At 44.9% G+C, this 461,373-nt stretch carries 398 protein-coding genes, 26 tRNA genes, 3 rRNA genes, 1 other RNA gene and 2 other annotated features (2 of these 430 running past the window's edge); of the genes, 250 read left to right on the top strand and 178 right to left on the bottom strand.

All coding sequences use genetic code 11. The features are described 5' to 3' along the window. From ftsW to lpxC, 7 genes are all read left to right on the top strand, one after another. Window positions 1-1,153, top strand: the 3' portion of a protein-coding gene (gene ftsW, locus FR741_RS13065; protein WP_167426898.1) for a cell division protein FtsW. 44 nt of this gene lie to the left of the window's left edge; only the last 1,153 of its 1,197 coding nucleotides appear in the window; its start codon lies beyond the left edge, outside the window; it ends in the stop codon at window positions 1,151-1,153. Then, window positions 1,140-2,207, top strand: a complete 1,068-nt coding sequence (gene murG, locus FR741_RS13060) for an undecaprenyldiphospho-muramoylpentapeptide beta-N-acetylglucosaminyltransferase (RefSeq protein ID WP_104971264.1) — start codon at window positions 1,140-1,142, stop codon at window positions 2,205-2,207. Before ftsW ends, murG begins: the two co-directional genes overlap by 14 nt. Before the next feature lie 22 nt (window positions 2,208-2,229). Further along, a complete protein-coding gene (murC, locus tag FR741_RS13055) occupies window positions 2,230-3,687 on the top strand; it encodes a UDP-N-acetylmuramate--L-alanine ligase (protein ID WP_167426897.1) in 1,458 nt (485 codons plus the stop codon). A gap of 192 nt (window positions 3,688-3,879) precedes the next feature. Continuing rightward, window positions 3,880-4,662 (top strand): cell division protein FtsQ/DivIB, encoded by a 783-nt coding sequence (locus FR741_RS13050; RefSeq protein WP_012842151.1) that lies wholly within the window; start codon window positions 3,880-3,882, stop codon window positions 4,660-4,662. Continuing rightward, window positions 4,655-5,917: a cell division protein FtsA gene (gene ftsA / locus FR741_RS13045; RefSeq protein WP_012842150.1), complete on the top strand. Its 1,263-nt coding sequence runs from the start codon at window positions 4,655-4,657 to the stop codon at window positions 5,915-5,917. The genes FR741_RS13050 and ftsA overlap by 8 nt, the downstream gene beginning before the upstream one ends. 30 nt (window positions 5,918-5,947) lie before the next feature. Next, window positions 5,948-7,186 carry a cell division protein FtsZ gene (gene ftsZ, locus FR741_RS13040; RefSeq protein WP_012842149.1) on the top strand — a complete coding sequence of 413 codons (1,239 nt, stop codon included), beginning with the start codon at window positions 5,948-5,950 and terminating at the stop codon, window positions 7,184-7,186. A 101-nt stretch (window positions 7,187-7,287) separates the two neighbouring features. Beyond that, window positions 7,288-8,205, top strand: coding sequence for a UDP-3-O-acyl-N-acetylglucosamine deacetylase (gene lpxC, locus FR741_RS13035; protein WP_025768410.1), 918 nt, complete (start codon window positions 7,288-7,290; stop codon window positions 8,203-8,205). Between the two features lie 113 nt (window positions 8,206-8,318). Here the strand turns inward: lpxC and FR741_RS13030 are convergent, their stop codons facing one another. Continuing rightward, window positions 8,319-8,777 (bottom strand): DUF721 domain-containing protein, encoded by a 459-nt coding sequence (locus FR741_RS13030; RefSeq protein ID WP_167426896.1) that lies wholly within the window; start codon window positions 8,775-8,777, stop codon window positions 8,319-8,321. Window positions 8,778-9,185: 408 nt separating this feature from the next. On the opposite strand from FR741_RS13030, the gene secA reads away from it, so the two are divergent. From secA to dapB, 3 genes are all read left to right on the top strand, one after another. Beyond that, window positions 9,186-11,915, top strand: coding sequence for a preprotein translocase subunit SecA (gene secA / locus FR741_RS13025; protein ID WP_005396435.1), 2,730 nt, complete (start codon window positions 9,186-9,188; stop codon window positions 11,913-11,915). Window positions 11,916-12,080: 165 nt separating this feature from the next. Beyond that, window positions 12,081-12,479, top strand: a complete 399-nt coding sequence (gene mutT, locus FR741_RS13020) for an 8-oxo-dGTP diphosphatase MutT (RefSeq protein WP_005396433.1) — start codon at window positions 12,081-12,083, stop codon at window positions 12,477-12,479. Between the two features lie 110 nt (window positions 12,480-12,589). Beyond that, window positions 12,590-13,399, top strand: a complete 810-nt coding sequence (gene dapB, locus FR741_RS13015) for a 4-hydroxy-tetrahydrodipicolinate reductase (RefSeq protein ID WP_006742699.1) — start codon at window positions 12,590-12,592, stop codon at window positions 13,397-13,399. 8 nt (window positions 13,400-13,407) lie between these two features. On the opposite strand, the gene FR741_RS13010 is transcribed toward dapB, so the two are convergent. Further along, window positions 13,408-13,635, bottom strand: a complete 228-nt coding sequence (locus FR741_RS13010; protein WP_167426895.1) for a hypothetical protein — start codon at window positions 13,633-13,635, stop codon at window positions 13,408-13,410. Between the two features lie 245 nt (window positions 13,636-13,880). Here FR741_RS13010 and carA point away from each other — a divergent pair, with 245 nt between their 5' ends. Continuing rightward, entirely contained in the window at window positions 13,881-15,020 is a 1,140-nt protein-coding gene (gene carA, locus FR741_RS13005; protein WP_167426894.1) for a glutamine-hydrolyzing carbamoyl-phosphate synthase small subunit, read from the top strand. Window positions 15,021-15,036: 16 nt separating this feature from the next. Beyond that, the gene (carB, locus tag FR741_RS13000; RefSeq protein ID WP_167426893.1) at window positions 15,037-18,270 is read left to right on the top strand and encodes a carbamoyl-phosphate synthase large subunit; all 3,234 of its coding nucleotides are present in this window, start codon (window positions 15,037-15,039) and stop codon (window positions 18,268-18,270) included. A 323-nt stretch (window positions 18,271-18,593) separates the two neighbouring features. On the opposite strand, the gene FR741_RS12995 is transcribed toward carB, so the two are convergent. Both FR741_RS12995 and FR741_RS12990 read right to left on the bottom strand, forming a co-directional pair. Then, entirely contained in the window at window positions 18,594-19,019 is a 426-nt protein-coding gene (locus tag FR741_RS12995) for a hypothetical protein (RefSeq protein ID WP_145473186.1), read from the bottom strand. After that, entirely contained in the window at window positions 19,016-19,885 is an 870-nt protein-coding gene (locus FR741_RS12990) for a hypothetical protein (RefSeq protein ID WP_104974495.1), read from the bottom strand. The genes FR741_RS12995 and FR741_RS12990 overlap by 4 nt, the downstream gene beginning before the upstream one ends. A gap of 307 nt (window positions 19,886-20,192) precedes the next feature. Between FR741_RS12990 and FR741_RS12985 the strand changes: the two genes are divergently transcribed. Continuing rightward, entirely contained in the window at window positions 20,193-20,972 is a 780-nt protein-coding gene (locus FR741_RS12985; RefSeq protein WP_005396424.1) for a TSUP family transporter, read from the top strand. Here FR741_RS12985 and FR741_RS12980 read toward each other — a convergent pair. The 10 genes from FR741_RS12980 to gltB (FR741_RS12935) form a co-directional block, all read right to left on the bottom strand. Beyond that, window positions 20,914-21,768 (bottom strand): LysR family transcriptional regulator, encoded by an 855-nt coding sequence (locus tag FR741_RS12980; protein WP_104971268.1) that lies wholly within the window; start codon window positions 21,766-21,768, stop codon window positions 20,914-20,916. The genes FR741_RS12985 and FR741_RS12980 overlap by 59 nt on opposite strands. Before the next feature lie 128 nt (window positions 21,769-21,896). Next, window positions 21,897-22,517, bottom strand: coding sequence for a TRIC cation channel family protein (locus FR741_RS12975; RefSeq protein WP_167426892.1), 621 nt, complete (start codon window positions 22,515-22,517; stop codon window positions 21,897-21,899). A gap of 69 nt (window positions 22,518-22,586) precedes the next feature. Beyond that, complete coding sequence (gene btuF / locus FR741_RS12970) at window positions 22,587-23,411, bottom strand: vitamin B12 ABC transporter substrate-binding protein BtuF (protein WP_012842144.1); 825 nt, start codon at window positions 23,409-23,411, stop codon at window positions 22,587-22,589. Further along, window positions 23,411-24,364, bottom strand: a complete 954-nt coding sequence (locus tag FR741_RS12965) for a cobalamin biosynthesis family protein (RefSeq protein WP_167426891.1) — start codon at window positions 24,362-24,364, stop codon at window positions 23,411-23,413. The genes btuF and FR741_RS12965 overlap by 1 nt, the downstream gene beginning before the upstream one ends. An 11-nt stretch (window positions 24,365-24,375) precedes the next feature. Next, window positions 24,376-25,071 carry a 5'-methylthioadenosine/S-adenosylhomocysteine nucleosidase gene (mtnN, locus tag FR741_RS12960; protein ID WP_167426890.1) on the bottom strand — a complete coding sequence of 232 codons (696 nt, stop codon included), beginning with the start codon at window positions 25,069-25,071 and terminating at the stop codon, window positions 24,376-24,378. A gap of 63 nt (window positions 25,072-25,134) precedes the next feature. After that, complete coding sequence (locus FR741_RS12955; RefSeq protein ID WP_041852996.1) at window positions 25,135-25,563, bottom strand: DUF1499 domain-containing protein; 429 nt, start codon at window positions 25,561-25,563, stop codon at window positions 25,135-25,137. A 91-nt stretch (window positions 25,564-25,654) separates the two neighbouring features. Beyond that, window positions 25,655-27,067 (bottom strand): FAD-dependent oxidoreductase, encoded by a 1,413-nt coding sequence (locus FR741_RS12950; protein ID WP_167426889.1) that lies wholly within the window; start codon window positions 27,065-27,067, stop codon window positions 25,655-25,657. A gap of 20 nt (window positions 27,068-27,087) precedes the next feature. Then, the gene (gltB, locus tag FR741_RS12945; RefSeq protein WP_167426888.1) at window positions 27,088-31,551 is read right to left on the bottom strand and encodes a glutamate synthase large subunit; all 4,464 of its coding nucleotides are present in this window, start codon (window positions 31,549-31,551) and stop codon (window positions 27,088-27,090) included. Window positions 31,552-32,001: 450 nt separating this feature from the next. After that, window positions 32,002-33,471 (bottom strand): glutamate synthase subunit beta, encoded by a 1,470-nt coding sequence (locus FR741_RS12940; protein WP_085343971.1) that lies wholly within the window; start codon window positions 33,469-33,471, stop codon window positions 32,002-32,004. After that, window positions 33,471-38,021 (bottom strand): glutamate synthase large subunit, encoded by a 4,551-nt coding sequence (gene gltB / locus FR741_RS12935; RefSeq protein WP_167426887.1) that lies wholly within the window; start codon window positions 38,019-38,021, stop codon window positions 33,471-33,473. The genes FR741_RS12940 and gltB (FR741_RS12935) overlap by 1 nt, the downstream gene beginning before the upstream one ends. Before the next feature lie 552 nt (window positions 38,022-38,573). Here gltB (FR741_RS12935) and FR741_RS12930 point away from each other — a divergent pair. The 4 genes from FR741_RS12930 to FR741_RS12915 all read left to right on the top strand — a co-directional run bounded on the left by FR741_RS12930 (window position 38,574) and on the right by FR741_RS12915 (window position 44,364). Next, the gene (locus FR741_RS12930) at window positions 38,574-39,533 is read left to right on the top strand and encodes a TIGR01212 family radical SAM protein (protein ID WP_047009093.1); all 960 of its coding nucleotides are present in this window, start codon (window positions 38,574-38,576) and stop codon (window positions 39,531-39,533) included. Between the two features lie 35 nt (window positions 39,534-39,568). After that, on the top strand, window positions 39,569-41,317 hold the full coding sequence (locus FR741_RS12925) for a sensor domain-containing diguanylate cyclase (protein WP_167426886.1): 1,749 nt from the start codon (window positions 39,569-39,571) through the stop codon (window positions 41,315-41,317). Window positions 41,318-41,558: 241 nt separating this feature from the next. Further along, entirely contained in the window at window positions 41,559-43,913 is a 2,355-nt protein-coding gene (gene arcB, locus FR741_RS12920) for an aerobic respiration two-component sensor histidine kinase ArcB (protein ID WP_047009095.1), read from the top strand. Between the two features lies 1 nt (window position 43,914). Beyond that, window positions 43,915-44,364 carry a putative periplasmic lipoprotein gene (locus tag FR741_RS12915; RefSeq protein WP_006742686.1) on the top strand — a complete coding sequence of 150 codons (450 nt, stop codon included), beginning with the start codon at window positions 43,915-43,917 and terminating at the stop codon, window positions 44,362-44,364. 83 nt (window positions 44,365-44,447) lie between these two features. Here the strand turns inward: FR741_RS12915 and arcA are convergent, their stop codons facing one another. Then, window positions 44,448-45,164, bottom strand: a complete 717-nt coding sequence (arcA, locus tag FR741_RS12910) for a two-component system response regulator ArcA (RefSeq protein ID WP_005381824.1) — start codon at window positions 45,162-45,164, stop codon at window positions 44,448-44,450. Window positions 45,165-45,525: 361 nt separating this feature from the next. Between arcA and FR741_RS12905 the strand changes: the two genes are divergently transcribed. Both FR741_RS12905 and FR741_RS12900 read left to right on the top strand, forming a co-directional pair. Further along, complete coding sequence (locus tag FR741_RS12905) at window positions 45,526-45,933, top strand: DUF3293 domain-containing protein (RefSeq protein ID WP_031780532.1); 408 nt, start codon at window positions 45,526-45,528, stop codon at window positions 45,931-45,933. 55 nt (window positions 45,934-45,988) lie between these two features. Next, window positions 45,989-46,471, top strand: a complete 483-nt coding sequence (locus FR741_RS12900) for a putative 4-hydroxy-4-methyl-2-oxoglutarate aldolase (protein ID WP_005396309.1) — start codon at window positions 45,989-45,991, stop codon at window positions 46,469-46,471. Here the strand turns inward: FR741_RS12900 and FR741_RS12895 are convergent. Then, window positions 46,468-46,938: a ribonuclease regulator gene (locus tag FR741_RS12895; RefSeq protein WP_152814495.1), complete on the bottom strand. Its 471-nt coding sequence runs from the start codon at window positions 46,936-46,938 to the stop codon at window positions 46,468-46,470. The two genes, FR741_RS12900 and FR741_RS12895, sit on opposite strands and share 4 nt — an antisense overlap. Window positions 46,939-47,365: 427 nt before the next feature. Here FR741_RS12895 and thrL point away from each other — a divergent pair, with 427 nt between their 5' ends. The 5 genes from thrL to FR741_RS12870 all read left to right on the top strand — a co-directional run bounded on the left by thrL (window position 47,366) and on the right by FR741_RS12870 (window position 53,040). Then, window positions 47,366-47,443 carry a thr operon leader peptide gene (gene thrL / locus FR741_RS12890; protein ID WP_074192076.1) on the top strand — a complete coding sequence of 26 codons (78 nt, stop codon included), beginning with the start codon at window positions 47,366-47,368 and terminating at the stop codon, window positions 47,441-47,443. Then, window positions 47,379-47,498: a sequence feature (Thr leader region), on the top strand. (Overlaps the previous gene by 65 nt.) Before the next feature lie 53 nt (window positions 47,499-47,551). Then, window positions 47,552-50,011 (top strand): bifunctional aspartate kinase/homoserine dehydrogenase I, encoded by a 2,460-nt coding sequence (thrA, locus tag FR741_RS12885; RefSeq protein ID WP_167426885.1) that lies wholly within the window; start codon window positions 47,552-47,554, stop codon window positions 50,009-50,011. A 20-nt stretch (window positions 50,012-50,031) separates the two neighbouring features. Then, a complete protein-coding gene (gene thrB, locus FR741_RS12880) occupies window positions 50,032-50,988 on the top strand; it encodes a homoserine kinase (RefSeq protein WP_041852994.1) in 957 nt (318 codons plus the stop codon). Further along, window positions 50,985-52,265, top strand: a complete 1,281-nt coding sequence (gene thrC, locus FR741_RS12875; RefSeq protein ID WP_167426884.1) for a threonine synthase — start codon at window positions 50,985-50,987, stop codon at window positions 52,263-52,265. Before thrB ends, thrC begins: the two co-directional genes overlap by 4 nt. 115 nt (window positions 52,266-52,380) lie before the next feature. Next, on the top strand, window positions 52,381-53,040 hold the full coding sequence (locus FR741_RS12870; RefSeq protein ID WP_167426883.1) for an NADPH-dependent FMN reductase: 660 nt from the start codon (window positions 52,381-52,383) through the stop codon (window positions 53,038-53,040). 92 nt (window positions 53,041-53,132) lie between these two features. Here FR741_RS12870 and grcA read toward each other — a convergent pair whose 3' ends face one another. After that, entirely contained in the window at window positions 53,133-53,510 is a 378-nt protein-coding gene (grcA, locus tag FR741_RS12865) for an autonomous glycyl radical cofactor GrcA (RefSeq protein WP_005381814.1), read from the bottom strand. Between the two features lie 326 nt (window positions 53,511-53,836). On the opposite strand from grcA, the gene nfo reads away from it, so the two are divergent. The 3 genes from nfo to FR741_RS12850 all read left to right on the top strand — a co-directional run bounded on the left by nfo (window position 53,837) and on the right by FR741_RS12850 (window position 56,352). Beyond that, window positions 53,837-54,724, top strand: coding sequence for a deoxyribonuclease IV (nfo, locus tag FR741_RS12860; RefSeq protein WP_046873969.1), 888 nt, complete (start codon window positions 53,837-53,839; stop codon window positions 54,722-54,724). Between the two features lie 283 nt (window positions 54,725-55,007). Further along, window positions 55,008-55,688: a uracil-DNA glycosylase gene (gene ung / locus FR741_RS12855; RefSeq protein WP_005396298.1), complete on the top strand. Its 681-nt coding sequence runs from the start codon at window positions 55,008-55,010 to the stop codon at window positions 55,686-55,688. A gap of 112 nt (window positions 55,689-55,800) precedes the next feature. Continuing rightward, window positions 55,801-56,352, top strand: a complete 552-nt coding sequence (locus FR741_RS12850; RefSeq protein WP_005396296.1) for a hemerythrin domain-containing protein — start codon at window positions 55,801-55,803, stop codon at window positions 56,350-56,352. A gap of 234 nt (window positions 56,353-56,586) precedes the next feature. On the opposite strand, the gene FR741_RS12845 is transcribed toward FR741_RS12850, so the two are convergent. After that, window positions 56,587-56,772, bottom strand: coding sequence for a DUF3545 family protein (locus FR741_RS12845; protein WP_005396294.1), 186 nt, complete (start codon window positions 56,770-56,772; stop codon window positions 56,587-56,589). Between the two features lie 721 nt (window positions 56,773-57,493). On the opposite strand from FR741_RS12845, the gene FR741_RS12840 reads away from it, so the two are divergent. Both FR741_RS12840 and yaaA read left to right on the top strand, forming a co-directional pair. Continuing rightward, window positions 57,494-58,927: an alanine/glycine:cation symporter family protein gene (locus FR741_RS12840; RefSeq protein ID WP_005396293.1), complete on the top strand. Its 1,434-nt coding sequence runs from the start codon at window positions 57,494-57,496 to the stop codon at window positions 58,925-58,927. A gap of 111 nt (window positions 58,928-59,038) precedes the next feature. Further along, on the top strand, window positions 59,039-59,815 hold the full coding sequence (gene yaaA / locus FR741_RS12835) for a peroxide stress protein YaaA (RefSeq protein ID WP_167426882.1): 777 nt from the start codon (window positions 59,039-59,041) through the stop codon (window positions 59,813-59,815). A gap of 109 nt (window positions 59,816-59,924) precedes the next feature. Here the strand turns inward: yaaA and srmB are convergent, their stop codons facing one another. Then, the gene (srmB, locus tag FR741_RS12830) at window positions 59,925-61,148 is read right to left on the bottom strand and encodes an ATP-dependent RNA helicase SrmB (protein WP_139059940.1); all 1,224 of its coding nucleotides are present in this window, start codon (window positions 61,146-61,148) and stop codon (window positions 59,925-59,927) included. Window positions 61,149-61,255: 107 nt separating this feature from the next. After that, window positions 61,256-61,975: a tRNA1(Val) (adenine(37)-N6)-methyltransferase gene (locus tag FR741_RS12825; RefSeq protein ID WP_167426881.1), complete on the bottom strand. Its 720-nt coding sequence runs from the start codon at window positions 61,973-61,975 to the stop codon at window positions 61,256-61,258. 330 nt (window positions 61,976-62,305) lie between these two features. Here FR741_RS12825 and brnQ point away from each other — a divergent pair, with 330 nt between their 5' ends. Then, window positions 62,306-63,616, top strand: coding sequence for a branched-chain amino acid transport system II carrier protein (brnQ, locus tag FR741_RS12820; RefSeq protein WP_167426880.1), 1,311 nt, complete (start codon window positions 62,306-62,308; stop codon window positions 63,614-63,616). Between the two features lie 85 nt (window positions 63,617-63,701). Here brnQ and fldB read toward each other — a convergent pair whose 3' ends face one another. After that, a complete protein-coding gene (fldB, locus tag FR741_RS12815) occupies window positions 63,702-64,220 on the bottom strand; it encodes a flavodoxin FldB (RefSeq protein ID WP_005397338.1) in 519 nt (172 codons plus the stop codon). Window positions 64,221-64,378: 158 nt separating this feature from the next. Here fldB and xerD point away from each other — a divergent pair, with 158 nt between their 5' ends. The 7 genes from xerD to FR741_RS12780 all read left to right on the top strand — a co-directional run bounded on the left by xerD (window position 64,379) and on the right by FR741_RS12780 (window position 73,111). Beyond that, window positions 64,379-65,296: a site-specific tyrosine recombinase XerD gene (gene xerD, locus FR741_RS12810; protein WP_005397336.1), complete on the top strand. Its 918-nt coding sequence runs from the start codon at window positions 64,379-64,381 to the stop codon at window positions 65,294-65,296. Between the two features lie 59 nt (window positions 65,297-65,355). Beyond that, window positions 65,356-66,144, top strand: a complete 789-nt coding sequence (gene dsbC / locus FR741_RS12805) for a bifunctional protein-disulfide isomerase/oxidoreductase DsbC (RefSeq protein WP_012842135.1) — start codon at window positions 65,356-65,358, stop codon at window positions 66,142-66,144. 44 nt (window positions 66,145-66,188) lie between these two features. After that, on the top strand, window positions 66,189-67,928 hold the full coding sequence (gene recJ, locus FR741_RS12800) for a single-stranded-DNA-specific exonuclease RecJ (protein WP_167426879.1): 1,740 nt from the start codon (window positions 66,189-66,191) through the stop codon (window positions 67,926-67,928). A gap of 173 nt (window positions 67,929-68,101) precedes the next feature. Next, window positions 68,102-69,200 (top strand): peptide chain release factor 2 gene (gene prfB, locus FR741_RS12795; protein ID WP_100068604.1). Its coding sequence is split into 2 segments (ribosomal slippage): window positions 68,102-68,176 and window positions 68,178-69,200, totalling 1,098 coding nucleotides; the frame shifts between segments, so codons are not numbered across the junction. 34 nt (window positions 69,201-69,234) lie between these two features. Continuing rightward, window positions 69,235-70,752, top strand: coding sequence for a lysine--tRNA ligase (gene lysS, locus FR741_RS12790; protein ID WP_005397328.1), 1,518 nt, complete (start codon window positions 69,235-69,237; stop codon window positions 70,750-70,752). 244 nt (window positions 70,753-70,996) lie between these two features. Beyond that, window positions 70,997-72,331 carry a cyclic-di-GMP-binding transcriptional regulator VpsR gene (vpsR, locus tag FR741_RS12785; RefSeq protein ID WP_046873964.1) on the top strand — a complete coding sequence of 445 codons (1,335 nt, stop codon included), beginning with the start codon at window positions 70,997-70,999 and terminating at the stop codon, window positions 72,329-72,331. 528 nt (window positions 72,332-72,859) lie between these two features. Next, the gene (locus FR741_RS12780) at window positions 72,860-73,111 is read left to right on the top strand and encodes a hypothetical protein (RefSeq protein WP_005397324.1); all 252 of its coding nucleotides are present in this window, start codon (window positions 72,860-72,862) and stop codon (window positions 73,109-73,111) included. A gap of 134 nt (window positions 73,112-73,245) precedes the next feature. Here FR741_RS12780 and FR741_RS12775 read toward each other — a convergent pair whose 3' ends face one another. Further along, a complete protein-coding gene (locus FR741_RS12775) occupies window positions 73,246-74,280 on the bottom strand; it encodes an NADP(H)-dependent aldo-keto reductase (protein ID WP_109168799.1) in 1,035 nt (344 codons plus the stop codon). 154 nt (window positions 74,281-74,434) lie between these two features. Between FR741_RS12775 and FR741_RS12770 the strand changes: the two genes are divergently transcribed. Then, window positions 74,435-74,746 (top strand): DUF6482 family protein, encoded by a 312-nt coding sequence (locus FR741_RS12770; RefSeq protein ID WP_150916300.1) that lies wholly within the window; start codon window positions 74,435-74,437, stop codon window positions 74,744-74,746. A gap of 15 nt (window positions 74,747-74,761) precedes the next feature. Here the strand turns inward: FR741_RS12770 and mutH are convergent, their stop codons facing one another. Continuing rightward, on the bottom strand, window positions 74,762-75,442 hold the full coding sequence (gene mutH, locus FR741_RS12765; protein ID WP_005397318.1) for a DNA mismatch repair endonuclease MutH: 681 nt from the start codon (window positions 75,440-75,442) through the stop codon (window positions 74,762-74,764). Between the two features lie 619 nt (window positions 75,443-76,061). Here mutH and rppH point away from each other — a divergent pair. The 5 genes from rppH (at window position 76,062) to FR741_RS12740 (ending at window position 81,400) form a co-directional block, all read left to right on the top strand. Then, window positions 76,062-76,583: an RNA pyrophosphohydrolase gene (gene rppH, locus FR741_RS12760; RefSeq protein WP_005381953.1), complete on the top strand. Its 522-nt coding sequence runs from the start codon at window positions 76,062-76,064 to the stop codon at window positions 76,581-76,583. 2 nt (window positions 76,584-76,585) lie between these two features. Continuing rightward, a complete protein-coding gene (gene ptsP / locus FR741_RS12755) occupies window positions 76,586-78,832 on the top strand; it encodes a phosphoenolpyruvate--protein phosphotransferase (RefSeq protein ID WP_047009107.1) in 2,247 nt (748 codons plus the stop codon). A gap of 6 nt (window positions 78,833-78,838) precedes the next feature. Further along, window positions 78,839-79,630, top strand: coding sequence for a sulfite exporter TauE/SafE family protein (locus FR741_RS12750; RefSeq protein ID WP_006743341.1), 792 nt, complete (start codon window positions 78,839-78,841; stop codon window positions 79,628-79,630). Window positions 79,631-79,717: 87 nt separating this feature from the next. Continuing rightward, window positions 79,718-80,539 carry a prolipoprotein diacylglyceryl transferase gene (gene lgt, locus FR741_RS12745; protein WP_167426878.1) on the top strand — a complete coding sequence of 274 codons (822 nt, stop codon included), beginning with the start codon at window positions 79,718-79,720 and terminating at the stop codon, window positions 80,537-80,539. Between the two features lie 9 nt (window positions 80,540-80,548). Then, entirely contained in the window at window positions 80,549-81,400 is an 852-nt protein-coding gene (locus FR741_RS12740) for a thymidylate synthase (RefSeq protein WP_167426877.1), read from the top strand. A gap of 71 nt (window positions 81,401-81,471) precedes the next feature. Here the strand turns inward: FR741_RS12740 and FR741_RS12735 are convergent, their stop codons facing one another. Together FR741_RS12735 and FR741_RS12730 are read right to left on the bottom strand one after the other, a co-directional pair. Further along, entirely contained in the window at window positions 81,472-82,614 is a 1,143-nt protein-coding gene (locus FR741_RS12735) for a flavohemoglobin expression-modulating QEGLA motif protein (RefSeq protein ID WP_167426876.1), read from the bottom strand. A gap of 148 nt (window positions 82,615-82,762) precedes the next feature. Beyond that, entirely contained in the window at window positions 82,763-83,908 is a 1,146-nt protein-coding gene (locus FR741_RS12730) for a Na/Pi symporter (RefSeq protein WP_031780616.1), read from the bottom strand. A gap of 386 nt (window positions 83,909-84,294) precedes the next feature. Between FR741_RS12730 and nhaR the strand changes: the two genes are divergently transcribed. Together nhaR and FR741_RS12720 are read left to right on the top strand one after the other, a co-directional pair. Beyond that, window positions 84,295-85,185, top strand: a complete 891-nt coding sequence (gene nhaR, locus FR741_RS12725) for a transcriptional activator NhaR (protein ID WP_005381942.1) — start codon at window positions 84,295-84,297, stop codon at window positions 85,183-85,185. A 289-nt stretch (window positions 85,186-85,474) separates the two neighbouring features. Beyond that, on the top strand, window positions 85,475-85,777 hold the full coding sequence (locus FR741_RS12720) for an ArsR/SmtB family transcription factor (RefSeq protein WP_005397309.1): 303 nt from the start codon (window positions 85,475-85,477) through the stop codon (window positions 85,775-85,777). A gap of 306 nt (window positions 85,778-86,083) precedes the next feature. Here the strand turns inward: FR741_RS12720 and rpsT are convergent, their stop codons facing one another. Next, window positions 86,084-86,344 carry a 30S ribosomal protein S20 gene (gene rpsT / locus FR741_RS12715; protein ID WP_005381938.1) on the bottom strand — a complete coding sequence of 87 codons (261 nt, stop codon included), beginning with the start codon at window positions 86,342-86,344 and terminating at the stop codon, window positions 86,084-86,086. A gap of 305 nt (window positions 86,345-86,649) precedes the next feature. Here rpsT and murJ point away from each other — a divergent pair, with 305 nt between their 5' ends. From murJ to ispH, 6 genes are all read left to right on the top strand, one after another. Next, a complete protein-coding gene (gene murJ / locus FR741_RS12710; RefSeq protein ID WP_046873949.1) occupies window positions 86,650-88,212 on the top strand; it encodes a murein biosynthesis integral membrane protein MurJ in 1,563 nt (520 codons plus the stop codon). A 70-nt stretch (window positions 88,213-88,282) separates the two neighbouring features. Further along, window positions 88,283-89,218, top strand: coding sequence for a bifunctional riboflavin kinase/FAD synthetase (ribF, locus tag FR741_RS12705; protein ID WP_046873948.1), 936 nt, complete (start codon window positions 88,283-88,285; stop codon window positions 89,216-89,218). 64 nt (window positions 89,219-89,282) lie between these two features. Further along, complete coding sequence (ileS, locus tag FR741_RS12700; protein WP_167426875.1) at window positions 89,283-92,111, top strand: isoleucine--tRNA ligase; 2,829 nt, start codon at window positions 89,283-89,285, stop codon at window positions 92,109-92,111. Window positions 92,112-92,184: 73 nt separating this feature from the next. After that, the gene (lspA, locus tag FR741_RS12695; RefSeq protein WP_005397302.1) at window positions 92,185-92,694 is read left to right on the top strand and encodes a signal peptidase II; all 510 of its coding nucleotides are present in this window, start codon (window positions 92,185-92,187) and stop codon (window positions 92,692-92,694) included. Between the two features lie 156 nt (window positions 92,695-92,850). After that, window positions 92,851-93,282, top strand: coding sequence for an FKBP-type peptidyl-prolyl cis-trans isomerase (fkpB, locus tag FR741_RS12690; protein ID WP_012842130.1), 432 nt, complete (start codon window positions 92,851-92,853; stop codon window positions 93,280-93,282). A gap of 23 nt (window positions 93,283-93,305) precedes the next feature. Continuing rightward, the gene (gene ispH / locus FR741_RS12685) at window positions 93,306-94,271 is read left to right on the top strand and encodes a 4-hydroxy-3-methylbut-2-enyl diphosphate reductase (RefSeq protein WP_047009110.1); all 966 of its coding nucleotides are present in this window, start codon (window positions 93,306-93,308) and stop codon (window positions 94,269-94,271) included. A gap of 46 nt (window positions 94,272-94,317) precedes the next feature. On the opposite strand, the gene FR741_RS12680 is transcribed toward ispH, so the two are convergent. The 4 genes from FR741_RS12680 to FR741_RS12665 form a co-directional block, all read right to left on the bottom strand. After that, window positions 94,318-94,791: an arsenate-mycothiol transferase ArsC gene (locus tag FR741_RS12680; RefSeq protein WP_167426874.1), complete on the bottom strand. Its 474-nt coding sequence runs from the start codon at window positions 94,789-94,791 to the stop codon at window positions 94,318-94,320. A gap of 71 nt (window positions 94,792-94,862) precedes the next feature. Beyond that, window positions 94,863-95,591, bottom strand: coding sequence for a two-component system response regulator BtsR (gene btsR, locus FR741_RS12675; protein WP_006743107.1), 729 nt, complete (start codon window positions 95,589-95,591; stop codon window positions 94,863-94,865). Window positions 95,592-95,622: 31 nt separating this feature from the next. After that, the gene (locus FR741_RS12670; RefSeq protein WP_005397519.1) at window positions 95,623-97,293 is read right to left on the bottom strand and encodes a sensor histidine kinase; all 1,671 of its coding nucleotides are present in this window, start codon (window positions 97,291-97,293) and stop codon (window positions 95,623-95,625) included. 193 nt (window positions 97,294-97,486) lie between these two features. Further along, window positions 97,487-98,971 carry a carbon starvation CstA family protein gene (locus FR741_RS12665; RefSeq protein WP_005381914.1) on the bottom strand — a complete coding sequence of 495 codons (1,485 nt, stop codon included), beginning with the start codon at window positions 98,969-98,971 and terminating at the stop codon, window positions 97,487-97,489. A 280-nt stretch (window positions 98,972-99,251) separates the two neighbouring features. Between FR741_RS12665 and FR741_RS12660 the strand changes: the two genes are divergently transcribed. Together FR741_RS12660 and FR741_RS12655 are read left to right on the top strand one after the other, a co-directional pair. Next, on the top strand, window positions 99,252-99,593 hold the full coding sequence (locus FR741_RS12660; protein WP_012842128.1) for a DUF2799 domain-containing protein: 342 nt from the start codon (window positions 99,252-99,254) through the stop codon (window positions 99,591-99,593). 113 nt (window positions 99,594-99,706) lie between these two features. After that, window positions 99,707-99,979 (top strand): hypothetical protein, encoded by a 273-nt coding sequence (locus FR741_RS12655; protein ID WP_012842127.1) that lies wholly within the window; start codon window positions 99,707-99,709, stop codon window positions 99,977-99,979. Between the two features lie 51 nt (window positions 99,980-100,030). On the opposite strand, the gene murQ is transcribed toward FR741_RS12655, so the two are convergent. Continuing rightward, window positions 100,031-100,960 (bottom strand): N-acetylmuramic acid 6-phosphate etherase, encoded by a 930-nt coding sequence (murQ, locus tag FR741_RS12650; protein WP_167426873.1) that lies wholly within the window; start codon window positions 100,958-100,960, stop codon window positions 100,031-100,033. Window positions 100,961-100,996: 36 nt separating this feature from the next. After that, the gene (locus FR741_RS12645; protein ID WP_167426872.1) at window positions 100,997-102,109 is read right to left on the bottom strand and encodes an anhydro-N-acetylmuramic acid kinase; all 1,113 of its coding nucleotides are present in this window, start codon (window positions 102,107-102,109) and stop codon (window positions 100,997-100,999) included. Between the two features lie 99 nt (window positions 102,110-102,208). Here FR741_RS12645 and nagZ point away from each other — a divergent pair, with 99 nt between their 5' ends. From nagZ to tyrA, 3 genes are all read left to right on the top strand, one after another. After that, window positions 102,209-103,192 (top strand): beta-N-acetylhexosaminidase, encoded by a 984-nt coding sequence (gene nagZ / locus FR741_RS12640; RefSeq protein WP_167426871.1) that lies wholly within the window; start codon window positions 102,209-102,211, stop codon window positions 103,190-103,192. Between the two features lie 206 nt (window positions 103,193-103,398). Beyond that, the gene (locus FR741_RS12635; protein WP_005397501.1) at window positions 103,399-104,475 is read left to right on the top strand and encodes a 3-deoxy-7-phosphoheptulonate synthase; all 1,077 of its coding nucleotides are present in this window, start codon (window positions 103,399-103,401) and stop codon (window positions 104,473-104,475) included. Between the two features lie 21 nt (window positions 104,476-104,496). Next, on the top strand, window positions 104,497-105,624 hold the full coding sequence (gene tyrA / locus FR741_RS12630) for a bifunctional chorismate mutase/prephenate dehydrogenase (RefSeq protein WP_006743113.1): 1,128 nt from the start codon (window positions 104,497-104,499) through the stop codon (window positions 105,622-105,624). Between the two features lie 77 nt (window positions 105,625-105,701). Here tyrA and FR741_RS12625 read toward each other — a convergent pair whose 3' ends face one another. From FR741_RS12625 to ettA, 3 genes are all read right to left on the bottom strand, one after another. Continuing rightward, window positions 105,702-106,703: a peptidoglycan DD-metalloendopeptidase family protein gene (locus tag FR741_RS12625; protein ID WP_006743114.1), complete on the bottom strand. Its 1,002-nt coding sequence runs from the start codon at window positions 106,701-106,703 to the stop codon at window positions 105,702-105,704. A 28-nt stretch (window positions 106,704-106,731) separates the two neighbouring features. Further along, window positions 106,732-107,100, bottom strand: coding sequence for a PilZ domain-containing protein (locus FR741_RS12620; protein ID WP_012842125.1), 369 nt, complete (start codon window positions 107,098-107,100; stop codon window positions 106,732-106,734). A gap of 231 nt (window positions 107,101-107,331) precedes the next feature. Continuing rightward, complete coding sequence (ettA, locus tag FR741_RS12615) at window positions 107,332-108,999, bottom strand: energy-dependent translational throttle protein EttA (RefSeq protein ID WP_005381894.1); 1,668 nt, start codon at window positions 108,997-108,999, stop codon at window positions 107,332-107,334. Between the two features lie 373 nt (window positions 109,000-109,372). Between ettA and sltY the strand changes: the two genes are divergently transcribed. Further along, entirely contained in the window at window positions 109,373-111,310 is a 1,938-nt protein-coding gene (gene sltY / locus FR741_RS12610) for a murein transglycosylase (RefSeq protein WP_174856098.1), read from the top strand. A gap of 13 nt (window positions 111,311-111,323) precedes the next feature. After that, window positions 111,324-111,632: a trp operon repressor gene (trpR, locus tag FR741_RS12605; RefSeq protein ID WP_012842123.1), complete on the top strand. Its 309-nt coding sequence runs from the start codon at window positions 111,324-111,326 to the stop codon at window positions 111,630-111,632. A 110-nt stretch (window positions 111,633-111,742) separates the two neighbouring features. Here trpR and yjjX read toward each other — a convergent pair whose 3' ends face one another. From yjjX to bamD, 5 genes are all read right to left on the bottom strand, one after another. Then, complete coding sequence (gene yjjX / locus FR741_RS12600; protein ID WP_012842122.1) at window positions 111,743-112,276, bottom strand: inosine/xanthosine triphosphatase; 534 nt, start codon at window positions 112,274-112,276, stop codon at window positions 111,743-111,745. Window positions 112,277-112,300: 24 nt separating this feature from the next. Next, window positions 112,301-113,479 carry a prephenate dehydratase gene (gene pheA, locus FR741_RS12595; RefSeq protein ID WP_005397485.1) on the bottom strand — a complete coding sequence of 393 codons (1,179 nt, stop codon included), beginning with the start codon at window positions 113,477-113,479 and terminating at the stop codon, window positions 112,301-112,303. A 12-nt stretch (window positions 113,480-113,491) separates the two neighbouring features. Continuing rightward, window positions 113,492-113,613, bottom strand: a sequence feature (Phe leader region). A gap of 108 nt (window positions 113,614-113,721) precedes the next feature. Then, window positions 113,722-114,048 (bottom strand): ribosome hibernation-promoting factor, HPF/YfiA family, encoded by a 327-nt coding sequence (gene hpf, locus FR741_RS12590; protein WP_005397484.1) that lies wholly within the window; start codon window positions 114,046-114,048, stop codon window positions 113,722-113,724. A 325-nt stretch (window positions 114,049-114,373) separates the two neighbouring features. After that, window positions 114,374-115,828 carry an MltF family protein gene (locus FR741_RS12585; RefSeq protein ID WP_167427112.1) on the bottom strand — a complete coding sequence of 485 codons (1,455 nt, stop codon included), beginning with the start codon at window positions 115,826-115,828 and terminating at the stop codon, window positions 114,374-114,376. A gap of 170 nt (window positions 115,829-115,998) precedes the next feature. Beyond that, complete coding sequence (bamD, locus tag FR741_RS12580; RefSeq protein WP_006743118.1) at window positions 115,999-116,727, bottom strand: outer membrane protein assembly factor BamD; 729 nt, start codon at window positions 116,725-116,727, stop codon at window positions 115,999-116,001. A 136-nt stretch (window positions 116,728-116,863) separates the two neighbouring features. On the opposite strand from bamD, the gene rluD reads away from it, so the two are divergent. The 13 genes from rluD to FR741_RS12515 all read left to right on the top strand — a co-directional run bounded on the left by rluD (window position 116,864) and on the right by FR741_RS12515 (window position 129,351). Continuing rightward, on the top strand, window positions 116,864-117,841 hold the full coding sequence (rluD, locus tag FR741_RS12575) for a 23S rRNA pseudouridine(1911/1915/1917) synthase RluD (protein ID WP_005385913.1): 978 nt from the start codon (window positions 116,864-116,866) through the stop codon (window positions 117,839-117,841). A gap of 1 nt (window position 117,842) precedes the next feature. Beyond that, window positions 117,843-118,571 (top strand): peptidoglycan editing factor PgeF, encoded by a 729-nt coding sequence (pgeF, locus tag FR741_RS12570; protein WP_167426869.1) that lies wholly within the window; start codon window positions 117,843-117,845, stop codon window positions 118,569-118,571. 144 nt (window positions 118,572-118,715) lie between these two features. Further along, window positions 118,716-121,289 carry an ATP-dependent chaperone ClpB gene (clpB, locus tag FR741_RS12565; protein WP_167426868.1) on the top strand — a complete coding sequence of 858 codons (2,574 nt, stop codon included), beginning with the start codon at window positions 118,716-118,718 and terminating at the stop codon, window positions 121,287-121,289. A 507-nt stretch (window positions 121,290-121,796) separates the two neighbouring features. Beyond that, window positions 121,797-123,349, top strand: a 16S ribosomal RNA gene (locus tag FR741_RS12560). Window positions 123,350-123,415: 66 nt separating this feature from the next. After that, window positions 123,416-123,492 (top strand) — tRNA-Ile (locus tag FR741_RS12555). A 45-nt stretch (window positions 123,493-123,537) separates the two neighbouring features. Then, window positions 123,538-123,613: transfer RNA gene (locus FR741_RS12550), tRNA-Ala, on the top strand. A gap of 262 nt (window positions 123,614-123,875) precedes the next feature. Beyond that, window positions 123,876-126,765, top strand: a 23S ribosomal RNA gene (locus FR741_RS12545). Window positions 126,766-126,850: 85 nt separating this feature from the next. Then, window positions 126,851-126,967: ribosomal RNA gene (gene rrf, locus FR741_RS12540) — 5S ribosomal RNA — on the top strand. Together the 16S, 23S and 5S rRNA genes with 4 tRNA genes alongside form the textbook arrangement of a ribosomal RNA operon. A gap of 46 nt (window positions 126,968-127,013) precedes the next feature. Further along, window positions 127,014-127,090 (top strand) — tRNA-Asp (locus tag FR741_RS12535). Window positions 127,091-127,125: 35 nt separating this feature from the next. After that, a tRNA-Trp gene (locus FR741_RS12530) sits at window positions 127,126-127,202 on the top strand. 336 nt (window positions 127,203-127,538) lie between these two features. Then, window positions 127,539-127,871 carry a DUF1904 domain-containing protein gene (locus FR741_RS12525; protein ID WP_005391613.1) on the top strand — a complete coding sequence of 111 codons (333 nt, stop codon included), beginning with the start codon at window positions 127,539-127,541 and terminating at the stop codon, window positions 127,869-127,871. Between the two features lie 12 nt (window positions 127,872-127,883). Continuing rightward, window positions 127,884-128,720 carry a penicillin-insensitive murein endopeptidase gene (mepA, locus tag FR741_RS12520; protein ID WP_006741905.1) on the top strand — a complete coding sequence of 279 codons (837 nt, stop codon included), beginning with the start codon at window positions 127,884-127,886 and terminating at the stop codon, window positions 128,718-128,720. Between the two features lie 322 nt (window positions 128,721-129,042). Continuing rightward, window positions 129,043-129,351 carry a hypothetical protein gene (locus FR741_RS12515; protein WP_005391608.1) on the top strand — a complete coding sequence of 103 codons (309 nt, stop codon included), beginning with the start codon at window positions 129,043-129,045 and terminating at the stop codon, window positions 129,349-129,351. A gap of 42 nt (window positions 129,352-129,393) precedes the next feature. Here FR741_RS12515 and FR741_RS12510 read toward each other — a convergent pair whose 3' ends face one another. The 3 genes from FR741_RS12510 to rdgC form a co-directional block, all read right to left on the bottom strand. Next, window positions 129,394-129,648, bottom strand: coding sequence for a YfhL family 4Fe-4S dicluster ferredoxin (locus FR741_RS12510; protein WP_031780214.1), 255 nt, complete (start codon window positions 129,646-129,648; stop codon window positions 129,394-129,396). Between the two features lie 2 nt (window positions 129,649-129,650). Further along, window positions 129,651-131,051: a prephenate-dependent tRNA uridine(34) hydroxylase TrhP gene (trhP, locus tag FR741_RS12505; protein ID WP_006741904.1), complete on the bottom strand. Its 1,401-nt coding sequence runs from the start codon at window positions 131,049-131,051 to the stop codon at window positions 129,651-129,653. A gap of 165 nt (window positions 131,052-131,216) precedes the next feature. Further along, on the bottom strand, window positions 131,217-132,131 hold the full coding sequence (gene rdgC, locus FR741_RS12500; protein ID WP_005391604.1) for a recombination-associated protein RdgC: 915 nt from the start codon (window positions 132,129-132,131) through the stop codon (window positions 131,217-131,219). Window positions 132,132-132,355: 224 nt separating this feature from the next. Between rdgC and phoB the strand changes: the two genes are divergently transcribed. From phoB to FR741_RS12485, 3 genes are read left to right on the top strand one after another with little or no spacing between them, the layout of a single operon-like run. After that, window positions 132,356-133,045 carry a phosphate regulon transcriptional regulator PhoB gene (gene phoB, locus FR741_RS12495; RefSeq protein ID WP_005381752.1) on the top strand — a complete coding sequence of 230 codons (690 nt, stop codon included), beginning with the start codon at window positions 132,356-132,358 and terminating at the stop codon, window positions 133,043-133,045. 40 nt (window positions 133,046-133,085) lie between these two features. Beyond that, window positions 133,086-134,384: a phosphate regulon sensor histidine kinase PhoR gene (gene phoR / locus FR741_RS12490; RefSeq protein WP_005383667.1), complete on the top strand. Its 1,299-nt coding sequence runs from the start codon at window positions 133,086-133,088 to the stop codon at window positions 134,382-134,384. Beyond that, window positions 134,384-135,343, top strand: coding sequence for a PstS family phosphate ABC transporter substrate-binding protein (locus FR741_RS12485; protein WP_047010201.1), 960 nt, complete (start codon window positions 134,384-134,386; stop codon window positions 135,341-135,343). Before phoR ends, FR741_RS12485 begins: the two co-directional genes overlap by 1 nt. 34 nt (window positions 135,344-135,377) lie before the next feature. Here FR741_RS12485 and ppx read toward each other — a convergent pair whose 3' ends face one another. Both ppx and ppk1 read right to left on the bottom strand, forming a co-directional pair. After that, a complete protein-coding gene (gene ppx, locus FR741_RS12480) occupies window positions 135,378-136,883 on the bottom strand; it encodes an exopolyphosphatase (RefSeq protein WP_167426867.1) in 1,506 nt (501 codons plus the stop codon). Next, entirely contained in the window at window positions 136,867-138,957 is a 2,091-nt protein-coding gene (gene ppk1 / locus FR741_RS12475) for a polyphosphate kinase 1 (protein WP_005391598.1), read from the bottom strand. The genes ppx and ppk1 overlap by 17 nt, the downstream gene beginning before the upstream one ends. 207 nt (window positions 138,958-139,164) lie before the next feature. Here ppk1 and FR741_RS12470 point away from each other — a divergent pair, with 207 nt between their 5' ends. Genes FR741_RS12470 through phoU form a run of 4 tightly spaced genes read left to right on the top strand, consistent with a single transcriptional unit; the run spans window position 139,165 to window position 144,623 of the window. Then, a complete protein-coding gene (locus FR741_RS12470) occupies window positions 139,165-141,369 on the top strand; it encodes an ABC transporter permease subunit (RefSeq protein ID WP_167426866.1) in 2,205 nt (734 codons plus the stop codon). 30 nt (window positions 141,370-141,399) lie between these two features. Next, on the top strand, window positions 141,400-143,073 hold the full coding sequence (pstA, locus tag FR741_RS12465; RefSeq protein WP_046874345.1) for a phosphate ABC transporter permease PstA: 1,674 nt from the start codon (window positions 141,400-141,402) through the stop codon (window positions 143,071-143,073). A 2-nt stretch (window positions 143,074-143,075) separates the two neighbouring features. Next, complete coding sequence (gene pstB, locus FR741_RS12460) at window positions 143,076-143,894, top strand: phosphate ABC transporter ATP-binding protein PstB (protein ID WP_005381745.1); 819 nt, start codon at window positions 143,076-143,078, stop codon at window positions 143,892-143,894. Between the two features lie 30 nt (window positions 143,895-143,924). Continuing rightward, entirely contained in the window at window positions 143,925-144,623 is a 699-nt protein-coding gene (phoU, locus tag FR741_RS12455; RefSeq protein ID WP_005381744.1) for a phosphate signaling complex protein PhoU, read from the top strand. A 62-nt stretch (window positions 144,624-144,685) separates the two neighbouring features. Here phoU and ppk2 read toward each other — a convergent pair whose 3' ends face one another. The 3 genes from ppk2 to FR741_RS12440 all read right to left on the bottom strand — a co-directional run bounded on the left by ppk2 (window position 144,686) and on the right by FR741_RS12440 (window position 147,171). Beyond that, window positions 144,686-145,462 (bottom strand): polyphosphate kinase 2, encoded by a 777-nt coding sequence (gene ppk2 / locus FR741_RS12450; protein WP_167426865.1) that lies wholly within the window; start codon window positions 145,460-145,462, stop codon window positions 144,686-144,688. Window positions 145,463-145,532: 70 nt separating this feature from the next. Continuing rightward, window positions 145,533-146,276 carry a copper homeostasis protein CutC gene (locus tag FR741_RS12445; RefSeq protein WP_408646619.1) on the bottom strand — a complete coding sequence of 248 codons (744 nt, stop codon included), beginning with the start codon at window positions 146,274-146,276 and terminating at the stop codon, window positions 145,533-145,535. Window positions 146,277-146,559: 283 nt separating this feature from the next. Beyond that, the gene (locus tag FR741_RS12440) at window positions 146,560-147,171 is read right to left on the bottom strand and encodes a peroxiredoxin C (RefSeq protein ID WP_005381738.1); all 612 of its coding nucleotides are present in this window, start codon (window positions 147,169-147,171) and stop codon (window positions 146,560-146,562) included. A gap of 199 nt (window positions 147,172-147,370) precedes the next feature. Here FR741_RS12440 and FR741_RS12435 point away from each other — a divergent pair, with 199 nt between their 5' ends. From FR741_RS12435 to aceA, 3 genes are all read left to right on the top strand, one after another. Continuing rightward, on the top strand, window positions 147,371-148,276 hold the full coding sequence (locus FR741_RS12435; RefSeq protein WP_005383681.1) for a hydrogen peroxide-inducible genes activator: 906 nt from the start codon (window positions 147,371-147,373) through the stop codon (window positions 148,274-148,276). Between the two features lie 606 nt (window positions 148,277-148,882). After that, window positions 148,883-150,511 carry a malate synthase A gene (gene aceB, locus FR741_RS12430; protein ID WP_167426863.1) on the top strand — a complete coding sequence of 543 codons (1,629 nt, stop codon included), beginning with the start codon at window positions 148,883-148,885 and terminating at the stop codon, window positions 150,509-150,511. Window positions 150,512-150,631: 120 nt separating this feature from the next. Beyond that, the gene (gene aceA / locus FR741_RS12425) at window positions 150,632-151,945 is read left to right on the top strand and encodes an isocitrate lyase (protein WP_167426862.1); all 1,314 of its coding nucleotides are present in this window, start codon (window positions 150,632-150,634) and stop codon (window positions 151,943-151,945) included. A 124-nt stretch (window positions 151,946-152,069) separates the two neighbouring features. Here the strand turns inward: aceA and FR741_RS12420 are convergent, their stop codons facing one another. Continuing rightward, window positions 152,070-152,519, bottom strand: a complete 450-nt coding sequence (locus FR741_RS12420) for a CBS domain-containing protein (RefSeq protein WP_005391583.1) — start codon at window positions 152,517-152,519, stop codon at window positions 152,070-152,072. 323 nt (window positions 152,520-152,842) lie between these two features. On the opposite strand from FR741_RS12420, the gene FR741_RS12415 reads away from it, so the two are divergent. The 6 genes from FR741_RS12415 to secF all read left to right on the top strand — a co-directional run bounded on the left by FR741_RS12415 (window position 152,843) and on the right by secF (window position 159,967). Continuing rightward, the gene (locus FR741_RS12415; protein ID WP_167426861.1) at window positions 152,843-154,009 is read left to right on the top strand and encodes a S1 family peptidase; all 1,167 of its coding nucleotides are present in this window, start codon (window positions 152,843-152,845) and stop codon (window positions 154,007-154,009) included. A gap of 270 nt (window positions 154,010-154,279) precedes the next feature. After that, entirely contained in the window at window positions 154,280-155,332 is a 1,053-nt protein-coding gene (gene queA, locus FR741_RS12410) for a tRNA preQ1(34) S-adenosylmethionine ribosyltransferase-isomerase QueA (RefSeq protein ID WP_074190944.1), read from the top strand. A gap of 150 nt (window positions 155,333-155,482) precedes the next feature. Further along, window positions 155,483-156,631 (top strand): tRNA guanosine(34) transglycosylase Tgt, encoded by a 1,149-nt coding sequence (gene tgt / locus FR741_RS12405; RefSeq protein ID WP_005391577.1) that lies wholly within the window; start codon window positions 155,483-155,485, stop codon window positions 156,629-156,631. Between the two features lie 166 nt (window positions 156,632-156,797). Beyond that, a complete protein-coding gene (yajC, locus tag FR741_RS12400) occupies window positions 156,798-157,127 on the top strand; it encodes a preprotein translocase subunit YajC (protein WP_005381725.1) in 330 nt (109 codons plus the stop codon). Window positions 157,128-157,148: 21 nt separating this feature from the next. Beyond that, complete coding sequence (secD, locus tag FR741_RS12395) at window positions 157,149-159,005, top strand: protein translocase subunit SecD (protein WP_006741889.1); 1,857 nt, start codon at window positions 157,149-157,151, stop codon at window positions 159,003-159,005. Window positions 159,006-159,019: 14 nt separating this feature from the next. Next, a complete protein-coding gene (gene secF, locus FR741_RS12390) occupies window positions 159,020-159,967 on the top strand; it encodes a protein translocase subunit SecF (RefSeq protein ID WP_005391572.1) in 948 nt (315 codons plus the stop codon). A gap of 196 nt (window positions 159,968-160,163) precedes the next feature. Here the strand turns inward: secF and suhB are convergent, their stop codons facing one another. Beyond that, a complete protein-coding gene (gene suhB, locus FR741_RS12385) occupies window positions 160,164-160,967 on the bottom strand; it encodes an inositol-1-monophosphatase (protein WP_047010191.1) in 804 nt (267 codons plus the stop codon). Between the two features lie 231 nt (window positions 160,968-161,198). Between suhB and trmJ the strand changes: the two genes are divergently transcribed. The 20 genes from trmJ to FR741_RS12285 all read left to right on the top strand — a co-directional run bounded on the left by trmJ (window position 161,199) and on the right by FR741_RS12285 (window position 179,983). Continuing rightward, window positions 161,199-161,918, top strand: a complete 720-nt coding sequence (trmJ, locus tag FR741_RS12380; protein ID WP_006741887.1) for a tRNA (cytosine(32)/uridine(32)-2'-O)-methyltransferase TrmJ — start codon at window positions 161,199-161,201, stop codon at window positions 161,916-161,918. 125 nt (window positions 161,919-162,043) lie between these two features. After that, entirely contained in the window at window positions 162,044-162,550 is a 507-nt protein-coding gene (gene iscR / locus FR741_RS12375) for a Fe-S cluster assembly transcriptional regulator IscR (RefSeq protein ID WP_005381720.1), read from the top strand. A gap of 28 nt (window positions 162,551-162,578) precedes the next feature. Beyond that, complete coding sequence (locus FR741_RS12370; RefSeq protein ID WP_005391556.1) at window positions 162,579-163,793, top strand: IscS subfamily cysteine desulfurase; 1,215 nt, start codon at window positions 162,579-162,581, stop codon at window positions 163,791-163,793. Window positions 163,794-163,831: 38 nt separating this feature from the next. Then, complete coding sequence (gene iscU / locus FR741_RS12365; protein ID WP_005381718.1) at window positions 163,832-164,215, top strand: Fe-S cluster assembly scaffold IscU; 384 nt, start codon at window positions 163,832-163,834, stop codon at window positions 164,213-164,215. A 70-nt stretch (window positions 164,216-164,285) separates the two neighbouring features. Further along, a complete protein-coding gene (gene iscA / locus FR741_RS12360) occupies window positions 164,286-164,609 on the top strand; it encodes an iron-sulfur cluster assembly protein IscA (RefSeq protein ID WP_005391554.1) in 324 nt (107 codons plus the stop codon). A 55-nt stretch (window positions 164,610-164,664) separates the two neighbouring features. Continuing rightward, window positions 164,665-165,180: a co-chaperone HscB gene (gene hscB / locus FR741_RS12355; RefSeq protein WP_012842113.1), complete on the top strand. Its 516-nt coding sequence runs from the start codon at window positions 164,665-164,667 to the stop codon at window positions 165,178-165,180. 21 nt (window positions 165,181-165,201) lie between these two features. Then, complete coding sequence (gene hscA, locus FR741_RS12350) at window positions 165,202-167,055, top strand: Fe-S protein assembly chaperone HscA (RefSeq protein WP_104974453.1); 1,854 nt, start codon at window positions 165,202-165,204, stop codon at window positions 167,053-167,055. 13 nt (window positions 167,056-167,068) lie between these two features. Beyond that, a complete protein-coding gene (gene fdx, locus FR741_RS12345) occupies window positions 167,069-167,407 on the top strand; it encodes an ISC system 2Fe-2S type ferredoxin (protein WP_005391548.1) in 339 nt (112 codons plus the stop codon). A 44-nt stretch (window positions 167,408-167,451) separates the two neighbouring features. Continuing rightward, on the top strand, window positions 167,452-167,646 hold the full coding sequence (gene iscX, locus FR741_RS12340) for a Fe-S cluster assembly protein IscX (protein ID WP_005391546.1): 195 nt from the start codon (window positions 167,452-167,454) through the stop codon (window positions 167,644-167,646). 161 nt (window positions 167,647-167,807) lie between these two features. Next, window positions 167,808-169,106 carry an aminopeptidase PepB gene (gene pepB, locus FR741_RS12335; RefSeq protein WP_167426860.1) on the top strand — a complete coding sequence of 433 codons (1,299 nt, stop codon included), beginning with the start codon at window positions 167,808-167,810 and terminating at the stop codon, window positions 169,104-169,106. A gap of 95 nt (window positions 169,107-169,201) precedes the next feature. Next, window positions 169,202-169,627 (top strand): nucleoside-diphosphate kinase, encoded by a 426-nt coding sequence (gene ndk / locus FR741_RS12330; RefSeq protein WP_005391542.1) that lies wholly within the window; start codon window positions 169,202-169,204, stop codon window positions 169,625-169,627. A gap of 377 nt (window positions 169,628-170,004) precedes the next feature. Beyond that, window positions 170,005-171,132, top strand: coding sequence for a bifunctional tRNA (adenosine(37)-C2)-methyltransferase TrmG/ribosomal RNA large subunit methyltransferase RlmN (locus FR741_RS12325; protein WP_005391540.1), 1,128 nt, complete (start codon window positions 170,005-170,007; stop codon window positions 171,130-171,132). Between the two features lie 435 nt (window positions 171,133-171,567). Beyond that, entirely contained in the window at window positions 171,568-172,518 is a 951-nt protein-coding gene (rodZ, locus tag FR741_RS12320) for a cytoskeleton protein RodZ (RefSeq protein ID WP_167426859.1), read from the top strand. Window positions 172,519-172,524: 6 nt separating this feature from the next. Next, window positions 172,525-173,643, top strand: coding sequence for a flavodoxin-dependent (E)-4-hydroxy-3-methylbut-2-enyl-diphosphate synthase (gene ispG, locus FR741_RS12315; RefSeq protein WP_005391537.1), 1,119 nt, complete (start codon window positions 172,525-172,527; stop codon window positions 173,641-173,643). A gap of 26 nt (window positions 173,644-173,669) precedes the next feature. Further along, the gene (gene hisS / locus FR741_RS12310) at window positions 173,670-174,938 is read left to right on the top strand and encodes a histidine--tRNA ligase (RefSeq protein WP_005391530.1); all 1,269 of its coding nucleotides are present in this window, start codon (window positions 173,670-173,672) and stop codon (window positions 174,936-174,938) included. A gap of 126 nt (window positions 174,939-175,064) precedes the next feature. After that, complete coding sequence (locus FR741_RS12305) at window positions 175,065-175,679, top strand: YfgM family protein (RefSeq protein WP_005391529.1); 615 nt, start codon at window positions 175,065-175,067, stop codon at window positions 175,677-175,679. Window positions 175,680-175,691: 12 nt separating this feature from the next. After that, the gene (gene bamB, locus FR741_RS12300) at window positions 175,692-176,852 is read left to right on the top strand and encodes an outer membrane protein assembly factor BamB (RefSeq protein WP_006741881.1); all 1,161 of its coding nucleotides are present in this window, start codon (window positions 175,692-175,694) and stop codon (window positions 176,850-176,852) included. A 167-nt stretch (window positions 176,853-177,019) separates the two neighbouring features. After that, window positions 177,020-178,516: a ribosome biogenesis GTPase Der gene (gene der / locus FR741_RS12295; protein WP_005391527.1), complete on the top strand. Its 1,497-nt coding sequence runs from the start codon at window positions 177,020-177,022 to the stop codon at window positions 178,514-178,516. 59 nt (window positions 178,517-178,575) lie between these two features. Continuing rightward, the gene (locus FR741_RS12290; RefSeq protein WP_041853054.1) at window positions 178,576-179,451 is read left to right on the top strand and encodes an alanyl-tRNA editing protein; all 876 of its coding nucleotides are present in this window, start codon (window positions 178,576-178,578) and stop codon (window positions 179,449-179,451) included. Window positions 179,452-179,758: 307 nt separating this feature from the next. Then, on the top strand, window positions 179,759-179,983 hold the full coding sequence (locus FR741_RS12285) for a zinc ribbon domain-containing protein (RefSeq protein ID WP_012842112.1): 225 nt from the start codon (window positions 179,759-179,761) through the stop codon (window positions 179,981-179,983). A gap of 13 nt (window positions 179,984-179,996) precedes the next feature. On the opposite strand, the gene xseA is transcribed toward FR741_RS12285, so the two are convergent. Then, a complete protein-coding gene (gene xseA, locus FR741_RS12280; protein ID WP_012842111.1) occupies window positions 179,997-181,328 on the bottom strand; it encodes an exodeoxyribonuclease VII large subunit in 1,332 nt (443 codons plus the stop codon). Window positions 181,329-181,559: 231 nt separating this feature from the next. Here xseA and guaB point away from each other — a divergent pair, with 231 nt between their 5' ends. The 13 genes from guaB (at window position 181,560) to FR741_RS12215 (ending at window position 196,731) form a co-directional block, all read left to right on the top strand. Next, on the top strand, window positions 181,560-183,026 hold the full coding sequence (guaB, locus tag FR741_RS12275; protein WP_005391524.1) for an IMP dehydrogenase: 1,467 nt from the start codon (window positions 181,560-181,562) through the stop codon (window positions 183,024-183,026). A 99-nt stretch (window positions 183,027-183,125) separates the two neighbouring features. Next, entirely contained in the window at window positions 183,126-184,679 is a 1,554-nt protein-coding gene (gene guaA / locus FR741_RS12270) for a glutamine-hydrolyzing GMP synthase (RefSeq protein WP_005391523.1), read from the top strand. 307 nt (window positions 184,680-184,986) lie between these two features. Continuing rightward, the gene (locus FR741_RS12265; protein ID WP_167426858.1) at window positions 184,987-186,183 is read left to right on the top strand and encodes a tyrosine-type recombinase/integrase; all 1,197 of its coding nucleotides are present in this window, start codon (window positions 184,987-184,989) and stop codon (window positions 186,181-186,183) included. Between the two features lie 945 nt (window positions 186,184-187,128). Further along, window positions 187,129-187,359 carry a helix-turn-helix transcriptional regulator gene (locus FR741_RS12260; protein WP_025594422.1) on the top strand — a complete coding sequence of 77 codons (231 nt, stop codon included), beginning with the start codon at window positions 187,129-187,131 and terminating at the stop codon, window positions 187,357-187,359. Between the two features lie 4 nt (window positions 187,360-187,363). Then, entirely contained in the window at window positions 187,364-188,215 is an 852-nt protein-coding gene (locus FR741_RS12255; RefSeq protein ID WP_145532425.1) for a helicase RepA family protein, read from the top strand. Further along, a complete protein-coding gene (locus FR741_RS12250) occupies window positions 188,202-188,966 on the top strand; it encodes an ABC transporter ATPase (protein ID WP_145532424.1) in 765 nt (254 codons plus the stop codon). The genes FR741_RS12255 and FR741_RS12250 overlap by 14 nt, the downstream gene beginning before the upstream one ends. A gap of 1,015 nt (window positions 188,967-189,981) precedes the next feature. Continuing rightward, window positions 189,982-190,758, top strand: coding sequence for a P-type conjugative transfer protein TrbJ (trbJ, locus tag FR741_RS12245; RefSeq protein ID WP_167426857.1), 777 nt, complete (start codon window positions 189,982-189,984; stop codon window positions 190,756-190,758). A gap of 2 nt (window positions 190,759-190,760) precedes the next feature. Next, on the top strand, window positions 190,761-190,958 hold the full coding sequence (locus FR741_RS12240) for a hypothetical protein (protein WP_025594152.1): 198 nt from the start codon (window positions 190,761-190,763) through the stop codon (window positions 190,956-190,958). A 2-nt stretch (window positions 190,959-190,960) separates the two neighbouring features. Then, on the top strand, window positions 190,961-192,250 hold the full coding sequence (gene trbL / locus FR741_RS12235) for a P-type conjugative transfer protein TrbL (protein ID WP_167426856.1): 1,290 nt from the start codon (window positions 190,961-190,963) through the stop codon (window positions 192,248-192,250). Window positions 192,251-192,302: 52 nt separating this feature from the next. Then, on the top strand, window positions 192,303-192,503 hold the full coding sequence (locus tag FR741_RS23650) for a conjugal transfer protein TrbL (protein ID WP_233059808.1): 201 nt from the start codon (window positions 192,303-192,305) through the stop codon (window positions 192,501-192,503). A gap of 16 nt (window positions 192,504-192,519) precedes the next feature. Beyond that, on the top strand, window positions 192,520-192,774 hold the full coding sequence (locus FR741_RS12225; RefSeq protein WP_167426854.1) for a hypothetical protein: 255 nt from the start codon (window positions 192,520-192,522) through the stop codon (window positions 192,772-192,774). A gap of 565 nt (window positions 192,775-193,339) precedes the next feature. Next, complete coding sequence (locus FR741_RS12220) at window positions 193,340-194,236, top strand: HamA C-terminal domain-containing protein (RefSeq protein ID WP_145532419.1); 897 nt, start codon at window positions 193,340-193,342, stop codon at window positions 194,234-194,236. After that, window positions 194,233-196,731, top strand: a complete 2,499-nt coding sequence (locus FR741_RS12215; protein WP_167426853.1) for a DEAD/DEAH box helicase — start codon at window positions 194,233-194,235, stop codon at window positions 196,729-196,731. Before FR741_RS12220 ends, FR741_RS12215 begins: the two co-directional genes overlap by 4 nt. Here FR741_RS12215 and FR741_RS12210 read toward each other — a convergent pair. Then, on the bottom strand, window positions 196,728-197,585 hold the full coding sequence (locus tag FR741_RS12210; protein WP_145532417.1) for a hypothetical protein: 858 nt from the start codon (window positions 197,583-197,585) through the stop codon (window positions 196,728-196,730). The genes FR741_RS12215 and FR741_RS12210 overlap by 4 nt on opposite strands. Before the next feature lie 1,327 nt (window positions 197,586-198,912). Between FR741_RS12210 and FR741_RS12205 the strand changes: the two genes are divergently transcribed. The 3 genes from FR741_RS12205 to FR741_RS12195 all read left to right on the top strand — a co-directional run bounded on the left by FR741_RS12205 (window position 198,913) and on the right by FR741_RS12195 (window position 203,125). Then, window positions 198,913-200,436, top strand: coding sequence for a Na+/H+ antiporter NhaC family protein (locus FR741_RS12205; protein ID WP_006741871.1), 1,524 nt, complete (start codon window positions 198,913-198,915; stop codon window positions 200,434-200,436). A gap of 212 nt (window positions 200,437-200,648) precedes the next feature. Beyond that, window positions 200,649-202,352 (top strand): chitinase, encoded by a 1,704-nt coding sequence (locus FR741_RS12200; protein WP_167426852.1) that lies wholly within the window; start codon window positions 200,649-200,651, stop codon window positions 202,350-202,352. 182 nt (window positions 202,353-202,534) lie between these two features. Then, window positions 202,535-203,125 carry an acetate uptake transporter gene (locus FR741_RS12195; protein WP_005391518.1) on the top strand — a complete coding sequence of 197 codons (591 nt, stop codon included), beginning with the start codon at window positions 202,535-202,537 and terminating at the stop codon, window positions 203,123-203,125. A 100-nt stretch (window positions 203,126-203,225) separates the two neighbouring features. Here the strand turns inward: FR741_RS12195 and FR741_RS12190 are convergent, their stop codons facing one another. Next, a complete protein-coding gene (locus FR741_RS12190; RefSeq protein WP_012842106.1) occupies window positions 203,226-204,773 on the bottom strand; it encodes an alanine/glycine:cation symporter family protein in 1,548 nt (515 codons plus the stop codon). Between the two features lie 307 nt (window positions 204,774-205,080). Then, the gene (locus FR741_RS12185) at window positions 205,081-206,337 is read right to left on the bottom strand and encodes a D-amino acid dehydrogenase (protein ID WP_104971314.1); all 1,257 of its coding nucleotides are present in this window, start codon (window positions 206,335-206,337) and stop codon (window positions 205,081-205,083) included. A 106-nt stretch (window positions 206,338-206,443) separates the two neighbouring features. Here FR741_RS12185 and FR741_RS12180 point away from each other — a divergent pair, with 106 nt between their 5' ends. Further along, the gene (locus tag FR741_RS12180; protein ID WP_167426851.1) at window positions 206,444-207,361 is read left to right on the top strand and encodes a LysR substrate-binding domain-containing protein; all 918 of its coding nucleotides are present in this window, start codon (window positions 206,444-206,446) and stop codon (window positions 207,359-207,361) included. A 63-nt stretch (window positions 207,362-207,424) separates the two neighbouring features. On the opposite strand, the gene FR741_RS12175 is transcribed toward FR741_RS12180, so the two are convergent. After that, window positions 207,425-209,170, bottom strand: coding sequence for an amidohydrolase (locus FR741_RS12175; protein WP_167426850.1), 1,746 nt, complete (start codon window positions 209,168-209,170; stop codon window positions 207,425-207,427). A gap of 289 nt (window positions 209,171-209,459) precedes the next feature. Here FR741_RS12175 and FR741_RS12170 point away from each other — a divergent pair, with 289 nt between their 5' ends. From FR741_RS12170 to FR741_RS12160, 3 genes are all read left to right on the top strand, one after another. Then, on the top strand, window positions 209,460-210,728 hold the full coding sequence (locus tag FR741_RS12170) for an O-acetylhomoserine aminocarboxypropyltransferase/cysteine synthase family protein (protein WP_167426849.1): 1,269 nt from the start codon (window positions 209,460-209,462) through the stop codon (window positions 210,726-210,728). 208 nt (window positions 210,729-210,936) lie between these two features. After that, window positions 210,937-212,268 carry an aspartate aminotransferase family protein gene (locus tag FR741_RS12165; protein WP_167426848.1) on the top strand — a complete coding sequence of 444 codons (1,332 nt, stop codon included), beginning with the start codon at window positions 210,937-210,939 and terminating at the stop codon, window positions 212,266-212,268. After that, window positions 212,259-213,098 (top strand): BKACE family enzyme, encoded by an 840-nt coding sequence (locus tag FR741_RS12160; protein ID WP_167426847.1) that lies wholly within the window; start codon window positions 212,259-212,261, stop codon window positions 213,096-213,098. The genes FR741_RS12165 and FR741_RS12160 overlap by 10 nt, the downstream gene beginning before the upstream one ends. A 75-nt stretch (window positions 213,099-213,173) precedes the next feature. Here the strand turns inward: FR741_RS12160 and FR741_RS12155 are convergent, their stop codons facing one another. From FR741_RS12155 to FR741_RS12140, 4 genes are all read right to left on the bottom strand, one after another. Next, window positions 213,174-214,541: a Na+/H+ antiporter NhaC family protein gene (locus FR741_RS12155; protein ID WP_167426846.1), complete on the bottom strand. Its 1,368-nt coding sequence runs from the start codon at window positions 214,539-214,541 to the stop codon at window positions 213,174-213,176. A 180-nt stretch (window positions 214,542-214,721) separates the two neighbouring features. Continuing rightward, complete coding sequence (locus tag FR741_RS12150) at window positions 214,722-215,309, bottom strand: DedA family protein (RefSeq protein ID WP_005391489.1); 588 nt, start codon at window positions 215,307-215,309, stop codon at window positions 214,722-214,724. Between the two features lie 204 nt (window positions 215,310-215,513). Further along, window positions 215,514-217,049, bottom strand: coding sequence for a bifunctional GNAT family N-acetyltransferase/carbon-nitrogen hydrolase family protein (locus FR741_RS12145; RefSeq protein ID WP_005391488.1), 1,536 nt, complete (start codon window positions 217,047-217,049; stop codon window positions 215,514-215,516). A 120-nt stretch (window positions 217,050-217,169) separates the two neighbouring features. Beyond that, a complete protein-coding gene (locus FR741_RS12140; RefSeq protein ID WP_167426845.1) occupies window positions 217,170-218,051 on the bottom strand; it encodes a LysR family transcriptional regulator in 882 nt (293 codons plus the stop codon). 404 nt (window positions 218,052-218,455) lie between these two features. On the opposite strand from FR741_RS12140, the gene FR741_RS12135 reads away from it, so the two are divergent. After that, window positions 218,456-219,019 carry a porin family protein gene (locus tag FR741_RS12135; protein ID WP_005391484.1) on the top strand — a complete coding sequence of 188 codons (564 nt, stop codon included), beginning with the start codon at window positions 218,456-218,458 and terminating at the stop codon, window positions 219,017-219,019. Window positions 219,020-219,509: 490 nt separating this feature from the next. On the opposite strand, the gene FR741_RS12130 is transcribed toward FR741_RS12135, so the two are convergent. Beyond that, a complete protein-coding gene (locus FR741_RS12130; protein WP_152919171.1) occupies window positions 219,510-220,079 on the bottom strand; it encodes a hypothetical protein in 570 nt (189 codons plus the stop codon). A gap of 241 nt (window positions 220,080-220,320) precedes the next feature. On the opposite strand from FR741_RS12130, the gene FR741_RS12125 reads away from it, so the two are divergent. Next, entirely contained in the window at window positions 220,321-220,542 is a 222-nt protein-coding gene (locus FR741_RS12125) for a helix-turn-helix transcriptional regulator (protein ID WP_005492292.1), read from the top strand. Further along, window positions 220,539-221,384 (top strand): hypothetical protein, encoded by an 846-nt coding sequence (locus FR741_RS12120; protein ID WP_005455952.1) that lies wholly within the window; start codon window positions 220,539-220,541, stop codon window positions 221,382-221,384. The genes FR741_RS12125 and FR741_RS12120 overlap by 4 nt, the downstream gene beginning before the upstream one ends. A 136-nt stretch (window positions 221,385-221,520) precedes the next feature. Here FR741_RS12120 and FR741_RS12115 read toward each other — a convergent pair whose 3' ends face one another. From FR741_RS12115 to smpB, 5 genes are all read right to left on the bottom strand, one after another. Further along, window positions 221,521-222,264, bottom strand: coding sequence for a helix-turn-helix transcriptional regulator (locus FR741_RS12115; protein WP_005483066.1), 744 nt, complete (start codon window positions 222,262-222,264; stop codon window positions 221,521-221,523). Further along, window positions 222,257-223,000 carry an EAL domain-containing protein gene (locus tag FR741_RS12110; RefSeq protein ID WP_053305003.1) on the bottom strand — a complete coding sequence of 248 codons (744 nt, stop codon included), beginning with the start codon at window positions 222,998-223,000 and terminating at the stop codon, window positions 222,257-222,259. The genes FR741_RS12115 and FR741_RS12110 overlap by 8 nt, the downstream gene beginning before the upstream one ends. 595 nt (window positions 223,001-223,595) lie before the next feature. Then, window positions 223,596-224,801 (bottom strand): integrase domain-containing protein, encoded by a 1,206-nt coding sequence (locus tag FR741_RS12105; RefSeq protein WP_005483014.1) that lies wholly within the window; start codon window positions 224,799-224,801, stop codon window positions 223,596-223,598. Between the two features lie 186 nt (window positions 224,802-224,987). Continuing rightward, window positions 224,988-225,355, bottom strand: a transfer-messenger RNA (tmRNA) gene (ssrA, locus tag FR741_RS12100). A gap of 66 nt (window positions 225,356-225,421) precedes the next feature. After that, window positions 225,422-225,907, bottom strand: a complete 486-nt coding sequence (gene smpB / locus FR741_RS12095; RefSeq protein ID WP_005391476.1) for an SsrA-binding protein SmpB — start codon at window positions 225,905-225,907, stop codon at window positions 225,422-225,424. A gap of 118 nt (window positions 225,908-226,025) precedes the next feature. Here smpB and FR741_RS12090 point away from each other — a divergent pair, with 118 nt between their 5' ends. Then, window positions 226,026-226,469 carry an SRPBCC family protein gene (locus FR741_RS12090; RefSeq protein ID WP_104974428.1) on the top strand — a complete coding sequence of 148 codons (444 nt, stop codon included), beginning with the start codon at window positions 226,026-226,028 and terminating at the stop codon, window positions 226,467-226,469. Next, window positions 226,459-226,812 (top strand): RnfH family protein, encoded by a 354-nt coding sequence (locus tag FR741_RS12085; protein ID WP_005391471.1) that lies wholly within the window; start codon window positions 226,459-226,461, stop codon window positions 226,810-226,812. Before FR741_RS12090 ends, FR741_RS12085 begins: the two co-directional genes overlap by 11 nt. Before the next feature lie 105 nt (window positions 226,813-226,917). On the opposite strand, the gene bamE is transcribed toward FR741_RS12085, so the two are convergent. From bamE to nadK, 4 genes are all read right to left on the bottom strand, one after another. Continuing rightward, window positions 226,918-227,277: an outer membrane protein assembly factor BamE gene (gene bamE / locus FR741_RS12080; RefSeq protein WP_005391468.1), complete on the bottom strand. Its 360-nt coding sequence runs from the start codon at window positions 227,275-227,277 to the stop codon at window positions 226,918-226,920. A gap of 330 nt (window positions 227,278-227,607) precedes the next feature. Beyond that, a complete protein-coding gene (recN, locus tag FR741_RS12075; RefSeq protein WP_167426844.1) occupies window positions 227,608-229,272 on the bottom strand; it encodes a DNA repair protein RecN in 1,665 nt (554 codons plus the stop codon). A gap of 168 nt (window positions 229,273-229,440) precedes the next feature. Further along, window positions 229,441-230,631, bottom strand: a complete 1,191-nt coding sequence (locus FR741_RS12070; RefSeq protein ID WP_084742357.1) for a DUF3103 domain-containing protein — start codon at window positions 230,629-230,631, stop codon at window positions 229,441-229,443. 265 nt (window positions 230,632-230,896) lie between these two features. Next, a complete protein-coding gene (gene nadK / locus FR741_RS12065) occupies window positions 230,897-231,781 on the bottom strand; it encodes an NAD(+) kinase (protein WP_167426843.1) in 885 nt (294 codons plus the stop codon). Window positions 231,782-231,927: 146 nt separating this feature from the next. On the opposite strand from nadK, the gene grpE reads away from it, so the two are divergent. The 4 genes from grpE to dnaJ all read left to right on the top strand — a co-directional run bounded on the left by grpE (window position 231,928) and on the right by dnaJ (window position 237,831). After that, window positions 231,928-232,524 carry a nucleotide exchange factor GrpE gene (grpE, locus tag FR741_RS12060; RefSeq protein WP_012842091.1) on the top strand — a complete coding sequence of 199 codons (597 nt, stop codon included), beginning with the start codon at window positions 231,928-231,930 and terminating at the stop codon, window positions 232,522-232,524. A 417-nt stretch (window positions 232,525-232,941) separates the two neighbouring features. After that, entirely contained in the window at window positions 232,942-234,216 is a 1,275-nt protein-coding gene (locus tag FR741_RS12055; protein WP_012842090.1) for a dicarboxylate/amino acid:cation symporter, read from the top strand. Window positions 234,217-234,564: 348 nt separating this feature from the next. After that, a complete protein-coding gene (dnaK, locus tag FR741_RS12050) occupies window positions 234,565-236,478 on the top strand; it encodes a molecular chaperone DnaK (RefSeq protein WP_005391455.1) in 1,914 nt (637 codons plus the stop codon). Window positions 236,479-236,682: 204 nt separating this feature from the next. Further along, entirely contained in the window at window positions 236,683-237,831 is a 1,149-nt protein-coding gene (gene dnaJ, locus FR741_RS12045; protein ID WP_005391453.1) for a molecular chaperone DnaJ, read from the top strand. A 68-nt stretch (window positions 237,832-237,899) separates the two neighbouring features. Here the strand turns inward: dnaJ and FR741_RS12040 are convergent, their stop codons facing one another. Further along, window positions 237,900-238,331 carry a type IV pilin protein gene (locus FR741_RS12040; protein ID WP_047010170.1) on the bottom strand — a complete coding sequence of 144 codons (432 nt, stop codon included), beginning with the start codon at window positions 238,329-238,331 and terminating at the stop codon, window positions 237,900-237,902. Window positions 238,332-238,434: 103 nt separating this feature from the next. Here FR741_RS12040 and FR741_RS12035 point away from each other — a divergent pair, with 103 nt between their 5' ends. The 6 genes from FR741_RS12035 to tadA all read left to right on the top strand — a co-directional run bounded on the left by FR741_RS12035 (window position 238,435) and on the right by tadA (window position 243,905). Beyond that, a complete protein-coding gene (locus FR741_RS12035) occupies window positions 238,435-238,950 on the top strand; it encodes a GspH/FimT family pseudopilin (protein WP_167394139.1) in 516 nt (171 codons plus the stop codon). 10 nt (window positions 238,951-238,960) lie between these two features. Then, on the top strand, window positions 238,961-239,587 hold the full coding sequence (locus FR741_RS12030) for a PilW family protein (protein ID WP_104971338.1): 627 nt from the start codon (window positions 238,961-238,963) through the stop codon (window positions 239,585-239,587). Beyond that, the gene (locus FR741_RS12025) at window positions 239,587-240,894 is read left to right on the top strand and encodes a hypothetical protein (protein WP_167426842.1); all 1,308 of its coding nucleotides are present in this window, start codon (window positions 239,587-239,589) and stop codon (window positions 240,892-240,894) included. Before FR741_RS12030 ends, FR741_RS12025 begins: the two co-directional genes overlap by 1 nt. After that, window positions 240,884-241,294: a type IV pilus modification PilV family protein gene (locus FR741_RS12020; RefSeq protein WP_167426841.1), complete on the top strand. Its 411-nt coding sequence runs from the start codon at window positions 240,884-240,886 to the stop codon at window positions 241,292-241,294. Before FR741_RS12025 ends, FR741_RS12020 begins: the two co-directional genes overlap by 11 nt. A 288-nt stretch (window positions 241,295-241,582) precedes the next feature. After that, window positions 241,583-243,142 (top strand): AbgT family transporter, encoded by a 1,560-nt coding sequence (locus FR741_RS12015; RefSeq protein WP_167426840.1) that lies wholly within the window; start codon window positions 241,583-241,585, stop codon window positions 243,140-243,142. A 253-nt stretch (window positions 243,143-243,395) separates the two neighbouring features. Continuing rightward, window positions 243,396-243,905 (top strand): tRNA adenosine(34) deaminase TadA, encoded by a 510-nt coding sequence (tadA, locus tag FR741_RS12010; RefSeq protein WP_373273872.1) that lies wholly within the window; start codon window positions 243,396-243,398, stop codon window positions 243,903-243,905. A gap of 586 nt (window positions 243,906-244,491) precedes the next feature. On the opposite strand, the gene mltF is transcribed toward tadA, so the two are convergent. Then, window positions 244,492-246,069, bottom strand: a complete 1,578-nt coding sequence (gene mltF, locus FR741_RS12005) for a membrane-bound lytic murein transglycosylase MltF (RefSeq protein WP_167427111.1) — start codon at window positions 246,067-246,069, stop codon at window positions 244,492-244,494. Window positions 246,070-246,368: 299 nt separating this feature from the next. Between mltF and purL the strand changes: the two genes are divergently transcribed. Then, window positions 246,369-250,262 (top strand): phosphoribosylformylglycinamidine synthase, encoded by a 3,894-nt coding sequence (purL, locus tag FR741_RS12000; protein WP_167427110.1) that lies wholly within the window; start codon window positions 246,369-246,371, stop codon window positions 250,260-250,262. A 294-nt stretch (window positions 250,263-250,556) separates the two neighbouring features. After that, window positions 250,557-250,865 (top strand): DUF3622 domain-containing protein, encoded by a 309-nt coding sequence (locus FR741_RS11995; RefSeq protein ID WP_167426839.1) that lies wholly within the window; start codon window positions 250,557-250,559, stop codon window positions 250,863-250,865. Window positions 250,866-250,955: 90 nt separating this feature from the next. Here the strand turns inward: FR741_RS11995 and FR741_RS11990 are convergent, their stop codons facing one another. The 3 genes from FR741_RS11990 to FR741_RS11980 form a co-directional block, all read right to left on the bottom strand. Then, complete coding sequence (locus FR741_RS11990; RefSeq protein ID WP_047010164.1) at window positions 250,956-251,399, bottom strand: hypothetical protein; 444 nt, start codon at window positions 251,397-251,399, stop codon at window positions 250,956-250,958. A gap of 118 nt (window positions 251,400-251,517) precedes the next feature. Continuing rightward, window positions 251,518-253,704, bottom strand: coding sequence for a TonB-dependent receptor domain-containing protein (locus tag FR741_RS11985; protein WP_167426838.1), 2,187 nt, complete (start codon window positions 253,702-253,704; stop codon window positions 251,518-251,520). Window positions 253,705-253,958: 254 nt separating this feature from the next. Continuing rightward, window positions 253,959-255,026 carry a succinylglutamate desuccinylase/aspartoacylase family protein gene (locus FR741_RS11980; protein ID WP_005391426.1) on the bottom strand — a complete coding sequence of 356 codons (1,068 nt, stop codon included), beginning with the start codon at window positions 255,024-255,026 and terminating at the stop codon, window positions 253,959-253,961. A gap of 329 nt (window positions 255,027-255,355) precedes the next feature. Here FR741_RS11980 and FR741_RS11975 point away from each other — a divergent pair, with 329 nt between their 5' ends. After that, the gene (locus FR741_RS11975; RefSeq protein ID WP_104969122.1) at window positions 255,356-255,895 is read left to right on the top strand and encodes a DUF3332 domain-containing protein; all 540 of its coding nucleotides are present in this window, start codon (window positions 255,356-255,358) and stop codon (window positions 255,893-255,895) included. Between the two features lie 62 nt (window positions 255,896-255,957). Here FR741_RS11975 and FR741_RS11970 read toward each other — a convergent pair whose 3' ends face one another. Further along, complete coding sequence (locus tag FR741_RS11970; RefSeq protein ID WP_167426837.1) at window positions 255,958-257,430, bottom strand: aminoacyl-histidine dipeptidase; 1,473 nt, start codon at window positions 257,428-257,430, stop codon at window positions 255,958-255,960. Between the two features lie 1,025 nt (window positions 257,431-258,455). Here FR741_RS11970 and FR741_RS11965 point away from each other — a divergent pair. The 14 genes from FR741_RS11965 to pgpA all read left to right on the top strand — a co-directional run bounded on the left by FR741_RS11965 (window position 258,456) and on the right by pgpA (window position 271,332). Continuing rightward, entirely contained in the window at window positions 258,456-259,745 is a 1,290-nt protein-coding gene (locus FR741_RS11965; protein WP_150916378.1) for an NCS2 family permease, read from the top strand. 264 nt (window positions 259,746-260,009) lie between these two features. Then, on the top strand, window positions 260,010-260,474 hold the full coding sequence (gene gpt / locus FR741_RS11960) for a xanthine phosphoribosyltransferase (protein WP_005391418.1): 465 nt from the start codon (window positions 260,010-260,012) through the stop codon (window positions 260,472-260,474). 91 nt (window positions 260,475-260,565) lie between these two features. Further along, window positions 260,566-261,813, top strand: coding sequence for an esterase FrsA (frsA, locus tag FR741_RS11955; RefSeq protein WP_005391416.1), 1,248 nt, complete (start codon window positions 260,566-260,568; stop codon window positions 261,811-261,813). Window positions 261,814-261,928: 115 nt separating this feature from the next. After that, entirely contained in the window at window positions 261,929-262,318 is a 390-nt protein-coding gene (gene crl, locus FR741_RS11950; RefSeq protein ID WP_005391414.1) for a sigma factor-binding protein Crl, read from the top strand. Window positions 262,319-262,439: 121 nt separating this feature from the next. Next, complete coding sequence (gene proB / locus FR741_RS11945; RefSeq protein ID WP_167426836.1) at window positions 262,440-263,579, top strand: glutamate 5-kinase; 1,140 nt, start codon at window positions 262,440-262,442, stop codon at window positions 263,577-263,579. Window positions 263,580-263,596: 17 nt separating this feature from the next. Next, entirely contained in the window at window positions 263,597-264,847 is a 1,251-nt protein-coding gene (locus FR741_RS11940; RefSeq protein WP_167426835.1) for a glutamate-5-semialdehyde dehydrogenase, read from the top strand. Between the two features lie 206 nt (window positions 264,848-265,053). Next, a complete protein-coding gene (gene nrdR, locus FR741_RS11935) occupies window positions 265,054-265,503 on the top strand; it encodes a transcriptional regulator NrdR (protein ID WP_005381578.1) in 450 nt (149 codons plus the stop codon). A gap of 7 nt (window positions 265,504-265,510) precedes the next feature. Continuing rightward, on the top strand, window positions 265,511-266,638 hold the full coding sequence (ribD, locus tag FR741_RS11930; protein WP_167426834.1) for a bifunctional diaminohydroxyphosphoribosylaminopyrimidine deaminase/5-amino-6-(5-phosphoribosylamino)uracil reductase RibD: 1,128 nt from the start codon (window positions 265,511-265,513) through the stop codon (window positions 266,636-266,638). An 8-nt stretch (window positions 266,639-266,646) separates the two neighbouring features. Further along, a complete protein-coding gene (locus tag FR741_RS11925) occupies window positions 266,647-267,300 on the top strand; it encodes a riboflavin synthase (protein WP_053811835.1) in 654 nt (217 codons plus the stop codon). 173 nt (window positions 267,301-267,473) lie between these two features. Then, complete coding sequence (gene ribBA / locus FR741_RS11920; protein WP_164666669.1) at window positions 267,474-268,583, top strand: bifunctional 3,4-dihydroxy-2-butanone-4-phosphate synthase/GTP cyclohydrolase II; 1,110 nt, start codon at window positions 267,474-267,476, stop codon at window positions 268,581-268,583. A 169-nt stretch (window positions 268,584-268,752) separates the two neighbouring features. Then, window positions 268,753-269,223: a 6,7-dimethyl-8-ribityllumazine synthase gene (gene ribH, locus FR741_RS11915; protein ID WP_005381572.1), complete on the top strand. Its 471-nt coding sequence runs from the start codon at window positions 268,753-268,755 to the stop codon at window positions 269,221-269,223. Next, window positions 269,223-269,690, top strand: a complete 468-nt coding sequence (nusB, locus tag FR741_RS11910) for a transcription antitermination factor NusB (protein ID WP_005381571.1) — start codon at window positions 269,223-269,225, stop codon at window positions 269,688-269,690. The genes ribH and nusB overlap by 1 nt, the downstream gene beginning before the upstream one ends. Before the next feature lie 78 nt (window positions 269,691-269,768). Further along, window positions 269,769-270,734 (top strand): thiamine-phosphate kinase, encoded by a 966-nt coding sequence (gene thiL, locus FR741_RS11905; RefSeq protein ID WP_109169997.1) that lies wholly within the window; start codon window positions 269,769-269,771, stop codon window positions 270,732-270,734. Window positions 270,735-270,825: 91 nt separating this feature from the next. Beyond that, window positions 270,826-271,332: a phosphatidylglycerophosphatase A gene (pgpA, locus tag FR741_RS11900; protein WP_046874310.1), complete on the top strand. Its 507-nt coding sequence runs from the start codon at window positions 270,826-270,828 to the stop codon at window positions 271,330-271,332. 46 nt (window positions 271,333-271,378) lie between these two features. Here pgpA and dxs read toward each other — a convergent pair whose 3' ends face one another. Genes dxs through xseB form a run of 3 tightly spaced genes read right to left on the bottom strand, consistent with a single transcriptional unit; the run spans window position 271,379 to window position 274,413 of the window. After that, window positions 271,379-273,244, bottom strand: a complete 1,866-nt coding sequence (gene dxs / locus FR741_RS11895) for a 1-deoxy-D-xylulose-5-phosphate synthase (RefSeq protein ID WP_047010153.1) — start codon at window positions 273,242-273,244, stop codon at window positions 271,379-271,381. A 20-nt stretch (window positions 273,245-273,264) separates the two neighbouring features. Next, entirely contained in the window at window positions 273,265-274,149 is an 885-nt protein-coding gene (ispA, locus tag FR741_RS11890; RefSeq protein WP_167426833.1) for a (2E,6E)-farnesyl diphosphate synthase, read from the bottom strand. Between the two features lie 21 nt (window positions 274,150-274,170). Further along, complete coding sequence (gene xseB, locus FR741_RS11885; protein ID WP_005381566.1) at window positions 274,171-274,413, bottom strand: exodeoxyribonuclease VII small subunit; 243 nt, start codon at window positions 274,411-274,413, stop codon at window positions 274,171-274,173. 263 nt (window positions 274,414-274,676) lie between these two features. Here xseB and pomA point away from each other — a divergent pair, with 263 nt between their 5' ends. From pomA to rlmM, 7 genes are all read left to right on the top strand, one after another. After that, entirely contained in the window at window positions 274,677-275,438 is a 762-nt protein-coding gene (gene pomA, locus FR741_RS11880) for a flagellar motor protein PomA (protein WP_005381564.1), read from the top strand. Window positions 275,439-275,452: 14 nt separating this feature from the next. Continuing rightward, window positions 275,453-276,400, top strand: coding sequence for a flagellar motor protein MotB (locus tag FR741_RS11875; protein WP_006741833.1), 948 nt, complete (start codon window positions 275,453-275,455; stop codon window positions 276,398-276,400). Window positions 276,401-276,611: 211 nt separating this feature from the next. After that, window positions 276,612-278,060 carry a tRNA uracil 4-sulfurtransferase ThiI gene (gene thiI / locus FR741_RS11870; RefSeq protein WP_031780206.1) on the top strand — a complete coding sequence of 483 codons (1,449 nt, stop codon included), beginning with the start codon at window positions 276,612-276,614 and terminating at the stop codon, window positions 278,058-278,060. A 511-nt stretch (window positions 278,061-278,571) separates the two neighbouring features. After that, window positions 278,572-279,492 (top strand): transcriptional regulator GcvA, encoded by a 921-nt coding sequence (locus tag FR741_RS11865; protein ID WP_005391378.1) that lies wholly within the window; start codon window positions 278,572-278,574, stop codon window positions 279,490-279,492. After that, the gene (locus FR741_RS11860) at window positions 279,473-280,096 is read left to right on the top strand and encodes an alpha/beta fold hydrolase (RefSeq protein ID WP_114323817.1); all 624 of its coding nucleotides are present in this window, start codon (window positions 279,473-279,475) and stop codon (window positions 280,094-280,096) included. The genes FR741_RS11865 and FR741_RS11860 overlap by 20 nt, the downstream gene beginning before the upstream one ends. Next, window positions 280,086-280,484, top strand: a complete 399-nt coding sequence (locus tag FR741_RS11855; RefSeq protein WP_005391376.1) for a DUF423 domain-containing protein — start codon at window positions 280,086-280,088, stop codon at window positions 280,482-280,484. Before FR741_RS11860 ends, FR741_RS11855 begins: the two co-directional genes overlap by 11 nt. Beyond that, window positions 280,481-281,572: a 23S rRNA (cytidine(2498)-2'-O)-methyltransferase RlmM gene (gene rlmM, locus FR741_RS11850; protein ID WP_167426832.1), complete on the top strand. Its 1,092-nt coding sequence runs from the start codon at window positions 280,481-280,483 to the stop codon at window positions 281,570-281,572. Before FR741_RS11855 ends, rlmM begins: the two co-directional genes overlap by 4 nt. 107 nt (window positions 281,573-281,679) lie before the next feature. Here rlmM and xni read toward each other — a convergent pair whose 3' ends face one another. The 5 genes from xni to queF all read right to left on the bottom strand — a co-directional run bounded on the left by xni (window position 281,680) and on the right by queF (window position 289,145). After that, window positions 281,680-282,462, bottom strand: coding sequence for a flap endonuclease Xni (gene xni / locus FR741_RS11845; protein WP_005391374.1), 783 nt, complete (start codon window positions 282,460-282,462; stop codon window positions 281,680-281,682). A gap of 58 nt (window positions 282,463-282,520) precedes the next feature. Further along, window positions 282,521-283,897: a nucleotide 5'-monophosphate nucleosidase PpnN gene (gene ppnN / locus FR741_RS11840; protein ID WP_005391372.1), complete on the bottom strand. Its 1,377-nt coding sequence runs from the start codon at window positions 283,895-283,897 to the stop codon at window positions 282,521-282,523. Between the two features lie 290 nt (window positions 283,898-284,187). Then, window positions 284,188-285,753, bottom strand: coding sequence for a GGDEF domain-containing protein (locus FR741_RS11835; RefSeq protein WP_167426831.1), 1,566 nt, complete (start codon window positions 285,751-285,753; stop codon window positions 284,188-284,190). Between the two features lie 98 nt (window positions 285,754-285,851). After that, on the bottom strand, window positions 285,852-288,134 hold the full coding sequence (locus FR741_RS11830) for a tetratricopeptide repeat protein (RefSeq protein ID WP_005391368.1): 2,283 nt from the start codon (window positions 288,132-288,134) through the stop codon (window positions 285,852-285,854). A gap of 165 nt (window positions 288,135-288,299) precedes the next feature. Next, window positions 288,300-289,145 carry an NADPH-dependent 7-cyano-7-deazaguanine reductase QueF gene (gene queF / locus FR741_RS11825; protein ID WP_167426830.1) on the bottom strand — a complete coding sequence of 282 codons (846 nt, stop codon included), beginning with the start codon at window positions 289,143-289,145 and terminating at the stop codon, window positions 288,300-288,302. Window positions 289,146-289,253: 108 nt separating this feature from the next. Between queF and syd the strand changes: the two genes are divergently transcribed. Both syd and FR741_RS11815 read left to right on the top strand, forming a co-directional pair. Continuing rightward, the gene (gene syd, locus FR741_RS11820) at window positions 289,254-289,799 is read left to right on the top strand and encodes a SecY-interacting protein (protein ID WP_053808745.1); all 546 of its coding nucleotides are present in this window, start codon (window positions 289,254-289,256) and stop codon (window positions 289,797-289,799) included. Window positions 289,800-289,801: 2 nt separating this feature from the next. Then, window positions 289,802-290,578, top strand: a complete 777-nt coding sequence (locus FR741_RS11815) for a Zn-ribbon-containing protein (protein ID WP_048626099.1) — start codon at window positions 289,802-289,804, stop codon at window positions 290,576-290,578. 111 nt (window positions 290,579-290,689) lie between these two features. Here FR741_RS11815 and FR741_RS11810 read toward each other — a convergent pair whose 3' ends face one another. Genes FR741_RS11810 through metN form a run of 3 tightly spaced genes read right to left on the bottom strand, consistent with a single transcriptional unit; the run spans window position 290,690 to window position 293,233 of the window. Next, window positions 290,690-291,499 carry a MetQ/NlpA family lipoprotein gene (locus FR741_RS11810; RefSeq protein WP_005391357.1) on the bottom strand — a complete coding sequence of 270 codons (810 nt, stop codon included), beginning with the start codon at window positions 291,497-291,499 and terminating at the stop codon, window positions 290,690-290,692. A 32-nt stretch (window positions 291,500-291,531) separates the two neighbouring features. Continuing rightward, window positions 291,532-292,209: a methionine ABC transporter permease gene (locus tag FR741_RS11805; RefSeq protein WP_005391355.1), complete on the bottom strand. Its 678-nt coding sequence runs from the start codon at window positions 292,207-292,209 to the stop codon at window positions 291,532-291,534. After that, window positions 292,199-293,233 (bottom strand): methionine ABC transporter ATP-binding protein MetN, encoded by a 1,035-nt coding sequence (gene metN, locus FR741_RS11800; protein ID WP_005391353.1) that lies wholly within the window; start codon window positions 293,231-293,233, stop codon window positions 292,199-292,201. Before metN ends, FR741_RS11805 begins: the two co-directional genes overlap by 11 nt. Before the next feature lie 341 nt (window positions 293,234-293,574). On the opposite strand from metN, the gene gmhB reads away from it, so the two are divergent. From gmhB to treC, 4 genes are all read left to right on the top strand, one after another. Then, window positions 293,575-294,126, top strand: coding sequence for a D-glycero-beta-D-manno-heptose 1,7-bisphosphate 7-phosphatase (gene gmhB / locus FR741_RS11795; RefSeq protein ID WP_048626100.1), 552 nt, complete (start codon window positions 293,575-293,577; stop codon window positions 294,124-294,126). A 103-nt stretch (window positions 294,127-294,229) separates the two neighbouring features. Further along, a complete protein-coding gene (gene treR, locus FR741_RS11790; RefSeq protein ID WP_006743211.1) occupies window positions 294,230-295,177 on the top strand; it encodes a trehalose operon repressor TreR in 948 nt (315 codons plus the stop codon). A gap of 178 nt (window positions 295,178-295,355) precedes the next feature. Next, complete coding sequence (treB, locus tag FR741_RS11785) at window positions 295,356-296,780, top strand: PTS trehalose transporter subunit IIBC (RefSeq protein ID WP_005391342.1); 1,425 nt, start codon at window positions 295,356-295,358, stop codon at window positions 296,778-296,780. Between the two features lie 87 nt (window positions 296,781-296,867). Beyond that, a complete protein-coding gene (treC, locus tag FR741_RS11780; RefSeq protein ID WP_167426829.1) occupies window positions 296,868-298,553 on the top strand; it encodes an alpha,alpha-phosphotrehalase in 1,686 nt (561 codons plus the stop codon). A gap of 101 nt (window positions 298,554-298,654) precedes the next feature. Here treC and FR741_RS11775 read toward each other — a convergent pair whose 3' ends face one another. From FR741_RS11775 to FR741_RS11765, 3 genes are all read right to left on the bottom strand, one after another. After that, complete coding sequence (locus tag FR741_RS11775) at window positions 298,655-299,554, bottom strand: hypothetical protein (protein WP_167426828.1); 900 nt, start codon at window positions 299,552-299,554, stop codon at window positions 298,655-298,657. 131 nt (window positions 299,555-299,685) lie between these two features. After that, the gene (locus tag FR741_RS11770) at window positions 299,686-301,206 is read right to left on the bottom strand and encodes a winged helix-turn-helix domain-containing protein (RefSeq protein WP_150916406.1); all 1,521 of its coding nucleotides are present in this window, start codon (window positions 301,204-301,206) and stop codon (window positions 299,686-299,688) included. Between the two features lie 90 nt (window positions 301,207-301,296). Next, the gene (locus tag FR741_RS11765; RefSeq protein ID WP_031780204.1) at window positions 301,297-301,899 is read right to left on the bottom strand and encodes a YitT family protein; all 603 of its coding nucleotides are present in this window, start codon (window positions 301,897-301,899) and stop codon (window positions 301,297-301,299) included. Between the two features lie 347 nt (window positions 301,900-302,246). On the opposite strand from FR741_RS11765, the gene glyA reads away from it, so the two are divergent. After that, window positions 302,247-303,497 carry a serine hydroxymethyltransferase gene (gene glyA / locus FR741_RS11760; RefSeq protein ID WP_005391333.1) on the top strand — a complete coding sequence of 417 codons (1,251 nt, stop codon included), beginning with the start codon at window positions 302,247-302,249 and terminating at the stop codon, window positions 303,495-303,497. A gap of 448 nt (window positions 303,498-303,945) precedes the next feature. Here glyA and lipA read toward each other — a convergent pair whose 3' ends face one another. The 12 genes from lipA to leuS form a co-directional block, all read right to left on the bottom strand. Then, window positions 303,946-304,911 carry a lipoyl synthase gene (gene lipA / locus FR741_RS11755; protein ID WP_005391329.1) on the bottom strand — a complete coding sequence of 322 codons (966 nt, stop codon included), beginning with the start codon at window positions 304,909-304,911 and terminating at the stop codon, window positions 303,946-303,948. Next, complete coding sequence (gene lipB, locus FR741_RS11750) at window positions 304,908-305,570, bottom strand: lipoyl(octanoyl) transferase LipB (RefSeq protein WP_005391320.1); 663 nt, start codon at window positions 305,568-305,570, stop codon at window positions 304,908-304,910. Before lipB ends, lipA begins: the two co-directional genes overlap by 4 nt. A gap of 176 nt (window positions 305,571-305,746) precedes the next feature. Then, a complete protein-coding gene (gene ybeD / locus FR741_RS11745) occupies window positions 305,747-306,025 on the bottom strand; it encodes a DUF493 family protein YbeD (protein ID WP_005384135.1) in 279 nt (92 codons plus the stop codon). Window positions 306,026-306,164: 139 nt separating this feature from the next. Then, window positions 306,165-307,343: a serine hydrolase gene (locus tag FR741_RS11740; RefSeq protein WP_012842069.1), complete on the bottom strand. Its 1,179-nt coding sequence runs from the start codon at window positions 307,341-307,343 to the stop codon at window positions 306,165-306,167. 90 nt (window positions 307,344-307,433) lie between these two features. After that, on the bottom strand, window positions 307,434-308,237 hold the full coding sequence (locus FR741_RS11735) for a septal ring lytic transglycosylase RlpA family protein (RefSeq protein ID WP_046874297.1): 804 nt from the start codon (window positions 308,235-308,237) through the stop codon (window positions 307,434-307,436). Window positions 308,238-308,239: 2 nt separating this feature from the next. After that, on the bottom strand, window positions 308,240-309,361 hold the full coding sequence (gene rodA / locus FR741_RS11730) for a rod shape-determining protein RodA (RefSeq protein ID WP_005391317.1): 1,122 nt from the start codon (window positions 309,359-309,361) through the stop codon (window positions 308,240-308,242). Then, a complete protein-coding gene (mrdA, locus tag FR741_RS11725) occupies window positions 309,361-311,277 on the bottom strand; it encodes a penicillin-binding protein 2 (RefSeq protein WP_005391316.1) in 1,917 nt (638 codons plus the stop codon). The genes rodA and mrdA overlap by 1 nt, the downstream gene beginning before the upstream one ends. 29 nt (window positions 311,278-311,306) lie before the next feature. After that, the gene (gene rlmH, locus FR741_RS11720; RefSeq protein WP_017821762.1) at window positions 311,307-311,777 is read right to left on the bottom strand and encodes a 23S rRNA (pseudouridine(1915)-N(3))-methyltransferase RlmH; all 471 of its coding nucleotides are present in this window, start codon (window positions 311,775-311,777) and stop codon (window positions 311,307-311,309) included. A 4-nt stretch (window positions 311,778-311,781) separates the two neighbouring features. Next, the gene (rsfS, locus tag FR741_RS11715; protein WP_005373015.1) at window positions 311,782-312,099 is read right to left on the bottom strand and encodes a ribosome silencing factor; all 318 of its coding nucleotides are present in this window, start codon (window positions 312,097-312,099) and stop codon (window positions 311,782-311,784) included. Window positions 312,100-312,187: 88 nt separating this feature from the next. Continuing rightward, on the bottom strand, window positions 312,188-313,207 hold the full coding sequence (gene holA, locus FR741_RS11710; RefSeq protein WP_167426827.1) for a DNA polymerase III subunit delta: 1,020 nt from the start codon (window positions 313,205-313,207) through the stop codon (window positions 312,188-312,190). 5 nt (window positions 313,208-313,212) lie between these two features. Further along, window positions 313,213-313,752 carry an LPS-assembly lipoprotein LptE gene (locus tag FR741_RS11705; protein WP_005373019.1) on the bottom strand — a complete coding sequence of 180 codons (540 nt, stop codon included), beginning with the start codon at window positions 313,750-313,752 and terminating at the stop codon, window positions 313,213-313,215. A 152-nt stretch (window positions 313,753-313,904) separates the two neighbouring features. Then, on the bottom strand, window positions 313,905-316,478 hold the full coding sequence (gene leuS, locus FR741_RS11700; RefSeq protein ID WP_005391313.1) for a leucine--tRNA ligase: 2,574 nt from the start codon (window positions 316,476-316,478) through the stop codon (window positions 313,905-313,907). Between the two features lie 153 nt (window positions 316,479-316,631). On the opposite strand from leuS, the gene FR741_RS11695 reads away from it, so the two are divergent. Beyond that, window positions 316,632-317,102, top strand: coding sequence for a zinc ribbon-containing protein (locus tag FR741_RS11695; protein ID WP_005373024.1), 471 nt, complete (start codon window positions 316,632-316,634; stop codon window positions 317,100-317,102). Window positions 317,103-317,186: 84 nt separating this feature from the next. Here FR741_RS11695 and lnt read toward each other — a convergent pair whose 3' ends face one another. The 5 genes from lnt to miaB form a co-directional block, all read right to left on the bottom strand. Continuing rightward, window positions 317,187-318,704 carry an apolipoprotein N-acyltransferase gene (gene lnt, locus FR741_RS11690; protein ID WP_109169985.1) on the bottom strand — a complete coding sequence of 506 codons (1,518 nt, stop codon included), beginning with the start codon at window positions 318,702-318,704 and terminating at the stop codon, window positions 317,187-317,189. 33 nt (window positions 318,705-318,737) lie between these two features. After that, complete coding sequence (gene corC, locus FR741_RS11685) at window positions 318,738-319,637, bottom strand: CNNM family magnesium/cobalt transport protein CorC (protein WP_005384118.1); 900 nt, start codon at window positions 319,635-319,637, stop codon at window positions 318,738-318,740. A 105-nt stretch (window positions 319,638-319,742) separates the two neighbouring features. Next, window positions 319,743-320,207 (bottom strand): rRNA maturation RNase YbeY, encoded by a 465-nt coding sequence (ybeY, locus tag FR741_RS11680; RefSeq protein WP_005391311.1) that lies wholly within the window; start codon window positions 320,205-320,207, stop codon window positions 319,743-319,745. A 2-nt stretch (window positions 320,208-320,209) separates the two neighbouring features. Continuing rightward, window positions 320,210-321,307 (bottom strand): PhoH family protein, encoded by a 1,098-nt coding sequence (locus tag FR741_RS11675; protein WP_005373033.1) that lies wholly within the window; start codon window positions 321,305-321,307, stop codon window positions 320,210-320,212. Between the two features lie 73 nt (window positions 321,308-321,380). After that, window positions 321,381-322,805 carry a tRNA (N6-isopentenyl adenosine(37)-C2)-methylthiotransferase MiaB gene (gene miaB / locus FR741_RS11670; protein ID WP_005391310.1) on the bottom strand — a complete coding sequence of 475 codons (1,425 nt, stop codon included), beginning with the start codon at window positions 322,803-322,805 and terminating at the stop codon, window positions 321,381-321,383. A 257-nt stretch (window positions 322,806-323,062) separates the two neighbouring features. Here miaB and FR741_RS11665 point away from each other — a divergent pair, with 257 nt between their 5' ends. Then, window positions 323,063-324,241, top strand: a complete 1,179-nt coding sequence (locus tag FR741_RS11665; RefSeq protein ID WP_167426826.1) for a 2-octaprenyl-3-methyl-6-methoxy-1,4-benzoquinol hydroxylase — start codon at window positions 323,063-323,065, stop codon at window positions 324,239-324,241. 135 nt (window positions 324,242-324,376) lie between these two features. On the opposite strand, the gene FR741_RS11660 is transcribed toward FR741_RS11665, so the two are convergent. The 25 genes from FR741_RS11660 to lolB form a co-directional block, all read right to left on the bottom strand. Next, a tRNA-Leu gene (locus FR741_RS11660) sits at window positions 324,377-324,461 on the bottom strand. Between the two features lie 53 nt (window positions 324,462-324,514). Continuing rightward, a tRNA-Gln gene (locus FR741_RS11655) sits at window positions 324,515-324,589 on the bottom strand. A 50-nt stretch (window positions 324,590-324,639) separates the two neighbouring features. Next, window positions 324,640-324,724: transfer RNA gene (locus FR741_RS11650), tRNA-Leu, on the bottom strand. Between the two features lie 29 nt (window positions 324,725-324,753). Further along, a tRNA-Leu gene (locus tag FR741_RS11645) sits at window positions 324,754-324,838 on the bottom strand. Window positions 324,839-324,884: 46 nt separating this feature from the next. Then, a tRNA-Met gene (locus tag FR741_RS11640) sits at window positions 324,885-324,961 on the bottom strand. A gap of 22 nt (window positions 324,962-324,983) precedes the next feature. Next, window positions 324,984-325,068: transfer RNA gene (locus FR741_RS11635), tRNA-Leu, on the bottom strand. A gap of 53 nt (window positions 325,069-325,121) precedes the next feature. Continuing rightward, window positions 325,122-325,196 (bottom strand) — tRNA-Gln (locus tag FR741_RS11630). A 30-nt stretch (window positions 325,197-325,226) separates the two neighbouring features. Beyond that, window positions 325,227-325,311: transfer RNA gene (locus FR741_RS11625), tRNA-Leu, on the bottom strand. A gap of 54 nt (window positions 325,312-325,365) precedes the next feature. Next, a tRNA-Met gene (locus FR741_RS11620) sits at window positions 325,366-325,442 on the bottom strand. A gap of 22 nt (window positions 325,443-325,464) precedes the next feature. Next, window positions 325,465-325,549, bottom strand: a tRNA-Leu gene (locus FR741_RS11615). A gap of 53 nt (window positions 325,550-325,602) precedes the next feature. Next, window positions 325,603-325,677: transfer RNA gene (locus FR741_RS11610), tRNA-Gln, on the bottom strand. Between the two features lie 30 nt (window positions 325,678-325,707). Then, window positions 325,708-325,792 (bottom strand) — tRNA-Leu (locus FR741_RS11605). Window positions 325,793-325,861: 69 nt separating this feature from the next. Then, window positions 325,862-325,936, bottom strand: a tRNA-Gln gene (locus tag FR741_RS11600). 30 nt (window positions 325,937-325,966) lie between these two features. Beyond that, window positions 325,967-326,051: transfer RNA gene (locus FR741_RS11595), tRNA-Leu, on the bottom strand. A gap of 53 nt (window positions 326,052-326,104) precedes the next feature. After that, window positions 326,105-326,179, bottom strand: a tRNA-Gln gene (locus tag FR741_RS11590). Window positions 326,180-326,209: 30 nt separating this feature from the next. After that, window positions 326,210-326,294, bottom strand: a tRNA-Leu gene (locus FR741_RS11585). Window positions 326,295-326,348: 54 nt separating this feature from the next. Continuing rightward, window positions 326,349-326,425: transfer RNA gene (locus FR741_RS11580), tRNA-Met, on the bottom strand. A gap of 77 nt (window positions 326,426-326,502) precedes the next feature. After that, window positions 326,503-326,577 (bottom strand) — tRNA-Gln (locus tag FR741_RS11575). Between the two features lie 32 nt (window positions 326,578-326,609). Beyond that, a tRNA-Leu gene (locus FR741_RS11570) sits at window positions 326,610-326,694 on the bottom strand. 40 nt (window positions 326,695-326,734) lie between these two features. Next, window positions 326,735-326,811, bottom strand: a tRNA-Met gene (locus FR741_RS11565). Between the two features lie 284 nt (window positions 326,812-327,095). Next, window positions 327,096-328,187 (bottom strand): redox-regulated ATPase YchF, encoded by a 1,092-nt coding sequence (gene ychF, locus FR741_RS11560; RefSeq protein ID WP_005393178.1) that lies wholly within the window; start codon window positions 328,185-328,187, stop codon window positions 327,096-327,098. Between the two features lie 10 nt (window positions 328,188-328,197). Then, window positions 328,198-328,788, bottom strand: coding sequence for an aminoacyl-tRNA hydrolase (pth, locus tag FR741_RS11555; RefSeq protein WP_005384112.1), 591 nt, complete (start codon window positions 328,786-328,788; stop codon window positions 328,198-328,200). Window positions 328,789-328,939: 151 nt separating this feature from the next. Beyond that, window positions 328,940-329,884 carry a ribose-phosphate pyrophosphokinase gene (locus FR741_RS11550; protein WP_005393176.1) on the bottom strand — a complete coding sequence of 315 codons (945 nt, stop codon included), beginning with the start codon at window positions 329,882-329,884 and terminating at the stop codon, window positions 328,940-328,942. 27 nt (window positions 329,885-329,911) lie between these two features. Continuing rightward, window positions 329,912-330,784, bottom strand: a complete 873-nt coding sequence (gene ispE / locus FR741_RS11545) for a 4-(cytidine 5'-diphospho)-2-C-methyl-D-erythritol kinase (RefSeq protein ID WP_005393173.1) — start codon at window positions 330,782-330,784, stop codon at window positions 329,912-329,914. After that, window positions 330,781-331,392 carry a lipoprotein insertase outer membrane protein LolB gene (lolB, locus tag FR741_RS11540; RefSeq protein WP_047009559.1) on the bottom strand — a complete coding sequence of 204 codons (612 nt, stop codon included), beginning with the start codon at window positions 331,390-331,392 and terminating at the stop codon, window positions 330,781-330,783. The genes ispE and lolB overlap by 4 nt, the downstream gene beginning before the upstream one ends. A 161-nt stretch (window positions 331,393-331,553) precedes the next feature. Between lolB and hemA the strand changes: the two genes are divergently transcribed. From hemA to ybaK, 8 genes are all read left to right on the top strand, one after another. After that, a complete protein-coding gene (hemA, locus tag FR741_RS11535; protein WP_005384104.1) occupies window positions 331,554-332,810 on the top strand; it encodes a glutamyl-tRNA reductase in 1,257 nt (418 codons plus the stop codon). A 29-nt stretch (window positions 332,811-332,839) separates the two neighbouring features. Beyond that, window positions 332,840-333,928: a peptide chain release factor 1 gene (gene prfA / locus FR741_RS11530; RefSeq protein ID WP_005382222.1), complete on the top strand. Its 1,089-nt coding sequence runs from the start codon at window positions 332,840-332,842 to the stop codon at window positions 333,926-333,928. A 3-nt stretch (window positions 333,929-333,931) separates the two neighbouring features. Next, window positions 333,932-334,786, top strand: a complete 855-nt coding sequence (prmC, locus tag FR741_RS11525; protein ID WP_167426825.1) for a peptide chain release factor N(5)-glutamine methyltransferase — start codon at window positions 333,932-333,934, stop codon at window positions 334,784-334,786. Window positions 334,787-334,826: 40 nt separating this feature from the next. After that, window positions 334,827-335,210 carry a SirB2 family protein gene (locus tag FR741_RS11520; protein ID WP_005382225.1) on the top strand — a complete coding sequence of 128 codons (384 nt, stop codon included), beginning with the start codon at window positions 334,827-334,829 and terminating at the stop codon, window positions 335,208-335,210. A 6-nt stretch (window positions 335,211-335,216) separates the two neighbouring features. Then, a complete protein-coding gene (locus FR741_RS11515; RefSeq protein ID WP_005384098.1) occupies window positions 335,217-336,026 on the top strand; it encodes a SirB1 family protein in 810 nt (269 codons plus the stop codon). Window positions 336,027-336,079: 53 nt separating this feature from the next. Beyond that, window positions 336,080-336,931, top strand: a complete 852-nt coding sequence (gene kdsA, locus FR741_RS11510) for a 3-deoxy-8-phosphooctulonate synthase (protein WP_005384095.1) — start codon at window positions 336,080-336,082, stop codon at window positions 336,929-336,931. A 151-nt stretch (window positions 336,932-337,082) separates the two neighbouring features. Further along, a complete protein-coding gene (ushA, locus tag FR741_RS11505) occupies window positions 337,083-338,765 on the top strand; it encodes a bifunctional UDP-sugar hydrolase/5'-nucleotidase UshA (protein WP_167426824.1) in 1,683 nt (560 codons plus the stop codon). 102 nt (window positions 338,766-338,867) lie between these two features. Beyond that, on the top strand, window positions 338,868-339,341 hold the full coding sequence (gene ybaK, locus FR741_RS11500; RefSeq protein ID WP_005382231.1) for a Cys-tRNA(Pro) deacylase: 474 nt from the start codon (window positions 338,868-338,870) through the stop codon (window positions 339,339-339,341). Between the two features lie 64 nt (window positions 339,342-339,405). Here ybaK and rluF read toward each other — a convergent pair whose 3' ends face one another. The 3 genes from rluF to FR741_RS11485 all read right to left on the bottom strand — a co-directional run bounded on the left by rluF (window position 339,406) and on the right by FR741_RS11485 (window position 341,513). Then, on the bottom strand, window positions 339,406-340,563 hold the full coding sequence (rluF, locus tag FR741_RS11495; RefSeq protein ID WP_167426823.1) for a 23S rRNA pseudouridine(2604) synthase RluF: 1,158 nt from the start codon (window positions 340,561-340,563) through the stop codon (window positions 339,406-339,408). 95 nt (window positions 340,564-340,658) lie between these two features. Further along, on the bottom strand, window positions 340,659-341,240 hold the full coding sequence (smrA, locus tag FR741_RS11490) for a DNA endonuclease SmrA (RefSeq protein WP_005393162.1): 582 nt from the start codon (window positions 341,238-341,240) through the stop codon (window positions 340,659-340,661). Between the two features lie 132 nt (window positions 341,241-341,372). Next, the gene (locus tag FR741_RS11485) at window positions 341,373-341,513 is read right to left on the bottom strand and encodes a DUF3149 domain-containing protein (protein ID WP_005382236.1); all 141 of its coding nucleotides are present in this window, start codon (window positions 341,511-341,513) and stop codon (window positions 341,373-341,375) included. A 260-nt stretch (window positions 341,514-341,773) separates the two neighbouring features. On the opposite strand from FR741_RS11485, the gene FR741_RS11480 reads away from it, so the two are divergent. Continuing rightward, window positions 341,774-341,850, top strand: a tRNA-Pro gene (locus FR741_RS11480). A gap of 184 nt (window positions 341,851-342,034) precedes the next feature. Here the strand turns inward: FR741_RS11480 and FR741_RS11475 are convergent. Together FR741_RS11475 and FR741_RS11470 are read right to left on the bottom strand one after the other, a co-directional pair. Further along, window positions 342,035-342,457 (bottom strand): hypothetical protein, encoded by a 423-nt coding sequence (locus FR741_RS11475; RefSeq protein ID WP_167426822.1) that lies wholly within the window; start codon window positions 342,455-342,457, stop codon window positions 342,035-342,037. A gap of 127 nt (window positions 342,458-342,584) precedes the next feature. Next, entirely contained in the window at window positions 342,585-343,457 is an 873-nt protein-coding gene (locus FR741_RS11470) for a TraB/GumN family protein (RefSeq protein WP_150916428.1), read from the bottom strand. Window positions 343,458-343,952: 495 nt separating this feature from the next. On the opposite strand from FR741_RS11470, the gene FR741_RS11465 reads away from it, so the two are divergent. Beyond that, window positions 343,953-346,604, top strand: coding sequence for a beta-N-acetylhexosaminidase (locus FR741_RS11465; protein WP_167426821.1), 2,652 nt, complete (start codon window positions 343,953-343,955; stop codon window positions 346,602-346,604). Window positions 346,605-347,042: 438 nt separating this feature from the next. Then, window positions 347,043-347,735, top strand: coding sequence for an oligogalacturonate-specific porin KdgM family protein (locus tag FR741_RS11460; protein WP_005382004.1), 693 nt, complete (start codon window positions 347,043-347,045; stop codon window positions 347,733-347,735). Between the two features lie 55 nt (window positions 347,736-347,790). Here the strand turns inward: FR741_RS11460 and FR741_RS11455 are convergent, their stop codons facing one another. Further along, on the bottom strand, window positions 347,791-348,240 hold the full coding sequence (locus FR741_RS11455) for a DUF411 domain-containing protein (protein WP_167426820.1): 450 nt from the start codon (window positions 348,238-348,240) through the stop codon (window positions 347,791-347,793). Window positions 348,241-348,261: 21 nt separating this feature from the next. Further along, window positions 348,262-350,991 carry a heavy metal translocating P-type ATPase gene (locus FR741_RS11450; RefSeq protein ID WP_167426819.1) on the bottom strand — a complete coding sequence of 910 codons (2,730 nt, stop codon included), beginning with the start codon at window positions 350,989-350,991 and terminating at the stop codon, window positions 348,262-348,264. A 479-nt stretch (window positions 350,992-351,470) separates the two neighbouring features. Here FR741_RS11450 and chiP point away from each other — a divergent pair, with 479 nt between their 5' ends. The 4 genes from chiP (at window position 351,471) to FR741_RS11430 (ending at window position 356,520) form a co-directional block, all read left to right on the top strand. Continuing rightward, the gene (chiP, locus tag FR741_RS11445; protein ID WP_006743034.1) at window positions 351,471-352,592 is read left to right on the top strand and encodes a chitoporin; all 1,122 of its coding nucleotides are present in this window, start codon (window positions 351,471-351,473) and stop codon (window positions 352,590-352,592) included. Window positions 352,593-352,717: 125 nt separating this feature from the next. Then, the gene (locus FR741_RS11440) at window positions 352,718-353,311 is read left to right on the top strand and encodes a YccT family protein (protein ID WP_167426818.1); all 594 of its coding nucleotides are present in this window, start codon (window positions 352,718-352,720) and stop codon (window positions 353,309-353,311) included. A 178-nt stretch (window positions 353,312-353,489) separates the two neighbouring features. Beyond that, window positions 353,490-354,917 carry a glutamate--tRNA ligase gene (gene gltX, locus FR741_RS11435; RefSeq protein WP_167426817.1) on the top strand — a complete coding sequence of 476 codons (1,428 nt, stop codon included), beginning with the start codon at window positions 353,490-353,492 and terminating at the stop codon, window positions 354,915-354,917. A 640-nt stretch (window positions 354,918-355,557) separates the two neighbouring features. After that, on the top strand, window positions 355,558-356,520 hold the full coding sequence (locus tag FR741_RS11430) for an OmpA family protein (RefSeq protein ID WP_167426816.1): 963 nt from the start codon (window positions 355,558-355,560) through the stop codon (window positions 356,518-356,520). 113 nt (window positions 356,521-356,633) lie between these two features. On the opposite strand, the gene FR741_RS11425 is transcribed toward FR741_RS11430, so the two are convergent. The 3 genes from FR741_RS11425 to FR741_RS11415 form a co-directional block, all read right to left on the bottom strand. Further along, window positions 356,634-357,140: a hypothetical protein gene (locus tag FR741_RS11425; protein ID WP_031780328.1), complete on the bottom strand. Its 507-nt coding sequence runs from the start codon at window positions 357,138-357,140 to the stop codon at window positions 356,634-356,636. Window positions 357,141-357,417: 277 nt separating this feature from the next. Continuing rightward, window positions 357,418-357,494: transfer RNA gene (locus FR741_RS11420), tRNA-Arg, on the bottom strand. 177 nt (window positions 357,495-357,671) lie between these two features. Next, window positions 357,672-358,805, bottom strand: coding sequence for a flagellar assembly protein FlgT (locus FR741_RS11415; protein ID WP_167426815.1), 1,134 nt, complete (start codon window positions 358,803-358,805; stop codon window positions 357,672-357,674). Between the two features lie 169 nt (window positions 358,806-358,974). Here FR741_RS11415 and FR741_RS11410 point away from each other — a divergent pair, with 169 nt between their 5' ends. Both FR741_RS11410 and flgP read left to right on the top strand, forming a co-directional pair. Then, entirely contained in the window at window positions 358,975-359,613 is a 639-nt protein-coding gene (locus tag FR741_RS11410) for a FlgO family outer membrane protein (RefSeq protein ID WP_005382013.1), read from the top strand. A gap of 9 nt (window positions 359,614-359,622) precedes the next feature. After that, window positions 359,623-360,054, top strand: coding sequence for a flagellar assembly lipoprotein FlgP (gene flgP, locus FR741_RS11405; RefSeq protein WP_047009552.1), 432 nt, complete (start codon window positions 359,623-359,625; stop codon window positions 360,052-360,054). A 112-nt stretch (window positions 360,055-360,166) separates the two neighbouring features. On the opposite strand, the gene FR741_RS11400 is transcribed toward flgP, so the two are convergent. From FR741_RS11400 to flgA, 3 genes are all read right to left on the bottom strand, one after another. Then, complete coding sequence (locus tag FR741_RS11400) at window positions 360,167-360,592, bottom strand: flagella synthesis protein FlgN (protein WP_046874280.1); 426 nt, start codon at window positions 360,590-360,592, stop codon at window positions 360,167-360,169. Window positions 360,593-360,619: 27 nt separating this feature from the next. Continuing rightward, window positions 360,620-360,934: a flagellar biosynthesis anti-sigma factor FlgM gene (gene flgM / locus FR741_RS11395; RefSeq protein ID WP_005382018.1), complete on the bottom strand. Its 315-nt coding sequence runs from the start codon at window positions 360,932-360,934 to the stop codon at window positions 360,620-360,622. 116 nt (window positions 360,935-361,050) lie between these two features. Beyond that, window positions 361,051-361,797, bottom strand: a complete 747-nt coding sequence (gene flgA, locus FR741_RS11390) for a flagellar basal body P-ring formation chaperone FlgA (protein WP_005393139.1) — start codon at window positions 361,795-361,797, stop codon at window positions 361,051-361,053. Between the two features lie 76 nt (window positions 361,798-361,873). Between flgA and FR741_RS11385 the strand changes: the two genes are divergently transcribed. The 16 genes from FR741_RS11385 to FR741_RS11310 all read left to right on the top strand — a co-directional run bounded on the left by FR741_RS11385 (window position 361,874) and on the right by FR741_RS11310 (window position 379,333). Further along, window positions 361,874-362,800, top strand: a complete 927-nt coding sequence (locus tag FR741_RS11385) for a chemotaxis protein CheV (protein WP_005382022.1) — start codon at window positions 361,874-361,876, stop codon at window positions 362,798-362,800. A gap of 11 nt (window positions 362,801-362,811) precedes the next feature. Next, window positions 362,812-363,639 (top strand): protein-glutamate O-methyltransferase, encoded by an 828-nt coding sequence (locus tag FR741_RS11380; RefSeq protein WP_005393137.1) that lies wholly within the window; start codon window positions 362,812-362,814, stop codon window positions 363,637-363,639. A 307-nt stretch (window positions 363,640-363,946) separates the two neighbouring features. Next, window positions 363,947-364,342: a flagellar basal body rod protein FlgB gene (gene flgB, locus FR741_RS11375; RefSeq protein WP_005382026.1), complete on the top strand. Its 396-nt coding sequence runs from the start codon at window positions 363,947-363,949 to the stop codon at window positions 364,340-364,342. Between the two features lie 5 nt (window positions 364,343-364,347). Continuing rightward, complete coding sequence (gene flgC / locus FR741_RS11370; protein WP_005393132.1) at window positions 364,348-364,761, top strand: flagellar basal body rod protein FlgC; 414 nt, start codon at window positions 364,348-364,350, stop codon at window positions 364,759-364,761. A gap of 17 nt (window positions 364,762-364,778) precedes the next feature. Then, complete coding sequence (gene flgD / locus FR741_RS11365) at window positions 364,779-365,489, top strand: flagellar hook assembly protein FlgD (RefSeq protein WP_005393125.1); 711 nt, start codon at window positions 364,779-364,781, stop codon at window positions 365,487-365,489. Window positions 365,490-365,519: 30 nt separating this feature from the next. Then, window positions 365,520-366,833, top strand: a complete 1,314-nt coding sequence (flgE, locus tag FR741_RS11360) for a flagellar hook protein FlgE (RefSeq protein ID WP_005393123.1) — start codon at window positions 365,520-365,522, stop codon at window positions 366,831-366,833. 289 nt (window positions 366,834-367,122) lie between these two features. Beyond that, window positions 367,123-367,872 carry a flagellar basal-body rod protein FlgF gene (gene flgF, locus FR741_RS11355; protein ID WP_005382031.1) on the top strand — a complete coding sequence of 250 codons (750 nt, stop codon included), beginning with the start codon at window positions 367,123-367,125 and terminating at the stop codon, window positions 367,870-367,872. An 18-nt stretch (window positions 367,873-367,890) separates the two neighbouring features. After that, on the top strand, window positions 367,891-368,679 hold the full coding sequence (gene flgG, locus FR741_RS11350; RefSeq protein WP_005382032.1) for a flagellar basal-body rod protein FlgG: 789 nt from the start codon (window positions 367,891-367,893) through the stop codon (window positions 368,677-368,679). A 30-nt stretch (window positions 368,680-368,709) separates the two neighbouring features. Next, on the top strand, window positions 368,710-369,489 hold the full coding sequence (gene flgH, locus FR741_RS11345) for a flagellar basal body L-ring protein FlgH (RefSeq protein ID WP_006743029.1): 780 nt from the start codon (window positions 368,710-368,712) through the stop codon (window positions 369,487-369,489). A gap of 43 nt (window positions 369,490-369,532) precedes the next feature. Beyond that, complete coding sequence (locus tag FR741_RS11340; protein WP_006743028.1) at window positions 369,533-370,624, top strand: flagellar basal body P-ring protein FlgI; 1,092 nt, start codon at window positions 369,533-369,535, stop codon at window positions 370,622-370,624. Between the two features lie 16 nt (window positions 370,625-370,640). Continuing rightward, on the top strand, window positions 370,641-371,567 hold the full coding sequence (gene flgJ / locus FR741_RS11335; protein ID WP_046874278.1) for a flagellar assembly peptidoglycan hydrolase FlgJ: 927 nt from the start codon (window positions 370,641-370,643) through the stop codon (window positions 371,565-371,567). A 159-nt stretch (window positions 371,568-371,726) separates the two neighbouring features. Beyond that, window positions 371,727-373,667, top strand: a complete 1,941-nt coding sequence (flgK, locus tag FR741_RS11330; RefSeq protein ID WP_012842055.1) for a flagellar hook-associated protein FlgK — start codon at window positions 371,727-371,729, stop codon at window positions 373,665-373,667. Between the two features lie 13 nt (window positions 373,668-373,680). Next, window positions 373,681-374,874: a flagellar hook-associated protein FlgL gene (gene flgL, locus FR741_RS11325; protein ID WP_005393113.1), complete on the top strand. Its 1,194-nt coding sequence runs from the start codon at window positions 373,681-373,683 to the stop codon at window positions 374,872-374,874. A 423-nt stretch (window positions 374,875-375,297) separates the two neighbouring features. Beyond that, entirely contained in the window at window positions 375,298-376,452 is a 1,155-nt protein-coding gene (locus tag FR741_RS11320) for a flagellin (RefSeq protein ID WP_006743025.1), read from the top strand. Between the two features lie 506 nt (window positions 376,453-376,958). After that, window positions 376,959-378,092: a flagellin gene (locus FR741_RS11315; protein ID WP_005393103.1), complete on the top strand. Its 1,134-nt coding sequence runs from the start codon at window positions 376,959-376,961 to the stop codon at window positions 378,090-378,092. A 116-nt stretch (window positions 378,093-378,208) separates the two neighbouring features. Beyond that, window positions 378,209-379,333, top strand: a complete 1,125-nt coding sequence (locus FR741_RS11310) for a flagellin (RefSeq protein WP_167426814.1) — start codon at window positions 378,209-378,211, stop codon at window positions 379,331-379,333. A gap of 80 nt (window positions 379,334-379,413) precedes the next feature. Here the strand turns inward: FR741_RS11310 and crr are convergent, their stop codons facing one another. From crr to cysZ, 5 genes are all read right to left on the bottom strand, one after another. Further along, window positions 379,414-379,923: a PTS glucose transporter subunit IIA gene (gene crr, locus FR741_RS11305; protein ID WP_005382041.1), complete on the bottom strand. Its 510-nt coding sequence runs from the start codon at window positions 379,921-379,923 to the stop codon at window positions 379,414-379,416. Between the two features lie 121 nt (window positions 379,924-380,044). Further along, window positions 380,045-381,769, bottom strand: coding sequence for a phosphoenolpyruvate-protein phosphotransferase PtsI (ptsI, locus tag FR741_RS11300; RefSeq protein ID WP_005393100.1), 1,725 nt, complete (start codon window positions 381,767-381,769; stop codon window positions 380,045-380,047). A 140-nt stretch (window positions 381,770-381,909) separates the two neighbouring features. After that, entirely contained in the window at window positions 381,910-382,167 is a 258-nt protein-coding gene (locus FR741_RS11295) for an HPr family phosphocarrier protein (RefSeq protein WP_005382043.1), read from the bottom strand. Between the two features lie 300 nt (window positions 382,168-382,467). Beyond that, window positions 382,468-383,436: a cysteine synthase A gene (gene cysK / locus FR741_RS11290; protein WP_005382045.1), complete on the bottom strand. Its 969-nt coding sequence runs from the start codon at window positions 383,434-383,436 to the stop codon at window positions 382,468-382,470. A 164-nt stretch (window positions 383,437-383,600) separates the two neighbouring features. After that, the gene (cysZ, locus tag FR741_RS11285; RefSeq protein WP_031780324.1) at window positions 383,601-384,344 is read right to left on the bottom strand and encodes a sulfate transporter CysZ; all 744 of its coding nucleotides are present in this window, start codon (window positions 384,342-384,344) and stop codon (window positions 383,601-383,603) included. A gap of 251 nt (window positions 384,345-384,595) precedes the next feature. Here cysZ and zipA point away from each other — a divergent pair, with 251 nt between their 5' ends. From zipA to FR741_RS11270, 3 genes are all read left to right on the top strand, one after another. After that, window positions 384,596-385,552 (top strand): cell division protein ZipA, encoded by a 957-nt coding sequence (gene zipA, locus FR741_RS11280; RefSeq protein WP_167426813.1) that lies wholly within the window; start codon window positions 384,596-384,598, stop codon window positions 385,550-385,552. 90 nt (window positions 385,553-385,642) lie between these two features. Beyond that, the gene (ligA, locus tag FR741_RS11275) at window positions 385,643-387,655 is read left to right on the top strand and encodes an NAD-dependent DNA ligase LigA (RefSeq protein ID WP_041852978.1); all 2,013 of its coding nucleotides are present in this window, start codon (window positions 385,643-385,645) and stop codon (window positions 387,653-387,655) included. Between the two features lie 509 nt (window positions 387,656-388,164). Next, window positions 388,165-389,574, top strand: a complete 1,410-nt coding sequence (locus FR741_RS11270; protein WP_006742721.1) for an OprD family porin — start codon at window positions 388,165-388,167, stop codon at window positions 389,572-389,574. A gap of 339 nt (window positions 389,575-389,913) precedes the next feature. Here the strand turns inward: FR741_RS11270 and FR741_RS11265 are convergent, their stop codons facing one another. The 6 genes from FR741_RS11265 to FR741_RS11240 all read right to left on the bottom strand — a co-directional run bounded on the left by FR741_RS11265 (window position 389,914) and on the right by FR741_RS11240 (window position 395,073). Next, window positions 389,914-390,093 carry a hypothetical protein gene (locus FR741_RS11265; RefSeq protein ID WP_074191004.1) on the bottom strand — a complete coding sequence of 60 codons (180 nt, stop codon included), beginning with the start codon at window positions 390,091-390,093 and terminating at the stop codon, window positions 389,914-389,916. Window positions 390,094-390,418: 325 nt separating this feature from the next. Beyond that, window positions 390,419-390,880, bottom strand: coding sequence for an NfeD family protein (locus FR741_RS11260; protein WP_053807089.1), 462 nt, complete (start codon window positions 390,878-390,880; stop codon window positions 390,419-390,421). 3 nt (window positions 390,881-390,883) lie between these two features. Continuing rightward, window positions 390,884-391,801, bottom strand: a complete 918-nt coding sequence (locus FR741_RS11255) for an SPFH domain-containing protein (protein ID WP_167426812.1) — start codon at window positions 391,799-391,801, stop codon at window positions 390,884-390,886. Between the two features lie 155 nt (window positions 391,802-391,956). Beyond that, window positions 391,957-392,811: a co-chaperone YbbN gene (locus FR741_RS11250; protein WP_048626123.1), complete on the bottom strand. Its 855-nt coding sequence runs from the start codon at window positions 392,809-392,811 to the stop codon at window positions 391,957-391,959. A gap of 479 nt (window positions 392,812-393,290) precedes the next feature. Then, window positions 393,291-394,118 (bottom strand): SDR family oxidoreductase, encoded by an 828-nt coding sequence (locus FR741_RS11245; protein WP_167426811.1) that lies wholly within the window; start codon window positions 394,116-394,118, stop codon window positions 393,291-393,293. A 40-nt stretch (window positions 394,119-394,158) separates the two neighbouring features. After that, on the bottom strand, window positions 394,159-395,073 hold the full coding sequence (locus FR741_RS11240; protein ID WP_065645456.1) for a TIGR01777 family oxidoreductase: 915 nt from the start codon (window positions 395,071-395,073) through the stop codon (window positions 394,159-394,161). Window positions 395,074-395,325: 252 nt separating this feature from the next. On the opposite strand from FR741_RS11240, the gene FR741_RS11235 reads away from it, so the two are divergent. The 6 genes from FR741_RS11235 to yfcE all read left to right on the top strand — a co-directional run bounded on the left by FR741_RS11235 (window position 395,326) and on the right by yfcE (window position 398,561). Beyond that, window positions 395,326-396,060, top strand: coding sequence for a DUF1538 domain-containing protein (locus tag FR741_RS11235; protein WP_046874270.1), 735 nt, complete (start codon window positions 395,326-395,328; stop codon window positions 396,058-396,060). Next, on the top strand, window positions 396,057-396,848 hold the full coding sequence (locus tag FR741_RS11230) for a DUF1538 domain-containing protein (protein WP_046874269.1): 792 nt from the start codon (window positions 396,057-396,059) through the stop codon (window positions 396,846-396,848). Before FR741_RS11235 ends, FR741_RS11230 begins: the two co-directional genes overlap by 4 nt. Continuing rightward, window positions 396,838-397,188: a P-II family nitrogen regulator gene (locus tag FR741_RS11225; protein ID WP_167426810.1), complete on the top strand. Its 351-nt coding sequence runs from the start codon at window positions 396,838-396,840 to the stop codon at window positions 397,186-397,188. The genes FR741_RS11230 and FR741_RS11225 overlap by 11 nt, the downstream gene beginning before the upstream one ends. After that, on the top strand, window positions 397,185-397,592 hold the full coding sequence (locus tag FR741_RS11220; protein ID WP_005393075.1) for a CBS domain-containing protein: 408 nt from the start codon (window positions 397,185-397,187) through the stop codon (window positions 397,590-397,592). Before FR741_RS11225 ends, FR741_RS11220 begins: the two co-directional genes overlap by 4 nt. Window positions 397,593-397,741: 149 nt before the next feature. Next, the gene (locus FR741_RS11215; RefSeq protein WP_005393073.1) at window positions 397,742-397,951 is read left to right on the top strand and encodes a hypothetical protein; all 210 of its coding nucleotides are present in this window, start codon (window positions 397,742-397,744) and stop codon (window positions 397,949-397,951) included. Window positions 397,952-398,015: 64 nt separating this feature from the next. Continuing rightward, window positions 398,016-398,561: a phosphodiesterase gene (gene yfcE / locus FR741_RS11210; protein WP_046874268.1), complete on the top strand. Its 546-nt coding sequence runs from the start codon at window positions 398,016-398,018 to the stop codon at window positions 398,559-398,561. A 39-nt stretch (window positions 398,562-398,600) separates the two neighbouring features. Here the strand turns inward: yfcE and FR741_RS11205 are convergent, their stop codons facing one another. From FR741_RS11205 to FR741_RS11190, 4 genes are read right to left on the bottom strand one after another with little or no spacing between them, the layout of a single operon-like run. Next, window positions 398,601-398,879, bottom strand: coding sequence for a SelT/SelW/SelH family protein (locus tag FR741_RS11205; protein ID WP_005382088.1), 279 nt, complete (start codon window positions 398,877-398,879; stop codon window positions 398,601-398,603). Window positions 398,880-398,900: 21 nt separating this feature from the next. Then, on the bottom strand, window positions 398,901-399,656 hold the full coding sequence (locus FR741_RS11200; protein ID WP_167426809.1) for a sulfite exporter TauE/SafE family protein: 756 nt from the start codon (window positions 399,654-399,656) through the stop codon (window positions 398,901-398,903). 46 nt (window positions 399,657-399,702) lie between these two features. Beyond that, on the bottom strand, window positions 399,703-400,218 hold the full coding sequence (toxS, locus tag FR741_RS11195) for a transmembrane regulator ToxS (RefSeq protein WP_005393067.1): 516 nt from the start codon (window positions 400,216-400,218) through the stop codon (window positions 399,703-399,705). A 10-nt stretch (window positions 400,219-400,228) separates the two neighbouring features. Continuing rightward, window positions 400,229-401,107, bottom strand: coding sequence for a transcriptional regulator (locus FR741_RS11190; RefSeq protein WP_005393065.1), 879 nt, complete (start codon window positions 401,105-401,107; stop codon window positions 400,229-400,231). A gap of 271 nt (window positions 401,108-401,378) precedes the next feature. Between FR741_RS11190 and htpG the strand changes: the two genes are divergently transcribed. The 3 genes from htpG (at window position 401,379) to hemH (ending at window position 405,373) form a co-directional block, all read left to right on the top strand. Further along, window positions 401,379-403,283: a molecular chaperone HtpG gene (gene htpG / locus FR741_RS11185; RefSeq protein ID WP_005393063.1), complete on the top strand. Its 1,905-nt coding sequence runs from the start codon at window positions 401,379-401,381 to the stop codon at window positions 403,281-403,283. Window positions 403,284-403,604: 321 nt separating this feature from the next. Further along, entirely contained in the window at window positions 403,605-404,249 is a 645-nt protein-coding gene (adk, locus tag FR741_RS11180; protein WP_005393061.1) for an adenylate kinase, read from the top strand. Window positions 404,250-404,410: 161 nt separating this feature from the next. Next, window positions 404,411-405,373, top strand: coding sequence for a ferrochelatase (gene hemH, locus FR741_RS11175; protein WP_074191010.1), 963 nt, complete (start codon window positions 404,411-404,413; stop codon window positions 405,371-405,373). A 42-nt stretch (window positions 405,374-405,415) separates the two neighbouring features. Here hemH and FR741_RS11170 read toward each other — a convergent pair whose 3' ends face one another. Beyond that, complete coding sequence (locus tag FR741_RS11170; RefSeq protein ID WP_005393058.1) at window positions 405,416-406,804, bottom strand: peptide MFS transporter; 1,389 nt, start codon at window positions 406,802-406,804, stop codon at window positions 405,416-405,418. 334 nt (window positions 406,805-407,138) lie between these two features. On the opposite strand from FR741_RS11170, the gene rfaH reads away from it, so the two are divergent. Beyond that, on the top strand, window positions 407,139-407,639 hold the full coding sequence (gene rfaH / locus FR741_RS11165; protein WP_005393056.1) for a transcription/translation regulatory transformer protein RfaH: 501 nt from the start codon (window positions 407,139-407,141) through the stop codon (window positions 407,637-407,639). 148 nt (window positions 407,640-407,787) lie between these two features. On the opposite strand, the gene asnB is transcribed toward rfaH, so the two are convergent. The 4 genes from asnB to nagA form a co-directional block, all read right to left on the bottom strand. Beyond that, window positions 407,788-409,452, bottom strand: a complete 1,665-nt coding sequence (gene asnB / locus FR741_RS11160) for an asparagine synthase B (RefSeq protein ID WP_005393054.1) — start codon at window positions 409,450-409,452, stop codon at window positions 407,788-407,790. A gap of 230 nt (window positions 409,453-409,682) precedes the next feature. Then, entirely contained in the window at window positions 409,683-411,272 is a 1,590-nt protein-coding gene (locus FR741_RS11155; protein ID WP_167426808.1) for a cation:proton antiporter family protein, read from the bottom strand. A gap of 81 nt (window positions 411,273-411,353) precedes the next feature. After that, the gene (gene nagC / locus FR741_RS11150; protein ID WP_005393050.1) at window positions 411,354-412,568 is read right to left on the bottom strand and encodes a DNA-binding transcriptional regulator NagC; all 1,215 of its coding nucleotides are present in this window, start codon (window positions 412,566-412,568) and stop codon (window positions 411,354-411,356) included. A 2-nt stretch (window positions 412,569-412,570) separates the two neighbouring features. Further along, window positions 412,571-413,707, bottom strand: a complete 1,137-nt coding sequence (gene nagA / locus FR741_RS11145; RefSeq protein ID WP_047009534.1) for an N-acetylglucosamine-6-phosphate deacetylase — start codon at window positions 413,705-413,707, stop codon at window positions 412,571-412,573. 489 nt (window positions 413,708-414,196) lie between these two features. Here nagA and nagE point away from each other — a divergent pair, with 489 nt between their 5' ends. Together nagE and glnS are read left to right on the top strand one after the other, a co-directional pair. Then, window positions 414,197-415,690 (top strand): N-acetylglucosamine-specific PTS transporter subunit IIBC, encoded by a 1,494-nt coding sequence (nagE, locus tag FR741_RS11140; protein ID WP_167426807.1) that lies wholly within the window; start codon window positions 414,197-414,199, stop codon window positions 415,688-415,690. A 276-nt stretch (window positions 415,691-415,966) separates the two neighbouring features. After that, a complete protein-coding gene (gene glnS / locus FR741_RS11135) occupies window positions 415,967-417,637 on the top strand; it encodes a glutamine--tRNA ligase (RefSeq protein WP_047009533.1) in 1,671 nt (556 codons plus the stop codon). 289 nt (window positions 417,638-417,926) lie between these two features. Here glnS and fcrX read toward each other — a convergent pair whose 3' ends face one another. Further along, complete coding sequence (gene fcrX / locus FR741_RS11130; RefSeq protein ID WP_005382141.1) at window positions 417,927-418,376, bottom strand: ferric iron uptake transcriptional regulator FcrX; 450 nt, start codon at window positions 418,374-418,376, stop codon at window positions 417,927-417,929. A gap of 200 nt (window positions 418,377-418,576) precedes the next feature. Between fcrX and FR741_RS11125 the strand changes: the two genes are divergently transcribed. After that, window positions 418,577-419,080, top strand: a complete 504-nt coding sequence (locus FR741_RS11125; RefSeq protein ID WP_047009532.1) for a DUF4442 domain-containing protein — start codon at window positions 418,577-418,579, stop codon at window positions 419,078-419,080. 50 nt (window positions 419,081-419,130) lie between these two features. Here FR741_RS11125 and fldA read toward each other — a convergent pair whose 3' ends face one another. The 3 genes from fldA to FR741_RS11110 all read right to left on the bottom strand — a co-directional run bounded on the left by fldA (window position 419,131) and on the right by FR741_RS11110 (window position 420,814). Beyond that, complete coding sequence (gene fldA / locus FR741_RS11120) at window positions 419,131-419,664, bottom strand: flavodoxin FldA (protein WP_005393040.1); 534 nt, start codon at window positions 419,662-419,664, stop codon at window positions 419,131-419,133. Between the two features lie 48 nt (window positions 419,665-419,712). After that, a complete protein-coding gene (locus tag FR741_RS11115) occupies window positions 419,713-419,934 on the bottom strand; it encodes a DUF2788 domain-containing protein (protein WP_005393038.1) in 222 nt (73 codons plus the stop codon). Window positions 419,935-420,046: 112 nt separating this feature from the next. After that, window positions 420,047-420,814 (bottom strand): alpha/beta fold hydrolase, encoded by a 768-nt coding sequence (locus FR741_RS11110; RefSeq protein WP_012842048.1) that lies wholly within the window; start codon window positions 420,812-420,814, stop codon window positions 420,047-420,049. Between the two features lie 92 nt (window positions 420,815-420,906). Between FR741_RS11110 and seqA the strand changes: the two genes are divergently transcribed. Next, window positions 420,907-421,449 carry a replication initiation negative regulator SeqA gene (seqA, locus tag FR741_RS11105; RefSeq protein ID WP_005393026.1) on the top strand — a complete coding sequence of 181 codons (543 nt, stop codon included), beginning with the start codon at window positions 420,907-420,909 and terminating at the stop codon, window positions 421,447-421,449. 92 nt (window positions 421,450-421,541) lie between these two features. Beyond that, window positions 421,542-423,188 carry a phosphoglucomutase (alpha-D-glucose-1,6-bisphosphate-dependent) gene (gene pgm / locus FR741_RS11100; protein WP_167426806.1) on the top strand — a complete coding sequence of 549 codons (1,647 nt, stop codon included), beginning with the start codon at window positions 421,542-421,544 and terminating at the stop codon, window positions 423,186-423,188. A 62-nt stretch (window positions 423,189-423,250) separates the two neighbouring features. Here pgm and FR741_RS11095 read toward each other — a convergent pair whose 3' ends face one another. Then, the gene (locus FR741_RS11095; RefSeq protein ID WP_167426805.1) at window positions 423,251-424,024 is read right to left on the bottom strand and encodes a DUF1853 family protein; all 774 of its coding nucleotides are present in this window, start codon (window positions 424,022-424,024) and stop codon (window positions 423,251-423,253) included. 231 nt (window positions 424,025-424,255) lie between these two features. Here FR741_RS11095 and FR741_RS11090 point away from each other — a divergent pair, with 231 nt between their 5' ends. Further along, complete coding sequence (locus FR741_RS11090) at window positions 424,256-425,014, top strand: Nif3-like dinuclear metal center hexameric protein (protein ID WP_104971392.1); 759 nt, start codon at window positions 424,256-424,258, stop codon at window positions 425,012-425,014. An 84-nt stretch (window positions 425,015-425,098) separates the two neighbouring features. Here FR741_RS11090 and FR741_RS11085 read toward each other — a convergent pair whose 3' ends face one another. After that, window positions 425,099-426,388 (bottom strand): citrate synthase, encoded by a 1,290-nt coding sequence (locus FR741_RS11085; protein WP_005382163.1) that lies wholly within the window; start codon window positions 426,386-426,388, stop codon window positions 425,099-425,101. Window positions 426,389-426,784: 396 nt separating this feature from the next. On the opposite strand from FR741_RS11085, the gene sdhC reads away from it, so the two are divergent. From sdhC to sucD, 8 genes are all read left to right on the top strand, one after another. Beyond that, a complete protein-coding gene (gene sdhC / locus FR741_RS11080; protein WP_017634811.1) occupies window positions 426,785-427,177 on the top strand; it encodes a succinate dehydrogenase cytochrome b556 subunit in 393 nt (130 codons plus the stop codon). Beyond that, window positions 427,171-427,515, top strand: a complete 345-nt coding sequence (sdhD, locus tag FR741_RS11075; protein WP_005382169.1) for a succinate dehydrogenase, hydrophobic membrane anchor protein — start codon at window positions 427,171-427,173, stop codon at window positions 427,513-427,515. The genes sdhC and sdhD overlap by 7 nt, the downstream gene beginning before the upstream one ends. Continuing rightward, a complete protein-coding gene (gene sdhA / locus FR741_RS11070; protein ID WP_005393016.1) occupies window positions 427,516-429,282 on the top strand; it encodes a succinate dehydrogenase flavoprotein subunit in 1,767 nt (588 codons plus the stop codon). Window positions 429,283-429,297: 15 nt separating this feature from the next. Continuing rightward, a complete protein-coding gene (locus FR741_RS11065) occupies window positions 429,298-430,008 on the top strand; it encodes a succinate dehydrogenase iron-sulfur subunit (RefSeq protein ID WP_005382174.1) in 711 nt (236 codons plus the stop codon). A gap of 170 nt (window positions 430,009-430,178) precedes the next feature. Continuing rightward, complete coding sequence (gene sucA / locus FR741_RS11060; RefSeq protein ID WP_167426804.1) at window positions 430,179-433,004, top strand: 2-oxoglutarate dehydrogenase E1 component; 2,826 nt, start codon at window positions 430,179-430,181, stop codon at window positions 433,002-433,004. A gap of 28 nt (window positions 433,005-433,032) precedes the next feature. Next, entirely contained in the window at window positions 433,033-434,241 is a 1,209-nt protein-coding gene (odhB, locus tag FR741_RS11055; protein WP_005393012.1) for a 2-oxoglutarate dehydrogenase complex dihydrolipoyllysine-residue succinyltransferase, read from the top strand. A 213-nt stretch (window positions 434,242-434,454) separates the two neighbouring features. Continuing rightward, complete coding sequence (gene sucC / locus FR741_RS11050; RefSeq protein WP_005393009.1) at window positions 434,455-435,621, top strand: ADP-forming succinate--CoA ligase subunit beta; 1,167 nt, start codon at window positions 434,455-434,457, stop codon at window positions 435,619-435,621. Continuing rightward, window positions 435,621-436,493, top strand: coding sequence for a succinate--CoA ligase subunit alpha (gene sucD / locus FR741_RS11045; protein WP_005382181.1), 873 nt, complete (start codon window positions 435,621-435,623; stop codon window positions 436,491-436,493). The genes sucC and sucD overlap by 1 nt, the downstream gene beginning before the upstream one ends. A 71-nt stretch (window positions 436,494-436,564) precedes the next feature. Here sucD and znuB read toward each other — a convergent pair whose 3' ends face one another. Then, window positions 436,565-437,350: a zinc ABC transporter permease subunit ZnuB gene (gene znuB, locus FR741_RS11040; protein ID WP_167427109.1), complete on the bottom strand. Its 786-nt coding sequence runs from the start codon at window positions 437,348-437,350 to the stop codon at window positions 436,565-436,567. After that, entirely contained in the window at window positions 437,343-438,131 is a 789-nt protein-coding gene (gene znuC, locus FR741_RS11035; RefSeq protein ID WP_006742704.1) for a zinc ABC transporter ATP-binding protein ZnuC, read from the bottom strand. Before znuC ends, znuB begins: the two co-directional genes overlap by 8 nt. A 78-nt stretch (window positions 438,132-438,209) precedes the next feature. Between znuC and znuA the strand changes: the two genes are divergently transcribed. The 5 genes from znuA (at window position 438,210) to FR741_RS11010 (ending at window position 446,233) form a co-directional block, all read left to right on the top strand. Then, the gene (znuA, locus tag FR741_RS11030; RefSeq protein ID WP_006742703.1) at window positions 438,210-439,097 is read left to right on the top strand and encodes a zinc ABC transporter substrate-binding protein ZnuA; all 888 of its coding nucleotides are present in this window, start codon (window positions 438,210-438,212) and stop codon (window positions 439,095-439,097) included. A 201-nt stretch (window positions 439,098-439,298) separates the two neighbouring features. Then, window positions 439,299-442,676 carry an AraC family transcriptional regulator gene (locus FR741_RS11025; RefSeq protein WP_164666919.1) on the top strand — a complete coding sequence of 1,126 codons (3,378 nt, stop codon included), beginning with the start codon at window positions 439,299-439,301 and terminating at the stop codon, window positions 442,674-442,676. A gap of 826 nt (window positions 442,677-443,502) precedes the next feature. Further along, window positions 443,503-443,730 carry a FeoA family protein gene (locus FR741_RS11020; protein WP_005382190.1) on the top strand — a complete coding sequence of 76 codons (228 nt, stop codon included), beginning with the start codon at window positions 443,503-443,505 and terminating at the stop codon, window positions 443,728-443,730. Beyond that, window positions 443,730-446,006: a Fe(2+) transporter permease subunit FeoB gene (gene feoB / locus FR741_RS11015; RefSeq protein WP_109168613.1), complete on the top strand. Its 2,277-nt coding sequence runs from the start codon at window positions 443,730-443,732 to the stop codon at window positions 446,004-446,006. The genes FR741_RS11020 and feoB overlap by 1 nt, the downstream gene beginning before the upstream one ends. After that, on the top strand, window positions 446,003-446,233 hold the full coding sequence (locus tag FR741_RS11010; protein ID WP_005396058.1) for a FeoC-like transcriptional regulator: 231 nt from the start codon (window positions 446,003-446,005) through the stop codon (window positions 446,231-446,233). Before feoB ends, FR741_RS11010 begins: the two co-directional genes overlap by 4 nt. A gap of 93 nt (window positions 446,234-446,326) precedes the next feature. On the opposite strand, the gene FR741_RS11005 is transcribed toward FR741_RS11010, so the two are convergent. Further along, window positions 446,327-446,755 (bottom strand): HIT family protein, encoded by a 429-nt coding sequence (locus FR741_RS11005; protein WP_167426803.1) that lies wholly within the window; start codon window positions 446,753-446,755, stop codon window positions 446,327-446,329. A 126-nt stretch (window positions 446,756-446,881) separates the two neighbouring features. Next, entirely contained in the window at window positions 446,882-448,615 is a 1,734-nt protein-coding gene (argS, locus tag FR741_RS11000) for an arginine--tRNA ligase (protein WP_046874243.1), read from the bottom strand. 220 nt (window positions 448,616-448,835) lie between these two features. On the opposite strand from argS, the gene FR741_RS10995 reads away from it, so the two are divergent. Then, a complete protein-coding gene (locus FR741_RS10995) occupies window positions 448,836-449,435 on the top strand; it encodes a VOC family protein (protein ID WP_167426802.1) in 600 nt (199 codons plus the stop codon). A gap of 74 nt (window positions 449,436-449,509) precedes the next feature. On the opposite strand, the gene purU is transcribed toward FR741_RS10995, so the two are convergent. After that, window positions 449,510-450,343, bottom strand: coding sequence for a formyltetrahydrofolate deformylase (purU, locus tag FR741_RS10990; protein ID WP_005382206.1), 834 nt, complete (start codon window positions 450,341-450,343; stop codon window positions 449,510-449,512). A 218-nt stretch (window positions 450,344-450,561) separates the two neighbouring features. On the opposite strand from purU, the gene FR741_RS10985 reads away from it, so the two are divergent. The 7 genes from FR741_RS10985 to rnd all read left to right on the top strand — a co-directional run bounded on the left by FR741_RS10985 (window position 450,562) and on the right by rnd (window position 458,055). After that, on the top strand, window positions 450,562-452,502 hold the full coding sequence (locus FR741_RS10985) for an ATP-dependent DNA helicase (protein ID WP_167426801.1): 1,941 nt from the start codon (window positions 450,562-450,564) through the stop codon (window positions 452,500-452,502). Between the two features lie 29 nt (window positions 452,503-452,531). Beyond that, window positions 452,532-453,233: a tRNA (adenosine(37)-N6)-threonylcarbamoyltransferase complex dimerization subunit type 1 TsaB gene (gene tsaB, locus FR741_RS10980; RefSeq protein ID WP_167426800.1), complete on the top strand. Its 702-nt coding sequence runs from the start codon at window positions 452,532-452,534 to the stop codon at window positions 453,231-453,233. Between the two features lie 60 nt (window positions 453,234-453,293). Then, a complete protein-coding gene (locus FR741_RS10975; protein ID WP_167426799.1) occupies window positions 453,294-453,599 on the top strand; it encodes a chromosome partitioning protein ParA in 306 nt (101 codons plus the stop codon). A gap of 41 nt (window positions 453,600-453,640) precedes the next feature. Next, window positions 453,641-454,198, top strand: a complete 558-nt coding sequence (locus FR741_RS10970) for a Slp family lipoprotein (protein ID WP_167426798.1) — start codon at window positions 453,641-453,643, stop codon at window positions 454,196-454,198. Window positions 454,199-454,204: 6 nt separating this feature from the next. Then, window positions 454,205-455,059, top strand: coding sequence for an alpha/beta fold hydrolase (locus FR741_RS10965; protein ID WP_167426797.1), 855 nt, complete (start codon window positions 454,205-454,207; stop codon window positions 455,057-455,059). A 106-nt stretch (window positions 455,060-455,165) separates the two neighbouring features. Further along, the gene (gene fadD / locus FR741_RS10960; RefSeq protein WP_167426796.1) at window positions 455,166-456,857 is read left to right on the top strand and encodes a long-chain-fatty-acid--CoA ligase FadD; all 1,692 of its coding nucleotides are present in this window, start codon (window positions 455,166-455,168) and stop codon (window positions 456,855-456,857) included. A gap of 79 nt (window positions 456,858-456,936) precedes the next feature. Further along, complete coding sequence (gene rnd, locus FR741_RS10955; RefSeq protein WP_082244853.1) at window positions 456,937-458,055, top strand: ribonuclease D; 1,119 nt, start codon at window positions 456,937-456,939, stop codon at window positions 458,053-458,055. A 78-nt stretch (window positions 458,056-458,133) separates the two neighbouring features. On the opposite strand, the gene minE is transcribed toward rnd, so the two are convergent. The 3 genes from minE to minC are packed head-to-tail and all read right to left on the bottom strand — an operon-like array spanning window position 458,134 to window position 459,892. Further along, complete coding sequence (gene minE / locus FR741_RS10950; RefSeq protein WP_005396037.1) at window positions 458,134-458,397, bottom strand: cell division topological specificity factor MinE; 264 nt, start codon at window positions 458,395-458,397, stop codon at window positions 458,134-458,136. A 2-nt stretch (window positions 458,398-458,399) separates the two neighbouring features. Continuing rightward, the gene (minD, locus tag FR741_RS10945) at window positions 458,400-459,212 is read right to left on the bottom strand and encodes a septum site-determining protein MinD (protein ID WP_005388331.1); all 813 of its coding nucleotides are present in this window, start codon (window positions 459,210-459,212) and stop codon (window positions 458,400-458,402) included. Window positions 459,213-459,229: 17 nt separating this feature from the next. Next, on the bottom strand, window positions 459,230-459,892 hold the full coding sequence (gene minC / locus FR741_RS10940) for a septum site-determining protein MinC (protein ID WP_005382304.1): 663 nt from the start codon (window positions 459,890-459,892) through the stop codon (window positions 459,230-459,232). Between the two features lie 197 nt (window positions 459,893-460,089). Between minC and FR741_RS10935 the strand changes: the two genes are divergently transcribed. Continuing rightward, the gene (locus tag FR741_RS10935; protein ID WP_005382303.1) at window positions 460,090-460,371 is read left to right on the top strand and encodes a YcgL domain-containing protein; all 282 of its coding nucleotides are present in this window, start codon (window positions 460,090-460,092) and stop codon (window positions 460,369-460,371) included. Window positions 460,372-460,419: 48 nt separating this feature from the next. Then, window positions 460,420-461,373: the 5' portion of a lytic murein transglycosylase gene (locus tag FR741_RS10930; protein ID WP_167426795.1), read on the top strand. Its footprint extends 18 nt past the window's final position; the window shows 954 of its 972 coding nt (coding positions 1-954); it begins with the start codon at window positions 460,420-460,422; its stop codon lies beyond the right edge, outside the window.

The following is a 461,373-nucleotide window of genomic DNA, read 5'->3' as shown; positions in this document are numbered from 1 at the left end:
GCATCCAGCCCCAGAGGCGATGTTTGATCGTCAGTTAGTGTGGATTGCACTGGGTTTGATGTTGACTGGTTTGGTCATGGTAACCTCTGCATCATTTCCAATCAGCTCTCGATTAACGGAACAGCCGTTCCACTTTATGTTTCGTCATGCGACGTTTCTCGTGCTGGCGTTAGGAACCTCCGCTGTTATTTTGCAAGTGCCTTTGCAAGAGTGGTTTAAGAAGAGCCATTACTTACTTTGGGCTTCTTTCGCACTGCTGATCATCGTGCTCTTGGCGGGTAAGTCGGTCAATGGTGCGTCTCGTTGGATACCTCTTGGGCTGTTTAACCTTCAGCCAGCAGAGGTCGCGAAGCTATCGCTGTTTATCTTCATGTCTGGTTACTTAGTTCGAAAACAAGACGAAGTACGACAAACCTTCTTTGGTGGCTTTATGAAGCCAATCATGGTGTTTGCTTTCTTCGCAGTATTACTGCTTGGTCAGCCAGACTTGGGTACGGTCGTCGTGATGCTAGTAACACTGTTTGGCATGCTGTTTATCGCAGGCGCAAAACTGACTCAGTTTCTCGCGTTGATGGTGGCAGGTATCGGCGCTGTGGTAGGTTTGATTTTAGTCGAACCATACCGTATGCGACGAGTAACCTCCTTCCTTGACCCGTGGGAAGACCCATTTGGCAGTGGCTATCAGTTGACTCAGTCTTTGATGGCGTTTGGTCGTGGTGAATGGTTCGGTCAAGGTCTCGGTAATTCAATTCAAAAACTGGAATATCTACCGGAAGCGCATACCGACTTTGTGTTTGCCGTACTTGCTGAAGAGCTCGGTTTTGTTGGCGTTGTGTTGGTCTTAATGTTGATTTTTAGCTTAGTGTTAAAAGCGGTTTACATAGGCAAGCGTGCGTTTGAAGAAGGCGAAATGTTCGGCGGTTATCTGGCTTTCGGTATCGGTATTTGGTTTGCGTTCCAGACCTTGGTTAACGTTGGTGCTGCAGCCGGTATCGTACCAACCAAAGGTTTAACACTCCCGCTAATCAGTTATGGTGGTTCCAGTCTGATTATTATGTCCGTCGCAGTGTCCATATTGCTGCGTATCGATTACGAATGCCGCTTGAAACGCGAGCAACAACAATCAGAACAACAAACTAATGAAACAAAATAAACGTTTGATGGTGATGGCTGGTGGTACTGGCGGTCACGTATTCCCAGGGTTAGCTGTAGCAAAACAGCTGCAAGAGCAAGGCTGGGAGATCCGTTGGTTAGGCACGGCGGATCGAATGGAAGCGGATTTGGTGCCAAAACATGGCATTGAAATCGATTTTATCAAAGTGAAAGGGTTACGAGGTCAAGGCGTAAAGCGTCTGCTTGCAGCTCCATTTCAAATTATTAATGCCATCATGCAAGCTCGGGCGCACATGAAGCATTGGAAGCCCGATGCCGTGTTAGGTATGGGTGGTTATGTGAGTGGTCCCGGTGGTATTGCGGCTTGGTTGAGCGGTATTCCTGTTGTTCTGCACGAACAAAACGCGGTTGCGGGTTTGACGAACCAATGGCTATCAAAAATTGCTAAGAAAGTCTTTCAGGCCTTTCCAGGCGCATTCCCTGCTGCTGAGGTAGTCGGTAACCCTGTGCGTGAAGACCTAACAAGATTAGAAGCACCTGCAGAGCGAATGCAAGATCGCCAAGGCCCAATTCGTATTCTGGTGATGGGCGGTAGCCAAGGTGCACGCATTCTTAACCAAACTGTGCCAGAAGTGATGGCAAAGTTGGGCGGTGATTACTGTATTCGTCATCAAGCGGGCAAAGGTTCCGCCGAAGAAGTGAACGCAGCATACCAAGCTAATGGTGTGGTAAATGCAGAAGTCACAGAGTTCATTGACGACGTAGCAGAGGCTTATGCATGGGCTGACCTTTTAGTTTGTCGTTCAGGGGCGTTAACCGTTTCTGAAGTTTCTGCTGCTGGCGTTGGTGCGATCTTTATTCCTTTTATGCATAAAGATCGCCAACAAGCACTGAATGCCGATCATCTAGTAGAATGCGGCGCAGCGAAAATGATTGAACAACCAGATTTAACCGTTGAGTCTTTGACTCAGCAGATCCAACAATTGGATCGCCAAGCTTTACTTACGATGGCTGAGCAAGCGCGTGGCGCTGCTAAATTGAATGCCGACCGAGTTGTCGCACAAGCCATTGTCGCTTTGACCGAAAAGCGTTAACGAATTATTGAGAATAGAATTGATGACAATCCAACATACACAAGACTTAGCTCAGATTCGCGCCATTGTGCCAGAGATGCGCCGCGTGAAATCCATCCACTTCATCGGTATTGGTGGTGCGGGCATGAGCGGCATTGCAGAAGTGCTGTTGAATGAAGGCTATCAAATCACGGGTTCTGACCTATCAGAAAACCCTGTGACAGAGCGTTTAGTATCAAAAGGTGCGACGGTATTTATCGGGCACCAAGCTAGCAATGTTGAAAAAGCCAGTGTGGTTGTGGTTTCAACCGCTATCAACGAAGAAAACCCAGAAGTGATGGCTGCGCGGGAGTTACGTATCCCTATTGTACGTCGTGCTGAGATGCTCGCTGAGTTGATGCGCTTCCGTCATGGTATTGCCGTTGCGGGCACGCACGGTAAAACGACGACGACGGCACTCGTGACACAAATCTATTCTGAAGCAGGCCTTGATCCAACGTTTGTAAACGGCGGCTTGGTGAAAAGCGCTGGTACAAATGCTCGTTTAGGCTCGAGTCGTATTCTAATTGCCGAGGCGGATGAGAGCGACGCGTCATTCCTGCACCTGCAACCAATGGTAAGTATTGTCACCAATATCGAAGCCGATCATATGGATACTTATGGTGGTGACTTTGAAACGTTAAAGCAAACCTTCATTGATTTTCTACACAATCTACCGTTCTACGGCCAAGCTATTGTTTGTATTGATGATCCTGTGGTTCGAGAGTTAATCCCACGTATTAGTCGTCAAGTGATTACTTACGGTTTCTCCGAAGATGCTGACGTACGCATTGAAAACTATCGTCAAGAAGGTCAGCAAGGCAAATTTACGGTAGTACGTAAAGGGCGTGCCAACCTAGATATTACTCTGAACATTCCAGGTCGTCACAATGCACTTAATGCGTCGGCTGCGATTGCAGTGGCTACCGAAGATGACATTGAAGACGATGCAATTCTAAAAGCAATGGCCGGTACGCAAGGCACGGGACGACGTTTTGATCACCTTGGCGAGTTTGATACCGGTAATGGTCATGCCATGTTAGTGGATGATTACGGACACCACCCAACAGAAGTTGATGTGACCATTAATGCTGCGCGAAGCGGTTGGCAAGATAAACGTCTCGTTATGATTTTCCAACCACACCGTTATAGCCGTACTCGTGATCTATACGATGACTTTGCGAATGTTCTAGAGCAAGTTGATGTATTAATCATGTTGGATGTTTATGCCGCAGGTGAAAAGCCAATTGCAGGAGCTGATGGACGTTCATTGTGTCGCACAATTCGCAGCCGAGGTAAGGTAGATCCGATTTTTGTTCCAGAAATCGAGCAATTACCTTCAGTTTTAGCTAACGTTATACAAGACGGCGACCTAATCTTAACGCAAGGTGCGGGTGATGTTGGTAAAGTGGCGAAACAACTGGCAGGTCTTGAATTAAATATAAACAAGATGCTTGGTTAACATAGATTGTTGGCGCGAAGGACAGATAAAGACTCAGATCTCGATTTTGCGTCAATATCATTGTGATTTATTGCTATCAGTGTTTGATAGTTTACAAGAGCTCAGTATAATCCCAAGGTTAAAGTCAAGACTTTTACCTCTGCGTAATTATGTGGGTAAAAAGTACACGACAAAAGTCAGGAAACGAAGACGTTGTTGAATATTGCACTGAATGACGAGCGACCAAACACGGATAATAACCGTGGTCGCCAAGAGAAAATCTTGGGTGCGTTATTTTTCGTTGTGGTTGTGACCTTAATTAGTTCTGTTTTGTACTCGGCGATCAGTTGGATGTGGGATGACCAAAGGTTACCTCTCTCCAAAATAGTACTTCAGGGAAAACTGGAGTATGTCCAAGCTGACGATGTGCAGGCTGCATTTAGTCGAATAGATCACATCGGTACATTTATGTCTCAGGATATTGATGTATTACAGCAAAGTGTCGAAGCTCTGCCGTGGGTGGCGCATGCCGCAATCCGAAAGCAGTGGCCGGATACAGTAAAAGTTTTTTTGACAGAGCATCAACCTGAAGCCATTTGGAATGGCAACGAACTGTTAGATAAAAACGGGTTTGTTTTTGATGGCGATGTGGCTCTGTTACAAGAAGAAAAAGTGAAACTGTACGGACCCAAAGACAGCGGGCCAGAAGTCTTACAGACTTACCGTGATTTGAGTCCTAAGTTTCAGCAATTGGGTTTAGCGATATCGTCTCTGGTATTAAACGAGCGACGAGCTTGGCAAATCATCCTTGATAACGGTATTCGATTAGAGCTCGGTAAAGAGTCTCTTCTTGAGCGTATAGAGCGATTTTTTAAGCTCTATAACAAGCTTGGCAGTGACACGCAAAGAATCAGTTATATCGATCTTAGGTACGATACAGGAGCCGCAGTTGGTTGGTTTCCTGAACAAGAGTTAGAAGAGAGTACAGATGACTAAGGCCGCTGATGACAACATTATTGTTGGTCTTGATATAGGCACTGCAACCGTATCGGCTCTAGTGGGTGAGGTTCTACCAGACGGTCAAATTAATATTATTGGCGCAGGTAGTAGCCCTTCACGTGGCATGGATAAAGGTGGCGTGAATGACTTGGAGTCGGTTGTAAAATCAGTACAACGTGCAATTGATCAAGCTGAATTGATGGCCGAGTGCCAGATCAGCCGAGTCTTCATTTCGTTGTCTGGTAAGCATATCGCAAGCCGAATTGAAAAAGGTATGGGCACGATTTCAGATGAAGAAGTGTCTCAAGAAGACATGGATCGCGCTATCCATACCGCAAAATCGATTAAAATCGGTGATGAACAGCGAATCCTTCATGTGATTCCGCAAGAGTTCACCATTGATTACCAAGAGGGAATCAAAAATCCGCTTGGTTTATCTGGGGTAAGAATGGAAGTAAGTGTCCACCTTATCTCATGCCATAATGACATGGCACGCAATATTATTAAGGCGGTAGAACGATGCGGCCTTAAAGTAGAGCAACTCGTATTTTCTGGGCTTGCTGCAAGTAATGCAGTAATCACCGAGGATGAAAGAGAGCTTGGAGTTTGTGTGGTGGATATTGGCGCCGGCACGATGGATGTGGCCATCTGGACTGGCGGTGCGTTACGTCACACAGAAGTATTTTCGTACGCAGGAAATGCTGTAACCAGCGATATTGCTTTTGCTTTTGGTACGCCAGTGAGCGATGCTGAAGAAATAAAAGTCAAATATGGCTGTGCTTTGAGTGAACTGGTCAGTAAGGATGACACGGTTAATGTACCAAGCGTAGGTGGGCGACCATCACGTAGTCTGCAACGTCAAACGTTGTCAGAAGTGATTGAGCCACGCTACTCTGAGCTTATGGGACTGGTTAACCAAACTATTGACTCTGTACAAGCGAAATTGCGCGAAGAGGGTATAAAGCACCATCTAGCTGCGGGAGTTGTACTCACCGGCGGTGCTGCGCAAATGGACGGAGTGATAGAATGTGCGGAACGCGTATTCCGCAATCAAGTAAGGGTCGGCAAACCGCTCGAAGTCAGCGGATTAACTGACTATGTAAAAGAGCCGTACCATTCTACGGCAGTTGGATTACTTCATTACGCAAGAGACATGCAGTCTAGCGACGATAGCGATTATAATGAACCTAAACGCTCATCTGTTACTGGCTTTTTCGATAAATTGCGTAACTGGATACAAAAAGAGTTTTAACCTGAGTTGCAGGATAAACGGAGACAACACATGTTTGAACCGATGATGGAAATGTCTGACGATGCAGTAATCAAGGTCGTTGGGGTTGGTGGCGGCGGTGGTAACGCCGTTGAACACATGGTGCGTGAATCCATCGAAGGTGTGGAATTCATCAGCGTCAACACTGATGCGCAAGCACTTCGTAAGACAAGCGTTGGCAATGTTATTCAGATCGGTGGCGATATCACCAAAGGTCTGGGTGCAGGTGCTAATCCACAGGTTGGCCGTGACGCAGCTCTCGAAGACAGAGATAGAATTAAAGATTCCCTAACTGGCGCCGATATGGTGTTTATCGCAGCTGGTATGGGTGGCGGTACAGGTACTGGTGCAGCACCTGTTATTGCTGAAGTAGCTAAAGAGCTTGGCATTCTAACTGTCGCGGTAGTGACAAAACCGTTCAGCTTTGAAGGCAAAAAGCGTTTGGCGTTCGCTGAGCAAGGTATCGATGAGCTGTCTAAGCACGTTGACTCTTTGATTACGATTCCAAACGAAAAGCTGCTTAAAGTACTTGGCCGTGGTGTCACGCTACTAGAAGCTTTTGCAAGTGCGAACGACGTTCTTAAGAACGCAGTTCAAGGCATTGCAGAGCTAATTACTCGCCCTGGCATGATCAACGTCGACTTTGCGGACGTAAGGACAGTAATGTCTGAAATGGGTCACGCGATGATGGGCAGCGGTATTGCTAAAGGCGAAGATCGTGCTGAAGAAGCGGCTGAAATGGCAATTTCTAGCCCACTTCTGGAAGACATCGATCTAGCGGGCGCTCGTGGTGTTCTTGTCAATATTACTGCAGGTCTGGATATGCGTCTTGACGAGTTTGAGACGGTTGGTAATACAGTGAAAGCATTTGCTTCTGACAATGCAACTGTTGTTATCGGTACTTCTCTAGATCCAGATATGACTGATGAAATCCGCGTAACAGTTGTAGCGACAGGTATTGGCAATGAGAAAAAACCAGATATCACGCTAGTTGCGGGTGGTAAAGCGAAAGTGGCTCCGACGCCGCAGGCTCAACCACAACAGCAAGCGGCGGCAACGCAAGCTGAAGAGAAACCGGCACAAACCTTGCAAAATAATCAAGTGCAAGAGAAGCCACAGGTAACTCCTCAGCCGACAAATACAGTTTCTTCTTCTCCAGCATCGTCGAGCCAAAGCTCTGCGGCTCCGAAGCAAGAGAAGGAAAGTGGTTATTTAGATATCCCGGCATTTTTGCGTCGTCAGGCTGATTAATCTTTAATCCATAAATTTGACATGGCTCAAAATTATGGTAGCATTCACGGTCGACGTTACAGACGGCCGTGTTTTGTAGCAAATTTTTGAGAGGCAAGCAGATGATCAGACAACGTACTCTGAAAGAAATAGTGAAAACAACTGGTGTGGGCCTCCACTCTGGTCGTAAAGTCACGCTTACTCTGCGCCCGGCTGCTGCAAATACAGGTATCATTTACCGTCGTACAGATGTAAACCCACCTGTAGATTTTCCAGCTGATCCAGCTTCTGTTCGTGACACCATGCTATGTACTGCATTGGTAAACGACGAAGGTGTGCGTATTTCAACTGTAGAACACTTGAATGCGGCACTTGCTGGTATGGGCATCGACAACATTATTGTCGAAGTAGATGCACCTGAAATTCCAATTATGGATGGTAGTGCTAGCCCATTTGTATACTTGCTACAACAAGCAGGTATCGAAACGCAAAATGCGCCAAAACGTTTCATCCGTATTAAAAAGCCAGTTCGTTTTGAAGATGGCGATAAATGGGCAGAGTTTGTACCATTTAACGGCTTCCGCATGGACTTCGAAATTGAATTTAATCACCCTGCTATTGAGTCAGACGAACAGCGCTTGCTGTTTGATTTCTCTTCAAAAGGCTTCGTTCGTGAAATTTCTCGTGCACGTACGTTTGGCTTTATGCGTGATATCGAATATCTACAATCTCAAAACCTAGTATTGGGTGGTAGTTTCGACAATGCTATCGTATTGGATGATTACCGTATTCTTAACGAAGAAGGTCTACGCTTTGAAAATGAGTTTGTGACTCACAAAGTGTTGGATGCGATTGGTGATCTTTACATGTGTGGTCACCCAATCATCGGTGAATTTCGCGCCTTTAAATCGGGTCACGGTTTGAACAACCAACTTCTGCGAGCAGTTCTTGCTGATCAGGAAGCGTGGGAGTGGACTACATTCGAAGAAGAAGTCGGCTCACCAGTAGCATTCGCTGAACCAAATATGGTGCTTGCGTAAATACTCGGCATTAAAATTAATAAAAAACCAGGCTTATGCCTGGTTTTTTGCTATTTGGCTTTAATCTTGGGCTTATTAATAGCATTCGAGCTTTCAGCATATTGAAATAACGGTTACTTACGGTCTTTCTTTTCTGCCATATCGGCCAATCGCTTTAAACGCTCTTGAATTTTAGGCGGTGCCATGTCGGCAATCGTCATCAATGACTTTGCTGCAGATTCTGTTAATGGTGGACGTTTAGGTCTGTCGTCTTGTTCGAAACGATTTCTGTATAATGATGGATTGATCCTCACTTCAACGCTCATCAGTTTGGCAAAGCCTTGAGTACGAAGTTTATTTAGGATCATGAGGCGATCGTAATCGATCTTCATTTTGATCGCGGCACTAGAAGCATCGATCAATAGGTGGCCGTTACGAACATTCGCCACCCGGCAATGATCGGCCGTCCCAGTGGGTAAGATCTCTTGCAAAGCTTGGTTAAGCTGTAAGATTTCTCCAGCATGTTCTTGAATCTGCTTGAACTGTGATTCAGCAATAACATCTTCAGTCGAGGTTGGACGGTGATCACGCATAGGTAAAATCTAATTTTGTTGAGATATCAGCTATTCTAGAGCAGCTTTCTATCAAGGTATAGTTTACATTAACGTCTTTCGCTTCAGTTTTACAATGTAGCAAGGTAAAAAGCAAAGTCTGCTCTGAATAAATTACACATATTGTGGTATGCAATATCGTCTAATCAGTCACCACTTTAAGTAAAAACTTCAGAGTGCTTCAAACAAATACGTCTATTTATGGTTGTATCGATGAAAAATCCTTACACTAAGCCACATTGTTTCGAAACTTAGCCTTGAAATATGGATGTTTGAACTCAATATCTTTGATAAATGATTTATCTCAGTATTCTTAGTTCCAAACTGGCAGAGACTGAAGGCATTATGAGTAGATCGGGAACGGTCTGATTAAAGAGAGATTCACGAAAAATGATAACTAAGCTACTGACAAAAGTGATTGGCAGTCGCAACGACCGAACACTGCGCCGCCTTAGAAAAATTGTAAAAGAAATTAATAACTACGAGCCAACATTCGAAGCTCTAAGTGATGAAGAGTTAAAAGCAAAGACGGTTGAGTTCCGTGAGCGCCTAGAGAAAGGTGAAACTCTTGATAAACTACTTCCTGAAGCTTTTGCTACGGTTCGTGAGGCATCTAAGCGTGTCTACGGCATGCGTCACTTCGACGTTCAGCTTATCGGTGGTATGGTTCTAAATGCGGGTCAAATTGCGGAAATGCGTACAGGTGAAGGTAAAACGCTGACTGCAACGCTTCCAGCTTACTTAAATGCTCTTGCTGGTAAAGGCGTTCACATCGTAACAGTGAACGATTATCTAGCTAAACGTGATGCTGAGACGAACCGCCCTCTATTTGAATTTTTAGGTATGACCGTTGGCGTAAACGTGCCAAACATGCCTCCTCAAGAGAAAAAAGAAGCGTACCAAGCTGACATTCTATACGGAACCAACAATGAATTTGGTTTTGACTACCTTCGTGACAATATGGCTTTCCGTAGCGAAGACCGTGTACAGCGTGATCGCTTCTTTGCTGTTGTCGATGAGGTGGACTCAATCCTAATTGATGAAGCTCGTACTCCTTTGATCATTTCTGGTCCTGCTGAAGATAGCTCTGAGCTATACACTCGAATCAACCTTTTGATCCCGCATCTGAAAAAGCAAGATAAAGAAGACTCTGAAGAATACCGTGGTGATGGTCACTACACTGTTGATGAAAAATCAAAGCAAGTATACCTAACAGAAACAGGTCAAGAATACGTTGAAGAACTGTTGGTGAAAAACGGTCTGATGGAGGAAGGGGATACACTTTACTCTCCGGCTAACATCAGCATGTTGCATCACGTGAATGCTGCTTTGCGTGCTCATGTGTTATTCGAGCGTAACGTTGATTACATCGTTACTGATGAAGGCGAAGTGGTCATCGTTGATGAACACACTGGTCGTACAATGCCAGGTCGTCGTTGGTCTGAAGGTCTTCACCAAGCAGTAGAAGCGAAAGAAGGCGTTAAGATCCAAAACGAAAACCAAACTTTGGCTTCTATTACCTTCCAGAACTACTTCCGTTTATACGAAAAACTGTCAGGTATGACAGGTACAGCGGATACTGAAGCGTTCGAATTCCAGTCTATCTATGGTTTGGAAACGGTGGTTATCCCAACCAACAAGCCGATGATTCGTAACGATATGCCAGATGTGGTTTACCGTACTGAAGCAGAGAAGTTTGCGGCAATCATTGAAGATATTAAAGAGCGTGTTGCCAAAGGGCAGCCAACGCTTGTTGGTACTGTGTCGATTGAAAAGTCAGAACTTCTTTCTAACGCATTGAAGAAGGCTAAGATCAAACACAACGTATTGAACGCGAAATTCCATGAGAAAGAAGCGGAAATTGTTGCTGAAGCGGGCATGCCTGGTGCGGTAACTATCGCGACCAACATGGCCGGTCGTGGTACGGACATTGTGCTTGGCGGTAGCTGGCAATCAAAAGTTGAAGCTTTAGAGAACCCAACTCAAGAGCAAATCGATGCGATTAAAGCAGAGTGGAAAGTGGTGCATGACCAAGTGCTAGAAGCTGGTGGTCTACATATCATCGGTACTGAGCGCCACGAATCTCGCCGTATTGATAACCAGCTACGTGGTCGTTCCGGTCGTCAAGGTGATGCGGGTTCATCGCGCTTCTACCTATCTATGGAAGACTCTTTGCTACGTATTTTCACTTCTGATCGTATGGCGAGCCTTATTCAAAGTGGTATGGAAGAAGGTGAAGCTATTGAATCGAAAATGCTTTCTCGCTCAATTGAAAAAGCACAGCGCAAAGTGGAAGGTCGGAACTTTGATATCCGTAAGCAGCTGCTTGAATACGATGATGTAGCGAACGATCAACGTAAGGTTGTCTACGAACTGCGTGACGAGTTAATGAACGTTGAAGACATCAGCGGCATGATCGAGCAAAACCGTGAAGATGTGCTAACAGCGGTTATTGATGAGTACATTCCACCACAGTCACTAGAAGATATGTGGGATGTTGAAGGTCTACAAGAGCGCTTGAAAGCGGACTTCGATCTTGATGCGCCAGTGAAGCAATGGCTTGAAGAAGACGACAAGCTTTACGAAGAAGCACTACGTGAAAAGATCATCAACCTAGCCGTTGAAGTGTACAAAGAGAAAGAGGAAGTGGTGGGTGCACAAGTGCTTCGCAACTTCGAAAAATCGGTCATGCTTCAGACTCTGGATACGCTTTGGAAAGAGCATTTGGCTGCGATGGATCACTTGCGTCAAGGTATCCATTTACGTGGTTACGCACAGAAGAACCCAAAACAAGAATACAAACGTGAGTCGTTTGAACTGTTTGAGGGTCTACTAGAAGCGCTGAAAACAGATGTTATTACTGTTCTATCTCGTGTTCGCGTTCAGCAACAAGAAGAAGTTGAACGCATGGAAGAACAGCGTCGTGCGCAAGCTGAAGAAGCAGCTCGTCGTGCGCAAGCGCAACACGCTGCAGCACAAAACCCGCTTTCTGAAGGTGAAGAATCTGAAGAAGGTTCAAATCAACCAATGGTACGTGATGAACGTAAAGTAGGTCGTAATGAACCTTGCCCTTGTGGCAGTGGCAAGAAGTACAAACAGTGCCACGGCAAAATCGACTAATCTGTTAGTCGGATTATTTATCAAAGAGTCGCTTAGGCGACTCTTTTTTTAAATAAATTCTTTGGCTATCAAATTCCTAAGTTTGATAGGTCAGCAAGTTTTTGAGATGTAGAAGCTCGTTGTCACAATAGAAAAGTACAACGGTCTTGAGAGTTAGGAATCCCCATGAAAAGAATTCACATAGTCGCGGCAATTATTTTTAACCAAGACAAATCAAAGATCTTTATTACAAAGCGTCCTGATGATAAGCACAAAGGCGGGTTTTGGGAGTTTCCGGGTGGCAAAGTCGAGCCGGGAGAAAGCATTGAGCTTGCTATTACAAGAGAACTCGAAGAAGAAGTGGGAATTGAAGTTATTGAGCAAGCCCCTTTTGAACACTTGGAATACGACTATCCAGATAAATCACTCAAGTTTGATTTTATTACAGTATCTCAATTCAGTAATGAGCCTTACGGTCGAGAAGGTCAAGAAGGATGCTGGGTTGAAATCAGCGAATTGGGCGACTACACCTTTCCTGAAGCGAACGTACCTATCTTGGAGCGTGTTGTAAAAGAGTTTGCTTAAGCTCGATGAACTTGCTTGTGGTAACCACGGTATGTTGTTAGTTTAAACAGATTAAGCGAAACGAGAGAACGAGAGCAAACCTCGTTATCCAGAGAAGGAGAGAAAGCGCAATGGTTCGTATTGCAATCGCAGGAGCAGCTGGCCGAATGGGCCGCAATTTGGTTAAAGCTTCACACCTTAATCCTGAAGCGACAGTGAGCGCGGGATCAGAACGACCTGAGTCTTCACTCGTCGGCGTCGATATCGGTGAACTTTGTGGTGAAGGTAAATTCGATGTGCTCTTAACAGATGATCTTGCTAAAGACGTCGATAATTTTGATGTAATCATCGATTTCACCGCTCCAGTAAGCACATTAGCGAATCTCGAGTTGTGTAAGAAATACGGTAAGAGCATTGTGATTGGGACGACTGGCTTCAGCGATGCAGAGCGTGATCTTATCGATGAAGCAGCCAAGCAAGTGCCTGTTGTGATGGCGCCAAATTATTCTGTAGGCGTAAACCTTGTCTTTAAGCTTCTTGAGAAAGCGGCCAAAGTGATGGGGGATTACTGTGATATCGAGATTGTTGAAGCACACCATCGCCATAAAGTTGATGCCCCCTCTGGTACCGCTATCGGAATGGGAGAAGCTATTGCTGGTGCGATGGGTAATAAGCTGAATGATGTAGCTGTCTATGCCCGAGAAGGCATTACTGGTGAACGAACAAAAGATGAGATCGGCTTTGCTACGATTCGCGCTGGCGATATCGTCGGTGAGCATACAGCTATGTTTGCTGATATCGGGGAACGAGTTGAAATAACGCACAAAGCGACTGATCGCATGACGTTTGCTAATGGAGCCGTAAAGGCTGCCGTTTGGTTGAGTGCTAAACCTGCGGGCTTTTATACCATGACGGATGTTTTGGGATTGAATGAACTCTAAATACATAATTATTCGCCGGCGCTAGCCGGCTTTTTTATATCTATAGAATTGTTTGTAAATAAAATGATTCTGATAGAGAAGATTTTAGCACTTACTTTTGTTATGTTTTTGTCTGTTTTGGCTTTATTTTTGGGTGTAACCGTTAAAAGTGTTCCTGTTTTTGTCGTAGTGAACGTTTGCGTTAAAAACTCATAATTTTTTGTGATCCCTAAAAAGTTCAAATTTGTAAAATTCATTAAACCTCTATCCCTCCCTATGTAATAGCATTCAAAAGTTGTCTTTTTGAGCCTTACTGATTCGAAATGACCTTACTCGCTAGAAATTGATAATTTATTTTTGATTGTAGGTTGACAGGTTTCCAGTCCAACTTTAGAATACCGCCAATTTGTCTGAAATACCTATTTATGTAGATTTTATAGGTAAAGGAAGGCATGTTTGCAGTTTGATTTATTTTTTTTGCATTTTTATTCTGGAGGTTGTCTTGGGTAAATTAGCACTGTTAGTCCTAGAAGATGGGACAGTGTTCCACGGAGTGTCCATAGGGGCAGATGGTATTTCCGTTGGTGAAGTCGTTTTTAATACCTCGATGACGGGGTATCAAGAAATCCTCACTGATCCTTCCTATTCTCAGCAAATCGTCACCCTTACTTATCCTCACATTGGCAATACCGGAACCACTTCCGAAGATGAAGAATCCTCTTCCATTCATGCACAAGGCCTTGTGATTCGCGATCTTCCTCTTATCGCTTCTAACTTCCGTAATGAACAATCCCTCTCTGATTACCTTAAGTCTCAAAATATCGTTGGCATCGCTGATATTGATACGCGAAAGCTCACTCGTATCTTGCGTGAAAAAGGTGCTCAAAACGGCTGTATTGTTGCGGGCAACAACCTAGACGAAGCTTTGGCACTAGCGAAAGCAAAAGAATTCCCAGGCTTAAAAGGAATGGACCTTGCGAAAGAAGTTACAACAAAAGAAGCGTATCAATGGAAGCAAGGTTCGTGGACGCTTGAAGGTGGACTTCCAGAGGCGAAAGATGACAGCGAGCTGCCATACCATGTTGTCGCTTACGACTTCGGCGCAAAACGCAACATCTTACGAATGTTGGTTGACCGCGGCTGCCGCTTAACGGTTGTACCTGCAGAAACGTCAGCGGAAGAAGTTCTGGCACTAAATCCAGATGGCGTATTCTTATCGAACGGCCCTGGTGACCCAGAACCATGTACTTACGCGATTGAAGCAACCAAAGTGTTCCTAGAAAAAGGCCTGCCAATTTTTGGTATTTGTCTAGGTCACCAAATTCTGGCGCTAGCATCAGGTGCGCAAACGGTGAAAATGAAGTTTGGTCACCACGGTGCAAACCACCCAGTAAAAGATTTAGAGCGTAACGTTGTGATGATCACTTCGCAAAACCACGGCTTTGCGGCAGATGAAGCAACATTACCGGAAAACTTACGTGCTACTCACGTATCGCTATTTGATGGCTCTTTGCAAGGTATCCACCGCACAGACAAGCCAGCATTTAGCTTCCAAGGTCACCCAGAAGCGAGCCCTGGTCCACATGACGCGGCACCGCTATTTGACCACTTTATCGAACTAATCAAAAAACACAGCGCTTAATTCGGAGTAGTAGATAATGCCAAAACGTACTGACATTCAAAGTATTCTAATTCTTGGTGCTGGTCCGATTGTTATCGGTCAGGCATGTGAGTTTGACTACTCTGGCGCACAAGCGTGTAAAGCTCTTCGCGAAGAAGGTTACCGAGTTGTCCTGGTTAACTCTAACCCAGCAACCATCATGACTGATCCTGAAATGGCAGATGCAACTTACATCGAGCCAATTCAATGGGAAGTAGTACGTAAGATCATCGAGAAAGAACGTCCAGATGCAGTTTTGCCAACCATGGGTGGCCAGACTGCACTTAACTGTGCGTTAGACTTAGAGAAACACGGCGTACTAGAAGAATTCGGCGTAGAGATGATCGGCGCAACTGCAGATGCAATCGACAAAGCGGAAGACCGTTCTCGTTTTGATAAAGCGATGAAGTCTATCGGCCTTGAGTGTCCTCGCGCAGATACAGCGAAGAGCATGGAAGAAGCTTACAAAGTTTTAGATATGGTTGGCTTCCCTTGTATCATCCGTCCATCGTTCACCATGGGTGGCACTGGTGGTGGTATCGCGTACAACAAAGAAGAGTTCGAAGAAATCTGTCGTCGCGGTCTGGACTTATCTCCGACCAACGAACTTCTTATCGATGAGTCACTAATCGGTTGGAAAGAGTACGAAATGGAAGTCGTTCGTGACAAAGCGGACAACTGTATCATCGTATGTTCAATCGAAAACTTTGATCCAATGGGTATCCACACGGGTGACTCAATCACAGTAGCACCAGCACAGACACTGACTGACAAAGAATACCAGCTAATGCGTAATGCATCGCTAGCCGTTCTACGTGAAATTGGTGTTGAAACAGGTGGTTCAAACGTACAGTTTGGTATCAACCCGAAAGATGGCCGTATGGTTATCATCGAGATGAACCCACGTGTATCTCGCTCTTCTGCGTTAGCGTCAAAAGCAACAGGTTTCCCAATCGCTAAGATTGCCGCGAAGCTTGCTGTTGGCTTTACTCTGGACGAACTACAAAACGACATCACGGGCGGTGCAACACCAGCATCATTCGAGCCAACTATCGACTACGTCGTAACTAAGATTCCTCGCTTTAACTTCGAGAAATTTGCTGGCGCAAACGACCGTCTGACTACTCAGATGAAATCGGTTGGTGAGGTAATGGCAATTGGTCGTAACCAACAAGAATCTCTTCACAAAGCACTTCGTGGCCTAGAAGTTGGCGCAACTGGTTTTGACGAGATGGTCGATTTAGAAGCACCAGATGCACTGACTAAGATTCGTCACGAACTTAAAGAAGCAGGCGCTGAGCGTATCTGGTACATCGCCGATGCATTCCGAGCTGGCATGTCAGTTGACGGCGTGTTCAACTTGACTCAAATTGACCGTTGGTTCCTGGTTCAAATCGAAGAAATCGTAAAACTCGAAGAGCAAGTCAAGGCGGGCGGCTACGCAGGTTTGACCAAAGAAGTGCTTCGCCAGATGAAACGTAAAGGCTTCTCTGATGCGCGCTTGTCTAAACTGCTTGGTGTCGCTGAAAGTGAAATTCGCCGTGCTCGTGAGCAGTTTGATATTCACCCGGTTTACAAACGTGTAGATACGTGTGCCGCTGAGTTTTCTTCTGATACGGCTTACATGTACTCATCTTACGATGAAGAGTGTGAAGCAAACCCAACAGACAAAGACAAGATCATGGTTCTTGGTGGCGGTCCAAACCGTATCGGCCAAGGTATTGAATTCGATTACTGTTGTGTACACGCATCACTTGCGCTGCGTGAAGACGGTTACGAAACCATCATGGTTAACTGTAACCCAGAAACGGTATCTACTGACTACGATACGTCTGATCGTCTGTACTTCGAACCAGTAACTCTGGAAGATGTACTGTCTATCGCTCGCGTCGAAAAACCAAAAGGTGTGATTGTTCAGTACGGTGGTCAAACGCCACTTAAACTGGCTCGAGCTCTAGAAGCGGCTGGTGTTCCAATCATTGGTACTAGCCCAGATGCTATCGACCGTGCGGAAGACCGTGAACGCTTCCAGGCAGCTGTTGACCGTCTAGGTCTACTTCAGCCAGAAAACGCGACAGTAACAACGATGGAACAGGCGGTTGAAAAATCGAAAGAAATTGGCTTCCCATTAGTTGTTCGCCCGTCTTATGTACTCGGTGGTCGTGCGATGGAAATTGTTTACGATGAGCAAGACCTGCGTCGCTACTTCAACGAAGCAGTAAGCGTATCGAACGAGTCTCCAGTTCTACTAGACCGTTTCTTGGATGATGCAACCGAAGTTGATATTGATGCTATCTGTGACGGTGAACGCGTCGTTATCGGCGGTATCATGGAACACATCGAACAAGCCGGTGTTCACTCTGGTGACTCTGCATGTTCACTGCCTGCATACACGCTAAGTCAGGAAATTCAAGACAAGATGCGTGAGCAAGTTGAGAAGCTGGCGTTCGAACTCGGTGTACGCGGTTTGATGAACACGCAGTTTGCTGTGAAAGACAACGACGTTTACCTAATCGAAGTGAACCCTCGTGCTGCTCGTACGGTACCATTCGTATCGAAAGCGACAGGTGCACCTCTAGCGAAAATCGCTGCACGTGTAATGGCGGGTCAATCTCTAGAGTCACAAGGCTTTACTAAAGAGATTATCCCTCCTTACTACTCAGTGAAAGAAGTGGTTCTGCCGTTCAACAAATTCCCTGGCGTTGACCCGCTATTGGGCCCAGAAATGCGCTCAACAGGTGAAGTAATGGGCGTTGGCGCAACATTCGCAGAAGCTTACGCGAAAGCAGAGCTAGGTTGTGGTGCAGTTTACCCTGAAGGTGGTCGTGCGCTACTGTCTGTACGTGAAGGCGATAAAGAGCGTGTTGTTGACCTGGCTTCTAAGCTAGTGAAACTGGGTTACCAGTTGGATGCGACACACGGTACTGCTGTAATTCTGGGCGAAGCGGGTATTAACCCACGTTTGGTAAACAAAGTACACGAAGGTCGTCCACACATTCTTGACCGTATCAAGAACAACGAATACACCTACATCGTAAACACGGCTGCTGGTCGTCAAGCGATTGAAGATTCGAAAGTTCTACGTCGCGGCGCACTGGCAGAGAAAGTGAACTACACAACGACACTGAACGCAGCGTTCGCTACATGTATGTCTCATACTGCAGACGCAAAAGCGTCAGTAACTTCGGTTCAAGAGCTACACGCAAAAGTGAAAGCTAGTCTAGACGCGTAACAGATAAAAATCAGTAAGCTCGTTAATCAGGGCTTACATGACAACCTCATTGCCCGCTCATTTGAGCGGGCTTTTTTATATTGAGGTTTTTCTAAAATGAAGAGCATTAAAGTGTGCTAGGAACGATTGGTATGCTTTGCTTTTGAAGATCATCAAGCTAATTATGGCAAGCAATATTCCCAAAGATGAAGAAATAGTACTACCACTTGCTACAACAAAGTTGACCCTGTAGGCCTGAGGGATTAAGCCGATCATAATTCTTTAAACAGATAGGTAATTAGCAAAAGTTAAAATAAGCAGTGTTGAGCTTAAAAACATACTAACTATGGAGCTATTCGGTATATTCTTTTTTCTAAGACTAAGTTATAAGTTGATTCTTCAGTATCAAGAGAGTATCCGTTACTTTTTGCAAAAATATCTGCCGCTATTAGTGAAGGATAAAGAAGAAAAAAACTAGTTACCGATATGATTAGAAATACCTTACTAGAATTTTTAAACTCACTTTTAGTTAGGAATTTATTTGATTTTAATGTTTTTACAGACATTCTAGAGCATTCAAATAAGATCAAACTAGAGCCTATGATCAAAATATCAGCCTGATCAAAAGATGAATAACTTTCATTATTATAGATTTTAATATAAAAATCTGACAATCCATCAAAACCACATATTAACAGTGATATTGCGGATACTAATAAAACTATTAAATAAAAAAATACTTGCGTTCGGTCGTAACTCTCTTTTTTCACCGTAACAAACCTCGCTGTATTTCTTGAGAGAAGATCATACTTTGAGTCTTACGTTGAATCTCATTATATTCTTCTTTTGCTCTTTTCTTTGCTTCTATATCTCTTTGCTTTAAGTAAATATCTATAGAGGTTATTAACTTCTGTGTTAAACCTCGTTTATCATTTTCTCTATTCAATAAAAGACCTACAGCCGAGCTTATCAAAATAGCCCCTAATAATGGGCCAGCGCTTAAAGTTACAACACTGCCACCCACTGCTGCGGCAAAGTTTACAAATATAGCTGCTGCAGCTGACGATAACCCGATAGTGATTATATCACTAGCTAAAGTACCAAATAGTTTGGCTAAGGTTTGACGGTCATTGAGGAAAAAGTCAATCACTCTGTATGTGGATATTAAGATAATTGTTATTATGCCCCCACTTCTAATGGATTGTAATGCCCCTTCTGGTCCAACAGCGAACTTTGCCACAGTTGGTGTGGGAAGAAACTTTCCTAATCCAGAAAGCTTTGAGTGCATAGCAGGGGAGCCTGTGAGTATGATATGTGGAGCTCCAGAATAATTTTTGACGATAACAGAGCTATTATTTCCGTACAAATAGTTTGATAAGTTGGTTATAAAAACTAAGTCCTGTCCTGTAGCATAATAGTTTGCTGAATTTTCAAACATTCCCTTTATGTTTTTCCAACGTTCTATTTTCGCTTTGTCTTTTACTTTGTTCTTGACAACGATATCAAAACTCTCGATAGATAAGATAATGGTTTCTTTATCTCGATGTTGATTATTTGATTTATAAAGTGGGTAGGTGCTTATACTACCAGTACTTTTTGAGGATTGATGTCGTGATAAAGGGTAGTTGCTAGTCATGTATTTTCCTCAGATATCGGACTTCGAACACTGACAATGTAAACTCTACATGCTGAACAGATTTTTTATATTCGTCTAGTTTTATATTTAAAGGTAAGCGTTTGATCTCATTATTAGGAATCGATTTGTGACAGTGATTCAATTCTTCCTAACAACTAAATTTTATATAAAAGTTTGGAATCAAGTTTATGCATTAATTCTATGAAAATTAGGAATAGATTGGTGTCTTGACTTTCCATTGGTGGTTTTGTGAATAAGTGCTACCGTTTTTCCTCTTTGATGCCTCTTTAAATAAAAAGGATGTGTAGTGGAAATCACGGTTGAGATTTTGTTGGCCCTATTTTTTGTTGCGACTGCCGCAGGCTTTATTGATGCGATGGCTGGTGGGGGAGGGCTCATTACGCTCCCTGCGCTTTTGGCTGCGGGGTTGAGTCCGACTCAAGCTCTAGCAACCAACAAGTTACAAAGTTCGTTTGGCAGTTTCTCTGCTAGCTGGTATTTCGTGCGTAACGGTATTGTCAGCCTAAAGGAAATGCGTTTCGCGATACTCTGCACTTTTATAGGCGCAGCAATCGGTGCCGAGGCTGTGCAGTTTATTGATGCTAGCGTACTCACCAGTTTGATCCCTGTTCTTTTGATAGCCATTTCCCTCTATTTTTTACTCGCGCCAAGTACGCGAAAAATCGATGGAGAACCAAAGTTATCTGAAGCGATGTTTGCGCTATGCATTGGTGGCGGGATCGGTTTCTATGATGGCTTTTTTGGCCCTGGGACTGGATCTATTTTTACTGTTTGTTTTGTTGCACTGGGTCACTTTTCTTTGGTCGAAGCCACTGCTAGAACAAAAATCCTCAATTTCACGTCAAACATAGCGGCACTACTCTTTTTTATCTTAGCCGGGTTGCCAGTGTGGAAGCTCGGTTTAACCATGGCTGTTGGCGGTTTTCTTGGTGCTCAGTTAGGGGCGAAGGTCGTGGTAAGTAAAGGGCAAAAATGGATTCGTCCTCTAGTTATTGTGATGTCGATGCTCATGGCAACGAAACTTCTTTGGCAACAACATCAGCAATGGATTTTGTCAGTGCTTTAACTCGTTCGCTGCGATATGTGCTGTGGCGCAAGCAGATATGTATTGGTCGAATTAACTGTCCTAGTTCTTCAAAGTCATAGCAGAATTTGGGTGTGATATTAAGTGTCTTCAGGATAGATTTAGGAATTAAAGCAGGAGCCATTCCGCCCAAAGCCAGTTGTGCTGCCGCAGTGTATGAATCCATTTCCATCAAAGGCTCAATTCCGTATTTTGACAAAATAGCCTGTTGGTAAGTGTTGGCAGGATTGGTTAAGTCATTGGTCAAAATGGCTTTGGGTAGTTGCGAAAGTGGGTATCTACTGACGATTGAAAAAGGTTCATCAGCGAGGTGAAGGCTCATTAATCCATGATGAGGCGGTAAATAACCAGCACAGAATCCCAGTGTCGCTTTACCTGATTTGACGTTCTCAATAATGCGTGGTGTATGATTGGTCGATATTCGTATGTATTGGTCATGGGCAAAGCGTTCTGCCATGATCACACTAAGGTATCCAGCGACTAAGGTTTCAGAGCAGTCTATCTTGATCAAAGAAGTATCTTCTATTTCTTGCTGATCATAGATCTGACCTCTTAACTCATTGAACGTTGGCTCGATCGTGTTGATGAGCGCAAGGCCATCGGAGGTCAGCTTTATGTGCCGACCACTTGGCTCAATCAATTTTTTTCCTAACTTCTTCTCTAGATTCGAAATGCGCTTACTCACCGCAGATTGACTAATATAGAGTTGGCTGCCCGTGCGGCTCATGGTTTTTTCTTTACTGAGGACAAGTAACGTCTCAATACCTTCAAGCAACATAATAATTAATGAAAGTTAGGAATGGTTGAGATAATTTAGCGAATTGTCCAAGAATTGGCTAATCAAATGAGCATAAATGAGAGGAGCCGACACTTGGTCGACTCGATGATGAGTGATGCTGTTTGTGTTTAACGGTTAATTGCGAAAGTTGGCAGGGATAGATGCCAACGAATAGCACCGAGACGTATAATGAGCGTTGAGATTACACCAGCGAGTAAAGCCGTTGAGTGGTCATAACCCATGTTTACCGCCATCGTATGGAAGATGCCGCCAATAATACATGCCGTAGCGTAGACTTCACTTCTTAATACCATAGGAACTTCGCGAGCCAGCACGTCTCGTATAATGCCACCTCCACAGCCAGTAATAACCCCCATTATCACAGCGACCATTCCAGATGCATTGTAGGCGAGTGCCTTCTCTACTCCAATTCCCACAAATACAGCGAGACCGATGGCATCACAAACGGGTAATACCCACCATGAGAGTCGCTTGGGTCTTCGAATAACAAACATGGTTAGTAGACACGTAACAAATATCACCCATAAGTACGTAGTATCTGTTATCCAAAATACAGGAGTGGCACCTAGCGCCATGTCTCGGATTGTTCCGCCACCAATAGCAGTCACACTGCCGAGAACGATAACGCCGAATGGATCCATTTTTAAACGGCCCGCCAGTAACACGCCAGAGATAGCGAAAACAGCGGTACCGAACAAATCGATCATATAAAGCAGCATGGAGTCCATGTTACTTAGTACCTTTATATAGTGTGAGAAAAAATGGGCGGAAATTGTACGGTATTTGCCACGAAATCGTTAGCGTTTTTGACGAACGCTTTTAAAGTGCTCACACACTTCTGTGATCGCATTTAGTGTGCGTGGGGTTGGGCGGTTAATCCAATCTGAGTTTAGAGACCAGATGTGTTTATTTCTAAGCGCGGGAAGCTCATTGCTCCACTCTGCCCACATACCATCATTACTCATTGCGTGACGAGAAGTAAAAATAACCTCTGGTTGGCGAGTGATGACCTGCTCGATGCTGACCTGAGGATAAGGCGCGCTGGATGCTGCGAAAATGTTTTCACCACCGCAAAAAGTAAAGACTTCACTTGGCCAGTTCTTCCCGGCGACAGTGATGATAGGCTTTTCACTCAACTGATAAAAGTAACGAACTTTCTCATGCGTGTTGTACTTCTCTTTTAGTGTATTCAGTTGCGTTCTAAAATCTTCAGCGGCCTTTTGTCCTATTTGCGGGGTTTCGCTGTATTGGCTTAGCTGCTCGATATTATTGGCGATATCTTCCAGTGAGCCTGTAGTGGAATAATAGATAGGAATGCCGAACTGTTTAATTTTCTCCAGCTCTTTTGCCGGGTTTCCTGCCGGCCAAGCAATGACTAAATCCGGTTGAAGAGCAATAATGCGCTCTAATTTAATTCCTTGGTAATTAGAGACTCTTTCCAGCTGCTTTGCCTGCTCTGGATAATCACTCATTTCGCTGACAGCAACAAGCTTGTCTCCTAGCCCTGCCGCAAAGGCAATTTCAGTGGCATGCGGAGCTAAACTTACAATGCGTTGCGCTGGTGTTTGAGCGAAGGTCGCTGTCGAAACAAACAGCGTTAATGCGAAGCATAGTTTATTCATCATAATCCTTGATAAATCATTCCTAAAAGCAGACTTTGGATAGCTATCCAAACGAAGACTCGCCAAACGAGCAGCGTATGTATTTGTGAAAGGTGAATAGCTGATGGGGCGATTCGTCCACCGATTTTTGCGCGTTCCGCACGTATACCTTGATAGATAGCAGGGCCGCATAAAGAGAGTTGTAGTTTGTGTCCGATGGTACACAACACCCAGGCAGGCCCGGGTAGTGGCCAAGACTTCGCTTGTTGCTGTACACCAGAAAGCACATTGCTTACGTTCTTTCCTACAGCTAAAAGTATGGCAAAGAGACGAAGTGGAATAATATCCAGAGCGGCAACCAGCTGAACGGCAGGTTTACCAAAGGGCAAATATTGGCGTCGGCTAGGAGACCAAACTCGAGCTAACTCTGTAGTTAGTCGATACATTAACGCACCAATACCACCTGCGAGTGCGTACCAAAATAACACACCGATTACGTTGCGGCAGTATCCCATAATCACAGTTTCTGAGCTTGCTTTACCTATGCCGATGATCGAGAGGCTGTCAGTATCGCGATTAAGATATGGTCTCAGTAATTGTCGGCACTGGGCTTTGTCTTCTCTCGACATACTTGTGACGAGTTGTTTTGTTAAGGCTTCGCTGTTGCGCCAGTCCAAAGCAATGATCAATAGCACTAATTCGTATAAAGGCACTTGCCAAACGAATGGCTCCACTGCAATCAGCAAGAGCAAGCAAGGCAATAGCATCAAGCCCAATGCAAGACTGCCGGAGGTCAGGCTCTGTGAGTAACTGTGATTATTGTTCACTTTGTTGGCGAGCTGCTCAGCTAACTTTCGCCATAAAGTGATGGGATGCGATGAACGGGGGATTGGTAAAAGAAGGTGAAAGAGCAGTGCGCCCCACATAATAAGGAGCGCACCGTTGGCATAAAATGACTGAAAAACTTCTTCCATGAATGAGTCGTTTACTTAATGAGTTCCAGCATTTTGAATACCATTTCAGAAGAGCTTTTTGCTGCTAGCGGTAGGAACTCATCAAAGCTCATTGGTGACTCTTTATCAGCGACATCAGAGATTGCGCGCACAACAACAAACGGCGTGTTGAATTGGTGACAAGTTTGAGCGATAGCAGATGCTTCCATTTCTACCGCGATAACGGATGGGAAGTGCTTACGAATAAACTCTTGGCGTTCAGCGGTGCAAACAAATGCATCACCAGTACAGATCAGGCCGCGAACTGCATGAGTGTTTTCCATTTGCGCTAGTGCCTTTTCTGCTAAATCCATTAGCTCTTCATCCGCTTTGAATGCAGCAGGCTGGCCAGCCATTTGGCCAATTTCATAACCAAAAGCGGTCACGTCTGCATCGTGATGACGAACTTCTGTTGAGATAACAACATCACCTAGATTTAGGCTTGAATCGAAGCCACCAGCAGAGCCTGTGTTAATCACAACATCTGGCTGGTATTCATCAAGAAGAATGGTAGTGCCTACTGCAGCTGCAACTTTACCGATACCTGATTGTAGTACGACTACTTCTACATCATTAATTTGACCAGAGAAAAACGTACAACCTGCTTTATTTACGGTTTTGCAGTTTGTGATTGCTTCTTTCAGGATGGTCACTTCTTGTTCCATCGCACCGATGATACCAACTTTCATAACACTCTCTTTCGGTAAATATTTTAGTTGGCCGAGAGTATAGCACTCCCCGTGAGCAGTTTTCTATTTGATGAGCTTAGCTTGAGTGAGCTTTTCTCGTAATTGTTCGGCGCGCTTTCTGTTTACGCCAAAGTCAGAATAGCCCACACGTGACTCTGAGCGAACAATCAGTTTGTCTCCTGCTACTTTTAATTCGAGGTCATCCACGAAGCGCATGATTTTAGATGTGCATTCTATCCGAAGGTAATCACCCTCTTTTACCGCGGTTTTGGCGCCAGGAAGTTGAAGCGCGGCTTGCTCAATGGCATCTAACGTTGCGGACTCAGTGAGCAAAAAAGGTGCTAATTGAAACTTGTCTCTTGAGTCTTGAGTTGAAACGCAATTTGGTTTGTCACCACAAGGTGATTGAGAACGATCTGGCATACTGGTGACTCCTTGGCTGCAGGCTGTAAGGCTGAGTAAAGTGATGGAAAGGAGAGCGGCTTTTTTCATTGTATTTACTCTTATAGTTTTGCTTCTAATTATATGGATACAAAAGAAAAAGGATCCAATAATAGGATCCTTTTTGTGAGGTTAGCTGTGATTAGACTTCTAGGTAATCAAGAATGCCTTCTGCCGCTTTTCGCCCTTCATCAATGGCGGTTACGACGAGGTCTGAGCCACGGACCGCATCACCGCCAGCGAAGATTTTCGCATTGCTGGTTTGGTACATGAACGCTTGCTCAACAGGTGCCTTGATACGTCCCCATTGGTCTAAATCGACACCATACGGTTCTAACCAGTCCATTTTGTGTGGCTGGAAACCAAATGCCATGATCACGGCATCCGCAGGCAATACATGTTCACTGCCTTCCACTGGTTCTGGTCTGCGACGACCTGCATCATCGGGCTCACCTAAAGCGGTTTTTACCACTTTAACGCCCGATACGTTACCTGAGGCGTCGACCTCCACACCGAGTGGTTGCAGGTTAAACATAAACTTCACGCCTTCCTCTTTAGCGTTTTTTACTTCTCGACGTGAACCTGGCATGTTGGCTTCGTCACGACGATAAGCACAAATCACATTGGAGGCTCCTTGGCGAATAGAGGTTCGTACACAGTCCATTGCAGTATCGCCACCACCAAGCACGACCACTTTCTTTCCTGCCATGTCGATAAAAGGTTGGTTGTTCTCAAGCTCCATGACTTTGTAGGTATTCGAAATTAAAAATGGCAGCGCGTCATACACACCCGGCGCATCTTCATTATCTAGACCTGCACGCATGTATTTATAAGTGCCAACGCCCAAGAAAACAGCATCGTATTCATCAAGCAGCTCTTGCATTTGCACATCTTTACCGACTTCCATGTTCATGCGGAACTCGACGCCCATTTCAGTGAACACACGGCGGCGGTTTTCCATCACGCCTTTTTCAAGCTTGAATGAAGGAATGCCGAAGGTCAGAAGGCCTCCAATTTCAGGGTAGCGGTCAAACACGACTGGCTTAACGCCATTGCGCACTAGGATATCCGCGGCAGCCAAGCCAGCTGGGCCTGCTCCAATGATTGCGACCTTTTTATCGGTCCACTCCACCTTGGACATATCTGGCTTCCAGCCCATTTCAAACGCTTTGTCGGTAATGTACTTTTCTATGTTACCGATGGTGACGGCACCAAAGTCATCATTAAGCGTGCATGAACCTTCACATAGGCGGTCTTGAGGACAAACGCGCCCACATACTTCCGGTAGGCTATTGGTTTGATGCGATAGTTCAACCGCTTCAAGAATACGACCTTCATTGGCAAGTTTTAACCATTGAGGGATGTAGTTGTGGACTGGGCATTTCCATTCACAATATGGGTTGCCACAATCTAAGCAGCGATCCGCTTGTGCAGTGGCTTGTTGCTTAGTAAACGGCTCGTAGATTTCAACGAACTCGATCTTACGAACTTTGATCGGCTTTTTAGCCGGATCGACACGTTGAACATCGATAAATTGATAAACGTTCTGGCTCATGATTCAAACATCCTCCATGATTACTGTGCTTGAACGCGCAGCTCTGCGGCACTGCGGCTCTGGTGACCAAGTAGCGTGCGAAGATCTGCCGCTTGTGGTTTCACCAAATAGAACTTTGGAATCCATTCATCAAAGTTCGCCAAAATATTTTCAGCATGACTCGACCCTGTTTCTTCAAGGTGTTCCGCAATTAGGCCACGCAAATGTTCTTGGTGGATGTAAAGATCGGACAATGAGATGGCTTCTACTGACTCAGTATTGACTCGACCTTCAAAGCTTTGGTTTTCATCCAGAACATAGGCAAAGCCCCCGGTCATACCTGCGCCAAAGTTCACACCTGTCGCACCAAGAATAGCAACAATACCGCCGGTCATGTACTCACAAGCGTTATCGCCAGCACCTTCAATGACGGCTATCGTACCTGAGTTTCGTACGCCGAAACGTTCACCTGCTTTACCCGCCGCAAACAGCTTGCCGCCAGTCGCGCCGTACAGGCAGGTGTTACCAATGATAGTTGCTTCATTGCATTTAAATGCGGTACCAAGGTGAGGTTTGATAACCACTTTACCACCCGCCATGCCTTTGCCCACGTAGTCGTTCGCATCGCCCGTGAGGTAAAGCTCTACGCCACCCGCATTCCAAACGCCAAACGACTGGCCGGCAGTGCCGTCAAGATAGATTTTGATAGGGGAAGCCGCCAATCCTTGGTTGCCATAGCGCTTCGCTATTTCGCCAGATAAGCGAGCACCCACAGAACGATCAGTGTTGATGACATTGTAGAAGAAACTTGCTGATTGGCTGTTTTCTACCGCATGCATGGCATCATCAATGATCTTTTGATTGAGCTCAGCTTTATCAAACGGTTTGTTTGGCTCTGTCCAAAACAGCGGATGACCTTCAGGCGAGACGGGAGCTTCTAGAATGTTGGATAGATCCAATTTGGTTTGCTTCGCGGTAAAGCCTTCTACTGCTTCAAGTAAATCGGTACGACCAATCAAGTCCGTCAGTTTTTCAACGCCTAGCTCAGAAAGCAGCTCGCGCACTTCTTCTGCCAGTCCGGTGAAGTAATTCATCACCATTTCTGGTAGACCTTTGAAGTATTCTTTACGCAGTGTCTCGTCTTGAGTCGCAACCCCTGTTGCACAGTTGTTGAGGTGACAAATTCGTAGGAACTTACAACCCATAGCGACCATTGGTGCAGTACCAAAACCGAAGCTTTCTGCACCTAAAATTGCGGCTTTAACTACGTCTAAACCAGTCTTTAGACCACCATCTACCTGTAGGCGGATCTTATGACGCAGACCATTAGCAACCAGTGCTTGTTGTGTCTCTGCTAGACCTAATTCCCATGGACTACCTGCGTATTTTACCGAAGTCAGTGGGCTTGCTGCCGTACCGCCGTCGTAACCCGAGATGGTAATGAGATCAGCGTAAGCCTTGGCTACGCCCGTTGCGATGGTGCCGACACCTGGCTCGGAGACGAGTTTCACCGAAACCAGCGCATTCGGGTTGACTTGTTTAAGGTCGAAGATCAGCTGGGCCAAATCTTCAATTGAATAAATATCGTGATGTGGAGGAGGGGAGATTAACGTCACCCCTTGCACGGAGTAACGTAGCTTGGCGATTTCTGCGGTGACTTTGTGTCCCGGTAGCTGACCACCTTCACCTGGTTTAGCTCCTTGCGCTACCTTGATTTGTAGTACATCCGCATTAGTAAGGTAATGAGGCGTGACACCAAATCGGCCAGAAGCAATTTGCTTGATGCGCGAGTTACGTTCAGTGCCGAAACGGCGAGGATCTTCACCACCTTCACCGGAGTTTGAATAGCCACCAAGACGGTTCATCGCAGTCGCGAGTGCTTCATGCGCTTCAGGGCTAAGTGCGCCAATGGACATGGCCGCAGAGTCGAAGCGTTTGAACAGTTCGGTTTTCGGTTCTATTTGCTCAAGTGGCAGCGGTGAGTCTGATTTTTTCAGCGACATTAAGTCACGCAACATAGCAACAGGGCGTTGGTTTACCTGCTTAGCAAAGCTCTGATAGTCGTTACTTTCGCCAGATTTAACGGCCTGTTGCAGCGTGCCGACAACATCCGGGTTGTAAGCATGATACTCACCTCCATGGACATACTTTAACAAGCCTCCATGATCAATCGATTTACGTTTCGCCCATGCTTTGCGAGATAAGTTTGTAAGATCTTGCTGGAAGTCGTCAAAATTTGCGCCTTCAATACGAGTTGTGACGCCTTTAAAACACAGATCGACCACATCTTGGTTCAAGCCAACTGCTTCAAACAGTTGTGAGCAGCGGTAAGAGGCGATGGTTGAGATCCCCATCTTTGACATGATTTTATACAGGCCCTTGTTGATGCCGTATTGGTAGTTCTGCATCACATCGCGATAGTCTTTCTCTAGTGCCTTATCATCAATCAGTTTACCTAACGCTTCATAAGCAAGGTATGGGTAAACTGCAGTCGCACCAAAGCCAAGCAAGACAGCAAATTGGTGTGGGTCACGTGCAGTTGCGGTTTCGACTACAATGTTGGCATCGCAACGTAAGTTCGCATCAATCAAACGAGTTTGAACGGCGCCGACTGCCATTGCCGCTGGAATTGGTAACTTGCCTTTGACCAAAGCGCGATCTGAAAGTACCACTAAAACCGTGCCTTCACGTACGACTTGCTCTGCTTGCTCACAGAGATCATTAATGGCTTGTTTAAGATCTTTCTCTTGTGGGTCGTAGTTGATATCTAGAATGGTATTACGGTAGTGATCGTCACCAAGCTCGAGCAGTTGCTGCATGTCTGAATAAAGCAGTACAGGCGAATCAAATGTTACGCGATGCGCGTGGCCATCGGTTTCACAGAAGACATTCATTTCCTTACCGATACTGGTCGCCAGTGACATCACGTGTTTTTCACGCAGTGGATCGATCGGTGGATTGGTGACCTGAGCGAACTTCTGGCGGAAGTAGTCAGTTACCAAGCGCTCTTTTGAGGAGAGCACTGCCATTGGAGTATCGTCACCCATAGAACCAACGGCTTCTTGGCCCATTTCTCCGAGTACACGCAGAACTTGGTCGACTTCTTCGTTCGTCATCGCGAATTGCTTTTGATAAGTCTTAAGTAAGTCTTCATCAAAGCTGCGCTCGCCTACTTGATCCTCAGGTAGCTGAGAAAATGGTGTGAGTTTGCGAACGTTGTTTTCCATCCATTCGCGATAAGGGTGACGAGATTTCAGATCATTATCGATCTCGCTAGACTGCCAAAGCTTACCTTTACGAGTGTCGATGACGAGCAATTCACCCGGACCTACACGCCCTTTTTCGGCAACTTCATCTGGGGCGTAATTCCAAATCCCTACCTCAGATGCCAGAGTGATCAACTTGTCTTTGGTAATTACATAACGTGCAGGACGCAGACCATTTCGGTCTAGATTACAAGCAGCATAACGACCATCGGACAGTACGATACCTGCTGGGCCATCCCATGGTTCCATGTGCTTGGAGTTGAAATCGTAAAACGCCCGCAGATCCGGATCCATATCTGGATGGTTTTGCCATGCAGGCGGCACAAGCATACGCATGGCGCGGAAGATATCCATGCCACCAGCTAAGAAGAGATCCAGCATATTATCCAAGCTAGAGGAGTCTGAACCTGTCTCGTTTACAAATGGTGCTGCAGTTTGAAGATCGGGCAGCAGTGGTGACGAGAACTTGTAAGCGCGCGCGCGCGCCCATTGGCGGTTACCTTCAATGGTGTTGATCTCACCGTTATGAGCAAGATAGCGGAACGGCTGAGCCAATGGCCAACGCGGTTGAGTATTGGTAGAAAAACGCTGGTGGAACAGACAGATAGCGGATTCCATGCGTAGATCAGCAAGATCAAGGTAGAAGCGAGGCAAGTCCGCAGGCATGCACAGGCCTTTGTACACCAAAACTTGAGTCGACAAGCTACAGATGTAGAAATCAGGATCTTCGGTGATTTGTTTCTCGATGCGACGGCGTGCGATGTAGAGACGGCGTTCAATGTCACGCTCTCGCCAACCAGCCGGTGCAGAGATAAAGACTTGCTGAATGTTTGGAAGCGAGTTAGCCGCAATTGGACCGAGCACTTCTGAATTGGTTGGAACTTCACGCCAACCGGCCACTGTTAGCGTCTCTTGCGCAAGTTCTCTGTTGACGATGTCTTTAGCGAGTTGAGCTTTGACCGGATCTTGGTTGAAGAAAATCATCCCTACGGCGTATTGCTTGCCAAGGTTGAAACCATTTTCTTCGGCAATAAGACGTAAATAGGAATCGGGCTTTTGTAATAGAAGACCACAACCATCACCGGTTTTACCATCGGCGGCAATACCACCACGGTGGGTCATTCGGTCAAGTGCAGAAATTGCTGTACGAACCAGCTTGTGGCTTTGTTCGCCTTCCATATGCGCGATCAAGCCAAATCCACAGTTGTCTTTCTCAAGACTTGGATCATAAAGAGCCATTGCAATTCTCCCTTTGCTTATCCGTCATCCCGACAGATATATCAACACTGCTTACGTTGATAGTGATGACTGAATATGCGTCATCTTTATGGTTTTATGTATATTTATTCAATAAAAGCTGTGAAATATTTAACATTTTTTGAGTGTTTTATTTTCATCAACTTCACAAGCTATAGCTTATTGTAAAAAAGGTCAAGCTATTAGTGGATAATCACGTGAATATGCGATTTACCATTTAATAAGCTAAAATAGTTTAATGATTTCAAATAGATAGAAAATTGATTGTTACAAGAAAGTAACATTTGATTCTGTGGGAAATAAAAAAGACCAGCATAAAATGCTGGTCAAAATAGAAAGATTGGAAGGAATTGTTTTCTTTCTTTGCTAATAGCCATCGATATCGCTGATGGCTATTTATGGCATTGAAAGAGGGAAGCGTGAATACTTCCGTTAAGCAGAAAGCATCAGTGAATCTGCTTTTGCTTCTAGGTTTGTGCCATCCATTAGGTAGTCATCTATAGCACGAGCACATTCGCGACCTTCGTTGATACAACGAACCACCAAAGATTGGCCTGTTCGCATATCACCAGCAGCAAATACGCCTTCTTGGTTAGTAGCAAAACCTTGAGTTGCTACGTTACCGCGATCATCTAGCGCGATATCCAGTTGAGCAAGCACGCCTGTAGGTTCTGGGTGTAAGAAGCCCATTGCTAGGAATGCCATATCACATGGGATCACTCGCTCGCTGCCTTCTACTTCTTTGAAACTTGGGCGCTCGCCTGGTTTTGCATCTTGCCAAACGATATCAGCAAGACGAAGGCCTGTGACTTCACCTTTGTCATTTCCGATGAACTCTTTGGTCAGGATGTTCCAGTGACGATCGACACCTTCTTCATGAGAGGTCGAAGTACGTAGGATCATTGGGTATTGAGGCCAAGGCATATTGGCTGGGCGCTTCTCTGGTGGAATCGGCATGATTTCCACTTGAGTTACGCTTGCTGCGCCGTGACGGTTTGACGTACCTACACAGTCTGAACCAGTATCACCACCACCAATGACAACCACATGTTTACCTTTTGCGTGAATCTCTTCCGTTTTCAGGTCCATGTTATTTGCACGTCGGTTGTTTTGACCTAGGAATTCCATTGCGAAGTGAACGCCTTTGAGCTCACGACCCGGAACTGGCAAATCACGTGGAACCGTTGAGCCACCCGTCAGTAGAACCACATCGAACTCTTGACGCAGTTGCTGAGCATTTACATCAACACCGACGTGTTGGTTTACTTTAAACTCAACGCCAGCTTCTGCCATTAGATTGATCTTACGATCAATGACTTCCATGCTCAGTTTAAAATCTGGAATACCGAAACGCAGCAGACCACCAACCTTCTCGTCTCGCTCGAATACTGTCACGGTATGGCCTGCGCTGTTTAGCTGCTCAGCAGCCGCAAGACCAGCAGGTCCAGATCCAATGATCGCCACCGTTTTACCAGTGCGAGAACGTGGCGTTTTTGGCTTGGCGTACCCTTCACGATACGCCGTTTCTACGATGGTTTTCTCGATATTACAGATAGTGATTGGGTCTTGGTTGATGCCAAGTACACAAGCACTTTCACATGGAGCAGGGCAAACACGACCAGTGAACTCTGGGAAGTTATTGGTTGAGCTTAGAATGTTCCATGCTTCTTCCCAGCTATCACGATAAACCGCATCGTTAAACTCTGGGATGATGTTACCGATAGGGCAGCCGTTATGACAAAACGGCACACCACAATCCATACAACGAGACGCTTGAGTATTGATCTTGTCACCAAACTCCTCGTTCAGAACGAACTCTTTGTTGTTCTTGATGCGTTCAGCGGGGTCGATCTTCTGTGGTAGTTCACGACCGTGCTCTAAAAATCCAGTAGGCTTACCCATTATACTGCCTCCGCTTGAGTTTCGTTTCCTTGAGACTGCGCTTCAGCTTTACGCTTTTGAAGCACCGCTTTGTAGTCACGCGGCATCACCTTAACCATAGAGGCTAGGCTTGCTTCAAAGTTGTCTAGGAAAGACTGAGCGACTTCACTTCCTGTGAATTGAACATGCTTAGTTAGCATGTCGAGTAATAGATCTCTGTCTTCTTTCTCGATTGGATCTAGGTCTACTAGCTCTGGGTTCAGTTTTGACTCAAAGTCACCTGATTTATCCCATACGTAAGCCACGCCGCCACTCATACCTGCGGCAAAGTTACGACCTGTTGAACCAAGGATAATTGCTGCACCGCCCGTCATGTATTCACAACCGTGGTCACCGACGCCTTCTACTACGACTTTCGCACCTGAGTTACGAACACAGAAACGTTCACCAGCCATACCGCGAATGAAAGACTCACCCGAAGTAGCACCGTAGAAACACACGTTACCAACCACGATGTTGTCTTCCGCGACAATGCTTGATTTTGCGTCTGGGTAAAGTACTAACGTACCGCCAGATAAGCCTTTACCCCAGTAGTCGTTCGCGTCGCCTTCTACTTCGAACTTCACGCCCTTAGCTAGGAATGCGCCGAATGACTGACCCGCTGAACCTTTGAACTTCACGTTCATTGGTCGAGGTAGGCCGGCATCTTTGTACACTTTCGAGATTTCGTTCGACAGCATGGTGCCCGCAGAACGGTCAGTGTTGACGATAGGGAATTCGGCATTCACCGCCTCGCCTTTCTCGAGAGCAGGAATCGCCGCTTGAATCAGCTTACGGTCTAGTACCGATTCCAGATTGTGGTTCTGTTGCGTTTGGTTATGGATACCGTCTGACTCACGTGGTTGTTCAACGTGTAGAATAGGAGACAGATCTAGGTTCTTGTATTTCCAGTGAGAAACGTCTTGGCGAATCTTCAGCTTCTGACCTTGGCCGACCATCTCATCGATAGTGCGGAAGCCAAGTTCAGCCATGATTTCACGTAGACCTTGTGCCATGTATTGGAAGAAGGTTACGACGTCTTCTACGCGGCCATCAAAGCGCTCGCGAAGCGTCTTGTTCTGAGTCGCGATACCAACAGGACAGGTGTTCTTATGGCACTTACGCATCATGATACAACCTTCAACCACCAATGCTGCGGTTGCCACGCCCCATTCTTCTGCACCAAGTAGTGTTGCCACTGCAAGGTCGCGAGGTGTTTTCATCTGACCATCCGCTTGAACCACGATACGGTTACGTAGACCGTTCTTTAGTAGCGTTTGGTGTGTTTCTGCCAAACCAAGTTCCCAAGGAAGACCAGTATGACGGATTGAAGACATTGGGGATGCACCAGTACCACCGTCGAAACCTGCGATTAGTACAACGTCTGCTTTCGCTTTCGCTACACCGGAAGCGATCGTACCTACGCCAGCTTCCGATACCAGCTTCACGTTTACACGGCCCGCGCGGTTCGCGTTCTTCAAATCGTAGATAAGCTGAGCCAAATCTTCGATTGAGTAGATATCGTGGTGTGGTGGCGGCGAGATAAGACCGACGCCCGGAGTTGAGTGACGTGTAGCACCGATCCAGTCATCTACTTTATCGCCTGGTAGCTGACCACCTTCACCTGGTTTCGCACCTTGAGCCATCTTGATTTGTAGCTCATCAGCGTTGGTTAGGTAGTAAGAGGTTACGCCGAAACGACCCGAAGCTACCTGCTTGATTGCAGAGCGTTCCCAATCGCCGTTCTCTTTGCGCTCGAAACGCATTGGGTCTTCACCACCTTCACCAGAGTTCGATTTTGCGCCAAGGCGGTTCATCGCAACAGCCAATGTGGAGTGTGCTTCGTAAGAAATAGAACCGAATGACATAGCACCCGTCGCGAAGCGTTTCACGATGCTTTCAATTGGTTCGACTTCGTCGATAGAGATAGAACCAGCTGGGTTCTTAATGAATTCTAGCTGGCTACGTAGCGTTACCGCGTTGTCACCTTGTTTATCGACTGCTGTCGCGTACTGCTTGAACTGATCGTAGTTCTTGTTGCGCGTAGACTCTTGCAGTAGAGAAATGGTTTCTGGGTTGAATAGGTGCTTCTCGCCACGCTGTTTCCATTGGTACACACCACCCACATCCAGCATTTGAATTGGGATTTCGCGTTGTGGGTAACCGATGCGGTGACGAACGAGCACTTCTTTAGCAATATCGTCAAGGGTGAGACCTTGGATACGAGAAACTGTACCTGTGAAGTACTTGTCTACCACTGACTTATGAATACCTAAGGCTTCGAAGATTTGCGCACCGTGGTACGACTGCAGGGTTGAGATACCCATCTTCGAGAAGATCTTCAGAAGACCGCCATTGATCGCTTTACGGTAGTTGTTGAACAGATCACGAGGGTTCGCTTCTGGATCCAGCTTCTTCGTGCGTTGTAGTTCAATGATAGTTTCGATAACTAGGTAAGGGTTAACCGCATTTGCACCATAGCCAATAAGGGTTGCAAAGTGGTGCGTTTCACGCGCGTCACCGGTTTCAACCACAATGTCACACTTAGCACGTAGACCTTTGCGGATCAAGTGGTGATGCACTGCACCAACTGCCAGCATTGCTGGGATCGCCGCGTGGTTTGAGTTCACTGCGCGGTCAGTTAGCAGGATGATTGAGTAACCATCAATAACCGCGTCTTCTGCGTATTGGCAGATACGTTTTAGTGCGCGCTCAAGCTTGCCTTGGTCTTCACTGGCTTGGAATACGATATCCAGTGTCTTCGCCTGAAGATGCTCGTTGTCAATAGCACGCAGTTTCTCAAGCTCAGAGTTCGCAAGAACAGGCGATTCCAATTCGACTTTCTGACAGTGAAGTGGTGTTTCAGTCAGAAGGTTTTGGTCTTTACCCAAGTAAGTGTTCAGCGACATCACCATACGCTCACGGATCGGATCGATCGGTGGGTTAGTTACCTGTGCAAACAGCTGCTTGAAGTAGTTTGAAAGATGTTGCGACTGATGAGATAGCACTGCAAGAGGCCAGTCGGCACCCATGGCTGATAATGGCTCTTTACCTTCATTTGCCATTGGAACGATGATTTCGTTCACTTCTTCAGTACTTACGCCAAACGCTTGTTGGCGGTGTAGAAGATGTTCTGGCTTAGGTTGGCTGAATTGGTTGCTCGCATCTGGCAGCTTCTTCAAGCTTAGTAGGTTTTCTTCTACCCACTTTTCGTAAGGCTGTGCCGTTGCGATGGTGTCTTTCACTTCTTCATCAGAGATGATGCGACCTTGCTCTAAGTCTGCAACGAAGATGCGACCTGGTTGTAGACGACCGCGGAACTCAACGTTCTCTGGCTCAATATCCACAACACCAGATTCTGATGCCATTACTAGGAAGTTATCTTTGGTCACTGTGTAGCGAGAAGGGCGCAGACCGTTACGGTCGAGTGTCGCACCAACTTGAACACCATCAGTAAAACATACTGAAGCCGGACCATCCCATGGTTCCATGATGTTCGCGTGGTACTGATAGAACGCGCGACGCTTAGGATCCATGTTTTTGTTTTCTTGCCATGCTTCCGGGATCATCATCATCAATGCGTGCGGCAGGCTACGACCAGAAAGAACTAGGAGCTCAAGTGCCATGTCAAAGTTAGATGAATCCGAACTGCCTTCCTGACAAATAGGAAGCAACATGTCGATTTCAGCTTGGGTAAATAGATCGGATTCAATGATCGCCTCACGGGCTTTCATCCAGTTCAAGTTACCGCGAACGGTGTTGATTTCGCCGTTGTGGGCAATGTAACGGAAAGGCTGTGCAAGACGCCATTTCGGGAAGGTGTTGGTAGAGAAGCGAGAGTGTACCAGTGCCAGTGCAGTCACCATGGTCGGGTTTTGCAGATCAAGGAAGTACTGAGGGACTTGCTCGGTCGTTAACTGACCTTTGTACACCAATGTCTTGTAAGACATTGAGTTAATGTAGAAGTCATCACCAATGTTCGAAACGCTTTCTAGGCAAACACGTACAGTGTAGTTACGAAGTACGTACAGTTTACGCTCTAGCTCTTCAGGTGTGATACCTGGACCACCAGAGATAAACACATGCTCAAACTGAGGTTCTGTGCTTAGCGGGTCGGCACCGATCATTGAGTTATCGGTTGGCAATACGCGGTAGCCAATAACTTCAAGGTCTAGACGCTGAGCGTTGCGTTCTAGAATGTCACGGCATTGCTCGCGTTTGTATTCGTCTTTCGGGAAAAGTACGACACCCACACCATACTTTTCAAATGAAGGCAGTTTAATGCCGAGCTTAACGGCCTCTTCTAATAGGAATTCATGAGGTTTTTGTAGCAAGATACCCGCACCATCACCGCTGCATGGGTCACAACCTTGACCACCACGGTGCTCCATGCGAGCTAGCATATCCAATGCTTGAGTCACTACTTCATGAGATTTACGGTTTTTAAGGTGAGCAACAAAACCGATACCACACGCGTCATGCTCCAATTCAGGAGTATATAGACCCTGTGGATTTTGCTCTCTATCTACCATAGATACATCCTTCCAGTTCAATGTCGACGCAAAAGCACCAGGCAGGCAAATGCCACCTAGACCATTGATTACGTCTTGTCCTTTATATTTATTATCGCCACCGATCTAGGTTGACCGATCTTGATTCCTTTCCGTATCTCGCAGGAAAAGTTTTGCGAGAAAAACAATCCTTGGTGGTATCCCTTTATTTATTGCCACTATTTAGTGATTTATATAGGTAGGAGTGGGATAACACCGACAAATCCCGCAGTGTACTTTGTAATAAAAGTCACAAAAATAACGGGGTTGTGTAAGTATCCTACAATTTTGTCACTTCAGAATGCAATGAAAAAGTCGACGTTGTGACCCAATTTTTTCGTTTAATTATGCATTTTTGGTTTAACATTTACGCAACATGAACGTTTTTTATCTGTATTTATGCAGGTTTATTGATTTTGAGCCGTATGAGGTTTGTTTGAATTGACTAGTATTGTGTGTTTTTTCTTGCAGGGATGTAATTTATTTACACAGATCGTAGTGAGATTGATTACGGTTCATTGTTGGTGAGAATTTATGCAGTTACATGAGTTGGTCAATACAATCGGCCAAGATCTTCAGCGTCGATACGGTGAAAAAGTCCATAAACTAACGTTGCACGGTGGATTTAGTTGCCCTAACCGAGATGGCACGATTGGTCGGGGAGGATGTACTTTTTGTAATGTGGCTTCGTTTGCGGATGAAGAAGTACAGATAAAAAGTATTCACGATCAGTTGAAAGATCGTGCGGGCGAAATTCATCGAGCGAAGAAGTATCTCGCTTATTTTCAGGCTTACACCAGTACTTATGCGGAAGTGCAAGTGCTGAAAAATATGTATGAAGAAGCACTAAAAGCGGCTGATATTGTGGGATTGTGTGTCGGGACTCGTCCAGATTGCGTGCCTGATGCCGTATTAGATTTGCTGTCTGACTATGTACAGCAAGGTTATGAAATTTGGCTAGAGTTAGGGCTTCAAACCGCTAATAACGACACCCTTAAGCGCATCAATCGCGGTCATGATTTCGAATGTTATGCCGAGATCACCAAGCGTGCGCGTGCGCTAGGTATTAAAGTCTGTACTCATTTAATTGTTGGATTACCGAAAGAAAGCCGCGACGATAACATTGAGACGCTGCAAAAAGTGTTAGCCGTGGGCACGGATGGCATTAAGTTACATGGCTTGCATATTGTGGAAGGCAGCACCATGGCGAAAGCGTGGCGTGCAGGACGATTAGAGGCGCCAGAGCTAGAAGAGTATGTCGCTATTGCCAGTGAGATGATTCGTATGACACCACCAGATGTGATTTACCATCGCGTTTCATCAGCAGCTCGTAGACCTACCTTATTATCGCCACTGTGGTGTGAAAATCGCTGGCTGGCGATGACTGAAATTGGTCGAGCTCTCAGTGAACATGGTGCTCAAGGAAGCCTAACGGGAAACGCTTTTATCTATACTAAACCGGAATTAATAGCAGATCGCTCAATAAATAACTGATATATTTTAACCAGTTTTCTTTAAAGGTTTAAACGATGGATCAGTTACTCAATTGGCTTTGGGATGGTCAAGGCGGTTATGGCTATGTCGTCTTGTTATTAATCGCTAGCGTGTGCGCGTTAGCACTGATCTATTTGCACTTTCAAACATCACTTAAGCAACTCGTAACGGATTCACCCTATCCAGTCATAGTGCTGGATACTGGCCATGCTCAGATCTTGTTATCTAACCAAGCTGCAATGCAGTTATTAGGTATTCGCTCTTTAGGAACGGGATATTTGTATCCCGCTTTATTCGATATTCGTGCGCTTGAGTCGTTTCTCGACAGTGTCTCTAGTCGTCATTTTAGCCAGCAGGTATTTGACTGGCGTTTATCTGAAAGCGAATCTATCAAGGTGGAGTTGTCAGGAAGAAAGAGTTTGCTGCGCAATCACCGTGTTTGGATCATCTACGCGCAGCCATATCAAGCCACTCATCAAGAGCAGCAACAAGAGCTTGCGCAATTAACGATTGCTCGTTCGGCACTAGACTCACTCTCTGAGTTAATCTGTACCCAAGATCGCCAAGGGAATTTATTAACGACGAACCGAGCATTTGATCAATTTTGGGAAGGGCGAAGGGAAGAAGCCTGCGCATCAAAGGCTTCCATGGGTGAGGCTACCAGAAAGAGTGAGCGCAAGTGGACGACGGATCCACAAGGTCGCAGTTGCTTATTGGAAGTGAATCAAAATTCCCTTGTGTCACCGAGTGGTGAGCTGATCGGTACATTATCCATTAGTCATGATGTGACCGAGTGGCACAAAATGCAGCAGAACCTGAGAGATGAAATGGAGCGCCGTAAAGATACAGAAGTTGCGTTGGCGCAAAGGGATACCATCTTACAAACTATTCTTGACGCTAGCCCTGACTCTATCGGTATCTTCAATGAGAATATGGTCTATCAAGCGTGTAATAAACCGTTCGTTAATGCATTAGGAATTTCAGACGTGTCTGATTTGATCGGTAAGCGCCTTCAAGATGTCATTCCTGAAGAGATGTACGCTCGCTTAGCTGCTAGTGATTTAGATGCATTGCGTCAGTCAGAGCCTGTCCGATACATAGATAAAGTCGTTAGCAGTGATGGCAAAAGTACGTGGTTTGATGTGGTGAAATCGCCCTTTAAAGATAAAGCTTCAGGAACGAATGGTGTGTTGATCATGGCGCGTGATATTTCTGAACGTTACCTTGCCGAACAAAAGTTGGAGAGAGCCAATTTAGAGTTAGAAAAGTTGAGCTTTATGGACAGCTTAACTCAGGTATCGAACCGACGCCGCTTCGATGAACAACTGCAGGTACTATGGTACCACCATGCCCGCGAAAAGCTGCCGCTCACTATCATGTTGTGTGATATCGACTTTTTCAAAGATTACAACGACTGTTACGGCCATCAGCAAGGTGATGAAGCATTGGTCAGTGTTGCTACCGTATTCACAAAAGTCATCAATCGCTCCTCGGATTGTGTTGCGCGTTATGGTGGTGAGGAGTTTGGATTTATCCTGCCGAATACCACAACGGAAGGCGCGAGCAATGTAGCGCAGCGTATTCATGAACAAATTCGACAACTCGATATGGAGCACGACAGCTCAGAAGCATCGGAATGTCTCACGGTCAGTATCGGTCTTGTCTCTTATATTCCTCAACATGGTGATGAACCGGAAATGGGTATTGCCATGGCTGACAGTGCGCTATACCAAGCCAAAGCGGATGGACGTAATCGCACCTGTATTCACCCAAGTTCTTGCTAACGCTTTGTGACCGCTTGCTCTAAGTTGATAGCTGATTGTTTAAATCGCCGTATTAAACACGTTAAACTTACCGAAACCTGTGCGTTCGTTGGTTAACTTATCTTTTTATCTTGTTTAGCAAGCGCAGTTCGCACTACGTATTTTTCACTAATCACACAGACCTAAATTGCGTTAGGCCGAATATGTCTGCTCGTTTTTTATCATTGAAGGGCAACATCTAGCCAGCACCATGGAGTAGTTAATGAAACCCATGAAAAATCTCGCCCAGTATTATGTCGACTTGCTAGTCAAACTGGGGATTGTTCGTTTCTCGATTTTGCTGGCCCTTGCGCTGGTGGCATTAGCCGTTGTGGTGCAGGTGGGGATTACTTTAGCTCTCAAGGGGCGAGTCGACGATATCGACATTGTCCGTTCGGTGTTTTTTGGTCTCTTGATTACACCTTGGGCGGTTTATTTTCTTTCTGTTGTTGTTGATCAGCTAGAAGAGTCTCGCCAGCGTTTAACCAAGTTGGTGTCCAAACTGAAAGACATGCGCTCGCGAGACCAAGAACTGAATTATCAACTGCAACAAAACATCGAAAAGCTCAACCAAGAAATTGAAGAGCGCATTAAAGCAGAAGAAGCTCGTGAAGAAGCGATGCAAGATCTCGAAAACGAGGTGTTCCAACGAGAGCGTACTCAGTTAGAGCTTGCGGAACGCACTGCACTACTGCGTTCATTTATTGATGCCTCGCCAGACTTAATTTACTACCGCAATGCCGATGGTGTGTTCTCCGGTTGTAACCGGGCAATGGAAGAGCTAACGGGCAAGAAAGAGCACCAGTTAGTCGGATTAAGCCCTTGGGATGTGTATAGCAAAGAAATCGCTGAGCACATCGTTGATACTGACCAAAAGGTCTTCGCCGATAATCAAGCCATCACTTACGAGCAGTGGCTAGAGTATCCTGATGGACGCAAACATTACTTTGAACTGCGTAAAGTGCCGTTTTACAGCAAAGATGGTCGTCACCTTGGCTTGGTAGGTTTTGGCCGTGATATCACTGAACGTAAACGTCATGAAGAGTCGTTAGAGAAAGCAAGCCGTGATAAAACTACTTTCATCTCAACCATCAGTCATGAACTGCGAACGCCACTAAATGGCATTGTGGGCTTAAGTCGCATGCTTCTCGATAGTCCGTTGACAGAAGAGCAGCGCAAACACATGCAGACCATCAATGTGAGTGCGATTACGCTAGGTAACATCTTCAACGATATTATCGATATGGATAAGTTTGATCGCCGCAAGCTAGAACTATTACCTGCGCCACTTAACTTCGAAGACTTCGTCGCTGAGATTGAAAGCATCTCTGCTTTGATGGCGGAGCAAAAAGGGCTGCGTTTTGACTTAGAACGTTTGAGTGATTTACCAAAAGCAATTGAAGTGGATGCGACCCGTTTGCGTCAGGTAATTTGGAACTTGGTCAGCAACGCAATGAAGTTTACCAAAGAAGGTGGCGTTGTGATGACAGTGAGCGCGGATGTCGAAGACGATTTTGCGACCATTATTATGGAAGTGGAAGACACAGGTATTGGTATACCTGAAGATGAGCTCGATAAAATCTTCGCCATGTATTACCAAGTGAAGTCGGGCAAAGACAACCTACATGCGGTCGGTACAGGCATTGGTTTGGCGGTATCTAAGCAACTGATCAATATGATGGATGGTGACATTACTGTCGCTAGTGAAGAGGGTTTTGGTAGTACTTTTACCGTATCGATTCACGTTCCTATTGTGGAACTCGAAGAACCTGTCATTGATGCAAAACGCGACAATATGCATCTCAACATCTTTATGGTCGAAGACATTGAGCTTAACGTCACTGTTGCCAAATCGTTGCTTGAGAGCTTAGGGCACTCCGTTACCGTGGCGATGACGGGACAAGAAGCGCTCGTGAACTTTGTGCCAGAAAAATATGACTTGGCGTTGTTGGATATTCAGCTGCCTGATATGACGGGGTTTGATGTCGCAAATTATTATCGCGAGCATTATAACAATCTGCCTCCATTGGTCGCCCTAACAGCTAATGTGATGAAAGATCGTCGTGAATACTTAGATAACGGCATGGATGATGCCATCAGTAAACCGCTTGCTGTGAACGCCATTCAGTCTGTAATTGATAAATTCTTCGCGCATCAGGTAGAGCAGCAAGAGCAACCTGAGAGCGTTCCAGAAACAGTGGAAGAGCCGACTCCTTCTCCTGTGATTGAGACACACTTGCTCGATATGGATATGTTAGAGTCTTACGTCGACATTGTTGGTGCCAAGCCGGTCTACGACAGCATAAAAATGTTTGAAGACATGATGCCAGACTATATTGATGTCTTAGACTCAAACATGACGGCAAAAGATCAAGATGGGATTGTTTCTGAAGCGCATAAAATTAAAGGCGCTGCAGGTTCGATTGGCCTCAAACGTATCCAAAGTGTGGCGCAGAAAGCGCAATCTCCCGATATGCCAGCATGGTGGGAAAACATTTCAGACTGGGTTGAAGAGATCAAAAATGAATACCAAAACGATATTCAAGTCCTCAAAAGTTGGTTGGAACAAAGGAAATAACATGAAAAAAATCGCACCGTTGGCGTTGGTTATAGCATTGATGGCAGGCTGCAGTTCCGTTCCAAGTGTGAACTGGCAACAAAACAGTCAGATTACGATTAACCAGGTGAATGTCGAGCTCAAAAGTAACTTATGGGTGAACCTGATGCCGACCGTTGGGGAAGTGCAAGAGCAAAGCATTCAAGGTTCACTTTACCTTGAAGGAGACCAATTACTCCCAGCCAACCTGACTGCCGAAGCGCTTATCATCAAGCAAGGAGAAAAAGAGTGGTGGGTGGATGAAGACTCTTTAGAAACTCGAACTCATAGTGAGAGCCAATGGGAAGTAGCCTTCACGTCTCAGGTAGACGCGGACACAGAAAAATCGGTTGATATCGCGGTACTTTTAGACGACGCAGGTAAACAGCGCTGGTTAGTGGAAAAGTACGTGAAGATTAACAAGGTTTATTAGATTCAGTGATTGTCCGCTAATTGCTAAACCCAAAATAAAAGGGCTTGCTCAATGAGCAAGCCCTTTGCGTATTAGCGATTCAATTAGTCTTCTAGATCGCCACAGAAGCGGTAACCTTCGCCGTGGATAGTCGCGATGATTTCAGGAGTACCTGAAACAGACTCAAAGTGTTTACGAATACGACGAATCGTTACGTCTACAGTACGGTCATGCGGCTTAAGTTCACGGCCAGTCATCTTCTTAAGAAGATCGGCGCGAGTTTGAATCTTACCTGGGTTTTCACAGAAGTGCAGTAGAGCTCGGAACTCAGAGCGAGGGAGCTTGTAGCTATCACCAGCAGGGCTTACTAGAGAGCGGCTGTTGATGTCCAGTACCCAACCATTGAATTCATACTTTTCTACTGAGCGTTTCTCTTCTTGCACCGCGTTAGAGCTCATTGAGCGGCTAAGTAGGTTGCGAGCACGAATAGTCAGTTCACGTGGGTTGAATGGTTTAGTGATGTAGTCATCTGCACCAATCTCAAGACCTAGGATCTTGTCCACTTCATTGTCACGGCCTGTCAGGAACATTAAAGCAATGTTCGCTTGTTCGCGTAGTTCACGCGCTAACAGAAGGCCATTCTTGCCTGGAAGATTAATGTCCATAATAACCAAGTTGACTGAGTTGTCAGACAACACTTGGTGCATCTCTTCACCGTCACTGGCTTCAAAAACAGCGTATCCCTCTGCTTCAAAAATACTCTTAAGAGTGTTACGAGTTACTTGCTCATCTTCAACGATAAGAATCTGCGGGGTTTGCATTGGCGGTACCTAAATTTGTGACAAAATTGTGCTAATAGAATAAATTCTAGGCAAAAATATAACATACAGGTAATGTGATTTTGATAATAAATCAAGTTGATCAAAAAAACACTTCTTTCAGTTATCCGCCCTCCATGGAATTTTGCCAACTCACCAGTATCCAATGGCGACGTTTATTCTAAAGGGCTTGTTTACCTTTCATTTCCTGCTTTCTGTGGGGCCTGAAACGTAAACACCCTAAGATATGGAGCGGATTTTATATTGTTAACAGCATGCTAACAATGCTCAAATGTTAATTCCATTCAGTTTGTTGATTTATATCAATTGATGAAATGTAACTGTTATTAATCGTTTAAGACTTATGATAGAAAAAAGTAATACGAACATAGACGCATCGTTATGGAATGCTTATTCAGAATCTTTTTTCAGATTCGAGGCCGAGTGGTGCGTTTCAAACTACGCTGTGATAACCGCTTGGAACCCATACAGTAATTTGCGGTCCAAAGAAGAGAACTGCATAAGCAATCAAGCATTAGAAACACTGCTACAGCACGTTAATTACGCGCCTATCACAGTAGGTGACAGCTCTTTTACATGGTATGAGGAAAGCTTTGCCGTCGAGTTATCACCAGAGGCGGCGGTCGCATTGGCGAATGACTTTCAACAAAACGCGATTTACTACGTCATTGATGATCAACTTTACCTTATTGCGTGCTCACAGCCGAAAGTGTTGCATAAGTTAGGCTCCCTTAAGCCTCGACTCGTATAGGAAAGGATACTACTCACCGAAGCACTGCTTGGGTGAGAAAATTCACGGAGGAAATATGAGAGACATTACACCCGATATTTGTGACCAATTTGAAGACCAAGTTACCCTGCTTACTTTGCCACTGCAGAACTTTGGTCAACGCACCGCTTTTTACGGAGAAATTGTCACAGTGCGTTGCTATCACGACAACTCAAAAGTACGTGAAGTACTGGGCGAAGATGGAACGGGGAAAGTATTGATTGTTGACGGACATGGTTCGTGTCAGAAAGCATTGCTTGGCGATCAATTAGCAATACTCGGAATAGAAAATGGGTGGGAAGGCATTATTGTCTATGGTGCAATACGCGACGTAGCACAAATATCTCAGATGGACATTGGCGTGCAAGCACTTGGTACCAATCCGTTTAAGACAGAGAAGCGAGGTATGGGAGAGGTCAATGTGACCTTAACGATGCAAAACCAAATCGTGCAGCCGAAGCATTATGTGTACGCTGATTGGAATGGTGTGTTGATTTCAAAGCAAAAATTAGATTTCTAAAAACGAAAGCCTAAACCTACCTCAATACCTTGTTGCCAATCTTGGTAATCAAGAGTCGCGTGAAGATCCAGTTTATCGGTGATTTTTACGCGACTTGAGACTTCAGCTGCGAGGCTGCTGTCTTCTTGGCGAATACCTTCCGCAGTCTCATTCTTGTAAGAGCGAACCGAACTTTTTAGTGTGACACGATCATTGAAGTGATAGCTGATCCCACTCAAAAAACCGCTTTGGTTTTGGGTTGGAGAGTTGTTGACTCGTGCACCGACGTAAACGTCTACTGAGTCAAAGAGTTCGTACGCATAACCCGTGTCGATATTCCAAACATCGAAACTGTCAGATTGATAGCTGTCGCTGGAAATAAATAGTTTATGAGGAGAAGGGGATGTTTTGCCTGGAAGAGGCGGAAGCTCGTTTGCTAGACAAACGCCAGGCACAAAAAACAGCAACAGAAAAAGCCCTCTTTTCATGCTCACCACTCCTTGTGTCAACTTTTTTATTAGTATGTGCCCAAAGCTTCTCACTATTAAAGCATAGAATATGAAAGCTAGCTCACCTATTTTCTAAATAATTCGATCCTGTGAACATAGGTCACAGTTAAGTTGTTGTTAAGTGTCAACAACTCCCTTTCATAATTTGATCTTACGCTTTATGACGAAGATCAGACTAGTTATGGAGTAAAAAGTGAGACTGATGACAATGGGATGAGCCCCCTACAAAAAAATAAGCGACAGATTTCCTAACGAGCAATAACATCCAATTAGCTTTAAATATCAATAAGATTGCTTAGCAGAAATCGCTGTAAGACTGAAAAACAAACAATTTTTTGTTGACTATGAATCGGAAACTCGGTAAACGTAGAGTTAAGCAAACACAATTAACGTTGAATATTTATTTATGCCATCTAACAGCCTAGTAGTAATGACCACGACCATTATTATTACCGACACCACACATGTTGGGGCAGGCTGCTGAGCGAAAGAAATTCACAGAAAAGGCCTGTATCCAACAAGATACAGGCCTTTTTTTATGCTTTTTTATCCAGAATTTAGACAAGTTTGAGAAGATATACCGGAGGAAGGGATGCGAGTATTGAAGTTTGGCGGTTCATCACTAGCTGATGCAGATCGCTTTTTAAGAGCGGCAGACATCATTGCCAATAACGCTCAACAAGAAGAAGTGGCGGTTGTTCTTTCAGCCCCAGGTAAAACAACAAATAAGTTGGTTGCGGTCATTGAAGGCGCGTTGCGCAATGGTGAAGCAGAGCTGCAAATTAAAGAGTTGGATGAGTCGTTTAAAACGCTATTCACTCAAATCCAAGCAGTACTACCCAATATTGATGGTTCAGTTTTCGATAACCAAGTGAAAACCTCGCTATCTCAATTACGTCAATTTGTTCACGGCATCAATCTATTAGGTATGTGCCCAAACAACGTAAATGCACGCATTATCAGTAAAGGTGAGCGTGTTTCCATTCAGTTGATGAAAGCTGTCTTGGAGGCGAAGGGACAACAAGCGAGCTTGATCGATCCTGTCGAGTATCTGTATGCCCAAGGTGATCATCTTGAAGCTATGGTTGATGTGGATATTTCAACGCAAAACTTCCGTCAAAACCCCCTTCCTCAGGGCCACGTGAACATTATGCCGGGCTTTACAGCTGGCAACGAAAAAGGAGAGCTTGTCACGCTGGGTCGTAATGGCTCTGACTACTCGGCAGCGGTTCTTGCTGCCTGCTTACGCGCAGACTGCTGTGAAATCTGGACCGACGTTGATGGTGTATACAACTGTGACCCACGTTTAGTCGAAGATGCTCGCCTACTTAAATCACTAAGCTACCAAGAAGCGATGGAGCTTTCTTATTTTGGTGCTTCCGTTCTGCACCCGAAAACCATCGCCCCTATTGCTCAATTCCACATTCCATGTCTGATCAAAAACAGCTTTAACCCTCAAGGTGCAGGTACTCTTATCGGCCAAGATACTGGTGAAGATAATCTTGCGATCAAAGGTATTACAACACTTAACGACCTAACCATGGTTAACGTATCAGGCCCTGGTATGAAAGGCATGGTAGGCATGGCGAGCCGTGTATTCGGTGCGATGTCGTCTGCTGGTGTATCTATTGTTCTGATCACTCAGTCTTCTTCTGAATACAGCATCAGCTTCTGTATTGAGGCTGAAGATAAAGCGAAAGCGCAGCAAGTGCTGGCAGATGCGTTCGAGCTAGAACTCAAAGATGGCTTACTAGAACCGGTTGAGTTTATTGATAATGTTTCAATCATTACGCTTGTTGGTGATGGTATGCGCACATCGCGCGGTGTGGCTTCTCGCTTCTTCTCTTCTCTAGCTGAAGTGAGCGTGAATATCGTAGCGATAGCACAAGGCTCATCAGAGCGTGCGATTTCTGCCGTTATTCCAGAAGACAAAATTTCTGAAGCGATCAAAGCGTGTCACGAAAACCTATTCAACTCGAAACACTTCCTCGATGTGTTCGTTGTTGGTGTTGGTGGTGTGGGTGGCGAGCTTGTGGATCAGATCGAGCGCCAACAAGTCAAACTGGCTGAGAAAGGCATTGTGATTCGAGTTTGTGGCTTAGCAAACAGCAAAGGTCTTTTGCTTGATAGCGAAGGCTTACCGCTTGAGCACTGGCGTGATCGTATGTCAGCAGCCACAGAAGAGTTCAGCCTAGCGCGTCTGATTTCTTTGGTACAACGCAATCATATTATCAACCCAGTATTGGTTGATTGTACGTCCAGTGAAGGCATTGCTAAACAATACGCCGACTTTCTAGCGGCAGGTTTTCATGTTGTAACACCAAACAAAAAAGCAAACACAGCAAGCATGGCGTACTACCATCAGCTTCGCGATGTGGCTCGTAGCTCCCGTCGTAAATTGATGTATGAAACAACCGTAGGTGCAGGCCTACCGGTTATTGAAAACTTGCAAAACCTAATTTCTGCAGGCGATGAACTGGAGCGCTTCAGCGGTATTCTTTCCGGTTCTCTTTCTTATATTTTCGGTAAGTTAGATGAAGGAATGAGCTTAAGTGAAGCGACGAATATCGCAAAAGAAAATGGCTTTACTGAACCAGATCCTCGTGATGATCTGTCTGGTATGGATGTCGCGCGTAAGTTGTTGATCCTAGCTCGTGAAGCGGGCATGTCACTAGAGCTTGAAGATGTTGTTGTTGACCAAGCGCTACCGCCAGGTTTTGATGATTCAGGCAGTGTTGATGAGTTTATGGCGCGTCTCCCAGAAGCGGACGCCTACTTCAAAGAGTTATCAGCTAAAGCAGCAAAAGAAGGCAAAGTACTGCGCTACGTTGGTGAGATTAATGAGGGCAAGTGCACAGTAAGCATCGCAGCGGTGGATGAAAACGATCCAATGTATAAAATCAAGGACGGTGAAAACGCACTGGCATTTTACAGCCGTTACTATCAGCCAATCCCACTAGTGTTACGTGGCTATGGTGCAGGCACCGAAGTAACGGCTGCGGGTGTATTCTCTGACGTGATGCGTACTTTAGGTTGGAAACTAGGGGTATAACAAGAATGAGTTCAAGTGATATGGATGTAGTGGTTTATGCCCCAGCATCAATTGGTAATGTAAGTGTTGGTTTTGATGTGTTGGGGGCGGCGGTGTCCCCAGTGGATGGGACCTTGCTAGGTGACAGAGTGCAAGTTAAGGCAGGGACTGAGCCGTTCAGTCTGAAAACTGCGGGTAATTTTGTCTCTAAGTTGCCTACAGAGCCAAAAGAAAACATCGTTTACGATTGTTGGCTGGTGTTTTCTCGCGAGCTAGATAAAAAAGGTGTTGAGCTAAAACCACTTGAAATGACGCTAGAAAAGAACATGCCAATAGGCTCAGGTTTAGGCTCAAGTGCATGTTCTATCGTGGCGGCGCTGGATGCCTTAAACCGATTCCATGGTCAACCGCTGAATGAGACTGAGCTGCTAGCACTGATGGGGGAAATGGAAGGCAAAATCTCTGGTGGTATTCACTACGATAACGTCGCGCCGTGTTACCTTGGTGGTGTCCAGTTGATGCTTGAAGAGCTTGGTATCATCAGTCAAGAAGTGCCTTGTTTTGATGATTGGTACTGGGTCATGGCGTATCCGGGAATCAAAGTATCAACAGCAGAAGCGCGTGAGATCCTACCATCTCAATACCGCCGACAAGATATCATCGCTCATGGTCGTCACCTTGCGGGCTTTATTCATGCGTGTCATTCTGGTCAGCCAGAGCTAGCTGCAAAAATGATCAAAGACGTGATCGCAGAACCGTATCGTGAGAAACTGCTTCCGGGCTTTGCGAATGCACGTCAATACGCAGCCTCTGCGGGTGCATTGGCTACCGGTATTTCTGGCAGTGGGCCGACACTGTTCAGTATTTGCAAAGAGAAAGATGTCGCTGAGCGAGTTGCTCGCTGGTTAGAACAGAACTACGTACAAAACGAAGAAGGATTCGTCCATGTTTGTCGTCTAGATAAGCAGGGTTCGAAAGTAACAGGAAGTGAGCTATGAAGCTTTACAATATAAAAGAAAATGATGAACAAGTTTCCTTTGGCCAAGCCGTTCGCCAAGGGTTAGGCCGTAACCAAGGTCTATTTTTCCCATCGGAATTACCAAAGTTTGAAGACGTTGATGCGCTACTGGCAGAAGACTTTGTTTCTCGTAGCACTAAGATTTTATCAGCGTTTATCGGTGATGAGCTGGCGGAAGAGCAAGTCAACGCGCTTGTGGACGCAGCGTTCCAATTCCCGGCGCCAATCAATCAAGTCAAAGATGGTGTTTACGCGTTAGAGCTTTTCCATGGTCCAACGCTGGCATTTAAAGATTTTGGCGGTCGCTTTATGGCGCAATCTCTTGCGGCGGTATCGGACGGTGGCAAGATCACCATTCTGACTGCGACTTCTGGCGATACTGGCGCAGCCGTTGCGCACGCTTTCTATGGTATGGAAGACATCAACGTTGTGATTCTTTACCCGAAAGGCAAGATTAGCCCACTGCAAGAGAAGCTATTCTGTACGCTAGGCAAGAACATTCACACTGTCGCGATCGATGGCGACTTCGATTCGTGCCAGGCTCTGGTTAAGCAAGCTTTCGATGATTCCGCACTGCGTGAAGAGATCGGTCTGAATTCTGCAAACTCAATCAACATCAGCCGTTTGATGGCGCAAATATGTTACTACTTTGAAGCAGCTGCGCAAATGAGCAAACAAGAGCGTGAAAACCTAGTTGTGTCTGTACCAAGTGGTAACTTTGGTAACCTAACTGCTGGTCTACTGGCAAAAGCGCTGGGTCTGCCGATCAAACGTTTTATCGCTGCAACTAACGCTAATGACACGGTTCCGCGCTACCTAGAAACAGGTAAGTGGGAGCCAAAACCAACGGTTGCAACGACATCGAACGCGATGGACGTGAGCCAACCAAACAACTGGCCTCGTATTGAAGAGCTTTGCCGAGTGAAAGAGTGGGGCCTAGAGACACTAGGTAAAGGCGCGGTTTCAGATGAGCAAAGCGCACAATCTGTGAAAGACCTGTATTCATTGGGCTACCTATGTGAACCGCACGGTGCGATTGCTTACCGCGTTCTTGAAGAGCAACTGCAAGACGGTGAAACCGGTCTGTTCCTATGTACTGCGCACCCAGCGAAGTTCAAAGAAGTGGTGGATGATATTCTAGAATCAGACATCGATCTTCCTGCACCGCTCGCGAAGCACGCTGCGATGGAGCTGCTATCGGAAGAGCTAGACGCAGACTTTGATGCATTGAAACAAGTACTGCGCCGTGTACAGTAATTATTAAAATGATGAACGACGAAAGGTGAATGAGCAATCATTCGCCTTTTTTATTGTCAGTAAGTCTCGACTCTCTTTATGATTGAGAAACGAACTTAAAGATGGAAATAGAAGCATGCATTTTTTGATTTTTCTTGGCTCGGTAAGAGACAGCACACCGCCACGACCAGCCCGCTTGGGCATGCGAGTGAGTAGAGCATGTGAAACGTTGTTTAAGAATCAGTATTCCCAACATACCGTCGAAATCATTGACCCATTGAACTACGACTTTGACGACGTGTTTAAGCCTGAGTTTGCTTACCATCGCGCTAAAGTGCCAGCCCACTTGAGAGAACTGGCAGACAAAATTAAAAGCGCCGATGGGTACGTGATGCTCAGTCCGGAATACAACCATTCGATGAGCCCTGCTTTGGCAAACATGCTTAACCATTTTGGTAGTTCGCTGTTTTCTTATAAGCCAAGTGCTATCGTGACCTATTCTGCTGGACAATGGGGTGGTGTTCGAGCTGCTGTGTCGATGCGTACCTTCTTATCTGAACTTGGATGTTTACCTGTCTCGGCGATGATTCACATTCCGAAAGCGCAAGAAGTGTTTGACGAACAGGGTGTCGTTGCGGATGAATTGCAGCAGACGCAGTGGGACAGCTATATGAATCGCACAATACATCAACTCATTTGGTGGTCTGAAGGCGCTTCACAACAAAGAGAAAGGCTTGACCCAACCTCATTGGCTGAAGTGTTTAAGAAGGATCCGTCACAGAGAAATGCTCCGTAAAGGAACAGAACGGTTAGATGCATGGAAAAACAAAAAAAGCTTGGCCATTGAGACCAAGCTTTTTAAATGTGAGTAAGTCGATTTTATTGAGATTATAGCGTCTCAGTAAAAGTACGAGCGATGACATCACGTTGTTGCTCTGGAGTTAGCGAGTTGAAACGTACTGCGTAACCAGAAACACGGATAGTTAGTTGTGGGTATTTCTCTGGGTGTGCAACTGCATCTTCTAGTGTTTCGCGTTTAAGCACGTTCACGTTTAGGTGTTGACCGCCTTCGATGCGAGGAGCTGTTTCGATTGCTACTTCACGGCTTTCGTATTCACCTAGATCGCTGATTGCGATAACTTGGTCTGCTTCGTAGCCAGCAGTTGCAGCAACACAACGAGCTTCATTTTTTTCGCTATCTAATAGCCAGATAGAGTTTAGTAGGTCGTCGTTTGCCGCTTTTGTAATTTGGATACCTTGGATCATCACTATCTCCTAGACCACTTACGTGGTGATTATTGGTGTTAATTTTCGAATTTTCGTTGAGCTGAGTATTATATAGCTAATATCCACTATTTTAATATTGATTTAAGTCAAAAAACAACCAAAAACATTATTTTTATTAAGGTAATTTTATTGAGTTAAATCAATAAAACCTTTGAAAACAAACTAATTACAATTTATTTGATAATATAAAAAATATTTAATAACTAATTTTGTTGTAAATTTACTACAAGTTAAGCTTAAAGTTTAAACTGATTAACGCAACTATCTGTATTTAGGTAGCAATACTGAAAGTCTAAAGTGATTAAATGACAAACATGAAAAACAAGCTTGGGAATAAACTCATTGGTGCACATGTCTCTGCTGCTGGTGGGGTCGATCAAGCGCCGTTGAGAGCTCGCGAAATTGGCGCGAATGCGTTCGCACTATTTACAAAAAACCAACGCCAGTGGGTGGCGAAGCCTTTAGAAGCAAAAACCATCAGTGCGTTTAAAGCGAACTGTAAAATGCTGGGTTTCGGCGCAGAACATATTCTTCCCCATGACTCTTATCTAATTAACTTAGGTGCACCAGAAGCGGATAAGTTGGATAAGTCACGCGCTGCATTCATCGATGAGATGGAGCGTTGTAATCAATTGGGTTTAACGTTGCTGAACTTTCACCCTGGGAGCCACTTAAAGAAAGTCTCGGAACAGGAGTGCTTAGCGACGATCGCAGAGTCGATCAATCTTGCGCACAAAGCGGTGCCGAATGTGATCGCGGTAATCGAGAATACGGCTGGTCAGGGTACAAACCTAGGTTGGAAGTTTGAGCATCTTGCTGAAATCATCGATCAAGTGGAAGACAAAGAACGTGTTGGTGTATGTCTCGATACTTGCCACACGTTTACCGCCGGTTACGATCTGCGTACTAAAGAGGATTGTGAGCATACCTTTGCTGAATTCGACCGTATTGTTGGGATGCACTATTTAAGAGCAATGCATCTAAATGATTCAAAAGTTGAGTTTGCCAGCAAAGTGGATCGCCACCACTCATTAGGCAAAGGAGAGATCGGGTGGGATTGTTTTGAGTACATCGCTAAAGACCCTCGATTTGATGGTATCCCTCTGATTTTAGAAACAATTGATCCGGACATCTGGCAGCAAGAAATCAACGCACTGCGTCAGTTTCATCTAGCGGCGATAGATAACCAATGATGTGATCACAGAGTTGGCACCTTTCTTTCTTAGTCACTTAAGTCAATTTGAATTAAGAAAGAAGGATGCCACTATGTCTCGACCACACTCTTTTGCTTCTTACGCATATAGCCGCCGCGTGCTTCGTTTGCCGATGCCTAATCGTCACATTACTGGACAGGGGCATTTTCGAACGCCACAGAAGCATTAGTCTTTTATTACTGTTCTCAAGTTCGTGGTAAGTTTTTGTTTGTTTGGGTTTCGCTCGTTAGAATAGAAGCAAAATTTAGGACAGGAACTTTCCATGAATCAGTCACCCACTTGGCACGATGTGATCGGCGAAGAGAAAAAACAGAGCTACTTTGTAGACACTTTGAATTTTGTAGAAGCAGAACGCGCTGCAGGCAAAGCGATTTTTCCGCCAGCGAAAGATGTCTTTAATGCGTTTCGTTTTACCGAGTTTAACGATGTTAAAGTAGTGATTCTGGGGCAGGACCCATACCATGGTCCAAATCAGGCGCATGGCTTGTGCTTTTCCGTTCTTCCTGGAATCAAAACGCCACCATCACTCGTTAATATGTATAAAGAGCTGGCTCAAGATATTGAAGGGTTCCAAATCCCTCAGCATGGATTCTTACAAAGCTGGGCAGAGCAAGGTGTATTGCTGCTCAATACGGTATTGACGGTTGAGCAAGGTAAAGCGCATTCACATTCAAAAACGGGGTGGGAAACGTTCACTGACCGAGTGATTGAAGCGATAAACCAGCATCAGGAAGGCGTGGTGTTTTTATTGTGGGGCTCTCACGCTCAGAAGAAAGGGCGCTTTATTGATCGCAATAAACATCATGTGTTAGCCGCACCACATCCATCACCACTCTCAGCACACCGAGGTTTTTTTGGTTGTAAGCATTTCTCTCAAGCAAACCAGTTACTTGCCTCGCAAGGGAAAGCACCAATCAACTGGCATTTGCCATTAACTGTATAAAAGAAGAGACAGCGATAATGCTGCCATTATCGCTGTTTTTTTGAGCACGCTCGAGGCTGATGGCAAATTTCTCATGTACACTTATTAAAAGTAGGTGTTAAGGAGAGACGCTATGATGATCGAAAGAATTCGACGCGAACACGGTTATATGGTTCGTCTGTTGGCGATACTGCGCCATAAACTTAATGAGATAAAAGAAGAACGTGCGATCAACTACGCATTAGTAAGCGAGATAGTTGATTACCTCTCTAATCATTCAGAAAAAGTTCACCATCCGAAAGAAGATATTCTCTATCACCACTTTCTTGAGCACTATGGTAAGCAACAGACCATGGAAAACTTAGAGAAAGAACACCAAGAGTTAGCAAGTAAAACCAAAGAGTTTGCTTCCTTGATAGAGATGATCCTGCAGGATGCTGTTGTGCCTCAAGACATGTTTGTGGCCCACCTAGAGGACTTCATTGAATCACAAAGACGCCACTTGGAGTTAGAGGAACGAAAAATCCTGCCTCTCATTGAGGAGCTGTTCACTACCGAGGATTGGCAGCATGTTGAAAGCTTATGGAGCGTCAGTGAAGATGACCCAGTTTTTGGTGACACCATTGCCGATCGTTATAAACAGTTAGCTGAACGTGTGCGTCAAAGTGATGCTGAGTATGTTTAAGTGTGTGCGATGAAACCTGAGCGAGCGAAAGTATCACTCGGATTTGTTAGCTGCATTTCTTATTTATTGAGAATTGGACGCAAATTTATCTTTTGCGCTTCTCAACTAAAAGACAGGAAAATTCTTATTGAGTAATAACGGTACTCATACTCAAATCCTGACGCTTAAACTCAAGCCGTTTACGGTTACTGTAAACAAAAACAAAAGGCACCCTTAAGGTGCCTTTTGTTTGAATTAGAGTTTAATGTCTTCCAAGTTGTAGTCGGTACAGGCATCAAGTTCGCGTAGCTCTTTAAGCAAATTGCGCCTGTCGTTCATCTCTTCTATTTCACGCCACTTTCGCTTTACTGGTTTGGCACGAGATTTGGTTGTTGAGGTAGTATCCAGATTAAAAATGTCATCTAGTTGAAAGCCTTCCATAAGCCACCTTTACCTTTCTTAAGCTAAACTGTTGTAACCAGTCCTTGTGGAGTTTTTTAAGTACCACAATAGCCGTGAGAATAACCATGATATATTTCGCATTTGTGTCGGTAGCATGACATTTTCGTGCAAAAATATTCTCAAAATCACACTTTTCATGGCAATGTGGTGGCTAAAAAATGCACAAACGATCTCAAGAAAACGATTAAATAGAGAGATTTTCAATGTTAATTCGATTTGGCGAGTGGGGAGACAGTGCAAAGGTCAAAGTTGCATAAAACCAGTTTGATGAAATAGTGTTCAATTAGATGGTAAGGCACTAGAGCAAATTTATGTAACACCTTGTGAATACTAGCTTGGTCTTAATTATATGGGGCTCCGTTCTGTTTGGTGGGCGATAATTATTTATGTTGGCATTTGGTAATTGAAATGTTGCGGTTTATGGGTGTTAAGTCTTCCATTTATGTTATTTTTTGGTGACTTTATAGTGAAAAATAACAATGTTATTATCATGGTTGCATATTGATTTTTGCGCTCCTAGGTTGCATTATCCGCCCGTCAAAAAATACGCTGGTACGTAAAATGGATGCATGAAGCGACGTTTACGATTCTAGATTGCCCATAAACATTACTTAAAAAGCTAAGCACACTTTGACACTTAGCAGGCAATTTGGTGGATGGCTTGGACGCATAGACCGGCGCAACTCACTTTGAGGTACACATGACAGACTTAATCAATTTGATGAACGATCTCCTTTGGGGTTCGATTCTGGTTTATCTTCTTGTTGGTGTTGGTATTTACTTCACCGTTCGATTAGGGTTCATTCAGTTCCGCCATTTCGGCCACATGTTCTCTGTTCTTAAGAACAGTCGTAAAGCAGACAAAGCTGGTATTTCTTCTTTCCAAGCGCTTTGTACTAGTCTTGCTGCACGTGTTGGTACAGGTAACATGGCGGGCGTTGCAGTTGCATTGACTGCAGGTGGTCCTGGCGCGATCTTCTGGATGTGGCTGATCGCAATGCTTGGTATGGCAACGTCGTTTGCAGAGAGTACTCTGGCGCAGCTATACAAAACCAAAGATGATGATGGCAACTACCGTGGTGGTCCTGCCTACTACATGGAAAAAGGCCTGGGCATGCGTTGGATGGGCGTATTGTTCTCAGTTTTCCTAATCATCGCTTTTGGTTTGGTATTCAACGCCGTACAAGCTAACTCAATTGCAAATGCAATGAGCACCGCATTTGGTTGGAGTGACCTGTACGTTGGTATCGCGGTTGTAGTACTGTCTGCGATTGTAATTTTCGGTGGTATCAAGCGTATCGCAAAAGTCGCAGAGATGATCGTTCCGATCATGGCGCTGCTTTACTTGGCTCTAGCACTGTTCATCATGTTCTCTAATCTAGAGAAGCTACCTGATGTATTAATGCTTATCTTTAAGAGTGCATTTGGTCTGCAAGAAGCGGCGGCTGGGGGTCTTGGCTACGCGATTGCACAGGCAATGATTAACGGTATTAAACGCGGTCTATTCTCGAACGAAGCGGGTATGGGTTCTGCGCCAAACGCGGCGGCTTCAGCAACGCCTTACCCACCACACCCTGCATCTCAAGGTTATGTTCAGATGCTAGGTGTATTTATGGATACGATCGTTATCTGTTCAGCGACAGTGGCTATCATCCTGATGTCAGGTGAGTATGTCGGTCAAGCAACAGAAGTGACGGGTATCGAGCTAACTCAGCGTGCATTGAGCTCGCAAGTTGGTGATTGGGGTGGCATCTTTGTTGCCGTGGCAATCTTCTTCTTTGCATTTACATCAATCATCGCGAACTACTCGTACGCTGAAACGAACCTAATCTTCCTAGAGCACAACCATAAGGCGGGCCTAAGCATTTTCCGCGTTGTTGTTCTTGGTATGGTGATGTTTGGTGCACTTGCTTCGCTCCCAGTCGTATGGTCACTTGCTGATGTTTCGATGGGGCTGATGGCGATAGTCAACTTGGTGGCAATCATCTTGCTATCTGGCATCGTGATTAAGCTAGCAAAAGATTACAACCGCCAACTTGGTGAAGGTAAAGTGCCAACGTTTGATGCGAATGACTTCCCTGAGCTGAAATCTCAGCTTGAAGAAGGCATTTGGTACAACGATAAAAAAGACTAAGTGAGCTATCACTCATAGTTGAAAGCTATTAGTACGATGTAAAAAGCCATGCAGACAATGCATGGCTTTTTTTGTACCCTATTAAAAAACAGAATTAGAGAAGGGAAAGTCATGCTTATCGTAGTTTCTCCAGCGAAGACTCTTGATTACGAGTCTCCGTTAGCGACAGAAAAATTTACTCAACCTGAGTTGGTCGAATACTCAAAAGAGCTTATCGATGTTTGCCGCAAACTGACTCCTGCTGATGTTGCCTCTTTAATGAAAGTGAGCGACAAGATTGCCGATTTGAATGTCGGGCGATTTCAAGAGTGGAGTGAAACGTTTACCACAGAAAACTCACGACAAGCGATCCTAGCGTTTAAAGGTGATGTTTACACAGGACTAGACGCCGAAACCTTATCTGAGGCGGACTTCGAGTATGCCCAAGATCATTTGCGTATGCTATCGGGTCTTTATGGTTTACTAAAACCACTTGATTTGATGCAGCCATACCGTCTTGAAATGGGTACCAAGCTTGCAAACGACAAAGGTACGAACTTGTACCAGTTTTGGGGCAATGTTATTACGGACAAGCTTAACGAAGCGATTTCTGCTCAAGGTGATAACGTCCTTATCAACCTTGCATCAAATGAATACTTTAAAGCGGTAAAGCCAAAGAACTTAGATGCGCAAGTGATCACGCCAGTATTCAAAGATTGTAAGAATGGCCAATACAAGGTCATCAGCTTCTACGCGAAGAAAGCGCGCGGCATGATGGCGCGTTACATCATCGAAAACCGTATTGAGAGCGTGGCAGACCTGACTAAGTTTGATATGGCGGGTTACTACTTTGTTGAAGATGAATCGACACCAACAGAGTTAGTATTTAAACGCGAAGAGCAAAACTAAAACTGATTGAGACTTAGTCTACGTTAACCTCTATCAGTACAAACGAAAAAGGGTTGGCAGTGCCAACCCTTTGTTATGTTTTAGCTTGGGCTATTTCGCCCTAACAAAATTATTTCTTCCTAGCGGTTTTCTTTTTCGCTGGTTTCTTCTTGTCTTCTTTTTTCTTTTTCTTCTTAAACACAGGTTTTTTGTGTTTCGGACGCATCTCTTTCACGAAACGCTCTTTGATGTCTTCTTTCACGTAACGTGCAACGCGATCCATCATTGGTTGGTCGTGTGCTTCTACGATAGAGATAGCATTACCTTTCTTACCCGCACGAGCCGTACGGCCAATACGGTGAAGGTAAACATCAGCCGTGCGTGGCATGTCGTAGTTAATAACGTGTGACACATCCGGAAGGTCGATACCACGCGCAGCAACGTCCGTCGCGAGCAGCACGTTTACAGTACCATCGCGGAAGCGAGAAATCGCATTGTTACGACGATCTTGAGGCATTTCACCTTGAATCCAAGAACATGGAATCTGTGCACTTTCAAGCTGCGCTCGTAGCTCTGCCAAACGCTCACGTGTCTTCAAGAAGACAATGGTGCGTTCTGCTTGCTGAGTAATAATGTGTTTTAGTAATTCAAGCTTGTGTTCTGCATCATCAGCACGGTGGTACCACTGAGCAATCTTCTTACGTTCACGCAGTGGCGATTTTGCATCAATCTCTGCTGGGTCATTCAACAGATCAGCGGTAAAGCCTTCTACGCCTTTACCCTCTAAAGTTGCTGAGAACAGAAGGGTTTGTTTACGCCAGCGGCACTCGTTAGATAGACGATCAACAGTAGGAGCAAAACCCATGTCTAGCATACGGTCTGCTTCATCCAGAATTAACCATTCAATCGCACGGCAATCAAAACGCTCTGCATCAATGTATTCTTTTAAGCGGCCAGGCGTTGCAACCACAATGTCTTGTGTTGTCGCAAGGATATCGGCGTGCTCTTGGTATTGAACACCACCTGTGATGGTGAAAATGTTCAGTTTAGTGTTTTTTGCCAAAGCTCGTGCTTGATCAGCGATTTGCATCGCCAATTCGCGCGTCGGCGTTAGGATCAAAATACGCGCAGGTCCAGGCTTGCGACGAGGGAAGTCTTGCAAGTATTGCAATGCTGGCAGAACGAAGGCTGCCGTTTTACCAGTACCTGTTGGCGCTGACGCTAGAATGTCACGACCATCCAACGCTTGTGGAATCGCTTCTGCCTGAATTTTTGTTGGGCGTTCGTAACCCATCTCTTCAATGGCTTCAAGTAGGTTTTGGTCTAGATCAAGTTCAGCAAAGGTTCTGATCACAATGAGTTCTCCACAAGCAAAGCTTGGTTAATGGTTCGCCACAACAGCATAGAATACAAAAAGGTCGCACATTATAAAGTGATTGGTGATAAGGATCACATGTTATTTCACATCTTAAGATAAAACTCGCGGGTTAATTGGACGAAATCGTCACTGTAACCGTCATGCGAATGAATTATTAAATGTGATTCTTGAGTATCGCAAGGCTGCTTCGCCAGTTCAAATAACAGTCGATGTACCAGTTTCTTTTCTGATGGCTGTACACGACAGACTCGCGATAGATGCCAACCTTGGTGTAATGCTAGTTCAATAAACCGTTCGCCTTCGGTGATTGGTAACACAAAATTAGCTTTCCCTTGTTCATCAAGCAACTGATAGCAACGTTGTAGCAATGCGTTGTGGCGTAGCGTATCAGTGTGCCTCGCGGTTGCACGTTGACTGTGTTTCGATTGCTCGCCGCTATTGAAGTAGGGCGGATTACAAATGATACGTTGGAATGGATGCGTCGGCGTAAAGTCTAGTACGTCAGAATGATGCACACTCACACGAGCTGACCAAGGCGACTGAACCACATTTTTTTGCGCAGCTTCAATGGCTGTTAATTCAATATCGACCGCGGTTACTTGAGCTTCTGTAAAGCGTTGGGCACACATCAGGGCAAGCAACCCGGTGCCAGTGCCAATATCGAGAATTTGAGCGTTGTTCGGGCTTTGAATCCAAGCACCAAGCATGACCCCATCAGTGCTGACGGGCATACCACTCTCGCCGCCCTCAATACAAAATTGCTTAAAATTGAAGCCTTTAGTTTTCAGTTTTTTGCTCTTCATGATTGTTTTATGTTTGCTCAATAATTAAGTGAATTTCTCTATTGTTTCTTAATTGTATAGATTGTTGTTTTGTTGGTTATTAAATTGTATTGTTAATTGATCGAGATAAAGAACTGGTCTGTTATTTAGATCTGGTTATATCCACTGCTTTTAAGTTTGAAAACTAAATTAATATGGTGTTTTTTTCTTAAAGGTTGCCAAATGATGAGTCTTTCGTCATTATGCGGCGAAAATTTTATAGATTGAACCACGTATACTTATTGACTTTAGGTATACAAAAAGTGGTCTAAGCATACACAACATTCATTAATTAAAAGACAAGGGTTATCTGTGAAGCAGACGTTAAAACTAACAGATATTATCGCAGTAGGCTTTATGCTATTTGCGTTCTTTTTAGGTGCGGGCAATATCATCTTTCCACCTCTAGCGGGTCAGCTAGCCGGTGAAAACTTAATGCCAGCGATGTTTGGTTTCTTGCTAACAGCGGTAGGTCTACCTCTTATTACTATCGTTGCTATTGCTGTTGCTGGTGGTTCTTGGGAACACTTAACGCAAGACCTTCCGAAAAAAGCAGCGGTTATTATGGCTGCGTTGATCTTCATCATCATCGGTCCTGCGTTTGCTGCGCCTCGTACTGGCCTAGTGGCTTACGAGATGGCGGTGAAACCTTTCTTCCTTGAAGCGTCACAAACGCATCTCACTGCATTTTCAGTGATCTTCTTTATTGCGGCGATGATGTTCTCATGGTTCCAAGGCCGTTTGATTGATCTTATCGGTAAAGTACTGACGCCGGCATTGTTCGTGGGTTTGATCATTCTTGCTGTCGCGGTATTTATTGATCCTCAAGGTGACATGCTGGGCGCGCACGGTGAGTACTTAACGCAACCACTGACCAAAGGCTTCCTAGAAGGCTACAACACAATGGATACGTTCGCGTCATTGATGTTTGGCATGCTGATGGTTGATGCACTGCGAGGTAAAGGCATTACTGAGCGTTCTGCAACCACTAAGTATCTGATCTATGCAGGTTGTATTGCAGCTGCCGGTCTTGCGTTTGTTTACATCTCACTATTCTACTTGGGCGCGACGAGTGCAACTGTTGCTGCTGGTGCAGATAACGGTGGTCTGGTACTTAGCCAATACGTTCAAGCGCTGTTTGGTCCATACGGTCAAATCGTTCTGTCTGTCATTGTATTACTAGCGTGTTTGACAACGGCTATTGGCTTGATTTCTGCGTGTTCAGACTTCTTCAGCTCGAAAACGCCACTGTCATACAAGCAATGGGTATTGATTAACGGTTCTGTTTGTGCGTTGGTTGCGAATGTCGGCCTTGCACAACTGATTTCTCTGTCAGTGCCGGTATTGTTTGCGCTGTACCCTGTGGCGATCGCGTTGGTTGCACTAACATTTGTACGCAGCAAACTGCCAAATCCACGTTTTGCTTACCGCGCGGTACTGCTTGTATCTCTGCTGTTTGCGTTGGTTGATGCGGCAAAAGTATCGGGTGTTGATGTTTCTGCGTTTAACATGTTGCCACTATTCGAAGTGGGCATGGGTTGGGTGCTTCCAACATTTGCGGCTATCGTGTGCATGTTCTTCATCGCGAAACCTCGTCCAGAGCTAGCACAAGAAACAGCGTAATAACTTCGCACTATCAAGATATTAAAAAGCCCGATGAATTACTTCATCGGGCTTTTTATTTTTTATCTTTGAAGCGTTCACACTATTAAAGTGTGTCGTGGAACTCCACAAGAACTTGTTCACACCATTTTTCGATGCGCTCATCACTCAGTTCGTACTGCGAGTCTTCATCTAACGCTAGTCCAACAAACTTGCTGCCATCTTCAATCAGTGCTTTCGATGCTTCAAATTCGTAGCCTTCATTTGGCCAGTAACCGATAAAGGTTGCGCCGGTCGCTTGTAATTCATCGTGAAGTAAGCCCATCGCGTCCAAATACCACTCACCGTAGCCTTCTTGGTCACCCAGACCAAACAGCGCGACAACTTTACCTTTTAATGGTGTTGTTGCGATGTCTTGCCAAATCGCATTCCAATCTTCTTGAATTTCACCAAAGTCCCAAGTTGAGATGCCAAGGAGTAATAAGTCGTAGTCCGCCATTAGTGATAACGGTGTCTCTTTCACATTGTGAATGTCGACAAGGTCTTCACCAATAATGGTACGAATTTTCTCTGCTGCCATTTCGGTGTAGCAGGTCGTTGAGCCGTAAAAGAGTCCGATTTTCATTATATTCATCGTTATTTGTGTTGCTGTTGTGGAAGATTCTAACCATAAATTGAGGAAGATTGCAGCGAATATCCTAAGCGGGATGATTTTTTTATGGTATTGGATCGGCAGGTGCCTTAATCTAAATACTGTAAATATAAACAGATAAGGAAGCGTTCATGACGGCACAACAGCCTGTCAATCAACAAGATTTTTCGCTTGTTGAGCAATTCTTAGATGCGATGTGGATGGAGCGTGGGCTATCAGAGAACACGCTGGCTTCCTATCGAAATGATTTGATGAAGCTGCTCACGTGGATGGAGAAACATCGCTACCGTCTTGATTTCATTAGTTTGTCTGGCTTGCAAGAATACCAAAGCTACCTTGTAGACTTGGATTACAAGCAGACGTCCCGTGCGCGTATGTTGTCGGCAATTCGCCGTTTATTCCAATATCTGCATCGTGAGAAAGTACGTGCTGATGATCCGAGTGCGCTCTTGGTCAGTCCTAAACTGCCACAACGCTTGCCCAAAGATATTAGTGAAGAGCAAGTGGACGCCTTGCTCGAAGCGCCAGACCCGAATGATCCTGTGGAATTGCGGGATAAAGCGATGCTGGAACTACTGTATGCGACTGGTTTGCGTGTGACGGAATTGGTCAGTTTAACTATGGAAAACATTAGTTTGCGTCAAGGAGTTGTACGTGTCACAGGTAAAGGCGGTAAAGAGCGCTTAGTGCCAATGGGGGAGAACGCGGTAGATTGGATCGAGACGTTTATTCAACAAGGGCGTCCTGCGTTACTTGGTGATACATCATCTGATATTGTTTTTCCTAGCAAACGCGCAAGGCAAATGACTCGTCAGACGTTTTGGCACCGTATTAAGTACTATGCTTTGATAGCAGGGATTGACACTGAACAGCTGTCGCCGCACGTACTGCGTCATGCCTTTGCCACGCATTTATTGAACTATGGCGCAGATCTCAGGGTCGTACAGATGCTATTAGGACATAGTGACTTATCGACCACGCAAATTTATACTCACGTGGCGACTGAACGATTGAAGCAGATCCACAGTCAACACCACCCAAGAGCATAACAATGGTTAGATTCATCCATGTCTTCTTGGAAAAACGATTTTATATTAAGGTGAATTTCATGAGCGTATTACGCCGACTAACTCTGCTGACTTTACCATTTTTTGTTACCGCGTGTGGTGCAGAAGAAAGTCAGGCTAAAACGGACACTCCTGCACAGCAAGTGGCACCAGCTGCGCAAAGCAGTTTTGATGAAGCAGCATTAAAAACTAAGTTCTCAAAGCTTGGTTTATCTATCGTTGATATTCAGCCATCAGAAGTTGCTGGTTTATTGGAAATCCAAACTAATGGCGGGATCTTGTTTGCTTCAAATGATGGTAGCCATTTTATCGCCGGTACGCTTTATGCTATCAATGACGATGGTAGTTACAAAGATGTCATTGCAGAGCGCCAAGCGCCGCTTAATGCGGAGAAAATCGCGCAGTTCTCCGATAGCATGATTGAATACAAAGCCGACGATGAAAAATATGCTGTGACGGTATTTACTGATATCACTTGTGGTTACTGTGTGCGTCTGCACAGCCAAATGCAAGGCTATAACGATCTAGGCATTACAGTGCGTTACATGGCTTACCCTCGCCAAGGTGCTACTGGCCCAGTGGCAGAGCAAATGGCGACGATTTGGTGTGCTGAAGATCCAAAGTCGGCAATGCACAACGCGAAAGTGAATCGTACGTTTGATAACCCTGCGAAAGACTTAAAACAGTGTAAAGAAACCATCCAATCACATTACAATCTAGGTCGCCAATTGGGAATTTCTGGTACGCCAGCGATCTTCTTACCGAATGGCGAAATGGTTGGCGGTTACCTACCACCTGCAGAGCTATTGAAACGTTTAAAGCAACAATAATCCTTTAGGAGCAGAGCCGGCAAAGTCGCCGGCTCTTTTCAAGCATGATAGAAATTCAACGACGTCCTGAACCTGATCTTTCCCTTCTTCCTGATTCCATTCCTCCGATTCTCAAACGTATCTACATCAACCGTGGGATTACGGATCCTGCGCAACTAGAAACGTCAGCTCGTGGTTTGCATTCTTACCAAAAACTCGGGGGGATTGAGCAAGCTGTCGAGCTTTTGTTTCAGGCAATAAAAGAACAAAAACGCATCATCGTTGTTGGTGATTTTGATGCTGATGGCGCGACGAGCTCTGCATTGTCGGTGCTCGCGCTGCGTATGCTTGGTAGTCACAATGTGGACTACCTAGTACCGAATCGTTTTGAAGACGGTTATGGGTTAAGCCCAGAAGTCGTTGACCAGGCATTAGAGCTTGGCGCTGAGATGATCATGACGGTAGATAACGGTGTGTCATCAATCGAAGGCGTGCGTTACGCAAAAGAAAACGGCATTACCGTGCTCGTTACCGACCACCATTTACCGGGACAAGTGTTGCCTGATGTGGATGCAATGGTGAACCCAAACCTTGAGAGCTGTCATTTTCCGTCTAAAGCGCTCGCTGGTGTCGGGGTCGCGTTTTATCTCATGATGGCACTATGCGTTCATATGCGAAAACACAATTGGTTTGCTGAGCAGGGCATGCAAGAGCCTAAGTTGATGGAACTGATTGACCTTGTTGCACTCGGCACTGTAGCTGACGTTGTCCCACTGGATGAAAACAACCGCATTCTTGTGCACCAAGGCCTGCAGCGTATTCGTGCGGGCAAAGCGCGCCCTGGCATTCAAGCATTGATTGAGGTCGCGAAGCGTGATGCGCGTCGTTTGGTGGCGTCCGATTTTGGTTTTGCTTTAGGTCCTCGTATCAATGCTGCTGGTCGCCTTGATGACATGTCATTTGGTGTTGAACTGTTGATGTGTAACAACATTCACGCCGCTCGTCGTATGGCAAGTGAACTGGATGGTTTGAACCAAACTCGTAAAGAGATTGAAGAAGGCATGAAGCAAGAAGCGATGGCTTTCTGCGAGCGTCTTCAGTTTGGTGAAGGCAGTGAGCTTCCTTACGGATTAGCCTTGTTCCAACGTGATTGGCACCAAGGTGTGATTGGTATTTTGGCCTCGCGCATCAAAGAGAAGTTTCACCGTCCAGTCATCGCATTTGCTGATGGCGGAGAAGGGACAATTAAGGGCTCGTGTCGTTCTATTCCGGGGTTACACATGCGTGATGCGTTGGATTTCATCGACACGCAAAACCCAGGTTTGATCATCAAATTTGGTGGTCACGCGATGGCGGCAGGCTTAACAATTAAAGAGCAGGATTTCGAACGTTTCAGCCGTTTATTTGATGAAGTGGTAAAAAAGGAACTCGATGAAGCGGCGCTAAAAGGCGTGATCATGTCTGATGGTGAACTTAAGCCTGAAGAATTCTCTATGCATATCGCTGAACAGCTGCGGTCTGGTGGCCCTTTTGGACAAGCCTTTCCTGAACCAATCTTTGATGGTGAGTTTAAAGTGTTGCATCAAAAGCTGGTGGGTGAGAAGCATCTTAAATTGATGTTAGAGCCGCTTTACAAAGGTCACCCTACCAATGTGATGATCGACGGCATTGCATTTAATGTCGATTTGCGTCGCTGGCCGGATGCATCAGTTAAAACGGTACGTTTAGCTTACAAATTGGATGTGAATGAATTTCGTGGTAATCAATCACTGCAATTGATGATCGATCATATCGAAGCTAAGTAATATTTAGATTAACCTTTCTTATAGAGTACGGTTGCCCCTAAGAGGGTGTAAAATTTTATGACCGTGCTCTCTCTAACCGCAATCTGATTTCTCATCCGAAATTTTCCTGTATCTCGGTCACATTTTTCAGTAGAATTTCTCGGTTAAATTCTATTCTAAAATGTTGAGTAAACATGTTTGAAATCAATCCAATTAAAAACCGTCTGCAGGACGTGTCTCAGCGCACAAATGTCCTGAGGGGGTATCTTTGACTATGACGCGAAGAAAGAGCGTCTAGAAGAAGTCAACGCAGAGCTTGAACAACCTGATGTATGGAACGAACCTGAACGTGCACAAGCACTGGGTAAAGAGCGTGCATCGCTAGAAGCGGTTGTTGAAACTATTGATCAACTAGAGCAAGGTGTAGAAGACGTAGAAGGTCTTCTTGAGCTGGCTGTAGAAGAAGAAGATCAAGAAACATTTGACGAAATCGAACCAGAACTTGCTGAGTTGGAAGAGAAGCTAGAAAAGCTTGAATTCCGTCGTATGTTCTCGGGCGACCATGATAGTTCAGATTGCTACATCGATTTGCAAGCTGGCTCTGGTGGTACGGAAGCACAAGACTGGACCAACATGCTGCTGCGTATGTACCTACGCTGGGCAGAGGCGAAGGGCTTCAAAGCTGAAGTGATTGAAGTCTCTGAAGGTGAAGTCGCGGGTCTTAAGTCGGCAACAGTTCGCATCTCTGGTGAGTATGCCTACGGTTGGTTGCGCACTGAAACGGGCGTTCATCGTCTTGTTCGTAAATCTCCGTTCGATTCAGGCGGCCGTCGCCATACGTCATTTGCGTCTGCGTTCATCTATCCAGAGATTGATGAAAACATCGACATCGACATTAATCCTTCTGACCTACGCATCGACGTTTACCGTGCGTCAGGCGCAGGTGGTCAGCACGTCAACACCACAGAATCTGCGGTACGTATTACGCACGTACCAACGAACACTGTGGTTCAGTGTCAGAATGACCGTTCTCAACATAAGAACAAAGATCAGGCAATGAAACAGCTTCGAGCGAAGCTATTTGAGCTTGAATTGCAAAAGCAAAACGCGGAAAAACAAGCTAATGAAGACGCTAAGTCTGACATTGGCTGGGGTAGCCAGATCCGTTCTTACGTATTGGATGACTCACGTATTAAGGACCTCCGTACGGGCATTGAAAACCGTAATACTCAAGCGGTTCTTGATGGCGATCTGGACAAATTTATTGAAGCTAGCCTGAAATCAGGCCTATAAAGCTTTTCACCGACAAAAACAGGATACATCGAAAATGACTGATGCTGTTCAAAACGAAACTGTACTAGAAGAAAATAAGCTGATTGCTGAACGCCGCGCTAAACTGGATGAAATCCGAAAGAGCTGCAAAGCAAACGGCCACCCAAACGACTTCCGTCGTGACGCACTAGCGGGCGACCTTCAAAAAGAGTTCGGTGAAAAGACGAAGGAAGAGCTAGAAGAGCTTAACCACGTGGTTGCAATTGCTGGCCGTATTATGGCTAAGCGTGGTCCATTCCTAGTAATTCAAGAAACATCTGGCCGTATCCAAGCTTACGCTGCTAAAGACGTACAAAAAGAGCTAAAAGAGAAATACCAAGGTCTTGATATCGGTGACATCATCGGTGTTAAAGGTGCGCTGCACAAATCTGGTAAGGGTGACCTATACGTGAACATGGAAGAATACGAGTTGCTAACTAAAGCACTTCGTCCACTTCCTGAGAAGTTCCACGGTCTTACTGACCAAGAAATGCGTTACCGTCAGCGTTACGTTGATCTGATTGTGAACGAAGATTCACGTAAAGCATTTATTGTACGTTCTAAAGTAATGTCTGCAATTCGTAACTTCATGATCTCAAAACAGTTCATGGAAGTAGAAACGCCGATGATGCACGTGATCCCTGGTGGTGCAAGTGCACGCCCATTCATCACGCATCATAACGCGCTAGACATGCCAATGTACCTACGTATTGCACCTGAGCTATACCTGAAGCGTCTAGTGGTTGGTGGCTTCGATCGCGTATTCGAAATTAACCGTAACTTCCGTAACGAAGGTCTTTCTCCACGTCATAACCCAGAATTCACTATGATGGAATTCTACATGGCGTACGCGGATTACAAAGATCTGATGGACTTTACTGAAGAACTACTAAGCTCGGTAGCGCAAGAAGTTCTAGGTTCAACATCAATGCCTTACGGTGATGAAACGGTTGAGTTTGGTGGTACTTACACTCGTATGAGCATGTTTGAAGCAATCAAGCAGTACAACCCAGATCACGCTCAAATCCAAGCGCTAACCGAAGAAGATCTACAAAACCGTGAGCTGATGGTTTCTATCGCGAAATCAGTACATGTTGAAGTAGAAGACTTCTGGACATGTGGTCAGCTTCTAGAAGAAATCTTCGGTGAAACAGCAGAACCTAAGCTAATGCAGCCAACGTTCATCACTGGCTACCCAGCGGACATCTCTCCATTAGCTCGCCGTAGCGATGACAACCCGTTCTTTACAGACCGCTTTGAATTCTTCATCGGCGGTCGTGAAGTGGCGAATGGCTTCTCAGAGCTTAACGATGCAGAAGATCAAGACGCGCGCTTTAAAGCACAGGTTGAAGCTAAAGAGTCTGGTGACGACGAAGCCATGTTCTACGATGCAGATTACATCACTGCACTAGAGCACGGCCTACCACCAACGGCAGGCCAAGGTATCGGTATCGACCGTCTGGTTATGCTACTGACTAACACGCACACTATCCGTGACGTGATCCTATTCCCAGCAATGCGCCCACAAGCGTAATTTGGCAGGATGATCAAAAAAACCACCTTCGGGTGGTTTTTTTATGCCTTTTAGTTAAATAAGTTCAAGTTGTTGCATTTGCTTTTTAATAGGATATGCAAATAAACATTCGCCAAATCTCAATCTATTGCATAGTCTTAATACTGAGACAGACGTGGGGGCGCGGAGTCTCGATAATGTTACCCGCTCGCAAAGATAGGTTTGTGGCGCAAAATTTCTATTAACAATGAAAAAGGGTTAGAGAATGGCTGGGCAGTTTAAGATGGATTCCATCCCGGGATCGCTTGTGGTAGTTGGCGGTACTTATGAGCCTTGGTTATCAGTACTTGAGCAAGTGGGCTGGAAGTGTCACCAAGTGGGTGACTTACGCAAAGCTAATACGTTGTTAGAGGATATTGGTCCATGTATCGGTATTGTCGATCTCAGCCATGACGAATTCAGCTTGAACGGTTTGGCGAACTTAGTCAGTTCTCACAAACACGTGCGTTGGTTAGCGTTTATTCGTGAATCTCAGCTTGGCACTGATACCATATGCCAGTTCATTGTTAACTTTTGTATCGACTTTTTCACTGCGCCAATCCCGGATGCCCAGCTTTTAAGCACGATTGGTCACCAGCTTGGTATGCTCAAGTTGGAGAAAAAAGTTTGGCCTAGTTTTGGTAGCAGCTTAGACATGGGGCTGATCGGTGAATCTATCCCGATGAAGCGTTTACGCGATCAAGTAAAGAGAATCGGTCCGACGGACGTCAGTATTCTGATTTCTGGGGAAAGTGGTACAGGTAAAGAAGCGGTTGCTCGCGCTATCCACAAAGTCTCTTCACGTTCTCATAAACCGTTTATGGCAATTAACTGTCGCGCACTCAATGAGCAACGTTTCCAGGCGGAAGTGTTTGGTATCAATGCCGATGAAGATATGGAAGCATGCATGCTCGAACAAGCGGATGGCGGTACGGTGCTGTTTAATGACATTCTTACTATCTCAAAAGAGCAGCAAATGAATCTGCTGAGATTCTTGCAAGAAGGCACCATTGATACCAAAGATGGTGTAAAAGCGGTCAATGTGCGCATCCTTGCTGCTAACTCGTCAGATGTAGAAAAAGCCTTGATTGACGGAGATTTTAATGAAGAGCTTTATCACTACATTAACGTATTACGCATTAATGTCCCGAGCTTAAAAGAGCGCGCGAGCGATATTTCTTTGTTAGCGCGCTATTACTTACAAGAGTTTTCTAAAGAGTATAACTCGCAAGCAAAAAGCTTTTCTGAGGATGCACTCAAGGCACTGACACGTTATTTCTGGCCAGGTAACGTACGTGAATTGATGAACCAAGTGAAACGAGCGGTTCTGATGTCTGACAGCGTAATGATTGAAGAGCATCACCTAGATTTGCCTCAGCGTAATGACTCAAAGCGTAGTTTGAAATCGATTCGTGAGAAGAGTGAGCGTGACGCGTTACTGGTTGTTTTGGAATCTCATTCTGGTCAAGTTTCGAATGCGGCGAAGGAGCTTGGTGTTTCACGCGCGACGATGTATCGACTACTGAACAAACATAATTTGATTTCTGATCAAGCCATGTAATTTGTTCTTTCTGAAGTTAAATTGGTGAATGAATATCAGTGAAGGAGCGGCTACAAAGCCGCTCTTTTTGTTTTGTATTCAGTTTGATTTATAAAATCCGCAATTTCATATATTCCCTAGGTGAATATGTTATATAGAAAAGTATATGAAACTGAATTGCGGTGTATTGGTTTGTTTTTAATCAAAAAGACAAAAAATGTTTGATATATATTCATCAAAGCTTACAATTTAACCGTAACTCAATGAGTTATACCTTTCATAAACGGATTAATTTTTAGCTAGGAGGCGCAAGATGAAACATTACGTTGTTAACACCACTGCTTGCGCTGATCGTATGCCTATCGCTCCGATGACTCTTAAGTCGGATGATACCAATACCACTGGCTCACAAGATAAAAATTAATCCGTAACCTATCTTATTTATTACTAGGCTGCGGAAAAGTAGCGGCTTAGTATCAACAGAACACCTCTGTTCATTTTACGCACTATTTTTCCCAGTCGAATACATCGATAATCGGAGAAAATATTATGCGTCACTCTATTTACCTACAACTGGCAACTTTGCTATTGAAAGCAGACCTTAAACGCGAAGAAAAGCAATGGCAGCGAACCATACGCCGCACTGCTCATGATGTTCCATGGACGAATGTTCATCTATTGAGGGATATTGGTTTAGATAGCGATGGTCGTTCCACACGCGCCAATGTTCCGGATGCAGTAAAAGTTGAACGTCGAGTTCGTCACCTTCGTCGAGTTTTAACGTCGCGAATAATGACGTAATCGTTAGCGTGTTGGACTGACTAAGTTGCTATCGAGTCATTCAACACGCTTAACGTGCGATATGAAGTCATACTTCATTTGATAAACAGCTGACCTTGAAGGTCAGCTGTTTTCGTTTGAGGGGAGCTTTACTGTTAAGGGCATGGATTCGAGTAGGTTGTACCAATTGCTTGAATCTCAGTCAGGAGCTCATCGCTTAGTTTTAGATCGATACTGTCGATGTTGGCTTTTAATTGGTCGAGGTTGGTCGCGCCGATAATATTAGATGCTACAAATGGGCGCTGATTGACAAATGCAAGTGCCATTTGTGCAGGATCCAAACCATGCTCTTGTGCTAAATTGACGTAAGCTTCGGTCGCTTTAACACCTTGTGGAGTGAAGTAGCGCGCAAAACGCTCCCACTTAGTGCATCGAGCGCCTTCAGGTTTTGCCCCGTTTAGGTATTTACCACTCAGGCAGCCAAATGCCAAAGGAGAGTAAGCAAGTAACTGAACGCCTTCGTAATGGCTGATTTCAGACAAGCCAACTTCGAAGCTGCGGTTCAATAAGTTATATGGGTTTTGAATGGAGACAATTCTTGGCAAATCGTGTTTCTCTGCCAAACGCAGTAGCGACATCACACCCCACGGCGTCTCGTTTGATACGCCGATATAGCGTACTTTGCCTGCATTCACTAATTCTGTAAGCGCTTCCAATGTTTCAATTAACGTGACTTCTTCTTGTTTGTCAGGGTATGGGTAGTTGAGTTGACCAAAGCAGTTAGTTTGACGTTGAGGCCAATGTAATTGGTATAAATCGACATAATCCGTTTGCAGGCGGTTAAGGCTGTCATCAATTGCTGTATGGATGTGGCGACGATTAAGGCTCATGTTGTCTCGGATGTGAGGGACACCACGAGGGCCAGCCACTTTTGTTGCCAGCACAACTTTTTCACGTTTGCCGCTCTTTGCTAACCAATTACCGATGTATTGCTCGGTGAGTCCTTGCGTTTCCGCTTTGGGAGGTACAGGGTACATCTCTGCGGTATCAATGAAATTCACCCCATGATCAAGGGCAAAGTCGAGCTGTTCAAAGGCGTCCTTTTCTGTATTTTGCTCGCCAAACGTCATGGTTCCGAGGCAGATTTTACTGATCTCAAGTGATGAGTGCGGTAGTTTTGTGTATTGCATATCACGTCCTTGAAGAGTTACCGACTAAATAAGTGATTCCAATATAGGGGATTTTTAACCGCTATCGCAAATGATTTACGTATAAAGGAAGACCAAACTCGAAAGCTATACATAGCCTAACTACACTTAAATGATCGTGTGAAGGAGGTACGTTATGCAGAAGCATCAATTGGACATGTGGTTACACGGTCCCCATAAAGATACTTATAAAACTCCCAAAGTATTTGTGATTGGGTGTTCTGATGTCTCTGACTATTTGCTAGCAGTGGAGTACAAGCATCAACTTGAGCCGATTAAAGACGGTGAAGAGCCGATACATTTCGGTTCGCTAGATTTGGTGAAAGAAGAGCTGCTGAGGTTAGGGGTAGATAAAGCGTACTTAAGGCTGCACAATGCGTATGACGAATGTGGCACTGAAGAGGCAGCCTCGTACTGTGATATCGAGTTATCGCTCGTGACGCACTAAATGGCGGAAACAACATTACTCAGATGGCGTGCTGATGTAGTGCTTGAGTAAGATCTGCTCAGTAAACTGTGTTCTGAGGTAAAAACCTCGGGGCAGAGTTTTTATCGGCTTGCCATTTGAGCTGTATGCTTCGGTGAGTGCTTTTGCATTCGCGGCTTTAGGGCGAAGATGCAGCGCTTCTCCGTGTCTGGCGGAAATTTGATCAAATTTCCCCAAGACGATCATCTCCATTAGCTCTTCCCAGTCGTTTCGTAAAATACGCTCTTCGTCGTCGTCTGGTGACCAAATCAGTGGGCTACCAACACGTCTTTCTGCAAGTGGAATTTCTCGTTCCCCTTCCACTGGTACCCAAAGCACACGAGACAGCTTGTTGCGTACGTGGCTTGTTTCCCATGTAAGACCATGAACACCTGTGAGAGGAGCCACCGAAACAAAGGTTGTTTCCAACGGTTTGCCAGAGTGACTGATCGGAATACTTTTCAGCTCGATCCCTAGCTTAGCGAAATCTTGTTGAGGTTTACTGCCAGCTGGGGCGCCCAAGTGCCATTCGAGTAATTGACCCACCCAACCTTTATCTCGTTTTAAGTTTTCAGGAACAATCATATTCGCCTCGGCGGCCAACTCAGCAAAACTGAGTCCTGCCATATCATGCGCTCGTTCCAATAGCTCTGCTTCTGTTTGTGGTTCTGGTTTCATAGTCACAAGGTGGTATTACAAAAAATATAGTTTATCAAACTCCGGCCAAATCTACTGTTTAAGATTTCACCGAGGCGGTGTAAGAACGATCAATTCATAACTTATCCACAGGTGGAGGAGGTATTGATAAGATCCTGACGGGGTCTGTATGAATAAACAGGGGTTAAAATGCATTTTTGGGGTTGATTTTGTTGTAATCATCTAAACGAATAGCAGGTGAGTGTGGATAAATAGCCTATTGGTGGATCTTTGACCGATCTGAGTTTGGTGAAAAGATCATCAAGAAACTGAAGATCGATTTATCGCTATTTTTTAAAATAAAGACTTTTTTATCAATGCTTTATGTTTGTTTTTTTGTTTCTTTATTTGTTTTGCTTGTGATGGGGTTGAACAGAATTACTCATTTGAATTGAATTCTTCACAAAGTTATTCACAGAAAAGGTGAATAAATGTGGGCAATGTCTCACTCTTGTGTTGATAAGGTATGGCTTGATTAAAAGATATCCAAATATGGTGAAAAGGTAATAAATCTTGCTCATATCACATCAGTAAGTTTGCTAGTAATGGGGATATGTGGAAAAATCACGGTAATAAAAAATTTATTCATAGAGGTTAGCCAGTGATAGATGGCGATGGTTACCGACTTAATGTTGGTATTGTGATATGTAATAACCATGGTCAGGTCTTCTGGGCTAAACGATACGGGCAACACTCATGGCAATTTCCACAAGGTGGAATTGACGAAGGTGAAACTCCTGAACAAGCCATGTTCAGGGAGTTATATGAAGAAGTCGGTTTAACGAAAAAAGACGTTAAGATCATTGCAACAAGTCGTCATTGGTTAAGATATAAGCTACCAAAACGATTGGTGCGTTGGGACTCCAAGCCTGTTTGTATCGGCCAAAAACAGAAATGGTTTCTGCTGAGATTAGAATGCGATGAATCTCGTATTAATATGCAACGCGGAAAATCCCCTGAATTTGATGGTTGGCGCTGGGTGAGTTACTGGTATCCAGTTAGGCAAGTTGTTTCTTTCAAGCGAGATGTTTATCGACGAGCGATGAAAGAGTTTGCATCCTTAGCCATGCCTTTTCGAGAGAGAAAAGCGAAAGGGAAAAGAAAAAAGCAACGTAGAGGATAATCATGCTCAGTCAGCTAAGGGAAATAGTTGAGAAAGTCTCCAGGGTCGATGATGTGCATCTGGCACTCGATATATTGGTGAAAGAGACTTGTGCTGCCCTTCGCACTGAGTGCTGTACTATCTATCTTGCTAATGAAGAAATGCAGCGCCTTGAGTTAATGGCAACTCAAGGCCTTATTTTTGAAGGTGATAGTATTCATATCAACTTCAATGAAGGCTTGGTTGGGTTGGTTAAACGAAGCGCAGAGCCACTCAACCTTGCCGAAGCCTCAAAACATCCCGAGTTTAAATTCTTCCCTCAACTCGGTGAACAGATTTACCACTCCTTTTTAGCCACTCCAATCATTCATCGCAAACAAGTTTTAGGTGTGTTGGTGATCCAGCAAAAAACACCTCGCTTGTTCAGTGAAATGGAAGAGTCTTTTCTTGTCACGTTGTCCGCTCAGCTAGCAGTGCTTATTGCGCATGCGCAGAATCTTGGGCATTGGCAGTTGGCATCTAAACCCACGGTATTAAAAGGTTTGCCTGCATCTACTGGTGTCGCGATTGGAGAGTTTTGGTTCGACAATACCCAGCCGAGTTTATCGGATGTTTTCCCTTCGTCCACGTTAGATAAAGAACGTGAGCACGAGACATTGCTGGTGGCGATAGAGCGAGCGTTAAATGACTTTCGCCGTATGCGGAAAAAACTGGACAGTGAAATCAACAAAGATGCGCTGGCGATCTTCGATCTGTTTACTCACTTACTGAATGATCCGATGCTTCGCGGTGATTTGAAGAAGCAGATTGAAAAAGGAGATAGGGCAGACTGGGCGTTACGCCAAGTTGTAGAATCATACTCGAATCGATTTGCCAGAATGTCGGATGTATACATGCGTGAAAGAGCGCAAGATATCCGAGAGTTAGGGCAAAGGCTGCTCTATTTTCTGCACAACAGTGAGCAAGAAAATTCTGCAATTGATCGTCCCATTATTTTGGTGGCGAACGAACTCACTGCCACCTTGCTCGCTTCTGTACCTAAAGAGTTTTTGTTAGCTGTCGTATCATTAGAGGGAGGCGCAAACTCTCACGCTGCCATTTTATCTCGAGCTCTTGGGGTCCCTGCAGTCATGGGCGCCAACATTAATCCGGATGTGGTGAATGGCAAACTCGGGATAGTCGACGGCTATACGGGTGAGATCTTCTTAGAGCCAAACCGCCAGTTGTTGCGAGAGTATCGCAGCTTAGTAAGCGAAGAGTCTGAATTGTTTGCCATGGTAAACAAAGACCTCGCACTCCCTGCGGTTACGCAAGATAATCACCATATCGAAATTATGCTGAACGCGGGACTCAGTGCAGACAGTAATATTGCCATCAATACAGGTGTTGATGGTGTTGGGTTGTACCGAACTGAGATTGCATTTTTACTTCAGCATCACTTTCCGTCGGAAGATGAGCAGTATCATCAATATCAAGCGATACTCAACAGTTATCCGAATCAACGAGTGGTGATGCGCACTTTGGATATTGGTGGTGACAAACCTTTGCCATATTTGCCGATCGAAGAAGATAATCCGTTTCTAGGCTGGCGTGGCATTCGTTTTACATTGGATCATCCAGACATTTTCTTGATCCAGCTGCGTGCAATGTTAAGGGCGAGTGCAGAAAGCGGTAACTTAAGTATTTTGTTGCCAATGGTGTCTGGGGTAAAAGAGCTAGACGATGCCATTAGCTTGATTAATCAAGCCCACAGCGAAGCCGTGTTGCTTGATGATAGAATTCAGTTCCCACAAGTTGGGGTCATGATCGAAGTGCCATCAATGGTGTATTTATTGCCAACGATTGCTCACCGTGTTGATTTTGTTTCTGTCGGGACAAACGATTTAACCCAGTATTTATTAGCGGTTGATAGGAACAATTCCCGCGTCGCGGATGTCTATGAATCTATGCATCCTGCGGTACTGCTAGCGCTTAAGCAAATCCATGACGTGTGCGATAAGTATCAGGTGCCAGTGTGTATTTGTGGTGAGTTAGCTGGCGACCCATTTGGCGCTCTTCTCTTACTTGGGTTAGGGTATACCAGTTTGAGTATGAACACCTCCAACGTGGCTAAGGTGAAATATTTGATTCGTCATAGCCAACAAGAAGAATTAGAAAAATTAGCGGAGCAAGCAATGACAAAGTCCTACGGGGAGGACATTCATCAAATGATGCATGACTTCTTCATCCAACAGGGTTTTGCGGGCTTTATCCGTGCAGGTAAAAAGTAGGAAATCGTGACCGTCTCTTTATTTTTGTTATTGTTGGCGCTAGGCGCTTTTGTGGGTGTGATGGCGGGGTTACTCGGTATCGGTGGTGGTTTGATAGTTGTTCCTGCCTTGTTGTATTTGCTTCCTCTTGCTGGAATCTCTCCAGAAATGAGTATGCACATGGCCCTAGCCACTTCGTTAGCGAGTATTATTGTTACGTCAGGCTCATCGGCGATGAATCACCTTAAGCTCGGCAATGTCGATATGTTCGTCGTAAAATGGTTGATGCCAGGTGTGGTTATAGGTGGTTTTGTCGGTGCCAATATTGCTGAGTGGATCCCTACGCACTACTTGCCGAAAGTATTTGGTGTCATTGTTCTTTGCCTGTCAGTACAAATGTTCCGTTCCATTAAAGTTACGAGCAGTAAACCTATGCCGAGCAGCCCGGTGACCGTTGCGTATGGCACGGGGATTGGCGTTGTATCAAGCCTTGCTGGTATTGGTGGTGGTTCACTATCGGTCCCATTTTTAAATAAACACGGGATAGAAATGCGTAAAGCGGTGGGCTCATCCTCCGTTTGTGGTTGCGTGATTGCTATTTCTGGTATGATCGGCTTCATCTTACATGGCTATAAAGTGGAAGGCTTACCTTCATACAGTATTGGCTATGTTTATCTTCCCGCTTTATTAGCGATTGCCATGGCCTCGATGCTCACAACAAAAGTGGGTGCGAAGCTGGCAACTAACCTTCCAACTGCGGTATTAAAAAAGATATTCGCGGTGTTCTTAATGTTTGTAGCAGCGACCATGCTGCTTTAAGTTTGTACCCAAGTCATTCTCGCTGAACCAAGCATCTAGAGGTTACTTGGGTATATTTATTTTGTTGTGATAAGAAGAGAATGATTTATGTCTCAGGGATATATTGAATTTCCCAATATTGATCCGGTTTTAATCTCTATTGGTCCTGTTTCGGTTCGTTGGTACGGTTTGATGTACCTTGTGGGCTTTATGTTCGCCCTATGGTTGGCGAACCGACGTGCGGATAAGCCGGGAAGTGGTTGGACACGAGAACAGGTTTCTGATTTGTTGTTCGCAGGCTTCCTTGGCGTTGTGATTGGTGGCCGTGTTGGCTACGTGCTTTTCTACAATTTTGAGCTTTTCCTGGCTGACCCTTTGTATTTGTTTAAAGTGTGGACCGGTGGTATGTCTTTCCACGGGGGCTTACTGGGTGTGATTACCGCGATGTTCTGGTATGCACACAAAAACGGGCGAACGTTCTTCGGCGTTGCCGACTTTATCGCGCCGCTTGTGCCATTTGGTCTGGGTATGGGGCGTTTAGGTAACTTCATGAACAGCGAATTGTGGGGCCGAGTAACGGATATGCCTTGGGCGATCGTTTTCCCAAATGGTGGTCCACTGCCACGTCATCCATCGCAGCTTTATGAAATGGCGCTTGAAGGTATCGTACTTTTCTTCATCTTGAATTGGTTCATCAAGAAACCTCGTCCTCTAGGTTCTGTTTCAGGACTCTTTCTTGCGGGTTACGGAACCTTCCGTTTCCTAGTAGAATACGTGCGCGAACCAGACGCTCATTTGGGGTTATTCGGTGGCTTTATTTCCATGGGACAGATTCTATCCCTGCCAATGGTGGTTATCGGTGTCCTAATGATGGTTTGGGCATACAAACGTGGTCATTACAAAGACGAGTTACCACAAAAGACGAAGTAAGGTATTGGTGTGAAACAGTATTTAGATTTGTGTCAACGCATCGTTGACCAAGGTGTTTGGGTTGAAAATGAGCGTACAGGCAAGCGCTGCCTGACCGTAATCAACGCGGATTTAACCTACGATGTTGCGAACAATCAATTTCCGTTGGTAACCACACGTAAAAGTTTTTGGAATGCGGCCGTTGCAGAGCTACTAGGGTATATTCGTGGTTACGATAATGCGGAAGATTTTCGTAAGCTGGGCACGAAAACCTGGGATGCCAATGCCAACCTAAATGATGCTTGGTTAAATAATCCATATCGTAAGGGCGAAGACGACATGGGCCGTGTCTACGGTGTCCAAGGGCGCGCATGGGCGAAGCCTGATGGCGGGCATGTTGACCAATTACGCAAGATAGTGGATGACTTAACGCGTGGTGTTGATGATCGCGGTGAAATCTTGAACTTCTACAACCCGGGTGAATTCCACATGGGGTGCTTGCGTCCTTGCATGTATAGCCACCATTTTTCATTGCTGGATGATACGCTTTACCTGAACAGTACTCAGCGTTCGTGTGATGTACCGCTTGGCTTAAACTTCAATATGGTTCAAGTTTACGTGTTCTTGGCGATCATGGCGCAAATCACGGGCAAGAAACCTGGTCAGGCATTTCATAAGATTGTGAATGCGCACATTTATGAAGATCAGCTTGAACTGATGCGTGATGTTCAGTTGAAACGTGAACCATTAAAAGCGCCGACGTTCCACATCAATCCAGAGATTAAATCTCTAGAAGATCTGGAAACATGGGTCACACTGGATGATTTTTGGGTTGAAGGATACGAGCATCACGACCCTATTCGTTACCCATTCTCAGTGTAACCAGTGTTGTTCTTCAAGATATGAAAAAAGCTCCGAATGGAGCTTTTTTGCTTTTTCGTACTTTGAAGATATTACTTGAGTGCACTGACAATATAGCGGTGAATAGGGTTGGTCTGCTTCGGTGCAGACAGTGCCGGGCTAATAAACTTGGGTTGGGTGAATATTTGTTTGCTCACTAATGAGCGGATAAGCTCAAAATATTTCAGTTCTGTTTTCCCACATAGCAACAATGAAAAGTCATTGCCCAGTTTATCGTAGGCATTTAGAACCTCTCGGAACCCTCTGAGGTACAAGTAATCCTTCGTCAAACCGCCTCCTCGATACACACGAGCAGTCGTTGTGAATGCTTGAAGGTCAGACGTTTTATACTGTTCTTTTAATAGCATGAACGTATGGCGGAAATCGCGATCCTTGATCATCGACTCTACCGCCAGGACTCGTAAGGCTAAGGTTCTTAGGCGTTTGATACTGAAATGTCCTGACAGATATTCACACAATATAGCCAGCCCTTCTTGGGTGTTTGTATTAGCTGGGCACCCTAAGCTCAGAACCTTTAGCGGTTGTTGACGACCGTTAAGCGTAGTAAGAAGGTGTACACCCATTTCATGATGTGCGAGAGCCTCTAACTCATCGGTCGCGATGTATGCTGCGTGGTTAATTTTGACTCGAGATCCCGAAACGAGTGCGTTTGCTAACATCCCATCCAACACCTGTATTTCACACTCATATCCATTACGTTGAGCAAAGTTTTGCATGAAGTGTGCTATCGCGCGGCTATCATGCTGCGGTTTGCTCTCTTCTTCCGTGGGAAGGTGTAAAATGAAATGGGCGTTGGCAATATCTTTGGCGCTCGGCTCTCCGTAATAGCGCAGGGAGTTATAAAGAAACTCTTGTGTACCGATAGTATTCACTTGATCCAATTTATCTGCGTAAGACTGAATCACATCCGCGTACAGCTTTTGTAATTGGGTGTCTTGAATATTTTCTAAAGGCAGTTCATACAGACGTCGTTTTGCGCTGTGAGTATCTAGATTGGTGGTTGAGTATTGGAAGTTAGGCTCTTGAGAGTATTTGTTCTTAATAAAGCGCTCTCTTTCCTGAGCATAATTGAGAGGATTCACGCTACTGAGGATATCAATATCAGCAACCAGTTGAGTTAGGTTTTCGTCTATTGCGAGTAGCTGATCAGAAATAGTGCCATTAAGCTGCGTCATGTTGTCGACTCCAAATGAGGTAGCCCAGCATAAGTATGCTGGTATGGCTCAAATTATCACCAGACAACGAATTTGAACAGCGTCATTAACGCAAAAAAGGCCCCACAATGTGGAGCCTAAACAATAAGCGATGGTATGTAAGTTATTGTTATGTCGTTAGGGCTAAGATCGCGCCTGGTAAAATAACGAATACAGACATTAGGTAGCCACCGACAACAGCTTTGTTCTTGATAGCCATTTCAGAAATCATCTCAGCGCCTTTCACTGGAATTTCACGTAGGAACGGAATACCAAAGATAAACAGCGTTGCCATGATATTAAATACTAGGTGTACCAGAGCGATTTGAAGCGCGAATACCGCAAACTCACCCGATACGGCTGTTGCTGCTAGTAGCGCCGTAATACAAGTACCAATGTTTGCACCTAGCGTGAATGGGTAAATATCACGAACTTTAAGAACGCCTGTACCCACAAGTGGAACCATCAAGCTAGTTGTTGTTGATGAAGATTGTACCAACACAGTCACGATTGAACCCGATACAATACCGTGAATAGGGCCACGACCAATCGCGTTTTTCAAAATTTCACGTGCGCGGCCAACCATTAGGCTCTTCATTAGCTTACCCATTACCGTAATTGCAACGAAGATTGTCGCAATACCCAAAACGATAAGCATAATGCCACCAACAGTATCACCGAATGTTGAAAGTGGCTCTTTAATTGCACCCACAACTGGTTTTGTTATTGGCTTAATGAAGTTGAAGCCTTTAATGCTCATATCGCCAGTAGCAAGTAGTGGAGAAACAAGCCAATGAGAAACTTTCTCTAAAATGCCGAACATCATTTCCAACGGAAGGAAAATAGCAACAGCAAGTAAGTTGAAGAAGTCGTGAATAGTTGCGCTTGCAAATGCACGTTTGAACTCTTCTTTACAACGTACGTGACCAAGAGAAACAAGCGTATTGGTCACTGTGGTACCAATATTGGCACCCATCACCATTGGAATCGCGGTTTCTACTGGTAAGCCACCTGCAACTAAACCTACAATAATAGACGTTACAGTACTTGAGGACTGAATTAAGGCTGTTGCCACCAAGCCGATCATTAGACCTGCAACAGGGTGAGCGGCAAACTCAAATAGCACCTTAGCTTGATCGCCAGTTGCCCATTTGAAGCCACTACCAACCATAGATACTGCTAGAAGAAGCAGATACAACATGAATGCCAAGTTAGCCCAGCGTAACCAACGAGCAGTGCTCGAAATTGGCGCCACTGTTGAAGTAGCTTGGTTCATCATAATTTTCTCCGTTGACCTTTCAGTTCATTTTTCGGTCTGTAGTTGAAACTGCGGGCGATGTTAGAGAACAAATATTTCAGTAATATTACAGATTTCTTGCTGTGAGTAATTTTTATTGTTCTTTTTGATAGTGGTGTGAGTAGGGAAAAATGAAGGTTTTTAACTGTTTGAATTTAATGAATAAATTTTGCTTTCGTTTTGTGTGGTTATTGCGTTTTCTTTAGAAAGAAAATGCGCCTCAGTTCAACTTTTATGACAGTGTTAATTTTATATGTTCGGTAAAACTTATGTTTTTGTAATGTATTGTATGGTTTTGTCGAGTTTATTGTTTGTCTCTGTCACATTTGGTATAAAAAGCATCACTTTCTTTTCGGGACTTGATCATGTCACATCTAAACTACAACCATCTATATTATTTCTGGATGGTGTGCAAACAGGGCTCTGTAACTAAAGCGGCCGATGCGCTTTTCCTGACACCGCAAACCGTGACAGGGCAGATTAAAGCGCTTGAAGAACGCATGAAAGGAAAGTTAACCAAACGAAATGGTCGTACAGTTGAGCCAACTGAGTTAGGGCAACTTGTTTTTAAGTACGCCGACCGAATGTTTGGTTTGAGTTATGAGATGTTAGATATCGTCAATTACAGTCAGCACTCGAACATTCTGTTTGAAGTTGGCGTAGCCGATGCGTTATCTAAACGCTTGGTCAGTAAAGTACTAATGACGACTGTCCCGGAAGATAACAGTATTCATTTACGCTGTTATGAGTCAACCCACGAATTGCTACTTGAACGACTGTCTCAGCACAAGCTGGATATGATCCTCTCGGATTGTCCCGTTGACTCAACTCAAAGCCCTGGCCTTTATAGCAAAAAGCTAGGTGAGAGCAGCATGAGCTTTTTCGCCTCTTCTGAAATTGAAAATGTGCGTTTCCCTGAGATTCTGGAACAGAAAAAGCTTTTGATTCCTGCAAGCCGAACAGCAATGGGGCGTAAGGTTATTCAGTGGTTTGATCGTCAAGGTCTTCAGCCTAATGTGTTGGGAGAATTTGATGATGTTGCGTTGATGAAGGCTTTCGCACGGTATCACGATGATGTAATTTTCTTAGCGCCGACCGTATACATGTCGGAGATTGAGGACGACCGAAATCTACAGCTAATTGGTCATGTCGATGGGTTAAAAGAAGAGTACTACGTGATTTTTGCGGAACGAATGATCCAACACCCAGCGGTAAAAAATGTTTGTGATGCTGATTTCAGTCAAATGTTTGAGTAAACCCGTATCGTTGCGCAAATAAATAGATTACTATCAATAAAAATATAATTCTAAATAATACCTAAGTAACTCAAGATACTTGTTTTAGTGAGCAAAACTATTAATTATTGATGGCGCATCAATTCTTCACTTTGGTGGATAATATTGGTGTATCACTAACAACTAAATTAGAGGTTCTAATAATGAAGACTCTGGAAGTGTATCTTGATTTTCTTAGATATATAAATCAGTGCAACACAACAAGCTGGCCAGGGTTGGAATAAGTAAGTTGTAGCTAGAGGTCCAACACATGAATCTACAAGAAATGGAGCAGAACTCCGCAAAAGCCGTCGTGTTGCTCAAAGCGATGGCAAACGAGAGACGCCTACAAATCCTTTGTATGCTGCATAACCAAGAGCTGTCCGTGGGAGAGCTGTGTGCAAAGTTAGAGCTAAGCCAGTCGGCATTATCTCAGCATCTTGCTTGGCTTCGCCGTGATGAGCTAGTCACGACAAGGAAAGAAGCACAAACCGTGTACTACACATTGAAGAGTGATGAAGTGAAAGCGTTAATAAAAACACTGCATAGTCTTTATTGCGCTGAAAGCGCTTAGCGTTAATTACATATACCTAATATATCGTTCATTTTAGGCTGTGAATCTAACTCGTTGGAATATTTGAGAGTGGCGTTAAACTTTTGATGGTAGAGTTGCTGCGCATCGACCAATTTGCTTTGTTCTCAAGTGTTTTATTGGTGCTTTCCAGTTTGAGCTTTATAAGGTAAATAAGCTGATGCCTTTGAATAGGCGTGCAGAAAAAAGAAAAGCTGGCATTGCCAGCTTTTTTATTAAGAAAATTTTGTAGATATAAAAAAACCGACACAAGGTCGGTTTTTTCTTCACTGTAAAATCAGGACTCTATTAAAGAGCTTTGATTTGTGCAGCGAAACGAGACTTATGGCGAGCTGCTTTATTCTTGTGAATAAGGCCTTTAGTTGCCATGCGGTCTAGGATAGGTGTAACTACAGCGAATGCAGCAGTTGCAGCTTCTTTGTCGCCTGCTTCGATAGCAGCAACAGTTTTCTTCATGTAAGTACGCATCATTGAGCGACGGCTAGCATTGTGCTGACGACGTTTCTCAGCTTGGATAGCGCGCTTCTTAGCAGATTTACTATTTGCCAAGGGTCTAACTCCCAAAAACTTAGTTCTGTGACAATTTAAGGGCGAGGAATATCCCTCATTTGCGCTTAAATGTCAAATGATTTGTGCAAAAACCGATCTAAGCCAAAACAAATTTTGGTAAGAGAGGTTATCGCGGTTAAGATGGCGGGGATTCTAACAGCATTTTTATACCAATGCTAATAATTATCCGCGAAAGGCACACTTATTCCTTACAACCCGCGGATAGATTTTTGACGTCTATTTACAGCACCTGTCAGAGAAACAGTATAGGGTTAGCTGTCTTATGGTGATATTCCGAGGTTACAGTGAGTAAACGACTACTCAAGTCTGGCATGATCGTCAGTGCTATGACATTTATTTCCCGCGTTCTTGGCCTAGTTCGTGATGTTGTAGTGGCAAATTTAATGGGGGCAGGAGCAAGCGCAGACGTCTTTTTCTTCGCCAATAAAATTCCTAATTTTTTACGACGTTTGTTTGCTGAAGGGGCTTTTTCCCAAGCGTTTGTACCTGTTTTAACGGAAAGCCATGCTCAAGGCGACATGGATAAAACTCGGGAACTGATTGCTAGAGCGGCGGGTACGTTAGGGGTGATAGTCTCTATTGTTACCATTTTAGGTGTCCTAGGCTCCGGCGTGGTCACTGCAGTGTTTGGTTTTGGTTGGTTCCTTGACTGGATGCATGGTGGCCCGGCTGCAGCAAAGTTTGAGCTTGCTAGCGTGATGCTCAAAATCACTTTTCCCTATTTATGGTTCATTACCTTCGTCGCTCTATCGGGCGCTATCCTCAATACATTAGGTAAATTTGCTGTCTCCTCCTTTACCCCTGTTTTCCTCAATGTGATGATTATTTTGGCGGCGTGGTTTATCTCGCCGCAAATGGAAATGCCAGAAATAGGGCTTTCCATTGGTGTTTTCTTAGGTGGTTTGGTCCAGTTCTTATTCCAAATTCCCTTCCTTATTAAAGCTGGCGTCATGGTTAAGCCAAAATGGGGCTGGCGCGATCCGGGTGTGGTAAAAATCCGTACTTTGATGATCCCCGCTTTATTTGGTGTATCGGTCAGTCAGATTAACCTGTTGTTTGATACGTTCATCGCCAGTTTTTTGCAAACCGGTTCGATCAGCTGGCTGTATTACTCAGACCGCTTATTGGAATTTCCTTTAGGCCTGTTTGGTATTGCGATTGCGACTGTGATTTTACCCGCGCTTTCACGTAAACACGTTGACGCACAAAGTGAAGGCTTCGCGCAAACCATGGATTGGGGGGTGCGCATGGTGATCTTGCTTGGCCTTCCTGCAATGCTTGGTCTGATGGTACTGGCAAAACCTATGCTGATGGTTCTGTTTATGCGAGGTGAATTTTCTCCTCAAGACGTACATCAAGCATCATTGTCGCTTTTTGCCTACGCTTCAGGTTTGTTGAACTTCATGCTGATTAAGGTGCTCGCGCCAGGTTATTACTCGCGTCAAGATACTAAAACGCCAGTAAAGTACGGCATCATTGCGATGGTGACTAACATGGTGTTTAACGCAATTTTTGCGTACTTTTATGGTTACGTTGGTTTGGCTATTGCGACGGCACTTTCGGCGTTTGTGAATATGGCATTGCTGTATCGTGGTCTACATATCGCAGGGGTATACCAAATCACCAAACGAACCGTCTTCTTTATTATACGTTTGGTTATTGCAGGTGCGGCGATGGTGGCTGCGATCTTATGGCAATTGGAAGACATGTCAGTGTGGCTAGATTGGAGCTTTGCTCACCGCAGCGGTGTACTAGGAATGTTGATCGGTCTAGGAGCCGTGGTTTACCTAGTGGTTCTATTTTTAACGGGTGCACGCTTAAAAGACCTAAAAGCTGGGACAGACTAAGGGTGATTAGTATATAATCCGTCAGTTTCACACAGTGTAAAGTAAAAACAGAGGCAGAAAGCAGTATCCAATGGAACTGATTAGAGGCATTCACAATATCACCCCGCGACATCATGGTTGCGTGCTGACTATTGGCAATTTCGATGGTGTCCATAAAGGCCATCAACAAGTATTGCAGCAAGTGTCTGAGCAAGCGGACAGGCTATCATTGCCTTCTGTTGTGATGACCTTTGAACCTCAGCCGATGGAGCTGTTTGCCAAAGATAAGGCACCTGCACGGTTGACGCGATTACGCGATAAGTTCGTGCAATTGAGTAAGCTCGATATTGATCGCTTGCTCTGCGTCAATTTCAATCGTCATTTTGCAAGTTTAACCGCGGAAGAATTTATCCGTGACTTGTTGGTCGAGCGTTTGGGTGTTAAGTTTCTTGTCGTTGGTGATGATTTCTGCTTTGGCAAAGGCCGTACAGGTAACTTTGCAATGCTGCAGGAAGCAGGGGAAAAGTACGGTTTTGATGTCGTGAGTACCCAGAGCTTTTGTTTACAACAATTACGTGTCAGCAGTACGGCTATCCGTCAAGCGCTGGCGCGTGACGATTTGCATTCCGCGCAACAGATGCTGGGAAGAAACTACAGCATCAGCGGTCGTGTTTCTCACGGAAGAAAGCTGGGAAGAACGATAGGTTTTCCTACTGCGAATATTCCTTTGAAACGCTGTGTTTCTCCGGTCTCCGGAGTCTATGTTGTTCAAGCGCTTGGCTTAGGAAATAAGCCAATTGGTGGTGTCGCTAATATTGGTCAAAGACCGACTGTCAATGGCGTTCGCCAGCAGTTAGAAGTACACTTATTCGACTTTCATGCCAATTTATATGGCAAGCAACTAGAAGTGGAACTTTTGCATAAACTTCGAGATGAGCAAAAGTTTGAGTCGTTTGAAGCACTTAAACAACAAATCGAATTGGATGCTGAAGCAGCAAGGGTGTGGCTGCGTCAGCTTAAGCGTTGAGCGGTTTATTCCACCGTTCAACATAATGTCTAATTTTCGCCCAATATAACGGAATTAAGAATCGATGAGTGAGTATAAAGATACCCTGAACTTACCTGAAACAGGGTTTCCAATGCGCGGCAATCTGGCCAATCGTGAGCCAGAAATGCTTAAGCGTTGGTACAAAGAAGATCTTTACGGTGAAATCCGTAAAGCTAAGAAAGGCAAAAAGTCATTCGTATTGCACGATGGCCCTCCTTACGCAAATGGTGACATTCATATTGGTCACGCACTAAACAAGATTCTTAAAGACATTATTATTAAATCCAAAACACTTTCAGGTTTTGACGCACCTTACATTCCTGGCTGGGATTGCCACGGTCTACCTATTGAATTAATGGTAGAGAAAAAAGTAGGCAAGCCAGGCCAAAAAGTGACGGCAGCAGAATTCCGCGAGAAATGTCGTGAATACGCAGCAGGTCAGGTTGAAGGTCAGAAAGAGAGCTTCAAACGCCTTGGTATCATGGGTGAGTGGGACAAGCCATACCGCACTATGGATTTCGCAACTGAAGCAAACATTATTCGTGCTCTTGGTAAGATCGCAAGCAATGGTCACCTGCTAAAAGGTTTCAAACCTGTTCACTGGTGTACAGACTGTGGTTCTGCTCTTGCTGAAGCGGAAGTAGAATACAAAGATAAAGTATCGCCATCTATCGACGTTCGTTTTAAAGCGGCTGACGAAGCTGCGCTTCTGTCTAAGTTTGAGCTGACTGAAGGCCATGAAGGTAAAGGCGATATCTCTATTGTCATCTGGACGACAACACCTTGGACGCTTCCTGCGAACCGTGCTGTGTGTCTACGTGATGACCTTGAGTATGTACTTATCCAAGTTGAAGGTGAGCAACCTGAACGTATCATCGTTGCTGCTGAGTTAGCGAAAGACGTAATGGACCGTGCGGGTATCGAGCACTTCCACAATCTTGGCTTTGCTAAAGGTGCGGATCTAGAGCTTTCTCAATTCCAACACCCATTCTACGATTTCACTGTACCGGCGATCCTAGGTGATCACGTTACGACTGATTCAGGTACTGGTGTTGTTCACACTGCTCCTGGTCACGGTCAAGAAGACTTCGCGGTTGGTAACAAGTACAACCTAGAAGTAGCAAACCCAGTTGGCTCAAACGGTGTTTACCTACCAGATACAGAGCTATTTGCTGGTCAGCACGTATTTAAAGCGAACGATGCGGTAGTAGAAGTACTGAAAGAAAAAGGTGCACTACTACACCACCACGCTTACGAGCACAGCTACCCACACTGTTGGCGTCATAAGACTCCAATCATCTTCCGTGCTACACCTCAATGGTTCGTTTCTATGGACCAAGCTGGCCTACGTGCTAAAGCACTAGAGTCAATCAAGAACGTAGAGTGGATGCCTGAGTGGGGTCAAAGCCGCATCGAAGGTATGATCGAAGGTCGCCCTGAGTGGTGTATCTCTCGTCAACGTACTTGGGGTGTGCCAATTGCTCTGTTTGTTCATAAAGAAACAGCAGAACTTCATCCAAACACGCTAGAGCTGATCGAGAAAGTCGCTAAGCTGGTTGAAGAGAAAGGCATCCAAGCATGGTGGGATGTAGATGCCGCTGAACTACTCGGTGCTGACGCTGACCAATACGAAAAAGTACTCGATACGCTAGACGTATGGTTCGATTCAGGTGTCACTCACTTCTCCGTTGTTGATGCTCGTGAAGAGTACAACGGCAACAGTGCAGACCTATACTTAGAAGGTTCTGACCAACACCGTGGTTGGTTCCAGTCTTCTCTAATTTCATCTATCGCGATGAAAGACGAAGCGCCTTACAAACAAGTACTGACACACGGTTTCGTGGTTGATGGTCAGGGTCGTAAGATGTCTAAATCTATCGGTAACGTGGTTGCGCCAAAAGACGTAACTAACAAGCTAGGTGCTGACATTCTTCGTCTATGGGTTGCTTCAACAGACTACACTGGTGAAGTTGCGGTTTCTGATGAAATCCTAAAACGTAGCGCAGATGCTTACCGTCGTATCCGTAACACAGCGCGTTTCTTCCTTGCTAACCTAAGCGGCTTCAACCCTGAAACAGACATCGTTCCTGTTGAAGAGATGGTTGCGCTAGATCGCTGGGCAGTTGGTCGTGCGCTAGCAGCACAAGAAGAGATTGTTAAAGCATACGAAGAGTACAACACACACGGTGTGACTCAGCGTCTAATGCAATTCTGTTCGATCGAAATGGGCTCTTTCTACCTAGACGTAATTAAAGACCGTCAGTACACAGCAAAACGTGGCGGCAACGCTCAACGTAGCTGCCAGACTGCACTTTACTACATCGTAGAAGCGCTAGTTCGTTGGATGGCGCCAATCATGTCGTTCACTGCAGATGAAATCTGGAACGAAATGCCAGGCGAGCGCGACAAGTTCGTATTCACTGGTGAGTGGTTCGACGGTCTATTCGGCCTTGCTGAAGGTGAAGAGCTGAACAATGAATTCTGGGCTGAGATCCAAGCGGTTCGTGGTGCAGTAAACAAACTTCTAGAAGATGCGCGTAAAGAGAAAACCATCGGTGGTGCACTACAAGCTGAAGTGACTCTATTTGCTGATGACGCTTTAGCGGCGAAGATCAACAAACTTGAAGATGAACTGCGCTTTGTTCTACTAACCTCTGCGGCGAAAGTTAAGCCTCTAGGTGAGAAGACTGATGCAGCACAAGCCACGGATATCGAAGGCTTGTTTGTTGAAGTAGCAGCAGCTGAAGGCGAGAAGTGTGATCGTTGTTGGCACCACACGCCAGACGTAGGCACAATTGAAGGTCACGAGAAAATCTGTGGTCGTTGTGTGTCTAACGTAGAAGGCGAAGGTGAAGTACGTAAATTCGCGTAATTGCCTAGAACGACTGAACTTTTTTTAAAATTAACAGCCCCAGTATTTACTGGGGCTGTTTGTAGGTAAAGTAATGAGTGAAAAAGCACTGTCTTTAAAGCAATCTGGTATTCGCTGGTTATGGTTAGCGGTGGTTATCTTTTTAGCTGATATTGGCATTAAGTATGTTGTAATGAACAACATGGGATATGGCTGGGCAAACCGCATAGAAATTTTGCCATTCTTTAATCTTTTGTACGTGCATAACTATGGCGCTGCTTTTAGCTTTTTGAGTGATCAAGCGGGCTGGCAACGTTGGTTATTTACAGGTATTGCTTTTATCGTTACGGGTCTTTTGACTTACTGGATGAGCAAACTACCAGCGAAAGAGAAATGGAATAATATTGCTTATGCCATGATTATTGGTGGCGCAGTAGGCAACGTATTCGACCGAGTAATACATGGGTTTGTCGTGGATTATTTGGACTTTTTCTGGGGTAATTATCACTGGCCAGCGTTCAACCTTGCAGACATGGCGATCTGTATTGGTGCCGCGATGATTATTCTTGACGGCTTTCGAAAGAAAGACGAGGCGAAAGCCTAAGTAGTGGCAGTGTATATTGCGAAAAGTTGAATAACCCTAAGCGTCGCCCGTTGATTCGAGCGACGCTTTTTATTATGTTGGAGCGCCAATCAGCATATCAATGTATAAAAAGACCAAGCTGACAGCGTAATAACCCAAGAACAAGGAAGCAGTAACGTGACAACAATAACCAATGAATCTGTAGTAACCCTTCACTTTACGATTAAAATGAAAGACGGATCGGTTGCGGATAGTACTCATAACATGGGTAAACCAGCGAAATTTGTTATGGGTGATGGCAGCTTGAGTGAAAACTTTGAGCAGTGCTTGATAGGCCTCGAAACAGGCGCACAAAAAGCGATTGAGCTAAAAGCAGAAGACGCGTTTGGCATGCCAAATCCAGACCATGTACACCATATGGATCGCACTAAGTTTGTAGGTGATGCAGAAGTAGAAGTGGGTACAATCATGGCGTTCAGTGGTCCTGATGGTATGGAAATCCCGGGCATTATTACAGAGATTGCTGGCGATTCAGTCACTGTGGACTTCAACCATCCTCTAGCGGGACAAGACGTGACTTTCGAAGTTGAAATTTTGTCAGTAGAATAGCGAACCCAATAAAGATAATTTCCATGAGCAATGAAATGAAAATCCTATTAGCTAACCCACGCGGCTTTTGTGCTGGTGTAGACCGTGCGATTAGCATCGTAGAGCGTGCGCTAGAGATGTATCAGCCACCGATTTATGTTCGTCATGAGGTGGTGCATAACCGTTTTGTGGTTGAAGGGCTAAAGCAACGTGGCGCTGTCTTCGTTGAAGAGCTGCATGAAGTGCCAGACAACAACATTGTAATTTTTTCTGCTCATGGTGTATCGCAGGCGGTTCGTCAGGAAGCCAAGCAGCGAGATTTGACGGTATTTGACGCGACTTGCCCGTTGGTAACCAAAGTGCATATGGAAGTGGCGCGAGCAAGCCGCCGCAATATGGAAGTGGTTCTGATTGGTCACGCAGGTCACCCTGAAGTGGAAGGCACAATGGGGCAGTACGCGAGTGAAACCGGTGGTATGTACTTGGTTGAAACCCCGGCCGATGTTGAGAAACTGAAGTCGATTGTGAAAGATCCATCTGATCTTCATTACGTAAGCCAAACGACACTTTCTGTAGATGAAACTGCCGATGTTATCGAAGAGCTACGCCGCGTCTTCCCAGATATCCAAGGACCACGTAAAGACGATATCTGTTACGCGACACAAAACCGCCAAGATGCCGTACGTGAATTAGCGGGTGACGTAGATGTGATGGTTGTTGTGGGTTCAAAAAACTCATCAAACTCTACACGCCTTAAAGAGCTAGCTGAAAAGCTAGGGACACCAGGCTACTTAACCGACTGTCCGGAAGATATCAAACCTGAATGGTTCGAAGGCAAAACGAAAGTAGGTGTGACTGCGGGGGCATCTGCTCCGGAAGAGCTCGTTAATCAGATTCTAGAGCGAATCAAAGAACTAGTCGGTGCCGAAGCGGTCGATGAAGTACTTGGTCGTGAAGAGAATATGTTCTTTGAAGTACCCAAAGAACTGCAAATCAAGCAAGTGGATTAATCTCCATTTATCGAATATTAAAAAGGCGACCAGTGGGTCGCCTTTTTTACATCTCACTCAGTTCATTTAGGTAATCACGAATTTGGTCTTTCCCTAAACCATCGATAATCATATCGGACATCTTCGTGATTCTTCGCTCAAGCAACTGAGCAACCCTTTCGCAATGTGCGTACATGTCTTCATCAGAACCTTCAGTCGGAAAGGCATCGACTTGCCAGTTTACTCGAACGCCACCCGCAAGCCACTGAGGAGCTGCCTCTTGATGTAAAGAGTCACAGAGAATAATAACGATGTCAGGAAGAAACTGAGTTCGCTCTTCCCATGAGTGGGTGTGGATATGTGGAATGGGAAGTTGGTGGTCATCTAAATATTTTTGCACCACCGGGTGAACTGTGCCTGTGGGATGAGACCCACCGCTGGCGACACTAAAATCTGCTGGCAGGATATGGGTTGCGATCGACTCAGCGAGCACACTTCGTCCAGCATTGTGCTTACATATGAACAAAACTTTATACATCATCGCCTCGTCTTTTCGGAGCGTCTTATTTATACGCTAGCGGAAACTCAGCGGTGATGTGTGAACTTTTTGTGTTAGTGGCTAATGCCCAGCATCTCTTTGAGCACTTTAAGGTAGCGGCGGCTTACTGGTATCTCAAAGCCAGTTTTGGTGATGATTTCTGCTAATCCGTTTTCGAGTAATTTGATTTCGCTGATGGCCTTAATGCTGACTAAGTATTGGCGATGACAGCGTACCAGTGGGGTTTTCTCTTCTAGCGTTTTTAATGTCAGTTGAGTGCTCGCGGCTTGGCTGGTGGAGCGTACATGCACGCCGCTGATGTCACTGTATGCACATTCTACCGTGTCGGTGGCCATGATAACGATACGGTTGTGCCCGATGCACGGAATCTGATCTAAAGTATCGGGCGTAATAGCAGACAGCTGTTGAGTTAGGGCGGATTGACTAATGACTTTATTTAGCCGTTTGACCGTTTTGGTTAAACGGCATGGGTCGACAGGTTTGAGCAAGTAATCAAAGGCATTGTCTTCAAATGCTTGAATTGCATACTGGTCGTAAGCCGTGACAAAAACCACATAAGGCATGGTTTCTGGATCAAGCATTCCAAGTAGTTCAATCCCAGTAACTTGAGGCATTTGGATATCGAGAAACACCACATCAGGTTTGAGCTCATTGATTTTTTTTAGACCAAGGATCGCGTTTGAGGCATTGCCCACCACTTCAACTTGGCCTGTTTCATCCAATAACTCTGTCAGCTCTTCACGAGCAAACTGTTCATCATCAATGACGAGTGCGGTTAACATCCAACATTACCTTTATTGCTTCAGAGTGCTTTTATGATTTTGGGGGAATGATAAAGCTCATTTTAGTAAATTGATGTGGCTCGCACGTAATTTTTAGCGATGCATCACGCCCAAATTGATTAGTGAGACGTTTGTCGACAATTTCTAAACCTAGCCCGGAGTGGTTTTCTTTTGGCGGTTCAAAACTGCCTGCATTGTCTTCGACGGTAATCAAATGACCTTGTGGGTGTGCTTCGCTGTATATATGAACTTTACCACCTTCAAGCATGTTTGAAATGCCGTGTTTAATGGCATTCTCAACCAAAGGCTGGAGTGTAAAGCTTGGCAATTTGATGTCCAGCAATTCAGGTTGAATATCGATTTCAACCTCTAAGCGGTCCGTAAAACGAGCTTTTTCGATGCTCAAGTACGAGTTCACATGTGCAAGTTCTTCCTTTAGCGTCACGGTATTAATGTTCTGCTTTAAATTGCTGCGGAAGAAGTGCGATAAATTTTGGATTAGCTCGCGCGCTTTGTCAGGATCACGACGAGTAATCGCACTAATAGTATTGAGTGCATTAAACAAAAAGTGTGGATTCACCTGAGCGTGAAGCAGTTTGATTTCTGCTTGAGCGAGTAAGGCTTGTTGTTGTTGGTAATCGCCATACAGGATTTGGCTAGAGAGAAGCTGAGCTATCCCTTCCGCCATTGACATGTTGGCCGTGGAGAACAATTTACGCTTCGGTTCATACAGCTTTATGGTACCAATGACCTCTTTTCCCGCACGTAGTGGGATGATCAGCGCGGAGCCAAGTTTGCAGTCTTTTGCGATGGAACATTGGTATGGACGTTCTGCGCCATCAAGATAAATGATGTCGTTTTTCTCCATGGAATCCAATGTGCTTTGCGATGAAATCGGCGTGTTCGGTTTATGGTGATCATCGCCAATGCCCACAAACGCTAAGATTTTTTCTTGGTCGGTAATCGCGACAGCGCCCACTTTGGTTTCTTCGTAAATAATACGTGCGATTTTCTCTGCGTTTTCGGTGTTGAAGCCGTTGCTTAGAATTCCCACTGAGCGATCAGCAATGGTGAGTGCTCGACGCGAAAACGTCGCAGAAAACTTTTCAAAGATCGCTTTTCTGTCTTGCAGGATACTCATGAACAACGCCGCACCAAATGAGTTTGCGATGATCATAGGTGCTGCAATGGCGGACACCAGTTCATAGGCTTGATCAAAAGGTTTCGCGACGGCGAGCAGCAAAATCATTTGCACCACTTCTGCAACAAACGTGACGCTGAATACAACGCTTGGATTAAACAGCAATGCGCCTTTATTTCGCTTGATAAGATAAACGTGGAGCAAGCCACCAATTACGCCCTCGGCGGTGGTTGAAATTGCGCAGGCGAGGTCAGTAAAGCCACCAAGAGAGTATCGATGGATGCCACCAGTAAATCCGACGGCGAAACCTACCACTGGGCCACCAAACAGCCCGCCCATAACCGCGCCGATCGCACGAGTATTGGCAATAGCGTCGTTGATATGCAGACCGAAATAGGTGCCGAGAATACAAAAGCCAGAGAAAAGTACGTAACAAATTAGGCGGTGGCTTAAGCGCGAAGAAATACTCAGCAAAGGTAAGATGATTGGCGTTTTACTTAGCATGTAAGCCAAAACTAAGTAAACACACATCTGTTGTAAAAGGGAAACGACCAGTTCCATAGTGAACCTAACCTAGAATCAATGTTGTTATTGTATACCTAAGTTACCTCAAGATGCTTGGCTCAGATAAATAAGAACAGCTAAGTAAATGACGCTGCGCTCCGAGTTCTGAATCTTAAAGTGACTTGGGTATAAAACAAAAAGAGCCTGCAATTGGCAGGCTCTTATCTTAGTCACTCGGATGTGACGAGTATTACGCTGTTTCTGACACGGCTTGTGGTTTCTCTTCGTCAGCCAGTTCAGTTTCACCTTTACCCTTAGAGGTTTTGATAACGTAACCAGTCACTGCTAGGGCAAACACAATACCGACGATAGTTGATAGTTGCATTGGCAGGCCAAAACCTAGCGAGCTGTTGTTTAAGATGAACGTGACACATACCGTGGTCATGAAGATAGCAGGGATAGTGGTAATCCAGTGCAGCTTGTTGTGACGTAGTAGGTAAGCGGACGCAGTCCAAAGCATCATTACTGCTGTTGTTTGGTTAGCAAAACCGAAGTAGCGCCAGATAATACCGAAGTCTACTTGAGTTAAGATACCGCCGATAACGAACAGTGGAAGTGCCATCAGTAGACGGTTACGTAGCGTCTTTTGTTCCATGTTGAAGTATTCAGCAAGGATCAGACGGCTTGAACGGAATGCTGTATCGCCAGACGTAATTGGTAGGATAACCACACCTAGGAACGCAAGGATACCACCGAACACACCAAGCAGACCAAATGATGCGCTGTATACCACGTTACCAGGACCACCGTTTTTCACAGCTTCTGATAGTGCGTCTAGAGAGCCGAAGAAAGACAGAGCGATAGCACACCAGATTAGCGCGATAACACCTTCACCAATCATTGCTCCGTAGAAGACGAAACGACCGTTTTTCTCGTTTTCCATACAACGTGCCATCAGTGGAGACTGAGTCGCGTGGAAGCCAGAGATCGCGCCACATGCGATAGTGATGAACAGTGCTGGCCATAGTGGCATATCATTTGGGTTAAGGTTCGAGAACATGTCTGAAACTTGGAAGTCACCCATTACTGTGTGTTCGCTAGAAAACGCAACGGCTGTCATTAGACCAACAGACATAAAGATAAGTAGAGCGCCAAACAGTGGGTAGAAGCGGCCAATGATTTTATCGACAGGAACAATCGTCGCAATGATGTAGTAAGCGAAGATAGCGATAACCATTGTAGTCATGCTTACGCTCAAGCTTGTTTGATCATTGATGAGGTTAGTAATCATGCCTGCAGGAGCAGAAACGAACACTACGCCAACAAGAAGCAGTAGGACAATGGCAAAAATATTCATAAAGTGTTTTGCGCCATTACCTAGGTAGCGACCCGTGATAGTAGGTACAGATGCGCCGCCGTTACGTACTGAAAGCATGCCAGAGAAGTAATCGTGTACTGCGCCAGCAAAAATACAACCGACAACAATCCAAAGCATTGCCGCTGGACCGTATAGTGCACCCATGATTGGGCCGAAAATTGGACCAACACCAGCGATGTTAAGTAGCTGAACTAGATAAACTTTCTTTGTTGACATTGGAACGAAGTCAACACCGTCCGATTTGGTGTGAGCAGGAGTTTGGCGTTTTTCATTGATGCCGAAAATCTTCTCGACGAAAGCGCCGTAGATGAAGTATCCGCCGATTAGGGCTGCGACACAGGTTAGAAACCACATCATAGCAATTGTCCTTGGTCTTAGTTGGGTAGGGTAATTTTTTAATCTCAGGATGCATGTTATGCGTCACTAGTGTTAAATGCATTCGGTTAGTAGATGAGTGGTCGAATAGAGCACTGAGTGGTCGATATACTGCTTGAGCGGTTTTTAAAAATGGCGAACGGTTGATTGCAGTAGTGAGCGGCTGATTTGAGGCGTCAGTGGTTTAATCTGCAAGCTAAGCGGCAAACGCCAATAATTAGTGGTAAGCTTATTTTTGAAAACAATTACTTAAGGAAGAACCATGAAAAAGGCAACGTTAGGTTTGGCGCTGGCTTTACTTGCAGGATGCGCTGCAACAACGGAAGATCTTGCCAAGTCAGGAGATTGGCATCAGATCGGATATCAAGATGGTGTAGCCGGACATACATCACGCACGATGAGCGAGCTGCGTGAGTTGGGTAGCGTTAAGCAAAGTGACTACGACCAAGGTTATTTAGAGGGCCTACGTGAATACTGTAACCCTGCTTTTGCGTATCAAATGGGGCTATCTGGTCAGTATTATGAAGGGGTTTGTGAGGGTACTGAGCAAGCACAAAAATTCCGTATGGAATGGCAGCGTGGCTGGAATGAGTACTCAAATTAATAGTCAATAAAGCCGCTGTGATACCGTCCGCATAACATAATTGTGGCAAAATTCGACTTATTAAACTATGTTCATATTGCTTGATAGTGAGCACAGAAAAAAGGAATCACATTATGTCAACGCAAATGGCTGGTGGCTGGAGTCCATTTAATGAACTCAAAGCAGAGGATAAAGAAGTATTTGCTAAAGGTATCGAGGGGTTTGTCGGCGTCAAATACTCCCCTTTGGTTGTGGCTACTCAAGTCGTAGCCGGACAAAACTATGCGTTTTTCTGCAATGCAGAAGTTGTCTACCCTGGAGCACAACCATACCCAGCAATGGTTCATATGTTCAGCGACCTTGAAGGTAAAGTCGGTATTACTCACATTGAACGATTGAACTACTAAATTAAGCCATAAAAGGCGCCTGACTTTTAAATAAGTGAGGCGCTTTATTGATTAAGATTGATTCGCTTGATCGATCACGACTTTTCTTAAATATCCTTGTTTGGCTTTCAGTTGCTCAGTCGCGCTTTCTTTATCCAGCCCGGTTAAAATCATCAAAATCGCTAACTTGGCGTCGTAGTCCGTTTCTTTGAGCGCAGTTTTAGCCTCTTGGTTAGTACAATCTGTTGCTTGCATAACAATACGAGCCGCTCTTGCAACTAGCTTTGCATTCGTCGCTTTCACATCTACCATTAAGTTCTGATAACTTTTGCCTAGGCGAATCATGCTTGCGGTAGTGAGCATGTTCAGTACGAGCTTTTGCGCCGTCCCTGATTTTAAGCGAGTGGAGCCCGTTAACGCTTCAGGTCCAACAACGGGGCTGATCGCAATATCGGCAATATCGGAAATCGGAGAGTCAGGGTTACAAGATAGTGCTACAGTGGTGGCACCAAGTTCGTTCGCATACTCTAAGCCACCAATCACGTACGGTGTTCGTCCACTTGCCGCAATACCAACGACGACATCGCGTTGTGTTAGCGCATTCTCTTTAAGATCTTGCTCGCCTAGTGCAGGATCGTCCTCTGCCCCTTCTTTTGCACGGAACATTGCCTCTTTTCCACCCGCAATAATACCAACGACCATCTCAGGATCCGTGCCAAAAGTCGGCGGGCATTCTGAAGCGTCCAAAACGCCAAGTCGACCACTGGTACCCGCACCGATGTAAAACAACCGACCTCCGACCTTAAATGCTTCCGTGATCTTATCAACGGCTTCAGCGATCTCAGGCAACACTTTTTCAACGGCAAGAGGAACGAGTTTGTCCTGTTGGTTGATGCGTTGAACAATATCGAGAGAAGGCAGCAAGTCGATGTCCATGGTGTCTGGATTTCGCCCTTCAGATACCAGATGGGATAAAGCTGCGATAAGTGCATCGTTCGTCATAATGAATTAAGCCTTTTTGTTTAGGATCTATTGCCCTTAATTTTTTGAATAGAGTACACCCAGTGAAGCGAGACGACTTGCCCCCGTAACTTCCGGTAAGTTGCTAGGGAGGCCGTGAATATAGCGCTGCGCAAGCCAAGCAAATGCCATGGCTTCCATGTAGTCACCATCAACGCCTTTTTCTGCCGTTGTCGCAACGTGCCATTGTGGCAATAACTTAGTCAATCGCTGCATTAAAAGTGGGTTTCTTGCTCCACCGCCACAGACCAATAGTTGAGGCGTGATGCCATGAGAAAACTTGTCGACTTCGTTGGCAATGGTAATCGCAGAGTATTCGCAGAGTGTACGCTGTACGTCTTCGGTTGGTAAATTGTTATGAGCCAGTTGCTGATGCAGCCAGTCAATATTGAACAGTTCTCGCCCGGTACTTTTAGGTGCTGGCATGGCGAGGTAAGCTTCTTTAAGTAATTGAGTCAACAAAGTAGCGTTTACCGTTCCTTTCAGTGCAAATTGTGCATCTTTGTCGAAGCTTTGCCCAGTGTGCAGCGCACACCACGCGTCCATCAACATGTTGCCCGGGCCTGTGTCATAGCCAATGATTGGTTGCTCGGGATGCAGTACAGAGATGTTGGCAATGCCTCCAATGTTAAGCACCACAGTTGTGGAGTCCTGCATCGCAAAAATGCTTTTATGGAAAGCAGGGACGAGTGGGGCACCTTGACCACCTAGCGCCATATCTTTACGTCGAAAATCTGCAACCGTATCAATCCCTGTTTTCACTGCGATGATGTTGGCATCACCCAACTGAGTGGTAAAGGGTAACTCTCCAGTAGGTTGGTGGAATACCGTTTGACCGTGATTACCAATCGCACGAATTTGTTCCGCGACGTAGCCAGACTTATTGAGCAGCTGTAAAACGGCGTCAGCGAAGAGGTGGCCAAGTTGGTGATCCAATTCACCTATGGCTTTTAAATTTGTGGCTTGACCGGTACAAACAGATAACAGCATTTCTTTCAGTGCCGTGGGCATTGGGTAATCGTCGTGCGCAACCAGACGAACGTGCTCATCACTTATTTCAACCAGAGCGGTATCAACGCCGTCCATACTCGTTCCAGACATCACACCAATGTACAGTTCGTTAAATTTCATAGCCGATCTCGTCAATTCTTCATTCACTTATTGTAAAGCAAATCTGAAGCGAATAACCTCATCGAATACGAGATATTCAGCCGATTTTGAGGAGAAAACATGGGACCGTTATGGGTTGACGTCGCGGGTTATGAACTGACCGCTGAAGACAAAGAAATTCTGGAACATCCTACGGTTGGTGGCTTAATTCTATTTGCTCGCAACTATCATGATAGTGAACAGCTTCAAGCACTTACTCAATCAATCCGCAAGGCAGCCAAGCGCCCGATTTTGATCGGTGTGGATCAAGAAGGGGGGCGAGTACAACGCTTCCGTGAAGGTTTCTCGTTGATCCCTGCAGCCGAAGAATACGCCAAACATCAAAATGGTGAAGAGTTAGCACGTATGGGTGGTTGGCTAATGGCAGCGGAGTTGATAGCACACGACATTGATTTAAGCTTTGCACCAGTGCTCGATAAAGGTCATCAATGTAAAGCGATCGGTAACCGAGCATTTGGCGAAGATGCCGATACCATTCTTCTATTTAGCACCGCTTACATGCAGGGTATGAAGAGCGTTGGAATGGCAACAACAGGCAAACACTTCCCGGGTCACGGTGGTGTGATTGCAGACTCACATCTAGAAACACCATACGACGAGCGCAGTGATATTTTTGAACAAGATATGGCGATCTTCAAAGCGCAAATTGATGCCGGTATTTTAGATGCCATGATGCCTGCTCACGTGATTTTTCCGAACTACGACTCTCAGCCAGCGAGTGGTTCAGAATACTGGTTGAAACAAGTTTTGCGACAGCAACTCGGTTTTAAAGGCTTGGTTTTCTCCGATGATCTGACGATGGAAGGCGCTGCAATCATGGGTAGTCCTGCCGAGCGTGGGGCTCAAGCCTTGAAAGCCGGTTGCGATATGCTATTGATGTGTAATAAGCGTGAAGCACACATTGAGGTGTTGGATAACTTGCCAGTATCAACAGTGCCACTGGCGGATGCGTTACTGAAAAAACAGTCGTTTTCTCTAAGCGATCTCAAGTTATCTCAAGAGTGGAAAGCGGCGAGTGAAGCGATGAAACGCTTGACCAGCTAAACCTCTTGTAAAAGATTCAAAACACCGATTAGAAGCCAAAGTTAATTATACTTTGGCTTTTCATTTGGTGTAAATAATAATTTACACCAAATGTTTTTTATTATGTACGCTTGTTTTTCTTTTTTAGCCTGTTATCTTGTCGTTAAAGCTTAGTTGTCTCACCAAGGATTTGGTTGGGTGTAAAAATAAATATACAGGTTAGAGTTATGCAGAAAAGTGAGTTGAGCAATATTAATATTAGCGAAGAGCAGGTTCTTATTACCCCAGAGGAGCTAAAAACCAAGCTTCCTTTGAGTGAAAAAGCGCGCCGCTTTATTCAAGAGTCTCGCCAAACTATCGCTAATATTATTCATAAAAAGGATCATCGCCTGCTGGTTGTATGTGGTCCATGTTCTATCCACGACGTGGAAGCGGCGAAGGATTACGCAAAACGTCTTAAAGCGCTCTCTGAACAACTAAGTGACCAACTGTATATTGTTATGCGTGTTTACTTTGAAAAACCACGCACCACGGTCGGCTGGAAAGGGCTGATTAACGATCCGCACCTCGATGGCAGCTTCGATATTGAACATGGTCTGCATGTTGGACGCGAACTGCTAGTGGAATTGGCAGAGATGGAAATCCCGCTCGCGACTGAAGCTCTGGACCCAATTAGCCCACAATACTTGGCGGATACTTTTAGTTGGGCTGCGATCGGCGCACGTACTACGGAGTCACAAACTCACCGTGAAATGGCAAGTGGCCTGTCTATGCCAATCGGTTTTAAAAATGGCACGGATGGCAGTTTGGCAACCGCAATCAATGCGATGCAAGCTGCGTCTTCTAGCCACCGTTTTATGGGAATTAACCGTGAGGGACAAGTAGCGCTATTGACCACTCAGGGTAATGCTAATGGGCATGTGATCTTACGTGGCGGCAAGCAAACTAACTACGACTCAGTGTCAGTTACTGAGTGTGAGCAAGAAATGGCGAAATCTGGCCTTGATGCATCATTAATGGTGGATTGTAGTCACGCCAACTCACGTAAAGATTACCGTCGCCAGCCATTAGTCGCAGAAGATGTTATTCACCAAATCCGTGAAGGTAATAAGTCCATTATCGGCCTTATGATTGAAAGCCATATCAATGAAGGAAATCAATCTTCTGACTTAGCTCTCGAAGAAATGAAATACGGTGTATCTATCACTGACGCATGTATCAATTGGGATTCAACTGAGGCACTATTACGTCATGCACATGAAGAGCTAGTGCCTTTCTTAGAAAATCGTCTAAAGGCTAATTAATACAGGATTTAAGGAACATCAATGGCAGTTGAACTTAACGCATTGCGCGATCAGATTGATGCAGTCGACAAGCAAATGTTGGAGCTATTAGCTCAGCGTTTGGCGCTCGTAGAGAAAGTTGGGGAAGTAAAAAGCGAACATGGTTTGCCTATTTATGCCCCTGATCGTGAAGCGGCGATGCTGGCTTCTCGCCGAGCAGAAGCTGAGAAAATGGGAATTCCTCCACAGCTTATTGAAGATATTCTGCGTCGTACCATGCGTGAGTCTTATGCCAGTGAAAAAGACTCCGGTTTTAAGTGTTTGAACCCTGAATTACGCTCAGTGGTCATTATTGGTGGTAATGGCCAGTTAGGCGGCCTGTTTGGGCGTATGTTTAAGTTATCTGGTTATCAAGTCAAAGTGCTTGGTAGCAAAGACTGGGATCGTGCGGATGACATCCTAAAAGATGCGGGCTTGGTGGTGGTTACTGTGCCAATTCACCTAACAGAAGGTGTGATTGAAAAGCTAGGTAATCTGCCACAAGACTGTATTCTGTGTGACCTGACTTCTATAAAATCTAAGCCACTGCAAGCAATGTTGAATGTGCACCAAGGACCGGTGGTTGGTTTACACCCAATGTTTGGCCCAGATGTGCCGAGCCTTGCCAAGCAGGTGATTGTGTACTGTGATGGGCGTGGAAATGATCAATACCAATGGTTGCTGCAACAGTTTGGTATTTGGGGCGCGAGCTTGTGCCAGATTGATGCGCAAGAGCACGATCATGGCATGACGTTAATCCAAGCGCTGCGTCACTTCACCTCATTTGCTTACGGCATGCATCTAAGCAAAGAGAACCCGAACATTGAGCAACTGTTAAAGTTGAGCTCACCGATCTACCGCCTGGAGTTGGCGATGGTAGGGCGTCTGTTTGGTCAGGATCCAAACCTCTACGGTGACATTATTCTCTCATCGCAAGAAAACATCGACATGATTAAGCGATTCCACCAACGCTTCGGCGAAGCACTTGCGATTTTGGATAGCAAAGATAAAGCCAAATTTGTCGAAAGCTTTGAGCAGGTGAGTGAGTGGTTTGGTGATTATTCACAACAATTTATGAATGAGAGCCAAAACTTACTCAAACAGGCGAATGATAATATTCATCGCGGTTAATCGCTGGTTATCTATCCGTGTGGAGCCCGAAACGAAAAGAGCAGCTTACGCTGCTCTTTTTTGTGTCGAGAGATAAATCAGTTAGTCGCGGTATTGCTGGTATCTTCACTTGATACTGTATTGATACTGGTGTCGCGATAGGGGGAGTTGGTTAAATTGACTTGCAGACGCACGACATTATCAATCAATTGAACTAAAGGGCCCCATTTCACTTTTTTCTCTTTTTCAAATACATAATTGAAGTTTTCAGGTGTCCACTCCATCAAGTATTGAGGGTTGAGTGCTCGCCCGAGAAAGCGCACCTCGTAATGCAGGTGCGGGCCAGTGGAATTACCTGAACTACCACATTGAGCAATCACATCGCCTTTACTGACAAATTGGCCGCTTTTCACTTTAAAGCGTTGTAAGTGAGCAAAGGAGCTCATAAAGCCAAATGAGTGACGAATAGTGACATAGTTGCCATAGCCACGATTACTCGGGCGAACGGTTTCCACCACTCCGTCTGCAGGTGCGAGGATTTCTTCTCCTCGTTTACAGGTAAGATCGATACCAGTATGAACGTGTCGTTTACCTGAAATAGGATTAATGCGACTGCCGTAGGAAGAAGAAATACGTTGGTATGTCACTGGGCTATCATTTGGAATCAAACGAAACATGGTTGCTCGAACTGCGGAATCGATAGCTGCTGCATCAATTCGCTCTTCTAACGCCATGTTGTTTTCATCGATCATCAGCTCTTCGTCAGCGAGACCTAGAACCGATTCGACGTCGAATACCCGTTTTCCTAATAGCTGAATTTGATTGTTTTTATCGGTCAATGACTGAGAAAGCGAGTGGTTGGTATCAAGCTGTTCTTCATAAAGAGCAGTGATTTCGGCCTTTTCACTTTCTAGTTTGGCGATGGTTTGTGTTAGTTCGTCTTTATTTTGTATCTGCTGTTGATTGAGATACCACGCGCCACCAACGACGGCGGGTAATGCCAATACCGAAGCAAATACTGCTAGGACCGAACTGCGGCCCAAATAGAACTGCTGATCGCCGTCTTTCGTCGGGATCTGCATGATGATTTTTTTAGACATAGTTATTGTTACTTAAATAGGCGTTCATTTATTTTTCTCCTAAATCAGAGAGATGTTCTAACTCTCGGTTCAGAAGGTCGTTATTGCCTACATTCAATTCTATAAATCGTTTTAGTTGGCTAATGCTCTCGATGTCTATCTTGATGATCTTTAACCTAATCTCACACTTAGAAACATCCACAATTTGCGCTTTTAACGTAATCACTTGTTCGGATTGATCAAATGAAAAAGTAACATGGGCTGGAAGGGCTGGATCCAAAGCCTCAGTCTCTTCCACTTTCATGAGTAAACCATGTAAGGAAAGATCTTGAATCCTAGCTTCAATTGCCAAGTCACGTTGTTCTACCTTCGCTGGCGCTTGATGGAGAATGCGTGAAAAGCGTCGTCTCTCTGCCATGTGCATTTTCTCGTTATGTTTTCAAACAGAATTGAATAGTATATCAATGCGAACAAAAAATGTTCGATTGCTGTTTGAAAAGTGTCGAGGTCGCTACAGAGTGACGTAAGTGCAATGTCATGTTCTTAACGAACGAGACGGGCTAATGAGCTCTTTTTTATAACAAAGAAAACAAAGGCCGCTATGATAGCGGCCTTTGTACAAATTACAATCAAACTTTGCGGGTTGCGATTACTTCGCAATACGCTTGTATTTGATGCGGTGTGGTTCTGCGGCTTCAGGGCCCAACGTTTTCTTCAACCAGTCCATGTACTCGGTGTAGTTACCTTCGTAGAAGTTAACTTGGCCTTCGTCACGGTAGTCAATGATGTGGGTCGCGATACGGTCAAGGAACCAACGGTCGTGCGAGATAACCATTGCACAACCAGGGAACTCTAGTAGTGCTTCTTCTAGAGCACGCAGTGTTTCAACGTCAAGGTCGTTGGTCGGTTCGTCGAGTAGTAACACGTTACCGCCCGCTTTAAGCAGTTTCGCAAGGTGGACACGGTTACGCTCACCACCTGATAGCTCACCAATGATTTTTTGTTGGTCGCTGCCTTTAAAGTTAAAGCGTGAACAGTATGCGCGAGCTGGGATTTCGAAGTTGTTGATCTTAATGATATCAGCGCCTTCAGAAATCTCTTGGAATACGGTTTTAGAATCGTCCATGCTGTCACGGAACTGATCGACCGATGCTAGTTTTACTGTATCACCCATTTCAATTGTGCCTGAATCTGGTTGTTCAGTACCACTTAACATCTTGAATAGGGTCGATTTACCTGCGCCGTTCGCACCGATGATACCAACAATCGCACCTTTAGGGATGCTGAATGATAGGTCATCAATGAGAACACGGCCGTCAAATGACTTCGTTAGGTTCTTCACTTCAATAACTTTATCACCTAGGCGCTCACCTGGCGGGATAAACAGTTCATTGGTTTCGTTACGTTTTTGGTGATCAGAGCTTTGCAGTTCTTCAAAGCGTGCCATACGTGCTTTTGATTTCGCTTGACGACCTTTAGGGTTTTTACGTACCCACTCAAGTTCTTTCTCGATGGTTTTTTGACGAGCGCTTTCTTGAGACGCTTCTTGTTGTAGACGAGCGTCTTTTTGCTCCAACCATGAAGTGTAGTTACCTTCCCATGGGATACCTTCACCACGGTCAAGCTCTAAGATCCAACCCGCGGCGTTATCTAGGAAGTAACGGTCGTGGGTGATAGCGACTACAGTACCTGTGTAATCCACTAAGAAGCGCTCTAGCCAAGCGACAGATTCTGCATCTAGGTGGTTGGTAGGCTCATCAAGCAGCAGCATGTCTGGCTTAGAAAGTAGCAGGCGACAAATAGCGACACGGCGGCGTTCACCACCTGATAGGTGCGCAATTTTTTGGTCCCATTCAGGTAAACGAAGTGCGTTTGCAGCTCGCTCAAGTGCGTTTTCTAGGTTGTGACCATCTTTCGCTTGAATCAGAGCTTCAAGTTCGCCTTGCTCTTTTGCAAGTGCGTCGAAGTCTGCATCTGGTTCTGCGTAAGCCGCATAGACCGCATCCAAACGTTTCAGTGCGTCAGCAACGTCAGCAACCGCTTCTTCAACAACTTCACGAACGGTTTTTGATTCGTCTAATACTGGCTCCTGGGGTAGGTAGCCTACGTTTAGACCAGGTTGTGGACGCGCTTCACCGTCGATATCCGTGTCGATACCTGCCATGATACGTAGCAGTGTGGATTTACCTGCACCGTTCAGACCTAAAACACCGATTTTCGCACCAGGGAAGAAGCTCAGAGAGATGTCTTTAAGAATTTGACGCTTAGGTGGCACAATCTTGCTCACCCGCGACATGGTATATACGTATTCAGCCATTGCCGATCGTTCCTAAATTAACTGTCATTCAAACCCATCATTTTATACCAAGTGCTTTGTTTTTGTTACCGCATTGCAAGAATTTCCCTTTCGAATGGATTTCTTATTTTGAGCTGACCGGAAACTTACACGGTTAGGGTATACACTTTTGTTATTCGTTATAAATGACGAAGTGCTTTCTGCACAAGTTAGGAACTCCTTGTCTCCATCGTCTTAAAAGTTTCACGAGTACAATTTTTAATACACTAAGTTGCTTTACATGGACATCTGCATTCTGTGTAAATAGATGCATGTGTGAAAATTGCCTTAACATCACATGAACGCTAACAAAACGAGGCTTTGGGGCAGTATATGTCTGGGGAAAATGACACAAATGAGATTCAACGTATCTGAATTGGCTAAAAACGTATGCTGCGCCGCCGCGCTGTGTGCGATGAGTTTGAGTGCTAATGCTGCGCTGAGCTTGGAAAAGCAGCGTGAAGTTTATGAGCAAGCTCAAGATTTATTAGATAAAAATGACATCGACGGATACCTTTCGATCCGTCCTAAAATTTCTGACTATCCACTGACGCCTTATGTGGACTACCGAACGTTTATTAGACAGTTACCGGAAAAATCGCCACAGCAGGTGAACGAATTTATTTCGGAGCACGAGTCGTTTCCTTTTTCTCGTCGTGTGCGCGCTCCATACCTCAACCATCTTTATAAGCAAAAAGATTGGAAAACCATTACTGAGTTTCAAAAAGTCATTCCAAGTGGCGAGCGTTACCAATGTATTTTCTACGTGGCTCAGTTAGAGCAAGGTAAGAAAGTTGCCGCGTTTAAAGGGGCTGAGCATATGTGGTTGCGTGGCAGAAGTATTGCCGATGAGTGCGATCCATTATTCGCAGCATGGGACAAGGCAGGTGAACGTACTGATGAATTGGTCCTCCAGCGTATGCTACTGGCGTTTGATGCTCGTAATGGCAGTTTGATGAGTTACTTACTTAAACTGCCTAAATCCTCGCAGGCAAGGCAACAAGCGAAAGAAATGAAGGCGTTGTTTGATAACCCTTCAAGCGTTGCGGAGTTCGCGAAGAAAAAAACGGCTAATGATTTTAATCGAGCGCAAAGCGAATATGCGTTGGAAAAGCTAGCTCGCATGAATACCAGTCAAGCGCAGAGTGTATATGATGCCGTTATTAAAGGGCAGAAGTTTTCTCCAGAAAAGGCGCAAGCCCTGGCTGACTATATCGCATTTCGATTGACCCGTACGGAGTCTGAGTCACTAGCGAAGTGGCGTGATGATAAAACGAAAACCAGCCAGTACTTACCGCTCATTGAAACTCGCATTCGCTTAGCGATTCAGAACGCGGATTGGAAGGGCGTACAAGAGTGGATTGCCGTTCTCAATAAAGAAGAGCAAGCGTCGCTTCGCTGGCAATACTGGCTTGGACGAAGTGAAATTGCGTTAGGTGATGACATCGCAGGGAAACAGCGTTTAGCGACTTTGGTCGGGCAGCGAAACTTTTATAGTGTGGCAGCCGCTAATGCGATTGGACAATCAATCAAATACCCTACGCATACGGTTAAGTTTGATAAGCGAGTGGTTCAACCCTATCAAGACTCGTTAGTTCGTATTGAAGAGTTGATCGCGACGGATAAAATTGCAGCAGCGAAAAGTGAATGGGCACATTTATTGCGCCGCGTAGGGAAAGATGAAAAGGCGATGCTGGCGGCTTATGCGTCTTCTAAGCGTTGGCATAACCTAACGGTGACCGCGAGTATTCAAGCGCAGATGTGGGATAATATCGAACTGAGGTTCCCGATTGCGCATCGCTGGTGGTTTAACTTTTATGCAAAAAAACACAACATAGATCCCGTGACGATGATGTCCCTAGCTCGACAGGAAAGTGCGTTGGATGTCGAAGCCCGTTCTCCAGTTGGTGCTCGTGGTCTTATGCAGATCATGCCCGCTACAGCAAAGTACACAGCACGTAAATATAAGTTGAGTTATCAAGGTACGCAGGACCTCTACAATGTGGGCAAAAATATCGAAATTGGTAGCCATTATTTGCAAGGCTTATTAGAGGATTACGATAATAATCGTATTTTTGCTCTTGCTGCTTATAATGCAGGTCCTAACAGAGTAAAAACGTGGCGAGAGCGTACCCAAGGAAAAGTGGATGCTTATGCCTTTATTGAGGCAATTCCATTTAGAGAGACACGCGGTTATGTACAAAACATCCTGATGTTTGAAACATATTACCGTGATCTTTTGGGTATCGATGGCGCGTTCTTGAATCAACATGAGATCAATACCAAGTATTGAGTGAGGTAACTTGATGTCGCACGAACCCGAGTACAAAGACTGGCAACAGATTATTGAGCTAATTCGAACTAGCATGGACAGTGAGCAAGATGACATGCTGTTAACCATGCTGATGTCACGTGATGAGAGAGAATCATTAATATCACGCGTTAATATTATTAACGAGCTTCTTAAAGGCGAGTTATCTCAACGTCAGATCAGCCAGATGCTTGGCGTGGGTATTGCCACTATTACTCGTGGCTCTAACGAGTTAAAGTCTAAATCTGATGAAGAGAAAGACAAACTCAAGGTTTTGTTAGAGCAAGTTGCGGTATCTAAGTAGCCAGTGATTCCAATTCGCCTTTAGGTATTGGTATCACAAGTGGTTAAGATAACGTGTTAAAAAGGGCGGAAATATCCGCCCTTTTTCGTACCTAGCGAATAGGATGAGCGTTATAAATTTGAAGGGAAGTGCTCAGAGTTTGTGAATGGAATTAGAGCCAGAATCAAGGCTTGATGGTAAACCGAACTTCGAGTCAGCTGGTTTTGGGTGAGCAGGCTGATGGCACCACCTTTCTGTTTGATGTTCTCGGTACCAAACACCTCATCCATGACATCTCCCAGCTCATTCGCATGCTCGAGTTTGTCCAATACTTTAGGCGGCAGCATTAAGCTCGCAGAGCGAGATTCACCACGGTGAGTATTCGATTCAATCACCATCCACGCAAACGTCACGTTTGTTTCAATTCCCGCTTCAAGTCCGACATAGTAATCCGCGTTTGGCATCTCTACTTTTGCGTTTTTAACGCGGTTTAGTGCACCGCGATGAGTTTCTTCATCAGTCATAGGTTGATCTGCGACCTCACTCGGTACACTGACGCCAACGAAGTTGAACTCTTGGTGCGGAAATGCACTGTTAAATGCACTTTGAACGGCATTAATTTTAGCTGGGTTTAGCGATGCGATTACGACTTTTTGGGTTGCCATGATCTTTTTACTCACTGGTGTCTATTAACTCAATTTTACTTGGGTAGGCTTTACGTTCTCACTAGGGTAACAGCCTAATACTTTCAAGTGTTTAGTTATTTTTGTTAGCTCTTCTAGTGCCTGTTGCATTTCTGTCGAAGCAAGATGAGATTCCAAGTCTACGTAGAACATTTCTTCCCATGGGTTCCCCATAATTGGACGTGATTCTAGCTTGGTCATATTGATGCCGTAACGTTGCAGCACTAATAGTGTTTCAACCAATGAGCCAGCCTCTTGGGAGGTCGACATGATCAAGGTGGTTTTTGCTGGAATCTGAGTTGAAACCTCAACTGGTTTGCGAGCAACCACGATAAAACGAGTATGGTTCTCAGTTTGGTTTGCGATGTTGCCTTGAATTGCTTGCAAGCCGTATAGCTTACCGCTTGATGCATTACCAATTGCAGCAACATCATCACGATCCATCTCTTGAACTTTCTGCATTGCATCTGCCGTGCTGGCGCAAGACTCCAGTTTTACACCTTTCATACGGCTTAAAAACTCACTGCACTGTTGGTGTGGCTGAGGATGTGAATACAGCGTTTTAATGTTTTCCAGACGAATGTCTTTTTTCGCAACCAAGCAGTGCTCGATTGGTTGAGTTAGCTCTCCAACGATGTACAGCGTCGTGTGTTGTAGTAGGTCGTACACTTCATTAATAGAGCCTGAACTGGTGTTTTCGATAGGCAGAACACCATAATCAGCATGGCCCGATTCTACTGTTTGAGTCACTTCTTTGAAGTGTTCGCAGTTGAGCTCGATAAGTTCTGTATTTTTACGGCTGAAGTATTCGCGGCTTGCCAAGTGCGAGTAAGAGCCTTTGGCTCCTAAGAAAGCGACGCGAGCAAGTGGCTTACGACTTTGTTGCGGGTTAACGAGGTTTTGCAGGTAACTTTGCTGAAGAAGCACTGAGTCTTCAATGATGGTATGGAATAGTTTAGTGATGTACTGCGCGTCGAGTTCGTATTTATCTCGGCCATTAGAAATCAGCTTAACTAATAGTTGTTGTTCTCGAACGGCATCACGAACGGGTTTTGAGGTTTGTACTTTGCTTTTGGCTACTTCAATGCTGAGTTTACGGCGCTCAGACAATAAGCTGAGAAGTTGGTCATCCAGCTCATTCAAGCGCAAACGAATTTCTTCGAGGGAAATAGGTTGGTCAGTCATCAATTCTTTCCTTATAAAAAAGCCTCCCGATTTGGGAGGCTTTCTGTTTGTTTTTGACTTTTCTTTCACAAACGAGTTCGCCCCTCCGACTATGGGAGGAAAAAGAAGTCAAAAATAAACAGTGAGGTTAAATGCATAAATAGTGCTTAATTTATGAGTGTTTAAACACAATAAGCAAGGCAGGGGAGAGCGTCAAGCAAAAAAATAGCGCCTTTCGGCGCTATTTCCTCAATCTGGTCAGTTTACTCTTCTTCTTCCACTAGCTCAGGCTTATTTGCACGTCGAGCTTCAGGTTTGTGGGTCAGCTTGTTCAATTGTCGTTCTAGTTTTTGCTCCACTTCGTTGATAGCTGCGTAAAGATCTTCGTGAGTTGCTGAGGCAATGAGCTGGCCTTTAGGAACTTTAATAACCGCTTCGAATTTCTTCTGTTTGTTTGGTTCCTCACTGAAAGTTGCTTGGCAACCAATTAGGTCTACTTGCCATTTCTCCAGTTTTTTAAACTTGCTCTCAATATGAGCTCGGATTGCAGAGGTGATTTCGATGTTTTTGCCAGTGATATTCATTGTCATAAGTGTTTTTCCTCTGTTGCATCCCTCATGGGTTGAGTTCAGATTACCGCTTTAAGTATAAAAAAATGTGACTCAGATCATTATTTTGTTCGGGTTTTTTATGATGAAAAATGAATGTGATCTCACTCAAGATCTGCTGAGATTTATCGTGAAATTGCTTGTTATCGGTTAGTAAATCCGTAGATTGGATAGAGTACTCAGCTGAAAACGTCTTCGTTTTTAGGGAAGTTTTACGGCCTAATATTAGAGGTGGTTAAAATTTAACTATACGTAAAGTGTGATGATAGTCACTGAGTCTCTCAGACGAATTTATTTACAAAGCCGCTTATTGTACAAGCGGCTTTTTTGTGTCTGGCGTTTGACTGACTTTTCGTAGCGGTATCATGAAGAAGGGATCCTTTGGTGCCAGTGATACCCGCTCTAGACTTTTGACCTGGTCCAAACTTTCTAGCTGTTTGTATATAACGTAATAGCGATTAATGCTTGTGACGTACCCAACCGTTGAGCTTAAACTTTTCCGCATAACGACTTCCACGTTATTGAACCAAATATTAGGATCGTAGCCTTGCTGGGCTGCACGTTTACGAATTCGTTCTACATTCCCGGGGCCAGCATTGTAAGCCGCTAAGGTAAAGTAGAGTTTATTTTCCGCCGTAATAGCAGGATCACTGAAGTACTGTTTACGCAAAAATGCTAAATACTTCACGCCAGCATGAATATTGTTTTCTAGCTGCCGAACGTTTTTGATATTGATATTAGGGTCTCGAGCCGTGCTGGGTAGAACTTGCATTATGCCGACTGCACCTCTACTTCCAACGAGGTCGTTATTAAAGCCGGACTCTTTATAAGCGACGGCTGCGATCAGTAGATAGTCGATATCGTACTTCTCGCCATAGCGTGAAAACAACGTAGCAAGCTTTTCTAGTTGAGCAATTTTCTTGGGGTTAAGGGCTTTGTTTAGCCAATCTGTGTTATCGATGTATTTTCCGTAAATGACGTTACCGAGCAGTGTCCCAGAACGAGATTTCTGAATAAACTTGTTCACGACGGCTTTCAAACTTGGGCTGTTTTCCCGCATTGCCCAAGCGATTTTACCATTTTCACGAATAGGGATTTCTGGGTGAGCTCGAATATCATCCATCACTTTAAGCCAAAGTTTGGCTTTATGACTATCGAGAACAATGGCTTTGACGTAGCCGTTATTGAGCATCCCAACCAGTTCGTAGTCTTGCAGTGTTTCTTCAATAAAATGTACGACAACGGGTGACAAGCCTTTTTTATTTAGCTTCTTATTTAGTGCTTGAATACTCTCAAAGTAGCTAGAACTGGCACGTACCCAAACCTCTTTGCCGCTCAGTTGCTCAATGTTAGTCATGGCTGGTGTGCTTTTGTTCGTGACTATCCACTCGTCAATACCAGTAAGAATGGGTGAACTAAAATCGACTTTCTGTTTACGTGTGTTGGTAATGGTCAGATTGGCGACGACTAGATCACCGGAGCCATTTTCTAAGGCTGGCAGAAGTTGGTCACGGGCTAGAGGAATAATTTGTACGTTAAGTTTCGGTTTGAGCTTACGAAGGTCTTTTTCGAAATGCGCCAGGAGTTCTGCACCTATTCCTTTTGGTGTACCGCCTTCAATGTAATAGAAGCCTAGATCGGCAGAAACGAGGACACGTAAAACATTCTTCTCTTTAATAACATCGAGATCCCCAGTGTAAGGAGGTTGCTTGAGTGGTGATATTTGCAGTGCGCAAACGGAAGCAGACAATAAGAGCAGCATAACTGCGCATAGCTTAGGTATCGTCACGTTCACATCCTTTTATAAAGGGGAGGGGAACTTTAAGCATATGTAGAGCCCCGTAGATCATCAAGCAAGGGCAGAAGACGCTATTGTGGGTAATAAAAACCGCCACGGTAAAAACGGTGGCGGTTTAGTTTGAAGCAGTTCAGTTACTTCACAGGGTTTAGCTCGATAAGCTTTTCAGTTCTTGCTACGGCGTCTTCCAAACCGAGTTGCTTGTAGGCCTCTAGCTGGATAGTCAGTGACTTACGTGCCGCTTCGGTGTCTGGGAAAGCTTTTTGTAGCTCTTGACTGCGATTAATTGCAGCTACCCAGGCTTCACGGCGGAGATAGAAGTCAGCCGTCGCTAAATCATAGTTCGCTAGGCGGTTTTTCAGCGCTACCATTCGTTTTTGTGAATCTTCTGCGTATGGACTGTTCGGGTAGCGTTGAAGAAGTTTTTTGAAGTCATCAAACGCTTTTTTTACTGGCTCAGGATCGCGATCGCTTCGATCTACGCTGAACAGATCATGCATAAAGTTACGATCTTGCGCCATATGGCTTAGGCCGCGCATGTACAGTACCCAGTCCATTTTTTCATGGGTTGGGTTTAAACGCATAAAGCGAGAAATGGTTGCCAAGCCCAAAGCAAGGTCGTCGTTTTTGTAGTACGCATAGATTAGGTCAAGCTGCACCTGTTCTGAGTAGGCACCGAATGGGTAACGTGAGTCTAATGCTTCCAGTTTCTCAATTGCAGAAAGCCAATTACCACTTTGAAGAGAAATCTGTGCGTCTGCATACAGTTCCGAAGGCGGCACATCAGGAACGATTTCTTCTTTGCTTGCACATCCAAACAGAAGGGATACCGCTAAAAGGCCTGTTAAAGTCTGACGTTTCATATCAGGAGTCTGTTCCTTGAATCTAAATATTTCTTAAGCTGCCGTTACTTTCTTTCCAGTAACAGATACAATGGCGTAATAGTCTATTTTTTCACAGTCGTGAGCATTAGTCTCACAGTTTTTAAAAAAGTTCGATATGGCTCAGCAGATTGTATTAACAAATACCGTAAAAGATAGCCAGTTAGGTCAACGTTTAGACCAAGCTATCGCCGAATTATTCGCGGACTTCTCTCGCTCGCGCCTGAAAGAGTGGCTGCTTGATGGGAAAGTTCAAGTTAATGGTGAAGTTGTCACCAAACCTCGCACCAAAGTAATGGGTGGCGAGGAAATTACATTGCAAGCCGAGTTAGAAGATGAAGAACGCTGGGAAGCGCAAGATATCCCGTTAGATATCGTTTTTGAAGATGACGATATTATCGTTATCAATAAGCCTCGTGACTTTGTGGTTCACCCAGGTGCCGGTACGCCAGATGGTACGGTGCTTAATGCGTTGTTGCATCATTACCCTGATATCGCAGAAGTACCTCGTGCAGGTATTGTGCACCGTCTGGATAAAGACACAACGGGTCTGATGGTGGTGGCGAAAACCGTTCCTGCACAAACTCGTCTGGTTCGCGCACTGCAAAAACGTAATATTACTCGAGAGTACGAAGCGATCGCTATTGGTCGTATGACAGCGGGCGGTAAAGTGGACCAACCTATTGGTCGTCATTCTACCAAGCGCACGCTTATGGCGGTAGCACCAATGGGTAAACCAGCGGTAACGCACTACCGTGTCGCTGAACGTTTCCGCGAACACACACGTATCCGTCTGCGTCTTGAAACGGGTCGTACGCACCAGATCCGTGTGCACATGTCTTACCTTCAGCATCCGCTGCTCGGTGATATTGCATATGGTGGACGTGCTCGCATCCCGACAGGTGCTTCTGAAGAGCTAACTGCAATGATCCGTGGCTTCGATCGCCAAGCATTGCACGCCGTAATGCTACGCTTTGAACATCCAATTACGGGAGAAGTACTTGAGTTCCATGCCCCTGTGCCTGATGACATGGTGGCGATGACTGAAGCGCTTCGTCAAGATACGGAAGAGCACGGTTTACCGGAAGAGTTCTAAGATGAAGACAATCATTCCGAATTGGCGTGCGCCTAAAAATGTCAAAGCTTTTGCCTCAACACGCATAGGCGGTTTTTCGACAGGCCCTTATCAAGGGCTAAATTTAGGTACTCACGTTGGGGATGATTTGTCTTTAGTAGAGAAGAACCGAGCTTGGTTGGCGCAGCAGGCGAACATGCCCAATGCGCCAATCTGGTTAAACCAAACGCATTCGACCGTTGTGGCTCAAGCAAATGAACCAACAACACAAGTGCTTGATGCGGACGGTGTATTTACTTCTTCAAGCCATGTTGTTTGTTCAGCGATGACCGCCGATTGTCTACCTGTATTATTGACTAATACACAAGGCACGCAGGTCGCTGCCGTTCATGCAGGGTGGCGCGGCTTAGCAAATGGTATTGTCGAAAATGCATTAGCGTTGTTTTCAGGTGAAGTGATAGCGTGGCTTGGGCCTGCTATTGGGCCTGAAGCTTTTGAAGTCGGTGAAGATGTTCTGCAAGCTTTTGTTGATGTCGATTCTCTGGCACATCAAGCTTTTATGCCACGAGGGGCTAAAGGTAAATGGTTGGCTGATATGTCAAAGCTGGCAACGCAACGTCTAAATCGAGCTGGTGTGACACAAGTGTTTGACTCTGGACTTTGTACTTACCAAGATAAAGCCTCTTTTTATTCGTATCGCCGTGATGGTAAAACTGGTCGGCAAGCCACCTTTATTTGGATTGAAGATTAGTTATAAGCACTAAAGTGCCAAGATGCATAGTGCTATTTTTGCAAAGCTATCTTTATTCATTCACTCCCTTGAAATTCCTCCTCTGAGTATCCATCTTTCTAACTGTCAAAAGAATTTCCTTTAGTTGAGGTTAGGAAGGTAGATATGCGTCTTGATCGATTCACAAGTAAGTTTCAAATCGCTATCTCTGATGCTCAATCACTAGCGTTAGGGCGCGATCATCAATATATCGAGCCAGTTCACCTAATGGTGGCTTTGCTTGACCAAAATGGCAGTCCAATTCGTCCATTGCTTACTATGCTGGATGTGGACGTAACGCATTTACGCTCTAAATTGAGTGAAATGCTAGATCGATTACCAAAAGTCAGTGGCATCGGTGGAGATGTACAGCTCTCTAGTTCGATGGGCACGTTGTTTAACCTGTGTGACAAAGTGGCGCAAAAGCGTCAAGACTCCTATATCTCGTCTGAAATCTTCCTGCTTGCTGCTTTAGAAGATCGCGGACCATTGGGGCAATTACTCAAAGAGATCGGTTTAACAGAGCAAAAAGTTAGCCAAGCAATCGAAAAGATCAGAGGTGGTCAAAAAGTTAATGACCCGAATGCAGAAGAGCTTCGCCAGGCATTGGAAAAGTTCACCATTGACCTTACCGAGCGAGCAGAGCAGGGCAAACTGGATCCGGTTATCGGCCGTGATGATGAAATTCGCCGTACCATCCAAGTATTGCAGCGCCGTACTAAAAACAACCCTGTGATCATCGGTGAACCTGGCGTAGGTAAGACCGCAATTGTTGAAGGCTTAGCTCTGCGCATTGTCAACAATGAAGTGCCAGAAGGTTTACGTGGTCGCCGCGTGCTGTCATTAGATATGGGCGCACTGGTTGCTGGTGCTAAGTACCGTGGTGAATTTGAAGAGCGCTTGAAGTCGGTATTGAATGAACTCGCTAAAGAAGAAGGTAATGTCATTCTATTTATCGACGAGCTCCATACTATGGTTGGTGCGGGTAAAGGTGAAGGCTCAATGGATGCGGGGAACATGCTCAAACCTGCATTAGCCCGTGGTGAACTGCACTGTGTTGGCGCAACAACACTGGATGAATATCGTCAGTACATCGAAAAAGATGCGGCGTTAGAACGTCGTTTCCAAAAAGTGCTGGTGGATGAGCCGACCGTTGAGGATACCGTGGCGATTTTACGTGGCTTGAAGGAGCGTTATGAGCTTCATCATCACGTTGAAATTACTGACCCAGCGATTGTTGCAGCGGCGAGTTTGTCACATCGTTATGTTTCTGACCGTCAACTGCCAGATAAAGCGATCGACTTAATCGACGAAGCGGCTTCAAGCATTCGTTTACAAATTGACTCTAAGCCAGAGTCATTAGATAAGCTTGAACGTAAAATCATCCAACTTAAGATTGAGCAACAGGCGCTTAGTAACGAGCACGACGAAGCGAGTGAAAAGCGTTTGAAAGCGCTTAATGAAGAACTCAATGAAAAAGAACGTGAGTACGCTGAACTAGAAGAGGTTTGGAATACAGAAAAAGCCGCACTTTCTGGCACTCAACATATTAAGTCTGAGCTTGAACAAGCTCGTATGGACATGGAGTTTGCTCGCCGAGCTGGTGATTTAAACCGCATGTCGGAACTTCAATATGGTCGTATTCCTGAACTTGAGAAGCAGTTAGATCTTGCAACCCAAGCGGAAATGCAGGAAATGACACTATTGCGTAATAAAGTAACCGACAACGAGATTGCAGAAGTACTTTCTAAGCAAACTGGCATCCCAGTATCCAAGATGCTAGAAGCGGAAAAAGAGAAACTACTTCGTATGGAAGACGTACTGCATAATCGTGTGGTAGGGCAAAGCGAAGCGGTCTCTGTTGTATCGAATGCCATTCGTCGTAGTCGAGCTGGGCTTTCTGATCCAAACCGACCAATTGGCTCCTTCTTATTCTTAGGTCCAACTGGTGTAGGTAAAACAGAGCTTTGTAAGACACTTGCGAGCTTTATGTTCGACAGCGAAGATGCGATGGTCCGTATCGACATGTCTGAGTTCATGGAGAAACACTCAGTGGCAAGATTGGTTGGTGCGCCTCCAGGCTATGTCGGATATGAAGAGGGTGGTTACTTAACGGAAGCGGTTCGTCGCAAGCCGTATTCGGTAATTTTGTTAGATGAAGTAGAGAAAGCGCATCCGGATGTATTTAACATTCTGCTGCAAGTTCTCGATGATGGGCGTTTAACGGATGGTCAAGGTCGTACTGTTGACTTCCGTAATACGGTTGTGATCATGACATCGAACTTGGGTTCATCTCGTATCCAAGAGAATTTCGCAACATTAGACTATCAAGGTATCAAGAGTGAAGTAATGGATGTGGTTAGCAAACACTTCCGTCCTGAGTTCTTGAACCGTGTTGACGAAATCGTGGTGTTCCATCCACTTGGTCAAGAGCACATCAAGTCCATCGCTTCTATTCAATTAGAACGTTTGGCGAAACGACTAGAAGAAAAAGGATATCAACTAGAGGTTTCTGACAAAGCACTCGATTTGATCGCTCAAGTTGGTTTCGACCCTGTATATGGTGCGCGTCCTTTAAAACGCGCAATTCAACAGAATGTCGAGAACCCATTAGCCAAATCGATTCTTTCTGGTGAAATTGTTCCAGACAAGAAAGTGCAGCTAATCGTTACTAATGACCAAATTCGTGCCCATCAGTAATTGCACGGATACAATAAGAAATGAGATAAAAATCACATTCAAGGGGCCGTTTGGCCCCTTTTCTATAATGTTTTAGAGCCTCTTGCCTGTTTTCTGTACGAATGAACTAAAAAGGTGAGTTTTTTTTAAAAATGCACTTGTGTTCCTTAATGAACGCCCTATAATGCGCCTCCGTTGTCAAGGGAAAGCAAGTTAAGCGACGTCTAGACAACAAGGCCAGTGAGTTAAGAATTAACTCGCAGATAAATAACTTAAAAAAGTGTTTGACACGATAAGTTATCTAGCTAAAATGGCCGTCCACTTTGAAGAGAAGTTCAAAGTGTGCTCTTTAAAAATATAGACCTATCAATCTGTGTGGGCACTCGTTGATGATAATCCAATTAGAAGCTTCGGCTTCAAATTAGGTTTCAATGAAACGAAGTGACCATTGAATCTTCGGATTCAGCACAGTCAATTCAAACATTACTTTATGTAATGTTCAGTATTCATTGAGCCGAACAAAATCTTAAATTGAAGAGTTTGATCATGGCTCAGATTGAACGCTGGCGGCAGGCCTAACACATGCAAGTCGAGCGGAAACGAGTTATCTGAACCTTCGGGGAACGATAACGGCGTCGAGCGGCGGACGGGTGAGTAATGCCTAGGAAATTGCCCTGATGTGGGGGATAACCATTGGAAACGATGGCTAATACCGCATGATGCCTACGGGCCAAAGAGGGGGACCTTTGGGCCTCTCGCGTCAGGATATGCCTAGGTGGGATTAGCTAGTTGGTGAGGTAAGGGCTCACCAAGGCGACGATCCCTAGCTGGTCTGAGAGGATGATCAGCCACACTGGAACTGAGACACGGTCCAGACTCCTACGGGAGGCAGCAGTGGGGAATATTGCACAATGGGCGCAAGCCTGATGCAGCCATGCCGCGTGTATGAAGAAGGCCTTCGGGTTGTAAAGTACTTTCAGTCGTGAGGAAGGCGGCGTCGTTAATAGCGGCGTTGTTTGACGTTAGCGACAGAAGAAGCACCGGCTAACTCCGTGCCAGCAGCCGCGGTAATACGGAGGGTGCGAGCGTTAATCGGAATTACTGGGCGTAAAGCGCATGCAGGTGGTTTGTTAAGTCAGATGTGAAAGCCCGGGGCTCAACCTCGGAATAGCATTTGAAACTGGCAGACTAGAGTACTGTAGAGGGGGGTAGAATTTCAGGTGTAGCGGTGAAATGCGTAGAGATCTGAAGGAATACCGGTGGCGAAGGCGGCCCCCTGGACAGATACTGACACTCAGATGCGAAAGCGTGGGGAGCAAACAGGATTAGATACCCTGGTAGTCCACGCCGTAAACGATGTCTACTTGGAGGTTGTGGCCTTGAGCCGTGGCTTTCGGAGCTAACGCGTTAAGTAGACCGCCTGGGGAGTACGGTCGCAAGATTAAAACTCAAATGAATTGACGGGGGCCCGCACAAGCGGTGGAGCATGTGGTTTAATTCGATGCAACGCGAAGAACCTTACCTACTCTTGACATCCAGAGAACTTTCCAGAGATGGATTGGTGCCTTCGGGAACTCTGAGACAGGTGCTGCATGGCTGTCGTCAGCTCGTGTTGTGAAATGTTGGGTTAAGTCCCGCAACGAGCGCAACCCTTATCCTTGTTTGCCAGCGAGTAATGTCGGGAACTCCAGGGAGACTGCCGGTGATAAACCGGAGGAAGGTGGGGACGACGTCAAGTCATCATGGCCCTTACGAGTAGGGCTACACACGTGCTACAATGGCGCATACAGAGGGCGGCCAACTTGCGAAAGTGAGCGAATCCCAAAAAGTGCGTCGTAGTCCGGATTGGAGTCTGCAACTCGACTCCATGAAGTCGGAATCGCTAGTAATCGTGGATCAGAATGCCACGGTGAATACGTTCCCGGGCCTTGTACACACCGCCCGTCACACCATGGGAGTGGGCTGCAAAAGAAGTAGGTAGTTTAACCTTCGGGGGGACGCTTACCACTTTGTGGTTCATGACTGGGGTGAAGTCGTAACAAGGTAGCGCTAGGGGAACCTGGCGCTGGATCACCTCCTTATACGATGATTATTGCGATGAGTGTTCACACAGATTGATACGGTTTATAAAGTAAAGAGACGATACTGGGTCTGTAGCTCAGGTGGTTAGAGCGTTCGCCTGATAAGCGAGAGGTCGGTGGTTCGAGTCCACTCAGACCCACCAATTTCCTTACTAAGGGATTGGCATACAGTATCGACACACCTTGATGGGGCTATAGCTCAGCTGGGAGAGCGCCTGCCTTGCACGCAGGAGGTCTGCGGTTCGATCCCGCATAGCTCCACCATCTTTAAGTGTTCTTGAAAAAGAATCTTTAAAAATGGTTTTCATCAGAAAATCTAGCTCTTTAACAATTTGGAAAGCTGACAAAACAACAATTTATTGTTGTTTGTAAAGTTCTCAAAGTATTCATTTATGAATACAACTAATAACACATTCAAGTGTTCTTGGAATTTGAGTCCGGCAAAATCGAATGTCTCTCGCTCATTCAAATAATGAGAGACAACTTTGGTTGTTTAACATCAATTCGAAACTCCTTCGGGTTGTATGGTTAAGTGACTAAGCGTACACGGTGGATGCCTTGGCAGTCAGAGGCGATGAAGGACGTATTAACTTGCGATAAGCCCAGATTAGGTAGTAAAAACCACTTGAGTCTGGGATTTCCGAATGGGGAAACCCACTTACATAAGTAAGTATCGTTATGTGAATACATAGCATAACGAGGCGAACCGGGGGAACTGAAACATCTAAGTACCCCGAGGAAAAGAAATCAACCGAGATTCCGAAAGTAGCGGCGAGCGAAATTGGACTAGCCCTTAAGCTTTATAGGCGTTAGGTGAACAAGCTGGAAAGCTTGGCGATACAGGGTGATAGCCCCGTAACTGACGACGCATATTCAGTGAAATCGAGTAGGGCGGGACACGTGATATCCTGTCTGAATATGGGGGGACCATCCTCCAAGGCTAAATACTACTGACTGACCGATAGTGAACCAGTACCGTGAGGGAAAGGCGAAAAGAACCCCTGTGAGGGGAGTGAAATAGAACCTGAAACCGTGTACGTACAAGCAGTAGGAGCAGGCTTGTCCTGTGACTGCGTACCTTTTGTATAATGGGTCAGCGACTTATATTCAGTGGCAAGGTTAACCATCTAGGGGAGCCGTAGGGAAACCGAGTCTTAACTGGGCGTTCAGTCTCTGGATATAGACCCGAAACCAGGTGATCTAGCCATGGGCAGGTTGAAGGTTGAGTAACATCAACTGGAGGACCGAACCGACTAATGTTGAAAAATTAGCGGATGACTTGTGGCTAGGGGTGAAAGGCCAATCAAACCTGGAGATAGCTGGTTCTCCCCGAAAGCTATTTAGGTAGCGCCTCGGACGAATACTACTGGGGGTAGAGCACTGTTAAGGCTAGGGGGTCATCCCGACTTACCAACCCTTTGCAAACTCCGAATACCAGTAAGTACTATCCGGGAGACACACGGCGGGTGCTAACGTCCGTCGTGGAGAGGGAAACAACCCAGACCGCCAGCTAAGGTCCCAAATTACTACTAAGTGGGAAACGATGTGGGAAGGCTCAGACAGCCAGGATGTTGGCTTAGAAGCAGCCATCATTTAAAGAAAGCGTAATAGCTCACTGGTCGAGTCGGCCTGCGCGGAAGATGTAACGGGGCTAAGTAGTAAACCGAAGCTGCGGCAATATACTTTTGTATATTGGGTAGGGGAGCGTTCTGTAAGCGGTTGAAGGTGTGTGGTAACGCATGCTGGACGTATCAGAAGTGCGAATGCTGACATGAGTAACGATAAAGGGGGTGAAAAACCTCCTCGCCGGAAGACCAAGGGTTCCTGTCCAACGTTAATCGGGGCAGGGTAAGTCGACCCCTAAGGCGAGGCCGAAAGGCGTAGTCGATGGGAAACGGGTTAATATTCCCGTACTTCTTACAATTGCGATGGGGGGACGGAGAAGGCTAGGTGGGCCTGGCGACGGTTGTCCAGGTTCAAGTGCGTAGGCTTAAGAGTTAGGTAAATCCGGCTCTCTTTAAGGCTGAGACACGACGTCGAGCATCTACGGATGTGAAGTCATTGATGCCATGCTTCCAGGAAAAGCCTCTAAGCTTCAGATTGTAAGGAATCGTACCCCAAACCGACACAGGTGGTCGGGTAGAGAATACCAAGGCGCTTGAGAGAACTCGGGTGAAGGAACTAGGCAAAATGGTACCGTAACTTCGGGAGAAGGTACGCTCTCGACGGTGAAGTCCCTCGCGGATGGAGCTATTGAGAGTCGCAGATACCAGGTGGCTGCAACTGTTTATTAAAAACACAGCACTGTGCAAAATCGCAAGATGACGTATACGGTGTGACGCCTGCCCGGTGCCGGAAGGTTAATTGATGGGGTTAGACTTCGGTCGAAGCTCTTGATCGAAGCCCCGGTAAACGGCGGCCGTAACTATAACGGTCCTAAGGTAGCGAAATTCCTTGTCGGGTAAGTTCCGACCTGCACGAATGGCGTAATGATGGCCACGCTGTCTCCACCCGAGACTCAGTGAAATTGAAATCGCTGTGAAGATGCAGTGTACCCGCGGCTAGACGGAAAGACCCCGTGAACCTTTACTACAGCTTGGCACTGAACATTGACCCTACATGTGTAGGATAGGTGGGAGGCTTTGAAGCGCAGTCGCTAGATTGCGTGGAGCCGTCCTTGAAATACCACCCTTGTAGTGTTGATGTTCTAACGTCGACCCCTTATCGGGGTTGCGGACAGTGCCTGGTGGGTAGTTTGACTGGGGCGGTCTCCTCCCAAAGCGTAACGGAGGAGCACGAAGGTGGGCTAATCACGGTTGGACATCGTGAGGTTAGTGCAATGGCATAAGCCCGCTTGACTGCGAGAATGACAATTCGAGCAGGTGCGAAAGCAGGTCATAGTGATCCGGTGGTTCTGAATGGAAGGGCCATCGCTCAACGGATAAAAGGTACTCCGGGGATAACAGGCTGATACCGCCCAAGAGTTCATATCGACGGCGGTGTTTGGCACCTCGATGTCGGCTCATCACATCCTGGGGCTGAAGTCGGTCCCAAGGGTATGGCTGTTCGCCATTTAAAGTGGTACGCGAGCTGGGTTTAGAACGTCGTGAGACAGTTCGGTCCCTATCTGCCGTGGGCGTTGGAGAATTGAAAGGGGCTGCTCCTAGTACGAGAGGACCGGAGTGGACGAACCTCTGGTGTTCGGGTTGTGTCGCCAGACGCATTGCCCGGTAGCTAAGTTCGGGATCGATAACCGCTGAAAGCATCTAAGCGGGAAGCGAGCCTTGAGATGAGTTCTCCCTGATACTTTAAGTATCCTAAAGGGTTGTCGTAGACTACGACGTTGATAGGCAGGGTGTGTAAGCGTTGTGAGGCGTTGAGCTAACCTGTACTAATTGCCCGTGAGGCTTAACCATACAACACCCAAGGGGTTTTGATGGACTCAATGAAAGAACATTGAATGTGTAAGAACGAAAACAGCTTTCCGAATTAAAGAATTTGCTTGGCGACCATAGCGTTTTGGACCCACCTGACTTCCATGCCGAACTCAGAAGTGAAACGAAATAGCGCCGATGGTAGTGTGGGGCTTCCCCATGTGAGAGTAGGACATCGCCAGGCTTTAAATTATGGACACTTGCTGATTACAAGCGAGTGATACCACTGCGGAGTGGTAGTTCAGTTGGTTAGAATACCGGCCTGTCACGCCGGGGGTCGCGGGTTCGAGTCCCGTCCACTCCGCCACTTATTTGAGAGTCGTCTCATTAAACACGAACTGCAGGGGTGTAGCTCCAATTGGCAGAGCAGCGGATTCCAAATCCGCGTGTTGGGAGTTCGAATCTCTCCACCCCTGCCATATATCAAGGCTCTGACTTAGGTCAGAGCCTTTTTCGTTTCTAGCGAATAGTTGTCGACATCTGATGCACATTGATCTTAAGAACATATTACATCGGTGACTTAAGCCATTCTATTTTCCATTGCAATAGATTGCGTCACTAAGCTTCGGTGTATCGTTTTACCCTTTCTTACTTCTCTTCATACTCCCATTACTCTTCGTTAGTGAGCTAGTTGATTTACTACTTGATCTATATGACGTGTATAGAAAAGGTTAGTGGTTACATTGGCTTGGATGATTACTGACTTGGTTCCTGTTATTATCATGAGTTAATGCTAATAATTAGGAAGTAAGTTTATGCCACATTTTCGATTCCGTGCTGTAGAGCCGCAAGCTGTTCAGGCACTATCAAAGCCTCTGACGGATGAACTTCAGCCTCTGATGGACTGTCCGCGTGAGGATTTTACTTTTGAGTATATCTACACTACGTTTTTCAATGAGGGTGAGGTGAGTGCTGCATATCCTTTTGTCGAAGTGCTTTGGTTTGACCGTGGTCAGGAAGTACAAGATAAAGTTGCTAAGCTTATTACACAGCAAGTTCGTGGTATTGCTGGTGCAGATATTGATGTTGCTGTTATCTTTTCAGCTTTATCTCCTAAAGCTTATTACGATAATGGCGAACACTACTAAAGGCTAAAAGCTATGAAGCTGAGTTTCATTGTATCTTTGGGTTTATGTTTCTCAGCTTCTGTATACTCTACTCCTTGGGAGTCTGTTGCTAACCCTACCCGAAACTCTTCTTCCTCTATTGGTAGTTATGCCAACGGTTGTTTGGATGGCGCATTACCTTTGCCTCTTGATGGCGTTGGTTATCAAGTTTTACGTAGTAAAACGAAACGCTACTATGGGCACCCTAAAACGATAGAGTTTATTGAAAACCTAGCGCTTCAAGCTCATCAAAATCTCAACACAACGCTGCTTATAGGTGATCTGTCTTTACCACGAGGAGGAAGGTTTTCTTCTGGCCATTCTAGTCACCAAACTGGGTTAGATATTGATATCTGGTTAAGACTCGCTGACCAACCGCTTTCTTATAACGAATTACAACTCCCTAAGCCAATGAGTGTGGTGGACTTAAAAGGGTATTCCATACTTAACCATCGTTGGGAAGATAGGCACTTTAGGCTGATTCGATATGCTGCACAGAGTGAGGATGTAGCACGAATTTTTGTACATCCTGTTATTAAGGAGCAGCTTTGCTCGCAAGAAGAAGGCAAAGAACGTTCTTGGTTACGTAAAGTTCGCCCTTGGTGGGGGCATCATTACCACTTCCACGTCAGGTTATCTTGTCCTGAGTCGAGTGGCTACTGTGTTGAACAAGCTCTGCCTCCCGCTGGTGATGGTTGCGGGGTAGAGCTTGCTAGTTGGGGACCGAAAGTTAAGCCTATCGATAAGCCTCCGTCTGCGAAAGTTATTACTAAGCCCAAGCGAAAAAAAGCGATTCCACCGCAATGCCAATCACTTATCTCTACTAACTAGAGTGACTCTACAGGTTTATATTCCCTTACGTATCTCTTTTATGAAACTGGAGAAACATCATACTTTTGTCTACAGTGAATAATACCAATACAAAAACTAACCTAATTAGTTTTGGTGACATAATATAGAAATCTAAATTAAACAAAGAGTTGTAGTATAGATAAGTCGTAACTTCTCTGTTTAGAAAGATCTTTCGTCACGATACTTTGGTTTCTTAGCAATATGTCTGTCAGTTGGCTAGCGAAGCAATAACAAGGCAGACAAGTGTGTGATGCAGGAATGGATACTTCTCCTGCTAGAAGAGTAAATCAAGGATAAAACCATGACTATGATTTGTGCAAAAGAATTTGCAGAGTGGTTAAGACACAGATTTAGCAGTGAAACGAAAGGGGTCTTATTGACTCGGGTTGATGTAAATCACCTGACAGGACGTCAGCGTCTTGATCCCGGATTTGTTAATGATGTGCATTACGAGCTGATGCAATATGGAATGGCTTTCGTTACGGACACGAGCCGAGAAAACTTTTATCTTGTGCCGGTTTCCCAAGCAGAAAATTGGCGAGATAGGTTAGAGTCTCATTTTGAAAAAGAGTTGTTTTGTAATATCTATCCTATTGAAAAGTCGGGTTAAAAAAAGGTTCAACTTTGTCTCCAAAGTTGAACCTACTTGTTCTTATGCCAACCCTTGAATAATCACGAACTTCTCCAGTAACTGCTCTTCTGTTTCTACATGATCCGGGTCTGTGATGATGCATTTTGTAATCGGACACACTGACTGACAGGTCGGCTTTTCGTAATGTCCCTTACACTCTGTACATAGAGCTGGGTCAATCTCGAAAATGCTTTCTCCCATGCTGATTGCCCCATTGGGGCATTCGGGATCGCACATGTCGCAGTTGATGCATTTGTCAGTAATGAGCAAGGCCATGATTACTTACCAGTCGGGTTACGGGTGTCCTGCCCTGAGTTCAAGTTACGCATCAATAGACCGTATTCTAAATCTAGATCTGCTGGTACTGGAATGAAGACGAAGTGACCATTCCCTTTGGCATCCTCAATAGACTCTGACTTACGGTTTTCCATCGCTTCTAGCGTGAAAACAACATTACCTTTTGGCGTCATTAGCTCAAGACTATCACCGACAAGGAATTTGTTTTTCACTTCTACTTCAGCCATATCACCACGACGTTTACCAGTGAACTCACCGACAAACTGTTGAGCATCAGAGACTGAGTAGCCGTAATCGTAATTTTGGTAGGTATCGTGAGTATGACGACGTAGGAAGCCTTCGGTATAGCCACGGTGAGCTAGGCTCTCTAGTGTACCCATTAGGCTTTCATCAAATGGTCGGCCTGCTACAGCGTCATCAATTGCTTTGCGGTAAACCTGTGCAGTACGAGCACAGTAATAGAATGATTTAGTACGACCTTCGATTTTCAGCGAGTGCACACCCATCTTAGTTAAGCGCTCAACATGCTGTACCGCACGTAGGTCTTTAGAGTTCATGATGTAAGTACCATGTTCATCTTCGTACGCTGCCATTTTTTCTTCTGGACGGTGCGCTTCAGAAAGTAGAACGACTTCATCCGTTGGTTTACCACGACCAATTGTGGTTTCAGGGCGTTCGTCTTGTACTTCGACAGGCTGTGCTTCAGATGGGTCAAACTTCTCTACAATATCACCAGCGTCGTTTTCTTTGCCTTCTTCCACTTTGTATTCCCAACGGCACGCGTTGGTGCAAGTGCCTTGGTTAGGATCACGTTTGTTTATGTAACCAGAAAGTAGGCAACGACCAGAATAAGCCATGCATAATGCACCGTGAACGAATACTTCAAGTTCAGTTTCAGGACAATGCTCACGAATTTCTTCGATTTCTTCTAGAGATAGCTCGCGAGAAACGATCACTCGTTCCACGCCATTCGCTGCCCAGAACTTAACAGTCGCCCAGTTTACAGCGTTTGCTTGTACAGAAAGGTGAATTGGCATTTCTGGGAAAGCTTCACGAACCATCATGATTAGGCCTGGATCTGACATGATCAATGCGTCAGGACCCATTTCTACGATTGGTTTAAGATCACGGATGAAGGTTTTTAGCTTCGAGTTGTGTGGTTGAATGTTACATACCACATAAAGCTTTTTGCCTAGAGCATGTGCTTCATCGATACCGATTTTTAGGTTTTCGTGGTTAAACTCATTGTTACGTACGCGGAGGCTGTAGCGAGGCTGGCCAGCGTAAACTGCATCTGCGCCGTAGGCGAATGCGTAACGCATGTTTTTCAGGCTTCCCGCAGGAGACAGTAGCTCAGGTACGAATGCTTTCTCAGTTGTCATTGCTCAATTCTCTTTTATCTGATCACAAGTCAGGCCAATTCCACCTAATGGAAATGGGGCGCAAATTTTACGTCAAAATGTGAACTGTGACTAGGGTAATTGTGCTTCAGATAGAAAAACGCCCTCAAAAAAAGTGAGGGCGTTATGGTTAACCTTTATACAATATTAAGCGTTGGGATTTGGTAAGCCGCCTAGCGCATCGTATAGGTTGGGTAGGAAAGCACTGAACTCCCCACACATCAGAGAGAAGTCTGCATCAAATCGAGCTGCTTGATCTTCACGTGGAATATCGTCATTTTGATCTTTCAATTCATCAGAGAATTTTAGACGCTTAATACCCGCATCTTCTGTCATGATGAATTCAATACGATCTTGCCAATTAAGTGCAAGCTTCGTTACGACTTTATCTGCTGCGATGTGGTTGCGGATTTCATCTGTGGTCAGCTCTTGCTTCTTACAACGAATCACGCCACCTTCTTCAAGCACGGATTTTAGCTCAGCTTCGTCCATCATGGTGATACCTTGAGGTGTGTCGCCCGTTTTCACCCACTCGGTTAGCGTTGTTTCAATCGCTACTTCTGGAATGGCAGGAACAACAGGTAAACTACCCATGGTTTTACGAAGTAGTGCTAATACGTCTTCCGCTTTTTTGTAGCTGCTTGCGTCAACAAGGATGAACCCTTCTTTTGGCATGATGAGCACGTGAGTGTGGCTGCTGCGGCTAAATGCGCGAGGCAGTAAATCCATTACGATGTCATCTTTCAGGTTGTCTTTCTCTTTCTTCTTCAGAGGACGACCTTCTTGCGCTTCCATTGCTTCTACTTTTGCATTCAATGACTCTTTGATCACTGAGGCAGGTAGCATTTTCTCTTCTTTCTTGGCGCAAATCAGAATGCGGTTTTCTGACACGTGAGTCATCATGTCGCCATGTCTACCCATTGCACTGACCCAGCCAAATTTCTGTTTATCTTGACTGCCACATGGGGTGAATCGGAATTCAGACAGTTGAGTTTCTAGTTGTTCGGCGTTGAAAGTAACCTCGCGGTTAACGCGGTATACCAGACAGTTTTTAAACCACATAAATCTTCTCTAGGCTTGATGACAAGGGACTAATCATAGGGAATTTTTGTGCTGATGTCTTAATAGAAATGAAAAATATCCGAATGAACCTCAAAAGAAAGTTATATGAAAATTTGTTTTCAAAGGTCACAAAAGTGTCATAATTGGTAGTGATAATGCTTATGCATAGAGAGGCGCTTTGTCTCTTAAATTCATTAGCTCAACGAACATAAGGTTACTCAATTATGTCTAGAAGGATTCTGGTTGTTGAAGACGAAGCTCCTATTCGCGAAATGCTGTGCTTCGTACTTGAGCAGAAAGGTTACCAAGCGGTAGAAGCGGAAGATTACGATACTGCAGTAACCAAACTGGCTGAACCCTTCCCTGATTTAGTTTTACTGGATTGGATGTTACCAGGAGGCAGCGGCATTAACTTCATCAAGCATATGAAGCGAGAGGAATTAACGCGCAACATTCCAGTTGTGATGCTTACCGCTCGTGGTGAAGAAGAAGATAAAGTGCGCGGTTTAGAAGTCGGTGCGGATGACTACATTACTAAGCCATTTTCTCCTAAAGAGTTGGTTGCCCGTTTAAAAGCGGTGATTCGTCGTGTAACCCCGACCGCACTGGAAGACGTAATTGATGTGCAGGGATTGAAGCTTGATCCTGTATCACACCGTGTCACGGCTAATGATGCACCATTAGATATGGGCCCAACAGAGTTTAAAATGCTACATTTTTTCATGACGCATCAAGAGCGTGTGTATAGCCGTGAGCAGCTATTAAATAATGTTTGGGGTACTAACGTGTATGTTGAAGATCGTACGGTCGATGTTCATATTCGCCGCCTGCGTAAAGCATTGGAAGCCGCAGGTCATGATAAGCTGATCCAAACTGTTCGTGGTGCTGGATACCGCTTCTCGACAAAAGCATAAATTAACACGCAGCTTATCGGTACCATTTCTGGAGTTATGAGTGGTTGAAAGATTAACGTGGAAAAAGCTGGCCTGGGAGCTGGCTTTTTTTTACACCCCATGGGTGATAGTAGGTTGGATATTCGGTTATATGCCGTGGTTGCTTTTGGCAGCTACGGCATTGCAGCTTGTGTGGCATTTGCATAACCAAGTACGTTTATCTTCTTGGTTATGGGATGAAAAGCGCCTCACGCCACCGTCTGGTAGCGGTAACTGGGAATCTTTGTTCAATGGCTTGTATCGCTTACAGCAGCGCCAACGTCGTAAACGCAAAGAGCTTACTAATCTCATTCGCCGATTCAGAAATGGTGCGGAATCGTTACCCGATGCCGTCGTGGTGTTCCGTGCTGAAGGCAATATCGTTTGGTGTAACAAACTGGCTCAACACTTATTGGGTTTCCATTGGCCGGAAGACTCTGGTCAACCTATCTCCAACCTCATCCGTACGCCTGACTTTATCAAGTACCTCAACAAGAAAGACTTCTCTGAGCCATTGGAAATGCGTTCACCACTCAATGTCGAACGCATGCTAGAACTACGTATCGTACCGTATACCGAAGGTGAACATTTGATGGTGGTGCGTGATGTTAGCCAGTTAAAACAACTTGAGGGAATGCGCCGTAATTTCTTTGCTAACGTTTCTCATGAACTGCGTACACCAATGACGGTGCTACAAGGTTATTTAGAGATGACAGAAGACCCTGACATGGTTGTGGGCCCAATGTGGAGCAAAGCGCATGGCGTCATGACGGAGCAGCTCAACCGCATGAACAGTTTGGTGAACCAATTACTGACGCTATCTAAAATTGAAGCGGCACCTATGCATGAGCTTGAAGAAGTCGTGAATGTACCTGCGATGCTTGAAGTGTTAGAAAAAGAGGCGGTTAGCCTTAGTGGAGACAACCAACATAAATTGAAATTTGATGTTGATGCTAGCCTACGCGTACTGGGCGATGATGACCAGTTACGCAGTGCTATCTCCAACCTTGTTTATAATGCTGTCAAATACACACCACCTGGTGCAAACATTAATGTTCGTTGGTTCCAGACATCTCAAGGCGCATGCTTAGAGGTGGAGGATAGTGGTGATGGTATAGAACCTCAGCACCTCCATCGACTTACTGAGCGTTTTTATCGCGTCGATAAAGCAAGATCACGCGATACCGGAGGGAGTGGGTTAGGGTTGGCCATTGTAAAACACGCGCTGAGCCACCATGACTCTCATTTAGAAATTCACAGTGAAGTAGGTGTGGGCAGTAAGTTTTCTTTCGTATTGCCTGAGCGTTTGGTGGTGAAATAATGGCGTTACGATTGGCAAAAACATTCAGTTTATTCGCGCTTGTTTGTTCCTGTATGGCTGCCGCTCAAGATAAACCATTGCCGAATTATCATAAAACGACTGGGATTGTTGGGAACTTGCTCTCTGTCGGCTCCGATACGCTTGCGGGCATGACGACACTTTGGGTTGAAGAGTTTAAATCCATTTACCCGAATATTAATGCGCAAGTCCAAGCGTCTGGCTCTTCTACTGCTCCCCCTGCATTGACCGAACAAACTGCTCAGTTTGGTCCCATGAGCCGTCCTATGCGTTTAAGAGAGGTTGAAGCGTTTGAACGTGAACATGGTTACAAGCCAACGGCGCTTAGGGTGGCCATCGATGCTATCGGTATTTTTGTCCATCAAGACAATCCAATTCAAGGGCTCAACTTTAGTCAGTTAGATGCTTTGTTTTCTGCAACTCTGCGCTGTGGTGAAAGTCAATTTGTCACAAACTGGCAGCAACTCGGTCTTGAATCACAGTGGGCAAAGCGAAACGTACAGTTGTTTGGTCGTAACTCCGTTTCTGGAACTTATGGTTACTTCAAAAGCAATGCCTTGTGTGGCGGCGATTTCAAGACCCGAGTAAACGAGCAGCCAGGCTCCGCGTCAGTTGTGCAAGCTGTAGCGTCAACCATCAGTGGAATTGGTTATTCTGGTGTCGGTTATCGAGTGGCAGGTGTACGCTTAGTTCCTGTGGCAAAAATGGGAAATGACTACGTGACGCCAACGCGAGAACATATTGTTAGTGGTAAGTACCCACTATCACGTTACTTATATGTTTATGTGAATAAGCACCCGGATTACCCATTAACACCAATAGAAGCCGAGTTTATTCGCTTTATTTTCTCCGCTCAGGGGCAAGCGTTGGTTGAGAAAGATGGCTATGTACCCATTACAGCAGATTTTGCAGAAGAAGAATTAAAAAAAGTCGGCCTATAAGCCGACTTTTTATTTAGGCGTGAACAGTGCGAGATTAGAAAGTGAGTGTCCACTTCGCGCTGCTCCATCGTTCTTGTTCTTCCTGTAAATCAGCATGAAGCAATTTGTTGCTTTCTAGCCATGCTTTATCTGTGCACGTAAGAATCCATTCATCATTTTTGATGGATAAAGTGATGTCAGGCAATGGATCTTCGTTACGCTGTCCATTTAATACGATAGAAAGTCTTAATATTTTGATGAGGCTTATCACGTCACTTTGTTTGTAGAGGTTGAAATCTGGCAGTTCTTGCAGTTTGAGCGCTTTGCGTTGGAAGCGGGCTAATGTTGCGAGCACTAATTGCTGTTCACGGTTGAAGCCTTGTAGAGTGGAATGCAACAGAATATAGAAAGAGTGGCGATGGAAGCTACGTAAGTTGATACTTAATCCGACTTCATGAAGCAACGCTGCCCATTCTAGTAAGTCAAATAACTCACTCTTTTTCTTAATGCCTAGTTCAGAGCGCACCTGACATAACATCTCACGTGCATGGCCTTTAACACGAGCAGCATGCTCTAAGTCAACCCGGTGTTTGTTGGCTAAATTTTCAGTTGTGCGCATACGTATATCGGAGCGCGCAAAACGCTCTTCCATTTCGTACAACAGACCTTCGCGCAGAGCACCATCGGAGAAAAACATCTGCTCAATGCGAAGTGCTTTGAAAATGGCGGACAAAATCGCCACGCCTGCCGCGAATACGGGCTTACGTTCTTCTGTTAAACCTGTCAGTTCAATCTCTTCAATTGAATCAAAATTACACAGAGTTTCAATAAGCGTGTCCAGTCTCTTCGCGGTGATCAGGCCATCTTCAAAACCTAATCCTACTAGCACTTCTTGAATCGCTTTGATGGTTCCTGATGAGCCGAGCGCGATATCCCAGCCTTTTTTACGGTATGCTGAAGCGATGGACTCGAGTTTTTGCTCGGCGGCTAACATCGCTTTATTGAAGTTTTTCCCAGACAGTTTGCCGTTTTTAAAATATTGCTCTGTAAAGCTGACGCATCCCATCTGTTTACTGTTGAGAAGCTCAGGTTCAAACTCTTGTCCAATGATCATTTCGGTACTGCCGCCGCCAATATCAACGACCAACTTGGAGTTTGACTCTACTTGAGTGTGAGCGACACCTAAGTAAATCAAGCGGGCTTCTTCTTCCCCTGGGATGATTTCTATTGGGAAGGGCATCACTTCTTTCGCACGCTCAATGAATAGATGAGCATTTTTAGCGCGTCTTAGTGTGTGTGTCGCGGCGATACGCACATTCGACTCATCAAGCCCTTGCAGTCTCTCTGCGAACATGGCTAAGCACTCTAACGCACGTTCCATCGCGGAATGACTTAAGTTCAATTCACTGTCGAGTCCTGATGCTAAGCGAACACGCTGTTTATGACGGCTAACCAGTTGTAAGTCACTGCCTACAACCTTGGCCACTACCATGTGGAAACTGTTTGAGCCGAGGTCTATCGCGGCAATGTAGCGAGTATCTTGTTCAAGTATTTGAGGCATCTGAATTTTGTTTTCTAGTTTGCTTTTCTATATTTTTAAGATAGTCATAGATAGCGATTTGAGAACGAACTTTTTTGCGATTACCTCGTGGTACGTAAGCGTTGCTCATTTCCTTATCTATAAAACGAGCCTTTACTGTATCGGTAAAATGGATATTCGTTATATCAATAATTCTCTGTTTCAAACGTGGATCACGGACTGGCGCCGCCACCTCAATGCGGTGATCGATATTTCTTGTCATCCAGTCAGCAGAAGAGATATAGACTTGCGGATCGCCATCGTTATGGGTAATCACCACGCGTGGGTGTTCCAAAAAGCGGTCAACAATACTGATGATGCGAATATTGTCGCTGATCCCCTCAATGCCCGGTACTAAGGAGCACATGCCGCGAATGATCATATTTATTTTCACTCCCGCCGTACTTGCTCCATACAGCTTATTGACGATGCCTTTATCGACTAGGTTATTGACCTTGATCGTAAGAGCGGCTTTCTTTCCTAGCTTGGCATTCGCAATTTCATTATCGATCAGGCGGTAGATTTGGGTACGAGAATTACGTGGAGATACCATGAGGTGATTGAACTTCACTGGGCGATATGGATTCTCAATATAACCGAAGACATTACGAACTTCGTTAGTGATTTCTTGATCTGCGGTAAGGAGAGAGAAGTCGGTATAAATTCGTGCCGTCTTCTCATGGAAGTTGCCTGTGCCGATGTGCGCGTAGCGAATAATTTCTTCACCTTCACGGCGACTGATCATCAGTAGCTTTGAGTGAATCTTAAGGCCAGGCGCCCCGAAGATGACGTGCACACCAGCTTCGGTCAACACTTTTGACCATTCGATATTGGCTTCTTCATCAAAGCGAGCCTGCAGCTCCACGACCACGGTGACGTTTTTGCCGTTGTGCACCGCATCAATTAACGAGTTCATCAAGCGAGAATCTTTCGCGACACGGTAAATGTTAATCTTGATACTAAGTACTTTTGGATCGAAGGAGGCCTGGCGTACCAACTCACTAATGTGGTCAAAAGTGTGGTAGGGGTAATAGAGCAGAATATCTTTCGCTTTAATCGCGTCAAAGCTGTTAGCGTAACCTTCGAAATCGGCGCATTTCATTGGCGGAAGCGGTTTATTTTCAAGGTACTCTCGCCCAACATTTGGAAACGCAATGAAGTCTTTAAAATTGTGATAGCGGCCGCCGGGGATAAGGTTATCGTAATTAGAGATATTGAGCTTGTTACAAAGAAACTCTAGCATTTGGGGCGGCATATCACGTTCGTAGACGAAGCGAACGGGCTTTGCTGTCAGTCGCTGATTGACACCTTCAGACATTTGTTCGAGCAAGCTGTATTCGATTTCGTTGCGTAAATCGTATTCGGCGTCACGCGTCATTTTCATCGCATAGCCGCTAAGCTCATCATAATCAAAAAAGCCTTTGAACAGCTCATCCAAACAGTGGCGGATAATATTATCAAGTAAGATGATGGTTTTTCGACGCTTTCCTTTCTGTTCTGGTACCATCACAAAGCGGGGAAGGTGATCGGTCGGAATTTCGATCAGAGCGTACTGGTAATGCTCTTCTTTACGCAGTTCTACGGCGATGTAAGCGTACTCGTCTTTGAGAAATTGCAGAACATCGATCTCGTCTTTCATTAGCAGAGGAGTGATATGCGGCATGACCTCTCTACGGAAGTATTTCGCGATCCACTTTTGTTGCGATTCATCCAGTTGTTGTTCGTTGACCAAGAAAATGCGACGTCGCGCCATTTCTCGAATCAATTCGCTGTAAAGCTCATCAAATTGTTCGTTAAGCTTGAGTGCTTTCGACTGCATTTTGGTTAACAGTCGTTTAGGGCTATCGCTGCCACCACGCTCTTGGCTGATTAGGATTCTGCGCTTCACGTCCGCAAAGCGTACTTTGTAAAATTCATCTAAATTGTTGGAAAAGATCCCAAGAAAGCGAATACGTTCGATCAAAGGGACGGTTTTATCGGCAGCTTCTTGTAATACTCGTTCGTTGAAAGACAACCAACTAAGTTCTTTTTCTATATATAGTTTTTCTGCGCTCATAACCTTACCTAGCCAAAAGTGAAGTAATACGTACTCATCTTGGAAAAATGGATGAGTGAGAACATTATGAGATTTTCATTACAGATTTATTTCATACCACGCATTGCATAAGAGTTGTATTCTTTTCAGGTGTTTAATGTGATCTGTAATATAATTGTCATCTTAACGACATATTCTAGTACTAAGTCAAAAAAGGTAGAGATTTAAATGGCACAAGCCGAGTTTTCATTGCAGGAAAAAGATAAGAAACGACTGATAAAAGATCGTTTAGTTCGACTTGCAGTGACATCCGGTGGTGTCGGCGTACTCGCGGCGCTTATTTTGATCTTTGTCTACCTCGCCATGGTGATCATTCCGCTTTTTTCTGATGCGGAGATCAAAACCAACCAAGCAATTCGAGCCACTCATATTGAAACACCACTGGCGATTTCGGTGGATGATTACGCTCAGCTCGCGTTCGTTCTAACCCAAAGTGGTGAGATTCAATATTTGTCGATGGACGATCCTACGAAGCCTGCGGTGTATAAACAGCAAATCGTCCAGGAACCCGTCGCTTTCTCTCAATCTGCTCCTGGACTAGGTTGGTATGGGTTTGTTGATGGGCAGGGTAAAGCGCACCTTTTCAAGCCTGAATTTAATGCCACGTTGAGAGAAAATACACGTCCTCCGGAAGTGATTGAGTTAGACACCAGCATGGATCTGACGCTGAGTACGCCTCAAGATCCTGTGACTCAGTTTGTGTTTGCAGCTTCAACGCCGTTACCAACAATTGTTTGGCAGACACAAAGCGGTGAAGTGAAGGCTCGCTGGCAAGCGGCTTCGTCTTTGGGTACGCCTCTGACAACGATCGATTTTACGTTCTCTTCAGGCTTTGATGCACCTCAGAAAATGTTATTGACACCTGATGGTGAAACGCTTTATTTGCTCGATGGCTCTGAGTTGATCGTGTTAAAGAAAACCGCACGTAAATTTGCTGTGCGAGAGGTGGTCGATCTCACTCAAGGTGATAAGAAGCATTCCGTTCGTACGATAGATTTATTGGCTGGTGCTTACTCGCTGTTGGTGACGCACAACGATGGTCGGGTGTCGCAATGGTTTGATACGCTGCAAGAAGAAAAGCGCACGTTAACGCATATTCGTGATTTTAAATTGGCATCAGAGCTTAAGTATTTGTTGCCGGATTCTCATCGAAAAGGATTTTATAGCTTTTACACCAACGGCACGTTGCAAAGCCATTATACAACCAGTGAAAAACTGGTGTTGTTTAAGCGTGCGTACAATCAAGCGCCCGCAATCGCAGCAATGTCTAACAATGAACGCTACTTAATCACTTGGCAAAATAATGAGTTAAATGTTGCGGAAGTGGACAATGCCTATCCGGAAATTTCATTGTCCTCATTATGGCAAGAAGTGTGGTACGAAGGGTATCCTGAGCCTGAATATGTGTGGCAATCGACTTCGGCGAGCGATAACTTTGAGGCTAAGTTCAGCCTAGTACCTATTGCGTTTGGGACGATAAAAGCGGCGATGTTTGCGATGCTGTTTTCAGTACCGCTCGCAGTGCTAGGTGCTATTTATACGGCTTACTTTATGTCGCCACGCATGCGTCGTGTCGTAAAACCGTCGATTGAGCTAATGGAAGCACTGCCGACGGTGATCATAGGTTTCCTAGCGGGATTGTGGTTCGCGCCTATTGTCGAAGATCACCTGATTACGATCGTCGTCATGCTGTTTGTTTTGCCCTTGAGCACCATGATTATGGGTGGGCTATGGGCATTAATACCGCAACCTTTGCGGAATCGTCTGCCTAATGGTTGGCATGCTTTAGTGCTCATGCCTGTCATATTGGTACTGATTGGGCTTGGCGTGTGGATTTCGCCTACGATTGAGCAGACGTTCTTTGGTGGCGATATGCGCTTATTCTTAACCGAGCATGGTATTGGCTACGATCAACGCAATGCATTGGTGGTGGGGTTAGCGATGGGGTTTGCTGTTATCCCGACGATTTTTACCATCGCCGAAGATGCCATTTTCTCTGTACCGAAGCATTTATCGGATGGCTCTTTGGCATTAGGGGCCACGCCTTGGCAAACTTTAATCTATGTTGTCTTGCTTACCGCAAGCCCAGGTATTTTTTCTGCCATTATGATGGGCCTGGGACGCGCTGTTGGTGAAACCATGATTGTGTTAATGGCAACGGGCAATACGCCATTAATGGATTGGAATATTTTGGAAGGATTGCGCAGCCTGTCGGCGACCATCGCCGTTGAGTTGCCAGAGTCGGAAGTTGGAAGTTCGCATTATCGCCTGCTGTTCCTAGCTGCATTGATTTTGTTTGTATTTACGTTTGCAGTAAACGCGCTTGCGGAGTGGGTTCGTCAGAGACTGAGAGACAAGTACCGTGCGTTGTAATAATGGTTTGAATAAAGAGCGAGTAATGACGTGTTAAATTGGATTCGTTCTGGCGCACCGTGGATATGGCTAACAGGCGGTGCAGTCAGCATCAGTTTGTTGTCGGTATTAGGGTTGTTACTCCTTATCGGCTGGAAAGGCCTGACTTACTTTTGGCCAGCGCCCTTGTATCAGTGGAATGTTGCAGCGCTGACTCCTGTGCAAGGCGAAGTGCTACATGAAAATACTATTCTGATTGGCCAAGTGTATGAGCGCAGCTTTGTACCGAAGAGTTATCTGCCTGAAAGCGCAGCACAGCAGTTAGAAGACGATGAAGACTTTGCCACGCGACTCAGTATCAAAATCGCTAACCGAGAGTTGTATCCCGCCGATTTTATCTCCGTATTGCAAATGCAGTTGGATGAGCCCACGACGCCAAAAGAGTGGGCTGTGATCGAGCGCAGCAGCGGCGGTTACTTTTTTGGTAAGCTGGTGGCGTTTCAGGATGGAGACAACTTATACACCAACGATATTCAATCCGTCTTGAACAAAAAACTGGATGATGCAGAAACTCTGCGCCATGAGATTGACTCTTTGGTTGTCGATCAGCTTAAAGAGCTTGGTTGGAAGCTAGAGCAGTTGCGATTAGAAAAGCGCAAGCATGAGTTGAATGACACGCTGACAGAAAGCTTCTTAAAGGAAAACCAGACGAAAAAAGAGCGGATAGAGAAAGCTCTGGCGACGTTAGATTTACAGCTTGATGGCTTACGATTACAGCTTTCTGGCTATGCCCTGATTGTCGAGGATATGACGGGCTCACAAGTATCGATTCCGCTCGAAGACATTTTGGACTACTGGTACCCAAACCAAATGTCACTGCCTGATAAAGTCATGCACTGGGGGAAGCAGGTTTGGAAGTTTTTATCTGAAGATCCAAGAGAGTCGAACTCTGAAGGAGGCGTGTTCCCTGCGATATTTGGTACGGTTTTCTTAGTACTTATCATGTCGATCATTGTGATGCCACTTGGGGTGATCGCCGCTATCTATCTACATGAATATGCTAAGAATAACGCTCTAACCAGGGTTATTCGTATTGCGGTTATAAACCTAGCGGGTGTTCCATCGATTGTTTATGGCGTATTTGGTTTAGGCTTCTTTGTTTATACGATTGGTGCCTCTATCGATAACGTATTCTATGCGGAGAAGCTACCGGCACCAACCTTTGGTACTCCGGGTTTGTTGTGGTCTGCACTAACTCTTGCCGTGTTGACGCTTCCAGTTGTGATTGTGACAACAGAAGAAGGTTTAACTCGTATTCCGAGTTCAGTACGACATGGTTCTCTGGCGCTTGGTGCAACTCAGTTCGAAACACTATGGCGTGTGGTTTTGCCTATGGCGACGCCAGCTATTATCACAGGGCTGATCCTTGCGATTGCGCGTGCAGCTGGCGAAGTAGCGCCACTGATGCTGGTGGGGGTCGTGAAATTGGCATCCAGTTTACCGGTTGACGGGCAATTCCCTTATGTGCATTTGGATAGAAAGTTCATGCATTTAGGTTTTCACATTTACGATGTTGGCTTTCAAACCTCCAACATCGAAGCTGCGCGACCATTAGTTTATGCTACCTCTTTCTTACTCGTGACAGTGATTGTCGGGCTAAACTTAACAGCAATCAGTATTCGCAATAATTTACGAGAAAAATACAGAACGTTAGGACAAGATTAAGTATGTTTAATTTTGATAGTACATTAGGTTATGAGCCACCATTGGACGTTCATAATTTAACGGATGAACAAACAGCAATCTCAATCGAGAACCTTAATCTGTTCTATGGTCAAACTCAGGCGCTGCATGATATTTCGATGCGAATTCCCAAAGGGCGAGTCACCGCTTTTATCGGTCCTTCAGGGTGTGGAAAGTCGACGTTATTACGTTGCATCAATCGCATGAACGACTTAGTGGAAGGGTGTCGAGTCACAGGTAAAGTGCGTCTACATGGCAAGAATGTTTATCATCCCAATGTCGATGTTGCGACACTTCGACGCCGAGTGGGGATGGTGTTTCAAAGACCCAATCCATTTCCTAAGTCTATTTATGAAAATGTAGTTTATGGCTTACGCTTACAAGGTGTAAAAAACAGCCGCAGTTTAGATGACGCAGTGGAGCGATCCTTGCGCTCGGCGGCGTTGTGGGATGAGGTAAAAGACCGCTTGCATGAGAACGCATTTGGCTTATCTGGTGGTCAGCAACAGCGCTTGGTCATTGCGCGCGCGGTGGCGATTGAGCCGGAAGTCCTGTTATTGGATGAGCCAACATCAGCGTTGGATCCAATCTCAACTTTAACTATTGAAGAGCTTATCAATGAGCTGAAGACTCAATATACTGTCGTTATCGTTACCCATAACATGCAGCAAGCGGCGCGAGTGAGTGATCACACCGCATTCATTCATATGGGTAAGTTAATTGAATACTCTGACGCGGACTCGATCTTCACCTCGCCAATGAAGAAACAGACCGAAGATTACATTACGGGTCGATACGGTTAAGTCGCGACTCTATACGGAATAAGGAACATCATGCACTTTGGACGTCATATTTCAGGACAATTTAACGTAGAGCTAGAATCGATTCGTACTCATGTATTAACCATGGGTGGCTTGGTAGAACAGCAGCTTTCGTATGCTATTCAAGCCTTGCATAAAGAAGACATCGAACTGGCGCGTAAGGTTGTGCGTGACGATCATAAAGTGAATGCGATGGAAGTCTCGATCGATGACGCCTGCACACGCATTATTGCTAAGCGTCAGCCAACGGCAAAAGACTTGCGCTTAATCATGGCTATCATCAAAACGATCACTGATTTAGAACGTATCGGTGACGTGGCGACACGCATTGCTTACGTTGCCATTGAAAGCCCATCATCAAAAGAACGACAGTTCCAAGTGTCGTTAGAGCCTCTCTGCCGTCAGGCAATTAATATGCTGCATCAGGTTTTGGATGCGTTTGCCCGCATGGATGTAGAAGCGGCAGCAGAGGTGCACAAACAAGATGACAAACTAGACGCCGAGTATGAAGCGGTGATTCGTCAGTTGATGACCTACATGATGGAAGATCCAAAAAATATCCCCAATATTCTGCAAGTGATGTGGTCTGCACGCGCGATTGAACGCGTGGGGGACCGTTGCCAGAACATCTGTGAATACATTATTTACTTCGTGAAAGGGAAAGATGTACGCCATCTAGGTGATCAAAGCATTGATGACGTACTGAAGTAACTGATTTCAATAAATAGACCAGCTTTTAGGCTGGTCTATTTATTAGGGAGAGGGAAAGTACATCAATATTTATCGGGCACGAAGGTCTGATCATCAATGGGCGCTCTGACATAACCTTCTTTATTGAGATCGGGTAATTCAATCGGTGGGTACTCAAGTGCTTTGTAATCAATCTGGCTAAGTAAATGACTGATGCAGTTCAAGCGCGCTTTCTTTTTCGAGTCAGAGGGGACGACCCACCAAGGGCAGTTTTTCGTGTCTGTATAGGCAAACATCTTATCTTTTGCTTCCGAATACTCCGCCCAGCGATGACGTGACTCCAAATCCATTGGGCTGAATTTCCAACGTTTGATCGGCGTATTAATTCGACCTAGAAAACGTTTTTCCTGCTCTTCGTCTGAAACCGAAAACCAATACTTAATCAGAATAATCCCTGAGCGTTGCAACATTCTTTCGAATTCAGGACAAGAGCGTAAAAACTCTTCGTATTCATCAGGCGTACAGAACCCCATGACTTTTTCGACACCTGCTCGGTTATACCAACTTCGGTCAAATAACACGATTTCACCAGCAGATGGCAAATGAGCGACGTAACGTTGGAAGTACCATTGCGTTTTTTCTTTTTCTGTCGGTGCAGGCAGAGCTACCACGCGACAAACACGCGGGTTTAGCTTTTCTGTGATGCGTTTAATCACCCCGCCTTTGCCCGCAGCATCACGGCCTTCAAACAGAACCACCACTTTTAACCCTTTGTGTTTGACCCACTCTTGAAGTTTTACGAGCTCAACTTGAAGGTTTTTGAGCTCCTTTTCGTATTCCTTTTTCTTCAATTTAGACATACACCTTTCCTCACTCCTTGATAAACAATATGTTAGCACTCAAAAGCTATGCGTGTGAGGTTACGGTCGTCTATTTGAGAGCTGCTACGACATCGGTAATGGCTTGTGTACTTGTGATGGGGATTAAGAAATCATCGACATCAGTTGCGCCCATTTTGCTTTGTTCAGCAATAAAGTTCATATTACTAGGTCGAGTCGTTTTCCCTGACAAATGGATTTCAGGAACCTGAGTGTCTTCTACTAATGCACGTACGTTACTCGCATTAACGCCAGCACCCGCCATGATTGCAATGCGTCCTTGGGCTTGTTCAACAAGAGATTTAAGTACTTTCTGGCCTGCTGGCGCAGAAGGTGCGAGCCCTGAAGTGAGAATGCGTTCGCAGCCCAAACTGATGACCTCTTCCAATGCTGATTGAGCGTTTCTACATTGATCAAAAGCACGATGGAACGTTATGCCCAGCCCTAATTCCTGTGCGAATTCGCACAGTGCTGTTGCAAAGGGCATGTGAATATCCCCCTCTTGAGTGAGTACACCTAAAACCACACCATCCAAGCCCGATTGGTGAGCCGCTTCAATATCCCACCGCATCATTTCGATCTCTTCTTCATTGTAGAAGAAGTCACCTTGGCGTGGGCGGATCATGGCATAAACTGGAACACTAGAAAGCTTAGCCGCTTGCTGCATAAAGCCATAACTGGGTGTTAGTCCGCCTAAAGCCAAAGAGGAGCAAAGCTCAATCCGAGTGGCGCCGCCAGCAATGGCGTAGTGCAGAGATTCAATATTATCGATACAGACTTCTAGGTGAGTAACCACGTTCATTTATCCTGCTAACGTTACAAATAAGTGTTGTGGCTAAGATATTAACAGGGCCAGTAAGCAGAATCTGTATGGAGGGCATGAGAAATAGAGGTAAAGTTTACGCTGCAGCGTTACCTCATTTTGGCGGTTTATCTGAAGGTAAAAGAAAGCCCAGAGCATTTGCTCTGGGCTTTGATAGGACTTTACTTAGACTGATTGGCGTTTGCGGTTTTCCGCATTAGCTTTTTGCTTTATATACATCCAACCATCACACCCGTTGAGCTAGGGTGAAGGTCTATTATTTTTTGCCTAGGTCAGCTGCGTGCTCAGATAGGAACGCTGCAACACCTTTTGGAGATGCGTCCATACCTGCTTTACCTTCTTCCCATTGTGCAGGACATACTTCGCCGTGCTTCTGGTGGAAGTTAAGAGCGTCAACCATGCGTAGCATTTCGTCGATGTTACGGCCTAGTGGTAGGTCGTTAACTACTTGGTGACGTACAACGCCTTCTTCGTCGATTAGGAAAGAACCACGGAAAGCAACGCCTGCTTCTGGGTGCTCAACGTCGTAAGCTTTACAGATTTCGTGCTTAACGTCAGCAACTAGTGGGTACTTAACTTGACCGATACCGCCATCTTCGATAGCAGTGTTACGCCATGCGTTGTGAGAGAACTGAGAATCGATAGAAACACCGATTACTTCAACACCTTTAGCTTGGAAATCAGCTAGACGGTTGTCGAATGCGATTAGCTCAGATGGGCAAACGAAAGTGAAATCTAGTGGGTAGAAGAATACTACTGCTTTCTTACCTTTAGTGAACTCTGCAAAGTTGAAGTTTTCAACGATTTCACCGTTACCTAGAACAGCTGCTGCAGTAAAATCAGGGGCTTGACGACCTACTAGTACCATTTTTTTGCTCCTAAAAAGTATGGTTAGTTCCAAACCGAATTCAGTTGTGTCGGTTTGGTCCGTGTTTGTACGAGACAAACTATAGTACAGATTGTAGTATTGAAAAAAGCGAAATAAATAGATTGAGTTAATCGAAAAAAACGATAATAGCAAAACTCTTAACTCGATCACTGGAACAGCGGTAGATACAAATACAATTATGAATAAATGGCCCAGTTTGAAGCAGTTGCACTACTTAGTCACACTGCATGAAACAAGACATTTTAGTGACGCTGCAGAGCGTTGTTTTGTCAGTCAGTCGACTTTAAGTAAAGGTATTCAAAACTTAGAGGAATTGATTGGTTGTCCATTATATGAAAAGAAAGACAAGAAAAGTCCACTGGTTTTTACCCAAACAGGAGAAATGGTAGTAAAGCAGGGGCGAGAACTGTTAGCAAAAGGGCAAGATTTGGTCGAGCTTGGACGTATGTGCCAAGGCGACGATATGCAAGGCCAGCTAAAAGTGGGATGCATACCAACAATTGCTCCGTTTTTACTGTGTGATTTGGTGCAAGAGGTTAACTACCGTTTCCCACAACTGAATCTTTTATTAAGAGAAGACACGACAACAAACTTACTTCAAGCGCTTAGACACGGTGAGCTGGATGTACTCATTTTAGCGTTGCCAGTCGAAATTGACGGTATGGAAAGCCGAGTGGTGGGTAAGGATCCGTTTCGAATGGTTATTAGTGCGAATCAAGCCCAATCGGTGCCTGTGCCGATTCGTTACGCAGATTTACCTGACGAATCCGTCTTTTTATTAGAGAAAGAGCATTGCTTAACGGAACACGCGGTATCTGCGTGTAAATTAACAGATAAAGAAAAAATTAATCCGTTTACAGCAACCAGCCTTCATACTTTGGTGCAAATGGTTGCGAATGGTTTGGGAACGACGTTCATTCCTCAAATGGCTATCGACCACGGCCTGCTGCATAACCAGAATTTAGTCGTGATCGATCCCCCAGGAAAGCAAGCCTATCGCGAAATTGGCTTAGTTTGGCGTCCGAGTTCATCAAGAACGAAAACATTTAATCAGCTTGCAGAAGTCGTTTCCGAACTGCTTTAGCTATTAGTATTAGCCTCTACATCTCCATTATTTATCTAAAAGCGCACTGAAAACAGTGCGCTTTCTAGTATTTTATTCTGTCGGTGAACTTTGACTTGTAAAATTTTACAGCTCTTCTTTGATGAAGCTTTCATAAAATAGTGAAATTTCACAATGTTAATTTTACACAAAACCTTGTATGTCTTGTTTGACCCTTGTTTGAATCCACCTTGCCAGCCCTTGTGAATACAAGGCGTTTGTTTACCAGTCTATATTCATACACTCGTTTGAAATGATAAATCTACCTTAAAATTAATGTAATTTAATTACGTAATAAATTACAAAAATAGGTGTTCGATAGGCGGTTTTTACCCTGCCGAATAAAACTTCGAATTTTCTGTTTTGTTTATCTTGGGGGTTTCGTTAAACCCTTTGTTGAGATAGCTTATTTAAAGGCCGATAAGACTTATGTCTAGATTGAAAATACACATAACATTACGCAATCTATCGACATGGCTAGACGAGTTGAACACAAAGTTAAAGGATGTAATTTGTTGTTCATAACTTACAAATGTAGCTTTACGCTGACTGCCCAAGATGGATAAAGCACGTTAAGGATGAATGATTATGCTTGCTCAGACAGAACAAAAAACACAACAACTAAAGCAAACCCAAGGCATGCTTGAGGTGAATGGAGTCGTTGCTCCAGAACATCAAGCAATTTTCCCTGTTGAAGCCCAAACCTTTTTATCTCTACTGTGTGAAAAATTTGCCGGACGTGTTGAGCAGTTGCTGGAAGCACGAGAAGAGAAGCAAGCGCGTATCGATGCAGGTGAGCTGCCAGACTTTTTACCAGAGACACAAGACATCCGTGAAGGAAGCTGGAAGATCCTGGGAATCCCACAAGATCTGCAAGATCGCCGTGTGGAGATTACCGGACCAACTGATCGCAAGATGGTGATTAACGCACTGAATGCGAATGTAAAAGTGTTTATGGCAGACTTCGAAGATTCAATGTCTCCAGCATGGAGTAAAGTGCTGGATGGGCAAGTGAATTTACGCGATGCCGTGAATGGCACCATCAGTTACACCAACCCTGGCAATGGCAAGCATTATCAGCTGGAAGATGACCCAGCGGTGTTGATCTGCCGTGTTCGCGGCCTTCATTTAAAAGAAAAACACGTTACGTGGCACGGTCAGATCATTCCAGGTGCGCTATTCGATTTCGCTCTGTACTTCTATAACAACTACAAAGCGTTACTTCAAAAAGGCAGCGGCCCTTATTTCTACATTCCAAAACTGCAATCGCATCACGAAGCGAAGTGGTGGAGCGAAGTGTTCCATTTCACGGAAGACTATTTCGGTCTTGATACAGGCACCATCAAAGCGACTGTGCTGATTGAAACTTTACCAGCCGTATTCGAAATGGATGAGATTCTGTTCTCGCTTAAAGAACACATTGTTGGTTTGAACTGTGGTCGCTGGGATTACATCTTTAGCTACATCAAAACCTTGAAGAAGCACCCTGAACGCGTACTGCCAGATCGCCAAGTGGTCACTATGGACAAGCCATTCTTGAACGCTTACTCGCGATTATTGGTGCGTACTTGTCATAAACGAGGTGCTTTCGCGATGGGAGGAATGGCTGCCTTTATCCCAGCGAAAGACCCGCAAGAGAATCAAAAAGTATTAGACAAGATCCAGACTGACAAATCGCTAGAAGCAAACAATGGTCACGACGGTACTTGGGTAGCTCATCCAGGTTTGGCTGACACCGCGATGGAAGTTTTTAGTGCTGTACTGGGCGAGCGCACCAACCAATTGGATGTGAGTCGTTCAGAGGATGCACCTATTACAGCGGCTGAACTACTCGAGCCTTGTGAAGGCGAGCGTACAGAAGCCGGAATGCGCCACAATATTCGTGTTGCGCTGCAATACATCGAAGCTTGGATTTCTGGTAATGGTTGTGTACCGATTTATGGCTTGATGGAAGATGCGGCGACAGCTGAAATCTCTCGCGCTTCTATCTGGCAATGGATTCAACACGGCAAGTCGCTAGATAACGGATTGAAGGTCACTAAGGATCTGTTCGAGCTCTATCTAAAAGAAGAGATTGAAGTAGTGAAACAAGAAATTGGCGAGCAGCGCTACCAAGCGGGTCGATTTGAAGAAGCGGCAGACTTGATGGCAAGGCTCACTACGAGCGATGAGCTGACCAACTTTTTAACAATTCCTGGTTATGACTACCTGGATTAATAAAGAATAACTGTAACACCAATAACGTGAAGGATTTTCAGGGCAGATAGGGAAGTACTGCCTGAGAACGGAAACTCAACGCACACGCATAAAGTGCAAATTATAAAGAGGGATAGACCAATGACTAACTTAACTCGCCGCCAACAAATTGAAGCTCTGGAAAAAGACTGGGCAACTAACCCGCGCTGGAAAAATGTAAAGCGTACATACACTGCTGAGGAAGTGGTGGAACTGCGTGGTTCTATGGTACCTGCCAACACAATTGCACAACGTGGTGCAGACAAACTTTGGTCACTGGTCAACGGTAGTGCGAAAAAAGGTTACGTAAACTGTCTTGGTGCGTTAACTGGCGGCCAAGCTGTTCAACAAGCTAAAGCTGGTATTGAAGCGATTTACCTATCTGGTTGGCAGGTAGCGGCGGACAACAACACCGCTTCGACGATGTATCCTGACCAGTCTCTATACCCAGTCGATTCTGTACCGTCAGTAGTAAAACGCATCAATAACTCGTTCCGTCGTGCAGACCAAATCCAATGGTCAGCAGGTAAATCGCCTGAAGATGAAGATGGTATTGATTACTTCCTACCTATCGTAGCGGATGCTGAAGCAGGCTTTGGTGGTGTGCTTAACGCTTACGAGCTCATGAAATCGATGATCGAGGCAGGCGCAGCGGGCGTTCACTTTGAAGACCAGTTAGCATCGGTGAAGAAGTGTGGCCACATGGGCGGCAAGGTATTAGTTCCAACGCAAGAAGCGGTGCAAAAACTGGTTGCTGCTCGTTTGGCTGCTGATGTGGCGGGTACAACAACCTTGGTTATTGCTCGTACTGATGCGAATGCGGCAGATCTCATTACTTCAGATTGCGACCCATACGATAAAGACTTTATTGAAGGTGAGCGTACTCAAGAAGGTTTCTACCGCGTTCGCGCTGGTATCGACCAAGCCATCTCTCGCGGCCTAGCTTACGCACCGTATGCAGATTTGATCTGGTGTGAAACAGCGACGCCATGTTTGGAAGAAGCACGTAAGTTTGCAGAAGCGATTCACGCTGAATACCCAGATCAATTGTTGGCATACAACTGTTCGCCGTCCTTCAACTGGGAGAAGAACCTAGATGCAGAAACTATTGCTAAGTTCCAACAAGAGTTGGCAGACATGGGCTACAAGTACCAGTTCATCACGCTAGCAGGTATTCACAACATGTGGTTCAACATGTTCGAACTGGCACACGCTTACGCTCAAGGTGAAGGTATGCGTCATTATGTTGAGAAAGTTCAGCGTCCTGAATTCCAGGCGGCAGAAAAAGGCTATACATTTGTTGCACACCAACAAGAAGTAGGTACAGGTTACTTCGATAGAATGACCAATACCATCCAAGGTGGTAACTCTTCAGTGACCGCATTGACAGGTTCGACCGAAGAAGACCAATTCTAATTGGCAGAGAAACACTTCCTTAATCAGCGTCAGTAATGGCATTTTGAGCGGCAACCCTGCCGCTCTTTTTTCGTTTAAAACGTTTAAGAAACGAAATTTACACCCAAGATAACGCGTTTGCGTATTATTCTTCTGGCTCGATTTCTTCGGGTTCCACTTCTTCTTGCAGTTCCAATAAGTTAATTGCAATGGTCACAAAGTCACTGTCAGTAATGATGCCTACCAATCGACCCTTGGTGACAACAGGTAAACAGCCAACTTTGTGCTTTTGCATGTAGATAGCGCTCTCTTTAAGCCCCGCGATGGGTTCGGCCGTCATGATATTGGTGTGCATCATTTCGTAGAGCGGTGTATCTAGAGTAAAAGATTGTTCAGCCTCATCTGGGTGCAAGCTCGATTCTTGAGCAGCAAGAATGTCGCGTTGAGTCACCAAGCCTTGTAAGTGGTTATTGGCATCAACAACCGGAATATGGCGAATATCAAGCGCATCCATCATGCTTTTTGCATCACGCAAGGTGTGCGTGCGCAGTAAGGTATGAGGATTACGAGTCATCATGTCTTCAACCTTGATCATAGAGACCTCCAGCGGCATTGTCCTTCTCTTAAATATAGAGAATATTTTTCTGTATATCTGGGAGCTAACTCGTTTTTCATCAATTAAATAGCACAATACACTTGCGCTTCTTTTTGTCTGCGTAATCTGTGTCTTATCGACGTTTTTATTAATTTGAATAAGTAGGTTTGTGTGCGAGTCAGTTGGCATTTTGGGTTGATATTGAATGGACCGCTAAGGTAATCCAATGAATTGAATCGCACATTTTTATTCGCTGGATTTTCCAAGATTCGTCTCTCGAAGAAGATACGTTCAGGCTTACCAAATTGAAGACAGCAACCTAAATGAAAAGAACAACGTGTAACAAACTCATTGCGCTGGCAGTGGCGGCATTCAGTGTGCAATCAGCACAGGCGATTGTATTAGGAGATGAACTAACCGACTCTGTTGATCGTGTTACTTTACGAGCAAGTAATATGGCAGAGTTCCCACTGTGTGGCGGCACCATGCTGACGGAGCAGTGGGTGTTGACTGCGGCACACTGCGTGGTAATGGGGCAGGGAACGAACGAAGCAAGCTACTATGTGACCCCGCCGGGCGAGTTGTCGGTGAATGCGAATGTGCATGAACTTAATTCAGCAGGGCTTGATAACTTCTATCCGGTGTCTCACGTTGTGGTTCACCCTGATTACACGCGGATTTCAAAAGCTGAGACCGACAGTAATGGCAACGTGAAACCTATACAAACCGGTTTAGACTCAGACATCGCGTTGCTGTATCTCACGCGCCCAGTGGCAAATGCGAGCTTTGCTGATTTAGCAAACAAAGCCGACATGGAGAGTATCGAAGCGCGTTTGGCAGCGGATTGGAACGATAATTACCTGACCAATCAACGTGTCGAAAATGTGCAAGTGTTTGGGTGGGGGACCACTCAGCCGGATGCTTCTGAACCTTCCAATACGCTCAAAACCACCATTAGTACATTTTTACCCATCGACAAATGTTATGAGCGTTTAGAAATTGGCAGCAATTTTCCGGGGATCATCGACTCAAGAGAAAACCAAACCAAAATTTGTACGCTACCAACGAAAAACCGAGTATTAGAGCCGGATAGCCACACCCAATATGGTAACTCTGCATGTAAAGGTGACAGTGGGGGGCCGCTGGTCGATGTGGCTACGGGAAAACAGATTGGTATTGTTAGCGGTGGACCTCTCATTCTTCCGACTTGTGGCTCTTTGACGATTCCAAGTTTCTACACCAAGGTGAGCCAATATTACGATTGGGTACAGTCTTACATTACTGCCGATGCGCCACCAAGTAGCTACATCATTGCACCGAACTTTATTAAAGAGGCTAATAACGAAGTCGGCGGAGATAAAGAGTGTCACGACGGTATCGCAACTAATAACTGTGATTTCAAAGGGTCAGATGATGATGGTGGCAGTTTGGGTCTGTGGCTATTGGGTCTATTCGTACCCTTGGCGTGGTGGCGAAGGCGTGAGGTTTGATAGGGCTATTTGAATACCAAACGAGTAAGCAGCGTTATGCGCTGCTTTGCTTTTTAATGTTCCATTTCTTTCGACTTAAACTGAAAAATAATGCCAAGTGATCGCGGTTTTTCACGTTTTATTACACTCTTCATCATGGCTTTTACAGTGATATTCTGGGGATTTGCTTGCTATTGCAGCATGTAAACATATACTAGTCTGCTGCGAAAAACTCGTCGCAATTTTATCGTCGTCCTAGACGTGATTTGACCAATATATAAGACAAGTAACATGCAAGTATCAGATTTCCATTTCGACCTTCCAGATGAACTTATCGCTCGTTACCCTCAGCCAGAGCGTACCGCTAGCCGACTATTACAAATGGACGGCAATACCGGAGAGCTAATTGATGGCACATTTACTGATGTATTGGGCCAAGTTCAACCCGGTGATCTCGTGGTGTTTAATAATACTCGTGTTATACCTGCTCGTCTTTTTGGTCGTAAAGAGTCGGGTGGTAAGCTAGAGGTGCTGGTGGAGCGCATGCTTGACGAGAAAAGCATCCTCGCGCACGTTCGTTGCTCTAAATCTCCAAAACCAGGTACAACCATCATTGTTGGCGAGAATGATGAATACTCAGCAGAAATGGTGGCGCGTCATGACGCTCTATTTGAACTGAAATTTAACGCTGATAAGACGGTACTAGAAATTTTGGAAGAAATCGGCCACATGCCGCTTCCTCCTTACATTGACCGCCCTGATGAAGATGCAGATAAAGAGCGTTACCAAACCGTATATAATCAGAAGCCAGGCGCAGTAGCGGCGCCGACCGCGGGTCTTCATTTTGATGATGTTCTACTAGAGCAAATCAAAGCGAAAGGCGCAGAGTTTGCTTACGTCACTTTGCACGTTGGTGCGGGTACATTCCAGCCAGTAAAAGTAGAAAACATCAACGATCACCATATGCACGCTGAGTACGTAGAAGTACCGCAAGAAGTCGTCGAAGCAATTAAAGCGACGAAAGCGCGAGGTGGACGAATTATTGCTGTTGGTACAACATCGGTGCGCTCACTTGAAAGCGCTGCGCAAGACGCATTGAAAAAAGGGACTGAGTTGGTCCCATTCTTTGGTGATACAGAAATCTTTATTTTCCCTGGCTACGAATATCAGCTTGTGGATTGCTTGATTACCAATTTCCACTTGCCAGAATCAACACTGATCATGTTGGTGAGTGCATTTGCAGGTTATGAGAACACCATGAATGCTTACAAGCATGCGGTAGAAAACAAATATCGCTTTTTCTCATATGGTGATTCAATGTTCATCAAGAAGAAAACGATTTAGTAAAAAATAAGATTTACGAGTGCTAGCAGTAAGCTAGGAAATAGAGCAGAACCTCTGCTTTATCTCTCGCAAGGAAAAGCGACCGCTCCTTAAAGTAGGGTAGAGCCCTAAACACTCAGTCAGACTGTTTCTCTGACACCCGGAGGCATCGTGAAATTAAAATTCGATCTTAAGAAGAAAAACGGCAATGCGCGTCGTGGTCAACTGACTTTCGAACGTGGTACTGTTCAAACCCCAGCGTTTATGCCAGTTGGTACTTACGGTACGGTTAAAGGCATGACGCCAGAAGAAGTGAAAGGTACGGGCGCAGAAATCCTACTAGGTAACACGTTCCACCTTTGGCTACGTCCTGGTCAAGAAGTCATGAAAATGCACGGCGACTTGCATGATTTTATGAACTGGCACGGTCCTATTCTTACTGATTCAGGCGGCTTCCAAGTATTCAGCCTTGGCAAGATGCGTACTATTACCGAAGAGGGTGTGCACTTCCGTAACCCAGTTAATGGTGACAAGATTTTCATGGACGCAGAAAAGTCGATGGAAATTCAAAAAGACCTAGGTTCTGACATCGTCATGATTTTTGACGAGTGTACGCCATACCCAGCGACACACGATGAAGCGAAGAAATCGATGGAAATGTCACTACGTTGGGCACAGCGCTCACGTGATCACTTCGAGAAGCTAGAAAACCCGAACAACCTGTTTGGTATTGTTCAAGGTGGTGTTTACGAAGATCTACGTGATGTGTCGGTAAAAGGTCTAACGGAAATCGGTTTTGACGGTTACGCGGTTGGTGGCTTGGCAGTAGGCGAGCCTAAAGAAGATATGCACCGTATTCTTGAGCACACTTGTCCGCAGCTTCCAGAAGACAAGCCTCGCTACCTAATGGGCGTGGGTAAACCAGAAGACTTGGTTGAAGGTGTTCGCCGTGGTATCGACATGTTTGACTGTGTAATGCCAACGCGTAACGCGCGTAATGGTCACCTGTTTGTGACTGGTGGTGTGATCAAGATCCGTAATGCGAAACATAAAACGGATACAACCCCGTTGGATCCGCACTGTGACTGTTACACTTGTCAAAACTACAGTAAATCGTACCTTCATCACTTAGAGCGTTGTAATGAAATTCTGGGTGCTCGTCTGAATACGATCCACAACCTACGCTACTACCAGCGTCTGATGGAAAGTATTCGTAAAGCGATTGATGAAGATCGTTTTGATGAGTTTGTTACCGAGTTCTATGAGCGTCGTGGCCGTGAAGTGCCACCACTAGCAAAAGAACAGTCATTGACGGACTAAAAAGAATTAAAGCCTTTGGCATGTCGCCAGAGGCTTTTGCTAATAAAGTAGGCTAACGCACGTTATTTTTGAGAGAGTGATCGCTATTAGTTACTCTCAGACTTGAATCTAAAATGCGAAAGCCCAACTTGTTGGATTATCAATAAAATATAATGAGGATGTTTTAATGTTTATTTCTCAGGCTCACGCAGCAGCAGAAGGCGCGCCAGCAGGCGGTGGTTTTGAAATGCTAATCATGCTTGGCATGTTCGCAGTGATCTTTTACTTCATGATTTACCGCCCACAAGCGAAACGTGTAAAAGAGCACAAGAACCTAATGGCTTCTATGGGCAAAGGCGACGAAGTTCTAACTAGCGGTGGCCTAGTGGGTAAAATCACTAAGATTGCTGAAGACAATGACTACATTTCAATCGAGCTTAACGCGAACAATGAAGTGGTAATCAAGAAAGACTTCATCACTGCAGTGTTGCCAAAAGGTACGCTTAAGTCTCTATAAAACAGCTAAAGGATCCTCGCTGTGCTAAACCGTTATCCATTATGGAAGTACTTGATGGTATTTTTTGCCATCATCACCGCTGCGTTATACGCACTTCCAAATATCTACGGTGAAGATCCGGCTATTCAAGTTACAGGGGCGCGTGGCGCCTCTGTAGATATGTCAACGCTGGATGCTGTCACTACTGCTCTTGATAAAGAGCAACTCTCTCATAAATCCATTGCTCTCGAGAATGGATCAATTCTTGTTCGTTTTAACGACACTGACACGCAAATCAGTGCTCGTGATGTCATCAGCGAAGCGCTTGGCAAAGACACAATTGTTGCACTTAACCTTGCTCCTTCTACACCCGATTGGCTAGAAGCGATTGGCGCGTCACCATTAAAGCTGGGTCTTGACCTTCGTGGTGGTGTCCACTTCTTAATGGAAGTAGACATGGACGCTGCGATGGAAAAGCTCGTTGGTCAGCAAGAAGAAGCTTTCCGTAGCGAACTTCGTGAGGCAAAAATTCGTTATCGTGCTATCCGCCCTTCTGGCAAAGAAGCGGTAGAGGTTCTGCTACGTAACGAAGAGCAATTAGCAGAAGCGAAAGCAATGCTAGAAAAGAATCACCCAGACATGCTCTTTGTCGAATCTGATTCAAATGGCCGTTACGCTCTTACTGCGACCTTTACCGAGCAACGTTTACAAGAGATCCGTAACTACGCTGTTGAGCAAAACATTACGATTTTACGTAACCGTGTAAACGAGCTAGGTGTTGCAGAGCCTCTCGTTCAACGTCAAGGTGCAAGTCGAATTGTTGTTGAGCTTCCTGGTGTTCAAGATACTGCTCGTGCAAAAGAGATTCTAGGTGCGACTGCAACGCTAGAATTCCGTGAAGTTGACGATAAAGCTGATCTATCAGCGGCGGCAAATGGTCGTGCGCCAGCAGGCAGTGAAATCAAAATGGACCGAGACGGTCGTCCGGTTGTGCTTAAGAAGCGTGTTATTCTTGGTGGTCAAAGCATTACGGATGCAAGCTCAAGTGTCGATGAATACGGTCGTCCACAAGTTAACATCTCGCTAGACAGCGAAGGTGGTAACAAGATGTCAGCGTTCTCTAAGAAGAACATCGGTAAGCTAATGGCTACCGTGTTTGCTGAGTACAAAGACAGTGGTCGTCGTACGCCAGAAGGCAAAGTCATCCTAGATAAGCATGAAGAAGTCATCAACCAAGCGACGATTCAATCGGCTCTTGGACGTAACTTCCGTATCACGGGTATAGACTCCGCAGCTGAAGCGCACAACCTTGCACTTCTATTACGTGCTGGTGCACTGATCGCACCTATCTCTATCGTTGAAGAGCGTACTATTGGTCCATCAATGGGCCAGCAAAACATCGATATGGGTATCCAAGCGTGTATCTGGGGTATGGTTGCCGTAATGCTGTTTACGCTGCTTTACTACCGTGGCTTTGGCTTGATTGCCAACATCGCTCTAATGGCTAACTTAGTGTTGATCATTGGTGTTATGTCGATGATTCCAGGCGCTACCATGACGCTTCCGGGGATTGCCGGTATCGTGTTAACGGTCGGTATGGCGGTTGATGCGAACGTACTGATCTTCGAGCGTATCCGTGAAGAGCTTCGTGATGGGCGTAGTCCACAACAAGCTATTCACCAAGGTTACGCGAATGCATTCAGTACGATTGCCGATGCGAACATCACGACACTGATTACTGCAATTATCCTATTTGCAGTCGGTACTGGTGCAGTGAAAGGTTTCGCGGTTACTCTATCTATCGGTATCTTAACTTCAATGTTCACCGCCATTATTGGTACACGTTGTATCGTGAACCTGATTTACGGTGGCAAACGCGTTGATAAATTGTCGATCTAAGGCTGGGAATTAATATGTTTCAAATTCTAAAAGCAGAGAAGACGATCGGCTTTATGCGTTGGTCGAAAGTAGCATTCGTTTTTTCAATCTTTATGATTGCTGCTTCTATCTTCACTTTGTCAACTAAGTGGCTAAATTGGGGCCTAGACTTCACTGGCGGTACGCTAATTGAAGTTGGCTTTGAAAAACCTGCGAACCTTGAAAAAATCCGAACCGCTTTAGATGCGAAAGGTTTTGGTGATGCGACAGTACAAAACTTCGGTAGTGCTCGTGAAGTAATGGTTCGTCTTCGTCCACGTGATGACGTTTCTGGTGAAACGCTGGGCAACCAAATCATTGGTGCTATCAAAGATGGTACTGGCGAAAGCGTAGAAATGCGTCGTATTGAATTCGTAGGTCCTAACGTTGGTGATGAGCTAACAGAAGCTGGCGGTCTAGCGATCCTCGTGTCGCTGATCTGTATCCTGCTTTATGTCTCGATGCGATTTGAATGGCGTCTAGCGGCTGGTGCGGTTATGGCATTGGCTCACGATATCATTATCACGTTAGGTGTTTTCTCATTCCTACAAATAGAAGTTGACCTAACCATCGTCGCGGCATTATTAACGGTAGTCGGTTACTCGCTCAACGATACCATCGTTGTGTTTGACCGTATCCGTGAAAACTTCCGTAAGATGCGTAAAGGTGAGCCAGCCGATATCATGGACGCTTCAATCACCCAAACGTTGAGCCGTACGTTGATTACCTCGGGTACAACATTGTTCGTGGTAATTGCACTGTTCATGCAGGGTGGTGCGATGATTCACGGCTTCGCAACCGCACTTCTACTTGGTATCACTGTAGGTACTTACTCTTCTATCTACGTAGCATCAGCACTAGCGCTAAAACTGGGCATCCAGAAAGAGCACTTGATGCCACCTCAAGTAGAAAAAGAAGGCGCAGAGTTCGACGAAATGCCATAAGGCAGGTTGAGAGTCGAAAACAAAAACCGCTGAGCAATCAGCGGTTTTTTTGTATCTGAATCGAGTTTTGTGCTTGCAGAACCTCACGGTATGAAGAGCCTTACATTGCAGCTAAGTAGATACAAAAAAAGCCCCGCTCATTGAGCGGGGCTTTTTAAAGTCATCAGCGTGACGGGCTAAATATGACTTTCAAATCTTACTTAAGGATCGCGCTGTTACCGTTTTCGCGGATGTGCTTAAGGATAGATTTTACGCCACGAGCGCTTGAAGCAACAATGTTACCAGACTTCATGTACTCAGTGCCGCCAGCAAAGTCAGTTAGGATTGCGCCAGCTTCACGAGCAATAAGCTCACCTGCTGCCATATCCCAAGGTTTTAGACCTAGCTCGAAGTAACCATCAACACGGCCAGCAGCCACGTAACATAGGTCAAGAGCAGCAGAGCCGCTACGACGGAAATCAGCACATTCAGTGAATAGCGCACCAACGATCTTGATGTAAGACTCAGCGTGTTGTTTCTGTTTGAATGGGAAACCAGTAGCTAGAACAGTACCTTGAAGGTCTTTTAGTTGAGCAACACGGATACGCGCACTGTTTAGTTGAGCGCCTGCACCACGTTGTGCAGTGAATAGCTCGTTTTGCATTGGATCGTAAACACAAGCAACTTCAGTTTTGCCTTTGATACGAACTGCGATAGAAACCGCGAAAGTTGGGTAACCTTTTACAAAGTTAGTGGTGCCATCCAGTGGGTCGATGATCCATTGTACGTCTTTATCTTTACCTTCGATAAGACCTTGTTCTTCAGCAACGATACAGTGCTCAGGGTAAGACTGCTTGATAGTATCGATGATGATGTATTCTGCTTCTTTATCTACATTAGTGACAAAGTCATTAGTGCCTTTAAGAGTAGATTCTACTTTATCAGTGTTTTCTAATGATTTAGCAATATGATTGCCTGCCTTTCGCGCAGCGCGAATAGCAATGTTTAGCATTGGATGCATACGAATTTCCCAACGGATGTTAAAGAACAAATGAAAGCGGCGGCGAGTATACCAGAGATCAGTAAAAAGGGAAGTGGTTATTTTTTGTTCTAAAGTCAGTGGTTTTATTGTATTTAGCTTGAGGCGAACGAGAACAATGACCAAGAATGAGAAGAGAGCCCTGCTTCGCCCTAGGGTGTGTTAAAAAACTATGGTAACATTCTGCGGTTTTAATTTAGGTAGCAAACACAGATGTTGGATCAAGTAAAAATTGTACTCGTAGGTACCTCTCATTCAGGCAATATTGGCTCAGCAGCTCGAGCTATGAAAGTGATGGGTTTGAGCCAACTAGTATTAGTCGATCCACAATGTGAAGTGGATGAACAAACTCTTGCTTTGGCTGCGGGTGCTGGTGATATTGCTCAAAATGCAAAGATTGTCGGCACATTAGAGGAAGCGGTTGAAGATTGCAGCCTCGTGGTGGGCTCCAGTGCTCGCTCTCGTACATTAGAATGGCCAATGCTTGAGCCACGTGAATGTGGTGAGAAATTTGCGGTTGAGGGTAGAAAACATCCTGTCGCGCTCGTGTTTGGTCGTGAAAGAACTGGTCTAACAAACGAAGAGCTGCAAAGGTGTCACTACCATGTTTGCATTCCTGCTAACCCTGAATACAGCTCGCTTAACCTAGCGATGGCCGTACAAACTCTGAGTTACGAAGTACGAGTTGCGCATTTGAACTTAGAGCAAAGCCAGTTTGCCCCAAATGAGCCGGAAGAGTACCCACGTCATAGAGAGCTCGAAATGTTCTTCGAGCATCTTGAAAAGGTGATGGTTGAGACCCAGTTTATCAATAAAGAGCAACCAGGGCAGGTGATGAATAAATTGCGTCGCTTGTTCTCTCGTGCTCGGCCAGAAACCCAGGAGCTCAATATTCTACGCGGTATTTTGACCTCGATAGAAAAGAAGTTCTGAATAAAGAATAACCACTTTAGGTGTAAGGATGAATACCTGAGTAAAATGGTCAAATAAATACTTGACCAAATTACTCAGGTATGGAAAAATCTTAACCATTACAAACCATGTGGATACGGTGTGGTATGAAACTTACATCTAAAGGAAGATATGCGGTGACAGCCATGCTGGATGTGGCACTGCATTCGCAACAAAACCCTGTACCTCTTGCTGACATCTCAGAGCGTCAGGGGATCTCGCTCTCTTACTTAGAGCAGCTATTTTCAAAATTGCGTAAAGCAGGTCTCGTTGCCAGCGTTCGTGGTCCTGGTGGTGGTTACCGACTTGGTGCCGACGCACACAGTATCGCTATTGGTACCGTGATTGCAGCCGTAGATGAGTCAGTCGATGCAACCAAATGCCAGGGCAAAGGAGATTGCCAAGGTGGAACACGTTGCCTTACTCACACGCTATGGCGCGACTTAAGCTCTCGCATTAGTGACTTCTTGAATAACATCACTCTTGGTGAGTTGATGACAGACAATGAAGTCCTCGAAATTTCTGATCGTCAGGACATTGATCTGGCGGTAACCCATGGGCTATCAAACAAAAATACAACCGCCGCGCCCATCGGTGTAAACGTCCGCTCTTAGCGGTCAGCTTTTTACATTGGAGTAGAGAATGAAACTGCCGATTTATCTTGATTATTCCGCTACATGTCCAGTTGATCCACGTGTTGCTGAAAAAATGGTTCAGTACATGACAATGGATGGCACATTTGGCAACCCAGCGTCGCGTTCGCACCGTTACGGCTGGCAGGCAGAAGAAGCGGTCGATACTGCTCGTGAGCAAATTGCTGACCTTCTAAATGCAGATCCTCGCGAAATCGTATTTACATCTGGTGCGACAGAATCAGACAACCTTGCTATTAAAGGTGCAGCGCACTTTTACTCGAAGAAAGGCAAGCACGTAATCACTTGTAAAACAGAGCACAAAGCCGTTCTTGACCCATGTCGTCAACTTGAGCGTGAAGGCTTTGAAGTGACTTACCTTGAGCCAGAATCAAATGGCTTGATCGATCTAGAGAAGCTTAAAGCGGCAATGCGTGATGACACAGTGCTTGTGTCTATTATGCACGTAAACAACGAGATTGGTGTGGTTCAAGACATTACAGCGATCGGCGAATTGTGTCGTGAGCGTAAAATTGTTTTCCACGTGGATGCAGCGCAATCTGCAGGTAAATTACCAATCGACGTTCAAGAGATGAAAGTTGACCTAATTTCGCTTTCTGCTCACAAAGTTTATGGCCCTAAAGGTATCGGTGCACTTTACGTTCGTCGTAAGCCTCGTATTCGTCTTGAAGCGCAAATGCACGGTGGCGGCCATGAGCGTGGTTTCCGCTCTGGTACACTTCCTACCCACCAAATCGTTGGTATGGGTGAAGCATTCCGCATTGCAAAAGAAGACATGCAAAAAGATTACGATCACGCTTTAGCGCTTCGTAACCGTCTTTTTGATGGCGTGAAAGACTTAGAAGCAGTGACGGTAAACGGTGACCTTGAGCAACGTGTACCACACAACCTAAACATCAGCTTCGCATTCGTAGAAGGTGAATCACTACTAATGTCGCTTAAAGATCTAGCGGTATCTTCTGGTAGTGCTTGTACGTCTGCAAGCCTTGAGCCTTCTTACGTTCTTCGTGCCCTTGGCATGGATGATGAATTGGCTCACAGCTCGGTTCGTTTCTCGTTTGGTCGTTTCACGACTGAAGAAGAAATTGATTACGCAATTGAACAAATCCGCGTTGCAGTGACTAAGCTACGCGACATGTCTCCTCTATGGGATATGTACAAAGAAGGGATTGATTTGAGCACTGTTGAATGGGCTCACCATTAATCTCAGGGATTGAAATAGAGGATTCGAGGTAATTTATCATGGCATACAGCGAAAAAGTAATTGATCACTACGAGAACCCACGTAACGTTGGTTCATTCGATAAAGAAGACCCATCAGTAGGTAGCGGCATGGTTGGCGCTCCAGCTTGTGGTGACGTAATGAAGCTTCAAATCAAAGTGACACCGGAAGGTATCATCGAAGATGCGAAGTTCAAAACATACGGTTGTGGTAGTGCAATCGCATCAAGCTCACTAGTAACTGAGTGGGTAAAAGGCAAGTCAGTTGATGAAGCAGCAGCAATTAAAAACTCTGAAATTGCTGAAGAGCTAGAGCTTCCACCAGTGAAAGTTCACTGTTCAATTCTTGCTGAAGATGCAATCAAAGCAGCGGTTGCAGACTACAAGAAAAAACACCAAGAATAATTATTCCGTAATATAATGGGAGCTTTGATGCTCCCATTCCAATCGAAATTTAGACAGACTAAGGTGCAGTATGGCCATCACAATGACAGAATCAGCGGCAAGTCGCGTAAGAGCATTCCTAGATAACCGAGGCAAAGGTATCGGTTTACGTCTTGGAGTGAAAACGACTGGTTGTTCAGGCATGGCATATGTACTTGAGTTTGTTGATGAGCTTAACGAAGAAGATGAAGTTTTTGAACTCTCTGGAGTGAAAATCATCATCGACAAAAAAAGCTTAGTGTACCTAGACGGTACCGAATTGGATTACGTGAAAGAAGGGTTGAATGAAGGTTTTGAATTCAACAACCCTAACGCGAAAAGTGAATGTGGTTGTGGTGAAAGCTTCAACGTCTAATTGATTGTCCTTCTGGGCAAGCGAGTCCGGAAGGCTTTACTAGGACCCGAACTTAATGAATCACTTTGAATTATTTGGGCTACCAAGTCAGTTTAAGCTGGATGGTAGCCTTCTTTCTTCTCAGTTCCGAGAACTACAAAAACGCTTCCACCCGGATAACTTTGCAACGGGATCTGAACGTGACCGTTTGATGGCGGTGCAAAAGGCAGCGCAAATCAACGATGCCTATCAAGTTCTGAAAAATCCTATCTCCCGTGCCGAGTACATACTCGCAGAGCAGGGAGTTGAGATCCGAGGTGAACAGCAGACAATGCAAGATCCAATGTTCTTAATGGAGCAAATGGAGCTGCGCGAAGAACTGGAAGAAATTGCTGACAGCACCGATCCTGAATCGGCGCTTTTTGACTTCGATTCTAAGGTCAGCAAAATGTACAAACAGCATCTGGCAAGCGTCGAGCAAGAGCTTGATGATGGTCTTTGGGCTGAAGCCGCAGACCGAGTTCGTAAGCTAAAATTCATTGCCAAACTAAAGAACGAAATTGAACTAGTCGAAGACAAACTCCTCGGCTAGTTAGCGTGACAAGGACCTATCATGGCACTACTTCAAATCGCAGAACCGGGCCAAAGCTCGGCACCTCATGAGCATAAGTTAGCAGCGGGTATCGACTTAGGTACTACCAACTCTTTGGTTGCTTCTGTACGTAGCGGCGATGCAACTCCACTTGCGGACGAGCAGGGCCGTACTATTTTACCTTCAGTCGTTAATTACACTGAGGAAACGTTAACGGTTGGCCACGAAGCCAAAGCCAAAGCAGAGTTTGAACCAGAGAACACTATTATCTCTGTAAAACGTTTGATCGGTCGTTCATTAAAGGACATTCAGTCCCGTTACTCTTCACTTCCTTATCGTTTTAGAGAGAGTGAAAATGGTCTTCCGATCCTGCAAACGCCTCAAGGAGACAAAAACCCGATTGAAGTATCTGCGGACATTCTAAAAGCGCTAGGTAAGCGAGCAGAAGAAACGTTAGGTGGTGAGTTAGCGGGTGTTGTGATCACTGTTCCTGCTTACTTTGATGATGCTCAGCGTGCAGGTACGAAAGATGCCGCGAAATTAGCTGGCCTTCATGTGCTCCGTCTTCTGAACGAACCAACTGCCGCGGCAATTGCTTATGGTCTAGACTCAGGCCAAGAAGGGGTGATTGCGGTTTATGACCTAGGTGGCGGTACATTTGATATCTCTATCCTACGTTTGTCGAAAGGCGTATTTGAAGTATTAGCAACAGGTGGTGACTCTGCGTTAGGCGGTGATGACTTTGACCATCTGTTAGCGGATTACCTAATGGAGCAAGCGGGTCTCGAAGCCCCACTTTCTGCTGAAAAAAACCGTACGCTACTGAACATTGCTACTGCGACTAAGATTGCTTTCTCTGAGCAAGACAGCGTTGATGTTGACGTGTTTGGCTGGAAGGGCACCGTTACTCGTGAGCAGTTCGAAGAGCTGATTCGCCCATTAGTGAAGAAAACACTAATGTCTTGTCGTCGTGCATTAAAAGATGCTGATGTTAACGCAGACGAAGTACTCGAAGTTGTCATGGTTGGTGGTTCAACACGCACATTGCTGGTTCGTGAAATGGTAGGCGAGTTTTTTGGCCGCACACCGCTAACAAGCATTAATCCTGATGAAGTTGTCGCAATCGGCGCGGGTATCCAAGCCGACATTCTAGCGGGTAACAAGCCTGATTCAGAAATGTTACTTCTTGACGTGATCCCACTGTCGCTTGGTATTGAAACCATGGGTGGTTTGGTTGAGAAGATCATCCCTCGCAATACCACGATTCCTGTTGCGCGTGCGCAAGAATTTACCACATTCAAAGATGGCCAAACGGCCATGAGTGTTCATGTGGTACAAGGTGAGCGTGAAATGGTTGATGATTGTCGTTCACTGGCTCGTTTCTCATTGAAAGGCATTCCACCGATGGCGGCGGGTGCGGCACATATTCGTGTGACTTACCAAGTTGACGCTGACGGTCTTCTTTCTGTTACGGCAATGGAAAAGAGCACCGGTGTTCAGTCAGAGATTCAAGTAAAACCTTCTTACGGGTTAAGCGATAATGAAGTGGCGGATATGCTGCGTGATTCAATGACTCACGCTAAAGAAGACATGCAAGCTCGTGCGCTAGCTGAGCAGCGTGTTGAGGCCGACCGTGTGATAGAAGGCTTGATTGCAGCCATGCAAGCTGATGGTGACGAACTACTATCAGAACAAGAGAAACAAGACCTGATAAAAGCCATCGAAGCCTTGATTGAGCTGCGTAATGGTGATGATGCAGATGCGATTGAGCAAGGCATTAAAGATACCGATAAAGCGAGCCAAGATTTCGCATCGCGCCGTATGGATAAATCGATTCGAGCTGCGCTGTCAGGTCAATCAGTAGACGATATATAAGAGATAAGTAGTTATGCCTAAGATTATTGTATTACCACACGACGATTTGTGCCCAGAAGGCGCAGTGTTGGAAGCAAACACTGGTGAAACCGTTCTGGACGTAGCGCTAAAAAATGGTATCGGTATTGAACATGCGTGTGAAAAATCATGTGCTTGTACCACCTGCCACGTGATCATCCGTGAAGGTTTTGATTCGCTAGAAGAAAGTGAAGAGCTGGAAGACGACATGCTGGATAAAGCGTGGGGTCTAGAGCCTGAATCACGTCTAGGGTGTCAGGCGAAAATTGCTGATGAAGACTTAGTGGTAGAAATTCCTAAGTACACGCTAAACCACGCTTCAGAAGATCACTAAAACTATCTTCCCAATATAGGGAAGAAGCAAAAGGAAGATGAGCAATGAAATGGACAGATTCTCGCGATATCGCGATTGAACTTTGTGACAAGTTTCCAGATGTTGATCCGCAAACGGTGCGTTTTACCGATCTTCATCAATGGATCATGGAGTTAGATGAGTTTGAAGATGACCCAAACCATTGTAACGAAAAGATTCTGGAAGCCGTTATCATGTGCTGGATGGATGAAGCAGACTAAGTCTGTAAAACACAGCCTAGTTAACAATTCTTACTAAAAAAAGCGGACCTTTAGGTCCGTTTTTTTATCCAATTGACATTTTTGCCCTACATAATGCTAACATCCGTGAGTTATTAAAAAGAAGCAGCGTAGGCAACGCTGCTATAAGACAAGGAGAAACCATGTCTACACAGATGTCTGTATTTTTAAGTCAAGAGTCGGCAGCACCACATTGGGGTGAAAAAGCACTGCTTTCATTCGCTGAAAACGGCGCAACCATTCATTTAGGTGAAGGTCACGATCTTGGTGCAATTCAACGTGCAGCTCGTCAGCTAGATGGCCAAGGAATTCGTTCTATTTTTCTTTCCGGTGATAACTGGGATTTAGAGAGCGTTTGGGCTTTCCACCAAGGTTACCGTAACCCCAAAAAACATGGCTCAGTTGAGTGGTCTGCATTGTCTGAAGAAGATCAAGCAGAGCTTCAAGCGCGTATTACCGCGACTGATTTTACCCGCGATATCATCAATAAAACCGCAGAAGAAGTTGCCCCTCGTCAGCTAGCGACAATGGCCGCTGAATTCATCAAATCTGTTGCGCCTAAAGGCACAGTGACAGCTCGTATCGTCAAAGACAAAGACTTGTTGGCAGAAGGTTGGGAAGGTATTTACGCCGTAGGCCGTGGTTCGGAGCGTACTTCTGCGATGCTCCAGCTAGACTACAACCCGACAGGTGACGAGAGCGCACCAATATTCGCGTGTCTTGTCGGTAAAGGTATCACCTTTGATTCGGGTGGTTACAGCTTGAAGCCTTCTAACTTCATGAGCGCAATGAAAGCAGACATGGGTGGCTCAGGCACCATCACCGGTGGTCTTGCACTGGCGATTCTTCGTGGTTTGAACAAGCGTGTAAAACTGATCCTTTGTTGTGCAGAGAACATGGTTTCTGGTCGCGCACTCAAGCTTGGCGACATCATCACCTACAAAAACGGTAAAACCGTTGAAATCATGAACACCGATGCAGAAGGTCGTTTAGTGCTTGCTGATGGTCTTATCTACGCTAGTGAGCAAAAACCTGAGTTAATCATTGATTGTGCAACACTAACAGGTGCGGCGAAGAATGCGTTGGGTAATGATTATCACGCACTAATGAGTTTCGATGACGAGTTATCGCATCAAGCGCTCACTGCGGCAAACCAAGAAAAAGAAGGTTTATGGCCGCTACCACTTGCTGACTTCCACCGTGGAATGCTGCCGTCAAACTTTGCTGACCTATCGAATATCAGTTCTGGCGATTACTCTCCGGGTGCAAGCACAGCAGCAGCATTCTTGTCTTACTTCGTAGAAGACTACAAAAAAGGCTGGTTGCACTTCGACTGTGCGGGTACATACCGTAAAGCCGCGTCTGATAAATGGGCTGCGGGAGCTACGGGTATGGGCGTTCGTACACTTGCTCGTTTCCTCAATGAGCAAGCTGTTAAATAAGATTGATTGCGGCACTCTCTTGCTTGAGTGCTGCTCTTACCCAGTAAGTCACTTTAAAAACACAACTATTATTACAAGTACAGAAAGGAAACTTTATGGCTCTAGAAAGAACATTTTCAATCATTAAGCCGGATGCGGTAGAGCGAAACCTAATTGGTGAAATCTATAACCGTATTGAAAAGGCTGGCCTACGTATTGTCGCTGCTAAAATGGTTCACCTGACTGAAGATCAGGCAAGCGGTTTTTATGCAGAGCATGAAGGCAAAGAGTTTTTCCCTCCACTAAAAGAGTTCATGACATCTGGTCCTATTATGGTTCAGGTACTGGAAGGTGAAAATGCGATTGCACGTTACCGTGAGCTGATGGGTAAAACTAACCCAGAGGAAGCGGCATGCGGCACTTTGCGTGCTGATTACGCACTTAGCATGCGTCACAATTCAGTTCATGGTTCCGATAGCCCTGAATCTGCAGCGCGTGAAATTGAGTTTTTCTTCCCTGAGTCAGAGGTTTTCTCTCGCTAATTAGGCGTGATACTTCACTTGTTAGTGATACTCTGATACAGAAAAGCCTCGGAACTTTCCGAGGCTTTTTCATTTCATATACCTAAGTTGAGTGGCAATGTTGACTGCATAAGTGAGCTCTTACACGCTAACTAGTCTGACTATATAATGGGCTTTAAAGCCCAGTAACGTGAGTTATTTTTAGTCTTTTCCCTTTACGATTTCTACGCTTTTACTTTTGATAGTGTAATAGCCACTTATAGCGCAAGGGGTGCTTAAAATTTAATCACTTTGATTTTAATGCCTTAGCAAACTCAGGGTTTTACACCCCTTGTTGTAGCTGCATAAAGGCTGTACAATTCGCGCCCTTATTCTTGTTTCAGTCATTGAGAGGCAACATGACCACTGAAAAAATCAATCTACTCGACTTTGATCGCAAAGGCATGCGTCAGTTTTTCGCAGAAGAACTCGGCGAGAAAGCGTTTCGTGCCGATCAGGTTATGAAGTGGATCTACCATTTCGGTGTAGATGACTTCGAAAAAATGACAAACATTAACAAGAAGCTGCGCGAAAAGCTTTTACACAAGTGCGAAATCAAGGCACCAACAGTTGCAGAAGCTCAGCACTCTTCTGATGGTACGATCAAGTGGGCGATGAACGTTGGTGATCAGGATGTGGAAACGGTTTACATTCCAGAAGATGACCGTGCAACGCTTTGTGTGTCTTCTCAAGTAGGTTGTGCGTTGGAATGTAAGTTCTGCTCAACCGCACAGCAAGGTTTTAACCGTAACTTGAAAGTTTCAGAGATCATCGGTCAGGTGTGGCGCGCTGCACGTGAAATTGGTCTTGAGAAAGAAACAGGTCGCCGCCCAATTACTAACGTCGTGATGATGGGGATGGGTGAACCGCTTCTAAACATGAAGAACTTGATCCCGGCATTAGAGCTAATGCTGGACGATCTTGGCTTTGGTTTGTCAAAACGTCGTGTGACTGTATCTACATCAGGTGTGGTTTCTGGTCTTGATCAGATGACAGGCAAAATCGATGTCGCGTTGGCAATTTCCCTTCATGCGCCAAACGATAAGCTGCGTAGTGAAATCATGCCAATTAACGATCGTTGGGATATTCAAGATTTCCTAGCATCAGTTCGTCGTTACATCGCTTCATCGAATGCAAACCGCGGTAAGGTAACGGTTGAGTACGTACTTCTTGATCATGTGAATGATGACATGGACCATGCTCGTGAACTGGCTGAGCTGATGAAAGACACACCATGTAAGATTAACTTGATTCCGTTTAACCCGTACCCAGGTTCACCTTACAAGAAACCAAGTAACTCACGTATCGATCGCTTCCAAAAAACATTGATGCAATATGAGCATACAGTAACGGTTCGTAAGACTCGTGGCGATGACATTGATGCGGCGTGTGGTCAGTTAGTCGGTGATGTGATTGACCGAACTAAACGTACTGCAATGTTAAAAGCGTCGCGCGGTGCTGATACCATTGAAGTAAAAGCGGTATAAACGACCGGAATTCAAAAATAGCCAGAGCCATTTGCTCTGGCTATTTTGTTTATTGTTTAGGACATTTTCGCCAAGATTTGGGACTATCACTCTTCAACCTCAGGTTATTTGGGTATAATTTTGAATTCCTTTGTCAAAGTTTGGACAAAAGCTTGAGCTATCTGTTAGTTTGAGTGTAAAGAGTTTTTGTCTTCGTTACACATTCGCTTATCATGATATGCGACATTAACGATGACACCGATAATTCTCAGCATTTTCTCACATACGCTTTGCTGATTTTTGCAAAACGGGTATTCACACTCAAATCGCTGAGAGTTTCTTAAAATTATTATTTTGGTTAACGCGTTTAGGCTAGCTATCTTTTAAAGAGGCTTAAGAACAATAACGAAAATACATAACCACGTTAGCCACTAAAACAGATTAAATACCACCATTATGACAGAACACGAAAATACGAATGAAGTGCCACTTTCTATTGAAGCTGGCACATTACTGAAAAACAAACGCGAATCTCTTGGGATGAGTCAAAAGCAAGTTGCTGATCGCCTGAGGCTTCGCGTTTCTGTTATTGAAGATATTGAAAATAACCGATTTGAGTCTCAACAAGTTGCGACATTTACGCGTGGTTACTTGCGTTCTTACGCGAAGTTCGTGGGCCTTGATGAGAAGATGGTTTTGACTGCGTTAGAGCAGACAGCAGATGTACAGCCGCAAGAGCAAGAAATTGAAATGCAGAGCTTCTCTCGCAAAACAAAAGATGAGAAGCACAATAGCCGTATCATGCTCCTGACTTGGGTTATCGGGTTGGTCATTATTGGTATTTCTGCAGCTTGGTGGTGGCAAAACCAGCAAGAGAATAGCCTAACGAAGGAAGTTACGGATTCAAGTGTTGAAGCGCCGAAGCCCACAGCGCAAGAGTTAGCTGATATCGATTTAATGACGGCTGAGGAGTTAATCGCAAGTACTCCTGAAGAAGTTGTTTCAACAAGTAATGATGTTGTTGAAACGAGTGAAGTACCAGTCGAGCAGGGTAGCGACCCTCTGCTTGCTGAAACTGAAAATACAACAAGCGTAGATTCTGAAGAACCTGTTGCCGTGATTGAAACTGCGGAAGAGGAACAGCCTGCGCCAATCGTACCTGAAGGCATGACACTTCTTACTATGAAGTTTAAAGCGGACTGTTGGATTCAAGTAAAAGACACCAATGGTAAAACGCTGGTAAGTGGTACTCATAAACCAGGACAAGATGTAGAACTTACCGGAAAAGCGCCGTTTAAAGTGATATTAGGCGCACCGGAAGGGGTTACAATGACATTTGCAAGTGAACCTGTCGACCTTTCTGGGTATACTTCAGGCAAAGTAGCTAGATTCACTCTACCGTTATAAAAAATTATGCAACACGAATCTCCAATTATTCGTCGTAAATCGACGCGTATTTATGTGGGTGATGTGCCAATTGGTGATGGTGCGCCAATTGCCGTACAGTCAATGACTAACACTCGCACGACTGACGTAGAAGCGACAGTCGCTCAAATCCGAGCACTAGAAAAAGTCGGTGCAGATATCGTTCGAGTTTCTGTACCTACCATGGACGCAGCAGAAGCTTTCAAACTGATTAAACAGCAAGTTTCTGTACCATTAGTGGCTGATATTCATTTCGACTATCGTATCGCGCTGAAAGTGGCGGAGTACGGTGTTGACTGTTTACGCATCAACCCAGGTAACATTGGCAATGAAGAGCGCATTCGCGCTGTTGTTGACTGTGCTCGCGATAAAAACATCCCAATCCGTATTGGTGTCAACGGTGGATCTTTGGAAAAAGATTTACAGATGAAATACGGCGAACCAACGCCAGAAGCTTTAGTTGAATCGGCGATGCGTCACGTAGATCATCTCGATCGTCTTAACTTTGACCAATTTAAAGTTAGCGTGAAAGCTTCAGACGTCTTCCTTGCGGTGGATTCATACCGTCTGCTAGCGAAGAAAATCGATCAGCCTCTTCACTTGGGTATTACAGAAGCGGGTGGTGCTCGTGCTGGTGCTGTTAAGTCATCTGTTGGCTTAGGTATGCTGTTATCTGAAGGGATCGGCGATACGCTGCGTATCTCTTTGGCTGCCGATCCAGTTGAAGAAATCAAAGTCGGTTTCGATATCCTTAAATCTCTGCGCATTCGCTCTCGAGGCATCAACTTTATTGCTTGCCCAAGTTGCTCGCGCCAAGAATTTGATGTGATTGGCACAGTGAACGCACTTGAGCAGCGTTTAGAAGACATCATCACGCCAATGGATGTGTCTATCATCGGTTGTGTGGTAAACGGCCCTGGTGAAGCAGAAGTTTCTCACTTAGGTCTAGCAGGTAGTAACAAGAAGAGCGCATTCTACGAAGATGGTAAACGCCAGAAAGAACGCTTTGATAACGATGACCTTGTGAATCAGCTAGAAGCTAAGATCCGTGCGAAAGCAGCCATGATGAATGGCGAAAACCGCATCGAAGTTAAAGTACAAGATTAATCTCAACGAGAATTACGGTAAGTATTGTGGCAAAAACAATTCAAGCAATTCGAGGCATGAACGATTGCCTCCCAACTCAGTCTCCACTGTGGCAAAAACTAGAAAACACAGTGAAAAATGTAATTAGCGCATACGGTTATAACGAAGTGCGCATGCCAATCGTTGAAGAAACAAACCTATTCAGCCGCGCTGTTGGTGAAGAGACAGACGTCGTTTCAAAAGAAATGTACACCTTTGATGATCGTAACGGAGACAGCCTAACACTTCGCCCTGAAGGTACGGCGGGTTGTGTACGTTCATGTATTCAAAACAGCCTGATCAACCGTGACGAACAGCGTCTGTGGTACATGGGGCCTATGTTCCGCCATGAACGTCCGCAGAAAGGTCGTTACCGTCAATTCCACCAGTGTGGTGTTGAGGTGTTTGGTCTAAATGGTCCAGATGTTGATGCAGAGCTTATCATGATGACGGCGCGTCTATGGCGTGAGCTAGGTATCAATGAACATGTTCGTCTTGAGCTGAACTCTATCGGTTCTCAAGAAGACCGCGCAGACTACCGTACTGCACTGGTTGCGTTCCTTGAGCAACATATTGATGTGCTAGACGAAGATTGTAAGCGTCGCATGCACACGAACCCACTGCGTGTTCTGGATACGAAGAACCCTGACGTTCAAGCTATTTTAGGTGATGCACCTCGCCTTTCAGATTACTTAGGTGAAGAATCTAAAGCACACTTCGCAGGTCTATGTGAACTTTTAGACGCCGCAGGTATCGAATACACAGTTAACGAACGTCTAGTTCGTGGTCTGGATTACTACAACCGCACGGTATTTGAATGGATCACTGAAAGCCTAGGTGCTCAAGGCACCGTTTGTGGCGGTGGACGTTACGATGGTCTTGTAGAGCAATTAGGTGGTAAACCAACACCAGCAGTTGGCTTTGCAATGGGCCTAGAGCGTCTTGTTCTGATGCTAGAAACACTAGAACTAACAGACGTTCGTCGCAGTGTGGATGTTTACGTAGTAACAGCAGGCGAAGGCACCATGATGGCAGGAATGAAGCTAGCAGAGCAGCTTCGTGAGTCCATCCCTGGCGTTCGTGTGATGAATCACTTCGGTGGCGGTAACTTCAAGAAACAGTTTAAACGTGCAGACAAAGTTGGTGCTGTTATAGCATTAGTTCTGGGTGAAAACGAAGTTGCGGATAATACCGTAGTACTGAAAGACTTGGCCGGTGGTGAGCAAGAGACTTACAACCAAGCAGAAGTTGCAGAAAAGATCGCAGCACTGATTTAAGTCTTTTAGTAATCTAACAAAATTACATCCTAGTTCGTAAGCTAAGGCTCCCAAATGTGGAGCCTTTAAACGAAATAGGAACAATGGCAGCTAAGCTGCCATTTACATGTTTTAAGAGGACAGGAAGTGGAACTTTACGATACTGAAGAACAACAAGTTGAAGCCATTAAAGACTGGTGGAAGGAAAACGGCAAAGCCGTCATCATCGGTGCGGTTGTTGGCTTAGGTGGTCTATTTGGCTGGCGTTACTACCAGGATTCTGTGATTCAGGCGAGTGAAGCAGCTTCTCAAAGCTACACGACAGCAATGAATGCTTTGCAAGATAAAGGTACTGATGCTCAAGCTGACGTGAAAGCTTTCATTGAGTCAAATGAAGTAAAAGAATATTCAGTATTGGCTGCGCTACAACTTGCTAAAGCACAAGTTGAAGCTCAAGATCTTTCTGCTGCATTGGAGCAATTGAAGTGGGCGCAAAGCAACACTCAAGATGCTGCGCTATTACCATTGATTAGTTACCGTATTGCACGCATTGAAACGGAAATGGGTAACTTTGACGCTGCAACGGCTGAGCTAAGTAACGTCACTGATGCAGCATGGACAGGGCGTATTGCTGAACTTCGTGGCGATATTGCGATTCGCCAAGGTGACAAAGATGCCGCATACGCTGCGTATACTGAAGCTCAGCAAGCGGCAGACGCAAGCCCGACGCTACAAATGAAATTGGACGATCTGGCGAAATAAGGACCGCATTGGATGAAAAGAGTCTTTAACAAAGCCTTGTTAGGGGTGTTAACAATGGGAGTGCTTGCCGGTTGTGCTGGTGAGAAAGATACCATTGTAATGGCGCCACTACCTCAGGTAGACAGTGAATTTACAACCAGTAGTGAGTGGAGCACATCGGTTGGCGATGGTGTTGGTCATTACTTTTCAAAGCTATCCCCTGTATTTGCGAATGATACATTGTTCGTGGCAAGTCGCGATGGCTTAGTAAAAGCGCTGGATCCTGAAAACGGTAAACAACGTTGGCAAACGGACCTAGAAGAAGATGTCATTGCTCGTCTCTCTGGTGGTATCACAGCAGCATACGGAAACCTTTATATTGGCTCTGAGAATGGTGAAGTCATCTCTCTTGACCAAGAAACAGGTGAAGTTGTTTGGCGTGTGAAAGTTGGTGGTGAGGTACTGGCGAAGCCAGTTGCAGATTCAGGCCTTATTATCATCAATACGAGCCGAGGCATGTTGATTGCCCTTAATGAGAGTACAGGTGAGCAACGCTGGGCATTGAGTACAGAAGTGCCGAACCTAACTTTACGTGGCGACAGTACTCCGACTGCAATTGGCGGCGGTGTATTTTGGGGAACGGCAAATGGCCGACTCGCAGCTGCTATCGTTGAGCGTGGTCAGCTGATTTGGCAACAGCCTGTTGGTACGCCAAAAGGCGCGACAGAAATTGATCGTTTGGTTGACGTTGATTCATCGCCAATTGTGCTAGGCGGTACTCTTTTCACCATTGGATACAATGGCCAACTTATAGCCATTGACTTGCGTTCAGCGAACCCGATTTGGAAGCGTAATTACTCATCTGCAACAGATATTTCTACAGATGGTAGCCGCATCTTTGTGATAACGGAAAAAGATCATGTTGTTGCCGTTGATTCACGAAGTGGGACTGAGTTGTGGGAAAACAGCTTGCTTGAGCACCGACAACTTACAGCGCCAGTTATTGTCGGCAATTATCTCGTTGTCGGTGACACGCTTGGTTACCTTCACTGGATGGATCGTTCAACAGGCGAATTTGTTGCGCAGCAGTTTATCGATGATAGCGGCTTGGCCGTTGGCCCGACGTTATTGTCGGATGGTTATGTGATTACAACTCGCAACGGCGATGTAAAGAAACTAACCATTAACGAATAATATCGTGATATAATTCACATTCGGCTCCTGGCTGGTGACAGCTAGGAGCCGTTTTGTTGTTTGAATTTATTAACCCTGACGTGGTTATAGGTAAAAAGCTGGTTTGATTTGGCATCGAGCAAGTCGTTACCTATAACTACAGAAGAAAGATTATTGTAGAGGTTGTTATGGTACCTGTTGTAGCTCTAGTAGGGCGTCCGAACGTAGGTAAATCTACACTATTTAACCGATTGACTCGCACTCGTGACGCGTTGGTTGCGGACTTTCCAGGCCTAACGCGAGACCGTAAATATGGCCAGGCGAGACTTGGTGAAGAGCACGAATTCATTGTGATTGATACCGGCGGTATTGATGGCACAGAAGAAGGCGTGGAAACAAAGATGGCAGAACAGTCATTAGCCGCGATTGATGAGGCTGATGTTGTATTGTTCCTTGTTGACGGTCGTGCTGGTCTGACTCCTTCAGATGCAGCAATTGCTGCGCATCTGCGTAAAATTGAAAAGCCAGCGATGCTGGTAGTAAACAAAATAGATGGTATTGATGCCGATGCGGCGTGTGCTGATTTTTGGCAGCTCGGCGTGGATGATATGTATCAGATTGCGGCCGCTCATGGCCGTGGTGTGACCGCTTTGCTTGAGCGTGCTTTATCTCCATTCTTTGATGATCTATTAACAAGTGAATCTGAAGAAGGTGAGATTGAAGACCTGACTGGATTCGAAGACGAAGAGCCTCTTGTTGAAGATTACACTGAAGAAGACGCAGAAGCTGAATTCAAGCGCCTTCAAGAGCAGCCGATTAAGTTGGCGATCATCGGTCGTCCTAACGTAGGTAAATCGACACTGACTAACCGTATTCTGGGTGAAGAACGTGTAGTTGTATACGATATGCCTGGTACAACGCGTGATTCTATCTACATCCCGATGGAGCGTGATGGACGCGAATACGTACTAATTGATACCGCAGGTGTTCGTCGTCGTGGTCGTATCAATGAAACGGTTGAAAAGTTCTCTGTTGTTAAGACGCTGAAAGCGGTAGAAGATGCAAACGTCGTTCTACTGGTGATTGATGCACGTGAAAATATTTCAGACCAAGACCTAAGCTTGCTTGGTTTTGCACTGAATGCTGGCCGCTCAATTGTCATCGCCGTTAACAAGTGGGATGGCCTAGACAGTGACGTGAAAGAAAGCGTGAAGAAAGAACTGGACCGCCGTCTAGGATTCGTCGATTTCGCGCGTATCCACTTTATCTCTGCGCTGCACGGTACTGGCGTTGGTCACTTGTTTGAATCTATCCAAGAAGCATATAACTCGGCGACAACGCGTGTGGGTACGTCAGTACTGACGCGTATCATGAAGATGGCAGTGGATGATCACCAGCCGCCAATGGTTCGTGGTCGTCGTATCAAACTCAAATACGCACACGCAGGTGGTTACAACCCACCGATCGTTGTTATCCACGGTAACATGGTTCGTGAATTGCCAGATTCGTATAAACGTTATCTGATGAACTACTTCCGTAAGTCTCTGGAAATTATGGGAACACCGATTCGCATTAACTTCCACAACAGTGATAACCCATACGAGAACCGTACGAATAAGCTTACGCTATCACAAGAGCGTAAACGCAAACGTATGATGTCGATGGTGAAAAACCGCAATAAATAATGAAATTCGAATACCCAAGTTTCTACTTGGGTATTTTTTTATCAAAAGTAATCGTAAAAATGACTATCACAGCAACAAAGACTCGTTTTTGTCATCAAACATGGCAATTAGAAGCACAAATACAGCTCGTTCAATCTACGGAAGAAGTGACTTACGTTATTACAGATGTCACGCCGTTCCATCCCGTTAGTCACATATGGCCGGATCACCCTGCAGACAAAGGAACGTTGAAGGTGAATGGGGCTGAGCATGACGTAGTAGATTGCCAAGTTGGAGCAGTGGAGCAGGAGAGTGGTGCTTTGTATGTGGGTAGTGACATCCCTGTAAAGCGTGATGCTGAAGGTTGGGTGTTTGTCGTCGTGCATGTTTTATCACGTACGGAATCACTTGCAATTAATGACTTGGTAATATTAGCGGTAGATAAAGACTATCAAAATGCTTTGAGCCGAGGTCACACTGCAGGACACTTAGCGTATTTGGCGTTGAATAAAGTACTAGCGGAAGACTATTGGCGAAAAGACGCAGACCGCAAAGACCCGCATGGTTATTATGACTTTAATAGCTATGCGCAAGTTACGAGTTATGTCACTCCAGACAAGTGCCTCGATACGTACCGTTTAGGCAAAACACTCCGTAAAAGAGGATTAAACAGTGCAGATATGCTGAATGACCTCCAGGCGATTGCAGAAAAAGTGAATGACCAACTGGTTGAATGGCTTCAAAGAGATGCGATGATCACCATGGAATGCCACGGCGATAGATTAACTGACTCTCGCTATTGGAAATGCGATTTAGGGGAAGGTCAATTAGCGGTAATCCCTTGTGGTGGAACGCATGCGAGCCATTTAAATGAGTTTGCTTTTATCCAAGTTAAACTCGTTGAGCTCGACGCTCAAACTATCGAAATGCACACCAATGTAAACGCGGCTTTCTGAATAAGATCTTTTTATTAAATTCTAATTTTTTGTTTAATTAAATTAACTTAAGGGTTTTTATTCTGTATTAAATTGGAATACAGAATATGTAACTTATGCTTTCGGTGTGTGGTTATATAAATATTCTTTTAAGGGGTGATCGCTGATCAAGGAGTAAATATCAGACGATCAGTATAAGATCCTACTTATCAAGTATGGTTAGCGCCTCGTGAAACTTGTTGGGGCGGTGATGAAGATCAACATACTTGTTCGTTATTTTGAGTAGCATGCGTTACTCGAAATTGCTTAGTTTAGAGAGGAACGGGATATGCAGCAGAACATTTGCCCGACTTGCAATGTCGAACTGGAATGGACAGGACAATACCATTGTGCACAGTGTGAATCGGATTTTAAAAAAGTAGGTTTTTGCCCTGATTGTGAGGCGGAGCTGGAGAAGCTGCAAGCATGCGGTGCTGCGAGTTACTTTTGTAATGTGTGTAATGAACTCAAATCAAAATCACGTGTCCGATTTGAGTTCCAGAAAATCAGTTAACCAGAGTTTGTATTCAGTTAACGGTAGAACGAACGTCGCCTTCGGCTAATCGAGTAATCAATACATCTCCCGATTTTACATCTGAAGATTGAGTAATCACTTTACCTTGCTCAGTTTGAGTAATTGAGTAACCTCGTTTCAATGTCGCTAGCGGGCTGACGGTGTCTAACTTCTCTGCAGCAATCGCGAGTTGATGGCGCATAGTCAGTAACTTGCGATCCATTGCATCCATGAGCTTTTGCTCAACACGTTCTAGCTTCGACTTCTGCTCGGCAAGGCGTGTTACAGGAGAATTTAATTGCAGCCGATAATGTTGACGCTCGATTCGCTGTTGACGCAAGGCAATAAAACGACTCATCGCTCGCTGTAAGCGCATGTCCAACTCATCTAACTGTTGCGTCTGACGCTGCAAGCGATAGCTTGGGTGCTGTCTCTCTAGACGGTGCACTAATTGCGCAGATTGCTGCTTTTGTTGTGCTAGGTAGTAACGCATCGCGCTCGCTAACTTATGCTGGCGGGTAACTAAAGCTTGATCTTTGTGGCTGTTATCACGGCTTACTAGCTCAGCTGCTGCTGATGGAGTAGGCGCGCGTACGTCGGCGACAAAATCAGCTATTGTCACGTCGACTTCATGTCCAACGGCGCTAATAATAGGAATTTGGCTTGCTGCAATCGTGCGAGCTAATATCTCGTTGTTAAAGCACCATAAGTCTTCCAATGAACCACCACCTCGGCCCACAATTAGCACATCACATTCATCACGGCTGTTAGCGCGACCAATGGCTTGTGCGATTTGAATGGCTGCATCTTCACCTTGTACCACTGTCGGATAAATCACAACGGGTAGGGAAGGATCACGACGTTTCAATACGTCTAAGATATCGTAAAGCGCGGCACCAGTTTTCGATGTGATGACGCCAACACGTTTTGGGTGTTCAGGCAAAGGTTGCTTATTGGTTTGAGCGAACAACCCTTCTGCGGCAAGCTTCATTTTCAGCTCTTCAAACTCTTGCTGAAGACGGCCGTCACCTTCCGGTTGCATGCTTTCGATGATCAATTGGTAGTCACCGCGAGGCTCATAAAGAGAAAGACGAGCTTTTACTAGGACTTGATTACCGTTAGTGGGCTTGAAAGTAACGCGGCGATTGTTACCACGAAACATGGCACATTTAACTTGAGCGCGAGAGTCTTTAAGAGTGAGGTACCAGTGACCAGAGACAGGAGCTGAAAAGTTGGATATCTCTCCGACGAGCCAAACGATCCCCATTTCGTTTTCAAGGAGTAAACGAACTTCTGCGTTGAGACGAGAAACAGTAAAGATGTTTTGATTGGTCTTGGAGAGCACAGCTAATCTCTTAGACGTGAGTATGGAAATTAGCGGCAATATAATACATAGCAAGGGGGTAATTGCAAGAAAAAAATTAAAAAATTTGTGGTCAAGCGATTGCGTTAACCGTATAATCCCTCCGCAATATCTAATCCAAATGTAGCTTGTTGCTAACACAGGTTACCCTCATTATGCGAAACGATGAGATTGGATTGTTCTTTTTACTCCTCTAATTGTGAGATATTGCAAATGCTAAGAATTGCCAAAGAAGCGCTGACATTCGATGACGTACTACTTGTGCCAGCACACTCCACCGTTCTCCCAAACACAGCTGATCTTCGCACTCAGCTAACTAAGAACATCACCCTAAACATCCCTATGATTTCAGCGTCTATGGACACTGTTACTGAAGCTCGTCTAGCGATCGCGCTAGCGCAAGAGGGTGGCATTGGCTTTATCCACAAGAACATGTCTATTGAGCAGCAGGCAGCCGAAGTTCGTAAAGTTAAGAAGTTCGAAGCTGGTATGGTGACTGACGCGGTTACAGTAAACCCTGACGCGACCATCGCTGATGTTGTTGCACTCACTGAAAAGCATGGTTTTGCAGGTTTCCCTGTTGTCACTGAGAGCAATGAGCTTGTTGGTATTATCACTGGTCGTGACGTTCGTTTTGTGACGGACCTTTCTAAGAAAGTATCTTCAGTAATGACGCCAAAAGAGAAGTTGGCAGCGGTTAAAGAAGGTGCTACACGAGAAGAAGTGCAAGAGAAAATGCACGAAGCTCGCGTAGAGAAAGTATTGGTTGTGAATGATGAGTTCCAACTAACCGGTATGATTACTGCGAAAGACTTCCACAAAGCAGAACGTAAACCAAACGCATGTAAAGATGAGCGTGGTCGCCTACGTGTTGGCGCAGCAGTTGGTGCTGGTGCTGGTAACGAAGAGCGAGTTGCTGCACTAGTTGAAGCTGGCGTTGACGTTCTACTTATCGACTCTTCACACGGTCATTCTGAAGGTGTTCTAAGCCGCATTCGTGAAACACGTGCAGCTTACCCAGATCTAGACATCATCGGTGGTAACGTAGCAACAGGTGCTGGTGCTAAAGCACTAATCGAAGCTGGCGTAAGCGCAGTGAAAGTTGGTATCGGCCCTGGTTCTATCTGTACAACTCGTATTGTAACGGGTGTGGGAGTTCCACAAATCACTGCAATCGCAGATGCGGCAGAAGTTGCTAATGATTATGGTATTCCAGTTATCGCTGACGGTGGTATCCGTTTCTCAGGTGATATCTGTAAAGCAATCGTAGCAGGCGCATCATGTGTGATGGTTGGTTCTATGTTTGCAGGTACTGAAGAAGCGCCGGGTGAAGTGATTCTATACAACGGCCGTTCTTACAAGTCTTACCGTGGCATGGGTTCTCTTGGTGCAATGTCTCAAGGTTCTTCTGACCGTTACTTCCAGTCTGACAACGCAGCGGACAAGCTAGTACCAGAAGGTATCGAAGGTCGTATCGCATACAAAGGCCGTCTAAAAGAGATCGTACACCAACAAATGGGTGGTCTACGTTCAAGCATGGGTCTAACTGGCTCTGCAACTATCGAAGATATGCGTACGAAAGCTGAATTTGTACGTATCTCTGGTGCTGGTATGCAAGAGTCTCATGTACACGATGTTCAAATTACTAAGGAAGCACCGAACTACCGTCTAGGGAACTGATTACTTAACGGAAACGTTTGCTTTTTCCTTGAAGCATTAAGAAGAGGCGAGTACACTCGCCTCGGTTTTAATCACTTAGCCTTAAAAAGACTGCTCAAAATGACTAAAAATATCCATGACCAACGTATTCTGATCTTGGACTTCGGTTCTCAGTACACTCAATTAGTAGCACGCCGCGTACGTGAAATCGGCGTTTACTGTGAACTATGGAGCTGGGATGTAGAAGAAGCGGATATTCGCGAATTCAACCCAGATGGCATTATCCTATCTGGCGGTCCAGAAAGCGTAACGGAAGAGAACTCTCCACGCGCGCCTCAATATGTATTTGACTCTGGTGTTCCTTTACTTGGCGTATGTTACGGCATGCAAACTATGGCGGAACAACTAGGTGGCAAAGTAGCAGGCTCTAACGAACGTGAGTTTGGCTACGCTCAGGTTAAAGTTTCTGGTGAATGTGCCTTATTTAAAGATCTTGAAGCAACTCAAGACGTATGGATGAGCCACGGCGACAAAGTAGTAGAGATCCCAGCCGATTTCGTAAAAGTTGGTGAGACAGACACTTGTCCTTACGCTGCGATGGCGAACGAAGAGAAGAAATACTACGGCGTTCAGTTCCACCCAGAAGTGACACACACAAAAGGTGGCCTACAAATGCTTGAGAACTTTGTTCTTGGCGTATGTGGCTGTGAGCGTCTATGGACATCGGAATCTATTATCGAAGACGCGGTTGCTCGCATTAAAGAGCAAGTGGGTGACGACGAAGTTATCCTAGGCTTATCTGGTGGTGTGGATTCATCTGTTGTTGCGATGCTGGTGCACCGCGCAATTGGCGACAAGCTAACGTGTGTATTTGTCGATAACGGTCTACTTCGTCTAAACGAAGGCCAACAAGTGATGGATATGTTTGGCGATAAGTTCGGCCTAAACATTATCAAAGTTGATGCAGAAGATCGTTTCCTTGAAGCTCTGAAAGGCAAGTCTGACCCAGAAGAGAAGCGTAAGACAATCGGCCACGTATTTGTAGATGTATTCGATGAAGAGTCGAAAAAGCTGAAAAATGCAAAATGGCTAGCGCAAGGTACCATCTACCCAGACGTAATCGAGTCTGCGGCATCTAAGACTGGTAAAGCGCACGTGATAAAATCACACCACAATGTGGGTGGTCTACCAGATGAAATGGAAATGGGTCTTGTTGAGCCACTACGTGAGCTGTTCAAAGATGAAGTTCGTAAGATTGGTCTAGAATTAGGCCTGCCTTATAACATGCTTTACCGCCACCCATTCCCAGGTCCAGGTCTAGGTGTTCGTGTTCTTGGTGAAATCAAGAAAGAATACTGTGACTTGCTACGTCGTGCTGATGCTATCTTCATTGAAGAGCTTCACGCTGCAGACCTATATGACAAAGTATCTCAAGCGTTCACGGTATTCCTACCAGTTCGCTCTGTAGGTGTAATGGGCGATGGCCGTAAATACGACTGGGTTGTATCACTACGTGCAGTAGAAACCATCGACTTTATGACGGCACACTGGGCGCACCTACCATACGACTTCCTAGGTAAGGTATCTAACCGTATTATCAACGAAGTTGATGGCATTTCTCGTGTTGTTTACGACATTTCTGGTAAGCCACCAGCGACAATCGAGTGGGAATAATGCTCCTTTAAGAAAGGTCTGGCATTAACAGGCACCAAATCATACTTAAGTCCGCGTAATTGCGGACTTTTTTTGTTTTTGGGTTAGTCATTTTTGGCAATGTCTGGCAACGCCAAGCACGGTTTGACCGTGGTATTTTGGTGGGTATGATTCATCGGTAATGCCATGGATTACGCCCGATACCATGCTGAGTGTTTTTGATGGGGCATGGTATTAAATTTATATATCTATCTGTTTTGTATGGATTAACCTCTAGTTTTTTAGAGGTTTTTCAGCATGGTATCAAACAAGAATAATAGGTCGAAACATGCTGACTGATACAAAGCTACGCAATCTCAAACCCAAAGATAAACTTTACAAAGTCAATGACCGTGATGGCCTCTATGTTGCTGTCACTACCGCAGGCTCTATCTCTTTTCGCTACAACTACTCGATCAATGGCAGACAAGAAACTATTACCTTTGGTCGTTATGGAGTAGGAGGCATCACGTTAGCTGAAGCGCGTGAGCGCCTCAATGAAGCGAAGCGAATGGTTACTGATGGAAAGTCACCGGCCAAAGAGAAAGCACGTGCTAAGGCGAGAACGAAAGATGCTGAAACCTTTGGTGCCTGGGCTCAGAAATGGCTGCGTGGCTATCAGATGGCCGATTCTACCCGGGATATGCGTCGCTCAGTCTATGCACGAGAGTTAGAGGGCAAATTTGGCAATCAGAAGCTGACTGAAATCACCCATGAAGATCTGCGAGCACTGACTGATGCGATAGTAGAGCGTGGCGCGCCAGCAACGGCTGTACACACGCGTGATATTGTACTCCAGGTGTATCGGTGGGCAATTGAGAGAGGGCAGAAAGTTGAGAATCCGGCAGATTTGGTGAGGCCTGCAAGTATCGCTCGATTTGAACCAAGAGACCGAACATTAACACCTGCTGAGATCGGTTTGATGTACCGCTATATGGAAAAGGTAGGAACCACGCCTTCGATTCGTGCTGCGGTAAAGTTGCTTTTGTTGACTATGGTACGTAAAAGCGAGTTAACCAATGCAACTTGGAGTGAAATTAACTTTAGCGAAGCGTTGTGGACAATCCCTAAAGAAAGGATGAAACGACGTAACCCGCATCTGGTGTTTTTGTCACGCCAGGCGATGGATATTTTGATCGCCTTGAAGACATTTGCCGGTGGATCTGATTACATTCTTCCTTCTCGTTATGACTCCGATGCCCCAATGAGCAGTGCGACAATGAATCGTGTATTGGCTCTAACGTATAAGGCTGCGCAGAAGGGTGGGCAGTCACTAAGTAAGTTTGGGCCGCATGACTTACGTAGAACAGCGAGTACACTGCTGCATGAAGCTGGATACAACACTGATTGGATAGAAAAATGCCTGGCGCACGAACAGAAAGGGGTTAGGGCCGTTTACAACAAAGCTGAGTATCGAGAACAAAGAGCATCAATGCTACAGGACTGGGCTGATATGATAGATGAGTGGACCGGTCAAAAGTTTTAATTGCTTTCTATTTTATTGCGTCCTCGTAGATAATAATTTTTAAATTTTATGTTAGTAGTGGGATGTAAAGGATTTTATATCGCTAGTTCTGGTTGGTCCTAATTTGATTTATGTTGAGTATTAAACCATTTTTAACGTAACTTATATGGCAGAAAAGTTTAAAGCTCTTAGCTACGGTTAAGTATTATTACCAAAATTTCCACCATTTCTTAGGTTATGAAGTATTGAGGTATTCTGATTTTTTACTTTTCGATCTAAAAATTTTCTTATTTAAATAAAAATCTATCCTAATATTTTACTGATAAAAAGGACACAAATACATTGTGTGTTTATGTCCTTTTAAAAGTAAATTAATTCAAATTTTTGTGATTTTAAAAAATGGCCGTTAAGATTCCTAATATATCATTAGAACTGAATGTATATTTTATTGTTAGTCAAAGTTGAGCAATTAGCGATGGAATAAACCATCTACTTTTCTCTATACCGTTTAACGAACATTTAATTATCAAATGTAAAGAGATATGTGTTGAGTCGGCATGAGATGTACTAGCTTAAAATCACTGGATTACTTCTAAAGATACTGACTCCATCCTTGTAACCACCGCTGAGGCTGCCTTATAAAAATTTTAGCCGCTAAATTTTTTGATAACTTTTCCATAAGAGTTACCTCTTAACTTAAAGTGTGAATTTGGTTAATGATGTGAACTTCAAATGGAATAGTTTTAGGTTTGATTTTAGCCGCTAAAATTCATTTTCAATAAATACTTATGATTACTGTTTTTTAATTTGTTTCTTTATTTTCGATATATTGGTTATTTAATTTCGATATATCGTTGTTATTGTAAATGATATTTTTGTTTTTAATTTATTGGTGTTTATTTTATGTTTTAAAATTTAATTTTGTTGTTATTATTAAAGTCTCTTCTGGTATTAGGAGGCAAATAAATGCAAACACTGGCACATAAAACACTAATTAATAGGAAAGCACTTCTGGAAATGATTCCACTCTCTGACCGGACTATTTACAACTTGGAGAAACGGGGTGAATTTCCACGCCGTATTGTTCTCACAAGTAGAAATGTAGCCTGGGATTTAGCTGAAGTTGAGAAATGGATTGAAGAACGTAGAAGATCTCGAATTCAGGCTAAGAGACCTGGGTATTTTATAGGAGGCTAAAAATATGGGACTTGATCTGATGTCTGCATTTAATGAACTGCCTCCACCGATTGATTACGTGCTGCCCAATATGGCAGCGGGAACCGTAGGATCCATTGTTTCTCCTGGCGGCGTAGGTAAATCAATGCTGGCCCTTCAATTGGCAGCACAGATAGCGGGAGGGCCGGATTTGCTGGGCATAGGTGATTTGGCTAATGGCTCAGTGGCCTATTTGCCTGCCGAGGACCCGACTACTGCTATTCATCATAGATTACACGTTTTGGGAACATACCTCTCTCCCACACAAAAACAAATGGTAGCCCAAAGTCTGCTTATTGAGCCATTAATTGGTAGGTGTCCTGACATAATGACTTCAGAATGGTTCGAAGGCATCAGGCAGGTTGCTGAGGGGAGGCGACTCTTGATTCTGGATACTCTGCGTCGCTTCCATATTGAAGAAGAGAATGCCAGTGGACCTATGGCACAGGTAATCGGGCGAATGGAGACTATTGCCGCTGAAACGGATTGCTCCATTGTGTTTCTACATCATTCCAACAAAGGAGCGGTGATGATGGGGGCTGGAGACCATCAGCAAGCCAGCCGAGGATCGTCAGTGTTAGTCGACAATATCCGCTGGCAAGCCTATCTCGCAAGTATGACTCCCGCTGAAGCAGAAAAATTGGGTGTTGAGAGCATCCAGAGAAAATATTTTGTCCGTTTTGGGGTGAGTAAAGCTAATTACGGTGACCCATTTTCTGAGTGTTGGTTTAGACGACATGATGGCGGTGTACTTAAACCTGCTGTTCTGGAACGGAGAAAAAGGCAGCCAGCGATAAAGCATAAAACTGTGGTAGGGAATGTTGATGACAACTGGTAACAAGGTTGCACCTACCAGCACGGTGTTACAGGCTCGAGTTATGATCTATCAGCCTAGCCGAAAGCCATTCCAGCGTAAGGGTGAATGGATGGAAACCCGATTTGGTCGCTGTCGGGTTACAGGTAGGTTAGGGCAGCGCCATGCGGATATTGTTGAGTCCATGCTGTACTTGGCTGAGCGTCGACGCAATATTTCAGACGGCGGTGTCGAGCTGCTGGTTGATCCAGCAAAGTTGCGTCGAATTTTGTCCGAGCATCAATACAGTGATAACCGACTAAAAAAACTAGTTTGTGAATTGCGAGCCGCTACTGTTGAAATTGTTACTCCGAAGCTGGAGTTGACGGGAGAGCGTATCATTGGCGGTTTAGTTGACCATGTTGTTCCGTCTTCTATGACTCGACATAACCCGCTGACTGGAGGCCAGCGGAATCTGTGGCGTGTCCGGTTAGGAGTAGCTTTGGTAATGCTGCTGGAACAGGACTTGTTTCTTTATTATGAGCCAACACTTATTGCTAGGTTGCAATATGGGATTAGCCAAGCTGTTGCTCGCTTTGTACTCACACATAAGTGCGATCCCGCCGGAGGTTGGCATCTAGACACGCTTATCAAGGCAGTGAGCGGTGATCAAGTAAGCAGTAAGACTATGAGCAATCACCGGACGAGGATAAAAGAAGATATAGATAAGTTGCGTTGCATCGGCATAGAGATCAATGCCGAAAATCGGGTTAAACGACTCGCAGCGGCCCGATAGCACCTCACAGCGGCCCGGAAGGTCCTCGCAGCGGCCCGTTTATGACTCACAGAGGCCCGATTTTTTGTCTTTTTGTCAGGATATTCAGTATATCTCAGGATATTCAGGCGGTGTAACCGCCCGTTTTATACGGGCTTTACACCTTCAAGTGATAAAGCCCTATGGCTTTATCGAACGGCCATAGGCCGTTGGTTTAACGCCAAGAGGTGAAGGCGCGAGATTCTAAAGAGCTCTTCTTTCTTGGAGTACAAACCGACCGAAGGGAGATAATACTTAAAATATTCTAACATGTGGATTGGCTGAAAGTGTCAATGAAAGGAGGTAAGCAGCCTTTTGCCTTTATTTAACTAATTGAAATTAAAGGAGGTGTGGTGATTTGATTGTGTCGATCTCAATTTTCATTGACATTTGGGGGGCGGTCACTTGCTTAAACAAGGAGGGGGATAGGAAATTTGAGCTTTCTATTTAGTGACTGGAGAAAAATAATCGAGTTAAAACGCTATTTTATGACTATAAATACGCCGTTTTTTTGATTTAATTCTTTGTTTTTAAAGGATAGTTATTGTTCTGCAAGTTTAAGCAGAACATTACAGATAATTGCAAGGACCAATGCAGGTGTTTTAGTGGTGAAAACAGGGCCGAAGTGCGGGCAGGATAGGTGAAGTAGGCCCACCAACAAGTTGATGGTTCCTATTTCACTCGTCCTTTATTCGCACCTTCGGGCTCAACGGTATCCTGCTCTACGAGGTCTCTAATTATCGACTTTAACCCTTGGAACTCCTAACCAGCTTTAAGGGGAATGACACCTATGTTTCAAAGATCTGAGGCCGCGCGTTTTTAAGGTGTCGCGCAGGTCGGACGCCAGGATAGAAAGTGACAACCTATCTTTGTAGAGGTCCACATTCACCGCTGATTTTCAGTAGGGGTAAAGGCTCATATCTATAGATTTTGGGCCGATACAGGTTGGTGGGTGCAACTTAGTCACGACAATACTAAATACTAAGGGCACTCAATTATGAACAACGTACGTATTTTAGCGGCTAAAATAACTACTGCCGCTATTTCATTAGCATTTATCTCTCCCATACCGGTAGTAGCTGGAATTCCGGTTGTTGATGGAACGAACCTGACACAAAATATTATGTCAGCAATGGAGTCTGTCACTCAAACAGCCAAGCAGATCCAACAGTACCAAACTCAGTTGCAGCAGTATGAAAACCAGCTGCAAAACACTATGGCCCCAGTGGCTTATATTTGGGACCAGGCACAATCGACGATTGATGATTTAACTCATGCCACCAATACGCTTGCTTATTATCAAAACCAGCTTGGTAGCCTTGATGCTTACCTAAGCAAATTCCAGGATGTGGCCTACTACCGCAGTTCACCTTGCTTCAATGGATCTGGAGGTTGTACGCCTGCAGAACAAGCGAAGATGGAAGACAACCGTCGCTTGGCGTCCGAATCCCAGAAAACAGCCAACGATGCTCTCTTTGAAGGCTTGAAGCTACAGCATAAAAACTTGCAGGCTGACGCTCGTCAGCTGCACCGATTACAGTCAGCAGCTCAGGGAGCAGATGGTCAGTTAGCTGCTATTGGCTATGCCAACCAGCTTGCTAGTAACCAGGTCAACCAACTCCTTCAAATCCGTAGTTTGTTAATTGCTCAGCAGAATGCTGTTGGTTCTCGAATGCAGGTAGAAGCCGACCGCGAAGCTCAATATCAAGCGTCCCGTGAAAGGTTATTTGATATGGGAGAGCCTACCGACCGTTCAAAAAATAGGGGGTTCTAATCATGCAGAATATCATTCGAGTTTTTATCGTCAGCGTGCTGGCATCTTTCGTTCTGGTAGGGTGTGGTGAGGATGGAGGGCCAAAGCCTACAACGATCAACTGTAATAACCCGAACCTGACGAAAGATCTGAGGGAAGAAGGGAACTGTCTTTGGGATATGGGCGAACGCACGGATCGTTCCAAGAATAAGGGGTTCTAATTATGAGCAAGATATTCATTCGACTTGTGATGCTACTAGCTGTGTTACTGACCTCGCAAACTGCGTCGGCGGCCATTGAGCCTAATGGTGTCTTGGATGAGGTAGCCGTGCGCTTCATGACCGCTAGTGCTACTTGGAGCACGGTAATTACAAACCATGCCGTGTGGCTGTTTTGGACGCTGGGTACTATATCTCTTGTTTGGACTGGCGGTACTTTGCTCCTTAAACAAGCGGATATAAGGGAGTTCTTTGCCGAGTTTATGCGCTTTATCCTGACGTTTGGTTTCTTCCTCTGGTTACTCAGAAACGGCCCAGACTTTGCGACGTCAATCATCGACTCGTTGAGAACGATCGGTGCTCAAGCCGGTGGCCTTCCGAGAGACCTAACCCCCTCAGAGCCTATCAGCATTGCTTTCGACATTATTGTTAAAGCAGGTGAGTATTACAGCATCACAAGCCCTATAGATAACTTGTCTCTTTTCTTCATCACGCTAGCAATTTTGGCATGTATGGCGGTTGTGGCGGCTAATGTGTTGTTGGCCTTGGTAACTGCTTGGATATTGATATATGCCGGTGTTTTCGTGCTGGGGTTTGGTGGTTCGCGTTGGACTTCAGATATAGCAATCAACTACTTCAAAAGCGTATTGGGTGTCGCTTTGAAGTTGATGACAATGACTTTGCTCATTGGCATCGCCATGTCGATAATGGACGGTTTTTATGCTGATCTATCCAATGACGCCCCTATGCGTGAACTGCTAGTGATCTTTGTCGTTTCACTGGTTCTCGTAATGCTTATTCACTCTGTTCCTAATGTGGTTGCTAGCCTAGTGCCTGGAGGCAGCGCAGCGGCCGGTGCTGGTAGTATCAGTGCTGGGGCGATGACCGGATCGGCTGTTGCCACTGGTGGTATGGCTGCCAGTGCAGCAATGGCTACCGCTGGCGGTGCGTCTGCTATTCAGGCTGCATTTGCAAAAGCAGGTGAGAACGTAGCGAACAATGCTGACGTGATGTCGGGCCTTAGCAGTGCATTTAGAGGTAGCGGTGATTCTGACGAGGCTGGCTCCTTCTCCCAAGCTTCCGACCAATCTTCTAGTAATGGTGAATCCTATGGCGGCTTTAAGGATAGTGTTGCAAAAGCGGGCCGCGTTGCAGCGGATACTGGCGCTAATTTGATTAAAGGAATGGGCGATATGGCCGGGGAGCGTATAGGCCAAACCGCTGGAGGTCGTTTAGCAAGCTCAGTACGAAATAACATGAAAGGGGACGGGGAAGATGATAAGGAGGGTGACTGACGACGCTTCTCCTGCATTTGACAAAGATAGCTTAGGCGGTGGAACTGGGTGGATGAATCAAAATGGCGGCTTTGATGGCCTGTCCAGTGAGGATCAGGAAGAAGTACGCCAAGCACACGCTGAGTGGCAAGAGCGTGACCCGGAAAAGCACACCTTCGATGTTGAGGACTACGTTTCGTATTCCCAAGAACAACAGCAGGAACGTAACGAAGAGGTTGCCAACTTTGTTAAAAAGGCCGTATGGCCTAACTAGATAAGGATTACTGATTATGGAGTTTTACTTTCCACCCCAAAACCTTGCAGAGGTATTTGGTTTCTTCGCCGTGATGTTCATTGTAATGCTGGCCTTCTATTTTTTAGGGCAGTGGATGCACAGCTCCGGATACGGCCCGAAAATGAAAGTCATTGCTGACAAAATGGAGGTATTCCAAAACCGGTTAGCCGGGCGTGCTTACAAGGACATGAATAGATCGGTCGATCAAATCGAAAAAATGAGAGGCTTGCCGTTTGGTCGAAGCAAGTAGTTAGAAAGCACACGGGCCGGAGATGGTGCACCGGCCCGCACTCCATATACATCAAACTGATTATGGTGAAGCTGTGACTTGTTTCTGGACAAAAATTGTTTAGAGTCTCAACTTAAACTGGTGAAAGACGAATAACTTCAAGTCTGCGAGGGCCAGCATACACGGAAAGGCCTGAGAGCGATCCCGCTCTCAGGCCTTTTGGCTTTTCTAACTGTTATGTAGCAGATTATTCGTTTAAGTCAGCTAACCATCTGTACCGTAATAAAAATCACATCGGTAAATCTGTCTACTATTTTTAGAACTCAGAATAGATAGATTCTGAACACTCCTATTACTTACATACTATGAGCGGACCTCAAAAATTCTTTAAAGTTGGCTATAAGGTTTTTTTGCAGCCCTCTTAGGAAGCAACGCTAACTAGAGTTGGGACTATGCATATTTCTAATTCAAAAGTTATCGACGTCACAAATACAATTAGTTAGCTAAAAACAATTAATACCTACAATAAATACAGGTGTATTATGATGATTATTTCATAATACTATCTGGAGCATCTCAATAGCCCATGGAGCCCGTATTAAAACCCCAACTATCCAATGCAGATGAAATAAAGAGCATTCTAAAAGAGTTACCAACAACTTTTTATCTAGAAGATGGTCGTCAGGTGAACACGTTACTTGTTTACCTTCCTTGTCACGAAGATGGAAAAGCTAGCTTGTCTGAGTTTTTTGAATGTATCAAAAATGGCATCCTACAAAACTATGTTTTTACATGTACCGAGATTGAAAGAAAGCTTGGTAAAAGCAGTGAGACTGCGATGGACGAACTCTTTAACAAAGCTTTAAGAAAAATAAGTAAACATACAGCCCAAGGAGAGCTTGGTGAGCTAATTTTGTTCACATTGCTTGACGTTTACTTATCAGCTCCAAAGATACTCAGTAAGGTATCGATGAAAGATAGAGCAACTATGCCTGTATTTGGGGCAGACGCCGTTCACGCTCAAATGGTTGATGGAAGCTTTAGAGTTTATTTAGGTGAATCGAAACTTTACCAAAAGTTCAAGGCTGCGGCAGCAAGTGCTGCTTCCTCAATCGAAAGTGCAAAAGAAAAGTTTGGGGATGAGTTTGACCTCATTGAAAGCCATATGGACTTCCCTAATTTAGACGATGAACTTGAGGAAACAATACTAGATGCTCTTAACCCTTATACATCATCCGATAGTATTCAGCATATTCACTCTCCTTGCTTCATCGGTTTTACACAGCCAGACATTATTTTTCAAAACGATTCCGACTACATTGGTTCATATGAGAAAGTAGCTAATGAGTACATCAACGACTTTTTTGGAAAAGTACAGAATAAGGGCCTTGATGTTAATGAAGTTACACTATTAATGTTGCCATTTACTTGTGTAAGCAAGCTGGTCGAAGAATTTATTTCTTACACAGGAATATATAAATGAATACGTTAGCAGATAAGGTAAACATCAAGATTTCTTCACACCCTGAGTTTAGTAAGGATAAAAAAAACCTATTCAATGTTTACGTGGGTTATCTTTTAGGAAACGAAATAGAGCTTGATAGGAACTTCGTAAAAAGAATAGTTTCTGTGATTCAATACTTTGGGAAGTCTACCGAACAAGAAACAAGGAGAGAGGCAGCTATTTTTCTGGCGATGCTACTTGATGTATCGGGAGAGCTGTACCCTGAGTTAGTCCCCATCGCTAAAAGCATGTTTATTGATTCAGGGGATTTTCCGAATATTTCTCTTCTAGAGCACCGTTATCCAGATGTAAAGATGGATTTGGGGTTTTATAACAACGCTAGGTTTGAGTTCAAGAAAAATCTCAACTCGGTTGAGGAACTTGACTTTCCATTGACCGATTTTCAAAGAATGCTGTGGGAGAACCTAGAGTCTGACGAGGATGTCCTCACTATCGCTCCTACTTCAGCCGGTAAGACTCATATAATATTGACATACTTAGTTAGAGAGGTATCTGAAAGCTCCAACGGTTCTTTCGCTGCAATTGTAGTCCCAACTAGGGCTCTCATTTCTGAAGTATCTGGAAAGGTTTACGAAATAGCTAAAGGCTTTGGACAACACGAAAATATCGAAATTTGCACAGTTCCACGAGATGACAAAGAATTTAGCGATAAAACGATCTTTGTTATGACACAAGAACGACTCTACGAGCTAATCCAGCGAGGAGATCTAAGCTTCAACTATTTATTCATAGATGAAGCTCATAACATTTCAGATAAAAGCCGAGGTGTACTTCTCCATTTGACCTTAGAGAAACTGCTTGAAGACAGCTTTCCTCAAATCATTATTAGTATGCCTTCAGAAAGCTACAAGAACGCCTTTAGTTCAGTGTTTAGCGATATTGATTTCCACAAGGAGATAACAAGGCACTCACCTGTCGCAAAGATAATAATGTCAGTAAAACTGGTTGGTAGAAACATAGAGATATCGAGTAAAAACCTAAACCATACTGTAACTATACCAAAGGCTTTTACAGGGGTTAAGCTAGCCGACATAGTCTTAAGGCTTGGTAAAGGACAAAGTAATATAATCTACAGAAATAAAACTAATTACTGTGAAGATACCGCAAGGGACATAGCAGAGCGAATCGATGAATTTAATGTTACAGATAACCTCGAAGAAGCAGCCGATTACATTGAAAAGTTCATCCATGAAGAATTTAGTCTGGCAAATAACCTAAGAAAGGGAGTAGCTTTCCATTACGGCCCTCTACCAAGCTCTGTTAGAGTAATGATAGAGAATCTCGCGAAAGATGGAGAAGTTAACTTTATTGCATGTACTAGTACATTAGCCGAGGGCGTAAACCTACCAGCTAAAAACTTATTCTTACAAAACCCAATACAGACCGTTGTTGGAAAACCATCTGAACGCTTAGAAGATGTAAAGCTCAACAACATTACAGGTCGTGCTGGTCGAATGCTGGAACATTTCTCAGGAAACATCTTTCTCATTGATCCAGAAAGCTGGACATTCAAAGATTACTTTGAAGATGAAGAAGACGAAGAAAACAAGCTACCTACATACTATAAAACCCTTAACACAGAGCTCCCTGGAGTATTATATGCTCTGTCTGGTATCTATCCCCACGATGAGTCTGATCAATATAGGTTTTATACCATTGCAAATAAGCTTATTAGAGAGTTCTCTAATGATGGACTAGAAAGCACCTTAAGCTCGAAAGAGTTATCTTTACGAGATGATGATGTTGAGTTGCTATTGAAATCAGTAGGTAAAGCTTACAGGTCACTAAGAGTAGCACCGTTTACATTAGAAGCTAATCCAACTGTCGGTTATATCCAACAAAATAAATTGTTTAGCTTCTTAGATAGTATTGAAGACTTCAATGATTGGATACTACCACATCCAAAGTCTCCTGATTTATATAAAGCACTACTTAGAGTTGCTTTTAAACTAAACGAACTTGGTGTGTATATTAATAATGATGAATATACAATCAATTATATTTGTGTTATTTCATCTAAATGGGTTTCAGGAAAAAGTCTTAAAGAAATTATAACAGAACAGATTGCATGGGATAAAGATAATACCGATTCTAGCAGTGTTAATAAGTCTGTAAGGAACGTTATTAAGGTTATAAATAATGACATAAGGTTTAGGCTTAGAAATGCTTTAAGCTGCTATCACTTGCTACTCACTAATAAAATGAGTCAGAAAGGTATTGATAAGACAAGTGTAAAATTACATACCTATCTGGAGATCGGTGCTTGTGATGAGAACATGGTTAACTTTATAAATATGGGGCTCTCAAGAGAAGCTGCAAACGAGATAGAAGAGTTGTTAGGAAACACCTCAAGGATAGAAACAATATACCAGTTACTAGAGATGCTCGATTCTAAACCGCTTAATAGCCTCCATCCAGTAACTAAGAAGGAGGTAAGAATGCTAGCAGGCTAGCTAAAAATTTGATGGACAGAGTCCAGAGCCGATCTTAGAACCTTTAATGAAGTATCTTGGTCAATATACTTACTTCTCAGTTTAAGATCGGCTTTATAATTCATAAAGGCATTTCCAAAATCTAAATTAACTTTTTGTCCATCATTATCAATTCCTTTTACCTTAAGTAAAGTACAAGCATCATTTTCAGATAAATAGTTAACAATTTCTATTAAACTTTCTTTATTTATAATACTTTCAGGCTCATCGCTACAGTCTAAGTCGAGAGATAATTGAATATTATTATCTATATAAGGGGCTGAGCCTAAATTCTTAATTAATAATGGAGCATCATCAGATAAATCTGATAATGAGGACGAGTTTATTTTGAAATGAAGGCTACTATAATCTGGAAGTTCTCTTAGCTTATCGTATTCTTTTTCTTTAGGTATTAAAGATAGATCGATTTTTTCCGTCCGACTAGAATTAAACTGCTCTAAAGCGAATTTAGCTACACTTTTCAAGCTGCCAATAGGGCCTGTCGTAAACCCAAGTATGAGTTTTCTCTCAGGGATCACACTGAAGTAATAGGGATCACCGATAATTCCTTGGTTTAAAGCTAGACCAGAAATTTCTCCATCTCTGGTTGCTTTTGTTTGCCAAGTATTCCTTTCTTTGACTACAGAAATAATGAAGCCATCGTTATGATTAGGCAGAGTTTTAATCAGGTGCTTAACAGTTCTATTGGTTATAATTCTGGAACACGATACCCCTTCACAACTAACAGCATAGTTGGCTGAAAAGTTTTCGAAAAATGAGCTAGTTGCATCAATGGAAAAAAAACGTACAGTCACACTTTTTTTTAATTTGTTCATTTTAACTCCGCTCAATTACCAACAGGATATCGCCTGTGTTAATGATCAGTATTTTAGCACGATAACAACGATAGAGAAAGTTGAGCCACAATAAATTAAGACCTATATCTATGATTTTTATCGCCTTGTTGCAGTTTCAATTATCTCCACTCTATTCTGAATCGATAAATACCGCTCCCTACAGCACATCAAAATGAGTGAGTTTTTGCAATTTGCTGAAAGCCACTCCGCTGTAATGAGTAATTATATGAGAAAACCATAACTAATCAGCTTCTCGACATAAATTGGCATTGTTACAATAGCTGATGCGATGGAGAAACTAAACGTATCTTTAGATTAATTAACGACTAGATTATTGTTTAGTCGCAAACTTGAACGGCTCTAAAGATCATGCCTTTAGGGTCGTTTTTCTCTTTTGAGAAATTGTATTCACATGTTGTACGACCGCTCTTTTGCATGAATGTACCGCGAGCGTGACCTAGGCAACCAAGTAAATAAATCTTTATTAACTCACATTAACAAAATATGAATGAGTATTTACTCTGAATGAATTCGGGGAAAAAGTGTGTTTTGGTTTTTAGCAACAAGAGTCAGTACCGCTTACTCTGACTAGATATTGAGGTAGCGTTACTTGGTCGAGGATTTGCTCGGCTTTAAGCCCGGAGTGTTTCCTGGAGTTTTTTTGTTATCACGTCGACGTTGATCTGGTTTTCCGGTCGACTTGGCTATTGGTTTTGGCCCTGGTTTCAAACCCATGATTTGATCCTTTTATTTAACGAGGTTATTCCTCGTTGTATAATCTTTGGGCAGTATTGATGACTTTCAAGATGTGTATGAAAAATAATCTAAAAATATCCTCAAGGTTTCTTGCTGGTAACTCATTTTTTGATGCGTTTTAAAATATACTGCGACAAGTTGGAGGTACAAGATGGATAGAATTACCTCGGGTCCGCGACGGCTTAGTGTTGAAGAGATACAAGAGCTTCGTCGTGATATGCAAGAATCCTCAGCCAGGGCCAAAGCCGAACTAAAGCGTCGACGATCAGCAAAAAATCAAAAAAATTCTGCGCATGGTATAGATGATGGTATCGAGAAAGGTGGTATTTCTAACTAGCTGTTATTTAGATGTATTTTGTGCTCGTTGATATTCGAGTGGGAATAATTTTCCTCTAGACTGTTGAGTTTATAAGAACCAGCCTCCGGGCTGGTTTTTTTGTGCTTCAAATTTGTGAAGAGGGGACTCAACTTTTTTATAGGAGATATATACATGCGATAAAATTAAATATATATTCATTTTAATTATTTGAATATTATAAATGGTATTGCTATGGAACAGGCTGAAGTTACCTCTCTCATTCCCATCCTTATTACTCTTTTCCTCGCTCTGACGACGAGAAATGTCGTCGTTGGTTTATTCGCTGGTGTGGTCAGTGGCGTCGCTATGCTTGAAGGGACATTTGTCGAAAAAGGACCACTAGACTCGTTTAGTGCGTTGATGAAAAGCTATCTACTGCCGCAACTTACCGATAGCTACAACGCTGGTGTGATTTTGTTATTAGTGTTCATTGGTGGTTTCGTTGCGCTGATGGAAAAGTCTGGTGGTGGCGTTGCTTTTGCTAAAAAGGTCACTCAGTGGGTGGCGAGTAAATGCCAAGCTCAACTGTCCGCATGGTTCGGTGGTGTGGTTATTTTCTTCTCTGACCTTGGTACACCGTTGATTGTTGGTCCTGTTTTTCGTCCTTTATTTGATAAGTTAAAAGTATCACGCCAAAAATTAGCTTTTATTATCGATTCTACTTCCTCTCCCGTCGCAATCTTGATTCCTTTTATCGGATGGGGCGTTTATATCATGGGATTGATTCAAAAAGAGTTTACTGCCCTGAATGTCAGTATGAGTGACTGGGATGCTTTCATTGGCGCGATCCCGTATCAGTTTTACGCCTTTCTTGCGATCGCGATTGTGCCGATTGTCTCTTTCTTCAAATTAGATTTCGGACCGATGGCGAAGGCTGAGCAGTTAGCAGAACAGGGCTCCGACTTTGGGAAAGTGCAGGAGTCTATGAATGTATTTACGCATAAAAATGCAAAATCTAGTTTTGTATGGGCGCCTTTGCTCGTTATGCTAGTGGTTCTATGTACCATCCTCGTGCCACACGGTTTTCCATTTCAAAAAGTGGCAGGATCAACGTTTAGGGCTGCACTTTCTTCTGCATATTTCTTCGCGGCCTTCACTTTAATTGCGCTGATGGCGTTTTATGGCGTAAGAAAGCTTTCGGATGGTATTCAGGTTTATCTGAAAGGGATGTCAAACATGATGTCAGTGGCGGTGATTCTGGTATTGGCTTGGGCGCTTAGCTCGGTTGGGAAAGAATTAGGTGCAGCTGCATACATTGCTGAACAAGCTCAAGCGGGTTTCCCTTATTGGCTATTGCCAGCGGTTGCCTTTTTGCTTGCTGGTATTATCTCGTTCGCGACGGGATCGTCGTGGGGAACGTTCGCCATCATGATGCCATTAGTGATCCCAACCGCTGTTGCGATTGACGCTCCTTTGTTGGTTTGTATTGGTGCGGTGTTATCTGGTGGTCTGTTTGGCGACCACTGTTCTCCAATCTCTGAAACGACGATTTTGTCGTCGACAGGGGCAGGGTGTGAGCAGTATGAGCACTTCCGTACACAGTTGCCTTACGCATTACTCAATGGAATGATTGCATTAGGGTGTTTCCTTTTAGCTGGAATCAACGCCTCGCCAGTGATTGTGCTTGCCGCTATTGTTGCTCAGTGTGTGGTTTATTTTGTGTTGTCTAAACAAAAATCAACCGCGAAGCTAGACGTGGTTTCGGGAGAACAATAAAGATAGAAATATCATAAAGCGGAGGCTCATTGGGTCTCCGCTTTTCTTTTGAGTCAAGGTAACATTTTTCTTGTGACAAAATGTGTGCGAGGACTTATTTATTCATTTTGTCTCGCAGAATCAACGCACTTAGCTCGGCGTTTTGTATATATGATCCACTATATGTCTAGTTATTCCTTGTATATTGTATTGTTAAAATCCGGAGACTAGACATGTTTGCACTCAAACATCTTCCTCTTGCATTGAGTTGTGTCCTAGCTGCACAAGCGAATGCGAGTATGAATATCCAGCCCGATCCGCAGAATCCAAACGGTTATGTCATTGCTCGTGGTGACGTTCAAGCCGTAGAGCAAAGCAAAACCTCTGACCCTATGTATGCCATTTGGTCACAAGCATTAGAGACGCGCCCGAACTCAGTGGTGGAGGCGATTGTTCCAGGAGCGGCAACCAATCCAGAAAACGTGAAGCGTGTAGAGCGTGTGTTCCCTGAAAGTGAGTGGGACTTCCTGACTCAAATGGCGGCACCTGAATACACTTACACGCGTTTCCTACGTGCAATTGGTAAGTTCCCTGCATTCTGTGGTGAGTACACGGATGGTCGAGATTCGGATGCGATTTGTAAAAAATCGATCGTGACAGCCTTTGCTCACTTTGCGCAGGAAACTGGTGGTCATATTTCGATTGATAACGTATCGGATAACCCTCTTGGATTGGAAGAGTGGCAGCAAGCTTTGGTTCATGTGCGTGAAATGGGCTGGTCAGAAGGTCAAGAAGGTTACACGACAGGTTGTGGTCAGAATGACTGGCAAAACAAGCGTTGGCCATGTGAACCAGGACAAGGTTACTTTGGACGTGGTGCTAAACAGCTTTCTTACCATTTTAACTATGGCGCGTTCTCTGAAGTGATGTTTGATGGTGATGCATCTGTATTGCTAAAAAATCCAGGCTTGGTTGCGGATTCATGGTTGAACTTAGCATCGGCTATCTGGTTCTTCCTAACTCCACAAGCACCGAAACCTGCAATGCTGCATGTGATTGACCGTACTTGGGTGCCTTCACAGCGTGAGCTTGATGCTGGTATTGGTTACGGCTTTGGTACCACCATCAACGTGATCAATGGTGGTATTGAGTGTGGTGAGCAAAACAAGGATAAAGGTCAACCTGTTAACCGTATTCGTTATTGGGAAGGTCTTGCCGCCCATTATCAAATTCCAATTGAAGCTGATGAAACAAACACTTGTTGGCAGCAGACGCCTTACGGCAGTCTGAACCTAAATGGTGCGACAGACGTGCTTTACACCAACTTGGATGGTAACTGGAAATACTACTCAGATCGCCCTGGAGGCCATTCGTTTGAATGTGAGTTGGTTGGTTTCCAAACGGCTTACTCTGCGCTAGTTGCGGGTGATTACGAGAAGTGCGTAACTAACTTCTACCAATCTCATGCGGGGTGGCCTGAAGTTCGTGTGGTTGAAAAACTAGACCCTGTTGATCCGGTCGAACCGCCTGTAGGAGGCGTGGCAGCTTGGGATGCAGGCAAAGTGTACAACACTGGTGATCAAGTCTCTTACCAAGGTGCTGTTTATGAAGCGAAATGGTGGTCACAAGGTAATGAGCCAACGAAAGGAGACCCGTGGAAGCTGGTTTCAGGCACACCTACTGAGCCGCCTACAACAGAACCTGAACCACCGGTGACTGAGCCAGAACCGCCCGTCACAGAACCTGAGCCACCAGTAACCGAGCCAGAACCACCAGTGACAGGTAATTTTATTCAGTGGGAGCCGGGCGTAACGCAAGTCGCTAACGGCGATAAAGTGACGTACCAAAACAAATGTTTTGTTGCGAAAAATGGCCCTGGAGTGTGGGAAAGCCCAACGCAGAGCAACTGGTTCTGGGACGAGATTTCTTGCCAGTAATCGAGTGAAAAATAACCTAACCATATATAAAGACTCTGCTTTTTCGCAGGGTCTTTTTTTATATATGTAGTGGTTTATTTATGGAATCTAAGTTTTCAATAACAGCTTTTCTCTTTTGTTCTGGAGCCCATTAAAATTCGCGCGCATTTTTTATCAACATTTTTGAAAAAAGGTATTTGTACATGTCGACAAAACTGGCTAACCCAGCACCGCTAGGTCTAATGGGTTTCGGTATGACCACTATTCTGCTTAATATTCATAATGCAGGATTTTTCCCAATTGACTCTATGATTCTAGCGATGGGCATCTTTTACGGTGGCCTTAGCCAAGTAATCGTTGGCATCATGTGCTTTAAACGCGGTGACACGTTCGGCACAACTGCGTTTACTTCTTACGGTCTATTTTGGCTAACATTGGTTGGTCTAATCGTAATGCCTCACATGGGTCTTCCTGCAAGCCCTGCAAGCTTTATGGGTTGGTACCTAGCGCTTTGGGGCATCTTCACTGGTTTCATGTTCATTGGTTCTCTATGCTACCCAACAGCGAAGCAAGTGGTATTTGGTTCTCTAACTATCCTGTTCTTCTTGCTTGCTGCTCGTGATTTCACTGGTAGCGAAGTGATCGGTGCTATCGCTGGCTTCGAAGGTATCTTCTGTGGCGCAAGTGCAATTTACTTCGCAATGGCGCAGGTACTAAACAACGAATTTGGTCGTGAAGTTCTACCTGTAGGTAAAGCAAAAATCGCTCGTAAAGTTGAAGCTGTCGCTGCTTAATCCTTTACACATAATACAGAAAAGGGGATTAACCAATGGTTAATCCCCTTTTTTTATGCCCTTAAACGGACCACTGCTTTTTCTTGTTTATGCGTTAAGGCTATGTTGATGGTTGTTCTACAGTTTCTGTAGTACTGTTGTCTGCCGTTGGTGCCTTACCCGTTTTACGCTTGTACTTATCTTCCCAGTAATCTGCGCCTTTAATGCCTAGCGCTACAGGGTTGAATGTAAAGTCGGTCACACCACGTTTTTGTTGTTCTTCGTAATCGTTCAATGCTTTGAGAGCTGGTTTCGACATAAAGAAGATGATCAAAATACCGACGATGTTAAGCCATGCCATTAGACCTACACCTACATCACCCATCGCCCAGGCTAAGTTGGCGGTTTTCACGGTTCCGTAGAACACGGATGAAATAATGATGACTTTCAGAATAAACATCAGCCCATTTACTTTGAATGTACGACGAATGTAAGCAATGTTCGTTTCTGCAATGTAGTAGTAAGCCAGAATGGTCGTAAACGCAAAGAAGAAGAGTGCGATTGCGATGAATGGCTTACCCACACCAGGTAGCGCACTTTCGATCGCCATTTGCGTAAATACAGGACCATTCGCACCAATATCAGCCGGTAGGTTTTGAATTAGGAACGTACCTTCAACTGCACCATTTACGTTGTACGCGCCAGTGATAAGAATCATAAACGCGGTTGCTGAACACACAAGTAGTGTATCGATGTAAATAGAGAAAGATTGAACAAGACCTTGCTGAGCTGGGTGATCAACACTCGCTGCAGCTGCAGCGTGAGGACCAGTACCTTGACCTGCTTCGTTGGAGTAAACGCCACGTTTTACACCCCAACCGATTGCCGCACCAACACCTGCCATTGGTGTGAACGCGTCACCAATGATCATGCCGAAAATGCGTGGAACCTCACCAATGTTTAGAAGGATGATGACAAATGCAGTGATGATGTAAGCCAGCGCCATAAATGGCACAACGATTTGGGTAAAGTTCGCAATACGTTTTACGCCACCGAAGATGATGAAGGCCAGAATGACACAGACAACCGTACCAGTGAAAATTTTAGCAAAACTGAAGGTACCAATAGCGGTTTCAATCATGTCACCTGAGCCAAATGCTGCTTCTACTGCGTTACCGATGCTGTTCGATTGAACGCCAGGAAGTAGAACACCACATGCAAAGATGGTTGCGATAGCGAAGATCCAAGCGTACCATTTTTGTCCCATTGCTTTTTCAATGTAGTAAGCAGGACCACCACGGAATTCACCTTCGTCTTCTTCTTTATAGATTTGCGCAAGTGTCGACTCTGCGTATGCGGTTGCAGCGCCAAAGAAGGCAACGACCCACATCCAGAATACGGCGCCTGGTCCACCAAAACCGATAGCGGCAGCAACACCAGCAATGTTACCTGTACCTACACGGCCAGATAGTGAAACGGCAAGTGCCTGAAATGATGATATCCCTTTTGTTGAACTCTTCCCTGAAAGTAATAAGCGCCACATCTCAAAGAAGTGACGAATTTGTACAAAACGCGTCATGATTGAATAGAACAAACCTGCACCAAGGCACAGATAGATCAGTACCGGGCTCCAAATAATTCCATTCAGAAAATCAACTAATGACTGCATGAGTATTTTCCCTGTTAGTTGTGTTTGTGGTTGTTTTTCACACAATACATTACCCTTTATGTAATGCAATTGTTAACTTTTTTGGCTATAAATCCTTTGTAGCGTGATGGTGAACACAGAATGGAGAGTGATTGTTAAAATTTAGTTCTTGTTGCTTATTTGCTCCTTTGAGGTAGAAGATTTGTCTGATGATTAAATATGCAGCACATTGTCATTAAAATGTGCTGCACATTTGATGAGTTAAAAATGCCAAATAATATGCATTTTGTGGAGTAAAGGCCTGTTTGTTTTTTATGCAGATATGTCCTTATGCATAACGGCAAAGGTTAAGCTCTGTGTCATCCATCACTTTCGCTTTTTCACCAGTCATAATGCTCGCTAGTAATTGACCAGAACCACAAGCCATAGTCCAACCCAGAGTGCCGTGTCCGGTGTTAGTAAAAAGGTTATCGTATTTAGTTGCGCCAATAATCGGTGTGCCATCAGGCGTCATTGGTCTAAAGCCACTCCAAAACTCGGCTTGGCTAAAGTCGCCGCAGCGAGGGAAAAGATCACGGATGACCATTTCGATGGTGTTTTTTCGTTTTTGCGGAAGGGAGGCATCAAACCCTGCTAATTCTGCGGTGCCCGCTACGCGAATTCTGTCATCAAACCGAGTCATGGCGACTTTATAGGTTTCATCCATCACAGTAGAGCGAGGAGAGAAGTGCTCATCTTCCATTGGGATGGTGAGCGAATAGCCTTTTACTGGATAGACAGGAATCTCAATGTCGATTTGCTTGAGTAGCGCTGTAGAATAGCTGCCAGAGGCAACCACATATTGGTCCGCTTTAAACTGTCCTCGATTCGTTTGGACACCTATGATCTTTTTGCCTACTGTAACCCAATTGCTTACTTCGGTGTCGAACTCGAACCTCACGCCATGGGCCTTAGCGAGTTCTGTTAGTTGTTGGCAAAACTGATAGCAATCGCCTGTTTCGTCATCTGGCAGGTGCAAGCCACCAACCAGTTTATCTTTCACAAGATCCAGTCCAGGTTCTTGTTCAATGCAGCGTTCTACGTCCATCAACTCAAACCGAGTCCCGCTTTGCTCTAGAAGCTGCATATCCTTTTCAATGGCTTGCAGCTGTTGAGGCGTTCGAAATACTTGCAAGGTGCCGAACTGGCGACCTTGATATTCAATGGCATGTTCTTGACGTAATTGTTCCAGACACATACGACTGTGGTTAGCTATCGAAAGCATGCGAGCTTTGTTGACTTGGTAGCGAGACAGGGTGCAGTTGGCCACCATCTTACTTGCCCAACTGATCATATCGGCATTGAGGGTTGGTTTGATTTTGAGTGGAGCATGCTCTTCCATTAACCACTTTATGGCTTTAACAGGAACACCAGGCGCAGCCCAAGGCGAAGAATAGCCGTACGAGATCTGCCCAGCATTGGCGAAACTTGTTTCCATTGCACTGCTTGGTTGACGGTCAATAACAGTAACTTGATAGCCTGCTTGAGATAAATACCAAGCAGAGGTTAAGCCGATGACGCCGCTGCCTAATACGATGACTTCCATTGATGTACTCCACACATTTATCTGAGTGGTTAGTTTCTTTTCTTTACCTTTTGTTAACAATCGATATAAATTACATACAGCGTTTAGAAAAACTATAGGCTCAAGGATGAGAAGTAATTTAATAAGTGGCTTGTGTCTGTTTAGCCAAGTCGCGGAACACAGCAGCTTTACTGGCGCGGCTAAGTTTTTGCACCTCACTACGGGAGCCGTGAGCCAACAAATTATTCATTTGGAAGCGTTATTAGGTTTTACTTTATTTGAACGCCATTCCCGCGGTATTCGTTTAACCGCTAAAGGCACTCAGTTACACCAAGCAACGCAGTTTCACTTTTCTGAGCTGAGCAAACTGCTTGATGAGCTCAAAGTAGAAAAGCACACCAATGAGATCCGCTTAAAATTAACGCCTTCTTTTGCTTTTAAATGGTTAGTCCCAAAGCTGGAAAGTTTTCATCACGAGAACCCGGATATCCAAGTGCAAATCTTCGCGGAAGGGGCGTTAGTGAATAGTGAGATAAAAGATTATGACGTCGCGATAGACTATGGTCTTCATCCTTACCGAAATGCTAACGCGGAGTTGATTTTGGATGAGCAACTGCTGCCCGTAATGAGTCCGAAGTACCTTGAGGATCATGGTTGGCTAAAAGTGCCTTTTGATGAACAAGAATCCTCAATGTCAGTGAAGAAATGGCAGGAGGCGACGCTACTACACGATGCGATGCCATGGGAAAAAGCGACGCGTGACTATGAGTGGCTATATTGGGCGTCAGCAATGGGATTAGACTTTAAAACCGATGTTGGACACTTTTTTAATCGAACGGATATGGCGATGTCTGCAGCGGAAGCAGGAGTTGGGATTGCGATGGCACGAATGGCACTGATTGAGGGTGAATTGACGACAGAGCGTTTAGTTTCTCCCTTTCAGCCGGTTCCAGCCAATGCAGGGTACTACTTGATCATGAACACACGAAGTCAGTCCACAAACAAGTTTCGTACTTGGTTATTACAGCAAGTGGAGAGTAAATAGATATAGTGCTTGGTGAGTCAGATAGAAAACACCGCCTCGATGACGGCGGTGTTTTATTTTGGATTACTGTCGTTGATAAACCGACTCGCCTCGGCTGATGGTTTCTTCCACGTTTAGGTCTTTTAGCGCCTTAGGTTCAATCTTCATCGGGTTGTTATCGAGGATGATTAAATCCGCATTCTTACCCACCTCGATAGAACCTTTATACGACTCCTCAAAGTGTTGGTAAGCCGGCCAAATGGTCATGGCTTGCAGCGCGGTATACGTGTCAACACGCTGATCTGGTCCCAGTACTTTATCGGTTCTGGTGGTGCGATTGACGGTCGCATCTAATACTCGGAATGAACTTGGCAGCGCCACAGGTGCGTCATGGTGTGTACTGAATTTTAACCCCGCCTTTCTCACCGCTTGAGTTGGTGAAATGAAATCGGCACGAGGATGGCCGAGCACCGAGTCCACATGCCAGTCACCCCAATAAAAAGTATGCATTGGGAATAGAGAAGGGAAGATGCCTTGCGCAGCTAAGCGATTCACTTGGTCTTGGCGCATGGTTTGTCCGTGAATGAGTACAGGTCGGCGGTCTTGTTTTCCTAGCTTTTCATTTGCTTTGGTCACTGCGTTGATAAATTGCTCTATCGCAGCGTCACCATTGGCATGCGTTAGCACTTGCCATTCATTTTTAAAGGCCGTTTCTACGTAATCGTAAGCTTGTTGATCTTCGAAAGTTGGGTAGCCAGCGTAGTCTTTATCTTGTCCATGTGGCGGGTGGAAGTAAGGCTGACTTAGCCATGCCGTTTTACCTTGTGGAGAGCCATCAAAGTTCAGCTTTACGCCACCGATGCGGAAATGGTTGGTGTACTCTGGCGTGTTGTATTCCGAGTCCATAAAATCACTGCTCGATACCATATCGGCGTACGCAACCAAGTCGATCATCAGTTTGTCGTTTTTCGACGCGCGTTTCATCGCTTCATAACCTTCTGATGTTGCTCGTCCTTCTTGAGCCGTGGTATAGCCATATTTCGCGTACATACCTTGCGAGGCTTCTAACATGCGATCTTGAAGCTCAGAATCAATCAACTTATTGAGGTTGAACAGCATTGCAAAGTGCGCGTTTTCTTCTAGAACACCATTTGGTTCTTGGCTGTTTTCCATTCGGCGGATAATGCCACCTTTTGGATCTTCCGATTCTGATGTGATGCCTGCGAGCTCTAACGCTTTACTGTTCGCGACACTCAAATGCCCCGAAGTGTGGATGATCAATACAGGCTTATCTGTACTGACTTTATCGAGATCCGCTTTGGTAGGGTAGTAATCCAGTTGGGCGTCGTCGTAACCAAAACCTAAAATCCAACCCGTTTTCTCAATGAATAGGCGTTGCGTATTATTGTTCTCGGCATTTTTTAGAGTTTTGATGATTTTCGCTACGGTATCGGCTTCGCCGTCAGGAGATGGCAGCACGTTTGCGACCATGGCTTGCAGACCAACACCATACACATGACTGTGCGGATCAACAAAGCCAGGCAACATAGTTTTGCCTTTTAAGTCGACCAACTGTGTTTTACCGAACTTGTGTTCCATCGCTCCATCTTTGCTGCCGACATAAATGATTTTCTCGCCTAATGTCGCGACGGCTTCGGCGTACTCTGGCTTATCGCTAGCCATGGTTAGGATTTCGCCACCATAATAAATTTTGTCTGCGGCGGTTACTTTGAGTGGCTCGGCGACGGCTTCTACTTCTTTCGCTTCTTCAGAAAAACACCCCGTTAAAGCAAGCCCAGATAGGGCAATGGGGATCCAGTTTTTGTTCATCGGTCATCTCCATACAGAGTAAGTTTTTTGCCTATTGCTCCCATCTCAATGAGTTTGAGAACTCAATAGGTCACATTCACTTTAGTTCATATTGAAGGAGGATTATCAACAAGATTAAAGACTTTCAATCAAGCGCAAGTTATACCTATCGATGAATATCAAAAATGTTACCTTTTCCTATTTCATAAACGTTTCTGGACTTGGGCAATGTGACCCATAACGAGGTTCTGTGGTTAAAAAGTCGGCATGATAAGTCCACGATTTATCTCGATGACGCTCAAGGAAGAACATGAAAGACGAAACGCTATCCATCCATTTTGGTTACGAAACTGACCCTACCACTAAATCTGTCGCGATGCCGATTTATCAAACAGTCGCGTACGAGTTTGACAACGCGCAGCACGGCGCTGATCTGTTTAACTTGGAAGTGCCGGGTAATATCTACACTCGCATCATGAATCCGACTAACGATGTTCTGGAAAAACGCATGGCGGCGTTAGAAGGCGGCATTGCTGGATTGGTCGTGAGTGCGGGGAGTGCAGCGATTAACTATGCGGTTCTGACCTTAGCGCAAGCAGGCGATAACATCGTTTCTACGCCGCAACTTTATGGCGGTACTTACACCTTGTTTGCGCACATGCTGCCAAATCAAGGTATTCAAGTGAAGTTTGCCAAAGATGACAAGCCAGAAAGTTTGGCCGAGTTAATTGATGAAAATACCAAAGCGGTGTACTGCGAGAGCATTGGTAACCCTGCGGGTAATATCATTGATTTAGAACGTGTGGCGGAGCTTGCTCACGCACAAGGCGTGCCTGTGATTGTGGATAACACCGTCGCGACGCCAGTGTTGTGCAAACCCATCGAGTTCGGTGCGGATATCGTAGTTCACTCTCTCACTAAATACGTTGGTGGGCATGGTACCACATTGGGTGGCGTGATTGTAGATTCCGGTAAATTCCCTTGGGCGCAGCACAAAGGCCGTTTTCCCGTTTTCAACCAACCAGAACCTTCTTACCACGGAGTCGTGTATACCGAAGCGTTTGGTGAGGCGGCATTTATCGGGCGCGCGCGTACCGTACCATTGCGTAATACCGGTTCGGCATTATCACCGATGAATGCATTTATGCTTATGCAAGGGCTAGAAACGTTACCGCTGCGTATGGAACGCCATACTGAGAATGCTCTCAAAGTGGCTGAATTCTTGGAACAGCATGACAAAGTCAGTTGGGTGAGTTACGCCGGCTTGCCAAGTTCAGCACACTTCAACCTCGCCGAAAAATACATGAAAGGTAAGCCTTCTGCGATTTTGTCGTTTGGTTTAAAAGACGGTTATGAAGCCGGAGTACGCTTTTATGACGCTCTGAAAATCTTTAAGCGTTTGGTGAACATTGGCGATGCAAAATCATTGGCTTGTCATCCAGCATCGACGACTCATCGTCAGTTGAGCGAAGCAGAACAAAAACAAGCTGGTGTGTCACCAGAGATGATTCGTTTATCTGTGGGTATTGAGCATATTGACGATATCCTAGCCGATTTAGAACAGGCACTAAACGCGTAAAACGATTCTTTTTTTAGCTTTTGGTTACCCATAGGCCTGCCTTTAAAAAAGCTGGCCTTTATTTGTTTTATTGTTTAAATATCAAAGGCTTTATTGTTTTTGGGGTGTGGTATTCCAAAAGCTCATGGTGGGTGAAATTTATTCCCTTGTCGCGTTTGGGTTTGTTCCTGATGATATGTGCAAATCTTATACATTGGAAGGGACTCAAATGTCTTACGTATTTCACCGTCATTGCCATGCCACGCTGCCAATCATCGATAAAGGTGAAGGTGTTTATCTATTCGATAAACAAGGAAAACAGTATCTCGATGCTTGTGGTGGCGCTGCGGTATCAAACCTTGGCCATAGTCATCAAGCCGTTAAAAAAGCCATGTTGGAACAGCTCGAGAGAGTGCCGTTTGCTCATACTGGATTTTTTACTAGTGACAGCAGTGAGCGACTAGCGGAATTGATTTGTCAGCATATGCCTGAGCAGTTCAACCATGTGTATTTAGTCAGTGGCGGATCAGAAGCGGTGGAGTCGGCACTAAAAATGGCGCGGCAGTATTTTGTGGAATCAGGTAAGCCAGAGAAAAAGCAATTCATCGCGCGTCAGCAAAGTTATCACGGCAATACGTTGGGAGCTCTGGCGGTCGGTGGTAATGAATGGCGACGTGAACCGTTCAAACCTATCTTGCATCCGAGTCATCACATTGCCCCTTGCTATGCTTATCGTTATCAGCAGAGTCATGAGTCGGAATTGGATTACTCATTGCGAGCGGCGAATGAACTAGAGGCAAAAATTCTTGAGCTGGGGGCTGAGAATGTCATGGCTTTTGTCGCTGAGCCTATTGTGGGAGCCACCGCTGGAGCTGTGCCTGCGACTCAAGGTTACTTCAAACGTATTCGCGAAATATGCGACCAATACGATGTGTTATTGATCTTGGATGAAGTCATGTGTGGCGTTGGGCGAAGTGGTAGTTTTTTTACGTTTGAGCAAGAAGAGGCAGAGCCCGATCTGGTTTGTATGGCTAAAGGGCTTGGTGCGGGTTATCAACCTATTGGCGCGGTGGTTGCGAATGATCGAGTCTATCAAGCTATTGCTGATGGAAGCGGTTTTTTCCAGCATGGTCATACTTTTATGGCGCACCCTGTGGCGTGCGCTGCTGCCGTGGCAACCATTCAAACCATCTTCCAAGATGACTTATTAACGGCGGTTAATCGGCAAAGTGCTTTGCTGCGTAATGAGCTTACTTCTGCATTGGCCCATTTATCATACATTGGCGACATTCGTGGTAAAGGCTTGTTTTTTGGCATTGAGCTGGTGGCGGATAAAGAAAGCAAGTCGCCGCTGAGTAAAGCCACATTGGCAGACAAACGCATCAAACAGCGAGCAATGGAAAATGGCTTAATGTGCTATCCAATGGGCGGAACGATTGATGGCTTTAATGGGCACCATATTTTGCTCGCACCGCCATTCATTATTCAGTCTCATCATATTGATGAACTAGTTGGCAAACTCTCACTGACGTTAAAAGAGGTGGCGGAGACATGGAAGTAGCAAACCAATATTTGCGAGAACCCATCGCCATTATCGTGGCTCCAAACGGCGCAAGAAAAACCAAGCATGATCACGCCAACTTACCCATGACAACAGACGAACTGGTTGCAGAGGCTATCGCTTGTCAAACAGCAGGGGCTGCCATGATCCATTTGCATGCTAGAGACGCCAACGGACGTCATTCATTAGACATCGACGACAACATGGAAATTTACCATGCCGTGAAAGAAGCGGTGGGAGAAACCATGATGGTTCAGCTCACCACAGAAGCGGTGGGTTTATATTCTCCGCCACAACAGAGGGCGTTAGTCAAAGCTGTGAAACCTGAAGCGGCTTCTTTCGCATTGAGGGAGTTAATCCCCGATCGCGCAAGTGAGAAAGAAGGGAATGACTTTTTCCATTGGGTGGCTGAAAACAACATCGTGAGCCAAATTATTCTCTATGATGCAACCGACATTGAACGTTATTTCCAACTGCGTGATGCGGGCGTGTTACCTAAAACGTATCAGCATGCATTAGTGGTGTTAGGGCGTTATCACCAAGCTCAACAGTCTTCGCCATGGGATTTACGAGGTTTGAATTTGGCGCGTTTTGACGAGGAAGAAATTCGATGTGCCATTTGTGCTTTTGGCGCGCGAGAGCAAGACTGTTTAGCGAGTGCGATGTTACTTGGATTCGATGTGAGAGTTGGGTTTGAGAATAACCACTTCGATGTGGCAGGCGAATTAGCAATCAGTAACGCGGATCAGGTGGAGGCTCTACGCGATGTGGCGCATCGCTTCGCGATTCCTTTACACAGTGCGCAAAGTTTGCGTTCAGTTTTAAAGTGAATCTGTTTGAAGCAAGGAAAATAAAGAAGAACGGAAAGCAAAAAGGCTCCATCGGAGCCTTTTCGGTATTTGTCGTTAGTTTTCGGTTTGCACTGCGGGTTGGCGAGCTGGGTGTTTGATAAACACCGCCACAATGGCTGCAATTGCCAGCGCGAAACAGTAGTAAGAGTTGGCAACCACTTCTAATGGAGAAAGGTTAAATACTGAGCCTAGCAACAATACTTGCGCGCCGTAGGGCAAAATGCCTTGTACCACGCACGAGAAAATATCCAACAAGCTTGCTGAGCGACGAGGAGAGACATTGTTCTCTTCCGCCAACTGGCGCGCCACGCTACCCGATACGATGATGGCGACCGTATTATTTGCCGTGCAACCATTCACCATAGAAACCAAGCCCGCGATACCTAGCTCACTTGCGCGGCTGTTCGCGTGTTTTGAATGGCTAGAGCCAAACGCGTGGATAAGGCTGCTAACGAAATTGGTTAGGAAAGCAAGACCGCCTTGACGACGCATCAGTTCACTCAAACCTCCAATTAGCATGGACAACAAGAAGATCTCTTGCATGTTGCCAAAGCCTTTGTATACGTCTTGGGCTAGATTAGTCAGTCCGTAATTGTCAATCGATGCCAAGCTCACGCCGCCAGCCAAAAGGATACCAATCGACAGAACCACAAACACATTCACACCAGATACCGCTAGGATCAAAATAGTGATGTACGGCAAGACTTTTAGCCACTCAATATCGCCAGTTGCAGGCACTTGAGTCGCTGTACTGTTGAAAGCGAACACTGCAATCGCGATCAACGCCGCAGGCAAAGCAATACGAATGTTCTCTTTAAACTTGTCTTTCATCTCACAACCTTGAGAGCGTGTCGCCGCGATGGTGGTGTCAGAGATGATAGAAAGGTTATCACCAAACATAGCGCCGCTCAGCACAACGCCTGCGGTTAACGGTAAGCTCATTCCTGCTGATTCAGCAATGCCTAACGCTACGGGTGCAACGGCTGCGATGGTACCCATCGAAGTGCCCATTGCTGTTGCGATAAAAGCAGAAATCAGGAAAATGCCCGGTAAAATCATACTGGTTGGAATTGCGGATAAACCAAGGTTCACCGTTGCATCAACACCGCCAGAGGCTTTTGCTACCGCAGCAAAGGCACCAGCAAGCAGATAGATCATACACATTGCGATGATGTCTGGGTGGCCAACACCACGCATGAAGTGTTCGATTGAGCGGTTAAGTTTCTCTTTACTTAAAAGAAACGCAATGATGATGGCTGGTAATACCGCGATGGGTGCAGGCAGCTGGTAGAAGGCAAATTCAACGCCTTGCAAAGATAAGTAAGTGCCTACGCCAATAAACAGCGCAAGGAATACAATCAATGGGATCAGTGCGACCGCAGAAGGTGCAACTGTTTTAGTTGTTTGTTGGGAACCGGACATGTAAACGACAATGTTAATAATAAGAGAGAAGAGCAGACTAATATCACATTTACGCATTGTCAACGTCTAGACGTCTAAATGGCTGTTTAAATTTTGCGCGTAAAGAAAAAAATAAAAGCTCGTATTACGTATCTCACTGATACCACGAGCTTTAGTTATGCGCCAATGAAGAGGCTGTCGTTATTGCATTGATTTGGCTTTTTTGCGTTTAACAATACCTAAAACCATCCACGTAAATAAGACAGCAGCAAATGCCCATACCAGATATTTGTATTCGGTGTACAGGTTGCTCAACACGCTTAAATGTTCAAATGCAAAGTGAGTTAACAAGCTGAATACCAATACCCAAACCGTCGCCGCGAGGGCGTTACCGAGCAAAAACTCTCTACGTGGCATTTTCGCGATACCGCACGCAAGAGGCATAAATTGCTTCATTCCTTCAATAAAGCGACTGACGACCAAGCACGTAGGGCCGTATTTCTGGATAGTCAGTTGAAGTGTTTGCATCTTCGGGCCAGAGATATAGCCTTTTTTATCCAACCAGCCTTCAAAGTAATACCCGATTAGGTAACCACAGGTATTCCCAAAAAAGCAGCTTAGCCACGATACCATCATAACCATACTTAGGTTCATGACTTGTTCTGAAGAGAGCAAAGATGCCGCGATCATCAGCGATTGACCAGGCATCGGTACACCTATCCCTTCTAGAAATATACTGACAATCAGCGCCAAGTAGCCGTATTGCTCGAGCAAAGGCTTCATTGACATGAGAAGTTCGTTAATGTGTTCCAAAAGCTTTCCCCTAATAAAAGCGGAACGAAGTTGGAGTGATACTCCGAATGTCCTACTGGGTCAATTCTTGTTTCTCACCGCTGAGAAAAACTGACATGCCTCTGATTATTGTGCGGAATCAATCTGCTGCTTGTTTTATTCGCCGCCACGCTCCCGTGTGGCGGCGAATAAGGCACACCATTATGACTCTTTAGCTTTAGTAAATGCGCCATACAAATCAAGACGTCGGTGACGTAAGTTGGTTACTGAACCCTCGGTATTAAGTTGCTTCAACTTAGTCAAATCAACATCGGCGAAGATCATCATTTCGGTGTTGGCGCTTGCTTCTGTCAAGGTCGCATCGTGCGGGAAGTAGATATCCGACGGAGAGAATACGGCAGATTGCGCGTACTGGATGTCCACGTTATCAACACGAGGTAAGTTACCAACACTACCACCAATTGCAACATAGCATTCGTTTTCAATGGCACGCGATTGGGAACAAATTCGTACTCGTTGATAGCCATTTTTTGTGTCCGTCCAGAAAGGAACGAATACAATTTGTGCGCCTTGTTCTGCTAACATTCTTCCCAATTCAGGGAATTCGCTGTCATAACAAATCAGTATGCCGACTTTGCCCGCATCGGTTTCGAACACTTGAACATTGTCACCACCGTCGATCACCCAGTCTCTTTGTTCATGAGGCGTGATGTGGATTTTATATTGAGCGTTAATTTCACCATCTCGTTGCAGCAAGTAGGCCACATTATACAGTTTGCCATCTTCGATAACGGGCATACTGCCTGCAATAATGTTGATGTTGTAGGTGACTGCCATCTGCGAGAAACGGTTTTTGATCTCTTCTGTAAAGCTAGCCAAAAAGCGGATTGCTTCAACGGAATTTTTGTCGTTTTGCAAGCCCATCAGCGGTGCGTTAAAGAACTCAGGGAATAGGGCGAAATCGGCCTTGTAATTCGCAAGAGAAGAAATGAAGAACTCAGCTTGATCGAGCAAATCCTCCAGGTCATTCATCGCGCGCATTTGCCACTGTACAACACCAATTCGAATCAGAGTCTTTTCTACATCGTGTACGGATTGAATATCCTCTTCGTAGAAAAAGTTATCCCACTCCAGCAGTGTCGCGTAACCTTTAGAAGCACTGTCCTCTGGCAAGTATCCACGCATGATACGTTTTACATCGAAGTCGTTAGCAAGCTGAAAAGACAAAATAGGGTCATGAAGCTCACGGCGTTTTACTTTGTCGATGTACTCTGCAACGCTCAGTTCATCTGCGTATTGGTGGTAATTAGGAATGCGACCACCGGCTAAAATGGCTTTGAAGTTTTTACTACGGCAAAGCTCTTTACGTGCATCATATAAACGTCGACCTAAACGTAGCCCTCGATAGTCTGGGTGGACAAATACATCGAGACCATACATTGCATCACCGGTTACTTGATTCTGTATGACGTTGTTTTCGGTAATGATGTCGGTATACAGGTGAGGAAGAGAAAAGCGGTTGTAGTCCACTTTAATGGTTAATGCTGCACCGACTATTTTGCCGTTATCTTCAATACAGATTTGGCCATCAGGAAACTGATGAATGAGATCCATAATAGTTAGCCGTGGCCATGAGCCGCCAACATCAGGAAACACTAAGTCCATTAGTTCTGCAAGCTCAGGGTAATCCGTTGGCTCAATGGTACGTAATGAGAGTTTGGGCGAATTGCTGTCCATATCTTTCAATCCATTTATCCTTTTGAAACAGTGTTAATGAGAATGCCACAATTTGGAGCAGACAGATACTGAAGTCTTTGAGTTGTTTTGGTTTACCAAAAGCATTTCAAGAAAACAATATTAGCTTAGTTTGCTCTTCAACCATTCGTAAAACGCCGCCACTTTCTTAGCCGATAGGCGATAATTCGGGATCATCACGTAATAACCATAACCACTCTGTAAAGATAGGTTGAGAATACGTTGGATATCCCCTCTTAAAATAGAATTCTGCGCCATAAAATCAGGAAGTAAGGCGAGTCCTTTTCCCATTTTGACGGCTTCGTAAGCTAGGTAAAAATGTTCAAAGCCTACAGAGTGATAGGTAACGGTTGATTCTACTGCATGTGCCGCCTTAAATTGCTCCCACAACTGAGGGCGAGTGATTTGAGGTATCAACGGATAGTCGCTAACAGCGTGCACACTCTTGAGTGCAGGAGTATTAGTGCAACCGACCAATAGCAGTATTTCTTGGCATAGTAAGTGGCTGTATTCATAATGCGTGGACAATGGAAGACAACGAATATGCAAGTCGCTTTCACCGCTTGAACCTTTGACGTTCCCATCTCCGGTACAGATTCTTACACGGATATTGGGATGTCGTTGGTGGAAGTCATCAATATGAGGGACCAACCAAAGGCTAGCGAAAGAAGGAGTAACATCCACGGTGAGCAATTCTTGCTTTGAATCTGATTGGATTAAGTTGGCGGTTGCATTCTGAATAAGTTCTAGTGCTTCTGTGACTTGCGGTAGGTAGCGTTTTCCTTCCTCAGTTAACTCAATACCATTCGAGCCTCTTTGTATTAAAGGTAAACCCACTAGTTGTTCAAGCGCGGCGACTTGTTTGCTTACTGCGCTTTGTGTAATGCATAGGGCATCCGCCGCTTTAGAGAAGCTGAGGTAATTTGCAACCGCGACAAACGTCCTCAATGCTCGGATAGAAGGGTACTCACTGCCTCTTAACATACTTCAGTCCCATGGAGATAGCCTCTTCACAGAGTAGGAGATTTACCTATTGAAGCAAAGAGAGAATAAGCCGATGTGTGATTACCTTCCTTACTCGTTCATAAAGAACCCTAAATATAATGGGTATGTAAATAATTGATGATTGGGGTTTGTTTATTGATTTCCCCTATCTTTTGAAAAAACTACAAATAAAATAGAATGTTTTACATCATTAGTATTTACAGAAATCTAATATTGTTTTCTCAAGGTAAATAAAACGGTATAACTTTTAGTTTTGTTGTTCTAATTTCAAAATAATGTCAATTTTTTATAAAGTAGAAAATGTTTTTCATTAAATTAAAATTGGCATTGCATTTGCTTTATATAATTCGAACTTTCAATGGCACTTATATTAGGAGAACGAAATGAAAAGCAATGTTGTTACTTTGATTGGCCTTTTTTCTTTAGCAACGTTTAGTACTTTATCTCACGCAGCGGACTCCAAAGATCATGGTGTTTATGTCGGCGCCAACTATGGCTACTTAAAAGTTGATGGACAAGATGACTTTGATGATGACAGCGATGCTATTCAAGGCTTGGTTGGTTACCGTTTTAACCCTTACTTAGCGTTAGAGGGCGGTTACATTGATTTTGGTAGCTATGGTAATAACCTAGCAAATGCCGAAACGGACGGTTACACCGCAGCACTAAAAGTTACAGCCCCTATTGCTGATCGTGTCGATCTTTACGCAAAAGGCGGTCAAATGTGGTACTCGACGGATTACAACGTTGCGGGCTTCCAAGGCAACAAAGATGACGAAGGTGTATTCGCTGGTGCCGGTGTTGGTTTTAAAGTTACTGATAACTTCTTAGTTAACGCAGAATATATGTGGTATGACGTAGAACTGAATGCAGAGAACGTAGCTAATGGTGCAAACACAAAAACTGATTTTAACCAAGCATCGCTAGGTGTGGAATATCGTTTCTAATATTGTTAACCATGTTTAACCCAAAAAAAATGCGAAGCTAAATGGCTTCGCATTTTTATTTTTTAAGAGATTTAATTATCTGCATAAAATTACTAATGAATAAAATATTTATAAAGTTGGAAGTGTTGATTATTAGAGATCGTCTGCTTATTTTTCTATAGGCTATAAAAGAAGCCGTGCTCTAATAGAAAGTAACATCGTAAAAGTAGATCGTGTACTGTTGCAACATAAGTACGGATAGCAGATACAAAAAAGGCCATCCGAAGGTGGCCTTTTCCAAACGTTTGGTGGAGCTGGCGGCATCTGAAACTGTTTTTTATCTCAATGATTTTAAATGAAAAATTTCATTTTAGCTTTTGCTTTGGGTAACTTGTTGGGTACTAAAAGAAAAAGTGGGTCAGATTTAAGAAATGTGATCTATGTTGAGTTTAGTCACCCATGTGAGTGTGTTCTGTTCTCCCAACTCTTTTTTAGAATAGGTGAAGATTATCTAAATAGAGAAATCTTCATCTCGAAACACCTCACATTCTCGTCTTATATGAGGTTTCTTGCGAATTATCCTTTTTGGACGATGACACTCGCCAATGAGTTGGGTTTGTTTTTGAACATAGCTTTCTTTTTTTAATCTTCCTACAAGCACATCAGTCCATTTCTCTACCATTCTAAGACGATATTTTTGTGTATTGACCACTCTTTTGGCGATGAACGGTGTCTCATAGCCAGAATCTTCAAGAAAGTTAGATATAGCTTTGTCATTGAATCCTTGTTGCTTTTTGAACTTAGCTATGTTGTGGATTTGCATCAGGTACAGAGCTTCTTTGCGGTTCGCTTTACCTTCAAAGCTTCCGTCTAAAAAAGTACTAAGACAAAGCTCGATAATTGCGGACAAATTTTCACTGTTACGGAGTTCCTTACTTGAGAAGCCAAGTTTAGTTCCAATGGCATCAAGTTTGTCTAGTGCGACATTTGACACATGAATTCTCTTGGTTACGAGTCCTGAATCTTTTCTTCTTTGTGTTACATATTGTTGTCTTATAGCTGCATCACTTCTACGTTTCATAATCAATTCTCGTTCCTTATTACATCCTTTACGCTACACGATTTTTCCATCTATTTAAATGCATTTTCAATGTGAGACTCACATAATAATGTTTTAATTTACTGTTTTATAGTGCTTTTTAAGTTGTGAGTCTCACTGTTTTTTGTGATGACTTGTGAGGCTCACAAGGTGGTTTCTGTAGTTTGATACGATAGCACCATTATTTGAAACAGAGACAAAAGACATGGCGAATGAGAGATATATGAAAATTGGAGAGGTGTTAGAAAGAACTTCGTATAGCAGAGCTCAGATCTATCGCTTGATGAAATCAGGAGAGTTTCCAAGTTCATATCGACTTTCGAAAAACCGAGTCGCATGGAAAGAATCTGAAGTGGATGCTTGGGTTGAAGAGCGCCAAAGTATTTTTCTATTACCACAATTAGATAAAGGGCAAAAGCTACTCGAAGAGGTATGGAGAAGATGAAACTAGACATATTCTTATCTGGAAGCAGATTAGAAGAGTGTGATTGGTTAATGAGCGAGTACGAAGCCTATTTAGAGAACGATTATCGTATTAAGCTGCTCAGAAAAATGGCTGATCATGTCTATGAGAGTCGTGGTCAAAGATACGGTTGTGGTCGATTGCATGAGTTGGCAGATAAGCTTGAGTCTTGCAATGAAGGTTTATACGAGTGTAAGAGCGTGGCATGTAAAAAATGCAATCGTCAGTTTAAAATAGAACGTGTTAACAACATCATTGCTTCAATCTTACTTGACCAAGAGCAAGCAATGGGTACTGAATATGGTATCTATACTATTATTCAATACTCGCGTGGAGTCGATGCATATGACTTCGTCAATTATGACATCCCTAAAGATAAAGACAGATTGAGAAAGTTATTATCTAGATGTGGTATCAGTGGTCCGGTATTGGGGGCGTTCGAGTTAGATTTTCATGATTCGCCACAAAAATGGTTACCTCATTACCATGTTCTTATGCGTAAATCGGGTAATGAAGAGGCAATTGAACGGCTAGGAGAGAAGTTATCGAAGTTACACCCTAAGCATATCAAACAGAATAGACAAGCTAGACCATTTATGAAGCAGGAGTTTAGAGATCCTCTCAAGCAGTTGAGTTATTTACATAAGTTGGCTTGCTTTGAAGTTCGGGATTATCAATCGTTTTGGGGTAAGAATCTGACTAAGAAGTATCGGCTTAACAAATTGATGTTCTGTGAATCACTTTGTTGGTTAGATGAGCAAGACAGAAGAACGTTGCCATTTCAATGGCATGCGAGAGCATGGTTAAAGAAGTCCAAAGTGTAATCTGCGATTTTTGTTGACTACACGAACACCACCTATTTCGAATGCTTAAATAGGTAGTTTTAAGAAAACCCAACACAACACTAGTTAACTATTAATTGTGTTCTAGTCAAAAGGTGTCCATTTTAAATTTATTCATTTAACAGGCGCATTCGCGCTGCGTTTCTTTTTGTTTATAGTCCATTAAGTTAACAAATTGCTTAGGGGAGTTCCCATATGTTTCCTTAAATTTTTTGCAAAAGTAAGATGCGCTAGAAAAACCTGTTAAGTGAGCTACCTTTTTTATAGGATGTTTTTTCTTCAATAGTAAATAAGCAGCTTTATTCATTCTTGCTGAAAGTATCAAGTCTGATAACGTCGTTTTTTCTTGAGATATCCTCCTCATAAGTGTAGATTTTGACATATTAAGGTTTTTGGATATTTCTTCTGCTGTCCAACGATGTTGGATTTGTTTAGATATTAGACGATGAATACGTTCAGATATAGAGTTAGTTCTTTTAATATCAAGTTTTTTTAGAGTTCTAAAAGCATCTCTATTTATTAATTCTTGTAGAAAATTAGTGTGTTCGAAAATTCCATTTTGAACATGAATTAACGAGTCGATATAAGGTTTCATTTTATTAAAAGCATAGTTATCATAATCCATGTCACACATTACTAAATATAAATAAAAGTCATCGGATAACTCTTCTTTCAACGAAAAATTTATTAATGTATTTGAGGGTAACTGAATCAAAGCTTCACCCTCGATCACGATGACGCATCCTGGGTATGAGATAGCTCCGAAAAAACCAGTAAGTTTAATTATATGTTTTGACTTAGATACAAAGCTTCCGGTATCTTTTGTTTTTAAATTTACTTTTATCTTTCTTATCTTAAACATGTTTTTTATTCGTTGTGTTCATCTTTCTTTCTAGCTGTGCCCAGCTTATTGGAGGAGAATAAAAGTATCCTTGAACCAGAACATCAAGGTTCTTCACGACGTCGTGCTGATAAGAGGTTTCAACACCTTCTAAAATAATACCTTTCTTGGCGTAAGGAGATATTACTCTCAATAGATATTTTATTGCATTAATATCATCGCAGTTATGATGAAGGAAAGACTTGTCTACTTTAATGTAATCCCAATCTATAAACCCTAATGATATGTTAGCAATATTGTTTCTATGATAATAATCATCTAATAACAATCCTACGCCAGAGCGCTTTAATAATCTGATACTACTTTGTAAACGGCCGCAATTTACATCACAGTCGATATCTGTAATTTCAATATCAAAGTTAACGTCACGTTCATTTAAGAGACTTTGTAAAAAAAAACTATCCTTTAAACATGATAAAGTGATATTAACAGTTATGGGAATACGGACTTTTAGCTTACTGCAAAACCTAATCTGAGCTAGCGCAACCATTTTTATGAACTCTTGATCAATTTCAGAGAAAAACGTTTCGTTGTATAAAGATTCACCGGAATCACTCAAGACTTTAGACAAGATTTCAAGATGCTTTACTTTCCTCTGCTTCAAATTGATTATTGGTTGAAACAAAAAGTCAAGCTTAACAAATGAAGCATCGGTTCTTACGATGACTCCAGTATCCGTATAGTTATATTCGTACATATTATTCTTACACTGAACTGATGTTGTTTTTCGTATCATCTATATGCATAACTTTTCCGTCTACTAAGCGCGTTGATCTTACAAAAGATTGAGTTGATATTTTCATTATTAACAAAACGTCATAATCCTGACGCACAAGAATAAGTTGAAATAACAAAACGATATGCTGTTTATTTACAGCCTTCTTAGAGACTCTATTGATACGGCTAAAGTGTGATTTCGGTTCAGAGATTGCGTTAAATTTTTCTATTTTGCTTGATAATGATCTCTATTTGTTGATGGTATCACATTTTTTAGCCAAATTGACGAGTATCAAGTTCTACTTGGATTGGTTAGTAAAGAAAGATTGATTGCTCTTGCTTGTGATCGTTTAATCAACTAACAGATTCTAACTAAGCCTTATAATGTTAATATTTAACGGTATTTCACTCCATATAAAGCTGTCAGATGTTCTTTTTGAAACGTTGTCGTCAAAATTAATGCCATTATCGCCCAAGGCTGATCTGCAACTCTAGCGGTTCTTCGCTGTGTAGAAGTAAGTAAAGTTCTTTTTAGCATCACGATGATTATTGTCCTTCGAACTGCGCTAGCTTAGCTAAATACCTGTTCGAGTGGCATCAACAATGTGCTTACTCCACCAAGCCATAAGATCTCTTCTACGTTCTAGGTAATCTGTTCGGCTATATGCGCGATGTGTTTTGGTACCAATAAGGTGAGCGAGTGCTGATTCAATTAAAATGTAGTCGTGTCCAGCTTCATTTAGCGTTGAGCTAGCTATAGAACGTAAACCATGGGAAACTAATCGACCTCCAAACCCCATGCGTTTTAGAGCCATATTAGCAGTTTGACTATGCATTGGTTTTTTTGGATCTGTTGCCGACGGAAAAACATATTCGCTATTTACTCTCATCGAGCTCATCGTATTTAATAGAACGATGACTTCGTCCGTTAGAGGTATTCGGTGTTCTTTGCGTTTTTTCATCCTCTCTGCAGGTATTGTCCAAACTCGATTTTCTAAATCGAATTCTGACCACTTGGCTCCAGAAGCTTCGTTTGGTCTGGTCATTGTATGTAGTTGAAACTTGATCAGGCATCGTGTAGAACGTTTGATGTTTGCTTCAGTTAAAGTTGCCATTAATTCGGGTAATTCGTGTGGTTCTAGCGCTTTCATGTGCTCTTGTTGAGGCTTTTTAAAAGTAGCAAAAATATTGCTTATTGGATTGGAGTTAATTAAGCCACTGTGCATAGCGTAAAGCATGACTTCATTTAGCCGTTGAGATAATCGTTTGAGTGTTTCTAAAGAGCCTTTGGCTTCGACAACCTTTAGAGTTTGAATTACAGTTTGAGCTGTAATCATAGAAATAGGTTGTGAGCCCAAAGAAGGAAAAACATGCAGCTCAAATGAACGCCAGATATCTTTCGCATAATCTTCGGTAACTGTTGATTTCTTTTGTTCTATCCACTGCTGTGAAACATTGAATAGCGTGTGCTTATATATAGCGTCGGCTTTTTCCTTTTCTTCTTTTTTGTGGTGTTTTGGATCAATGTCTAATGCTACTAACTCACGGTGGCCTTCTGTTATTTTCCGAGCATTAGCTATCGATAGATCTGGGTACTTGCCCAAGGTTATATTGCTGCGCCTCCCTGTCGCTGGACTCTTGTATACGAAACGCCAAGACTTAGTTCCATTTGGCATTATTCTAAGCTGTAAGCCTCGTCCATCACTGAGCAATTGTTCTTTGCCAGTTGGTTTTGTGCTTTTGACTTTTTTGTCTGTCAGTTGAACTGCTGGTCTTGCCATTTTTAAACCTATTTAGTACCCGAAATATCTTGGATGAGAGTATAGGGTAACTGGGCGGGTACTAAAAACGTGAGCAGATATGAGACGCGATGAGACAGAATAAGACAGGAAGGTGAGTTAAGTGATTGAATTTTTGATGTTTTAGGTACAAAAAAGGCCACCCGAAGGTGGCCTTTTCCAAACGTTTGGTGGAGCTGGCGGGAGTTGAACCCGCGTCCGAAAACCGTTCATCATTGGTACTACATGCTTAGTCGATCTTTAATTTCGCCACCCACCTGCGAACCGACACGCTAATGAATGACTAGCCTGAATTAAAATTCGCCGTTCATCTCTCAGGCGGGAGAATCCGGGCTAGCGCGTTTGGGTTTGATCCCTCGTTATTCCCCGTCTTACGTGCGGAAGCTAGGGCGAGAGAGCTCTGAGCAGGTTATTAAGCTGCTAGTGCGTAGTTTTCGTCGTTTGCGACTATTTTTTTGCGGTTTGTTAACGAGGCCTACCGCACCTCGGCATGCACCTCAGACTTCTGAATTCCCGTCGAATCCTAAATCAGCCCCAGGTAATATTCGCATAGTAACAGAAAAGCATTGGCTGTCCAGTACTATGCGTTTAAGTGGTCAAGATTAACGCAGTGTACTCTTCATTACGCGTGCTTTCTCTCTTGCCCAGTCTTTTTCTTTTAAATCCGTACGTTTATCGTGCAGCTTTTTACCTTTTGCTACGCCAATTTTTAGTTTCACCCAAGAGCGAGACCAGTACAGAGAGAGCGCCGTTAATGTCATACCTTCACGGTTCACACGTCCGAATAGGTTGTCTAGTTCACGACGACTCATTAGTAGTTTACGCACACGTGTGGGGTTCGCCACAACGTGTGTCGATGCCTGATTTAAAGGAGTGATTGTCATGCCACTCACAAAGGCTTCACCGTCACGCATAAATACGTAACTTTCAGAAATATTGGCTTTACCTTGGCGAAGGGCTTTCACTTCCCAACCTTGGAGCTCCAAGCCAGCTTCGATTTCATCATCGATGAAATACTCGTGGCGAGCTTTTTTATTCAGCGCGATAGTATTGCTACCCGCTTTTTGTTTCGTTTTTTTCTTTGCCATAATAGCGACATTATACGGGTTGGATATCGGATAGGAAATCCTTTTATTTGCGCAATCGTGGAATAAAAGTAAAATTGGCAGGAGCTTTAAATCTGTACATGTATCGATAGGAGTATGTATGAAGCAAGTCAGCCGTTCTGCGCTTGTGTCTTTTAGTGCTGAACAGATGTTCAATCTGGTTAACGATGTTGCTAAATACCCTGAGTTTCTGCCTGGTTGCTCGGGCTCTAGAATCATTGAGTCTTCGGGTAATGGTATGGTGGCTTCTGTCGATGTGGCGAAGGCTGGTATCAGTAAAACGTTTACTACTGCAAATGAGCTGATCCCAGGCCAAGCAATTATGATGAACTTGGTGGATGGCCCGTTTAAGACGTTGCGTGGTGGTTGGATTTTTACCGCGCTAGATGAGCAAGCTTGCAAGGTTGAGCTAAAGCTTGAGTTTGAATTCTCAAGTAAAATGATTGAGATGGCCTTCGGTAAGGTTTTTAACGAGCTTACCAGTAACATGGTAAATGCATTCACTAAACGCGCAAAACAGGTCTACGAGTGTTATGAGTATTGAGTCAGATATGATTCACGTAGAGGTTGTCTATGCTCTTCCTCATGAACAGCGTGTATTTAATTTAGTGGTGAATAATCACGCAACGGTAGAAGAGATCATTCGACAATCTGGCGTGTTAGAGTTATACCCTGAAATTGATTTATCTAAGAATAAAGTGGGTGTGTTTAGTCGTAATGTGAAGTTAGATGCGACCGTTCGAGATCGAGATCGAATAGAGATATATCGTCCGTTACTCGCAGACCCGAAAGAGATTCGTCGTAAGCGGGCGGAGCAGGCTAAAGCCGAGGGGAATGCAGACCCAGTCACCGGTGGTAAGCCTAGCTCTGTACGTAAGAATAAGTAGACTTGATATCAATCCCAATGGATGGCGTCATTGATTCAAAGTGTGATTGCGCGATATCTAGATAATAAAAAACCTCTCATGTGAGAGGTTTTTTGCAAAAGTCGTTTACTGAATCTGTTCGTAAAAAGCGTCACTTTTTGGGAAGTCACCACTGATATCTGCGAGTGTGCCTTGATCGTTAAAGTTAACGATCAGGTCTTTTTGCACTGGATCACCGTGACCAGGAGTATGGTGATAAATGTAGTACCAAGTGTTTGGGTAGCCGTTTTCAATAAGCATTGGCGACCCTAGTACGAAGCGAACCTGTGCTTTAGTCATCCCAAACTTTAATTTATCTACCGCACTTTGTTCTACATAGTTGCCTTGGTTGATATCAATGCGATAAACCAGTTTTTCCAATACCGAACATCCTGTCAGCAATGTCATTGCTAATGGTACGGCAACTAACCACTTCTTTAATTGCATAATAATTTCTTAGTAACCTTTAAAATACTGCGCTGATAATAAACAAGCTCGACGCAGATGTAAAAAGCTATGCGTCGTATGATAGGAAATCTGACAACGAATTTTGAGTTGAGTTGCATTTATTGATTCTCTCACATGTATGTTTATGTCGATGAGCGATTTTCTATCCAGTTTAAGCGGTAACTAATGACAAATAGCCAAGTTATTGAGCTATGGGGTGGCACTGACCATTATTTCGAAAGGGAATCAGAACCCAAGCACTTTGATATGGTGATGGGGGAGGTAGAGTCACGGAGTAGTGTTCGTGACTCTATCTTTGAAAGAGCATGGCTAAGCGGCGATGAGGAGCTCTTTGGCGTTTGCAAGGGTAGAATCTGTAATTTGGCTACCTCCAAGTAGGCGAGCTAATTCTGCCACACGTTGTTGTTCATCTAATGCGTGCATTTGTGTTTCGGTTTGGCCAGCTTTTGTTTGTTTAGCCACGAACATTTGTTGATGGCCACAACCTGCAACTTGAGGGAGGTGAGTGACACACAATACCTGAGTAGACTCGCCAAGCTTGCGTAGCATTTTGCCGACTACAGCTGCTGTTGGACCACTAATACCGACATCCACCTCATCGAAGATCAAGCTTGGTGTATCCACTTTCTGAGCGGTAATCACTTGGATAGCTAATGAGATGCGTGATAGCTCACCGCCTGACGCAACTTTTGCTATAGGTTGCAATGGCTGTCCTGGGTTGGTCGATACTAAGAAGCACACACTGTCCATGCCAAGTGGTGATGGGTGCGTGTTTTCATTGCTGACTTCGATATTGAATATCGCTTTTTCCATGCTCAATTCGTGCATGCTTTGCGTGATCAGCTTATTCAGCTCTTTAGCGTAACGGCTGCGTGATTTGTGTAGTTTTTCTGCTTGGTTTAGGAAGCTTTGGTACTTTTGTTCCACTTCTTGCGCGAGTTCATCTAAACGTTCATCAGAGCAATCTAACGCTTCTACTTGGGCCAGAAGATCTTGGTGATGTTGGTATAGTTCTTCTGGCATCACGTGGTGTTTGCGAGCAACAGACATCACTTTAGAAAAACGTTCTTCTACATAAGCCATACGAGCAGGATCCACATCTATGCCATCTAGATAACTGCGTAATTCGTTCTTCGTTTCTTCCAGTTGAATCATCGCTTCTGACAACATGTTGGGTAGCTCAGATAGCTTTTCATCTAACTCAGCTAGTTGAATTAGGGAGTTATTGGCCGATTGCAAAATACCAAGCGCATTGACTTCTTCACCTTCGTAAATAAGTTCGATGGCTTGCTGACAGGTAGTGGCGAGTTCACCACTATTGGATAGTCGTTTGTGCTCTTGCTCGAGCTCTGCAAATTCTTCTTCACCTAGCGATAACTCATTTAGTTCTTTGATTTGGTATTCAAGCAACTGTTTTTGCGCCTGGTTTTGCTGGCTATTTTCTTTTAGTTGCTTGAGGTTATTGTCTGCCTGACGCCAATGCTGGTAAGCACTTCGTGTGCTTTTTAGTAGGTTTAGATGACCTGCATATTGGTCGAGCATAGCCATTTGGTGTTCGCTTTTCATCAATTGATGATGAGCGTGTTGCCCATGGATATTGATCAGCAGTTGCCCTAAAGATTTGAGCTGTGATAGTGGGACAGGACTGCCATTAATGAAGGCTCTTGAGCGACCTTCTTTTGTGATGATGCGACGCAAAATACATTCACTGCCATCAAGCAGATCGTTATCTTCTAGCCAACGCGTTGCATGTAGGTTGTTGTCCAGTAAAAAAGCGGCACTAACTTCGGTTTTTTCTTCACCTTGTCGAACCATGCCAGCATCGGCTCGTCCGCCTAAGCAGAGCCCTAAAGCATCGATAGCAATGGATTTACCCGCGCCTGTTTCACCTGTGATGGTGGTCATGCCCTTAGACAGCTCGAGTTGTAAAGACTTAACAATCGCAAAATTATTAACACTTAGATGAGCCAGCATTTTTTATTTACCTGTATAACTGAACAATACTGTATAAGAGAACAGTATATACTGTTTCTTTATACAGTAAAGGCGGGTGAGAAAAAATTTCTGTGTGGGGTGCTTTTTTGTGATGAAGTGGGAAAAATGAGCCGAAGTGATTACAACGACTCATTAAAATTGAACAGGTTACGGACGAGTTGGGTTAATCGTGAGCGGCTCTAATGTGACTACTGCATTCACACCAGCACCTGGATGATCCACGTATGATGTGTCTTGCATTAGTGTGTAGTAAACGTCGACGAAGTCATCATCATTCGTTAGGACGCCGTCAGGGATCGTGTCGATGATCTTATTAGTGATTTGCGGAATAATCGCGTAAGCCTGAACTTCTGGATCTGGAATCGCTTTCAGCACTTCTCCAGCAACTTGAACGAGGAGTTTTGCCAACTGTTTATAGTCTGTACCATCATCTTGTTCCATGAGCACGATATCTGCAGCGCCCCAGCGGTAACGAGACCAGTGAATAATGATCTGATTCGGGTAGTAATCTTGGTTATCGTAGTCTAAGTATGGAAGCTCCACTAAATCGAGAGTCGGTTCATCACGACTTGGATTGACGCCCGTTACGATAGCGTAGATTTCTGCCTTGCCAGAGATCCAAGGTTCTTTGTCATCGGCTAGACGGATCTTTTTCAACTGCGTTGTTTGAATTGGAGCCGCTTCGCCCACTGTGCTACTTGACAATAGCGGTGCATTTTGGCGTTGTTCATCAGCAACGTATGGTTGAACTAAAGCTGGCTGACCGAGTTTTTTCATCTCAGCTTGCATAGCTTGCAAGCCTGCTTTTAGCTCAGCAGAGCTGTTGTTATCAACAACGAGTACAGGTACATCTGGGAGTTGGTAAACATCGAGTTGATGGATGTTGCCATACACATCAAATGCTTCGATATATTGCCAATTCTCATCATCACCACTTGGTTCAAATGCAAATAATGGCTCGACCTCGCCACTTTGCCATGCTGTTATCATGCTCTCATTCGCTAAACGAACTTCCAGCAACTGATCTGAGTATTCAGAAATACCTTTCCAGCTACGAATTTGAGTGTCAGCTTGTACAAGCTGATGGCTAAACTCGGAGTTGGGGTTTTGTTGAACAAATGCTGATACAGAGACGCTAGTCTGTTGTGGAGTAATATCTCTTCTCAACATGGGTTCAATGGCAGCATAGTTCTCACTCAATTGTTGAGCGAGGGCACGCTTCGTCTTAGTGATATCTTCCGCTTTTGCGTTGGATACACTGTTGACTTGCGTTTCCTCTGATTGGCAGCCAATAAGTGCTAATGTACTGAGAACAGACAGAATGATGGTTTTCTTCATAATATGTCCTTTATTGATTTTATGAAATAGAGTTAATACTCTATTCATGGTGAGAATATCACCGGACATAGGTCATTGAATTTGCTTTTCTATCTTTTGTGTAAACTTTGCCCACAGGATCAAAATTTATAAACTTCTCTTTAATGACAGCAAATATCGTGTCGCCTCACTACTTTGTGTCTATTTCTTGTCTAAGAAAGCCAAAAGCCAGTGGCAATTAAGCTGCTGGCTTTTTTATTGAAGTCATTTCCCTGAGTAACAAGTGTTAGAACAATTTACTAGACCAACCAAGCTTGTTACGTAAAACGTGATAGTAGTTGTAGTCCTTGGGATGGATGAGTTTGAGCACATTTGGACTTTGATAGATGTGGATTTCGTCTCCTGGAGAAACAGGGAGAGACACTTGTCCATCACAGCTAACTTCTTGTGTTCCTCGGTTCTCTGGTGACACCACCAATTTAATTCGACGCTTTCCATCAACCACCAAAGGTCGACTCGACAAGGTATGAGGAAACATTGGCACGAGTGAAATGGCATTCAAGCTAGGCGAAAGAATTGGACCACCGCCAGAAAGCGAATATGCGGTCGAGCCCGTTGGTGTGGAGACAATCAAACCATCGGCTCGTAAAGAGAAGGCGAAGCTTTCATCAATGTACACTTCAAATTCAATCATATGGGCAATTTGCCCTGGGTGAAGTACAGCTTCATTTAGCGCAGCGTTGTGGCTTTTAATTTGCCCGTGACGGTGTACTTCCGCTTCTAAGAGAAAGCGCTCTTCTTCAATATACTCACCGTCGAGTACCGCTTGCAGAGACGCTTGGAACTCGTCTGGGTTTAAGTCAGTTAAGAAGCCCAGGTTTCCACGGTTCACCCCTATGACTGGTACATCAAATCGGGATAAAATTCTTGCCGCGCCTAGCATGTTGCCATCCCCACCAACCACAATGGCTAGATCGGCATTTTTTCCTAGTTCAACTAAACTGGCAAATTGACTCTGCGGGATATCATCCAGTATTGCGGCAAGGCGATCGTCAATAAATACTTTATAGCCTTCAGAGGTCAGCCATTGGTACAACTCTTTATGAGTTTGAATTGCTTGTTGATCTCTTGGTTTTCCGATAATCGCGATCACGTTACATGGATTTTTCATAGCATTTCCGCATTAAAGAGGCTTGAATCAGGAATCTTCATCCCCATAATAATGGCAAGTCACCTAAATATGCGAATTTTTATGTGGTTAAAGCCCGCAAAAACGCGCATGGCTTTAAGGGCATTATGTTGAATTCTGGAGATATCATGAGCAACGAAGAAAACAAAGTTACAGAAGAAGAGCTTGATCAAATCATCGAAGAGGCTGAAAAAGTAGAAGCTGAAGCACAAGAAGTAGAAGCTGAGCTTGAAGAAATTGGTGATGAGACAGACGCTAAGATTGCTCAACTAGAAGCGGCACTACTGTCTAGCGAGGCAAAAGTAAAAGAGCAGCAAGATGCGGTGTTGCGTTCTAAAGCTGAAGTAGAAAACATGCGTCGTCGTACTGAGCAAGAAATCGATAAAGCACGTAAGTTTGCGTTGAACAAGTTTGCCGAAGAGTTGCTTCCTGTTATTGATAACCTAGAGCGTGCAATTCAAGCGGCAGATACAGAGAATGAAACGGTTAAGCCGTTCCTAGAAGGTGTTGAGTTAACACACAAAACGTTTGTCGACGTTGTGGCGAAATTTGGCTTGAAAGCAATCAACCCTGAAGGTGAAGCATTTAACCCAGAGTTCCATCAAGCGATGTCGATTCAGGAAAGCCCTGATCATGAATCAAACACAGTTATGTTTGTTATGCAAAAAGGCTACGAACTAAACGGCCGTGTGATTCGTCCGGCAATGGTAATGGTTGCTAAATAACCTTAACTGCCTGTTTTCAAATATAAAGCGCCCATCATTTTTTGATGGGCGCTTTTTTGTTTTAAACGTAAGTTGTTGTAATGAGCTTCATTGTATATCGATAAAATGGAAGTTTGATCCCCTTCATATTTTTTCTTATTGGTTAATTATTTTCCTATAGGAGATTTCTTCTCATCTCACTGCGTGTTTATGAACGAAGAGGGCTATAAGTAATTGTAATCATTCGTTGTGTGAATGTTTGTCCTGCATAGGAATGTAAAGATAGTCATTTTTTCTATAACAATTCCGTTAACAAAAATGTAAATTATCACTTTATTTTGTAACCTTCGTGTGTATGATTTGCGACTAATGCTTTAAAAGTAAGCATATATAACTACAAAGATGTAAATAGCAGACACAACATATCGGAGATTTATAATGGATAAATCGCTTTCTAGTAAGATTTTTATAGGCTTGTTTGCCGGCCTTGTGCTCGGAACAGCAATTCAGTACTTATTTAGCGGTATTGCGATTTTTGATACATACCTACTTGGAGCAGCAGAAGGCGTTGGCGGCATGTTTGTCTCGCTGATCAAATTGCTTGTTGTTCCTTTAGTTTACGTTTCAATCGTATGCGGCATTGTTGACTTGAAAGACATCAGTGCATTTGGTCGTCTTGGTGGAAAAACTTTTACCCTCTACATTCTTAACACCATCATTGCGATTACGGCGGCTTTGACTGTTGGTTTGATTTTCCAGCCAGGAGCGGGTGCTAATCTGGCAGGAACGGTATCTGAGGCCGTACAGCTGACGACGACAGAAACGCCGGACATTTTCTCTCTAGTTGTTAACATTGTTCCTAGCAACCCAGTACAAGCGTTTGCTAACGGCGACATGCTGCAAATCATCTTCATGGCAATTCTGACAGGTCTTGCAATTCAAGCTTTGGATTCTCGTGGTGGTCCTGCCATCCGCACGTTCAAAATGGCAAATGAAATCATGATGAAACTGGTTGGGTTAGTGATGAGTCTTGCGCCATATGGTGTGTTCGCGCTAATGATTCAATTGGGTGCAACACTAAACGCCAATACATTGATGTCCGTGGCTGGTTATGTGGCCTTGGTGGTTGCGATGTTGGTGTTCTGGATCTTCTTCTTCTATCCAATGGCAGTAAGTCTTGCGACAGGGACCTCTCCAAAGACTTTCCTACGTGCAACTCGTGAGCAGATTCTGTTCTCTTTATCTACCGCGAGCTCAAACGCGACTATCCCGGTAACGATGCGAACACTGACAGAAAAGCTTCAGGTCTCTAAATCGGTTGCTGGCTTCGGTGTACCACTGGGCGCAACGATGAACATGTCTGGTGTGTCTATCTATATTGCTCTAGCAACGATGTTTGTTGCGAACGCTTTTGGCCAGCCAATTAACACCGCAGACATCTTCACGCTTGGTTTAACTATTCTTCTATTATCTATTGGTGCTGGTGGCGTTCCTGGAGGCGGCGTGGTAATGGTAGGCGTTTTGCTTCACCAACTAGGCTTACCACCTGAAGGCTTGGCAATTATTGCTGCGGTTGACCGTATTAATGACATGTTCTGTACGTCTTCAAACGTTGTGGGCGACACGGCGGTAAACACCATTGTTGCAAAAACAGAAGGTGAGATTGGTAAAGAAGAAGGCGTTGACGCTGAGCCTGCTCAAGCGAACGCTTAATGTCTTGAATCATTTATTTTAACCCTAATATTGAAACGAGCTCTTATGAGCTCGTTTTTTTGTTTAGGAAGAGTCGGGCATAAATACATTTACCTGAGAAATGGTGTTTTGTTGCGCTACAGCAGTGTGACGAGTTCCCAACTAATCAGAAAGAAACACATAAATTTCGAAAAAAGACGCTTTTTTTTAATTCTGCCCTTGAAAAGCATTTTGCCGCCCTTATCTATGTGGCATAGAGAAGCAAACATTGATTATTTTTGTTTGTGAGCAAGGGTTGAAACCCGATTCTCCTCCCCCCACATTGGGGTTATAACCAAACGAAAATAGAATTTATTCGGAGATAGCCAGATGGGTAAAATCATTGGTATTGACTTAGGTACTACTAACTCATGTGTTGCTGTATTAGACGGCGACAAACCACGTGTAATTGAAAACGCAGAGGGTGAACGTACTACTGCATCGGTTATTGCTTACACTGACGGTGAGACGCTAGTAGGTCAACCTGCGAAACGTCAAGCAGTAACTAACCCAGAAAACACGCTATTTGCAATTAAGCGTCTAATCGGTCGTCGTTTTGAAGACGAAGAAGTTCAGCGTGACATCCAAATCATGCCTTACAAAATTGTTAAGGCTGACAACGGTGACGCTTGGGTAGAAGCAAAAGGCCAAAAAATGGCGGCTCCTCAGGTTTCTGCTGAAGTTCTTAAGAAAATGAAGAAAACTGCTGAAGATTTCCTTGGTGAGGAAGTAACTGGCGCAGTTATCACAGTACCTGCTTACTTTAACGATGCTCAGCGTCAAGCTACAAAAGATGCTGGCCGTATCGCAGGTCTAGAAGTTAAACGTATCATCAACGAACCAACAGCAGCAGCGCTAGCTTACGGTCTTGATAAGAAAGGCGGCGATCGCACTATCGCGGTATACGACCTTGGTGGTGGTACATTCGATATCTCTATCATCGAAATCGATGAAGTTGAAGGCGAGAAAACATTCGAAGTTCTAGCGACTAACGGTGATACTCACCTTGGTGGTGAAGACTTTGATAACCGCCTAATCAACTACTTAGTAGACGAGTTTAAGAAAGAGCAAGGTATCGATCTTAAGAACGATCCACTAGCAATGCAGCGTGTTAAAGAAGCAGCAGAAAAAGCGAAAATCGAGCTTTCTTCTACTTCTCAAACTGACGTAAACCTACCTTACGTTACTGCAGATGCAACTGGTCCTAAGCACATGAACATTAAAGTGACTCGTGCAAAACTAGAATCTCTAGTTGAAGACCTAGTACAACGCTCTCTTGAGCCACTAAAAGTAGCTCTAGCTGACGCTGATCTATCAGTAAACGACATCACTGACGTAATCCTAGTTGGTGGTCAGACTCGTATGCCAATGGTTCAAGCGAAAGTTGCTGAGTTCTTTGGTAAAGAAGCGCGCCGTGACGTAAACCCTGACGAAGCAGTAGCAATGGGTGCTGCAGTTCAAGGTGGTGTACTTGCTGGTGACGTTAAAGACGTACTACTACTAGACGTAACTCCACTGTCTCTAGGTATCGAGACAATGGGTGGCGTAATGACTAAGTTAGTTGAGAAGAACACAACTATCCCAACTAAAGCGAACCAAGTTTTCTCTACAGCGGAAGACAACCAGAGCGCGGTTACTATCCACGTTCTACAAGGTGAGCGTAAGCAAGCGATGTACAACAAGTCTCTAGGTCAATTCAACCTAGAAGGCATCCAGCCTGCACCACGTGGTATGCCACAAATCGAGGTTACTTTTGACCTTGATGCGGACGGTATCCTACACGTGTCAGCGAAAGACAAGCAGACTGGTAAAGAGCAGAAGATCACTATCCAAGCTTCTGGCGGTCTAAGCGATGAAGACATCGAGAAAATGGTTCAAGAAGCAGAAGCTAACAAAGAAGCGGACAAAAAGTTCGAAGAGCTAGCGACTGCACGTAACCAAGCTGACCAAATGATTCACGGTACTCGTAAGCAAGTAGAAGAAGCTGGTGAAGCACTACCTGCAGAAGAGAAAGAGAAGATTGAAGCAGCAATTTCTGAGCTAGAAACAGCTCGCAAAGGCGAAGACAAAGAAGCTATCGATGCTAAAGTTCAAGCACTAATGACCGCTTCTCAAAAACTGATGGAAATCGCTCAACAACAAGCTCAAGCGCAGCAAGCACAAGGTGCTGACGCCGATGCACAGTCTAAAGAAGACGACGTTGTAGATGCTGAGTTCGAAGAAGTTAAAGACGACAAGAAATAATATTTCTTAACCAGATGGCTGCAAAGCCATCTGGGGTCGATAAGACTTCGTGTGCGGGCGTTTGGGGCAACTCTTACGCCCGTCTGTTTGTAAACGCTGTCTTTCTAGTTAAGTATGTTGCGGATAAGTGCACTTACCTAGAACGATACAAACACCAAGCGGTGAATCGATGCCGTTTGTAGTAATTAACTGGTGACGAAGAACATGTCAAAACGTGATTTTTACGAAGTATTAGGCGTAAGCCGTGATGCCTCAGAGCGCGATATCAAAAAGGCGTACAAGCGTCTAGCGATGAAATTCCACCCAGACCGAAACCAGGGTGATGAGTCTGCGGCGGATAAGTTTAAAGAAGTAAAAGAAGCGTACGAAGTTCTGACCGACCCTCAAAAGAAAGCGGCGTACGACCAGTACGGTCATGCTGCTTTTGAACAAGGCGGCGGTGGTTTCGGTGGCGGCGGCTTTGGTGGCGGCGGTGCTGATTTCGGCGACATCTTTGGCGATGTATTCGGCGACATTTTTGGTGGTGGTCGTCGTGGCGGTGGTGGTCACCGTGCTCAACGTGGTGCGGACTTACGTTACAACATGGAACTGACGCTAGAAGAGGCGGTTCGTGGTGTAACGAAAGAGATCGAAGTACCAACACTAGTACACTGTGATACCTGTGATGGTAGTGGCGCGAAGAAAGGCTCATCTGCTGAAACATGTGGTACCTGTCATGGTCATGGTCAAGTACAGATGCGCCAAGGCTTCTTCGCAGTGCAACAAACCTGTCCAACCTGTCACGGTAAAGGCAAGATCATTAAAGACCCTTGTAATGAGTGTCATGGTCAAGGTCGTAAACAGAAAACCAAAACACTTAACGTTAAGATCCCTGCAGGTGTTGATACTGGCGACCGTATTCGTCTATCTGGCGAAGGTGAAGCGGGAGAGATGGGAGCTCCAGCGGGTGACTTGTATGTACAAGTGCACGTGAAAGAGCACCATATCTTCGAACGTGATGGTAACAACCTATACTGTGAAGTGCCTGTAAGCTTTGCGATGGCGGCTCTAGGTGGTGAAGTTGAAGTACCAACTCTAGATGGTCGCGTAAGCCTAAAAGTACCTTCAGAAACGCAAACAGGTCGTATGTTCCGCATGCGTGGTAAAGGTGTGAAAGGCGTTCGCGGTGGCGGTATCGGTGACTTGATTGTTAAGTTGGTTGTTGAAACACCAGTAAACCTAAGCTCACGCCAAAAAGAACTGCTCAAAGAGTTTGAAGAGTCTTGTGGTGGTGAAGCGGCGACAAAGCACAAGCCTAAATCAGAAGGCTTTTTCAACGGTGTGAAAAAGTTCTTTGATGATTTAACCAGCTAGACGTTAGTGAAAAGCACAAATACAAAGGCCTGCTAAAATGCAGGCCTTTTTGCATCTCGGTGTTCTTTCTAATTCCAGCAATCACTTGGTTCTTCGACATTTGTTGACGTTAAAGTAATCGTTTTAGCGCCAGTCAAGCACTCGTCGTCGTCTTGTCCCAGAGCCGATTTTGCTGTTGCTGTAATGGTATAGGCCGTACTTGCAGAGCTCGCAATATTGAAAGAAAATCTATCTGTGTCTGAATCACATAGAGTGCATGTGCCTCCAGAGATAATATGACTCCAGTCGTACCCACCATCATAAGATGTCTCTAGCTCTAGCTGAATTCGACTAAGATCGCTCAAGGCAACCGTCCTATGAGACTTGATTACATGATTGGTGTAAGAAGGGTAGGCGACAGCCGCAATGATCCCGACAATCACTACGGCTATCAGTAATTCGATCAATGTCATCCCTCCCAATCTTTTTTTGTAGCTGTTACAGCGAGAAATTCGAATCATCACGAGTAGTTTCCTTTTCACTTTTCCGCCTATTTTTGGCAGGTGATAGCATCTGTGCAAGATGAATTACGGCCCTTTTGCCGTTTACATAGGAATTTGGGAAATGCCTCGCGGGTTTACGTTGTTGGAGCTTCTTATTACTGTGGCTGTACTGAGTATTATATTGGCGTTTGCAGCACCATCTTTCCAAAATGTTTTTGAAACCAACAAAATGCAGCGCTTAGCTAATGAATTGCATGGCTTTGTTATTGAAGGCAAGTCTGAAGCAGTATTACAGCGTGAAAGACTTTGGGCACACATCATCATGCCCGGTAGTTCATCCAGTGATGGTAATTGGCGTATCGAGCTTACTGATAACGGAACGGAGGGGGAAGGGACAGTTTTGTTCTCTTTTTCAGGAACACCTTATGAGGGGATCGTCGTTACACCTAGCTACGCTTCAGACCAAATCAGTTTTGACGACGTTTATGGCCGTCCGTCATCAGGCAGTATTCGTTTTTATCCCGTAGGGGAACCTTCAAAAGTCCTCAAACTTATTTCCCACACTTTGTCTGCTCGCGTGCGAGTGTGTAGTGATAGCAGCAATAAAGAATATTACGGTTATTCAACTTGCTCTTAAAAGGATGATTATGTTTAAACAAAAAGGGGCAAGCCTTGTTGAGTTTATGATCGCATCTGCACTTGGGCTTATTTCTCTTGCGACAGTGGGGGCAATTTATGTGAGTGGTCAAAGGGTGATAATGGAACGGTCGAAAGAGCTAATGTTGTTACAGAACTCTGAAAGTGTTGTGCAAATGCTCAAGAGTGACATTCAGCGTGCTGGTTTTGATGGTAACGATGGCCATTCTATAAAAATATCTGGCTCATCGAACACCATTTACACTCTCGATGATGTTGATAGAGGTGTGATTGCTTATGCCTATTACATAGGTGTTTCTGGCGCTTTTCCTTTATATAAAAACGTAGCTTATGAGCAACGAGTTGGCACGCCAGAGTCGCTATTTGTTTGTGAAAAAAAGCAAACAACGATATGGGATGTTGATGACGTGATTAACCTTGCAGGCACTGGCTCATGTAAAAATCTTTTTGATAAGAAAGTTATTCACGTTAATCGTTTTGACCTTACTAGTGAACTGTTAGAAAACACTGATGCAAAAAGTGCACTGGTGACCGTTACATTGGGAACCGAATTGAAAGATGTGACTGATATTCGCACTCAGCAGTCGTTTACTGCAATGCAAAGGAACTGGCAATAATGAATAAACAACAAGGTGCAGCTGCGTTGTTAGTTGTGAGCGTATTGCTAGTTGTGGCATTAATGATGTCTCTCGGTAGCTATAAATCCCTCTTTTACCAAATTAAACGAGCCAATAATCAAATTGAAGCAAGACAGGAACATTGGCGTGCAGAAGGAGGGCTAGAGTGCGTCTATAGCAAGACAAAAATAAATAAAACATTGCCAACTAATGTGAATGATTGCATCACAGCTATGGGGCTTGATGCCTTAACATATTCCTCGGGCTCTTCAAGTCTAGTGACTTCAACGATAGGTAATCGGGAAATTAAAAAGACCATTAAACTACCTACAAGCAGTGGGGCTGGAGCGATAAAATCTAAATCCGACCTCGTGATTAATGGCTCATATACGAGCTCTCCAGATCCGAGTAAAAGTCTCGGTAATAATTTCTGGGAATGCACTTCTGTTCTTTACTACAACTTTTTTTATGCAACAAGTGTAAACACTTTTCACCCCTATCAGCTATCTGATAAGCCTTATTCGAGTTTCCCTGACAGTCCTGCAGGACAAGAACAAAAGTGCGCATCTACTCACTATAGTTGGGGAGCAAGTGTTGCTGCATCTGAGAGTGATTATCGTCAGTCTTCGGATATGGATCCGTTTAAAGATGTATTTGATGTCCCTCGAAGTGAGTGGTTCGATGTGATGTCGGATAATTCACTGTTCGGATATGTACCCTTGTCATTAAATAGTATGAAATTGAACTCAAAAGCAGATCTCCCTTCTCCTGTATTCAACGAGACATGCGCGGAGGGGATTGTTAGCAATATCGAAAATGGGAAAGATCTTATTTGGGTTTATGGTGGCTGTGAAATTAATACGGCCGATTTTACGAGTATAAAGAACGCAATAGATAATAGCCTGGGTGGGAGCGGGATAATTCTAGTCGTTCAAGACGGTATTTTTTCTACGATAGGCACGCAGGATTTCAAAGGAATGCTTTACCACTTTATTTCTCCGCTGTATACCGAACCTACAACTGGGGCTACATTTGATTTTACCGACTGGTCTGGCTCTGCCAATGATGCCGCATTGGATGGCGTCATAGCGGCTTTAAAAACAACAGTGCCTATGGAAAAGACAAAGGTTGGCTATTTTCAGCACGGTGCATTTAACCCGTTAGGAGGATTTGTCATGGATGCACCAGGAACATTTGCACTCTTTAATGCCGCGTTATCATTCCAATACAATCGCGATGTAATTGAGGAGCCTCAAGAGAAGCTGAAGAAAGCACATTGGAAAAAGGGCTCTTGGAATGATCTCTAAACAAAAAGGATTTAACCTTCTAGAAGTCTTAATTTCTTTCCTGCTTCTTGGCGTAGGCGCGTTAGGCTTAACGAAGCTAAACGTGTATCTAGAACGTGAATCCGAATATGCCATAAAAAGTATTGAAGCACTTCGTCTAGCAGAAAACCAGCTTGAATGGTTCCGAACGCGTGGTGCTTCGGATGCGCTTTCTACGATTTCTACTGCCAGTTTTGCCTCTATCGTGACAGGATCTTCCGCCACTGGAGCGTACACGGTGGAGTGGGATGTGCCACCTGCTACTGTATCAGGTTCACTAAAGACGATCATCATCACAACAAGTTGGGAAGATAGAATGGGGCAGACGCAATCCGTTAAGCTGAAAACTATGATTTCACAGTACAGTGAATTCGAAAACTGAGTTCAATTGCACACATAGGCTGAGACAAATGCGGGTGTAATTCCTGTTTGATACCGGATTTGTCACGGTTAATAAATGGTTTTTGAACTGTTAATCGAGTTGATGTGCTACTGTTTTTATTATGTTTAATTGAAGTGGTGTTTTTGCAAAATATGTCTCCAATTATGAAAAAAAATATAGAACCTTGTGCTTTCTCCATTAGTGTTTACTAGAATACTCGTTGGATAGTAGGCCGTCATAATTACTCAAATAGGCCTTGGCACCAACATCATTCACTATGGAGTTACCATGAGTAACCAAGCTGTAAATAAGGCACCATCATCGAAGCCGAGCGGGATGGAGCGCTTTTTAAACTTTATCGAGAGGACAGGTAACAAAATCCCTGATCCTGCGATTTTGTTCTTCTGGGCATTGATCATTACTTGGGCGGCGTCAGCACTTTTGTCGAATGTATCATTCGATCTTCCAAACCCTCGAACGGGCGAAGCTCTTACTATCACCAACTTACTTACGGGCGAAGCGCTAGCAAGTTTCCTTGCGAACATGGTGACGACGTTTACTGGTTTTGCGCCACTGGGTATCGTACTTGTTGCGATGCTAGGTGTGGGCGTTGCAGACTCTTCGGGCTTTATTACGACGGGTCTTAAGAAGATGCTGAACTTCACGCCAGCTAAGCTTCTTACTCCAATGCTTATTTTGGTTGCTATTGTGTCGCATACTGCGGCAGATGCAGGCTATGTTCTGGTTATTCCTCTGGGCGGTATAATCTTCCATGCGGCAGGTCGTCACCCTCTAGCGGGTATTGCGGCAGCTTTTGCAGGTGTATCTGGTGGCTTCTCTGCAAACTTTATTCCTTCAGGTATCGATCCACTACTAGCTGGCTTTACACAAACCGCGGCGCAGGTTCTTGATCCTGAATACGTGGTTAACCCATTAGCGAACATCTTCTTTACTGGCCTATCTTCCATCATTATTGTAGCGATTGGTTGGTACGTGACAGAGAAAGTCATCGAGCCTCGTTTGTCAAAAATGCCAATTGATGACGATGCGGAAACTGCGCCAAACCTAGGCTCATTTACTGAATTGGAATCAAAAGCATTCCGTTATGCAGGTTGGGCAATGATGGCGGGTATTGCTTTACTTGTTGCAGCGTTAATTCCAGAAACATCAGCACTTCGCTCGCCTGAAGGTGAAATTACGGCCTTCTCAGCACCGATAATGAAGTCTATCGTGCCGTTGATCTTTATTCTGTTTATCATTCCTGGTTACGTTTACGGGAAAGTGTCAGGTACGTTCAAGACTAGCAACGACATTATTAAAGCGATGGCTGATACCATGTCAACCATGGGCGCATACATTGTTATGTCGTTCTTCTGTGCACAGTTCTTATCTGCATTTGCTCAGTCAAACATCGGTACGATGCTAGCGTTGTATGGCGCAGAAGGCTTAAAAGCGATGAACCTACCAGGTGAAGTGACCATCATCGGTATGATCCTTCTAACCGCGTCTGTAAACCTACTTATTGGTTCGGCATCGGCAAAATGGGCTTTAATTGGTCCAATCCTAGTGCCAATGCTAATGGCGGTTGGTATCTCGCCTGAGCTATCTCAAGCGGCTTACCGTGTGGGTGACTCTGTATCGAACATCATTTCGCCTCTAATGGTATTTTTCCCTCTTGTAGTGGTTTACTGTCAGCGTTATGTGAAGTCGGCTGGTATCGGTACGCTTGCGTCACTAATGATGCCATTCTCGATCGCAATGCTGATCGGTTGGTCTATCTTCCTAGTTGCTTATTGGATGGTAGGTATCCCGCTAGGCATTCAAGCTCCTTACACTTACACAATGTAAAAACGTGTAGGGTGTGAAAGCCGCTAATTGGCAGCCAAAAAGCGCAGGTCTTCGATCTGCGCTTTTTTTGTTCTCGCAAAACGAACATCGGTAGGTCTTGTAACTAGGCTTTTTGGAGTAGCAAACTTTGCCCAGTGATGTGTTGCTGTAGTGAAACTGAAGTTAGTGATAAAATTCCTGAATTCAATCGTTTTTTGTTTCTTTGGAGCCTCCTTTGTCTAATCATCCTTTTACCCCTCAAGATGAATTGTTTATGCGCAGAGCGATGGTGCTTGCTGAGCAAGCAGAAGCAGAGGGGGAAGTACCTGTCGGCGCAGTGCTTGTCAAAGATGGTGAAATTATAGCTGAGGGGTGGAATCGCTCTATTGGTACTAATGACGCTACCGCACATGCTGAGATTCAAACACTGCGTAAAGCCGGCCAAAAGCTAGAAAATTACCGCCTTCTGGATACGACTTTGTATGTAACACTTGAGCCATGTCCAATGTGTGCCGGAGCCTTATTGCATAGCCGCGTTAAGCGGGTCGTTTTTGGAGCGCCAGACTTAAAAGCGGGAGCAGCAGGAACAGTGCTTAATTTGTTTGAAAGCCAAGCTGCTTACCATTACGCCTTAGTTGAAAAGGGGCTGCTAGAAGATGAGTGCCGCACTCAGCTACAAGCGTTTTTTAAGCGTCGCCGTAAGGAAATTAAAGCGAAGAAACAAGCACAAAAAGCATTAGAAAATGGAGAGAGTGGACAAAATTATGGAAATAGTGAGAGTTAGCAAACATCTACAACCGGGTAGATGTTTGCCTGAACGTACTAGTGATTGACTAAGTGTACAAAAACACGATTACGTGAACTTACTTTCTTTTTCATACATGTCAGTTTACGTTTACGTCGGATAGCAGCTACTGTGTTATTTAAACGCTTTGACTGCACTCTACGTCTTCTCATATTCAAAACCTCCTGCAGGCAAGACTTATACCAGTAAATAGCGGTTCATCGATGCTTTACAATAGGCTCGATAATCGCACTAAACATTTGATGGTTTAAACGTTCTTCATTTGACTCCTGCATTGCACAGAGCCAGCAAATAATTTCAATACGATGCTTAATAATAGGAGTGACGTTATTTCGGCAGAGCGTAGCCGATAGCGCCGCTTCATCAGTGAGCTAAACCATGTGGTTACGAAGCAATCTGTTACAAAGCAATCAGTTTAACTAACGGTGAAAAAAAGGCGACCAACCAAAGGAATGGTTGAGTGTGGTTGGTGTCACTCAGAGTCTTGGATTCTAGATAAGTTTTCGCTAGGACTCAACAAAAATGACGAGCTCATGGGCTCGTCATTTTTTAGTTTACAGCGGGTCTATTCTTCAAGGATTTCTTGTTCGGTGTCTTCTTCAACCGTGACGTCAGAAGCGCCAGATATTTGCTCTACAACGGTCTCTACTGCTCCTGATATCAAAATGTCAGGGTTGAGCGGCGGGATAACTTGCAAGTCATCGCTATTCTCATCAATCGCTGGTCTTTGGCTGACATGACCAATGATGGATTGATAATAACGTCGAATATTTTCTACGTAATTACGCGCTTCATCACCTCTGGCGTACCCATAGCGAGTTTGACTGTAGTAACGCTTCTGACGCAGTAAAGGCAATCTGTCTTTTACATCTGCCCAAGCGTTTGGATCGCCACCTTGCGCTTTAGTAAGTCGCCGTGCGTCCATCATGTGGCCGTAGCCAATGTTGTATGAAGCCAGGGCAAACCATATTTTTTCATGCTCGTTGATGCTATCAGGCACGCGACCTACAATGCGACGTAAGTACTCGACACCACCACGAACAGATTGCTCAGGGTCTAAACGATTTGTTACCCCGACGCTTTTCGCTGTTGGCAGAGTAAGCATCATCATCCCTCTAACACCTGTTGGCGATTTTGCCGCTGGCTTCCAGTGTGATTCTTGATACGCCAATGCTGCAATTAAGCGCCAGTCGAACTCTTCGCTGTACTTTTGGAATAAAGGTGCCCACTTAGGCAATTTGTCATCCAGAGCTCGAATGAATGCGCGAGTATCAACGTAGTCAAATGCTTCAATATGACCAATGTACTTCTCTTCGAGAGTGGACAGTTCTCCTGATTGTTTAATGTTACCGAAAAACTCTATCAGCATCGCATACAAACTTTCGTCTTCAGAGCGTCGAGTAAACCACGATACTGGTTGATCTTCTGTAAGTTCAAACGCGAGCGCAAGATCGGGGTAAAGGCGCTGAGCTAGGGAAAGTTCTACAGAGTCAGTCACAGTAAAACGCAACTCACCAGTGGATACATATTTAAGTAAGTCTCTCGTATCAGCATCGCCAACAATTTCAAACTGTAGCTCTGGGTATTGCTTCTTTAATGCGGTTAGGGTCGGAACATATTGCGATTGTTCGACGATCTTTAATGTTTGTGCGCCTGCATTTGTATCTTCGTCAGATTCGCTATCTTTCGATGCTTGGTATTCAATCAGCTGTTCGATATCACGTGGTCGAAGTTGCCCCTTTTTATACACAACTTGTTGGCTTACATAATAATAAGCAGGGCCCGGCCTAAAGCGTTTTACCGCTTGTGACGTTTGATTTAAGCCCGTAGCGATGAGATCAATATCTCCTTTCTTAAGAGCAGGAAAAAGCTCGGCTTGGCGAAAGGCAGGCTTAATCTCGAGCTTGACGCCGAGCTGCTCCGCAAACTGACGCGCCAATTCGTAATCCAAACCAGCGGGACCATCGGGACCAATATAATAGGAAAGCTGATTGTTTAGCGTGCCAACACGAAGCACGCCACGTTCCTGAATTTTTTCGAATTCACTTTTGGGTTCCGACTCAATCTGGCAGGCAGAGAGTAGTAGCACAGAAACAAAAATTAGGGCGCTGCGCTTGAGTCGGTTGAGCTGGCTTATTTGCATTAATAGGTACATCTTAGGAAATTTCTATTTGCCTTTATATCAAAGCGAGCTCATGGGGCAAAGTGAATCACACACTTATAGCGTGACATTGTGTGTTTTATCGACATTTTAGTCGTAATTCAAATTTGACAAAAAAAATGACGCAAACGGTTGCTTTTGGTGTTACATCACAAAAACAATTGCTATATAATGCGCTCGCAATGACGAGGTGGAATCGGCATAGGTTCGACAGGGCTTATTTTAAGTGTCTGAATTTATTCCAATATCACCTTAATCAATTGCATAAGAGACCTAAGCACATGAGAATTTTGCGTGGCTCCCCAGCTCTTTCTGAGTTTCGTGTTAATAAACTACTGGAACTTTGTCGTGAACAAGATCTGCCTGTAACTGGCATTTATGCCGAGTTTATGCACTTTGCCGATCTAAAGTCTGACCTTGATGACCAAGAGTTAGAAAAACTTGAAAAGTTACTAACTTACGGCCCAACCATCGAAGAGCATGAGCCAGAAGGTCTTCTACTTCTTGTTACGCCTCGTCCAGGCACTATCTCGCCTTGGTCTTCTAAATCTACCGATATCGCTGTTAACTGTGGCTTGGATAAAGTGAAACGTCTAGAGCGCGGTACGGCTTATTATGTCGAATCTTCAGTTGTTCTATCAGAAGCTCAAGTTGACGCTGTCAAAGCGTTAATTCATGACCGCATGATGGAAACGGTATTTACAGAATTTGAAGCTGCGTCAGCGCTGTTTACAGTCGCAGAGCCTAAGCCTGTCGCACATGTTGATATCTTAGCAGGCGGTCGTCTTGCGCTTGAAGAAGCAAACGTTTCCCTAGGCTTGGCACTCGCAGAAGATGAAATTGATTACTTGGTAGAGAACTTTACTAAGCTTGGGCGTAACCCAAACGACATTGAATTGATGATGTTTGCTCAGGCGAACTCAGAGCACTGTCGCCACAAAATTTTTAACGCAGATTGGACTATCGACGGAGTAGATCAACCTAAGTCTCTGTTCAAAATGATCAAAAACACTTTTGAAACGACACCTGACTATGTGCTGTCTGCATACAAAGACAACGCGGCCGTTATGACGGGTTCTAAAGCGGGTCGTTTCTTCCCAGACCCTAAATCTCGTCAATACACTTACCACCATGAAGATGCGCACATCTTAATGAAGGTAGAGACGCACAACCACCCAACGGCAATCTCTCCATGGCCGGGCGCATCGACTGGTTCAGGCGGTGAGATCCGTGACGAAGGCGCGACGGGTATCGGTGGTAAGCCAAAAGCGGGTCTGGTTGGTTTTACAACCTCTAACTTACGTATTCCTGGTTTTGAACAGCCATGGGAAACCAACTTTGGCAAGCCAGGTCGTATTGTTAACGCGCTAGACATCATGCTTGACGGTCCTCTAGGCGGCGCGGCATTCAACAACGAATTTGGTCGTCCAAATCTATTGGGTTACTTCCGTACCTACGAAGAGAAAGTGACTTCTCACGCGGGTGAAGAAATTCGTGGTTACCACAAGCCAATCATGATTGCTGGTGGTATGGGTAACATCCGTGACGAACACGTACAGAAGAAAGAGATCCCAGTGGGTGCGAGCCTGATCGTACTTGGTGGGCCTGCAATGAACATCGGTCTTGGTGGCGGTGCGGCGTCTTCAATGGCATCTGGTCAGTCAGCAGAAGATCTGGACTTTGCTTCAGTACAGCGTGAAAACCCAGAGATGGAGCGTCGCTGTCAGGAAGTGATCGACCGTTGTTGGCAGCTAGGCGACGACAACCCAATCGCATTTATCCACGATGTGGGTGCGGGCGGTATCTCTAACGCATTGCCTGAACTTGTCGACGACGGTGAGCGTGGCGGTAAGTTCCAATTACGCGATGTACCAAACGATGAGCCGGGCATGAGTCCGCTAGAAATTTGGTGTAATGAATCACAGGAACGTTACGTTCTTGCGGTAGCGCCAGAAAACATGGAAGCATTCGATGCAATCTGTAAGCGTGAACGCGCACCATATGCAGTGGTGGGTGTGGCAACTGAAGAGCGTCATCTAACGCTAGAAGATTCTCACTTCGACAATACGCCAATCGATATGCCAATGGATATCCTGCTTGGTAAGCCACCGAAGATGCACCGCGACGCAACCACACTAAAGGTGGAAAGCCCTGCCATTGTTCGTGATGGTATTGAGCTTAATGAAGCGGTGGATCGCGTACTTCGTCTTCCAGCGGTTGCAGAAAAAACATTCCTAATTACTATCGGTGACCGAACAGTAACGGGTCTGGTTGCTCGTGATCAAATGGTTGGCCCTTGGCAGGTACCAGTAGCAAACTGTGCAGTAACAGCGGCAAGCTATGACACTTACCACGGCGAAGCAATGTCGATGGGTGAGCGCACGCCAGTGGCATTACTAGACTTTGGTGCATCGGCTCGCCTAGCGGTTGGTGAGTCACTAACGAACATTGCGGCAACAGACATCGGTGATATTAAACACATTAAACTGTCTGCGAACTGGATGTCGCCAGCGGGTCACCCAGGTGAAGATGCAGGTCTTTATGAAGCAGTCAAAGCGGTGGGTGAAGAGCTCTGTCCTGCATTAGGTTTGACGATCCCAGTTGGTAAAGACTCCATGTCGATGAAAACCAAGTGGGAAGAGAACGGCGAGAGTAAAGAAGTCACTTCTCCACTGTCGCTAGTTATCACGGCATTTGGTCGTGTGGAAGACGTACGTAAGACCGTGACTCCACAACTACGCACTGACAAAGGCGATACTTCTCTAGTTCTTGTTGACTTGGGTAACGGCAAAAACCGCTTAGGTGCGACAGCATTGGCACAAGTATACAAACAGCTTGGTGATAAACCTGCTGACGTAGATAACGCAGAGCAGCTAAAAGGCTTCTTTGATGCAATGCAAGCGTTAGTACGTGATGACAAGCTAGTGGCTTACCACGATAAAGGCGACGGCGGTCTGTTTGTAACACTGGCTGAGATGGCGTTCGCGGGTCACTGTGGCGTAAAAGCGAACATCGCAGAGCTGGGTGACGATGCGCTAGCCGTTCTATTTAACGAAGAGCTAGGTGCGGTTGTTCAAGTTAAGAATGATGATCTAGATTCAGTTCTATCTACTCTGGCGGCAAACGGCTTACAGGCATGCTCACATGTGATTGGTTCTGTTGAAGCTTCAGACGACTTTGTTATCACTTCTGGTGATGCAGTTGTGCTTGAACGTTCACGTACCGAACTACGCGTTATCTGGGCTGAAACAACGCATAAGATGCAAGGTCTACGTGATAACCCAGCGTGTGCAGGCCAAGAGCACGAAGCTAAGAAAGACAACTCTGACCCTGGTCTAAACGTTAAGCTCAGCTTTGACGTAAATGAAGACGTTGCAGCACCGTACATTGCGAAAGGTGCTAAACCTAAGATGGCAATTCTACGTGAGCAGGGCGTTAACTCCCACGTCGAAATGGCTGCAGCGTTTGACCGCGCAGGTTTTGAAGCAACCGACATTCATATGAGCGATATCCTAACGGGTCAAGCGGTACTGGATGAATACCATGGCCTAGTAGCTTGTGGTGGCTTCTCTTACGGCGACGTACTAGGTGCGGGTGAAGGCTGGGCTAAGTCTATCCTGTTTAACGCACAAGCTCGTGAACAGTTCCAAGCGTTCTTCAACCGTAAAGAGACGTTCTCTTTAGGTGTATGTAACGGTTGTCAGATGCTTTCTAACCTGAAAGAACTTATCCCGGGTGCAGACTTGTGGCCACGTTTTGTTCGTAACGAATCTGAGCGTTTTGAAGCGCGCTTTAGCCTAGTTGAAGTTCAGAAATCTGATTCTGTATTCTTCGACGGTATGGCAGGTTCGCGCATGCCAATCGCGGTTTCCCACGGAGAAGGGCGTGTAGAAGTACGTGATGCTGAGCACCTTGCAGCGATTGAAGCATCAGGTACGGTTGCGGTTCGTTACGTGGATAACCTCGGTAACCCGACGCAACAATATCCGAACAACCCGAACGGTTCGCCAAACGCGATTACTGGCTTAACAACAGCAGACGGTCGCGTGACAATCATGATGCCTCACCCAGAGCGTGTATTCCGCACAGTTGCAAACTCTTGGGCTCCGGAAGGTTGGGGTGAAAATGGTGCTTGGATGCGTATGTTCCAAAATGCACGTAAGAATATCGGTTAATTAACCAAAGGTTAATCTAGCTTAAGTAAAGCGTTGGTTGAGAGACCAGCGCTTTCTTTTTTCTTATTGCTCTTTTTCTTCGTCGCTCTTTCTCGTGACTGGGCGAAACGTTGCTTTGTTCTGCCTCTTCTTTGTCATCTATTATCTCGCGTAAAAAACTTGCAGCGTTTAGATTACTTTTATGCTCTAATACCGCGCTTACCAAGGGATGGTGTTAAACAGCTCAGCTTAGATGGAGTTATCAAGTTGACCGAATCCCTGATTGATCCCTAAATCCCTTAGGAAATGAAAGAAATGTCTAAGAATCCAAAATTTGCTATCCGCGTCACTGAAAAACGTAACGGCTGGAGCGCAGAAATCACTCGCCAAGTGACATCTCGTAAGACTGCAGTATCAAAGCGTGAAACTGGCTTTGACAGCGAAGAGAAAGCACAAGCTTGGGCTGAACAAGAACTGGCTGGTTTTATCCAAAACCAAGTGGTTCGTAACGAGCGTAAAGCAGCGCAACGTCAAGAGCGTGAAGCAGAACAACTAGCGGCAAAAGTTCGTAAAGAAGAAGCCCGCAAAGCACGTGACGCTGAAGTAGACGCTGACGAAGAATAGATTCAAGTCGGTGAGATGGTGACGTCACCCATCAAACAAAAAGTGAAAATGCCCTGAGCTTTGTCTCAGGGCATTTTTTATTGTATCGACTTAAAAACAATCCGACGATACGGACAGGCTAAACGTACCGTCTTCAGGGGCTGCAAATTGTTTATTGCCAGGAAGAAGGTGAGGGTTATTAGCATAAGTGCGATGTGTTGACTTGCCCTTTGCCGAGTGCCTCTCTGGTAAATCAAAGTGTTGCAATCCGTCAGATAGATCGTTTGCTTCACCGTAGTCGAAATGCGTTGCGACGTCTTTAGGCTGCTTGGCATAACGACAGTGATCCGGCTTGCCATCTTCATGCCAAGTTAACGCGTTTGCTTTGGCGTCTAGATTCAGATTATTTGTTGTTGGTTGTGCGTAATGATCCTCAATAACCTGGTGCTGACTCTGCTCTTGTAAGTAGTCAGCAATGCTCTCAGAAGTCTGTGCCAGGCTTTGACTTGCTGGAACGAAGCAAGCAAGAAGAAACAATGTTTTTAAGTTGTTCATAGTGTGTATGCAAGCAAAAAGAAATGATAGTACTGATAAATAAAACGGCGTGCAATTATGGTTGTTCGTTAAGAAACAGCAGGGCAGTTAATGTCTGCCCTGCATCTTTTAGGTATGGTTAGTATTGATAAGTGAGGTGCAGTTTGACTTCGCGACCAGGTGAAGGCACGCCATTAGATAGGTATGCTTCGTAGTAACGATCGGTTAAGTTTTTCACAACCGCGCCAACACTCAAGCCTTCGACTTGTTGTATTTCCCAAACCACGTAAGCGTTTTGTAGCGTGTATTGCTCACTTGGCGATTTCACTTTTAAATTGTTACCACTTGCCTTGGTTTTGGTTTGCGCATCATACCAACGGACTTCCCAGCCAGTGCGTAAACCTGGAATCCATTCGTAACCTAAACCTAAGTTGATATTTAATGGTGGCACATCAGGGTGATCATCATCTGAACCTGTAGAGTCAGATAAACTGCCTTTGTTTTTGCCGCGAATGTAACTTGCTGAGAAATTACTGTAGAAATCTTCAATCCGGTATTGTGAAATTAGCTCAAAGCCGTAGTTTTTAAAGCCATCTAGGTTTGTATTCCAGCTTTGTAACTCAGTAGTATTTTTGTCGAGGTTTTCGCCCGTTCGTATATCAACCGTGTCGCTAACATCGTTATAGAATAAAGTTAACTCTGTTGCGAGGTTATCGCGAGTATTCACCAGCCCTTCCGTTAAGTTGATAACGCTTGCTTGATAAGCATGGATACGAGACACGTCCAGATTCAAAGCAGTAGCCGTAGCGGTAGCTCGCGCATATTGCACTGAGTAGATGTTATCAACGGTTGGTGCTTTTAAAGCGTAGGCGTAGGAGGCGTTTAAACGCGTATTATTGGTCGCATCAAAGTCGATATCCAAACGTGGGCTAAAGCCTTTATGCGTCGTTTCACCGTAGTCATGTCCGGCGGCTGGGTCATTATAATCCGGCGCGGCGTTCCCTTTTCCTTCACTCTTGATGTATTCGTAACGCAGAGAAGGTGTGATGGTTAGACGGTCTGTTGCTTGATAGTGATCAGCAATGTAAGCCGCATAAATTGACTGCGTGCCAGATGGTTCGTAGTAAGGGGTATACCAACCGAAGTTTTTGGCTTCATTACTGTCGTATGATGCGTTGAATACTAACGAGTCTCTATCGGTTTTTTGATATTGAAGCCCTGTGACTAGAGTGTGGTCTCCGAACTGCGCTTGGTTAAACACATCAGCATAGTCACGCTCGTAACTTAACCAAGACTCGTGACCGTAACTGCCAACAGAAACGAACATTTTCTCGAATGCCACGTCAGGGCGAACCCAGTGACGATCGTTTTCAGAACGTGCCATTTTGATATTGAAATCAATATACGGGTTAGTCGGCATGTAGTGGTAAGAGATGGTCGTGGTGTTATCCGTGTATTTATTATCGACGGTGTATGCGTATTTGGCTTTTTCTAATGATCCGTATTTCTTGATGTTGTACTCAGTGATGTTAGGCATTTTTCCGCGGCGGTTAGCCCAAGGTTTACGACCTTCATCTTTGTAGCGAGTGTGGCTAATTTCAAACTCGTGATCGTTGTTTTCATAACCGACTTTTACGAGCATGTTTTCTTGCTCATAACCTGAGTAATCCAGCGTTTCACCACCACCGACTTTAATGTCATCAGAATCTTTTACCGAGCCATTCGCTAGAAAATAAAAACCAGTATCGTTTTTACCATAGAGTGTTAGCGTGTAGGCATTCTCATTGCCGTTGGTGTTGTATGCACTTGAGATGCGAGCACCAAAGTTTCTGTCGCCGTAAAGGAGATCATCGACACTCTTGGTTTTAATGCGAATGGAGCCACCAAACTTTCCGTTGAGTGCTCGATAGTCGTGCGCGCCCTTGATAATTTCTGCTTCACCAATCAAGAACGGATCAAAAAAGAAAGTTCCGTAGCGGTATTGTTGAAAGCCAATTGGAGCGCCATCGACAAATACGGCGATATCGCTTGGATCATCAAAACCACGAATATTAATACGTTCGCCGCCGGAACGGCCGCCGCCATCTAATGATGCGCCCGGAACAGCATCGATCATTGAGGCAAAATTGGAGTACTGTTGCTCTTCAATCTCTGACCAATTAATGGTGGTTTGCGCAGGCTCTGCAATGGTAATAGGTTTGGCATAACGCACACCGATGACTTCAAGCTCTTCATTTGGCGTTGTCTCGGCATATGAATAAAGAGGGAAGAGCAAAGTCAGTGAAATGAGATTTACTTTGAATGGATGACTTTTTAATCGTTTCATATTGATGATTTATAGTGTTTTTATGAAGCTCGGATTATAAGAACATTATTACGATTAATAAATGATAATGAGATTAATTATCAAGTGTGTTTTTGCGATGGCTTGTAAAGTTTTTTATCCATTCGTGGAAACTACGATGAGTATCTGTAGCTTACAGAAAACAAAAAGCCCAGCATCATGGACGCTGAGCTCATTGGCTTTTAAACAAGATGGTGCGAGCACTGTTAGCTAATCAAGTGCGTACTTGGTAGGAGTTACTGAGTTTCTAACGGGATCTGTCCGGTAGTCAGTGGCTCGACATCGAACTCGGTTAGTCCTTCAATGTAACTTTCAACGGCTTGTTCTACCGAATCATCACCTTGGTTGAAGTAAGCAAGGTGGAAGATCGCATCGCCTTCATTAACCAGTGGCAAAGTTTGTTGACCGATCACCAAGCCACGCTTTGGCGCTTTGAGCTCTACCTCATCATGTCCAAGAGGAGAGCTGATATAGGCGAGAGTTTCACCCTGTTCCACTTTGTCTCCCAGATTAACGACAGTACGCAAAATACCGTTACCTGACGCACGAACCCAGCTGGTGGACTTCGCTATGATAGGCTCAGGCAGCTTTTTTCGGCTAGCGCGCAACATGCCAATGGCTTGCATTACGCGCCGAACCCCGAGTACACCAGCGCTGATTGACAGTGGATCAAAACGCAATGCTTCGCCAGCCTCGTAGGTGAGCACGGGGATGTCACATTTTTCCGCTTCACTGCGCAAAGAGCCATCACGCAATGCTGAGTCAACAATCACTGGCGTAGCAAACGCCTGAGCAATACGCAGAGTTTCTGGGTTGCTTAAGTTTGCGCGAATCTGTGGCAGGTTCGTGCGGTGAATGGCTCCGGTGTGCAGATCCAAGATGTAGTCACAACGCTTGGCAATGTTGTTAAAGAACCCGTGTGCCATTCGAGATGCAAGCGCGCCTTTTTCACTGCCAGGAAAGCAACGGTTGAGATCTCGTCGATCGGGCAAGTACCGTGATTTATGGATGAAACCAAAAACGTTAACGATAGGTACTGCAATGACAGTGCCTTTCAGTTTTTGTGGATCCAGTTGGTTAATGATCTGACGAACGATTTCTACGCCATTAAGCTCATCACCATGGATAGCAGCATTGACCATTAACACAGGCCCTTCTTGTTTCCCATGGATGATTTCCACAGGAATAGATAAAGGCGAATGTGTGTATAGTTTCGCTGCTTCAAATTCGATCTCTAATCGTTGTCCTGGTTGTATTTGATGCCCTAAGAGCTCAAACACTTTGCTTTTTTTACTTCTGGCCATAAACCATCTCTGTCAAATGCGTTATCAGCAATGTAACAATTGCTGCAAAATCGCACTAATCATTCTCATTAAGGACACGACAAATTACTTTAATCGTCATGCGCGAAATCTCAGCATGTGTGAAGTTTTTGTTTTCAATATGATCTTTTCTATCAGTTTAATACATAACGAGAGGTACAGAAGGAAGAGCAATCATAGGCTTAAAAAATGTGACTGTATTAAAAATAATACTGATAATGAGGGACAAAAAAACGGACTTTTAACCCTACTTTTTATCCGATAATATCCGCGCCGAATTTGAGGTCTAACATTTCTAACTAGAGGTTTTGATGAAAAAGGCAATTGCTAAAATTGGTGCATTGACTGCTGTAGCAGTTTCACTTTCAGGTTGCGTTGGCAGTAATGCCGTGACAGGTTATGTCATGGGGTTTAACTTGAAAGCTGTAGATAACCGTTACGCTCGAGGTGGTCTAAACATGCTTTTAGCACCTGTTTATGGTGTCGCAATCGCAGCGGACTACATCGTGTTTAACTCTCTAGAGTTTTGGACGGGTAAGAACCCTTTAAATGGTAAGCCACATATCTTCGATACAAAGATGGATACTTACATCGATGTAAACCACCAGTTAGATAAATCGTTAACGACGGCGCCAATTGCACCGTTAGCGAATAACCGTGTTATTGATCAGGGTCGAATGCAGCAAATCGATGAGAATACTGTTCAAATGGATATTACTTACAATAACGGCGAGAAGGCGACACTTATGGGTGTGCGCGATGGTGAGCTTGTCACTTACTACATTGATGGCGAGGTCGTTGCACAAACCTCAATGGATGAATTAGCCGCTTATACGCAAAATCGCGTGTAATTTGGTCCAGCCAAACAAAAAAGGGTGCCGTAAAGCACCCTTTGTCGTTTTTCGTGCTTGAATTACGCTTTCTCTGGAATTGCCTCTAGAAGCGCGACCATTTGGTCCCAGTACAGCTGAACGGTATCAATCTTCACTTTCTCATCTGGTGAGTGAGGGAATTTAATTGTTGGACCGAAAGACACCATATCCATGTGTGGGTATGGTTCTTTAAACAGGCCACACTCAAGACCAGCATGGATGACCATGATGTTCGGTTTATGACCGTAAATGCCTTCATACATATCACGGAAAATTGCCATGATCTCGGAATCTGCATCTGGCTTCCAGCCAGGGTAAGCACCTGAGAACTGAATTTGTGCGCCTGCTAATTCAGCAATTGAACGTAGCATACTCTCAACTTGGCTGCGGCCAGAGTCAATCAAAGAGCGAATCAGACACAGAACTGTCACTTTATTTTCTTCAGTAGTGATCACGCCAACGTTCAGTGACGTTTCGACCACACCTTCAATTTCGTCGCTCATGCGCATGACGCCATTTGGGCATGCGTTAAGTGCGGCAATGAAGCGTTGCTGATCGGCGATTGAAAATACTTGCGCGTCAGTCGTGATCACTTCATTAAAGGTTACGATACCTGTTTCGATTTTACCCAATTCAGTTTTAAGCAGCTCAGTGTAGTGGTTGAACAGCTCAGCAAGCTTGTCTTGGTTTTCGACAGGAAGCGCGACAGTAACAAACGCTTCGCGAGGGATTGCATTACGTAAGCTACCACCACGGAATTCGACTAAACGTAAATCAAGCTCTTGAGCATGACCGGCAAGGAAACGACCAAGTAATTTGTTGGCATTACCGCGACCTGTGTGAATGTCACAACCTGAGTGACCACCTTTTAGGCCTTTCAGCGTCAGTTGGCGTGTTACGAAACCTGCAGGTGTTGCTTCTCGAGAAATATCGAAAGTCATGGTGCCATCAACACCACCGGCGCAACCCATGTAGACTTCGCCTTCTTGTTCAGAGTCTGTGTTTAGAAGGATCTCACCTTCTAACCAACCAGCCTCAAGACCAAATGCGCCAGTCATGCCTGCTTCTTCATCAATCGTCAGCAGAACTTCGAGTGGACCGTGCTTAATGTCTTTAGATGCCAATACAGCAAGGCAAGAAGCCATACCAATCCCGTTATCTGCACCAAGCGTCGTGCCTTTCGCCGTTACCCATTCGCCATCGATGTAAGGTTGGATTGGATCTTTGGTGAAGTCGTGTTCGGTGTCTTCGTTTTTCTGCGGCACCATGTCGATGTGTGCTTGAAGTACAACAGCCTTCTTATTTTCCATTCCAGGTGTCGCGGGCTTTTTGATGAACACGTTACCGGTTGGATCACGGCGAACGTCAAAGCCTTGCTCTGTTGCCCAGTTGATAATGTACTGTGCTAATGCTTCTTCATGCTTAGATGGGTGAGGGATAGAACAAATCTTATCGAAAAACTGCCAAAGTGGAGCAGGTGATAAGGTACTGATCTCAGAATGGAACTCAGACACGGAGGACTCCTTTTGATGTGCTTTGCCAAATATATACCGTAAAAATATTGTCGAGATAGCATTAAATGCTAGACGATTTGGCCTTCAAATTGCCGTTTAGCATACCACCAGATAAGGAGTACGAGTAGTCGCGTGCACAAGGATTTCTCTCAGAACTGTCACAGTTTGTGAACACAATAACAGGCACTATGTGTTCTTTATCATACATTCTGAAAGTGGCTTTATTTTTTAATTCACAAAACTGTAATTTAATTACATTTAAACTTTGATAAAGGTCAATCTATACATTTTTTGTGATTTTAATCACTAAAATGCTTGTAATTAAATTTCTTGGTGGTATATTTGTAACCAGCTTCTGAGAGAAGAATGAAATGCTCAAAGGATGAGTCCGTTTTATCGCCTCCAAGGAACCGAGAAATCAACGAATGTTTAATTGATTTAAAAGGTGATAGTTATGAAAGGTTTACCAAGTACAATGTTCTGGAATAGCAAGTCTGTTTACACCGGCAACTTTGTATACCCAACAAGCTTTGGCTACTAAGTGAAGTCAACGCATGTGACTCGAACAGTTTGTTCACCCCTATAAATTGGAATTTTTTTTCAGTGATAGTGCTGACATGATTCGCCGCCACCCAAATTGGGTGGCGTTTTTTTATCTCCACTTTCTCTTTCTGACACATTTTCTGCCATCAAGGCAGGATTCTATTCTCTGTTCTTCAGTTTTATCGACTTCCCCGTCAAATCCACCTAGATATGACGCTTAAAACGCCCAGTTTCTATTTGAAAGTTTAGTACATTGTTCAGTTTTTATTCTGTTGTTGGGTTCTGAGCAATAATTATTAATTGTTGTTTTATAAGAATATATTTTCTGTTTTGCTTTTAAGAATTAGCGAATGGGTTTCATATCCAAAGAAAAAAATCGCATTAGAGTGAAGATTCTATCTAGAATTTGCTATTTGATAACTTTATAATTCCCGCCAATCGATTACGCAACCGTTTACTTTTTACCTTTACAGGATTCGATCATGCTCGAGAGGCTTTTTAAGCTCAGTGACAATGGCACAAATGTGCGCACTGAGATCATTGCAGGTGTTACCACCTTCCTAACCATGGCTTACATTATTTTTGTAAACCCAGCGATCCTGTCGGATACCGGTATGGACCGTGGTGCCATTTTTGTTGCAACTTGTCTTGCGGCCGCTATCGGCTGTTTCATCATGGGATTTGTTGCCAACTACCCAATTGCACAAGCACCAGGAATGGGGCTGAACGCATTTTTCACTTACTCTGTTGTGTTGGGAATGGGCTATACGTGGCAAGTTGCGTTAGCGGCGGTGTTTGTTTCAGGCCTGCTGTTTATTCTTTTGAGTATATTTAAGATCCGTGAGTGGATTATTAACTCGATCCCGCATTCTCTTCGAACTGGTATTTCAGCCGGTATCGGTCTTTTCTTAGCATTTATCGCATTAAAAAATGCAGGCATCGTCGTTGATAACCCTGCGACATTAGTTTCTATGGGAGACATCACATCATTGCCATCTGTATTGGCTGCGATTGGTTTCTTCCTTACTATCGCGCTTGTTCACCGTGGTGTGAAAGGTGCGGTGATGATCGCCATTCTTGGTGTTACAGCGCTTGGCCTTCTATTTGGTGATGTGCAGTGGGGCGGCATTATGTCTACGCCACCCAGCATTGCACCAACTTTCATGCAACTGGATTTCTCTGGTTTGTTTGAAGTTGGCATGATTTCCGTTGTGTTTGCTTTCCTATTTGTCGATTTGTTTGATACCGCAGGTACGCTAGTTGGCGTTTCTCAAAAAGCAGGCCTCACGGATGAGAATGGCAACATCCCGCGTTTAAACAAAGCGTTACTTGCAGACTCAACGGCAACGTCAGTAGGTGCACTACTTGGTACCTCAAACACCACATCTTACATTGAGAGTGTTTCTGGTGTGGCGGCTGGTGGTCGTACTGGTCTAACAGCAGTGGTTGTTGGTGTGCTCTTCCTACTTGCTCTATTGTTTTCACCACTAGCAGGAATGATCCCAGCTTACGCAACATCGGGCGCTCTGTTCTATGTCGCGATTTTGATGTTGTCTGGGCTAGTAAGCATTGATTGGCGTGACCTAACGGAAGCATCACCAGTTGTTGTGACTTGTTTGGTGATGCCGTTAACGTTCTCGATTGCAGAGGGTATTACGTTAGGCTTTATCGCGTACTCGGCGATCAAATTATTCAGCGGCAAGGGCCGTGAAGTGTCGATGAGTGTGTGGGTGATGTCTGCCATCTTCATCGTCAAATACCTCGTCGGTTAATTTCTCGAGCAAAAAGCCAGTGTGGATTTATTCACGCTGGCTTTTTCTTTTTTCATGTTGTTCACTTCAGACGGTTTTTCTGCGGAATAGGCAGAGAATTTTGATATCACCGTTGGTATTAGCGGTGTGTTTCGGTAGAATAATCGTTTGCGCAGCTTGAAATCCTCATCTCCATACGTTTTGGAGAGGTCAGTGAGCATTCCGCTTTTGAGTGAGTTCGCTAGATTTTGAGGATGCATATTTTCAAATTATTAGGTTATTACAATGAGTAAAAAATTCATTATCACTTGGGATGCAATGCAGACTTACTGCCGTGAACTGGCTGAAAAACAAATGCCAGCTGAGCAATGGAAAGGGATTTGGGCAGTAAGCCGCGGTGGTTTGGTTCCTGGCGCTATCTTGGCTCGTGAACTGGGTATTCGTTACGTTGATACAATCTGTATTTCAAGCTACGACCATGATCATCAGCGCGATATGACGGTACTAAAAGCACCTGAAGGCGATGGTGAAGGTTACCTAATCGTTGAAGACCTAGTAGACAGTGGTGATACGGCGCGCAAACTACGTGAGATGTATCCAAAAGCGAAGATGATCGCTGTGTGTGCGAAACCTTCAGGCAAAGCGTTGCTAGATGATTATGTGGTAGATATCGCGCAAGACACTTGGATTGAACAACCTTGGGATATGTCAATCCAGTACGCTGAGCCTGTAAACCGCAAGCAAAAATAAACGCTATTAAAGAATATTGAGAAATGCCCCTGTATAGGGGCATTTTTTTTATTATCATAACAACTCATGCTAATAGCCTAAGGTTCTTCCTATGTCTGAAGACGTCAGTAAAAATCTTTCCGAAACTTTGTTCGTGAAACATAAGCAAGCAAAAGAAACCTCTGCGCTTACCCAGTACATGCCGACCAGTCAAAAAATACTTGATGAGCGAGAGGCGCAGGGTGATCGTGCTTGGTATCGTCATTTGCGCCGCTTGCAATGGGCTTGGCAAGGGTTGTCTCCGATAGAGATGGAAGGTGTGCTTTCTAAAATCGCTTCTTCTTCCCACTCTCGAACCAATGATGATTGGTTAGACACCGTAATGGGGTACCACAACGGCAACTGGACATTTGAGTGGATTAAGCTCGGCATGGAGCATCAGAAGCGTTCAAATGAAATGCAAGGTGAGGAGGCCGCCGATGAACTCTTCACTGCTTCTTTGTGTTTTAGTATCGCAGGCTACCCACATCTGAAGAATGATAATTTGGCCTTGCAGGCTCAAGTGCTGGCAAACAAAGCGTACTCTGACGGCGCAGAGAAGACCAAGTACACTATCAAGCAAATTGAAGTGCCTTACCAAAATCGCAAAATCATCGCGAATCTTCATTTGCCAAGAACCGACAAACAACTGCCTGTGGTGATGGTGAGTGCTGGTCTCGATACGTTACAAACCGACATGTGGCGTTTGTTCCGCAATCATCTTGCACCACGAGATATCGCAATGTTGACGGTCGACATGCCTTCGGTGGGGCACAGTTCTCACTGGCCTTTGACTGAGAACTCAAGCTGTCTGCACCAAGCGGTACTAAATGAGCTGTATTCATTGCCTTGGGTGGATCATCACAAAGTGGGGTTAGTTGGATTTCGTTTTGGTGGTAATGCCATGATCCGACTCTCTTTTGTTGAGCAAGAGAAGATCAAAGCTTGTGTAGCCCTCGGCGCACCCGTACATGATATTTTTACTTCCCCTGAGAAGCTGCAAAAAATGCCGAAGATGTACTTAGATCTTTTGGCTTCTCGCTTAGGGAAAAGCGCGGTTGATATTAATAGCATGGCGGGCCAGATGATGGCCTGGTCATTGAAAGTTCAGGGCTTCTTGAGCAGTAGAAAAACTAAAGTACCTATTTTAGCTTTGAGCCTTGAAGGCGATCCGGTGTCTCCACACAGTGATAACCAACTCGTCGCGCTGTTTAGCCAGTATGGCAGAGCGAAAAAAATCAGTTCCAAAACGATTACAAAAGGATATGAGCAATCCCTCGATTTAGCCATAAAGTGGCTAGAAGATGAATTATTAGGGTGACAATTCTCCTAAATTAGTTAAAAGTGATATATCTGAGCAAAAAATAAGCTCATGATAATTAAAAATAATAATCATTCTTGGGTGTTTACTTTTAACTATGAAAACGGAGATTCATATGTCAGAGACGACTCAGGGCCCGACTCACTTTCGCTTGATGTCAAAGTTGAAGGCGATAGGGCCTTACCTGCGCGAACCACAATCGCAAGAAGGGCGCTATTATTTTGATTGTCTATCTGTTTGTGTAGACGACAAAAAATCGCCTGAGAAGCGTGAATTTTGGGGCTGGTGGATGGATTTAGAATCCATCGAAGGAGGCTTTACTGCCAAATATCATATCGGCAAGTACAACAAAGAAGGGCAATGGGTATCTGAAGCCCTGCCTAAAAAAGCGGTAGAGGAAGTGTATCTGACGCAGAGCACATTCCATCAAAAGCTGGTTGATACTTTAGAAGAACACTTCAAATTAGAAGTCGAATATCACACGGAGTCTTTCGATTTCGCTTAATTTGGTTGTTTTCATTTAATACCAAACAAAAAGGTGCGAAAACGCACCTTTTCTCTTGTTAATTCCCTCTTTGATTGTTAAAACATCCTCTCTTTATTTGTTTTTCACTTCAGAAGACATCATGACAACGAATCAACAAAATGCAGTTGTTTCACAACCACAAACGGTCGTTGTGAAACTGGGTACAAGTGTGCTGACAGGCGGCACTCTGGCACTCGACCGTGCTCACATGGTTGAGTTAGCGCGCCAGTGTGCTGAGCTTAAAAAACAAGGCCATTCAGTGGTAATGGTTTCGTCTGGTGCTATTGCAGCAGGTCGTGAGCACCTTGGTTACCCCGCATTGCCCAACGAGATGGCGAGTAAACAATTACTTGCGGCGGTGGGTCAAAGTCGCTTGATTCAAACATGGGAGTCTTTGTTTGGTATTTACGGCATTAAGATTGGTCAAATGCTACTAACTCGTGCTGATTTAGAAGATCGCGAGCGATTCTTAAACGCACGCGACACCATCAATGCGCTCGTTGCGAACGATATTATTCCTATCGTAAACGAAAATGATGCCGTTGCGACCAGCGAGATTAAAGTGGGCGATAACGACAACCTTTCCGCTTTGGTGGGCATTTTGTGTGGCGCAGATAAGCTCTTGCTTTTAACTGACCAAAAAGGTCTGTTTACTGCTGACCCTCGTAAAGACCCGAACGCAGAGCTGATCAAGGAAGTAAAAACCATCGACGATACGCTGCGTAAAATCGCAGGAGGAAGTGGTACAACATTGGGTACAGGCGGTATGGCAACGAAGCTGCAAGCCGCAGACATCGCTCGCCGCGCTGGTATCGAGGTTATTATTGGTGCCGGTAGTGCACCGAATGTTATCTTTGACTCTTTGAGTGCAGAGCCACAAGGCACACGCTTCCTACCTTGCGCTGAAGCTTTAGAAAACCGTAAACGCTGGATTCTGGCGGGACCTGCGGCATCGGGCGACATCATTATTGATGACGGTGCGGTAAATGCTGTGGTTGGTAAGGGCAGTAGCCTACTGGCTAAAGGGGTAATCAAAGTAAGTGGTGACTTTGCACGAGGCGAAGTGGCGCGTGTAACAAATTCTCACGGTAAGTTGGTGGCTCGTGGCATCAGCGCCTACTCAAGTGATGACCTAACTAAAATTACTGGTAAGCACAGTAAAGATATCATCTCTATTTTGGGGCATGATTATGGCTCTGAGGTGATTCATCGCGATGATTTGGTCGTCATTCAGGAATAGAATTAGAGGGAAGCAAAGTGGATTTAACGAATATGGGTAAAGCTGCTAAAGATGCAGCTTTCGAATTAGCGACAGCGTCAACTGCGCAAAAGAACCAAGCTTTAGCGATCATCGCTGATGAGCTAGAAGCAAACTCCGCTGCTATTTTGGCGGCAAACGCTAAAGACATCGAACTTGGCCGTGAAGCGGGTTTAACCGATGCGCTGCTCGATCGCCTTTTGTTGAATGAAGAACGATTGACTGCAATTGCGAATGATGTTCGCAACGTCATTAGCTTGAACGATCCTGTGGGCAGCGAAATCGACAGTAAGGTACTGGAAAATGGGATGTCATTGTCTCGCCGCCGCGTACCACTGGGTGTTGTGGGCGTAATTTATGAAGCGCGTCCTAACGTGACCATTGATATTGCGGCGCTGTGCTTGAAAACCGGCAACGCAAGCATTTTGCGTGGCGGCAAAGAGACGTTTTTCTCGAATATGGAATTGGTAAAGGTTATTCAGTCTGCGCTAGCAAAGGCGAACCTTCCTGCCGCTTCGGTTCAGTACATTGAAAAGCCAGATCGTGAGCTAGTCTCTCAACTGCTTAAACTGGACGATTACGTCGACATGATCATTCCACGCGGTGGTGCTGGCCTACACAAAATGTGTAAAGAAAACAGCACGATTCCGGTGATTATTGGCGGCTTTGGTATCAGCCATATCTTTGTCGACGAATCCGCTGATCTAGAGAAATCCCTGAATGTGGTTGAGAACTCTAAAGTTCAACGTCCATCTGCGTGTAACTCATTAGATACGCTGCTCGTGCATGAAAAAATTGCAGCACAGTTTCTGCCAATGATCGTTGAGCGTATGGACGAAAAAGTGACGTTCGTGGCAGAGCCAAAAGCAAAAGAACTCATGGAGCAAGCGAAACAAGTTCGCGATGCTGTTGAAGGTGACTTTGATACGGAATGGTTGAGCTACACCCTTGGTGTAAAAGTCGTGTCTGATGTGAAAGATGCAATTGATCATATGCGTGTTCATAACGCGAGCCACTCAGATGCGATCATGACCAATAGTTTGGAAAACTCAGAACTGTTCATCAATTCTGCCGGTTCTGCGGCGGTTTATGTGAATGCTTCAACGCGCTTTACAGACGGTGCGCAATTTGGCCTTGGCGCAGAAGTCGCAGTATCCACGCAAAAGCTACATGCCCGTGGTCCAATGGGCTTAGAAGAGCTAACTAGCTACAAGTGGGTTGGTAAAGCGAATTACTTAGCACGCAGTTAACACATTCAACGAGATCTTGAGTGAAAAAGGGGCCTTTGGGCCCCTTTTTGTTTTGTCTAACATACCAATTCCGCTACACTACATGAGCTTTTATTTCGGTTTGAAAGCGTTATACCCAAATAGCTTTAATAGAGTCCGCATAACTATGAACGCGTGGTTAGCCGTGATTGCTCATGAGGTTATTTGGGTATAGATATGGAGGTGATATGCATTGTCCTTTTTGTTCCGAGAACGATACCAAAGTTATTGATTCCCGCTTAGTGGCTGATGGCCATCAAGTTCGACGTCGCCGTCAGTGCTTGGCGTGTAGCGAGCGTTTTACTACGTTTGAAAGCGCAGAGTTAGTGATGCCTAAAGTGATCAAATCGAATGGCAACCGTGAACCATTTGATGAAGATAAAATGGTTGGCGGTATTCAGCGCGCATTAGAGAAACGCCCAGTGAGTGCTGATTCTATAGAGTTAGCGATCAGCATGATCAAATCACAATTGCGTGCGACGGGTGAACGAGAGGTTCCGAGTGAAATGATTGGTAATTTAGTCATGGACCAACTCAAAGAACTCGACAAGGTCGCTTATATCCGTTTCGCCTCAGTTTACCGCAGCTTTGAAGACATTCGCGAGTTTGGCGAAGAGATTGCCCGCCTAGAAGACTGAGTAGCTCATGACTCAACATACTCCTGAAAGAGCGTTTTCTGATTTAGATTTCGCCATGATGTCACGAGCTATTAAGTTAGCGAGACGTGGCATTTATACCACAGCCCCAAATCCAAATGTGGGGTGCGTCATCGTTCGTGATGAAGAAATTGTTGGTGAGGGCTATCACCACCGCGCTGGTGAGCCGCATGCCGAAGTGCACGCGATGCGCATGGCGGGTGAAAAAGCAGTTGGTGCAACCGCTTATGTGACGCTCGAACCTTGCTCTCATTACGGCCGTACGCCGCCATGTGCTGAAGGGCTAATCAAAGCCAAAGTGGCACGTGTGGTTTGCGCAATGGTAGACCCAAACCCTAAAGTTGCGGGGCGGGGCATCCAGATGTTGCGTGATGCCGGAGTTGAAGTACAAATTGGCTTGTTAGAGCAAGATGCCCTTGCCCTTAACCCTGGTTTTATAAAGTACATGCGTACAGGCATGCCGTTTGTTCAATTAAAAATGGCAGCCAGCTTGGATGGGCAAAGCGCGCTCAGTAATGGGCAGAGCCAATGGATCACCTCCCCAGCGGCCCGCCAAGATGTGCAGCGTTATCGAGCAATGAGTGGTGGCATTCTTTCTACTAGCAAAACGGTGATTGATGATAATGCGTCACTCAATGTGCGTTGGGATGACTTACCTACCAGTGTTCAAGCGCAGTATTTACGAGAAGAACTTCGTCAACCAGTACGTGTAATCTTAGACCGTCAGAACCATTTAACGGATGCGCTCAAGCTGTTCCACACCGATGGAGAGCGAGTTATTGTTAGCCCAGATGGAGACTGTATCCCTCTATTGGACAGCGCTGACCAAATTGACTTATCAACAACATTAAAGCGTATCTCGGATGAGCACCACATCAATCACTTATGGGTTGAAGCTGGAGCTACGCTAGCGAGTGCGATGATAAAGGCTAATCTTGTAGATGAGCTCATTGTTTACCTTGCGCCAAAACTCATGGGCAGCGATGGTCGGGGGCTTATCGGTGCTTTAGGATTAAGCGCTATGGCTGACGTCATAGATTTAAACATTACAGACGTTCGTATGGTTGGGGTAGACATTCGCATCACCGCCACCATAAAACGTAATGAACTTAGATAAGAAATAGTATGTTTACAGGAATAGTAGAAGCAGTTGGCAAGTTAGCTGCGATTACGCCGAAGGGCGAAGACATCACCGTCACGGTTGAAACGGGGACGCTTGATATGTCAGACGTTAAGTTAGGCGATAGCATTGCGACCAATGGTGTTTGCTTAACGGTAGTTGACTTCGGAAGCCACTATTACAGTGCTGATCTGTCATTAGAAACCTTGAAGAAAACTGGGTTTGCCGAATACCAAGTGGGCGATAAGGTGAATCTAGAAAAAGCCATGTTACCAACAACGCGATTGGGTGGACATATCGTTTCTGGCCATGTCGATGGGGTTGGTGAAATTGTCGAACGTAATTTAGTTGGCCGTGCGATAGAGTTTTGGGTTGCAATGCCTGCGGAAATTAGCAAGTACGTCGCAGAGAAAGGCTCGATTACAGTTGATGGTATTAGCCTAACCGTCAACGACTTACGTAAAAATGCTTTTAAGCTGACGATCGTTCCTCATACGAGTGAAGAAACTACGATTGACCAGTTTCAAGTGGGGCGCAAAGTCAACTTAGAAGTTGATGTACTTGCGCGTTATATGGAGCGTTTACTGCAAGGACAGCAAGAAGATAAGGCCGAGTCTCGTATCACGATGGACTTTTTACAGCAAAACGGTTTTGCATAAGTCTTGGGAGTGGCTGCGTGAGGCATGCGATAAAGAGCAGACTCACAGAACACCGCGAGATTCATTGACTTGCTTGATGCAAAGCTCAAACTATTGACCTAACTAGCATTCACTGCAACGTGATTTTTCATTGCTGTCGCAATAACAAATTTAGAATAACGGGATAACAGACTATGCCAATCAGTACGCCACAAGAAATTATTGATGATATTCGCGCAGGCAAAATGGTCATCCTAATGGATGATGAAGACCGCGAGAATGAAGGTGACTTGATCATGGCTGCCGAGCATATTACGCCGGAAGCCATCAACTTTATGGCAACCTACGGCCGTGGCCTGATTTGTTTAACCATGACCAAAGATCGTTGCGAAAGCCTAGGTCTGCCACCAATGGTGCAAGACAATAATGCGCAATACACAACCAACTTTACCGTTTCTATTGAGGCGGCAGAAGGGGTAACGACGGGTATTTCAGCAGCGGATCGCGCACGCACGGTTCAAGCGGCAGTCGCGCCAAACGCCAAAGCTGCGGATTTGGTACAGCCTGGTCATATCTTCCCGCTCGCGGCCCAAGATGGCGGTGTACTGACTCGCGCAGGTCACACTGAAGCGGGCTGTGATTTGGCTCGCCTTGCTGGTTTAGAGCCTGCATCGGTGATTGTTGAGATCTTAAATGACGACGGCACCATGGCTCGTCGCCCTGATCTAGAGGTCTTTGCAGAGAAGCACGGTATTAAATTGGGCACTATTGCCGACCTAATTGAGTACCGCAATAACACTGAGACAACGATTGAACGTGTGGCAGAGTGCAAGTTACCGACAGAGTTTGGCGAGTTCACGTTAGTCACGTACAAGGACACCATTGATAACCAAGTGCACTACGCAATGTGCAAGGGCGATTTGAAAGAAAAAGCGCCACTGGTTCGCGTACATCTTCAAGACGTTTTTACCGACTTACTACGTAGCGATCGTAATGCAGAGCGTAGCTGGACACTAGATAAGGCAATGAAACGCATTGGTGAAGAAGGCGGTGTGCTGGTTGTTCTTGGCCATGAAGAATCGACTGATCTACTTATTCATCGCGTGAAGATGTTTGAAGCGCAAGACAAAGGTGAAGCACCAACGCTTGCTAAAAAACAAGGCACGTCTCGCCGTGTTGGTGTGGGGTCACAGATTCTTGCGGATCTCGGTGTACATGATATGCGCCTTCTGTCATCGACCAACAAAAAGTACCACGCATTAGGTGGTTTTGGTCTGAACGTGGTTGAGTACGTCTGCGAGTAACAACCGAACAATAAGTTCCTAGTCTTTTACGCACTCAACTCGTCAATGGCTAGGAACCGGTGATTTGCCTCCAATTTCCATTAGATATTGCTCACAAATTTGTGCTAGAATCCGGCGATTCTCACTTGATGAACATATTTCACTTATAAATAGAGTTAAAGGAAAGCTTATGAAAGTGATCGAGGGTGGCTTCCCAGCGCCAAATGCAAAAATTGCTATCGTTATTTCTCGTTTCAACAGTTTTATTAACGAAAGCCTACTTTCTGGTGCGATCGATACACTAAAGCGTCACGGACAAGTAAGCGAAGACAACATCACGGTTGTGCGTTGTCCAGGTGCCGTAGAACTACCTCTAGTAGCTCAGCGTGTTGCTAAAACTGGCAAATTCGACGCTATTGTTTCTCTAGGGTCTGTTATTCGCGGTGGAACGCCTCACTTTGACTATGTTTGTAGTGAAATGAACAAAGGTCTAGCACAAGTGTCTATGGAATTCAGCATTCCAGTAGCATTTGGTGTTTTGACTGTTGATACGATCGATCAAGCGATTGAACGCGCAGGAACCAAGGCTGGTAATAAAGGTGCAGAGGCTGCACTAAGCGCACTTGAAATGATTAATGTACTATCTGAAATTGATTCCTAATGGGGGCCAGTGTGAAACCAGCCGCACGTCGTAACGCACGTCAATTCGCTCTACAGGCGATCTACTCATGGCAAATTACTAAAGAGAATGTTGCCAAGATTGAAGAACAGTTTTTGTCTGGCGACAAATACGATGAAGAAGAACTTCATGCATCTGAGCCAGCGCTTGCTGCTCCAGAAACAGACGTAGCTTACTTCCGTGAACTACTAAGCGGTGTTGTACTTAGCCACGCTGAGCTAGATAGCAAAATTCGTCCATACATCTCTCGTCCTATGCAGGATTTAGATATGATGGAACTTGCTCTTCTTCGCCTTGCTATGTACGAGATGACTCGTCGCGAAGATGTTCCTTACAAAGTTGTTATCAATGAAGCGATTGAACTTGCAAAAGTCTTCGCAGCAGAAGATAGCCACAAGTTTGTGAACGGTGTACTTGATAAAGCAGCACCTCACATTCGTAAGAAATAACGATTTCTTCAATGAAAAGGTCAGCACATGCTGACCTTTTTTGTATCAAAAGCTTTTACATCAAAAAGTAAGTGAATTATGTCTGGTGAATTTAATCTGATAGACAAATACTTCGTCGGTCGTCAGAGCCAACGTAAAGATGTCCATCTAGCGGCTGGTGATGATTGTGCTTTGGTCAAAGCGCCAGCTAATGTTCAGATTGCGATTAGCACGGATACATTGGTAGCTGGAACGCATTTCTTAGCCGACGCGAACCCAGCATGGGTCGCACACAAAGCATTGGCTTCTAACATCAGTGATTTGGCTGCGATGGGCGCAACGCCTGCGTGGGTGAGCTTTGCATTAACGATGCCCGAGCCAGATGAAGAATGGCTTGCACCTTTCTGTGATGCATTTTTCGAACTGGCTGATTACTATGGTATCCAGTTAATAGGCGGTGACACCACCAAAGGGCCATTGTGTCTGACACTAACGGTGCAAGGTTTTGTACCTGAAGACAAAGCGCTCACGAGATCCGGCGCAAAGCCTGGGGATTGGGTATACGTAACGGGAAACCTTGGCGATGCAAAAGCTGGCTTGGATGTGATTCTAGATGACTCTCTGCGCAGCAGAGTCGGTGCGGAAGCACTAGAGCGAGCTCATTACCTTAGTTCTCCGCGTGTGCTTGCTGGACAAGCTCTTGTTGGCTTAGCCTCGTCGGCGATAGATATTTCAGATGGTTTAATCTCTGATATTAAGCACATTTTACAGCGATCTCAGGTTGGGGTGAGTATTGATGTCTCTCAGCTACCGATCTCTTCAGAATTAGTCCAGTTTTTAGATGATAAGATCAGCGCGCAGCAGTATGCTTTAGCAAGTGGCGAAGAATACGAGTTGTGTTTTACCGTGCCGGAGCAAAATCGAGGCTCGTTACAAAGCGCTTTATCTCATACTGGCTGTAAGGTCACATGTATTGGTCAAATCCGACCAAATGGAACCTTCGAGCTGCATGATAACAATCAACCACTTGATTGGGACTTAAGTGGCTTCGACCACTTTAAATGATCTGAGCTAAGCTCTAGCCAAGAGCCTGTTACTATTGAGCAGCTCACAGGCATGACGATTGAAACCAAACTAGCAGTATAGGTTTAAGGATATGACCAACCCTCTTTCTCTGATTTCATTAAAGAACCCGTGGCATCTATTGGCGACGGGTTTTGGCAGCGGATTATCCCCGTTTATCCCAGGAACAATGGGCACATTGGCGGCCGTGCCCTTCTTTTTGTTGTTGGCGCAATTGCCATTTACGGCGTATGTCATTGTTGTTCTGATTTCGTGTGTGATCGGCATTCAAATCTGCCAAGTGACGTCTGCAGACATGAAAGTACATGATCATGGTTCAATCGTATGGGATGAATTTGCGGGTTTTTGGATTACGATGGGTATCGTCCCTGCGTTAAATATTCCGTTGACCGAGTGGAAGTGGTTGCTCACTGGCTTCATCCTGTTCCGTTTTTTCGACATGGTAAAACCGTGGCCAATTGGGTGGCTAGATAAGCGAGTTCACGGTGGGCTGGGTATTATGGTTGATGATATCGTGGCGGGAATTATGGCTGGTGTTGCCCTGTTTCTAGTCGCAAAATACGCTGGCTGGATGAATTAAACGCTGGACATAAAAAAGGGATGCCATGAGCATCCCTTTTTAAATTCTATTTTGCTAAATAATCCAAGATGGATTTTTCAATCCCTTTTGCATCGAGACCAAGCTCTTCATGCAGTTCATCTTGTGTTCCTTGATGAATAAACTCATCGGGTAAGCCTAGGTTTAAGACTGGCTTAATGATTTTATCTTTCATCATAAACTCAACGACACCTGCACCTGCACCACCTGCGATAACATTTTCTTCTAACGTCACGAGCACGTCATGATCTGCGGCTAATTGACGAATTAATGCTTCATCGAGCGGCTTCACAAAGCGCATATCAGCAACAGTGGCGTTAAGGTATTCTGCCGCTTCTAACGCGTTACCCAAGAAAGTACCAAAGTTCAGAATAGCAACTTTTTCACCTTGGCGAACCATGCGTCCTTTACCGATTTCTAAAGCCGTAAACTCAGTTTCGATTTCTACGCCCATCCCGCTACCGCGAGGGTATCGAACCGCACTAGGGCCAGTATGTTTATGGCCAGTGTAAAGCATTTGTCGACATTCGTTTTCGTCACTTGGCGCCATGATCACCATGTTCGGAATACAGCGCATAAAGCTTAGATCGAATGCGCCTTGGTGAGTTTGGCCATCTGCACCAACGAGACCTGCACGGTCGATAGCGAACATTACTGGTAAATCCATGATCGCGATATCGTGGATCAGTTGGTCATAACCACGTTGCAAGAAAGTCGAATAGATAGCAACGATTGGATGATCGCCCGCAATTGCCATACCTGTTGCAAGTGTCACAGCGTGTTGCTCAGCAATCGCCACGTCAAAGTATTGGTCTGGATATTCTTTTGAGAAACGTACCATACCAGAGCCTTCGCGCATTGCTGGCGTAATTGCCATTAGCTTAGGATCTTGGGCCGCCATATCACATAAAAAGTCACCAAAGATCTTTGAGTAAGTTGGCTTACCGCCACTGCTTTTCGGTAGACAGTTATGCGTTGGATCGAATTTAGGAACACCGTGGTAGCCGATAGGATCTTTCTCGGCAGGCTCATAACCTTTGCCTTTCTTGGTCATGATGTGCAGGAACTGAGGACCTTTGAGCTCACGCATGTTTTTTAGCGTTTTGACGAGTTCATTGACGTCGTGCCCATCAATCGGACCAATGTAATTAAAGCCGAACTCTTCGAACAGAGTACCAGGCACTACCATGCCTTTGAGGTGCTCTTCCGTACGGCGAACCAACTCTTTAATAGGTGGAACACCAGACAGCACTTTCTTACCGCCTTCACGGATAGAAGTGTACAAGCTGCCAGAAAGTACCTTAGCAAGGTGGTTATTCAGCGCGCCTACGTTTTCTGAAATCGACATTTCGTTGTCGTTCAAAATCACCAACATATCAGGATGAACGTCGCCAGCGTGGTTCATGGCTTCGAATGCCATGCCTGCTGTAATTGCGCCATCGCCAATCACACTGACAATTTTACGACCTTTGCCTTCTTTTTGTGCGCTGATGGCCATGCCAAGACCTGCACTAATCGATGTCGAAGAGTGACCGACAGATAAGGTGTCATATTCACTTTCTTCACGCCAAGGGAAAGGGTGTAGACCATCCTTTTGGCGAATTGTTGGCATTTTATCGCGACGTCCGGTGAGGATTTTATGCGGGTAAGCCTGATGACCAACATCCCAGATCAATTTGTCGATAGGGGTGTTGTAAACATAATGCAGAGCGACAGTTAGCTCCACGGTGCCTAAGCCAGACGCTAAGTGTCCGCTAGATTGGCTCACTGAATTTAGCAGATACGTTCGCAGTTCATCACACAGATTTGGTAATGTTTCTTTCGGAAGGAGACGTAATTCTTCCGGTGTATTTGCTAACGCCAGTGTTGGGTACTTTGAAATATCAAGAGTCATATAAATGCGCGCTTATAGTGTTAATTTTTGCGCTCGATGACATATCGGGCGAACTCTTCGAGTAACTGAGTATTGTATGGGATAGCTTCCAATGCTTGAAGTGCTTCCTGTAACAGAGTGTGAGCTTTCTCTATGGCTCCCTCTAAACCCAGCAGGGAAGGATAAGTGCTCTTATTCAGACCTTGGTCGGAACCTTGAGGCTTACCCAGTGTTTCTGTGTCACTGATGATATCAAGAATATCGTCTTGAACCTGAAACGCCAAACCAATTGCTTTTGAGTAGCGCTCCAAGTGAGGTAGAACCTCGATACCTTTCTCACCAGCAGCTAATGCACCTAATTTTATCGCACAATCAATCAGAGCTCCGGTTTTTTTACGGTGTATCTCTTCCATTTCTTCAAGAGAAACTTGGCGATTTTCTGCGCCTAAATCTAAAGCTTGTCCAACACACATGCCGTTGGCGCCAGAAGAATGCGCCAACGCTTTGATCATGTTGATGCGTTGAGTCTCGGCTGCCGGGTTTAATTGACCATCGGCAATAATGGTGAAGGCGAGAGTTTGTAGTGCATCACCTGTCAGTATTGCGGTTGCTTCATCAAACTTAATATGACAAGTTGGTTGACCTCGACGCAGTTCATCATCGTCCATGGCTGGCAGATCATCATGAATGAGTGAGTAGGCATGTATACATTCGATAGCAGCGGCAGGAGTGTCTAAGTCTTCAGGTTTACAGCCGAGCATTTGACCTGTGATGTAAACAAGAAAAGGGCGAACGCGTTTTCCACCTAGCAAAAGGCCGTATTTCATTGCTTGAATCAATGGCTGCTCTTGATATGGAAGCTGATCGAGCCACAAGTTCAATTGCTGATTGTTTCTTTGTTGAAAAGACGTCAATGTCTGTTGCATCACATTGCTCACTACTGATGGTTATTCTGAATCTGGTTTGAAGTCACTCAGTGGTGCTTCATCATCTTCGCTAAGAAGAATACTTACGCGCTGTTCGGCGTCGCTAAGTTTAGTTTGGCCGGCACGAGCTAAGGCAATGCCTCGTTCAAACTTACGTAGAGCATCATCTAGGGCAAGATCGCCATTTTCTAATTGATCAACCAAGCTATCAAGCTCTTCAATGGTTGCTTCGAAGGTCATGTTTTCTGGTTTCTTGACCGCCATCTTTTTTCTGCCTTAATCAAGCCTTGGAGAAGATGCACGAAAGTTACCTTAGCCTAGTAACTTGGTCAAATTTAACCTTATATAATTGTCACAAAATTAGCGTTAAACGAGCCTAAGCGCTGAAACCCCATATTTTGGTTAAGGTTGTTAAGTCTAATTTGTGATCCATTAGCTAAGATTTTTCTAAAAATTCTGCGCGAGTTGTCGATACAGGTAATAATCCGCCCAATGGCAGTATTTGAGTATAGCGTGAGGAGTGCTTTGTGGATTTAGCAACCCTATTAGGTTTGATTGGTGGTTTTGCATTCGTCATTATGGCGATGGTGCTTGGTGGCAGCATCGGCATGTTTGTCGATGTCACGTCGATCCTTATTGTCGTTGGTGGCTCAATATTTGTAGTACTAATGAAGTTCACAATGGGACAGTTCTTTGGTGCAACAAAGATCGCAGGCAAAGCCTTCATGTTTAAAGCGGATGAACCGGAAGACTTGATCGCAAAAATTGTGGAAATGGCCGATGCGGCACGTAAAGGTGGTTTTCTTGCTCTTGAAGAGATGGAAATTAATAACACTTTTATGCAAAAAGGCATTGATTTGCTTGTTGATGGCCATGATGCCGACGTGGTAAGAGCAGCCTTAAAAAAAGACATCGCGCTTACGGATGAACGACATACTCAAGGCACTGGCGTATTTCGCGCCTTTGGTGACGTTGCCCCTGCAATGGGGATGATTGGTACCTTGGTTGGCTTAGTCGCAATGCTTTCGAACATGGATGACCCAAAAGCGATTGGACCAGCAATGGCGGTTGCGCTCTTAACCACATTGTATGGCGCGATCCTGTCCAACATGGTGTTTTTCCCTATTGCAGATAAGCTTTCTCTGCGCCGTGACCAAGAAACGCTAAACCGCCGTTTGATCATGGATGGTGTATTAGCGATTCAAGATGGTCAAAACCCGCGAGTGATTGATAGCTACTTGAAGAACTACCTCAACGAAGGTAAACGTGCCCTTGAGATTGACGAGTAACTTGGAGAGTAGTGATGGATGATGAAGATAACAAATGCGATTGCCCGCCACCCGGTCTCCCGTTATGGATGGGGACATTCGCGGACTTAATGTCGCTACTGATGTGTTTCTTTGTTCTTCTGCTCTCGTTTTCTGAGATGGACGTGCTGAAGTTCAAACAGATTGCGGGATCAATGAAATTTGCCTTCGGTGTACAAAATCAACTTGAAGTGAAAGACATTCCCAAAGGTACTAGCATCATTGCTCAAGAATTTCGACCGGGCCGACCGGAACCAACGCCGATTGATGTCATCATGCAGCAAACCATGGACATCACTCAGCAGACGCTCGAATTTCATGAAGGGGAGTCTGACCGAGCTGGTGGCACAAAGCGTGATGAAGGCAAGTTAACGGGGGGCCAGTCGCCAGAAACGTCAACGCAAAACAATCAATCTGCAGAAGCGGACATGCAACAGCAGCAATCTGAAGAGATGTCGCAAGAGATGGAAACCTTGATGGAAAGCATCAAGAAAGCCTTAGAGCGAGAGATTGAACAAGGTGCCATTGAAGTTGAAAATCTTGGCCAACAGATTGTCATACGCATGCGTGAAAAAGGTGCATTCCCTGAAGGTTCGGCTTTCTTGCAGCCTAAATTCCGCCCTTTAGTTCGACAAATTGCAGAGTTAGTAAAAGACGTGCCAGGCATTGTGCGAGTATCCGGTCATACGGACAACCGACCGTTGGACTCAGAGCTTTATCGTTCTAACTGGGATCTCTCTTCTCAGCGCGCCGTATCGGTTGCACAAGAGATGGAGAAGGTGAGAGGCTTCTCTCATCAACGTTTGAGAGTGCGAGGCATGGCAGATACTGAACCATTGTTGCCGAATGATTCTGATGAAAATCGCGCGCTTAACCGACGGGTTGAAATCAGCATCATGCAAGGCGAACCACTATACAGTGAAGAAGTGCCTGTAATTCAATAACTAGACTTTAGTTTTAAGTCAGTAGAGAGATAGGAAAGCGAGCAGATTGCTCGCTTTTTTTGTTTTTCCAATCCGCTTGGGTGTATAATCTCGCGCCTTAAAAGTGAGCTCAGACTACTTTTTGTGACTGAAACGCGGTTTTACTGCGTATGAAGCATTGAAGTTGAGTGTCACTCTTTGTTGATTGCGAAACTAACCTGCGAATTAGACTATGAAATTTATTGTAAAGCCCCATCCAGAAATTTTTGTAAAAAGTGAATCTGTGCGTAAGCGCTTCACAAAGATTTTAGAGTGCAACATTCGTAACATCATTAAGAGCCGCACGGAATCTGTCGCGGTATTCAACCGTCGTGATCACATTGAAGTGACCTCTGAGAGTAACGAATTCCACGCTGAAGTTCTTGAGGTTTTGACTCATACACCAGGCATTCACCACGTACTGGAAGTGAAGCAGACCGAATTTAAAGATTTGCACGATATCTTCGAACAAGTACTGGAGCTAAATCGCTCTGCACTCGAAAATAAAACCTTTGTTGTACGTGCGAAGCGTCGCGGTAAGCACGACTTTACCTCTATCGAACTAGAGCGTTATGTCGGCGGTGGTTTAAACCAAGCGATTGAGAGCGCAAGAGTTAAGCTGCAAAACCCAGACGTGACGATCAAGGTGGAAGTCTCGAACGATAAGCTAAACCAAGTGCTGGCTCGTCATAAAGGTTTAGGCGGCTTCCCACTGGGCACGCAAGAAGACGTGTTGAGCTTGATCTCTGGTGGTTTTGACTCTGGTGTTTCTAGCTACCTTCATATCAAGCGTGGCTCAAAAGTACATTACTGCTTCTTTAACTTAGGTGGTCCAGCACACGAAATCGGCGTTAAGCAGGTTTCTCACTACCTATGGAACAAATACGGTTCTTCTGCAAAAGTACGTTTCATTTCAGTTGATTTCGAACCTGTGGTTGCGGAAATCCTAGAGAAAGTCGATGACGGCCAAATGGGGGTTATCTTGAAGCGTATGTTCATGCGTGCAGCAGGCATGATCGCTCAGAAGATGAAGATCGAAGCATTGGTGACTGGCGAAGCGCTCGGTCAGGTATCGAGCCAAACGCTAACTAACCTCCGTCATATCGATAACGTAACGGACACGTTGATTCTGCGCCCACTTATCAACTGGGATAAAGAAGACATCATTAACCTAGCACGCGAAATCGGCACGGAAGACTTTGCGAAGACTATGCCAGAGTATTGTGGTGTTATTTCTAAGAAGCCGACAGTAAAAGCGATTAAAGCGAAGCTAGAAGCGGAAGAAGAGAAATTTGACTTTAGCATTCTTGAGCAAGTAGTTCGTGATGCACGCATGATGGACATTCGTGATATCGCTAAAGAATCTGAGCAAGCTGCACCAGAAGTCGAGCAGGTTGAAGCGGTAGAAGAGCACGCGGTTGTGCTAGATATTCGTAGTCCTGAAGAGGAAGACGATAACCCGCTCGAAATCGAAGGTGTGGATGTGAAACATATCCCATTCTACAAGTTGGGTACACAGTTTGGTGATTTAGACCAATCTAAGACATATCTATTGTACTGTGACCGTGGTGTGATGAGCCGTCTGCAAGCACTTTACTTGCAAGAGCAAGGCTTCAATAACGTAAAAGTTTACCGCCCATAGTTGACTGATAAAAAGACGTTAAAAGGCGCAAATTGAGACATCAATTTGCGCCTTTTTTGTTTTTGATCGCGTTACAGCTAATCATTACTTAGCATAATGTTGAGGCTTATCGCAAAGCCATACACTTTGTGTTGATATAACGATAATTAATCCGAAAGAAGAGTAATAAAGTGATGTTGCTGCCAGATATACGGATGAGATTTTCGATAGATAAAAAAACACCGCCTAATTTAGGCGGTGTAACAAATTTGACAGACAGGTCAAAAATAAATACAGGAAGTATATGTTTTGTCACAGGGAGTGTGGACAAAACATTATGGTAGAAATCTACCTAACTCGAAATACGAGTTTGCAAACACAACATCGCAACAACGAAGCCAATTGATTTCCAAAGAAATCAAGCCGTTCAGGCTCGTGTTGCGGGGTGAAATATAGAATTTATCTGGCTGTTCGACAACGGACATTTTATAATGTTTCAGATTAAAAAAACTAATCCTATTTGAGGTCCCATATGTCTCGCAGATTGCCTCCATTAAATTCGCTTCGAGTCTTCGAAGCGGCTGCTCGTCATCTCAGTTTTACGCGAGCGGCAGAAGAGTTGTTTGTTACTCAAGCCGCGGTCAGTCACCAGATTAAAGCACTCGAAGAGTTCTTATCGTTGAAGCTCTTTCGTCGCCGTAATCGTTCGCTATTGTTGACAGAAGAAGGACAAAGTTACTTTCTCGACATCAAAGATATTTTCACCTCGATTGCCGAGGCGACAGATAAGGTATTGGAACGTAGTGAAAAAGGGGCATTGACGATCAGTCTACCGCCGAGTTTTGCTATCCAATGGTTGGTGCCTCGTTTGGCCGATTTTAATGCTCAAGAGCCAGATATCGATGTACGTATTAAAGCTGTGGATATGGATGAAGGTTCACTGACTGATGATGTAGATGTGGCTATCTACTATGGCCGTGGGAATTGGCCGGGTTTGCGAGCGGATAAATTGTACCAAGAGTTTCTGATCCCACTTTGTTCACCTTCGTTACTTTTAGGCAACAAACCATTAGAATCTCTAAGTGACCTCAAATTACACACTTTGTTACATGATACTTCGCGTAAAGACTGGAAGCAGTTTGCGCGTCATTACAACATCGAAGGTATCAATGTAAACCACGGTCCTATTTTCAGTCACTCGACGATGGTGCTACAGGCTGCTGCGCATGGTCAGGGGGTTGCGCTTGGTAACAACGTACTCGCCAAGCCAGAAATGGAAGCTGGACGACTCATCGCGCCATTCGACGAGGTGTTGATCTCCAAGAATGCATTCTACGTGGTGTGTCATGAACAGCAGGCAGATATGGGCCGAATCGCAACGTTTAGAGACTGGATGTTAGCGACCGCGAGAAAAGAGCAAGAGGAAGTACTAGATGAGCCAATGGATAGTTGAGGGACCTGAAAGCGGTCCTCTATTTATCTTTGCCCATGGCGCTGGAGCGGGGATGGAACATGATTTCATGGCCGCTGTTGCCAAAGGATTAGTTGAGCAAGGAATTCGCGTGGTGCGATTTAACTTCCCGTATATGATTAAGCGAGCGGAAGATGGGAAAAAGCGTCCACCAGATCGTGCGCCAAAACTGCTGGAAGCCTATGAAGAAGTGATTGCTCACTTTACCTCTCAACCTATTGTCATTGGTGGTAAGTCAATGGGTGGCCGCATGTCGAGCTTACTGGCTGAAAATGAGCTGGTGGCGGGCATTGCCTGTTTAGGGTTTCCATTTCACCCACCGGGAAAGCCAGAAAAGTTCAAAGGCGATCACTTAGCGAATATCGAGAAACCTACGCTGATTCTACAAGGGGAGCGAGACACCTTTGGTAAGCGTGAGGAATTCGATGACTTTGTCCTTTCATCGCAAGTTAAGGTGAGTTTTTTACCCGATGGTGACCACAGCTTTAAACCGCGCAAGAGCTCAGGCCATACCGAGGCGGGTAACATCGAGCTCGCGGTAGAGCAGTTAGCGGCGTTTATCAAAGAGGTGTACCATGAAAAGTAAGTGGTTACTCTCATTTTCTGGTCTGTCTGGGCTGGTTTCTGTCGCTCTAGGTGCCTTTGCTGCACATGGGTTAAAAGCTCAGCTGGCTCCGTATTTGCTTGGCGTATTTGAGACCGGAGTGTTGTACCAATTTATTCACACGCTGGCGATTGTGTTTTGTGCGGTTTTATTGCTATTGAATTTGGGACAAAAAGCACAAAAATATTTTTTCATTGCAGCGATTTGCTTTATCATCGGCATCTTTTGTTTTAGCGGCAGTCTTTACGCGCTGGCGCTGACAGGCATTAAGTGGTTTGGGCCCATTACTCCAATGGGAGGATTACTGTTCATGATTGGTTGGTGTCTGTTCTTTTTTGCTGCGTTCAATATCAAAGAGGTCTCCAAGTGAAACAACTAATGCTCTATTGCCGTTCTGGCTTTGAGAAAGAGTGTGCTGGTGAAATTCAGGACAAAGCGACACAGTTGGAAGTGTATGGCTTCCCTCGTGTGAAGAGAAACTCAGGTTATGTTGTCTTCGAGTGTTACCAAGATGGAGATGCGGACAAACTTGCTAGAGGTTTGGACTTTAAGTCGTTAATCTTCGCTCGCCAAATGTTTGCGGTAGCGGCTGAGTTTCAATCGCTGCCAAGTGATGACCGCATTAGCCCAATTTTGAATGAGCTAGCAGACATTGAAGCGTTTCCTCGCTGTGGGGATTTGAGAATTGAAACTCCGGATACGAATGAAGCGAAAGAGCTACTGAAATTCTGCCGTAAATTTACTGTCCCAATGCGTCAAGCGTTGCGCGGTAAAGGTTTAATGTTGAACAAAGACAACGCGAAGAAGCCAGTACTGCACATTTGTTTTGTGGAGCCTGGCCACTGTTATGTCGGTTATTCTTACACAGACAATAACTCTCAGTTCTTCATGGGTATTCCTCGCCTTAAGTTCCCAGTAGACGCCCCAAGTCGTTCAACGCTTAAACTGGAAGAAGCATTTCACGTCTTTATTCCACGTGAAGAGTGGGATGAGCGTTTAGCTCCAGGAATGTGGGGGGTCGATTTAGGGGCATGTCCAGGCGGTTGGACGTACCAATTGGTGAAGCGCTCGATGTTCGTTCACTGTGTCGATAACGGCATGATGGCAGACAGCTTGATGGAAACCGGCCAGATCAAGCATCATATGGTGGATGGTTTTAAATTCGAACCAGACCGTAAGAACGTAACATGGATTGTTTGTGACATGGTAGAAAAGCCAGCTCGTGTTGCTCACCTTATGGGCCAGTGGCTGTTAAAAGGTTGGGCGAAAGAGGCAATCTTTAACCTTAAGCTGCCAATGAAAGGCCGCTATGACGAGGTGCTGCAAGACCTTGAAAACCTGAAGCAGTTCCTGATTGATAATAAGGTAAAGTTCAGACTACAAGCTAAGCATTTGTATCATGATCGTGAAGAGATCACGATTCATATCCAGTGTCTATCGAACATTTCGCCGTACTAATTCTATCTCCGAGTCATTTGGGGATAGTCCCGAGAATAGAAAAAGCGCCTTCAAATGGCGCTTTTTTATTGTCTGATAGCTCTATGGTTTGAAACCATCATCAGACACTATTCCGCCTTATTTGGTCCTGTAAAGCGAATGTCCTGTAAGTTAAAGCCGAGTTCAATGTCGCACTTTAAAGCCGCGACGCGTTTACATAAGCGTGCAGACTCAATGTGCTCGTCTAATTTTTTACGGTATTTCGGTGCGAGGTCTTCACTGGCGTAGGCTGCTTCAATATTCTCAAACTGAGTAAGAATCTCTTTCGCCGCTTTTGGTCCAATGCCCGGAACCCCAGGCACTTGGCTAGAGCTGATCCCCGTTAACCCCCAATAATCGGCCAGTTGGCTTGGTTTTACGCCGAACTCTTTTTCGATAAACGGTTCATCTAACCAACGATGTTGGAAGTAATCACGGATCTGTAGGGTAGGAGAAAGCAGCTGACAGTAGCCTTTATCCGTAGAAACGATGGTGACTTTTTCACCATGACTGGCCACTTTAGTCGCGAGAGTAGCAACCAAGTCGTCCGCTTCATCGCCTTCAGAAAGCAATGAATCAATACCTTGTTCCCACCATGCTTGCTGAATCGCATCTAGACCTTGCATCAGTGGTTCCGGCATTGGTTTTCGATTTTGCTTATAGTCTGGAAGAATCTCAGCTCGCCACCCTCTGTCTTGTTCATGGTGATCGAAAACCGCAATGATGTGTGTCGGGTTGGCTTCTGACAGAATGCGAGTGAGGGTTCTTTGTGTCGTGGTGATGGTTCTTGCTATGTCGGTTGGATCCGGTTGTGCAGAGTGCACTCGGCGGATCAGGTTTAGGGCATCAATAATAACAAGATGAATAGACATAATGACTTAGCAATAAAAAAGGGGCGTAATGCCCCTAGTGTAACGAATGCTAGCCTGACTATCGACCACCAATTTCTGGGTGAGCGATGCGATAACACGGTTCGTAGTCTGAACCGCCAGGTAATTTCATTCGGTGTTGTTCGACAAAGTCTTGTAGTAACTTATCGAGCTTTTTCATTAGCACAGGATCACCGTGAATGGTGAAAGGGCCTCGACGTTCGATTTCTCGAATTCCTTCGGCTTTCACGTTACCAGCCACGATACCGGAGAAGGCTTGACGCAGGTTGGCCGCTAAGACTTGAGGTTCTTGATCTAAGCTTAAATCCAATTGCTCCATCGACTCATGAGTTGGATCGAATGGTAACTGGAAGTTAGGCTCGATTTTTAATGACCAGTTAAAGCTATAAGCATCGCCTTTTTCTTTTCGGTGAAGGCGTACAGAGTCCATTGAGCGCTTCATGATACGTGCCACTTCTGCCGGATCGTCAATGACGATCTCGTAATGCTTTTGACCTTCTTCGCCAAGTGTATCGCGAACAAACTCGTCGATAGAGCGGAAGTACTCTTCACTCTCTTTTGGTCCTGTTAACACGATAGGCATTGGCTGATCGGCGTTGTCTGGGTGCATCATAATGCCAAGAATATACAGCAACTCTTCTGCAGTGCCCGGACCACCAGGGAAAATCACAATGCCATGCGCCATACGTACAAAGGCTTCCAAACGCTTTTCGATGTCCGGCATGATAACCAGCTCATTCACGATTGGGTTTGGTGGCTCGGCTGCAATAATCGAAGGCTCGGTTAAACCAAGATAACGTTGCTGAGTATAACGCTGCTTCGCATGTCCGATAGCGGCACCTTTCATTGGCCCTTCCATCGCACCAGGGCCACAACCCGTGCAGATATTAAGTTCACGCAAGCCAAGCTCGTTACCGACTTCACGTGTGTATTGATATTCCACGCCATTGATAGAGTGACCACCCCAACACACGACGAGGTTTGGCTCGATACCTGGTGTGAGTGCTCTGGCATTACGCAGAATACCGAACACGAGGTTAGTGATGTGAATTGGGTTCGTTAGGTTGAGTCGTTGTGCGTCTGCTAAATGCATATTGACATAAACGATATCGCGTAACACGGAGAACAGATGCTCTTGGATACCTTTAATTATCTCGCCATCGACAAAGGCGTGCTCAGGTGGGTTAGTCAGCTCAAGCTTAATACCACGCTCGCGGCGCACTACGTTGACATCAAACGACTGGTGTTTATCGAGCAGCTCTTTCGAGTTATCGGTATGACTGCCGGAGTTCAACACCGCTAACGTGCAGTTGCGGTACAGTTGATAAAGTTCACTCGAGGCCGTGTTTTTTAAGCGCTCTACTTCTAATTGAGATAGCAAGTCCATGCTACCAGCGGGGCTTATATGGGTAATCATAACGCCTCCTTGTGTTGCATTATTTTGAGGGAAAGTACCAACTCACCTTTTTGGGTTATACGTATGGTTTGATGAAAGGCAGTTGGCCGATTTGGTTTTATGGTTATTGACTCCCAAGCAACCTCAAGATGGTACATTCGCGTTCTGTAAATGCATCATCTTGAAGTGACTTGGGTTTTTACAGCTTAGCAGACTGAAAGGGAAGAAATGTGATAACTCGTTGAAAATGGGTGGTTATAAAGCGTAAATTGCGCCAATTCTGGTTTGTTTGTTCGCTTTTTGTACGAAATCTAGCTCCAGTTAAGCTGATTTGTTCCACGTTTTTTAGCGTCCGCAAGCATCTTGCCGAGTCGATCGAGTACATACTCTGGCGTATCGGACTCTTTAAAAGAGGTCGACACAGCCGCTAGGGTGATCATGATATTTTGCTCACGGAACTTAAATGGTAATTGGCTAATATCACGCTGGATATGTTTAATGAGATCCAGTGTGTATTCTTCAGATTGTTCTGGAACGAGTAAAATAAACTCTTCGCCACCAAAGCGAGCTACCGTTTCAGTTTCTGATACGCGTTTATTAATGGTGCGAGCGATGATCTTCAACGCTTTATCACCAGCCGTATAGCCATAGCTGTCATTCACCGCTTTGAAGTTATCAACGTCAAACAACACTACACGCAGATTCTGTTGAGAGCGAATCCAACGCCGATACTCTAACTCTAGTCGGTCATTAAATGCGGTGCGGTTATAGACTTTAGTCAGAGGGTCTAGCAACATGCGCTGAGCTTGGTCATCTAAGCGTCGACGATGATCTTGGGTGGTTTCAAACACGGCTTCGAGCTGGTTCTTACTGTAATTCAAACGCTCTTGCAGCGCTTGTTCTCGTTCTTCCGTCATTTTAAGTCGCTCTGTCAGCGACGCCATTTTCGCAAGTAACGGGGCGATTTCTTTTTTTACATCCGCTAGATCTTGAGCTTGGTTGAGCGATAGTTGACTCAATTCAACCAGACTGTTCATTTCTGTGTTGAGCTCTCGGCGGTGCTCAAAGTAGGTATGATGTTGGTCGACGTTCTGATGAACGGTTTTTAGGTTACTTGCGAGAGAAGTGTTCAGCTGATCAAGGAATTGGCTAGATGCTTCGCGCTCGAACTTTGTTGCTTCGACAACCAATTTCAGCGTTGAGAGCGTAAGCTCAATGAGAGACTCTGCACTCACGCCAAGAAGCAGCTTAGCCCGAATATCGAGCAACCTATCTCCCGTTTCTCCCTCAAAATCCAGCTCGGTGATGGTATGTTGTAGATCGCTGGCTAAGCACTCAAGTTGAGACTTATCAGGATTATTCTCAAACTCACTGAGATGCAAACGCGAGTTGGAAGTGATGATTTTCAGAGCGCGTTCGTAAATGCTCAGTAGCTTAGTGGCTTGATCGGCTTTATTGCTGGCATGAGCTTCTGAGAAACTCATTAAGTTCCGTAGTTCACGTTTTAACTGCGCAGGTAAACCTGTGACACGTTGGAGTGTTTCACCACTGTGTTTGATTTGTTCGTCTAGGTAGCCGTTCTGTTTGTCCATCGTCTTCGACTGCTGTTTGAGCATTCTCTCTAATACCGCTAAACGTGGGATAAGAGTACTGATATCTTTTTGATGTTGCAGCTCTTGTTGGATTTCAAACAGGTAATTGGATACCTGGGTATTCGAACCCTGGCAAGCTGAAGACAATGATGCCACAACGCGTTTAAGAACTTGTTGTTCACGTTTGAATTTGAGTGAAGTATCACGATGTGTCAGTCTGAGTTGGTCAAGTTGACAACTCAGCTGATGAAGCTGCGACTGAATATCGGATTCCAAGATTCCCATGAAGTGACTACGGTTAAGTCCATGTACTACTGACAATTATCCGATAATAACAAAAAACGTTATAGCGTCATTAGTTATTATGTCTAACAGGCGTTTAATTATCCATTTTTTAATATTTTCTTGATGTCGTCCTCATTCTTGTAGGACGAATGGATCTTAATCAGGCCTTGGCTAATGGCATGCTGACAGGCGGTTCTTATGTTACCCGTTGCAAAGCTCGCGGCGGGTGCGTTATCGATGGCTTTCAAGAAAACCCAGTGGCTTTGCTTATCCTTCAAGCTGACTTCTCGCGCAATGTGAGTCGCAAGCAGCAACAGATCGAGTAATTCCTCGTCGTTAATTGCAGTGTAGGCTCGTGGTAAGAACGGATAATCGCTGATACCCATGCGAATAATACGGTTGACGTTGTGTTGTTGAGCGAACTCATCCACCCAAGTCTGGAATTTCTCGAACATGACTTCGGCAGAAGCATCACGGTCAGCATTCGGTTCTATGTAGAGTAGGTTTGCATCTGAGAAATGGTAAAGACGCGACGGTTTTTCTATCTTTTCCGCTAGGAAGTCACCAAATGCGCGCTCCAGCTCCAGGCCTGCTTTATAACCGTTGTGGACGTACATGCTTCGTAGGAATGGCAAGTCGATCATGACAAAGCGCAGGCGGTCGTTAAGTGGCTCGTGGATCAATTCGCCCATTTGCCATTGCTCGAAAGTTTCGCTCGACTTTTTCAATGAGCGAGACAGCTTAACGTTCAGCATACGCAAGTTACGCAAACGGGAACGAGAGTGAGTGAAGAGATCATTGCGCAGTTTTTCGATTTCACTTGCTTGGCGCTGCATGATCACGCCGCGGCGCATAATGAACAAAAACATCACCAACACAGTAATAAACAATGCGAATGAGATTTTCTGGAATTTGCGGTGTTCCCTTTCCACTTGCTCAAGGCGTTCCGATTGACCAATATAGTGGATGGTTTGTTCAGCAAACTCTTTTTGTTGGCGGAATGCATCCTCACTGATTTGGTTGAGCTGTTTTTGCTCTAAACGCACAAGGTTGGTGTATTTCTTATAAGCCTGCAGAGAAAGTTGGTATTCGCCTGCCTGCTCGTAACCAAGCCCGAGTAAGCGGTAAGACTGCTGCTTAATGAAGTTGTTATTTTCAGGTGACTTTTCAGCAAGTGCTAACGCCAGCTTTGCATTGGTAATGACGTTTTTACTGTCGTTTTGATGATAAGCCAGGCCTGACTGAAGCAATGCTGCCTTTGCTTCAAGCTTAGGAATGTCAGTGTATTCTAAAAGCTCTTTAGATCGGTCTAGGTATTGTTCTGCTAGCGCGTAATTGTAGAGTTGCAGATAGGTAGCCGCCAAGCTTAAGCGAATCTTAATGATCCGATTAATGTTCTTACTGGTGCTTTCATGGTCCAGCACGTTGAAGTAGTGCACCAAGGCAAGGTTAAACTTGCCTTGGTAAAAATAAATGTCACCCATTTGCTCAAGGACATCCGCTAGGATGGGAGAGCTAGGGTAGGAGTCATAGAAGTCTGCGGCTTGAGATAAGTATTCGATCGCTTTGTCGTAAACTCGGCGCTCTTGGAAGAGCCTCGCCAACAGGCGATTAACTTTTGCTAACCTTGCGCCACTGTCACTCTCAATAGATTGCCAATAACCGTAAAGCAGTTCCGACAAAGCCAAATTGTATTTCTTGCTATTCAGATAAAACTCGCCGACGGCTGTGTAATAGTCGATCAAGGCTAAGTCAGATCGGCTGTCTTCAAGCATAGTTTTGGCTTGAGAATACAAACTTTCCGCTTTAATCAGATCGCCACTATGTGAAGCGAGGAGCGCTCTTTGCATCACTAATCGATAGCGAACGCTGTCGGTCCGTTGCAATACCGCATCAGCTTCATCGAGTTGCTGCTCAATTTGGTTAAGCGTGTCTTCAGCTTTTGAGTAGTTTTTGTCGTACATCCAAATCATTTGGTTGCGCATCAGCTGGAGATCTAAATCCATGTACGGCAATTGATATTCTTGCGCTAAGCGCTCGGCTTTGTTTAGGTGTTCGATAGCCGAACGAACGTTACCCATGGCGTAGTCTGCCTGAGCGATAATCTTGTGTGCTTCGATGGTGCTGCTTGGTGTGCGAACGCTACGATCGGTCTCGTCACGAGACATAGCAGAAGGGCTGTCACTCTCTTTGCGTTCCGTTAGCTCACGTTGTGACAAGTAGTTGGTTGCCGCTTGTTTTGCTTGTGATGGCTCTATTTCCGCCAATTGTTGTGCTTCGTTGAGTAACGCGGACGATAAAATGGTCGCATGAAGCGGCTGTACAAACAGCAAGCAAAGAAAGCCAATCAACTTGAATAGACGCGAACTGTCCCAAAACATCCTTTCGTTCCCTCGAACTGTTTTTAGATATGGCGGATAACGGTAAAAGACCTCAACAAGCCCCTTAAATGCAGGTTGAAGCCATTTGATATAGTAACATGCTTGGACAATAAAAACGTCCGGTAACCCTTTAGATTACCGAACTTATTTCTGTCACTAACGCGATTACTGACGAGCCATGCGGTGGTTGCGATCTGGCTTGTCTTGTTCCGTTGAGCGGTACGGGTTGATGTCCAAGCCACCACGGCGCGTGTAGCGGGCAAATACGGTCAGTTTGCTTGGTTGGCAGTATTTCATTAGATCCGTAAAAATACGCTCAACACATTGTTCGTGAAATTCGTTGTGCTCGCGGAAAGATACCAAGTAACGCAGCAGTTTCTCGCGATCTATTTTCGCACCTTGGTAGCGAATTTCTACACTGCCCCAGTCGGGTTGATTGGTGATCAAACAGTTTGACTTCAATAGATGGCTATGTAGGATTTCTTCCACTTGCTCTTCACCTGCTGCGCCTTCAAGCAAATCGGCATCAAAATCGTAACTGGTGATGTCAATGTCTTGGTCATCAATGCATTCGCCTTCCATTGTCACAATAGGCTGATTGGTGTAGTGAGTAACCGGGTTCACCTCGACCAACACCTTTTCACCGGCACATTCAGATAGGTCTTGCGTTAAACGTTCTTCAACTTCTTCCCAGCTTGCAAAGCGGGTTTGGTTATAGCTGTTTAAGTACAGTTTGAAAGACTTCGACTCAATCAAGTTTGCACTGGTGGCTGGAATGTATACTTCGCCAACGGCCACTTGTGGTAAGCCTTTACTATTTAACCAAGAGAGTTCGTACAGCGTCCAAATGTCGTGGCCCATAAAAGGAAGGCTTTCGCCTAACTGAAGGTCATCTCGGTTTAGGCTACGAGGAACTGGTTGCAGCAAGCTTGGGTCGTATTGGTTCGCATACTCGGTCTTTTTACCTAGTGTTAGGCCAGCAAGCTCTTTAGCGTCAGAATATTTGCTCATACTTTGTGGTCGTTTTCGATTAGAATGGCGAGAATTTTACTGAATCCGCTGGTCAATTGCCATCCGGCAAACACGGCTATCTGATAAATAAGGAATGAGGAGACCTTCATGACCCAAAACGTTACTCAGGCGCTACAAGAGTTCAGCCTGCGCTACCAACAAGCTTGGCAAGCTAAATATAATGAGTTGCCAAGCAGTGAAGAGCTTGCAGATCTTGTTTCTCCTTGTGTCGAAGAGAAGCGTGATGGAAAGGTGCTTTGGAAAGCGGTCGCACGTGATGAAATGGCCGATTTCACTAATGTGGAAAATGCGATTGAGTTGTCACTGCAAGATGATGTAAAAGCCTTTTATGGTTCTCAATACAGCGCCGATATGGAGGCAACTTGGCAAGGTAATTCGTTGACGCTGCTGCAAGTGTGGAGCGATGATGATTTTGTGCGCCTACAAGAAAATATTCTTGGTCATTTGGTGACGCAACGTCGCCTGAAACTTAAACCAACGGTATTTATCGCGGCGACAGATGAGGAAATGGATGTAATCTCTATTTGTAACCTCACTGGTAATGTGATTTTAGAGCGTTTAGGTACGTCTAAACGCGATGTGCTGGCGGATTCATTGGCTGAGTTCTTGAGCAAGTTAGAGGCCGCTGTCTAAATATGTACGTTGTTGAGTTGCAGTTTGAGTGTTTTGATAACACCACCGTCAGCGCGGTAGACAAAGCCATTAATGGCTTGATGGATGCGTTGCGTTACAACGGCCAAGTACTAGGCCGTGAATTCCCGATAGTGATGGGAGATGGCGAGTTTTATGTTCGTGTCGTTTGCCCAGAGCAAGACAGTTTGCATCCACGTTATCACTCAGATTTTGTCAAAGTGTGCATGAACCGTTTGTCAGACGCGTCTTTGCTTGCACCGAAAATGCGTATGCTTGGCCGTGATTTAAATTCAGAACAAGCGGCCGAAGAAGAGACACCTAGCTGGCAAGTGTTGTACACGACTTATGTTCATACGTGTTCGCCATTGCGCAGTGGGGAAACGTTGTTGCCGATTCCTTTGTATCGCAATGAGCCGACGCTAAATGGTGACCATAAAGCCGTCATCAAATGGCAGACAGAATGGCAAGCGTGCGATGAAATCCAAATGGCTGGCGGGTGCCGTGCAGAGCATGCGGCGCTGCACGAGATTTGCGATGTAGACAGCGTGTTGTTCCGCAGAGGTTGGGATTTGCGAGGTCGTATCGAATACATCACCAAGGTTCCAACATACTATTACCAGTATCGCGTGGGCGGTCAGTCGCTGGAGAGCGAGAAAGCGCGCAAGTGCCCAAAATGCGGTGGAGAGTGGCTACTCGATGAGCCACTACATGACATATTTCACTTTAAGTGTGATGACTGCCGAATCGTGTCGAATATCTCTTGGGACCACCTAAAGTAACTAATTGAGGTTAGTTAAATGGTTAGATAGAGAAATAAAAAGGGCTGATGTTTTCACATCAGCCCTTTTATGTTCAGACTATTATTTTCAGTACGGTTTAGAAAAGTGGGATTACCAACCTTTCACTACGCCGCCTTTGAATAGCTCTTTTGCCGCTTCGTAAACTTCTTCCGTTTGATAAGCTTTTACGAAGTTTTGTACGTTTTGCGCATTAACATTTTCTTCGCGAGCAACAATTAGGTTTACGTATGGTGAGTCTTTATCTTCAACGAACACGCCGTCACGCTCTGGCGATAGGTCGATAGAGCTTGCGTAAGTGGTGTTGATGATAGATAGCGTTACGTCATCCAATGAACGTGGAAGTTGTGGCGCTTCTAACTCAATGATTTCGATATTTTTAGGGTTGCCTACGATGTCACGTACTGTAGCGAGTAGACCAACGCCATCACGTAACGTAATCAAACCTTGTTGCTCAAGAAGCAGCAGTGAGCGACCTAGGTTTGTTGGATCGTTTGGTACTGCGATGCGTGCGCCATCTTGGATTTCATCGATTGACTTCACTTGCTTAGAGTAACCAGCAATAGGGTAAACGAATGAGTTACCCGCGATAGCCAGTTTGTAGCCGCGGTCTTTCACTTGTTGGTCTAGGTATGGTTTATGTTGGAACGCATTCGCGTCTACTGAACCATCATCCAGAGCGGCATTTGGCGTTACGTAATCGGTAAATGTTACTAACTCAACGTCTAGGTTGTACTTTTCTTTTGCTACTTTAGCTGCCACTTCGGCAACTTGTGCTTCAGCACCAGCAATAACGCCAACTTTTACTTTATTTACGTCTACTTCTTTGTCGCCACAACCCGCTAGAACAAGAGCAGAAGCGGCTGTTGCTACAGTCAAAAGACCTTTAAGGCTAAATTTCATCTTTATCTCCTTATAATTTGTATTTTCAATGCTTATCTGTGGTCTACACGGCGCACCACTGCGTCACCGATAGACTGAATAATCTGTACTAGAACAATCAGCATCACGACAGTCACAGCCATGATAGTTACATCGTAGCGGTGGAAACCGTAACGGATGGCTACGTCGCCGAGGCCGCCGCCGCCTACCGTGCCCGCCATGGCCGAGTAGCTAACGAGAGTGACTAAGGTGATCGTTACTGAGTTAACAATAGTCGGCATTGCTTCAGGTAGTAGAACTTTTGTGATGATCTGTGTTGGTGTCGCCCCCATTGATTGTGCCGCTTCCACCAAGCCTGTTGGTACCTCTAACAAAGCACCTTCAATAAGACGGGCAACAAACGGAATGGCACCAATAGTCAGTGGGACGATTGCTGCGGTTGTACCGATAAAGGTTCCAACTAGCATTTTTGTCACTGGAATAATCGCAACCATCAGGACGAGGAATGGCACAGAACGACCAATGTTAACGACAGCGCCTAAGCTGCTATTTAGTTTGGTGTTTTCAAGTAGGCCGCCTTTCTTAGTAATATGGAGGATTACGCCTAATGGAATACCCACGGCAAAGCCGACTAATCCGGCAACCGCAACCATGTAAAGCGTTTCCCACGTTGCACCTAAAAGTAGTTTGCTGTTTAAACTCAGCCATTCAGAAATTGTGTTAAAGGACATAACCAAGTACCTCTACTTTTACGTTGTGCTTACGCAGGTATTCCAATGCTGCGTTATCATCTTCTTCGTTACCAAATAGCTCTGCGACCATCATGCCGAATTTCACGCCGCCAGCGTAATCAAGATCGGAGCTCAAAATACTCACATCAATATTGTATTTACGAGAAATTTGCGACATTAACGGTGCATCGACGGTTGCGCCAGTAAACTCTAAGCGAACCAACGGGTAGCTGCCATCAACACGCTCTGCTTGCAGACGTGCTTGGTAATCTTCAGGAATGGATAGATCCAGCGTTGAGCGAATGAATTGGTGCGCCAGCTCCGTTTTAGGGTGCGCGAAAATATCGCCAACGGTGCCTTTCTCCACCAACTCACCACCACCGATGATCGCCACTTCGTGACAGATGCTTTTTACCACTTCCATTTCGTGGGTAATCAGTAGAATCGTGATGTTGAGTTTGCGGTTGATCTCTTTCAATAGCTCAAGGATAGATTGAGTCGTTGCAGGATCCAGTGCGCTAGTGGCTTCGTCACACAGTAGTACGCTTGGATCGGATGCCAATGCGCGAGCAATCGCCACACGTTGTTTTTGGCCGCCACTTAAGTTCGATGGGTAGCTCTCGTGTTTGTCGGCTAAGCCAACAAGTTTTAGTAACTCAGTGACTTTTGTTGTGATTTGCGATTTGTCTTTGCCTGCCAGTTCCAGTGGTAGCGCCACGTTATCAAACACAGTACGAGACGAGAGCAGATTAAAATGCTGGAAGATCATGCCGATGTTACGGCGCGTTTCGACCAACTGCTTTTTGCTGAGTTTTGTTAAATCAATGCCATCAACGATGATGGAGCCAGATGTTGGTGCTTCTAACATGTTTACGCAGCGGATCAGCGTACTTTTACCAGCACCAGATGAACCGATAACACCGAAGATGGTGCCCTTGGCGATGTGTAGGTTAATGTCTTTCAGGGCAAGGATTTCCTTACTGCCTTGGTAGAACACTTTATTGACGTTTTTTATTTCTATCATGTTTCAACCTGCCCAAAGATACGGGGAACTTCGCTGTCAAAAACGGCCTTTGACAGAACTTAATGTTGAGCTTTATCTCACTTCTCAGTTGATGCTATGGGTTAACCAGAATGAAGTCAATAGATATTTTTACGTCTAGACGTCTAAATGTATGGATGTTCTGTTTTGAAGAGAATGAGGAGTAAGTTACGAGGAGAAGATAAGTGGAGAGCCCACTCAGAATTACCGATTCTTGCCCAACAAATCAACTGTTTTGTCGAGGCCTAGAACGAATTAGATAGTGTTGAAGTTTATAAGGTATGTAATAATCTGATTAAACCGAGTTAATAGAGAAATATGTTTTGGCAAAACCTGCTGTTTTTATCGATCGTGATGGCGTGATAAACGTTGACCACGGCTACGTTCATGACGAACATGATTTTGAGTACATTGATGGTGTATTTGAAGCGACGAAAGCGCTGAAAGATCAAGGTTACCTCTTAGTGCTAGTGACGAATCAATCGGGCATCGCACGTGGTAAATTCAGTGAAGACCGTTTCTTGTCTCTGACTCAATGGATGGACTGGAACTTTGTTGATCATGGTGTTGAGTTTGATGGTATCTACTACTGCCCACATCACCCTGAACATGGCATTGGCGATTACAAGCAGGATTGTGATTGCCGCAAGCCTAAACCTGGTATGTTTATCTCTGCTCGCGACTTCTTGAAAATCGACATGGAAAAATCTGTGATGATTGGTGATAAAGCCGAAGACATGATGGCAGCAGAAGCCGCGGGCGTTGGTACCAAGATTTTGGTGCGCACAGGTAAGCCTGTTACTGAGCAAGGCGAAGCATTAGCAACGGTTGTGCTTGATAGTGTTGCTGACGTGCCTGCATATCTAAAGAAATAATCTGCACAATTCGCATATTTAAGGGAAGCGTTTGCTTCCCTTTTCTCTTATTACTGTTAAAGTTCAGTCACCTAAGCATTCATCCACTCTAGTTTGATCACTTATGAGCAAAAAACTCACTATTCTTGATATCGCGAAATTGGCAGGCGTTGGCAAATCAACAGTAAGCCGTGTGCTTACTAACGATCCAAAAGTGAAACCTCAAACGCGAGAGAAAGTAGAGCAAATCATTCGTGAATCTGGTTATGTACCGTCCAAATCTGCGCAATCAATGCGTGGCGGTAGCCAAAAAGTCATTGGTGTTATCATCTCCCGTCTGGACTCACCATCCGAAAATCGTGCTGTTGGTACAATGCTCAATGCATTGTATTCCGCTGGTTATGATGCGGTGATCATGGAGAGTCAGTTTGACCGAGACAAAACCAATGAGCACTTGAGTGTGCTTAAGCGTCGCAATGTGGATGGCGTGATTGTATTTGGGTTTACTGGATGCGATGAGCAAGCCTTAGCCGAGTGGGGCAATCGCATTGTGGTGATTGCGATGGATACCGATAACGTCTCTTCCATCAATTATGATAACCAAGGCGTGATAGACATGGCTTTGTCTCACCTTGAGCAGCAATCTTTATCTCGCATTGCTTATATTGGTGTTGATCCCGAAGATAAAACCACAGGCTTGGCTCGTTTAAATGCTTACAAAGCTTGGTGTCAGCGCAAGCAACTTACGCCTTGCTTCCAAACCGGTAAGCTTAGCCATGAAAGTGCTTATCAGTTGGTGGACCACGTTCTGAAAGCAGACACGCAAGCTATTGTGTGTGCCAGCGATACCATTGCATTGGGCGTAATCAAGCGTCTTCAAGAGTTAGGTCGTGAAGACGTGGTCGTGACAGGCGTGGGTGGTAACGAGTTGCTTTCTTTCCTTTTCCCTAAAGTATTTAGTGTCGATCCTGGTTATACCCTTGCGGGTGAAAAGTCCGCTAAAATGCTGATTAATCAATTAAATGGCGATGAAGAAGTCGTTCACTTCACTCAACAACCTATTTGCCGCTAATCCACACTACAACGATTTGCTCTAAAATTATACTGTGATCATTCTCAATTAATGGGACTGTTCCCATTTTGTTTTTTGTCTTTGAGTGGCAATATTAAAATTAAGAAATGGGAATGTTCCCATTTATAAAAAAATAAAATGATGAATCGAATGTATCCAATACAGGGTGGACAAAGTTATGAGTAAGATTGCGCGTAAAGACGTGGAGCGTCTTATTGAGCTGGTCGGGGGGCCGGACAATATTGCCAGTGTAAGCCACTGTTTAACTCGCTTGCGTTTTGTTCTAAACGATACGGACAAAGCAGATACAAAACAGTTAGAAGCATTACCGATGGTGAAGGGCTGCTTTACCAACGCAGGTCAATTCCAAGTCGTCATCGGCACTGAAGTTGATGAGGTTTACAAAGTACTGATCGAGCTAAGCGGTAAAAGTGAAGCGAGCAAAGACGAATCCAAGAATGCTGCTCGCCAAAACATGAATATCGTTGAGCGTGGTATTTCCCACCTTGCAGAAATCTTTGTACCACTGTTGCCTGCGATCATTACTGGTGGTTTGATTCTTGGTTTCCGTAATGTGATTGGCGACATCAAAATGTTTGATGGTCAAACCCTAACGGAAATCAGTCAGTTTTGGGCGACTGTTCACTCATTCCTATGGTTAATTGGTGAAGCGATTTTCTTCTTCCTACCCGTTGGTGTGTGTTGGTCGACCGTGAAAAAGCTCGGTGGTACACCGATTCTGGGTATCACGCTTGGTGTAACTTTGGTTTCGCCGCAGTTAATGAACGCCTACCTGATTGGTAAGCAAGTACCTGAAGTGTGGGACTTTGGGTTGTTTGCGATTGAGAAAGTCGGTTACCAAGCGCAGGTGATTCCCGCGATGTTAGCAGGTATCGCACTAGCGTTTATCGAAACACGCTTAAAACGCATCATTCCGTCTTACCTTTACCTAGTAGTAGTACCGTTTGTTTCTATCATTGTGTCTGTGATTCTTGCGCACTCTATCATTGGCCCATTCGGTCGTATGTTGGGTGACGGCGTAGCATTCGCAGCAAAAGCAGCCATGACGGGTGACTTTGCGATGATTGGTTCAACCATCTTCGGCTTCTTATACGCGCCACTTGTGATCACAGGTATCCACCACACAACCAACGCCGTTGACTTGCAGTTGATGCAAGAATTAGGTGGCACGCCGATTTGGCCTTTGATTGCACTATCGAACATTGCTCAAGCATCGGCAGTGGTTGGCATCATTATCATCAGTAAAAAGCAGGATGAGCGTGAAATCTCAGTGCCAGCAGCGATTTCTGCCTACCTTGGCGTAACAGAGCCGGCGATGTACGGCATCAACTTGAAATACAAGTTCCCAATGTTGAGTGCGATGATCGGTAGTGCATGTGCTGCTGCTATCTGTGGTAGTGCGGGCGTCATGGCGAACGGTATCGGTGTGGGCGGCTTGCCGGGCATCTTATCTATCCAGCCGCAGTTCTGGGGCATCTTTGCTCTGGCGATGTTGGTCGCGATGGTGGTACCCGCTGCATTAACGTTACTTCTTTATAAGCGTGCACAAGCGAAAGGTGAGCTTGAGGCGGCAAACGCGTAATTCAATTTGAGGCAGTGACTTGGCTGCCTCCTCCTATTTTTCTTTTCAAATTTTAAGTTTCCGATTACTGGTAAGTGAGTGTTAGAAATGGCTATGACCAAGCATGATGAGAGCTGGTGGAAAACCGCAACCATCTATCAAATTTACCCAAAAAGCTTTTGTGACAGCGGCAGTAAAGGCACGGGCGATATTAAAGGGATCATTTCTAAACTGGATTATCTAAAACATCTCGGTGTGGATGCGATTTGGCTGACGCCAGTGTATCAGTCTCCAATGGTTGATAACGGTTATGACATCTCCGATTACTACGCGGTCAACCCCGAGTTCGGCACGATGCAAGATTTCGATACCCTGTTGTCAGAGGCTCATCAGTTGGGCATTCGAATCATCATGGACATCGTGGTCAACCATACTTCGACAGAACACAAGTGGTTCCAATCTGCGTTAGGTGATAAAAACAGCCCTTACCGTGATTACTACATCTGGAAAGATCCGGTTGATGGCGTAGAGCCCAACAACTGGCAATCGAAGTTTGGAGGCAATGCTTGGGAATTGGATGAAGCGACAGGGCAGTACTACTTGCACCTTTTTGCTAAAGAGCAGGCGGATTTGAACTGGGAAAACCCAGTGGTGCGCGAAGAAGTCAAAGAAGTCATCAGCTTCTGGGCAGACAAAGGCGTGGATGGTTTCCGTCTTGATGTCATCAACCTGATTTCTAAACAACAAGATTTCCCAAGCGATGATATTGGCGATGGCCGTCGTTTCTATACTGATGGTCCTCGCGTGCACGAATATCTGCAAGAAATCAGCGAAGCCGTGTTTCAAAAATACGGCAGCGTGACGGTGGGTGAAATGTCTTCCACCACGCTAGAGCACTGCCAGCAATACTCTTCGCTAGACGGCAAAGAGCTATCCATGGTGTTCAACTTTCATCATCTGAAAGTCGATTATCCGAATGGTGAAAAATGGACTAAAGCGCCTTTTGATTTCATTCAGTTAAAGCAGATCTTCAACCATTGGCAAACGGGCTTAAATGGCAAAGGGTGGGGGGCGTTGTTCTGGTGTAACCACGACCAGCCACGCGTTGTGAGCCGATTAGGTAACGACGAGCAATACCGTGTTGAATCTGCCAAGATGCTTGCGGCATCAGTGCACATGATGCAAGGCACACCTTATGTTTACCAAGGGGAAGAGATTGGCATGACCAACCCAGGTTACACTGAGATCAGCCAGTACCGCGACGTAGAAAGCACCAACATGTACGACATCATGGTTAACCGCGATGGTGTATCACACGAGGAGATGATGGCGATTTTGGCGCAGAAGTCGCGTGATAACTCACGTACGCCAATGCAATGGAATAGCCAAAAGCACGCTGGTTTTACCGAAGGCACACCGTGGCTTGAAGTGGCGCAGAATTACTCTGAAATCAACGCAGAAGCAGCGGTTGCTGATTTGAACTCGGTGTTCTACTTCTACAAACGTTTGATTGAGCTACGTAAACAGGTTCCGGTGATCACCGATGGCCGTTATGAAGATTTATTGCCAGAGCATCAACGCATTTTTGCTTACGCTCGCCAGAACGACAAACAAACGCTGCTGTGTATCAACAACTACTACGCTGAAGAGGTGGAATGCGTTCTGCCAGAGCGTTTTGATATGAATAAAGCGAAAAACTTGCTATCCAACTATCAAAACTCAGCGAGTGCAGTCGCGTCAAACCATCAAGTATTACGACCTTACGAAACTCGTATTTTATTGATAGAAGAATAAACTCGGGTGTCACCCCCTAAGATTGATGTTCGAGATAAAGGCTTTGGTGTGCTCCCCAAAGCCTTTTTTATTGAGATGCGAGATACTTGTGGAGTACAGGCTTATTTTGTTTCAATTGCTGTTAGCAGCACTTTCTCTTCATTGATTTGTACTTGTTGTACTTTTAGCAGCTCGATTTGCTCAATCAGACCTAAGCTCGGGTTAAACCAACGTTCTGCCGAAGTGGCGAACTCCATTGAGTCCATATCATTGCAGTTTAGGTTGTAAGTATTTTCTTCCGTCAGGTACGCCGCTTCAATTTTCTTGCTTGAAATCGAGAACGTTTTACGTACGCCAGTCTCTCGGATTTGCTGTTGCCAAACCACTTGGCAAGATGCTGTCATTGGCAGGTTTTGCACCCACTCATGATCTTCAAAACTGTCTAGTAGGTTGTGAACTGCGTAGCCTGTTAGAGTGGTTTGCAGAGATATGGTCTCTTCACCGATATCAATGTTCGGGCTTTTCTCTTTTACGTCGTCACCGTTGAGACGGAAAATAGGGCTGCTGTGCATCAGCATGGCAACAAACTGCTGGTTAATGGAATAAGCATCGGTGACTTCATGAAGTGCGCCATCAGAGCCTGCAAAATAAAGCGTATTGCCCTCTTCATCGTCGTTGTACTGTTCGTCAGAATAGTAGAACTGTTTGGCGCCGTAGTTCACCAAGTCATTAACCAACTGGACCATTGCTTCGCTGTTTGGGATTTGTGCCAATGCTGCCAACAATTGCTCGTTATCCATCGCTTGGAAACTCAGTTTCATCTCGCCTTCAGGTTGGCCATCCAGGCTAAACGCGTAGTTTAGTTGTGTGCTTGGCGTGGGAGCGAAGATTGAGTTTTGAATCGCGATGTCGAAACTTTCTTGAGGCACTTTGTTTGGATTAGCACTGCCAGAAGATGAACCACCGCCACAGCCGTAAAGAGCCAGAGTTGCTGCTGCGATAAGCGTCATTTTGTTTAGCATGGTTTACATTCCTGATTGATTAGGCCGCTTCATGTTGGGCCGTTGCTTGAATGCGAGCATGCTAAGTTTAATGAGCTAAAAAGGGCAAAAAACAAAAGCTAATAGGGCTTAACGAAAGCTTAATTTTATGTTTAGGTCTTTGTTTTATTTGGGCTTATTTCGTTAGCTACGTTGGTGCAATACTCGTTGATGAGCGCTTTCCATCGGCTGATAATTTCTTGATCGGTCAAACTGACATGCAACGTTTTCCATGGTTGAAGGCAAGTTTCTTTCGATTCAGATTGAGAAAGACGTTCAAACAATGTCTCGGAAGGTAAAACGCGCAGCAGTGCCACCAGTGATTCCATGTAGTTGAGACGGAACTGTTCGAGTTTGTTTTGTTTATAAGCGATGTGAGACACAAACGTATAAATCAGCGCGTTTTGAATACGTGAGTCGCCATCTGGAGTGGTCAGCAGAACTTTTGCTCGGTCTAGGTTACCTAGTTTGAAATGCAATACGCCCAACCAGAGGCTTAGCTCATCTGGCAAAACATCGAACGACGACTGCACTTGCGTCAAATACGCTTCCAGCTTTTGAGGTTCTTGCTCGTACAAAGCGAGATGCCTTGCGGTTGTGATCGCTGCAAACTCATCAGCTTGTTGGAGAGGTTGGTTAGAAAAGACATTCTCAAACAGCATTTTTTGATGAACGTCTGACAGCTGCCATGTGCTTGCCGAAGGTGCAGGCAAGTTGAAGTATTGCGCGACATCTGAGTGAATTTGGAAGATATCCGATTGTAGGTCGGATAAGCGCAGTGTGTATTCGTTGCGAAACGCCAGTTTCCCTGTCGCAGGATAAATAAGGTTCATCTGAGCTTTCAAGGTGCCTTGCTCTGCGCCGTCTTTTAACTCTATGTTGAGTTCGTAATCACTGGTCTGCATGTTTCGCGCGCCAGGGAAATACGGCGTATGACCGATAGGATCAAGAAAGTAACTGGGAGCGTCTTGGTTGGCGATGTCGGTGTATGGATATTCGACCTGTTGTTGCAGCAAGATGGCTTTGACCAGTATGCGATATTTTCTTGCTTGGGAGCCAATCGCATCGACACGGTTGAGCAGCAACTCGACTTTGGGGATAAGTAACTGATGACGTGTTTGCTGCGTTGAAATCTCTTGGCGTTGCCATAACAAGCTTGCGAGCGTCACGCTACAAACCACAAGTACGGCACATAAGCTATAAGCCAAAATCAGCTTGATGTTCTTACGGTTCGCAACTTGAGCTGTAATAGCACGTCGATGGTTTTTCGCTGGTGGCACTAAACGGATATTCGCTGGGTTTAGAAAGTAACCTTTGCGAGGATAAGTGACCAAGAGCTTAGTCGCATCGTACTCGGGGAGATGCTGTTGTAGCAGCGCACGTAAGGTGCTAATGCGGTTAGTGAGTACATTCTTAGAGATGAATTTGCTCTGCCAAATGGTTTCGATAATGGTATCGGCAGAGAGCGGATGTCCCACGCTTGTTAGCAGCAGCTCTAATAACTCAATGGTACGAGGTTCGAGATCAATCGCGACAGTGTCTTGATGAAGAGTTTGTGTCTTCGGATTATAGACCAACTCGCCAATCGCAATACAACTGTGAGTTTGTTTGGCTTGTTGCAAAAAATCGCGCATACCGCACCGCGTTATTTGGAAATGGCGAAATATTATATAGCGATTGGAGCGCGAAATCTTATAAATTGCGCTCCAATTATCATCAAAAGTTTATGAACCGTAGGTCACGGAATAGCGATGAGGCTTGTGGTTCATCGCTAACACGACATTCAGTGCAAACGCGCCCAAAATCGAAAGACCAATTACTTCTGGAGTGACAAAGAAGAATGACGCAAACAGGATGCACGCATCGATTGCCATTTGGCTTTTGCCAACTGAAATGCCAAATTTGTCCTGAATAAATAAACACAGCACGTTAAAGCCACCTAAGCTGGAGCGATGTCGGAACAAGATCAGCATACCGAGTCCCATTAAAAGCCCACCTGCGACGGCACAATAAACTTCATTTACCGATTCGAGCGAGATTAGCAAATAAAGATGATCGGCAAAGATAGAAACCAAAGCGCCAGAAATGGCACTATTAATGGCGAAATGACGGCCGAAGCGTTTCCATGCTAGCAAGTAAAAGGGACTGTTTGCTAAAAAGTACAGCACACCAAACGTAAAAGGTGTAAATTGGCTAATAAGCAGAGCCAATCCTGTCGTCCCCCCTGTTAGGAGGTTTGCGGATTGGAGAAAGAAAACGCCTTGAGCTACCAAAAAGGTACCCGTGAGAATCGCTATCCAGTCTTCTTTTAATGAGTGTTTTTCCATCAATGTTGCAGTCATTAGTGATAAATAAGGCGTGCATAGTAGTAAAAAGATGATCTTTTCGGTAGCTAGAGGGTAAAATTTACGGTAAACCTATGTAATTGCTGTTTTACAGGGTGTAAAGCACAAAATTGACAGGCAGTAGATCGTCGTTATGCAATTGCAATGCGGGCGTGATACAGATTGCTTGCCATCATGAAAAAACTGCATGAGAAAAATTGTAAATTTCTCTTTATGACCCAGATCAAATTATGTAGAATGCGCGCCATTAGGGTGACGAAAACGTTTGCGTAGGGTCATTCAACAGTTTTTTTGCAACTTTCAGTACTAATCTGAGTCAGGAGATACAGATGCTTAAGCGTGATATGAACATCGCAGATTACGATGCGGAACTGTTCGCAGCTATCCAGGAAGAAACTCTTCGCCAGGAAGAACACATTGAACTTATCGCTTCTGAAAACTACACAAGCCCACGTGTAATGGAAGCGCAAGGTTCTCAGCTAACGAACAAATACGCTGAAGGCTACCCAGGCAAGCGTTACTACGGCGGTTGTGAGTACGTAGATAAAGCGGAACAACTTGCTATCGACCGTGCATGCAAACTGTTCGGTTGTGAATACGCGAACGTACAGCCTCACTCAGGTTCTCAAGCAAACAGCGCGGTTTACATGGCGCTTCTTAACCCAGGCGATACAGTTCTAGGCATGAGCCTAGCGCACGGTGGTCACCTGACTCACGGTTCTCCAGTAAACTTCTCTGGTAAGCACTACAACGTTATCCCTTACGGTATCGATGAAGCGGGTCAAATCAACTACGACGAGATGGAACAGCTAGCGCTTGAGCACAAGCCTAAGATGATCATCGGTGGTTTCTCTGCTTACTCGCAAATCGTTGATTGGAAGCGCATGCGTGAAATCGCGGACAAAGTAGATGCTTACCTTTTCGTTGATATGGCGCACGTAGCGGGTCTTATCGCAGCAGGCGAATACCCAACACCTGTTCCACACGCTCACGTGGTAACAACAACGACGCACAAAACACTAGCAGGTCCTCGCGGTGGTCTTATCTTGTCAAATGCTGGCGAAGATATGTACAAGAAATTGAACTCAGCAGTGTTCCCTGGTGGTCAAGGTGGCCCTCTAATGCACGTTATCGCTGGTAAAGCAGTAGCGTTCAAAGAAGCGATGGAGCCAGAGTTCAAAGCTTACCAAGCTCGCGTAGTGAAAAACGCAAAAGCAATGGTTGGTCAATTCCAAGAGCGTGGCTACAAAATCGTATCTAACGGCACAGAAAACCATTTGTTCCTTGTGGACCTGATCGACAAAGACATCACTGGTAAAGACGCAGACGCGGCACTAGGTGCAGCAAACATCACAGTGAACAAAAACTCGGTACCAAATGACCCACGCAGCCCATTCGTAACGTCTGGTATCCGTGTAGGTACGCCAGCGATCACTCGCCGTGGCTTCACTGAAGAAGATGCAAAAGAGCTAGCAAACTGGATGTGTGACGTTCTAGATAACATCGGCAACGAAGAAGTTATCGAAGCGACTAAACAGAAAGTGCTCGAAATTTGTAAGCGTCTACCGGTTTACGCCTAACTGTTCTTCATAGAATGAGTCGATTTCGGTGTCGAACATACTCATTTGCTCGCGCAAACTCCGTGTGTTCTCCTAGAACTCGACTCGTCTATTTTGAACATTGATATACTAAAGGTCCTCAATTGAGGGCCTTTTTGTTTGTCTGGCGTTTGGAATGAGATATAGCGAAGAGTGTGTGATAAGGAGATGGCTACCAACACTTGTCCCTTTCAATATATCCAAACCGCGTCATTCCGACGAGCCTAGGCGAGATCAGGAATCTTGTTGAGGCACACTCTTTTACTCAGCGTTTCCCAAAAAATCATCAGTACGTTGGAAACTGATTCTCAATAACGCTCGTTCCTCGCTGTTCAGAATGACGGAGGTAGAATGGCTTTTTATCACCATTTGACTGATACAAAAAAGGTTGGCACTGAGCCAACCTTTTCTCTTCAAAATAAGCGAGTGCTTATTTAATCTCGATGCCTTGAGCCTGCATATCGGCATGGTAAGAAGAGCGAACAAATGGACCACACGCTGCGTGCGTGAAGCCAAGCTCTAGTGCAACTTCTTTTAGCTCGTCAAACTCTGATGGCGGAACGTAACGCTCTACTGGCAAGTGGTGACGGCTTGGCGCTAGGTACTGACCTAGAGTTAGCATCGTTACGCCGTGTGCGCGTAGATCTTTCAGTACTTCGATGATTTCTTCTTTGGTTTCACCAAGACCCATCATCAAACCAGATTTGGTCGGTACATCTGGATGCTGCTCTTTGAACTTCTTAAGAAGCTCAAGTGACCATTTGTAGTTCGCACCTGGGCGAGCTTTACGGTAAAGACGTGGTGCTGTTTCTAAGTTGTGGTTGAAGACATCTGGCGGATTGTCTTTCATTAGATCAAGCGCTACATCCATACGACCTCGGAAGTCAGGAACCAGAGTTTCAATCTTAATATGCGGGTTTAATGCACGGATCTCGCGGTTACAGTCGGCAAAGTGCTGTGCACCACCATCACGCAGATCGTCACGGTCAACAGAAGTGATTACTACGTATTTCAGCTTCATATCGGCGATGGTTTTCGCCAGTTTTTGAGGCTCTTCTGCTTCCGGTGGTAATGGGCGGCCATGAGCAACGTCACAGAAAGGACAACGACGAGTACAAATAGCACCTAAGATCATGAAGGTAGCTGTACCGTGGTTAAAACATTCCGCTAGGTTAGGGCAAGATGCTTCTTCACATACGGAGTGAAGTTTATTCTTGCGCATCGCCGCCTTGATGTCTTGAATTCGTTGGCTGTCGGCTGGTAGCTTGATCTTCATCCAATCAGGCTTACGTAGCACTTCTTTCTGCTCTGTAGGCATGTTCTTTACGGGAATCAATGCCATTTTATCGGCGTCACGATATTTAACGCCTTTTTCCATCTGGATTGGTTTGCTCATGCTTTATTACCTTGAGAAGGTGCTTCTGTGCTGAATTCTACTTGCTCATAGTCGAGCAAAGTAACGAGTTCTTCTATTAATTGTTTTTCTACGGCTTCTACATTGTCTGGGCCGCCAAATTGGCTGACCTGAACCATTTCCATACCTTCATAACCACAAGGGTTAATACGCAGAAACGGTGTTAAATCCATATTTACGTTCAAGGCTAAGCCATGAAACGAGCATCCTTTACGAATGCGTAAACCGAGAGAGCATATTTTTTTACCGTCAACGTAAACGCCTGGTGCGTCAGGTCGCGCGGCCGAATCGATATTGTATGCTTTTAGCGTGTTGATCACGAGGTTCTCGATAGTGGTAACGAGATCTCGTACACCTAATTTTTTGCGGCGTAAGTTGATCAAGAAATAGGCGACCAACTGACCAGGGCCATGATACGTAACCTGGCCTCCGCGATCACTTTGTACAACAGGAATGTCACCAGTGTTAATAAGGTGCTCAGCTTTACCTGCCTGACCTTGCGTAAATACTGGGTTATGTTCTACCAACCAGACTTCATCAGGGGTTTCTTCTGTGCGTTGGTCGGTGAACTCATGCATCGCCTTCCATACAGGCTCATAGTCTTGGCGGCCAAGTCGTTTTACAACAAGTTGGTGTTGCATGGGAATTCCTGTTGCTAATATATAAAGTTTTTGGATTATAAACCGGATAACCCTGATGCTCTACCGCTGAGTAACAGATTTTTAACTGAAAGCGATGTAAAGTTTTGTTATCTAGTTGATAAATAAAAAGAAAGCAGCCGAAGCTGCTTTCAAAAAAAATTTAATCTATCAAAAAATTATAGAACCATGCGCACGATGTCAATTTCACCTAACTCTTTGTATAGCGTCTCAACTTGCTCGATAGACGTCGCAGTGATGTTGATTGATACCGAGTGGTAGTTGCCCTTAGCACTTGGTTTAACGGTCGGGCTGTAGTCACCTGGAGCATGGCGCTGAATAACTTCAAGAACAAGCTCTGGAAGTTCAGGCTTTGCATGACCCATTACCTTGTAAGTAAATGAACAAGGGAACTCAAGCAGGTCTTTTAATTTTGCATCAGAGTTGATGGTTAGCATATCGATAACTCCAGTAGATATTCGTTGCGGTGCGAAATAGTACAGTCAAATTAGGGGGAACTCAAGACGAGGATCTCAAACTTAAAAAGCCGCCCTTTCAGGCGGCTTTGCGAATAAGTTTGCTACTCTAACGTTCTTCTTAGAAGAAGCTCTTGAATAACAATACGATGTAATCCCACATGCGGCTAAATAGACTACCTTGCTCTACGGTTTCTAGTGCCATTAGTGGGTATTCGGCAATATCTTCACCATCGATCTGATAGTATAGCTTACCAACTACATCACCTTTATTAATTGGGGCTTCTAGCTCTTTTTCAAGGACGAAGCTGGCTTTTAGGTTTTTCGCTTCACCACGTGGTAGTGTTACGTAAGTATCTTGGTCAAGGCCCAACGCTACAGTGTCTTTGTTACCCATCCACACTTTTTCTTCAACGAACGTTTCACCTGCTTTGTGCGGTGCTACTGTTTCGAAGAAACGGAAGCCGTAGCTTAGTAGCTTTTTGCTTTCTGACTTACGAGCATTGGCATCTTTCGTACCCATAACGACCGCAACCAAACGCATTTGGCCTTCAGTTGCTGAACTTACTAGGCTGTAACCCGCATTGCTTGTGTGACCCGTTTTGATGCCATCAACGTTCATGCTCTTATCCCAAAGTAGACCGTTACGGTTGTATTGGGTGATGCCGTTGTAAGTAAATTTCTTCTCTGAGTACACGCGGTACTCATTTGGTACGTCACGGATCAGGGCTTTACCTAGCAATGCCATGTCGTATGGTGTCGAGTACAGCTCGGCGTTATCTAGACCATGAACGTTGGCAAAGTGCGAGTTCGTCATACCTAGTGTGTTGGCCCAAGCGTTCATTAGGTCAACAAACGCATCTTCTGAGCCTGCAATGTGTTCAGCCATTGCTACACAGGCATCGTTACCAGACTGGACGATGATACCGCGGTTTAGGTCACGTACTTTTACAGTTGTGCCCACTTCAATGAACATTTTTGATGATTCAGGGAAGTTTTTCGCCCATGCATTTTTACTGATGGTGACATCGTCATCTTCTGAGATATTACCACGCGCTAGTTCTTGGCCGATTACGTAGCTTGTCATCATCTTAGTCAGACTGGCTGGAGACAATTTTGTGTTCATCTCTTTCTCTGCCAGTACTTTACCTGAATGGTAATCCATCAGAACGTAGCCCTTCGCCGCGATTTGAGGGGCATCTGGAACAACGATAGGTGATGCAAGAGCAGATTGAGCGAAAGTTGCAGAAAGGGCAACCGAAGAAACGAGAATAGATTTCACAAACTTATTTTTATTCATGGTAATTCAAATTTTTGGGTTAACTGCGGACATCTTATCAGAATCCCCAGCTATGTAAGAGGGGATCGAGGAGAAATTCATGACACTAGGTCATTTGGCAGTGTTGTGTTTTTTAATAAATGCAGACGAATAGCCGAGCAACTTTACTTTATCTAGAGTGGCTTGCGTCAGGGAATAGTCAGTAAATGGCCCTAACAACAAGCGATAAGACTCTTTCGCATTTTCTAGGAAAGTTTCTGTATCCAATTTTTGACCAAGCTCGGTGCCTAAAGTTCGCGCGCGCTCTTCATTTTTTGATGATGCCACTTGAATAACGTACTTAGGGTGCGCTTCTAATGACTTTTTGTCCGTGGGCTGATTGATACTGATCACTTCAATTTCCACGTTCGCGGTGCCTGTTTTTATGACATCTAACTTATGTGCGGCGGCATAGCTTAAATCGATAATACGGCCATCGTGAAAAGGACCTCGGTCATTAACTCGTACTACGGTGGTTTTGCCGTTGTCAGTATTGGTAACTTTTACGTAACTTGGTAACGGTAGCGTTTTATGCGCCGCTGTCATTGAGTACATGTCATAGATTTCGCCATTAGAAGTCAAATGACCTTGGAACTTCTTCCCATACCAAGATGCGCGGCCTTTTTCTTTAAAGCCTTTGGCATCGCGAACTATTTTGTAGTCTTTGCCACGCAAGTGGTAATCCTTGTTGCCACCTAGGCTGTACGGTTCATATTTAGGGTGCGCATCCTCGATGTGTTCGACTGAAAGCGGTGTATCCGGTGCAACATCGGATTCGAGTTCGTAACGGCCTTCTTGTTCTTTTTGGCTAGTTGATGAACAGCCTGCCAAAATAAGAGCAGAGAAAACCAAGGAATATAAAGCGCGTTTTTGCATGTCTAGGTCGCCTTAGAGAATGCTTTTCGGTGCGTATGAATTGACATCAGAATACCAAAGCCAGCCATCAAGGTTACCATTGATGTGCCGCCATAACTAATGAGTGGCAACGGTACACCTACTACAGGTAGGATGCCACTTACCATGCCAATATTTACAAAAATATACACGAAGAAGCTGAGTACAATACTGCCTGCCATCATTCGTCCAAATGCAGTTTGCGCTTGGCTGGCGAGGTATAAACCTCTTCCAATAATAAATAGATAGATGGCTAAAAGGCAAAGGAAGCCAATCATACCCCATTCTTCAGCAATTACTGCAAAGATAAAGTCAGTGTGTCGTTCAGGAAGAAATTCCAGTTGTGATTGAGTGCCTTGCAACCAACCTTTGCCTGAAATACCACCAGAGCCAATCGCGATTTTACTTTGGATAATGTGGTAGCCCGCACCAAGCGGATCTGACTCTGGGTTAAACAGAGTACGTACGCGAACTTTTTGGTATTCGCGCATCAAGAAGAACCACAAAATCGGAATGAAACCACCGAGTGCGATGGCGGCACCAGCGATGATTTTCCAACTAATGCCCGCGAGGAAGATAACAAAAATACCGGAAGCGGCGATTAGAATAGAGGTCCCTAAGTCAGGCTGTTTTGCAATGAGGATGGTTGGCAAGCAGACCATAATCAGTGCAACGATGAGTGTTTTTAGCGTTGGCGGAAGGGGTTGTCGACCTACATAGCGTGCCACCATTAATGGCACCGCGAGCTTCAATAACTCGGAAGGTTGAAAGCGCACAAAACCGAGGTTAAGCCAACGCTGTGCGCCTTTAGATGCTTCACCGAAAAACAGCACGCCAAAGAGCAGTATGACGCCGCCGACGAACATCAAAGGTGCCAGGCTCTCGTAGGTTCGTGGAGAAAGCTGCGCAAGAACGATCATCACAACGAGTGAAAGCACCATCCGCATAGCTTGGCGATCCATCATCAGTAAACTTTGGCCACTAGCGCTGTACATGATCACGAGGCCAAACCCCATCAGGGCCAATATGCCAAGTAGGAGTGGTAAGTCGATATGGAAGCGTTCAAACAGGGCGCGATTTTTACCTGTAGAGGGATCCATCTTCATTACTGTTTTACCTCTTTCTTCGCATTGTTTTCAGGCTCAATTTCTTCTGGGCCTAGAACGACTCGGTCAAAAATTTTCCTTACTACTGGGGCACCGTTGCTAGAACCACCGCCGGCGTTTTCTAGCACTACAGTGACGACCACTTTAGGATCATCAAATGGTGCAAAGCCAGTAAATAACGCATGGTCACGTAAGTGCTCGGCGATCTCATCTGCGTTGTACTCTTCGTTTTCACCCAGACCGAAGACTTGCGCAGTACCTGATTTACCCGCTGTTTGATAACTCATTTTGTAGAATGAGCGGCGAGCTGTTCCGCGCGTGCCATGGTTTACACGACGCATGCCTTCTTTCGCCATATCCCAGTACTTTTTCGGTACATTCTTGATTGGCGGGTAAGTCACGTATTCTGTTGTTTGTTGTTCTTCGAAGTCGTTGCCGTTCTCTATCGTCGCTTTGAGCAAGTGAGGTGCGATCACTTCTCCCTCATTTACTAATACGGAGGTCGCTTTGGCGATTTGCATTGGTGTTGCTGTCCAATAACCTTGACCGATACCCACAGGGATCGTATCGCCTTTGTACCACGGGGTTTTATGGCGAGACATTTTCCAGTCACGAGTCGGCATATTCGCCTTACTTTCTTCGTAGATATCGATGCCAGTGTAATCACCAAAACCGAACATCATCATCCAATTCGAAATACGGTCAATACCCATGTCATAAGCGATTTGATAGTAGAAGGTATCAACAGACTCTTCGATCGACTTAATGATATCGACGCGTCCGTGCCCCCAACGCAACCAGTCACGGAATGGGCGAGTGTTGGAGTTTGGTATGCGCCAATAACCAGGATCATTTCGCGTGGTGTTAGGTGTGACGACACCTTCTTGCAGCGCGGCTACCGCCATAAATGGTTTGATGGTAGACGCAGGTGGGTAAATGCCAAGTGTGGTACGGTTGACCAAAGGACGGTTTTTATCGTTCAAAAGGGCGCGATAGTCTTTACCCGAGATTCCGTGCACGAACGAGTTAGGGTCGTAGCTAGGGCTTGAAACCATAGCCAGCACGCCGTTGTCTCTAGGATCGATCACTACAGCACTGCCTCTGCGGCCATCCAATAATTGGTGTACGTACAGCTGCAAGTTGATATCAAGGTTTAAAACGATGTCTTTTCCGGGGACAGGTGGAACGTACTTTAACGTACGAATCACGCGGCCGCGGCTGTTTACTTCGACTTCTTGATACCCGGCCGTACCGTGTAAGAGGTCTTCGTAGTATTTTTCGATACCCAGCTTACCAATGTCGCGAGTGGCTTGATAGTTTGCGTCTTTTTCTTCTCGGATCAGGCGCTGCATGTCGCGATCATTGATTCGAGAAACGTAACCAATCACGTGGGTTAAGACTTCGCTGAAAGGGTAATAGCGCTTTAAGGTCGCGCTTATTTCTACACCAGGAAAGCGGTACTGATTGACGGAGAATACCGCTACTTGTTTTTCGTTCAGTTGGGTAAGCAGTGGGACCGACTTAAATCGACGAGTCCGTTTACGCTCTTGGTGGAAACGTTCAATCTGATCTGGGGTAATTTCCAGAATGGTTTGTAGTTCTTGGATGGTTGCATCAATGTCTTTAATTTTTTCTGGAGTCAGTTCTAAGTTAAAGACGGGACGGTTCTCTGCCAGTAAAACACCATTTCGGTCATAAATCAGACCTCGGTTGGGCGCGATAGGAACCACTTTGATACGGTTATCGTTCGAGCGGGTTTGATAATCTTGAAACTGGTTCACCTGAATGTTGTACATATTGGCGACCAGAGCTCCCATCAAGAGAACAATGCCGATAAAAGCGACAATAGCGCGGCTGGCAAACAGACGCGCTTCGGCTTGATAATCTCGGATTTGACTGCGGCGCTTACGAATCATTAACGCTTGGCTCTAAAGTTAAACAACGATTATTCGCGGTGGTAAGGATGGTTCGCGGTGATGCTCCACGCTCGGTATAAGCTTTCTGCCATTACGATACGCACTAAAGGGTGCGGTAGCGTTAAGGCAGACAATGACCAGCTTTGGTCTGCTGCAGCTTTGCATGCAGGAGCGAGTCCTTCAGGACCGCCGATTAAGATTGATACATCACGGCCATCTAATTTCCAAGCTTCTAACTGCTCAGCGAGTTGAGGAGTATCCCATTTTTTACCTGGGATATCTAACGTGACGATACGGTTGCCTTTTGGTACCGCAGCGAGCATCGCTTCCCCTTCTTTTTGCAGGATACGAGCGATATCGGCATTTTTTCCACGTTTGCCAGCAGATATTTCAATCAACTCCAATGGCATATCATGTGGGAAACGGCGACGATATTCTTGAAAGCCTTCCTCAACCCATTTTGGCATTTTTGTGCCAACAGCAATTAGTTGAATTTTCAAAAGATTAACCCCAGAGTTTTTCTAGCTGGTAGAGTTCGCGGTGCTCTTCTTGCATCACGTGAAGCATGGCGTCGCCCATATCTAGGACTACCCATTCACCTTCGTTTTCACCTTCCATTCCTAGTGGCTCAAGACCGGCTTTTTTCACTTCTGTTGCAACGTGGTCAGCGATGGATGAAACGTGGCGTTTGGATGTGCCAGTACAGATGATCATGTAATCTGTAACGCTTGATTTATCTTCCACATTTAGGACGATAATGTCTTCCGCTTTCATGTCGTCGGCTTTATCAGCTAAAAAGTCTTTCAGTTCTTCGCGAAGCACTCGGTTTTCCTCGGTTTGTCTCTTATCTCTACAGTGTTTTACATTCTTGCTTGCAAAACAGGTCGCGCACTATATCACGCTTTGATTTTTAAATTGCCAGCTTAATATCAGGAGAGCAGGTTTCTAAGCTCAACTGATGAATAGTTGGCCATACAGACTCGTCATATTGAGTTTTGGCTTTTATCTCTGCTTGAGCCAACAAGGAGAGCAATGCACAAATACGACTCGCCGATAAGCGGGTCAGTGCTGCGTTATAGAGTGGACGCTTGTTTTGCCAAACTCGATATTTCTCAAATACCTGGTTCATTCCCATTTGAGTTAAGTCTTGATGCATATTTAAAAGTTGGCTCAACTCTTTTTGTACACTTCGAATCAAGATCACGGTCTCGACCCCTTCCGCCTCAAGTTGGCGAAGAATACGTTGTGCACGGTTTGCTTTACCTGCCAGTAAGGCGTCGATCCAGTTAAACGTAGTAAAGTGATTATGGCGACTTAGGGCTTCCTCTAAACGTATGATGGTCAGCTCACCATCCGGGTAGAGTAGGGCCAATTTCTCTAAGCTTTGTGACAATGCAAACAGGTTACCTTCATGCCATTGAGCCAACATTTGCAGTGATTGTTGATCGGGTTTTAGGCCCAACGTGCGGCAACGTGCGTGAATGAACATAGGTAAGCGTTGTAGATCTGGCGACAAACAGCTTACCCAGTCGCCTTTTGAGCTTAATGCTTTGAACCATTTCGCATTTTCTTGGGCTTTGGTCAGTTTGCTACCAACAATGACGAGCATGATGTCATCATGCAGCATATCACACAGTGTTTGCAGCTCTTTGCTGACGGCGGTTGTCACGCCACTCTCTGGAATTTCAAGCTCGATCAATTGACGGTTTGAGAACAGGCTCATCGCTTGGAAGCAATCGTAAACTTGATTCCAGTCGATGCTTGCGTCTACCGCAAAACGGTGTTTTTCCTCAAAACCTTGTTGAAACGCTGCCTTTTGGATTGCTTGGCGGCTCTCTTGAATCAGTAACGGCTCATTACCAAAGATTAGGTAAACTTGTTTAACGTGTTTAGTTAAATGATCCGTTAATTTATCGGCATAAATTCGCATAGTGATTAAGAGTTTGTGTTCGCTGGCTCAGAGATTTGTCCTGCTTCATATTCGGCACGAATACGGCCCAACTGGCGCATCATCTGTTTTGCAGCTTGCAAGCGCATCTCGTCTTCAATTACGTCACGTTCAACAGATTTTGCGAGTGCCGTCAACGGGTTGTCTAGGTAGTTGCGGTTTACTGTTGTCGTAAAGTTTTTAGAGCCATAGCCAGGAATCGTCACACGGTATTTTACTACGTATGTCAGCTCTTTTTCTGCTGCACGGCTATTTTGATACAGAGACAGTGTACGCTCATCGATAGTCGCTTCCGTCAAATGAAGGTTGGGTACCGTCGATGATGGTTGAACAAGTTCAACTTTGTTCAGTTCGAGTTGAGAGCGAACATAGCGAGTTAATTCACTGTATTCATCGTAGCTGGAGAAAGACATAGTGTGCAGCTCTTCCGGTACGGAATACTCGCCGCGAAGGTGAAAACCACAGGCAGAAAGAAGCCCCGCTAATACCAATACCACTGGTAGTTTAATCAAAGAGAAAAAGCGCATTGATTGTATTCATCCTAAATTGAAGGGGTTATTTACCTTAAACCACTCATGTGAATGGTTTGAGGTAAATAAACAGGGTAGCGAACTACCCTGTTTAATGACTCTTGGTTAACAAATAAGTTCGCTAAACAGAGACAAATTGCAAGCTGTGATTAGTTTGCAACGATGTTCAGCAGTTTACCTGGAACGTAAATGACTTTACGAATAGTCAGGCCATCAGTGAACTTAACCACGTTTTCGTCGTTTAGACCAAGCTGTTCGATATCGTCTTTAGAGATATCCGCTGGGACTGTTAGCTTCGCACGTAGCTTACCGTTAACTTGAACAACGATAGTTTTTTCGTCTTCAACTAGCGCTTTTTCGTCAAACGTCGGCCATGCCGCGTTATCAATGTCTGTTTCACCTAGTGCTGCCCATAGCTCGTATGAGATATGCGGAGTGATAGGGTAAAGCATGACAACAATAGCTTTCAGTGCTTCGTCAAGGATTGCACGATCTTGCGCAGATTCTTGAGGCGCTTTCGCTAGTTTGTTCATCAGCTCCATGATCGCTGCGATCGCGGTGTTGAATGTTTGACGACGAGCGATATCGTCCGTCACTTTCGCGATAGTTTTGTGAACGTCACGGCGAAGTGCTTTTTGATCACCAGAAAGCGCTGCGGTATCTACTGCTTCTGCTGCGCCTTTCGCTGTGTGCTCTTTCACTAGTTTCCAAACACGTTTCAGGAAGCGATTCGCACCTTCTACGCCAGACTCTTGCCATTCAAGTGTCATGTCCGCTGGAGACGCGAACATCATGAATAGACGTACTGTGTCAGCGCCGTACTTGTCTACCATTTCTTGAGGGTCGATACCGTTGTTCTTAGACTTAGACATCTTGATCATGCCTGAGTGCGTTACATCGCGACCTTCAGTGTCTTTAGCAGAAGTAATGCGGCCTTTACCATCACGTTCAACGGCTACGTCTGTTGGAGCTACCCACTCTTTACCGCCTTTCTCGTTCTCGAAGTAGAACGCGTCTGCCAGTACCATGCCTTGACACAGTAGCTGCTTGAACGGTTCGTCAGACGTTACGTAGCCCGCGTCACGTAGCAACTTGTGGAAGAAGCGAGAGTACAGTAGGTGCATACAAGCGTGCTCGATACCGCCGATGTACTGGTCTACTGGTAGCCAGTAGTTTGCTTTTTCTGGATCTAGGATGTCGTCTGCTTGCGGTGAACAGTAACGCGCGTAGTACCAAGAAGATTCCATGAACGTATCGAACGTATCTGTCTCACGTAGAGCAGGTTCGCCGTTGAATGTGGTCTTCGCCCATTCTTTATCTGCTTTGATTGGGCTGGTTACGCCGTCCATTACCACGTCTTCTGGAAGAATCACTGGTAGTTGGTCAGCAGGTACTGGGTGAACTTCACCGTCTTCAGTCGTTACCATTGGGATTGGTGCGCCCCAGTAACGTTGACGAGATACACCCCAGTCGCGCAGACGGAAGTTTACAGTCTTAGTGCCTTTGCCTTCTGCTTCTAGCTTCGCTGCAATTGCATCGAACGCCGCTTGGAATTCTAGGCCGTCGAATTCACCTGAATCGAACAGTACACCTTTCTCTGTGTATGCCGCTTCAGAGATGTCTAGCTCGCTGCCATCAGCAGGCTTGATAACTGGCACGATGTCTAGACCGTACTTCGTTGCGAACTCGTAGTCACGTTGGTCGTGTGCAGGTACTGCCATTACCGCGCCTGTACCGTAGTCCATCAATACGAAGTTTGCTACGTATACTGGTACTTCACGGCCGTTCAATGGATGAATAGCAGTAAGGCCAGTAGCCATACCTTTCTTCTCCATTGTCGCTAGCTCAGCTTCTGCAACTTTGTTGTTCTTACATTCGTCGATAAACGCTGCAAGCTCTGGGTTGTTCTCTGCAGCAAGAGCTGCAAGAGGGTGACCAGCAGCGATGCCCACGTAAGTCACACCCATTAGCGTATCTGGACGTGTCGTGTAAACTTCTAGGTCTTGTTGACCCTTAACTTCAAACTTCAGCTCAACGCCTTCAGAGCGGCCAATCCAGTTGCGCTGCATGGTTTTCACCATTTCAGGCCAACCTTCAAGCTTGTCTAGGTCGTCTAGTAGCTCTTGAGCATATTCAGTGATTTTGATGAACCATTGAGGGATTTCTTTTTGCTCTACAGGCGTATCACAACGCCAGCAACAACCGTCTTCAACCTGCTCGTTTGCAAGAACAGTTTGGTCGTTAGGACACCAGTTAACAGAAGACGTCTTTTTGTAAACTAAACCTTTCTCGTAAAGTTTAGTGAAGAACTCTTGTTCCCAGCGGTAGTACTCCGGTGTACATGTTGCGAATTCACGGTTCCAATCGTAACCAAAGCCTAGAAGCTTAAGTTGGTTCTTCATGTATTCGATGTTTTCGTAAGTCCAAGGTGCTGGCGCAGTTTTGTTTTTTACTGCTGCGTTTTCTGCAGGTAGACCGAATGCGTCCCAACCGATTGGTTGCATCACGTTTTTGCCTTGTAGGCGTTGGAAACGAGATACTACATCACCGATAGTGTAGTTGCGCACGTGACCCATGTGCAGTCGACCACTTGGGTATGGGAACATGGATAGACAGTAGAATTTTTCTTTATTTGGGTCTTCACTTACAACAAAGGTTTTGTTGTCATCCCAGTGCTTTTGAACTTTTTGTTCAATATCTTGTGGGTTGTATTGTTCTTGCATCGATGGTATCCGTTATCTTGGAATTTGTGAGTTCGGTTAGAACAGACTTAAATAGATCGTCATAGAATACCTAAAGCTAGGGATCACAACAATAGCCAATCTGTACCCATGCGCCCTTAAGTGACGCAGGTAGGAGAAAGATGGAGGTCAGTTATGCCTAAACGTAAAACAGGTTATGAGGAAATGCTCGAGGATGTGATTGAAACCTTGAAGCACAGTCCGGAAGAAGTTAACAAAGCGATTGAGACGTCGGGCAAAGTGGTGGATGCTGCTAATGACTTGACCAAAGATGAATTAGCTTTAATCAAAGCATACCTTAAAGCAGACTTAAAAGAGTTTTCAGAGAGTTACGAGGATAGCAAAAGCGGCCCGTTTTACTTAACGATTGCGGACTCGATATGGCAAGGGTTGTTAGAGATTACAGACCGAACTAAAGTTGAGTGGGTTGAGTTGTTCGATGACTTAGAGCATCAAGGGCTATATGAAGCAGGAGAGGTGATAGGCTTAGGTACTTTGGTCTGTGATGAGTGTGGTCACAAGACAACGTATAACCACCCAACTGTAATCATTCCGTGTATTAAATGTGGTCACAAAGGCTTTACTCGCCAGTCATTAAAGCCATAAATGGCGCGTAACGACTGTATAATGCAATGAATAAAAAAGAGGCTTGGTCGCCTCTTTTTTGTCTTTTCTACTTTCAAGCTGTTATCAGCTCTGTTTTCTTCTTAAACCGAAAGCCAGCGCTAAACTTAACCCAACCCAAATATACAATGGCCAAGTACCAACGATTCGATATGGCGTTTTCCCATCGGTTGGGGTGAGCTCTGCGCGCAGTACTGCAGTTTCAAACTGCGGTACTTGCTCAACGATTTTACCCTTGTGATCGGTTACCGCTGTTAATCCATTGTTCGTCGAGCGGATGAGCGGTTTGCCTAATTCTAAGGCACGCATACGGGCGATCTCCATATGCTGAAGAGGACCGATAGAGTGACCAAACCATGCATCGTTCGAAAGCGTTAGAATGAAGTCTGTTTCGTCAGTCACATTTTGACGCACTTGCTCATTAAAGATGATCTCATAGCAAAGCGCTGGTGCCATGTGCATGCCATTCGCAACGATGTTGGGCTGCACAAAAGCCCCACGGCTAAACGACGACATCGGCAAGTTAAAGAATGGCGCTAATGGGCGCAGAATATCCTCAAATGGAACAAACTCACCAAACGGTAATAGGTGATGCTTATGGTAGCGTTCGCTCAAGTCGAAACTGTAGTCACCGTATGGTGTGATGCCAAGGGACAGAATACTGTTGTAGAACTGTCGATCCTCAGCTTGGTTGACGACACCAGTGATGATTGCGCTATTATTCATTTTTGCTGCGCTGTCAATATTGCTCAAAAATGAAGGCACTTCAATTTCAAAAGCAGGAATTGCAGCTTCTGGCCAGACGATAATATCAGCGTCCCAGTTTTCACGAGTGAGATCGGCGTATTTCATGATGGTTGGCCAACGTTGGCTTGGCAGCCACTTAAGGTTTTGGTCAACGTTACCTTGAATCAGCGCGAGCTTAGTCGTGTCTTCTGGCCGAGGTGTTACCCAATCGTAGTTTCGAATCCCAAAGCCTGTGCTGAGTAATACCGCAGGAATAATCACCATCAGCCACTGTTTATGAACCCAAGCATAGGCTAATGCCCCCGCACTAATAAGGATAAACAGAGTGAGCAGTTCCACGCCACCGATAGGCGCAAAGCTTGCTAGTGGAGCATCAATCTGGCTGTAGCCTAGCCATAGCCACGGGAAGCCGGTCATCACCCAACCACGCAACCAATCGCTGATTAGCCATAAAGCGGGCGCAGCGAGAAGCGCTTTTGTGAGCGTAAATTGAGGAAAGAGTTTGTTGTTGAGCCAAGCAAATAAGCCGGAATAAACAGCCAAGTAGGCGACAAGCAAGCCCATTAAAAATAAATTAGCAATCAGTGGCATGCCACCAAAGCCGGAGATACTGACGTACACCCAGCTAACGCCAGTTGCAAATTGACCTAACCCCCAAGCATAGCCAATCCACAGTGCGCGTTTCGGTGTTTGGTTAGCAAGAAGAATCAGTAGAATAGCTGGGCTAAGAATGGCAACAGGCCACAACTGGTAAGGTGCAAAAGCGAGCGTAGTAGAGGCGCCAACAAAAGCGGCCACTAAGGGCCGCTTGAGGCGATGAAAGAGTTCATTCATCATTATAATTTTCTGAGATTCCCAATGGGTATCGCGTTACTCTTGAGTGGCTTCAACCAGGGTTTCTTCGTCTGGGATCGTCACTTGGAGTTGAATGACACGACGGTTATCGGCAGCGGTGACTTTGAAGTTGTAACCTTCAATTTCAACCAGTTCACCACGAGAAGGTAAGTGGCCAAAGGCAGTCATGACCATGCCACCAACGGTATCTACTTCCTCATCGCTGAAGTTAGTTCCAAATGTCTCATTAAACTCTTCGATGGTTGTCAGCGCTCTGACAGCAAACGTATGCTTGCTAAGCTTACGAATGTCTGTCTCTTCGCTTTCATCGAATTCATCTTCGATATCCCCGACGATTTCTTCAAGGATATCTTCAATGGTCACAAGACCAGAAACACCACCGAATTCATCGACAACAATGGCCATATGATAACGTTCTTCACGGAACTCTTTCAGCAGTCGATCAACGCGTTTACTTTCCGGTACCACAACGGCTGGTCGAATAACTTCTTCGATATCAAATGGATTACTGCCTGAGCCTAAGTATTTAAGTAAGTCCTTCGCAAGAAGAATGCCTTCCACATGGTCTTTATCTTCGCTGATCACAGGGTAGCGAGAGTGTTGAGCATCGGTAATCAAGGCAACCAAGGTATCAAGGTCGTGAGTACGCTCAACCGTAACCATTTGCGAACGCGGGATCATAATGTCACGCACGCGCATTTCGGAGATTTCCATAACACCTTCAAGCATATCGCGGGTGTCATGGTCAATCAGGTCATTGACTTCAGAGTCACGGATAACATCCACAAGCTCTTGGCGATCTTTTGGTTCGCCCTGAAATAATTGACCTAGACGTTCAAAGAAGGACTTTCTACTCGGACCTTCTGCCTTTTCTTTCTTATCTTCGTTAGAAGAGGGAGAATTATCTTCGTTCATTGTTTCTCAATTAAGTAACGCTATCAGAAGTGTGATAGCACACATAGAGAGGCGAACACGAGAATCATTTTGGTGGTTCGCCTTTCCCTGCTGAATAGCCAATGGCTACTCTTTTTCAGCAATGTAAGGGTCTTCATAGCCCATACCTTGCATGATTTCGGTTTCGAGGGACTCCATCTCTTCGGCTTCGTCATCCTCAATATGATCATAACCTAGCAGATGCAAGCTGCCATGTACAACCATATGCGCCCAATGTGCTAACAGAGGCTTGTTCTGTTCAATTGCCTCTTTTTCAACGACTTGGCGGCAAATAATTAAGTCGCCAAGTAAATCTATTTCCATACCTGGAGGGGCTTCAAATGGAAAAGACAACACATTGGTCGGTTTATCTTTACCACGATACTCATGGTTAAGCGTGTGACTTTCTTGTTCATCCACAATGCGAATGGTGACTTCGGCTTGTGGCTGGAAGAGAGGAATCGTCTTATCTAGCCACAATTGGAAATCTTGCTGCGAAGGCAGCCCTTCTTCATTTTCGACTGCCAGTTGCAGATCAAGTTCAATCGCCATGATTATTCCTTAGTGGAAGCAACTTGTGCATTCAGTTCGGCTTTCGCTGCTTCTAATAACTTCGCATCGCGTTCTTCACGACGACGCTTCTCGAACTCTTTACGCTCTTTCTGGTCTTGTGCTTCCCACTTCTCATACGCGTTAACGATACGAGCAACCACTGGGTGACGTACAACGTCGTCTGCTAAAAAGAAGTTAAAGCTGATGTCGTCGACTTCGCTTAATACTTCAATAGCATGACGAAGACCTGATTTTGCACCACGAGGTAAGTCGATTTGCGTGACGTCACCAGTGATAACTGCGCGAGAGTTAAAACCAATACGCGTTAGGAACATCTTCATCTGCTCAACCGTGGTGTTCTGACTCTCATCAAGAATGATGAAAGCGTCGTTTAGAGTACGGCCACGCATGTAAGCAAGAGGGGCTACCTCAATCACGTTACGTTCAATCAGCTTCTCTACACGCTCAAAGCCCAACATTTCAAATAGGGCATCGTATAGCGGACGTAGGTATGGGTCGACTTTCTGGCTTAAGTCACCAGGTAGGAAGCCCAGTTTCTCACCGGCTTCAACCGCAGGGCGCGTCAATAGAATACGACGGATCTCTTGGCGCTCTAGTGCGTCAACTGCTGCAGCAACGGCAAGATAAGTTTTACCTGTACCAGCTGGGCCAATACCAAAAGAAATATCATGCGTGACCATATTAACCAAGTACTGTGCTTGGTTTGGCGTACGTGGTTTGATCACACCTTTTTTGGTTTTGACGAAGACTTCTTTACCATGCTCGATATTAGACTCAGTATTCTGCTCAAGAACACCAGACTCTTTAATCGCTAAATGGATCTGTTCAGGCTCAATGTCTGGGATCTCACCTCGTACAGGTGCGGTATCAACATACAGAGTTTTCAGGATATCTAGCGCAGCTGATGCGGTATGAGGTTTACCGACAATTGTAAAATGGTCACTACGGTGGTTAATTTCAACGCCTAGACGACGTTCTAAATGCTTGATGTTGTCATCGAATGGACCGCACAGGCTAGCAAGTCGGCGGTTGTCGGAAGGTTCTAGGTTAATTTCTAGAGTTACGATTTTATTACTCAATGTTGCCTCTCATTTTTTGCCACTTAATGAGAGCCTGATAACGACCAGGCTCTCCATGGCTATTTATACGAGCTTATGGCGTAAAAGTAGCTACACCCAGCTCATCTTCGCGACGTGTTTTCGCCATCATCTGCGTTGGGGAAATCACACTACGAAGATCCATGTCTTTTTCAGTACGTACTAGCTCACCACGCAGTGAGTTCGCAAATACGTCTACGATCTTCACATCAACGAACTGACCAATTAGGTCTGCACTACCTTCAAAGTTTACTACACGGTTGTTTTCTGTACGAGCGCGCAGTTCCATTAGGTTTTTCTTCGAAGGACCTTCAACTAGAACACGTTGTTCTGTGCCAAGCATTAAGCGAGAGTAACGCATCGCTTGAGCATTGATAGTTTGCTGTAGTTCGTAAAGGCGCTCTTTCTTCACTTGTTCTGATACATCACAAGGGTAATCCGCTGCTGGCGTACCTGGACGTGGAGAGAAGATGAAGCTGAAGCTCATGTCAAAGTCTACATCTTTGATTAGCTTCATTGTGTCTTGGAAGTCTTTGTCTGTCTCACCAGGGAAACCAACAATAAAGTCTGAACTGATTTGAATATCAGGACGAGCTTTACGCAGTTTACGGATGATCGACTTGTACTCGATAGCGGTGTGAGGGCGTTTCATCATAGTTAGGATACGGTCACTACCACTTTGCACAGGTAAGTGCAGGAAGCTCACAAGCTCAGGCGTATCTTCGTAAACCGCGATGATGTCGTCAGTGAATTCTAGCGGGTGGCTCGTTGTGAAACGAATACGGTCGATACCATCGATAGACGCAACCAAACGAAGCAGTTCTGCAAATGAACAGATTTCACCGTCGTGTGTTGGACCGCGGTACGCGTTTACGTTTTGACCCAGTAGGTTTACTTCACGTACGCCTTGTTCAGCAAGCTGTGCGATTTCGAACAGTACATCATCCATTGGACGGCTTACTTCTTCACCACGAGTGTACGGTACGACACAGTAAGTACAGTACTTCGAGCAGCCTTCCATAATAGAAACGAATGCTGTCGCACCTTCCGCACGAGGTTCTGGTAGGCGGTCGAATTTTTCGATCTCTGGGAACGAAATGTCCATAACTGGTGCGTCATCCGACTGAGATTGTTTGATCATCTCAGGTAGGCGGTGCAGAGTTTGTGGGCCAAAAATAACGTCGACGTATGGTGCACGTTCACGAATATGGTCACCTTCTTGCGTTGCTACACAACCACCTACACCGATAACTACGCCAGGTTTTTTATCTTTTAGTGTTTTCCAGCGGCCAAGCTGGTGGAAAACTTTCTCTTGCGCTTTTTCACGGATCGAACAGGTGTTAAGTAGAAGTACGTCTGCTTCCTCTGGCTCTTCCGTCAGCTCGTAGCCGTTTGCAGCATTAAGCAGGTCGGCCATTTTTGATGAATCGTATTCGTTCATCTGGCAGCCCCAGGTTTTAATTAGCAGTTTCTTACTCATCTCACTTTCGCTCGTTCAGTTGTACTTAAATTGGAGAGCTATTGCTCAAATTATAGCCGCCATCACGGCGGTAAGCGGCGTATTGTACTGCTTTAAAAAGCACCTGACTAGTGATCTGGCTAATTCTCTGCAAAGCCTGATGAAATCTAGTTTTTCGCCCTATGCAGAACAAGGTTTTTTGTTAAACAATTTTGTAAAAATAGCCATGGAAAGTACAATAAAAAACGCCAATTAATCAGCACGATGAAGAGTAAAAAATGAACAAGTATGACATCGCCGTGATCGGTGGCGGTATGGTTGGGGCAGCCGTCGCTGTTGGATTTGCCAAGCAGGGCAGAAGCGTTGTCTTGGTTGAAGGTGCAAAACCCAAAGCTTTTGATGCCGCTCAGGTGATGGATATTCGCGTATCTGCGATTTCGCACCAGTCGGTGGAGTTACTTGATTCACTCGGCGCATGGTCAGAAATTAAAAGTATGCGAGTTTGCCCTTATCGGCGTTTAGAAACTTGGGAGCACCCGGAGTGCCGTACTCGTTTTCACTCTGATGAACTGTCATTGGAGCAGCTCGGTTATATCGTTGAAAACCGCCTAATCCAATTAGGTCTTTGGCAAGTCTTCTCTCAGTATGACAATCTAACCGTGATGTGTCCCGAGCGATTAAAAGACATTGAGTTTGCAGATGTAAACCTTGTGACACTAGAAAGTGGGGCGCAGTTTGAAGCTAACTGGGTAATTGGTGCTGATGGTGCAAACTCTAAAGTTCGTCAATTGGCTGGAATTGGTGTGACTGCGTGGGATTACCGACAACACTGCATGTTGATTAACGTGAAAACAGAATTGCCACAGCAAGATATCACTTGGCAACAATTTACTCCTTCGGGCCCGCGTTCATTTTTACCTTTGTGCTCTTTGACTAATGAAGACGGTCAAGAAGTAGGCCAAGGTTCGTTGGTTTGGTATGACTCGCCAAAACGCATTAAACAATTGTGTGCGATGGGGAAGCCTCAACTAAGGGAAGAAATCTTACGTCATTTCCCTGCTGAATTGGGCGATATTGAAGTTTTACAGTTTGGCTCATTCCCACTCACTCGTCGTCATGCGCAAAGCTATTCAAGCAAAAATTGCGTGTTAGTGGGTGACTCTGCCCATACGATCAACCCACTTGCAGGGCAAGGGGTAAACTTAGGCTTCAAAGATGTAGACGTTCTCCTTTCGGTAACAGAACACCAAGAAAAGCTGGAAGATACCTTACTCGCGAAATACGAACGCGCACGTCGACCTGACAACTTACTCATGCAGACGGGCATGGACTTTTTCTATAAAGGTTTTAGCAACGATCTTGGGCCATTGAAGTTCGTACGTAATGCTGCATTGAAGCTTGCTGAAAACTCAGGGCCAATTAAGGCTCAAGTACTGAAATACGCGTTAGGTATGTAGTAAGCTACTCAAATCACAGATAGAAAAAAAGCGAGCCATGAGCTCGCTTTTTTAATTCGGCAAATCTAATGATTTCCCGAGTCCAGAACCAAAAAAAGAAAAAACCCAGCAAAATCATGCTGGGTTTTCCGATAATGGTGCGGAAGGAGAGACTTGAACTCTCACACCTTGCGGCGCCAGAACCTAAATCTGGTGCGTCTACCAATTCCGCCACTTCCGCAACTTAATCTATAGATATCAAGATAATTGGTAAAATCTCAATATCGTTGTATATGGCAGGGCTACCTGGATTCGAACCAGGGAATGGCGGCATCAAAAGCCGCTGCCTTACCGCTTGGCGATAGCCCTACAGCGTAAATAGTCAAAGACTACTTAACCTCTCTTATCGAGAGAAAGAATGGTGCGGAAGGAGAGACTTGAACTCTCACACCTTACGGCGCCAGAACCTAAATCTGGTGCGTCTACCAATTCCGCCACTTCCGCGTATTCTGATAGTGTAGATTAATTTAAGATGGTGCGGAAGGAGAGACTTGAACTCTCACACCTTGCGGCGCCAGAACCTAAATCTGGTGCGTCTACCAATTCCGCCACTTCCGCATCTTAAATCTACGTGACTGATAGCTTATGCTAGCAATCCAATCAATGGTGGCTACGACGGGATTCGAACCTGTGACCCCATCATTATGAGTGATGTGCTCTAACCAGCTGAGCTACGTAGCCATTTTAAACTTTTGATCAAAAATGGTGCGGAAGGAGAGACTTGAACTCTCACACCTTGCGGCGCCAGAACCTAAATCTGGTGCGTCTACCAATTCCGCCACTTCCGCAACTTGATCTGTAGATATCAAGATAATTGGTAAAATCTTAATATCATTGTATGTGGCAGGGCTACCTGGATTCGAACCAGGGAATGGCGGCATCAAAAGCCGCTGCCTTACCGCTTGGCGATAGCCCTACATTGCTCTAATAAAAGAGACTTAAATAATGGTGCGGAAGGAGAGACTTGAACTCTCACACCTTACGGCGCCAGAACCTAAATCTGGTGCGTCTACCAATTCCGCCACTTCCGCAACTTATTCTGTAGTTATCAAGGTAATTGGTAAAAACCTAAATAACGTTGTTTATGGTGGCTACGACGGGATTCGAACCTGTGACCCCATCATTATGAGTGATGTGCTCTAACCAGCTGAGCTACGTAGCCATTTTAAACTTTTTATCAAGAATGGTGCGGAAGGAGAGACTTGAACTCTCACACCTTGCGGCGCCAGAACCTAAATCTGGTGCGTCTACCAATTCCGCCACTTCCGCAACTTGATCTGTAGATATCAAGATAATTGGTAAAATCTCAATATCGTTGTATATGGCAGGGCTACCTGGATTCGAACCAGGGAATGGCGGCATCAAAAGCCGCTGCCTTACCGCTTGGCGATAGCCCTACATTGCTCTAATACAAGAGACTTAAATAATGGTGCGGAAGGAGAGACTTGAACTCTCACACCTTGCGGCGCCAGAACCTAAATCTGGTGCGTCTACCAATTCCGCCACTTCCGCAACTTATTCTGTAGATATCAAGATAATTGGTAAAATCTCAATATCGTTCCTGTATTTCAAGGAAAATAATGGCAGGGCTACCTGGATTCGAACCAGGGAATGGCGGCATCAAAAGCCGCTGCCTTACCGCTTGGCGATAGCCCTACATTGCTCTAATAAAAGAGACTTAAATAATGGTGCGGAAGGAGAGACTTGAACTCTCACACCTTGCGGCGCCAGAACCTAAATCTGGTGCGTCTACCAATTCCGCCACTTCCGCAACTTGATCTGTAGATATCAAGATAATTGGTAAAATCTTAATATCATTGTATGTGGCAGGGCTACCTGGATTCGAACCAGGGAATGGCGGCATCAAAAGCCGCTGCCTTACCGCTTGGCGATAGCCCTACATTGCTCTAATACAAGAGACTTAAATAATGGTGCGGAAGGAGAGACTTGAACTCTCACACCTTGCGGCGCCAGAACCTAAATCTGGTGCGTCTACCAATTCCGCCACTTCCGCAACTTATTCTGTAGTTATCAAGGTAATTGGTAAAAACCTAAATAACGTTATTCATGGTGGCTACGACGGGATTCGAACCTGTGACCCCATCATTATGAGTGATGTGCTCTAACCAGCTGAGCTACGTAGCCATCTTTTGGAGCGAGACAATATAAACCTTCACGCTCTCAGTGACAACCCCTTTTATAAAGGAATCTCACTTGAATAATGGCAGGTCTACCTGGATTCGAACCAGGGAATGGCGGCATCAAAAGCCGCTGCCTTACCGCTTGGCGATAGACCTGCAGGCAATAGTCACGATGACTATTTAAAATATGGTGCGGAAGGAGAGACTTGAACTCTCACACCTTGCGGCGCCAGAACCTAAATCTGGTGCGTCTACCAATTCCGCCACTTCCGCATCTATTCCTAATTGCTCTGATAAAAAGAACACTTAGGAATGGTGGCTACGACGGGATTCGAACCTGTGACCCCATCATTATGAGTGATGTGCTCTAACCAGCTGAGCTACGTAGCCAAAACCATATTTTTTGCTCTCAACGCTTTGTTGCCTTGTCGTTGGGAACGGCGCGCATTATGCGAAGTTGAGTGAGATCCGTCAACAGTTTTTTTTAATAAATTTCGGAAAAAACCTCGTTCGCTTCCTTTTTAAACAAAGAGGCGTGTTTATGATCTAAAACTGGAAATAAATTAGCTCGCAGTTAGGTGATTTATTTTTGCTCATTTACTTAAGGTATTAAAAAAGCCAGCTTAGCAGCTGGCTTTTAGTGTGAATGAAGTGTTTAAAATTCATTCATTTAATTAAACATTGAAGCGGAAGTGTACAACATCACCATCTTTTACGATGTAGTCTTTACCTTCTAGACGCCATTTACCTGCGTCTTTTGCGCCATTTTCACCATTGAATTGGATGAAATCGTCGTAACCGACTACTTCTGCACGAATAAAGCCTTTCTCGAAGTCAGTGTGGATCTTACCTGCCGCCTGAGGCGCAGTTGCACCAACAGGGATTGTCCACGCACGTACTTCTTTAACACCTGCCGTGAAGTAGGTGTGTAGAGTCAGTAGCTCGTAACCAGAGCGAATAACACGGTTCAGCCCCGGTTCTTCGATCCCCATATCCGCTAGGAATTCTTCGCGATCTTCATCTTCTAGTTCAGATAGTTCAGATTCGATAGCTGCACATACAGGTACAACGACGTTGTTTTCTTTTTCTGCGAACTCGCGAACCGCATCTAGATATGGGTTATTTTCGAAACCATCTTCGTTTACGTTTGCAATGTACATAGTTGGCTTCAGTGTAAGGAAGTTTAGGTAGCCGATTGCTGCTAACTCTTCTTTAGATAGCTCAACTGTGCGTGCCATGCCGCCTTCAGTTAGTACTGGTAACAGTTTTTCTAGTACTGTTAGTTCAAATTTTGCGTCTTTATCGCCGCCTTTTGCCTTCTTCGCGTTACGTTGAATCGCGCGCTCACAAGAATCAAGGTCAGCCATTGCAAGTTCAAGGTTGATCACTTCGATATCTTCGATAGGTGAAACTTTACCTGAAACATGAACAATGTTTTCGTTTTCAAAACAACGTACAACGTGGCCAATCGCGTCTGTTTCACGGATGTTAGCTAGGAATTTGTTACCTAAACCTTCACCACGTGATGCACCAGCAACAAGACCAGCGATGTCCACGAACTCCATCGTCGTTGGAAGAACTCTCTGTGGGTTAACGATCTTAGCTAGTGCGTCTAGACGTAGATCTGGCACAGGAACCACACCAGTGTTTGGTTCAATGGTACAGAACGGGAAGTTTGCTGCTTCGATACCCGCTTTAGTTAGTGCGTTGAACAGAGTTGATTTACCTACGTTAGGTAGACCAACGATGCCACATTTAAAACCCATGATAGTAACCTTATTCAGCTTTGAACGTGTGGAGGCGATTTTGTGCTTTAGATAGGCCATCCTTAATCAGGATATCTAGACAACGAACAGCCTCATCAGCTGCTGCATCTAAAAGCTCTTGCTCTTTAGCTGGCGCTTTACCTAATACAAAACCCGCCACTTTATCTTTGTGTCCCGGATGACCAATGCCAATGCGAAGACGATAAAAATCTTTGTTATTGCCCAGTTTGCTAATGGTGTCACGCAGACCGTTGTGTCCACCGTGACCCCCACCTTTTTTAAACTTAGCGACACCTGGCGGTAAGTCTAGCTCGTCATGAGCAACCATGATCTCTTCAGGTTTAATTTGATAAAATTTCGCAAGCGCTGCGATCGATTTACCTGATAGATTCATGAAGGTGGTTGGGATAAGCAAACGGAGATCCTGGCCATTGACCATAATACGTCCTGTTAGACCAAAAAACTTTGGTTCGTTCTTCAGTGTAACGTTGTGAACGCGTGCTAATTCTTCTACAACCCAAGCGCCCGCATTGTGACGAGTTCTGGCGTATTCTGGTCCTGGATTAGCAAGACCAACAAGAAGTTTGATTTGTTGACTCAAGGTTAGGATCTCTCTGGAATCTCAAAAAGCGCAGTATGATAGCACAGAATTCTCACAGTGGGCGACCAAGGGATTTTCTGGTTATCAGTACAAATAAAAAAACACCCCAAAGAGGGGTGCTTTTGAAATCAGTGTAACTGAAATGTTCGGATTAGTTGAACATTGCAGAGATTGACTCTTCGTTGCTGATACGACGAATCGCTTCAGCTAGCATGCGAGATAGGCTTAGTGTTGTCACTTTGCCTGTTGCAGCCATCTCTTTAGATAGAGAGATAGAGTCAGTTACGATAACTTGGTCAAGAACTGAGTTCTTGATGTTGTCCGCAGCGTTGCCTGAGAATACAGCGTGAGTAGCGTAAGCGAATACACGCTTAGCACCGCGCTCTTTTAGTGCTTCAGCTGCTTTACATAGTGTGCCACCTGTGTCGATCATGTCATCAACGATCACACAGTCACGACCTTCAACATCACCGATTAGGTTCATTACTTCAGAAACGTTTGCACGTGGACGACGCTTATCTACGATTGCGATGTCGATGTCGCCTAGTGCTTTTGCTGTTGCGCGAGCACGAACAACGCCACCTAGGTCAGGAGATACCACAACAGGGTTATCTAGACCGCGAGCCTGCATATCTTCAAGTAGCACTGGCGTGCCGAAGATGTTGTCTACAGGTACATCGAAGAAGCCTTGAATTTGCTCTGCGTGTAGGTCGATAGTTAGAACGCGGTCAACACCAACGTTAGATAGGAAATCAGCAACAACTTTTGCAGTAATTGGCACACGCGCAGAACGTACACGACGGTCTTGGCGAGCGTAGCCGAAGTAAGGGATAACTGCAGTGATACGGCCTGCTGAAGCACGGCGCATTGCATCAATCATAACAACCAATTCCATTAGGTTGTCGTTAGTCGGTGCACAAGTGGATTGAATGATGAAAACATCGCTACCACGAACATTCTCATTGATTTGAACTGCAACTTCGCCATCAGAAAAGCGAGAAACAGATGCATCACCAAGAGAGATGTAAAGACGATCAGCAATACGTTGGGCTAGTTCAGGTGTTGCGTTACCAGCAAATAGCTTCATATCAGGCACGGTGGAAACCTCGGGTTTGCGTCCAGTTTAAATAGGTCGGTGTGAGGCTGATTGGTATTCAGCCAAAGTCTCTTTTAATGGCGAAATATTGCGCCCTTGAGCGACAAATGCCGAGACTTTATCAGAGAGTTGTGCAAGGATAGTTTCTGCTTCAGATTTGCTCGAAAATTCAGCAAAAACGCAAGATCCTGTCCCCGTCAATCTTGACGGCGCGTATTGTAGCAGCCAAGAAAGTTGCTTATCAACCTCTGGGTAGAGCATTCGTACAATTTTTTCGCAATCGTTTACGCTTGGCGTATTTAAAAGTGTTTCTAGATCTCGTTTTGGGGTGTTTCGCGTTAGATCTGGATGACAAAAAACGTCGACGGTTGCGATAGAAACATTCGGTCTGACGACTAAATACCACTTTTCTTCTGGATAAGCGGGGGAGAGTTTCTCGCCAACACCTTCAGCGAAAGCTGCAAATCCGCGCACAAATACGGGCACGTCTGCGCCCAACTTTAAACCAATTTCAGCCAGTTCATCGTCAGTTAGATTCAGTTGCCACAAGTAGTTCAGTGCCACTAGTGCTGTAGCTGCATTCGATGAGCCCCCACCAATGCCCCCACCCATAGGCAGCACTTTCTGTAGCTCAATATGCGCGCCAAAAGGGCAGTTTGAGTAAGCTTGAAGCGCGGTTGCTGCTTTCCATATTAGGTTGTCTTTTAGCGGAACGCCTTCGATTTCAGGGGAAATGGTGATCTCGCCAGACTCGTTGGCTTTTATGGTCAGTTCATCGCCGTGATCGACGAATTGGAATAAGGTTTGTAACTCGTGGTAGCCATTTTCTGTGCGACCGTTGATGTATAGAAAGAGATTCAATTTCGCTGGTGATGGCCAGCGGGTTGAAAGTTCGATCATTGGGTGATGTTCCATTTTGTGATCACTAGATTTATTTTTACGTCAGCAGTGGTGAGTTTCAGCTTATTTGGCAGTGGTAGAGACTGCTCATGCCATTGAACGTCGCCATACCGTTGATAAGCAATACTCCAATCATTTAAACCAATTTGTTTGTTTAACGCTTGCAGTGTATTGGTTGGGGACAATTGGAATTTGTCGGCATCGGTCGGTAGGCCTAGTAGCCAGTCAGGCATGTGTTCAACGGGCATCATTAACCCCGTAAGACGGTAAATTAGCTGGTTTGCACTGCGAGAGGAAAGGACCTGGTCGTCGTAAGTTTCTACTGTGGCACCTTGTGGTGTGATGGTGAGCTTTAATGCCGTTTGACCAAGAATCGTTGTTAAACGTAGTTGACTGAGTGCTGAAGAATGTTTCCAGTAGAAATTTAAATTTTGTCTTTGGTCTGGGCCAATATAACCAAGTTTTCCCGTTGCTTGAAAATCTTGGATGGTCTCGAGTCGTTGCTCATGAGCTTGCCATTCAACGCTGGTAACACTTTCAGGAACGGAGGAACAACCAGCGAGCAGTAAGCTCGACAAGAAAAAAAGAATAAAGGAGCGTAACGTCATGTTTGATGGCTTATTAATCAGTTTCGTCGGGAATCGCTCACAACTATAGCATTGAAAAGTCGCAGTTAGGAAAACAAATCCGGCTTACCCTTTCAATAAATGCGTGCTTACAGTAAAATTCTGGACCTATTTTATAACCTATCCCAGAGATACCACGTTAGATGTCCTTGCTTGCTATTGGAATCAATCACAATACAGCGTCTGTCGACTTGCGAGAGAAGGTGGCGTTTGGTCCGGATAAACTCGGCCCTGCACTCGAGCAACTTAGAGAGCACGAAGCGGTTAACGGCAGTGTGATTGTTTCAACCTGTAACCGAACTGAGTTGTACTGCGATGTTAAGCAAGGAGCGCGAAATAAGTTAATCGATTGGCTTGCTCAGTTTCATCAAGTGAGCCGCGAAGATTTAATGCCGAGTTTGTATGTGCATGAAGAACAAGCCGCAATTAAGCATTTGATGCGCGTATCATGCGGGCTAGATTCTCTGGTGTTGGGTGAGCCTCAAATTTTGGGGCAGGTAAAACAAGCATTTTCTGACTCGCGAGATCATCAAGCTGTCGATGCTTCAATTGATAAACTGTTTCAAAAGACGTTCTCAGTCGCCAAGCGTGTGAGAACAGAAACAGATATCGGCGGTAATGCTGTGTCCGTGGCTTATGCCGCATGTACATTGGCAAAACATATTTTTGAGTCGTTATCTGATTCAACCGTGCTTTTGGTTGGTGCGGGAGAGACGATTGAACTGGTCGCGAAGCATTTAGCATCCAACGGCTGCACAAAAATGATTGTCGCGAACCGCACTAAAGAGCGTGCGCAAGGCTTAGCGGATCAATTTGGCGCAGAAGTGATCAGTTTGAACGAAATTCCTGAACATTTGGCGAAAGCGGATATCGTGATTAGCTCAACGGCGAGCCCATTGCCTATTATTGGCAAAGGTATGGTCGAAACGGCTCTGAAGCAGCGCCGACATCAACCTATCTTGTTAGTCGATATTGCGGTGCCGCGAGATGTAGAGTCGGAAGTCGGTGAACTGAACGACGCATATTTGTATTCGGTTGATGACTTGCAATCTATCATCGACAGCAACATTGAGCAGCGTAAAGTCGAAGCGATTCAAGCCGAAGCGATTGTTAGTGAAGAAAGCGCTGCGTTTATGACATGGTTGCGTTCACTGCAAGCCGTCGATAGTATTCGCGACTATCGCAAATCAGCCAACGAAATTCGTGAAGAGTTACTGAGCAAAAGTTTGCAATCTTTAGCGGCGGGCGCAGATCCAGAGAAAGTGCTGCGCGAGCTGAGTAATAAACTCACCAACAAACTGATTCACGCTCCAACTCGCGCATTGCAAAGTGCGGCAGAGCAAGGCGAACCAGCAAAATTAACGATTATCCGCCAGACACTCGGCTTGGATGATCTATAACTCACGCTTTTTATTAAGAAAACGACACTATGAAAGCCTCTATTCTGACTAAGCTAGAAACGCTAGTAGAACGTTACGAAGAAGTTCAACATCTTCTTGGTGATCCTGATGTAATTGGAAATCAGGACAAATTCCGTGCTCTATCAAGAGAGTACTCTCAGCTAGAAGAAGTAACCAAGTGCTTCCAAGCTTATCAACAAGCACAAGAAGATCTTGTCGCCGCTGAAGAGATGGCAAACGAAGACGACGAAGAAATGCGTGAAATGGCGCAAGAAGAAATCAAAGAAGCGAAAGCGACGATTGAGCGTCTTACTGATGAGTTACAGATTCTTCTTCTGCCAAAAGATCCGAACGATGATCGTAACTGTTTCCTAGAAATTCGTGCAGGTGCGGGTGGCGACGAAGCGGGTATCTTCGCGGGTGATCTATTCCGTATGTACAGCAAGTACGCAGAAAAGCGTGGCTGGCGCATCGAAGTGATGTCTTCAAACGAAGCTGAACACGGTGGTTACAAAGAGATGATCGCAAAAGTGAGCGGCGACGGTGCGTACGGCGTACTGAAGTTTGAGTCTGGCGGTCACCGTGTACAGCGTGTTCCTGCAACTGAATCCCAAGGCCGTGTACATACTTCTGCATGTACCGTAGCGGTGATGGCGGAAATCCCAGAAGCGGATCTGCCAGAAATCAAAGCGGCAGACCTGAAAATCGATACGTTCCGTGCATCTGGCGCGGGTGGTCAGCACGTTAACACCACGGATTCTGCAATCCGTATTACCCACTTACCAACGGGTACGGTAGTAGAGTGTCAGGACGAGCGTTCACAGCACAAGAACAAAGCGAAAGCGATGGCAGTTCTTGCTGCTCGTATCGTTCAAGCGGAAGAAGAGCGTCGTGCCGCAGAAGTGTCTGATACACGTCGTAACCTTCTAGGTTCTGGTGACCGTAGTGACCGTATTCGTACATACAACTACCCACAAGGTCGTGTGTCTGATCACCGCATCAACCTGACTATCTACCGTTTGAACGAAGTGATGGAAGGTGACCTGCAGAGCTTGATTGATCCTGTGATTCAAGAGCACCAAGCAGACCAACTTGCGGCGCTCGCAGAGAACGGCTAATCGATGAGCCAAGTTCAATCAATTGAGCAAGCACTGAAAAGTGCGACGGTGAAACTGGCAGAAGGCGGCAAAGAGTCGCCTTCTCTAGATGCAGCTGTACTCCTCTGCCATGTCCTTGGCAAACCACGAACTTATCTACTGACCTGGCCAGAAAAAGCATTAGAAGCAGAGCAACAAGCGAAATTCGACGCTCTACTTGAACGACGTTTAGCTGGTGAACCCGTCGCTTATATTATTGGTGAGCGAGAGTTTTGGTCTCTACCGTTCAAAGTTTCTCCCTCTACCTTGATCCCAAGACCGGATACAGAACGTTTGGTCGAAGTTGCACTCGATAAGACCTATGAGCAAACAGGACCTATTTTAGATCTTGGAACGGGGACGGGGGCAATTGCTATCGCACTCGCATCTGAAATGCCAACACGTCAAGTGATGGGCGTAGATCTCAAGCAAGAAGCGAAAGCACTTGCAGAGTACAATGCTGAGCAGCTAAACATCAAAAATGTGACCTTTGCTCAAGGCAGTTGGTTTGAGCCTATTACAGAAGGTACGAAGTTTGCTTTAATTGTCTCCAATCCGCCGTATATTGATGAAAAAGATCCACATTTATCCCAAGGTGATGTGCGCTTTGAGCCAAAATCTGCATTAGTTGCTAAAGAGAATGGCTTAGCTGATATTCGTCATATCTCGGATCTTGCTCGTCAGTATCTTGAAGTAGGCGGTTGGCTGGCATTCGAACATGGTTATGATCAGGGTGATGCCGTACGTGAGATAATGCGTGGTTTTGGTTACCAACAAGTTGCCACGGAAAAAGATTACGGTGGTAACGATCGAGTAACGCTCGGTTGTTTTGCCTGTTAATCACGGAAGTCAGCAAACACTAACTAAAAAGAGAAGAAAAATGTACGTAGCTCTAAAACACATACACTTAGTGACGATTGCGCTCAGCGCGACACTATTATCGATCCGATTCGTGTTAATGATGATGAACTCACCGAAGCGAAATAATCGCTTTTTGAAAGTGTTTCCCCACATCGTTGATACTGCATTGCTAGTGTCAGGTATCGCGCTTATTTTCATTACTGGTTTCATCCCGTTTACTGATGCCGCACCGTGGTTAACAAACAAAATCACCTGCGTATTGGCGTACATTGCACTCGGTTTCTTCTCGTTGAAGCTTGCGAAAAACAACCTACTGAAGATATTTGGCTTTTTCGGCGCATTAGGTTGGTTGGTCATGGCTGCAAACATTGCTGTGTCTAAGAGCCCTACGTTATTTGGATAAGACGTCATGTTAGAGTTTTTTGACGAAGATTTTGACAATATACCGTTGGTGGAAGGTGCGCTTGAGCTAAACAAAGCGATTAACCCAGAAACCAAAGTACATTGGGCGAAACAAGAGTTAGAGCGTCTTTACAAAGATGCAGAAGCCACGCTTGTTCATGAAACCGATGAAGAGCAACGATTTGATGCATTCCTACGACTGTTTTTCCATGAGTGGGGATTCAAAGGCGACGAGCAGGAATACTTTATTTCGGACAACAGCTTTATCGATAAAGTGTTGGAGCGCCGAAAAGGTATTCCGGTTAGTTTAGGTTCGATTTTATTATATCTAGGCAAAAAGCTGGGTTTCCCGTTGAAGGGAGTCACTTTCCCTACTCAGTTTCTGCTAAAAGTCGATTGGATGCATAAAAAGCCAGACTACATTAACCCATTTAATGGTGAGTATGTGGGGGAAAGAATTCTCCAAGCTTGGCTTATTGGGCAAGAAGGACCGTTGGCTCAGTTAAAGCCAGAACACTTTGAAGAAGCTGACAATCCAACCATTATTGGTCGCTGGTTAGCGTTGATCAAAAGCGCGATGTTACGTGAAGAGCACTACACGCTGGCGTTGCGTTGTACGAACCTTGCGTTAACCTTTGTGCCAGATGACCCATACGAGATTCGTGATCGTGGTTTTATCTTCCAACAGCTAGAGTGCCCTCAAGTGGCGGTGTCAGATTTTCAGTACTTTATTGACCAATGCCCTGACGATCCGGCTTCTGAGCTACTAAAATCACAAGTTAATGTGATGAGTGAAACGCACGTCACACTTCACTAATTTTATCGATGTGCCGAACTGTGGCGTATCGTGGACAGAAAAAGAGAATCAAAATGGAACAGAAAATCGTTAATATCGGCGACATTCAGGTTGCTAACGACAAGCCATTCACCCTATTTGCAGGTATGAACGTTCTTGAGTCTCGTGATCTTGCGATGCAGATCTGTGAGCACTACGTAAAAGTAACGGAAAAACTTGGCATTCCTTACGTATTTAAGGCGTCGTTTGACAAAGCAAACCGCAGTTCTGTTCATTCATACCGTGGCCCAGGCCTTGAAGAAGGTATGAAAATCTTCCAAGAGCTAAAAGACACATTTGGTGTGAAGATCATCACTGACGTTCACACTGAAGCGCAAGCTCAACCTGTCGCTGACGTGGTAGACGTTATTCAGCTTCCTGCATTCCTAGCTCGTCAAACTGACCTTGTTGAAGCAATGGCAAAAACAGGTGCGGTTATCAACGTGAAGAAACCTCAATTTATGAGCCCAGGTCAAGTGGGTAACATCGTTGAGAAGTTCGCGGAATGCGGTAACGACAAGATCATCCTATGTGAGCGCGGCTCTTGCCACGGCTACGATAACCTAGTCGTAGACATGCTTGGCTTTGGTGTGATGAAAAATGCGTCGAAAGGCAGCCCAATCATCTTTGACGTGACGCACTCACTACAGATGCGTGACCCGTCAGGTGCGGCGTCTGGCGGTCGTCGTGAGCAGACAGTTGAACTTGCGAAAGCGGGTCTAGCAACAGGCATCGCAGGTCTATTTATCGAGGCGCATCCAAACCCAGACCAAGCACGCTGTGATGGCCCATCTGCACTGCCGCTAGACAAGTTAGAACCGTTCCTAGCGCAAATGAAATCTCTTGATGATCTGATCAAGAGCTTTGCAGATATCGATATCAAGTAAACGCCAGATGACTGGTGATCAAATGCAATAGCCAACCTCGTGTTGGCTATTTTTTTATCAGATGGCGCATCATTCTCAGCTTCTTGCTGTAAAGGCTCTAGGCTGCTGGGAATGTGCATCAGTGACTCCCAATAAGAAAAAAGGTAAATAAATGAAGCAGCGTCTGATTATTAAAACTGCGTTGAGTGCCGCTATTTTGGCCTCGTTAGCTGGGTGTGCTACGCAACCTGCACCAGAATGGAATGCAGATACAACCTATAAATTGACCGTGCTACACACTAACGATCATCACGGTCGTTTTTGGCAAAATCGATACGGCGAGTACGGTATGGCGGCACGTAAAACGTTAATAGATGATTTGCGTGAAGAAATACAAGCAGAGGGGGGCAGTGTGTTACTGCTTTCTGGTGGTGACATCAACACTGGAGTACCTGAGTCTGATTTACAAGATGCCGAGCCAGATTTTAAAGGCATGAGCAAAATTGGTTACGATGCGATGGCGCTAGGTAATCATGAGTTTGATAATCCATTGGACGTGCTATTCAAGCAGCAAGAGTGGGCAAACTTTCCGATGTTGTCTGCCAATATTTACGATAAAAGTACTGGCAAGCGTTTATTCCAACCATACGCGATGTTTAAAAAGCAGGGCATTAAAATTGCGGTCATTGGTCTTACAACCGAAGACACAGCGAAACTTGGCAACCCTGAATTCATTGAACAAATTGACTTCCGTGACCCAAAAGAAGAAGCCAAGAAGCTGATTGCAGAACTGAAAGAGACAGAGTATCCAGATCTGATTTTTGCTGTCACGCATATGGGACACTATGAGAATGGCAATAGAGGCATCAATGCACCTGGTGATGTAGCGTTAGCTCGTTATTTGAATGAAGGTGATCTGGATATGATTGTCGGTGGTCACTCACAAGAGCCGGTTTGTATGGAAGGTCCAAATGTCATCAAAAAGAGCTTTAAACCGGGTGATGAATGTCAGCCAGATCAACAAAATGGTGCTTATATTGTTCAGGCACATGAGTGGGGGAAATATGTGGGACGCGCCGATTACGAGTTTCGTAATGGCGAACTCTCGATGGTGAGCTACGATCTGATCCCTGTAAACTTGAAAAAGAAAGTTAAAGTTGATGGTCAGTCGCAACGAGTCTCTATCCAAGAAGAGATTAAACAAGACGAAATGATGCTTGAGTTTCTTCGTCCTTATCAAGAAAAAGGTCAGGGCAAGCTAAACGTGAAGATTGCAGAATCTAACGGTAAGCTTGAGGGTGACCGCAGTGTGGTTCGTTACCAGCAAACAAACTTAGGTCGATTAATTGCAACGGCTCATATGGAACGGGCAAAAGCAGATTTTGCCGTAATGAATTCTGGCGGCGTTCGCGATTCGATTGCAGCAGGTGACATTACCTACAAAGATGTGCTGACTGTTCAGCCATTCGGCAATATGGTCTCTTACGTTGATATGACGGGCAAAGAAGTATTGGATTACCTAAATGTTGTTGCAACTAAGCCTGTCGACTCTGGAGCTTACGCGCAGTTTGCGGGTATTGCGATGAGTATCAATAATGGTGAGGTAACCAATGTGTTCATTGGTAATAAGCAACTTCGCTTAGATGATAATTACCGCTTTACCGTACCAAGCTATAATGCTGCTGGTGGTGATGGTTACCCTAAAATCGACGATCATCCAGGGTATGTAAATACAGGTTTTACCGATGCTGAGGTTTTGAAGGATTATTTAGAAACACACAGCCCTATTGATGTTAATGAGTATGCCCCTTCAGGTGAAATCACGTATTTAGTTGATACGGCGATTGATCAGTAACCCAACAGAGAAAAAGCGATTGACTCAAACTCGCTGATATCATTAACTAAAAGCGCAGATCCAATTCAATCTGCGCTTTTTGTTTTTATGAGGAGAATCTTGATGACTCCGGCCATTAATCTTGCGAAAAAGAAAAAAATTCCACACACGATTCATCAGTATGAGCACGACCCTAGAGCCGATAGTTATGGCTTGGAGGCTGCTGAAGTACTGGGGCAGGATCCGAAAACAGTATTTAAAACCTTGCTGTTCTGCTTGAACGGCGAGCCAAAGAACCTTGCGGTTGCGATTATCCCTGTTGATCAAAAGCTGAACCTAAAACTGGCAGCGAAAGCAGCGAAAGGCAAAAAGGCCGATATGGCTGATCCGGAAATCGCGCAAAAGACCACAGGTTACGTTGTTGGTGGGATTAGCCCACTGGGGCAGAAAAAAGCCTTACCTACTTTTTTGCACGAAAGCGCAGCAGAGCAAGACACAATCTGTGTGAGTGCTGGTAAACGTGGTTTAGAAATCGAGTTAGCCCCGAGAGATTTGCTGAGCTTAACTCGTGGTCAGTTTGCACCTCTTTGTTTGTAAACTCATGACAAATAAAAAGGACGCTCATGAGCGTCCTTTTTTGATCTTGCCTGTTAGTGAAGCGTTACTTCTTCAGACTCAATGTACCACCGGTGCGTTTAGCTGGTTTGCTTGGCTTCGCGGCATTTGGGTTCATGTAATGCTGCTTAGGCTTACTCGGTGATTGAGGCTTGTTTGCTGAGTGCTTATTGCTCGATGCATCTGGTTTACGGTGCGATTTTCCATGCTCGCCTTGCGGTCTGCTACGTTCACCTTGTGGTTTCACTTTGTAATGTTCTTTAGCTGGACGTCCGCCTTCATCGTCACGCTGACGACGCTTTTGTTGACCTTTTTTCGAGTTTGGTGCATGACGGAATTCATCAGCATTGTTACCACGGAAAGTTCTTGTCTTCTGGTTACGACGAGCAGTAGAGTTTTGATTTTCTTCACGGCTATCAAACAGCTTCGCATCAGTCGCTTTACGAATATTACGACCTCTAGAGTCTGTTTTTGATGCCTCTTCTGTACCCACCGAACCATCGCACATAGCAAGAATCTCAGCGACTTCATCGTCAGTTAAGTAACGCCATTTTCCGTTCGGAATACCGTCAAGAGAGATATTCATGATTCGAACACGACGAAGCTTAAAGACTTCGTAACCTAGTGCTTCACACATACGACGGATTTGGCGGTTAAGTCCTTGAGTGAGCACAATACGGAAAGAGAACTTAGTCTCTTTCGTTACCTTACAAGGTAGAGTGACGGTATCGAGAATCTTAACGCCGCTCGACATCTGTTTGAGAAACTCACCTGTAATCGGTTTGTCCACGCGCACAACGTACTCTTTTTCGTGGCTGTTGCCAGCACGGAGGATTTTGTTGACGATATCGCCATCGTTGGTCAAAAAAATCAGACCATCAGAGGGTTTATCCAAGCGGCCGATCGGAAAGATACGTTTTTTGTGACCGATAAAATCAACGATGTTCCCGGGTACATCTCGTTCTGTTGTACAGGTGATGCCTGTTGGTTTATTGAGAGCGATATAAATCGGCTTCTCTTTTGCTGCAACTGGCTTACCATCCACACAAACATCATCACCAGGTAGCACTTTTGTACCCATTTCAGGCTTGTTTCCATTAATGGTGACACGACCTTGTTCAATCAGTCTGTCTGCCTCACGGCGTGAACAAAAGCCAGTTTCACTGATGAATTTATTTAATCGTTTAGCGTTGTCTTGTGACATTTTGGTCTCCTAACGTTTCACAACGGCGAATGAAGTTTCCTTCCCGTGAAAGGGAAGGAAGAATAAGGGCGGGCATTCTAGCATTAGGGTGAAATTTAGCCCAACCGTTTTTGGTGACGTTCGCGAGTTTCTAATTTCTTTTCCGCACTTTTTCTAAGTAGAACGTAAACGGCTCCGGTTCCACCGTGAAAGCGTTGCGCACTGTGCACGCACTGAACTTCCCTGATTTGTTGTAGCCAGCTGCTAACAAAGCTTTTCATTAGTGCTGGTGGATTTGAGCGTTCTCCTCGGCCGTGGACAATAACGACCGTTCGTATGTCCATTGATAGGCACTGTTTTAAAAACTTTACGACTTCATCACGAGCTTCTTTCAATGTTTTACGATGCAGATCTAGGCGTGCTTGGATTGGATATTTGCCAAGACGAAGTTTGCGGTAAACCCCGTCTTGTACGCCATCACGTTTAAACTCAACAAAGTCCTCTGGTTTCAGCATTTCTGCGTGATCAAGTGACAGGTATTCTGGGTCATCTTCTGTTAGCCAGATTGCCGCTTCTCTCTTGGCGAGCTGCGCTTCGGTTACTTGGTGTACTTTTTTGTGTTCGGCGGTGTCTTGAGTGATCGGCTTTACATCGCCCATCATCTGTTGGAACAGATCAAAATCGTCATCGTGAGACATAGTAGTAATCTCATTAAGAACAGGGAGGAATAATAGGATTATATCAATGAGTGGTGCATTGAGATCAAATAAAAAACCGGAGTAGGCAAGTAACCGACTCCGGTGCAAAGCGTTTCTAGAGCTAAGCGAGATCTAGTGAGGAGATTTGTCGTTCATGATCTTGTATATGAAGAAACCGCCGTAAAATAACATCAGACCAATTGCCCCAAAGATTACTATCATTGACGATAGACCCACCGCATTACCAAATAGGAGATCAAGCCAAAAGTCCATACGTTTCCTCCAAGATGTTCCCGACAGGCATAAAACTAAATGGCAGTGCCTTGTTGCACACTGATCTGGATCAATTATGTTGCTAAGGTTAATAAACTGTATTTTGTTGTGAGTTATCAGTCACATTTTACGTGCTAGTGTTCAGTTATTCATCAAACGAATTAAGACCTAAGGTTTTTTTGTAAAAAGCACTTGCGTCATAGTTCAGAATCCGTAATATACGCATTCGTTGACGGGGACAAGTCCTCAGTTAAACATCTCGGTGAATAGCGCAGTTTGGTAGCGCATCTGGTTTGGGACCAGAGGGTCGGGGGTTCGAATCCCTCTTCACCGACCACTTTTAGAAAGCCTGCTCAATGAGCAGGCTTTCGTCGTTTTTAGCGCTAGTAATTTTAGACTTCAATAGTATCGAGCCAAATGGGTTCACCTGACGTTAGAATATGGCACTTCACCGACACGTATTGAGAGGAAGGCTCTACAGTAATGTAGGGCCTTTTCATTTTTTAGAGCGAGTAAATATATTACTTGATGTCACACGAGATAGTGCTGATAGGAGTTTCAGAAGTTGTGAAGCAAACATAAGCGGTCTTTGGATGGTTTGGACCAACTTTGATGTAACCTGCTTTTAGTTCGTCTTCATCAAACGTGACGGAGTGAGATTTGCTCGAACTTCCATCAAAGTAAACAGCTTCAAAGCCTTGATTCATCATATGTGCGACGCGATTTCGGGTATGGTTAGTGGAAAAAGTGATGTTCGCACAACGCATCATTGGTTTTTCGGTAATAAGAAACTGGCCACTCTCTTTATCTAGTACCCCGCCTTTTGCTTCCGGGGTTATATCAATAGCTTGAAAATTTTCTACGTTACATGACGGTTTAGCATAAGCAAGCGATGAAGTGAGTATCATACTGCTCACGCATAGGAATAAAGCTTTAAATTTCATATGAGTTATTATGTATCCACATAGGTTAGAGTCGTTTTAGCAGAAGAGTAAACCATTGTCAGTGATCGTGTTAGCGTGATGCCTTGCTATTCATCATTGATGAGGCTGGCTGCCTTCAAATAAATTTCTAAATATGGCACCTAGCTTGGCGGGTTTTACCGAGTGGTTTTATGTCAAAACCCCTTTTTTTAAGCAGCTCAATCAGATTATCTTTACCAACTAGATGCAAACTGCCGACAACAACGGTATAGCGACCCGAACGTTGAGGTAGGACACTGCCAGTATCAAGTTTTTTTGCCCAATCTCGATTGCGCTCATATAAGAAAGCCTGATTAAAATCTTCTGTTGCTTGATCGGTTAATGATGCCTCGACCAACATACTACCATCACCGCTCTTCCAGCTTTCTATCAAACACTGAACCAATTCTTCCCCACCGTCATATTCTTCAATTGACGAGAGGAGCATCTCTTTACCGCCTTCTGATTGACCTGCTATTAAATCAATTTGGAATTGCACGGACTCCAGTGGAATGACCGGGATTTGTTTTTTATCAGCGAGTCCTATTAAGTGCATGTCGACCCCTTTATCAGAGACATACCCCAGTTTGTTGACTAAAGCGAGTTGGATGGTTAATGCAGCCGTCCATGGTGGAGAATTCAAAAGTTGAGTTTCTGGCAACCCTAAATCTTGTGCTATCTCGACTAAGTGGCGACGTTGAGCCTTGCCTAAAACATCTTTAGAAAGAATGGTTGTTTGTGGGTAAACCAAGCCTTCAGAGTTTCTGACATCTGCTTCGATAATCAACCCAGCGCTTTGGCTTAAGTGCTGAGTAATAGTTTTAGGGAGTGGGTACATCGTTTTATCGCCCACATGCACAGAGCCAATGATCATCAGCTCGGTTTCCCCTTTTTTTGCTAACCAATGTTGCGGTTCTGCATAAGAGGAAAAGGGAGCAAAGGCAACAAGTAGGGATGATATGAGTGTCAAGAGACGAGACATAGAATGGTCCTCAGGTAAGATACCTTTAAACTTTATACGCAAAAATGCTTGAGGTTAAGTGCAATTTCTCTAGTGGGGATATTCGACAAAATCGTCATTTCTAAAAATATTGACGAGTTTTGACGATGAATAAATGAGAGTCACTTCACGAAAGATAAATAGGTCATTCGCTTACTAATGGTTCACAAAATAATTAGGCGTGATCCAAATCTTACAAAATCAGTCGTAACTCATGAATATTAGTGACCTAGATCGCAGCAAACTCGTCAAAACAAGTTGTTCGATTTTGACGTGGCTTGTAACTTCATGAAAGTTAAGTTTTTATGGTTTTTGCTGAGTATCATTTTTTGAACTAGATCACTTCCTATTTCTATTTATTTTACGCTTAGAAATAACTGGTTGTATGTTGAATGCAACTGTTAGGCCCCTCGCATTTGAGGAGCCGCGATTTTTATCATTGTCGTTTTGAACCACTGACTTTTTTGGGGAAGTAAGATGTTTAAACCTAGTCTGATTGCTGTTTCTGTTATCACCACATTAGCAGGTTGCTCTGCTCTGCAAAGCTCTGAGCAACAAGTTGTAAATTCACTGGCTAATAACCTTGATATTCAATACCAAGTGTTGACTAACCACGGTGCAAACGAAGGTCTTGCTTGTCAGGATTTAGGAGCTGAGTGGGCTTCTTGTAACAAGGTGAACATGACGCTAGTTAACCAAGGTGAAGCGGTTAACTCAAAAGATTGGGCTATCTACTTCCACAGCATTCGTCTGATTTTGGATGTAGATAATGATCAGTTCAAAATTTCTCGTGTAACGGGTGACCTACACAAACTGGAACCAACAGATAAGTTTGATGGCTTTGCGGCGGGCGAAGAAGTGGTACTTCCACTAATTGGCGAATATTGGCAGTTATTTGAAACCGACTTTATGCCAGGCGCTTTCGTTGCAGCACCAAACGCAGAACCTAAGATTATCGCTTCTCTTAACACAGAAGACGTTGCGTCTTTCGTGACTGGCCTTGAGGGTAACAACCTAAAACGTACGCCAGATGACAACAACGTATTTGCAAACGCTGTGTCTCGCTTCGAGAAGAACGAAGACCTAGCAAAACAAGATGTATCAACCACGTTACTACCAACGCCAATGTCTGTTGAAGCAGGCAAAGGTACAGTAGATATCGCGGCGGGTATTGCGCTGCCTAAAGACGCATTCGATGCGACTCAATTCGCAGCAATTCAAGATCGTGCAGAAGTGGTAGGTGTGGACGTTCGTGGTGATCTTCCTGTAAGCATCACTGTTGTTCCTGCAGACTTCACCGGTGAATTGGCAAAATCTGGTGCTTACGAGATGAGCATCAAGGGCGATGGTATTGCGATTAAAGCGTTTGACCAAGCAGGTGCTTTCTACGCAGTACAATCTATCTTTGGCCTGGTAGATAGCCAAAATGCTGATTCTCTACCACAACTGTCTATTCAAGATGCACCTCGCTTTGATTACCGTGGTGTGATGGTGGATGTGGCTCGTAACTTCCACTCTAAAGACGCCATTCTTGCAACGCTAGACCAAATGGCAGCGTACAAGATGAACAAACTTCACCTTCACCTAACCGATGATGAAGGCTGGCGTTTAGAAATCCCAGGCCTACCTGAGTTGACAGAGGTTGGCGCTAATCGTTGTTTCGATACACAAGAGAAAAGCTGCGTACTGCCTCAGCTTGGTTCCGGTCCAACGACAGACAACTTTGGCTCTGGCTACTTCAGTAAAACAGACTACGTGGAAATCTTGAAATACGCGAAAGCGCGTAACATTGAAGTCATTCCCGAAATCGATATGCCAGCACACGCGCGTGCAGCGGTAGTATCAATGGAAGCACGTTACGACCGCCTGATGGAAGAAGGTAAGGAAGCTGAAGCGAACGAATACCGCCTGATGGATCCTCAAGATACTTCTAATGTCACTACGGTTCAGTTCTACGATAAGCAAAGCTTTATCAACCCGTGTATGGAATCTTCCACTAGCTTCGTAGATAAAGTGATTTCAGAAGTGGCAGCAATGCACGCTGAAGCTGGGGCACCGCTAACGACATGGCACTTTGGTGGCGATGAAGCGAAGAACATCAAGCTTGGCGCTGGTTTCCAAGACGTGAACGCGCAAGACAAAGTTAGCTGGAAGGGCACGATTGATCTGTCGAAACAAGACAAGCCATTCGCGCAATCTCCACAATGTCAGGCGTTAATCGCAGAAGGCACAGTGAGCGATTTTGCTCACCTACCGAGTCATTTTGCACAAGAAGTATCAAAATTAGTTGCTGAGAAAGGCATTCCAAACTTCCAAGCATGGCAAGATGGTTTGAAATACAGCGAAGGTGAGAAAGCATTCGCAACAGAAAATACGCGTGTTAACTTCTGGGACGTTCTTTACTGGGGTGGTACATCATCAGTGTACGAGTGGTCTGAGAAAGGTTACGACGTGATCGTTTCTAACCCTGACTATGTGTACATGGACATGCCATACGAAGTTGATCCGAAAGAGCGTGGTTACTACTGGGCAACACGTGCAACCGATACGCGTAAGATGTTTGGCTTTGCACCAGAGAACATGCCTCAGAACGCAGAAACCTCTGTAGACCGCGATGGCAACGGCTTTACTGGTAAAGGTGAAATCGAAGCGAAACCTTTCTACGGTCTATCAGCACAGCTTTGGTCTGAGACAGTACGTAACGACGAGCAATACGAGTACATGGTATTTCCTCGCGTACTCGCAGCCGCAGAGCGTGCATGGCACCGTGCAGATTGGGAGAATGACTACAAAGTCGGTGTTGAGTACTCGCAAAACTCTAACCTAGTTGATAAAGCATCGCTAAACCAAGACTACAACCGCTTTGCGAACGTACTTGGCCAACGTGAACTGGCTAAGCTAGAAAAATCTGGTATCGACTACCGCCTTCCAATTCCTGGTGCGAAAGTAGAAAACGGCAAGCTAGCTATGAACGTTCAGTTCCCTGGCGTTGAACTGCAATACTCGTTAGACGGTCAAAACTGGCTGACTTACGCAGACAATGCTCGTCCAAGTGTGAAAGGAGAAGTGTTTATCCGATCTGTATCGGCGACAGGGGAAAGAGCAAGCCGAGTAACTAGCGTGAAATAACCTTAATCCTCTCAGCTAAATTTAAGCAAACCCTCAATGTTATGTTGAGGGTTTCTTTATTTTTAGGGGAAATTAAGTGTGACCAATGTCTAATTATTTTTCATTGATAAATAAGTTTTAGCTTGTAATGGTCAGGGTTATTGTGAACTGGATCGACTTAATCTGCTAAATATCAACAAATTACCTGTTTATGATCACACTTCTATTTTTTGAATCATTATAGAAAAATACGGTAAGTGCCTGTATTTACCATACTTTTATCAGGGTTGTTGAGCGTCGGTTTGAACAAGATCACTTTTTAAAATGTTTTATTTTTCATCGCGAATTAATTGGAACAATATTGCGATCGCCAAGGAGGCACATTCCAAAGTTTGCGATAAAAGGGAAGAGAAGCCCTTTAAAACCGTCGCATAACGTGAATAAATAAAGGCAGTAATTATGAAAAACATTTTTGCACTGAGTGCTCTTTCTCTCGCTTTCGCTTCTAGCGCTTTTGCTGGTTCTTCTTACGTAACGGGTAACGTTCAATTCCACGATGATGGTCGAATCCATGGTTCGGACGTTACGTCTACACTGGAAGCTGGTCATACTTTTGATAACCAATTCGGCGGCTTTACGGTTTACACCGAATTTGATGGTATTCAGTTGGGTAAACTGGAAACAGAAAACGGTGGCGCGGGTAACACAACACCAGCAATCACTGTGGGTGGTGAGCAGTCATTTAACATTACCGATCATTTATGGGTTGCAGCGGGTTACCAACACTTGTTCTCTGCTGGCGAGAACGTACAGTACCGTCCATTGGTTAAGATCGGTTACAACTTCGATAACGGTATCTCGCTAAGTAACCGTACTCGTGCGCATATTGATGCGACAGACGCAGATGCGGATACAGATTACCGTATGGATAACCGTATTGGTTACGTGATGAATGAAGATGTGACGCTAAGCTACAACAACGTCTACATGATTGAAGCGGAAACGATGGACCACGAGCTTCGCGCAACGTGGACACGTAAAGGTGTTCAGCCTTACTTTGAGTTCCGTAGCCAAGCACACGGTGCAGAAAACGCAAGTGGTGATAGCCTAGTTAACAATGCGTTTGTATTTGGTGCCTCTTACGGCTTCTAATCTTATATTTGTCTATTAAGAAAAAGCCCAGCAATTGATTTGCTGGGCTTTCTTGTTATTTGTCGTTGCCTTCGTGGTGGCTATATTCGAACACTTGGCCTTTTTCGTTAAACGCGTAAACAGTGTAGCTGTCTTTTTTATCGCCATACTCCATACCAGGGGAACCCATTGGCATGCCCGGTACCGAGAGCCCTTTTGCGTTACGTGGTGGATTTTCTAAGAATGCTTTAATGTCTTCGGCTGGAATGTGACCTTCGAACACATAACCGTTGATTTCTGCTGTGTGGCAAGAGTAAAGCTGTTCGTTCTTGATGCCTAGCTCGCGTTTTATGGCGTTCATGTCATCGTGCAATTTCTCTTCGACCGTAAATCCGTTCTCTTCCATGTGTTTTGTCCATTCACCACAGCAGCCGCAGTATGGCGATTTGTGGTTAATGACATCAGCTGCCAATACGTTGGCGGATGCGGTCGCAAGCATTGCAAAGGTCAATAATTTCAACTTCATAATAGCCTCAAATATAAGTGGTTATTTTACTGAAAAAAGTCGTAGTCGATTTGCATTACTAACGACAGTAATAGATGACAGCGCCATTGCCGCACCTGCGACAACTGGGCTGAGCAAAAATCCAAATGCAGGATAAAGTACGCCTGCGGCAACAGGGATCCCCAGTGAGTTATAAACGAAGGCACCAAATAGGTTTTGCTTCATGTTTTTAAGTGTAGCGCGCGACAGTTCAATCGCATGTACCACCGCCATTGGTGACGTGTTCAGGATGGTCATTTGCGAACTTTCAATGGCGACATCACTGCCGCTACCCATTGCAATACCAAGGTTGGCTAACGCGAGAGCAGGGGCGTCGTTAATGCCATCCCCAACCATTGCCACAACATGGCCTTGGGATTGAAGTTGCTCAATGTGCTGAGCTTTCTCATCTGGCATTACTTGAGCGATTACTTCATCAATACCAAGTTCTTGACCGATAGCGTTGGCTACGTGTTGGTTGTCACCCGTCAGCATTACCGTTTTGATGCCTTGCGATTTTAATGCAGAGAGCGCTTGTTTTGCATCCGATTTGATTGGGTCAGCAATGGAGATCAGGCCGACTAACTCACCATCGAGCGCAACGGCAACCGGAGTCCATGCGTTCTGAGCGCATTCGTCAATTGCATCCTGAAGAGCCTCTGTTGCAACGTTTTCCGCTTGCATAAATTGAAGCGAGCCAATAAGCAGCGGTTTACCTTGATACGTTGCCAAAATGCCGCGTCCGCGAACGTTTTCAAATTTATCGAGAGTCACTTCTTGTGTGTCGTGCTGATTAGCAAAGTCGCATACCGCTTTTGCTAGTGGGTGCTCTGACTGACGCTCGGCGGCGTACGCTAACCCCAACAGCTCTTCTTGGCTGGTGGTGTGAGTAAACACTTGCTGCACACTTGGTTTACCTTGGGTAAGCGTGCCTGTTTTATCGAACACAACCGTATCTATTTTACTCGCTAGCTGCAGGGCATCAGCATCTTTGATCAAAATGCCGAGTTCTGCGGCTTTACCCACTCCCACCGTAACAGAAAGTGGGGTTGCTAAGCCTAGAGCACAAGGGCAGGCGATGATAAGTACGGTTGTGGTGACCACCAGCATATAGCTCGCTTTTGGCTCTGGGCCAACGGCAAACCAAACAAGCGCGGCCAGTATTGCTATGCCTACAACGACAGGGACAAACACCGATGAAATCTGGTCTGCCAATTTAGCGATGGCGGGCTTGCTACTCTGAGCGCTGCGCACCATACGAATAATACGTGCGAGCATCGTATTTGCGCCGATTCCGGTAGCCTCTATAGTGAGAGAGCCGTCGGTATTCAATGTCCCTGCGGATACATGTGCCTCTTGTGCTTTTAATACAGGAACGGGCTCACCTGTTAGCATGGACTCATCGATATACGATTCACCATTGATTACCGTACCGTCGACGGGCACTTTCTCTCCCGGCTTGATACGTAACTTCATTCCTAAAGTGATTTCTTCTACCGCGATTTGTTTATCACCTTGCTCAGTGATGACGGTCGCTTGTTGAGGCTGTAAGTTCACCAAAGCCTGAAGCGAGCGCGTTGTGTTTGCTTTCGCTTTGGCTTCTATATAGTGGCCAAGTGAAATCAAACCAATGATCATCGCGCTGGCTTCGAAGTAAACATGACGAGATGCCATTGGGAACCAATCTGGGAAAATTACCACAAGCATAGAATAGAACCACGCTGCGCCAGTACCGAGCGCAACTAAGGTATCCATCGTGGCGCGCTTGTGAGTGGCCGCTAACCAAGCGTTACTAAAGAACAGTTTTCCGGCAGTGGCAAGCAGCAGCAAACACACAATACCGATCGCGCCCCAAACCAATTGGTCATTGGTGTTGCGAATCATCATGTTGCCACCAGCAACACCCCAAATCATCAAAGGGGCACCCACAACAAGGCCGGCAATTGCATCCAACTTAAAGCGTTTTTGCTGTTGACGTTGTTGCTGCGCTTGCTTTTCTTGCTGTGTCGCGGCGTCTTGTAAAACCTCGCCTTGGTAACCCGCTTGTTTGACAGATTGCAAAATAGATTGATGTAACGAATCTGAGTCTTCAGTCACAAACACCAGTGCGCTTTGTTCTGCGAGGTTTACCTGAGCTTTTTCAACCCCTTGTACATTAGTCAGGGCTTTTTCTACTGATGCGACACAGCTTGCACAGGTCATACCTTGAATCAACATCTGTAGTTGAGCCGTGCCTGCTGGTTGCTCGTCAGGCGCTGCTTGGTCGCCTTTTTCGCTTTGATATGTCTGGCTTTGGCGTTGATCGGGAGTGATTGCCTTGTGCTCTTCAGCAACTGAGTTATCAGTAACAGCGCTATTGTTGGCCGTATAGCCCAAGCTGGCAACTAGCTCAATGACTTGTTGCTCGGAGAGTAGGGTACGAATCTCTAAGTGCGTTGTTGAAGCCTCGAAAGAAATAACGTCTTGATGAGAGTCTAATAAAGACGAGAGTTTTTTCACGCAGCCGCCACAGCTTAAGCCTGAAAGGTTTAACTCGTACTGATTTCCTGCTTGGTAACCAAGAGATTCAATTGATGAAACAAGCTCTTTAAGCGAGGACTCGGTTTTGACCTCTACTTGCGTTGGGGACAAAGTGAGGATCTCTACATCGTGATTCGCATGTAAAGCCTTCTCAACTTTTCTCGCACAGCCCATGCAGTTGAGCCCTGATAAAGGTATAACAAACTGATACATAATCTGCACCTCAATAATAGTGATACATTGAGCTTAAACCTTCCTGCAAGGGTAAGGTCAATACCCATTTTGGGCTCACAACAATTTCGTCAAAATCGCTTGAATCACACAAGTTCACCGCCATTTTACTTGCGAGTGATCTCAAGGTTTTTTCTCTCTGAATATAAAGTTCCGTTAAAACACCTAAAAGATGAATGAAGTCGCTCACGCTTTTGAGATGCTCTCAATGTCAGTTCAGTGTCAAAAAGTGCTTTTAACGTTTTTGATTTTTTATATTTAAATTTAAGTTTTTGATTTTTAATTGATTATATTATTTTTGATCTTCTCATTTTGAAGTCGCTCAGATTGCTGTAGGGAAAGTTTTTTAGTGCGAAAAAAGTTTGTCATATTTGCCCCGTCCAAACATTGTTTCAAGTTCCTGCCATGTCCTAGTTAGCGAATTTGAAAATGGAAAAAACTAAAAAATATAGGGGTTAAAAATGTCTTACCTAAAGAAAAGCCTACTTGCTACGGCAATCACAGGCATGATGTTCAGTGGTGCTGCATTTGCTGATGGTGCAAACAGTGACGCAGCAAAAGAGTTCCTAACCAAAGATTCATTCTCTTATGAAGTTTACGGGATCATCGCGATGCAGGCCGCGTACCGCGATTACGATTCTGGCAACAAAGCAACGGACGATGATCTAGGTGGCATGCAGCTAAACAACGAATCTCGCATCGGTTTCCGCGGTAAAAAACAATTTGCTAACTTCGGTCCTACTTTTATTTGGCAAATCGAAGGTGGTTACGTTGACCCTAGCTTTGGCGGCGAGGGTGCAGGTCTTGGTGAACGTGACACATTCGTCGGTTTTGAAAGTGCATCTTGGGGCCAAGTTCGTTTAGGTCGAGTATTAACACCGATGTACGAATTGGTTGACTGGCCTGCATCTAACCCAGGTCTCGGTGATGTTTACGACTGGGGTGGTGCAATCGGTGGTGCTAAGTATCAAGACCGTCAATCAAACACCATTCGTTGGGACTCGCCAATGTATGCGGACAAATTCTCTCTAGATATTGCGGCTGGTGCAGGTGACAAAGCGGGTCTGGGTGAAGGTGATGACTACTGGGGTGGTATCGCAGCGCACTACAAAATTGGTCCAATTCAGTTAGATGCCGCATACGAGGGTAACCGTAACATTAAGATGGAAGGCCAAACGTGGGAAAACAACACATACTTGGTGGGTGCTCAAGGCTGGTTTGATAACGGTATTTCTTTCTTCGCGCAATACAAATACATGGAAGCTGACGCAAGCAACGGCGTGAGTGAGAAGCAAGACGCAATGTCTGCCGCTATCATGTACACCACAGGTGATTGGCAGTACAAACTGGCTTACGCAGCGAACTTTGATCTAGAGCGTGATGGTAAGACAATTAACGATACAGCAGACGATGTACTATCTGCACAAGTTATGTACTTCGTAGACCCATCGGCAGTGCTTTACGTACGTGCTCGTACTCTAGACTTTGGCGACGGTGCATATCAACTGGATAAACCAACAGAAGCGCGTTGGAAATCTGCGGACTACGATGAGTTCTCTGTGGGTGTTGAATACTACTTCTAATAAAGAAGCAGAAAAAAGGGCGGAAACGCCCTTTTTGTCTTGATACTGATTCAAATAAGCCTTTGGAATGACTGGCCTGTAAGTTTCAGAGGCTTATCTAAATTGGTATAAAGTGAGAAACCACGATGAAAAAAACAACGACACTTCTCGGACTTTGCGCAATGCTTTCTGCGCCTGCTTTTGCTGCTCAACTGACTCTGCAAGCTGAACTGGTTCCTCGCGTTCTCAACGGTGAGTTCGTGTACCCTGAGTGGATTTCCAAAAATAACAGCATCGAGCTGAAGGACGGGGAAAATCAGTTGGCGGTGACGGTTGGAAAAATTGTCTTTGAAGATGGCAAGCGCCGTAAGTTCGATTCGCAGCCACTGGTATTAGAGTTTGAAGCAGAAAAAGACGCCGAACTATCGCTGACTTACAAAGCGTTCCGTACCATCGAAGAAGCGAAAGCTTTCGAACTCGATCCCAAAGTGGTATTGAAAGACAAACACGGAAAAGAAGTGGAATTCTCTATGGTTCAACTTCGTAAAGGTGGCTTGCAAGGTTTTCGTGATTACGAGCGAGAAGTGGCTGACTATAACAATGCAATGAACAAAGAATCGACCAAGGCAAGCATTGCGTCTTCTCCGGCGGAAACTAAAACAATCAAAGCATCGTTTAATGAGTTAAGCCGTGAAGAGCAGCAAGAATTTATGCAATGGGCGATGCGTAACCTGAAGTAATTTCGTTCTGCACTTTAACAGTAAATAGGAGGGCAGTACCTTTATTGGTGCTGCCCTGTTTGTATTTCTGGTGTCAAACCGATTGTAGAATTGACTTACGGTGGTAAAATGTCGCCACTTTTATCCTTGACATTACAACGAGAGATCTCTCGTTGCTCATTACCCCTAAGGAACTCAAATGACGGTTAAAACTCGTTTTGCTCCTAGCCCAACTGGCTATCTACACGTTGGTGGTGCGCGTACTGCACTTTACTCTTGGCTATACGCTAAAAACCAAGGTGGTGAATTCGTTCTACGTATCGAAGATACAGACCTTGAGCGTAACTCTCAGGAAGCGGTTGATGCAATTCTTGAAGGCATGGAATGGCTAGGCTTTGAGTGGGATGAAGGTCCTTACTACCAAACTCAACGTTTTGATCGTTACAACGAAATGGTTGATAAGCTGCTGGCAGAAGACAAAGCTTACAAATGTTACGCGTCTAAAGAGCTGCTAGATGAAATCCGTGCAGAGCAAGAAGCAAATAAAGAAATGCCTCGCTACGATGCTAACCATCCAAAAATCAAAGCAGCAAACGAAGCGGCAAAAGATGGCGATCCATGTGTTATCCGTTTCCGTAACCCGAAAGAAGGCAGCGTAGTATTTGATGATCAAATCCGTGGTCGCATTGAAATCCGCAACGATCAAATGGATGACCTAATCATTCGTCGTACTGACGGTTCACCTACTTACAACTTCTGTGTAGTAGTGGATGACTGGGACATGGGTATCACTCACGTTGTTCGTGGTGAAGACCACATCAACAATACGCCTCGTCAAATCAACATCTACGAAGCACTAGGTGCGCCAGTACCAACGTTTGCGCACTGTGCAATGATCTTGGGTGATGACGGTGCGAAACTGTCTAAGCGTCATGGTGCAGTATCAGTCATGCAATATCGCGATATGGGTTACCTGCCTGCAGCACTAAACAACTACCTAGTGCGCCTAGGTTGGTCTCATGGCGACCAAGAAATCTTCTCTCAAGAAGAGATGATCAACCTATTCAGCCTAAACGCAGTATCTAAGTCAGCGTCTGCCTTCAACACGGACAAACTGCAATGGTTGAACAACCATTACATCAAAAATTCAGATCCTGCGTACGTTGCAGAACACCTACAATGGCACCTAGATCAACAAAAACTAGACGTAACGAATGGTCCTGCTATCACTGACGTGATCAAGCTAGTGGGTGAGCGTTGCAACACGCTAGTTGAGCTAGCTGAGCAAATCCGTTACTTCTACGAAGATTTCTCTGAGTTTGAAGCGGGCGCAGCGAAGAAACACTTACGCGGTGTGGCTAAAGAGCCTCTAGAGCTTGCTCTAGCGAAAGCTGAAGCACTGACCGAGTGGACAACAGCAAACATCAAAGATGGCGTTATCGCTGCAGTCTGTGAAGAGCTAGAAATCGGCATGGGCAAAATCGGTATGCCATTACGTGTTGCTGTTACAGGCGGCGGTCAGTCTCCTTCTGTAGATGCAGTAATGGAACTGGTTGGCAAAGAGCGTTGTGTTGCTCGTATTAAGATGGCGCTTGAGTTCATTGCTGAGCGTGAAGCAAACGCATAATTGCTTTGAACTAAACGTTCTTTTGAATAAATAGTCACAAAGCCGCGGTAAACACCCGCGGCTTTTTTGTATCTGAACCTTAGATAATGAGAAACCTTCTCATATGTCGGTGAAGGATGTGGTATTTTGGACCGTAATTCACCTAGGTATGGATAAGATTTTTTAATCCAAACATCGTTGGCATGAATAAAAAACGAGCGATTATATATCAAATATCTGATTGATTTTTATCCACCCTCCTTAAAGTTCCATTTTTGTTGTCTCATTTTTAAGAAAAAACTTTGCTTAAGTTGTAGTGTTCCAGAAAATAAAGCAAACGTTTGCGTCGTGATTGTGTGGGGATTTTTTTGCTTAAGATCACATGTTGTTGAGATTTTTGATGACAATAAATTGACAGAATTGGGATTTTTCTCGCGATTTCTTAGCGTTATAGTTCACCCCGTCAGTGATACCGAGATGGCGATATGTATCACTGAACAGGAAATGTACGTAAGTAGCTTCCATAAAAAAAATGCATGTGCATAAAAAGAAGCTGACTAAGTATCTCACTCAAGGAATGAATAAAAAGAATTGAAATACAACGTCAGTCAGACGGCGCATTTCGGCATCTAACAAAAGAACTTCTTTAGAGGAATCAATAATGAAAAAATTAGCAGCGGTAATTTCAGCGTCTCTACTTATGGCTTCAGCAGCACAAGCAGAAGTATACGTTGGTGGTAAGATGGGTAAGTCATGGATGGAAGACGCGTGTGTAGCGGGCCAGGCTTGTGACAAAGACGACTCTACTCTTGGCGCTTTTGTTGGTTACGAAATGAATAAATACTTCGCAGTAGAAGCAGGTTTCGACAACATCGGTGATTTTGACCAAACTTCTTTCGGTGGCCATGTAGAAGCAATCACTCTTGCACCTAAATTCAGCCTACCAATCACTGAAGACATCGCACTTTACGGTAAAGTGGGTGGCGCTTACGTAATGTTTGATGGTAAAGATGATTACTCTTACCTAGGCGCAGCTGGCCTTGAGTTCAACCTAAGCCAAAACGTAACTGCTCGTGCGGAATACCAAACTCTGACTGATATCAGCAACGATGTAACTCGTGCGACAGGTAACACAGCAACACTGGGTGTTTCTTTCAAATTCGGTGGCAACGATGAGCCAGTAATCGTAGAAGAGCCAGTTGTTGTTGAAGAAGTGGTTGTAGAAGAAGTGGTAGAAGAGCCAGTAGTTGTAACGAAAACATTCGAAACTCAAACAATCGGCACTGGTAGCTTCGATCTAAACAGCACAACTCTAAAACCAGAGAGCGCTGCAAAACTTGATAACCTAGTTGCTTTCCTAAACGAGCACCCACAAGCGAACGTTGAAGTTGTAGGTTACACAGATACTTCTGGCCCAGCAGCTTACAACCTAAAAGTTTCTGAGAAACGCGCTGAATCTGTAGCTAACGCACTTGTTGAAAAAGGCATTGATTCATCACGTATTCAAGCGCGTGGCGAAGGTGAAAACAACCCAATCGCTTCAAACGACACTCGTGAAGGTCGTCAGCAAAACCGTCGCGTAGAAATCGTTGTTCCAGAATTTGAATACCAAGTTCAGCAATAAGCTTCTATCCGACCGTAGTATAGAAGACTAAAGCTGAAAGCCCCAAAGAGTTCGCTCTTTGGGGCTTTTTTATTTCTATTTGAAACGGACTGAAAAGTTAAAAACGGTAAACATCACTTGAGGTCAATGCTGTTTAAGCGCCCCATGAACGTTAGGATTTCCAAGTTGTCTTTATGTGCTTCTAGCAACGCTTTTTTGGTTTGCATGTAGGCGGCAAGCTTGCCGTATTTACTAATAGAGCGAACCACCGTTTTGTATTTGTAGTCACCGTCGTCATTGAACTCTCGCCACTTAGCGATGTAACACGTATCTCGGTTATCTGGGTTTTCAAGAGTGGGGTTAGGCTTGTGAACAATTTTTGGCTCAACGCTGTGTGGGAGTCTGGTCATGAGGTAAGGATCCTTCAAAAGACGTCGCCAAAATTTGCCCCACATTTGCCGGCCTAATTCGTTTCTCAGCTTAATGGCTTTTTGTAAGCCTTTCTTTTCTCCAATACGAACAAACCCAACCGAGCGGTGCAGTACCGTGTCCTCGGGGGTATGGATATGAATCTTAAAGGCAGTCTTGCCTTTAGAAATAAAGCGGTGTCCAGTGTTAGTTATTAAATTGCTCTTAGACATAGTGCTAACTAATAATTTTATTAATAGCTAAAAGGGTAAGCAAAACTCATAGATAATTAAAGTAATAAAATACAAAACTGTAAATAGGGCTTGTTGAAATGATTTCAAGGGGAAGAGATCGGATCAGTAAAAGGTTTTATCTCGTCGAGTAAAGGAGCGAGGCGATCATATTGATTACTGAAGAAATTGTTTCACTCGTTACTTGGAAACGCTCTGTGAAGCTCGAAATAGTGGATACAAAAAAGCCTTAGCTCAAGTGGGAGCTAAGGCTATGATATGGCGCCCCCAGTAGGATTCGAACCTACGACCTGTCCCTTAGGAGGGGACTGCGCTATCCAGCTGTGCCATGGGGGCGTAATACCAATAGTTGCAGTTCATTGAACCGTTTTACTGAATGCAAACCTAGCAACTTTGTTTAGGTCTTTATCAGTATCACTTTGAACGACTCACTACGGTCATTGGTATAATCAAATAAGATGCGCTGCCTATGATATTCAAAAGTGAGCATATCTCAAGACTTAATGTTTGCTTTTATAGGATCTTGTTCATTACGTCGCCAATTTGAACACTAGACGCTAAATTTGGCTGATCAATCGTCAGCTCGGCTTCGTGTTCGTATATACGAGATACCGTCAATGTAATTTCACTTTGCGATACTTTATTTCTTGGTAATCCGTTTTGGTCGATAAATGATGCGGTGTGCCAAAGTTGCAATTTGTCTCCCTCTTTTACGCCATGCATACGGCCGAGATCCATCGTTACCGTATTGCCGAAGACTGCGACGACCTCTGGCAGCGTAATTTTGCAAGACAGCTCTGACTCTAGATCCAGCATTATATTGCGACTAACGCGTAGCATCATCTCGCCATAGGTCGACGCCCAAAAGCGCGCACTGCGAGTATCTACTTGGCTCGTTTTGGCAAAGGGCCAACGCGCCACTTCACGGTAGGCTTTGTTGAAGACTTCATGGCCAGTTTTACCATCAAATACTTTCATCTCTAGCGCAAACTGACGATTGATGATGTCATCTTGCAGTAGTTGAGATTCGACCGTCGCAGTGAGATCGGTAATGACTCCCCCAATGATGTATTGTGCGCCGTTGTCTTGCGCGATCATTTGAGTACGAGCGGGATAGTTACTGCTAATTGAATAGTCCGTTGTACCCACAGATACAAAGCTGCGAGAGGTTTGATCCAGCTGGCGATTCACCACGCGGCTAAAATCGTCACCCACTTGGTAAATCTGTCCCATCACCGCTTGTTGTGGTGAGGCAACCTCAATATTGCCGACAAGGAGCGTCTTTTTGTATTGATCGGTGTGGCAACCCGTTGCCGATGGATAAATATCGACGCGAATTTTTACCTCGACTTTACCTCTACGTTTACGTTCAGACTCGACCAAAATGTAACGGACTTCATGGTTGGTAAACTGGTACTCGTTACGGCTTTCTTCTAATAGCGGCATCAAATTGCTAATACTGCCAATATCTGCGCCCGAAAAATTGACGGCTTTGAACAGCGCGTCTTCCAACGCATGGAGCCTTGCCGTCTCTTCTGAAGAAACGATAGTGGCAACGCCTGTTACTTCATACCAAGATGCCATTACTTTAAAAGGCACAAGCATCACTAAAGTGATTGAAAACAGACTGTTTAATATTTTTTTCATTGATTACAACCGTTCGGGTATAAATATTGCTTTAACAATTTCAGTGAAGTTTGGTGGATTTTTCTTCGTTAGGCAAACAAAGAAAAGCAAAGACTGTTCCAATATTCACTTTCTTAGAAAGGAATTAATCAAGAACGGTATCACCTAAGATTATCTGGAGAATCAAACCATGAAAAAGTGGCTTGTCGCCGCATCGATGATGACGCTTCTGACATCGTGCGCGTACTCACCGATTTACAATGGTAAAGAACCGTACTCGGGAAGCCAGTTCATGCTTATGGATAGTCCACGTCATACGATGGACTTTTTCATTGAAAGCATGACCGAAGACCTGATGGTTTCTAATGTGGCGGTATCTGCGCGGACGCCGATTGCGATTACCTCGTTTGTTGATCTACAAAATATGGATGCAACAAACTGGTTAGGTAACTCGGTCTCGGAAGGTTTTATCCATCAGTTCCAGCGCCGAGGGTTTAAAGTGGTTGATTTCAAAACTACGGGCTCTATCCAAGTGACGCAGCAGGGCGATTTTGCTTTAAGCCGTGATTGGCAAGATCTGGCGCAAGAGCAACAAATTCAGTATGTACTGACTGGCACGATGCTGCGCCAAGAGGGCGGGGTGCTCGTCAATGCACGTGTGGTCGGTATGCAGAGCCGTGTGGTTGTAGCAACGGCGCAGGGTTTTCTTCCGGCTGACCGTATTGGTCGTGACTTAGATACGTTAAACAGTATCCGTACGCAAGATGGCGTGTTGATTCGCTCAGACCCAACCATTCGTCAGCCGTACACTGTGATTCTGCGTCCATAGGATAGAAGCATGAAGAAGTTATTATTTATTATTGCCACACTGGTATTGGTGGGGTGTCAGCCACTACAACAGATGCGTCAAGATGAAATCTTAGTGGCAGTGGGTTATGCGAGTGTCAGTGAGCAAACAGGTCGTACTGTTGAAGAGAAGCGTGTACGAGCGATGCGCGCATCAAAAATTGATGCTTATCGTGAGCTAGCAGAACAAGTTTATGGCATGCGTGTTAGTGGACGTGCAGAACTGCAAGACCAGCGTTTAGGTATTGAGAGCACTACAGGCGCGGTTGATGGTGTGATTCGCGGTGCAGAAGTCGTACGTAGTTATCTTGTTGAAGACAGTTACGTGACAGAGCTGCGTCTGGATATTCGTAAAATGGATAAGTTGCGTGATTACGGAGAAGTTCAACAGGTGCCTGAGAAGCGTCAACAAACCTTGTTCTAATGCCCTAAGCGCATTACTTCAGAAGACCAGATAATCTTTCCCGCGGCTGATTGGCAACAATGAGTCGCTTTTTTATATCTACATTCTAGAGATGGTGGGGTAGGAGTGACGTTTAGGCTTTTATATTGGTGCCAAGTGTCGAAATAGTGTGGGTTTTGCCACCGGCATTGTAGGTCATGCCTACTTTGCCATGAGTTCGCTGAAGCATGTTATTGAGTTTATTAAAACTCAGCTGTGCGCGACTAAGCGATTCACCATTTACTTTGTTGACTTGTTGACAGTCGAGGACGATCGATTGGATTTGAGCAACAACCTGACTTAGGTGCTCATCTTCAGTAAGTTGATTGACGTGCGGGTGAGAGGCGATTCGCTGATCAGTTGTTCTAAGCTGATCAATGAGTGTCATCTTCTGTTTGGCAATACTCTCAATCTCGGTAGAGACACGCGCAGTTATCGCTTGTGTTTCTTGACGCAAAACAGCAGAAAGTGCCTTAGCATTTTCTAGTTGGAAATTGACGAGATCGACTAATGCTGCCATAAAATACTTACCTTCGGCCTAAGTCAGTTAGCTTTTGCCTTGCAATTCGTTTTCAAACTTAATCATGTTGTCGGCCAATTTTTCAGGATCGACTTTGTATGAACCGTTTGTGATTGCTTCTTTGATTGCCGCCACTTTGGCGCTGTCATAGGCCGGAGAAGCTGCCATATCTTTTTGGAGTTTGCTAACGGCTTTGCTTTGCTGGCTGAGTGATACAGCGTCTTGTTGTGCGGGTGCTTTTTTCGATTCAGTCGTGCTGGTAGCATTGGAATCGTTACGCGCAGGTGCACGACTTGTCGTCGTCATCATTTGCCCTGAACGTATATTATCTATACCTGCCATGTTTAACCTTTGCCTTGTATCGTAATACTGGTATCCAGACTATCGACCAGTGCAAAAATAACTTTAGTCATTTTTTGCATTTTTATTGATCAGTTTAAACACGCTACCAGTGGGTATTAAAAATTAACAGTGATTTCCGCAATGCCAGTCACTATGCCTTCTATTATACGCTGTGACTTATCATTTTTCACTCTTACTTGATCGCCAGCCGCACCATCTTGCAATGCTGTGCCTTGTGTGGTGATTGTCATGCCAGAATTCACCGCTTTAATTGTGACCTTTTCATTCCGGCAAACGACACAGACATCATTACGCTCAACAACATCACCTAAGCGAACGTTGCGTTTTAGCTTTGCGCCAACCACTTGATCGTAGTTAGAAAAGCCATCTTTGCGAAAGCGCTGCAGCTCGATCATAGAAGTGGTGACATCCGATGCGCTGACGATTTCTCCTCTCCCTAGCGTTCGTGTTGCGACGATCATTGGCACCGATACCGAGATCCGTACAGGCACATAGACTTTCCAGTCATCCGGTGGGCATTCCACTAGAACATTGATGTTGCTTCGAGTACTGCTGGTGGAAGAAGCTGACGTATCTAGGGGCACTGGGCAATCCGTTGCTTTTATTCTCGAGTCGATATCTGCCGCATTAACAGATAGCTCGCCACCATCAGGCTGATCAACTGTAGCAAGAATATGTTGTTCTGCTGCCGTTTTTATTTGCTCGATCTGATTATCTGAAGCTGAATGAACAAAAAAGCTAAACATACTGAGCAAAATGCCGATAGACTTAGCGTACTTTGTAATTAGCGCTCTACATATTGTCATAGTCAATGGTGTCGAAGTGAAAGTGAAATACGCCATACTGTCTCCCTGGTATCGTGCTTGCCAGTGGTAGAGTATCATTTAAAAACAAAAAGTTTGAGATGGAGATGAGCATATGACGGGGATTCTTGACTCGGTGAATCAGCGTACGCAACTCGTCGGTCAGAACCGATTGGAATTATTGACCTTTCGACTGATGGGCCGACAGCGCTACGGCATTAACGTATTCAAAGTGAAAGAAGTACTGCAGTGCCCTAAGCTGACTTCAATGCCAAATCTACACCCGCTGGTAAAAGGTATCGCTCATATCCGCGGCCATACCGTGTCCGTTATTGATTTGAGCCTGGCAATTGGTGGCCGCCCAACCACTGATCTGGATAAATGTTTTGTTGTTATCGCAGAATTTAACCGTACGATCCAAGCATTTTTGGTATCATCGGTTGAGCGTATTATCAATATGCATTGGGAAGCGATTTTGCCGCCGCCAGACGGTGCGGGTAAAGCGCACTACTTGACCGCAGTGACGAACATCGACAACGAGCTGGTTGAAATCCTTGACGTTGAAAAAATCCTGGCGGAGATTGCGCCGGTTGATGAAACGATGGATTCCGCTATCGGTGAAGAAATCGCGCAAGCAGAACAAGAAAAGCCTATTGTACGCCGTATATTGATTGCCGATGACTCGACTGTCGCGCGTAAACAGGTAGAGCGTGCGATTACATCAATCGGTTTCGAGGTCGTATCTGTCAAAGATGGCAAAGAAGCGTACAATAAGTTGATTGAAATGGCTCAAGAAGGCAATATCTACGATCAAATTTCGTTGGTTATTTCCGATATTGAAATGCCAGAAATGGACGGCTATACCTTAACGGCTGAAATTCGCAGACATGCCGATTTGAAAGACCTTTATGTTATCCTCCATTCTTCATTAAGTGGTGTATTCAACCAGGCTATGGTTGAGCGTGTAGGTGCCAATACCTTCATTGCGAAATTTAACCCAGATGAATTGGGTAACGCGGTTAAATCTGCATTAACACAATAAAAGAGACATTAATGACTGCTATTACAATCAGTGATCAAGAGTATCGTGACTTTAGCCGTTTTCTAGAATCGCAATGTGGTATCGTGTTAGGTGATAGCAAGCAATACCTTGTGCGTAGCCGACTGAGTCCTTTAGTGACGAAGTTTAAGCTCGCATCGTTATCAGATTTGCTACGTGATGTTGTTACAGGGCGCAATCGTGAATTACGAGTGGCCGCTGTGGACGCGATGACGACTAATGAAACCTTGTGGTTTCGAGATACTTATCCGTTCACAGTTTTAGCTGACAAATTATTGCCAGAAGTAGCGGCAAGCAAGCGCCCAATCAAGATCTGGTCTGCAGCCAGTTCATCGGGCCAAGAGCCGTATTCTATTGCAATGACGATTCTGGAAACGCAACAGCGTAAGCCGGGTTTGTTACCAAACGTGTCTATTACAGCAACAGACATTTCAGCAAGTATGCTCGAGATGTGTCGTGCAGGTGTGTATGACAATTTGGCTCTAGGGCGCGGACTTTCACCAGAACGTCGCCGCACCTTCTTTGAGGATGCGGACGGTGGCCGTATGAAAGTCAAAGACAACGTCAAACGTTTGGTGAACTTTCGTCCACAAAACTTGATGGACAGTTATGCACTGATGGGTAAGTTCGACATTATTTTTTGTCGCAACGTGCTGATTTACTTCTCACCGGAAATGAAATCAAAAGTGCTTAACCAAATGGCGAGCAGCTTAAACCCAGGTGGTTATCTGCTGTTAGGGGCATCAGAGTCGCTAACTGGTCTGACTGATAAATTTGAAATGGTGCGCTGTAATCCGGGTATCATTTACAAGCTTAAATAGCGGTATCTCTTCATTGATAAAAAGCCTGACCTCGTGTCAGGCTTTTTTTGTTTGCTGGTTTCCTGCCTTCGAGTGTTTCCACGTTTTCACTTGCTAAATTGAAGCGCGATTTTGCTTTGTTCCCTCATCACGGTGTATCTTTATTAAGTGAACAAAGTGAAACGACATGACATTCCAGTCACTTTGGCTCACTTATTGCTATTCCAATGGGTGATAGCTATTAAGTAGATAGAGCGCTTTATGTTTTTGGCATGCTAATTGCTTTTTGGTTATCAATCACGGTCAGTTCTTAATTGTAGAGGCAAACATGGCTATATCTTTTGACAATGCACTAGGCATCCACCAGCACACGGTGGGCGTACGTGAGCGCAATGCTGAGGTGATTTCCACCAACATTGCACAAGCCAACACGCCTGGTTACAAAGCAAGAGGTTTAGACTTTGCGAAGGAATTGCAAGCGGCAACATCTGGGGCAAGCATTGGTCTTAGTCGTACGGATGGTCGGCATATTCCTGCCACTACAACGTTGGTCGGGGACAAGCTATATCGTCTTCCTACGCAACCTGATACGGGTGATGGCAACACGGTTGATTTGGATTTAGAGCGTAACTTGTTTATGCAAAACCAAATCAGACACCAAGCATCACTCGACTTTCTAGGCAGCAAATTCAAGAACTTAACCAAAGCAATCAAAGGGGAATAATTTAGATGAGCTTATTTAACGTTTTCAATGTGACAGGTTCCGCAATGAGCGCTGAATCCGTTCGTCTGAACACTACCTCAAGCAACTTGGCGAACGCCGACAGTGTCAGCAGCTCTGCGAAAGACACTTATAAAGCGCGCCATGCTGTGTTTGGTGCTGAGTTAAGTAACGCCATGCGTGGCGGTGATACGGTGCCAGTGAAAGTGATGGGTATTGTAGAAAGCGATAAACCGCTGAGTGCGGAGTACAACCCAGACCATCCCCTTGCAAACGAAGAAGGCTACATCTACAAGCCGAACGTGAATGTAATGGAAGAAATGGCGAACATGATTTCAGCTTCTCGCGCATACCAAACCAATGTGCAAGTAGCGGATTCTAGTAAACAAATGCTGCTGCGTACGCTGCAGATGGGTCAATAAGGATAAGGAGGTAGCGTATGGCCGGAATTAACAACGTTGGTCAAAGCGGCTTGTCCTATATCGACCAGCTTAAAAGTCTACAAGAGAGTAACAAGAAGACGGAAGAGAGTACGGGTAAGCAGGACCTAAAGCAGGAAGACTTCTTATCATTGCTCACGAAGCAATTGTCTCAACAGGACCCTTTTAAGCCGGTAAGTAATGACCAGATGATTGCGCAAATGGCTTCATTTGCGACCGTTGATGGCATTGGCAAGATGAACACTCAGTTTGAGAGTTTGAACTCGTCAATGACATCAAACCAAGCGTTACAAGCTTCCTCTTTGGTAGGACGTGACGTATTGGTCCCAGGAGCGGCAGGTGTGAAGCAGGACGACGCGCCAATGGCGGCAATGGTTAAGCTTTCACAATCTATCGATAATCTGTTTGTTCGTGTAGAGGATGAAGCTGGCCAACTGGTTCGTACTTTTGAGGTAGGGGCGAAACCAGCCGGCGACACGCGTGTGCTTTGGGACGGTAAAGATGAAAGCGGAAATCCACTGCCTGCTGGCAAATACAAAGTGAAAGCGTCTGGCTTGGTTGAAGGGGAGTCGCAAGAGTTCCCAGTATCGACATATGCCAACGTAAATAGCGTATTGCTCGGCAAAGGGGACGGAAACGTATTACTCAATCTGGCTGGTTTTGAATCGCCAGTTCGACTTGCAGAAGTATTGGAAGTTGGCAAAGCGTAGTCATAGCTCGCTAGATTAGGAGATTTTGGAATGTCATATGTATCTTTAAGCGGTTTGTCCGCCGCACAACTGGATTTGAACACCACCAGTAACAACATTGCGAACGCCAACACGTACGGCTTTAAAGAGTCCCGTGCTGAGTTTGCTGATGTTTACTCTAACTCTTTATTTACTAACGCAAAAACCACGCCGGGTGGTGGTGCGCAAGCAAGCCAAGTGGCGCAGCAGTTCCATGAAGGCTCAAGCATTTACACCAACAACCCAATGGATCTGCGTGTTTCGGGTACAGGTTTCTTCGCCGTGGCGAAGGAGCGTCTGACTCCACAACAGAATGAACTGACACGTAATGGTGCATTCCATTTAAATAAAGAAAACTACATGGTGACCGCGAACGATGAGTTCTTATTAGGTTACCAAGTGGATCCAAGCTCTGGTGAGGTTTCTTCATACGAGCCACAACCTATCAATATTCCTGCTGAATTTGGTAAGCCAAAGCAAACAGCAAACATTGAAGTGGGCGTGAACTTGCCAGCAAACGGCGATTTGAAAGATCCAACTCAGTTTGATTTTTCAGACCCAGATACATACAACCGTTCAACTTCTTCGACTATTTATGACTCGATGGGTCAGTCTTACAAGCTAACGACCTACTACTTGAAAGATCAGACTCAGCCAAACACTTGGAACACTTACTACACCGTGACAGATAAAGAAGGCGAAAAGCCTTTAAATGTTGCGGCAGGTGATGCACAAACGCCAACAGGCCATGTGGGTCATACCATGAAGTTCAACAACGATGGTACGTTGGCGAGCTTGAACAATGGTCAGCCAATTACGTCTGTGGCATTAGGCGATCCGGCGACGAACACGACACCAGTCGATATGAATGGTGCCGATCCTGCGCAGACGCTTAACTTCGGTTTAGGCTCGGCAACACAGTTTGCTGCTCCGTTCGAACTGACTAAGTTCGATGAAGACGGTGCAACAACGGGTTTCCTAACCAAAGTTGACTTCGATGAAAACGGCAGCGTAATGGGGACTTACTCAAACGGTGAAAACGTCACATTGGGTCGTGTAGCGCTAGTACGTGTTCCAAACGAGCAAGGTCTGGATAAGAAGGGCGGTACGCAATGGGATTCAACTCAGTTCTCTGGTGACAAGATTTGGGGTGAATCTAACAAAGGCTCTTTTGGCACCATCAACAACGGTATGCTGGAACAGTCAAACATTGATATGACGCAGGAGCTGGTGGACCTGATTTCTGCTCAGCGTAACTTCCAAGCAAACTCACGTTCGCTAGAAGTGCACAACCAGCTACAACAAAATATCCTGCAGATCCGATAATCTGCATCATCAAGTTAGGCGAGCTTTCGCCGCTTGGCTTGATAACATCATGACATTCATCTGATGCTTAGCCTGAAAATACCTCAGTTCAGGTTAAGCATGCTTTGATCTCTGATTTGCCGCCGTTGCCGCCATGTGGATCAAAACCTTGCCCCTTGTTGCAGTTTTCTGCCACTGAAACCCCTCTTAATCTTTTGTTTCTTATTTAAGTGTTTGATAAATAAGCTCATTTTGTGTTGGCATAACTATTGCTTTTACTCCGTGTACAGAGAAGTTTTTGGAGTAATTTATGGATCGCGCACTGTTTCTCGCAATGAGTGGGGCCAAGCAAAATATGCAGGCACTACAATTGCGTGCTAATAACTTGGCTAACGTAAGCACGACAGGGTTTCGTGCGGATTTAGCGCAGGCTCGCTCAATGCAGGCTTATGGTGAAGGCCATCCTTCACGTGTTTTCAGCATGACAGAGCGTCCAGGGCATAACTTTGCTCAAGGTAGCGTGATTACAACAGGGCGTGATCTGGATGTGACGATTGAAGGCAGCGGCTGGATATCGGTACTCGATCACACGGGTAAAGAAGGGTTGACCCGTAACGGTAACCTAAAAGTCGATCAAAATGGCATGCTTACTAACGCAAGTGGCCATTTGGTGCTGGGTGAAAACGATGCGCCGATTACTTTGCCTATCCCTCTCTCTAAAATTGAAATCGGTCGGGATGGCACCATCTCTGTGCTTCCTCAAGGTGCCCCGGCGGAAGAATTCCAAGCGGTTGATCGCATCAAGCTTGTTAAGCCTAATGATCAAAGCTTATTTAAAGACACCAATGGCTTATTTCGCCATAAAACTCCAAACCAACCTTACGAAGCAGACGCTACTGTTAGCCTCCAGACAGGAGCGATTGAAGGCAGTAACGTGAATGCCGTAGGTGAAATGACCGCATTGATTGACTTACAACGTCAGTTTGAAATGCAAGTCAAGATGATGAGCACAGCTGAAGAAATGGATAAATCTTCAGATTCACTGCTTCGTATGAGTTAACAGAGTTAGAGGTTCACTATGCATCCAGCACTATGGGTAAGTAAAACAGGTCTAGACGCCCAACAAACCAACATTGCCACGATTTCGAACAACTTGGCGAATGCCTCTACTGTCGGCTACAAAAAGAGCCGTGCGGTATTCGAAGATTTGTTCTATCAGAACATCAACCAGCCTGGCGGCCAATCATCTCAGAACACTGAGCTTCCGAGTGGCTTGATGCTAGGTGCGGGTTCTAAAGTGGTTGCGACGCAAAAAGTGCACACGCATGGTAATGCGCAGACAACGACCAACGCACTGGACATGATGGTTGAAGGCGACGGCTTCTTCCAAGTGACGTTGCCGGATGGCAACATCGGTTACACCCGTAACGGTCAGTTCACGTTAAATGGTGAAGGCACGTTAGTCACGTCGGGTTCTGGCTACCCTGTAGAACCTGAAATTGTGATTCCAGAAGATGCGATTTCTATCACTGTCGGTACGGATGGTGAAGTATCGGTTCGCGTCCGTGGTCAGCAAGACAACCAAGTCGTTGGTCAGCTAACCATTACAGACTTTGTTAACCCAGGTGGCCTAGAGCCAATTGGCCAGAACCTTTACTTACCAACGGGTGCCAGTGGCGATCCACAAGAAGGTGTTCCTGGTTTGGACGGTTTGGGTGAAATCCGTCAATCCATGCTGGAAGCGTCTAACGTGAATGTAACGGAAGAGTTGGTCAACATGATCGAAGCCCAGCGTGTTTACGAAATGAACTCAAAAGTGATCTCGTCAGTCGATAAGATGATGAGCTTCGTTAACCAGCAGTTATAACGGTTAAGAGCAAGAATTGAGGAGCTCACGATGAAACGTATTTGTCTACTTGCTTTGATTGCCACGATGTCGGGTTGTGCCATGTTAGAGCCGATTGAAACGGATGAAGTGACACAAGCAACGACGGTGGTTGACGCGGTAGAAGGCGATAAATCGAAAGAAGAGAGCAGCGGTATCGTGGATACACTGCGTGGCAGAAGCGATCCGGTTGCGGGTGATCCTGCATGGGCTCCTATTCATCCGAAAAAGAAACCTGAGCATTATGCTGCTGCAACAGGTTCACTGTTTAGCGCCGAGCACATTACCGATCTTTACGACGATTCCAAGCCACGTGGTATTGGCGACATTATTACCGTGACACTGGATGAGACTACCAGCGCCACGAAAAGCGCCAATGCCGATTTATCGAAAACCAATGAAGCGCAAATGGACCCGCTTCAAGTGGGCGGCGAAGAGCTGCAAATTGGTGGCAAATACAATTTCTCTTATGACTTAAATAACTCAAACTCATTTGCGGGTGACTCCTCTGCTAAGCAGAGTAACAGCATCAGTGGTTACATTACTGTTGAGGTGATTGAAGTTTTGGCAAATGGCAACCTCGTTATCCGTGGAGAAAAATGGATGACGCTTAATACGGGTGATGAGTACATACGTTTAAGCGGCACTATTCGTCCGGATGACATTAGTTTCGACAATACTATTGCATCAAACCGCGTTTCTAACGCAAGAATTCAGTATTCTGGCACCGGTGTACAACAAGATATGCAAGAGCCGGGTTTCTTGGCACGATTCTTTAATGTAGCGCTATAACACGCCGTGCTGACGGCAATTTGACTGCAAGAGATAAGTAAGCATGAAAAAACTCCTTTTAATACTGATGAGCGTTGCTCTGTTTTCTACCGCTGCCCAAGCTGCACGTATCAAAGACGTCGCGCAAGTGGCTGGTGTACGAAGCAACCAACTCGTGGGTTATGGTTTGGTTTCAGGCTTACCTGGCACAGGCGAAGCGAACCCGTTTACGGAGCAAAGTTTCGCCGCCATGTTGCAAAACTTCGGCATTCAGATGCCGCCGGGCACAAAGCCGAAAATAAAAAACGTTGCCGCAGTCATGGTAACGGCAGAGTTGCCGCCATTCTCTAAACCAGGTCAGCAAGTAGACGTGACAGTCTCTTCTATCGGTAGTGCCAAAAGTTTGCGTGGTGGTACGCTACTACAAACCTTCTTGAAAGGCTTAGACGGTCAAGTTTACGCGGTTGCTCAAGGTAACTTAGTGGTGAGCGGCTTCAGCGCTGAAGGTGCTGACGGTTCAAAAATCGTAGGTAACAATCCAACCGTTGGTCTTATCTCTAGTGGTGCGACAGTAGAGCGAGAAATTCCAAACCCATTTGGTCGTGGCGATTACATCACGTTCAACTTGCTTGAGTCAGACTTCACAACGGCTCAACGTATGGCGGATGCGGTAAACAACTTCCTTGGCCCACAAATGGCGAGCGCGGTAGACGCGACGTCGGTACGTGTACGTGCCCCTCGTGATGTCAGCCAGCGTGTGGCGTTCTTATCGGCAATTGAAAACCTAGAGTTCGACCCTGCAGATGGCGCAGCCAAAATCATCGTTAACTCTCGTACGGGTACCATCGTAGTTGGTAAACATGTTCGCCTTAAACCTGCTGCGGTAACTCATGGCGGAATGACGGTCGCAATCAAAGAAAATCTGAATGTTAGCCAACCTAACGGCTTTTCTGGTGGGCAAACCGTTGTCGTGCCAGACTCGGATATCGAAGTTAGCGAAGAGCAGGGCAAGATGTTTAAGTTCGAACCAGGCTTAACGTTGGATGATTTGGTCCGTGCAGTGAATCAAGTCGGCGCAGCGCCGTCGGATTTGATGGCTATCTTGCAAGCATTGAAACAAGCTGGTGCCATTGAAGGCCAGTTGATCATCATTTAATGGTTAGGAGGTAGGTATAATGAACAATCCTAACGACATTGGTTTTATTCATGACATCAGTTCGCTGGATACCCTGCGTCAAAAAGCAGTGAAGGAAGGTAAAGATGGCGAGCAAGAAGCACTGCGTGCAGCGGCTCGTCAGTTCGAATCTATTTTCACCTCCATGATGTTGAAATCCATGCGAGAAGCCAATGAGGGCTTTGAGTCCAACATGATGAACAGCCAGAACGAGAAGTTCTATCGACAAATGCTGGATGAGCAGATGGCGAGCGAGCTCAGTTCGTCTGGTTCAATGGGCTTGGCCGATATGATTGTTAAGCAATTAACGGCTGGGCAAGGTAACGACAAGAGTGAAACGGCAATGCGTGATGCGGCAAATAATGCCGTGGAATATCGTCGTGTTGACCCGAAAAAAGCGCGTGAGATTGAACAGCGCTTGATTGAATCTGGTCAGCTATCTCGACCAAGCAATGAACCAACTCGATTCGATTCGCCAGAATCTTTTGTTAACTCGATGAAGCCATACGCGGAGAAAGCCGCGAAAGCCCTAGGTGTCGAGCCATCTCTGCTACTTGCGCAAGCGGCTTTGGAAACCGGGTGGGGACAAAAGGTCGTGAAGAACGCGCGTGGCAGCAGCAACAACTTATTTAACATCAAAGCAGATCGAAGCTGGCAGGGTGACAAAGTGACGACTCAAACGCTAGAGTTCCACGATAATACGCCAGTGAAAGAGACGGCAGCGTTTCGCGCCTACTCAAATTACGAAGACAGCTTTAATGATTTTGTGCGCTTTTTAAATGACAACCCACGTTACGAGACAGCATTGCAACAGCGAGGGAATTCAGAGTCCTTCATTCGCGGCATTCACAGCGCGGGTTACGCGACCGATCCGAATTACGCAGACAAAGTCCTGCAGGTGAAGCAGAAAATCGAAAGTATGTAATTTACTCTTCGCTAGTTCATGTTGTTTTAGAAGGCTTGCCACAGTGCAAGCCTTTACTTTTTCTGAACATTCACACCTCTCTTTTATTTGGCACACCTTTTGCTTTGATGTGTCTAGGTGATCGGTTTTGCCGATTTTATTTCGTTTTTGGGGGCATGTATGGCGTCAGACCTTCTGAATGTAGGTACTCAAAGTGTGCTTACTGCTCAGAGACAATTAAACACCACTGGTCATAACATTTCTAATGTTAATACAGAGGGTTATAGCCGCCAGTCTGTTATCCAAGGTACGAATGATCCGCGCATGTTTGGTGGCTCTACCTACGGCATGGGTGTGCATGTGGAAAATGTTCGCCGCTCGTGGGATCAGTTTGCCGTGAATGAACTGAACTTGTCGTCAACCAACAATGCCAACAAAACGGATACCCAAGACAATCTTGATATGCTCTCTAGCATGTTGAGCTCAGTTGCATCGAAGAAAATTCCAGAGAACTTGAACGAGTGGTTCGATGCGGTCAAAACCATGGCAGATACTCCGAACGATTTGGGGGCACGGAAAGTGGTACTGGAAAAGGCGAAAATCTTCTCTGATACATTAAATGACTTCCATGAAACCGTACGATTGCAATCTGATGTGACCAATAAAAAATTGGATATGGGCATTGAACGCGTGAACCAACTTGCGTTGGAAATCCGCGATGTGCATCGGTTAATGATGCGCACACCCGGTCCACACAATGATTTGATGGACCAGCATGAAAAGCTGGTTACTGAGCTATCTGAGTACACCAAAGTAACCGTAACCCCACGCAAAAATGCGGAAGGGTTTAATGTTCACATCGGCAATGGACATACGCTAGTTTCTGGCACGGAAGCAAGCCAGCTCAAAATGATTGACGGCTATCCTGATGTTCACCAAAGACGATTAGCAATGGTGGAAGGGGATGGCATTAAAGCGATCAAGTCTGACGACATGGATGGCAAAATCGGTGCCTTGCTTGAAATGCGCGACAAACACATTCCGCAACTTCAGGATGAAATGGGCCGTTTAGCGACGGGCTTTTCCTACAAAATTAATCAGCTGCAATCTCAAGGTCTGGATCTCAACGGCAAGATAGGTAAAGACGTATTTACCGACGTGAACTCTGAGCTGGTGGCAAAATCTCGAGTTTTTGCTGCGCCTGACTCTCAAGCTGATGTTGCGGTTTACATTGATGATATCTCAGCGATCAAAGGTGGTGAATATTCGCTACGTTATGATGGCGACCAGTATAGCGTGACAACACCGAAAGGTGAGCAAATGTCGTTGAACATTGATCAATCGGATTCTTCGTTTGTTCTGGATGGTATGAAAGTGCAAATTGGTGAAGGTCTTGCCGCTGGTGAGCGCGTATTGTTGCGCCCAACACGAAGTGGCGCAGCCATCATTAAGATGGAAACTAATGATGCAAAAGCCATTGCCGCGCAAAGTTATGAAGCTTCAACCACTTTTGCTCAAGGTAACGCCAAGTTCAAAATTCGTGAGGCGGGGGATGTCAAAGAATTTGAGGTCACCGTACAACCAGCCGACGAGAAACATGATAAGCCATGGTTAAAGATCACGGACAACAAAGGCAATTTGCTATCGGACAAATACTCATACCCGCTAGACAAAGATAACCCGATGATTGAAATCTCAGTGCCGAAAAGTCATCCGCTGTATAAAAATGGCGATGCGACTGTATTTGAGCTGAGCGAAGGTGCGCTGATGAATGACAAGTTCACCGCGAACTTGGTGCCTTCGGAAGGTGGTAATGGCAACTTGAGAAAAATGCAGAAGATCCAAACAGACAAGATGATGGATGGAAAATCCAGTACCTTGATTGATGTTTATCACAACCTCAATACCGAAGTCGGATTGAAATCTTCTACAGCAAACCGATTAGCCTCCGTCGCTCGCTTAGAGCATGAGGCGGCACAAGAGCGCGTTGCTTCTATCTCTGGCGTTAACCTCGATGAAGAAGCGGCCAACATGATGAAGTTTCAACAAGCGTACATGGCTTCATCACGTGTGATGCAAGCGGCGAATGACACCTTCAATACCATTTTACAACTGAGGTAAGGAGAAGAGATAAGTGCTAACCCGAATTTCTAGTTTCCATAACTATCAGTCCGTACAAAATGACTTGCGTCGTCAAGAGAATAAGGTTCACCATAACCAAGAGCAACTTGCTTCAGGGAAAAAGTTACTGAAACCTAGCGACGATCCCCTTGCGTCGCATTACATTCAAAATATTAGTCAGCAACAAGAGCAGCTACAACAATACCTTAGCTCAATAGTGTTGGTGCGTAATCGTCTAGAAAACCACGAAGTTAATATCGCCAATGCAGAGAATTTTGCCGACGAGTCGAAGCGCTTAACGATGGAGATGATTAACGGTGCGTTTTCTGCGGAAGACCGACAAGCAAAGAAGCGTGAGCTAGAAGAGATTGCGAACAACTTCCTTAACTTAGTGAACTCGCAAGATGAATCTGGTAACTACGTGTTTGCTGGCACTAAGCCAAAAAGCCAACCATTCTATCGCGATAAAGACGGTAGTGTTCAGTACGCTGGAGACGATTACCAGCGCAAAATGAAAGTCTCCAGCATGCTTGAGATGCCAATGAACGATCCTGGCAGCAAGCTGTTTATGGAGATACCAAACCCATTTGGCGATTATCAGCCGAATTACGATCTACAAAACGGTTCTGAGTTGCTATTAAACAGAGCCACTAACGTTGATACGAAGGATGATGCGGCGTATCGCGTGACATTTGTCGATATGAACAACGGCAAATTTGGTTACCAACTAGAGCGTAACGGTAAAGTCGTGGATGCCGATGAGTTTTCTCCAGAAAAAGGCATTGAGTACAAAGGCCTGAAAGTGCACGTAAAAGGTCAAATTACGCCTGGCGATAGCATCGAGATCGAAAAGCGGGCAGAGTTCAGCATTTTCGATACCTTCAAGGATGCAATGGCGTGGTCAGATAAATCGGTGTCGGATACGTCGGCGACCGCCAAATTGCACCAAATGACAGAAGAATTTCACGCTGCTTTTATCCATTTGAATAAAGCGCGTACTGATGCTGGCGCTCGATTGAGCACGCTCGATATCCAAGAGCAAAACCACGAAGACTTTAATTTGTCTCTGGCGAAAGCGAAGAGCAACTTTGAGGATTTGGATTACTCTAAAGCCGTTATCGAGTTCAGTGAAAACTCGCGAGCGTTACAGGCATCGCAACAAGCATTCGGTAAGACCAAAGATCTAACTCTGTTTAACTATATTTAGTCTGACTTAAGACACACTGTCTGATTTTTGATGCCTTATGTGCAAAGCCTTAAGTGCGATAAATCGACGTAAATTAAGAGTCATGCTATGCGGCACGATTTTACCCAAAGCGGCAATGACGCGAGAGGCAAGTCGGGCGGCAACAAAGTAGCGGTCAATATCTATGAAGCAAGATGAGCCTCATTATCCGGAAATGGTTTAGTGATAACGCTAACTTATTGTTTATGTGCTTCTTTTAAAAGCGGTGAAATAAATTTTATAAGTTGGCACACAAATTGTATTGAAAATATCAGAACAGATTTAGAGATTCTAAACCCTGCGTTTAAGGCAGATTTAGCAAGTAATTTTTACGGTCAGTGCTTATCCAAATGAGAGTAAAGCTGGCCGCTTCGCAAAAGCTTGCGAACTCAAAAGGAGAGCAAAATGGCTGTAACAGTTAGTACTAACGTCTCCGCGATGACCGCGCAGCGTTACCTAAACAAAGCGACTGACGAATTAAATACGTCGATGGAGCGCTTATCTTCAGGACATAAGATTAACAGTGCAAAAGATGATGCGGCAGGTCTACAGATCTCTAACCGCTTAACTGCACAGTCTCGTGGTCTAGATGTCGCAATGCGTAACGCGAACGATGGTATCTCGATTGCACAAACCGCTGAAGGTGCGATGAATGAGGCAACATCTGTCATGCAACGTATGCGTGACCTTGCTATTCAATCATCGAACGGTACTAACTCTCCGGCTGAGCGTCAGGCGATCAACGAAGAGTCAATGGCATTGATTGACGAGCTAAACCGTATCGCAGAAACCACGTCATTCGGTGGCCGTCGTCTATTGAACGGCTCATTCGGTGAAGCGGCATTCCAGATTGGTGCGAGCTCAGGTGAAGCAATGATTATGGGGCTAACCAGCATTCGTGCGGACGATACTCGCATGGGCGGTGTGACCTTCTTATCGGAAAACGGTAAAGATAAAGATTGGGGCGTTGACCCAGCTAAATCGGATCTAAAAATCACTTTGCCAGGTATGGGTGAAGACGAAGACGGCAATGTCGATGATCTAGAAATCAACATTAATGCAAAAGCAGGTGACGACATCGAAGAGCTTGCAACGTACATTAATGGTCAGTCTGATATGATCAACGCGTCTGTAAGTGAAGATGGCAAGTTACAAGTTTTTGTTGCACATCCAAACGTTCAGGGTGAAATTTCAATTTCGGGTGGATTGGCGTCTGAGCTTGGTTTGAGCGATGAACCTCTTAGAACATCAGTACAAGATATTGATATGACAACCGTACAAGGTTCTCAAAACGCTATCTCTGTGCTGGATTCGGCACTGAAATACGTGGATTCACAACGTGCGGATCTGGGTGCGAAGCAAAACCGTCTGAGTCACAGCATCAACAACTTGGCAAACATCCAAGAAAACGTTGACGCGTCGAACAGCCGAATTAAAGACACGGACTTTGCGAAAGAAACCACGCAAATGACCAAAGCACAAATTTTGCAACAAGCAGGTACATCGATTCTTGCTCAAGCGAAACAGTTGCCAAACTCTGCAATGTCACTATTGCAGTAGTTTACTTAGCCTGTACTCAATACATTCAGACGTGGATGGGAATGCAGGCTTTTGGCAAGCAACTTTATAATAGAATGAGCGGCTCTCTCATCTCTCACCTGCCAATCATTTTCAATGTAAAGTTGCACTCGGTATGCCGGAAATGTGTTCATTTCTCTTGATCTCCACATAGGCTCTGGCGACCAACCTAGCCCCAGTTCTCTCAAAGGAAAAGGGGCTTTTTCTTTTCTAATTCCCACGTCTATCGTCTGCGAACTTACCTTCAATTGTTTCCTTTTGCTGGTTTTCTATACAATTTGGCCCACTCGGCTCGATTTGTGGAAACTTGAGCACTTTTTCTTACTTTTCTTCAATTTTTTTAGCCAAATCTCGCAATGTTATTTTTTTAAATTTTTTTCTAAAGCTTCTGAATTTGGTGTCGTTAATAGGGGTAACTTTGAGAGAACTACTTGGTTTTCCGAGACGTCGGAAACCGCTATACCGGAAAATCAATTGGAGAAATCACCATGGCAGTGAATGTAAACACTAACGTATCAGCGATGACCGCCCAGCGTTACCTAAACAACGCAAACTCAGCTCAACAAACTTCTATGGAGCGTTTGTCTTCGGGTTTCAAAATCAACAGCGCAAAAGATGACGCTGCGGGTCTTCAAATTTCGAACCGTTTGAACGTACAAAGCCGTGGTTTGGATGTGGCGGTTCGCAATGCGAACGACGGTATCTCAATTGCACAAACCGCTGAAGGTGCAATGAACGAGACCACTAACATTCTTCAACGTATGCGTGACTTGTCTCTACAATCAGCAAACGGTTCAAACTCGAAATCAGAGCGTGTGGCGATTCAAGAAGAAGTGACCGCGCTAAATGACGAACTAAACCGTATCGCAGAAACCACTTCTTTCGGTGGTAACAAGCTACTAAACGGCACACACGGCGCGAAATCGTTCCAAATCGGTGCGGATAACGGTGAAGCCGTGATGCTTGAGCTAAAAGACATGCGTTCAGACAACAAAATGATGGGCGGTGTGAGCTACCAAGCTGAAAGTGGTAAAGGTAAAGACTGGAACGTTGCTGAAGGTAAGAACGACCTAAAAATTAACTTAACGGATAGCTACGGCCAAGAGCAAGAAATCAACATCAGTGCAAAAGCGGGTGACGATATCGAAGAGCTTGCGACTTACATTAACGGTCAAACTGACCTAGTGAAAGCCTCAGTAGACCAAGACGGTAAACTGCAAATCTTTGCTGGCAACAACAAAGTCGAAGGCGAAGTCGAGTTTTCAGGCGGCCTATCTGGCGAGCTAGGTTTGGGCGAAGGTAAAAAAGTAACGGTAGATACTATCGACGTAACCTCAGTTGGTGGCGCACAGGAATCTGTGGCTATCATCGATGCGGCACTGAAATACGTAGACAGCCACCGCGCAGAACTGGGTGCATTCCAGAACCGTTTCAACCATGCAATCAGCAACTTGGACAACATTAACGAGAATGTGAACGCGTCGAAGAGCCGTATCAAAGATACTGACTTCGCGAAAGAAACGACTCAAATGACCAAGTCACAAATTCTATCGCAAGCGTCAAGCTCAATCCTTGCGCAAGCGAAACAAGCGCCAAACTCAGCGCTAAGTCTGCTAGGTTAATCACCTTAATAAGACAAGATACAAAAGCCAGGCTCATCCCTGGCTTTTTTGCTTATCGGCTATAACGTTTAGATGCGTCCCAACAGGATGTTCGACAAGGCACTCATATCGATTAGATGGTCTCTTTAAATACCAATGTTGCCGCGATGGTGGCGCAGAGACACTTGAGTCAAGCAGCAGCGCAAAACGTCGAATCACAACGCAACCTGACTTCTGGTTTTCGAATTAACTCGGCGAGTGATGATGCGGCAGGTTTACAGATATCCAATACTCTCCATGTGCAAACGAGAGGGCTTGATGTCGCCTTAAGAAATGCGCACGATGCTTATTCGGTCGCGCAAACCGCGGAAGGCGCGTTACATGAGAGCAGTGATATTTTGCAACGGTTACGCTCTCTAGGGCTTCAAGCGGCAAATGGTAGTAACGATACCAGTGACCGACAAAGCATCCAATACGAGGTCGTAGCGCTGCAGGATGAGCTTGATCGTGTCGCGATCACGACAACATTTGCGGATAAAAACCTGTTTGATGGATCTTACGGTTCACAAAGTTTCCATATTGGAGCGAACGCTAATTCAATCTCTTTGACGTTACGTAATATGCGTAGCCATATCCCAGAGATGGGAGGGCAGCATTATGTTGGTGATGCGGTCGATAAAGATTGGCGAGTCACTAAAGATAACCAAACTCTAAAAGTCGAATACCAAGACAGTAAAGGGCAAACCCAAACGGAATCCATTGGGCTCAAATTGGGTGATCGCATAGAACAGGTCGCCACTTACATCAATGCTCAACAATCGGTAGTGAGTGCCTCAGTAACGGAAAACAATGAACTGCAATTCTTTGCCTCTACGATGAATACGCCAGAAGGAGTGGAGTTAGAAGGCAGTTTAGCGGATGAGCTTGATCTAAGCACTGGTCAATTAGTCACAATGGATGACATCGATATGTCGACGGCAGGTAAGGCGCAGCTTTCAATTGGGGTGATTGATGCAGCAATTAAGTACGTTGATTCGCACCGAAGTGAAATTGGCAGCTTTCAGAACCGTGTAAATGGCTCGGTGGATAACTTAAATACTGTGAATCGGAGTGTTACAGAATCCAATAGTCGAATAAGAGATACAGACTTCGCAAGAGAATCTACGGAAATGGTACGTTCTCAAGTGCTCCAAGATGCGACAACTGCGTTATTGGCTCAGGCAAAGCAAAGGCCGAGTTCGGCACTTGGTCTACTCAGTTGAATCCGGTAAGAAAGTATAAACTTCAGGTAATAAAAAACGCTGCCAATGGCAGCGTTTTTTCGTGTTCGGCTAAGTAAAAATTACTTAGTTACACGTAGAACTGGAGTTTCACCAACAGTCACAGAACCAGAAAGCTTGTTCAGCTCTTTGATTTCGTCCATGTTAGAGATAACAACTGGAGTTAGCGTTGACTTCGCTTTCTCTTCTAGAAGAGCTAGATCGAATTCAATAACAGTGTCGCCAGCTTTAACAGTTTGACCTTCTTCAGCGATACGCGTGAAGCCTTCGCCTTTTAGTTCAACTGTGTCGATACCGAAGTGAACGAAAAGCTCAACACCGTCGTCAGACTCGATAGAGAATGCGTGGTTAGTTTCGAAGATCTTACCGATAGTACCGTTTACAGGAGCTACCATTTTGTTGCCTGCTGGCTTGATAGCAATACCGTCACCAACGATTTTCTCAGCGAAAACAACATCTGGCACGTCTTCGATGTTTACAATCTCACCAGAAAGTGGCGCGATGATTTCGATAGCACCAGCGTCAGCGCTGTCATCAGATACAAGCTTCTTAAGTTTGTCAAACAGACCCATTGTGTCATGCTCCTAAGGTTTGGTTTTATTCTGTCGAATTATAGTATACCAATATAGCGCATTAGACGACTTTTTTCGCCGTCTAATGGCCATTAAGTATTGAATTACTTGGTACTACCGATTACTGAGCTTTCTCAGCAATAAACTTTTCTACCACTGCTTCGATTTCTGCAGCTGTTGGTAAAGAAAGGGCTTCTTCAGCCATTGCTTTCACTTCTGCGAAGTTAGAGTTACGAACTACTTTCTTCACTTTAGGGATTGAAATGCCGCTCATTGAGAACTCGTCCAGACCCATACCTAGAAGTAGAAGCGTTGCACGCTCGTCACCTGCAAGTTCACCACACATACCAGTCCATTTACCTTCTGCGTGAGAAGCGTCAATAACTTGCTTGATCACGGTTAGTACTGCTGGTGATAGTGGGTTGTAAAGATGAGAGATCATCTCGTTACCACGGTCTACCGCTAGCGTGTACTGAGTTAGGTCGTTTGTACCGATAGAGAAGAAAGACACTTCTTTCGCTAAGTGGTGTGCGATCGCTGCAGCAGCAGGAGTTTCAACCATAACACCGATTTCGATGTTTTCGTCGAATGCGTGGCCTTCAGCGCGTAGCTCTTCTTTGTACTCTTCGATCGCTTTCTTAAGCTCACGGATTTCTTCAACAGAGATGATCATTGGGAACATGATACGCAGTTTACCGTGTGCAGACGCACGTAGGATGCCACGTAGCTGATCACGAAGGATTTCACGACGATCCAGACTGATACGTACAGCACGCCAGCCTAGGAATGGGTTCATCTCTTTTGGAAGATCCATGTATGGGAGATCTTTATCGCCGCCGATATCCATAGTACGGATGATCACAGCTTGACCGTTCATTGCTTCTGCAACTTCTTTGTACGCTTGGTACTGTTCTTCTTCAGTTGGTAGCGCAGTACGGTCCATAAATAGGAATTCAGTACGGTACAGACCAACACCTTCACCGCCGTTACGGAGGATACCGTCACAGTCTTTCACTGTACCGATGTTACCGCAAACTTCTACACGGTGGCCGTCAGTCGTTTCTGCGTGCAGGTCTTTCAGTTTCGCTAGCTCTTCTTTTTCAGCTAGGAATGCCGCTTTAACCGCTTTCGCTTCTTCTAGTTCAGCTTCTGATGGGTTAACAACAATCTTGTTGTTCATCGCGTCAAGAATCAGCATATCGCCATTCTTAACTTTTTTCGTGATGTCGTTAGTACCAACGATAGCTGGAAGCTCAAGAGAGCGAGCCATGATTGAAGTGTGAGATGTACGACCGCCGATATCACAAGCAAAACCAAGTACGTAGTCTAGGTTAATTTGTGCCGTTTCAGATGGCGTTAGGTCGTAAGCAACTAGGATAACTTCTTCATTGATGTCGCTAAGCGAAACAATGTTGATACCCAGTGCGTTTTTCACAAAACGAGAACCGATATCGCGGATGTCAGTTGCACGTTCTTTTAGGTATTCGTCATCTAGTGACTCAAGAGCACATGCTTGCTCTTCGATAACTGAGTGGATAGCGTGATCCGCAGTCATCTTGTCGTTTTTGATAAGTGCTAGGATCTCTTCTTCTAGCTCTTCGTCTTCAAGAAGCATGATGTGACCTTCAAAGATCGCTTCTTTTTCTTCACCAAACGTTTCAAGCGCTTTTTGCTTGATAGTTTCTAGCTGAGCTGCAGATTTGTTACGAGCGTCGAAGAAACGCTGAACTTCAGCTTCTACTTGATCGTCAGAAATAGTGTTTGTGTTTAGGACAATTTCATCTTCTTGAAGTAGTAGTGCTTTACCGATTGCAATACCAGGAGATGCTAGGATGCCTGAAATCATAGCCTTACCTTAAGTTTGGTCAACTTTATAAAACGGGAGAATAATGGGTGCGCTAACGAATAGTTTTAGCTTAGTTTTGAGCCTATTTCCAACGAAGCCATTTTGCTTTCACAAAATGGCTTCTGGAGTAGGAGACCGGATTAGTGTAGTTGGTCCATTAGAGCAACTAGGTGGTCAACTGCTTGCTGAGCTTGTGGGCCTTCAGCAGAAATAGTTACTTGAGTACCTTTTACTAGGCCTAGTGTTTGTAGTTTGAATAGGCTCTTAGCGCTAGCGCTTTTACCGTTAGAAGTCACAGTGATGTCTGCGTCGAATGCTTTTGCTTCTTTAACAAACTGTGCAGCTGGACGAGTGTGAAGGCCGTTTTCTGCTGTGATTTCTACTTGCTTCTCGTACATGTGATATACCCCAATAAATGTATTTTTTTGTTAGTTTGTGACTAGATTTTAGCTTAACTGCTTTACATCTTGTGCGCTAGCACGGGAAGAGTTCAAAGCGCGTCAGTTCTGATACTAGTCAAAAGTTTGGTAACTACGCAACTGTTTGCGTGCGTAATCACTTTGAAACCTTTTTGTGTTCTGCTTCTTTATTTTGAAGCTAGAAATAAAACACCCTGATATTACCAAAGGTAGGGCAGGGATCAACAAAAAAGCCCCTAAACGGGGCTTTTTTAAACTAAAAATTGATTTGAACACATATTATTGTTGGTTCTCTTTTTCGGTAAAGATACCTGCAAAGAGTGCTGTGCTTAGGTAACGCTCACCTGAACTTGGTAGAACGGTTACAATTGTTTTTCCTTCAAATTCAGGGAGTTCTGCAAGTCGGTTAGCTGCAACAACAGCCGCGCCGGATGAGATGCCAGCTAGGATACCTTCCTCTTCCATTAGGCGACGAGCCATCTCAATCGCTTCTTCTGAGGTGACTTGTTCAACGCGGTCAATAATGTCTAAATCGAGGTTACCTGGGATGAAACCAGCACCGATACCTTGGATTTTGTGCGGAGCAGGTTGGATTTCTTCGCCAGCAAGTGCTTGGGCAATAACTGGAGACTCTGCTGGCTCAACTGCGACAGAAGTGATGGCTTTGCCTTTTTCACCTTTGATGTAACGGCTTGTACCTGTGATAGTACCGCCCGTACCTACACCAGCAACGAATACGTCGATTTCACCGTCTGTCGCTTCCCAAATCTCAGGGCCCGTAGTCTTTTCGTGGATCTCTGGGTTCGCAGGGTTGTCAAATTGTTGAAGAAGTAGGTACTTCTCAGGGTTGCTTGCTACGATTTCTTCTGCTTTAGCAATCGCCCCTTTCATGCCTTTCGCCGCTTCAGTCAGCTCAAGGTTAGCGCCCAGTGCTTTAAGTAGCTTACGGCGTTCTAGGCTCATTGATTCAGGCATGGTCAATGTTAGCTTGTAACCGCGAGCGGCCGCTACGAATGCTAGAGCAACACCTGTGTTACCACTGGTAGGTTCTACAAGCTCTACACCTGGCTTAAGAAGCCCCGCTTTCTCTGCTTCCCAAATCATGTTTGCACCGATACGGCACTTAACACTGAAGCTAGGGTTACGCGCTTCAATTTTCGCGAGAACTTTGCCTTTGCTCACTTTGTTTAGACGAACGAGAGGTGTATTACCGATAGTAAGAGAGTTATCTTCGTAGATTTTGCTCATAGTGATGTTCCTTCATTACACGTTGTGTGAATATGGATAGAAGAATATGCGGTATGAAAAAAAGGGAAAAGGATTAAAAAGTTATATCTTATTAGGTTGGCCCAGAACTTCATAAAAGAAAAGGGAAAAGCTGGCGCTGATCCCTTTCCTTAATCTCTAATCGACTATCGTTGGTGCTTAAACTCCGCGACCCACATAGCGGTTGCACCACATATTGCTACAGGCATGACAATGAGGTTCAAAATTGGGATCGTCGTAAACACAGACACCAATACCCCAAAGCCATAGGCCTTACCTTGCTTTTGTTTCAATTTGTAACGCATGTCGTTAAATGGGATTTTATGGTTATCAAACGGGTAGTCACAATATTGAATCGCGAGCATCCAGGCGGTAAAGATAAACCATAAAAATGGGCCTACTGTTTGTCCAAGGGCAGGGATGAGCAATAACAGGAATAGGCCTATTGCTTTAGGTAAAATGTAAAGGAGCTTTCTCCACTCACGAGCTAAAACGCGAGGAACATCTTTCAGGACGGCAGTGAAACCATCATCATTTACTTTTTGTCCCGTTAAGTACTCTTCCACTTTTTCAGCTAAGAGGCCATTGAATGGCGCGGCGATAAAGTTCGCGAGCGTGCTGAAAAAATAGGAGAAGGTAGCGAGTATCGTTAGAGCGAGTAAAGGCCAAAGAATGTAAGTTAACCAGGATAAAAACTCAGGCAGCTGCCCAATCCAGTCTTCGATCCATATATTAAGGTTTGAAAATAGATAGAAGATGGCACCACCCACAAGCAAGATATTTGCAAGTAGAGGTAAGATGACAAAGCGTCTGATTTTAGGGGCAAGTGCCAATTGTATCCCGTATAGAAAATAACCGAATCCGGTTCTCTGCTGATTGTTTTGCTTCATGTCTATTTTGGCTTCGTGTAAATGAAAACTCATTGTACCTGTGAGGGCTTTTCTTTCAATGCCCTGACAAATGACGTCTTGTTAAGTGGAATCGTGGCAAGAATCACAACAAAAAACGGAACTTCTTGCATTAAGTTGTTCTAAATCTACATATAGTTTTGGTAAAGTAAACGTATCATTCAGATTTATTGCACTTGGGTTGCTGCTCAAGGAACTGCGAGTAGTAAAAACAAGTATATTGAGAGTAAATAATGCAGGAATTGCGATTCGTACTCATTGTTGTTGGCGCATTAGCCATCGCGGCATTGCTGTTTCATGGTTTGTGGAGCAGTAAAAAAGAAGGCAAAGCAAAGTTTGGTAACAAGCCGCTTGGTAAGCTGGATGTTGACCAAGGGGACAAAAATGATCTTGTCGAGAAAGAACGAGACTTCGCTCCCGCTCCTGAAGATGACTTTGAGATCATTCGTAAAGATCGCAAAGAACCAGATTTTGGGATGGCGAGTTCTTTCGACAACAAATTTGAATCTGACCCGCTATTCGGTGGCCCATCTGAAGTAACACAGACACAGCAGGAGCCAGATGACATCCCTTCATTTGTTGCAGAAAAAGATAAAGAAGAGGACGTTGAGCCTGTTGTTCAAGCACCAGTAGTTGAAGAGCCACTCCAGCCTGCTGTGGAAGAAGAAGCTATTCCCGCCGCGTTTGATATTGCTGAGAAAGAACAGCAAGTCGAATCGGTTAGTGAGCCTGTCGTTGCAGAGCCTAAGGAAGAGCCAAAGCCAGAACCTGAAATGCAAGTGATTGTATTGAATGTGCACTGCGCGGGTGAAGAGCCATTTGTTGGTACTGCTTTATTTGAAAGTATGCAACAAAACGGCTTAATTTACGGCGAGATGGATATTTTCCACCGTCATGTCGACTTGTCCGGTAACGGCAAAGTGCTGTTTAGCGTCGCTAATATGATGCACCCTGGTACGTTTGAGCATGCTGATCCTGCTGAGTTTACAACGAAGGGGATTTCATTCTTCATGACATTGCCTTGTTATGGCGAGGCTGAACAGAACTTCAACTTAATGCTCCGAACTGCGCAGCAAATTGCTGATGATTTAGGTGGCAACGTTCTTGATGACCAGCGTAACTTAATGACACCAGACCGTTTAGCGTCTTATCGACGTCAAATAGTTGAGTTTAATGCCGCTAACGCATAATCTTAACAGCAAATAATAATAGGGCTCCGGATGGAGCCCTTTTTCTTGGATTTCCCAACCTCACCGATTGAAAATACACGGGGCTTTACTATGTCTGAATCAGTACTTCAGCGATTAGAAGAACTAAAAGAGTCGTTGCATTACCACGCTGTGCGTTACTACGTGGAAGATAACCCAGAGATCCCTGATGCCGAGTACGACCGCTTAATGCGAGAGCTCCTGGATATTGAAGCTGAGAACCCTGATTTAATTACCGTAGATTCACCAAGTCAACGTGTCGGTGGACAACCTCTCTCTGCGTTTAGCCAAGTGACACATGAAGTACCGATGCTTTCGCTTGATAATGCGTTTGATGACAGCGAACTTGATAGTTTCCATAAGCGAGCACAAGAGCGGGTGGGCAGTCAGAGTGTGAAAGAATACTGTTGTGAGCCGAAACTGGATGGACTCGCAGTTAGTTTACTGTATGAGAACGGTGTGTTAGTTCAGGCGGCAACACGAGGCGATGGCACTACTGGCGAGAACATCACAGAAAATGTACGTACGATTAAAGCCATTCCTTTAAAACTCAGGGGTAATGACTGGCCAAATCGTCTTGAAGTTCGTGGTGAAGTCTTTATGCCGAAAGCTGGGTTTGAAAAGCTCAATGAATTAGCAAGGAAGAAAGGCGAGAAAATCTTTGTTAATCCACGTAATGCTGCGGCAGGTAGCTTACGACAATTGGATTCACGCATTACTGCTTCTCGTCCCCTTAGCTTCTATGCATACAGTGTAGGCGTGGTGCAAGGCGCGGAATTGGCGGCAAGTCACTACGAACGCTTCTTGCAAATTAAATCTTGGGGATTACCAATGTGCCCGGAGACCAAGCGAGTTGAAAGTTTGGCGGATGTAAAAGCTTACTACCAAGATATCTTGCAGCGTCGTGATGCCCTTCCTTATGAGATCGATGGTGTCGTCATTAAAATTGACGATATTGCCGTGCAAGAGCGTCTTGGATTTGTTGCTCGCGCTCCACGTTGGGCGATTGCCTACAAATTCCCGGCTCAGGAAGAAATGACGACGTTGAATGAGGTGGAATTCCAAGTCGGTCGTACTGGTGCGATTACACCTGTTGCTAAACTAGAGCCTGTATTTGTTGGCGGGGTAACGGTAAGTAATGCGACGCTTCATAACGCAGATGAGATAGAACGTCTGCAAGTTAAGATCGGTGATCACGTTGTGATTCGTCGAGCGGGTGACGTTATTCCTCAAGTTGTTTCTGTCATCAAAGAGCGTCGACCAGAAACAGCGCGAGATATTATTTTTCCAACTCAGTGTCCTGTTTGTGGTTCGCATGTTGAACGAATCGAAGGAGAGGCGGTAACACGTTGTACGGGTGGCTTAGTTTGCCAAGCTCAACGTAAACAAGCGCTAAAGCACTTTGTGTCTCGTAAAGCGTTAGACGTTGACGGTCTAGGCGATAAAGTGATCGAGCAACTTGTTGACCGTGAGATGGTGAAAACTCCTGCTGACTTATTTAAGTTATCTGCGGGGATTTTAACGGTATTAGATCGCATGGGGCCAAAGTCTGCGCAGAACATTGTGAATGCGTTAGAAAAATCCAAAGAAACAACGTTACCTCGCTTTTTGTATTCGCTGGGGATTCGTGAAGTTGGCGAGGCAACCGCCGCAAACCTAGCAATGCACTTTAAAACGTTGGAAGCCATCCAAAATGCTAATGAAGAGCAGTTAATTGAAGTGCAAGACATCGGTGCTGTGGTTGCTCAACATATTACGACTTTCTTCAGTGAAGAGCAGAACCAAGCGGTGGTTAAAGATTTGCTTGAACAAGGGATCCACTGGCCAGAGATTAATACTACTGAGCAGGTAGGAGAGCTACCGTTAGAAGGTAAAACAGTCGTATTGACAGGAACACTTTCTCAATTAGGTCGCACAGAGGCTAAAGAAGCCCTCCAATCCCTAGGTGCAAAAGTGACAGGTAGTGTTTCTAAGAAAACGGATATTTTGTTTGCTGGTGAAAATGCAGGTTCGAAGCTGGCAAAGGCACAAGAACTGGGTATCGAGATCAAAACAGAACAAGACTTACTCGAGTTGATGAATTAAGTCTCATCAAAAAAGCTAAAAAATAACTAAAAGCCCGACATGCTTACCATGTCGGGCTTTTTCTCGCCCATAATTAAGTGCTTTTTTATTGAGTTTTTATGCTTTTTATCTTTTCAGTGATCAAGATCTCCCATTGAATTATTAAGGTTTTTTACTTCTTTAGTCTGCGAGTGACTTCAAGTTGGAATTCTAGGGTGTGATTTAAGTTATTGATATTTAATGTTTAACTGTCTTTTCGTGTTAGTGTTGTTAAAAGTAAGATCTGGATCAACAACTTATATGGAACTTTGGACTGGCTCATATTTTTTTAGAAAAAAAATAAGTTCCGTTTGGATGTTTTTAGCTGCGAAGTTAGTCTTAATCACGTGGATACACGGTGTGTATGCAGGAACTAAAAAAAGCCAAATTAGAAATAATGAGGTTTGATCAGGAATTTACTTCTCTCCTTCGGCGGCCAACTAAAGGTGAGATAGAAAAATACAGCTATATCCATTTTTAGGAGTTTTTCCATGGACAAATTTTTTAAGGTTTCAGCGTTAACCGCAGCAATGTTTGGTGTTGTTGCTGTTGCTCCAGCTACAGCGTCTACTGAAAGTGCAGCAGGTGGCGAGTACGTAGAGAAAGTGAACGAATTTATGCAAGACTCTAGTCTTAATGCATTATTTCTAGTTGATACTCGTTCTCGTACTCGTACAACAGGTAAGCCTGGCGGTGAAAACGGTGACCGTTGGAGTCGTCTAAACTACTCTTCTTACAACGCAATTTTAGACTTTACTTCTGGCTACCACGATGGTTGGGTTGGTGCAGATGTTGCGGCTTACTATTCTGGCGACCTTTACAACGATAGCCTTTACAATTCAAACGAAGGCTACCTATGTAACGAAATTTCAACTTGTAACAACCTAGACTGGGGTGCAGGTGATGGTCAACAGCTTAAAGTTTACAAAGCAGCACTGAAGTTCAAAGCAAACGAAAGCTTCAACGCGCGCTTTGGTATGCTACAAGCGGGTGGTAACGGTACTATTGGTAACGTTTGGAGTTTCGTACCTGGTACTTACCGTGGTTTCGAACTGAACGCTAAACTAGGTGATTTCAACCTAAGCTACTTTGGTGCAGACCAATTTACAGCACCTTGGCTACTTCACGAAGATGACTACGCGCCAGCGCTTTGGTCTGACACGTCATGGAGCTACCTACACTCTCTAGGTCTAAACGGCAACCTAACTGACAGCTTGTTTATGCAACTTGGTTTGGGTCAAGCTACTGGCGTTCAATATGCAAATGGTATCGACTGGGGTGCAGGTCAAGTAACTAGCTACCATAACGAAACTGACAACACTTCTTACAAGGCTTACTTGAAGTACACTGTGAGTGACCGTACAACTCTAGCATTTGATTTCTACGGTGTTGACGATGATGTGAAATACGATGGTCTAGGTTTCCACACTGGTCTATCTTTGAATCAATCTTTCGGCAAGCTAGCTTGGATGTCTGAGCTACGCTACACAGACACAGACAACCGTGCTGACTTCGTTCCACGTACAATTCATACTTACGGTATGAACAACGGTACTTGGTCTCAGTGGTGGGATGCACTGTCTGACTGGAACAAAGCGGGTGAGCTAGCGTGGTACAACCGTCTATCTTACAACCAAGGTAACGGCTGGAACTACTACCTAGGCTTTGGTTACGGTACTGGAGCTGATTCTGCAGCAAGCGGTGCATCAGGTGACTGGGATTACGAAAGTGAATACGCAGTTAACGCGACAGTATCTTACTCTCTACAGAGTGGTGCACTGAAAGGTTCTACGATCCGTCTACACGGTACAATCCTAGAGCGTGATGAGTACGCTGGTGCTGGTGATGCGGATGAAACAGACCTACGTCTACAAGTTCTTATCCCTTACAGCTTCCACTAATACTTAGTGAGATGATAAAAAGGAGCCGCTAGGCTCCTTTTTTTATTTTACTTCTCGACCATCATATATTTTGCAATATAACGGCGGTAGCATATGCACGTTACCGTTTGGTAACTCACACTTTATCTCTGGGGCTAGCGTACGGCCACCTGAAGCACCATTAGCATGAGTAGTTAATGGAGCTAGGGCAAAACATGCTAACAATAGACCAGCTAAAAATTTCATAATCATCACCTTAATGTAGACATTGAATATCTACTTGCTTGGATAAATAATGACTTTACTGAAAAGTAAGGTATCAATAGTTTCTTAATATTGAACTAACTACTGACTTCTATATTAGTTCCATTCCCCGCCTCTAAATCGACACATTTCACTTGGAATATTAGTGACATCACCACTGGGCAATTTACATTCGACTATCGGTCCTAAATTAGTTGTACCACCATTTCCGTTGGTGTAGGCAAAGGAAGAAAAAGAAAAGATACCGCATAACATTAAAAAGAGAAGTTTCTTCATAGTACATCCTCTTACTTACCAAATAAAAAGCATTCAACTTAAATGCTTATGCGTTAAGTATGTATGGGGGGACAAAAAGATCAAAAAATAATTCAATAAAGTTTTATTTTTTAAAATAAATTTAGAAAGATAATTTATATCGATATATTTCTATCTTATTGATTATCGTATGATGAAGAATTAAATAATTGGAAGAAGAGGGTAGGATATTAATAATATTTCTGCTACTTATTTTTTGTTCGATTTTAATTAAATCAATGAAATGAAAGCGGTTGTTTAGATTAAAGTAATGGAGCATAGTTATGCCCCATTACTTTGGCATAAATTACTTAGAATCAGGCTCAATGATTAAAATAATACCATCGATATCTTTTATTTTAACGCGCGTTCCTGCTGGAAGTGCTTGATCCGACTGTGCCGACCACGTGGTATCGGCAACCTTGATACGATTGAGCCCAACAGAAAAGTCCTCTTCAATGGTAAGTGTGCGTCCGATTAACTGCTTATACTTTTGGTTCAGATCTCTTTCTTGGTCTTCTTTCTTGTCTTGAGACCATTGTCGTCGCCACCATAACCAAGTGGTGATTAAGCTGAAACTTGCAAAGCAAAGCCATTGTAATTGCCAGCTCATTGGCAAAACGGTCATTAGGGCCCCAACGATAAGTGCAGAAACTCCGAGCCAGAGAAAATATCCCGCAGTCCCAAGTAGCTCTACCGCTAGAAGTGCAAAACCGAAGGCTAGCCAATGCCAGAAAGAGATACCTTCCAGCAAACTGAAAAAGTCCATAAGTTATTCTTTATCTTGTTGTTTAAACATCTCTGCTATCCCTGCAACCGAGCCCATTAGTCCGGTCGCTTCTAATGGAAGCATAATGATTTTGCCGTTTTCGGCTTGACCAATGCTTTTGATCGCTTCGGTATAGCCCTGAGCAATGAAGTAATTGACGGCTTGCATATCGCCTTTGGCAATCGCTTCAGAAACCATATAAGTCGCTTTTGCTTCTGCTTGTGCGGCGCGTTCACGAGCTTCAGCATGGAGAATAGCAGACTGCTTTTCGCCCTCAGCTTTTAATATCTCCGATTGCTTATGACCTTCAGCCTTTAAAATTTCAGCTTGGCGTACCCCTTCTGCTTCGAGAATCTCCGCTCGTTTATTTCGCTCGGCTTTCATTTGAGCATTCATCGCTGCCGTTAGATCGGATGGTGGCTGGACATCTTTTATTTCAATTCGCGTGACTTTTACACCCCACGGGTTGGTGGCTTGGTCAACAATTGCCAGCAGCTTGGAGTTGATCATGTCACGCTGACTCAGCATTTCGTCCAACTCCATTGAGCCTAAAACGGTACGGATATTGGTGAGAGTTAAATTTCTAATGGCATGTTCCAAATCGTTGACTTCATAAGCCGCTTTGGCAGCATCGATGACTTGAACAAATCCGACCGCATCAATAACCACGTTGGCGTTGTCTTTTGAAATAACTTCTTGCGCTGGAATATCAAGAACGCGCTCCATCATGTTGACTTTTTGCCCTATCTTATCAACAAATGGGATGATCAAGTTTAAGCCGGGTTTTAGCGTATGGGTGTAGCGTCCGAAGCGTTCGACTGTCCAGTTATTTCCTTGTGGCACCGTCTTAATGGCTGAAGATAAGATAATTACAGCAAGAACGACGAAAATACCGATGGTAATCAGTGAATCAATTGGCATGAGTTATTCCCTTAAGTGCATAATGTCCGATTCATTTTTACCTATTTATAGACAATAGACAATTGAAGTTCTGAGAACCTTAAGAGGTTATTGGTTTTTTATATAACAAAGGCCGGAATATCCGGCCTTTAGTTGAAGTTTCGCTTTTCAGCGAGTTAGTACAGAATCGAATACAGCTGACGGCGATATTTGCTTGCTAATGCGTTGCCTTGACCTAGCGCGCTGAGAATATCCATAAAAGTCTTCTTCACTTCACCGTCTTGGGCGCCCAAGTCTTTTTTAAGAATATTCCACAGCAGTTCCAGCGCTTCTTCATCACGACCCACTTGGTTGTACTGTACCGCCAATTCACAAGCGAGTTCGAAGTTTGCCATGTCTGCTGCGTATGCTTGTTCTAGTCGTTGTAACTCAGGGCTATCTGCAGCCTGCAAATGCAGCTCGAGCTTGGCTATTAGACTCTTGTAGTAGTTATCTTGATACTCAAGAGGGATAGCATTCAATAGCTCTTGGGCGACATCAAATTGTTTGGTTTCTAATAAACAATCTGCCATCGCGAGTTTCACATCGCCACGCTCTTGCAGTTCTGGCGGCAAAGTGTGGATGATGCTTAAAGCCTGAGCATGCTCACCTTGCTGAAGAAGTTCACTGACTTGCTTTAATAGCTGTTCATCTGGGCTTGGCAAATGCTTTTGTAGCATGGTTGCAATGGCATCAATTGGCTGAGGGCCACCCAATCCATCGACGGCTTGACCATTTATAAACAGCGCGATAGTTGGCAATACTTGCACACCAAATTGAGACGCTAGAGCCGGCTGATCTTCACAATTTAATAAAGCAAGCGTAAATGCACCGTTGTACTGTTGAGCAAGAGATTGCAACTCAGGGAGTATCTGTGCGCTTTCTGGTTGAGCATTGGCCCAAAAGTGGATCAGAACGGGCGTGTTCATTGATCCTTCAAGAGTTTCGCGAAAGTTCTGTTCTGTTATCTCAACGATAAATGGGGATTGCATCAGAGTATCCTTGCTTTGTGTCTTGTCGTTGATAATAGATATGGAGTTGATTTAAGGGAAATTCAAGCGATGGTTGCTAATCGTCATCAATAATGAATCATTCTATTTTGTGAAAGGATGCGGTAAGAGAATGGTGTTACTGCTGAATAGGTGTAAGGCAAAAAGAAAACGCTGCCGAAGCAGCGCAGTTCTAATGCTATTTGTTAGTGCGGTATCAAAATAGGATGAACATGGTCAACACTACACCCACACTAAGCCAGTTAAGCTGATTTAATGTCATTGTTGCCTCGCAGTAGTAAAAACATTGCTACAAAACGTAATGGGTGGCGATACCAAATCTAAGCAACTCATTCACTTTAGGTTGAATAGTGCTCACTGAATTGCGTAGAAATTGATTCGTTTGCTTGAGGTTTTTTTAACCTACATGCTCATAATGACATCACATTGTTACGATGAAATTACATTGTGACAAAACTTTTTTATGCAGCTTGTCGCAAAATTTTATCAAGCACACGGGTTGGTAATAACCTTTTCAAGATTGCGAATAATTTAGTCGGCGTAGTAATTCGATAGCGAATTTTAGGTGAAGCGCTAGTTAATGCATGAAGAACAGGTGCGACGCAGGACTCTGCAGGTAAAACAAATCGATTATTAGATTTGTCTTTGTTGAGTCGCTCTCTTTGTCCTTCATAGACGAGGCGGTGAGGGCTGGATTCAATATCAATCCACTTCTCGAAGGCTTTTAATGCATTGTTTCTAAATTGAGTTTCGATAGGCCCAGGTTCTATCAATGCCACTTTGATATTCGTATCCGCAAGCTCTAGCCGTAGTGTGTCAGTCCAGCCTTCTAGGGCAAACTTTGACGCATTGTAGGCGCCGCGGTATTTCATTGCAGCAAAGCCAAGAACAGAACTGTTTTGTATTATCCGTCCTTCGCCTTGTATGCGCATGTGAGGAAGCACTTCTCTGACTAACTGGTGCCAACCAAAAAAGTTGGTCTGAAATTGAGCTTGAAGAGCCTCGGTGGGCAAGTCTTCCAATGCACCGGGCTGGCCATAGGCACCATTATTGAACACGGCATAAAGCTTACCCTCTGCTAGCTCTAATGCTTGCTTCACGCCCGAAGAAATACTTTCAGGGCTGTTTAGGTCTAGCTTGATGCAGGTTAGCCCTTCATTAATTAGACGTTGGACATCTTGCTCTTTCCTACAAGATGCTATGACATGAAATCCCTCGTTTTGCAGGGCGTGAGCGCACACGTAACCGATACCGGTTGAGCAACCCGTAATAAGAATCGACTTTTTCATAAATTAAGCCTCAAGAAACATTGAATGAGGTCATCATTCATCAGCTCCGGTCATGAAGCAAGTGCTTGAGTGCTGGCTCTATTCTGGAGTAGCTAAATTTGAAGCCAAGTTCGGTGAGCTTTTTGGGTTTTGCTCTCATGCTATCGAACAATAAGCAGGAAGATTCACCCATTAGGAGTTCCATTGCCCATTTAGGCGTGAACAAGATATGTGGTCGTTTGAGCGTTTTTGCCAACGTGCCGCTAAAGATACGGTTAGTCACAGGGTGAGGTGCGCACATATTGAACGCACCGTGGGCATGTGGTGTTTCAAGCAAGTACATGATGGCGCGGACCATATCCAGAATGTGAATCCAAGGCATGTACTGGTTACCGTTCCCGAGCGGGCCGCCTACGCCAAGTTTGTAAGGTAAGAGCATTTTCGCCAACGCACCGCCATTAAGGCCGAGCACCACGCCAGTTCGCAATAGACAAACACGTGTTTGTTCAGACTCTGCGCGTTTGGCTATTTGCTCCCACTTTGCACAAACCTCGTGAGGAAAGTCTTCACTGTTAACATGCAGGCACTCATCAAACGGGTGGTCTTGTTGATCGCCATAGTAACCAACGGCCGAGCCACTAATAAAAACAGCGGGAGGTTCTGTGCTGGCGTGGATCAGCTCAACGATTTGTTCGGTAATTTTCCAGCGACTTTTGCAGATTTTTTCTTTCTGCTCACTGGTCCATCTTTTATCTGCGATAGGCTCACCCGCAAGATTAATTATGGCATCAATGTGATTGAGATCGGCGAATGACTCAAGCGAGTTAAGGTATTCGATATTACCCAAATCAGCGTGTTGGAGGCGTTGTTTTGCATGCTCTGGAGAGCGTGTAAGTAGCATAACTTGGTGAGTGGATAGCAGCTTGAGCAACTCCGAACCAATAAACCCAGTGCCACCTGTGAGTAATATCTTCATGTTATCTCTTTGAATGTACACGTATTAGAACATTATAGTCGTTTTGTGCTGAGCTTGATCATCTCACGACTATTATTTCTAGGATAGTGGCAAGCCTGTAGCGAGGCTACTGACTTCACATATTGAAAAAATGTAACTAAATGTTATGCATGGCGCTAATTCGTTCACGGTAGGAGAACTAAATCTATGCCAGACTAAAAACATCGCTAACGGAACAAGCGTAATCAGTTTGCACCATCAAGGAGGATAGGTATGGAAGCATTTGTTGCTCTTTTTCGAGCGCTCCTTAATAGTGCTCGCGATCTGCTACCCATCGTTGTTGTTATCACTTTTTTTCAATTAGTTGTTTTGCAAGAGCCACTTCCTAATCTCATCTCCATTCTTTTTGGCTTATTGCTTGTGGTTTTAGGGTTAACGTTTTTTATTTTTGGTCTAGAGCTTGGTCTTTTTCCTATCGGAGAGAGTATGGCTCAAGCCTTTGCAAAAAAAGGCAGCGTATTCTGGTTGTTAGTTTTTGCGTTTTGTCTAGGCTTTGGCACCACGATCGCCGAGCCTGCATTAACGGCCGTAGCAGAAGAAGCATCAGAAGTTGCGGCAGAAGGAGGGATGATCACAAACTCAGAGCAATCGATGCAGGATTATGGACAAGGGCTACGAGTAACGGTGGCACTTTCTGTGGGGATCGCCATCGTTATTGGCGTTCTGCGCATCTTAAAAGGGTGGCCAATTCATTACATGATCATCGGCGGCTACGTCGGCGTTGTAGTCCTGACGTGGTTTGCACCGGAAGCCATTATTGGCGTTGCTTATGATTCTGGAGGTGTGACGACGTCGACTATCACCGTGCCTTTGGTCACTGCACTAGGGGTTGGTTTAGCATCGGCGATTAAAGGGCGCAACCCCATGGTGGATGGTTTTGGTTTAATCGCTTTTGCCTCGCTACTACCGATGATGTTTGTGATGGTTTACGGAATGGTCGTAACATGATTTCAATTGAACATTTCCTAGACACTTTATTATCGACCGTTCGAGATGTCATTCCCATCGCCAGCATTATTTTTGGTTTTCAGTTAGCGGTGTTAAGGCGTCCAGTTAACAACCTTAAGAAGGTTTTGCTTGGGTTTGTTTATGTGATTCTTGGGCTCGCTCTTTTTTTGCTCGGATTAGAAATGGCTCTGTTTCCGCTCGGAGAGACCATGGCCGTGCAACTGACGGCGCCGGAATTTTTACAAGAGTTTAAAGTCTCTGTGGGAAAAGCCTTAGTGTGGGTCGACTACTATTGGGTGTATACCTTCGCCTTTTTTATCGGTTTTAGTACCACGATTGCTGAGCCTTCTCTAATCGCTGTAGCGATAAAAGCAAACCAAGTTTCTGGTGGCAGTATCAGTATTAACGGTTTACGCGTGGCCGTTGCATTTGGGGTGGCCATTGGCATCGCGCTAGGGAGCTATCGGATTGTTGTCGGTGACCCTATTCACTATTACATCATTGCGGGTTACATCGTGGTTGTGATTCAAACATTTTATGCGCCAAAGCTTATTGTTCCGCTCGCCTACGATTCTGGAGGCGTCACGACTTCTACTGTCACTGTTCCGCTTGTAACCGCACTAGGGCTGGGGCTTGCTTCTACCGTCCCAGGAAGAAACCCAATGATTGATGGCTTTGGCTTGATCGCTTTTGCCAGTCTGTTTCCTATGATCTCTGTGATGGGCTATGCGCAAATAACCCAATGGCTGAATAAAGATGTCTCGGAGGACGAAGAAAATGCGCTTTAAATTGATACTTGCGTTTGTTGAAGACAGCAAAACAGACAAGGTACTGGACGCTGCTCGCGAATCTGGCGCGACTGGTGCGACGGTGATTAATAACGCTCGTGGACAAGGTTTAAATCAAAAGCGAACGTTTTTTGGCTTAACGCTGGAAGTACAAAAAGATGTGCTGCTGTTTGTCGTTGAGGAGCACCTTTCTCGACACATATTAGAAACCATCAATGAAGTTGGTGAGTTCGACCGAGAGTCGGGGCAGGGCATTGCTATTCAGATCGATATTGAGGATGCAGTCGGTGTCGCGCATCAAGTAGAGACGTTGACCAAAGTGGTCGAGGATGAGTTATGAGCAGTCAAACGATAATTAGAGTTCGAGATGTAATGGCGGCTACTTATGTCATGGTTGATGGGCTAATGACAGTTTATGAAGGCATAACGTTGGCTAAAAAATACCAAGTCAAAGCGCTGGTGGTGAAAAAGCGAGATGACAACGATGAATATGGCATCGTCTTGATGAATGATATCGCCAAAAAGGTGCTGGCGAATAATCGCTCTCCACAGCGCACGAATATTTATGAGATCATGACCAAGCCCGCTTTGTGTGTCGACCCTGATATGAATGTGAAATATTGTGCGCGCCTATTTGAACGATTTGGCATTAGCCGAGCTCCGGTCATTGAAGATGGGGAGGTCATTGGCATGGTGAGTTATAACAATATTGTCATCAACGGCATGGTGCGAGAAGAAGTGTAATAGGTTGATATAAATGAAAAATCAACGCATTTTTTCTCAAGTCAGCGACTGTTACAAAGAACTAAAATATTTAATATATGTTAGGTTGCATATGTGTTAATTCACCATTATTCTTTGCGCCCTAAGTCTATTGTCGAGGAATTTGTATCATGCCTTTAGTCTCTTGCCCTGTGTGTGAGAAACAAATCTCAAAGCGCGCTCACGCATGTCCAGGATGCGGAGAGCCAGACCCGCTGCACCACCTAGCTAAGTCAAAATTTATGTCGATGGTGTTTTGGATACTGGTGTTGGTTGGAACTGCGTATGCCGCATGGTTCTATATTTTGCCTATGGTCATTGAATCATTGCGTTATCAGTAGTCGTTGGTTGAGCTGTCATAAAAATGCCGTAGAATGACCTCGTACTTTGTGAGGAGACGATGTCGTGAAACTATTTTTTGCCTCAGATCTGCATGGCTCTTTGCCAGCAACTAAAGAAACTATTGAGCTATTTTTAGCCTCTGGTGCGGAGCACCTGATTTTGTTGGGGGATACGCTAAACCACGGGCCAAGAAACCCGATTCCAGAAGGTTACAACCCACCGCAGGTGGCGGAGCTATTGAACCAATACAGTGAGCAAATTATTTCTGTGCGTGGTAACTGCGATAGTGAAGTGGACCAAATGCTATTGAAGTTTCCAATGATGATGGATTACTCGTGGGTGCTACTTGAATCTGGCAAGAGAATCTTTTTGACTCATGGTCACTTGTATAACTCTGAAAAACGGCCGCCACTGCGTGAAGGTGATATCATCGCCCACGGTCATACGCATGTTCCTGTCGCAGAGATGCAAGATGGAGCCATTATATTTAACCCAGGCTCGATGACATTTCCACGTAATGGTTTACCAAGAAGCTTTGGTACTTTAGAAGACAATACGCTAACGGTAAAAACGCCAGAAGGCGAAGTATTAGCACAAACCATGATTTAACGGTTTTACTAAGTAAAAAAATAGGGAGCGAATTGCTCCCTATTTTGTGTCTGAATGTCCTAAATCGCGTTCTGGGTCGATAATGTCTCTTACGCGCTGTTTTAGCACCTTTGCTTCAGGAAAGCCGCTGTCTTTTTTCCGTTCCCAAATTTGCTGGCCATTGCAGAAAATTTCGAAGCGACCACCCGTATCTGGGTGCAAGCTGATCGTTTCTATTTCTTCGCTAAAAGTATGCAGTAGTTCTTGCGATAGCCAAGTTGAACGCAACATCCAGTTGCATTGGCGGCAGTAATAAATATCAATGATTGCTTTATCCATGAAACTTTCCTTTTAATCGGTTTAAACTAGCAACTTGATACCCACGGCAAACGTGAGAATTTCGAATGCAATTTTAATCACTCGGTTGCTGTATCGAGTCGCGGCCCATGCGCCTAAACTGCCGCCTAGAAATGAGCTTAACAATAAAACAGGCAACCAAGCCCAATGTATCGGAGCGCCAGCTTGGACGACGGCAATGCCTCCAATGCCATTCCAAAACAGGCCGACACAAATCATGGTGTAAGCAACGGCTTGTTTATAGTTATACCCAAACCAGCGAACTAAAAATAATGTCACGAGCAGACCAGAACCTGCGGTCAGCGACCCGTTGATGATACCGATGAGCATTAGTCCGACACCGCCGATGACCCAACCGATTGGGTGACGGTTACGTGTTATTTCTGATTGGCCTAACGATTTCTTAAATCGTGAATAGATGCCGAGCGCGAGAATCATGCTCCCTAGCATTTTTTCCGCCATACCATCAGGTATTTGGACAATTAAGTTCGCCCCTAAGACTACGCCAATGCTGCCAGAGACTATAAGGTAGAGCGCGACCTTCCATTTAATTGTGCCTGCTTTTAAGTGTGTGCTTGCTGCCCCTAAGCCTAAAGCGACGGAAGCCACTTTATGTGTCCCCAGCGCAACCGAGAATGGCAAGCCGAGAAAGATGAGCAAAGGGAATTGAAGTAAGCCTGCACCGCCGCCAGAAAGCGAAGCCAGAGTATTGGCGATAAGTGAGCCGAAAAAGAGGGTGAGGGTATCTAGCCAATCCATAAGCAAAATAAAGGGGGCGTTTTGCCCCCTTATCATCAAATCAAAGTTAGTTTTTAAACAGCACCGAAGAACCGTGGTTCAAGCTAGTGAGCAATAGCGTTTTTTCGTTCACGACATCAATACGGCGACTTTGCTCGGCATCAAGCTTAAAGATTTGAGTGATCAAACGTAGCTGTGCTTCGGAGAAGTCTTTTGATTGAGAAGATGAAATATCTTTAAACTCAGAAGGCGAAACCAACAAATAGTTGTCACTTACTTCCCAGCGCCCTTTTTCCGAGATATTAATCGTGGATTCTGCCGTTGAACCTTGAGCGAATAGTTTGATATTTGCTACGCGAATATAGTCCCCATTAGGGAGATATTTCACATTTGATTCAACATTAACACGACGCAGTGGGCCGACAGGATCGTCAGGCAAGCTGTCTGTAATGACCGTCACCATGGTTGACTGCCACTCATTGGCAGTGAGGACCTGTTCCACTTTTAGGTCGCTACCCCAATATAACCAACCACTGAAAAGAACGGATACGGCCAAAACCGCAGATGCTAATTTTATCTTCATTCTGGCCTCCTTATTTACAGATATCGGTTGGGTCATTTTGACCAGCGAAAATACGCAATGTCACGTTCTCATATGAATGTTGACTGTCATGAATGTAGTTCAGAATCAGCTGATTGTTCTGGCCACCTGTAGCAATCACTTCTACCGGCATTGAATCTTCTGCATGGTATTTTACGTAGCGTTCAATGCACTGCTCAATGGACGGCAACCAACTATTGATTTGCGGGTGGTTCACTGGCGTCATCACAGGTACATTTTGATACTCACCAATCTGACGGAATTGGGATTCTGCAGGATTGGTGAATAGCAATACACAAATAGGAAGCAGTAGAGACAAAAGAACGATCATACGCGGCAGCCAGTTATTAGTGTTAGCTGCTGGTTTTGGCTGTGCCTTAGGTAGTTCTACTTGAGGCTCTACTTCAGTCGTGGTGTCTGCCGCCGCTTCTGTTGACGGCGCGTCACTTGTTTCTATTTCCGCAGCGTGCGCTTCATTTTCAGAAGTGGCTTCTTCAACGTCAGTATTAGAGTCAGCAGATAATGGGCTTAAGCGTTCCACTGAACAAATGAGTTGATAACCGCGTTTAGGAACCGTTTTAACAAACTCTGGAGATTTTGTTGAGTCCTTCAACATCTTACGCAGAGTAGAGATCGCTTGAGTCAGGCTTGAGTCATCCACCTCAAAACCTTGCTCACGCCAAACAAACTCGTGAAGCTCGTTACGGGTTAAAACTTCGTTTGGTCTCTCTGCCAACATCAGAAGTATACGGCTTTCGTTGCTTCCTAATCGTACAACGTCGTTGCCGTTTTGTTGGTCAGCGAGCGAATTACTATTTGGATCAAAGGTGAACCTTTGAGCAAGTAGAAATTTGGTGCCGATGTTAGTCATTTAGTTCTTCTTAGATGGATGATGTTGTAATTATAGTGATTTATGTCACAAAATTACCGAAGCGCATGGAGTGCGCACGACATTTTAGATGCTTTTAGGCTGGTAGGATAATTAAATTTTTCTAAAAAAACACCGTTTTTAGCAATATTGACCTTGAATTTACATTTGTCAGCCACATGTTAAATGACATCTCAGTAAGGTAATTTCAAGGGGAAAGTCACAAACTTATCTCCATGAAAAAGCCAATTAGTTTAGATGTTATGGAGCACACATGAGCGAAACCGTATCTCAAAACAAAGAAACTCGTGGTTTTCAATCAGAAGTAAAACAACTACTGCATTTAATGATCCATTCTCTTTATTCAAATAAAGAGATCTTTTTGCGCGAGCTGATTTCTAACGCATCAGATGCATCGGACAAGCTGCGCTTCCAAGCGCTATCTAACCCAGACTTATATGAAGGTAATGCAGATCTTTGCGTGAAACTGTCGTTTGATGAAAGCGCAAATACCTTAACCATTTCTGATAACGGTATCGGTATGAGCCGCGATGATGTGATCGAGCACCTAGGTACGATTGCAAAATCCGGGACCGCAGAGTTTTTCTCGAAACTGTCTGAAGAGCAGAGCAAAGACTCTCAGCTTATTGGTCAGTTTGGTGTTGGTTTCTACTCGGCGTTTATCGTTGCTGATGCCGTCACCGTACGCACTCGTGCTGCGGGCCTAGCCGCTGATGAAGCAGTACAATGGCACTCAGCCGGTGAAGGTGAGTACACCATCGAAAACATCACTAAAGAATCGCGTGGTACTGATATCATTCTTCATATGCGTGAAGAAGGTAAAGAGTTCCTAAATGAATGGCGTCTACGTGATGTGATCAGCAAGTACTCGGATCACATTGGCATCCCAGTTTCCATCCAAACGGTTGTTCGCGATGACGAAGGCAAAGAAACGGATGAGAAGAAGTGGGAGCAAATCAACAAAGCTCAAGCTCTGTGGACGCGTAATAAATCGGATATCTCAGATGAAGAGTATCAAGAGTTCTACAAGCACGTATCACATGACTTTGCCGATCCATTGGTTTGGAGCCATAACCGTGTAGAAGGTAAAAACGATTACACGAGCTTGCTTTACATCCCATCTAAAGCGCCATGGGATATGATGAACCGCGACCACAAATCAGGTTTGAAACTATACGTACAACGCGTGTTCATTATGGACGATGCAGAGCAGTTCATGCCGTCTTACCTACGTTTTGTACGTGGTTTAATAGACTCCAATGATCTGCCACTCAACGTATCGCGTGAGATCTTACAAGACAACAAAGTGACTCAGTCTCTACGTAATGCTTGTACTAAGCGTGTGCTAACGATGCTAGAGCGCATGGCTAAGAATGATGAAGAGAAATACCAATCATTCTGGAAAGAGTTTGGTCTTGTGATGAAAGAGGGTCCGGCAGAAGACTTCGCAAACAAAGAGAAAGTTGCAGGCCTATTGCGCTTTGCTTCAACTGAAGTGGATTCTGCGGAGCAAACCGTGGGTCTAGCTGCTTACGTTGAGCGCATGAAAGAAGGTCAAGATAAGATCTACTACTTGACGGCAGACAGCTATGCAGCTGCGAAAAACAGCCCTCACTTAGAGCAGTTCAAAGCGAAAGGCATTGAAGTTATCTTGATGTACGACCGCATTGATGAGTGGCTGATGAACTACTTAACTGAGTTTGACGGCAAGCAGTTCCAGTCAATCACAAAAGCTGGGCTCGATCTAAGTCAGTTTGAAGATGAAGCAGAAAAAGAGAAGCAGAAAGAAACTGAAGAAGAGTTTAAGTCGGTTGTAGAACGCACGAAGTCTTACCTAGGCGATCGTGTGAAAGAAGTTCGTACGACCTTTAAACTCGCATCTACACCTGCTGTTGTGGTAACGGACGATTACGAAATGGGCACTCAAATGGCGAAGCTTCTTGCAGCGGCGGGTCAGGCAGTGCCAGAAGTGAAGTACATCTTTGAGCTAAACCCAGAGCACGAGCTGGTTAAGCGCATGGCTGACGAAGCGGATGAAGAGGCATTTGGTCGTTGGGTAGAAGTCCTGCTTGGTCAAGCAATGCTTGCAGAGCGAGGCTCAATTGAGGACCCAACGGAGTTCTTAGGAGCTGTTAATAAACTTTTGACTAAGGTGTAATAACCTCAGTACATCAAAAAGCTCGCATTTCGCGAGCTTTTTGTTTGTTGTCGCAAAATTTTGCATCTCAGGTGTTGAGTTAATAATCAATAGGGCGTGAAAGAGGGTATCGTTAACATTCTTTAGTCTTAATACACTCTTTGCGCGGCGAACCTGTGATAGAATCTGCGACTTGAATGTGAGTAATAAGGCGTGTATTTTTGCTCGCCTATATACGTTATACCGAAACTTATCGTTGCGAGTGCTTCTCGGGTTTGATGTCTAAGAAGCCCAGCTATTGTGAGCTTCGGTATAAATCTTAAATATTAAAGAGGATAAATCATGCGCATCATTCTTCTAGGTGCTCCAGGTGCAGGTAAAGGCACACAAGCAAACTTCATCATGGAAAAATACGGTATTCCACAAATCTCTACTGGTGATATGCTTCGTGCTGCTATCAAAGCAGGTACAGAGCTTGGTAAACAAGCTAAAGCTGTTATCGACGCTGGTCAGCTAGTTTCTGATGAAATCATCCTTGGTCTTATCAAAGAGCGCATCGCTCAAGAAGACTGTGCAAACGGTTTCCTACTAGATGGTTTCCCACGTACTATCCCTCAAGCTGACGGCCTAAAAGAAATGGGCGTAGACGTAGACTACGTTATCGAATTTGACGTTGCAGACGATGTGATTGTTGAGCGTATGGCTGGTCGTCGTGCTCACCTTCCTTCTGGTCGTACTTACCACGTTGTTTACAACCCACCTAAAGTGGAAGGTAAAGATGACGTAACTGGTGAAGATCTTGTTGTTCGTGATGACGACAAAGAAGAAACAGTACGTGCACGTCTAGGTGTTTACCACGAGCAAACTGCACCACTAATCAACTACTACGGTAAAGAAGCTGAAGCAGGCAACACTAAGTACCTTAAGTTTGATGGTACTAAGCAAGTAGCTGAAGTTAGTGCAGATATCGAGAAAGCACTCTCTTAATTTGCTGAAGTCAAAAATTTAATATTTTGATATATTGAAAGCGACCCAAGTGGTCGCTTTTTTTAGTTTACTCGTAAACATATATCTAAATGACTTCAAGTGGCAGCGATGTGAGGCTATTTAAGTATATGAACTAAGCCGTTTACCATGAATAGGATGTTATGAAAGAGAATAATAAACAGGGTGTACTCCTAGTGAACCTGGGTACTCCTGACGCACCAACCGCTCCTGCCGTAAAGCGCTTTTTAAGTCAGTTTCTTCATGATCACCGAGTGGTAGACATGACTCGATGGCTTTGGTGTCCGCTATTGCACGGCGTTATCCTTCCAATCCGAGCTCCCAAGGTTGCTAAACTCTATCAATCAGTTTGGATGGAAGAGGGCTCGCCACTGATGGTGTACTCTAAGCGTCAAACAGAAAAGTTGGCTCAAAAGCTTGATATGCCAGTCGAACTTGGCATGACTTATGGAAATCCAAGTTTGCAATCAGGTTTTGAAGCGCTGTTGGCTCAAGGGGTAGAAGAAGTCATCGTTTTACCTTTGTATCCGCAATACTCGGGCACAACAACGGCAGCGGTTTCTGACGGAATCACTAAAGCGTTTAAAAACCTGCCCGTGATACCGGGCTTTAGCTTTATTCGGGATTACTACAATCACCCGAAATACATTGAAGCGTTAGCGCATTCAGTTCGTGAACATTGGCAAGAGTATGGTAAGGGAGACTACTTGCTATGTTCTTATCACGGTATTCCAAAACGTTACGCTGATAATGGAGATGTTTACCCTCAGCACTGTGAAGAAACGACTCGCTTACTCGCTGAAGCGTTAGGGTTAAACGAGCAACAGATAGGTATGACGTATCAGTCTCGATTTGGCCGAGAAGAGTGGTTACAGCCCTATACCGATAAAACCCTAGAGGCACTTCCTGCAAAAGGGGTAAAAAATATCAATGTAGTGACACCAGCATTCTCTTCGGATTGTTTAGAAACGTTGGAAGAGATCTCGGAAGAGTGTAAAGAGATTTTCCTTGAAGCAGGTGGTGAAAGCTTTACCTACATTCCTTGTTTGAACGATAGTGAGCTTCATATAGAAATGATGGCTGAGCTAGTTCACTCTAAGCTTTAGGTACAAAAAAGGGTCGCAAAAGCGACCCTTTTTGTAGAGCGATTAAGCGACTTGTACTTGCTGCTCTTCGACTTGTTCTGCTGTGCTGTGAGTATTCTCTGCACCATGCATCCAGCGAACGAGCGTATTCGAGAATAGAAGTAGGATGACACCACTCACGGTAGCGCTGACGGCAATGCCACTAAAGATAGCCATTGCGCCCAATTCTCCTACGTGAGATCCCACATAGCCCGCAACGTAGTTTGCAATTGCATTACAGCCAAACCATGCACCCATCATGAGTGAAGCTAAGCGAAGCGGTGCTAACTTGGTCACCAGTGAAAGACCAATTGGAGATAAGCACAGTTCGCCCAATGTATGGAAGAAGAAAGCACCCACCAGCCACAACATTGATGTTTTTACCGTTGTGTCTCCACCTTGTTCTAGCACAGCGCCAACCATACATAGGAAGCCAATTGCCAAGAAAAATAGTGCCATCGCAAATTTCACTGGCGACGTAGGTTCGCGTTTACCCAGTTTTACCCAAAGGACCGCCAGAACTGGTGCTAGGGTAATAATGAAAAATGGGTTTAGCGATTGGAACCACGCAGCAGGTACTTCAAAGCCACCAATCATACGATCAGTATATTGTTGAGTGTAGATGTTCATTAGGCCACCGGCCTGCTCAAAGCCAGCCCAGAAGACGATAGTGAATAAGCTCATGACCAAAATTACTTTTAGTCGGTTTACTTCTTCTTTCGTTAGGGGTTGCTTCGTGGTTGAGTTTTTGTTGCTTAGATCTCGTTTTGCTGCGGGCTCGCGACCGATGTCACCAAGCCAAGACTGAGCTAGCACCATTTGCATCACTAAGCTAATAATCATACCTACACCTGCGGCCACAAAACCGGCTTTCCAACCGTAAGAGGTTGTCACAGAGCCAGAAACGACGCCTGCAAGTAATGCACCTAAGTTGATCCCCATGTAGAAGATGGTGAATGCACCGTCACGACGGTTGTCACCCTCTTTATATAAATCGCCAACCATGGTTGAGATATTCGGCTTAAAGAGGCCGTTACCAGTGATAAGCAGACCAAGGCCTAAATAGAAACTGTGTAGCGAACCAATACCCAGAGCGTCAGCAGGAAGTGCGAGTGTAAACTGGCCGATAGCCATTAACGCGCCACCAAGCAAAATTGAACGGCGTTGACCTAGATAGTTATCCGCTAAGTAACCACCGATAAGAGGAGTGATATACACAAGACCAGTATAAATACCGTATAGGTCTAGTGCGTCTTTGGTTGACCAGCCAAGGCCGCCATTCATCGTTGTATCTGTAAGGTAAAGTACTAGAATGGCGCGCATTGCGTAGTAAGAAAAGCGTTCCCACAGTTCAGTACCGAACAATAAGAACAAGCCACGAGGATGGCCGAAATATTGATGTTGGTTTGACATAAGCTCTTCTAATAATAGTTATTACATTTTTTAACGACTTCTACGTATACATTGCAATTTAATGAGTGACAAATAATAAAATTTTGCCTTACGACTAAAGTTGTTTGTTAAGTGACTGTTTTTGAGTGGATTTGCAGATGATATGATGGCGTGTTGGCTGTGCTACAAACTTAATTTCCATTTTTGTCTATGGACTTCTTCTCGTAAGTTCTTGAAAAGATACCGTTAATGCGAGCGATGTATAATCATACTTTTATAGATAAACTGAATGTCAATGACTCAACTTGGGCTTAATGCTAGGATAAAAACAAAATAGAATTGGCTAGTAAAAAAGATGAAACGTTGGTATCTACTTTATTGTAAACGTGGGGAGCAGGTTAGGGCGAAACAGCACCTTGAAAACCAAGGTGTAGAGTGCTTTTATCCAACTGTAGAAGTTGAGAAGATTTTGCGCGGGAAAAGACAAAAAGTCGAAGAGCCGCTGTTTCCTTGTTATGTGTTTGCTTACTTTGATTATGAACAGGGACCTAACTTCACCTCAGTCCGCTCCACTCGAGGGGTTGTTGATTTTGTGCGTTTTGGTGCTCAACCGAAAGAAGTCCAAGGTGACTTAGTCTTTGAATTGATGCAGCTAGAAAAATGCTGTAATGAAAATACCGCTTCTGAGTGTATGCCAAAACCAGGTGATCAAATCCGAGTTAAGAGCGGTCAGTTTGCTGGTATAGATGCTATCTTCCAAGAGCAAGATGGTGAGAAACGCTCAATCATGTTAGTGCAGATGATCACTAAACGAGTGCCTGTCAGTATTGATAACAGCGATTTAGACTTGAAATAGCTAATGTGTAAAAACAAAAAAAGAGGTGCTTTGGCACCTCTTTTTTAATCTTGCTGGTAATCACCAGCAGTGGGACGCTGTTTAGCGAGCTTAGCAAAACAACGATGGTTACCGATTAGGAGTAGGGCATGACACCCTACTTAGTCGCTTAGTAAGCGTCGTTATGGACGGTTTGCACCGCACGACCTGACGGGTCTACACAGTTTTGGAATGACTCATCCCATTCAATCGCTTTCGCTGATGAACAAGCTACTGAAGGACCACCTGGCACACACTCAGCCGCTGAAGGTAGTGGGAATAGCTCTTCAAAGATTTCTCGGTACACGTAACCTTCTTTGGTGGTTGGCGTGTTGTATGGGAAGCGGTATTGAGCCGTTTCCATCTGCTGATCCGTCACTTTTTGCTCTGCGACTTCTTTCAACGTATCAATCCAGCTGTAACCTACGCCATCAGAGAACTGCTCTTTTTGACGCCATGCGATCGACTCTGGCAAGTAATGCTCAAAACACTCGCGTAGAATGTGTTTTTCCATTTTGCCGTTGCCACACATCTTATCTGCTGGGTTTAGGCGCATTGCAACATCAATAAACTCTTTATCAAGGAACGGTACTCGGCCTTCAACCCCCCATGCCGCTAGCGATTTGTTTGCGCGCGCGCAGTCAAACATGTTCAGAGCAAGCAGCTTACGTACTGTTTCTTCGTGGAACTCTTTCGCGTTTGGTGCTTTGTGGAAATATAGGTAACCACCAAAGATCTCATCTGCACCTTCACCAGAAAGTACCATCTTAATGCCCATCGCTTTGATCTTGCGACCCATTAAGAACATAGGCGTGGATGCGCGGATGGTGGTCACATCGTACGTTTCGATGTGGTAAATCACGTCGCGAATCGCGTCGAGACCTTCTTGAATTGTATAAGTCATTTCATGGTGAACGGTACCGATTTGGTCGGCAACTTCGCGAGCGGCTTTCAGGTCAGGCGCGCCTTCTAGACCCACAGCAAAAGAGTGCAGTTGTGGCCACCAAGCTTCTGACTTTTCATCGTCTTCAATTCGCATTGCAGCAAAACGTTTAGCCACAGCAGAGGTGATGGATGAATCTAAACCACCTGATAGTAAAACACCATATGGAACATCCGTCATTAGTTGGCGTTTAACCGCTGCTTCTAGTGCTTCAGTCAGTTCTTCTTTGCTGGTGGTGTTACCTTGAACGGCAGCGTATTCGTTCCAGTCACGAACATAGTAACGCGTTGGCTCGGCATCTTTTGAACTGTAGTAGCTACCAGGAGGGAACTCGCTCACTGTTTTACATACTGGAACAAGTGCCTTCATCTCTGATGCAACATAGTAGTTGCCATGCTCATCATGACCTTGATAAAGAGGGATAATGCCAATGTGGTCGCGACCGACTAAGTATTCGTCTTTTTCTTCATCGTACAGAACAAAAGCGAAAATACCGTTTAGTTCTTCAAGGAGATCTGCACCCATATCTTGGTACAGTGCAAGAATGACTTCACAGTCTGAATCGGTTTGAAACTCGTATTTTCCTTCGTAACGAGCACGAATTTCTTTATGGTTGTAGATTTCACCATTGACTGCAAGGATGAGCTTTTTATCAGGGCTGTATAGCGGTTGTGCACCACTATTTAGACCAACAATCGCCAAGCGCTCATGCGCTAAAATAGCGCGCTCTGAAGAGTAAATCCCAGACCAGTCAGGGCCACGATGACGAAGTTTTTTCGACATTTCTAATGCGATAGGGCGCAATGCGGCTGCATCGCTTTTAATGTCTAAAATGCCAAATACTGAACACATACTACATCCTTACTAAACTAAATAATTTCTAATCGGTATGGCTTCAATTTGCCATTACTAGTAAAAAAAGCAACGTTTTGTGATTATAAAAATGATAAAAAGCCTTGTTGTGTAAATATTATTTAATTTAATGGCTGGTTTGGTGAATGGAATCAAGGTTTGGTATAAAAACCATACAAAAAAGCCTTTCTATTGATAGAAAGGCTTTTAAAAAATATTAGTATGGTTGCTTATTTTATTGGTGTGAACTGAGGTTCAAGTTGTTTACACACATGTCGAGCAAAACCGCTACCTGCTTCACTGTATATATTGAATGCGGCGTCAACTCCGCTTTCCAGCAAACCTTCCAACTGATCTGGGTACTCGGCGATAGCAGCTATTTGCCCTTTATATTTTCTGCGTTTAAGCTGCTCAAGTGCGGTTTGGTTACCTTGATGATGAGGCATGGCAAGCAGCACCAGTTTGACATGACCTGTATCTAAAATTCGTTCCCAAAAATCTGGGTCTGTGGCATCGCCAGCGATCACGTTTCTTCCCTCTGAACGGTGCTGATGTGCTGCATCTTCACGAATTTCTATGCCTAGTGAAATTTTGCCATAGCGCGCACGTAATTCATCATAGGCCCCTGTCCCGATGCGGCCCATGCCTAAGATCAATACCTGGGCATGCCCAGGGTTAATGAGTTGGTCACGCTGGTTAAGCTTTTCTGCGGCTGTCTCTTGCAGCCACTTGCCGGAGTGTTGATAAATTTTGTGGCTAAGGCGGTTAAGTGGCGCAGAAATAATAAAGGACACAGACACCGCAACCGCAATCGCAGCGAGCATATCGCTTGGCATCCAGCCCATTTTGTAAGCCAACCCTGCGACTATAAGGCCAAACTCACTGTAGTTGAACAGCGATAAAGAGGCGAGCAAAGAGGTACGTACTCGAAACTTAAAGTGATTAATCGTGACGAAGTACAAGAGCCCCTTTATTGGCAGCAGTAAGATAAATAGTAGGGCGAGTACGACGCCATTGACGCTCAATGAAGCGGACAAGCCAATGTTTAAAAAGAAGCAGACTAAGAACAGCTCCTTCATATTGAATAGCGATTTGGATAGCTCTGAAGCTTTAGGGTGGCCTGCGAGTAACATGCCTAAAATCAGCGCGCCCAAATCTGGTTTCATACCGACCAGTTCGAATAGCCCTGCCCCAACAACAAGCGCGAAGAAAATACCGAACAGCACCAGCATTTCGCCGTGGCCAACTTTATCTAACAGCTTATAGAATAGTGGACGAAGGAAAGGCAATGCGAACAAACCAATGGCATACCATTCTGGGACTTTGCCGGTTGAAGCAGTCAGGAATACCACGGCAAAAATATCTTGCATAACCAAGATACCGATCGCGAGTGTGCCGTAGGTGGCGTTCATTTCCCCTTTTTCTTGCAATGCTTTTACGGCAAAAACGGTACTGGAGAACGATAGTGCAAAAGCTAAAAGTAGGATTTGACCGCTATCCATACTGGCGAGCGAAGTTAAGCCCAGTAGTTTTAAACCTGATAGCGCTAGTGTAAAAAAAGCGGTAGACAGTATGTTGTGGGCGGTCGCTCCTCCCCATATTTCTTTGGACAGTAGCGTTTTGACATCAAGCTTGAGTCCGATCGTGAATAGAAGAAGAGTGACACCAAGATCTGCAAGAGTGACGATAACGTCATTGCTTTGATAGCCAAATGCATGCAAACCAAATCCTGCCAGTAGAAAACCAACGAGGGGAGGGAGGCTACATTTAAGCGCAATAAAGCCAGCTAAAAAAGCTGTTGTAATTAGAATAATTTCCATACTGTTGAGCTGTATTCCTGATATACAAAAACGGGCTGTGAAAACACAGCCCGAGATTGTAACTCAATTAGTTGTATAAACTTAGTCTTCAAGTAACTTTTGTAACAAAACTCCGTTTAGCATTGCGCGTTTAATCATCGCAAATGCGCCCATCGTTGGCTGCTTATCAATGTGTGAAGCCACGATAGGAAGGTCGTTATGGAAAGTTTTGAGAGATTGATTTTCGACATTGCGTTGAATGGCAGGGAAGACTATGTCTTGTGCGGCAGTAATGTCGCCCGCAATGACAATTTTCTGAGGATTAAACAAGTTAACGGTAATTGCAATCGCTTTACCTAACTGGTTACCCACTCGCACTAAACTCTGCTTTGCAAGTTCGTCACCATCCATTGCATGCTGACACACTGCTTCAATCGTGATGTTTTCAAGGTCAGTCAAGCTTGACTCATAGCCTTGAGCAATCAGTTGTTTTACTCGTTGGATAATAGCTGGGTTCGCTGCTACGGTTTCTAAGCAACCAAAGTTCCCACATTGGCACTGTTCACCAAGCGGATCGATTTGGATATGACCAATTTCACCGACGTTGCGGTTAAAACCAAGAAAAACCTGGCCGTTAACGATAATACCTGCACCAGTACCGCGGTGAACGCTAACTAAAATGGAGTCCTGACAGTCTTGGCTTGCCCCAAAGTAGTGCTCCGCTAACGCCATGCCACGTACGTCATTCCCAACAAAGCATGCGGTATTAAACTTCTCTCCAACAATTTCACCCAGCGCCAGATTATCGATATCGGTATTCGGCATGTACTCAACCACGCCTGTTGTTGGGTTTACAAGGCCCGGTAGCGTAATACCAATTGCGATGAGCTGATCAATTTTGTCTTCGCAACGGTTTACGAATTCTTTAAGTAAATCGATAAGCCCAGCGATCAAGTCAGCTTGGTTGGTGTAATGCAGTTCGTGTTGATCTTCCGCAAGTGCAGTGCCACCTAAATCGTACAAACAAAATTGTACGTAATCTCGACCTAAACGAACCGCAATAGAGTGGAAGGGTTTGACTTCGGTGGTCAGAGAGATTGCACGACGACCACCAGTTGAAGCTTGCTGGGCGACCTCTTTAATAAGGCCGCGCTCTAAAAGTTGGCGGGTTATTTTGGTAACACTAGCAGGTGCGAGCTGGCTCACATCTGCGACTTGAATACGGGAGATAGGACCTTGCTGATCAATCAGCCTATATACCGCAGCGCTGTTAAGCTGTTTTACTAAATCTACATTACCAATCTGTCCGCCATTCATGCTTAATTTTGCTCGTATTGTCCGTTAACAACCGTCGCTTTTACTTTGAAGTCACGATCGAAAATGGTTAGGTTTGCAACCATCCCTTTTCGAACTCGGCCAAGGCGATCCTCAACACCAATTGCAGTTGCTGGGTATAACGTGGCCATTCGTAGAGCTTCGTCTAAAGCGATCCCCGCGTGCTCAACTGAATTCTGAACTGCTTCTATCATTGTCAAAGCTGAGCCGCCTAGTGTGCCGTTTTCATCAACACACTTACCATCTCGGTAATATACTTTCTTACCGACAAAAATAAAGTGATCAATGTTAGCACCTGCTGGAGCTGTGGCATCCGTCACCAAAACAAGCTTTTCACCTTTGATTTTATGAGCAATTCGGATGTTTGCGTAGTCTACGTGGAAACCATCAGCAATAATGCCAGCATAAACGTCAGGCGTATCATAAATTGCACCAACAACTCCAGGTTCACGACCAACCATAGGTGTCATCGCATTAAATAGGTGTGTGGCAAAAGTAATACCTGCTTCAAAGCCTTTACGCGCTTCGGCGTAGGTCGCATTTGTATGACCAATAGAAACTACGATGCCGGCTGCTTTTAATCGTGCAATATGCTCTGGATCGTTTTGCTCTGGTGCAAGCGTTACTTTAGCGATGATGTCGGCGTTTGCGCAGATCAGATCAATCATGCTTTCATCTGACGGGCGAATAAAATCGACGTTGTGGATACCTTTTTTCGCGACGTTAAGATAAGGGCCTTCTAGGTGTAGACCAAGTGATTGGTTTTGATATTGGTTATGATATTCACGAGCGGCAGAAATTGCAGTTCGCATATCTTCGTCTGATGAAGTAATGAGCGTTGGTAAGAAGCTAGTACAGCCGGACTTGAGGTTTGCTTCGTGCATGATTTGCATGGTTTCCGGTGTGATTGCATCGTTTAGCATTACACCGCCACAGCCATTCAGTTGCAGGTCGATAAAGCCCGGACTTAGGTTTGCGCCTGCGAGGTCTTTCACTTCGATGCCCTGAGGTAGCTCTGCAACCGGCACAATAGATTGAATAAGGTCGTTTTCGATGATGACCGCATGATCGGTAAGAACATCACTACCGGTATAAATTTTACAGTTACTTAGCGCGTACATAGTCAGCTAGTCCTTATAGATGAGAATTCAATTTCTATATCGTTACCTAAGTGGAGACTGCTTTAGTCATATGGGTACTTAGTTTGTATCACTGAATTAGATAACGAGTCACATACAGCAAGTCGCGTTTTATCGATGTTATTGTCATAGTAACTAACTGAAAAGTAATAATTGTATGGTTTTTTATGATTCTTTTTCAGAGCAAAGTTACAGTGATTTACCCGCCTAGATACCAAAATAACACTGATTCTGCCTTGCATAAAGTGCGAGAATATTATCTTTAAAACGCCATTTTTTCGTATAATAAAATAAGTTTTATGATCTCGCTAGCAAAAACCTTCCGAAAGGGCAAATTGTGGTGATTATGATCACAAACGGTGAGCTTTTAATTTGCGGAGCAAAATTAATGTCATAAACTGAGGATGACTAAATTGGACGACTGAAATAAGTCATTCAACATAACATCTAATCCTATAGGGGGAACTTAAGGTGAATATTCTCGGATACTTCCAGAAGGTGGGTAAGGCGCTTATGGTGCCGGTTGCCACACTTCCTGCAGCAGCAATACTCATGGGTATTGGCTACTGGATCGACCCAAATGGCTGGGGCGCAAACAGTGCACTTGCTGCATTTCTTATTAAAGCTGGTGCAGCGATCATTGACAACATGTCAGTATTGTTCGCTGTTGGTGTTGCTTACGGAATGTCTAAAGACAAAGATGGCGCCGCTGCACTTTCAGGTTTCGTGGGCTTCTTAGTTGTCACAACGCTTTTGGCCCCTGGTGCAGTATCACAAATTCAAGGCATTGACCCAAGTGAAGTACCTGCTGCATTTGGTAAAATCAATAACCAGTTCGTAGGTATCTTGGTTGGTATTGTTTCTGCTGAGTTGTACAACCGTTTTTCTCACGTAGAGCTGCACAAAGCACTGGCGTTTTTCTCTGGTAAGCGTCTTGTACCTATCCTAACGTCTTTTGCCGGTATCGTTATTGCGTTCATCCTGATGTACGTTTGGCCATCAGTATACGGTGGTCTGGTAAGTTTTGGCGAAAGCATTCAAGGTATGGGTGAAGCAGGTGCAGGTGTTTACGCATTCTTCAACCGTCTTCTAATTCCTGTTGGTCTGCACCATGCACTAAACTCAGTGTTCTGGTTTGATGTTGCTGGTATCAATGACATTCCAAACTTCCTTGGCGGTGCGAAATCATTAGCTGAAGGCACGGCAACGGTAGGTGTTACGGGGATGTACCAAGCGGGCTTCTTCCCAATCATGATGTTTGGTTTACCAGGCGCTGCTCTAGCGATGTACCATACTGCGAAATCAAAGAATAAAGAGAAAGTGGCATCTATCATGATTGCGGCTGCGTTTGCTTCATTCTTTACAGGTGTAACAGAACCACTTGAATTTGCATTCATGTTCCTTGCTCCAGGACTGTACGTTCTTCACGCAGCGATGACTGGTCTATCAGTTTATATCGCGGCATCAATGCAGTGGATTGCAGGTTTCGGTTTCTCTGCTGGTTTAGTCGACTTAGTATTGTCGACTCGTAACCCGCTAGCGGTAAACTGGTACATGCTCATTGTACAAGGTCTTGGTTTCTTTGCGGTTTACTACTTCGTGTTCCGTACCGTGATTGTTAAGTTTGGCCTTAAAACACCGGGACGTGAAGATGATGAAGAATCTTCATCTAACGTGGCTGGATCAAGCAATTCTTCAGAGCTTGCTCGTCAGTACTTGAAGGCACTTGGCGGTCATGACAACCTAAGTTCTATCGATGCCTGTATTACTCGTTTGCGCCTTTCTGTGAAAGATATGAGCGTTATCAATGAGAAAACTCTGAAAGATCTTGGAGCTATGGGAGTTGTGAAGCTAGGTACAAACAACCTACAAGTTATTCTTGGTCCACTAGCAGAGATTGTTGCTGGTGAGATGAAGAATGTATCTAAAGATGAAGACTTAAGTGGTGTTCAGCTACCAGCTTAACTGTTTAATAGTGGTGTGATTGTTTGTTATTGGTATTGCAAACAATTGATACTACAACATCGCAAAAGGCCTCCGCAGGAGGCCTTTTTTCGTTTAGGCCCTTTGAATCTGCTGTGCTTTCGCACTAACTCGATAAATATTGTCGTTTTAGCGCGAGTTCTTGTTGTCTAATTGCTTAGAATTGTGGATCATTAGAAACAATGTACTCTGCAAAACCATACTTGGATGCAGAGTTCCGTTTTCTCTGACAATACTAATATTTTTGAGGTGCTATAGATGAGTGAAGCTGATGCTCGTCCATCAAACTTTATTCGCCAGATCATTGATAAAGATCTAGCGGATGGTAAACACACTAGCGTGCATACTCGATTCCCGCCGGAGCCAAATGGCTACCTGCATATCGGTCATGCTAAGTCTATCTGTTTGAACTTCGGTATTGCTCAGGACTACCAGGGTCAATGTAATCTACGTTTCGACGATACGAACCCTGAAAAAGAAGACATCGAATACGTTGAGTCTATCAAGAAAGATGTAAACTGGTTGGGCTTTGAGTGGAGTGGTGAAGTATGTTACTCATCAAACTACTTCGATAAGCTTTACGAATATGCAATTGAATTGATTAACAAAGGCTTAGCGTATGTAGATGAGCTAAGTCCAGAGCAGATTCGTGAATACCGTGGCACGCTAAAGGCGCCAGGTAAACCAAGCCCATACCGTGACCGTTCTGTTGAAGAGAACTTAGCGTTATTTGAAAAAATGCGCGCTGGTGAATTTGAAGAAGGTAAAGCGTGTCTTCGTGCCAAGATTGACATGGGTTCTTCATTCATGGTTATGCGCGATCCAGTTTTATACCGTGTGCGTTTTGCTACGCACCACCAAACTGGTGATAAGTGGTGCATTTACCCAATGTACGACTTCACGCACTGTATCTCTGATGCATTAGAAGGCATTACACACTCTATCTGTACGCTTGAGTTTATGGATAACCGTCGTCTGTACGACTGGGTTCTGGACAACATCACGATCGAAAGCCGTCCACATCAGTACGAGTTTAGTCGCCTAAACCTTGAATACACGGTGATGTCTAAGCGTAAGCTTAATCAACTCGTCACTGAAAAACTGGTTAACGGTTGGGATGACCCACGTATGCCAACAGTCTCAGGTCTGCGTCGTCGTGGCTTCACGCCAGCATCTATCCGTGAGTTCTGTAAGCGTATTGGTGTAACGAAGCAAGAAAATATGATCGAGTTTAGCTCATTAGAATCTTGTATTCGTGATGACCTAAACGAGAACGCTCCGCGTGCAATGGCTGTGCTGGATCCTGTTAAAGTTGTTATCGAAAACTTTGAAGAAGGTGCAGTAGAAAACTTGACGGTTGCTAATCACCCAAACAAACCAGAGATGGGTGTGCGTGAAGTACCATTCACTCGTGAGTTGTGGATTGAGCGTGAAGACTTCCGTGAAGAGGCGAACAAAAAGTACAAGCGTTTAGTGCTAGGTAAAGAAGTTCGCTTACGTGGTGCTTACGTGATCAAAGCAGAGCGTGTTGAAAAAGATGCCGAAGGCAACATCACGACTATCTTCTGTTCTTACGATGCAGACACACTAGGTAAGAACCCGGCTGATGGCCGTAAAGTAAAAGGTGTGATTCATTGGGTATCAGCTGATAAAGCATTACCAGCGGAAATCCGTCTGTACGATCGTCTATTTACGGTTCCAAACCCGGGTGCAGCAGAAGACTTTGCTTCTACAATCAACCCTGAATCATTAGTTGTGATCAATGGTTTTGTAGAGCCTAGCTTAGCGTCTGCAGTAGCAGAAAAAGGCTACCAGTTTGAGCGTATGGGTTACTTCTGCGCAGACTCGAAAGATTCTTCAGCAGATAAACTAGTATTCAACCGCACGGTTGGTCTACGTGATACTTGGGCAAAAATTGAGAACCAATAATCTCGATTAATGCAAAAACCGATAAAAATGCCAGCAAATGCTGGCATTTTTTTATTCTCATTATCGTAATGCGGCGGTTATAGGTAGTGTAGGGAGTTGCTTAAGAACGAGGGACGTTTGATAAATGTTCGGTTTGGAGGCAAAACAATCATGTTTATTAAGGTTTGAATTGGTAAGTCTAATCGACGCTTTACAAAAGTTGGTACGGCAATTCAGCTATTGAAAGATATCGCCCTCAGAAACAAAAAACGCCAGCATGAGCTGACGTTTATTTTAAATCAACAAACCGTTATTTTTTTGGTTTGTGTGCATCTGGATTGTCTTTACAACCACCATCACTGCACTTGCCGTACAAGTATAAGCTGTGGTTTGTTAGCGTGACATTGTACTTAGCTGCAATCTCTTTTTGACGTTCTTCAATAAGATCGTCAGAAAATTCAATTACCTCACCACAGTCTAGGCACACTAGATGGTCGTGGTGATGTTGAGTCGATAATTCGAAGACTGACTTACCACCTTCAAAGTGGTGACGAGTTACAATACCAGCATCATCGAATTGGTTTAGAACTCGGTAAACAGTTGCTAGGCCAATCTCTTCACCTAGATCAATCAACTTTTTGTACAAATCTTCAGCACTGATGTGCTGGCAGTCTGGCTGCTGAAGTACTTCTAGAATTTTTAGCCTTGGAAGGGTTACTTTTAAACCCGCATCCTTCAGCGCCTGATTATTATCTGACATATACTTTCCCGTTGGATCATCTGCAGCGATTTAACAGAATTCAATCTTCCTACCATTATAGGATAAGCGCTCAGAACATTAAACCACGAACTTCAAAGGGTTAATAGAATCTTTTTGTAAATTAGAAACAGGTCGATTATATTACAGATCTGACCAGTTACAATTATGTAACATTGAGCTTGGAGAGGGCACGGACTGCGATGAATAAGCGACTTGCGAAGATATACAAACCAGGAATTGTAAAATTCGCACTCAATATTTGGCCACCTTTTTGGGGCGCTGGTATTAAAATCTTACATATTTCTGAAGACTTTCGTACCGTGAAGGTGCGTTTGAAGCTTCGCTGGTGGAATAAAAACGCCAATCGTACTCAGTATGGTGGCAGTATTTTCTCTTTAACTGATCCCATTTACTCGTTGATGCTGATGGGGATTCTACGCGAGGAGTATTACGTGTGGGATAAAGAGGCGAGTATTAACTTTATTAAGCCAGGGCAAAGTGATTTATATGCAGAATTCGAAGTTACTGAAGGGATGCTAGAAAACATTTATCAAATGACACGGAATGGAGAAAAGTGTTTTCCTGAATTTATTACCCATGTAAAAGATAAGCAGGGGAATGTGGTTTCAGAGGTTCAACGCAAGCTTTATGTAAGAAAGAAACCTCAGTATCGCGAAGAGGAAGTGCTCACCGATGCTTTGTGAAAATATACAAAAAGACCTCCAATCGGAGGTCTTTGTATAATTCGATTTATTTAGCCTTCAAGCTCAGCTAAACACATTTCTTCGTAAATCTGTTTAACCCAGTTCTCAACACGTTCGTCAGTCAGTTCCGGTTGACGGTCTTCATCGATACATAGACCTACGAATTGGCTGTCGTCGCCTTCAACAAGTGCTTTAGACGCTTCAAATTCGTAGCCTTCTGTTGAAGTATGGCCAAGAATTGTGCCACCTTTAGACTCAACGATATCACGTACTGTGCCCATCGCGTCACAGAAGTACTCTGCGTAGTCCTCTTGGTCGCCACAGCCAAAGATAGCCACTAGCTTAGTAGAGAAGTCGATTTGCTCAAGTTCAGGGAAGAAATCATCCCAATCACATTGTGCTTCGCCGTAGTACCAAGTTGGGATACCTAGAAGAAGAAGATCGAAGTTATCAATGTCTTCTTTGCTGCTTTTCGCGATGTCTTGAACGTGAACTAGATGCTTACCTAGTTGCTTTTGAATCATCTTTGCAACGGCTTCAGTATTACCTGTGTCGCTACCGAAGAAGATACCTACACTTGCCATAGAGTCTATACCTTTACATTGTTTGTTATTGGCGATGGTACTAAGGGTTTAACCTAACCCAGAGCCTTCCCAAGTTAGCTGAATTACACCTTTTGCAATAAAGCCAGCACAGCCTAGGAAAAGGACTAACCACACAATACGACGACCAAAAACAGGTACATTGCCTTGCTTTAGCACATCTTTTATCGCCATCCCGATGAAAAAGAAGATAGCAGCAAAAAGAAGATCGAGCCCAATAGACTCGAGCATATCCATATAGTCGTAAAGCATTTTAGCCCTTCATGCCGAAAAATCTTGGGCGCACTATACCACTGTTAAACGGTAAAGTTAATGCACTACAAGAAGGGTTATTTCAATAATCTATTGTTGCTTTTCGAATTTGTTAACTCGAAATGTATTTCCGAATGACTCTCATTACTTCAGCCGGTTTTTCGGCGTGAAGCCAGTGGCCAGTATTAGCGATAATATGTGCTTTTGCTTGTTTGAACTGTTTTTGCACCGCAGGTTGGTGCTCTGGCATTAAGTAATCGGAATCACCACCTTTAACAAACAGAGTGGGTATGTCTGTTGGGGCAATTTCCTGCCAGCCGATAATTTGTGCGTAATTCTCAAAAAGGCTCGGTACGTTAAACCGCCAGTCCATTTTATCGCCATTTTTGTATAGTGACTTAGAGAGAAATTGTCTTACACCGTCGATCTCAACATGTTGAGCTAGGATATCCATCGCTTGTTGACGGCTTGCTGGCTTTTCGTTAATTACGGCGTGTAAACCATTAAACACATTGTCGTGACGGTTTGCTGTGTAGGCGACAGGTGCCATGTCGAGCACAACCAACTGTTTGACGAGCTCTGGAGCAATGTCCACCAGTGTCATCGCGACCTTTCCACCCATTGAATGCCCAATAATAATAGATGGATCTACATTTAAGTGTTGTAGGAGTTGTGCCACATCTTTTGCCATGTCGGCGTAATTATGAATGTTTGAGTGAAAAGAGAGGCCGTGATTTCTCAGATCAATACTGATCACCGTGTGATCTTTAATAAGATCGCGGGCTAGTAGACCCAGATTACTTAAACTACCAAACAATCCGTGAATCAAAACAACTGTTTGGCCTTGGCCTTCCTGCTTATAGTTGAGTAATGCTGACATTTTATCTTATTCGTGATGGGTTTAACGTGGAGTATCCGAGAGGATCTCGTTATAATCCCCCAGAGTTTAAACATTGAGAATGTGAAAAGCGAATGAAAACAATTGAGGTTGATGAGGATCTATACCGTTACATTGCTAGCCAAACTAAGCATATCGGTGAAAGCGCCTCGGATATTTTGCGACGCCTTTTAAACCTTGATGGTCAGTTGCAGGAAGCTGAAGCCGCGCCTGTAGTAGAGAAGCCACAAGGGATTGTAGTAAGTAAAGATGCGGGTAAAACGGAATCTGTTGATGTAGTGAAAGAAATGCGTTCGCTGCTTATTTCTGATGAGTTTGCCGGTCTAAAAAAAGCGATTGATCGCTTTATGTTAGTACTATCGACCTTACATAAATTAAATCCAGAAGGTTTCGCGCAGGCTACGAATGTAAAGGGGCGTAAACGCGTGTACTTTGCAGATAATGAAGAAACCTTGTTGGCAAATGGCAACACGACCAAGCCAAAAGCCATTCCTGGCACACCGTTTTGGGTTATCACGAACAACAATACCAGTCGTAAAAGACAGATGGTTGAACAAGTGATGACACACATGGGGTACCAACCTGACTTAATAGAAAAAGTAACAGGTTCAATCTAAGAAACCTGATAGAAGCCTCATAATGTGTCGCAGTTAGCGGATATTATGAGGCTTTTTTAATTTTATTTGTATTTAAAGAAAGGATGTCAAACATGGCTATGCACCCTCGTGCTGGGCAAAAAGCGCAGCAGGAAGATCTTCATAATATTCCGGCACTTGTTGCCAATTACTTCTTGCTTCAACCTGATGCTAAGAACCCCGATCACAAGGTTCAATTCGGCACATCAGGTCACCGTGGTACCGCTGATAAGCATACATTTAACGAAAACCACATTTTGGCTATTGCTCAAGCGGTTGCAGAAGTTCGTGCCCAGCAAGGGACCACAGGTCCTTTGTTTGTCGGTAAAGACACGCATGCTTTGTCTGAACCTGCATTTTCTAGCGTGATTGAAGTTTTGATTGCGAATGGCGTAAAAGTCATCGTACAGCAGGATAACGGCTACACGCCAACACCAGGTATCTCGCACGCAATTCTGACTTACAACATCAAGCACGATGAAAAAGCAGACGGTATTGTGATTACACCGTCTCATAACCCACCACAAGACGGCGGTATCAAATACAATCCGACTCACGGTGGTCCAGCAGAAGCTGAGTTGACTCAAGCTATCGAAGATCGTGCGAACGCACTGATTGCCGAAGGTTTACAAGGTGTTAAACGCTTACCACTAGCAGAAGCAAAAGCATCGGATCTGTTTGTGGAGATGGACTTGGTTAAACCCTATATCGATGATCTGGTGAACGTTATCGATATGGAAGCAATCCAAAAAGCAAATCTGAAGATTGGTGTAGATCCATTGGGTGGCAGCGGCATCGATTACTGGCGTCAAATTGGTCAGGCATACAACCTAGACCTAACGCTAGTAAGTGAAGCGATTGATCCTTCTTTCCAATTCATGTCTCTCGATAAAGACGGCGTTGTACGTATGGACTGTTCTTCTCCTTACGCAATGGCGGGTCTATTGGCACTGAAAGACGAATACGATTTAGCATTTGGTAACGATCCTGACTACGACCGTCACGGTATCGTTACGCCAAAAGGTTTGATGAACCCGAACCACTTCTTAGCCGTTTGTATCGACTACCTATACCGCCATCGTGAGGCATGGGGTAAAGATGTAGCTGTTGGTAAAACACTAGTATCAAGTGCACTGATTGACCGTGTTGTTGCGGATCTAGGTCGTGAGCTATGTGAAGTACCAGTAGGCTTTAAATGGTTTGTTGATGGTCTGTACACTGGTAAATTCGGCTTCGGTGGCGAAGAAAGTGCCGGGGCATCTTTTCTTCGTAAAGATGGTACGCCTTGGTCAACAGACAAAGACGGCATCTTGTTATGTCTTCTAGCGGCAGAGATCACTGCGGTAACGGGTAAGAACCCACAAGACTACTATGAACAGCTAGCGGCGAAACACGGTGAGTCGAAATACAACCGTATTCAAGCTGTAGCGAATGGCCCTCAAAAAGACGTACTGAAGAAGTTGTCACCAGAAATGGTCGCGGCTGAAACATTAGCGGGTGATCCAATTACGGCTCGTCTCACGCATGCGCCTGGTAATGGTGCTGCAATCGGTGGTCTAAAAGTAACGACTGCCAACGGCTGGTTTGCTGCTCGTCCATCAGGCACAGAGGACATCTACAAGATTTACTGTGAAAGCTTCAAAGGTGAAGAGCACCTAAAACAAATCGAAGCAGAAGCACAAGAGATCGTTAATCAAGTGTTTGCAGCTGCCGGCCTGTAAACCATTCAATAGTCGATTTAGAAAACAAAGGGTTGATGTGCAAGCATCAACCCTTTTGCGTTTTAAGATTCCTGAACTGAGTTGTTTCCGGGCCAGGAATCCGGTACCACAAACCAGAATTGACCGTCCTCCGTTTGTGCATGTACAAATCGGTCTGAAGGCTTTTCAATGGGTTGAGATAAATCGTCCGTACCAATCGCCCAGCATGGTTTGTGTAAATGATAAAGTGGCTTACCGATTAACTCCCATTGGCTCTGGTAGCACCAGTAACCACTAATCTGACTTGGATTTAGTTCATAACCCAAGCACTCGCTAGGAGTTGGCTCTGGAGTAAACGGATTAATATAGAGTCGTCCTTGTATCAATAGACGTTCTTGTGGAGCGTCGTTTAACGGAATTATTTTTTGAAATTCCGGGCGATCGCTCATTTTCAACTGATGAGTAAGCATTCTATTCAGTTTTGTATGCAGCTGGTCGTGAGCATTCGGACCATACCAAACGCCGTTATAAAGAAGATAAAACTTAATCGCTACTTCCCAGTGTTCTATTTGATTTGATTCTGTATTCCGCAACACCAAGTCGATAGCACCAATAGTCTTACCTTCGATGTCGTTTAACTGAACCTCTTCCGCGATAACCTGATATCGTTCTGAACTAGAGAGAACTGCAGTGCATAAGTGTTGATATAAAAAGCCCAATCTTGGATTACCATTGTATTGCTCAGCGTTATTTAAAGGCGTTACCGTAAGATCCTCTAAGGTTGTAAACGGAGGGCGTAACTTGAAAAGAGGAGGTGAAGTGGCGATCCATTGGTAAAAGCGTTGCAGTTGGTTCATCCGTATCCCTATATGTATGGTGAGGCGACAAGCTTTGTTATTGTAACTAAATTTGCTTTTGAGGGTAGGGTGGCTAGCATCGATATTAGGGTTCGAGATACACTTTAAGTACCTAAATGATATCAAGGTGCCAGATGTCAAAACGTTGTTGTATCAACTAGGTTGCACACTCTCGGTCTGATTTCATCGAGAGGTTATTTAGGTTTACATCGCTAGAAATTGGAAGTAATAATGAATAACTTAAAGCTAGAACAGATTCTTAATGACAAACTGTCACCGCAGTTAATTAAAGATTACGCACCAAACGGGTTACAGGTAGAAGGGACGCCAGCCGTAAAGCGTATTATCACTGGCGTAACTGCCTCTCAAGCCTTAATCGATAAAGCGATTGAGCTTAATGCAGACGCATTACTCGTTCATCACGGTTATTTTTGGAAAGGTGAACCTGAGCCAATTCGTGGTATGAAAGGTAAACGAATTCGTAGTCTGATCAAAAACGATATCAACTTATATGGTTATCACCTTCCTCTGGATATTCACCCAGAGCTAGGCAACAACGCCGAATTAGCTCGCTTACTTGAAATCGAAGTAGAAGGTGGGCTTGAAGGACACCCTCAATCAGTAGCCATGTTTGGACGCTTGAAAAAACCGATGTCTGGTGCTGAGTTTGCGAGCAAGATCAATCAAGCTCTTGATAGACAACCACTGCATATTGCTCCAGAGAATACCGATAAGATGATTGAGACGGTCGGTTGGTGCACTGGTGGAGGGCAGGATTTTATTGAACTTGCTGTACAACACGGGCTGGATGCATTTATCTCTGGAGAAATTTCAGAGCGTACCACTTATACCGCTCGTGAAATGGATATTCATTACTTTGCTGCAGGTCATCATGCTACTGAGCGTTATGGTGTTCAGGCTTTAGGAAAATGGCTAGCGGATGAGTATGGCCTACATGTGGAGTTTATCGATATTGATAATCCGGTTTAGTGTTTGCTATTCATAATGTGAAACGCTGAAAAGAAAAAAGGGTTGAGACAAAATCTCAACCCTTTTATCTTCTAACTAAAAAGATCATTCACGTTCGTGAAGTGGAGAAAACTCACGCTGTGTCTCACCAGTGTATAGCTGACGAGGACGACCGATGCGGTTCAGTGGATCGCTGTGCATTTCGTTCCAGTGAGCAATCCAGCCGATGGTACGAGAAATCGCGAAGATAACCGTAAACATAGAAACTGGAATACCAATCGCTTTAAGAATGATACCTGAGTAGAAGTCTACGTTCGGGTACAGCTTCTTAGAAACGAAGTACTCATCAGAAAGCGCAATGCGCTCAAGTTCCATTGCTACATCTAGTAGAGGGTCTTGAATGTTTAGCTCTTTGAGAACTTCATGACACGTTTCGCGCATTACTGTCGCACGTGGATCGTAGTTTTTATAAACGCGGTGACCAAAGCCCATTAAGCGGAATGGGTCATCTTTGTCTTTCGCGCGGTCTACATACTCAGGGATGTTATCGACGCTGCCAATCTCTTCTAGCATTCTCAAGCACGCTTCGTTTGCACCACCGTGAGCAGGTCCCCAAAGTGATGCAATACCAGCGGCAATACATGCAAATGGGTTAGCACCAGAAGAGCCAGCTAGACGTACAGTTGACGTCGACGCATTCTGTTCGTGATCCGCGTGTAGCGTGAAGATTTTATCCATTGCACGAGCAACGACAGGGTTTACTTCATACTCTTCGCAAGGGTTTGCGAACATCATGTGTAGGAAGTTTTCTGCGTAGCTCAAATCATTGCGTGGGTAGATAAATGGCTGACCGATAGAGTATTTGTAACACATTGCAGCCAGTGTCGGCATCTTCGATAGCAGACGGTACGCCGCGATCTCGCGGTGCTCGTCGTTGTTGATGTCAAGAGAGTCGTGGTAGAAGGCTGCAAGTGCACCGACTACACCACACATTACTGCCATTGGGTGAGCATCACGTCGGAAGCCATGGAAAAAGCTTGCGATTTGTTCGTGGACCATAGTATGACGCGTTACGGTCGTCTTGAATTGCTCGTATTGTTCTCGGGTAGGGGCTTCACCATAAAGAAGGATGTAACATACTTCTAAGTAATCTGCGTTATTGGCTAATTGATCAATCGGGAAACCGCGGTGCAAAAGAATACCTTTGCCGCCATCGATGTACGTGATTGATGATTCACAAGATGCAGTGGCAAGAAAACCTGGGTCAAAAGTAAAGTAACCATTGGCTCCCAGCTTACGAACGTCAATTACAGGTGTACCTAGCGTACCGTCCATAATTGGCAGTTCGATTGGCGCTTGACCTTCAACATGAAGGGTCGCTTTCTTATCCGCCATAACAATCTCCTTTGTTTATTATTTAATCCGTCCAGGATGTTTATGTGCCATTTTTGTACTGTTGTTAAAGCTTAAAGTCAATTTTTCTCCATCTTTGTGTGCACTTGTTATGATTTTTCTCATGAAAATCGTTAAAAATCTGTTCTATGTAGCATAATTTGTTACACCAATTGTATTAGAATGTTGCTCGCCGTATATTGGCTAAGAAAATTTTAGTTAAATCCTTATAAATTCGGGGCTAGAAACAAAGAGTGAGGTTTGTTGCTGGACTCCGATTGTTAACAAGTTGTTTACAATTATCTGGGTGGTTACCCGTGATATTTGTTAAATAGATGTTAACTTTTGTACGTTTGGAAGCTGAAATTGGTTATAACAATAAATGCTCAATGGAGCTGAGTGAGCAAGCCCGTGAAAGAAAGAAAGTCAAGACCTGTTAATTTAGATTTACAGACCATCCACTTTCCTATCACAGCAATCGCATCCATCCTACACCGTGTGTCTGGGGTAATTACGTTTGTTGCGGTGGGTATACTACTGTGGTTACTGTCCATTTCTCTGTCATCCCCAATGGGTTTTATGGAAGCCGCTGACATCGTCGATAGCTTCTTCGTAAAATTCATCCTGTGGGGAATTCTTACTGCACTTGCCTACCACATTGCAGGTGGTATCCGTCACTTGTTGATGGATCTAGGTCACTTTGAAGAGCTAGATTCTGGCACGATGAGCGCTAAAGTCGCGTTTGGTGCAACAGCAGTATTATCATTATTGGCGGGGATCTTGGTATGGTAAAACACGTATCTTCATTTGGTCGTAATGGTGTACACGATTTCCTACTAATTCGTGCAACTGCAATCATTATGACGCTATACACGATTTATCTGATTAGCTTCTGTGCATTTTCAGATATCTCTTACGCATCTTGGACCCAATTCTTTGGTGGTACCTTCACTAAAGTATTCACCATGTTGGCACTTGTCTCGATCCTGATCCACGCATGGGTCGGTTTATGGCAGGTATTAACGGATTACATTAAGTGCGCGAAACTGCGTGGCGCACTGCAACTTGGTGTTATTGCCGTGCTATTCGGCTATGTCTTCTCTGGTCTATTTATTCTGTGGGGTGCGTAAGTGTCTATTCCAGTTCGTGAGTTTGACGCCGTAGTAATCGGCGCTGGTGGTGCAGGTATGCGCGCTGCACTACAAATTTCAGAACAAGGCCTATCATGTGCTTTGTTGTCAAAAGTATTTCCAACACGTTCTCATACTGTGTCTGCACAGGGCGGTATTACCGTTGCTCTGGGTAACTCGCACAAAGACGATTGGCAATGGCACATGTACGATACCGTTAAAGGTTCCGATTACATCGGTGACCAGAACGCGATTGAATACATGTGTAAAAATGGCCCTGAGTCCGTTATCGAACTAGAAAAAATGGGTCTTCCATTCTCTCGTTTTGATAACGGTACTATCTACCAACGTCCATTCGGTGGTCAGTCAAAAGAATTTGGTGGTGAGCAAGCTGCACGTACAGCAGCTGCTGCGGACCGTACAGGTCACGCGCTTCTGCATACGCTTTACCAACAAAATGTGAAACACAAAACCACCATTTTCTCGGAATGGTATGCATTAGACTTGGTGAAAAACCAAGACGGCGCCGTAATGGGCTGTACTGCGATTTGTATGGAAACAGGCGAAATCTGTTACTTCAAATCAAAAGCAACGATTCTAGCAACAGGTGGTGCAGGTCGTATTTACGCGTCGACCACTAACGCACACATCAACACTGGTGACGGTGTAGGTATGGCATTGCGTGCGGGTGTACCTATGCAAGACATGGAAATGTGGCAGTTCCACCCAACGGGTATCGCTGGTGCAGGTGTTCTTGTAACAGAAGGTTGTCGTGGTGAAGGTGGTTACCTTCTAAATAAAGATGGCGAACGCTTCATGGAGCGCTATGCTCCTAACGCGAAAGACCTTGCTGGTCGTGACGTAGTTGCACGTTCAATGATGATCGAAATTCGTGAAGGCCGTGGTTGTGATGGTCCTTGGGGTCCACACATTAAGCTGAAGTTGGATCACCTTGGTAAAGAAGTGCTTGAGTCACGTCTGCCTGGTATCTGTGAGCTGTCTCGTACTTTCGCGCACGTTGATCCAGTGAAAGAGCCAATTCCAGTGATTCCAACCTGTCACTACATGATGGGTGGTGTACCGACTCAAGTGTCTGGCCAAGCAATCAAGCAAAAGGCTGACGGCAGCGAGATGGAAGTACAAGGTCTATATGCATGTGGTGAGATTGCTTCTGTATCAGTACACGGAGCAAACCGTCTAGGCGGTAACTCATTACTAGACTTAGTTGTATTTGGTCGCGCGACTGGCTTGCACCTTGGCGAAACGCTCGCAGCGCAAGCTGAGGCACGTCCTGCAACTGAATCTGATATTGAAGCATCTCTAGCGCGTACAATGCGTTGGGAAAATAGTACTGGCGGTGAAGATCCAGTTCAAATCCGTAAAGACCTACAAGCTTGCATGCAAAACAGCTTCTCGGTATTCCGTGAAGGCGATGCAATGGCAACGGGCCTAGAAGAGTTGAAAGTGATTCGCGAACGTCTGAAAGATGCACATCTAGCGGACAAGTCTTCAGAATTCAACACGCAACGTATTGAGTGTCTAGAGCTAGACAACTTGATGGAAACAGCATTCTCTACAGCCGTAGCGGCGAACTACCGTACTGAAAGCCGTGGCGCACATGCTCGTTTCGATTTCCCTGAGCGTGATGATGAGAACTGGCTATGTCACTCTATCTACAACCCGGAAACAGAAGCGATGACTAAGCGTGATGTGAACATGACGCCAACGCATCGTGAAGCTTTCCCACCGAAAGTACGTACATACTAAAGGGAGGATACGACTATGAAATTGAACTTCTCTTTATACCGTTACAATCCGGATGTGGATACCAAGCCTTACATGAAAGAGTATACCCTTGAGGTAGACGAAGGCTCAGACATGATGGTGCTTGATGCATTGATTCTGCTAAAAGAGCAAGATCCAAGCATCGCGTTCCGTCGCTCATGCCGTGAAGGGGTATGTGGTTCTGATGGTTTGAACATGAATGGTAAAAATGGTCTAGCGTGTATCACACCGTTATCTGCTCTACAAGGCGATAAGATAGTTATTCGTCCACTGCCAGGGTTACCTGTCGTGCGCGATCTTATCGTTGACATGACGCAGTTCTATGATAACTATGCGAAAGTTAAACCATTCTTGATTGATGATGGTGCATTACCACCATCACGCGAGAACCTACAATCGCCTGATGATCGTGCGCATTTAGATGGATTGTACGAATGTATCATGTGTGCATGTTGTACAACGTCTTGCCCATCATTCTGGTGGAACCCTGACAAATTCATCGGTCCAGCTGGTCTTCTTGCGGCGTACCGTTGGCTAATTGATAGCCGCGATACGGCAACAGATGAACGTTTGTCTGATCTTGATGATGCATTTAGCGTTTTTCGTTGCCATGGCATCATGAATTGTGTAAGTGTTTGTCCTAAGGGATTAAATCCGACGAAAGCCATCGGCCATATTAAGTCGATGCTGGTTAATCGCTCGGTTTAATTTACTCGCTCTTAGGAATGTCGCAGTGTTGCGGATCACCCGATATGACCGCTTCACTGCTTCAAGAATATTTCGAGTAAAGAATACAAAAATTGCCGACTAGTTCTGGTCGGCTCTTATAGCTCGGCAAAGACCGAAGCAAACGTGAAAACTACTGGTTAAGGGAAAATATGCACAACGGCGTGATGAAGGCATGGCTCGAGTCTTCACACTTGGCTGGCGCCAATGCAACGTATGTAGAGGACCTCTACGAACTGTATCTAAGTGATCCCGATCTGGTAAGTGAGGAGTGGAAACGTGTTTTTGAAGGCTTACCTAAGCCGTCAGAAGAAGTGGCAGAACAACCACATTCACGTGTCCGTGACTACTTCCGTCGACTCGCTAGAGAAACAAAGCATTACAATGTCCAAGTTAGTGACCCAGATGTCGATGCAAAACAAGTAAAAGTTCTACAGCTAATCAACGCATACCGTTTCCGCGGACATGAAGCTGCAGAATTAGACCCACTAGGTCTATGGCAACGCCCAACTGTGGCGGAGTTAGACCCTGCTTTTCATAATCTTACCGAAGATGACTTCGAAGAAACTTTCAACGTAGGTTCTTTTGCTGTTGGGCAAGAAACCATGAAATTGAAAGACATCTATGAAGCCCTCAACAAAACTTACTGCGGTTCCATCGGTGCTGAATACATGCACATGACTGACACAGAGCAAAAACGTTGGATCCAACAACGTCTTGAGTCTGTCGTAGGCCAGCCATCATTCAACAAAGATGAGAAGCGCACATTCCTAGAAGAGCTAACAGCCGCTGAAGGTTTGGAGCGTTACCTCGGGGCGAAATTCCCAGGTGCAAAACGTTTCTCTCTAGAAGGTGGTGACGCACTGATTCCGATGACGAAAGAGTTGATCCGTCACGCGGGAACTAGTGGGATGCGTGAAGTGGTTATCGGTATGGCTCACCGTGGTCGTTTGAACATGCTGGTGAACGTGCTTGGTAAGAAGCCTCAAGATCTGTTCGATGAGTTTGCCGGTAAACACGACGAAACTTGGGGTACGGGTGATGTGAAATATCACCAAGGCTTCTCTGCCGACTTTGCTACCCCAGGTGGTGATGTTCACTTAGCTCTTGCATTTAACCCATCGCATCTAGAAATCGTCAACCCAGTAGTCATGGGGTCGGTGCGAGCACGTCAAGATCGCTTGGGTGATAATCAAGGTAGCAAAGTGCTTCCTATCACTATCCACGGTGACTCTGCAATCGCTGGTCAGGGTGTGGTTGCCGAAACGTTCAACATGTCACTGGCTCGTGGTTTCCAAGTCGGTGGTACGGTGCGTATCGTTATTAACAACCAAGTTGGCTTTACGACGTCTAACCCTCGTGACACGCGTTCAACGATGTACTGTACAGATATCGCGAAGATGGTTCAGGCGCCAATTTTCCACGTGAATGCCGATGACCCAGAAGCGGTTGCTTTTGTTACTCGTATTGCTTTGGATTACCGCAACGAGTTCAAGCGCGATGTCGTGATTGATTTGGTGTGTTACCGTCGCCACGGTCACAACGAGGCCGATGAGCCAAACGCGACTCAGCCTTTGATGTACCAAAAAATCAAAAAACACCCTACACCACGCAAATTGTATGCGGATATTCTGATCGATAAAAACGAATCAGATATCGAGACAGCGACTCAGTTAGTCAATGAGTACCGCGACGCATTAGACCGCGGTGAAGTGGTGGTTAAAGAATGGCGTCCAATGGCGTTGCACTCTGTAGACTGGTCCCCTTACTTAGGGCATGAATGGGATATGGAGTGGGATTCAAAATATGACAAGACGCGTCTTATCGAGTTGGGTAATCGTCTTTGTCAGTATCCAGAAAGCCATAAACTGCAAAGCCGTGTTAATAAGCTTTACAGCGATCGCCTAGCAATGATGACCGGTGAAAAAGCAATCGACTGGGGTATGGCCGAAACATTGGCGTATGCAACATTAGTTGATGATGGTAAGCGTATTCGCCTTTCTGGTCAGGATTCGGGTCGTGGTACTTTCTTCCACCGTCACTCGGTTCTTCATAACCAAACAGATGCAAGTACGTACATTCCATTAGCGAATATTCATGACAATCAGGGGCCATTCCAAGTGTTTGACTCAGTACTGTCAGAAGAAGCGGTATTGGCATTTGAATACGGTTACGCAACAGCAGAGCCAGGTGGTTTGACTATCTGGGAAGCGCAGTTTGGTGACTTTGCCAACGGCGCGCAGGTTGTGATTGACCAATTCATCTCGTCAGGTGAGCAGAAATGGGCACGCTTGTGTGGTCTCACAATGCTTCTACCTCACGGTTACGAAGGTCAAGGCCCTGAGCACTCCTCTGCACGTCTAGAGCGTTACCTTCAGTTGTGTGCTGAGCAAAATATGCAGGTTGTAGTTCCTTCAACACCGGCTCAGGTATACCACATGATTCGTCGTCAAGTTGTACGCCCAATGCGTCGACCTCTGATTGTTATGTCGCCAAAATCTTTGCTGCGCCATCCTCTATGTACTTCGACAATTGAAGACTTAGCGGACGGTACATTCCAATCTGCAATTCCAGAAGTAGATGATTTAGACCCAAGCAAAGTAAAACGCGTCGTGTTCTGTTCAGGTAAGGTTTATTTTGACCTACTGGAGCAGCGCCGTAACAACGAGCAAGACGATGTTGCTATCGTGCGTATCGAGCAGCTTTATCCATTCCCGATGGAAGAAGTACAAACAGCGATTGCTCAATACACTAACGTTGAAGACTTCGTGTGGTGTCAGGAAGAGCCTCAGAACCAAGGTGCTTGGTACTGTAGCCAACACAACTTCCGTGCCGCTATTCCTGCAGGTGCAGATCTTAAATACGCAGGTCGCCCAGCTTCTGCTTCGCCAGCAGTTGGCTACATGTCGGTGCACTTGAAACAACAAAAAGCGTTGGTTGAAGACGCTCTGAACGTGAACTCAAAAACTTCGAATTAAGAACTAGAAGTTAAAGGAAGAAACAGATATGACAATTGAAATTCTGGTTCCAGATTTACCTGAATCAGTTGCTGATGCAACCGTAGCGACATGGCACAAACAACCAGGCGACGCAGTAGAGCGTGACGAGGTTTTGGTTGACATCGAGACAGACAAAGTCGTGCTAGAAGTGCCAGCTCCGGAAGCAGGCGTTTTGGAAGCTATCGTTGAAGAAGAAGGTGCGACAGTACTTTCTAAACAAATCATTGCTAAATTGAAGCCAGGTGCAGTTGCAGGTGAGCCTACCGCAGATAAAACAGAAGGTACGGAAGCATCTCCTGATAAACGTCATAAAGCTGCGCTTAGCGAAGAAAGCAATGATGCACTAAGCCCAGCAGTACGTCGTTTATTGGCTGAGCATGGCTTAGAAGCAAGCCAAGTGAAAGGCACTGGTGTTGGTGGTCGTATTACGCGCGAAGATATTGAAGCGCATCTTGCGAACGCTAAAGCTGCGCCAAAAGAAGAGGCACCAGCAGTGGTTGACGTGCCGGCAGCGGCTCGTAGCCAAAAACGTGTTCCAATGACTCGCCTGCGTAAGACAGTCGCTAACCGTCTACTAGAGGCGAAGAACAACACGGCAATGCTAACGACGTTTAACGAAGTGAACATGAAACCAATCATGGACCTTCGTAAACAGTACAAAGATCAGTTCGAAGAGCGTCACGGTATTCGTTTAGGCTTCATGTCTTTCTACGTGAAAGCTGTGACAGAAGCGCTTAAGCGTTACCCAGAAGTAAATGCTTCGATTGATGGCGATGACATTGTTTACCACAACTACTTCGACATTAGCATGGCGGTATCAACGCCACGTGGTCTAGTTACACCAGTCCTAAAAGACTGTGACAAGCTTGGTTTCGCTGATGTTGAAAAAGGCATCAAAGAACTGGCTATCAAAGGTCGTGATGGCAAGCTAACGGTAGACGAGCTAATGGGCGGTAACTTCACTATCACAAACGGTGGTGTGTTCGGTTCACTAATGTCTACACCAATCATCAACCCACCTCAATCAGCGATTCTTGGTATGCATAAGATCCAAGAGCGTCCGATGGCAGTGGATGGCAAAGTTGAAATCTTGCCGATGATGTACCTAGCGCTGTCTTACGACCACCGCCTAATTGATGGTCGCGAGTCTGTTGGCTTCCTAGTGACGATTAAAGAGTTGCTAGAAGATCCAGCACGTCTCCTATTAGACGTTTAATATCGCTAAAACGTCTAGTTATCGTAGGTAGCTAGACGTTAAAAATTTCAATGGCTAGACTAGCTCAACGTCTGGCCTTCATTTGAATCCCACACCATGAGTACTCGTGATGAGGGATTGATTTGAGAAGACCCTACAGACGTACAAGCAGCCAAGACTGCAGCGTTATGGAAATAATAAATCCCTTAAGGGAAAAACAAACGGAATATCGAAATGAATTTGCATGAATACCAAGCCAAACAGCTGTTTGCAGAATTCGGTTTGCCTGTGCCAGAAGGCTACGCGTGTGATACACCACAAGAAGCTTTTGAAGCTGCAGGCCGTATCAGTACAGAAAAGAAAGTAGTTAAATGTCAGGTTCACGCTGGTGGCCGTGGTAAAGCGGGCGGTGTAGAGCTGCACGATACAAAAGAAGGTGTTAAAGAGTTTGCACAAAAGTGGTTAGGTAAAAACCTAGTGACTTACCAAACTGACGCTAACGGTCAGCCAGTTACAAAAATCCTTGTTGAAGAAGCTTCAAACATCGCAAACGAATTATACCTAGGTGCGGTTGTTGACCGTGCAAGCCGTAAGATCGTTTTCATGGCTTCAACAGAAGGTGGTGTGGAAATCGAAAAAGTTGCGGAAGAAACGCCGGAGCTTATCCACAAAGCTGCAATCGATCCACTAGTAGGCCCACAAGCTTACCAAGGTCGCGAGCTTGCGTTCAAACTTGGTCTTGAAGGCGACCAAATCAAACAATTCGTTAAGATCTTCATGGGTCTTGGCACGATGTTCGCCCAGTACGATCTTGCTCTACTTGAGATCAACCCGCTTGTGGTTACTGGTGAAGGCAACCTTCTATGTCTTGATGGTAAGATCAACATCGATTCAAACGCTCTTTACCGTCAGCCTAAGCTTCGTGAAATGCACGATCCATCACAAGAAGATGAGCGTGAAGCACACGCAGCTCAGTGGGAACTGAACTACGTAGCACTAGACGGTAACGTTGGCTGTATGGTTAACGGTGCAGGCCTAGCAATGGGTACGATGGATATCGTAAACCTACACGGCGGCAAACCAGCTAACTTCCTAGACGTAGGTGGCGGCGCGACGAAAGAGCGTGTTGCTGAAGCATTCAAGATCATCCTATCAGATGACAACGTGAAAGCGGTACTTGTTAACATCTTCGGTGGTATCGTACGTTGTGACATGATCGCAGAAGGTATTATCGGTGCGGTTAAAGAAGTAGGTGTAAGCGTACCTGTTGTTGTTCGTCTAGAAGGTACTAACGCTGACCTAGGTCGCGAAGTTCTTGCTAATTCTGATGTTGATATCATTGCTGCTGAGTCGCTAACGGATGCTGCTCAGAAAGTTGTTGCTGCTGCGGAGGCTAAATAATGTCTGTATTAATTAACAAAGACACTAAAGTAATCTGTCAGGGTTTCACTGGTGGTCAAGGTACTTTCCACTCAGAGCAAGCTATCGCATACGGCACTCAGATGGTTGGTGGTGTGTCTCCAGGTAAAGGTGGCCAAACTCACCTAGGTCTACCTGTATTCAACACAGTTCGCGAAGCAGTAGAAGCAACTGGCGCAACAGCGACAGTAATCTACGTTCCAGCACCTTTCTGTAAAGATGCAATTCTAGAAGCGATTGATGCGGGCATCGAGCTAATCGTAACAATCACGGAAGGCATCCCTACAACAGATATGATCGACGTGAAAGTGAAGCTAGAAGAAACTGGCGTTCGTATGATCGGTCCTAACTGTCCGGGTGTTATCACTCCTGATGAGTGTAAGATCGGTATCATGCCTGGTCACATCCACAAGAAAGGTAAAGTAGGTATCGTATCTCGCAGCGGTACTCTAACTTACGAAGCAGTTAAGCAAACAACTGACGAAGGTTTCGGCCAGTCTACTTGTGTTGGTATCGGTGGTGACCCAATCCCAGGTTCAAACTTCATTGATATTCTAAAACTGTTCCAAGAAGACCCTGAAACTGAAGCGATTGTTATGATCGGTGAAATCGGTGGTACAGCAGAAGAAGAAGCAGCAGCATACATTAAAGAAAACGTAACGAAGCCAGTGGTTTCCTACATTGCTGGTGTAACTGCTCCTCCTGGTAAACGTATGGGCCACGCTGGTGCGATTATCTCTGGCGGTAAAGGTACTGCTGAAGACAAATTTGCAGCACTAGAAGCGGCGGGCGTTAAGACTGTGAAATCTCTAGCAGAGATCGGCCAAGGTCTACGTGAAGTAACGGGCTGGTAATTTCCAACTCGAAGCTTAAAGCTAAAAAAGCCTAGCAATTATTGCTAGGCTTTTTTGTATCAAGGTACTTTTTACGATTTTTGGCGAATAAATTGGCTAAGCATAAACAGAGATGTTGCGCTGATTACTACTGATGGGCCAGCCGGCGTATCGAAGTGCCATGATAGGCTAAGCCCCATTAGTACTGCCACAGAACCGATAATGGATGCGAACAGTGCCATTTGCTCTGGTGATGAAGAAACCTTACGTGCTGTTGCTGCTGGGATAATTAGGAGCGAAGTCATGATCAACGCGCCAACGAACTTCATACCTACTGCGATTACTACACCCACCATTAGCATTAACACCAATCTAACTAAGTCTGTATTTACGCCCTCAACAGCGGCAAGTTCTTCACTAACAGTGCTAGAAAGCAGTGGGCGCCAGAAGACGTACAAACATGCACTTACCGCAACAACACCTGTGTAAATAAACATCAGATCTTGTGGAGAGACTGCAAGTAAGTCCCCAAATAGGTAGCTCATTAAATCGACGCGCACGTTTTCCAAAAAGCTAACCGATACTAAACCGATAGAGAGTGCACTGTGTGCCAAGATACCTAACAACGTGTCTGTAGCCACAAGTTGTTGCTTTTGCAGAGTGACAAGCAAAACGGCCAGAGCTAAACAGCAAACGAGTAGTGCAAGATAAAGGTTCACGTTGAGCAGAAAGCCTAATGCCAAACCCATCAATGAAGCATGTGCCAAGGTATCACCGAAGTAAGCCATTTTGCGCCAAACGACGAATGACCCAAGAGGACCTGCAATGATCGCGATGCCAATACCAGCAAGAACAGAAGGTAGAAGAAACTCAATCATGGTGATGATGTCCGTGTTTATGGTTGGAGCATGATGTCGCATCGCCAGTTACTGGCGTTCCGGATAAATCGTGATGATGATGCTCGTGGTCGTGATGATAAAACGCGAGCGATTCTCTCGCTGCATTGCCAAATAGCGCGATGTAAGAAGGGTGCTGAGTAATCGTGGCAGGTGAACCAGAGCAGCAAACATGGTGATGCAGACAAATGACATCATCTGTTTTGGCCATTACTAAATGTAAGTCGTGTGACACCATAAATACACCGCAATCGAATCGGTGACGAATGCTTTCAATTAGATCGTAGAGATCGATTTGACCTTGAATATCCACACCCTGCGCAGGTTCATCTAGCACTAACAGCTCTGGGCGTTGAAGCAAAGCACGCGCAAGTAATACTCGTTGGTTTTCACCACCTGACAAGCGATGCATGTTACTACTAATTAAATGCTCAGCGCCAACAAGCCTTAATGCATCAATACATTCTTGTTTACTGTATTTTCCTGCTAAATTTAGAAAACGGGTGACATTCAATGGAAGAGAGTCATTGAGTTTCAATTTTTGAGGAACATAACCAATTTTTAGTTTTCTTTGTCGGTTTAATTTGCCGCTAGTCGGTTTTTGAAGGCCTAAAATGACTTTGACTAACGTTGATTTTCCCGCTCCATTGGGACCAATTAGGGTTGTTATTTTGCCCTTTTGTAATTCCATACTAATGTTATCGAGAACTCTGCGGCCATCGAACTCGACGCATAAGTGCTCAAGATGGACTAAGGAAGACATGAATGAAACTCATTTGCAAATCAATAATGTTATAATGTAACATTATCACACTTTCTACACCATATCCCAAGTAAAACTATGAAAAGAGCATTAATTCTTGCTGCGTCAGCGATGCTAACGTTGCCAGCACACGCAGTAACGGTACTAACGAGTATCAAACCTATTCAGTTATTAGTGACAGAGCTTACTCAAGGGGTGACTTCGCCAGATGTATTACTGCAGTCTAACACTTCGCCCCATGATTACGCTTTACGCCCATCGGATGTTAAGAAAATCGCTTCTGCTGATTTAGTTATTTGGTACGGACATGATCTCGAACCGTTTCTGGAAAAAGTCGTGTCAGACAGATCGAATACTCTGACTATTAGTCAAATTCCAGATCTAGATTTGCGTGAGTTTGATAGTGAGCACAACCATGACCATGATGGCCACGATCATGGTTCACATGATCCGCACTTTTGGTTAGGTGTAAGTCAAGCACAACAAGTTGCCAAGGCTGTCGTGAATCAACTGGGATCACTTGATCCGGAAAATGCAGCACAGTACCAAGAAAACCTTAAAAAATTTGAAACTGAGCTCAGCCAGACGGACCTAGAGATCAAGAAGAAATTATCGCCAGTGAAAGACAAAGGTTACTTTGTGTTTCACGATGCTTATGGTTATTTCGAAGAGCGTTATGAGTTAAATCAAATGGGGCACTTCACCGTGAGCCCGGATCGTAAGCCGGGAGCAAAAACCTTAATCCAAATTCGTCAAAAGTTAAGTTCAGGAGATGTAGCTTGCGTGTTTTCTGAACCTCAGTTTACTCCAGCTGTCGTTCAGAGTGTGATGCGAGGTAGTAAAGTTGCCAAAGGAGAACTTGACCCATTAGGGAGCACAATTGAAGCAAAACCGGGCAGTTACTTTACTTTTCTCAACAATATGGCGAATAATTTTGAGCAGTGCTTGAGCCAAAAGACGGATTAAGTAGTGTTGTTGTGTAGGAATAGTCCTTTTAACGTGATCCAGTAGTAAGAATTACAACCTTTGGCAAGGCGAGCCTTTTCTCAAACAGTAATTGAGATATCATTATCAATAATTAGCAGCTCAAAATAACCGTATAAGTCCATGCTGTAGAAGATATGGACGGTGAGCGCCGAGCACAAGTTGATATAAAAGGTTTTCGTCTTGCTACGCCAATTAGCCCTTGTCTTGTTGGGCTTTTTCCTATCTTTCCAAGCATTTGCTCTTCATAATGCGAATGCCATCTTTTACCCTTTGCCGACTCAGGTTAAGGGTACTTTTATTGCGGCTAAAAAATTGTTCTTGGGTGAGCAAGGAGGCTTGTGGATTCACGACGTGCATGGGCGGGTGTTGTTTTATGATGGCCAAAATATCCTACCTAAATCAGGCAGTTTTTTACAAACGTCTGCCAAGCAACTGGCTTATCATGAAGGCTCGTTCTGGACCTTTGTTGAGAATGAGGTGTATCAAACTTATCCAAATCAAGAAAGACGTTTAGTCTTTAGCTTAAACCCCGGGTCGCAAATAAGAAAAATCGGTTCTTCTGAAGATTATATTTGGGTTAGTGATGGCGCACATTTCTATACTTACAACATCGATACTAGCGAGTTAAAGTCCTTTTCTTTGTTGCAGCTCTATCAACATAGCAACAATAGCTATGTTTATATTAACGATGCAGTTCTGCTCGAAGAGAAGTGGGCACTTGCTACAACTTCTGGCTTTTATCTTTCAGAAGGAGATAAGTTTGACCATGTAGTCGCTTCAGGTCAGAACTACATTGAAAAGATCTACTACTCACACACGCGCAGAGAAATTCTGGTAGGAACGTTGCGTGGGGCATTAATTTTCAATATTTATCAACCTGATAAAGAGGTGATTAAGATTGGCGGCTCTCATGTGTTGACTTTCGCTGAGACAAATCAAGAGTACTGGGTGGGGACTGAGCATGGTCTGTATTTATACTCATTCTTGTCAGGCGAAGTGACAGAAGTCGAGCCTGCAAGCTTTCTTGAACTGGAGCTGGATAATACAAAGATCTATTCGCTACTGAGTGACAACATGGGAGGGATGTGGATCGCGACTAACCAAGGCATTCGTTATTACTCCTTGTTTAGTAAAAAGTTTGAACGAGTAACCTTCAGTAGTTATGACTCGCAAACCTTATCAGGGCGAATTCGACAAACCTCCACAGGACCTGATGATGCGCTTTGGTTCGCGGATGACCGAAAGCTTTATCGGACAGGTGAGAGTGGCAACATCAAAGTCTTGGAGCTTGATTCGCAGATCAATGAATTTGCATTTCAAGGTGGGATGCTTTGGCTTGCGACCTCTAAAGGGCTCGAAATATTCGAGCTGAATGGTCTTAACAAAGTGACATTTCCTTATTTACAGGTTATGGCTGGACACGGAGTGGAGCATGTGACTGTAGATGGTAATGAGCGTCTCTGGGTATCAAGCGGATACCATCTTTACAATGTTGATATAACCAAGCAAAGCGTAAGAAATTTTGGAAGTGAGTGGCTAGTAAGTCAGTACTTACCAGCTAAGGTTACGCGTTTATACGACACTGAAGATTCTCTATTGATAGGGACCGATCATGGGATTTATCAATACAGCAATGAAAACATCCAGTTCATCCGCTATTCCGAAAAATTTGGTGAATCATTAGACATGGTCACGGCGGTTGATGGCAGTCAGTGGTTTGCGTCATCTTACGGCGTTTTTAAAACGATTAAAGGAAGTAACGAGAAACATGTTGTTGAAATGAGTGTGCCCAACGCGCGACCTGCTTGCTTGATCAGAGACAGGCAAGGTGTGTGGTTAGCCTCTTCTGTCGGATTAAGCTATTACCACCTTTCGGGTGAATTAGTGAAACATTATTCATCGGCGTCTGGCTTAATGAACAACGAGTTTCTACCAGGAATCTGCAGTGTTATACAGCAAAAAGAAGGTGGTGAGCGAGAGCTCGTCCTAGGGTCGAAATACGGGTTGGTAAAAGCTGAAGCATCCAAGCTGCTTGTGTCCAACCCTCCAGAGTCGAAGTTTATCGTGAGCCAAGTTGTGCTTGAAAACGAGATTCTACAAGTTGGTAGCGCCGATTTGAATGGCATAAAATTACCGTATGGCTCTTCTCTAAGTTTCTTATTTGGCGTGATGCCAAAACCAGACAGCCAAAATTTGTATTATCGATTGAATAGCGATGATCCTTGGCAAGCGCTAGAGGGAGGCCAACTGACTCTAGAGCATCTCAATTCCGGTGAATACCATCTACAGGTAAGTAATGAGTCTCAAGTCGCTGCTGGATTGGTTGGGCTCGAGTCATATTTTATTGTGCTTAATCCTTGGTATTTATCGCAACTCGCAATTTTAGGTTTTGTGGTCGCGAGTATTGCCATGGTTGCACTACTTATGTACTGGCGTTCTCGCTATGTTGTACAGGCTAACCGTGATTTAGCTGCGCAAGTGACACTCAAAACTAACCAGTTGAGGCATCAAAGCCGAGTGTTGTTGACGAGTAACCAACAGCTACGTAAACAGATTCAAGTCAGAAACCTGCTGGTTGATCACGTGGCGCAATCTATTAAGTCCAGTGTCGATTTTATAGCGGCAAAATTACCCATACCTTTGGATGCAGCTACGGAAGATCATCTGGCGAAAACGACATGGCAATTAAATGAGTTAAAAAGTGTTCCTGGTGAAGCTAGCGGCGGCAGTCACAATTACAATTTGAGTCAGATAACTCAATCGGTGGTTGATGTATGGCAAGATGATTTTGCGAAGGCTGGGATTATGGTGGAGCTTGAAGATGAGAGAAAAACAAGTCGAATTGCTCTGGAAAGCTTTAACCTTGATGTTATCTTCAACAGCATTTTTGCCAATATCATCAAGCGTTCTTTCCGAGGCCAAACGGTGAGAATCATGCTAGAAGAGGGCAATGATATTGTTTCATTGAGTTTTCTTGATTATGGGACGCAACTGCCTAATAAAGTGACGACCGGGCGTCCATCTAATATGAATCACTCTGAATTGAGTATTGATCATCTTGCCCAGTTAGTGACAACGAGTGGAGGATACTTGGCGGTGTTTACTTCCGACGCTCAAAATAAAATCGAAATTACATGGCCAACTGCGAAGGAGATGAGTTATGTGGATGAATCTCTGCAAGAATTTGAGTCTGAACCTATCGTCGAAGATAAAGTGACCCCAGAGAAAGAATGGTTGCAAAAAGTCTATCAGCTGGTGGCTGAGCATTACCATGACCCTGAGTTTGGTACTGCTTTAGCGGCTAAAATGCTGTTCATGTCAGAACGCTCTTTACAGAGGCGCTTTAAATCAGCCTCGTCAAGAACGTTAAAAGATTATGTAACCGAAGTTCGTTTAGAAACGGCGTGTGAGCAGTTATTAGCGGGCGAGAAAATCAGCGAAGTAGCGTTTAACTGCGGCTTTAATGATCCTTCTTACTTTAGCCAAAAGTTTAAATTGCATTTTGGTTTGCCTCCTTCCAAGTTTGCTTTGACTCAAGAAAGCCAAGAAACCAACTAAAAACCTCATAACACACTCCCTAGTGAATATTCAAAAGACTGGGGAGCTGCTTATAGTGCTCTACTATTCTAGAGCTACCAATGTAGTGATTCTCATTGCTTCTTCATCACATCTAGCCTACAAATCCATTCTCAATACGTAAGCACGGTCACGCTCTATCTGTTAGTAGCGCTGTTCTTAGCTATAACCATACATGGCTTAAGAGGACGGATTTACCTACGGCGACAAATATATGAATGGTTGTATTTTTGTATCTAGAGTGCGTTGGTTCATTTGAGTAGTGGGGGTATGCGAAATTCGTGAAAACAGAACTGTGCTGAAAAGGTGGATAAGATAAAGAGTTTAGAGAGAGATGAAAAAAAATATCGTGGTATAGCCGGGGGGACTATACCACGGGTGTCAATGACACCTTCGCTTGCTGCCGGAGTGACATGTTGCCATGCCACCTCTGGAATTCATTTGAGAGGTTGCCCTCTCGATGGAGTAACTATACGAGAGGTTACTTATTTTTCTTATAAAAATAACGCCATGTTGATATGAGAAAAACGACAAAGTTTTAAATGTCATTTAACCTGTTGTTTTGTTTGGGAATTTTTATCTTTACCATTTGTTTGTGACATTTTTATTTCATTGGTCGTGATTTTTAATTGTTAATTTTGACGTAAATAACGAGAGGAAATTTACGGAGTTGACGTTTGAAAGCATGAAAACATTTATGAAATCTTTGATTTCACACAAGGATTGAAGGGTTATAGAAGAGTAATATTGGCAGCCTAAACTTATTAAATAATAATATTTCTCATTAGCAATACTCTTAAGGGCCACTATGAAGTTATCAGAGATTAATCCTGGCGATACGGTGACGATTCGGTTGTTAGATGGTCTTTCATCAGATATCAGAAAGAAACTCATGGTAATGGGGCTGCTTCCCAATACAGAAGTCAAAGTGATTCGACGTGCTCCAATGGGCGATCCTTTACAAGTCGAAGTCCGTGGTGTGTCTGTCGCATTGCGAGAAACCATTGCTCAGAAAATTGAAGTGGAGCGAGTGTAATGCAATATCAAGTGCTTACCGTAGGTAATCCTAATAGTGGTAAAACGACGCTATTTAATGGTTTGACTGGTGCAAAACAGCAAGTTGGTAACTGGGCAGGCGTCACCGTTGAAAAGAAAACGGGACAATTCAAACATGCGGGTGACGAGTTTTTGCTCACTGACCTTCCTGGCATTTACTCGTTAGACAGTGGTAATGATAGCAATAGTATTGACGAATCCATTGCATCGCGTGCGGTTCTAACTCATCCTGCCGACCTCATTATCAACGTGGTTGATGCCACGAGTTTAGAGCGCAGCTTATATATGACGTTACAACTTCGCGAACTTGGCCGTCCTATGATTGTTGTTCTCAACAAAATGGATGCGCTAAAACGTGAACGTCAAATGATTAACGTTTCAGAGCTTGAGAAAACGTTAGGTTGTCCTGTAGTAAGTTTATCTGCAACCAATAAAACTCAAGTTGCAGAGTTTAAAGAAAAACTGCATAAGTCCATTGTTCAAGGAGTCGCGCTTAAAGAGTTATCTTTGCATTACGGTGAAAAGATGGAGTCGGCGATTCAAACTGTTTCCGCACTTTTTAACGATCAAACCGTCGCCCATCGTGCATTAGCGATTCGTGCGCTTGAAAAAGATACGATGGTTCTCAATAGCCTTTCTGATATTGATAGAAGCAAAGTATTGGAAGTCATTGCGACTTTAGATTTGGATATCGATTTGCATGTCGCGGATACCAAGTACACATACCTGCATGAACAGTGTAAAAAAGTTCGCCGAAGCGAAGGCAAATTGAGCCGTAGCGTGACTGAAAAACTCGACCAGTTTATTTTGAACAAGTGGATTGGGATCCCATTCTTCTTTGTGGTTATGTACTTGATGTTTATGTTCTCGATTAACATCGGTAGTGCATTTATCGACTTTTTTGACATTGGTGTAGGCGCATTGCTGGTTGATGGTGGACACCACTTATTAGATGGTCACCTCCCCGTATGGCTAGTTACGGTGATTGCTGATGGTTTAGGCGGCGGTATTCAAACAGTTGCGACCTTTATCCCGGTCATTGCGTGTTTGTACTTATTCCTTGCTGTGCTTGAGAGTTCGGGTTACATGGCACGCGCTGCGTTTGTGCTTGATAAAGTGATGCAGAAAATCGGCTTGCCGGGTAAAGCGTTTGTCCCTTTGGTTCTTGGTTTTGGCTGTAACGTTCCGTCAATCATGGCAACGCGCACGCTAGACCAAGAGCGTGAGCGCAAGTTGGCTGCGTCGATGGCACCGTTTATGTCATGTGGTGCTCGCTTACCTGTGTACGCTTTATTTGCTGCCGCTTTTTTCCCAGGCTCTGGTCAAAACATTGTGTTTGCACTTTACCTACTTGGTATTGTCGCCGCGGTGTTTACCGGTTTGTTCCTCAAGCATACGCTGTATCCTGGCAGCAGTGATAGTTTGGTGATGGAAATGCCTGACTATGAGCTTCCGACGTTGCAGAACGTCGTGATCAAAACTTGGCAAAAACTTAAGCGTTTCGTACTGGGTGCAGGTAAAACCATCGTTGTGGTTGTTGCTATCTTGAGCTTCCTCAACTCGCTAGGAACTGACGGTACATTCGGTAATGAAGACAGTGATAAATCGGTTCTATCAAAAGCCGCTCAGGTTGTGACGCCAGTGTTTGCACCAATTGGTATTCAAGAGGATAACTGGCCAGCAACGGTTGGTATTATTACTGGTATCTTCGCGAAAGAGGCAGTCGTGGGCACATTGAACAGCTTATACACTACGCCAACCGATGGAGAGGATGCAGAATTTGATCTTATGGGTAGCCTAGAAGAAGCGGTGATGAGCATTCCTGAAAACCTAGCAGGGCTGAGCTATTCTGATCCTCTGGGGATTGACGTTGGTGATTTAGCAGATTCTCATGCAGTCGCAGAGGAGCAAGAAATTGATGAATCGATCTTTGGTAACATAAAAGAGAAATTTGTTTCTGGTCATGCTGCTTTTGCGTACCTAATTTTTATCTTACTTTACACTCCTTGTGTGGCTGCGATGGGTGCCTATGTTCGAGAATTCGGCAATAACTTTGCGCGCTTTATAGCGGTATGGACAATGGGGCTCGCGTACTTGAGTGCGACTTTCTATCATCAGCTTATGCATTTCGCTGATAGCCCTATCACCAGCGGCGTTTGGATTGCCGCAATTATTGCGATTTTCTTTGGCACGTACCGTGTTTTCAAGCGCGTAGGCAAGAAACATCAAGGCGAGTTTGAGGCGCAAGTCGTATGATTTTAAAAGAGCTTTATCAATATATTGCCGAAAAAGGAACGGTTTCCCAATCTGAGCTAGCAAAACAGTTCGGAATGAGTGAAGACGGTGCAGACGCCATGTTAAGTGTATGGATTAACAAAGGTCGCATTTCTCGCTTGGTAGATACAAATAAAGCTCATCATATAACGCGAATACGCTATGCAGTCACAAAGCACGATGGTTTGTCACTTACCGTGACCATGTAGTAGGAGCAATGAACCATCGCGCACAAACAACAAAGCCGCATCAGCAATGATGCGGCTTTTTACTTTCTACCTGAATTAAAAGTTATATAACGGTTACGCTTTACGGAAGATAGAGCTTAACGACAACACATTACGAATTCGGTTAAGAATCTCTTCTTGTTCTTCGTCAGTACGAAACTCTCCTTTTGTATTCCCCCAAACTGGTCCTGGCCATGCCATATCGTCTTTAAAGCGCGCAATATGGTGAATGTGCAGCTGTGGCACCATGTTACCTAGGGCTCCAAGGTTTAACTTGTCTGGGTGGAATGTCGCTTCGAGTGCTTGGCTTACCGCTTGAGATTCGAGCAAAAACTGTTGTTGCTCTTGCATTGGCAAGTGGTGTAGCTCTTTCAAATTTTCGCGTTTAGGCACCAAGATAATCCATGGCACAGCATTATCTTTATGAAGAAGCGCGACGCAAAGTGGGAAGTGACCAATCACCGAAGTGTCTTTTGTCAATTGAGGATGAAGTTCAAAACTCATTATTGCTGTCCGATTAATTTTTAGTTTGAATTAGTATACGACAGATAAAACAAAAGGTTGGCGCTTTCACGTCAACCTTTGTCATCATTTAGCTTGTGCTACTTAAGCTAACTACGTAAAAGCGGATTACATACGCTCTAGAGTATCGATACCCAGTAGAGACAGACCTTGCTTGATGGTCTTCGCTGTTAGCGCAGCTAGTTTCAGACGGCTTTGTTTCACTGCTTCGTCTTCAGCAACTAGGATAGGGCACGCTTCGTAGAAGCTAGAGAACTGACCTGCTAGTTCGAATAGGTAGCTACACATGATGTGTGGTTGGCCTTCGCGAGCAACAGATTGCACCGCTTCTTCGAACTGCATAAGTTTAGCAATAAGTGCTTTCTCTTTCTCATCAGTGATTTTGATGTCACCTTGGAGAGCATCCATAGCAACACCAGCTTTAGCGAAAATTGAAGCTACGCGAGTGTATGCATATTGCATGTATGGTGCTGTGTTACCTTCAAACGCTAACATGTTGTCCCAATCGAACACGTAGTCAGTCGTACGGTGTTTAGATAAGTCAGAGTATTTAACCGCTGCCATTGCAACTGTTTTAGAGATCTTCTCTTTTTCTTCCGCATCTAGTTCAGGGTTTTTAGATTCGATCAGCTGTGCTGCGCGAACTTCTGCTTCATCCAGAAGATCTGCCAAACGAACGGTACCACCCGCACGAGTCTTGAATGGCTTTCCGTCTTTACCCAGCATCATGCCGAACGCGTGGTGCTCAAGAGATACAGACTCAGGCACATAGCCCGCTTTACGAACAATCGTCCAAGCTTGCATTAGGTGCTGGTGTTGACGTGAGTCGATGAAGTAAAGCACACGGTCTGCGCTTAGCTCTTCATAACGATATTTTGCACATGCGATATCTGTTGTTGTGTATAGGAAACCGCCATCGCGTTTTTGAACGATAACGCCCATTGGTTCGCCATCTTTGTTCTTGTATTCATCTAGGAATACAACTTGCGCGCCATCATCTTCAACGGCAAGACCTTGTTCTTTTAGGTCTGCAACGATCTTAGGAAGCATGTCGTTGTACATGCTTTCGCCCATTACGTCGTCACGAGTCAGTGACACGTTTAGACGGTCGTAGTTGCGCTGGTTTTGGATCATGGTTACATCAACGAGTTTTTTCCACATTTCTGCACAGTACTCGTCACCGCTTTGCAGTCTTACCACGTAGTTTCGCGCCTTTACTGCGAACTCTTCATCTTCATCGTACAGCTTTTTCGATTCGCGGTAGAAGCCTTCAAGGTCCGCAAGTTCCATAGAAACTTCGCCAGACTCTTGTTGTACGCGCTCAAGGTTTGCGATAAGCATACCGAACTGAGTACCCCAGTCACCGATGTGGTTCGCGCGGATCACTTTGTGACCTAAGAACTCAAGCGTACGTACCACTGCATCACCGATGATGGTTGAACGCAGGTGACCTACGTGCATTTCTTTTGCTACGTTTGGTGCAGAGTAGTCGGCAACGATGGTTTGCGCTTCTTCTTTAGCTACGCCAAGACGTTCGTCTGCTAGCGCCGCGTCGGCTTGTTTCGCAAGGAACTCTTCGCTTAGGAAAATGTTGATGAAACCAGGGCCAGCGATTTCTGTTTTGCTCGCAATACCATCTAGGTCTAGAACATCCAGTACTTTCTGTGCAAATTCTCGTGGGTTAGTACCCAGTTTTTTAGCAACGCCCATTACGCCGTTTGCTTGGTAATCACCAAATTGTGGCTTTGCTGATTGGCGAACGGCTGCAGGACTACCTGCAGGTGCGCCAGCGGCTTCTAGAGCCTGAGATACTTTGTCATTAATAAGTGCTTGGATATTCACACGCGTTTCCTTCAATTCAAGGACAAAGAACTCGGCAGAATGTACGCCGAGCTCTGTTAGAGTTCACAAAAATGGGGCTAATCATAACAACTTTATTGCTTTTCATACAGAGATGAATAGGCGAAATTTTTACTTTTTCGATTGAATGGAAATGTGGCTTAGTTTGCGTTTACTATTGCGCTCAAAGTAATGAGATAAATCGCCCCATAAGAGAGCCACAATGACGACTCAACTAGTTGAAAAGCGCCTAACGCCTGAATTGATGATCCAAGATCTGGACGCATTTATGGCGAAGATTGAAGAGCTTGCAACCCTGTTAAAACTGGATCTGAGCTTTGCTCAAGCTGACCATATTGCGCTGCGTATTAATGATATTGAAACAGCGAAAGCCGCGCATGAAGCATGGAATCAATACGGTAAGGTGATTTCACAAGCGAAAATAAACGGTCGCCCAATCATCGTTATCGTATTCGACAAAGCGTTGGAAAGCCGTGGCTGGAAGATTGAGTGTCTGGAGCTGCCATATCCTGCGGAAGGCAAAATCTACCCAAATGAAAGCTGGGAACATGTGGAGTTTGTGATTCCGTCTCATGCCGAAACCGCAGATGAGTTTCTTGCTGATTTGAAACACACTTACCCAGCGTTTGGCGCGCGTTTTGATGAGTTAAAAGAGCTGGGTGTGAAGATCAAATTGTCGAGCCCGAAAGGGGAAGGCGAACGCTTGAACAACCCAACCGTGGCGTTTAAGTACCAAGGCATTTGTATCAAGCTGCACCCGCATTCACTTAAGCGTATTGTGGAGTCTGAGCAGGCTGAATAAGTGAGCTCTGAACAACTATTAAGAAGAAAGGGTTGCCAAATGAGCAACCCTTTCTTTTTTCAAATGCGATGAACTTAAAGGATAACCGTCTTATTGCCGTAAACAAATACGTGGTCATTGATCACTTTATTCAACGCTTTGCTCAACACATTCTTTTCTACATCGCGTCCCGCTTGTGCCATATCTTGGGCATTGAATGTATGGTCGACAGGAATGACGTCTTGCTTGATGATCGGCCCTTCATCTAAATCATTGGTCACGAAGTGTGCCGTTGCACCGATGATTTTCACACCGCGATCGTAAGCTTGTTGATATGGCTTAGCGCCAATAAAAGCAGGTAAGAAGCTGTGATGAATATTAATGATTTTGTGGTGGTATTTCTCAACAAACGTAGGCGTCAATACGCGCATGTATTTAGCTAACACCAAAAAGTCAGCATCGTATTGGTCGATCACCTCTAACATCTTCTGCTCGTGTTCTTCACGGCTAAGGTTTTCATGGGTCACGTGGTGGTAAGGAATGTCGAAGCGTTCAGTGAGAGTTTGCAGTTTGTCGTAATTCCCTACCACAGCGGCGATCTCAACATCTAGGCTTCCGTCGTAGGTTTTCATCAGAATATCGCCTAAACAATGCGCTTCTTTTGTGACGAGAATGACGATGCGCTTACGGCGAGAGCCAACCAATTTACGCTTAGCACCTTGCGGGAGTGCTTGGTCCAAATCGGCAAGAAACGTTTGATCGTTGAAGTATCCCTCCAACTCCGTTCTCATGAAAAAGTGGCCACTGGTATTATCAACAAATTCGTTATTGTGAACGATGTTGAGTTGGTGCTTGTAACAGATGTTAGTGATTTTTGAGATGAGACCCGGGGCGTCAGAACAGTGGGTCAACAGTGTTTTCTTTTCCATAAATCAGGTACTTCCATGCATTAATATTTTAGCGTACGAATTTGTTATTATTCCCAGGCGGGTGTAACTGTACTGCCATGTTTCACCATAAATAATCTATTCTTACGTTGGTTTCAACAAAATATCCGTGCATCGCCGCAAGCTGGCCAGATTGTGGGCTGATGTCACTCCTATTCCTCTGATATACTCTCGATAATTTTTCAAACTCAATACCAAGCATGATCGCAAAAACTTTTTCCTCTGATGGCGCGTTAGGTAATGCCATTCCTGGCTTTCAAGCTCGTCAGCCACAAATCGATATGGCGGAAGCCGTCAGTAGTGCGATCAAAGATCAAACCCAGTTGGTGGTGGAGGCAGGAACCGGAACCGGTAAGACCTTCGCATACCTAGTCCCTGCGCTGTTGAGTGGTAAAAAAGTGATCATCAGTACAGGCTCGAAAAACTTGCAAGAGCAGTTGTACCATCGGGACTTACCGCTCATGGTCAATGCGCTTGGTTTTTATGGTCAAGTGGCGTTATTAAAAGGGCGTTCTAATTATCTGTGTTTGGATCGCTTGAGCCGCCAAATGGTCGAAAGCCATACTAATGAATCTGACCCGACGCTATTAACTCAATTGGTTAAAGTGCGTGCTTGGTCATCAGAAACCAAAACAGGTGACCTTGGTGATTGTGATGATCTGCCAGAAGACAGCATGATCATTCCGACCATCACCTCCACCAATGATAACTGTTTAGGTAAAGAGTGTCCGAGCTACACCGATTGCTTTGTATTGAAAGCGCGTAAGCGAGCCATGGATTCCGACATTGTTGTGGTGAACCATCACTTATTTCTTGCTGACTTAGCGATCAAAGAAACAGGATTTGGCGAACTGATCCCAGAAGCCGATGTGTTTATTTTTGATGAAGCTCATCAGTTGCCAGATATTGCGAGCGAATATTTCGGCCAGTCAGTTTCAAGCCGTCAAATTCATGATCTTGCCAAAGACATTGAAATAGCCTACCGCACCGAAGCCAAAGATATGCGTCAATTGCAAAAAGTGGGCGACAAACTCATGCAAAGCGCAATGGACATGCGGATTGCACTGGGTGAGCCAGGCTTTCGTGGCAACTGGCGTGAGGCGTTGCAATCAGGCTCTATTAAGCGAGAATTATTGCGCTTAACTGATAGCCTCGAATTGGCGATTGATGTACTCAAAATAGCCTTAGGGCGCAGTCAATTACTGGATACCGCCTTTGAACGAGCCAATTTGATCAAAGGCCGCATCGACCGGGTATGTGATGTCGATATTACCGGTTACTCATACTGGTACGATACCTCGCCTCGTCATTTCGCTCTGCACATTACGCCCCTTTCTGTCGCGGACAAGTTCCATGAGCAAATAGAGATTAAACAAGGCGCGTGGATTTTCACGTCAGCAACCCTAGCCGTATCGGGCGACTTCAAGCACTTTACTGAGCGCCTTGGCCTCAAGCCTACAAAGCAATTTTCTCTGCCGTCCCCCTTTGATTATCAAAAACAAGCGCGCCTTTGTGTGCCAAGGTATCTGCCAGAGCCAAACAGTAGCGGCTTAGCGGATAAGTTAGTCCGAATGCTTGCCCCGGTGATTGAAGAAAACGATGGTCGCTGCTTCTTTTTATGTACCTCGCACAGCATGATGCGTGAACTAGGTGAGAAGTTCCGAGAAGTACTTGATCTGCCTGTGTTAATGCAAGGGGAGATGAGTAAGCAGAAAACCTTGGCGGAGTTTATGGAACTGGGTAACGCTTTACTCGTGGCGACAGGCGCTTTCTGGGAAGGGATTGATGTTAGAGGTGATGCGCTGAGCTGTGTTATTATCGACAAATTACCGTTTACCGCCCCTGACGATCCGTTACTCAAAGCCCGTATCGAGGATTGTCGATTACGTGGTGGTGAACCATTTGCTGAAGTACAAATCCCGGATGCAGTGATTACGTTAAAGCAGGGTGTAGGGCGATTAATTCGAGATCAGAAGGATCACGGTGCGTTGATCATTTGTGATAATCGCCTTGTCACGCGAGACTACGGTGGTATTTTCCTCGGAAGCCTACCACCTATCCCAAGAACGCGAGACTTAGATGGAATCAAAGCATTCCTGAAAGCAGAACAATCTGTCACAGACGCAAGTGCTGAGGCATAACCCAATAAATGAGAGTTGTAGAGAGTTAAATGAGCGCAAAAATTCTTGCTATCGATACAGCGACTGAAAACTGTTCAGTTGCGTTGTTGGCTAATGATCAAGTGATTTCACGTAGCGCGGTTGCACCACGCGATCACACCAAAAAAGTACTGCCAATGGTTGATGAAGTACTAAAAGAAGCTGGCCTGACTCTACAAGAGCTAGATGCGTTAGCGTTTGGACGTGGTCCAGGTAGCTTTACTGGCGTTCGTATCGGTATTGGTATCGCACAAGGTTTGGCGTTCGGTGCTGACTTACCTATGATCGGCGTTTCAACGCTGGCTGCGATGGCTCAAGGTAGCCATCGTTTACATGGTGTGATCAATGTCGCTGTTGCCATTGATGCACGTATGAGTGAAGTTTATTGGGCGCGCTATTCTCGTCAAGACAATGGTGAATGGGTTGGTATTGATGCAGAGTGTGTTATTCCACCAGCACGTTTAACTGAAGAAGCACAAGCAGACGACAAAACGTGGACGACAGCAGGTACTGGTTGGGATGCCTACCAAGAAGTATTAGCAGACCTACCGTTTAATTTGACGCATGGCGAGGTTCTGTACCCTGATTCACAAGACATCGTGATTCTTGCTGAACAAGAATTTAAAAAGGGTAATACTGTGCCGGTAGAAGATTCTAGCCCAGTTTATCTACGCGATAATGTGACATGGAAAAAACTTCCGGGCCGCGAATAATCCGTTTTTCATTAACCTGACAAAAAGCAGGGCGTTTGCCCTGTATTTTTATGGAGCGTTATGGCGTCGATTAATGGCTTGCCTCCTTCTTTGATTCCCGGTGCAAATCGCACTAATAAAGTCAGCAAAAAGAAGCAGGTAGATAAATCACAAACAAAGCAGCCTGTAGGTCAGCCTTCAAAGGTTGCTAACGCTGTGGCGCACTCCATAAAACACGTGGATGAGTCGCTAATTCACCGAGCTCAAGTGCAATATGACCTTCCTGAAGGGAGCGCACGTAAAGCAATGGAGCAGTACATGGATGTCATGAATCGAGCTAAAAAAGAGGAACTGGCTCAATTACTTGGTGTCGATATTTACGTGTGAGATCTCCCCTGCTTGGGGTTACTAATATTGAAAGGTGGTTTATGAAGGTTTTTGGACGGTTTTTTCTCGCATTATTTGCTACGGTTGGTTTGTCTGCGTGTAGCTCGTTGCCAGAGGAGCTAAATGCAAGCACGGAATTGGTCGTTACAGACTATAAAGCTTTTGCTGAGTCTCAAGGGCAAGTGAGTGAAGATGTTCGCCTTGGTGGAATCATCGCTAAAGTGGATAACTTTAAAGATAAAACGCGTCTAGAGATTGTAAACCTTCCTATAAGTAAGTCTGGTAAACCTGATATTGATGAAGAGCCTACGGGACGTTTTGTCACCTATTTTGATGGCTATTTAGAGCCTGTCGCCTTTAGTGAAGGCCGTTTGGTGACGGTTGTAGGCAAAGGAGCAGGGGAAGAAGAAGGAAAGATCGGTGAGCACGGTTACATCTTCCCGATTATTAAGGGGGAAGGGTACCGTTTATGGAAAATTGAAGAACGTGTACGCATGTATGACTCGCCAACCTACTTTTACCCATGTTACTCGATTAACTGCCGTATGTGGCGTAATGATTTCCCACAAGACGGTAAAGTGATAAAACAGGTCAAATAATCTGCGATGCATGAGCGTCAATTCGAGCTTCCTGTCGGCAAAATGGCAGCCCTAGAGATAGGGAACGAAAAAACGGCTGACTTGTCAGTCGTTTTTCTTCATGGATGGTTAGATAATGCGGGCAGCTTTAAAGCGCTCATGGAGCAGTTGAACCAACTTAATCCTCACTTACACCTCCTTGCTATCGACCATTTTGGTCACGGTTTATCGAGTCATAAATCTCACGATAATTATTATCCCTTTCACGACTATATTGCCGATTTACATCAGCTGTTGGACGAATTATCACCAAACAGACTGATATTAGTAGGGCATTCACTTGGTGCTTTAATCGCAAGTTGCTATAGTGCTGCGTTTCCAGAGCAGGTCGAAGCTCTTGTGCAAATTGAGGGAGCAGGACCTCTTACTGAAGATCCTGCTAACAGTTTGCCTCGTCTTCGTGATGGCGTTTTAAGTCGAGTAAGACAGCACAACAAGCCAGAGCGAAGCATTACCTCCTTCGATCTGGCGTTAAAATTACGCATGCAAGCCAATCAATTAACCGCTGAGCAGCTTCTGCCGATAGTCGAGCGTGGAACAGAGCAGCGAGGAGATAAATGGTATTGGCGGCATGATGCCAAGTTAAAATGTGCGTCGCTTTACCGAATGGCGCAAGCGCATGCTAACTCGATTACCAGCCAAATACGTTGTCCTCATTTGATCGTATTAGGCGATCAAGGATTTCAGAATTTACCATCTAACCAAGCTGATTGGGGAGAGAACCCGCCGCAAGTGGTTTCTGTCAATGGTGGTCATCACTGTCATTTAGAGCAAATACTCGAGGTCGCAACGCGAATTCTTGGTGTAGTTAACAAAATTTAAACAAGTGTTTGAGAGTTGCGTGCTCAAGCACGTTCGCTGTGCTGTAATAGCTTTCAAAATAAAAAGGACGCTATTTTTTAGCCAGTTATAAACGAGGAGTAACATCGTGGATAAACCATGGCTTTCACGTTATCCAAGTGACGTACCTGAAACCATTAATCCAGAGCAATATGAGTCTTTGGTAGAAATGTTTGAGCAGTCTGTACAAAAATATGCAGACCAACCAGCATTCATGAACATGGGCTCGGTTATGACCTTCCGTAAATTGGAAGAGCGTAGTCGCGCATTCGCAGCGTATCTGCAAAACGAGTTAAAACTGCAAAAGGGTGACCGTGTTGCTCTGATGATGCCAAACCTACTGCAATACCCAGTGGCGTTGTTTGGTATTTTGCGTGCAGGTTGTATCGCCGTAAACGTTAACCCACTTTACACTCCTCGTGAACTTGAACACCAATTGAATGACTCAGGTGCGACGACGATTGTGATTGTGTCTAACTTTGCGAACACGCTAGAACAAATCGTCGATAAAACACCAGTTAAACACGTGGTGTTAACCAGCCTTGGTCAAATGCTGCCACGAGCGAAAGGTACGATTGTCGATTTTGTCGTGAAGTACGTTAAGGGCATGGTGCCTAAGTACGATTTACCTGGTGCAATCTCAATGCGTCAGGCTCTACGTAAAGGTCGTCGTCTACAATACGTTAAACCGTTTATGTCTGGGGATGATATCGCATTCCTGCAATACACGGGCGGTACGACAGGCGTCGCGAAAGGCGCGATTCTTACACACCGTAATATGATTGCGAACGTTTTACAGGCGAAAGGCGCGTACGGGCCGGTTTTATCTCCAGGCCGTGAATTGGTCGTGACAGCGCTACCGCTGTATCACGTATTTGCTCTTACCGTAAACTGTCTGCTGTTTGTCGAAATGGGTGGCCGTAACCTACTTATTACCAACCCTCGAGATATTCCAGGATTCGTAAAAGAGCTACAAAAGCATCCGTTTACTGCGATCACGGGCGTGAACACCTTATTTAATGCTTTGATCAACAACGAAGACTTCCACGAGTTGGATTTCAGTAACCTACGTTTAGCCGTTGGCGGCGGCATGGCAGTGCAGCGCTCAGTGGCAGAAAGATGGCAGAAGACCACGGGTTGTTACCTACTAGAAGGTTACGGCCTAACCGAGTGTTCTCCATTGGTTGCGGCATACCCGCATGACCTTGTTGAATACAATGGATCGATTGGCCTGCCTGTGCCATCAACGGAAGTTCGCATTGTGGACGAAGAAGGCAATGCGCTTCCGAACACTGAAACTGGTGAACTTCAAGTTCGTGGTCCTCAGGTTATGCAAGGCTACTGGCAACGACCTGAAGCGACGAAAGATACGATCAACGAAGACGGCTGGCTATCAACGGGCGACATTGTTAAGTTCGATAACGAAGGCTTCTTGCACATCGTTGACCGTAAGAAAGACATGATCTTAGTATCAGGCTTCAACGTTTACCCGAACGAAATCGAAGACGTTGTAGCGCTACACGGCAAAGTCCTTGAAGTGGCCGCTATTGGTCAACCGCACGAAGTCTCTGGTGAATTAGTGAAGATCTATGTCGTGAAACGCGATCCGAGCTTGACCAAAGACGAAGTGATCGCGCATTGTCGAGAACATTTAACTGGCTATAAAGTACCTAAGTTGGTTGAGTTCCGCGAAGACTTACCTAAAACCAATGTCGGTAAGATCTTGCGTCGTGTTTTACGCGAAGAGAATGACGCTGAACTCGCGAAGAAAAGCGCATAAGCCGATTTCGTCGAGTCGAGAGATTTAAAAAATGATAGAATGCCAGCGTTTTGCTGGCATTTTTTATAGCGAGAAGTATGTGAATTATCAAATTATTACCAAAAACAAAGACCTAGAAGAAGTTTGCATTCACGCCCGAGAGGCAGATGTAGTGATGCTGGATACCGAATTCGTCCGTATTCGCACTTTCTACCCGCAGTTAGGTCTGATTCAGCTTTTCGATGGTAATCGCCTCTCGCTGATTGATCCGACCGAATTAACGGATATGACGCCGTTCGTAGCGCTATTAAAAGATACTTCTGTGCTAAAAGTGCTGCACGCATGTGGTGAAGATTTAGAAGTTTTCCAAAACGCATTTGGTTGCACTCCATTCCCTATGGTAGATACACAGTTGATGGCGGCCTTTCTTGGTCACGGTCTATCAACAGGCTTCGCATCGCTGGTGGAAGAATATTTAGGCGTAGAGCTCGACAAAAGTGAATCACGTACTGACTGGATGGCTCGACCGTTGACGCAAAAGCAATTAGATTATGCTGCTGCAGACGTGCATTACTTATTACCGTTATACGAAAAGCTGTTCGATAAGGTGACGCAAGCAGGTTGGTGGGAAGCCGTACAACAAGAAAGTGATTTGTTGGTTTCAAAACGCATTCGCGTCACTAATGAGGAGAATGCCTACCTTGATATTAAAGGTGCTTGGCAGTTAAAACCTTCTGAACTGGCGATTTTAAAACCATTGGCGACGTGGCGTTATCGTGAAGCAATCAAACGAGATTTAGCGCTGAACTTTATCTTCAAAGAAGGTGACCTATTAACAGTCGCTCGTCTTGGCTTAACGAACTTTAAGAAGATGGAAGCGGAAGATATTGATATCCGAGCGATTAACCGCCATGGCGCGAAGATTGCCGCGATTGTTAAACAAGCGAAGCAAACACCTTCTGAAGAGTATCCAGCGAAAATTGAACGCTTAATGGATTATCCAGGTTACAAACAAGTCTTCAAAAATATGAAAGACATAGTGAAATCGGCGTCGCAGAAGTCTGGCTTAGCGACGGAGTTCCTTGCTTCTAAAAAACAGATTAATCAGCTGATCAGTTGGGTGTGGAAAAAAGATCGCGATCCAGAAGTGTTGCCTGACTTGATGCAGGGCTGGCGCTTGGACCTGCTCGGCGACAAGATGAACAAAGCATTAAAGTAATAAAAGATTAAAAGGTTGGCCTCGGTGCCAACCTTTTTCATTCTAATCTGAGCATTCAATCTCGTGAGGAAAAGTGGTTTACTTCTCGTCGTCTGGTAGCTTCACATTGAGCTCAAGAACTGAGATATCGTCGTCTTTGTGCTCAAATGTTAAGTCAACCATATTTGGATCAATTGCCACGTACTTACTGATCACCTTCAAGATGTCCTCTTTCAATTGAGGTAAGTAAGAAGGCGCTGGATCATTTTGGCTGCGGCGCTCAGCAACAATGATTTGCAAACGCTCTTTAGCTAGATTCGCAGAAGTTTTCTTCTGTGGACGGAAAAATTCTAATAATGACATGTCTAGCCTCCAAAGAGTCGTTTAAAGAGTCCTTTCTTCTCCTCAGTAAGGAAACGAAATTCAACCTGATTGCCTAATAAGCGATCAACGGTGTCAGAGTAAGCCATACCTGCATCGGTGTTATCGTCAAAAGTGACTGGCACACCTTTGTTTGACGCGTTAAGCACGGCTTGGCTTTCTGGAATCACGCCCAGTAGTGGAATATGTAAGATCTCCTCTACGTCTTCAACGCTTAGCATTTCGCCTTGAGTGACGCGAGATGGGTTGTAGCGAGTCAGTAGCAGGTGTTGTTTTACTGGCTCTAGCCCTTGTTCTGCACGCAGTGACTTAGAATCTAAAATACCGAGAATGCGGTCAGAGTCACGCACAGAAGAGACTTCTGGGTTCGTTGTGACAATGGCTTCATCTGCGTAATACAAGGCCATCAATGCGCCTTGTTCTATACCTGCTGGTGAATCACAAATAATGAAATCAAAGCCCATTTCATCAAGTTCGCCGAATACGCGCTGAACACCATCTTTTGTCAGTGCGTCTTTATCACGAGTTTGAGAAGCAGGAAGAATGAATAGGTTGTCCGTGCGCTTATCTTTGATCAGCGCTTGGTTTAATGTCGCTTCGCCGTTAATGACGTTCACAAAGTCATACACGACACGGCGCTCACAGCCCATGATTAGGTCGAGGTTACGCAAACCGATATCAAAATCGATCACCGCGGTCTTTTTTCCCTTCAGAGCTAGACCAGAGGCGATGGCTGCGCTTGAAGTGGTTTTACCAACGCCACCTTTACCAGACGTTACTACAATAATGCGTGCCATTTTTTTTCCTTTTTAGATTAAATCGCGAGAACTTCTAAATGCAATGATTCATCGGCTTTACTGATCATTACTTTCTTTTGCCAGTACTCGCTTTCAATTTGATCGCTTAACCAGTAGTCACCCGCAATGGATACCAGTTCTGCTTGTAAATCGTGGCAAATAATACGCGCTTCCTGCTGACCACTTGCGCCTGCAATCGCACGGCCTCGAAGTGTGCCATGGATATGAATAGAGCCGTCAGCGATGACTTCAGCACCAGCACTTACGTGCGCTAACACCACCAAATCACCATCTTTCGCGTAGATCTGTTGTCCTGATCGAACAGGCGTGCGAACTACTTTCGTTGGCGCCATTTTGGCAGGTGCTTGGCTTGGTGATTTGCTCGCCGACATAATGGCGAAGCCAGCTTCGGAAGCAAGATTTTGTACACGCTTGTCTTTACAGCCCGTTACACCGACCGGAATAAAACCAGCATCTGAGATGCCTTGTTTAAGCTTAGGGAAATCAATGTCGCCTTGTACTTTTGCTATATTGATTACCAAAGGCGCGGATGCAAAAAAAGAAGGTGCTTGAGAAACTTTTTCTTGCAAAAATTCGACAGTCTTTGCGATCTCATTGTCAGAAAGGTGTAAAACTGACAATGTAAAACTGCTACCTTTAAGGTCTGGTGAATGGGTCATCGTGGACTTCTTGCCTTTATTGAAAGAGCGTTGCCTTAAACTAGGTCTGTCATGTTATATTTCATCCTTTGACGCAGCAAGTTCTCTCGTGGGCAAATAGGTGAATTAATCTCAAATTTGCTATTAAGTTTGCGAGAATTTGACGTTTTCAACCTAATCCGCACTCAACGCGGCTAAATCAGCATAAAAGGCGTGTCATGCTTTGTTCTATTTATAAAAGCTCGAAAAAAGAAGGTACTTATCTCTATATTCCGAAAAAGGATGATTTTTCACAGGTTCCTGACACCTTAATGCAGATGTTCGGTAAGCCTATCGCTGTTATGACGATTAAACTTGATGGCCGTAAATTGGCACAAGTTGATATCGAAAAAGTGAAGGCTTCATTGCAAAATGATGGCTTCTTTTTGCAGGTTCCGCCTCCGCCGGAGAACCTACTAGAAAAGTACAAAGAACAAAAAGCCCAGCAGAAAGGCGAATAACGTCATCGTTTTTCATCTGGGATTTCTGCCTTGCTCAAGGAGGGCAATATGAAAAAAATACTGGCTACCATGCTTAGCGTTGGTGTGTGTACCTCGGCTTTTGCAAGTAGCGAGGGTTTCGATGAATACTTGAATAAGCTGCGTGCTGAAGCGCGTGATAAAGGTATCTCAGAGCAGGTCATTAGTGCTGCTTTTGCTAATGTTGAGTACAAGCCTCGAGCAGTAAAAGCGGACCGAAACCAGCCAGAGAAGAAACTGACGTTGGATGAATACATTCCTCGCGCGGTGCCTGAATGGAAGGTGAAGCAAGCAAGACAACTCTATAAAGAGCATTACACCGAGCTAAAGCGTATAGGCGATGAGTACGGTGTGCAGCCTCGCTTTATCGTGGCGCTGTGGGGTGTAGAAAGTAACTTTGGTAAATTTACGGGTAACTTCAAAGTGATTGACGCGTTGTCGACAATGGCATTTGAAGGTCGTCGTGAAGAGTTTTTCCGTAAAGAGACCATGTCGGCATTGCAGATCCTCGATCAAGGCCATATCGAGCTAGATAATTTTAAAGGTTCTTGGGCTGGTGCGATGGGACAGTGTCAATTTATGCCAAGCTCTTTCCTACGTTTTGCCGCTGACGGCAACGGGGATGGTAAAAAAGACATTTGGCAATCTGAAGTCGACGTATTTGCATCAACCGCTAACTATTTGAGCAAGTCCGGCTGGGATGACAAATATACTTGGGGTCGCCAAGTGAAAGTTCCTAAAGGCATTGATCGCAGCTTAGAAGGGCGCACAGCTGAAAAAGGTAAATACCTTCAGGAGTGGAGCAAACTTGGCATCACAAAATACGACGGTAGTCCGTTGCCAAAACTGGATGAAGACATCAAAGCATGGTTGATCATGCCGGACGACGAAAATGGTCGTACGTATCTGGTTTACAATAACTACAACGTACTGATGAAGTGGAACCGCTCTTACTACTTCGCACTCGCCGTGAGTCACTTGGCT

This window comes from Vibrio diabolicus, from assembly GCF_011801455.1.
Lineage (GTDB): Bacteria > Pseudomonadota > Gammaproteobacteria > Enterobacterales > Vibrionaceae > Vibrio > Vibrio diabolicus.
The sequence above is the reverse complement of the archived record's forward strand: the minus strand, read 5'-3'. Positions and strand labels throughout refer to the sequence as shown.

What these genes read in the sequence shown, in the direction of transcription:
- dapB (WP_006742699.1), top strand. Translation starts at nt 12,590, where the DNA reads ATGGTTCGTATTGCAATCGCAGGAGCAGCTGGCCGAATGGGCCGCAAT.
- flgH (WP_006743029.1), top strand. Translation starts at nt 368,710, where the DNA reads ATGAAACGTATTTGTCTACTTGCTTTGATTGCCACGATGTCGGGTTGT.
- purU (WP_005382206.1), bottom strand. Translation starts at nt 450,343, where the DNA reads ATGGAAAAGAAAACACTGTTGACCCACTGTTCTGACGCCCCGGGTCTC.
- ppx (WP_167426867.1), bottom strand. Translation starts at nt 136,883, where the DNA reads ATGCCTCAAATACTTGAACAAGATACTCGCTACATTGCCGCGATAGAC.
- FR741_RS12680 (WP_167426874.1), bottom strand. Translation starts at nt 94,791, where the DNA reads ATGATGTATAAAGTTTTGTTCATATGTAAGCACAATGCTGGACGAAGT.
- clpB (WP_167426868.1), top strand. Translation starts at nt 118,716, where the DNA reads ATGCGTCTTGATCGATTCACAAGTAAGTTTCAAATCGCTATCTCTGAT.
- chiP (WP_006743034.1), top strand. Translation starts at nt 351,471, where the DNA reads ATGTCTTACCTAAAGAAAAGCCTACTTGCTACGGCAATCACAGGCATG.
- sltY (WP_174856098.1), top strand. Translation starts at nt 109,373, where the DNA reads ATGAGATTCAACGTATCTGAATTGGCTAAAAACGTATGCTGCGCCGCC.
- FR741_RS11250 (WP_048626123.1), bottom strand. Translation starts at nt 392,811, where the DNA reads ATGCAATCCCCATTTATCGTTGAGATAACAGAACAGAACTTTCGCGAA.
- btuF (WP_012842144.1), bottom strand. Translation starts at nt 23,411, where the DNA reads ATGAATAAACTATGCTTCGCATTAACGCTGTTTGTTTCGACAGCGACC.
- nagZ (WP_167426871.1), top strand. Translation starts at nt 102,209, where the DNA reads ATGGGACCGTTATGGGTTGACGTCGCGGGTTATGAACTGACCGCTGAA.
- FR741_RS12110 (WP_053305003.1), bottom strand. Translation starts at nt 223,000, where the DNA reads ATGTACGAATATAACTATACGGATACTGGAGTCATCGTAAGAACCGAT.
- grcA (WP_005381814.1), bottom strand. Translation starts at nt 53,510, where the DNA reads ATGATCCAAGGTATCCAAATTACAAAAGCGGCAAACGACGACCTACTA.
- rodA (WP_005391317.1), bottom strand. Translation starts at nt 309,361, where the DNA reads ATGAAGATGGATCCCTCTACAGGTAAAAATCGCGCCCTGTTTGAACGC.
- flgP (WP_047009552.1), top strand. Translation starts at nt 359,623, where the DNA reads ATGAAGAAGTTATTATTTATTATTGCCACACTGGTATTGGTGGGGTGT.
- ribBA (WP_164666669.1), top strand. Translation starts at nt 267,474, where the DNA reads ATGCCAATCAGTACGCCACAAGAAATTATTGATGATATTCGCGCAGGC.
- trbJ (WP_167426857.1), top strand. Translation starts at nt 189,982, where the DNA reads ATGAACAACGTACGTATTTTAGCGGCTAAAATAACTACTGCCGCTATT.
- FR741_RS11230 (WP_046874269.1), top strand. Translation starts at nt 396,057, where the DNA reads ATGATTTCAATTGAACATTTCCTAGACACTTTATTATCGACCGTTCGA.
- cysK (WP_005382045.1), bottom strand. Translation starts at nt 383,436, where the DNA reads ATGAGCAAAATCTACGAAGATAACTCTCTTACTATCGGTAATACACCT.
- FR741_RS11380 (WP_005393137.1), top strand. Translation starts at nt 362,812, where the DNA reads ATGACTGCTATTACAATCAGTGATCAAGAGTATCGTGACTTTAGCCGT.
- pepB (WP_167426860.1), top strand. Translation starts at nt 167,808, where the DNA reads ATGTCTACACAGATGTCTGTATTTTTAAGTCAAGAGTCGGCAGCACCA.
- thrA (WP_167426885.1), top strand. Translation starts at nt 47,552, where the DNA reads ATGCGAGTATTGAAGTTTGGCGGTTCATCACTAGCTGATGCAGATCGC.
- lipB (WP_005391320.1), bottom strand. Translation starts at nt 305,570, where the DNA reads ATGCAACACCAACTTGTTGTAAAACGACTTGGCCGCCAAGACTATGAG.
- FR741_RS12370 (WP_005391556.1), top strand. Translation starts at nt 162,579, where the DNA reads ATGAAACTGCCGATTTATCTTGATTATTCCGCTACATGTCCAGTTGAT.
- FR741_RS12290 (WP_041853054.1), top strand. Translation starts at nt 178,576, where the DNA reads ATGACTATCACAGCAACAAAGACTCGTTTTTGTCATCAAACATGGCAA.
- FR741_RS12215 (WP_167426853.1), top strand. Translation starts at nt 194,233, where the DNA reads ATGAATACGTTAGCAGATAAGGTAAACATCAAGATTTCTTCACACCCT.
- znuA (WP_006742703.1), top strand. Translation starts at nt 438,210, where the DNA reads ATGAAAAGAGCATTAATTCTTGCTGCGTCAGCGATGCTAACGTTGCCA.
- FR741_RS12420 (WP_005391583.1), bottom strand. Translation starts at nt 152,519, where the DNA reads ATGATCAAGGTTGAAGACATGATGACTCGTAATCCTCATACCTTACTG.
- FR741_RS12660 (WP_012842128.1), top strand. Translation starts at nt 99,252, where the DNA reads ATGAAAAAGGCAACGTTAGGTTTGGCGCTGGCTTTACTTGCAGGATGC.
- FR741_RS11855 (WP_005391376.1), top strand. Translation starts at nt 280,086, where the DNA reads ATGAAAAGTAAGTGGTTACTCTCATTTTCTGGTCTGTCTGGGCTGGTT.
- ispE (WP_005393173.1), bottom strand. Translation starts at nt 330,784, where the DNA reads ATGATCGAACTTTCAACCCGCTGGCCATCACCAGCGAAATTGAATCTC.
- FR741_RS11315 (WP_005393103.1), top strand. Translation starts at nt 376,959, where the DNA reads ATGGCAGTGAATGTAAACACTAACGTATCAGCGATGACCGCCCAGCGT.
- crr (WP_005382041.1), bottom strand. Translation starts at nt 379,923, where the DNA reads ATGGGTCTGTTTGACAAACTTAAGAAGCTTGTATCTGATGACAGCGCT.
- FR741_RS11775 (WP_167426828.1), bottom strand. Translation starts at nt 299,554, where the DNA reads ATGCTAAACAAAATGACGCTTATCGCAGCAGCAACTCTGGCTCTTTAC.
- FR741_RS11740 (WP_012842069.1), bottom strand. Translation starts at nt 307,343, where the DNA reads ATGAATAAAAATAAGTTTGTGAAATCTATTCTCGTTTCTTCGGTTGCC.
- FR741_RS10935 (WP_005382303.1), top strand. Translation starts at nt 460,090, where the DNA reads ATGCTTTGTTCTATTTATAAAAGCTCGAAAAAAGAAGGTACTTATCTC.
- trhP (WP_006741904.1), bottom strand. Translation starts at nt 131,051, where the DNA reads ATGACAACTGAGAAAGCATTCGTACCTGAGCTACTGTCTCCTGCGGGA.
- FR741_RS11975 (WP_104969122.1), top strand. Translation starts at nt 255,356, where the DNA reads ATGAAAAAGGCAATTGCTAAAATTGGTGCATTGACTGCTGTAGCAGTT.
- gpt (WP_005391418.1), top strand. Translation starts at nt 260,010, where the DNA reads ATGAGTAAAAAATTCATTATCACTTGGGATGCAATGCAGACTTACTGC.
- dxs (WP_047010153.1), bottom strand. Translation starts at nt 273,244, where the DNA reads ATGACTCTTGATATTTCAAAGTACCCAACACTGGCGTTAGCAAATACA.
- hscB (WP_012842113.1), top strand. Translation starts at nt 164,665, where the DNA reads ATGAATCACTTTGAATTATTTGGGCTACCAAGTCAGTTTAAGCTGGAT.
- FR741_RS12255 (WP_145532425.1), top strand. Translation starts at nt 187,364, where the DNA reads ATGGGACTTGATCTGATGTCTGCATTTAATGAACTGCCTCCACCGATT.
- lgt (WP_167426878.1), top strand. Translation starts at nt 79,718, where the DNA reads ATGTCTCAGGGATATATTGAATTTCCCAATATTGATCCGGTTTTAATC.
- FR741_RS23650 (WP_233059808.1), top strand. Translation starts at nt 192,303, where the DNA reads ATGAATCAAAATGGCGGCTTTGATGGCCTGTCCAGTGAGGATCAGGAA.
- FR741_RS12990 (WP_104974495.1), bottom strand. Translation starts at nt 19,885, where the DNA reads ATGACTAGCAACTACCCTTTATCACGACATCAATCCTCAAAAAGTACT.
- FR741_RS11310 (WP_167426814.1), top strand. Translation starts at nt 378,209, where the DNA reads ATGGTCTCTTTAAATACCAATGTTGCCGCGATGGTGGCGCAGAGACAC.
- rdgC (WP_005391604.1), bottom strand. Translation starts at nt 132,131, where the DNA reads ATGTGGTTTAAAAACTGTCTGGTATACCGCGTTAACCGCGAGGTTACT.
- FR741_RS11815 (WP_048626099.1), top strand. Translation starts at nt 289,802, where the DNA reads ATGTACGTTGTTGAGTTGCAGTTTGAGTGTTTTGATAACACCACCGTC.
- FR741_RS12265 (WP_167426858.1), top strand. Translation starts at nt 184,987, where the DNA reads ATGCTGACTGATACAAAGCTACGCAATCTCAAACCCAAAGATAAACTT.
- FR741_RS11260 (WP_053807089.1), bottom strand. Translation starts at nt 390,880, where the DNA reads ATGGACTTTTTCAGTTTGCTGGAAGGTATCTCTTTCTGGCATTGGCTA.
- mutH (WP_005397318.1), bottom strand. Translation starts at nt 75,442, where the DNA reads ATGAAACCAGAACCACAAACAGAAGCAGAGCTATTGGAACGAGCGCAT.
- FR741_RS12210 (WP_145532417.1), bottom strand. Translation starts at nt 197,585, where the DNA reads ATGAACAAATTAAAAAAAAGTGTGACTGTACGTTTTTTTTCCATTGAT.
- FR741_RS13030 (WP_167426896.1), bottom strand. Translation starts at nt 8,777, where the DNA reads ATGCGTGATCACCGTCCAACCTCGACTGAAGATGTTATTGCTGAATCA.
- fldB (WP_005397338.1), bottom strand. Translation starts at nt 64,220, where the DNA reads ATGAAAATCGGACTCTTTTACGGCTCAACGACCTGCTACACCGAAATG.
- flgF (WP_005382031.1), top strand. Translation starts at nt 367,123, where the DNA reads ATGGATCGCGCACTGTTTCTCGCAATGAGTGGGGCCAAGCAAAATATG.
- rfaH (WP_005393056.1), top strand. Translation starts at nt 407,139, where the DNA reads ATGAAACGTTGGTATCTACTTTATTGTAAACGTGGGGAGCAGGTTAGG.
- FR741_RS11095 (WP_167426805.1), bottom strand. Translation starts at nt 424,024, where the DNA reads ATGAACCAACTGCAACGCTTTTACCAATGGATCGCCACTTCACCTCCT.
- FR741_RS11340 (WP_006743028.1), top strand. Translation starts at nt 369,533, where the DNA reads ATGAAAAAACTCCTTTTAATACTGATGAGCGTTGCTCTGTTTTCTACC.
- thiI (WP_031780206.1), top strand. Translation starts at nt 276,612, where the DNA reads ATGAAATTTATTGTAAAGCCCCATCCAGAAATTTTTGTAAAAAGTGAA.
- syd (WP_053808745.1), top strand. Translation starts at nt 289,254, where the DNA reads ATGACCCAAAACGTTACTCAGGCGCTACAAGAGTTCAGCCTGCGCTAC.
- FR741_RS10970 (WP_167426798.1), top strand. Translation starts at nt 453,641, where the DNA reads ATGAAGGTTTTTGGACGGTTTTTTCTCGCATTATTTGCTACGGTTGGT.
- prmC (WP_167426825.1), top strand. Translation starts at nt 333,932, where the DNA reads ATGAGCCAAGTTCAATCAATTGAGCAAGCACTGAAAAGTGCGACGGTG.
- queF (WP_167426830.1), bottom strand. Translation starts at nt 289,145, where the DNA reads ATGAGCAAATATTCTGACGCTAAAGAGCTTGCTGGCCTAACACTAGGT.
- flgM (WP_005382018.1), bottom strand. Translation starts at nt 360,934, where the DNA reads ATGGCAGGTATAGATAATATACGTTCAGGGCAAATGATGACGACGACA.
- FR741_RS11240 (WP_065645456.1), bottom strand. Translation starts at nt 395,073, where the DNA reads ATGAAGATATTACTCACAGGTGGCACTGGGTTTATTGGTTCGGAGTTG.
- FR741_RS12220 (WP_145532419.1), top strand. Translation starts at nt 193,340, where the DNA reads ATGGAGCCCGTATTAAAACCCCAACTATCCAATGCAGATGAAATAAAG.
- nrdR (WP_005381578.1), top strand. Translation starts at nt 265,054, where the DNA reads ATGCATTGTCCTTTTTGTTCCGAGAACGATACCAAAGTTATTGATTCC.
- yaaA (WP_167426882.1), top strand. Translation starts at nt 59,039, where the DNA reads ATGCTTATCGTAGTTTCTCCAGCGAAGACTCTTGATTACGAGTCTCCG.
- secA (WP_005396435.1), top strand. Translation starts at nt 9,186, where the DNA reads ATGATAACTAAGCTACTGACAAAAGTGATTGGCAGTCGCAACGACCGA.
- FR741_RS11770 (WP_150916406.1), bottom strand. Translation starts at nt 301,206, where the DNA reads ATGCGCGATTTTTTGCAACAAGCCAAACAAACTCACAGTTGTATTGCG.
- FR741_RS12020 (WP_167426841.1), top strand. Translation starts at nt 240,884, where the DNA reads ATGATCTCTAAACAAAAAGGATTTAACCTTCTAGAAGTCTTAATTTCT.
- FR741_RS11805 (WP_005391355.1), bottom strand. Translation starts at nt 292,209, where the DNA reads ATGTCCTTTAACACAATTTCTGAATGGCTGAGTTTAAACAGCAAACTA.
- FR741_RS11385 (WP_005382022.1), top strand. Translation starts at nt 361,874, where the DNA reads ATGACGGGGATTCTTGACTCGGTGAATCAGCGTACGCAACTCGTCGGT.
- FR741_RS11295 (WP_005382043.1), bottom strand. Translation starts at nt 382,167, where the DNA reads ATGTACGAGAAGCAAGTAGAAATCACAGCAGAAAACGGCCTTCACACT.
- xseB (WP_005381566.1), bottom strand. Translation starts at nt 274,413, where the DNA reads ATGGCGGTCAAGAAACCAGAAAACATGACCTTCGAAGCAACCATTGAA.
- FR741_RS11005 (WP_167426803.1), bottom strand. Translation starts at nt 446,755, where the DNA reads ATGAGTTTTGAACTTCATCCTCAATTGACAAAAGACACTTCGGTGATT.
- FR741_RS12195 (WP_005391518.1), top strand. Translation starts at nt 202,535, where the DNA reads ATGTCGACAAAACTGGCTAACCCAGCACCGCTAGGTCTAATGGGTTTC.
- flgK (WP_012842055.1), top strand. Translation starts at nt 371,727, where the DNA reads ATGGCGTCAGACCTTCTGAATGTAGGTACTCAAAGTGTGCTTACTGCT.
- treB (WP_005391342.1), top strand. Translation starts at nt 295,356, where the DNA reads ATGAGTAAGATTGCGCGTAAAGACGTGGAGCGTCTTATTGAGCTGGTC.
- FR741_RS11110 (WP_012842048.1), bottom strand. Translation starts at nt 420,814, where the DNA reads ATGTCAGCATTACTCAACTATAAGCAGGAAGGCCAAGGCCAAACAGTT.
- FR741_RS11125 (WP_047009532.1), top strand. Translation starts at nt 418,577, where the DNA reads ATGAATAAGCGACTTGCGAAGATATACAAACCAGGAATTGTAAAATTC.
- FR741_RS12525 (WP_005391613.1), top strand. Translation starts at nt 127,539, where the DNA reads ATGCCACATTTTCGATTCCGTGCTGTAGAGCCGCAAGCTGTTCAGGCA.
- FR741_RS12165 (WP_167426848.1), top strand. Translation starts at nt 210,937, where the DNA reads ATGTCTTACGTATTTCACCGTCATTGCCATGCCACGCTGCCAATCATC.
- recJ (WP_167426879.1), top strand. Translation starts at nt 66,189, where the DNA reads ATGATAGAAATTCAACGACGTCCTGAACCTGATCTTTCCCTTCTTCCT.
- FR741_RS12175 (WP_167426850.1), bottom strand. Translation starts at nt 209,170, where the DNA reads ATGAACAAAAACTGGATCCCCATTGCCCTATCTGGGCTTGCTTTAACG.
- ptsI (WP_005393100.1), bottom strand. Translation starts at nt 381,769, where the DNA reads ATGATTTCAGGCATCCTAGCATCTCCTGGTATTGCAATCGGTAAAGCA.
- FR741_RS11810 (WP_005391357.1), bottom strand. Translation starts at nt 291,499, where the DNA reads ATGAAATTTAGCCTTAAAGGTCTTTTGACTGTAGCAACAGCCGCTTCT.
- FR741_RS12485 (WP_047010201.1), top strand. Translation starts at nt 134,384, where the DNA reads ATGGCGTTACGATTGGCAAAAACATTCAGTTTATTCGCGCTTGTTTGT.
- minD (WP_005388331.1), bottom strand. Translation starts at nt 459,212, where the DNA reads ATGGCACGCATTATTGTAGTAACGTCTGGTAAAGGTGGCGTTGGTAAA.
- pheA (WP_005397485.1), bottom strand. Translation starts at nt 113,479, where the DNA reads ATGACTGACCAACCTATTTCCCTCGAAGAAATTCGTTTGCGCTTGAAT.
- dsbC (WP_012842135.1), top strand. Translation starts at nt 65,356, where the DNA reads ATGAGCGTATTACGCCGACTAACTCTGCTGACTTTACCATTTTTTGTT.
- FR741_RS12260 (WP_025594422.1), top strand. Translation starts at nt 187,129, where the DNA reads ATGCAAACACTGGCACATAAAACACTAATTAATAGGAAAGCACTTCTG.
- FR741_RS11270 (WP_006742721.1), top strand. Translation starts at nt 388,165, where the DNA reads ATGGACAAATTTTTTAAGGTTTCAGCGTTAACCGCAGCAATGTTTGGT.
- carB (WP_167426893.1), top strand. Translation starts at nt 15,037, where the DNA reads ATGCCAAAACGTACTGACATTCAAAGTATTCTAATTCTTGGTGCTGGT.
- FR741_RS11425 (WP_031780328.1), bottom strand. Translation starts at nt 357,140, where the DNA reads ATGTCTAAGAGCAATTTAATAACTAACACTGGACACCGCTTTATTTCT.
- dnaK (WP_005391455.1), top strand. Translation starts at nt 234,565, where the DNA reads ATGGGTAAAATCATTGGTATTGACTTAGGTACTACTAACTCATGTGTT.
- guaB (WP_005391524.1), top strand. Translation starts at nt 181,560, where the DNA reads ATGCTAAGAATTGCCAAAGAAGCGCTGACATTCGATGACGTACTACTT.
- thrB (WP_041852994.1), top strand. Translation starts at nt 50,032, where the DNA reads ATGGATGTAGTGGTTTATGCCCCAGCATCAATTGGTAATGTAAGTGTT.
- FR741_RS12965 (WP_167426891.1), bottom strand. Translation starts at nt 24,364, where the DNA reads ATGGAAGAAGTTTTTCAGTCATTTTATGCCAACGGTGCGCTCCTTATT.
- FR741_RS11465 (WP_167426821.1), top strand. Translation starts at nt 343,953, where the DNA reads ATGTTTAAACCTAGTCTGATTGCTGTTTCTGTTATCACCACATTAGCA.
- iscR (WP_005381720.1), top strand. Translation starts at nt 162,044, where the DNA reads ATGAAACTTACATCTAAAGGAAGATATGCGGTGACAGCCATGCTGGAT.
- FR741_RS11830 (WP_005391368.1), bottom strand. Translation starts at nt 288,134, where the DNA reads ATGTTTTGGGACAGTTCGCGTCTATTCAAGTTGATTGGCTTTCTTTGC.
- tsaB (WP_167426800.1), top strand. Translation starts at nt 452,532, where the DNA reads ATGAGCGCAAAAATTCTTGCTATCGATACAGCGACTGAAAACTGTTCA.
- FR741_RS11765 (WP_031780204.1), bottom strand. Translation starts at nt 301,899, where the DNA reads ATGGAAAAACACTCATTAAAAGAAGACTGGATAGCGATTCTCACGGGT.
- FR741_RS12250 (WP_145532424.1), top strand. Translation starts at nt 188,202, where the DNA reads ATGACAACTGGTAACAAGGTTGCACCTACCAGCACGGTGTTACAGGCT.
- lipA (WP_005391329.1), bottom strand. Translation starts at nt 304,911, where the DNA reads ATGAGCAAACCAATCCAGATGGAAAAAGGCGTTAAATATCGTGACGCC.
- thrC (WP_167426884.1), top strand. Translation starts at nt 50,985, where the DNA reads ATGAAGCTTTACAATATAAAAGAAAATGATGAACAAGTTTCCTTTGGC.
- FR741_RS11515 (WP_005384098.1), top strand. Translation starts at nt 335,217, where the DNA reads ATGTTAGAGTTTTTTGACGAAGATTTTGACAATATACCGTTGGTGGAA.
- FR741_RS10995 (WP_167426802.1), top strand. Translation starts at nt 448,836, where the DNA reads ATGACGACTCAACTAGTTGAAAAGCGCCTAACGCCTGAATTGATGATC.
- lspA (WP_005397302.1), top strand. Translation starts at nt 92,185, where the DNA reads ATGAGTGAAAAAGCACTGTCTTTAAAGCAATCTGGTATTCGCTGGTTA.
- xerD (WP_005397336.1), top strand. Translation starts at nt 64,379, where the DNA reads ATGACGGCACAACAGCCTGTCAATCAACAAGATTTTTCGCTTGTTGAG.
- FR741_RS12170 (WP_167426849.1), top strand. Translation starts at nt 209,460, where the DNA reads ATGAAAGACGAAACGCTATCCATCCATTTTGGTTACGAAACTGACCCT.
- FR741_RS12035 (WP_167394139.1), top strand. Translation starts at nt 238,435, where the DNA reads ATGCCTCGCGGGTTTACGTTGTTGGAGCTTCTTATTACTGTGGCTGTA.
- phoU (WP_005381744.1), top strand. Translation starts at nt 143,925, where the DNA reads ATGCACTTTGGACGTCATATTTCAGGACAATTTAACGTAGAGCTAGAA.
- FR741_RS12775 (WP_109168799.1), bottom strand. Translation starts at nt 74,280, where the DNA reads ATGCAATACACAAAACTACCGCACTCATCACTTGAGATCAGTAAAATC.
- FR741_RS12070 (WP_084742357.1), bottom strand. Translation starts at nt 230,631, where the DNA reads ATGAAGAAAACCATCATTCTGTCTGTTCTCAGTACATTAGCACTTATT.
- FR741_RS11220 (WP_005393075.1), top strand. Translation starts at nt 397,185, where the DNA reads ATGAGCAGTCAAACGATAATTAGAGTTCGAGATGTAATGGCGGCTACT.
- btsR (WP_006743107.1), bottom strand. Translation starts at nt 95,591, where the DNA reads ATGTTAACCGCACTCGTCATTGATGATGAACAGTTTGCTCGTGAAGAG.
- FR741_RS11010 (WP_005396058.1), top strand. Translation starts at nt 446,003, where the DNA reads ATGATTTTAAAAGAGCTTTATCAATATATTGCCGAAAAAGGAACGGTT.
- FR741_RS12025 (WP_167426842.1), top strand. Translation starts at nt 239,587, where the DNA reads ATGAATAAACAACAAGGTGCAGCTGCGTTGTTAGTTGTGAGCGTATTG.
- fdx (WP_005391548.1), top strand. Translation starts at nt 167,069, where the DNA reads ATGCCTAAGATTATTGTATTACCACACGACGATTTGTGCCCAGAAGGC.
- lnt (WP_109169985.1), bottom strand. Translation starts at nt 318,704, where the DNA reads ATGATGAATGAACTCTTTCATCGCCTCAAGCGGCCCTTAGTGGCCGCT.
- FR741_RS11400 (WP_046874280.1), bottom strand. Translation starts at nt 360,592, where the DNA reads ATGGCAGCATTAGTCGATCTCGTCAATTTCCAACTAGAAAATGCTAAG.
- lolB (WP_047009559.1), bottom strand. Translation starts at nt 331,392, where the DNA reads ATGACGTTACGCTCCTTTATTCTTTTTTTCTTGTCGAGCTTACTGCTC.
- sucA (WP_167426804.1), top strand. Translation starts at nt 430,179, where the DNA reads ATGCACAACGGCGTGATGAAGGCATGGCTCGAGTCTTCACACTTGGCT.
- FR741_RS12090 (WP_104974428.1), top strand. Translation starts at nt 226,026, where the DNA reads ATGAAGCAAGTCAGCCGTTCTGCGCTTGTGTCTTTTAGTGCTGAACAG.
- FR741_RS12030 (WP_104971338.1), top strand. Translation starts at nt 238,961, where the DNA reads ATGTTTAAACAAAAAGGGGCAAGCCTTGTTGAGTTTATGATCGCATCT.
- gltB (WP_167426887.1), bottom strand. Translation starts at nt 38,021, where the DNA reads ATGGTAGATAGAGAGCAAAATCCACAGGGTCTATATACTCCTGAATTG.
- FR741_RS12120 (WP_005455952.1), top strand. Translation starts at nt 220,539, where the DNA reads ATGAAACTAGACATATTCTTATCTGGAAGCAGATTAGAAGAGTGTGAT.
- corC (WP_005384118.1), bottom strand. Translation starts at nt 319,637, where the DNA reads ATGAACGAAGATAATTCTCCCTCTTCTAACGAAGATAAGAAAGAAAAG.
- trmJ (WP_006741887.1), top strand. Translation starts at nt 161,199, where the DNA reads ATGTTGGATCAAGTAAAAATTGTACTCGTAGGTACCTCTCATTCAGGC.
- frsA (WP_005391416.1), top strand. Translation starts at nt 260,566, where the DNA reads ATGTCTGAAGACGTCAGTAAAAATCTTTCCGAAACTTTGTTCGTGAAA.
- FR741_RS12150 (WP_005391489.1), bottom strand. Translation starts at nt 215,309, where the DNA reads ATGTCAATGAAGCCTTTGCTCGAGCAATACGGCTACTTGGCGCTGATT.
- rodZ (WP_167426859.1), top strand. Translation starts at nt 171,568, where the DNA reads ATGACAGAACACGAAAATACGAATGAAGTGCCACTTTCTATTGAAGCT.
- FR741_RS12015 (WP_167426840.1), top strand. Translation starts at nt 241,583, where the DNA reads ATGAGTAACCAAGCTGTAAATAAGGCACCATCATCGAAGCCGAGCGGG.
- FR741_RS11090 (WP_104971392.1), top strand. Translation starts at nt 424,256, where the DNA reads ATGAATAACTTAAAGCTAGAACAGATTCTTAATGACAAACTGTCACCG.
- FR741_RS11155 (WP_167426808.1), bottom strand. Translation starts at nt 411,272, where the DNA reads ATGGAAATTATTCTAATTACAACAGCTTTTTTAGCTGGCTTTATTGCG.
- FR741_RS12055 (WP_012842090.1), top strand. Translation starts at nt 232,942, where the DNA reads ATGGATAAATCGCTTTCTAGTAAGATTTTTATAGGCTTGTTTGCCGGC.
- murQ (WP_167426873.1), bottom strand. Translation starts at nt 100,960, where the DNA reads ATGACGAACGATGCACTTATCGCAGCTTTATCCCATCTGGTATCTGAA.
- FR741_RS10965 (WP_167426797.1), top strand. Translation starts at nt 454,205, where the DNA reads ATGCATGAGCGTCAATTCGAGCTTCCTGTCGGCAAAATGGCAGCCCTA.
- FR741_RS11985 (WP_167426838.1), bottom strand. Translation starts at nt 253,704, where the DNA reads ATGAAACGATTAAAAAGTCATCCATTCAAAGTAAATCTCATTTCACTG.
- minC (WP_005382304.1), bottom strand. Translation starts at nt 459,892, where the DNA reads ATGACCCATTCACCAGACCTTAAAGGTAGCAGTTTTACATTGTCAGTT.
- phoB (WP_005381752.1), top strand. Translation starts at nt 132,356, where the DNA reads ATGTCTAGAAGGATTCTGGTTGTTGAAGACGAAGCTCCTATTCGCGAA.
- nusB (WP_005381571.1), top strand. Translation starts at nt 269,223, where the DNA reads ATGGGGGCCAGTGTGAAACCAGCCGCACGTCGTAACGCACGTCAATTC.
- FR741_RS12730 (WP_031780616.1), bottom strand. Translation starts at nt 83,908, where the DNA reads ATGAACCAAGCTACTTCAACAGTGGCGCCAATTTCGAGCACTGCTCGT.
- iscU (WP_005381718.1), top strand. Translation starts at nt 163,832, where the DNA reads ATGGCATACAGCGAAAAAGTAATTGATCACTACGAGAACCCACGTAAC.
- FR741_RS13010 (WP_167426895.1), bottom strand. Translation starts at nt 13,635, where the DNA reads ATGAATTTTACAAATTTGAACTTTTTAGGGATCACAAAAAATTATGAG.
- ppnN (WP_005391372.1), bottom strand. Translation starts at nt 283,897, where the DNA reads ATGATTACCCATATAAGCCCCGCTGGTAGCATGGACTTGCTATCTCAA.
- FR741_RS11170 (WP_005393058.1), bottom strand. Translation starts at nt 406,804, where the DNA reads ATGTCAAACCAACATCAATATTTCGGCCATCCTCGTGGCTTGTTCTTA.
- FR741_RS11520 (WP_005382225.1), top strand. Translation starts at nt 334,827, where the DNA reads ATGTACGTAGCTCTAAAACACATACACTTAGTGACGATTGCGCTCAGC.
- ispH (WP_047009110.1), top strand. Translation starts at nt 93,306, where the DNA reads ATGAGCAATGAAATGAAAATCCTATTAGCTAACCCACGCGGCTTTTGT.
- flgD (WP_005393125.1), top strand. Translation starts at nt 364,779, where the DNA reads ATGGCCGGAATTAACAACGTTGGTCAAAGCGGCTTGTCCTATATCGAC.
- arcA (WP_005381824.1), bottom strand. Translation starts at nt 45,164, where the DNA reads ATGCAAACCCCGCAGATTCTTATCGTTGAAGATGAGCAAGTAACTCGT.
- sucD (WP_005382181.1), top strand. Translation starts at nt 435,621, where the DNA reads ATGTCTGTATTAATTAACAAAGACACTAAAGTAATCTGTCAGGGTTTC.
- FR741_RS11705 (WP_005373019.1), bottom strand. Translation starts at nt 313,752, where the DNA reads ATGCGCTTTTTCTCTTTGATTAAACTACCAGTGGTATTGGTATTAGCG.
- ybeY (WP_005391311.1), bottom strand. Translation starts at nt 320,207, where the DNA reads ATGGCGATTGAACTTGATCTGCAACTGGCAGTCGAAAATGAAGAAGGG.
- FR741_RS11450 (WP_167426819.1), bottom strand. Translation starts at nt 350,991, where the DNA reads ATGTATCAGTTTGTTATACCTTTATCAGGGCTCAACTGCATGGGCTGT.
- sdhD (WP_005382169.1), top strand. Translation starts at nt 427,171, where the DNA reads ATGGTAAAACACGTATCTTCATTTGGTCGTAATGGTGTACACGATTTC.
- FR741_RS12325 (WP_005391540.1), top strand. Translation starts at nt 170,005, where the DNA reads ATGACCACTGAAAAAATCAATCTACTCGACTTTGATCGCAAAGGCATG.
- FR741_RS12770 (WP_150916300.1), top strand. Translation starts at nt 74,435, where the DNA reads ATGCAGAAGCATCAATTGGACATGTGGTTACACGGTCCCCATAAAGAT.
- FR741_RS11875 (WP_006741833.1), top strand. Translation starts at nt 275,453, where the DNA reads ATGGATGATGAAGATAACAAATGCGATTGCCCGCCACCCGGTCTCCCG.
- FR741_RS12200 (WP_167426852.1), top strand. Translation starts at nt 200,649, where the DNA reads ATGTTTGCACTCAAACATCTTCCTCTTGCATTGAGTTGTGTCCTAGCT.
- FR741_RS12900 (WP_005396309.1), top strand. Translation starts at nt 45,989, where the DNA reads ATGAGAGACATTACACCCGATATTTGTGACCAATTTGAAGACCAAGTT.
- holA (WP_167426827.1), bottom strand. Translation starts at nt 313,207, where the DNA reads ATGCGAATTTATGCCGATAAATTAACGGATCATTTAACTAAACACGTT.
- FR741_RS11485 (WP_005382236.1), bottom strand. Translation starts at nt 341,513, where the DNA reads ATGGACTTTTGGCTTGATCTCCTATTTGGTAATGCGGTGGGTCTATCG.
- flgE (WP_005393123.1), top strand. Translation starts at nt 365,520, where the DNA reads ATGTCATATGTATCTTTAAGCGGTTTGTCCGCCGCACAACTGGATTTG.
- FR741_RS11460 (WP_005382004.1), top strand. Translation starts at nt 347,043, where the DNA reads ATGAAAAACATTTTTGCACTGAGTGCTCTTTCTCTCGCTTTCGCTTCT.
- FR741_RS12845 (WP_005396294.1), bottom strand. Translation starts at nt 56,772, where the DNA reads ATGGAAGGCTTTCAACTAGATGACATTTTTAATCTGGATACTACCTCA.
- FR741_RS12440 (WP_005381738.1), bottom strand. Translation starts at nt 147,171, where the DNA reads ATGGTACTAGTAGGTCGTCAAGCCCCTGATTTTACTGCAGCAGCTGTT.
- ptsP (WP_047009107.1), top strand. Translation starts at nt 76,586, where the DNA reads ATGCTCAGTCAGCTAAGGGAAATAGTTGAGAAAGTCTCCAGGGTCGAT.
- gltX (WP_167426817.1), top strand. Translation starts at nt 353,490, where the DNA reads ATGACGGTTAAAACTCGTTTTGCTCCTAGCCCAACTGGCTATCTACAC.
- FR741_RS12645 (WP_167426872.1), bottom strand. Translation starts at nt 102,109, where the DNA reads ATGAAATTTAACGAACTGTACATTGGTGTGATGTCTGGAACGAGTATG.
- thiL (WP_109169997.1), top strand. Translation starts at nt 269,769, where the DNA reads ATGTCTGGTGAATTTAATCTGATAGACAAATACTTCGTCGGTCGTCAG.
- odhB (WP_005393012.1), top strand. Translation starts at nt 433,033, where the DNA reads ATGACAATTGAAATTCTGGTTCCAGATTTACCTGAATCAGTTGCTGAT.
- ligA (WP_041852978.1), top strand. Translation starts at nt 385,643, where the DNA reads ATGTCTGAATCAGTACTTCAGCGATTAGAAGAACTAAAAGAGTCGTTG.
- nagC (WP_005393050.1), bottom strand. Translation starts at nt 412,568, where the DNA reads ATGAATGGCGGACAGATTGGTAATGTAGATTTAGTAAAACAGCTTAAC.
- ribD (WP_167426834.1), top strand. Translation starts at nt 265,511, where the DNA reads ATGACTCAACATACTCCTGAAAGAGCGTTTTCTGATTTAGATTTCGCC.
- thrL (WP_074192076.1), top strand. Translation starts at nt 47,366, where the DNA reads ATGCCATCTAACAGCCTAGTAGTAATGACCACGACCATTATTATTACC.
- aceB (WP_167426863.1), top strand. Translation starts at nt 148,883, where the DNA reads ATGCTTGCTCAGACAGAACAAAAAACACAACAACTAAAGCAAACCCAA.
- sucC (WP_005393009.1), top strand. Translation starts at nt 434,455, where the DNA reads ATGAATTTGCATGAATACCAAGCCAAACAGCTGTTTGCAGAATTCGGT.
- zipA (WP_167426813.1), top strand. Translation starts at nt 384,596, where the DNA reads ATGCAGGAATTGCGATTCGTACTCATTGTTGTTGGCGCATTAGCCATC.
- FR741_RS11245 (WP_167426811.1), bottom strand. Translation starts at nt 394,118, where the DNA reads ATGAAAAAGTCGATTCTTATTACGGGTTGCTCAACCGGTATCGGTTAC.
- murC (WP_167426897.1), top strand. Translation starts at nt 2,230, where the DNA reads ATGACAATCCAACATACACAAGACTTAGCTCAGATTCGCGCCATTGTG.
- recN (WP_167426844.1), bottom strand. Translation starts at nt 229,272, where the DNA reads ATGCTGGCTCATCTAAGTGTTAATAATTTTGCGATTGTTAAGTCTTTA.
- leuS (WP_005391313.1), bottom strand. Translation starts at nt 316,478, where the DNA reads ATGCAAGAACAATACAACCCACAAGATATTGAACAAAAAGTTCAAAAG.
- FR741_RS10985 (WP_167426801.1), top strand. Translation starts at nt 450,562, where the DNA reads ATGATCGCAAAAACTTTTTCCTCTGATGGCGCGTTAGGTAATGCCATT.
- asnB (WP_005393054.1), bottom strand. Translation starts at nt 409,452, where the DNA reads ATGTGTTCAGTATTTGGCATTTTAGACATTAAAAGCGATGCAGCCGCA.
- pgpA (WP_046874310.1), top strand. Translation starts at nt 270,826, where the DNA reads ATGACCAACCCTCTTTCTCTGATTTCATTAAAGAACCCGTGGCATCTA.
- bamE (WP_005391468.1), bottom strand. Translation starts at nt 227,277, where the DNA reads ATGCAATTAAAGAAGTGGTTAGTTGCCGTACCATTAGCAATGACATTG.
- ispG (WP_005391537.1), top strand. Translation starts at nt 172,525, where the DNA reads ATGCAACACGAATCTCCAATTATTCGTCGTAAATCGACGCGTATTTAT.
- FR741_RS12085 (WP_005391471.1), top strand. Translation starts at nt 226,459, where the DNA reads ATGAGTATTGAGTCAGATATGATTCACGTAGAGGTTGTCTATGCTCTT.
- FR741_RS12145 (WP_005391488.1), bottom strand. Translation starts at nt 217,049, where the DNA reads ATGGACAGCAATTCGCCCAAACTCTCATTACGTACCATTGAGCCAACG.
- FR741_RS11215 (WP_005393073.1), top strand. Translation starts at nt 397,742, where the DNA reads ATGCCTTTAGTCTCTTGCCCTGTGTGTGAGAAACAAATCTCAAAGCGC.
- FR741_RS12135 (WP_005391484.1), top strand. Translation starts at nt 218,456, where the DNA reads ATGAAAAGCAATGTTGTTACTTTGATTGGCCTTTTTTCTTTAGCAACG.
- FR741_RS11320 (WP_006743025.1), top strand. Translation starts at nt 375,298, where the DNA reads ATGGCTGTAACAGTTAGTACTAACGTCTCCGCGATGACCGCGCAGCGT.
- mutT (WP_005396433.1), top strand. Translation starts at nt 12,081, where the DNA reads ATGAAAAGAATTCACATAGTCGCGGCAATTATTTTTAACCAAGACAAA.
- xni (WP_005391374.1), bottom strand. Translation starts at nt 282,462, where the DNA reads ATGTCTATTCATCTTGTTATTATTGATGCCCTAAACCTGATCCGCCGA.
- FR741_RS11115 (WP_005393038.1), bottom strand. Translation starts at nt 419,934, where the DNA reads ATGCTTTACGACTATATGGATATGCTCGAGTCTATTGGGCTCGATCTT.
- FR741_RS11695 (WP_005373024.1), top strand. Translation starts at nt 316,632, where the DNA reads ATGCCTAAACGTAAAACAGGTTATGAGGAAATGCTCGAGGATGTGATT.
- FR741_RS12155 (WP_167426846.1), bottom strand. Translation starts at nt 214,541, where the DNA reads ATGTCCGGTTCCCAACAAACAACTAAAACAGTTGCACCTTCTGCGGTC.
- feoB (WP_109168613.1), top strand. Translation starts at nt 443,730, where the DNA reads ATGCAATATCAAGTGCTTACCGTAGGTAATCCTAATAGTGGTAAAACG.
- FR741_RS12185 (WP_104971314.1), bottom strand. Translation starts at nt 206,337, where the DNA reads ATGGAAGTCATCGTATTAGGCAGCGGCGTCATCGGCTTAACCTCTGCT.
- hemH (WP_074191010.1), top strand. Translation starts at nt 404,411, where the DNA reads ATGAAAGAGAATAATAAACAGGGTGTACTCCTAGTGAACCTGGGTACT.
- ftsA (WP_012842150.1), top strand. Translation starts at nt 4,655, where the DNA reads ATGACTAAGGCCGCTGATGACAACATTATTGTTGGTCTTGATATAGGC.
- FR741_RS12655 (WP_012842127.1), top strand. Translation starts at nt 99,707, where the DNA reads ATGTCAACGCAAATGGCTGGTGGCTGGAGTCCATTTAATGAACTCAAA.
- FR741_RS12930 (WP_047009093.1), top strand. Translation starts at nt 38,574, where the DNA reads ATGCAGTTACATGAGTTGGTCAATACAATCGGCCAAGATCTTCAGCGT.
- hemA (WP_005384104.1), top strand. Translation starts at nt 331,554, where the DNA reads ATGTCCTTGCTTGCTATTGGAATCAATCACAATACAGCGTCTGTCGAC.
- FR741_RS12940 (WP_085343971.1), bottom strand. Translation starts at nt 33,471, where the DNA reads ATGGGTAAGCCTACTGGATTTTTAGAGCACGGTCGTGAACTACCACAG.
- FR741_RS11020 (WP_005382190.1), top strand. Translation starts at nt 443,503, where the DNA reads ATGAAGTTATCAGAGATTAATCCTGGCGATACGGTGACGATTCGGTTG.
- FR741_RS12895 (WP_152814495.1), bottom strand. Translation starts at nt 46,938, where the DNA reads ATGAAAAGAGGGCTTTTTCTGTTGCTGTTTTTTGTGCCTGGCGTTTGT.
- kdsA (WP_005384095.1), top strand. Translation starts at nt 336,080, where the DNA reads ATGGAACAGAAAATCGTTAATATCGGCGACATTCAGGTTGCTAACGAC.
- ybeD (WP_005384135.1), bottom strand. Translation starts at nt 306,025, where the DNA reads ATGCTAACCATCAACTCTGATGCAAAATTAAAAGACCTGCTTGAGTTC.
- FR741_RS11665 (WP_167426826.1), top strand. Translation starts at nt 323,063, where the DNA reads ATGAACAAGTATGACATCGCCGTGATCGGTGGCGGTATGGTTGGGGCA.
- FR741_RS11085 (WP_005382163.1), bottom strand. Translation starts at nt 426,388, where the DNA reads ATGGCGGATAAGAAAGCGACCCTTCATGTTGAAGGTCAAGCGCCAATC.
- ushA (WP_167426824.1), top strand. Translation starts at nt 337,083, where the DNA reads ATGAAGCAGCGTCTGATTATTAAAACTGCGTTGAGTGCCGCTATTTTG.
- FR741_RS12980 (WP_104971268.1), bottom strand. Translation starts at nt 21,768, where the DNA reads ATGTTGCTTGAAGGTATTGAGACGTTACTTGTCCTCAGTAAAGAAAAA.
- der (WP_005391527.1), top strand. Translation starts at nt 177,020, where the DNA reads ATGGTACCTGTTGTAGCTCTAGTAGGGCGTCCGAACGTAGGTAAATCT.
- FR741_RS12950 (WP_167426889.1), bottom strand. Translation starts at nt 27,067, where the DNA reads ATGAGCCAGAACGTTTATCAATTTATCGATGTTCAACGTGTCGATCCG.
- FR741_RS12225 (WP_167426854.1), top strand. Translation starts at nt 192,520, where the DNA reads ATGGAGTTTTACTTTCCACCCCAAAACCTTGCAGAGGTATTTGGTTTC.
- treR (WP_006743211.1), top strand. Translation starts at nt 294,230, where the DNA reads ATGAGCAAAAAACTCACTATTCTTGATATCGCGAAATTGGCAGGCGTT.
- vpsR (WP_046873964.1), top strand. Translation starts at nt 70,997, where the DNA reads ATGGCTGGGCAGTTTAAGATGGATTCCATCCCGGGATCGCTTGTGGTA.
- ung (WP_005396298.1), top strand. Translation starts at nt 55,008, where the DNA reads ATGAATCAGTCACCCACTTGGCACGATGTGATCGGCGAAGAGAAAAAA.
- FR741_RS12850 (WP_005396296.1), top strand. Translation starts at nt 55,801, where the DNA reads ATGATGATCGAAAGAATTCGACGCGAACACGGTTATATGGTTCGTCTG.
- FR741_RS12415 (WP_167426861.1), top strand. Translation starts at nt 152,843, where the DNA reads ATGAAAAGAACAACGTGTAACAAACTCATTGCGCTGGCAGTGGCGGCA.
- tyrA (WP_006743113.1), top strand. Translation starts at nt 104,497, where the DNA reads ATGGCAGTTGAACTTAACGCATTGCGCGATCAGATTGATGCAGTCGAC.
- trpR (WP_012842123.1), top strand. Translation starts at nt 111,324, where the DNA reads ATGTCGCACGAACCCGAGTACAAAGACTGGCAACAGATTATTGAGCTA.
- FR741_RS12240 (WP_025594152.1), top strand. Translation starts at nt 190,761, where the DNA reads ATGCAGAATATCATTCGAGTTTTTATCGTCAGCGTGCTGGCATCTTTC.
- ppk1 (WP_005391598.1), bottom strand. Translation starts at nt 138,957, where the DNA reads ATGAGCGCAGAAAAACTATATATAGAAAAAGAACTTAGTTGGTTGTCT.
- fldA (WP_005393040.1), bottom strand. Translation starts at nt 419,664, where the DNA reads ATGGCAAGTGTAGGTATCTTCTTCGGTAGCGACACAGGTAATACTGAA.
- smpB (WP_005391476.1), bottom strand. Translation starts at nt 225,907, where the DNA reads ATGGCAAAGAAAAAAACGAAACAAAAAGCGGGTAGCAATACTATCGCG.
- prfA (WP_005382222.1), top strand. Translation starts at nt 332,840, where the DNA reads ATGAAAGCCTCTATTCTGACTAAGCTAGAAACGCTAGTAGAACGTTAC.
- FR741_RS11255 (WP_167426812.1), bottom strand. Translation starts at nt 391,801, where the DNA reads ATGCCAATTGATTCACTGATTACCATCGGTATTTTCGTCGTTCTTGCT.
- FR741_RS11735 (WP_046874297.1), bottom strand. Translation starts at nt 308,237, where the DNA reads ATGCAAAAACGCGCTTTATATTCCTTGGTTTTCTCTGCTCTTATTTTG.
- metN (WP_005391353.1), bottom strand. Translation starts at nt 293,233, where the DNA reads ATGATAGAAATAAAAAACGTCAATAAAGTGTTCTACCAAGGCAGTAAG.
- FR741_RS11410 (WP_005382013.1), top strand. Translation starts at nt 358,975, where the DNA reads ATGAAAAAGTGGCTTGTCGCCGCATCGATGATGACGCTTCTGACATCG.
- FR741_RS12180 (WP_167426851.1), top strand. Translation starts at nt 206,444, where the DNA reads ATGAGAAGTAATTTAATAAGTGGCTTGTGTCTGTTTAGCCAAGTCGCG.
- FR741_RS12435 (WP_005383681.1), top strand. Translation starts at nt 147,371, where the DNA reads ATGAATAAATGGCCCAGTTTGAAGCAGTTGCACTACTTAGTCACACTG.
- FR741_RS12620 (WP_012842125.1), bottom strand. Translation starts at nt 107,100, where the DNA reads ATGGCAGAGAGACGACGCTTTTCACGCATTCTCCATCAAGCGCCAGCG.
- yajC (WP_005381725.1), top strand. Translation starts at nt 156,798, where the DNA reads ATGTTTATTTCTCAGGCTCACGCAGCAGCAGAAGGCGCGCCAGCAGGC.
- FR741_RS12915 (WP_006742686.1), top strand. Translation starts at nt 43,915, where the DNA reads ATGAAAAAAATCGCACCGTTGGCGTTGGTTATAGCATTGATGGCAGGC.
- suhB (WP_047010191.1), bottom strand. Translation starts at nt 160,967, where the DNA reads ATGCATCCAATGCTAAACATTGCTATTCGCGCTGCGCGAAAGGCAGGC.
- FR741_RS12205 (WP_006741871.1), top strand. Translation starts at nt 198,913, where the DNA reads ATGGAACAGGCTGAAGTTACCTCTCTCATTCCCATCCTTATTACTCTT.
- mepA (WP_006741905.1), top strand. Translation starts at nt 127,884, where the DNA reads ATGAAGCTGAGTTTCATTGTATCTTTGGGTTTATGTTTCTCAGCTTCT.
- FR741_RS12955 (WP_041852996.1), bottom strand. Translation starts at nt 25,563, where the DNA reads ATGAAAAAAGCCGCTCTCCTTTCCATCACTTTACTCAGCCTTACAGCC.
- gltB (WP_167426888.1), bottom strand. Translation starts at nt 31,551, where the DNA reads ATGGCTCTTTATGATCCAAGTCTTGAGAAAGACAACTGTGGATTTGGC.
- flgA (WP_005393139.1), bottom strand. Translation starts at nt 361,797, where the DNA reads ATGGCGTATTTCACTTTCACTTCGACACCATTGACTATGACAATATGT.
- yjjX (WP_012842122.1), bottom strand. Translation starts at nt 112,276, where the DNA reads ATGGCAACCCAAAAAGTCGTAATCGCATCGCTAAACCCAGCTAAAATT.
- nfo (WP_046873969.1), top strand. Translation starts at nt 53,837, where the DNA reads ATGACAAACATGAAAAACAAGCTTGGGAATAAACTCATTGGTGCACAT.
- purL (WP_167427110.1), top strand. Translation starts at nt 246,369, where the DNA reads ATGAGAATTTTGCGTGGCTCCCCAGCTCTTTCTGAGTTTCGTGTTAAT.
- FR741_RS11865 (WP_005391378.1), top strand. Translation starts at nt 278,572, where the DNA reads ATGTCTCGCAGATTGCCTCCATTAAATTCGCTTCGAGTCTTCGAAGCG.
- glyA (WP_005391333.1), top strand. Translation starts at nt 302,247, where the DNA reads ATGCTTAAGCGTGATATGAACATCGCAGATTACGATGCGGAACTGTTC.
- treC (WP_167426829.1), top strand. Translation starts at nt 296,868, where the DNA reads ATGGCTATGACCAAGCATGATGAGAGCTGGTGGAAAACCGCAACCATC.
- FR741_RS12130 (WP_152919171.1), bottom strand. Translation starts at nt 220,079, where the DNA reads ATGAAACGTAGAAGTGATGCAGCTATAAGACAACAATATGTAACACAA.
- hpf (WP_005397484.1), bottom strand. Translation starts at nt 114,048, where the DNA reads ATGACAATGAATATCACTGGCAAAAACATCGAAATCACCTCTGCAATC.
- FR741_RS11225 (WP_167426810.1), top strand. Translation starts at nt 396,838, where the DNA reads ATGCGCTTTAAATTGATACTTGCGTTTGTTGAAGACAGCAAAACAGAC.
- flgG (WP_005382032.1), top strand. Translation starts at nt 367,891, where the DNA reads ATGCATCCAGCACTATGGGTAAGTAAAACAGGTCTAGACGCCCAACAA.
- FR741_RS12975 (WP_167426892.1), bottom strand. Translation starts at nt 22,517, where the DNA reads ATGGACTCCATGCTGCTTTATATGATCGATTTGTTCGGTACCGCTGTT.
- FR741_RS11205 (WP_005382088.1), bottom strand. Translation starts at nt 398,879, where the DNA reads ATGGATAAAGCAATCATTGATATTTATTACTGCCGCCAATGCAACTGG.
- FR741_RS11470 (WP_150916428.1), bottom strand. Translation starts at nt 343,457, where the DNA reads ATGTCTCGTCTCTTGACACTCATATCATCCCTACTTGTTGCCTTTGCT.
- FR741_RS11235 (WP_046874270.1), top strand. Translation starts at nt 395,326, where the DNA reads ATGGAAGCATTTGTTGCTCTTTTTCGAGCGCTCCTTAATAGTGCTCGC.
- FR741_RS12585 (WP_167427112.1), bottom strand. Translation starts at nt 115,828, where the DNA reads ATGCTGCTCTTATTGTCTGCTTCCGTTTGCGCACTGCAAATATCACCA.
- FR741_RS12840 (WP_005396293.1), top strand. Translation starts at nt 57,494, where the DNA reads ATGACAGACTTAATCAATTTGATGAACGATCTCCTTTGGGGTTCGATT.
- bamB (WP_006741881.1), top strand. Translation starts at nt 175,692, where the DNA reads ATGAAAAGAGTCTTTAACAAAGCCTTGTTAGGGGTGTTAACAATGGGA.
- FR741_RS12190 (WP_012842106.1), bottom strand. Translation starts at nt 204,773, where the DNA reads ATGCAGTCATTAGTTGATTTTCTGAATGGAATTATTTGGAGCCCGGTA.
- dnaJ (WP_005391453.1), top strand. Translation starts at nt 236,683, where the DNA reads ATGTCAAAACGTGATTTTTACGAAGTATTAGGCGTAAGCCGTGATGCC.
- mtnN (WP_167426890.1), bottom strand. Translation starts at nt 25,071, where the DNA reads ATGAAAGTTGGTATCATCGGTGCGATGGAACAAGAAGTGACCATCCTG.
- FR741_RS11990 (WP_047010164.1), bottom strand. Translation starts at nt 251,399, where the DNA reads ATGAACAACTTAAAAACATTGTTTCTTCTTGCTTGCTTCGTTCCAGCA.
- mltF (WP_167427111.1), bottom strand. Translation starts at nt 246,069, where the DNA reads ATGCAAATAAGCCAGCTCAACCGACTCAAGCGCAGCGCCCTAATTTTT.
- hscA (WP_104974453.1), top strand. Translation starts at nt 165,202, where the DNA reads ATGGCACTACTTCAAATCGCAGAACCGGGCCAAAGCTCGGCACCTCAT.
- FR741_RS12470 (WP_167426866.1), top strand. Translation starts at nt 139,165, where the DNA reads ATGGCACAAGCCGAGTTTTCATTGCAGGAAAAAGATAAGAAACGACTG.
- FR741_RS12125 (WP_005492292.1), top strand. Translation starts at nt 220,321, where the DNA reads ATGAAAATTGGAGAGGTGTTAGAAAGAACTTCGTATAGCAGAGCTCAG.
- FR741_RS11415 (WP_167426815.1), bottom strand. Translation starts at nt 358,805, where the DNA reads ATGAAAAAAATATTAAACAGTCTGTTTTCAATCACTTTAGTGATGCTT.
- FR741_RS11440 (WP_167426818.1), top strand. Translation starts at nt 352,718, where the DNA reads ATGAAAAAAACAACGACACTTCTCGGACTTTGCGCAATGCTTTCTGCG.
- FR741_RS11980 (WP_005391426.1), bottom strand. Translation starts at nt 255,026, where the DNA reads ATGGCCAGAAGTAAAAAAAGCAAAGTGTTTGAGCTCTTAGGGCATCAA.
- FR741_RS11995 (WP_167426839.1), top strand. Translation starts at nt 250,557, where the DNA reads ATGTCTAAGAATCCAAAATTTGCTATCCGCGTCACTGAAAAACGTAAC.
- grpE (WP_012842091.1), top strand. Translation starts at nt 231,928, where the DNA reads ATGAGCAACGAAGAAAACAAAGTTACAGAAGAAGAGCTTGATCAAATC.
- lpxC (WP_025768410.1), top strand. Translation starts at nt 7,288, where the DNA reads ATGATCAGACAACGTACTCTGAAAGAAATAGTGAAAACAACTGGTGTG.
- mrdA (WP_005391316.1), bottom strand. Translation starts at nt 311,277, where the DNA reads ATGATTCGTAAGCGCCGCAGTCAAATCCGAGATTATCAAGCCGAAGCG.
- FR741_RS12735 (WP_167426876.1), bottom strand. Translation starts at nt 82,614, where the DNA reads ATGACGCAGCTTAATGGCACTATTTCTGATCAGCTACTCGCAATAGAC.
- flgC (WP_005393132.1), top strand. Translation starts at nt 364,348, where the DNA reads ATGAGCTTATTTAACGTTTTCAATGTGACAGGTTCCGCAATGAGCGCT.
- znuC (WP_006742704.1), bottom strand. Translation starts at nt 438,131, where the DNA reads ATGTCTTCCTTAGTCCATCTTGAGCACTTATGCGTCGAGTTCGATGGC.
- secF (WP_005391572.1), top strand. Translation starts at nt 159,020, where the DNA reads ATGTTTCAAATTCTAAAAGCAGAGAAGACGATCGGCTTTATGCGTTGG.
- FR741_RS12515 (WP_005391608.1), top strand. Translation starts at nt 129,043, where the DNA reads ATGACTATGATTTGTGCAAAAGAATTTGCAGAGTGGTTAAGACACAGA.
- iscX (WP_005391546.1), top strand. Translation starts at nt 167,452, where the DNA reads ATGAAATGGACAGATTCTCGCGATATCGCGATTGAACTTTGTGACAAG.
- FR741_RS10975 (WP_167426799.1), top strand. Translation starts at nt 453,294, where the DNA reads ATGGCGTCGATTAATGGCTTGCCTCCTTCTTTGATTCCCGGTGCAAAT.
- bamD (WP_006743118.1), bottom strand. Translation starts at nt 116,727, where the DNA reads ATGAAACGTCAGACTTTAACAGGCCTTTTAGCGGTATCCCTTCTGTTT.
- FR741_RS12780 (WP_005397324.1), top strand. Translation starts at nt 72,860, where the DNA reads ATGCGTCACTCTATTTACCTACAACTGGCAACTTTGCTATTGAAAGCA.
- FR741_RS12925 (WP_167426886.1), top strand. Translation starts at nt 39,569, where the DNA reads ATGGATCAGTTACTCAATTGGCTTTGGGATGGTCAAGGCGGTTATGGC.
- nhaR (WP_005381942.1), top strand. Translation starts at nt 84,295, where the DNA reads ATGTCACATCTAAACTACAACCATCTATATTATTTCTGGATGGTGTGC.
- FR741_RS12285 (WP_012842112.1), top strand. Translation starts at nt 179,759, where the DNA reads ATGCAGCAGAACATTTGCCCGACTTGCAATGTCGAACTGGAATGGACA.
- nagA (WP_047009534.1), bottom strand. Translation starts at nt 413,707, where the DNA reads ATGTACGCGCTAAGTAACTGTAAAATTTATACCGGTAGTGATGTTCTT.
- FR741_RS12115 (WP_005483066.1), bottom strand. Translation starts at nt 222,264, where the DNA reads ATGTTTAAGATAAGAAAGATAAAAGTAAATTTAAAAACAAAAGATACC.
- FR741_RS12870 (WP_167426883.1), top strand. Translation starts at nt 52,381, where the DNA reads ATGCATTTTTTGATTTTTCTTGGCTCGGTAAGAGACAGCACACCGCCA.
- FR741_RS12665 (WP_005381914.1), bottom strand. Translation starts at nt 98,971, where the DNA reads ATGATGTGGTTTCTAACCTGTGTCGCAGCCCTAATCGGCGGATACTTC.
- pgeF (WP_167426869.1), top strand. Translation starts at nt 117,843, where the DNA reads ATGAAGACAATCATTCCGAATTGGCGTGCGCCTAAAAATGTCAAAGCT.
- ppk2 (WP_167426865.1), bottom strand. Translation starts at nt 145,462, where the DNA reads ATGTCTAAATTGAAGAAAAAGGAATACGAAAAGGAGCTCAAAAACCTT.
- FR741_RS12105 (WP_005483014.1), bottom strand. Translation starts at nt 224,801, where the DNA reads ATGGCAAGACCAGCAGTTCAACTGACAGACAAAAAAGTCAAAAGCACA.
- glnS (WP_047009533.1), top strand. Translation starts at nt 415,967, where the DNA reads ATGAGTGAAGCTGATGCTCGTCCATCAAACTTTATTCGCCAGATCATT.
- smrA (WP_005393162.1), bottom strand. Translation starts at nt 341,240, where the DNA reads ATGTCTCACGATGACGATTTTGATCTGTTCCAACAGATGATGGGCGAT.
- crl (WP_005391414.1), top strand. Translation starts at nt 261,929, where the DNA reads ATGTCAGAGACGACTCAGGGCCCGACTCACTTTCGCTTGATGTCAAAG.
- FR741_RS11065 (WP_005382174.1), top strand. Translation starts at nt 429,298, where the DNA reads ATGAAATTGAACTTCTCTTTATACCGTTACAATCCGGATGTGGATACC.
- FR741_RS12670 (WP_005397519.1), bottom strand. Translation starts at nt 97,293, where the DNA reads ATGGAACTGGTCGTTTCCCTTTTACAACAGATGTGTGTTTACTTAGTT.
- FR741_RS12510 (WP_031780214.1), bottom strand. Translation starts at nt 129,648, where the DNA reads ATGGCCTTGCTCATTACTGACAAATGCATCAACTGCGACATGTGCGAT.
- toxS (WP_005393067.1), bottom strand. Translation starts at nt 400,218, where the DNA reads ATGAAGATAAAATTAGCATCTGCGGTTTTGGCCGTATCCGTTCTTTTC.
- ndk (WP_005391542.1), top strand. Translation starts at nt 169,202, where the DNA reads ATGGCTCTAGAAAGAACATTTTCAATCATTAAGCCGGATGCGGTAGAG.
- pgm (WP_167426806.1), top strand. Translation starts at nt 421,542, where the DNA reads ATGGCTATGCACCCTCGTGCTGGGCAAAAAGCGCAGCAGGAAGATCTT.
- proB (WP_167426836.1), top strand. Translation starts at nt 262,440, where the DNA reads ATGACAACGAATCAACAAAATGCAGTTGTTTCACAACCACAAACGGTC.
- rluF (WP_167426823.1), bottom strand. Translation starts at nt 340,563, where the DNA reads ATGTCACAAGACAACGCTAAACGATTAAATAAATTCATCAGTGAAACT.
- FR741_RS12720 (WP_005397309.1), top strand. Translation starts at nt 85,475, where the DNA reads ATGAATCTACAAGAAATGGAGCAGAACTCCGCAAAAGCCGTCGTGTTG.
- FR741_RS12140 (WP_167426845.1), bottom strand. Translation starts at nt 218,051, where the DNA reads ATGTTAAGAGGCAGTGAGTACCCTTCTATCCGAGCATTGAGGACGTTT.
- arcB (WP_047009095.1), top strand. Translation starts at nt 41,559, where the DNA reads ATGAAACCCATGAAAAATCTCGCCCAGTATTATGTCGACTTGCTAGTC.
- flgB (WP_005382026.1), top strand. Translation starts at nt 363,947, where the DNA reads ATGGCTATATCTTTTGACAATGCACTAGGCATCCACCAGCACACGGTG.
- FR741_RS11455 (WP_167426820.1), bottom strand. Translation starts at nt 348,240, where the DNA reads ATGAAGTTGAAATTATTGACCTTTGCAATGCTTGCGACCGCATCCGCC.
- FR741_RS11925 (WP_053811835.1), top strand. Translation starts at nt 266,647, where the DNA reads ATGTTTACAGGAATAGTAGAAGCAGTTGGCAAGTTAGCTGCGATTACG.
- FR741_RS11265 (WP_074191004.1), bottom strand. Translation starts at nt 390,093, where the DNA reads ATGAAGAAACTTCTCTTTTTAATGTTATGCGGTATCTTTTCTTTTTCT.
- ispA (WP_167426833.1), bottom strand. Translation starts at nt 274,149, where the DNA reads ATGCAACAGACATTGACGTCTTTTCAACAAAGAAACAATCAGCAATTG.
- trbL (WP_167426856.1), top strand. Translation starts at nt 190,961, where the DNA reads ATGAGCAAGATATTCATTCGACTTGTGATGCTACTAGCTGTGTTACTG.
- guaA (WP_005391523.1), top strand. Translation starts at nt 183,126, where the DNA reads ATGACTAAAAATATCCATGACCAACGTATTCTGATCTTGGACTTCGGT.
- FR741_RS12040 (WP_047010170.1), bottom strand. Translation starts at nt 238,331, where the DNA reads ATGATTCGAATTTCTCGCTGTAACAGCTACAAAAAAAGATTGGGAGGG.
- ribF (WP_046873948.1), top strand. Translation starts at nt 88,283, where the DNA reads ATGGAACTGATTAGAGGCATTCACAATATCACCCCGCGACATCATGGT.
- tadA (WP_373273872.1), top strand. Translation starts at nt 243,396, where the DNA reads ATGCGCAGAGCGATGGTGCTTGCTGAGCAAGCAGAAGCAGAGGGGGAA.
- FR741_RS12905 (WP_031780532.1), top strand. Translation starts at nt 45,526, where the DNA reads ATGATAGAAAAAAGTAATACGAACATAGACGCATCGTTATGGAATGCT.
- ettA (WP_005381894.1), bottom strand. Translation starts at nt 108,999, where the DNA reads ATGGCTGAATACGTATATACCATGTCGCGGGTGAGCAAGATTGTGCCA.
- FR741_RS11200 (WP_167426809.1), bottom strand. Translation starts at nt 399,656, where the DNA reads ATGGATTGGCTAGATACCCTCACCCTCTTTTTCGGCTCACTTATCGCC.
- ybaK (WP_005382231.1), top strand. Translation starts at nt 338,868, where the DNA reads ATGACTCCGGCCATTAATCTTGCGAAAAAGAAAAAAATTCCACACACG.
- aceA (WP_167426862.1), top strand. Translation starts at nt 150,632, where the DNA reads ATGACTAACTTAACTCGCCGCCAACAAATTGAAGCTCTGGAAAAAGAC.
- FR741_RS11430 (WP_167426816.1), top strand. Translation starts at nt 355,558, where the DNA reads ATGAAAAAATTAGCAGCGGTAATTTCAGCGTCTCTACTTATGGCTTCA.
- ribH (WP_005381572.1), top strand. Translation starts at nt 268,753, where the DNA reads ATGAAAGTGATCGAGGGTGGCTTCCCAGCGCCAAATGCAAAAATTGCT.
- iscA (WP_005391554.1), top strand. Translation starts at nt 164,286, where the DNA reads ATGGCCATCACAATGACAGAATCAGCGGCAAGTCGCGTAAGAGCATTC.
- cysZ (WP_031780324.1), bottom strand. Translation starts at nt 384,344, where the DNA reads ATGAAGCAAAACAATCAGCAGAGAACCGGATTCGGTTATTTTCTATAC.
- FR741_RS12635 (WP_005397501.1), top strand. Translation starts at nt 103,399, where the DNA reads ATGCAGAAAAGTGAGTTGAGCAATATTAATATTAGCGAAGAGCAGGTT.
- FR741_RS12625 (WP_006743114.1), bottom strand. Translation starts at nt 106,703, where the DNA reads ATGTCTAAAAAAATCATCATGCAGATCCCGACGAAAGACGGCGATCAG.
- nadK (WP_167426843.1), bottom strand. Translation starts at nt 231,781, where the DNA reads ATGAAAAATCCATGTAACGTGATCGCGATTATCGGAAAACCAAGAGAT.
- FR741_RS11475 (WP_167426822.1), bottom strand. Translation starts at nt 342,457, where the DNA reads ATGAAATTTAAAGCTTTATTCCTATGCGTGAGCAGTATGATACTCACT.
- FR741_RS11860 (WP_114323817.1), top strand. Translation starts at nt 279,473, where the DNA reads ATGAGCCAATGGATAGTTGAGGGACCTGAAAGCGGTCCTCTATTTATC.
- FR741_RS11190 (WP_005393065.1), bottom strand. Translation starts at nt 401,107, where the DNA reads ATGACTAACATCGGCACCAAATTTCTACTTGCTCAAAGGTTCACCTTT.
- htpG (WP_005393063.1), top strand. Translation starts at nt 401,379, where the DNA reads ATGAGCGAAACCGTATCTCAAAACAAAGAAACTCGTGGTTTTCAATCA.
- FR741_RS11835 (WP_167426831.1), bottom strand. Translation starts at nt 285,753, where the DNA reads ATGGGAATCTTGGAATCCGATATTCAGTCGCAGCTTCATCAGCTGAGT.
- znuB (WP_167427109.1), bottom strand. Translation starts at nt 437,350, where the DNA reads ATGATTGAGTTTCTTCTACCTTCTGTTCTTGCTGGTATTGGCATCGCG.
- ftsZ (WP_012842149.1), top strand. Translation starts at nt 5,948, where the DNA reads ATGTTTGAACCGATGATGGAAATGTCTGACGATGCAGTAATCAAGGTC.
- seqA (WP_005393026.1), top strand. Translation starts at nt 420,907, where the DNA reads ATGAAAACAATTGAGGTTGATGAGGATCTATACCGTTACATTGCTAGC.
- FR741_RS12825 (WP_167426881.1), bottom strand. Translation starts at nt 61,975, where the DNA reads ATGAAGAGCAAAAAACTGAAAACTAAAGGCTTCAATTTTAAGCAATTT.
- rluD (WP_005385913.1), top strand. Translation starts at nt 116,864, where the DNA reads ATGGCTCAGCAGATTGTATTAACAAATACCGTAAAAGATAGCCAGTTA.
- minE (WP_005396037.1), bottom strand. Translation starts at nt 458,397, where the DNA reads ATGTCATTATTAGAATTTTTCCGTCCACAGAAGAAAACTTCTGCGAAT.
- pstB (WP_005381745.1), top strand. Translation starts at nt 143,076, where the DNA reads ATGTTTAATTTTGATAGTACATTAGGTTATGAGCCACCATTGGACGTT.
- lysS (WP_005397328.1), top strand. Translation starts at nt 69,235, where the DNA reads ATGACTGATGCTGTTCAAAACGAAACTGTACTAGAAGAAAATAAGCTG.
- FR741_RS12160 (WP_167426847.1), top strand. Translation starts at nt 212,259, where the DNA reads ATGGAAGTAGCAAACCAATATTTGCGAGAACCCATCGCCATTATCGTG.
- FR741_RS11965 (WP_150916378.1), top strand. Translation starts at nt 258,456, where the DNA reads ATGCTCGAGAGGCTTTTTAAGCTCAGTGACAATGGCACAAATGTGCGC.
- ileS (WP_167426875.1), top strand. Translation starts at nt 89,283, where the DNA reads ATGAGTGAGTATAAAGATACCCTGAACTTACCTGAAACAGGGTTTCCA.
- adk (WP_005393061.1), top strand. Translation starts at nt 403,605, where the DNA reads ATGCGCATCATTCTTCTAGGTGCTCCAGGTGCAGGTAAAGGCACACAA.
- miaB (WP_005391310.1), bottom strand. Translation starts at nt 322,805, where the DNA reads ATGAGTAAGAAACTGCTAATTAAAACCTGGGGCTGCCAGATGAACGAA.
- fcrX (WP_005382141.1), bottom strand. Translation starts at nt 418,376, where the DNA reads ATGTCAGATAATAATCAGGCGCTGAAGGATGCGGGTTTAAAAGTAACC.
- queA (WP_074190944.1), top strand. Translation starts at nt 154,280, where the DNA reads ATGCAAGTATCAGATTTCCATTTCGACCTTCCAGATGAACTTATCGCT.
- ychF (WP_005393178.1), bottom strand. Translation starts at nt 328,187, where the DNA reads ATGGGTTTTAAATGTGGCATCGTTGGTCTACCTAACGTAGGTAAATCA.
- murG (WP_104971264.1), top strand. Translation starts at nt 1,140, where the DNA reads ATGAAACAAAATAAACGTTTGATGGTGATGGCTGGTGGTACTGGCGGT.